This is a genomic window from Streptomyces sp. NBC_01451 (genome assembly GCF_036227485.1).
In the GTDB taxonomy this organism is placed as follows: domain Bacteria; phylum Actinomycetota; class Actinomycetes; order Streptomycetales; family Streptomycetaceae; genus Streptomyces.
In genome coordinates this window covers 7,845,448-8,306,820 of the sequence record NZ_CP109479.1, presented here as the reverse complement: position 1 = coordinate 8,306,820, position 461,373 = coordinate 7,845,448, and the positions used below count along the sequence as shown (strand labels likewise).

Annotated in this window: 378 protein-coding genes, 8 tRNA genes, 3 rRNA genes, 1 pseudogene and 2 riboswitches (2 of these 392 cut by a window edge); of the genes and pseudogenes, 143 read left to right on the top strand and 247 right to left on the bottom strand. The window is 70.8% G+C overall.

Features of this window, described 5'->3' with window-relative positions:
- Window positions 1–2,363, bottom strand: the 5' portion of a protein-coding gene (gcvP, locus tag OG595_RS36495) for an aminomethyl-transferring glycine dehydrogenase (protein ID WP_329279637.1). It extends 523 nt beyond the left edge of the window; only the first 2,363 of its 2,886 coding nucleotides appear in the window; its start codon is at window positions 2,361–2,363; its stop codon lies off the left edge, out of view.
- 180 nt (window positions 2,364–2,543) lie between these two features.
- Window positions 2,544–2,638, bottom strand: a riboswitch (glycine riboswitch).
- Window positions 2,639–2,750: 112 nt separating this feature from the next.
- On the opposite strand from gcvP, the gene OG595_RS36490 reads away from it, so the two are divergent.
- Entirely contained in the window at window positions 2,751–3,122 is a 372-nt protein-coding gene (locus OG595_RS36490; protein ID WP_329279635.1) for a PRC-barrel domain-containing protein, read from the top strand.
- Here the strand turns inward: OG595_RS36490 and OG595_RS36485 are convergent.
- The 13 genes from OG595_RS36485 to OG595_RS36425 form a co-directional block, all read right to left on the bottom strand.
- Window positions 3,044–4,507: a DNA polymerase IV gene (locus OG595_RS36485; protein WP_329279633.1), complete on the bottom strand. Its 1,464-nt coding sequence runs from the start codon at window positions 4,505–4,507 to the stop codon at window positions 3,044–3,046. The two genes, OG595_RS36490 and OG595_RS36485, sit on opposite strands and share 79 nt — an antisense overlap.
- A 54-nt stretch (window positions 4,508–4,561) precedes the next feature.
- Window positions 4,562–5,206: a MerR family transcriptional regulator gene (locus OG595_RS36480; protein WP_329279631.1), complete on the bottom strand. Its 645-nt coding sequence runs from the start codon at window positions 5,204–5,206 to the stop codon at window positions 4,562–4,564.
- Window positions 5,207–5,487: 281 nt separating this feature from the next.
- The gene (locus OG595_RS36475; protein ID WP_006123076.1) at window positions 5,488–5,961 is read right to left on the bottom strand and encodes a bifunctional nuclease family protein; all 474 of its coding nucleotides are present in this window, start codon (window positions 5,959–5,961) and stop codon (window positions 5,488–5,490) included.
- 85 nt (window positions 5,962–6,046) lie between these two features.
- Window positions 6,047–6,781 carry a transcriptional regulator FtsR gene (ftsR, locus tag OG595_RS36470; protein ID WP_329279629.1) on the bottom strand — a complete coding sequence of 245 codons (735 nt, stop codon included), beginning with the start codon at window positions 6,779–6,781 and terminating at the stop codon, window positions 6,047–6,049.
- Between the two features lie 42 nt (window positions 6,782–6,823).
- Window positions 6,824–7,717 (bottom strand): FHA domain-containing protein, encoded by an 894-nt coding sequence (locus tag OG595_RS45480; protein ID WP_443073281.1) that lies wholly within the window; start codon window positions 7,715–7,717, stop codon window positions 6,824–6,826.
- Window positions 7,718–7,847: 130 nt separating this feature from the next.
- Entirely contained in the window at window positions 7,848–8,732 is an 885-nt protein-coding gene (locus OG595_RS36460; RefSeq protein ID WP_329279625.1) for a DUF881 domain-containing protein, read from the bottom strand.
- A 5-nt stretch (window positions 8,733–8,737) separates the two neighbouring features.
- Window positions 8,738–9,070, bottom strand: coding sequence for a small basic family protein (locus OG595_RS36455; RefSeq protein WP_006376801.1), 333 nt, complete (start codon window positions 9,068–9,070; stop codon window positions 8,738–8,740).
- Complete coding sequence (locus OG595_RS36450; RefSeq protein WP_329283487.1) at window positions 9,070–9,903, bottom strand: DUF881 domain-containing protein; 834 nt, start codon at window positions 9,901–9,903, stop codon at window positions 9,070–9,072. The genes OG595_RS36455 and OG595_RS36450 overlap by 1 nt, the downstream gene beginning before the upstream one ends.
- Window positions 9,904–10,072: 169 nt before the next feature.
- On the bottom strand, window positions 10,073–12,568 hold the full coding sequence (locus OG595_RS36445; protein ID WP_329279622.1) for a mannose-1-phosphate guanyltransferase: 2,496 nt from the start codon (window positions 12,566–12,568) through the stop codon (window positions 10,073–10,075).
- 111 nt (window positions 12,569–12,679) lie between these two features.
- On the bottom strand, window positions 12,680–13,288 hold the full coding sequence (locus OG595_RS36440; protein ID WP_329279620.1) for a CDP-alcohol phosphatidyltransferase family protein: 609 nt from the start codon (window positions 13,286–13,288) through the stop codon (window positions 12,680–12,682).
- A gap of 109 nt (window positions 13,289–13,397) precedes the next feature.
- Window positions 13,398–13,514: ribosomal RNA gene (rrf, locus tag OG595_RS36435) — 5S ribosomal RNA — on the bottom strand.
- A 91-nt stretch (window positions 13,515–13,605) separates the two neighbouring features.
- Window positions 13,606–16,728, bottom strand: a 23S ribosomal RNA gene (locus tag OG595_RS36430).
- Between the two features lie 329 nt (window positions 16,729–17,057).
- A 16S ribosomal RNA gene (locus tag OG595_RS36425) occupies window positions 17,058–18,586 on the bottom strand.
- The 16S, 23S and 5S rRNA genes sit together here, the layout of an rRNA operon.
- 568 nt (window positions 18,587–19,154) lie before the next feature.
- Here OG595_RS36425 and OG595_RS36420 point away from each other — a divergent pair.
- Both OG595_RS36420 and ptsP read left to right on the top strand, forming a co-directional pair.
- On the top strand, window positions 19,155–19,604 hold the full coding sequence (locus OG595_RS36420) for a PTS sugar transporter subunit IIA (RefSeq protein ID WP_329279618.1): 450 nt from the start codon (window positions 19,155–19,157) through the stop codon (window positions 19,602–19,604).
- A gap of 77 nt (window positions 19,605–19,681) precedes the next feature.
- The gene (ptsP, locus tag OG595_RS36415; RefSeq protein WP_329283484.1) at window positions 19,682–21,352 is read left to right on the top strand and encodes a phosphoenolpyruvate--protein phosphotransferase; all 1,671 of its coding nucleotides are present in this window, start codon (window positions 19,682–19,684) and stop codon (window positions 21,350–21,352) included.
- A 108-nt stretch (window positions 21,353–21,460) separates the two neighbouring features.
- Here the strand turns inward: ptsP and OG595_RS36410 are convergent, their stop codons facing one another.
- On the bottom strand, window positions 21,461–22,354 hold the full coding sequence (locus tag OG595_RS36410) for a hypothetical protein (RefSeq protein ID WP_329279616.1): 894 nt from the start codon (window positions 22,352–22,354) through the stop codon (window positions 21,461–21,463).
- Window positions 22,355–23,237: 883 nt separating this feature from the next.
- On the opposite strand from OG595_RS36410, the gene OG595_RS45475 reads away from it, so the two are divergent.
- Window positions 23,238–23,462, top strand: a complete 225-nt coding sequence (locus tag OG595_RS45475; protein ID WP_443073379.1) for a hypothetical protein — start codon at window positions 23,238–23,240, stop codon at window positions 23,460–23,462.
- Here the strand turns inward: OG595_RS45475 and OG595_RS36400 are convergent.
- Window positions 23,432–25,408, bottom strand: a complete 1,977-nt coding sequence (locus tag OG595_RS36400; protein ID WP_329279614.1) for an acetoacetate--CoA ligase — start codon at window positions 25,406–25,408, stop codon at window positions 23,432–23,434. The two genes, OG595_RS45475 and OG595_RS36400, sit on opposite strands and share 31 nt — an antisense overlap.
- Before the next feature lie 181 nt (window positions 25,409–25,589).
- On the opposite strand from OG595_RS36400, the gene OG595_RS36395 reads away from it, so the two are divergent.
- A complete protein-coding gene (locus OG595_RS36395) occupies window positions 25,590–27,956 on the top strand; it encodes a glycoside hydrolase family 31 protein (RefSeq protein WP_329279612.1) in 2,367 nt (788 codons plus the stop codon).
- Window positions 27,957–27,962: 6 nt separating this feature from the next.
- On the opposite strand, the gene OG595_RS36390 is transcribed toward OG595_RS36395, so the two are convergent.
- Window positions 27,963–28,496 (bottom strand): NUDIX domain-containing protein, encoded by a 534-nt coding sequence (locus tag OG595_RS36390; protein WP_329279611.1) that lies wholly within the window; start codon window positions 28,494–28,496, stop codon window positions 27,963–27,965.
- A gap of 221 nt (window positions 28,497–28,717) precedes the next feature.
- Between OG595_RS36390 and OG595_RS36385 the strand changes: the two genes are divergently transcribed.
- The 4 genes from OG595_RS36385 to glpK (OG595_RS36370) all read left to right on the top strand — a co-directional run bounded on the left by OG595_RS36385 (window position 28,718) and on the right by glpK (OG595_RS36370) (window position 33,130).
- Window positions 28,718–29,164 (top strand): Zn-ribbon domain-containing OB-fold protein, encoded by a 447-nt coding sequence (locus tag OG595_RS36385; protein ID WP_329279609.1) that lies wholly within the window; start codon window positions 28,718–28,720, stop codon window positions 29,162–29,164.
- Window positions 29,161–30,351, top strand: coding sequence for a lipid-transfer protein (locus OG595_RS36380; protein ID WP_329279607.1), 1,191 nt, complete (start codon window positions 29,161–29,163; stop codon window positions 30,349–30,351). Before OG595_RS36385 ends, OG595_RS36380 begins: the two co-directional genes overlap by 4 nt.
- 485 nt (window positions 30,352–30,836) lie before the next feature.
- Window positions 30,837–31,562 carry an MIP/aquaporin family protein gene (locus OG595_RS36375; protein WP_329279605.1) on the top strand — a complete coding sequence of 242 codons (726 nt, stop codon included), beginning with the start codon at window positions 30,837–30,839 and terminating at the stop codon, window positions 31,560–31,562.
- Window positions 31,563–31,618: 56 nt separating this feature from the next.
- Window positions 31,619–33,130 (top strand): glycerol kinase GlpK, encoded by a 1,512-nt coding sequence (glpK, locus tag OG595_RS36370; RefSeq protein ID WP_329279601.1) that lies wholly within the window; start codon window positions 31,619–31,621, stop codon window positions 33,128–33,130.
- A gap of 108 nt (window positions 33,131–33,238) precedes the next feature.
- Here glpK (OG595_RS36370) and OG595_RS36365 read toward each other — a convergent pair whose 3' ends face one another.
- From OG595_RS36365 to OG595_RS36350, 4 genes are all read right to left on the bottom strand, one after another.
- Complete coding sequence (locus OG595_RS36365) at window positions 33,239–33,844, bottom strand: GTP-binding protein (RefSeq protein WP_329279599.1); 606 nt, start codon at window positions 33,842–33,844, stop codon at window positions 33,239–33,241.
- A gap of 276 nt (window positions 33,845–34,120) precedes the next feature.
- Entirely contained in the window at window positions 34,121–34,516 is a 396-nt protein-coding gene (locus OG595_RS36360) for a DUF742 domain-containing protein (RefSeq protein ID WP_329279596.1), read from the bottom strand.
- A gap of 9 nt (window positions 34,517–34,525) precedes the next feature.
- Entirely contained in the window at window positions 34,526–34,966 is a 441-nt protein-coding gene (locus OG595_RS36355) for a roadblock/LC7 domain-containing protein (protein WP_329279594.1), read from the bottom strand.
- Window positions 34,963–38,004: a sensor histidine kinase gene (locus OG595_RS36350; RefSeq protein WP_329279593.1), complete on the bottom strand. Its 3,042-nt coding sequence runs from the start codon at window positions 38,002–38,004 to the stop codon at window positions 34,963–34,965. The genes OG595_RS36355 and OG595_RS36350 overlap by 4 nt, the downstream gene beginning before the upstream one ends.
- Window positions 38,005–38,421: 417 nt before the next feature.
- Here OG595_RS36350 and OG595_RS36345 point away from each other — a divergent pair, with 417 nt between their 5' ends.
- The 4 genes from OG595_RS36345 (at window position 38,422) to OG595_RS36330 (ending at window position 44,143) form a co-directional block, all read left to right on the top strand.
- Window positions 38,422–39,003 (top strand): hypothetical protein, encoded by a 582-nt coding sequence (locus tag OG595_RS36345; RefSeq protein ID WP_443073280.1) that lies wholly within the window; start codon window positions 38,422–38,424, stop codon window positions 39,001–39,003.
- Window positions 39,004–39,349: 346 nt separating this feature from the next.
- The gene (locus OG595_RS36340; protein WP_329279589.1) at window positions 39,350–40,810 is read left to right on the top strand and encodes an aldehyde dehydrogenase family protein; all 1,461 of its coding nucleotides are present in this window, start codon (window positions 39,350–39,352) and stop codon (window positions 40,808–40,810) included.
- 134 nt (window positions 40,811–40,944) lie between these two features.
- Window positions 40,945–42,516: an APC family permease gene (locus tag OG595_RS36335; RefSeq protein WP_329279588.1), complete on the top strand. Its 1,572-nt coding sequence runs from the start codon at window positions 40,945–40,947 to the stop codon at window positions 42,514–42,516.
- A gap of 76 nt (window positions 42,517–42,592) precedes the next feature.
- On the top strand, window positions 42,593–44,143 hold the full coding sequence (locus tag OG595_RS36330) for a GMC family oxidoreductase (protein WP_329283482.1): 1,551 nt from the start codon (window positions 42,593–42,595) through the stop codon (window positions 44,141–44,143).
- Window positions 44,144–44,206: 63 nt separating this feature from the next.
- Here the strand turns inward: OG595_RS36330 and OG595_RS36325 are convergent, their stop codons facing one another.
- From OG595_RS36325 to OG595_RS36310, 4 genes are all read right to left on the bottom strand, one after another.
- The gene (locus OG595_RS36325) at window positions 44,207–48,919 is read right to left on the bottom strand and encodes a hypothetical protein (RefSeq protein WP_329279586.1); all 4,713 of its coding nucleotides are present in this window, start codon (window positions 48,917–48,919) and stop codon (window positions 44,207–44,209) included.
- Between the two features lie 84 nt (window positions 48,920–49,003).
- Entirely contained in the window at window positions 49,004–49,885 is an 882-nt protein-coding gene (locus OG595_RS36320) for a hypothetical protein (protein WP_329279585.1), read from the bottom strand.
- A 112-nt stretch (window positions 49,886–49,997) separates the two neighbouring features.
- Window positions 49,998–51,524: a hypothetical protein gene (locus OG595_RS36315; RefSeq protein WP_329279583.1), complete on the bottom strand. Its 1,527-nt coding sequence runs from the start codon at window positions 51,522–51,524 to the stop codon at window positions 49,998–50,000.
- Between the two features lie 124 nt (window positions 51,525–51,648).
- The gene (locus OG595_RS36310; RefSeq protein ID WP_329279581.1) at window positions 51,649–52,344 is read right to left on the bottom strand and encodes a GntR family transcriptional regulator; all 696 of its coding nucleotides are present in this window, start codon (window positions 52,342–52,344) and stop codon (window positions 51,649–51,651) included.
- Window positions 52,345–52,515: 171 nt separating this feature from the next.
- Between OG595_RS36310 and OG595_RS36305 the strand changes: the two genes are divergently transcribed.
- From OG595_RS36305 to OG595_RS36285, 5 genes are read left to right on the top strand one after another with little or no spacing between them, the layout of a single operon-like run.
- Window positions 52,516–53,835: an MFS transporter gene (locus OG595_RS36305; protein ID WP_329279579.1), complete on the top strand. Its 1,320-nt coding sequence runs from the start codon at window positions 52,516–52,518 to the stop codon at window positions 53,833–53,835.
- Window positions 53,832–54,653: a putative hydro-lyase gene (locus OG595_RS36300; protein ID WP_329279577.1), complete on the top strand. Its 822-nt coding sequence runs from the start codon at window positions 53,832–53,834 to the stop codon at window positions 54,651–54,653. The genes OG595_RS36305 and OG595_RS36300 overlap by 4 nt, the downstream gene beginning before the upstream one ends.
- Window positions 54,654–54,678: 25 nt before the next feature.
- Window positions 54,679–55,431: a LamB/YcsF family protein gene (locus OG595_RS36295; RefSeq protein WP_329279575.1), complete on the top strand. Its 753-nt coding sequence runs from the start codon at window positions 54,679–54,681 to the stop codon at window positions 55,429–55,431.
- A 26-nt stretch (window positions 55,432–55,457) separates the two neighbouring features.
- Window positions 55,458–56,075: a 5-oxoprolinase subunit B family protein gene (locus OG595_RS36290; RefSeq protein ID WP_329283480.1), complete on the top strand. Its 618-nt coding sequence runs from the start codon at window positions 55,458–55,460 to the stop codon at window positions 56,073–56,075.
- Window positions 56,072–56,941, top strand: a complete 870-nt coding sequence (locus tag OG595_RS36285) for a biotin-dependent carboxyltransferase family protein (protein ID WP_329279573.1) — start codon at window positions 56,072–56,074, stop codon at window positions 56,939–56,941. The genes OG595_RS36290 and OG595_RS36285 overlap by 4 nt, the downstream gene beginning before the upstream one ends.
- Before the next feature lie 248 nt (window positions 56,942–57,189).
- On the opposite strand, the gene OG595_RS36280 is transcribed toward OG595_RS36285, so the two are convergent.
- The 5 genes from OG595_RS36280 to OG595_RS36260 all read right to left on the bottom strand — a co-directional run bounded on the left by OG595_RS36280 (window position 57,190) and on the right by OG595_RS36260 (window position 62,638).
- Complete coding sequence (locus tag OG595_RS36280; protein WP_329279571.1) at window positions 57,190–58,047, bottom strand: SGNH/GDSL hydrolase family protein; 858 nt, start codon at window positions 58,045–58,047, stop codon at window positions 57,190–57,192.
- Window positions 58,044–59,264 (bottom strand): glycosyltransferase, encoded by a 1,221-nt coding sequence (locus OG595_RS36275; protein ID WP_329279570.1) that lies wholly within the window; start codon window positions 59,262–59,264, stop codon window positions 58,044–58,046. Before OG595_RS36275 ends, OG595_RS36280 begins: the two co-directional genes overlap by 4 nt.
- The gene (locus OG595_RS36270; protein ID WP_329279568.1) at window positions 59,261–60,385 is read right to left on the bottom strand and encodes a glycosyltransferase family 4 protein; all 1,125 of its coding nucleotides are present in this window, start codon (window positions 60,383–60,385) and stop codon (window positions 59,261–59,263) included. Before OG595_RS36270 ends, OG595_RS36275 begins: the two co-directional genes overlap by 4 nt.
- 128 nt (window positions 60,386–60,513) lie before the next feature.
- Window positions 60,514–61,944, bottom strand: coding sequence for a HEAT repeat domain-containing protein (locus OG595_RS36265; protein ID WP_329279566.1), 1,431 nt, complete (start codon window positions 61,942–61,944; stop codon window positions 60,514–60,516).
- Window positions 61,945–62,245: 301 nt separating this feature from the next.
- Window positions 62,246–62,638, bottom strand: coding sequence for an ankyrin repeat domain-containing protein (locus OG595_RS36260; RefSeq protein WP_329279564.1), 393 nt, complete (start codon window positions 62,636–62,638; stop codon window positions 62,246–62,248).
- Window positions 62,639–62,874: 236 nt separating this feature from the next.
- Here OG595_RS36260 and OG595_RS36255 point away from each other — a divergent pair, with 236 nt between their 5' ends.
- Together OG595_RS36255 and OG595_RS36250 are read left to right on the top strand one after the other, a co-directional pair.
- Window positions 62,875–63,069, top strand: a complete 195-nt coding sequence (locus tag OG595_RS36255) for a hypothetical protein (protein WP_055524209.1) — start codon at window positions 62,875–62,877, stop codon at window positions 63,067–63,069.
- Between the two features lie 37 nt (window positions 63,070–63,106).
- On the top strand, window positions 63,107–64,654 hold the full coding sequence (locus OG595_RS36250; protein WP_329279562.1) for an ATP-binding protein: 1,548 nt from the start codon (window positions 63,107–63,109) through the stop codon (window positions 64,652–64,654).
- A gap of 79 nt (window positions 64,655–64,733) precedes the next feature.
- On the opposite strand, the gene OG595_RS36245 is transcribed toward OG595_RS36250, so the two are convergent.
- Complete coding sequence (locus OG595_RS36245) at window positions 64,734–66,233, bottom strand: SCO1417 family MocR-like transcription factor (RefSeq protein ID WP_329279560.1); 1,500 nt, start codon at window positions 66,231–66,233, stop codon at window positions 64,734–64,736.
- Between the two features lie 108 nt (window positions 66,234–66,341).
- Between OG595_RS36245 and yczE the strand changes: the two genes are divergently transcribed.
- The 4 genes from yczE (at window position 66,342) to OG595_RS36225 (ending at window position 69,806) form a co-directional block, all read left to right on the top strand.
- Entirely contained in the window at window positions 66,342–66,995 is a 654-nt protein-coding gene (gene yczE / locus OG595_RS36240; RefSeq protein WP_329283479.1) for a membrane protein YczE, read from the top strand.
- Window positions 66,992–67,759 (top strand): glycerophosphodiester phosphodiesterase, encoded by a 768-nt coding sequence (locus tag OG595_RS36235; protein WP_329279558.1) that lies wholly within the window; start codon window positions 66,992–66,994, stop codon window positions 67,757–67,759. The genes yczE and OG595_RS36235 overlap by 4 nt, the downstream gene beginning before the upstream one ends.
- A 42-nt stretch (window positions 67,760–67,801) precedes the next feature.
- Window positions 67,802–69,163: an MFS transporter gene (locus OG595_RS36230; protein ID WP_329279556.1), complete on the top strand. Its 1,362-nt coding sequence runs from the start codon at window positions 67,802–67,804 to the stop codon at window positions 69,161–69,163.
- 268 nt (window positions 69,164–69,431) lie between these two features.
- Window positions 69,432–69,806 (top strand): RNA polymerase-binding protein RbpA, encoded by a 375-nt coding sequence (locus OG595_RS36225; protein ID WP_003977404.1) that lies wholly within the window; start codon window positions 69,432–69,434, stop codon window positions 69,804–69,806.
- Window positions 69,807–69,986: 180 nt separating this feature from the next.
- On the opposite strand, the gene fxsA is transcribed toward OG595_RS36225, so the two are convergent.
- The 4 genes from fxsA to OG595_RS36205 form a co-directional block, all read right to left on the bottom strand.
- Window positions 69,987–70,571: an FxsA family membrane protein gene (gene fxsA / locus OG595_RS36220; protein WP_329279554.1), complete on the bottom strand. Its 585-nt coding sequence runs from the start codon at window positions 70,569–70,571 to the stop codon at window positions 69,987–69,989.
- 94 nt (window positions 70,572–70,665) lie between these two features.
- Window positions 70,666–71,460 carry a polyprenol monophosphomannose synthase gene (locus tag OG595_RS36215; RefSeq protein ID WP_329279552.1) on the bottom strand — a complete coding sequence of 265 codons (795 nt, stop codon included), beginning with the start codon at window positions 71,458–71,460 and terminating at the stop codon, window positions 70,666–70,668.
- Between the two features lie 538 nt (window positions 71,461–71,998).
- On the bottom strand, window positions 71,999–73,615 hold the full coding sequence (locus OG595_RS36210; RefSeq protein WP_329279550.1) for an amidohydrolase: 1,617 nt from the start codon (window positions 73,613–73,615) through the stop codon (window positions 71,999–72,001).
- Between the two features lie 132 nt (window positions 73,616–73,747).
- Window positions 73,748–74,188, bottom strand: coding sequence for an Lrp/AsnC family transcriptional regulator (locus OG595_RS36205; protein WP_006374301.1), 441 nt, complete (start codon window positions 74,186–74,188; stop codon window positions 73,748–73,750).
- Between the two features lie 268 nt (window positions 74,189–74,456).
- Here OG595_RS36205 and OG595_RS36200 point away from each other — a divergent pair, with 268 nt between their 5' ends.
- Together OG595_RS36200 and OG595_RS36195 are read left to right on the top strand one after the other, a co-directional pair.
- Window positions 74,457–74,894: a hypothetical protein gene (locus OG595_RS36200; protein WP_329279547.1), complete on the top strand. Its 438-nt coding sequence runs from the start codon at window positions 74,457–74,459 to the stop codon at window positions 74,892–74,894.
- Between the two features lie 147 nt (window positions 74,895–75,041).
- The gene (locus tag OG595_RS36195) at window positions 75,042–75,329 is read left to right on the top strand and encodes a hypothetical protein (RefSeq protein ID WP_329279545.1); all 288 of its coding nucleotides are present in this window, start codon (window positions 75,042–75,044) and stop codon (window positions 75,327–75,329) included.
- Here the strand turns inward: OG595_RS36195 and OG595_RS36190 are convergent.
- On the bottom strand, window positions 75,292–76,464 hold the full coding sequence (locus tag OG595_RS36190) for an acyl-CoA dehydrogenase family protein (RefSeq protein ID WP_329279543.1): 1,173 nt from the start codon (window positions 76,462–76,464) through the stop codon (window positions 75,292–75,294). The genes OG595_RS36195 and OG595_RS36190 overlap by 38 nt on opposite strands.
- 322 nt (window positions 76,465–76,786) lie before the next feature.
- On the opposite strand from OG595_RS36190, the gene OG595_RS36185 reads away from it, so the two are divergent.
- Window positions 76,787–78,043 (top strand): glycoside hydrolase family 18 protein, encoded by a 1,257-nt coding sequence (locus OG595_RS36185; RefSeq protein WP_329279541.1) that lies wholly within the window; start codon window positions 76,787–76,789, stop codon window positions 78,041–78,043.
- Between the two features lie 53 nt (window positions 78,044–78,096).
- Here the strand turns inward: OG595_RS36185 and OG595_RS36180 are convergent, their stop codons facing one another.
- The 3 genes from OG595_RS36180 to OG595_RS36170 form a co-directional block, all read right to left on the bottom strand.
- Complete coding sequence (locus OG595_RS36180; RefSeq protein ID WP_329279539.1) at window positions 78,097–78,756, bottom strand: TetR/AcrR family transcriptional regulator; 660 nt, start codon at window positions 78,754–78,756, stop codon at window positions 78,097–78,099.
- A 119-nt stretch (window positions 78,757–78,875) separates the two neighbouring features.
- Window positions 78,876–79,019, bottom strand: coding sequence for an SCO1431 family membrane protein (locus tag OG595_RS36175; RefSeq protein ID WP_329279537.1), 144 nt, complete (start codon window positions 79,017–79,019; stop codon window positions 78,876–78,878).
- 164 nt (window positions 79,020–79,183) lie between these two features.
- Window positions 79,184–80,548 (bottom strand): peptidase C39 family protein, encoded by a 1,365-nt coding sequence (locus OG595_RS36170; protein WP_329279535.1) that lies wholly within the window; start codon window positions 80,546–80,548, stop codon window positions 79,184–79,186.
- Window positions 80,549–80,742: 194 nt separating this feature from the next.
- Between OG595_RS36170 and OG595_RS36165 the strand changes: the two genes are divergently transcribed.
- Both OG595_RS36165 and OG595_RS36160 read left to right on the top strand, forming a co-directional pair.
- Window positions 80,743–81,396, top strand: a complete 654-nt coding sequence (locus OG595_RS36165; RefSeq protein ID WP_329279533.1) for a uridine kinase family protein — start codon at window positions 80,743–80,745, stop codon at window positions 81,394–81,396.
- Window positions 81,397–81,826: 430 nt separating this feature from the next.
- Window positions 81,827–83,692, top strand: a complete 1,866-nt coding sequence (locus OG595_RS36160) for an AAA family ATPase (RefSeq protein ID WP_329279531.1) — start codon at window positions 81,827–81,829, stop codon at window positions 83,690–83,692.
- 304 nt (window positions 83,693–83,996) lie between these two features.
- Here the strand turns inward: OG595_RS36160 and OG595_RS36155 are convergent, their stop codons facing one another.
- The 10 genes from OG595_RS36155 to OG595_RS36110 form a co-directional block, all read right to left on the bottom strand.
- Window positions 83,997–85,094 (bottom strand): hemolysin family protein, encoded by a 1,098-nt coding sequence (locus tag OG595_RS36155; protein WP_329279529.1) that lies wholly within the window; start codon window positions 85,092–85,094, stop codon window positions 83,997–83,999.
- Entirely contained in the window at window positions 85,091–86,452 is a 1,362-nt protein-coding gene (locus OG595_RS36150; RefSeq protein WP_329279527.1) for a hemolysin family protein, read from the bottom strand. Before OG595_RS36150 ends, OG595_RS36155 begins: the two co-directional genes overlap by 4 nt.
- A gap of 202 nt (window positions 86,453–86,654) precedes the next feature.
- Window positions 86,655–87,137 carry a PH domain-containing protein gene (locus OG595_RS36145; protein ID WP_329279525.1) on the bottom strand — a complete coding sequence of 161 codons (483 nt, stop codon included), beginning with the start codon at window positions 87,135–87,137 and terminating at the stop codon, window positions 86,655–86,657.
- A 46-nt stretch (window positions 87,138–87,183) separates the two neighbouring features.
- Window positions 87,184–88,032: an ATP phosphoribosyltransferase gene (gene hisG, locus OG595_RS36140; RefSeq protein WP_329279523.1), complete on the bottom strand. Its 849-nt coding sequence runs from the start codon at window positions 88,030–88,032 to the stop codon at window positions 87,184–87,186.
- Window positions 88,033–88,097: 65 nt separating this feature from the next.
- Complete coding sequence (locus OG595_RS36135) at window positions 88,098–88,370, bottom strand: phosphoribosyl-ATP diphosphatase (RefSeq protein ID WP_006378313.1); 273 nt, start codon at window positions 88,368–88,370, stop codon at window positions 88,098–88,100.
- 34 nt (window positions 88,371–88,404) lie between these two features.
- Complete coding sequence (ribH, locus tag OG595_RS36130; protein ID WP_329279522.1) at window positions 88,405–88,890, bottom strand: 6,7-dimethyl-8-ribityllumazine synthase; 486 nt, start codon at window positions 88,888–88,890, stop codon at window positions 88,405–88,407.
- 36 nt (window positions 88,891–88,926) lie between these two features.
- Entirely contained in the window at window positions 88,927–90,222 is a 1,296-nt protein-coding gene (locus tag OG595_RS36125; protein ID WP_329279520.1) for a bifunctional 3,4-dihydroxy-2-butanone-4-phosphate synthase/GTP cyclohydrolase II, read from the bottom strand.
- On the bottom strand, window positions 90,219–90,860 hold the full coding sequence (locus OG595_RS36120) for a nicotinamide mononucleotide transporter family protein (protein WP_329279518.1): 642 nt from the start codon (window positions 90,858–90,860) through the stop codon (window positions 90,219–90,221). The genes OG595_RS36125 and OG595_RS36120 overlap by 4 nt, the downstream gene beginning before the upstream one ends.
- Complete coding sequence (locus OG595_RS36115) at window positions 90,857–91,459, bottom strand: riboflavin synthase (protein WP_329279516.1); 603 nt, start codon at window positions 91,457–91,459, stop codon at window positions 90,857–90,859. The genes OG595_RS36120 and OG595_RS36115 overlap by 4 nt, the downstream gene beginning before the upstream one ends.
- A gap of 147 nt (window positions 91,460–91,606) precedes the next feature.
- A riboswitch (FMN riboswitch) is annotated at window positions 91,607–91,741 on the bottom strand.
- A 250-nt stretch (window positions 91,742–91,991) separates the two neighbouring features.
- Complete coding sequence (locus tag OG595_RS36110) at window positions 91,992–93,182, bottom strand: ROK family transcriptional regulator (RefSeq protein ID WP_329279514.1); 1,191 nt, start codon at window positions 93,180–93,182, stop codon at window positions 91,992–91,994.
- A gap of 162 nt (window positions 93,183–93,344) precedes the next feature.
- On the opposite strand from OG595_RS36110, the gene OG595_RS36105 reads away from it, so the two are divergent.
- Window positions 93,345–94,556 (top strand): MFS transporter, encoded by a 1,212-nt coding sequence (locus OG595_RS36105; protein ID WP_329279512.1) that lies wholly within the window; start codon window positions 93,345–93,347, stop codon window positions 94,554–94,556.
- On the opposite strand, the gene OG595_RS36100 is transcribed toward OG595_RS36105, so the two are convergent.
- Window positions 94,516–94,965 carry an acyl-CoA thioesterase gene (locus OG595_RS36100; RefSeq protein ID WP_329283478.1) on the bottom strand — a complete coding sequence of 150 codons (450 nt, stop codon included), beginning with the start codon at window positions 94,963–94,965 and terminating at the stop codon, window positions 94,516–94,518. The genes OG595_RS36105 and OG595_RS36100 overlap by 41 nt on opposite strands.
- 125 nt (window positions 94,966–95,090) lie before the next feature.
- Window positions 95,091–96,239 (bottom strand): glycoside hydrolase family 6 protein, encoded by a 1,149-nt coding sequence (locus OG595_RS36095; protein WP_329283476.1) that lies wholly within the window; start codon window positions 96,237–96,239, stop codon window positions 95,091–95,093.
- A gap of 175 nt (window positions 96,240–96,414) precedes the next feature.
- On the opposite strand from OG595_RS36095, the gene OG595_RS36090 reads away from it, so the two are divergent.
- Together OG595_RS36090 and OG595_RS36085 are read left to right on the top strand one after the other, a co-directional pair.
- Window positions 96,415–97,098 (top strand): DUF5995 family protein, encoded by a 684-nt coding sequence (locus tag OG595_RS36090; RefSeq protein ID WP_329279510.1) that lies wholly within the window; start codon window positions 96,415–96,417, stop codon window positions 97,096–97,098.
- A gap of 148 nt (window positions 97,099–97,246) precedes the next feature.
- The gene (locus tag OG595_RS36085; protein ID WP_329279508.1) at window positions 97,247–98,176 is read left to right on the top strand and encodes an LLM class F420-dependent oxidoreductase; all 930 of its coding nucleotides are present in this window, start codon (window positions 97,247–97,249) and stop codon (window positions 98,174–98,176) included.
- Between the two features lie 101 nt (window positions 98,177–98,277).
- On the opposite strand, the gene OG595_RS36080 is transcribed toward OG595_RS36085, so the two are convergent.
- The 7 genes from OG595_RS36080 to OG595_RS36050 all read right to left on the bottom strand — a co-directional run bounded on the left by OG595_RS36080 (window position 98,278) and on the right by OG595_RS36050 (window position 106,632).
- Window positions 98,278–99,975, bottom strand: a complete 1,698-nt coding sequence (locus OG595_RS36080) for a flavin monoamine oxidase family protein (protein ID WP_329279507.1) — start codon at window positions 99,973–99,975, stop codon at window positions 98,278–98,280.
- Window positions 99,976–100,036: 61 nt separating this feature from the next.
- Window positions 100,037–100,825, bottom strand: coding sequence for a carbon-nitrogen hydrolase family protein (locus tag OG595_RS36075; RefSeq protein ID WP_329279506.1), 789 nt, complete (start codon window positions 100,823–100,825; stop codon window positions 100,037–100,039).
- Between the two features lie 350 nt (window positions 100,826–101,175).
- Entirely contained in the window at window positions 101,176–102,687 is a 1,512-nt protein-coding gene (locus OG595_RS36070; RefSeq protein WP_329279504.1) for an HAD-IA family hydrolase, read from the bottom strand.
- Between the two features lie 27 nt (window positions 102,688–102,714).
- The gene (locus OG595_RS36065) at window positions 102,715–103,773 is read right to left on the bottom strand and encodes an ABC transporter ATP-binding protein (RefSeq protein WP_329279502.1); all 1,059 of its coding nucleotides are present in this window, start codon (window positions 103,771–103,773) and stop codon (window positions 102,715–102,717) included.
- A gap of 5 nt (window positions 103,774–103,778) precedes the next feature.
- Window positions 103,779–104,594 carry an ABC transporter permease gene (locus OG595_RS36060; protein WP_329279500.1) on the bottom strand — a complete coding sequence of 272 codons (816 nt, stop codon included), beginning with the start codon at window positions 104,592–104,594 and terminating at the stop codon, window positions 103,779–103,781.
- Complete coding sequence (locus tag OG595_RS36055) at window positions 104,582–105,478, bottom strand: ABC transporter permease (protein ID WP_329279498.1); 897 nt, start codon at window positions 105,476–105,478, stop codon at window positions 104,582–104,584. The genes OG595_RS36060 and OG595_RS36055 overlap by 13 nt, the downstream gene beginning before the upstream one ends.
- On the bottom strand, window positions 105,475–106,632 hold the full coding sequence (locus OG595_RS36050; protein WP_329283474.1) for an ABC transporter substrate-binding protein: 1,158 nt from the start codon (window positions 106,630–106,632) through the stop codon (window positions 105,475–105,477). The genes OG595_RS36055 and OG595_RS36050 overlap by 4 nt, the downstream gene beginning before the upstream one ends.
- Window positions 106,633–106,844: 212 nt before the next feature.
- Here OG595_RS36050 and OG595_RS36045 point away from each other — a divergent pair, with 212 nt between their 5' ends.
- Entirely contained in the window at window positions 106,845–107,585 is a 741-nt protein-coding gene (locus OG595_RS36045) for a GntR family transcriptional regulator (RefSeq protein ID WP_329279496.1), read from the top strand.
- A gap of 103 nt (window positions 107,586–107,688) precedes the next feature.
- Here the strand turns inward: OG595_RS36045 and OG595_RS36040 are convergent, their stop codons facing one another.
- From OG595_RS36040 to OG595_RS36030, 3 genes are all read right to left on the bottom strand, one after another.
- Window positions 107,689–108,141 carry an Lrp/AsnC family transcriptional regulator gene (locus OG595_RS36040; protein WP_164314977.1) on the bottom strand — a complete coding sequence of 151 codons (453 nt, stop codon included), beginning with the start codon at window positions 108,139–108,141 and terminating at the stop codon, window positions 107,689–107,691.
- 7 nt (window positions 108,142–108,148) lie between these two features.
- Window positions 108,149–109,591, bottom strand: a complete 1,443-nt coding sequence (locus OG595_RS36035) for a GuaB1 family IMP dehydrogenase-related protein (protein WP_329283472.1) — start codon at window positions 109,589–109,591, stop codon at window positions 108,149–108,151.
- Window positions 109,592–109,833: 242 nt separating this feature from the next.
- Window positions 109,834–110,250 (bottom strand): barstar family protein, encoded by a 417-nt coding sequence (locus OG595_RS36030; protein WP_329279494.1) that lies wholly within the window; start codon window positions 110,248–110,250, stop codon window positions 109,834–109,836.
- A 193-nt stretch (window positions 110,251–110,443) separates the two neighbouring features.
- Here OG595_RS36030 and OG595_RS36025 point away from each other — a divergent pair, with 193 nt between their 5' ends.
- Window positions 110,444–112,696, top strand: coding sequence for an MMPL family transporter (locus OG595_RS36025; RefSeq protein WP_329279493.1), 2,253 nt, complete (start codon window positions 110,444–110,446; stop codon window positions 112,694–112,696).
- A gap of 130 nt (window positions 112,697–112,826) precedes the next feature.
- Here OG595_RS36025 and OG595_RS36020 read toward each other — a convergent pair whose 3' ends face one another.
- Together OG595_RS36020 and rpe are read right to left on the bottom strand one after the other, a co-directional pair.
- Complete coding sequence (locus OG595_RS36020) at window positions 112,827–113,816, bottom strand: sugar-binding transcriptional regulator (RefSeq protein ID WP_329279492.1); 990 nt, start codon at window positions 113,814–113,816, stop codon at window positions 112,827–112,829.
- Between the two features lie 146 nt (window positions 113,817–113,962).
- Window positions 113,963–114,649: a ribulose-phosphate 3-epimerase gene (gene rpe / locus OG595_RS36015; RefSeq protein WP_329279491.1), complete on the bottom strand. Its 687-nt coding sequence runs from the start codon at window positions 114,647–114,649 to the stop codon at window positions 113,963–113,965.
- A gap of 134 nt (window positions 114,650–114,783) precedes the next feature.
- On the opposite strand from rpe, the gene OG595_RS36010 reads away from it, so the two are divergent.
- Window positions 114,784–116,952 carry an MMPL family transporter gene (locus tag OG595_RS36010; protein WP_329279489.1) on the top strand — a complete coding sequence of 723 codons (2,169 nt, stop codon included), beginning with the start codon at window positions 114,784–114,786 and terminating at the stop codon, window positions 116,950–116,952.
- Here the strand turns inward: OG595_RS36010 and OG595_RS36005 are convergent.
- On the bottom strand, window positions 116,933–118,351 hold the full coding sequence (locus OG595_RS36005) for an RsmB/NOP family class I SAM-dependent RNA methyltransferase (protein ID WP_329279487.1): 1,419 nt from the start codon (window positions 118,349–118,351) through the stop codon (window positions 116,933–116,935). The two genes, OG595_RS36010 and OG595_RS36005, sit on opposite strands and share 20 nt — an antisense overlap.
- Before the next feature lie 106 nt (window positions 118,352–118,457).
- Complete coding sequence (gene fmt, locus OG595_RS36000) at window positions 118,458–119,390, bottom strand: methionyl-tRNA formyltransferase (RefSeq protein WP_329279485.1); 933 nt, start codon at window positions 119,388–119,390, stop codon at window positions 118,458–118,460.
- A 202-nt stretch (window positions 119,391–119,592) separates the two neighbouring features.
- Between fmt and OG595_RS35995 the strand changes: the two genes are divergently transcribed.
- On the top strand, window positions 119,593–120,183 hold the full coding sequence (locus tag OG595_RS35995) for a hypothetical protein (protein WP_329279483.1): 591 nt from the start codon (window positions 119,593–119,595) through the stop codon (window positions 120,181–120,183).
- Window positions 120,184–120,435: 252 nt separating this feature from the next.
- Here the strand turns inward: OG595_RS35995 and OG595_RS35990 are convergent, their stop codons facing one another.
- The 14 genes from OG595_RS35990 to pyrR form a co-directional block, all read right to left on the bottom strand.
- Window positions 120,436–122,628 (bottom strand): primosomal protein N', encoded by a 2,193-nt coding sequence (locus OG595_RS35990; RefSeq protein WP_329279481.1) that lies wholly within the window; start codon window positions 122,626–122,628, stop codon window positions 120,436–120,438.
- 263 nt (window positions 122,629–122,891) lie between these two features.
- Complete coding sequence (metK, locus tag OG595_RS35985) at window positions 122,892–124,100, bottom strand: methionine adenosyltransferase (protein ID WP_329279479.1); 1,209 nt, start codon at window positions 124,098–124,100, stop codon at window positions 122,892–122,894.
- Window positions 124,101–124,350: 250 nt separating this feature from the next.
- Complete coding sequence (gene coaBC, locus OG595_RS35980; RefSeq protein WP_329279477.1) at window positions 124,351–125,553, bottom strand: bifunctional phosphopantothenoylcysteine decarboxylase/phosphopantothenate--cysteine ligase CoaBC; 1,203 nt, start codon at window positions 125,551–125,553, stop codon at window positions 124,351–124,353.
- Window positions 125,554–125,661: 108 nt separating this feature from the next.
- Window positions 125,662–125,934, bottom strand: coding sequence for a DNA-directed RNA polymerase subunit omega (rpoZ, locus tag OG595_RS35975; protein WP_006382157.1), 273 nt, complete (start codon window positions 125,932–125,934; stop codon window positions 125,662–125,664).
- A gap of 38 nt (window positions 125,935–125,972) precedes the next feature.
- The gene (gene gmk, locus OG595_RS35970) at window positions 125,973–126,566 is read right to left on the bottom strand and encodes a guanylate kinase (RefSeq protein ID WP_329279475.1); all 594 of its coding nucleotides are present in this window, start codon (window positions 126,564–126,566) and stop codon (window positions 125,973–125,975) included.
- A 36-nt stretch (window positions 126,567–126,602) separates the two neighbouring features.
- Window positions 126,603–126,926: an integration host factor gene (locus tag OG595_RS35965; protein WP_164315001.1), complete on the bottom strand. Its 324-nt coding sequence runs from the start codon at window positions 126,924–126,926 to the stop codon at window positions 126,603–126,605.
- Between the two features lie 276 nt (window positions 126,927–127,202).
- Complete coding sequence (gene pyrF, locus OG595_RS35960) at window positions 127,203–128,048, bottom strand: orotidine-5'-phosphate decarboxylase (RefSeq protein ID WP_329279472.1); 846 nt, start codon at window positions 128,046–128,048, stop codon at window positions 127,203–127,205.
- Complete coding sequence (locus OG595_RS35955; protein WP_329279470.1) at window positions 128,045–129,151, bottom strand: quinone-dependent dihydroorotate dehydrogenase; 1,107 nt, start codon at window positions 129,149–129,151, stop codon at window positions 128,045–128,047. Before OG595_RS35955 ends, pyrF begins: the two co-directional genes overlap by 4 nt.
- 78 nt (window positions 129,152–129,229) lie before the next feature.
- A complete protein-coding gene (gene carB / locus OG595_RS35950) occupies window positions 129,230–132,538 on the bottom strand; it encodes a carbamoyl-phosphate synthase large subunit (RefSeq protein WP_329279468.1) in 3,309 nt (1,102 codons plus the stop codon).
- The gene (carA, locus tag OG595_RS35945) at window positions 132,531–133,688 is read right to left on the bottom strand and encodes a glutamine-hydrolyzing carbamoyl-phosphate synthase small subunit (RefSeq protein ID WP_329279465.1); all 1,158 of its coding nucleotides are present in this window, start codon (window positions 133,686–133,688) and stop codon (window positions 132,531–132,533) included. Before carA ends, carB begins: the two co-directional genes overlap by 8 nt.
- Window positions 133,685–134,263: a PH-like domain-containing protein gene (locus tag OG595_RS35940; protein WP_329279463.1), complete on the bottom strand. Its 579-nt coding sequence runs from the start codon at window positions 134,261–134,263 to the stop codon at window positions 133,685–133,687. The genes carA and OG595_RS35940 overlap by 4 nt, the downstream gene beginning before the upstream one ends.
- Complete coding sequence (locus tag OG595_RS35935; RefSeq protein WP_329279462.1) at window positions 134,260–135,546, bottom strand: dihydroorotase; 1,287 nt, start codon at window positions 135,544–135,546, stop codon at window positions 134,260–134,262. The genes OG595_RS35940 and OG595_RS35935 overlap by 4 nt, the downstream gene beginning before the upstream one ends.
- A gap of 5 nt (window positions 135,547–135,551) precedes the next feature.
- Window positions 135,552–136,529, bottom strand: coding sequence for an aspartate carbamoyltransferase catalytic subunit (locus tag OG595_RS35930; RefSeq protein ID WP_329279460.1), 978 nt, complete (start codon window positions 136,527–136,529; stop codon window positions 135,552–135,554).
- Between the two features lie 91 nt (window positions 136,530–136,620).
- Window positions 136,621–137,202 (bottom strand): bifunctional pyr operon transcriptional regulator/uracil phosphoribosyltransferase PyrR, encoded by a 582-nt coding sequence (gene pyrR / locus OG595_RS35925; RefSeq protein WP_055526201.1) that lies wholly within the window; start codon window positions 137,200–137,202, stop codon window positions 136,621–136,623.
- 265 nt (window positions 137,203–137,467) lie between these two features.
- On the opposite strand from pyrR, the gene bldD reads away from it, so the two are divergent.
- Window positions 137,468–137,968 (top strand): transcriptional regulator BldD, encoded by a 501-nt coding sequence (gene bldD, locus OG595_RS35920; protein ID WP_003956405.1) that lies wholly within the window; start codon window positions 137,468–137,470, stop codon window positions 137,966–137,968.
- Between the two features lie 240 nt (window positions 137,969–138,208).
- On the opposite strand, the gene nusB is transcribed toward bldD, so the two are convergent.
- The 18 genes from nusB to OG595_RS35830 all read right to left on the bottom strand — a co-directional run bounded on the left by nusB (window position 138,209) and on the right by OG595_RS35830 (window position 157,395).
- A complete protein-coding gene (gene nusB / locus OG595_RS35915; RefSeq protein WP_329279455.1) occupies window positions 138,209–138,643 on the bottom strand; it encodes a transcription antitermination factor NusB in 435 nt (144 codons plus the stop codon).
- 2 nt (window positions 138,644–138,645) lie between these two features.
- On the bottom strand, window positions 138,646–139,212 hold the full coding sequence (gene efp, locus OG595_RS35910) for an elongation factor P (RefSeq protein ID WP_053744664.1): 567 nt from the start codon (window positions 139,210–139,212) through the stop codon (window positions 138,646–138,648).
- A 59-nt stretch (window positions 139,213–139,271) separates the two neighbouring features.
- Complete coding sequence (locus OG595_RS35905) at window positions 139,272–140,381, bottom strand: aminopeptidase P family protein (protein ID WP_329279451.1); 1,110 nt, start codon at window positions 140,379–140,381, stop codon at window positions 139,272–139,274.
- A gap of 387 nt (window positions 140,382–140,768) precedes the next feature.
- Window positions 140,769–141,674, bottom strand: a complete 906-nt coding sequence (locus tag OG595_RS35900; RefSeq protein ID WP_329279449.1) for a Pro-rich N-terminal domain-containing protein — start codon at window positions 141,672–141,674, stop codon at window positions 140,769–140,771.
- Window positions 141,675–141,839: 165 nt separating this feature from the next.
- The gene (gene aroB, locus OG595_RS35895) at window positions 141,840–142,934 is read right to left on the bottom strand and encodes a 3-dehydroquinate synthase (RefSeq protein WP_329279448.1); all 1,095 of its coding nucleotides are present in this window, start codon (window positions 142,932–142,934) and stop codon (window positions 141,840–141,842) included.
- Window positions 142,931–143,413, bottom strand: a complete 483-nt coding sequence (locus tag OG595_RS35890; protein ID WP_329283470.1) for a shikimate kinase — start codon at window positions 143,411–143,413, stop codon at window positions 142,931–142,933. Before OG595_RS35890 ends, aroB begins: the two co-directional genes overlap by 4 nt.
- Before the next feature lie 29 nt (window positions 143,414–143,442).
- A complete protein-coding gene (gene aroC / locus OG595_RS35885) occupies window positions 143,443–144,627 on the bottom strand; it encodes a chorismate synthase (protein WP_329279446.1) in 1,185 nt (394 codons plus the stop codon).
- A gap of 168 nt (window positions 144,628–144,795) precedes the next feature.
- Window positions 144,796–145,635: a shikimate dehydrogenase gene (locus tag OG595_RS35880; protein ID WP_329279444.1), complete on the bottom strand. Its 840-nt coding sequence runs from the start codon at window positions 145,633–145,635 to the stop codon at window positions 144,796–144,798.
- On the bottom strand, window positions 145,616–147,382 hold the full coding sequence (mltG, locus tag OG595_RS35875) for an endolytic transglycosylase MltG (protein ID WP_329283468.1): 1,767 nt from the start codon (window positions 147,380–147,382) through the stop codon (window positions 145,616–145,618). The genes OG595_RS35880 and mltG overlap by 20 nt, the downstream gene beginning before the upstream one ends.
- A gap of 125 nt (window positions 147,383–147,507) precedes the next feature.
- Window positions 147,508–147,972, bottom strand: coding sequence for a Holliday junction resolvase RuvX (gene ruvX, locus OG595_RS35870; RefSeq protein WP_329283466.1), 465 nt, complete (start codon window positions 147,970–147,972; stop codon window positions 147,508–147,510).
- 17 nt (window positions 147,973–147,989) lie between these two features.
- Entirely contained in the window at window positions 147,990–150,662 is a 2,673-nt protein-coding gene (gene alaS / locus OG595_RS35865; protein ID WP_329279442.1) for an alanine--tRNA ligase, read from the bottom strand.
- Window positions 150,662–151,021, bottom strand: coding sequence for a hypothetical protein (locus OG595_RS35860; protein ID WP_329279440.1), 360 nt, complete (start codon window positions 151,019–151,021; stop codon window positions 150,662–150,664). Before OG595_RS35860 ends, alaS begins: the two co-directional genes overlap by 1 nt.
- 7 nt (window positions 151,022–151,028) lie before the next feature.
- The gene (locus OG595_RS35855) at window positions 151,029–151,475 is read right to left on the bottom strand and encodes a DUF948 domain-containing protein (RefSeq protein ID WP_329279438.1); all 447 of its coding nucleotides are present in this window, start codon (window positions 151,473–151,475) and stop codon (window positions 151,029–151,031) included.
- Between the two features lie 253 nt (window positions 151,476–151,728).
- The gene (gene rpsD, locus OG595_RS35850) at window positions 151,729–152,343 is read right to left on the bottom strand and encodes a 30S ribosomal protein S4 (RefSeq protein ID WP_329279435.1); all 615 of its coding nucleotides are present in this window, start codon (window positions 152,341–152,343) and stop codon (window positions 151,729–151,731) included.
- Between the two features lie 300 nt (window positions 152,344–152,643).
- Entirely contained in the window at window positions 152,644–153,999 is a 1,356-nt protein-coding gene (locus OG595_RS35845) for a replication-associated recombination protein A (protein WP_329279433.1), read from the bottom strand.
- A gap of 45 nt (window positions 154,000–154,044) precedes the next feature.
- Entirely contained in the window at window positions 154,045–154,704 is a 660-nt protein-coding gene (locus OG595_RS35840) for a vitamin K epoxide reductase family protein (RefSeq protein WP_329279432.1), read from the bottom strand.
- A 692-nt stretch (window positions 154,705–155,396) separates the two neighbouring features.
- Window positions 155,397–156,659, bottom strand: coding sequence for a histidine--tRNA ligase (gene hisS / locus OG595_RS35835; RefSeq protein ID WP_327693648.1), 1,263 nt, complete (start codon window positions 156,657–156,659; stop codon window positions 155,397–155,399).
- A gap of 13 nt (window positions 156,660–156,672) precedes the next feature.
- Window positions 156,673–157,395 (bottom strand): MBL fold metallo-hydrolase, encoded by a 723-nt coding sequence (locus OG595_RS35830; protein WP_329279430.1) that lies wholly within the window; start codon window positions 157,393–157,395, stop codon window positions 156,673–156,675.
- Between the two features lie 178 nt (window positions 157,396–157,573).
- Here OG595_RS35830 and OG595_RS35825 point away from each other — a divergent pair, with 178 nt between their 5' ends.
- Both OG595_RS35825 and OG595_RS35820 read left to right on the top strand, forming a co-directional pair.
- Window positions 157,574–158,392 carry a peptidylprolyl isomerase gene (locus OG595_RS35825; RefSeq protein ID WP_329279427.1) on the top strand — a complete coding sequence of 273 codons (819 nt, stop codon included), beginning with the start codon at window positions 157,574–157,576 and terminating at the stop codon, window positions 158,390–158,392.
- 134 nt (window positions 158,393–158,526) lie between these two features.
- On the top strand, window positions 158,527–159,756 hold the full coding sequence (locus OG595_RS35820; RefSeq protein WP_329279425.1) for a DUF349 domain-containing protein: 1,230 nt from the start codon (window positions 158,527–158,529) through the stop codon (window positions 159,754–159,756).
- A gap of 103 nt (window positions 159,757–159,859) precedes the next feature.
- Here OG595_RS35820 and OG595_RS35815 read toward each other — a convergent pair whose 3' ends face one another.
- The 18 genes from OG595_RS35815 to pgsA form a co-directional block, all read right to left on the bottom strand.
- Window positions 159,860–160,999 carry a caspase, EACC1-associated type gene (locus tag OG595_RS35815; RefSeq protein ID WP_329279423.1) on the bottom strand — a complete coding sequence of 380 codons (1,140 nt, stop codon included), beginning with the start codon at window positions 160,997–160,999 and terminating at the stop codon, window positions 159,860–159,862.
- The gene (locus tag OG595_RS35810) at window positions 160,980–161,357 is read right to left on the bottom strand and encodes an effector-associated constant component EACC1 (protein WP_329279421.1); all 378 of its coding nucleotides are present in this window, start codon (window positions 161,355–161,357) and stop codon (window positions 160,980–160,982) included. The genes OG595_RS35815 and OG595_RS35810 overlap by 20 nt, the downstream gene beginning before the upstream one ends.
- The gene (locus tag OG595_RS35805) at window positions 161,354–162,688 is read right to left on the bottom strand and encodes a serine/threonine-protein kinase (protein WP_329279419.1); all 1,335 of its coding nucleotides are present in this window, start codon (window positions 162,686–162,688) and stop codon (window positions 161,354–161,356) included. Before OG595_RS35805 ends, OG595_RS35810 begins: the two co-directional genes overlap by 4 nt.
- A gap of 101 nt (window positions 162,689–162,789) precedes the next feature.
- Window positions 162,790–165,324, bottom strand: a complete 2,535-nt coding sequence (locus tag OG595_RS35800) for a RelA/SpoT family protein (RefSeq protein ID WP_329279417.1) — start codon at window positions 165,322–165,324, stop codon at window positions 162,790–162,792.
- 191 nt (window positions 165,325–165,515) lie between these two features.
- A complete protein-coding gene (locus OG595_RS35795) occupies window positions 165,516–166,055 on the bottom strand; it encodes an adenine phosphoribosyltransferase (RefSeq protein ID WP_329279416.1) in 540 nt (179 codons plus the stop codon).
- On the bottom strand, window positions 166,052–167,170 hold the full coding sequence (gene secF / locus OG595_RS35790) for a protein translocase subunit SecF (RefSeq protein ID WP_329279414.1): 1,119 nt from the start codon (window positions 167,168–167,170) through the stop codon (window positions 166,052–166,054). Before secF ends, OG595_RS35795 begins: the two co-directional genes overlap by 4 nt.
- Before the next feature lies 1 nt (window position 167,171).
- Complete coding sequence (secD, locus tag OG595_RS35785; protein ID WP_329279412.1) at window positions 167,172–168,938, bottom strand: protein translocase subunit SecD; 1,767 nt, start codon at window positions 168,936–168,938, stop codon at window positions 167,172–167,174.
- A gap of 146 nt (window positions 168,939–169,084) precedes the next feature.
- On the bottom strand, window positions 169,085–169,588 hold the full coding sequence (yajC, locus tag OG595_RS35780) for a preprotein translocase subunit YajC (protein WP_329279410.1): 504 nt from the start codon (window positions 169,586–169,588) through the stop codon (window positions 169,085–169,087).
- Window positions 169,589–169,763: 175 nt separating this feature from the next.
- Window positions 169,764–170,837 (bottom strand): Holliday junction branch migration DNA helicase RuvB, encoded by a 1,074-nt coding sequence (ruvB, locus tag OG595_RS35775; protein ID WP_329279408.1) that lies wholly within the window; start codon window positions 170,835–170,837, stop codon window positions 169,764–169,766.
- Between the two features lie 187 nt (window positions 170,838–171,024).
- Complete coding sequence (gene ruvA / locus OG595_RS35770) at window positions 171,025–171,633, bottom strand: Holliday junction branch migration protein RuvA (RefSeq protein WP_329279406.1); 609 nt, start codon at window positions 171,631–171,633, stop codon at window positions 171,025–171,027.
- Entirely contained in the window at window positions 171,630–172,265 is a 636-nt protein-coding gene (ruvC, locus tag OG595_RS35765) for a crossover junction endodeoxyribonuclease RuvC (RefSeq protein WP_329279404.1), read from the bottom strand. The genes ruvA and ruvC overlap by 4 nt, the downstream gene beginning before the upstream one ends.
- Window positions 172,266–172,406: 141 nt before the next feature.
- Window positions 172,407–173,159 (bottom strand): YebC/PmpR family DNA-binding transcriptional regulator, encoded by a 753-nt coding sequence (locus tag OG595_RS35760; RefSeq protein ID WP_329279402.1) that lies wholly within the window; start codon window positions 173,157–173,159, stop codon window positions 172,407–172,409.
- 48 nt (window positions 173,160–173,207) lie between these two features.
- Entirely contained in the window at window positions 173,208–173,840 is a 633-nt protein-coding gene (gene pdxT, locus OG595_RS35755) for a pyridoxal 5'-phosphate synthase glutaminase subunit PdxT (protein WP_329279399.1), read from the bottom strand.
- Between the two features lie 14 nt (window positions 173,841–173,854).
- The gene (gene pdxS, locus OG595_RS35750) at window positions 173,855–174,703 is read right to left on the bottom strand and encodes a pyridoxal 5'-phosphate synthase lyase subunit PdxS (RefSeq protein WP_416071471.1); all 849 of its coding nucleotides are present in this window, start codon (window positions 174,701–174,703) and stop codon (window positions 173,855–173,857) included.
- Window positions 174,704–174,919: 216 nt separating this feature from the next.
- On the bottom strand, window positions 174,920–175,465 hold the full coding sequence (locus OG595_RS35745) for a hypothetical protein (RefSeq protein ID WP_329279396.1): 546 nt from the start codon (window positions 175,463–175,465) through the stop codon (window positions 174,920–174,922).
- 166 nt (window positions 175,466–175,631) lie between these two features.
- Entirely contained in the window at window positions 175,632–176,801 is a 1,170-nt protein-coding gene (locus OG595_RS35740; protein WP_329279394.1) for a glycosyltransferase family 4 protein, read from the bottom strand.
- Window positions 176,798–177,775: a phosphatidylinositol mannoside acyltransferase gene (locus OG595_RS35735; RefSeq protein WP_329279392.1), complete on the bottom strand. Its 978-nt coding sequence runs from the start codon at window positions 177,773–177,775 to the stop codon at window positions 176,798–176,800. Before OG595_RS35735 ends, OG595_RS35740 begins: the two co-directional genes overlap by 4 nt.
- On the bottom strand, window positions 177,772–178,518 hold the full coding sequence (gene pgsA, locus OG595_RS35730) for a phosphatidylinositol phosphate synthase (protein ID WP_329283465.1): 747 nt from the start codon (window positions 178,516–178,518) through the stop codon (window positions 177,772–177,774). The genes OG595_RS35735 and pgsA overlap by 4 nt, the downstream gene beginning before the upstream one ends.
- A gap of 265 nt (window positions 178,519–178,783) precedes the next feature.
- Between pgsA and OG595_RS35725 the strand changes: the two genes are divergently transcribed.
- Entirely contained in the window at window positions 178,784–180,982 is a 2,199-nt protein-coding gene (locus OG595_RS35725) for an elongation factor G-like protein EF-G2 (protein WP_329279390.1), read from the top strand.
- A gap of 219 nt (window positions 180,983–181,201) precedes the next feature.
- Window positions 181,202–182,869: a hypothetical protein gene (locus OG595_RS35720; protein WP_329279388.1), complete on the top strand. Its 1,668-nt coding sequence runs from the start codon at window positions 181,202–181,204 to the stop codon at window positions 182,867–182,869.
- A 118-nt stretch (window positions 182,870–182,987) separates the two neighbouring features.
- Here OG595_RS35720 and OG595_RS35715 read toward each other — a convergent pair whose 3' ends face one another.
- On the bottom strand, window positions 182,988–183,575 hold the full coding sequence (locus tag OG595_RS35715) for an HIT family protein (protein WP_329279385.1): 588 nt from the start codon (window positions 183,573–183,575) through the stop codon (window positions 182,988–182,990).
- A 67-nt stretch (window positions 183,576–183,642) separates the two neighbouring features.
- Between OG595_RS35715 and OG595_RS35710 the strand changes: the two genes are divergently transcribed.
- A complete protein-coding gene (locus OG595_RS35710; RefSeq protein ID WP_329279384.1) occupies window positions 183,643–184,326 on the top strand; it encodes a potassium channel family protein in 684 nt (227 codons plus the stop codon).
- A gap of 39 nt (window positions 184,327–184,365) precedes the next feature.
- Here OG595_RS35710 and thrS read toward each other — a convergent pair whose 3' ends face one another.
- From thrS to OG595_RS35695, 3 genes are all read right to left on the bottom strand, one after another.
- A complete protein-coding gene (thrS, locus tag OG595_RS35705; RefSeq protein WP_329279382.1) occupies window positions 184,366–186,342 on the bottom strand; it encodes a threonine--tRNA ligase in 1,977 nt (658 codons plus the stop codon).
- A 133-nt stretch (window positions 186,343–186,475) separates the two neighbouring features.
- The gene (locus OG595_RS35700; protein ID WP_329279380.1) at window positions 186,476–187,708 is read right to left on the bottom strand and encodes a hypothetical protein; all 1,233 of its coding nucleotides are present in this window, start codon (window positions 187,706–187,708) and stop codon (window positions 186,476–186,478) included.
- Window positions 187,705–188,271 carry a DUF4365 domain-containing protein gene (locus tag OG595_RS35695; protein WP_329279378.1) on the bottom strand — a complete coding sequence of 189 codons (567 nt, stop codon included), beginning with the start codon at window positions 188,269–188,271 and terminating at the stop codon, window positions 187,705–187,707. The genes OG595_RS35700 and OG595_RS35695 overlap by 4 nt, the downstream gene beginning before the upstream one ends.
- A 168-nt stretch (window positions 188,272–188,439) precedes the next feature.
- On the opposite strand from OG595_RS35695, the gene OG595_RS35690 reads away from it, so the two are divergent.
- The gene (locus OG595_RS35690; RefSeq protein WP_329279376.1) at window positions 188,440–189,165 is read left to right on the top strand and encodes a 3'-5' exonuclease; all 726 of its coding nucleotides are present in this window, start codon (window positions 188,440–188,442) and stop codon (window positions 189,163–189,165) included.
- Between the two features lie 102 nt (window positions 189,166–189,267).
- Here OG595_RS35690 and OG595_RS35685 read toward each other — a convergent pair.
- Window positions 189,268–189,339: transfer RNA gene (locus tag OG595_RS35685), tRNA-Val, on the bottom strand.
- A gap of 39 nt (window positions 189,340–189,378) precedes the next feature.
- Window positions 189,379–189,825 (bottom strand): SRPBCC family protein, encoded by a 447-nt coding sequence (locus tag OG595_RS35680; RefSeq protein ID WP_329279375.1) that lies wholly within the window; start codon window positions 189,823–189,825, stop codon window positions 189,379–189,381.
- A gap of 89 nt (window positions 189,826–189,914) precedes the next feature.
- Between OG595_RS35680 and OG595_RS35675 the strand changes: the two genes are divergently transcribed.
- Window positions 189,915–192,383 carry an SCO7613 C-terminal domain-containing membrane protein gene (locus OG595_RS35675; protein ID WP_443073279.1) on the top strand — a complete coding sequence of 823 codons (2,469 nt, stop codon included), beginning with the start codon at window positions 189,915–189,917 and terminating at the stop codon, window positions 192,381–192,383.
- A 7-nt stretch (window positions 192,384–192,390) separates the two neighbouring features.
- Here OG595_RS35675 and OG595_RS35670 read toward each other — a convergent pair whose 3' ends face one another.
- The 7 genes from OG595_RS35670 to OG595_RS35640 all read right to left on the bottom strand — a co-directional run bounded on the left by OG595_RS35670 (window position 192,391) and on the right by OG595_RS35640 (window position 200,125).
- Window positions 192,391–195,123 carry an exo-rhamnogalacturonan lyase family protein gene (locus OG595_RS35670; protein ID WP_329279373.1) on the bottom strand — a complete coding sequence of 911 codons (2,733 nt, stop codon included), beginning with the start codon at window positions 195,121–195,123 and terminating at the stop codon, window positions 192,391–192,393.
- Window positions 195,124–195,240: 117 nt separating this feature from the next.
- Window positions 195,241–195,849, bottom strand: coding sequence for a hypothetical protein (locus OG595_RS35665; protein WP_329279372.1), 609 nt, complete (start codon window positions 195,847–195,849; stop codon window positions 195,241–195,243).
- Between the two features lie 10 nt (window positions 195,850–195,859).
- Entirely contained in the window at window positions 195,860–196,735 is an 876-nt protein-coding gene (locus OG595_RS35660) for a carbohydrate ABC transporter permease (protein WP_329279370.1), read from the bottom strand.
- Window positions 196,732–197,688 (bottom strand): carbohydrate ABC transporter permease, encoded by a 957-nt coding sequence (locus tag OG595_RS35655; protein ID WP_329279368.1) that lies wholly within the window; start codon window positions 197,686–197,688, stop codon window positions 196,732–196,734. Before OG595_RS35655 ends, OG595_RS35660 begins: the two co-directional genes overlap by 4 nt.
- Before the next feature lie 14 nt (window positions 197,689–197,702).
- Window positions 197,703–198,989: an extracellular solute-binding protein gene (locus tag OG595_RS35650; RefSeq protein ID WP_329279366.1), complete on the bottom strand. Its 1,287-nt coding sequence runs from the start codon at window positions 198,987–198,989 to the stop codon at window positions 197,703–197,705.
- A 557-nt stretch (window positions 198,990–199,546) separates the two neighbouring features.
- Window positions 199,547–199,618, bottom strand: a tRNA-Val gene (locus OG595_RS35645).
- Between the two features lie 54 nt (window positions 199,619–199,672).
- Window positions 199,673–200,125: a TIGR02611 family protein gene (locus OG595_RS35640; protein ID WP_329283463.1), complete on the bottom strand. Its 453-nt coding sequence runs from the start codon at window positions 200,123–200,125 to the stop codon at window positions 199,673–199,675.
- Between the two features lie 191 nt (window positions 200,126–200,316).
- Here OG595_RS35640 and OG595_RS35635 point away from each other — a divergent pair, with 191 nt between their 5' ends.
- Both OG595_RS35635 and OG595_RS35630 read left to right on the top strand, forming a co-directional pair.
- Entirely contained in the window at window positions 200,317–200,730 is a 414-nt protein-coding gene (locus OG595_RS35635) for an SsgA family sporulation/cell division regulator (RefSeq protein ID WP_004002642.1), read from the top strand.
- A 253-nt stretch (window positions 200,731–200,983) separates the two neighbouring features.
- Window positions 200,984–201,541 carry a CGNR zinc finger domain-containing protein gene (locus OG595_RS35630; protein WP_329279364.1) on the top strand — a complete coding sequence of 186 codons (558 nt, stop codon included), beginning with the start codon at window positions 200,984–200,986 and terminating at the stop codon, window positions 201,539–201,541.
- 70 nt (window positions 201,542–201,611) lie between these two features.
- Here the strand turns inward: OG595_RS35630 and OG595_RS35625 are convergent, their stop codons facing one another.
- Window positions 201,612–201,764 (bottom strand): hypothetical protein, encoded by a 153-nt coding sequence (locus OG595_RS35625; protein WP_006375961.1) that lies wholly within the window; start codon window positions 201,762–201,764, stop codon window positions 201,612–201,614.
- Between the two features lie 187 nt (window positions 201,765–201,951).
- The gene (locus OG595_RS35620; RefSeq protein ID WP_329279362.1) at window positions 201,952–202,407 is read right to left on the bottom strand and encodes a hypothetical protein; all 456 of its coding nucleotides are present in this window, start codon (window positions 202,405–202,407) and stop codon (window positions 201,952–201,954) included.
- Window positions 202,408–202,586: 179 nt separating this feature from the next.
- Here OG595_RS35620 and OG595_RS35615 point away from each other — a divergent pair, with 179 nt between their 5' ends.
- Window positions 202,587–203,117: a DsbA family protein gene (locus tag OG595_RS35615; RefSeq protein ID WP_329279360.1), complete on the top strand. Its 531-nt coding sequence runs from the start codon at window positions 202,587–202,589 to the stop codon at window positions 203,115–203,117.
- A 34-nt stretch (window positions 203,118–203,151) separates the two neighbouring features.
- On the opposite strand, the gene OG595_RS35610 is transcribed toward OG595_RS35615, so the two are convergent.
- From OG595_RS35610 to OG595_RS35600, 3 genes are all read right to left on the bottom strand, one after another.
- The gene (locus tag OG595_RS35610; RefSeq protein ID WP_329279357.1) at window positions 203,152–203,976 is read right to left on the bottom strand and encodes a GNAT family N-acetyltransferase; all 825 of its coding nucleotides are present in this window, start codon (window positions 203,974–203,976) and stop codon (window positions 203,152–203,154) included.
- A 73-nt stretch (window positions 203,977–204,049) separates the two neighbouring features.
- Window positions 204,050–204,871, bottom strand: a complete 822-nt coding sequence (locus OG595_RS35605; protein WP_329279355.1) for an aminotransferase class IV — start codon at window positions 204,869–204,871, stop codon at window positions 204,050–204,052.
- Entirely contained in the window at window positions 204,868–205,920 is a 1,053-nt protein-coding gene (locus OG595_RS35600) for a chorismate-binding protein (RefSeq protein WP_329279353.1), read from the bottom strand. Before OG595_RS35600 ends, OG595_RS35605 begins: the two co-directional genes overlap by 4 nt.
- A gap of 155 nt (window positions 205,921–206,075) precedes the next feature.
- Between OG595_RS35600 and OG595_RS35595 the strand changes: the two genes are divergently transcribed.
- From OG595_RS35595 to OG595_RS35575, 5 genes are all read left to right on the top strand, one after another.
- Window positions 206,076–206,148: transfer RNA gene (locus OG595_RS35595), tRNA-Gly, on the top strand.
- 39 nt (window positions 206,149–206,187) lie between these two features.
- Window positions 206,188–206,261 (top strand) — tRNA-Cys (locus OG595_RS35590).
- A gap of 1 nt (window position 206,262) precedes the next feature.
- Window positions 206,263–206,334, top strand: a tRNA-Val gene (locus OG595_RS35585).
- A 35-nt stretch (window positions 206,335–206,369) separates the two neighbouring features.
- A tRNA-Val gene (locus OG595_RS35580) sits at window positions 206,370–206,441 on the top strand.
- 41 nt (window positions 206,442–206,482) lie between these two features.
- Window positions 206,483–206,554 (top strand) — tRNA-Val (locus tag OG595_RS35575).
- Between the two features lie 83 nt (window positions 206,555–206,637).
- On the opposite strand, the gene OG595_RS35570 is transcribed toward OG595_RS35575, so the two are convergent.
- The 4 genes from OG595_RS35570 to OG595_RS35555 form a co-directional block, all read right to left on the bottom strand.
- Window positions 206,638–206,934 carry a TFIIB-type zinc ribbon-containing protein gene (locus OG595_RS35570; RefSeq protein WP_329279351.1) on the bottom strand — a complete coding sequence of 99 codons (297 nt, stop codon included), beginning with the start codon at window positions 206,932–206,934 and terminating at the stop codon, window positions 206,638–206,640.
- 103 nt (window positions 206,935–207,037) lie between these two features.
- A complete protein-coding gene (locus tag OG595_RS35565; protein WP_329279349.1) occupies window positions 207,038–207,997 on the bottom strand; it encodes a phosphotransferase family protein in 960 nt (319 codons plus the stop codon).
- A gap of 331 nt (window positions 207,998–208,328) precedes the next feature.
- The gene (locus OG595_RS35560; protein WP_329279347.1) at window positions 208,329–208,538 is read right to left on the bottom strand and encodes a hypothetical protein; all 210 of its coding nucleotides are present in this window, start codon (window positions 208,536–208,538) and stop codon (window positions 208,329–208,331) included.
- Window positions 208,539–208,777: 239 nt separating this feature from the next.
- Complete coding sequence (locus OG595_RS35555; RefSeq protein ID WP_329279344.1) at window positions 208,778–209,011, bottom strand: hypothetical protein; 234 nt, start codon at window positions 209,009–209,011, stop codon at window positions 208,778–208,780.
- 196 nt (window positions 209,012–209,207) lie between these two features.
- On the opposite strand from OG595_RS35555, the gene OG595_RS35550 reads away from it, so the two are divergent.
- On the top strand, window positions 209,208–210,680 hold the full coding sequence (locus tag OG595_RS35550; RefSeq protein ID WP_329279342.1) for a serine/threonine-protein kinase: 1,473 nt from the start codon (window positions 209,208–209,210) through the stop codon (window positions 210,678–210,680).
- Window positions 210,681–210,876: 196 nt separating this feature from the next.
- Here OG595_RS35550 and OG595_RS35545 read toward each other — a convergent pair whose 3' ends face one another.
- The 8 genes from OG595_RS35545 to OG595_RS35510 form a co-directional block, all read right to left on the bottom strand.
- Window positions 210,877–211,737: a TrmH family RNA methyltransferase gene (locus OG595_RS35545; RefSeq protein ID WP_329279340.1), complete on the bottom strand. Its 861-nt coding sequence runs from the start codon at window positions 211,735–211,737 to the stop codon at window positions 210,877–210,879.
- Window positions 211,738–211,802: 65 nt separating this feature from the next.
- Window positions 211,803–213,035: a uroporphyrinogen-III C-methyltransferase gene (gene cobA / locus OG595_RS35540; RefSeq protein WP_329279338.1), complete on the bottom strand. Its 1,233-nt coding sequence runs from the start codon at window positions 213,033–213,035 to the stop codon at window positions 211,803–211,805.
- 258 nt (window positions 213,036–213,293) lie between these two features.
- Entirely contained in the window at window positions 213,294–216,920 is a 3,627-nt protein-coding gene (cobT, locus tag OG595_RS35535; RefSeq protein WP_329279337.1) for a nicotinate-nucleotide--dimethylbenzimidazole phosphoribosyltransferase, read from the bottom strand.
- Window positions 216,921–217,376: 456 nt separating this feature from the next.
- Complete coding sequence (gene cbiE / locus OG595_RS35530) at window positions 217,377–218,612, bottom strand: precorrin-6y C5,15-methyltransferase (decarboxylating) subunit CbiE (RefSeq protein ID WP_329279334.1); 1,236 nt, start codon at window positions 218,610–218,612, stop codon at window positions 217,377–217,379.
- Between the two features lie 136 nt (window positions 218,613–218,748).
- A complete protein-coding gene (locus OG595_RS35525; RefSeq protein WP_329279331.1) occupies window positions 218,749–219,387 on the bottom strand; it encodes a GNAT family N-acetyltransferase in 639 nt (212 codons plus the stop codon).
- A gap of 167 nt (window positions 219,388–219,554) precedes the next feature.
- The gene (locus OG595_RS35520; RefSeq protein WP_329279329.1) at window positions 219,555–220,382 is read right to left on the bottom strand and encodes a MetQ/NlpA family ABC transporter substrate-binding protein; all 828 of its coding nucleotides are present in this window, start codon (window positions 220,380–220,382) and stop codon (window positions 219,555–219,557) included.
- A 101-nt stretch (window positions 220,383–220,483) separates the two neighbouring features.
- Complete coding sequence (locus OG595_RS35515; protein ID WP_329279327.1) at window positions 220,484–221,245, bottom strand: methionine ABC transporter permease; 762 nt, start codon at window positions 221,243–221,245, stop codon at window positions 220,484–220,486.
- A complete protein-coding gene (locus tag OG595_RS35510) occupies window positions 221,242–222,297 on the bottom strand; it encodes a methionine ABC transporter ATP-binding protein (protein WP_329279325.1) in 1,056 nt (351 codons plus the stop codon). The genes OG595_RS35515 and OG595_RS35510 overlap by 4 nt, the downstream gene beginning before the upstream one ends.
- A gap of 439 nt (window positions 222,298–222,736) precedes the next feature.
- Between OG595_RS35510 and OG595_RS35505 the strand changes: the two genes are divergently transcribed.
- Both OG595_RS35505 and OG595_RS35500 read left to right on the top strand, forming a co-directional pair.
- A complete protein-coding gene (locus OG595_RS35505) occupies window positions 222,737–223,096 on the top strand; it encodes a hypothetical protein (protein WP_329279323.1) in 360 nt (119 codons plus the stop codon).
- A gap of 1 nt (window position 223,097) precedes the next feature.
- Window positions 223,098–223,553, top strand: coding sequence for a hypothetical protein (locus OG595_RS35500; protein WP_443073278.1), 456 nt, complete (start codon window positions 223,098–223,100; stop codon window positions 223,551–223,553).
- A 63-nt stretch (window positions 223,554–223,616) separates the two neighbouring features.
- Here OG595_RS35500 and OG595_RS35495 read toward each other — a convergent pair whose 3' ends face one another.
- The 3 genes from OG595_RS35495 to OG595_RS35485 form a co-directional block, all read right to left on the bottom strand.
- Entirely contained in the window at window positions 223,617–224,114 is a 498-nt protein-coding gene (locus OG595_RS35495; protein WP_329279321.1) for a GNAT family N-acetyltransferase, read from the bottom strand.
- Window positions 224,115–224,159: 45 nt separating this feature from the next.
- Window positions 224,160–224,666 carry an RNA polymerase sigma factor gene (locus OG595_RS35490; protein ID WP_329279318.1) on the bottom strand — a complete coding sequence of 169 codons (507 nt, stop codon included), beginning with the start codon at window positions 224,664–224,666 and terminating at the stop codon, window positions 224,160–224,162.
- 94 nt (window positions 224,667–224,760) lie between these two features.
- Window positions 224,761–225,969: a glycerophosphodiester phosphodiesterase gene (locus OG595_RS35485; RefSeq protein ID WP_329279317.1), complete on the bottom strand. Its 1,209-nt coding sequence runs from the start codon at window positions 225,967–225,969 to the stop codon at window positions 224,761–224,763.
- A 340-nt stretch (window positions 225,970–226,309) separates the two neighbouring features.
- Here OG595_RS35485 and OG595_RS35480 point away from each other — a divergent pair, with 340 nt between their 5' ends.
- A complete protein-coding gene (locus OG595_RS35480; RefSeq protein ID WP_105974211.1) occupies window positions 226,310–226,981 on the top strand; it encodes a lysophospholipid acyltransferase family protein in 672 nt (223 codons plus the stop codon).
- A gap of 103 nt (window positions 226,982–227,084) precedes the next feature.
- Here the strand turns inward: OG595_RS35480 and OG595_RS35475 are convergent, their stop codons facing one another.
- From OG595_RS35475 to OG595_RS35455, 5 genes are all read right to left on the bottom strand, one after another.
- Window positions 227,085–228,617 carry an MFS transporter gene (locus tag OG595_RS35475; RefSeq protein WP_329279314.1) on the bottom strand — a complete coding sequence of 511 codons (1,533 nt, stop codon included), beginning with the start codon at window positions 228,615–228,617 and terminating at the stop codon, window positions 227,085–227,087.
- Window positions 228,614–229,165: a TetR/AcrR family transcriptional regulator gene (locus tag OG595_RS35470; RefSeq protein WP_329279313.1), complete on the bottom strand. Its 552-nt coding sequence runs from the start codon at window positions 229,163–229,165 to the stop codon at window positions 228,614–228,616. Before OG595_RS35470 ends, OG595_RS35475 begins: the two co-directional genes overlap by 4 nt.
- Window positions 229,166–229,245: 80 nt before the next feature.
- Window positions 229,246–230,217, bottom strand: coding sequence for an aldo/keto reductase (locus OG595_RS35465; RefSeq protein WP_329279312.1), 972 nt, complete (start codon window positions 230,215–230,217; stop codon window positions 229,246–229,248).
- 147 nt (window positions 230,218–230,364) lie between these two features.
- The gene (argH, locus tag OG595_RS35460) at window positions 230,365–231,798 is read right to left on the bottom strand and encodes an argininosuccinate lyase (RefSeq protein ID WP_329279311.1); all 1,434 of its coding nucleotides are present in this window, start codon (window positions 231,796–231,798) and stop codon (window positions 230,365–230,367) included.
- Window positions 231,799–231,887: 89 nt separating this feature from the next.
- A complete protein-coding gene (locus tag OG595_RS35455; protein ID WP_053740224.1) occupies window positions 231,888–233,081 on the bottom strand; it encodes an argininosuccinate synthase in 1,194 nt (397 codons plus the stop codon).
- A gap of 208 nt (window positions 233,082–233,289) precedes the next feature.
- Here OG595_RS35455 and OG595_RS35450 point away from each other — a divergent pair, with 208 nt between their 5' ends.
- From OG595_RS35450 to OG595_RS35425, 6 genes are all read left to right on the top strand, one after another.
- On the top strand, window positions 233,290–234,150 hold the full coding sequence (locus OG595_RS35450; protein ID WP_329279308.1) for a hypothetical protein: 861 nt from the start codon (window positions 233,290–233,292) through the stop codon (window positions 234,148–234,150).
- A 135-nt stretch (window positions 234,151–234,285) separates the two neighbouring features.
- Window positions 234,286–234,873, top strand: a complete 588-nt coding sequence (locus OG595_RS35445) for a pyridoxamine 5'-phosphate oxidase family protein (protein WP_329279306.1) — start codon at window positions 234,286–234,288, stop codon at window positions 234,871–234,873.
- Window positions 234,874–234,876: 3 nt separating this feature from the next.
- On the top strand, window positions 234,877–235,581 hold the full coding sequence (locus OG595_RS35440; protein WP_329279304.1) for a L,D-transpeptidase family protein: 705 nt from the start codon (window positions 234,877–234,879) through the stop codon (window positions 235,579–235,581).
- Window positions 235,582–235,743: 162 nt separating this feature from the next.
- Window positions 235,744–237,126 carry a ferredoxin reductase family protein gene (locus tag OG595_RS35435; RefSeq protein WP_329279303.1) on the top strand — a complete coding sequence of 461 codons (1,383 nt, stop codon included), beginning with the start codon at window positions 235,744–235,746 and terminating at the stop codon, window positions 237,124–237,126.
- Window positions 237,127–237,145: 19 nt separating this feature from the next.
- Window positions 237,146–238,288 (top strand): FMN-binding protein, encoded by a 1,143-nt coding sequence (locus OG595_RS35430; RefSeq protein ID WP_329279301.1) that lies wholly within the window; start codon window positions 237,146–237,148, stop codon window positions 238,286–238,288.
- A 43-nt stretch (window positions 238,289–238,331) separates the two neighbouring features.
- Entirely contained in the window at window positions 238,332–239,069 is a 738-nt protein-coding gene (locus OG595_RS35425; RefSeq protein WP_329279299.1) for an FAD:protein FMN transferase, read from the top strand.
- Between the two features lie 66 nt (window positions 239,070–239,135).
- Here the strand turns inward: OG595_RS35425 and OG595_RS35420 are convergent, their stop codons facing one another.
- From OG595_RS35420 to OG595_RS35395, 6 genes are all read right to left on the bottom strand, one after another.
- Window positions 239,136–239,672, bottom strand: a complete 537-nt coding sequence (locus OG595_RS35420) for an arginine repressor (protein WP_329279298.1) — start codon at window positions 239,670–239,672, stop codon at window positions 239,136–239,138.
- A 21-nt stretch (window positions 239,673–239,693) separates the two neighbouring features.
- The gene (locus OG595_RS35415) at window positions 239,694–240,932 is read right to left on the bottom strand and encodes an acetylornithine transaminase (RefSeq protein WP_329279296.1); all 1,239 of its coding nucleotides are present in this window, start codon (window positions 240,930–240,932) and stop codon (window positions 239,694–239,696) included.
- Window positions 240,929–241,840 (bottom strand): acetylglutamate kinase, encoded by a 912-nt coding sequence (argB, locus tag OG595_RS35410; RefSeq protein WP_329279294.1) that lies wholly within the window; start codon window positions 241,838–241,840, stop codon window positions 240,929–240,931. The genes OG595_RS35415 and argB overlap by 4 nt, the downstream gene beginning before the upstream one ends.
- Window positions 241,837–242,988 carry a bifunctional glutamate N-acetyltransferase/amino-acid acetyltransferase ArgJ gene (gene argJ / locus OG595_RS35405; protein ID WP_329279291.1) on the bottom strand — a complete coding sequence of 384 codons (1,152 nt, stop codon included), beginning with the start codon at window positions 242,986–242,988 and terminating at the stop codon, window positions 241,837–241,839. Before argJ ends, argB begins: the two co-directional genes overlap by 4 nt.
- Complete coding sequence (gene argC / locus OG595_RS35400) at window positions 242,985–244,013, bottom strand: N-acetyl-gamma-glutamyl-phosphate reductase (protein WP_329279290.1); 1,029 nt, start codon at window positions 244,011–244,013, stop codon at window positions 242,985–242,987. Before argC ends, argJ begins: the two co-directional genes overlap by 4 nt.
- Before the next feature lie 260 nt (window positions 244,014–244,273).
- Window positions 244,274–246,751 (bottom strand): alpha-L-arabinofuranosidase C-terminal domain-containing protein, encoded by a 2,478-nt coding sequence (locus OG595_RS35395; RefSeq protein ID WP_329279288.1) that lies wholly within the window; start codon window positions 246,749–246,751, stop codon window positions 244,274–244,276.
- 134 nt (window positions 246,752–246,885) lie between these two features.
- Here OG595_RS35395 and OG595_RS35390 point away from each other — a divergent pair, with 134 nt between their 5' ends.
- Window positions 246,886–247,350, top strand: coding sequence for a DUF6314 family protein (locus tag OG595_RS35390; protein ID WP_329279287.1), 465 nt, complete (start codon window positions 246,886–246,888; stop codon window positions 247,348–247,350).
- Here OG595_RS35390 and OG595_RS35385 read toward each other — a convergent pair.
- The 3 genes from OG595_RS35385 to OG595_RS35375 form a co-directional block, all read right to left on the bottom strand.
- A complete protein-coding gene (locus tag OG595_RS35385) occupies window positions 247,347–247,940 on the bottom strand; it encodes a histidine phosphatase family protein (protein WP_329279286.1) in 594 nt (197 codons plus the stop codon). The genes OG595_RS35390 and OG595_RS35385 overlap by 4 nt on opposite strands.
- A 119-nt stretch (window positions 247,941–248,059) precedes the next feature.
- Window positions 248,060–248,500 (bottom strand): GNAT family N-acetyltransferase, encoded by a 441-nt coding sequence (locus OG595_RS35380; protein ID WP_329279284.1) that lies wholly within the window; start codon window positions 248,498–248,500, stop codon window positions 248,060–248,062.
- Between the two features lie 94 nt (window positions 248,501–248,594).
- The gene (locus OG595_RS35375; protein WP_329279282.1) at window positions 248,595–250,031 is read right to left on the bottom strand and encodes an aminotransferase-like domain-containing protein; all 1,437 of its coding nucleotides are present in this window, start codon (window positions 250,029–250,031) and stop codon (window positions 248,595–248,597) included.
- Between OG595_RS35375 and OG595_RS35370 the strand changes: the two genes are divergently transcribed.
- Both OG595_RS35370 and OG595_RS35365 read left to right on the top strand, forming a co-directional pair.
- The gene (locus OG595_RS35370) at window positions 250,030–250,977 is read left to right on the top strand and encodes a DMT family transporter (protein ID WP_329279280.1); all 948 of its coding nucleotides are present in this window, start codon (window positions 250,030–250,032) and stop codon (window positions 250,975–250,977) included. The genes OG595_RS35375 and OG595_RS35370 overlap by 2 nt on opposite strands.
- Before the next feature lie 20 nt (window positions 250,978–250,997).
- The gene (locus OG595_RS35365; RefSeq protein ID WP_164315204.1) at window positions 250,998–251,192 is read left to right on the top strand and encodes a DUF1918 domain-containing protein; all 195 of its coding nucleotides are present in this window, start codon (window positions 250,998–251,000) and stop codon (window positions 251,190–251,192) included.
- 28 nt (window positions 251,193–251,220) lie between these two features.
- Here the strand turns inward: OG595_RS35365 and OG595_RS35360 are convergent, their stop codons facing one another.
- On the bottom strand, window positions 251,221–252,495 hold the full coding sequence (locus OG595_RS35360) for a glycoside hydrolase family 10 protein (protein ID WP_329279274.1): 1,275 nt from the start codon (window positions 252,493–252,495) through the stop codon (window positions 251,221–251,223).
- A gap of 172 nt (window positions 252,496–252,667) precedes the next feature.
- Here OG595_RS35360 and OG595_RS35355 point away from each other — a divergent pair, with 172 nt between their 5' ends.
- The gene (locus OG595_RS35355; protein ID WP_329283458.1) at window positions 252,668–253,585 is read left to right on the top strand and encodes a 3-hydroxybutyryl-CoA dehydrogenase; all 918 of its coding nucleotides are present in this window, start codon (window positions 252,668–252,670) and stop codon (window positions 253,583–253,585) included.
- 195 nt (window positions 253,586–253,780) lie between these two features.
- Window positions 253,781–254,038: a hypothetical protein gene (locus tag OG595_RS35350; RefSeq protein WP_329279271.1), complete on the top strand. Its 258-nt coding sequence runs from the start codon at window positions 253,781–253,783 to the stop codon at window positions 254,036–254,038.
- 16 nt (window positions 254,039–254,054) lie between these two features.
- On the opposite strand, the gene OG595_RS35345 is transcribed toward OG595_RS35350, so the two are convergent.
- From OG595_RS35345 to infC, 10 genes are all read right to left on the bottom strand, one after another.
- The gene (locus tag OG595_RS35345; protein ID WP_329279269.1) at window positions 254,055–254,594 is read right to left on the bottom strand and encodes an NUDIX hydrolase; all 540 of its coding nucleotides are present in this window, start codon (window positions 254,592–254,594) and stop codon (window positions 254,055–254,057) included.
- A 130-nt stretch (window positions 254,595–254,724) separates the two neighbouring features.
- A complete protein-coding gene (locus OG595_RS35340) occupies window positions 254,725–256,074 on the bottom strand; it encodes a transcriptional regulator (RefSeq protein WP_329279266.1) in 1,350 nt (449 codons plus the stop codon).
- A gap of 294 nt (window positions 256,075–256,368) precedes the next feature.
- A complete protein-coding gene (locus OG595_RS35335) occupies window positions 256,369–257,391 on the bottom strand; it encodes a PP2C family protein-serine/threonine phosphatase (RefSeq protein ID WP_329279265.1) in 1,023 nt (340 codons plus the stop codon).
- A gap of 420 nt (window positions 257,392–257,811) precedes the next feature.
- Window positions 257,812–260,316: a phenylalanine--tRNA ligase subunit beta gene (pheT, locus tag OG595_RS35330; RefSeq protein WP_329279263.1), complete on the bottom strand. Its 2,505-nt coding sequence runs from the start codon at window positions 260,314–260,316 to the stop codon at window positions 257,812–257,814.
- Window positions 260,316–261,443, bottom strand: coding sequence for a phenylalanine--tRNA ligase subunit alpha (pheS, locus tag OG595_RS35325; RefSeq protein ID WP_329279261.1), 1,128 nt, complete (start codon window positions 261,441–261,443; stop codon window positions 260,316–260,318). The genes pheT and pheS overlap by 1 nt, the downstream gene beginning before the upstream one ends.
- Before the next feature lie 145 nt (window positions 261,444–261,588).
- Window positions 261,589–262,770, bottom strand: a complete 1,182-nt coding sequence (locus OG595_RS35320; protein WP_329279259.1) for a sensor histidine kinase — start codon at window positions 262,768–262,770, stop codon at window positions 261,589–261,591.
- 54 nt (window positions 262,771–262,824) lie between these two features.
- Window positions 262,825–263,670: a TrmH family RNA methyltransferase gene (locus OG595_RS35315; protein ID WP_329279257.1), complete on the bottom strand. Its 846-nt coding sequence runs from the start codon at window positions 263,668–263,670 to the stop codon at window positions 262,825–262,827.
- Window positions 263,671–263,921: 251 nt separating this feature from the next.
- Window positions 263,922–264,305 (bottom strand): 50S ribosomal protein L20, encoded by a 384-nt coding sequence (gene rplT / locus OG595_RS35310; RefSeq protein WP_189146302.1) that lies wholly within the window; start codon window positions 264,303–264,305, stop codon window positions 263,922–263,924.
- A gap of 100 nt (window positions 264,306–264,405) precedes the next feature.
- Entirely contained in the window at window positions 264,406–264,600 is a 195-nt protein-coding gene (gene rpmI / locus OG595_RS35305) for a 50S ribosomal protein L35 (RefSeq protein ID WP_073499621.1), read from the bottom strand.
- A gap of 106 nt (window positions 264,601–264,706) precedes the next feature.
- A complete protein-coding gene (gene infC, locus OG595_RS35300) occupies window positions 264,707–265,423 on the bottom strand; it encodes a translation initiation factor IF-3 (RefSeq protein WP_329279255.1) in 717 nt (238 codons plus the stop codon).
- Between the two features lie 368 nt (window positions 265,424–265,791).
- Between infC and OG595_RS35295 the strand changes: the two genes are divergently transcribed.
- Entirely contained in the window at window positions 265,792–266,160 is a 369-nt protein-coding gene (locus tag OG595_RS35295; RefSeq protein WP_327693731.1) for a DUF1844 domain-containing protein, read from the top strand.
- On the opposite strand, the gene OG595_RS35290 is transcribed toward OG595_RS35295, so the two are convergent.
- The gene (locus OG595_RS35290) at window positions 266,157–266,900 is read right to left on the bottom strand and encodes an SseB family protein (protein WP_329279249.1); all 744 of its coding nucleotides are present in this window, start codon (window positions 266,898–266,900) and stop codon (window positions 266,157–266,159) included. The genes OG595_RS35295 and OG595_RS35290 overlap by 4 nt on opposite strands.
- 149 nt (window positions 266,901–267,049) lie before the next feature.
- Here OG595_RS35290 and OG595_RS35285 point away from each other — a divergent pair, with 149 nt between their 5' ends.
- Entirely contained in the window at window positions 267,050–268,075 is a 1,026-nt protein-coding gene (locus OG595_RS35285; protein ID WP_329279247.1) for a serine hydrolase, read from the top strand.
- Between the two features lie 56 nt (window positions 268,076–268,131).
- Here OG595_RS35285 and mycP read toward each other — a convergent pair whose 3' ends face one another.
- The 5 genes from mycP to OG595_RS35260 all read right to left on the bottom strand — a co-directional run bounded on the left by mycP (window position 268,132) and on the right by OG595_RS35260 (window position 275,666).
- Window positions 268,132–269,337, bottom strand: coding sequence for a type VII secretion-associated serine protease mycosin (mycP, locus tag OG595_RS35280; protein ID WP_329279245.1), 1,206 nt, complete (start codon window positions 269,335–269,337; stop codon window positions 268,132–268,134).
- Entirely contained in the window at window positions 269,334–271,613 is a 2,280-nt protein-coding gene (locus OG595_RS35275; protein WP_329279243.1) for a hypothetical protein, read from the bottom strand. Before OG595_RS35275 ends, mycP begins: the two co-directional genes overlap by 4 nt.
- A 461-nt stretch (window positions 271,614–272,074) precedes the next feature.
- Entirely contained in the window at window positions 272,075–272,884 is an 810-nt protein-coding gene (locus OG595_RS35270; protein WP_329279242.1) for a 3-oxoacyl-ACP reductase, read from the bottom strand.
- Window positions 272,881–274,284: an aldehyde dehydrogenase family protein gene (locus OG595_RS35265; RefSeq protein ID WP_329279240.1), complete on the bottom strand. Its 1,404-nt coding sequence runs from the start codon at window positions 274,282–274,284 to the stop codon at window positions 272,881–272,883. Before OG595_RS35265 ends, OG595_RS35270 begins: the two co-directional genes overlap by 4 nt.
- A gap of 11 nt (window positions 274,285–274,295) precedes the next feature.
- Window positions 274,296–275,666, bottom strand: a complete 1,371-nt coding sequence (locus OG595_RS35260) for a glutamine synthetase family protein (protein ID WP_329279238.1) — start codon at window positions 275,664–275,666, stop codon at window positions 274,296–274,298.
- 96 nt (window positions 275,667–275,762) lie between these two features.
- On the opposite strand from OG595_RS35260, the gene OG595_RS35255 reads away from it, so the two are divergent.
- Together OG595_RS35255 and OG595_RS35250 are read left to right on the top strand one after the other, a co-directional pair.
- A complete protein-coding gene (locus OG595_RS35255; RefSeq protein WP_329279236.1) occupies window positions 275,763–276,497 on the top strand; it encodes a FadR/GntR family transcriptional regulator in 735 nt (244 codons plus the stop codon).
- Window positions 276,498–276,602: 105 nt separating this feature from the next.
- Entirely contained in the window at window positions 276,603–277,307 is a 705-nt protein-coding gene (locus OG595_RS35250; protein WP_329279233.1) for a gamma-glutamyl-gamma-aminobutyrate hydrolase family protein, read from the top strand.
- 165 nt (window positions 277,308–277,472) lie between these two features.
- Here the strand turns inward: OG595_RS35250 and OG595_RS35245 are convergent, their stop codons facing one another.
- Complete coding sequence (locus OG595_RS35245) at window positions 277,473–278,396, bottom strand: LysR family transcriptional regulator (RefSeq protein WP_329279230.1); 924 nt, start codon at window positions 278,394–278,396, stop codon at window positions 277,473–277,475.
- A 70-nt stretch (window positions 278,397–278,466) separates the two neighbouring features.
- Between OG595_RS35245 and OG595_RS35240 the strand changes: the two genes are divergently transcribed.
- Window positions 278,467–279,636, top strand: a complete 1,170-nt coding sequence (locus OG595_RS35240) for a TDT family transporter (RefSeq protein ID WP_329279229.1) — start codon at window positions 278,467–278,469, stop codon at window positions 279,634–279,636.
- On the opposite strand, the gene OG595_RS35235 is transcribed toward OG595_RS35240, so the two are convergent.
- From OG595_RS35235 to OG595_RS35220, 4 genes are all read right to left on the bottom strand, one after another.
- Window positions 279,563–280,306: a helical backbone metal receptor gene (locus OG595_RS35235; protein WP_329279228.1), complete on the bottom strand. Its 744-nt coding sequence runs from the start codon at window positions 280,304–280,306 to the stop codon at window positions 279,563–279,565. The two genes, OG595_RS35240 and OG595_RS35235, sit on opposite strands and share 74 nt — an antisense overlap.
- A gap of 15 nt (window positions 280,307–280,321) precedes the next feature.
- Window positions 280,322–280,891: a helix-turn-helix domain-containing protein gene (locus OG595_RS35230; RefSeq protein ID WP_329279226.1), complete on the bottom strand. Its 570-nt coding sequence runs from the start codon at window positions 280,889–280,891 to the stop codon at window positions 280,322–280,324.
- Between the two features lie 466 nt (window positions 280,892–281,357).
- Complete coding sequence (locus OG595_RS35225) at window positions 281,358–283,196, bottom strand: ABC transporter permease/substrate binding protein (RefSeq protein ID WP_329279224.1); 1,839 nt, start codon at window positions 283,194–283,196, stop codon at window positions 281,358–281,360.
- Window positions 283,189–284,292: a quaternary amine ABC transporter ATP-binding protein gene (locus OG595_RS35220; protein ID WP_329279223.1), complete on the bottom strand. Its 1,104-nt coding sequence runs from the start codon at window positions 284,290–284,292 to the stop codon at window positions 283,189–283,191. Before OG595_RS35220 ends, OG595_RS35225 begins: the two co-directional genes overlap by 8 nt.
- Before the next feature lie 262 nt (window positions 284,293–284,554).
- Here OG595_RS35220 and OG595_RS35215 point away from each other — a divergent pair, with 262 nt between their 5' ends.
- The 5 genes from OG595_RS35215 to OG595_RS35195 all read left to right on the top strand — a co-directional run bounded on the left by OG595_RS35215 (window position 284,555) and on the right by OG595_RS35195 (window position 291,046).
- Window positions 284,555–285,484 (top strand): 5'-3' exonuclease, encoded by a 930-nt coding sequence (locus OG595_RS35215; RefSeq protein WP_329283457.1) that lies wholly within the window; start codon window positions 284,555–284,557, stop codon window positions 285,482–285,484.
- Window positions 285,485–285,693: 209 nt separating this feature from the next.
- Window positions 285,694–286,542, top strand: coding sequence for a siderophore-interacting protein (locus OG595_RS35210; RefSeq protein ID WP_329279221.1), 849 nt, complete (start codon window positions 285,694–285,696; stop codon window positions 286,540–286,542).
- Between the two features lie 460 nt (window positions 286,543–287,002).
- Window positions 287,003–288,535: an amino acid permease gene (locus tag OG595_RS35205; protein ID WP_329279219.1), complete on the top strand. Its 1,533-nt coding sequence runs from the start codon at window positions 287,003–287,005 to the stop codon at window positions 288,533–288,535.
- 417 nt (window positions 288,536–288,952) lie between these two features.
- Entirely contained in the window at window positions 288,953–290,032 is a 1,080-nt protein-coding gene (locus OG595_RS35200; protein WP_329279218.1) for a terpene synthase family protein, read from the top strand.
- A 72-nt stretch (window positions 290,033–290,104) separates the two neighbouring features.
- A complete protein-coding gene (locus OG595_RS35195) occupies window positions 290,105–291,046 on the top strand; it encodes an RluA family pseudouridine synthase (protein WP_329279216.1) in 942 nt (313 codons plus the stop codon).
- 18 nt (window positions 291,047–291,064) lie between these two features.
- Here the strand turns inward: OG595_RS35195 and OG595_RS35190 are convergent, their stop codons facing one another.
- The 6 genes from OG595_RS35190 to OG595_RS35165 all read right to left on the bottom strand — a co-directional run bounded on the left by OG595_RS35190 (window position 291,065) and on the right by OG595_RS35165 (window position 296,762).
- Complete coding sequence (locus tag OG595_RS35190) at window positions 291,065–292,543, bottom strand: cytochrome P450 (RefSeq protein WP_329279214.1); 1,479 nt, start codon at window positions 292,541–292,543, stop codon at window positions 291,065–291,067.
- Window positions 292,544–292,616: 73 nt separating this feature from the next.
- Window positions 292,617–293,237: a GTP-binding protein gene (locus OG595_RS35185; RefSeq protein WP_329279212.1), complete on the bottom strand. Its 621-nt coding sequence runs from the start codon at window positions 293,235–293,237 to the stop codon at window positions 292,617–292,619.
- A complete protein-coding gene (locus OG595_RS35180; protein WP_329279210.1) occupies window positions 293,218–293,658 on the bottom strand; it encodes a DUF742 domain-containing protein in 441 nt (146 codons plus the stop codon). Before OG595_RS35180 ends, OG595_RS35185 begins: the two co-directional genes overlap by 20 nt.
- Window positions 293,655–294,062: a roadblock/LC7 domain-containing protein gene (locus tag OG595_RS35175; protein ID WP_164320580.1), complete on the bottom strand. Its 408-nt coding sequence runs from the start codon at window positions 294,060–294,062 to the stop codon at window positions 293,655–293,657. Before OG595_RS35175 ends, OG595_RS35180 begins: the two co-directional genes overlap by 4 nt.
- Window positions 294,059–295,798: a sensor histidine kinase gene (locus OG595_RS35170; RefSeq protein WP_329279208.1), complete on the bottom strand. Its 1,740-nt coding sequence runs from the start codon at window positions 295,796–295,798 to the stop codon at window positions 294,059–294,061. Before OG595_RS35170 ends, OG595_RS35175 begins: the two co-directional genes overlap by 4 nt.
- Window positions 295,799–296,126: 328 nt before the next feature.
- Window positions 296,127–296,762, bottom strand: a complete 636-nt coding sequence (locus OG595_RS35165) for a TetR/AcrR family transcriptional regulator (RefSeq protein WP_329279206.1) — start codon at window positions 296,760–296,762, stop codon at window positions 296,127–296,129.
- A gap of 232 nt (window positions 296,763–296,994) precedes the next feature.
- On the opposite strand from OG595_RS35165, the gene OG595_RS35160 reads away from it, so the two are divergent.
- From OG595_RS35160 to OG595_RS35150, 3 genes are read left to right on the top strand one after another with little or no spacing between them, the layout of a single operon-like run.
- Window positions 296,995–297,819, top strand: a complete 825-nt coding sequence (locus OG595_RS35160) for an urea amidolyase associated protein UAAP1 (protein WP_329279204.1) — start codon at window positions 296,995–296,997, stop codon at window positions 297,817–297,819.
- A complete protein-coding gene (locus OG595_RS35155) occupies window positions 297,816–298,451 on the top strand; it encodes an urea amidolyase associated protein UAAP2 (protein WP_329279202.1) in 636 nt (211 codons plus the stop codon). Before OG595_RS35160 ends, OG595_RS35155 begins: the two co-directional genes overlap by 4 nt.
- Entirely contained in the window at window positions 298,448–301,963 is a 3,516-nt protein-coding gene (locus OG595_RS35150; RefSeq protein ID WP_329279199.1) for a 5-oxoprolinase/urea amidolyase family protein, read from the top strand. Before OG595_RS35155 ends, OG595_RS35150 begins: the two co-directional genes overlap by 4 nt.
- A gap of 60 nt (window positions 301,964–302,023) precedes the next feature.
- Here OG595_RS35150 and OG595_RS45470 read toward each other — a convergent pair.
- Window positions 302,024–302,208 (bottom strand): annotated as a pseudogene (locus tag OG595_RS45470) (cobyrinate a,c-diamide synthase); the annotation flags it as partial.
- Window position 302,209: 1 nt separating this feature from the next.
- Between OG595_RS45470 and atzF the strand changes: the two are divergent.
- Window positions 302,210–303,883 carry an allophanate hydrolase gene (atzF, locus tag OG595_RS35145; RefSeq protein ID WP_443073277.1) on the top strand — a complete coding sequence of 558 codons (1,674 nt, stop codon included), beginning with the start codon at window positions 302,210–302,212 and terminating at the stop codon, window positions 303,881–303,883.
- Window positions 303,884–304,090: 207 nt separating this feature from the next.
- Here atzF and OG595_RS35140 read toward each other — a convergent pair whose 3' ends face one another.
- The 11 genes from OG595_RS35140 to OG595_RS35090 form a co-directional block, all read right to left on the bottom strand.
- Window positions 304,091–306,952, bottom strand: coding sequence for a DEAD/DEAH box helicase (locus OG595_RS35140; RefSeq protein ID WP_329279198.1), 2,862 nt, complete (start codon window positions 306,950–306,952; stop codon window positions 304,091–304,093).
- Between the two features lie 116 nt (window positions 306,953–307,068).
- Window positions 307,069–308,031 carry a twin-arginine translocase subunit TatC gene (gene tatC / locus OG595_RS35135; protein ID WP_329279195.1) on the bottom strand — a complete coding sequence of 321 codons (963 nt, stop codon included), beginning with the start codon at window positions 308,029–308,031 and terminating at the stop codon, window positions 307,069–307,071.
- A 53-nt stretch (window positions 308,032–308,084) separates the two neighbouring features.
- On the bottom strand, window positions 308,085–308,369 hold the full coding sequence (tatA, locus tag OG595_RS35130) for a Sec-independent protein translocase subunit TatA (RefSeq protein ID WP_329279193.1): 285 nt from the start codon (window positions 308,367–308,369) through the stop codon (window positions 308,085–308,087).
- Between the two features lie 257 nt (window positions 308,370–308,626).
- Window positions 308,627–308,821 (bottom strand): hypothetical protein, encoded by a 195-nt coding sequence (locus OG595_RS35125; RefSeq protein WP_006379812.1) that lies wholly within the window; start codon window positions 308,819–308,821, stop codon window positions 308,627–308,629.
- A gap of 189 nt (window positions 308,822–309,010) precedes the next feature.
- Window positions 309,011–309,304 carry a hypothetical protein gene (locus OG595_RS35120; protein ID WP_329279190.1) on the bottom strand — a complete coding sequence of 98 codons (294 nt, stop codon included), beginning with the start codon at window positions 309,302–309,304 and terminating at the stop codon, window positions 309,011–309,013.
- A complete protein-coding gene (locus tag OG595_RS35115) occupies window positions 309,301–310,365 on the bottom strand; it encodes a helix-turn-helix transcriptional regulator (protein WP_329279188.1) in 1,065 nt (354 codons plus the stop codon). The genes OG595_RS35120 and OG595_RS35115 overlap by 4 nt, the downstream gene beginning before the upstream one ends.
- 16 nt (window positions 310,366–310,381) lie before the next feature.
- A complete protein-coding gene (locus OG595_RS35110; RefSeq protein WP_329279186.1) occupies window positions 310,382–311,335 on the bottom strand; it encodes a helix-turn-helix transcriptional regulator in 954 nt (317 codons plus the stop codon).
- Between the two features lie 200 nt (window positions 311,336–311,535).
- Entirely contained in the window at window positions 311,536–311,907 is a 372-nt protein-coding gene (locus tag OG595_RS35105; protein WP_189146341.1) for an FKBP-type peptidyl-prolyl cis-trans isomerase, read from the bottom strand.
- A gap of 101 nt (window positions 311,908–312,008) precedes the next feature.
- Entirely contained in the window at window positions 312,009–313,013 is a 1,005-nt protein-coding gene (locus OG595_RS35100) for an FKBP-type peptidyl-prolyl cis-trans isomerase (RefSeq protein WP_329279183.1), read from the bottom strand.
- Window positions 313,014–313,167: 154 nt separating this feature from the next.
- Window positions 313,168–314,529, bottom strand: a complete 1,362-nt coding sequence (gene pafA / locus OG595_RS35095; protein ID WP_329279181.1) for a Pup--protein ligase — start codon at window positions 314,527–314,529, stop codon at window positions 313,168–313,170.
- 9 nt (window positions 314,530–314,538) lie between these two features.
- On the bottom strand, window positions 314,539–315,798 hold the full coding sequence (locus OG595_RS35090; RefSeq protein ID WP_329279179.1) for an MFS transporter: 1,260 nt from the start codon (window positions 315,796–315,798) through the stop codon (window positions 314,539–314,541).
- A 108-nt stretch (window positions 315,799–315,906) separates the two neighbouring features.
- On the opposite strand from OG595_RS35090, the gene OG595_RS35085 reads away from it, so the two are divergent.
- Window positions 315,907–316,926: a LacI family DNA-binding transcriptional regulator gene (locus OG595_RS35085; RefSeq protein WP_329279177.1), complete on the top strand. Its 1,020-nt coding sequence runs from the start codon at window positions 315,907–315,909 to the stop codon at window positions 316,924–316,926.
- A gap of 111 nt (window positions 316,927–317,037) precedes the next feature.
- On the opposite strand, the gene prcA is transcribed toward OG595_RS35085, so the two are convergent.
- From prcA to arc, 6 genes are all read right to left on the bottom strand, one after another.
- On the bottom strand, window positions 317,038–317,787 hold the full coding sequence (gene prcA / locus OG595_RS35080; RefSeq protein ID WP_329279175.1) for a proteasome subunit alpha: 750 nt from the start codon (window positions 317,785–317,787) through the stop codon (window positions 317,038–317,040).
- Between the two features lie 56 nt (window positions 317,788–317,843).
- Window positions 317,844–318,689 (bottom strand): proteasome subunit beta, encoded by an 846-nt coding sequence (gene prcB, locus OG595_RS35075; protein WP_329279173.1) that lies wholly within the window; start codon window positions 318,687–318,689, stop codon window positions 317,844–317,846.
- A complete protein-coding gene (locus tag OG595_RS35070) occupies window positions 318,641–319,246 on the bottom strand; it encodes an endonuclease VII domain-containing protein (RefSeq protein WP_329279171.1) in 606 nt (201 codons plus the stop codon). Before OG595_RS35070 ends, prcB begins: the two co-directional genes overlap by 49 nt.
- 43 nt (window positions 319,247–319,289) lie before the next feature.
- The gene (locus tag OG595_RS35065; protein WP_161064777.1) at window positions 319,290–319,505 is read right to left on the bottom strand and encodes a ubiquitin-like protein Pup; all 216 of its coding nucleotides are present in this window, start codon (window positions 319,503–319,505) and stop codon (window positions 319,290–319,292) included.
- A 155-nt stretch (window positions 319,506–319,660) separates the two neighbouring features.
- On the bottom strand, window positions 319,661–321,172 hold the full coding sequence (gene dop, locus OG595_RS35060; protein ID WP_443073276.1) for a depupylase/deamidase Dop: 1,512 nt from the start codon (window positions 321,170–321,172) through the stop codon (window positions 319,661–319,663).
- A 234-nt stretch (window positions 321,173–321,406) separates the two neighbouring features.
- On the bottom strand, window positions 321,407–323,173 hold the full coding sequence (arc, locus tag OG595_RS35055) for a proteasome ATPase (RefSeq protein WP_329279166.1): 1,767 nt from the start codon (window positions 323,171–323,173) through the stop codon (window positions 321,407–321,409).
- A 253-nt stretch (window positions 323,174–323,426) separates the two neighbouring features.
- Between arc and OG595_RS35050 the strand changes: the two genes are divergently transcribed.
- Window positions 323,427–323,732: a ferredoxin gene (locus tag OG595_RS35050; protein ID WP_329279165.1), complete on the top strand. Its 306-nt coding sequence runs from the start codon at window positions 323,427–323,429 to the stop codon at window positions 323,730–323,732.
- A 131-nt stretch (window positions 323,733–323,863) separates the two neighbouring features.
- Here OG595_RS35050 and OG595_RS35045 read toward each other — a convergent pair whose 3' ends face one another.
- Together OG595_RS35045 and OG595_RS35040 are read right to left on the bottom strand one after the other, a co-directional pair.
- Window positions 323,864–324,439: a hypothetical protein gene (locus OG595_RS35045; RefSeq protein ID WP_329279163.1), complete on the bottom strand. Its 576-nt coding sequence runs from the start codon at window positions 324,437–324,439 to the stop codon at window positions 323,864–323,866.
- A 195-nt stretch (window positions 324,440–324,634) separates the two neighbouring features.
- A complete protein-coding gene (locus OG595_RS35040; RefSeq protein WP_164320531.1) occupies window positions 324,635–325,537 on the bottom strand; it encodes a tRNA (adenine-N1)-methyltransferase in 903 nt (300 codons plus the stop codon).
- Window positions 325,538–325,752: 215 nt separating this feature from the next.
- On the opposite strand from OG595_RS35040, the gene OG595_RS35035 reads away from it, so the two are divergent.
- The 3 genes from OG595_RS35035 to OG595_RS35025 all read left to right on the top strand — a co-directional run bounded on the left by OG595_RS35035 (window position 325,753) and on the right by OG595_RS35025 (window position 329,813).
- On the top strand, window positions 325,753–327,201 hold the full coding sequence (locus OG595_RS35035; protein ID WP_329279161.1) for a glycosyltransferase family 2 protein: 1,449 nt from the start codon (window positions 325,753–325,755) through the stop codon (window positions 327,199–327,201).
- Window positions 327,202–327,462: 261 nt separating this feature from the next.
- Window positions 327,463–328,395 (top strand): glycoside hydrolase family 113, encoded by a 933-nt coding sequence (locus OG595_RS35030; protein ID WP_329279160.1) that lies wholly within the window; start codon window positions 327,463–327,465, stop codon window positions 328,393–328,395.
- Window positions 328,392–329,813, top strand: coding sequence for an acyltransferase family protein (locus OG595_RS35025; RefSeq protein ID WP_329279157.1), 1,422 nt, complete (start codon window positions 328,392–328,394; stop codon window positions 329,811–329,813). The genes OG595_RS35030 and OG595_RS35025 overlap by 4 nt, the downstream gene beginning before the upstream one ends.
- A 21-nt stretch (window positions 329,814–329,834) precedes the next feature.
- Here the strand turns inward: OG595_RS35025 and OG595_RS35020 are convergent, their stop codons facing one another.
- The gene (locus tag OG595_RS35020; protein WP_329279155.1) at window positions 329,835–331,304 is read right to left on the bottom strand and encodes a site-2 protease family protein; all 1,470 of its coding nucleotides are present in this window, start codon (window positions 331,302–331,304) and stop codon (window positions 329,835–329,837) included.
- A 179-nt stretch (window positions 331,305–331,483) separates the two neighbouring features.
- Between OG595_RS35020 and OG595_RS35015 the strand changes: the two genes are divergently transcribed.
- Window positions 331,484–332,362 (top strand): RecB family exonuclease, encoded by an 879-nt coding sequence (locus OG595_RS35015; RefSeq protein ID WP_329279153.1) that lies wholly within the window; start codon window positions 331,484–331,486, stop codon window positions 332,360–332,362.
- A 114-nt stretch (window positions 332,363–332,476) separates the two neighbouring features.
- Complete coding sequence (locus tag OG595_RS35010) at window positions 332,477–333,148, top strand: response regulator (RefSeq protein WP_055529669.1); 672 nt, start codon at window positions 332,477–332,479, stop codon at window positions 333,146–333,148.
- Between the two features lie 120 nt (window positions 333,149–333,268).
- Here OG595_RS35010 and OG595_RS35005 read toward each other — a convergent pair whose 3' ends face one another.
- From OG595_RS35005 to metH, 4 genes are all read right to left on the bottom strand, one after another.
- Window positions 333,269–334,849, bottom strand: coding sequence for an ABC transporter substrate-binding protein (locus OG595_RS35005; RefSeq protein WP_329279148.1), 1,581 nt, complete (start codon window positions 334,847–334,849; stop codon window positions 333,269–333,271).
- Between the two features lie 85 nt (window positions 334,850–334,934).
- Window positions 334,935–336,539, bottom strand: coding sequence for an ABC transporter substrate-binding protein (locus OG595_RS35000; RefSeq protein WP_329279145.1), 1,605 nt, complete (start codon window positions 336,537–336,539; stop codon window positions 334,935–334,937).
- Between the two features lie 458 nt (window positions 336,540–336,997).
- A complete protein-coding gene (locus tag OG595_RS34995) occupies window positions 336,998–337,699 on the bottom strand; it encodes an HAD family hydrolase (protein ID WP_329279142.1) in 702 nt (233 codons plus the stop codon).
- A gap of 207 nt (window positions 337,700–337,906) precedes the next feature.
- Window positions 337,907–341,422 (bottom strand): methionine synthase, encoded by a 3,516-nt coding sequence (gene metH, locus OG595_RS34990; protein WP_329279137.1) that lies wholly within the window; start codon window positions 341,420–341,422, stop codon window positions 337,907–337,909.
- A 308-nt stretch (window positions 341,423–341,730) separates the two neighbouring features.
- On the opposite strand from metH, the gene OG595_RS34985 reads away from it, so the two are divergent.
- The 4 genes from OG595_RS34985 (at window position 341,731) to OG595_RS34970 (ending at window position 346,842) form a co-directional block, all read left to right on the top strand.
- Window positions 341,731–342,495 carry an IclR family transcriptional regulator gene (locus tag OG595_RS34985; protein WP_318323333.1) on the top strand — a complete coding sequence of 255 codons (765 nt, stop codon included), beginning with the start codon at window positions 341,731–341,733 and terminating at the stop codon, window positions 342,493–342,495.
- Window positions 342,496–342,798: 303 nt separating this feature from the next.
- Window positions 342,799–343,584 carry an MIP/aquaporin family protein gene (locus OG595_RS34980; RefSeq protein ID WP_329279131.1) on the top strand — a complete coding sequence of 262 codons (786 nt, stop codon included), beginning with the start codon at window positions 342,799–342,801 and terminating at the stop codon, window positions 343,582–343,584.
- Between the two features lie 81 nt (window positions 343,585–343,665).
- Entirely contained in the window at window positions 343,666–345,216 is a 1,551-nt protein-coding gene (gene glpK / locus OG595_RS34975) for a glycerol kinase GlpK (protein WP_329279129.1), read from the top strand.
- A gap of 9 nt (window positions 345,217–345,225) precedes the next feature.
- Window positions 345,226–346,842, top strand: a complete 1,617-nt coding sequence (locus OG595_RS34970; protein WP_329279127.1) for a glycerol-3-phosphate dehydrogenase/oxidase — start codon at window positions 345,226–345,228, stop codon at window positions 346,840–346,842.
- A gap of 106 nt (window positions 346,843–346,948) precedes the next feature.
- Here OG595_RS34970 and mtnK read toward each other — a convergent pair whose 3' ends face one another.
- The 4 genes from mtnK to OG595_RS34950 all read right to left on the bottom strand — a co-directional run bounded on the left by mtnK (window position 346,949) and on the right by OG595_RS34950 (window position 352,085).
- The gene (gene mtnK, locus OG595_RS34965; protein WP_329279125.1) at window positions 346,949–348,118 is read right to left on the bottom strand and encodes an S-methyl-5-thioribose kinase; all 1,170 of its coding nucleotides are present in this window, start codon (window positions 348,116–348,118) and stop codon (window positions 346,949–346,951) included.
- Window positions 348,119–348,129: 11 nt separating this feature from the next.
- Window positions 348,130–349,173, bottom strand: coding sequence for an ABC transporter permease (locus OG595_RS34960; protein WP_329279123.1), 1,044 nt, complete (start codon window positions 349,171–349,173; stop codon window positions 348,130–348,132).
- Window positions 349,174–349,447: 274 nt separating this feature from the next.
- Complete coding sequence (locus tag OG595_RS34955) at window positions 349,448–351,001, bottom strand: sugar ABC transporter ATP-binding protein (RefSeq protein WP_329279121.1); 1,554 nt, start codon at window positions 350,999–351,001, stop codon at window positions 349,448–349,450.
- Window positions 350,988–352,085, bottom strand: a complete 1,098-nt coding sequence (locus tag OG595_RS34950) for a substrate-binding domain-containing protein (protein WP_329279119.1) — start codon at window positions 352,083–352,085, stop codon at window positions 350,988–350,990. The genes OG595_RS34955 and OG595_RS34950 overlap by 14 nt, the downstream gene beginning before the upstream one ends.
- Window positions 352,086–352,674: 589 nt before the next feature.
- On the opposite strand from OG595_RS34950, the gene OG595_RS34945 reads away from it, so the two are divergent.
- From OG595_RS34945 to mtnB, 3 genes are read left to right on the top strand one after another with little or no spacing between them, the layout of a single operon-like run.
- Window positions 352,675–353,274 carry a 1,2-dihydroxy-3-keto-5-methylthiopentene dioxygenase gene (locus OG595_RS34945; protein WP_329279117.1) on the top strand — a complete coding sequence of 200 codons (600 nt, stop codon included), beginning with the start codon at window positions 352,675–352,677 and terminating at the stop codon, window positions 353,272–353,274.
- A complete protein-coding gene (gene mtnC, locus OG595_RS34940) occupies window positions 353,271–354,059 on the top strand; it encodes an acireductone synthase (RefSeq protein WP_329279115.1) in 789 nt (262 codons plus the stop codon). Before OG595_RS34945 ends, mtnC begins: the two co-directional genes overlap by 4 nt.
- Window positions 354,056–354,664 carry a methylthioribulose 1-phosphate dehydratase gene (mtnB, locus tag OG595_RS34935; protein WP_329279112.1) on the top strand — a complete coding sequence of 203 codons (609 nt, stop codon included), beginning with the start codon at window positions 354,056–354,058 and terminating at the stop codon, window positions 354,662–354,664. The genes mtnC and mtnB overlap by 4 nt, the downstream gene beginning before the upstream one ends.
- Before the next feature lie 78 nt (window positions 354,665–354,742).
- Here the strand turns inward: mtnB and mtnA are convergent, their stop codons facing one another.
- Window positions 354,743–355,783: an S-methyl-5-thioribose-1-phosphate isomerase gene (gene mtnA / locus OG595_RS34930; RefSeq protein WP_329279110.1), complete on the bottom strand. Its 1,041-nt coding sequence runs from the start codon at window positions 355,781–355,783 to the stop codon at window positions 354,743–354,745.
- A 328-nt stretch (window positions 355,784–356,111) separates the two neighbouring features.
- On the opposite strand from mtnA, the gene OG595_RS34925 reads away from it, so the two are divergent.
- The 8 genes from OG595_RS34925 (at window position 356,112) to OG595_RS34890 (ending at window position 364,997) form a co-directional block, all read left to right on the top strand.
- On the top strand, window positions 356,112–357,164 hold the full coding sequence (locus tag OG595_RS34925) for a BMP family ABC transporter substrate-binding protein (RefSeq protein ID WP_329279108.1): 1,053 nt from the start codon (window positions 356,112–356,114) through the stop codon (window positions 357,162–357,164).
- A complete protein-coding gene (locus OG595_RS34920) occupies window positions 357,142–358,710 on the top strand; it encodes an ABC transporter ATP-binding protein (RefSeq protein WP_329279106.1) in 1,569 nt (522 codons plus the stop codon). The genes OG595_RS34925 and OG595_RS34920 overlap by 23 nt, the downstream gene beginning before the upstream one ends.
- Before the next feature lies 1 nt (window position 358,711).
- The gene (locus tag OG595_RS34915) at window positions 358,712–359,860 is read left to right on the top strand and encodes an ABC transporter permease (RefSeq protein ID WP_329279104.1); all 1,149 of its coding nucleotides are present in this window, start codon (window positions 358,712–358,714) and stop codon (window positions 359,858–359,860) included.
- Window positions 359,860–360,774, top strand: coding sequence for an ABC transporter permease (locus OG595_RS34910; RefSeq protein WP_329279101.1), 915 nt, complete (start codon window positions 359,860–359,862; stop codon window positions 360,772–360,774). The genes OG595_RS34915 and OG595_RS34910 overlap by 1 nt, the downstream gene beginning before the upstream one ends.
- Window positions 360,771–361,553: a nucleoside phosphorylase gene (locus OG595_RS34905; protein ID WP_329279098.1), complete on the top strand. Its 783-nt coding sequence runs from the start codon at window positions 360,771–360,773 to the stop codon at window positions 361,551–361,553. The genes OG595_RS34910 and OG595_RS34905 overlap by 4 nt, the downstream gene beginning before the upstream one ends.
- Window positions 361,550–362,851 carry an amidohydrolase gene (locus OG595_RS34900; protein WP_329279095.1) on the top strand — a complete coding sequence of 434 codons (1,302 nt, stop codon included), beginning with the start codon at window positions 361,550–361,552 and terminating at the stop codon, window positions 362,849–362,851. The genes OG595_RS34905 and OG595_RS34900 overlap by 4 nt, the downstream gene beginning before the upstream one ends.
- A 208-nt stretch (window positions 362,852–363,059) precedes the next feature.
- Window positions 363,060–363,731: a FadR/GntR family transcriptional regulator gene (locus tag OG595_RS34895; protein WP_329279092.1), complete on the top strand. Its 672-nt coding sequence runs from the start codon at window positions 363,060–363,062 to the stop codon at window positions 363,729–363,731.
- Window positions 363,732–363,992: 261 nt separating this feature from the next.
- A complete protein-coding gene (locus OG595_RS34890; RefSeq protein ID WP_329279089.1) occupies window positions 363,993–364,997 on the top strand; it encodes a PAC2 family protein in 1,005 nt (334 codons plus the stop codon).
- 86 nt (window positions 364,998–365,083) lie between these two features.
- On the opposite strand, the gene OG595_RS34885 is transcribed toward OG595_RS34890, so the two are convergent.
- The 5 genes from OG595_RS34885 to OG595_RS34865 form a co-directional block, all read right to left on the bottom strand.
- Window positions 365,084–366,049: an SMP-30/gluconolactonase/LRE family protein gene (locus OG595_RS34885; protein ID WP_329279088.1), complete on the bottom strand. Its 966-nt coding sequence runs from the start codon at window positions 366,047–366,049 to the stop codon at window positions 365,084–365,086.
- Window positions 366,050–366,341: 292 nt separating this feature from the next.
- Window positions 366,342–367,571, bottom strand: coding sequence for a cysteine--1-D-myo-inosityl 2-amino-2-deoxy-alpha-D-glucopyranoside ligase (gene mshC / locus OG595_RS34880; RefSeq protein WP_329279083.1), 1,230 nt, complete (start codon window positions 367,569–367,571; stop codon window positions 366,342–366,344).
- A gap of 135 nt (window positions 367,572–367,706) precedes the next feature.
- Window positions 367,707–368,561, bottom strand: coding sequence for an SCO1664 family protein (locus tag OG595_RS34875; RefSeq protein ID WP_329279081.1), 855 nt, complete (start codon window positions 368,559–368,561; stop codon window positions 367,707–367,709).
- Window positions 368,525–369,115, bottom strand: a complete 591-nt coding sequence (locus tag OG595_RS34870) for a DUF3090 domain-containing protein (protein WP_329279079.1) — start codon at window positions 369,113–369,115, stop codon at window positions 368,525–368,527. The genes OG595_RS34875 and OG595_RS34870 overlap by 37 nt, the downstream gene beginning before the upstream one ends.
- A gap of 92 nt (window positions 369,116–369,207) precedes the next feature.
- Window positions 369,208–369,894: a histidine phosphatase family protein gene (locus tag OG595_RS34865; RefSeq protein WP_329279077.1), complete on the bottom strand. Its 687-nt coding sequence runs from the start codon at window positions 369,892–369,894 to the stop codon at window positions 369,208–369,210.
- 77 nt (window positions 369,895–369,971) lie between these two features.
- On the opposite strand from OG595_RS34865, the gene corA reads away from it, so the two are divergent.
- On the top strand, window positions 369,972–370,976 hold the full coding sequence (corA, locus tag OG595_RS34860) for a magnesium/cobalt transporter CorA (protein ID WP_329283453.1): 1,005 nt from the start codon (window positions 369,972–369,974) through the stop codon (window positions 370,974–370,976).
- A 65-nt stretch (window positions 370,977–371,041) separates the two neighbouring features.
- On the opposite strand, the gene OG595_RS34855 is transcribed toward corA, so the two are convergent.
- Both OG595_RS34855 and OG595_RS34850 read right to left on the bottom strand, forming a co-directional pair.
- Window positions 371,042–371,830: a ferritin-like domain-containing protein gene (locus OG595_RS34855; RefSeq protein ID WP_329279075.1), complete on the bottom strand. Its 789-nt coding sequence runs from the start codon at window positions 371,828–371,830 to the stop codon at window positions 371,042–371,044.
- 298 nt (window positions 371,831–372,128) lie between these two features.
- Window positions 372,129–373,184 (bottom strand): LLM class F420-dependent oxidoreductase, encoded by a 1,056-nt coding sequence (locus OG595_RS34850; protein WP_329279073.1) that lies wholly within the window; start codon window positions 373,182–373,184, stop codon window positions 372,129–372,131.
- A gap of 284 nt (window positions 373,185–373,468) precedes the next feature.
- On the opposite strand from OG595_RS34850, the gene OG595_RS34845 reads away from it, so the two are divergent.
- Together OG595_RS34845 and OG595_RS34840 are read left to right on the top strand one after the other, a co-directional pair.
- Window positions 373,469–374,452: an aldo/keto reductase gene (locus tag OG595_RS34845; protein WP_329279072.1), complete on the top strand. Its 984-nt coding sequence runs from the start codon at window positions 373,469–373,471 to the stop codon at window positions 374,450–374,452.
- Window positions 374,449–376,722, top strand: a complete 2,274-nt coding sequence (locus tag OG595_RS34840; RefSeq protein WP_329279070.1) for a helix-hairpin-helix domain-containing protein — start codon at window positions 374,449–374,451, stop codon at window positions 376,720–376,722. Before OG595_RS34845 ends, OG595_RS34840 begins: the two co-directional genes overlap by 4 nt.
- A 142-nt stretch (window positions 376,723–376,864) precedes the next feature.
- Here OG595_RS34840 and OG595_RS34835 read toward each other — a convergent pair whose 3' ends face one another.
- Window positions 376,865–377,587, bottom strand: coding sequence for a hypothetical protein (locus OG595_RS34835; protein WP_329279068.1), 723 nt, complete (start codon window positions 377,585–377,587; stop codon window positions 376,865–376,867).
- 47 nt (window positions 377,588–377,634) lie between these two features.
- Between OG595_RS34835 and OG595_RS34830 the strand changes: the two genes are divergently transcribed.
- Window positions 377,635–377,823, top strand: a complete 189-nt coding sequence (locus OG595_RS34830; protein WP_018549191.1) for a DUF5703 family protein — start codon at window positions 377,635–377,637, stop codon at window positions 377,821–377,823.
- 131 nt (window positions 377,824–377,954) lie between these two features.
- Here the strand turns inward: OG595_RS34830 and OG595_RS34825 are convergent, their stop codons facing one another.
- The 3 genes from OG595_RS34825 to OG595_RS34815 form a co-directional block, all read right to left on the bottom strand.
- The gene (locus tag OG595_RS34825; protein WP_329279066.1) at window positions 377,955–379,247 is read right to left on the bottom strand and encodes a chaplin; all 1,293 of its coding nucleotides are present in this window, start codon (window positions 379,245–379,247) and stop codon (window positions 377,955–377,957) included.
- A 136-nt stretch (window positions 379,248–379,383) separates the two neighbouring features.
- A complete protein-coding gene (gene chpH, locus OG595_RS34820; RefSeq protein WP_189146388.1) occupies window positions 379,384–379,617 on the bottom strand; it encodes a chaplin ChpH in 234 nt (77 codons plus the stop codon).
- A gap of 222 nt (window positions 379,618–379,839) precedes the next feature.
- Window positions 379,840–381,174 carry a M20/M25/M40 family metallo-hydrolase gene (locus OG595_RS34815; protein ID WP_329279064.1) on the bottom strand — a complete coding sequence of 445 codons (1,335 nt, stop codon included), beginning with the start codon at window positions 381,172–381,174 and terminating at the stop codon, window positions 379,840–379,842.
- A 188-nt stretch (window positions 381,175–381,362) separates the two neighbouring features.
- Between OG595_RS34815 and OG595_RS34810 the strand changes: the two genes are divergently transcribed.
- The 3 genes from OG595_RS34810 (at window position 381,363) to OG595_RS34800 (ending at window position 386,260) form a co-directional block, all read left to right on the top strand.
- Window positions 381,363–381,447 (top strand) — tRNA-Leu (locus OG595_RS34810).
- A gap of 168 nt (window positions 381,448–381,615) precedes the next feature.
- Window positions 381,616–384,927, top strand: coding sequence for a right-handed parallel beta-helix repeat-containing protein (locus OG595_RS34805; RefSeq protein WP_329279062.1), 3,312 nt, complete (start codon window positions 381,616–381,618; stop codon window positions 384,925–384,927).
- Between the two features lie 151 nt (window positions 384,928–385,078).
- Complete coding sequence (locus OG595_RS34800; protein ID WP_329279059.1) at window positions 385,079–386,260, top strand: S8 family serine peptidase; 1,182 nt, start codon at window positions 385,079–385,081, stop codon at window positions 386,258–386,260.
- Between the two features lie 269 nt (window positions 386,261–386,529).
- Here OG595_RS34800 and eccCa read toward each other — a convergent pair whose 3' ends face one another.
- Window positions 386,530–390,459 carry a type VII secretion protein EccCa gene (gene eccCa / locus OG595_RS34795; RefSeq protein WP_329283451.1) on the bottom strand — a complete coding sequence of 1,310 codons (3,930 nt, stop codon included), beginning with the start codon at window positions 390,457–390,459 and terminating at the stop codon, window positions 386,530–386,532.
- Window positions 390,460–390,739: 280 nt separating this feature from the next.
- Between eccCa and eccD the strand changes: the two genes are divergently transcribed.
- From eccD to OG595_RS34730, 13 genes are all read left to right on the top strand, one after another.
- A complete protein-coding gene (eccD, locus tag OG595_RS34790) occupies window positions 390,740–392,140 on the top strand; it encodes a type VII secretion integral membrane protein EccD (RefSeq protein WP_329283449.1) in 1,401 nt (466 codons plus the stop codon).
- Window positions 392,141–392,269: 129 nt separating this feature from the next.
- On the top strand, window positions 392,270–393,826 hold the full coding sequence (gene eccB / locus OG595_RS34785; protein WP_329279057.1) for a type VII secretion protein EccB: 1,557 nt from the start codon (window positions 392,270–392,272) through the stop codon (window positions 393,824–393,826).
- Window positions 393,827–393,963: 137 nt separating this feature from the next.
- The gene (locus tag OG595_RS34780) at window positions 393,964–394,302 is read left to right on the top strand and encodes a hypothetical protein (RefSeq protein WP_329283447.1); all 339 of its coding nucleotides are present in this window, start codon (window positions 393,964–393,966) and stop codon (window positions 394,300–394,302) included.
- Between the two features lie 54 nt (window positions 394,303–394,356).
- Entirely contained in the window at window positions 394,357–394,680 is a 324-nt protein-coding gene (locus OG595_RS34775) for a WXG100 family type VII secretion target (RefSeq protein ID WP_105975427.1), read from the top strand.
- 85 nt (window positions 394,681–394,765) lie between these two features.
- Window positions 394,766–395,203: a type VII secretion system-associated protein gene (locus OG595_RS34770; RefSeq protein ID WP_329279054.1), complete on the top strand. Its 438-nt coding sequence runs from the start codon at window positions 394,766–394,768 to the stop codon at window positions 395,201–395,203.
- A gap of 68 nt (window positions 395,204–395,271) precedes the next feature.
- On the top strand, window positions 395,272–397,956 hold the full coding sequence (locus OG595_RS34765) for an AAWKG family protein (RefSeq protein ID WP_329279051.1): 2,685 nt from the start codon (window positions 395,272–395,274) through the stop codon (window positions 397,954–397,956).
- A 70-nt stretch (window positions 397,957–398,026) separates the two neighbouring features.
- Window positions 398,027–398,485 carry a YbaB/EbfC family nucleoid-associated protein gene (locus OG595_RS34760; protein ID WP_329279049.1) on the top strand — a complete coding sequence of 153 codons (459 nt, stop codon included), beginning with the start codon at window positions 398,027–398,029 and terminating at the stop codon, window positions 398,483–398,485.
- Between the two features lie 6 nt (window positions 398,486–398,491).
- On the top strand, window positions 398,492–398,833 hold the full coding sequence (locus OG595_RS34755) for a hypothetical protein (protein ID WP_329279047.1): 342 nt from the start codon (window positions 398,492–398,494) through the stop codon (window positions 398,831–398,833).
- Between the two features lie 7 nt (window positions 398,834–398,840).
- The gene (locus OG595_RS34750; RefSeq protein ID WP_329279045.1) at window positions 398,841–419,816 is read left to right on the top strand and encodes a hypothetical protein; all 20,976 of its coding nucleotides are present in this window, start codon (window positions 398,841–398,843) and stop codon (window positions 419,814–419,816) included.
- 105 nt (window positions 419,817–419,921) lie between these two features.
- The gene (locus OG595_RS34745; protein ID WP_329279043.1) at window positions 419,922–421,262 is read left to right on the top strand and encodes an RICIN domain-containing protein; all 1,341 of its coding nucleotides are present in this window, start codon (window positions 419,922–419,924) and stop codon (window positions 421,260–421,262) included.
- 328 nt (window positions 421,263–421,590) lie between these two features.
- Window positions 421,591–425,466, top strand: a complete 3,876-nt coding sequence (locus tag OG595_RS34740; protein WP_329279040.1) for a Pls/PosA family non-ribosomal peptide synthetase — start codon at window positions 421,591–421,593, stop codon at window positions 425,464–425,466.
- Window positions 425,467–425,558: 92 nt separating this feature from the next.
- Complete coding sequence (locus OG595_RS34735; RefSeq protein WP_329279038.1) at window positions 425,559–426,959, top strand: M1 family metallopeptidase; 1,401 nt, start codon at window positions 425,559–425,561, stop codon at window positions 426,957–426,959.
- 46 nt (window positions 426,960–427,005) lie between these two features.
- Window positions 427,006–427,455, top strand: coding sequence for a YchJ family protein (locus OG595_RS34730; RefSeq protein WP_329279036.1), 450 nt, complete (start codon window positions 427,006–427,008; stop codon window positions 427,453–427,455).
- Here the strand turns inward: OG595_RS34730 and OG595_RS34725 are convergent.
- Window positions 427,452–428,153 carry a FadR/GntR family transcriptional regulator gene (locus OG595_RS34725; RefSeq protein WP_329279033.1) on the bottom strand — a complete coding sequence of 234 codons (702 nt, stop codon included), beginning with the start codon at window positions 428,151–428,153 and terminating at the stop codon, window positions 427,452–427,454. The genes OG595_RS34730 and OG595_RS34725 overlap by 4 nt on opposite strands.
- 96 nt (window positions 428,154–428,249) lie before the next feature.
- Between OG595_RS34725 and OG595_RS34720 the strand changes: the two genes are divergently transcribed.
- Genes OG595_RS34720 through OG595_RS34705 form a run of 4 tightly spaced genes read left to right on the top strand, consistent with a single transcriptional unit; the run spans window position 428,250 to window position 432,118 of the window.
- Window positions 428,250–428,807, top strand: a complete 558-nt coding sequence (locus OG595_RS34720) for a gluconokinase (protein ID WP_329279029.1) — start codon at window positions 428,250–428,252, stop codon at window positions 428,805–428,807.
- Window positions 428,808–428,852: 45 nt separating this feature from the next.
- Window positions 428,853–430,250, top strand: coding sequence for a GntT/GntP/DsdX family permease (locus OG595_RS34715; protein ID WP_329279026.1), 1,398 nt, complete (start codon window positions 428,853–428,855; stop codon window positions 430,248–430,250).
- 10 nt (window positions 430,251–430,260) lie between these two features.
- The gene (locus OG595_RS34710; protein WP_329279024.1) at window positions 430,261–431,019 is read left to right on the top strand and encodes an SDR family oxidoreductase; all 759 of its coding nucleotides are present in this window, start codon (window positions 430,261–430,263) and stop codon (window positions 431,017–431,019) included.
- A 55-nt stretch (window positions 431,020–431,074) separates the two neighbouring features.
- Window positions 431,075–432,118: an L-idonate 5-dehydrogenase gene (locus OG595_RS34705; protein ID WP_329279022.1), complete on the top strand. Its 1,044-nt coding sequence runs from the start codon at window positions 431,075–431,077 to the stop codon at window positions 432,116–432,118.
- Window positions 432,119–432,236: 118 nt separating this feature from the next.
- Here OG595_RS34705 and OG595_RS34700 read toward each other — a convergent pair whose 3' ends face one another.
- From OG595_RS34700 to OG595_RS34685, 4 genes are all read right to left on the bottom strand, one after another.
- Window positions 432,237–432,881: a cytochrome b/b6 domain-containing protein gene (locus tag OG595_RS34700; protein ID WP_329279021.1), complete on the bottom strand. Its 645-nt coding sequence runs from the start codon at window positions 432,879–432,881 to the stop codon at window positions 432,237–432,239.
- Window positions 432,865–433,650, bottom strand: a complete 786-nt coding sequence (locus OG595_RS34695; RefSeq protein ID WP_329279019.1) for a molybdopterin-dependent oxidoreductase — start codon at window positions 433,648–433,650, stop codon at window positions 432,865–432,867. Before OG595_RS34695 ends, OG595_RS34700 begins: the two co-directional genes overlap by 17 nt.
- A gap of 111 nt (window positions 433,651–433,761) precedes the next feature.
- Complete coding sequence (locus tag OG595_RS34690) at window positions 433,762–435,327, bottom strand: APC family permease (RefSeq protein WP_329279017.1); 1,566 nt, start codon at window positions 435,325–435,327, stop codon at window positions 433,762–433,764.
- Window positions 435,328–435,397: 70 nt separating this feature from the next.
- Window positions 435,398–436,348: a hypothetical protein gene (locus OG595_RS34685; RefSeq protein WP_329279014.1), complete on the bottom strand. Its 951-nt coding sequence runs from the start codon at window positions 436,346–436,348 to the stop codon at window positions 435,398–435,400.
- Between the two features lie 354 nt (window positions 436,349–436,702).
- Between OG595_RS34685 and OG595_RS34680 the strand changes: the two genes are divergently transcribed.
- Genes OG595_RS34680 through OG595_RS34665 form a run of 4 tightly spaced genes read left to right on the top strand, consistent with a single transcriptional unit; the run spans window position 436,703 to window position 438,945 of the window.
- Window positions 436,703–437,632, top strand: coding sequence for a DMT family transporter (locus OG595_RS34680; protein ID WP_329279011.1), 930 nt, complete (start codon window positions 436,703–436,705; stop codon window positions 437,630–437,632).
- A complete protein-coding gene (locus tag OG595_RS34675; protein WP_329279009.1) occupies window positions 437,580–438,206 on the top strand; it encodes an NUDIX hydrolase in 627 nt (208 codons plus the stop codon). The genes OG595_RS34680 and OG595_RS34675 overlap by 53 nt, the downstream gene beginning before the upstream one ends.
- 11 nt (window positions 438,207–438,217) lie before the next feature.
- Window positions 438,218–438,610, top strand: a complete 393-nt coding sequence (locus OG595_RS34670; RefSeq protein ID WP_329279006.1) for a YidH family protein — start codon at window positions 438,218–438,220, stop codon at window positions 438,608–438,610.
- On the top strand, window positions 438,607–438,945 hold the full coding sequence (locus tag OG595_RS34665) for a DUF202 domain-containing protein (protein WP_329279003.1): 339 nt from the start codon (window positions 438,607–438,609) through the stop codon (window positions 438,943–438,945). The genes OG595_RS34670 and OG595_RS34665 overlap by 4 nt, the downstream gene beginning before the upstream one ends.
- A gap of 43 nt (window positions 438,946–438,988) precedes the next feature.
- Here OG595_RS34665 and OG595_RS34660 read toward each other — a convergent pair whose 3' ends face one another.
- On the bottom strand, window positions 438,989–439,939 hold the full coding sequence (locus OG595_RS34660; protein ID WP_329279001.1) for an NADP-dependent oxidoreductase: 951 nt from the start codon (window positions 439,937–439,939) through the stop codon (window positions 438,989–438,991).
- Between the two features lie 170 nt (window positions 439,940–440,109).
- On the opposite strand from OG595_RS34660, the gene OG595_RS34655 reads away from it, so the two are divergent.
- The 3 genes from OG595_RS34655 (at window position 440,110) to OG595_RS34645 (ending at window position 442,842) form a co-directional block, all read left to right on the top strand.
- Entirely contained in the window at window positions 440,110–440,412 is a 303-nt protein-coding gene (locus OG595_RS34655; protein WP_329278999.1) for a hypothetical protein, read from the top strand.
- A gap of 165 nt (window positions 440,413–440,577) precedes the next feature.
- A complete protein-coding gene (locus tag OG595_RS34650; RefSeq protein ID WP_329278998.1) occupies window positions 440,578–441,621 on the top strand; it encodes a phosphotransferase family protein in 1,044 nt (347 codons plus the stop codon).
- Between the two features lie 6 nt (window positions 441,622–441,627).
- Window positions 441,628–442,842 (top strand): acyl-CoA dehydrogenase family protein, encoded by a 1,215-nt coding sequence (locus OG595_RS34645; protein WP_329278995.1) that lies wholly within the window; start codon window positions 441,628–441,630, stop codon window positions 442,840–442,842.
- A 203-nt stretch (window positions 442,843–443,045) separates the two neighbouring features.
- Here the strand turns inward: OG595_RS34645 and OG595_RS34640 are convergent, their stop codons facing one another.
- The 3 genes from OG595_RS34640 to OG595_RS34630 all read right to left on the bottom strand — a co-directional run bounded on the left by OG595_RS34640 (window position 443,046) and on the right by OG595_RS34630 (window position 446,177).
- A complete protein-coding gene (locus OG595_RS34640; protein ID WP_329278993.1) occupies window positions 443,046–443,639 on the bottom strand; it encodes a TetR/AcrR family transcriptional regulator in 594 nt (197 codons plus the stop codon).
- A 73-nt stretch (window positions 443,640–443,712) separates the two neighbouring features.
- Window positions 443,713–445,416, bottom strand: a complete 1,704-nt coding sequence (locus tag OG595_RS34635) for a class I adenylate-forming enzyme family protein (protein ID WP_329278991.1) — start codon at window positions 445,414–445,416, stop codon at window positions 443,713–443,715.
- Complete coding sequence (locus tag OG595_RS34630; protein ID WP_329283445.1) at window positions 445,413–446,177, bottom strand: SDR family oxidoreductase; 765 nt, start codon at window positions 446,175–446,177, stop codon at window positions 445,413–445,415. The genes OG595_RS34635 and OG595_RS34630 overlap by 4 nt, the downstream gene beginning before the upstream one ends.
- Window positions 446,178–446,373: 196 nt before the next feature.
- Here OG595_RS34630 and OG595_RS34625 point away from each other — a divergent pair, with 196 nt between their 5' ends.
- Complete coding sequence (locus tag OG595_RS34625; protein WP_329278989.1) at window positions 446,374–447,612, top strand: exo-beta-N-acetylmuramidase NamZ family protein; 1,239 nt, start codon at window positions 446,374–446,376, stop codon at window positions 447,610–447,612.
- Between the two features lie 79 nt (window positions 447,613–447,691).
- On the top strand, window positions 447,692–449,056 hold the full coding sequence (locus OG595_RS34620) for a serine-threonine protein kinase (protein ID WP_329278987.1): 1,365 nt from the start codon (window positions 447,692–447,694) through the stop codon (window positions 449,054–449,056).
- 44 nt (window positions 449,057–449,100) lie between these two features.
- On the opposite strand, the gene OG595_RS34615 is transcribed toward OG595_RS34620, so the two are convergent.
- Window positions 449,101–451,905, bottom strand: a complete 2,805-nt coding sequence (locus tag OG595_RS34615) for a penicillin acylase family protein (RefSeq protein WP_329278985.1) — start codon at window positions 451,903–451,905, stop codon at window positions 449,101–449,103.
- Between the two features lie 416 nt (window positions 451,906–452,321).
- On the opposite strand from OG595_RS34615, the gene OG595_RS34610 reads away from it, so the two are divergent.
- The 3 genes from OG595_RS34610 (at window position 452,322) to OG595_RS34600 (ending at window position 454,989) form a co-directional block, all read left to right on the top strand.
- Complete coding sequence (locus OG595_RS34610) at window positions 452,322–452,927, top strand: hypothetical protein (protein WP_329278983.1); 606 nt, start codon at window positions 452,322–452,324, stop codon at window positions 452,925–452,927.
- Between the two features lie 89 nt (window positions 452,928–453,016).
- Window positions 453,017–453,739, top strand: coding sequence for a 3-keto-5-aminohexanoate cleavage protein (locus OG595_RS34605; RefSeq protein ID WP_329278981.1), 723 nt, complete (start codon window positions 453,017–453,019; stop codon window positions 453,737–453,739).
- Window positions 453,740–453,921: 182 nt separating this feature from the next.
- Window positions 453,922–454,989 (top strand): RNA ligase (ATP), encoded by a 1,068-nt coding sequence (locus tag OG595_RS34600; RefSeq protein ID WP_329278979.1) that lies wholly within the window; start codon window positions 453,922–453,924, stop codon window positions 454,987–454,989.
- Here OG595_RS34600 and soxR read toward each other — a convergent pair.
- Window positions 454,943–455,476, bottom strand: a complete 534-nt coding sequence (gene soxR, locus OG595_RS34595) for a redox-sensitive transcriptional activator SoxR (protein ID WP_329278977.1) — start codon at window positions 455,474–455,476, stop codon at window positions 454,943–454,945. The genes OG595_RS34600 and soxR overlap by 47 nt on opposite strands.
- Before the next feature lie 171 nt (window positions 455,477–455,647).
- On the opposite strand from soxR, the gene OG595_RS34590 reads away from it, so the two are divergent.
- On the top strand, window positions 455,648–456,109 hold the full coding sequence (locus OG595_RS34590; protein ID WP_329278975.1) for a MaoC family dehydratase: 462 nt from the start codon (window positions 455,648–455,650) through the stop codon (window positions 456,107–456,109).
- A 15-nt stretch (window positions 456,110–456,124) separates the two neighbouring features.
- Here the strand turns inward: OG595_RS34590 and OG595_RS34585 are convergent, their stop codons facing one another.
- From OG595_RS34585 to OG595_RS34575, 3 genes are all read right to left on the bottom strand, one after another.
- Window positions 456,125–456,748 (bottom strand): TetR/AcrR family transcriptional regulator, encoded by a 624-nt coding sequence (locus tag OG595_RS34585; protein ID WP_329278973.1) that lies wholly within the window; start codon window positions 456,746–456,748, stop codon window positions 456,125–456,127.
- A gap of 145 nt (window positions 456,749–456,893) precedes the next feature.
- Window positions 456,894–457,181, bottom strand: a complete 288-nt coding sequence (locus OG595_RS34580; RefSeq protein ID WP_189146418.1) for a YiaA/YiaB family inner membrane protein — start codon at window positions 457,179–457,181, stop codon at window positions 456,894–456,896.
- A 60-nt stretch (window positions 457,182–457,241) separates the two neighbouring features.
- Window positions 457,242–458,393, bottom strand: a complete 1,152-nt coding sequence (locus OG595_RS34575) for an acyl-CoA dehydrogenase family protein (RefSeq protein WP_329278970.1) — start codon at window positions 458,391–458,393, stop codon at window positions 457,242–457,244.
- A 144-nt stretch (window positions 458,394–458,537) separates the two neighbouring features.
- On the opposite strand from OG595_RS34575, the gene OG595_RS34570 reads away from it, so the two are divergent.
- The 3 genes from OG595_RS34570 (at window position 458,538) to OG595_RS34560 (ending at window position 461,022) form a co-directional block, all read left to right on the top strand.
- Window positions 458,538–459,179, top strand: coding sequence for a TetR/AcrR family transcriptional regulator (locus tag OG595_RS34570; protein ID WP_329278968.1), 642 nt, complete (start codon window positions 458,538–458,540; stop codon window positions 459,177–459,179).
- 58 nt (window positions 459,180–459,237) lie between these two features.
- Window positions 459,238–459,969 (top strand): ArsR/SmtB family transcription factor, encoded by a 732-nt coding sequence (locus OG595_RS34565; RefSeq protein ID WP_329278966.1) that lies wholly within the window; start codon window positions 459,238–459,240, stop codon window positions 459,967–459,969.
- A gap of 78 nt (window positions 459,970–460,047) precedes the next feature.
- Window positions 460,048–461,022, top strand: a complete 975-nt coding sequence (locus OG595_RS34560) for a DMT family transporter (protein WP_443073378.1) — start codon at window positions 460,048–460,050, stop codon at window positions 461,020–461,022.
- Here OG595_RS34560 and OG595_RS34555 read toward each other — a convergent pair.
- Window positions 461,014–461,373, bottom strand: the 3' portion of a protein-coding gene (locus tag OG595_RS34555; protein WP_329278962.1) for a class F sortase. It continues 483 nt past the right edge of the window; the window shows 360 of its 843 coding nt (coding positions 484–843); its start codon lies off the right edge, out of view — the gene reads right to left on this strand; the stop codon is at window positions 461,014–461,016. The two genes, OG595_RS34560 and OG595_RS34555, sit on opposite strands and share 9 nt — an antisense overlap.

Genomic DNA, 461,373 nt, shown 5'->3' with positions numbered 1-461,373 from the left:
AGCACGGCCACCTGCGTGGCCCGCTTGAGCCCCTCGCCGCCCATCAGCCGGACGTACGCCCACGAGATCGGCAGGATGCCCGCGGAACCCCAGGGCGCCGCCGAGACCGGCCCGACGCCCGTCTCGGGCCCGGCCGCGGGCTGGAGGGGGTGGTTGGGCAGATACGGCGCGAGGTGATCCCGCACGCCTACCGGGCCGACCCCCGGACCGCCGCCCCCGTGCGGGATGCAGAACGTCTTGTGCAGGTTCAGATGCGAGACGTCCCCGCCGAAGTGCCCCGGCCTGGCCAGCCCCACCAGCGCGTTGAGGTTGGCCCCGTCGACGTACACCTGCCCGCCGGCCTCGTGCACCTGGGCACAGATGTCGGCGACATGCTCCTCGAACACCCCGTGCGTGGACGGGTACGTGATCATCAGCACCGAGAGCTCGTCCCGGTGCTGCTCGATCTTCGCCCGCAGGTCCTCGACGTCGATCTCACCGTCCCCGGCCGTCTTCACGACGACGACCTTCATGCCCGCCATGACGGCGCTGGCCGCGTTGGTCCCGTGCGCGGACGACGGAATCAGGCAGACGGTCCGCTGCTCGTCCCCGTTGGCCCGGTGGTACCCGCGTACGGCGAGCAGTCCGGCCAGCTCGCCCTGCGACCCGGCGTTCGGCTGGAGCGACACCTTGTCGTACCCGGTGACCTCGGCGAGCTGCTCCTCCAGCTCACGGATGAGCGTCAGATAGCCCTGCGCCTGCTCGGCGGGCGCGAAGGGGTGCAGCTGGCCGAACTCGGGCCAGGTGACCGGCTCCATCTCGGTGGTCGCGTTGAGCTTCATGGTGCAGGAGCCCAGCGGGATCATGCCCCGGTCGAGCGCGTAGTCGCGGTCGGCGAGCCGACGCAGGTAGCGCAGCAGCGCGGTCTCGGAGTGGTACTCGTGGAACACGGGGTGCGTGAGGATCTCGTCGGTGCGCAGCAGCGCCTCCGGCAGCGTGTCCCCAGCGGACGCGTCGAGCGCCTCGATGTCACCGTCGACCCCGAACGCGGCCCACACGGCGCCCAGTTGAGCCCGCGTGGTGGTCTCGTCGCAGGAGACGGACAGCCGGTCGGCGTCGACGAGGTGCACATTGACCCCGTGCTCGCGCGCGGCGGCGACGACCTCGCCGGCCTTCCCGGGCACCCGCACGGTGAGGGTGTCGAAGTAGGCCCCGTGGACGACCTCGACGCCGCCCGCACTCAGCCCCGCGGCGAGGATCGTGGCGTACCGGTGGGTGCGCCGGGCGATCGTCCGCAGCCCCTTGGGCCCGTGGTGGACGGCGTACATGCCCGCCATCACGGCCAGCAGGACCTGGGCCGTGCAGATGTTGCTGGTCGCCTTCTCGCGGCGGATGTGCTGCTCCCGCGTCTGCAGGGCGAGCCGGTACGCCTTGTGCCCGTCCGCGTCCACGGAGACACCCACGAGCCGCCCCGGCAGGCTGCGCGCGAACTGCTCGCGCACGGCCATGTACCCGGCGTGCGGCCCGCCGAAGCCCATCGGCACGCCGAACCGCTGGGTCGTCCCGACCGCGATGTCGGCGCCGAACTCACCGGGCGAGGTGAGCAGCGTCAGGGCGAGCAGATCAGCGGCGACGGTGACCACGGCACCGAGCCCGTGCGCCTGGTCGACGACCGGCTTCAGGTCCCGTACGACACCGGAGGCGCCCGGGTACTGGAGAAGCACACCGTTGATCTCGCGACCGGCGATGTCGTCCGGGATGCCCGCGCTCAGGTCGGCGACGACGACCTCGACGCCGACGGGCTCGGCCCTCGTCTCGATCACGGCGATGGTCTGCGGCAGGGCGTCCGCGTCGACGAGGAAGAGCCCCTTCTTGTTCTTGCCCATGCGCCGGGACAGCGCCATCGCCTCGGCGGCGGCGGTGCCCTCGTCGAGCAGCGAGGCACCGGAGGTGGGCAGCCCGGTGAGGTCGGCGACCATGGTCTGGAAGTTCAGCAGCGCTTCGAGGCGCCCCTGCGAGATCTCCGGCTGGTACGGCGTGTACGCGGTGTACCAGGCCGGGTTCTCCATCACGTTCCGCAGGATGACCGGCGGGGTGAAGGTCCCGTAGTACCCGAGTCCGATCATGGACCCCAGCACCTGGTTCCGGTCGGCCAGCGACCGCAGCTCGGCCAGCACCTCGGCCTCGGTGCGCGCGCCCGGCAGGTCGAGCGCGTCGGCGTTCCTGATCACGTCCGGGACCGCGGCGGCCGTCAGCTCGTCGAGCGAGCCGTATCCGACCTGCGCGAGCATCTTGGCCCGGTCCTCGTGATCGGGCCCGATGTGACGGCGCTCGAAGGGCGTGCCCTGTTCGAGTACGGCGAGCGGAGTGCGGTGGGCGGTCATTGCGGAGGCCTCCTGGTCGTCGCGACCTTCGAGGGGCACCACGGCACGGGTGCCCGAACGGCCTCCCCCTCTGTCATCTCAACCTGAGAGCTTCACCGGGCCGCCAGCACGCTGACGTCCCGGCTTTCACCGTCGGTGAGAGCAGGAGCCGTCAGCACCCGCTCTTCTTTCCAGAGTGACCTCGTCCATGCGGTACAGGGGCCTGAGAGATTCCGGGGAGGATTTGCTCCTTCGGCGTCCTCCGAGGTTCCGGAGGACTCTCCCGCACGGGGTCAGCAGCCATTGGCAAGCCTATCAGCGGGCTCCACACACACCTTCGAGTGGCCGCCTTCCCCGAAGTGCTCTTTTGTAGTGCTTACGGATGAGTTGCGACCATTGGGAGGGCCCGTGCAGACCGACATCGATCCGCGTAACCTGATCGGCCGCAAGGCCTTCGACCGCAACGGCACCAAGATCGGCACGATCGACGAGATCTACCTCGACGACGCCACAGGAGTGCCGGAGTGGGCAGCCATAAGGACAGGGCTGTTCAGCAGGGACGCCTTCGTGCCCCTGGAGCCCAGCGAACTGGTCGACGGCGCCCTGCGCATCCCCTTCGAGCGGGCCCTGATCAAGGACGCTCCCGACTTCGGCGTGGGCCGCCACCTCTCCCCGGAGCAGGAACTGCAGCTCTACCACCACTACGGCCTCGACGTGGCTCCGCCTCCGCCCTTCCCGGACCACGACTTCGGCAGGCTGGCGGGCACGGACGACGCCTGATCCGACGACTCCTCCTCGTCCGGACCGCCGGGTCTTCGCGGCGCGAGGGTCACCAATGGCAGCGGGTCCGCCGGCTCCAGCGCCGGATCGTCGGTCCGGAACGTCCGCACCCGCCCCGGCTGCTCCGATTCCGGCGTCTCGAACCGGACGGTCACCCGCCCCAGCCCACTCCCCTGCACCCAGCCGTGGCCGAAGTCGGCATGCCGTACGTCGTGCCCGGTGGTCCAGTGCCGATCGACGGGCTGCTCCACCTCCTGCCGCTCACCACCCTCGTGCTCGGCCTCCTCCACCGGTTCGAGCGCCGCCAGCTCCCCGGCGGCCTGCGCGAACAGATCCTCCTGGGTGAAGTCGGCCAGACCGCTGACCCCCACCCCGAGCAGCCGCACACCACCCGTCGTGTCCACCGCCTCCAGGAGCCTGGCCGCCGCCTCACGCACCACCCCTGGGTCGTCCGTGGGCCCCCGGAGCGTCTCGGAACGGGTCAGCGTGGAGAAGTCGTACCGCCGCACCTTGAGGACGATGGTCCGCCCGGACAGCCCGGCACCGCGCAGCCGACGCACGCACCGGTCCGCCAGCCGCTGCACCTCCGTCCCCACCCGGACCCGGTCGTGGATGTCCACGTCGTACGTGTCCTCGACCGACACGGACTTGGTCTCCCGCGCGGACACCACGGGCCGCTCGTCGTGCGCCAGCGCCATCGCGTACAACGCGTGCCCGTGCGCCTTTCCCAGCAGCCGCACGAGCTCGGCCTCGCCCGCCTCGGCCAGCTCGTCGACCGTGCTGATCCCGGCCCGCCGCAGATGGTCCCCGGTCGCCGGGCCGACCCCCGGCAGGGTTCGCACCGGCATGGGTCCGAGCAGCGCCCGCTCGGTCCCCGGTTCGATCACCACCAGACCGTCCGGTTTGGCCTGCTCCGAGGCGATCTTCGCGAGCATCTTGGAGGCGGCGAGCCCCACCGATCCCGTGAGCCCCGTGACGGCCCGTATGTCCGCGCGCAGCCTGGCCCCGGCAAGCCGCGCCGACGCCTCGTCCCAGGCCGCCTCCCCGGCCTCCAGGTCGACGAACGCCTCGTCCAGGCTCAGCGGCTCCACCAGGGGCGACAGGGCGTGCAGGAGCCCCATGACCTGCTCACTGATCGACTTGTAGAACCCGCCCCGGGGCACGAGATAGGCGGCGTTCGGCGCGAGCCTGCGCGCCTGCGCCATCGGCATCGCGGAGTGCACCCCGAAAACACGGGCCTCGTACGACGCGGTGGCCACCACCCCGCGCGGCCCGAGCCCGCCCACGACAACGGCCTTCCCGCGCAGACTCGGCTTGGACGCCTGCTCCGCCGAGGCGAAGAAGGCATCCATGTCGAGATGCAGGATCGTGGGCGCGTTTCTCACATCACCGATGCTGCCCTACGCCACTGACAATGCCCCTGAACCCGGGGACGCCGCTCAGACCGCCCGGTTGCGCCGCCGCGCCAGTTCGTCCGTGGGGTTGTGCCCGATGAGCGTCTCGCCGGTGTCGACGCGCTCCCCGTGCAACTGCGAGAGAGCGCTTTCCACATCACGCCAGACCACACCGACGGCGATACCGAAAATGCCCTGCCCGCCCTGGAGCAGCGCGTGCACCTCGTCCGGGGAGGTGCACTCGTAGACGGTCGCTCCGTCGCTCATCAGCGTCATGCGCTCCAGATCTCGGAACTCGCACGCCCGGAGATGCTGAACCGCCGTACGGATGTTCTGCAGCGAGACGCCGGTGTCCAGAAAGCGCTTGACGATCTTCAGGACCACAACGTCCCGGAAGCTGTAGAGCCGCTGCGTCCCCGATCCGTGCGCGGGCCGCACGCTCGGCTCGACCAGACCGGTGCGCGCCCAGTAGTCCAACTGCCGGTACGTGATGCCTGCCGCCGCGCACGCCGTGGGTCCGCGGTAGCCGATCTCCTCGGACGCCATGGAAGTCGCCCCTCCGCTGCCTGATACAGCCGTCGGCCGCCGCGGAACGTGATCGGCCGCGCTGCCGTGAAGCGGGTACGGGCCGCTCTCCCCCAGACCGCGTCCGGGGGCACCCCCAGCCGTACCGTCGCCGCTGCTTCTCACGCCGACCTCCGTCCTTGAACTGCCTTCTCGACGGTAGGCAGTCACCAGGGGTGCGTCAACGATCGCCACACTCGGCACGCCGAGTGATAATCACCCTAGGAGTGGTTTCCCGTACCCCACCGCGGGGAAAGGCTAGCCGAATGTGCTCCGCGTGGGCCGCAGGACGCTCTCACACGCCGCTGGCAATTGCCATCATCCGTGACGTCACGGGTCAAAGGACGCGCCCCACCGACCAGTGGGTCCGTGGGGCGGCGAGCCCAGTCAGCCGTCGCTGTCGCAGCTCACTGGCTGTTGGTCCCGAAGTCCTCGGGAGAGATCTGGTCGAGGAACTCGCGGAACTTCTCCACCTCGTCCTCCTGTTCGTCCGGGATCGCGATCCCGGCGTCGTCGAGCACTCCGTCGCTGCCGTAGATCGGCGTACCGGTACGCAGCGCCAGCGCTATGGCGTCGGACGGGCGGGCGCTCACCTCGACGCCACTGGCGAACACCAGCTCCGCATAGAAGACACCCTCGCGCAGGTCCGTGATGCGCACTTCGGTGAGCTCCTGGCCGACGGCCTCCAGCACGTCCTTGAACAGGTCGTGGGTCAGCGGTCGTGCGGGGGCCATGCCCTGCTGGGCGAAGGCGATCGCCGTCGCCTCACCCGGCCCGATCCAGATGGGAAGGTAGCGGTCGCCTCCCACTTCACGCAGGAGCACGATCGGTTGGTTGGAGGGCATTTCGACCCGGACACCTACGACATCGAGCTCGTTCACACAGCAACCCTAGGCCGTGCCCGGGATGTTTGGGTAGTCGGGCACGGAACGGGTGACCGATCCGCCCTCCGGCAGCCCTCCGCGCTCAGGGCTGCCGCACTCCCAGCGCGATCCGCACCAGGGCTGCGTGCAGCTTCACCGTGAGCCCCGACAGTTCCTTGCTGCGGGCCTCCGCGAGGGCCCTGGTCTGGGGATTGCGGTGACGCTTGAGGGGGGCCACCACCTGGTCGACCAGGCCGGCCTCGCGCTCGGCGGCGGCCTTCATCACCCGTAGGTGCCGCGGCTCGATCCCGAACCGCCCCAGCTCGGCGACGAGCGCGGCGACGGTGACCGTCTCTGCGTCGTACGCACCGTCGGACAGCGGAGCCACCAGCCCGTACGACTGCCACTCCTCGAGTTCCTCGTCGCCGATCCCGGCGGCGGCGAGCAGCTCGGCGCGGCCGATACGGACAGCGGTGGGCCCCTCGGGCTCCAGAACCGGCTCGCCGTCCCGCTGGCGGCCGACCGTGGGAAGCGGGACGGCCTCGCCGCGCTCCATGGCGTCCAGGTACTCCCTGATCACCTTGAGCGGCAGATAGTGGTCCCGCTGCATCCTCAGGACATGACCGAGGCGCTCGACGTCCTCCGGGCTGAACTTGCGGTACCCCGACGGAGTCCGCTGCGGCTCGATGAGCCCCTCCGACTCCAGGAAACGGATCTTGGAGATGGTGACTTCGGGGAACTCGTCGCGCAGCGCGTTCAGCACTGTGCCGATGCTCATCAGCCCACTGTCCGCGGCGGCGATGCCGTGCCCGGCACCGCCGCTCGGTGTTTGAAGCATGGACCTTCCCTGGGGTCTCCCCGGACTCGGTCCGGAGGAGGGTCAGTAGCCCCGCTGGCTCGCGTAGAACACCAGCCGGTACTTGCCGATCTGCACCTCGTCACCGTTCGACAGGGCGACCTGGTCGATCCGCTCGCGGTTGACGTACGTGCCGTTGAGGCTGCCCACGTCGGCGACGGTGAACATGCCGTCCTGGCCCCGGCGGAACTCCACGTGCCGCCGCGACACGGTCACGTCGTCCAGGAAGATGTCGCTCTGCGGATGACGCCCGGCCGTGGTCAGCTCACTGTCCAACAGGAAGCGGCTGCCCGAGTTCGGGCCACGGCGCACCACCAGAAGCGCCGACCCCAGCGGCAACGCGTCCACCGCGGCCTGCGCCTCGGGCGAGAGCATCGGCATCTGCGTCTGACCGGTGACCTCGGCGTCGTACGCCTCGATACCGGAGATGGAGATCGTGGACGTCGTCTCCGACGGACGCTCGGGGGTGACCCCGGCCCGCAGCGGCGCACCACAGTTGGAGCAGAAGCGGCTGTTCTCCGCGTTGCGGTTACCGCACCTCGTACACACCAGGGCCGACATCGACGGATCCTCCTGCCGCGGCTGCCCCGCCGGGGCATTGGACGCATACGGATCGGAGGAAAACTCTCCACCCGAACTTGAGGTTGACGGTTCCCCGAAACCTATGCGCCCGGACTGGGCAGGGTCAACAGACGGCGCGCCCTGACCTCCCGGAACGTCACCGCCCGGACCACCGACCTGATCCCGGAACAGCGGACGCGGACCGTCCGCGTCGGGCTGTGCGCGATGACGGGCGGTCGCATTGTCGCTGCTGCCCTCTCGCGCGCTCTTGCCGAACAACTTCGCAAACAACTTCACGGGCGATTCCCCTTGACCGAAACAGACCCGCCCGTGGGGCAGGACGAACCCTGACTGCACCTACCGGTCGACCCGGACATCCTCACAACGTCCGCCGCCACCTGACAGTTTCCACCACGCACCACCCATTCGGTGCGCCGACCCCCCGCAACCTCATGCCCTCCCCGGACAGCCCCCATGCACCCCCGGTTCACTCTGAGGACGACCGAGCGTAGTCAGGCTGCTTCGCCGCTCGCAAGGCGTCCACGACGATCTTGTCCGCCCGCTCCACGGTAACGGTGGCCTGCTCCTTCTCCAGGGTCTGCACCACACCTCCGGGGATGTTGAGCGCCGGTTCGAGGTCCTCCGGCTTGCCGATGACCTTGAAACGATAGGGAGTGTCGATCTTGTTCCCGTCGACGCTCACTCCCCCACCGTCCTCGTCCGCCAGAAAGGTCCCCGCGACAACCCGTACACCGTTGACCTGGATCGCCTCGGCACCCGCCGCACGCAACTCCTGGATCGCGTCGAGCAGCATGTCGGCTTCGACCGTTCCCTTCGTGTCCTCGATGGTCAGCGTGATCCCGGGCCCCTGCGCGGCCACCGTGCCCGCCAGGATGCCCAGTTGCCGCTCCTTCTCGACCGTCTGCTTGCGGGCCTCCTCAGCCTGGTCCGAGCTGTTCTCCAGCTCGGTCCGCTGATCTTCGAGACCCTGCTTCTCGTCCTCAAGACGCTGCGTACGGTCATCAAGTTCATCCAGGATGCGTACGAGGTCCTCCTGCCGCGCACCGCGCAGCGCACCGTCGTTGTCACTGGTGGACGCGACCTGCACCGCCAGCCCGAATCCGAGCCCGAACAGCAGCAGGGCGACGATGAGTTGGGCCCGGGTCACCCTCGGCGGCCACAGCCCCTTCGCCAGCCGCTGACGGCCGGTCAGGGACGGCTCGGTCTCCTCGTCGGCCCCCGATTCCAGGCCCTGCTCCTCCGAAGGCTCCGCGGGCGGGCCGGAGACCTCCTCGGGCAGTTCCTCGCGCAGTCGGTTCTCGACCGTCTCGGGGTGCTTGTCGCTCGCGTCGTTCTTGTCGTTGTCACTCATCGGCGTCAGGCCCGGAACACGTGCCGGCGGATCGCCGCGGCATTGGAGAAGATACGGATACCGAGAACCACGACGACACCGGTGGACAACTGGGCGCCCACGCCCAGCTTGTCGCCCAGGAAGACGATCAGCGCGGCCACGACGACGTTCGACAGGAACGACACCACGAAGACCTTGTCGACGAAGATCCCGTCGAGCATGGCCCGCAGACCGCCGAACACGGCGTCCAGGGCCGCGACGACGGCGATGGGAAGGTAAGGCTCGACGACCGCCGGCACCTCGGGCCGGACCAACAATCCCGCCACGACGCCCACGACGAGGCCCAGTACCGCGATCACTATGTGCCCTTCTCTGTTCTCGGCTGTGCTGTACGTACGATCACACTCGGTGCGGCGGGCAGCCGGAGGTCGCTCTCCACTGAGATGCCGGTCCGGATGTCGAAGTTCTCCTGCAGCGCGTGCAGATACAGTCCGTCGGCGCTGTCCTGGAACCTGCTGCTCAGCCGCTTGCCGTCCCCCACCGCGAGCACCGTGTACGGCGGCACCAGCGGCTTGTTGTCGACCAGTATCGCGTCTCCCGCGGCCCGGATCGCCGACAGTGCCGTCAGCCGCTGCCCGTTGATCGCGATGGCTTCGGCCCCCGACTGCCACAGCCCGTTCACGACCCGCTGCATGTCCCGGTCGCGCACCCGCCCGGTGTCGGAGAACCCGGAGGTCTCCCGCGCGTCCCCGCCGGCACCGCTGTCGGCTTCCTTCGCGTCGTCCACGACGAGCTTGACACCCGGCCCGTGCACCTCGATCGCCCCCGACAGGATGCCCACCAGGTCGGCCTGTTCACCGCCGCCCTCCGACTTCAGCGCCGCGCGCTGCCGCGCGCTCACGTCGTCGCGCAGTTGGTCGACCGTCTTCTCCAGCCTGTCGGCCGACTCGGTCTCGCGGTCGATGCGGTCGATCAGCTCTTCGCGCTCCTTGGCGATCACGGGCGCCGCTATCCGCGCCTGAGCAGCACCCACAGTCACGACGAGGGCGGCGAGCACCAGCCCGGCAGCAAGCCCCAGCTTCGCTCTCAGCGGCTTCGGCAGCCCGCCGTCACCCGCGGCCTTCCGACGCGCGGCAGCCTCGGCATAGCCCTCGTCGAGGCTGTGGTCCATGACGTTGGTGAGCAGCGACATGGACGCGTCCGGGCGGGTTCGGCTCGTGGGGATGCTCCGAACGGGGGGCTGCTGCGGCATGCCGCACATCGTCCCACGTCGCGACCACTGCCTCCGAACGGCCCCACCGGCGTGCCGGACAGGCCCCTTCGGGGAACTTCCCGTCCGGCACGCGCGCGTGTCCGTCGATTCAGCGACCGGCGCCGTCCACAACGGCCGACCACTCGTCGAGCAGCGCCTGAGCGGAAGCATCGTCCGGGCCCTCGGCCCACAGATGCGTGACAGCCTCAGCCGGGTCGGGCAGAACCATCACCCAGCGCCCGTCGGTCTCGACCACACGCACCCCGTCGGTCGTATCGACGAACCGCTCTCCGGCCTCCTCCACCACCCGCCGCATGACAAGTCCCTTGACGGCCCAGGGAGTCGCCAGATCCCGCTTCAGAACATGCGCCCGCGGAATCCTCGCGTCGATCTGACTGAGTGTGAGCTGGGTCCGCGCGACCAGCCCGATTAGCCGTACGAAGGCCGCCGAACCGTCGAACACACTGCTGAACTCGGGGACGATGAAACCGCCACGGCCGTCCCCGCCGAAGATGGTCGACTCATCGCGCCCGACCCGGGTCAGATCGTCGGGCGAGGTAGTGGTCCATTCCACCTGGGTGCCGTGATACGCGGCGACCTGCTCGGCAATTCGAGTAGTGGTCACCGGCAGCGCCACTCGCCCACTGCGTCGTTCCGCGGCCACCAGATCGAGCATGACGAGCAACGCCCGGTCATCCTCGATGATCCGCCCCTTCTCGTCGACGAGTGAAAGTCGCTCGCCCACCGGATCGAAACGCACACCGAAGGCCGCACCTGCCGACGCCACTATCTCTCCGAGCCGTACCATCCCGGACCGCCGGGTATCCGCGGATTCCGTCGGCCTGGACTCGTCGAGACCGGGATTGATGGTCAGCGAATCGACCCCGAGCTTGCCGAGCAGACTGGGCAGCACGAGCCCCGCGCTGCCGTTGGACGCATCCACGACAACCTTGAGACCGGACTCGGCGATCCCCGTCGTATCGACGTTCCGCAGCAACGAACCTGTGTACGAATCGAACACACTGGCAGGGAAATGCAGATCCCCGATCTCCCCCGGGAACGCCCGCCGGTACTCCTGCCGCGCGAACACCCGGTCCAGCTTCCGCTGACTCGCCTGCGAGAGATCGGCCCCCTGCCCGTCGAAGAACATGATGTCGACGGAGTCAGGCACACCGGGCGTCGTCCGGATCATGATCCCCCCGGCACTCCCCCGCGCGGTCTGCTGCCTCGCCACCGGCAGCGGTACGTTCTCCAGGTCGCGTACGTCGATGGCGCTGGTCTGCAACGCGGAGATGACCGCCCGCTTCAGCGCGCGGGCACCGCGGGAGTGGTCGCGGGCGGTGGTGACCGTGGACCCCTTCTTCAAGGTCGTCGCGTAGGCACCCGCCAATCGCACCACCAGCTCGGGCGTGATCTCGACGTTCAGGATTCCGGACACGCCACGGGCACCGAAGAGATGTGCCTGCCCCCGCGATTCCCAGATCACCGAGGTGTTGACGAAGGCGCCGGCCTCGATCGTCTTGAACGGGTAAACGCGTACGTTCCCCTGAATGATCGATTCCTCACCGACGAGACACTCGTCGCCGATGACCGCTCCGTCCTCGATCCGCGCCGCACGCATGATGTCGGTGTTCTTCCCGACCACGCAGCCACGCAGATTGCTGTGCTGGCCGATGTACACGTTGTCGTGCAACACGGCCCTGTGCAGAAAGGCTCCGCTCTTGACGACGACGTTCGAGCCGACAACGGTGTGCTCGCGGATTTCCACGCCGGCCTCGACCTTGGCGTAGTCCCCGATGTAGAGCGGTCCGCGGAGCACGGCATCGGGACTCACTTCGGCGCCCTCCGCGACCCACACGCCGGGCGAGATCTCGAAGCCGTCGAGCTCGACATCGACCTTGCCCTCAAGGACGTCAGCTTGCGCCTTCACATAGCTTTCGTGCGTACCGACGTCTTCCCAATACCCCTCGGCGATATAGCCGTAGACCAGCCGCCCTTCCTTCATCAGCTGCGGGAAGACATCACCGGACCAGTCGACGGAAACATCGGCCTCGACGTAGTCGAAGACCTCGGGCTCCATGACGTAGATGCCGGTGTTCACGGTGTCGGAGAAAACCTGACCCCAGGTCGGCTTCTCAAGGAAGCGTTCGACCTTGCCTTCCTCGTCCACGATGGTGATACCGAACTCCAGGGGATTCGGCACCCTCGTCAGACAGACAGTGACGAGCGCACCCTTTTCCTTGTGGAAATTGATGAGCTCGGTGAGGTCGAAGTCGGTCAGCGCATCACCGGAGATGACGAGGAAGGTGTCGTCCTTCAACGCCTCTTCGGCGTTCTTGACGCTTCCGGCGGTACCGAGTGGCTTCTCCTCATTGGCATAGGTGAGCTCCATCCCGAGCTCTTCACCGTCACCGAAGTAGTTCTTGACGAGCGAGGCCAGGAACTGAACAGTAACGACTGTCTCGTTGAGCCCATGCCTTTTGAGCAGCCGCAGCACATGCTCCATGATCGGCCGATTCGCCACTGGCAGGAGCGGCTTGGGCATGCTTGAGGTCATTGGGCGAAGGCGCGTGCCTTCGCCTCCGGCCATCACGACGGCCTTCATGTCGGAAGCGTCCTCCTTGAAGAGACGGTCTAGCCGACTTCACCCGTCCAGATTGTCCCGCACTTTTTCAAAGCGGGCCATCGAGCCACTACTGTCGCCCAATCGGCGAGCTCAATCGGCCATGGTGTCCGCACGGACCAGCCGACGGACTTGTACCACGTAGAGGACTCCTGCCCACCAGTACAGGGTTGTACCCCATCCAGCGAACGCCCATCCGAAAATAGCAGCGAGTGACGAGATCCATCCACTTCCGTCACTGAGCAGAAGCAGCGGGAAGGCGTACATCAAGTTGAACGTAGCGGCCTTCCCCAGGAAGTTCACCTGCGGCGGCGGATACCCATGGCGTCTGAGGATGCCCACCATCACCAGAAGGACCAGCTCTCGCGCCAACAGTGCAGCGGTCAACCAGATTGGCAGGATCTCGCGCCACGTGAGACCGACCAAAGTCGAGAGAATGTAGAGCCGGTCAGCTGCGGGATCAAGGAGCCGGCCAAGACTGCTGATCTGGTTCCAGCGCCTCGCGAGCTTGCCGTCCAGATAGTCACTGATCCCGCTCAGCATGAGCACCAGGAGTGCCCAGCCGTCGCTCTTCGGGCCACCGAACTCGGGCCGAAGGATCAGCCAGAGAAAGACGGGTACGCCGACGAGGCGCGCCATGCTGAGGATGTTCGGGATGGTGAGGACCCGGTCTGTCTGGACGCGGGTCTCCTGGACCTCCACCCGGGAGCCTCCTGTGGGAAATGAGCCAACGATGCCCCCTGACCTTACCTCAACGCAAAAAAGCTCCGGCTCTCGGGCGGTGTGCCCAAGAGCCGGAGCTATAAAAGAAGTTCGGCGGTGTCCTACTCTCCCACAGGGTCCCCCCTGCAGTACCATCGGCGCTGTGAGGCTTAGCTTCCGGGTTCGGAATGTAACCGGGCGTTTCCCTCACGCTATGACCACCGAAACACGGTGAAACACATATCAACCGCACCACCCAGTGGCCCCGGGCGGGGTTGTTCGTGGTTTCAGAACCAACACAGTGGACGCGAGCAACTGAGGACAAGCCCTCGGCCTATTAGTACCAGTCACCTCCACCCGTTACCGGGCTTCCAGATCTGGCCTATCAACCCAGTCGTCTACTGGGAGCCTTACCCCATCTAGTGGGTGGGAACACTCATCTCGAAGCAGGCTTCCCGCTTAGATGCTTTCAGCGGTTATCCCTCCCGAACGTAGCCAACCAGCCATGCCCTTGGCAGGACAACTGGCACACCAGAGGTTCGTCCGTCCCGGTCCTCTCGTACTAGGGACAGCCCTTCTCAATGTTCCTGCGCGCGCAGCGGATAGGGACCGAACTGTCTCACGACGTTCTAAACCCAGCTCGCGTACCGCTTTAATGGGCGAACAGCCCAACCCTTGGGACCGACTCCAGCCCCAGGATGCGACGAGCCGACATCGAGGTGCCAAACCATCCCGTCGATATGGACTCTTGGGGAAGATCAGCCTGTTATCCCCGGGGTACCTTTTATCCGTTGAGCGACGGCGCTTCCACAAGCCACCGCCGGATCACTAGTCCCGACTTTCGTCCCTGCTCGACCCGTCGGTCTCACAGTCAAGCTCCCTTGTGCACTTACACTCAACACCTGATTGCCAACCAGGCTGAGGGAACCTTTGGGCGCCTCCGTTACTCTTTAGGAGGCAACCGCCCCAGTTAAACTACCCATCAGACACTGTCCCTGATCCGGATCACGGACCCAGGTTAGACATCCAGCACGACCAGACTGGTATTTCAACGACGACTCCACCCGAACTGGCGTCCAGGCTTCACAGTCTCCCAGCTATCCTACACAAGCCGAACCGAACACCAATATCAAACTATAGTAAAGGTCCCGGGGTCTTTCCGTCCTGCTGCGCGAAACGAGCATCTTTACTCGTAGTGCAATTTCACCGGGCCTATGGTTGAGACAGTCGAGAAGTCGTTACGCCATTCGTGCAGGTCGGAACTTACCCGACAAGGAATTTCGCTACCTTAGGATGGTTATAGTTACCACCGCCGTTTACTGGCGCTTAAGTTCTCAGCTTCGCCACACCGAAATGTGACTAACCGGTCCCCTTAACGTTCCAGCACCGGGCAGGCGTCAGTCCGTATACATCGCCTTACGGCTTCGCACGGACCTGTGTTTTTAGTAAACAGTCGCTTCTCGCTGGTCTCTGCGGCCACCCCCAGCTCGGAGAGCACGTCTCCTCACCAGTGATGGCCCCCCTTCTCCCGAAGTTACGGGGGCATTTTGCCGAGTTCCTTAACCATAGTTCACCCGAACGCCTCGGTATTCTCTACCTGACCACCTGAGTCGGTTTAGGGTACGGGCCGCCATGAAACTCGCTAGAGGCTTTTCTCGACAGCATAGGATCATCCACTTCACCACAATCGGCTCGGCATCAGGTCTCAGCCTTAATGTGCGACGGATTTACCTATCACACGGCCTACACCCTTACCCCGGGACAACCACCGCCCGGGATGGACTACCTTCCTGCGTCACCCCATCACTCACCTACTACAGGTCTGGTCCGTCGGCTCCACCACTCCCCCTTGCCCGAAGGCTCCGGGGCGGCTTCACGGACTTAGCATCGCCTGGTTCACTGTTTGACGCTTCACAGCGGGTACCGGAATATCAACCGGTTATCCATCGACTACGCCTGTCGGCCTCGCCTTAGGTCCCGACTTACCCTGGGCAGATCAGCTTGACCCAGGAACCCTTAGTCAATCGGCGCACACGTTTCCCACGTGTGTATCGCTACTCATGCCTGCATTCTCACTCGTGAACCGTCCACCACTAGCTTCCGCTGCAGCTTCACCCGGCACACGACGCTCCCCTACCCATCCCAGCAGGCGTTGGCCCTATAGCTGGAATGACACGACTTCGGCGGTACGCTTGAGCCCCGCTACATTGTCGGCGCGGAATCACTAGACCAGTGAGCTATTACGCACTCTTTCAAGGGTGGCTGCTTCTAAGCCAACCTCCTGGTTGTCTGTGCGACTCCACATCCTTTCCCACTTAGCGTACGCTTAGGGGCCTTAGTCGATGCTCTGGGCTGTTTCCCTCTCGACCATGGAGCTTATCCCCCACAGTCTCACTGCCGTGCTCTCACTTACCGGCATTCGGAGTTTGGCTAAGGTCAGTAACCCGGTAGGGCCCATCGCCTATCCAGTGCTCTACCTCCGGCAAGAAACACACGACGCTGCACCTAAATGCATTTCGGGGAGAACCAGCTATCACGGAGTTTGATTGGCCTTTCACCCCTAACCACAGGTCATCCCCCAGGTTTTCAACCCTGGTGGGTTCGGTCCTCCACGAAGTCTTACCTCCGCTTCAACCTGCCCATGGCTAGATCACTCCGCTTCGGGTCTTGAGCGCGCTACTAAAACGCCCTATTCGGACTCGCTTTCGCTACGGCTTCCCCACACGGGTTAACCTCGCAACACACCGCAAACTCGCAGGCTCATTCTTCAAAAGGCACGCAGTCACGACTGTATGTGCAAGCACATACAGCGACGCTCCCACGGCTTGTAGGCACACGGTTTCAGGTACTATTTCACTCCGCTCCCGCGGTACTTTTCACCATTCCCTCACGGTACTATCCGCTATCGGTCACCAGGGAATATTTAGGCTTAACGGGTGGTCCCGCCAGATTCACACGGGATTTCTCGGGCCCCGTGCTACTTGGGTGTCTCTCAAACGAGCCGTTGATGTTTCGACTACGGGGGTCTTACCCTCTACGCCGGACCTTTCGCATGTCCTTCGCCTACACCAACGGTTTCTGACTCGTCTCACGGCCGGCAGACCATGAAAGAGAGATCCCACAACCCCGTATACGCAACCCCTGCCGGGTCTCACACGCATACGGTTTGGCCTCATCCGGTTTCGCTCGCCACTACTCCCGGAATCACGGTTGTTTTCTCTTCCTGCGGGTACTGAGATGTTTCACTTCCCCGCGTTCCCTCCACACACCCTATGTGTTCAGATGTGGGTGACAGCCCATGACGACTGCCGGGTTTCCCCATTCGGAAACCCCCGGATCAAAGCCTGGTTGACGACTCCCCGGGGACTATCGTGGCCTCCCACGTCCTTCATCGGTTCCTGGTGCCAAGGCATCCACCGTGCGCCCTTAAAAACTTGGCCACAGATGCTCGCGTCCACTGTGCAGTTCTCAAACAACGACCAACCACCCACCACCCCACCCACAAACGGGCGAGTTCACTGGGGCCGGCACTGAAGGCGACCAGACAAGCCGGCCGTACCCTCAGACACCCAACAGCGCGCCCGACCCGTCCCCGCCCGGAGATCATGCTTTCCACGCCCTCTTGCGAGAGCAGTACTTGCAAGCCTCCGACCCGTGAAACCGGCCGAATAATCAACGTTCCACCCATGAGCAACCAGCATCGGACATCCGCCGATGTACTGGCCTCTGACCGGAACCCCGAAAGGCCCCGGTAAGAAATGCTCCTTAGAAAGGAGGTGATCCAGCCGCACCTTCCGGTACGGCTACCTTGTTACGACTTCGTCCCAATCGCCAGTCCCACCTTCGACAGCTCCCTCCCCGTGAGGGGTTGGGCCACCGGCTTCGGGTGTTACCGACTTTCGTGACGTGACGGGCGGTGTGTACAAGGCCCGGGAACGTATTCACCGCAGCAATGCTGATCTGCGATTACTAGCAACTCCGACTTCATGGGGTCGAGTTGCAGACCCCAATCCGAACTGAGACCGGCTTTTTGAGATTCGCTCCGCCTCACGGCATCGCAGCTCATTGTACCGGCCATTGTAGCACGTGTGCAGCCCAAGACATAAGGGGCATGATGACTTGACGTCGTCCCCACCTTCCTCCGAGTTGACCCCGGCAGTCTCCTGTGAGTCCCCATCACCCCGAAGGGCATGCTGGCAACACAGAACAAGGGTTGCGCTCGTTGCGGGACTTAACCCAACATCTCACGACACGAGCTGACGACAGCCATGCACCACCTGTACACCGACCACAAGGGGGGCACCATCTCTGATGCTTTCCGGTGTATGTCAAGCCTTGGTAAGGTTCTTCGCGTTGCGTCGAATTAAGCCACATGCTCCGCTGCTTGTGCGGGCCCCCGTCAATTCCTTTGAGTTTTAGCCTTGCGGCCGTACTCCCCAGGCGGGGAACTTAATGCGTTAGCTGCGGCACCGACGACGTGGAATGTCGCCAACACCTAGTTCCCACCGTTTACGGCGTGGACTACCAGGGTATCTAATCCTGTTCGCTCCCCACGCTTTCGCTCCTCAGCGTCAGTAATGGCCCAGAGATCCGCCTTCGCCACCGGTGTTCCTCCTGATATCTGCGCATTTCACCGCTACACCAGGAATTCCGATCTCCCCTACCACACTCTAGTCTGCCCGTATCGAATGCAGACCCGGGGTTAAGCCCCGGGCTTTCACATCCGACGCGACAGACCGCCTACGAGCTCTTTACGCCCAATAATTCCGGACAACGCTTGCGCCCTACGTATTACCGCGGCTGCTGGCACGTAGTTAGCCGGCGCTTCTTCTGCAGGTACCGTCACTTGCGCTTCTTCCCTGCTGAAAGAGGTTTACAACCCGAAGGCCGTCATCCCTCACGCGGCGTCGCTGCATCAGGCTTTCGCCCATTGTGCAATATTCCCCACTGCTGCCTCCCGTAGGAGTCTGGGCCGTGTCTCAGTCCCAGTGTGGCCGGTCGCCCTCTCAGGCCGGCTACCCGTCGTCGCCTTGGTGAGCCACTACCTCACCAACAAGCTGATAGGCCGCGGGCTCATCCTTCACCGCCGGAGCTTTTAACCCCCACCCATGCGGGCAGAAGTATTATCCGGTATTAGACCCCGTTTCCAGGGCTTGTCCCAGAGTGAAGGGCAGATTGCCCACGTGTTACTCACCCGTTCGCCACTAATCCCCCACCGAAGCGGGTTCATCGTTCGACTTGCATGTGTTAAGCACGCCGCCAGCGTTCGTCCTGAGCCAGGATCAAACTCTCCGTGAATGTCAACCCGTAATCGGGTCACACCACGAGAGCGGAACAGTCAGGCGGAATAAGCCCGACCGTTCACAGCGTCCTCGCTGTGTTTACTACTTCAAAGGAACCTCAACCCACAGACAAAAGCCCGTGAGCCGGGGTATCAACAAACTTGGCGTTGATTTTTGGCACGCTGTTGAGTTCTCAAGGAACGGACGCTTCCTTCGTACTCACCCAAGAACACTCTCAGGCTTTCCTCCGGGCGCTTCCCTTCGGTGTTCCAAACTCTATCAGTGATTTTCCGACCCCCTGACCACCGTTCAGCAAGCATGCAGAACGAGACCCCGGGAGAGGATCTGACAAGTTGGATGCTGCCGGGCAAGGACACTTGATCGCGTCACTCAGCCCCAGGCAGGAGAACGACTGTACACGGGCCATCAGAGCAGGCGCAAATCGATCGCGCGGCGCATCAGGGATGTCAACCGACGCCTCTCACACGGAACCGTCACTTCATATGACATACGCTGCTCAACAGTGTGCCGTCCGGGACCAGGCAGTGACGGCCCGTATGAATCTCCACCCCGGGAGGCTTCCCTTGACCACCGTGATGTCCCCTCTTGCAGGACGTGCCATCGGACTGGCCGCTGTGCCGGACCCGGTCTTCTCCGGGGCCATGGTCGGCCCCGGCACCGCCATCGACCCCGTGCGTGAGCCCTCGGAGGCAGTCGCCCCCGTGACCGGCGTCATCGTCTCGCTCCACCCGCATGCCTTCGTCGTCGTGGACGACGAGGGCCACGGTGTACTCACCCACCTCGGCATCGACACCGTGCAGCTCAATGGCGAGGGCTTCGAGCTGCTCGTCAACAAGGGCGACACCGTGACGCGTGGTCAGAGTGTGGTGCGCTGGAACCCGGCCGCCGTGGAAGCTGCCGGCAAGTCCCCGGTGTGCCCGATCGTGGCGCTCGAAGCCACGGCCGACTCCCTCTCCGATCTCGTCGAAGACGGCACGGTGAAGGCCGGGGACAGCCTCTTCGGATGGCAGTGACGCCAGCGGCGTTTCATGAGAGTAAGCAGGAAACCCACCGCGGCGGCGGGACCCGCCGCACTATCGGAGACGGTGAGATGGAGACAACGCTGCGAGGCGTCGGTGTGAGCCACGGTGTGGCGATCGGCGAAGTTCGGCACATGGGAACGGCAGTGCTCGAGCCGCCTGCCAAGCAGGTCCCGGCGGAGGATGCGGAGCGCGAGCAGGGGCGCGCCCGCCAGGCCGTTGACGCTGTGGCGGCGGACCTGAACGCGCGCGGCAATCTGGCGGGCGGCGAGGCCCAAGCAGTGCTTGAGGCGCAGGCCATGATGGCCCAGGATCCCGAACTGATCGCGGACGTGGACCGGCGTATCGCAGTCGGCAGCACGGCCGAGCGCGCTGTGTACGACGCGTTCGCCGCGTATCGCGCTCTTCTGGCGGGTGCCGGTGAGTACCTCGCTGGGCGCGTGGCCGACCTCGACGACGTGCGGAATCGTATCGTCGCCCGACTTCTCGGGGTTCCCATGCCCGGTGTCCCCGACAGCGACGAGCCGTACGTCCTTATTGCCCGCGACCTCGCGCCCGCCGACACCGCGCTGCTGGATCCGACCCTGGTACTCGGCTTCGTGACCGAGGAAGGTGGGCCGACCAGCCACAGCGCGATCCTGGCGAGGGCCCTCGGTGTACCCGCCGTGGTGGCGCTGCCCGGTGCGGGTGAGCTCGCCGAGGGCACGGTGATCGCGGTGGACGGGAGCACGGGAGAAGTCTTCGTCGAACCCAGTGCGGAGAAGAAGGCGCAGTTGGAGGCCGCGGCTGCCCAGCGCAAGGCGGCGCTGACAGCCTCGACCGGGCCTGGCGCCACCTCCGACGGTCACAAGGTGCCTCTGCTGGCGAACGTCGGCGGGCCCGCGGACGTACCGGCTGCCGTCGAGGCCGGAGCAGAGGGCATCGGTCTCTTCCGTACCGAGTTCCTTTTCCTGGACGACAGCAAGAACGCGCCGTCCGAGGCGAAGCAGATCGAGGCGTACCGGCAGGTTCTTGAGGCCTTCCCCGAAGGGCGCGTTGTCGTTCGGGTGCTCGACGCGGGCGCGGACAAGCCGCTGGACTTCCTGACGCCGGCCGACGAGCCGAACCCGGCTCTGGGTGTACGCGGTCTTCGGACCCTGCTCGACCACCCCGATGTGCTGCACACGCAGCTGACGGCGCTCGCGAAGGCCGCGGAGGGACTGCCTGTCCACCTTGAGGTCATGGCTCCGATGGTCGCGGACCGTGCCGATGCCAAGGCGTTCGCGGACGCGTGCCGTGCGGCCGGGCTGCGGGCGAAGTTCGGTGCCATGGTGGAGATCCCGTCGGCCGCGCTGCGGGCGCGCTCGATCCTGCGGGAGGTCGAGTTCCTGTCCTTGGGAACCAACGACCTCGCGCAGTACACCTTCGCCGCCGACCGTCAGGTGGGGGCGGTCTCTCGTCTGCAGGATCCGTGGCAGCCCGCGCTGCTCGACCTGGTCGCTCTGTCCGCCGAGGCGGCGAGGACCGAGGGCAAGAGCTGTGGTGTCTGTGGCGAGGCGGCGTCGGACCCCTTGCTCGCGTGTGTGCTGATCGGTCTGGGCGTCACCTCGCTTTCCATGGGCGCGGCTTCGATTCCCTACGTGCGGTCGTCGCTGGCCAAGTACACGCTGGCGCAGTGTGAGCGGGCCGCCGTGGCAGCCCGGGCCGCGGACAGTGCCGAGGAGGCTCACGACGCCGCTCAGGCAGTGCTGTCGGGCGAGTAGTCGCCCGGTCGCGTCGTCGATCAGTCGCGCGGACGCGGTCGGTGCGGACCGTTCGTCGGGCGAGGGGCGTTCCACTTCGGGCGGGGCGCCCCTCGCCCGTCTGTCGTTTCAGTGGATGTGGCCCGTCGTGGGTCCCTCTCCTCCGAGGTCTGGGGGTGTGCAGTAGTCGACGTCCGGTTCCGGGGAGATGAGGTCGCCTGATTCGGCGTCGGTGCAGTAGGCGTCGAAGACCTCGCCGGCGGTCAGCGGTTCGACACCGTTGCCGCGCAGGTGCCAGCCGTAGACGCGGTCGGTGGTGCCGGGGGCGGTGGTGCGCATCACGAGGCCGCCGGGGCTCTGGGTGGCGAGGCCGAGAGCCAGGACCGTGGTGAATTCGAGGGCTTCGGCCTCGTCGAGTTCTGCCGCGCCCTCGCTGTCGTCGTCCGCGTGGAGGACGGCGACGAGTGTTTCGGCTGGTGTCGTGACACTGCAGACGAGGTGCCTGTTTCCCCGTGGGGCGGTGTCGAGGATGCGGACGAGGAGGTTCGAGGCACGGGCGAACGCCGCACGTCCGATGTCCTCCCCGCAGGATGCGCAGGCGCCGATTCGTGCCAGGAGTGTGGCGGCGTACTCCCAGGTCGCCTGGCGGACGGCCTCGTCGACCAGGTGTGGAAGCAGCTCGGCGAGTGGTTGGCCGTCGTACGGGACGGTCGGGCCCGTGGTGGCGAGTTCCGCTGTGAAGCGGGTGCGGCTGGACGGGGCGTCCGGGTCCAGACCGGAGGCGATGCAGAATTCGGCGTACTCCTCAGGGTCGAAGAGCGCGACGGTGGTGTGACTGCCCTGCGCGGCAAGGCTTTTCAGGAGAGCTTCCACCTCGCGGAGGTAGGCCGTGTGGTTCTGGAAGGTGAAGGTGCGGTAGCGCCGCATCGCCCGGAAGTCGTGCTCGTCGGTGAGCAGGCCGATGGTGCCCGCGATTTCGCGGCGCAGAACGCGCCGCATGGTCGGGTGGCCGGTGTTCGCCATGGTTCCCCCTGTGTGCCGTCGATCAATGCTCACTCAAAGTAACGGGAGCCACTGACAATGGTCTTCGGGTCGGTCGGTCACGGACGAGGCGATGCTGAATCACGCAGCTCACAGCGATTCCGGCGCCGAAGCCGGTCCAGCCGAGAGGCCCGGCGGCGGTGGCCGCAGTGACAGTCAGTTGTCCGGTGGTGCGCTGTCGGGCTTGCGCGAGTCCGACGGCCGAGGTGGTGAGGAACAGTGTCGCGGAGGCAGTCGTACAGGTGGCCGACAGAGGCATGGTGATGCCGCCCGGCGCGAAGACCTCGGAGAGCGGGAGCAGGAGCCTGCGAGCGGCCCTGGTGGTGGTGATGGTGACGAAGCGGGCCAGAGGGACCCCGGAGGGCCACCACCATCACGTTGTCGAGAACCATCAGCAGCGGTGCGAGGCCGGTCGGTGCGCGGCCGGTTTGGGCGGTCCGGAGGGGCAGGCCGACCTTGAAGACGGCGTCGTCGAGGATGAGGACGGCCTCGGTGGCGACGTAGGCGAGGTAGGTGTGATCGCGCCATGCGCGGTGGCGACGAGCCTGAGGGCGTCGCCGACCAGAAGTCATTGTTACGCCGTGGTGCGGCGAGGCCGCCGAGGGTCCAACCCGCTTTGGTGGCCGTCCGGTTGATCGCCTGGTAGCGGACACGGTCCGGTCCGGCGACGCGGGTGGCACAGAGCTTGGTGATGACTCTCGACCCGCGGTCGCCGAAGCCGCCGACGGCCGTGCACGCGAGAAGCACCGCGTAGTGATCTGTCGTGAGCGGGGCGAACGAGGCCAGGGCACGTATCGACTGGAGGGCGACCAGGACGCGGGGCAAGGGAATTGCCTCGTCCGTCGAAAGAGGTGTGTCCGAGGGGATGTTGGGGCCGGGGGCGCCGCTGCCTCCGGTGCGTCGGCTCGCCGACGAGCTGGGGATGAGTCCGGGCACGGTCGCGACGGCTTACGCGGGCCTCCGGTCGGCCGACGCGGCGCGGCCGGCCTCGGACTTCGCCATTGTGCTGGTCGAGTCCGCGGCCACCTACGGTGGTCGACCGCTCTTCCGGGGTGCCTGTCAGGCGCGTTTGCGGGCCAGCTCGGCGTAGAAGTTCAGCAGGTCCAGGTTGTCGATGGAGCCGGGGTTGACGGCCTTCTCCAGGGGGCTGCCCTGGAGAAGGCGCTTCACCGGGACCTCGATGCGCTTACCGGTGAGGGTGTGCGGAACTCCGGGGACCTCGATGACCTCGTCGGGGACGTGGCGCGGGGAGAGCTGTTCGCGGATGGTCTGTTTGATGCGGTTCAGGAGGGCCTCGTCGAGTACGGCTCCGGGCGCGAGGTGGACGAAGAGCGGCATCCAGTAACCGCCGTCGGGTTGTTCGACGCCGATGACGAGGGATTCCTTGATCTCGGGCAGTCGTTCGACGGCTTCGTAGATGTCGGCCGACCCCATGCGCACGCCCTGCCGGTTGAGCGTGGAGTCGGAGCGGCCGTGGATGATCACGGAGCCGCGCGAGGTGAGGGTGATCCAGTCGCCGTGGCGCCACACTCCGGGATAGGTGTCGAAGTAACTCTCGTGGTACCGGCTGCCGTCGGGATCGTTCCAGAAGTGGACGGGCATGGACGGCATCGGGTTGGTGACCACGAGTTCGCCGACCTCGTCCACGAGGGGCTCTCCGTTCGGGTCCCAGGACTGGAGGTCGGTGCCCAGCCCGGGCGCCTGGAGTTCGCCGATGTGCACGGGGAGGGTCGGTACGGCCCCCGCGAAGCAGGAGCACACGTCCGTGCCGCCGCTGACCGAGGCGATCCACAGGCCGGCCCCGCTCGCCGCGAACTCGTCGTGCAGCCAGCGGAATCCGTCGGGAGGCAGCGGTGATCCGGTCGTCGCGACGCACTGCACCTCCGACAGGTCGAAGTCCCGGGCCGGGTGCACTCCGGCCTTCAGGCAGGCCATGACGTACGCCGCCGAGGTGCCGAAAAGGGTCGCTCCCGTACGTTCGGCGATCCGCCACTGGGCGCCGGTGTCGGGGTAACCGGGGCTGCCGTCGTAGAGGACGATCGTCGTGCCCGTGAGGAGGCCGGAGACGAGGAAGTTCCACATCATCCAGCCGGTGGACGTGTACCAGAAGAAGCGGTCCTCCGGGCCCAGGTCGCAGTGCAGGCCGAGTTGTTTGAGGTGCTCGACGAGGATGCCGCCCTGGGACTGGACGATCGCCTTGGGGAGGCCGGTCGTGCCCGAGGAGTAGAGCACCCACAGGGGGTGGTCGAAGGTGACCTGCTCGTAGGCGGGTGTCACATCCGCGGACGTGAGGGCGGACCATTCCAGGGCGCCTTCGGGAGGCTCGGTGCCCAGCAGCGGGATGTGGACGACGGCGCGCAGGGTGGGCAGTTCTCGACGGAGTTCGGCGACGGTGTCACGGCGGTCGTGCTCCTTGCCGCCGTAACGGTAGCCGTCGACGGTGAACAGCACGACCGGTTCGACCTGCTGGAAGCGGTCGAGGACGCTGCGGGCACCGAAGTCGGGGGCGCAGGACGTCCATACGCCGCCCACGGCGGCCGTGGCGAGCAGAGCGACCACGGCTTGGGGAACGTTCGGGAGATAGCCGCTCACGCGGTCTCCCGGGCGCACTCCGAGCGTACGCAGCTCGGCGGCGAGGGAGCCGACCTGGCGGCGCAGTTCGGCCCAGGTCACCGGGCGGGGTTCGTGGGTCTCGTCGACATACAGGAGGGCGGGTTCGTCCGCGCGGGTGTCCGCGGCGCGCAGGGCGTGCTCGGCGTAGTTGAGCTTCGCTCCGGGGAACCATTGCGCGCCGGGCATCGAACGATCGCCGAGCACGCGCGCGTAGGGCGTCGAGAAGCGCACGTCGAACCACTCGGTGACGGCTTGCCAGAACGTGTCGAGCCGGTCCACGGACCACCTGTGCAGTGCTGCGTAGCCGCCGTCGGCGGGGGCTCCGTGCTGCTCGGCCGCCCACGCCTGGAACCTGGTGATCCTGGCCCGGGCGATGCGTTCCCGGTCGGGCTGCCAGAGGGGCGTGGGGTTGGTGGTGGACATGGGGCGGCTCCCGGACTGTGCGCGTGACACGGCTGACACGGACCATGCCATTTGATCGACTCCGGCACCAGGGTGCGCCGCGCGGGGGTCGTGTCGTGGAGATGAAGATGTGGTCCCTACCAGGGTGAACGGCTGCTGAACTGTGCGCCTATCGGGTGAAGTCAGTGGCAGGCTGAGCAGCATGGAAGGTCGTGACCTGGTGCGTTCGGTGAAGGCGGTCGGTTCGGCGGGAGCGGCCCAGGGGCTGCGTACCGTACGGGCCGCCTGGCGCCGGAGGCGTGCCGACGCAGCCGGGCTGCCGCCGCGGGGTACCGAGCGCGCGCGGGTGCCCGGGCCCGTGCTGGACGTGGAGCCGGGGCCCGGTGGCGGTGTAGTCCGGTTCGCGAGGTCGGAGCTGCGGGTCGTCGTCGCCGTCAACGGGGCGGTCTTCTGGGGCTGGGACGGGGCCGGTCCCGAGCCGTCGTACGCACTCGCCGGCCGCTGTCCGGAGCCGGATCCCCGTGCCTCGCTGGAGCCGGACACGGACGGCGGCTGGCGGGTCGTGGCCGAGCGGGTGACGGTCGTGGTCTCGCGGCACGGTGCGGTGGAAGTGCTCACCCCCGGAGGGGTGAGCCTGCGACGGGAGCTGCCGCCTCGCTGGTGGGAGCCCGTGGGCGGCGGCACGAGCCGCTGGATGCAGCGCTCCGAGGTGGCCGCGGACGCGCGGTTCTTCGGGCTCGGGGGGCGCGCCTCGGGACCGCGGTTGCGCGATGGGACCTACCGCCTGTGGAACACGGACCCCGGTCGCGCCTTCGGCCGCGGCGACGATCCGCTGTCCATCACCATGCCGGTGCAGCTGGTGGTGGCCGATGCGGCGACCCACCTGGTTTTCCAGGACACCACCTGGGACGGCACGGTGACACTGCGGGAGGGTGAGGAGGGAGCGGGTTCGGGGCACGACCGGGCCGGAACGTCCGAGCTGCGGATGGACGGCGGGCCGCTGCGCTGCTGGATGATGGTGGGCACCCCCGCGCGCGTGCTGCACACGTGGGCCACGCTCACGGGCGCTCCCGCGCTGCCGCCTTCGTGGGCGCTGGGCCACCACCACGTGCGCCGGGGCCTCGGCGGGGAGCAGGAGGTGCGGCGGATCGTCGCGGGCTACCAGGAGCACGATCTGCCGCTCGACGCGGTCCATCTCGGGATCGACCACTTCGACGGGCACCAGGTGTTCACCATCGACGAGGAGCAGTTCCCGAAGATGGCGGCCCTCGCCGAGGATCTGCGGCGCGACGGCATACGGCTGGTGTCGGTCGTCGGCCCCGCGGTCGGGGCCGTGCCGGGCAACGCCGTGTACGACGGCGGGAGCGCCGAGGACACGTTCGTACGGGATGCGTCGGGGCGGCTCGTGCGAGGGGTCGCGTGGCCCGGGGAGTCCGTCTTCCCCGACTTCACGCACGCGTCCGTGCGTGCGTGGTGGGGCCGGATGTACGAGGAACGGCTCGGGCAGGGGTTCGCCGGCTTCTGGCACGACATGGACGAGCCCACGTCCTTCACCGCTTTCGGAGAGTCGACCCTGCCGCGTTCGGCCCGCCACGTGCTGGAGGGGCCCGGCGGCGACCACCGCGAGGCGCACAACGTGTACGCCCTGTGCATGGCCCAGGCCGCCTACGAGGGGCTGAGCGAACTGGCGCCGAAGGAGCGGCCGTTCGTGTTCTCCCGCTCCGGCTGGGCCGGTATGCAGCGCTACGGAGGGGCGTGGTCCGGGAACGTGGCGACAGGCTGGCCGGGGCTGCGGGCGTCCCTGTCGCTGGTGATGGGCCTCGGGCTGTGCGGGGTGCCCTACTCGGGCCCTGATGTGGGCGGCGTGGGCGGAGGCCCGTCGCCGGAGCTGTATCTGCGGTGGTTCCAACTGGGCGCCCATCTGCCGCTGTTCCGCACGCACGCGGGTCTGCGGGCGGGGTGCAGGGAGCCCTGGGAGTTCGGTGCGGATGTCCTGGCACACGCGCGCGTGGCGCTCGTCGAACGCCGGCGCATGCTGCCGTACTTCACGACGCTGGCGCATCTGGCGCGTCTCACGGGGGCGCCCTATGTGCGGCCGTTGTGGTGGGGGGCGCCCGAGGAACGTTCGCTGCGGGACTGCGAGGACGCCTTCCTGCTGGGTGACTGTCTGCTGGTGGCACCGGTGCTCGACCCGGGTGCGGACCGGCGTGCGGTGCAGCTGCCGCGCGGGCGCTGGTACGACACGGTGACGGAGCAGGCGTACGAGGGGCCCGGTCAGGTGCTGGTCGACGCTCCTTTGTCGCGGATTCCGGTTCTTGCCCGCGCGGGCGCCGTCGTGCCCGTGCGGGGCGACGGCGGCGGTCTTGAGCTGGAGGTGTGGGCGCCCGCCCGCGGACGTACCGGGGGCGGGCTGGTGGTGCAGGACGCGGGTGACGGGTGGGAGGAGCCGGAGATCGAGCGGTACGTCACTCGCTGGGAGGGGCGTCGGGTGGTCGTCGAGCGGGACGGGGAGGACGGCGTGAGCGAACCGGTCCACCCCGTGCGCGTACGAGGCCTCGACGGGCGCTGAGCGGCCTCAGTAGCGGCCCTCGAACCACGCGCGTGCAGCCACCGTGTGCAGCGGGAAGGCGAGCTCCTCCGGCCTGCGCAGGAGGTGCCAGCCGTCGGTCTCGTCCGTGGCTGCGGACTCCGGCAGTTGGTCGGCGGGGCGTTCGGGCAGGGTTCCGAAGAGCAGCAGGTGACCGTCGGGCGAGCTCAGCGCGTCGACGAGACGGACGTCGCGGCTCGCGGCCTCGATGCCTGTCTCCTCCCTGAGTTCACGGACGACGGCCTGCCGCCAGTCCTCGCGGTGGTCGACGTACCCGCCGGGCAGGGCGATGCCTCCGCGCGCGGGGGCGATGGTTCGGGTGATGACGACCAGGGCGGTGCCCTTGGTGTCGTACACGGGCTGGAGTGCCACCGCGACGGGCAGCGGGTTGCGGTAGGCCACGGTGCCGCAGGCGGGGCAGGTACGGGGCCAGTCGGAAACGCCCGCTCCGTACGGCGCTCCGCAGCTCGAACAGTGGGAGCCCGGCGCGGAGTTGTCGGTTGATAGTTGGTTTACGGACACGCGGCGGACTGTATCCGATCATGCGGACGGGGGCTTCCGGGGGCACCTCGGGGCCATGCCGCGCAGCGGGGGCGGCCGGAACCACCCCCGTGGACTCCGACCGCCCCTACCGATACGACGACGCACGCGGGGCTCGTGCGGTTCTGTGCGACGGCTGCCCAATCCGATGGGACCGTGCCACACTTCTGACGTTCCGTCAGATACGGGTCTCTGGAGGGGATGTGGCACGCATCCGCACACCTGTTGTCCCCGGGTGGTTCACGGAGGACGGGGACGGCTTCCGCCTCCTCGGCACCCGCTGCTCGGCCTGCGCCTCGGTCTTCTTCCCCCGCGAGGACGTCCACTGCCGCAACCCGGGGTGCCGGGGCGGCGAGCTGGCGGAGGTGCCGCTGTCCGGGCGCGGGCGCGTCTGGTCGTACACCGACAGCCAGTACCGGCCTCCGTCACCCTATGTGACGAATCCGGAACTTCCGTGGGAGCCGTACACGTTGATCGCTGTGGAGCTGGAGTCCGAGCGGATGGTGGTACTGGGACAAGCGGTTCCCGGGGTCACCGTCGCCGATCTGACGGTGGGCATGGAGGTGGAGGTCGTCCCGGGAGTGCTGCACGAGGACGCGGAGACGACCTGGACGACCTGGCACTGGCGGCCGACGGGGGCGGTGAAATGACCGGAGAGGTGGCGGTGCTCGGCGTGGGCATGCACCCCTGGGGCAAGTGGGGGCAGAGCTTCACCGAGTACGGCTCGGCCGCCGCACGGGCGGCGCTCGCCGACGCGGGGGTCGACTGGCGGGACGTCGACTCGGTCGTCGGTGCGGACACCGTGCGCGGCGGATATCCCGGGTACGTGGCGGGGGCGACGTTCGCCAAGGCGCTGGGCTGGCAGGGCGCCCGGGTGACCAGTGTGTACGCGGCGTGCGCGTCGGGGGCGCAGGCGATCGCCGTCGCACGCGCGCAGATCCTCGCCGGGCTCGCGGAGGTGGTGCTCGTCGTGGGCGCGGACTCGGCACCGAAGGGGTTCTTCCGGCCGGCCGGCGGGGACCGCGCCGACGATCCGGACTGGCTGCGGTTCCGCGTCCTGGGGGCGACGAACCCGACGTACTTCGGGCTGTACGCGCGTCGGCGGATGGCCGTGCACGGCGACACCCTGGAGGACTTCGCGCAGGTGAAGGTGAAGAACGCCGCGCTGGGTGCCCTGAACCCGAACGCGCGCTACCGCAAACGGGTCACCGCCGACGAGGTCGCCGCGTCGGCGGTGGTCGCCGATCCGCTTCGGCTGCTCGACATCTGCGCCACCTCCGACGGCGGGGCCGCACTGGTGCTGACCGGTATGGAGTTCGCGCGCCGGCACGGGGTGGCGGAGCCGGTGCGGATCCGGGCGGTGTCCACGGTGACACCGCGGTACCCCACCACGGTGCTGGACCTGCCGGACATCGCCACGGACTCGGCGACGGCGGTGGAGCCGACGGACGGGACATTCCGGGCGTCGATCGCACGGGCCGCCTACGAGGAGGCGGGCATCGGCCCCGAGGACCTCTCCCTGGCCGAGGTCTACGACCTGTCCACGGCCCTGGAGCTGCAGTGGTACGAGGATCTGGGACTGTGCGGTGAGGGTGAGGCGGCGAAGCTGCTGCGGGAGGGCGCGACGGCCCTGGGCGGGCGCATACCCGTCAACACCAGTGGCGGCCTCGGCTCCTTCGGGGAGGCCGTCCCCGCGCAGGCCATCGCCCAGGTGTGCGAGCTGACCTGGCAGCTGCGGGGCGACTCCGGTGACCGGCAGGTCGTGGGAGCACGCGTGGGCATCACGGCCAACCAGGGCCTGTTCGGCCACGGTTCCTCCGTGATCGCGGTGCGGTGAGGTGCGAACGGCGGGGTGCGGCCCGGACGACCTGCCGGTGCCCGCCGATCCGGACGGTCCCGACCCGTCCGATAGCCGGCGGGGTTCGAGGGTGGCTCCGGCCGGCCCCGCCCATGCGGGGTGAGGACGGCGGGACGAGCGGCGGCAGCGGAGGAGCCGCCGCACGGTGAGCGCCACCGCACACCCCAGGAATCGAGCACCTCAATCATTGTCGTCGGCGACCTTGACGCCCACAGGACGCCGGAGAACACTTCCGGTGTCAGTCGGCATCGCCGCACATTCTCGGCGTATCGAGACAATGCGCCGTGCGGGCCCCCTCTGAGCCACGGGCCCTCCCCTGCGTGCGATCCGGCTGCCGCAGCACGCTCGTCACGGACGCCGGGTGGGCGCGGGAACTCCCCGGCCTCGGCTGAAGTAGCCATGGGAACGCACTCTGCAAGGTCGACCGGGGCCGGACCGCCCCGGGCGAGGGCCCAGGAGCCGCCATGAGCAATGGGGACATCTTTGTCGGCGAGATCATCGGTACAGCGATTCTGATCCTCTTCGGCGCCGGCGTGGTCGCCGCCGTCGTACTGAACTACTCGAAGGCCAAGGACTCCGGCTGGATCGTCATCACGTTCGGCTGGGGCTTCGGTGTGCTGGCCGGGGCGTACACCGCCGCACCGCTGTCCGGTGGGCATCTCAACCCCGCGGTGACGATAGGGATCGCCATCGACACCGGGGAGTGGGACAAGGTACACGTCTACATCGCCGGGCAGATGGTCGGCGCCTTCCTCGGCGCGATCCTGTGCTGGCTGGTCTACTTCGCCCAGTTCCAGGCCAACGCGGAGGAGGAGATCGCCCAGCCGACGCTCGGGATCTTCTCCACGACGCCCACGATCCGCAATCCCGTCGCGAACCTCGTCACCGAGATCATCGCGACCATGGCCCTGGTCCTGCCGATCCTGGCCTTCGGGCTGACCAAGGGGCTCGGCGAGTCCGGCACCGCGATCCTGATCGTCTCCTTCCTGGTGGTCGGCATCGGGCTGTCGCTCGGCGGTCCCACGGGATACGCCATCAACCCGGCCCGCGACCTGGGCCCGCGCATCGCCCACGCCCTGCTTCCGATCCCCAACAAGGGCACGTCCGACTGGAGTTACGCGTGGATCCCGGTGGTGGGGCCGCTGATCGGCGCCGCGCTGGCGGGGATCGTCTTCAACGCAGCCTTCTGACGCACACACGCCTTCCGGGGCCGCAGACTTCCGGAGCTTCCCACGAAGGGGACGTCATGACGGACAAGTTCGTCGCCGCGATCGACCAGGGCACCACGTCAAGTCGCTGCATCGTCTTCAACCAGGACGGCGCGATCGTCGCCGTCGACCAGCGCGAGCACCGCCAGATCTTCCCCAAGCCCGGGTGGGTGGAACACGACGCCACCGAGATCTGGTCGAAGGTCCAGGCAGTGGTCGCGGGCGCGCTCGCCAAGGCCGGGCTGCGCGCCGACCAGCTCAGCGCGCTCGGCATCACCAACCAGCGCGAGACGACGGTCCTGTGGGACCGCGCCACGGGCAAGCCGGTCCACAACGCGATCGTCTGGCAGGACACGCGTACGGCGGCGCTCTGCCACGAACTCGGCGGCACCGACGGGCAGGACCGTTTCCGCGAGCAGACCGGGCTGCCCCTGGCCAGCTACTTCTCCGGCCCCAAGGCGGCCTGGCTGCTGGACAACGTGCCGGGGCTGCGGGCCCGCGCCGAGCGCGGTGAGATCGCCTTCGGCACCATCGACTCCTGGCTGATCTGGAACCTGACGGGCGGCACGGACGGCGGACGGCACGTCACCGACGTGACCAACGCCGGCCGGACCATGCTGATGGATCTGGAGACCCTCCAGTGGGACGCGTCCATCCTGGCCGCGATGAACGTCCCCGAGAAGATCCTCCCCGAGATCAGGTCCTCTTCCGAGGTGTACGGCACCGCGGTGGGCCAGCTCGCGGGCGTCCCCGTGGCCTCCGCGCTGGGCGACCAGCAGGCCGCGGTGTTCGGCCAGGCCTGCTACGACGTGGGGACGGCCAAGAACACCTACGGCACCGGCAGTTTCCTGCTGCTCAACACCGGCAACCGGCCCGTTCCCTCCAAGAACGGCTTGCTGACCACGATGGGTTACAAGATCGGCGGGGAGGCTCCCGTCTACTGCCTCGAAGGGTCCATCGCGATCACCGGGGCGCTGGTGCAGTGGTTCCGCGACCAACTCGGCATCATCCGTACAGCGGACGAGATCGAGACGCTCGCGGCGAGCGTCGACGACAACGGCGGCGCGTACATCGTGCCCGCGTTCTCCGGTCTGTTCGCGCCCTACTGGCGCTCGGACGCGCGCGGGGTGGTCACCGGCCTCACGAGGTACGTCACCAAGGGGCATCTGGCGCGCGCGGTGCTGGAGGCGACGAGCTGGCAGACGCGGGAGGTCGTGGACGCCATGTTCCAGGACTCCGGGGTGAGCATCACGACCCTGAAGGTGGACGGCGGCATGACGAAGAACAACCTGCTGATGCAGCACCAGGCGGACGTCCTCGGGGTGCCGGTCATCCGGCCGAAGGTCTCCGAGACGACCTGCCTGGGAGCGGCCTACGCGGCCGGCCTGGCGACCGGGGTGTGGAACGACCTCGACGAGCTGAAGACGCACTGGCAGAAGGACGTCGAGTGGACGCCTGCCATGGAGGCGTCGGTCCGCGACCGCGAGTACCACAACTGGCGCAAGGCCGTGGAGAAGAGCTTCGGCTGGGAGGAGGACGGCCGGGACTAGGGCCACCGCCCCCAGGACGCCTCCACGCGCGCGCGTGCCTTCGGACCGCGGCCCGTACCCCGGTCGGCGGGGGTACGGGCCGTGCGCGTGCGGACCGGTGAGGTCCCGTCAGGTGGGGATGCTCGCGCGGCGGTCGGCCGCGTACGCCATCGCGTGCTGGACGACTCCGATGAGGACCTCTTTGACCGACTCCCGGTCGCGGGCGTCGCACAGCACGAGCGGCACGTTGGGATCGAGGTCGAGTGCCGCCCGTACGGACTGCGAGGGGTAACGGGCCGCTCCGTCGAAGCAGTTGACGCCGACCAGGAAGGGTATGGAACGCCGCTCGAAGTAGTCGACCGCGGCGAAGCTGTCCTCCAGGCGGCGGGTGTCGGCGAGGACGACCGCGCCCAGCGCGCCGGTGGCGAGCTCGTCCCACAGGAACCAGAAACGGTCCTGTCCGGGCGTCCCGAAGAGGTACAGCACGAGGTCCTCGCGGAGGGTGATGCGGCCGAAGTCCATGGCCACGGTGGTGGTGTTCTTGCCCTCCACCCCCTTGATGTCGTCGACCGGGCGGCCCGCCTCGGTGAGCAACTCCTCGGTGCGCAAGGGTTTGATCTCGCTGACCGCACCGACGAGGGTCGTCTTGCCCGCGCCGAATCCGCCGGCCACGAGGATCTTGAGCGTGACGGGCTCGACCGGGGGCTTGCCGCGCTCAGAACGCCCGAAGATCATCGGTCTCTTCTCCTGCTTGTTCGGGGTCGGTCGGCGGTGGGCCGTGGCCCCCGCCGCCCGGGGTTTCGATGAGGTACATCGCCGGGACGGCGCGCCGGCCCGTCCGCACAGCGCCATTGTCCCGTACCGATGCCGCCGCGCAGGACGGTGCCGCCGGTGGCGACGGTCGTATCCGTCCGGGCGGCCCCGACGGGCTTCCGGGTGTCGGTGAACGTCCTGCCTCGATGGTCCCGCAACTGCCGGCCTGTCACGCCTCTGCCCCCGCTTCCGCGCTGCTCAGAGCGCCCGGAGGCCGTTGATGACGTCGCGCAGAATATTCTCGTCCACCAGCTCGGCGGGGGGTACGGGGCGCGTCACATGGACCATTTCCTCGTCCACGAGGTCCCCGATGAGGACCCGCACCACACCGATGGGGAGATTGAGTTCGGCGGCGAGTTCGGCGACCGACTGGGGAGCGTCACGACAGAGTTCGACGATGACCACGTGTTCCGGGGACAGCGTGTGATCCGCTTCGGGGTCGTCCGCGTGCGCCTCCGTGATCACCACCGCGATCAGGTCGAGGCGGTGCTGGGCCGCATGGCTGGTGCGGCCTCGCGTCATGGCGTACGGACGAACGACCGGTCCCGCCTCGTCGTCGAACCAGTGGCTTCTGGGTTGGCCGTCTCCGCTCATGTCATCCCACTACCCGCCTGCGGGCAGATCGGTGCGCGGAGAAGCTGCCAGATGCACACCGACACGCTTGACCAGGAGAGTCATCTCGTAGGCGACCTGGCCCACGTCCGAGTCCGCGTCCGAGAGCACGGCCAGGCAGCTGCCGTCCCCGGCCGCCGTCACGAAGAGGAAGGCGTCGTCGAGTTCGACGACCGTCTGGCGGACGCTGCCCGCGTCGAAGTGACGTCCCACGCCCTTGGCGAGGCTGTGGAATCCGGAGGCGACGGCGGCCAGGTGCTCGCTGTCCTCGCGGCTGAGGTCCTTGGAGACCCCGGTGGGCAGACCGTCGCCGGAGAGCACGAGCGCTCTGCGGATGCTGGCGACCCGGTCGACGAGGTCGTCGAGGAGCCAGTTGAGCTCCCCCGACGCCTTGTCGCTCGCGGTCCGGCCGGTCGGCTTCGGTGCGGTCATCGACCGTCCCCCTTACTCGTTCCTTGCGCTGTGCCGTCCTGGGCGCTGTCGCCCTCGGCGTTCTCGTCACGACCACGTTGCCAGCCGCGCTGCAGCGAGGCCATGCGGCTGCGGACCTCGTCGGCGTCTCGGTCGAAGGGGTCGGCCCCGTCCTGCGGGCGTGGCTTCATCCGTTCGGCGCGTCGCTCGGGGCCGTCCCTCAACTGCGGAGCCAGGTTGGCCTGGCGTACGCGGCGGGGCAGCCCTGCCGTACCGGACGTGGCCGGGTCGGCCGCCGCACCGGGTCGGGCGGTGGTCCCGGCCGAACCACCACGCCGGTCGCGCTGCGGGAGTGCCGGGGCTTCCGGCGACAGGTCACCGAGGCCGTTGCGGCCCGACTCCGCCCGCCCGCCGACGCCGCTGGAGGGCGCGTCGGGACGGCCTCCGGCGGCTCGGTCGCCGAACCGCGAGGCGGACAGTTCCGTGCGGTCGGTGAACACCCTGGAGCCCGCCGGATCCGTACGGTCGTCGAGGCCCCGGCCGACGGTCTCCCCTCTGCCCTCCCAACGCCGAACCGAAGACTCCGTGCGGTCACCGAAGCCGTCGCCCGGGTCGGTCTCGCGACGGATCGCGGTGTCCCCCCGGCGGCGAGCCGGGAGCGGGGCCAGCGTGTCCGGGTCCGTCGGACCCGCGCCTTCCGCCGGCTGTTCGTCCGCCGCCGACGGGTTGCGCCGCGGCGGCTGTCCGGTGACCGGGCGGCCGTGGGAACTGACCAGTTTGGGGGTACGGCGACGCGGCAGCGTCGCGGGATCTCCCGCCCGGCCGGCCGCGTCGTCGGGGGCGGTTGCGTCCCAGCCGCCGGAAGTCTGCTGGGGCTGGTCGCCGGGGAGGCCGCCCGCTTCGCCCATCGCCCCCGGCATCGAGCGGTGCGGCCGGGAGAGCACGCCGTGGTCGCTGTCCGTGTCACCGAAGGGACCGGGGAAGTCGTCGAGGGCGTCCAGGTCGACGGGCGCCTCCAGTTCGACCGGCCCGTCGATGAGCGAGGCAGGCAGGCCGGGGAGGCGCGCGGGTGCCGGGGAGAGCGCGGCCCTGCGGCTCCCCTCGAACTCGGCCTCCTTGGAGGGACGAGCGCGGTCGAGGCGGAAGCCGATGCCGTTGGTGTCCGGGATGTCGTCCGTGAGGAGTGCGTCGGGGACGAAGACGACGGCCGTCGTGCCGCCGTACGGGGACGGCTGGAGGGAGACCCGGACGTTCTGCCGCTGGGCGAGCCTGCTGACGACGAACAGGCCGAGCCGGTCCGTGTCGGACAGTTCGAACTCGGGCGTCTCGGCGAGCCGCAGGTTGGCGTCGAGAAGCGCTTCGGCCGCCATGCCCAGGCCCCGGTCGTGGATCTCCAGGGTGAAGCCGTTGGCGACACGCTCGCCCAGCACCTGGATGGCGGTGTGCGGGGGCGAGAACACCGTGGCGTTCTCCAGGAGTTCGGCCACGAGGTGGGTCAGGTCGGCTACGGCCGGGCCGGTGACGGCCATCCGCGGCAGCCGGCGGACCTCGATGCGCTCGTAGTCCTCCACCTCGGCGACGGCGGCGCGTACGACGTCCATCAGCTGGACGGGTTTGCGCCACTGCCGGGAGGGGGCGGCCCCGGAGAGGATCACCAGGCCTTCGGCGTGCCGGCGCATACGGGTGGTCAGGTGGTCGAGGCGGAACAGGTCGGCGAGTTCGTCGGTGTCCTCCGTCCGGCGCTCCATGGTGTCGAGCAGGGTGAGCTGCTTGTGCAGCAGGACCTGGCTGCGCCGGGCGAGGTTGACGAACACCTCGGAGACCCCGGAGCGGAGTTCGGCCTGTTTGACGGCGGCCTCGACGGCGGCGCGCTGAAGGGTGTTGAGGGCCTGGCCGACCTCGCCGATCTCGTTCTTGTCGTACTCCAGGCGCGGGACCTCGGTCTCCACGTCGACCTGTTCGCCGGCCGACAGACGGCGCATCACGCTCGGCAGCCGGACACCGGATGCCTCGTGGGCCTCCAGGCGGAGTTGGCGCAGGTCGCGGATGAGGGCCCGGCCGATGCGTACGGACAGGAAGAGCGAGAACAGCAGGGCGACCAGTCCGAGCACGCCGGCGACGACGGCCTTGACGATGACGCCCATCACGACGGGACGGACCCGGTCCTGATAGCGGTCGCCCGACTCGTCGTTGAGCCTGCGGAGTTCGTCGAGGACGTCGCCGGCCGTGGTGTCCCAGCTCTTCGCCGTGACGCCCCGCGGTTTGCCGGACTCGGCGCTGATGGCGGCCTGTTCGGCCACCCGGAGCGGTGCGGTGGAGGCGTTCTTCCAGAACCGCTCGTAGCGGGCGCGGTCCGACAGCGGGAGCAGCGGCAGGCTGACGTCGTACATGACGGTGCGCTGCGCCACGAGGTCGGAGATGTCGCGGGACTCGTCGCGGGTGAGACGGCCCACGACCAGGGCCGAGCCGAGCAGGGCGTCCTCGCGGGAGAGGAGTTCGCGGGCGCGGGCGGTGTTGACGAGGGCGCGGGCCTGCTTGTCCATCTCCAGGTTGTCGATGATGTGGAGGTTGGCGAGCAGGACGTAGCAGGGGTCGACCAGACGGTTGTAGAGGTCGAGGGCCTGGGACCGGGTGACCGTGCCTTCCTCGACGCTGCGGCGCAGGGGTCCGATGCCGTCGAACGCCTCCAGGACGGCCGTGAGCCGCTCGCTGTCGCTGTCGCTGATCGAGTTGCGCACGTCGGACTTGTCGGCGTTGTCGCGGATCTTGTCGATGACGTCGTCGGTGGCGGTGCGGCTGCGCCGAAGGGCCGCCAGCGCGTCGGAGGCACGGGGGTCGGCGAGATAGACGAGGGTCTGGCGCCGCTCCTGCTGAAGCACGCGTACGGCGTCCTCGGTGGGGTAGCTGACCTTCTCCACGATCGACGACACATTGAACAACTCGGCCGCCTCACGCCCCGTGAGCACGGTGGCGAAGCCCCAGATCGCGGTGAGGGACACCAGCGGCACGAGAAGCAGCGCCACGATCTTCCGGCGGATGGACTTCCCGCGAAAGCGCATGGCCTCCCCCAGCTCGCCCCCGTCGACGCGGGGGTACACATGTGCGTCAATAATCGGCGTGAGCCTACTACTGACCCACAGATATCTCGAAGACCTGTCTGAGGGCTGAACTGCCGTGCTCCGGGCGAGACATGGCGAGTTGTCCGATCATTACGGGAGATTGCCTCCTCGAATCCGGCACCGACCGCACGACGGCCGTCGTCGGCCAACTTGGCCGTTTGGCTGGATTTTTACGTTTGACGGGAATCTTCGAGACACGCCGATCGTTTTTGTACACAGGAGATGGGCGGCGGAACCGTCAGCAGGGTCCGCATCCCGCGTCCAGGCCGCGTAAAACAGCGTAAGCCGGGCAACCACTGGGGAGCCGGTGTCACCGACACCGGGACGGGCGGTCTGCTGGGCGGTGGGGAGTGACACGTGATGGGCACGGCGGAAGTACGCGAGGCGCTCGGGAACGGCGTTGCGGCACCTTTGGAGCGCGGGGACCTCAGGAACGTCGGCACGGGCCAGGACACGGACGCCGGCAAGGGCAGTGGCGGGGCCGGAGCGCCCCCCGCTCCGGTCGGGCGACTCGCCACGCCGGTCAGGGCGGAGGCGCAGCCCTCCTACCGGCAGTTGTGGGTGGAGGAGCCCGCGCGTCGGCGCCGGCTGCCGGACCCGGTGCGTACGGCGGCCGTGCGGGCGGTGCTCATCATCTCCGTCACGCTGATCCAGGCGATGGTGGCCTTCCTGTCCACACTGGCCGGTTCCTGGCTGGCCTTCCCGATGGTGATCAGCAGCGTGGTCAGCACCGTGGTGGCCACCTGGGCCGCACTCGACGTGTGGGTGACGCGCCAGGTCTGGCGTCAGCGCAACGGCGTGGTGTCGACGCCCAGCAGTACGGCACGGGCGCTGCGACGCGAGCGCCGCAAGGCCCGACGCCTCGCCCGGGCGACGGCCCGGACCCAGGAGCGCATACGCAGGCAGGGCGGCGGTTCCGGGCAGCTGTCCCACCCCTGAGGGTCCGGGGCCGCCGGGGTGAGGCGAGGCGGATGGACGAGTGCGGGGCCGTCGGGACGTCGCATGCCCCGCCACCGCCGCGAGCCGCATGGCCACCCTGCATTCGAACCTCCACCTGATCCTCCCGGGCGCACATGGCCTCCGATGACATCGCGGACACGCCGGAACGGTGGTGTGCTGGATGCCGGACGAAGGGTTCGCGGACGGATTCCCCCGACCGCGGCGCGTCGCCGGACATCCGAGCGGGTGTGTCGAAGATCACATTTGGCATGAACTGTCTTCGGTCGGCAAGGCGCACAACCGGAAGGGCGCCTTCAGCAGGGCGCTGACCAGGAGGAACGAGAACATGCCCGAACTCTTCATCGGCGGTACCTGGAGATCCCCGCTCGCCGAGCGCACCCGCGAGATCCGCTGCCCCGCCGACGGCTCCCTGGTCGGTGTCGTCGACGAGGCCGACGGCAAGGACACGGTGGAGGCCATCGCCGCCGCCCGCCGCGCCTTCGACGAGGGCCCCTGGCCGGGTACACCGGCCGCCGATCGCGGTGACCTGTTGCTGCGTGTCGCCGACCTCATGGTCCGCGACAAGGACGAACTGGCCCGCGCGGAGTCCCTCGACACCGGGAAACGCCTGGTCGAGAGCGCCTACGACATCGACGACATCGTCAACTGCTTCCGCTACTTCGGCCGGCTCGCGGCAAGCGAGACCGGACGCGTCATCGACACCGGCTCGCCGAGCGTGGACAGCCGCGTCGTCCACGAGCCGGTCGGTGTCTGCGCGCTGATCACCCCGTGGAACTACCCGCTCCTCCAGACCGCGTGGAAGGTCGCCCCGGCACTGGCGGCCGGGAACACCTTCGTCCTCAAGCCGAGCGAGCTGACCCCGCACACCGCGATCCACCTGATGCGGCTCCTGGAGGAAGCCGGACTGCCCGCGGGCGTGGCCAACCTGGTGCTGGGAGCCGGTCCGGAAGCGGGCGCGCCGCTCGCCGACCACCCGGACGTCGACCTCCTCTCCTTCACGGGCGGGCTCCAGACCGGCCGCCGCCTCATGGCCGCCGCTGCCGGAACCGTGAAGAAGGTCGCGCTCGAACTCGGCGGCAAGAACCCCAACATCGTGTTCGCCGACGCGGACTTCGACACGGCCGTCGACATGGCCCTCACCGCCGTGTTCCTGCACTCCGGGCAGGTCTGCTCGGCCGGGGCCAGGCTGCTGGTGGAGGACCCGCTGCACGACCGGTTCGTCGACGAGGTCGTCCGGCGGGCCCAACTGATCCGGCTCGGCGGCCCGTTCGACGAAGAGGCCCAGACCGGCCCGCTGATCTCCGAGGCACATCGCGCGAAGGTCGAGGCATATGTCGCCCAGGGCCTGGCCGAGGGTGCGGTGCTGCGCTGCGGCGGGGAGCGTCCCCAGGGGCTCGACGGCGGCTTCTACTACCCGCCGACGGTGCTCGACGAGTGCGACGCCCGGATGACCGTCGTACAGGAGGAGTCGTTCGGTCCGGTGCTCACCGTGGAGCGCTTCAGGGACGAGGCGGAGGCGGTCCGGCTCGCCAACGACACCGTGTACGGCCTCGCCGGGGGCGTCTTCACCACCGACGAGGCCAAGGCGCAGCGGGTCGCGGCCCGGCTGCGGATCGGCACGGTGTGGATCAACGACTACCACCCGTACGTCCCGCAGGCGGAGTGGGGCGGCTTCAAGCAGTCCGGCTTCGGCCGTGAGCTGGGGCCCTCCGGGCTCGCCGAGTACCGCGAGGCGAAGCACATCTACCGGAACACCGCTCCGTCGCCGCAGGGCTGGTTCGCCTGACCCCCCTTGTCCGCCTTTGACGCGTCATCCGTGCGCCGTTCCTCTTGTGCATGTCCTGAATGTGCGCCCCCATTGATCCCGGCACCCGCAACGAGCCGCTCCCTCCCACTCCCCGGTCCCCCAGGAGTCCGCTCATGGCAACCACCGACCAACCGACAGGCCCAGGGCACACGGACGACGCCGAACTCGCCGAGTTCGGTTACAAGCCCGAACTCAAGCGCACCCTCGGCAACTTCCACACCTTCGCGGCCGGAATCAGCTACATCTCGATCCTGACCGGCACGTTCCAGCTGTTCTACTTCGGCTACGGCAGCGGCGGCCCCGCCTACTGGTGGTCGTGGCCGATGGTGTTCGTCGGCCAGTTCATGGTCGCCCTCTGCTTCGCGGAGCTGGCGGCCCGCTATCCGGTGGCGGGCTCGGTCTACAACTGGTCGAAGAAGGTCGGCAATCCGCACCTGGGCTGGCTGGCCGGCTGGATGATGCTGATCGCCTCGATCGTGTCGATCGCTGCGGTGGCCCTCGCCTACCAGCTCACGCTGCCGCAGATCTCCAGCGTGTTCCAGATCGTCGGGGACGGCACCGGCAAGTACGACGTGGCCACCAACGCGGTGATCCTGGCCACCGTGCTGATCCTGTTCACGACCGTGGTGAACGCCTTCGGTGTCAAGCTGATGGCCACGATCAACACGGCGGGCGTCTTCATCGAGCTCGTCGCCACGGTCGTACTGATCGTCCTGTTCGCCGTGCACATCACGCGCGGTCCGCAGGTGGTCATGGAGACCAACGGCACGGGTTCGGGCCACGGCGCCGGCTACCTCGGCGCGTTCCTGGTGGCCTCACTGGCGTCCGCGTACGTCATGTACGGCTTCGACACGGCCGCCTCGCTCGGTGAGGAGTCCCGGGACCCGTCCCGGAACGCGCCGCGCGCCATCATCCGGGCGATCGTCGCCTCCTTCGTCCTCGGCGGCCTGATCCTCCTCCTCGCGCTGATGAGCGTCTCCAGCCTGAAGGGCAAGGAGCTGTCCACGGACGGTCTGCAGTACGTCGTGCTCGACGTGCTCGGTCCGACGGCCGGCAAGGCGATGCTGTGGTGCGTGCTGATCGCGGTCACCGTCTGCGCGCTGGCCGTGCACACCGCGGCGATCCGGCTGGCGTTCGCGATGGCCCGCGACAACAACCTGCCCGCGTCCTCACTCCTCGCGAAGGTCAGCCCGCGCTTCCAGACGCCGGTGCTGCCCGCCGTGATCGTCGGTGTGCTGGCCCTGGCGATCCTGGTGGTCAACATCCGCCAGCCGCAGATCTTCACCGTCGTCACCAGCATCGGCATCATCATGATCTACCTCGCCTATCTGGGCGTGACCGCACCCATGCTGGTGGCACGGCTGCGCGGCAAGTGGCAGCCGGCCGGCGACGGCAAGTTCTCACTGGGCCGCTGGGGTCTGCTCGTCAACATCGGCGCCGTGCTCTGGGGTGCCGCCATGACCATCAACCTGATCTGGCCGCGGGCCTCGGTCTACAACGCCACCGCCCCCTTCCACTGGTACCTCCAGTGGGGTGCCGTGCTGTTCGTCGCGGTCATCGCCGGTGGCGGCTTCGCCTACTACTGGTTCGTCCAGCGGCACCGGACGGGTGTGCTCGCCGGACACCGTCTTGAGGAGAAGCCGGCCGCGCCGGCCGCTCCCCTCGCCGCCCCGGCGGCCGACTGAAGGAGGTCAACCCCACATGGACCAGCCCCACATGGACCAGCACAGCACGGACCGGCCGACCACGGACCGGTCGCCCATGAGCACCGACGAGTTCGACTATGTGGTGGTGGGCGGTGGAACCGCGGGCAACGTGGTGGCCGCGCGCCTCTCGGAGGACCCGTCCGTCACCGTGTGCGTACTGGAGGCGGGCCCGAGCGACGTCGGCGACGACAACGTCCTCAGACTCGAACGCTGGATGGGCCTGTTGGAGTCCGGCTACGACTGGGACTACCCGGTCGAACCGCAGTCCAGCGGCAACAGCTTCATGCGGCACGCCCGCGCGAGGGTGCTCGGCGGCTGCTCGTCCCACAACTCCTGCATCGCCTTCTGGGCCCCGGCCGAGGATCTCGACGACTGGGCGGCGGCAGGCTGTACGGGATGGAGCGCGGCCGATCTCTTCCCGCTCTACCGGCGCCTGGAGACCAACGACGCCCCCGGCGACCACCACGGCCGCACCGGCCCGGTGAAGCTCCGTACGCTGAAGAGCGAGGACCCGTGCGGCAACGCCCTGTTGGAGGCGTGCGCGCAGTCGGGCATCCCCACCACGCCCTTCAACACCGGCAAGACCGTGGTCCGCGGGGCCAACTGGTTCCAGATCAACTCCGACGAGAACAACATCCGCCAGTCGTCCTCCGTCGCCTATCTCCATCCGGTCATGGGCAGGCGGCCGAACCTGGAGGTACGGACGGGGGTTCGGGCGAAGCAGCTCGTGCTGGAGGGGCGCCGGTGCGTGGGTGCCGAGTACCTCGACCCGGACCTCATCCACACCAGGACCGTACGGGCGCGCCGCGAGGTCATCGTGTCGTGCGGTGCCATCGACACCCCGAAACTGCTGATGCTGTCCGGTGTCGGACCGGCCGAGCAGCTGCGCGAGGTCGGCATCGAGGTGGTCGTGGACTCGGCGGGCGTCGGCGAGAACCTTCAGGACCACCCCGAGGGCGTCATCATGTGGGACGCGAAGCAGCCGATGACCACGAAGTCCAGTCAGTGGTGGGAGGCGGGCATCTTCTACGACACCGAACCGGGCCTGGACCGGCCCGACCTGATGTTCCACTACGGCTCGGTGCCCTTCGACATGAACACGGCACGTTGGGGCTATCCGACGTCGGAGAACGCGTTCTGCCTCACCCCCAACGTGACCCGGGCGAAGTCGCGCGGCACGGTGCGGCTCCGTACCCGCGACTACCGGGACAAGCCGATGGTCGATCCCCGGTACTTCACGCACGAGCACGACGCGCGCGTGATGACGTACGGGCTGAAGCTGGCCCGCCGGATCGCCGCGCAGCCGGCCCTGAGCGGGTGGGCGGGGGCGGAACTTGCCCCCGGGCCGGATGTCCGGACGGACGATGAGCTGCTGGACTACATCCACAAGACCCACAACACCGTTTACCACCCGGCCTGCACGGTGAAGATGGGCGCGGATGATGACGCGTCGGCTCCGCTGGACGCGCGGTTGCGGGTGAAGGGGATCGAAGGGTTGCGGGTCGCCGACGGATCGGTGATGCCGGAGTTGGTGTCGGTGAATCCCTGTATTACGACGATGATGATCGGGGAGAAGTGCGCTGACCTTTTGAAGGCCGACGCATAGGGGTGGTGCGGGTCGTGGGGAACTGCGGCGCCGTTGTGGCCGGTCGCGTGGTTCCCCGCGCCCCTAGGGGGTTGCCCCTGAGGGAGTCGACTGCGCCGGGCGCTTGAACATCCTCGTCGCCGTGATCTCACTGTGCACCGCGTCCCCCTCCCCCGCCGGGGCCTGTTGTGGCAGGCCCGGGCGGAGGTGTTCCTCCACGCGGATGTACTTCAGGCCCGCCCGGAGGTCCGCGTCGTTGCGGAGGCGGATGACGAGGGGGAACTCGGCGAGCGCCGTCGTGTCGAACAGGCCGGTGGTGTAGAGGAGTTGGACGCCCAGCGCGTCGGACACGGCTCGCTGGAGTTCCAGCAGGTACGTCGCGTTGGCACGCCCGATGGGGTTGTCGAGGAACAGCGTGCCGGCGTGCCGGTGCTTGTCCCGGCCCCGGTCGTTGCTGCGCAGCGCGGCCATCGTGCAGTACAGGGCGATGGCCGCGGTAAGCAGCTGACCACCGGAGAACACGTCGCCCATCTGTCCGACGGGCACGCGCTCGGCGCGCAGTACGGCGTCGGGCTTGAGGATCTCGACGGCGATGCCCTTGGGCTGGAGGGCGGCTCCGACTCCCCTCAGGAGCAGGGACATTCCGTCCCGGCGCAGGTCGGAGTTCTTCTTCACGGCCGCCCGGGTCGCCTCGTCGATGACCTCGCCGAGCCGCTCGGTGAGCGTCGCCTGGTCGGGCTCCTCGAACCGGATGCGCAGGAACTCCTGCCCGGACCACTCACCGAGCCCCTCGGGCAGCCGGGACAGCCGCTGCGCGGACCGCAGGGTGGCCAGCGCCGACTCCACCAGCCCGCGCAGCCGGTCCACGATCGAGTCCCGGTTCCGCTCCAGCTGCGCCAACTCGTCGGTCAGGACCCTGAGTCGGGGCGCGAAGGCGTCCGCCCACTTCTGCGCGTGCTCGGGCAGCGAGGACGCGGGCAGCTCACGGATCTGCTGGCGGGCGGGGGTGCGCACTGCCTCGTACCGCGTGGAGTTGGCATGCCGTACGAGGATGTCGCTCGCCTCGCGCACGGCGGCCTCGGCGGCGGACAGGTCGGTGGCGCAGCCGCGCAGGGAGCGGCGGGCCTCGGCGGCCGACTGACGTGCCTCTTCCGGGGTGCCGGCATAGGGCTCCGGGGCTTCCTGCTCGTCGTCGGCGGCGTGCTCGCGCATCAGGTCGCGGAGCATGGCGGCGATCTCGTCGAACCCGGAGGCCGCGTCCTCGGCCGCCCGGTGGGAGCCGAGCAGTTCGGCGTGCGCCTCCCTGGCCCGGGTCAACGCCTCGTTGCGGGAGGCGAGTTCGCTGGTGGCGGTGCGCAGCAGGGCCTGGGCGTGCTCGGCGTCGCGCGGGACGAGTTCCTCGGCCAGCCCGGTGTGCTCCTCGCCATCCTCGGGCGCGTGCCGCTCGGCCTCGCCGCGCAGCCGCCCGAGTTGCTCACTGGCCGTGGACACCCGGGTCTCCAGGAGCTGGACCAGTTCCTCGGCCCGCGCGGAGGCGGCCTGCCGGGACGGTCCGTCGGACCCGTCGGGTGACAGGAGCAGCTGCTCGGCGCGCATACGCACCTTGTTGCTCAGCCGGTCCAGCTCCGCGCGACTGGCGCTCTCCTCGCTCTCGGCCCGCGCCTGTTCCGCCCGCAGGTCGGCTCCCACGCCGACCTTCTCGTACAGCTGGGAGGCGGCCCGGTAGGCCTCGCGGAGGGCCGGCAGCGACGACTTCGCGGCATCCTCGTCGGCTTCCGGCAGGTCATCGGGGGCGCCCGCGATCTCCGCGCGCTCGGCGCGCAGGGCGCGGGCCGTGCGGCGTGCGTCGTCGGCGGCGCGCTGGGTGGCGCGCCGGTCCTCGTCGGCGGACCGGGCACGCTCCAGCAGGAGCTGGGCGCGGGCCTCCGACTCGACGGCCTCGTCGGCCAGTTCACGCACCTTGACCTGCCAGCCGGCGCGTTCCCGCAGCCGGTATGCCAGTCCGGCGAGCGCGTCGGCGGCACGCCGGGCCCGCTGGGCGGCCTCCTGCCGCTCGTCCCGCACCCGGGCCGCCTCGCTCATCACCTCGTCGGCCTCGGCCCGTACGGTCCGTGCCTCGGCCAGCTCGGCCTCGGCCTCCTCGGCGAAGGCACGCGCGTCGTGTGCGGCCCGGGCAAGCTCGGCGAGCCGCCCGGCCGGGCAGCCCGTACGCCAGGAGGTGAGCCGGGCGGCCAGTTCCCGGTCCTTCCCGAGCCGTGCGGCGAGCGTGCGGATCTCCTCCTCCCGCTCACCCGCCCGGGCCCGCAGCGCCTGCCGTTCCTCGTCGGCGGCGTGCTCGTCGTGCATGGCCGGGTTCGGCGGTACGAGGAACACGTCGCCGTCGCCCGGTCCGGGGGCCGGAGTGGGGGCGAGCAGGGCGGCTGCCGTACCGACCGCCACAGCCGACCGGGGCAGCAGGGCGGCCTCGGCGAGGGCCTCGCGGGCACGCGCGTGCGTGGCGGGGTCGGTGATGATGACGCCGTCGACCAGTTCGGGGCGGGCCGCCAGCACGCGCGCGTGGTCGGCGGGGTCGACGGCCTGGGCGAGATAGCGCCAGCCGGGCAGCGCGGGGATGCCGTGCTCGCCGAGGAACTCGACGGTGGCCAGCACATCGGGGCCGGGCGGCAGCAGTCCGCCGTCACCGAGCGCGCCGAGGATGCGGGCGTCGTCGGCGGCGCCGGTCCGCAGCTCGAAGAGCTGGCGCTCGGCGGAGGTGACCCCGTCGTCGAGCAGCTCGCGGAGTTCGTCGGCGAAGCGGTCCAGCTCCTCGGAGGTCAGGGGACCTTCGTCGGCTGCACGGGGGGCGCCCTTCCCGCCGTCCGCGGCCGTGCCCTCGGCACCGCCGCCCCCGCCCTCGCCCGTGCCCTGCTGGTGCGGCAGCGCGGCGCGGCCCCGCTGTCGCGCACCGCCGGCGGACGGCAGGTTCAGCAGCTCGGCGAGCCGCTCCTCCCCCGCCAGGGCCTCGGCGGTGCGCCGCTCGGCGTCGTAGGCGCGCTCGGCCGCGGTGGCGGCGTCCGCCGCGCGGGCCGCCGTCAGCTCCGCACGGGACTCGGCGGACGCCGCCTCACGCGCGTGCTCGGAAGCCCGCCGGGAGGCCTCACGGGTGGTGTCCCAGGCCTCGACAGCGGTCTTCTCGGCGTCACTCGCGGCGAGCGCGGCCCGTGCCGGATCGGCGTCGGGGGCACTGTCGTCGAGCCAGCCCGCGCGCACCGCCTCCGCGGTCTCCTGCTCGACCTCGCTGAGCCGCTGCCGCAGATGCCCGACCTCGCTGCGGGCACGCTGCGCCTCGGTGGCCGCGCCGGTCGAGTCCCGGTGGGCGACCTCGCTGACCTCCTGGAGGGCGGCGGACCGCTCCTCCTCCTCGTTGGCGAGCGCCTCCGCGCCTTCCGCCGCCGAGTGCAGTGCCCGTACGAGGTCGACGGCGGCCTTGGCGCGGGCGGCGAGCGCGGGGGCCGCGTCCCGTTCGGCCTCGCGGATCGCGACGGCCACGCGCGCGGAGCGGTCGGCGGCGGCACGGTGGCGCAGGACGACCTCGGCGGCCTGCCAGGCGGAGTGCATGGTGCGCGCGTCGGCGAGTTCGCGCTTCTGCGCGGCTGCCGTCTTCTCGGCCGCCGCGAGTGCCAGCGAGGCGTGCCGGAAGGCGAGTTCGGCGGCGATCAGCGCGCTGCGCTCCCGCCCGCCCTCGGAATGGGTGACGGCGTACGCGGCGGCGGTGACCCGCTGGGCGAGATCACCGGCCCGGACGCGTTCCTGGACGCCCCGCGCGGACAGCCGCCGGGCGAGGGTGCGGGTACGCCGCTCCGCACCCGCGTGGATGTCCCGCGCGCGGGAGCGTGTCTCCGCGGCCTCGACGATGCGTCCGAGGAGGTCAACGGACCCGGCGGTGAAGTCCCGTTCGGCGATCAGTTCGGACCGTCGGCCCAGCTTGTTGCCGAAGCCGCCGACCAGGTCGGCGAGCCCGTCCGTGTCCCGGGTGTCGGTGACCGCGCGCAGCAGCAGGTCGGTGAAGTCGGAGTCCTTCTTGACCGCGAAGAGGCCGGCGGCCTCACCTTCGTCGGCGTTCATCTCCCGCTGGTAGCGGAAGAGTTCGGGGTCGAGACCCAACTCGCCCAGGTGCTCGATCCAGCGGTCGTGGATCTCCTCCCAGTGCACGTCGAGATGCGGATACGCCTTGCCCGCCTCGGTGATCGCGTCCCGGAAGCCCTTCATCGTCCGGCGCCGCCCCTGGGCCCCGGAGGCGCCCTCCACCGGCGGTCGTACGGCGGTGGACTCGGCGACGGGAAGGTTGTCGAGGCTCAGTCCCGGGCCGGGCCGGAAGGAGTACCAGGCCTCGGCGAACTTCCGCGGATCGTTGGAGACCTGCCGCCCCCGCCACTCGCTCGCCTTGCCGACCACCACCAGCTCGCCGGTGAGGGTGTGCTGCCACTCCAGGACCACGTGCCCGCAGTCGTCGGCGAGCAGGAACTTCCGCAGCACGCCGGAACTGGCGCCCCCGAGCGTGTTGCGGTGCCCCGGGAGCATCACGGAGAAGATCAGCTTGAGGAGTACGGACTTGCCGCCGCCGTTCTCCAGGAAGAGCACGCCCGCGGGCGCGGGCCGGCGCGGCGGTCCGACGGGCTCGTCCTCGAAGAACTCCGCCTGGGTGGGAGCGGGGTCGGGCACCGGCTCGCCGACACCCCGCAGGTCAAGCACGGTGTCGGCGTAGCGCGCACCGGCAGGACCGATGGAGTAGAGGCGGACCCGGGACAGCTCGTACATGGCGGGACTCTCGTAGTCGTAAAGGGAGTAGTCGGGTTGGGTGCGACGGGGGCTCGGAGCGGCGGTAAGGGGGCGGAGGGGCGGTCAGGACTGGTGGAAGGGCAGTCCGGCGTCGGCCACCAGGTCCAGGTCGTCGGTGTCCTCGGCGGGCAGCAGCGTCGGTGTCCCGTCGGTGACCGGTACGACGCCCAGCTCCAGCAGCTCGGCCATGGCGGCGTTGCCGGCCATGTCCCGGACCTGGAGCTGGTAGCGGGCCGTCGTCCGGTACGTGCCGCCGTTGTCGTCACCCGTGCGCTGGAGGAAGCCGGAGTCGGTGAGGAACACGACGGCCTTGCCGACGATGCCGGTCGTCGAACCGGCCGGTCTCCGCGCGTCCTTGGTGGCCCCCGTGGCGCTGCGTCTCATCCAGATCCGCCAGGCGGCCTCCAGTCCCGGGGCGTCGCTGACCGGGTCGGTGTTCTCGCCCTGCGCCTCGGCCCGCTCCTCCAGCCGACGGCAGGCCTGCCGGACGAAGGCCTCGACCCCGTTGACGGTGACCCGTCCGACGTAGCCGTCGTCGGCGAGATCCTCGGGGCGCGGGAACGCCATGGCGGCCACGGCGAGATGGGCGAGCCCGTGCAGGAATCGGTCCGAGCCGTCGGCGGACGTACGACGGGCGTAGTCGCCCATCCGCACGGCGAAGACGGAGTCCTCGGCGGCGGTCACCGCCATCCCCGCGCGCGGGGACACCTCCAGCACGATCAGCCCCAACCCTGCGGCCACGGCGTCGGCGAGCCGGGCGAACGCCGGGTCCTCGCGGTACCGCCGCAGCAACTCGGCGTACTCCTGGTCCCGGGCGGCCTGAAGCTTGGGCTGCAGCCCAAAGGCGACCAGCCGCGCGGCGTCAGCGGCATCGGCAGGAGTCACAGCCGCAGTGGCCGGGGCCGCCACGACCTCCGGCTCACTCCGGTCGACGAGCTCATTCACAGCTGCAACTCCCTGTTCTTGTAAGCGAGGGGACGGCCGACTCGCCTAGGGGCGCGGGGAACTGCGCGACAAGCCGCGGCGGGTCCGCACCCGGGCGACAACCTCAGCCCGATCACGCTGCCTCCGACCTGCCGGCGGCCATCCCCACCGCATCCAGCAAAGCCATCCCCACGATCAGATCCGCGCCCCCGAACTCCGGATCGTCCAGCTCCGTCCCGTCATCGACCGCGAACAGCAGCTTCTCCTCGCCCTGCCGATAAGCCGTACCCACCGGCGGGCTGGCCGCGTGCACGGCCAACAGGGCCACCAGATACGGAAGTTCCGTATCCCGAAGTCGCGCCTCGGCCAGCAGCCCCGACAACCGCCGAGGCGCGTCCGCGGGCAGGTCCAGCAACTCCATCGCCGCCGCCAACTGCTCCTCGCTGAACCGGCTGTCGTCCGGCGTCGCGATCAGATCCGGCTCCGGCATCTCCGCCCCGAGATGCTCCCGCTCGACCGGCGGCGTCAGCAGTATGTCCACGAGGTCGCCGACCCGGACCGACACCGGCGTACGAAGGCCCGTCCCGCGCGCGAAGAACGCGTCCGTGACCCGCACCGCCGCCTCCAGGGGCAACGGCAGCACGGGGGCGACCAAGTGGCCGTACAGGTCGATCCCCGAGGACGTCATCGGGGTCGCGAAGGCCTGCCGGTCCTGTTCCGCGCGGAACAGTGGCCCCGCCTCCAGCAGCCGGGACTGGAGCAGTGTGTGCCGCCGGATGCAGTCCTTCACGATGTCGACGAGTTCGGCGGCACGCCGCTTCTGCTCCGGGTCCTCGGACTCGTCACGGGCCTTGCGGATGTTGGTCAGGATCGCGTTCTCGTGGCGGTACCGGTCGGCGACGTGGTCGAGGGCCTCGGCGATCATGTCGGGGACGGTCTGGAGCCAGTCCACCGCGCGCACGTTGCGCCGGGTCGCGTCCAGCGCCCTGCGCAGGGTCTCCGAGTACTGCACGGTCCGGTAGCGGGCCTGTTCGGCGGCGAGCTGCGCGTCGGCCAGCCGGCCCCGGCTGATCAGCACCTCCAGCTTGACCTCGGCGGCGATCTGGGCGCTGGTGACGTCGGTGTCGAGGGCGCCGACGAGTACGTTGACCGCCTCGTCCGTCGTACGGAGGTAGACGCTTCCGCCGTACCCCGGGACCTCTTCGATCAGCTTGAAGTCGTAGTCACGGCGTACATACGTACCGTCCGGTGCGAACGTGCCGTATACAGCCCGGAAGCCGCGGTCGACGCTGCCGACGTTGATCAGGTTCTCCAGGACCCAGCGGGCGACGCGCTCGTGTTCGGTGACGGGCCGCCGCGGGGCCTGGGCGGCGATGCGCGGGATGAGGCGGGCGACGATCTGGTCGTGGTCGGCGCCGGTGTCGAAGTCCATGTTCAGGGTGACCAGGTCGATGGCCGAGAGGGCCACCTCCGCCATGCCGTACACCGAGTACTCGCCCGCGAGATTCGCCTTGCGCGCGTCCAGGTCGTGGAGCGGGGCGGTGCAGGCGAGCGCGCGCAGGCGACGCGCCAGTCCCTCGTCGGCGGCCGGGCCCGGGGCGGGGCGCGGCCCCGCGCTGAGCTGGGGCGGAACGCTGTCCGTCGATGCAGGCGAAGTCACGGTGCACAGACTAGGTCCTCGGTCTGACAACGGCCCAAACGACTCAGAAGCGACCCGCCGTCACCCCGCCACCGTGTCGTTGACGCCGCGGGGAGGACCGCAGGTCCCGGTCCGCCCGTACCGGCTACCCGTCCTCGCCCACCCGTCGCCGGTAGACCTCGACAACCCGTTCGAGCGAGTCGTCGAGATAGACCGAGAGCAGCCCCTCGGTCCGCTCCCGGTCGCCCGCCTGGAGGGCCTGCAGTATCTGCTGGTTGCGCGCGAGATAGGGCTCGTGCAGGCGGCGCGGGTCGTCCACGACATGGAAGGCGAGGCGCAGTTCGGCGAAGACGCTGCGCATCAGCTCGTCGGTGCGGGCGCTGCCGGCCAGTGCGACGAGTTCGCCGTGGAAGTGGATGTTGGCCGTACCCAGCCCTTTCCAGTCACCGTCGCGTGCCGCCCGCTGCCCCTCGTCGACGGCGGCGGCGAGGTTGTCCAGGGCGTACGGCGGCTCACCGAGGCCGCGGACCACGGCGCATTCGACGAGGGCGCGGGTGCGGTAGATGTCCTCGACGTCCTCGACCGTGAGGACCCGTACGAAGACGCCTCTGTTGAGCTCGTGGATCAGCAGGCGTTCGTGCGTGAGCAGCCGGAACGCCTCGCGCAGGGTGTTGCGGGAGACGCCGAGGGCCCCGCCGATGCTGTCCTCGGAGAGCCGGGTCCCGGGCGGGAAGTACCCGTCGGCGATCCGGCTCCTGAGGATGTCCGACACCCGCTCGGCGGTACTGGTGCGCCCGAGAAGCGCGCGGTCGTCGGCCAGTCCCGTCAGCTGCTCTGCCATGCCCGGAATTCAATCGTAGATACAAGAACGAAACAACACGGGTATTGAAGGATCGTTCAACGATCCTCTACCTTGCTGAACAGACGCCGCTGGATCCACGCGGTGCCGACCGCTCCGCTCCCGCACCGCTCATTCCTGAAGCACTCTCCGTCCCTCAACTGCGAGGTGCACATGAGCACGACCCCTCCACCGCAGGCCCTGGCCGCCGAATCCCGCCCCGGAACGGGTGAACCCGCCGTCGACGAAGGCGCGTTCGCCTGGCTGCGGGCACTGGGCCCGCGCGGGCGCCGCGCCTTCGGCGGCGCGTTCGGCGGCTACGCCCTGGACTCGTACGACTACTTCACGCTGCCGTTGACCATGGTGGCGCTGTCCGCGTACTTCGGTCTGAACAGCGGCCAGACCGGGCTGTTCACCACCGTCACTCTCGTCGTCTCCGCGGTGGGCGGCGCCGGCGCGGGGGTACTCGCGGACCGGATCGGCCGGGTCAAGGCGCTGATGATCACGGTCATCACGTACGCGGTCTTCACGGTCGCCTGCGGCTTCGCGCCCAACTACGAGACGCTGCTGGTGTTCCGTGCCCTCCAGGGCCTCGGTTTCGGCGGTGAGTGGGCCGTCGGCGCGATCCTGGTGGCCGAGTACGCGAGCCCGAAGCACCGCGGCCGTACGCTCGGCGCGATCCAGAGCTCCTGGGCCGTGGGCTGGGGCCTGGCCGTGGTCGTCTACACCGTGGTCTTCTCGTTCCTCGACGACGACCTGGCCTGGCGCGTGATGTTCTGGACCGGCGCGCTGCCCGCGCTGCTGGTCGTCTGGGTGCGACGGTCGGTCCAGGACGCGCCCCGGGCGGTCGCCGAGCGCGAGAAGAACCCCAAGAAGGGCTCGTTCGCGGCGATCTTCAAGCCCGGCACGCCCGAGGCACCCGGACTGCTGCGCATCACGGTCTTCGCGGCCCTGCTGTCCACCGGTGTCCAGGGCGGCTACTACACCCTCGCCACCTGGGTGCCCACCTACCTGAAGACGGAACGCGGACTGTCGGTCGTCGGCACCGGTTCCTATCTCACCTTCCTGATCTCCGGAGCCTTCATCGGCTATCTCACCGGCGGATACCTCACCGACCGGATCGGGCGCAAACGCAACATCTGGCTGTTCGCGGTCCTCTCGGCGCTGTGCATCCTCGCCTACGCGAACATCCCCGACGGCGCCAACACCCTTCTCCTGGTACTCGGTTTCCCGCTCGGGTTCTGCATGTCGGCGATCTTCAGCGGCTTCGGCTCCTATCTGAGCGAGCTCTACCCGACCGCCGTACGCGGCACAGGACAGGGCTTCACCTACAACACCGGCCGCGCCGTCGGCGCCGTCTTCCCCACCACGGTCGGCTTCCTGGCCGACAGTTGGGGCGTGGGCGGCGCGCTGGTCTTCGGCGCGATCGGATACGGCATCGCCGCCCTGGCACTGCTCGGCCTCCCGGAGACCCGCGGAAAGGAACTCCAGTGAACCGTACGGAAGACCGCCCCCTGTCCCTCGTCGACGAGCACGCGCACGCGTGGAGCCCGAAATCCGCGCGAGCCCGGTTCCGCGCGGGCCTGACGGGCCCCACGGCGGGTGTCGCGGCCGGCCACACCCAGGTCAACCTGATCTCGGTGCCAGCCGACTGGGCGTACGACATGCTGCTGTTCTGCCAGCGCAACCAGAAGCCCTGCCCGGTCCTGGACGTCACGGACGCCGGTTCCTGGACCACCGTCCTCGCCGAGGGCGCGGACCTGCGCACCGACCTGCCGCGCTACCGGGTCTGGCGGGACGGCGAACTGGCGGAGGAGCCCACGGACGTGCTGGCCCACTGGCGCGACGACCTCGTGACGTTCCTCATCGGGTGCAGTTTCACCTTCGAGTGGGCGCTCGCCGAGGCGGGCGTCCCGATCCGGCACATCGAGCAGGGCCGCAACGTCCCGATGTACGTGACCAACCGTCAGTGCCGTCCCGCCGGGCGGCTGCACGGCCCCATGGTGGTGTCCATGCGTCCGGTGCCGCCGCAGCACCTGGCGGCGGCCATCCGGGAGAGCAGCCTGCTCCCGGCGGTGCACGGCAGCCCCGTACACTGCGGCGATCCGTCGGGGCTCGGCATCGACGACCTGGGCCGGCCCGACTTCGGCGAACCGGTGGACCTCGCGCCGGACGACATCCCGGTGTTCTGGGCCTGCGGGGTCACCCCGCAGGCCGCGGTGACGGCGTCCCGCCCGCCCTTCGCCATCACCCACGCGCCGGGCCAGATGTTCCTCACCGACACCCGCGACGAGCAGTACCGCGTCGCCTGACCGGAGCGTGACAGGAGTCCGGAACATGATCGACCTCAACGCCGACCTCGGCGAGGGCTTCGGCCGCTGGCGGCTGACCGACGACGAACAGCTGCTGTCCGTCGTCACCAGCGCCAACGTGGCCTGCGGCTTCCACGCCGGGGACCCGGTCACCATGCGGCGGGTGTGCGACCTGGCGGCCGAGCGCGGCGTACGGGTCGGCGCCCAGGTCTCCTACCGCGACCTGGCCGGCTTCGGGCGGCGCGCGATGGACGTGCCGCCCGACGAACTGGCGGCCGAGGTGGCCTACCAGATCGGCGCCCTGGAGGTCTTCGCACGCGCGGCGGGCACGCGCGTGTCGTACGTCAAGCCGCACGGCGCGCTCTACAACCGCGTCGTGCACGACGAGGAGCAGGCGGGTGCGGTGGTCGCCGGCGTGCTGCTGGCCGGCAAGGGGCTGCCGATGCTCGGGCTGCCCGGCTCGCGCCTGCTGGAGCTCGCCGAGGGGGCGGGCCTCCCGGCCGTCCCCGAGGCGTTCGCCGACCGTGCCTACACCGAGGAGGCCACTCTCGTGCCGCGCGGCCAGGCAGGGGCGCTGGTGACCGACCCGAAGGCCGTCGTGGCACGCTCGGTGACCCTCGCCCGGACCGGTGTCGTCACGTCGCTCTCCGGGACGCCTCTCGCGATCCGCGCCCGCTCCCTGTGCGTCCACGGCGACACTCCCGGCGCGGTGGACCTGGCCCGCCGGATCCGCGAGCGCCTGGAGGAGTCGGGCGTCCGTGTGGAGGCCTTCGCATGAGCGGGACGAGCGACACGGCGCTCGGGATGAGGGCGCTGCCCGTCGGCGACGACGCGCTGCTGGTCGAGGTCTCCTCCGGGGAACAGGCCCAGGCCCTGCACGCCGAACTGCTGCGCCGCCGCGCGGACGGCACTCTGACCGTCCGGGAGATCGTCCCCGCCGCCCGCACGGTCCTCCTCGACGGCCTCGACGACCCCGCCCGGCTGGCCTCCGAGCTGACCGCCTCCGAGGTGCCCCCGGCGCTCCCCCTCACCCAGGACATCGTCGAACTCCCCGTCCGCTACGACGGCCCGGACCTCGGCGACGTCGCCGCCCTGTGGGGCGTGTCCGAGCACGAAGTGGCGCGCATCCACGCGGGCACCGAGTTCCGGGTCGCCTTCTGCGGTTTCGCGCCCGGCTTCGGCTACCTCACCGGCCTCCCCGCGCGCTACGACGTGCCGCGCAGGGCCACCCCACGGACGTCCGTCCCGGCCGGCGCGGTGGGACTGGCGGGCCCGTACACGGGTGTGTACCCGCGTTCGTCGCCGGGCGGCTGGCAGCTGATCGGTACGACCGGCGCGGTCCTGTGGGACCACACGCGCGTGCCGGCCGCGCTGCTGTCCCCCGGCACCCGGGTCCGCTTCGTCCCGGTGGGCAGCCCATGACGGACCGTGCGCTCGCCGTCGTACGGGCAGGAGCGCTGACCACCGTGCAGGACCTGGGGCGTCCCGGGTACGCCCATCTCGGGGTGCCCCGCTCCGGCGCCCTGGACACGCCCACGGCGGCGCTCGTCAACCGGCTGGTCGGCAACCCGTCCGGGGCCGCCGTCCTGGAGACCACCCTCAACGGCTGCGCCCTGCGCCCCCGTTGCCCGGTCACCGTCGCGGTCGGCGGCGCCCCCTGCCCGGTCACGGTGGACGGCCGCCCGGTGGCCTGGGGCGCTCCGGTGCGGGTGCCCGGCGGCGCGCTGCTGAACATCGGAACGGCGCTGACCGGAGTACGCGCTTACGTGGCCGTCTCCGGCGGACTCGCCGTCGAGCCGGTGCTCGGCAGCCGCTCCACCGACCTGCTGTCCGGCCTGGGGCCACCGCCCCTCACGGACGGCGCTGTGCTGCCCCTGGGGCATGTGATCGGCGGGCACGCGCGCGTGGACGTCGTCCCGCAGCCCGCGCCCCCTGCCGAACTCGTCCTCCGGGTGACCGCCGGGCCACGCGACGACTGGTTCACGCCAGGGGCGCTACAGGCCTTCACCACGTCCACGTACCGGGTGTCCTCCGCGAGCAACCGCATCGGGCTGCGCACGGAAGGTCCTTCCCTGGAGCGGGCCCTCGCCGGCGAACTCCCCAGTGAGGGCATGGTCCTGGGCGCGGTCCAGGTGCCCCCCGACGGCAGGCCGGTGGTCTTCCTCGCCGACCATCCCACCACCGGCGGCTACCCGGTGATCGCCGTCGTCCGCACCGCGGACCTGCGCGCCGCCGCCCAGGCGACGCCGGGCACCCCGGTCAGGTTCGTGCCCGTACGCCGCGGCTGAACCTCACAGGGCCGGTCCGGCGGATCAATGCCGACGACACGCACAGGTCGCGGTGCCGTCGGCCGCGCCGTGGGCAGGCGCCTGCCCACGGCGTTGTCGTGGTCGCCGGCTCCCCACCGCACCGCCCGCCGCGGCCGCGACTGACGTCGGCGTCCCCTCCGCCGCTCTGCGGCCGGACAAGCCGAACCCGCGCCCGCCCAAGCCCGTTCGACGCCGTAGCCGCCCTCCGCCCGGACCGGCGGATACGCCTACGCCACGTCCGGCCCGGCCCGGTGCTCCGCCACCGTCAGGGCGGCCAGGGCCGCCGCGACGGCGTGCGACGCACCCAGGTCGAGGCGTGCGCTGGTGCCCCGCGCGCGGTGGCGGACCTCCTGGGCGGCGAGCCGGAGGAGCTGCGGCAGCAGGTCGGTGCACCGCCTCGCCACCCAGCCCGTGCCCGCGGTGGCCAGCCAGCGCAGCCCGGCCGACCGGGTGGGCGCGGGACGTTCCGGCTCGGGCGACGGCCCCGGACCGCCCGCGACCCCCGCCTCGGAGAGCAACGCGTGGAAGCGGACCGCGAGCTGCCGGTGCCCCTGCTCGCCGGGGTGCAGCCGGTCGGCGCTCCACATCTCGCGCCCGTTGAGCCACTCCCCCTCGGCGGCGTGCAGGTGCACGGCTCCGTAGCGCTCGGAGAGCGCGTGGACGACCGTGTTGACCGCCCGCTGCCGCCGGGCCAGCGGATTCGCCAGGACACCGGGCAGCCCCAGCATCGCCCCGGGGTCGGGCAGACACGCCGTGAGCAGGAGCACGCCCCGACCGGTGAAGGCCGCGTACACCTCGTCCAGCCGGGCGGCCACCGCGTGGATGTCGAAGGTGCGGCGCAGGGTGTCGTTCACCCCGATGACGACGGACACGACGTCCGGCTCCAGATCGAGGCCGCCGGGCGTCTGCCGTTCCAGCACGTCACGCGTCTGTGCCCCGCTGACGGCGAGGTTGATGAACTCCACCGGCGTGTCGCCGAACCCGCCGGCGAGCAGCGCGGCCCAGCCGCGCCACCCGCCGTCCACGGGATCGCCCACACCCTCGGTCAGCGAGTCGCCGAGCGCCACGAACCGCAGAGGTCTCATCCGACACCCTCGGGCACGACGGGCACGACGGGCACGACGGGCCGCACGGGCGCGTCACCGGTGGACGGCACCGTCGCGTCGTGCGCCGCGAGGAACGCCTCGACCGCGGTCGACCAGCCGAAACACTCCGCACGCGCGCGTGCGTTCGCCCGGCGCTCGCGTTCGGGCCGGGCCAGCAGCAGCCGTACGGCGTCCGCGAACGCCTCTCCGTCGTCGGCCGCGACGGCCCCGGCGGACCCGATCACCTCGGGCAGCGCGGAGGACGCGCTGACGACCACGGGTGTACCGCAGGCCATCGCCTCCAGCGCGGCGAGGCCGAACGTCTCCGCGGGCCCGGGGGAGAGGCACACGTCGGCGGACGCCTGGAGTCCGCCCAGCAGTGCCCGGTCGGCGACATGCCCGAGGAAGGCGACCGGCAGCCCGCGCTCCCGCGTCCGCTGCTCCAGGCGGGCCCGCAGCGGCCCGTCCCCCGCCACCACGAGCCTCGCCCGCTGTCCGCGCCGCAGGAGGGCCTCCAGGGCGTCCAGGGCCGTACCTGGCCGCTTCTCGACGGACAGCCGGGAGCACATCACGAGGAGCAGTTCGTCCTCGCGCGCGTGCGCGGCCCGTACCGCCGGGTCCCGCAGCGACGGATGCCGCCGCACCAGGTCGACGCCCAGGGGAGCCCGTACAACATTGCGCGCCCCGATCCGCACGAACTCCCGCTCGGCGAACTCCGTGGTGCACACCACGCGCGCGTAGGTGTGTGCCGTACGGACGTTGAGGGCGTCGGCGGCGCGCCGGGAGAGGTTCTCCGGCAGGCCCCAGGTGCGCAGGACGCCGTCGGCGGTCTCGTGGGAGACCATCACCGCGGGGACGCGGGCCCGGCGCGCCCACCTGCCCGTCCACCTGAGGGTCGTCCGGTCGGACACCTCCAGGCGGTCCGGCGCGAGTTCCTCCAGCAGGGCGGCGACACGCCGCTTGTCCGTGAGGACGCGATAGCCGCCGGTGCCCGGCAGCAGCGGGCCGGGCAGGGTGATCACGCGCCCCTGTTCGGTGTCGCGGTCGCTCGCCCGCTCACCGGGCACGATCAGGACGGGGTGGTGTCCGGCGGCCCGGTAACCGGCACCCAGTTCGCGCAGCGCGGTGCGTAGGCCGCCCGAGGCGGGGGCGACGAAGTTCGCCAGCCGGACGATGCTCAGCGGTCCGCTCGGGCCGCGTGGTGTCCCGGCGTTCATGCGGCCACCACCGTCCGCGCGGTGAGTATGTCGGCGTAGTGCCCGACGAGCTGGTCGCCGACAGCGGCCCAGGTGCGGCCCTCGACCGTCGCCCGCGCGGCGGCGCCGTAGGCGGACCGCAGGCCCGGGTCCCGGGCCAGGGACCACACCGCGTCCCGGACGGCGGCGGCGTCGCGCGGCGGGACCAGCAGGCCGGTGCGCCCGTGGGCGACCAGGTCCAGCGGTCCGCCGGCGGCGGGCGCGACGACGGGCACACCGCTCGCCATGGCCTCCTGCACGGTCTGGCAGAAGGTCTCGAACGGGCCGGTGTGCGCGAAGACGTCCAGCGAGGCGAAGATCCGGGCCAGTTCGTCGCCGGTGCGGCGGCCCAGGAAGACCGCTCCCGGCAACTGTTCGCGCAGTCCGGGCTCGCTGGGTCCGTCGCCCACGACGACGACCCGCACGCCGTCCAGCGCACAGACCCCGGCAAGGAGTTCGACCTGCTTCTCGGGGGCGAGCCGGCCGACGTAGCCGACGATCAGCTCGCCGTTCGGGGCGAGTTCGCGGCGGATGGCCTCGTCCCGCAGTTCGGGGCGGAAGCGCGCCGTGTCCACGCCGCGCCGCCACAGCTTCACCCGGGGCACCCCGTGCGACTCCAGGTCGTGCAGGGCCGCGCTGGAGGGCGCGAGGGTGAGGTCGGCGGCGGCGTGGACGGAGCGGATGCGCCGCCAGGCGGCGGCCTCGCCCGCGTGGACGTAGGTACGGGCGTATCCGGCCAGGTCGGTCTGGTAGACGGCCACGGCGGGGATGCCGAGCCGGGCGGCGGCGGCCATGCCGCGGACGCCGAGGACGAAGGGGCTGGCCAGGTGGACGATGTCCGCGCGGTGCTCGGTGATCGCGGCGGCGACGCGTCGGCTGGGGAGGGCGACGCGGACCTGGGGGTAGCCGGGGAGCGGCAGGGAGGGGACACGGACGACGGGGCACGGCGCCGAGGCGTCGGGCCCGTTCCCGGCGGCGGTGGCCGGGGCGACGACGAGGGGAACGTGACCGCGATCGACGAGGTGCCGGGCGGTCTGGAGCGCGCAGTGGGCCACGCCGTTCACATCGGGGGGAAAGGATTCGGTCACGATGACTACACGCATAGGGGTGTTGTCGCCGTGCTGGACGTGCTCGCGTCAACGTCGATCTTTCCGGACGGGGAACGTCCCATGAGCGTTGCGCACCGCCCCCTCCCGGGTCGGCGCGCGTCCACGCGCTCCTGATCCCCGGGTCATCCCCCGTTCATACGGCGGGTGCTGTCGGGCCCGATCCGGCTTCGTACGGCTGTCTGGACCTCGGCCTCCTCGGCCGGGTCTGCGGCGAGCCTGCGCAGCTGGTCGACGACCCTGGCGTCACCGGTCTCGGCGTGCCGGGCGGCGACCTCGCGGGTGGTCTCCTCGCAGTCCCACAGGCACTCGACGGCGAAGCCTGCGGCGAAGGAGGGGTCGGTGGCGGCGAGGGCCCGGGCGGCCCGGCCGCGCAGATGGGACGAGGCGGTCTCGCGGTAGACGTGGCGCAGGACGGGTGCCGCGCAGACGATGCCGAGCCGTCCCGCGCCGTCCACCAGGGTCCACAGGGTCGGCGCGTCGGGCCCTTCGCCCCGTACGGCCTCCCGCAGCGCGCCGAGGACGAGGTCGCTGTCCCGGGTGCCGCCCAGGCAGGCGAGCATCCGGCCGGCGGCGGCGCCCAGGGGGTCGGGCCGGTGGACCCACCCGCGCGCGCGGTCGACTGCGGCGATACTGCGCATACGTTCGAATGCGTCGACGGCGGCCTCCACAACGGCCGTCGTGCCGTCGGCGACCGCGCCCTCGACCAGGTCGAGGGCATCGGGATCATTGCTGTCCGCGAGGTAGCGCAGGGCCGTACAGCGGGCGCCGTCGCCACCGCTGCGGGCCGCCTCCAGGATCTGGGGCCGGTCCTCCGGGCCTGCCACGGCGGTCAGGCAGCGCGCGGCGGGCACATGCAGCACGGCACCGCGGTCGATGCCCTGCTGGGCCCACTCGAAGACGGCCTGCACGCTCCAGCCCGGGCGGGGCCCGGACGGTCGCATCTGGCGTTGCCAGCGGTCGAAACAGCCGGTCTCCTGGGCGGCACGCACGCGCGTGGAGATCGATTCGCGCGGATCGTCGGCCCACAGCCGCCAGGGCCGGGGCTCGAAGGCGTCCCGTACGACGGCGGCGAGTTCCGCCTCGCCCTCCGCGTCGGTGCCGAAGCGCGCGAGCACGGGGGCGGCGAGGGCGCGCAGCCCCGCGTCGTCGTCCCTGAGCGCCAGTTCGTCCAGCGCCCAGGCCCAACTGGTGCCGGTGGCGGCATACCTGCGCAGCACCTCCAGCGCGTCCCGCCTGCCGTAGGAGGCGAGATGCCCGAGGACCGCGAGGGCGAGCCCGGTGCGTGACTCGTCGGTGTCGAGGACGTCCTCGGCGTCGAAGAGGTGGGCCTCGATCTCATCCAGCTCGCCGTGGAGGTCGACATAGAGACGGGCGTAGTAAAGGGAGCGGTTCTCCACCTGCCAGTCGTGGCGCGGGTCGTGGAGCACGCAGTGGTTCAGTGCCGCGAGCGCGTCGGCCCGCGGTGCGGTGAGCGCGTGCAGCGTGCCGTCGCCGCGGCCCCTCTGGAGCAGGCCGAGCAGCGTTCCGCTGGGCGCTATGACCGGATCGAACATGGGAAACAGCCTCACATCAAGCGTCGACGCAACCGGGATCCTGCTTTACCTGGCCGCGTGACAACACGTCGGGGCGCCCGCCGTTTCCTGCTTGCTGTAGACCATCTTCCTCTGCCTCTCGTAGGTGGGCCCATGCGGACCGCATCACGGCCCGCGCGGTGCGGCAACTTCTGCCCAGCCATCGCGTCCATGAATCACGACGTCATGATGACCCGGCTGTTCAAGCTGCCGCGACCGTATTTCCGGCGGCCCCGTTCCGCCTCCCCCGTTTTCCTTGTCCTAGCTGGTCAGTGCGTACGACTCAGTGTGCGCCGAACAGCTCCAGCAGTTCCGTCTTGCCGAACATCCGTGCGGTGTCGAGGGCCGAGGGCATACCCGCGGACGGGTTGGCGCCACCCTCCAGGAGCGCCTGGATGACGTCCTGGGAACCCTTGAAAACGGCCCCGGCGAGTGGTGTCTGGCCCCGGTCGTTCACCCGGTCCCCATCGGCACCACGAGCGAGGAGCGCCCGGACCGCGTCGGCATGGCCGTGGTAGGCGGCGAGCATCACCAGGGAGTCGCCGCGGTCGTTGGTGAGGTCTGCCGGTACGCCCGCGTCGACGTACGCCACGAGTGCCTCCGTCTGCCCCTGCCGGGCCAGATCGAAGATCTTCGTCGCCAGCTCCACGACCTCGGGGTCGGGGGCTTCGCTCATCGGCCGGACCGCCTCTCGTTACAACCGTACGGGTGAATCGCCAGAGTACTGGCTTAACCAGCACATGACCCGACACCTCAGCAGCAAAGATCAGCACGCCCGGATGACACCAAACAGGTACACCACGCGAGTGAAATACGAGGAAATTCACCCAAGTGCACCTTTTATCGTATGGATACATGCTGTGATCCTGGAAGAACTCATGGTGACTGTCCCCACCACACCAGGAGATCCACATGATCCTCTCCATGTCAGGCGTCGTTCTGCTCGGCATCATCGTCTTCCTCTTCTTCAAGAAGGACGGACTCAAGGCGTCGCACGCCTTCGTCGCCGCGCTGTTCGGCTTCTACCTCGCGAGCACCGCCATCGCACCGAGCATCAAGGCCGGCGGCGAGAGCCTGGCGAGCCTGCTCGGCGGAATCAAGTTCTGACGCCCGTCCCGCCCGCACGCACCTCCAGGAGACAGCAGTGGCCCGGCGCCCCCTCCCCCGCATCCTGAGCAACGGCACCGCACAGATCGCCCGGAGCCGGGAGCTGGCCCGGACCGCTGCAGACAGCGCCACGGACGTCCTCCACCCGCTGATCACGATCAGCCGGGGTCTTCGCCGGCTGGCCGCGGCCGGGCGGCGCAAGTGGGCGGACACGCCCAAGGACAAGCGCGGGCCACTGCTGTTCCTGGTGGCCTCGGTGGTTCTGGTCGTGGCCCTGGTGCCGTACGGCCCGCTGCTCGCCGTCATCTCGGTGATGGCGGCAGCGGCCTGGCACGGCCGCGACCGCGCCCCGGCGGAGCCCGAGGGCCCCGACGAGTCCCAGACCCAGCGCCTCCAGTCCCTGTACGACGCGCTGGTCCCCTATTTCTCGACCCCCGACGACCCCGCTCCCCTCTACACCCACGGCGGGGACTGGGAGAAGTCCTTCCCCACGTACGAGTTCGACGGCGACGGCCGTATCTCGCAGCTGGTGGTCCGTTACCCGGCGTACTTCACCGACGGCGAGGCCGGCTCCCGCGCGCGGATCGAGCAGTTGCTGCACGCCAAATCGGGCCGGGGTCGCGAGTACCACTTCGAGTGGGACGAGGAGGGCAACCAGCTCACCGTCACCGTCCTGCCACCGTTGCCCACCGACATCGCCGCGCAGCGCTTCGTCACGTCCCCGGGCGAGACGGTGCTCGGCTTCACGGACCCCACCCAGGTACAGCGCACGCTCCCCCTCAGCCACGGTGAGGAGCGGCGTGACGTCCCGCCGGTCGTCTGGCGCACGGGGCCTCGCTCCACAGAACCCCACCTCCTGGTGATGGGCGAGCCGGGCAGCGGCACCACGACACTCCTGCGCTCGATCGCCCTCCAGGCCCTCCAGTACGGCGACGTCCTGATCGTCGACGGCAGCGGCACCGGCGAGTACGCGTGCCTGACCGGCCGGGACGGCGTACTGGCCGTCGAATGCACGGCGTCCGGTGCCGTGGCGAGCCTCGAATGGGCGAGCCAGGAGACGGAACGCCGGCTGATCGCGGCCAACCACGCCCGCCAGGCCGGCCAGCCGCTCCCGGACGACATCCGACGCCCGCTCTGGCTCCTTCTCGACCGCCCCGCGGCCCTCGCCCACGTGGCCGCCGCCGACGGCCACCCCGACCCCCAGTCCATGCTCCAGGTCCCCCTGCGGCACGGCCGGGCGGCGAACGTCACCGTCGTCGTGGCGGAACAGTTCGACAGCGCGGACGCGCTGAGCGACGCCGTACGACAGCACACACGCGCGCGTGTCGTCCTCGGCCCCGTGCCCTCCACCCAACTGGAAGCGGTCCTGGGCGCGCCCCCGCACACCACACCGGTCCCGGTCATGCCCCCGGGCCGCGGCTACGCCCGCCTGGGCACGGGCCCGGTCCACCGCCTCCAGGTCCCGGCCACCCCGGACCCCCACGACGACGCGACGAGCGACGTACAGCGCCAGGCGGTACTGGAGCTGCTGCCGCCGCGGTCGGCCCAGGTACTCGTGAAACAGGAACAGGAGCCGGTGTCCTAGGAACCGGCGGCCCAGCCGCGCCCCCGGCCCCGGCCTCTGCCCCGCATACCGCTCAAGCCACTCAAGCCACTCAAGCCACTCAAGCCACGAAAGTACGGGGGGACTCGGCGCCCGCCGACCCCCCGCTCACCACGATCCTCGCCGCGGCGGCCAACCGGACGGCCGCTTCGTCGGCCACCGCTCCTCCCACGGTGAACGGCAGCCGCACATACCCCTCGAAGGCGCCGTCGACCCCGAACCGCGGCCCCGAGGGCACCCGCACCCCCACGCGTTCCCCCGCCTCGGCGATCCGTGACCCCGACAGCCCGCCCGTGCGGACCCACAGTGTGAGCCCACCCCTGGGCACCGTGAACTCCCAGTCCGGCAGCTCCCGTCGTACGGCCGCGACCAGCGCGTCCCTGTTGTCCCTGGCCTGTTCGCGCCGCATCGCGACGGCCTGCTCCCAGCCACCGGTGCTCAGCAGCCAGTTGATGGCCAGTTGTTCGAGCACGGGTGTGCCCAGGTCCGCGTAGGCACGCGCGGCGACGAGGCTGCGGATCACGTCCGGAGCCGCCCGCACCCAGCCGATGCGCAGCCCGGCCCAGAAGGCCTTGCTGGCGGAACCCACGGTGATGACCGTCGACCCGGCCGGGTCGAAGCCGCACACCTGCCGTGGCATCTCGACATCCGGGTCCAGCCACAGCTCGGTCATCGTCTCGTCGGCGACGAGCACCGTCCCCGCCGAGCGGGCCGCCTCGACCAGTTGCCGTCGCTGGTCGTCGTCGGCGAGCGCGCCGGTGGGGTTGTGGAAGTCGGCGACGACGTACGCGATCCGGGGCGCGGCCTCGCGCAGCACCTGGCGCCAGCGGTCCAGGTCCCAGCCGGCGAGCCCCTCCGCCATCGCGACGGGCACGAGCCGGGCACCCGCCTCCCGCATCAGCTGCAGGATGTTGGCGTACGAGGGCGACTCCACGGCGATGCGCTCGCCCCGGCCGGCGAACAGGTGGCAGATCGCGTCTATGGCGCCCATCGCACCGGTCGTCACCATGATCTGTTCGGGCATGGTGGGGATCCCGCGCGCGGTGTACCGCTCGGCGATCATCGCGCGCAGCGCGGGCAGTCCGGCCGGGTAGTCGCCGTGCGTGTGCGCGTACGGAGGCAGTTCCTCCAGGGCGCCCTGGACGGCGCGGGTGAGCCAGGGCTCGGGCGCGGGCAGGGCCGCCGTACCGAGGTCGATCACCGAGCCGAGCGCCTCGGGGGGCAGCGGTTCGAGCCCGCGCGCGGGAAGTGGGTTACCCGCGGGTACAGCGGTCCAGCTGCCCGCACCGCGCCGGGACTCCATGAAGCCCTCGGCGCGCAGCGCCTCGTAGGCGGCGGCGACCGTGGTGCGGCTGACGGAGAGGGCGAGGGCCAGTTCACGTTCGGCGGGCAGCCGGGCGGCGACCGGCACCCGGCCCTCGAGAACCAGCAGACGGATGCCGTCGGCCAGTGCGCGGTAGGCGGGTGGGCGACGGGTCCCGGGACCCGCGGGGCGGTCCTGCTGCGAGGTGAGCAGCCGGGCGAGTTGCGCGGTACCCACCGCCGAAGTCCACTGCACCATGCAGATCAGTCCACCTTCCCCGAATTGGCCATGGATGGGATCCAATCCCAAGCCACAGGGTGTCATGTGCCAGGCCACTACCACTACAGGGGGCAGCTCGTGAGGTCATTGTCAGCGCCGGACCGGCTGGGCCGACGGTTGATCCAGCTCTACGCCGGTCTCGCGCTGTACGGCGCCAGCTCGGCCCTGCTCGTCGAGTCGGGCCTCGGTCTGGAGCCCTGGGGAGTGCTCCACCAGGGACTGGCCGAGCTGACCGGGCTGACTATCGGCGTCGTGTCGATCTTCGTGGGAGCCGCCGTACTGCTCCTGTGGATACCGCTGCGGCAGCGTCCGGGCCTCGGCACGGTCTCGAACGTCTTCGTCGTCGGCCTCGCCATGGACGGCACCCTCGCCCTGGTCCCCGACGCGCATGTCCTCACCGCCCGCGTCCCCCTCCTGGTGGCGGGCATCGTCCTCAACGGGGTGGCCACCGGCCTGTACATCGCGGCGAACTTCGGCCCAGGTCCGCGCGACGGCCTGATGACCGGCCTGCACCGGCTCACCGGCCGCTCGATCCGGCTCGTCCGTACGGCGATCGAGGTGGCCGTGGTGGCGACGGGCTTCGCCCTGGGCGGCACGGTGGGAATCGGCACGGTCCTGTACGCGGTGGCGATCGGACCACTGGCGCAGCTGTTCCTGCGCGTGTTCGCCGTCCCCGCGGCATCGGGCGGCAGCACGGCCGTTGCCGCCGGTCAACCGGAAGAGGTGATACTGCGACCGTGACCACGCGGATACGTCATCCCTACCTCGACCATCCCGGCCCGATCCCCTTCGCCCACCGGGGCGGGGCGGCGGACGGGCTGGAGAACACGATGTTCCAGTTCCGGCGGGCGGTCGAGACGGGTTACCGCTACCTGGAGACCGACGTGCACCGCACGGCGGACGGAAAGCTCGTCGCCTTCCACGACCCGACACTGGACCGGGTGACGGACGGCGGCGGCCTGATCGCGGACCTCCCCTGGTCCGACGTACAGCACGCGCGCGTGGCGGGCAGCGAACCGGTACCCCTCTTCGAAGACCTGCTCGAAGCCTTCCCCGAGGCGCGCTGGAACGTCGACGTCAAGGCCGAGCCGGCGCTGCGCCCGCTCCTGGACCTGATCGAGCGCACCGACTCCTGGGACCGGATCTGCGTCGGTTCCTTCTCCGAGGCGCGTGTGGCGCGCGCCCAGCGGCTCGCCGGTCCGCGCCTGGCGACGTCGTACGGCGTCCGGGGCGTCCTCAACCTGCGGCTGCGCTCCTGGGGCCTGCCCGTGGGGGTGCGCCGGTCCGCGGTCGCCGCGCAGGTCCCTCAGGAGCAGTCGGGCATACCGGTGGTCGACCGGAGCTTCGTGCGCACCGCCCACGCGCGCGGGCTGCACGTCCACGTGTGGACGGTCAACGATCCCGATCACATGCACCGGCTCCTGGACCTGGGAGTCGATGGCATCATGACCGATCACATCGACACGTTGCGCAAGGTTCTGGAGGACCGGGGCACCTGGTTCTGACTCCCCGTGCGCACCGCTTCACGGGGAAAGCGAGGGGCACGGGTGGACACCGACACCGTGCGGGACGAGACGGCCGACGAGGCCGCCGGGCGCCGCCGCGAGCAGCGCGGCTGGTACTTCTACGACTGGGCGTGCTCCGTCTACTCGACGAGCGTTCTCACCGTGTTCCTGGGCCCCTATCTGACGTCGGTCGCCGAGGAGGCGTCGGACGCGGACGGGTTCGTGCATCCGCTGGGCATACCGGTCCGCGCCGGTTCGTTCTTCGCGTACTCGGTGTCCCTGTCGGTCATCGTGGCCGTGCTGGTCATGCCCCTGGTGGGCGCCGCAGCCGACCGCTCCGGCCGCAAGAAACCGCTCCTGGCAGCCGCCGCCTACGTGGGCGCCACGGCGACGGTCGGCATGTTCTTCCTCGACGGCGACCGGTATCTGCTCGGCGGGCTGCTGCTGATCGTCGCCAACGCGGCCCAGTCCGTGTCGATGATGCTCTACAACTCCTACCTCCCCCAGATCGCCACGGTGGAGGAGCGCGACGCGGTCTCCTCGCGCGGCTGGGCGTTCGGCTACGCGGCGGGCTCACTGGTCCTCGTCGTCAACCTGGTGCTGTACACGGCCCACGACTCCTTCGGCCTCTCGGAGGGCATGGCCGTCCGGATCTGTCTGGCCTCGGCGGGTCTGTGGTGGGGCGCCTTCACCCTCGTACCGCTGCGCAGACTCCGCGACCGTCGGGCCGCCAAGGAGGAGAGTGCCGTCAAGGGAGCCACCTCCCCCGGCCTTCGGCAGCTCGTGGCGACGGTCCGCGACATGCGCCGCCACCCGCTCACCCTCGCCTTCCTGCTCGCCTACCTCGTCTACAACGACGGCATCCAGACCGTGATCTCCCAGGCCTCGGTGTACGGCTCGGAGGAGCTCGGGCTCGGTCAGTCCACCCTCATCGGGGCGGTGCTGCTGGTGCAGGTACTGGCGGTGGCGGGAGCACTGGGGATGGGCCGACTGGCCCGCGTGTACGGGGCCAAGCGGACGATTCTCGGCTCGCTGGTGGCGTGGACGGTGACACTGGCGGCGGGGTACTTCCTGCCGGCCGGCGCACCGGCGTGGTTCTTCGTGCTGGCCGCCGGTATCGGCCTGGTCCTCGGCGGCAGCCAGGCACTGTCCCGGTCGCTGTTCTCGCATCTGGTGCCGCCCGGCAAAGAGGCCGAGTACTTCTCGGCCTACGAGATGAGCGACCGCGGTATGAGCTGGCTCGGCCCGCTGCTGTTCGGGATCACCTACCAGCTGACCGGAAGCTACCGGGACGCGATCATCTCGCTCGTGGCCTTCTTCGTGATCGGGTTCGTGCTGCTGGCCCGGGTCCCGGTGGCGCGGGCGATCCGCGACGCGGGCAATCCCGTTCCCGAAAGGATTTAGCATCGGCGGCAAAAGAGCGGTAGTGTACGCCGTTGGCCTGCCAGGCGTACCGTTACTGCGCGTCAAAGATGACGAAACGCTGCGTGATATCTGCTTGCAGATGTGACAAACCGGGCACTGGTGGGTACAACAAGGGACAGCTACGACGGCGACGCATAACCCCGAAACGGGACACGGGACGGGAATCTTTACCGCCGACCGGACGTTGACCGGATGACGACGACAGCGACACCTGTCCTGTGGGCGACAAGCCCGGGAGGCACGATTCATGAGTGAGCGAGCTCTTCGCGGCACGCGCCTCGTGGTGACCAGCTACGAGACGGACCGCGGCATCGACCTGGCCCCGCGCCAGGCCGTGGAGTACGCATGCGAGAAGGGGCATCGGTTTGAGATGCCCTTCTCGGTCGAGGCGGAGATCCCGCCGGAGTGGGAGTGCAAGGTCTGCGGGGCCCAGGCACTCCTCGTGGACGGCGACGGCCCTGAGGAGAAGAAGGCCAAGCCCGCGCGTACGCATTGGGACATGCTGATGGAGCGGCGCACCCGAGAGGAACTCGAAGAGGTCCTTGAGGAGCGACTGGCCGTACTCCGCTCCGGAGCGATGAACATCGCGGTACATCCGCGGGACAGCCGCAAGTCCGCGTAGTCCCTCCGGGACTGGGCGGCATACAGCGAACGCGTGACACCGCGGGTGCCGTACGTGAATTCGACGTACGGTGCCTGCGGTTTTGCGTTTTCCGGGGTCTGCGGCCAGGGCCCCGGTGAGTGAAACGCGACAGGCCCGCGCCGTAGCGGCGCGGGCCTGTCGCGTGCGGAGAGCCGGGCGTCAGCCGGTCAGCGGCGGGCGCCGCTGCCCCGCGGTGCCGCCCGTCCCGTCCTCGCGAATGACCTCGCCCTGGACCACCTTGCCGTCCGGGCGGCGGATCCTCGCCTGCTGGAAGGCGTCTCCCAGGGTGCCCGGGGTCGCCTCCCTCAGTTTGCGTTCGAAGGTGCGTTCCGCGTAGCGGCTGATCGCCTTCTGCACCGGGGGGACCAGCAGGAGCAGGCCCACCGCGTCCGAGACCAGGCCGGGCAGCATCAGCAGCAGACCGCCGAGCATCAGCAGGCCGTTGCCCTCGCTGCCGCCGGGGCGGGCCGCGCCCTCCGCCGGCATGCCGCCCTGCTGCTGTTGCAGTGTCCGGGTGAGATTGCGGAAGGCCCGGCGGCCCGCCCGCTTGATGACCACCGAGCCGAGCACGAAACCGGCGATCAGGAGCAGGAAGACCGCGAAGCCGCTGGCCGCGCCGGCGACCATGGTCAGCAGCCAGATCTCCAGCACCAGCCAGGCGGCGATGCCCAGCGGCAGGAACGTGCGCAGCCGGGAACGCCGCGGCCGGGCGGGGTAGGTGGGGGTCGGTGCGCCAGTCGTCATACGTCCAGTGTGCCTGGGCCGGGCTCAGCACAGGATAAGAGGACGATCAACAGAATCTGTGAAGTCGTACGGGCACACCCGGGACGGGTCGCCGCTAGGGCTTCCTCGTCCTGCCGCGGGCCCGGTTCACCCGCTCGCCCACGCCCCACGTCGTGACCCGCCACAGCGCCTCGATCAGGATGTCGCGGCTCATCTTGGAGTCGCCGTGCTCGCGCTCGACGAAGGTGATGGGCACCTCGACCACGTGATAGCCGGCCCGGATCGCGCGACGGGCCAGGTCGACCTGGAAGCAGTACCCCTGGGAGGCGACCTCGTCGAGGCCGAGGCCTTCGAGGGTCTCACGGCGGAAGGCCCGGTAGCCGCCGGTGACGTCCCGGATGGGTACGTCGAGCAGGACCCGGGAGTAGAGGCTGCCGCCGCGGGAGATGAACTCGCGGGACTTGGGCCAGTTGACCACCCGGCCGCCGGGCACCCAGCGGGAGCCGAGCACCAGGTCCGCGCCCTTGAGGGCGGTCAGCAGGCGGGGCAGTTCCTCGGGCTGGTGGGAGCCGTCGGCGTCCATCTCGATCAGGACGCCGTAGCCGTTGTCCATGCCCCACTGGAAGCCCGCGAGGTAGGCGGCGCCGAGGCCTTCCTTGCCCTTGCGGTGGAGGACCTGGACCTGGTCGTCCTCGGCGGCCAGCTCGTCGGCGAGCTTGCCGGTGCCGTCGGGACTGTTGTCGTCCGCCACGAGAACGTGGACCTCAGGGACCGCCTCGCGCACCCGGCCGACGATCTTCTTGATGTTCTCCGCCTCGTTGTAGGTCGGAATGATCGCCAAGGCCGTGCCGAGCGGGCCGAACCGCCGCCCCTGGGCTTCCGCCGCGAGGGTCCCGTCGCCGTCGTTCACTGCTGCCCCTTCAAGTCCGTACGCAGAGGTCCACCATAGTGGCCGCAGCCTGCGCCGACGTGTCAGCACGTGCGTACGGGGGTGTCTATTCGGCAAGAGCCGGGTAAGGGGGTCCGCTTCGTCACCTTGCGCACGCTGCGGATCGGGGCCCGGCGCCCTTCGGGCCGACCTGGGACCCGCTGGCTGCGGGTCGACCGAAAGCCGTTGTCTACTGGACGTCCGGGCCCCACCCGGGTCACACCTTGCCGACCGGGTGGAACGTTCCGTCGCCGCGGCGCGGGCGCTGAGCCTGGCTGCCAGTGGTGGTGCGCCGGTGCGGCACACCACCCCTGACCCAGCGGCGCTGCGGCGACTGCGCGGAGGTTCCGCGGTCGGGCGTCCGGTGGTGGACCCGGCCGAACCTACCGGCCTGCTGCCGTCGGCTGTCAACAGCTGCCTGAGCTGCGGTTCTTTTCTCAACCGCCTGGTCAGCGCCGAGGATGCGCAGGTCGCGCGACGGCGTTTCGGCCACCGATGCGTACCGCGCCACCCCGGGAGATCACTCGCCCGGCCGTACGAACACCGTCCGTCCGCCCACCACCGTGCGCAGGCATACGGGAAGGTCGGCGCCCGGAGTGAGGTCGGGCAGGCCCGGGGTGCCGGAGCGGGGATCGGTGGACCAGCGGGCGACCCGGTCGTCGGGGGCCTGGACCACGAGGGCGTCGGTACGCCAGAGGGCATAGTCCGCGGGCGCGCCCGGCACCAGGACGCCCGCGTCGTCGCGGCCGACGGCCCGCCAGCCGCCGCGGGTATGGGCAGTGAACGCCGCGCGGACCGAGATGCGGTGCTCCAGGGTGCGGTGGAAGGCGGCGGCGCGGACCGTGCCCCAGGGGTCGAGCGGGGTGACGGGGCTGTCGGAGCCCAGGGCGAGCGGTACGCCGGCCTTCAGGAGGGCCGCGAAGGGGTTCAGGGCCCGCGCGCGGTCGGCGCCCAGTCGCTGCGCGTACATGCCGTCCTCGCCGCCCCACAGGGCGTCGAAGGCGGGTTGCACGGAGGCGGTGAGGCCCAGCTCGGCGAAGCCGGCGATGGTCTCGGGGCTGAGCATCTCGGCATGCTCGACACGGTGCCGGGCGGCTCGGACACGGGCCAGGCCGACCTTCCCGGCGGCTGCGCGCACGCCCTCGACCACGGAGGTCACGGCGGCGTCCCCGATGGCGTGGAAGCCCGCCTGGAGGCCCGCCTCGGTGCAGGCGACGACATGGGCGGCGACGGCATCGGTGTCCAGGTAGGCGGTGCCCGTGTGGCCGGCCCCGTCGCTGTACGGCTCGTGCAGGCAGGCGGTGTGCGAGCCGAGGGCGCCGTCGACGAACAGGTCACCGGCGGCGCCGATCGCGCCCAGGGCGCGTGCCCTCTCGATCCCCTGTTCGCCCTGTTCCGCCCAGTAGCCGACGACGCGCGGCCCCGGCTCCTCGGCGGCGAGGCGCAGCAGCCCGGTGAAGTCGTCCTCCGAGGAGATCTCCGGCCCGGCGCACTCGTGGACGGAGCCGATGCCGAGCGAGGCGGCACGTGCGAGGGCGGCCCGCTGGGCCTCCGTGCGCTGTGCCGGGGTGACCGCGCCCAGGGCGGCGGCCCGGACCGTGTGGTGGGCGTCGCCGGTCAGCGGGGCGTCGGAGCGGCCGGTGTCGCCCCGTACCAGGTCGAGGAGTGCCGTCGTGACGACCGCCGAGTGGACGTCGATGCGGCTGAGATAGAGCGGGCGTCCACCGGTGGCCTCGTCCAGCTCGGCGCGGGTCGGCGGACGGCCGCCGGGCCAGCGGGCGGCGTCCCAGCCGTGCCCGAGGAGGACGCGGTCGGCGGGGCGGGCGGCGGCGAACGCGCGTACGAGGGTGAGGGCCGCGTCGAGGGAGGGGGCGTCGGACAGGTCGAGGCCGGTGAGGGCGAGGCCGGTGGCGGTGGTGTGCACGTGTGCGTCGGTGAACGCCGGGGTGACCAGGGCGCCGTCGAGGTCGATCACCTCGTCCGCCGCGCCGGTGAAGGCGTCCGCGGCGCCTTCCGTGCCGACCCAGGCGATGTGTCCGCGCTCGACGAGCATCGCGGTCGCGAAGGGGTCGGCGGGGCTGTGGACCTCTCCGCCGCGGAGAAGGACGGTTTCGGCGGGGGCGGGGCGTTCACTCATGGGGCCAGTTTCCCGCCCGTCCTCCCCGGCGCCGCACCTGGGGCCCGTTTGACCCGGTGCCCCGCGCCCGGTGACCGTGCCCGCCCTCCCCCGTCGCCCCGGCGGAACGACTGCCCGCAGCCGGGCACGGCGTCAGATCTTCGGCGGTCTCGCCTCGTACGGTGTCGACAGGACCACCGTCGTGCGGGTCGAGACGCCCGCGAGGGTGCGCACCCTGGCCAGCAGCTCCTCCAGCTCGTGGGGGGTGGCGACGCGGACCTTGAGGATGTAGTTCTCCTCGCCCGCCACGCTGTGGCACGCCTCCAGCTCCGGGACGTCCCGGAGGCGTTCCGCGATGTCGTCCGGGGCGCTGGGGTCGAAGGGTTTCACCGAGATGAAGGCCGTCAGGGGCAGCCCCACGGCCTCCGGGTCGACGACTGCGGCATAGCCGCGGATGACGCCGCGCTGTTCCAGTCGGCGCACCCGCTGATGCACGGCAGACGTGGACAGGCCCGTGGCCTTGCCCAGGTCGGTGTAACTCATCCGCCCGTCCTTGACGAGCAGCTGCACGATCTGTCGGTCCAGCTCCTCCATGGCGCAGAACCTACAGTGCGGTTGATCTCCTCCGATACCTGAGCGGTGCAGGTCATGCCCTGTTCGTGATGTGGCCGAGGGTGCCCCGTGGGCCGGACGAGGGACAAAAGCATCGCCACGGGCACCTGCGAACGGCATGTGACGAACGCCACAGCCCTCGAACGTGCTCCGTGATGGTCTCGTGATTACCGCCGAGACGGGGCGGGAAGTGCTTGCTGTGGCCGAGGCCGCAGTTGCCTGGTCGGCCCAGCCCGAGGGGGAGTTACCCATGCAGAGTCTTAAGCGCCCTGGTCGCACCGCGCCCAAGAGGCCCCAGTTGGTCGTCGAGTCCGAGCCGGAGGGCGTCGAACCCGACGCGCTCGACATCGAGGAAGTCGACGATTACGACACCTTCGAGATGTTCCGGGTCATCTGCCCGGACTGCACCCAGCCCATCGCGCTGCTCGCGGACGAGGAGATCCTGCCGGAGCACGCCCTGTGCGCCTCACCGTGGAACCCGTTCGGGCTCACGGTCTGCGCCGGTACGGGCCGCGCGGCGGCCGACGCCAGGTCCGCGGACGAGTCCGCGGACCTCCAGGAGCAGCACACCGCCCTGCTGTTGACGCTCCCTCAGGGGCTCGACTGGCGGACCCAGCCCTTCTCGCACGTCGGCGGCCCGGCCTCACGCCCGATCCGGGTGCCCGTGCTGCGGCGCTACGCCGCCTGAGCGCATCCGCTCGAACCTCCTGGCTGTCCCTACACCATGGCACGCAGGCTGCCGTGGTGCGGGTCCGGTGCGCGCGTGTGCCGTCGCGAACGCAGGGCCGAATCCGGCGCGCGGTGACCTGATCGACCGTCACCGCGTTGCCCTGGCATGACGACCCCCATGTACGCGGCGCAGGGGCGCCAGCGCCAGTTCTACGACTCCGGCCCGGCAGAATCGGTTCCGCGGGGTCTGTCGACCCAGAGCCGGCCGAACCCACCGGCACCGCCGGACCCGCCGATCTACCGCGCCCTGCTGCGCACCTGGGCCGACGCCGGCCGCACCCTGCCGGGGCGCTACGACTCGGAGTGGGTCCGGCTCGCGGCGCCGCCGCTCGGGCTCGGGATCGTGATCGACCCGTTCAGCGCGTCTCCGGGCCAGCCAGGTGACGGGCGATGACCATCCGCTGGATCTGGTTGGTGCCCTCGACGATCTGCAGGACCTTGGCTTCGCGCATGTAGCGCTCCACGGGGAAGTCCGCGGTGTAGCCGTAGCCGCCGAGCACCTGGACCGCGTCGGTCGTCACCTTCATCGCCGTGTCGGTGCACAGGAGTTTGGCCATGGCGGCCTGCTTGGCGAACGGCCGGCCCGCGTCGCGCAGCCGTGCCGCCGCGAGGTACAGCGCCCGGCCCGCCTCGATCTGGGTGGCCATGTCGGCGAGCAGGAAGCGCAGCCCCTGGAAGTCGGAGATCGGCCGCCCGAACTGCCGACGTCCGGTCGCGTAGGCCACCGCCTCGTCGAGTGCCGCCTGGGCCAGGCCGATTGCGCAGGCCGCGATGCCGAGGCGTCCGGAGTCGAGCGCGGACAGTGCGATCGCGAAGCCCTGGCCCTCCTCGCCGATGCGTCGGCCGGCGCCCAGCCGGACCCCGTCGAAGTTGACCTGCGCGGTCGGTGAGCCCTTGAGGCCCATCTTCCGTTCCGGCGCGGCGGCGCCCAGTCCCGCCGCGTCGCCGGGGGCGAGGAAAGCGGTGATTCCTCGCGGGCCCTCCTCACCGGTGCGTGCCATGACCGTGTAGAAGTCGGCGATGCCGCCGTGCGTGATCCACGCCTTGGTGCCGGTGAGCACCCATTCGTCGCCGTCCCGGACGGCCTTCGTGCTCAGGGAGGCGGCGTCGGAGCCGGACGCGGGTTCGGAGAGGCAGTACGCGCCGAGGAGGCCGCCGCCGAGCATCGCGGGGAGGTGTTCGGCCTGTTGTTCTTTGGTGCCGTAGCTCGCGAGGGCGTGACAGGACAGCGTGTGCACGCTGGCGCCGAGTCCGACGGTGAGACGGGCCGCGGCGAGCTCTTCGAGGACCTGGAGGTAGACCTCGTAGGGCTGGTCGCCGCCGCCGTGGTCGGAGGAGTACGGGAGGCCGAGCAGCCCCGACTCCGAGAGGAGGGTGAAGACTTCGCGCGGGAAGCGGCCGGCTTCCTCCTCCTCGGCCGCCTTCGGGGCGATCTCGCGCCCGGCGATGTCACGGACGAGCGAGATCAGGTCCCGGGCCTCGTCCGTGGGCAGTTGACGGTCCACCGGCTGCGGGGCGTGGTCGGGCATGTCGACGCTCTCCTCCCTGTCGGGCGCGACGGCACACGCGCGCCTGAGTAGGGTGGCGTCCGCCGGTCTCACTGGTCACGGCCGATGCTGGCCCTTCCGGGTCGCGGAAGCGGTCGGCGAACGGCTGTGGAGCTGCGAGTATGCCCGATCGGCGGCATGCCGTCACTGGTTAACGAGCGTTTATTCGATCACACCTCGGCGCGGCGGACTCGGCCGGGAATTGGTCCGAACCATTGACCGCACTGGTCTAGTCCTCTTACTGTGCCCTCGGTTCCTGACACCACCTCCCCCACGCTCCCCTCCCTCCCGAGGAGACTCCTCGATGCACCGACCGCATCTCCCCCGCATTCGTTTCAAGGCGCTTGTGTCCACCGCGTGTTGTGCCGTTCTCGGCGCCGGGCTCCTGGCCGGCGCGGGCACCGCGACCGCCGCCCAGTCGGCCTTGAAGGCCACCGCGCAGCCCGTCCCCAAGGCCGCCGGCTCCAAGGTCGTCGGTTACTTCACCGAATGGGGCACGTACGACCGCAAGTACTACGTCAAGAACATCCAGACGTCCGGTTCGGCCGCCCGGCTGACCCACATCAACTACGCCTTCGGCAACGTCACCGGCGGCAAGTGCGCGATGGGCGACGCCGATGCGGCGACCGGCCGGGCGTACACCGCCGCCGAGTCGGTGGACGGGGTCGCCGACACCGCGGGCCAGCCGCTGCGCGGCAACTTCAACCAGCTCCGCGAGCTGAAGAGGAAGCATCCGAACCTCAAGGTCCTCTGGTCGTTCGGGGGTTGGACCTGGTCGAGCGGTTTCGGTGAGGCCGCGCAGAACCCGGCCGCGTTCGCCAAGTCCTGCTACGACCTGGTCGAGAACTCCAAGTGGGCCGACGTGTTCGACGGCATCGACATCGACTGGGAGTACCCGAACGCCTGCGGCAACACCTGCGACACCAGCGGCAGGGCGGCCTTCAGGAACGTGATGGCGGCGCTGCGGGCGAAGTTCGGCTCCGGCAACCTGGTCACGGCGGCGATCACGGCCGACGCCACGGACGGCGGCAAGATCGACGCGGCGGACTACGCGGGCGCGGCCAAGTACGTCGACTGGTACAACCCGATGACGTACGACTACTTCGGCGCCTGGGCGGCTACCGGTCCGACGGCACCGCACTCGGCGTTGAACTCGTACTCCGGTATCCCGCAGGCGGGTTACTACACCTCGGCGACCATCGCGAAGCTCAAGGGGCTCGGCATCCCGGCCTCGAAGCTACTGCTCGGCATCGGCTTCTACGGGCGCGGCTGGACCGGCGTCACGCAGTCGGCGCCCGGCGGCACGGCGACCGGTCCGGCGGCGGGTACGTACGAGGCGGGCTTCGAGGACTACAAGGTGCTGAAGTCCACGTGCCCCGCGACCGGCACCGTCGGCGGGACGGCGTACGCCAAGTGCGGGAGCGACTGGTGGAGTTACGACACCCCGGCGACCATCGGGACGAAGATGGCGTACAAGAACCAGCAGGGGCTGGGCGGCACGTTCTTCTGGGAGCTGAGCGGCGACACCCCCAACGGTGAGCTGATCAGGGCGATCAAGTAGGCGCACCCGGAGGGCGGTCGGGGGCGGAGGCCACGAGCCTTCGCCCCCTGCCGTCAGTTGTCCCGGCGGGCGGGCTCCGGTGTCACATACGCGGGGTCGAGTTCCTCGATGGCGCGCAGTGCGCCGCCCAGCATCTTCACGAGGAGTTCGCGCATGATGTCGCGGGAGAGTTCGGGGCGGTCGATCCAGTCGAGGGTGGCACCCTCCACGCTGCACACCCAGCCGAACAGGCCCATGCGGGCCAGCGGAGCGACGTCCTGTCTGCCGTACGCGCCCTCGGCGATGGTCGCGACGATGGCCTCGCGCACCCCGTCCCGGATGGCGTGCACCTCGGCGTCGAAGCCGACGCCGCCGCTGACGATCGTGCGGTATGCGGCCTGGTTGTGCTCAGCGAAGCGCAGGTAGCAGTCGATCGTGCGGTGCACCCGGTCCACGGGGGCATGGTCGAGGCCGCTGGACGCGAAGGTGACCAGGTCGGCGACCGAGTCCTCGACGATGGCGAGGTAATAGCCGCGCTTCGACTGGAAGTAGTAGTAGATCAGCCCCTTGGCGACCTGTGCCTGCCGTGCGATGTCGTCCATGGACAGTGCGTCGTACGACCTGTCGGCGAACAACTTGCGTCCGATGGCGATGAGTTCGGCACGTCGCGCCAGGGAGCGGTCGGTGCCGCGCGCCCGCGGGCGTTCGGTGGCAGGCTGTCGACTACTGTTCAACTTGGGGCCCTGGTCTCCAACTGCGGGCGGGACATCCGAAGTATGGCAGACCCGAGCCACCTGCACGTTCGACTCTGATCGACAGTGCGGGCAGCCGGCCCGACGCGGATCGCACCGGGTCAGAGCAGACCCAGCTGGGCGACGAACATCGCGACCACGACCACGAACGTCCAGCCCATGACGTGCTCGAAGATCTTCGGACCGTCCTCCCGGGGACCACCGGTACGGGTGCGGGCGGGGGCTGCGGCAGTGCTCGCGGTCATGGCATCTCACTGAGGTCGGTGTGCGATGGACTCCCCCCACCGTTCTGTCCACCTTGCCATTCATCGGGGCTTTCGCGACGGAGACGTTGGTCACATGCCGCCGGAAAACGGACGGCCCCCGGTCTCCCGGGGGCCGCCTCACGCCGTCACGTGTCGTCCTGCGCTCAGCGCACACCCACTGCCGCGAGCGCGGCGAGCTGAGCGGGGGTCGGCCGGGCCGGGAAGTACAGGTAGCAGACGCCGCCGGTGCCGGACACGACCTTGCCGCCGGCGTTGTACCGCTTGGTCCGCAGCCAGATGTTCTCGAATTCCCGCCGCGCGTAGACCCGGCGTACGGCCTCGTCGGTCGCCGAGAACGGATCGTTGGCGATCACGTCTCCGTCGGCGGTGAAGCCGATCACGGTCATCAGATGACCGGAGGTGCCGTAACCCGCCCCCGTCAGTTCGGTCTTGAGGAACGACTGGGACGTTATGGCCGGGATGCCGGCCGCGATCAGCGTCTCCAGGTCGGTGAGCGAGCCGAGCCGGGTGACCACACCCTGGAGGTCCTTGTAGGTCGCCGCGTAGGCCGCGTTGAAGGGCCAGTTGCCGCAGCCGCCGTACTGGAAGTCGTAGGTGAAGCGGGCCGCGTGGCACACCTGGGGGTCGGCGTAGGACGGGTCGACCCAGGCCAGTTGTGCGGCCGTGGGCTTCCGGCCCCAGTACTCGATGATCATCTGCGAGGAGGTGGGGCTGCACCAGGCCTCACCGCCGTTGTCGTACTCGGGGTACTGGCCGCTGTGGATCTCCTGCGAGTAGCGCGGGACGATCAGTTCCCCGGCGGGTCCGGGGGTCGAGGCGGGGACGGTGAAGCGGTCAGGGACGTCGGAGCCCATCGCGCCGAGCCGCCAGACCGTGGGTGTGGCCGTGGTGCCGGGCTTGCGGTAGAGGATCAGGCGCAGCCGGTACGAGACCAGGCGCAGCCCTGTGGCCGGGTCGTCGATGGCGAAGGTGTCGGTCCAGACCGTGCTCCTGTCGTCGGTCTGGTCGTCGACGGAGGTCCGCTTGATGTCCTGGTCGCCGGAGGCCCAGCGGCCCATGACGTACCAGGGTGTGGCCGTGCCGTCGGAGTAGGTGCCGGTCAGCTCGACCTGGAGCCAGGTGCCGGCCGGGGTGCGCGCGTTCCAGGAGGCGATGACCTCGGTCGCCGGCACCGTGAGCCGGTGCACGGGAGACGTCCAGGTCGCGTACTCCCAGGCCGCCGTCCCGCCGGTGTGCGGGTCGGTGTAGTCGACCGTGCCGACCGGAGCACCGATCGCGACGCCGGGCCGCGCGCCGGCGACCACACGGGTGCCCTTGGCCGTACCCGCGCACCAGTCCGCGGACGAGGTCCAGGCGCGGTTGTCGACCGGGCGGGCGGAGTCGGCAGCGGCCTCGCCGACGGTCGCGGCCGGGGTGCCGGCGGCGGCCGGACCGGCGCTGCCCGCGACGGCGGCGGCGACCGCCGCGGCGAGGACGGTTCTGCGGGACGGCTCTTCGGCTCTGCTCATGGGCGGGTGACCCCCGGGTGACCTAGGCGGGCGGGACGGTGCACGGCTGTGCGCCCACTATGGCCGCCGACAACCCGCTCCTGCCAGCACTTCGGGCCATGCCACGCCCAGGAATTTTGGTCTCGACCATTGGCGTGACCTGGGGCGCGGGCGACGGAGGTACCCGGCCGGTCCCTAGAATGGCCCCTGGCATTATGTCCGCATTCCAGCGCCCTCCGGGAACCGCCATCCACGACCTCGCACGCACTCTTCGCCGACTGCCGCCCTCCTGCGGCCCGGTCCGGCTGATCGCCGTCGACGGACACGCGGGGTCCGGGAAGACCACGTTCACCGGACAGCTGGCCGCCGCTCTCGACGGGGCGCCCGTGCTCCACCTCGACGACATCGCCACCCACGACGAACTGTTCGAGTGGACGCGACGCCTGCTCGGCCAGGTGATCGAGCCCCTGCGGCGCGGCGACAACGCCTCCTACGCCCCCTACAACTGGACGTCCCGGCACTTCGGACCGGCCCGGACGCTGCCGGCCGCGCCCGTGATGCTGATCGAGGGGGTCGGGGCCGGACGTCGTGCGCTTCGGCCGTTTCTGGCGCGGCTGTTGTGGATGGAACTGGCGGACGAGGAGGCCTGGGCGCGCGGACGTTCGCGGGACGGGGCGGAACAGAGCGAGTTCTGGGCCGGGTGGGTCGGCGCGGAACGCCGGCACTTCGCCGCGGACCCCTCACGTCCGTTCGCCGACCTGTTGGTACGACAGTGCGGCGAGGGGTACGAGGTACACCCGGGGCCTGCCGGGAGCATTGGAGCAGACCAGGATCTCACTCACCGTGACGGCCCATCGGCTGTGTGCTGAACTTGTGAAGACCCTTGCCAGGCAACTTGTCCGAGTGCTTCAACTCGGCTTGACCGGTGGGCCGTACAGGACTTACGTTCTCAATGCGCGGCCGTTCGTAGCCGCCCGCAGTCGCGAAGCCCCCGGTTGTTCCCCCGTGATCGGGGGCTTCGTTCTGCCCGCGGCCCGTTTTCGGGCCGCTCCGAGGCGCGATACGTTCACCCTCGGTGACCGCGCCGCGTGCGCCCCATCTGCTCCCACCTCGTCAAACAGCCTGTACGGCACCCTGCTGCGGGCACGTGAAGCGCAGGTACGATGCCCTCGGTGCGACTCGGACGGCTGCTCTGCGCACCGTTGCAACTCCCGTCCGCGGCACAGTGGTTCGACCAAGCTGCCGACGGGCACCGGCCCGTCGGAGAGGCAATCGGGGGCACGGTTTGTGGGGGACGTGATGGACTTCGGCAGGCAGGGCCCCGAGGCCCCGGCCGACCTCGCCTGGCTGCGAGGTGTGGACGCCTACACGATGGGCGCCTATCCGCAGGCGGAGGAGGAGTTCCGCACCGCGGTGCGGATGGATCCGGGGATGGCCGACGGCTGGCTCGGACTGCATGCGCTGCGCGTCGACACGACGACCGCGCTGCTACGGATGTTCCGGCACCGCGAGCGCTTCGGGGAGCAGCGTTCCCGCCACCGCCGGACCCTCAACTCCTGGTACTGGCTGGGCTGGTGGGTGCAGCCCGTGCTCGAAAGCCCGCGCGATCTGCTGCTCGCGCACGCCTCGCACTGGCTGGACGGCCGCCATGTGCCGGAGCTGGACCGTGCGTTGGCCGGTCTGCCACCGGTGGACACCGACCCGCAGGTTCGTTTCCTGCACGCGTGCCGCGCCTATCTCGTCAAGGACTGGGAGCAACTGGTCCGGCACACCGACCCGTTGATCAACGACGCGATGCTGGGTATCGAGGCGGGCCTGTTCGGCGGGATGGCCCGGGTGCGCCTGGAGATGTTCAGGCAGGCCGAGCCGCTGCTGTCGTCCGCGTTGATGCGCTGTCGCAGTGAGCAGCCACAGCGCAAGGAGCTGCGGTACTGGCTGGCGCGGGCCCACGAGGGTACGGGCCGCTCTGCCGCGGCCCTGCCCCTGTACCGGGCCGTGCACCGGGTGGACGCCGCGTTCATGGACACCTCGGCGCGGCTCGCCGCGATCTCCGAGGGCGACGGGTACGACGAGGCGGCCGACCTCGCGGCCATCACGCTCACCGGAATCGGGCAGGAGCTGCTGGAGAGCCCGGACGGCATCGACCCCCTCTTCGGCGGCGAGGGCCGCGACCTGAAGCTCTCGGAGCCCGAACTCCCGCCCCCCGGCAGCCCGTTGCCGTCGGCGACCGACTCGGTGCGGGAGAAGGCCGCCCTGCCCGTGCAGCCGCTGCCGACCGGCCCGACCGACCCCGCGCTGCTGGAGGAGGCACTGGCCCAGCTGGAGTGCATGGTGGGCCTGGAACCGGTGAAGCGCCAGGTGAAGGCGCTCTCCGCACAGCTGAACATGGCGCGGCTGCGGGCGGGGCAGGGACTGCCGGTACAACCCCCGAAGCGGCACTTCGTCTTCTCGGGCCCGTCGGGCACCGGCAAGACGACCGTGGCCCGCATCCTCGGGCGGGTGTTCTACGCGCTCGGGCTGCTCGGCGGCGACCATCTGGTCGAGGCGCAGCGGGCGGACCTGGTCGGCGAGTATCTCGGCCAGACCGCTGTGAAGGCCAACGAGCTGATCGACTCCGCGATCGGGGGCGTCCTGTTCGTCGACGAGGCCTACTCGCTCTCCAACTCCGGGTACGGCAAGGGCGACGCGTACGGCGACGAGGCGCTGCAGGTGCTGCTGAAACGGGCCGAGGACAACCGGGACCACCTGGTGGTGATCCTGGCCGGCTATCCGGAGGGCATGGACCGGCTCCTCGCCGCCAACCCCGGGCTGTCGTCCCGCTTCACGACCCGCGTCGACTTTCCCTCGTACCGTCCGCTCGAACTGACCTCCATCGGTGAGGTGCTGGCGGCGGAGAACGGTGACGTGTGGGACGAGGAGGCGCTGGACGAGCTGCGCTCGATCGCCGGGCATGTGGTGGACCAGGGGTGGATCGACGAGCTGGGCAACGGGCGGTTCCTGCGGACGCTGTACGAGAAGAGCTGTGCGTACCGGGATCTGCGGCTGTCGGTGTATCCGGGGATGCTGACGCGGGACGACTTGTCGACCTTGCGACTGCCGGACCTCATGCAGGCATACGGGGAGGTTCTGTCCGGGCGCGGGCCCCAGGATCCGTCGGCCCCCTGACCAGGGCCGGGCGCCTTGAGTCCGGCGCCCGGTGCCGGTGTTGACGCAGGGGCGGGCCGCGCGGCTGGCGCTGCACGGGGTGCCGCCGCGCCCACCCGTGCCGCCCTTGGCGGCGCGCCTGCCGCACCGTGGGAGCAGGCGCGCCCTTCAGGGGCGCGGGAACCGCGCGCTGCCCACCGGGCCCGCAGCTGGGCGGGGCGGACGGGCGCGGAGCGCCCATTCAGGGGTGCGGGGAACTGTGCGACCAGCCCCCTCCGGGCCGCGGCCGAGCACCCGGCCGGGCCTCGCCCGACCCGCGGAGCGTCTACCCGGCCAGTGCCTCCTCCTGGGCCTCCGCCCTCGGCTCCGTCAACTTCGGCTTCGGCTTCGGCTTCGGAGGTGACTGGCGGTGGGCCGGGTCGCGTACCTCGCCCACCAGGAGTTCCAGCACGTCCTCCATGGCGACCAGGCCGATCACCCGGCCCGAACCGTCCGCGACCTGGGCCAGGTGCGTCGCCGCCCGGCGCATCACCGTCAACGCGTCGTCCAGCGGGAGCTCCGACCGCAGTGTCGTCATGGAGCGCCAGATGTGCTGCGGCACCGCCCGTTCCGACTCCTCCAGGTCCAGTACGTCCTTCACGTGCAGGTAGCCCATGAAGGCGCCGTTGTCCGCCACCACCGGGAAGCGGGAGTACCCGGTGCGGGCGGTGAGGGCGACGACCTGGCCCGGGGTGACCGACGGACCGACCGTCACCAGGGACTCGCGGTCGAGGAGGACGTCGGTGACCGGGCGGGAGCCCAGTTCCAGCGCGTCCTCCAGGCGTTCCTGCTCACCGGGGTCGAGCAGCCCGGCCTGGCCGGCGTCCTCCACCAGGCGGTTGAGCTGTTCGCTGGTGAAGACCGCCTCCACCTCGTCCTTGGGCTCGACGCGGAAGAGCTTCAGGACGAGTCGTGCACAGGCGCCCAGGCCCACCGTGACCGGCCCGCACACGCGGGCGAAGGCGACGAGACCCGGGCTCAGCCACAGGGCGGTCTTCTCGGGCGCCGCCATCGCCAGGTTCTTCGGGAGCATCTCCCCCACGACCAGGTGGAGGAAGACCACCACCGCGAGCGCGATGACGTAACCCAGCGGGTGGATCATGCCCTCGGGCAGGTGGGCCGCCTCGAAGACCGGTTCCAGCAGCTGGGCCACGGTCGGTTCGGCGACCGCGCCCAGGGTGAGGGAGCAGACGGTGATGCCGAACTGGGCGGCGGCCATCATCTGCGGCAGCCGTTCCAGGCCGTACAGCACCTGACGGGCCCGTGCCGTACCGAGCGGTTCGATCTGGCTTCGGCGGACGGAGACGAGGGCGAACTCGGCGCCCACGAAGAAGCCGTTGGCGAGCACGAGGAGAAGGGCGAAGAGGAGTTGGAGGACGCTCATCGGGCCGCCTCCACCGTGCGGTCCGCGAGGTCCGCGGTGTTCGTTCCGCTCTCTGCCCTGATCAGGCGTACCCGCTCGGCCCGGTAGTGGCCGACCTGGCGGACCGACAGGCGCCAGCCGGGCAGTTCGGCCCTGTCACCGGGGACCGGAATCCGGCCCAGCAGGTCGGCGACGAGACCGGCGACCGTCTCGTACGGACCCTGCGGCACGTCGAGGCCTATCCGCTGGAGGATGTCGACCCGGCAGCTGCCGTCGGCGTCCCAGGCGGGACGGCCGTCCTCGGGCGGGGCGGCGGCGAGTTCGGTCGGTTCGTTGAGCACGTCGTCGTGCTCGTCGTGGACCTCGCCGACGAGTTCCTCGACGATGTCCTCCAGAGTGACCACGCCCGCCGTACCGCCGTACTCGTCGACGACGACGGCGATGGGCTGCTGGCTGCGCAGCAGTTCGAGCAGCGGCTGCACGGGAAGCGTCTCGGGGACCAGCAGGGGTGACTTGGCGATCCGCACGACCGGTGTGCGCAGCCGGTCCCCCGCGGGCACCGCGAGGGCGTCCTTGAGGTGGGCCATGCCGACGATCTCGTCGATCCGCTCCCGGTAGACGGGGAAGCGGGACAGCCCGGTGGCCCGGGTCAGGTTGACGACGTCCTCGGCGGTGGCCGACGACTGAAGGGCGCTGACCCGCACACGTGGGGTCATGACGTGCTGCGCGGTCAGCTCGCCCAGCGACAGCGTCCGTACGAAGAGGTCCGCGGTGTCCTGTTCCAGCGTGCCGGCCTGGGCCGAGTGCCGGGCCAGGGAGACCAGTTCGCCCGGGGTGCGGGCCGAGGCCAGTTCCGCGGTGGGTTCGACGCCCAGGGCACGGACCAGGCGGTTGGCCACCGCGTTGAGCCCGGCGATCACCGGGCGGAAGAGGCGGGAGAAGGCGTGCTGCGGGCCGGCCACGAAACGGGCGACCTGAAGCGGCCGGGAGACCGCCCAGTTCTTGGGCACGAGTTCGCCGATCACCATCTGCACGGCCGAGGCCAACAGCATGCCGAAGATCACCGAGACGGTCGGGACGGCCCCTTCGGGCAGGCCGACCGAGGTGAACGGGCCGTGCAGCAGCTCCGCGAGCGCCGGTTCGGCGAGCATGCCGACGACGAGGGAGGTGATGGTGATGCCGAGCTGGGTGCCGGAGAGCTGGAAGGACAGTTCCTTGAGCGACTCGACGACCGTACGGGCCCGTCGGTCGCCCTCGGCGGCGGCCTTCTCCGCGTCCGGCCGCTCGACCGTGATGAGGCCGAACTCGGCGGCCACGAAGAAGCCGTTGGCCAGGATCAGCAGGAATGCCGCAGCAAGGAGCAGCAGGGGGGTGGTCATGATGCCGCCGCCTCGATATGCCGGGAGGGGGCGGCGCAGGTACTACAGGACGATCCGTCCATCGCTGGAGGGAGTCACTCCTCGGGTAGCAGGGGGCCTCTGAAGACCGGGGGGAACATCAGTGGCGGAGGCGCGCGAAAAACGCCTCCGCCAACAGATTAATCAAGACATGGGCCTGTGCGGCAGGGTGGACGGCCCTGAGTCAGCCCTGATCTTGTTCGGGGGCACCCGCGGACCTCGCCTCGGCGAGCGCCCGCAGGGTGCGCGCGTCCTCGATGGCACGCTGTTTGGCGATGCCCGGCTGGATGCCGAGCGCGGGCAGGCTCGTACCGTCGCTGAGGTCGAGGAACACCCAGGGGTCGCCCGGCCGGAGGTTCACCCGGAGGATCTCCGCCCAGTCCAGACGCCTCTTGCTCGCGATGTTGACGACGGTGACTCCGGACTCGTCGACGACCACCTTCGGCCGGGACAGGAGCAGGAGTACGGAGGCGAGCAGCGCGCCGGTGAAGACGAAGCTGAGGCGCTCCCCCGGGCCGAGGTTCTCCAGGAGCAGCGCGATCGTCGTGATGACGACGAAGATCGCGACGCTCGCGGTCGCCAGCACGGCCCGGGTGCGGCCCGGCCGGAAAGTGACGGGCAGCGCGGGCAGCGCCGGGGGAACGGGTGCGGTGGGCGGAGTCTGCATCGGTGTGCGGTCCCTGTCGCTCACGGTGTCTGTCGTTTCCCGTGTCTCAGAGGCGGCAGGCGTGGATGGCCGTGGTCAGAATGGCCCGCGCGCCGATGTCGTACAGATCGTCCATGATCCGCTGGGCCTCCTTGGAGGGGACCATCGCGCGGACGGCGACCCAGCCCTCGTTGTGCAGCGGCGAGACGGTCGGCGACTCGAGACCGGGCGTCAGGGCGACGGCCTTCTCCAGCTGCTCGACGCGGCAGTCGTAGTCCATCATCACGTACGTCCGGGCCACCAGGACGCCCTGAAGACGGCGGAGGAACTGCCCGACCTTGGGCTCCTCGGCCTCCGCACCGACCCGGCGGATGACGATCGCCTCGGACTTCATGATGGGCTCGCCGAACACCTCCAGGCCCGCGTTGCGCAGCGAGGTGCCGGTCTCGACGACGTCCGCGATGACCTCGGCGACGCCGAGTTCGATCGCGGTCTCGACGGCGCCGTCCAGGTGGACGACGGAGGCGTCGACGCCGTGGTCGGCGAGGTGCTTGGCGACGATTCCCTCGTACGAGGTGGCCACGGTCAGGCCGGCCAGGTCCTGGATGCCGGCCGCGGTGCCGGGCTTGCCGGCGAAGCGGAAGGTGGAGCGGGCGAAGCCGAGCGGGAGGATCTCCTCCGCGTTGGCCCCGGAGTCGATGAGGAGGTCGCGGCCGGTGATGCCGATGTCGAGGCGGCCCGAGGAGACGTAGATCGCGATGTCGCGGGGGCGGAGGTAGAAGAACTCGACCTCGTTCTCCGGGTCGACGATGCGCAGTTCCTTGGACTCACGGCGCTGCTGGTAGCCGGCCTCATGCAGCATCTCCGCCGCAGGTCCTGACAGGGAACCCTTGTTGGGGACGGCGATGCGCAGCATGAGGTCGGCTTCCTTTGTGTGGTGTGTGCGGGGCGGAACAGTGGTGTGTACCGGTGGAGCGGGCCTTACAGGTGTGCGTACACGTCGTCCAGCGAGATTCCGCGGGCGACCATCATCACCTGGACGTGGTAGAGCAGCTGCGAGATTTCCTCGGCGGCTGCTTCCTTGCCCTCGTACTCGGCGGCCATCCAGACCTCGGCGGCCTCTTCTACGACCTTCTTGCCGATGGCATGGACACCCTTGCCGACCAGCTCCGCGGTGCGTGAGGTGGCGGGATCGCCCGTGGCGGCCTTGTGCTGGAGCTCGGTGAAGAGCTCCTCGAACGTCTTATTGGACATGATGGCCCCCACATTACGTGGTGAAGGGGACTCCCTAGCGCCAGGGTTCGGATACTGAGCGGAGGGTGGCCGCGGTCGCGACGGCCGCCGTCACCGCCTCGTGCCCCTTGTCCTCGTTGGAGCCCTCGATACCCGCGCGGTCGAGGGCCTGTTCCTCGGTGTCGCAGGTCAGCACGCCCATCCCGATGGGGACGCCGGTGTCGACCGAGACCTGGGTGAGGCCCTGGGTGACGCCCTGGCACACGTACTCGAAGTGGGGAGTGCCGCCCCGGATGACGACGCCGAGGGCGACGATCGCGTCGTAGCCCCGCCCGGCCAGCGCCTTGGCGACGACCGGGAGTTCCCAGCTGCCGGGGACCCTGAGCAGGGTCGGCTCGTCGATGCCCAGGTCGTGCAGGGCGCGCAGGGCGCCGTCGACCAGACCGTCCATCACCTTCTCGTGCCACTGGGCGGCGATGACGGCGACGCGCAGGTCACCGCAGTTGCGTACGGACAGTTCGGGTGCACCCTTGCCGCTCACGTTCTTGTCTCTCCTCGGAGATCTCTACAGCGATCGTTACTGGTTGCCGCAGGGGGACACGGGGGCCGCGTCCAGCCAGGGCAGGTCGTGTCCCATCCGGTCCCGCTTGGTGCGCAGGTAGCGGAGGTTGTGTTCGCCCGCCTGTACGGGCATCGGCTCGCGGCCGGTGACCTTGAGGCCGTGCCGGACGAGCGCGTCGGTCTTGTCGGGGTTGTTCGTCATCAGGCGCACACTGCGGACGCCGAGGTCCTGGAGTATCTGCGCGCCCGCGCCGTAGTCCCGGGCGTCGGCGGGCAGGCCGAGTTCCAGGTTGGCGTCGAGGGTGTCGCGGCCCTGCTCCTGGAGCTCGTACGCCCGGAGCTTGGACAGCAGTCCGATGCCGCGCCCCTCGTGGCCGCGCAGGTAGACGACCACTCCCCGGCCCTCGTCCCGGATGCGTTCGAGGGAGGTCTCCAGCTGGGGGCCGCAGTCGCAGCGCAGGGAGTGGAAGACGTCGCCGGTGAGGCATTCGGAGTGGATGCGGACCAGGACGTCCTCGCCGTCGTCGGCGCCGATGTCGCCGTGGACGAGGGCGACGTGCTCGACGCCGTCGACGGTGGAGCGGTAGCCGTATGCCGTGAACGTGCCGAAGACGGTGGGGAGTTGGGTCTGGGCCTCGCGGCGGACGGTGGGTTCGGCGCTCTTGCGGTAGGCGACCAGGTCCTCGATGGAGATGATCGTCAGGCCGTGCTTGCGGGCGAAGGGGATCAGCTCGGGGAGGCGGAGCATACGGCCGTCCTCGCCGGCGATCTCCACGATGGCGCCGGCCGGTCGCAGTCCCGCGAGACGGGCGAGGTCGACGGCGGCCTCGGTGTGGCCGTTGCGGACCAGCACGCCGCCGGGCCTGGCGCGCAGCGGGAAGATGTGGCCGGGGCGGACGAAGTCGTCGGCGCCGGCGTCACCGCTCGCGAGAAGCCGAAGCGTGGTGGCACGGTCGGAAGCGGAGATACCGGTGCTCACACCGTGAACGGCGGATGCGTCCACGGAGACTGTGAACGCGGTCTTCATCGACTCGGTGTTGTCGTCGACCATTTGCGGCAGCCGGAGCCGGTCGAGTTCGTCGCCCTCCATGGGGGCGCAGATGAGCCCTCGGCACTCGCTCATCATGAAGGCGATGATCTCGGGGGTCGCCTTCTCGGCGGCGATGACGAGGTCGCCCTCGTTCTCCCGGTCCTCGTCGTCGACGACCACGACCGGGCGGCCGGCCGCGATGTCCGCGACGGCCTGCTCGATCGGGTCGAGGGACCAGTCCTCGATGTTGTCGGTGCTGTACAGGATCGGGGCCGTGGTCATGCGGGCGCTCCTTCCAGGACGGGCCGCGTGTCCTTGCGGGAGCGCAGCCACCAGTCGCGCATGCCCCACAGGACGAGTGCGCCGTAGATGACGTAGACGAAGCCGGAGAAGGCGTAGCCGTTGGCGAAGTTGAGGGGGACGCCGACGAGGTCGACGAGGAGCCAGGCGAACCAGAACTCGACCATGCCGCGCGCCTGGGCGTACATGGCGACGATGGTGCCGACGAAGATGTAGGCGTCCGGCCAGGGGTCCCAGGACAGGGTCGGGTAGGCCTTGAAGAGCAGGGCCACAGCGACCGTGCCGACGGCGGCGGCGCCGATCATGGCCCCGCGCTCGCGCCAGGTGGCGAACCGCGGGGTGATGTGACCGTCCGCGGAGTCGCCCTTGTGCCGGTTCCACTGCCACCAGCCGTAGCCTGCGACGGCCATGACGACGGCCTGCTTGCCCGCGCTGCCGGTGAGGTGGCCGAAGAAGGCGCCGAAGAGGACGAGGCCGGAGAGGAACTGCACGGGCCAGCTCCAGATGGAGCGCCGCCAGCCGAGCGCGAGGGCGACCAGGCCGAGAATGTTGCCGATCATGTCCGACCAGAGGATGTGCTGGTCGAGGAGGGTGAACGCCTCGGTGTTCAGCCCGTTCACTTAGCCACCCCCTGCGGTCCGAGCAGCCGCTCGACGTACTTGGCGATGACGTCGACCTCAAGGTTGACCGGGTCGCCGGGCTGCTTGCGGCCGAGCGTGGTCAGGTCGAGGGTGGTGGGGATGAGGCTGACGGTGAAGTGGTCCGGCCCCGCGTCGACGACGGTGAGGCTGATGCCGTCGACGGTGATGGAACCCTTCTCGACGACATAGCGGGTGAGGTCGGCGGGGAGCGAGATCTTGACGATCTCCCAGTTCTCGGACGGCTTGCGTTCGAGGACGGTGCCCGTGCCGTCGACGTGGCCCTGCACGATGTGGCCGCCGAGGCGGGCGCCCAGGGCCATGGGGCGTTCGAGGTTGACGCGGGATCCGACGGTGAGAACGCCCAGGCTGGAGCGGTCGAGGGTCTCCGCCATGACGTCGGCGGTGAACTCGTCACCCTCGTGCTCGACGACCGTGAGACACACGCCGTTGACGGCGATGGAGTCGCCGTGGCGGGCGCCTTCGGTGACCACGGGGCCACGGAGCCTGAAGCGGGAGGCGTCGCCGAGGTTCTCGACCGCCGTGACTTCGCCCAGTTCTTCGACGATTCCGGTGAACACTTCCCGGGTCCTCCCTGCCTCTTCGGGCACGGACTCCGGGGCCTGTCGATGACGACAGCTGTGAACGGGCAGGAACACCGGGAGCGACGCCGGACGGAGCTCGGCCCACGGCCGAACGGTACGGCGGCGCGCACGAATGCCCGCCCGCCGCGCACTGCCTCCCATCCGGACTTTAACCGTCGGTCCAGGAATTCCACCTGGTCAACCGGCCGCCGAAAAGATGCGGACGGGTCGCGGACTATAACCGCCGGTTCGGACTTTCACCGACCCCGGAGTGCGCTGCTTCTGTTACAGGCCAGTGTGCCACGCCGGGCCGTACTCCATGCGGGTGAGTTGTGTGGACTGTCTCACAACAGCCGATGGGAATAGCCGACGGGAAGCGGCCGCAGGTGAGAGCAGGGCGATCACCCCTGCTTCAATTGGTCCATACCTATTGACCGTCATGGTCCAGACCTCCTAGCGTCGGTGCCGGACCGGCGGCGGTGACGACGGCCCTTGCCCGCCGCCGGTCCCCCACACCACACAGCCCCCGCTATCCGACCGGCACCCCGAAGAGCACCTCCTGCGCGCCCTCCCGTGCCGTCAGCAGCGCCCCGCGCAGTACCGCTCCGCCGCCCAGCACGCTCGCGCGCACCTGGGCCGGGAGGGGTGACAGCCGGGCGAGCCGCTCCTCGACGCGGGCGGCCAGCACGTCGCCGCCCGCCCGGCCGACCTCGCCGCCCAGCACCACACACCCCGGGTCGAGGACGGCGACGACGGACGCGGCGCCGATGGCGACGCGGTCGGCGAGGGTGTCGAGGAAGCGGGCGTGGGCCGGGGCCCCGGGGGCCGCCACGGCCGCGCGGACCAGAGCGGCCGCGTAGGGCTCATGGGCGGCGGCGTCGGCCACCAGGTCCCGCGTACCGGCCAGCCGGGCGATCGCCGCCGCTCCGGCGAGGGAGTGGAACCCCCCTTCGCAGTCCGTGGCCGACGGCAGCTGTCCCGTGCCCGGCACCGGCAGGAAGCCGATCTCGCCGGTGCCGCCGGAGGCCCCCCGGCGCAGGATGCCGTCGAGGACCACGGCCGCGCCGGTGCCGTGGCCGAGCCACAGCAGCACGAAGGTGTCCCGGTCGCGGGCGGCGCCGTCGCGTTGTTCGGCGAGAGCGGCGAGGTTGGTCTCGTTCTCGACGATCACCCGCGCCCCGGGAAGCCGTTCCTGGAGTGCGGCGACTAGCCGGCGGTGCCACTCGGGCAGGCCGGTGGAGTCCCGGAGTTCACCGGTCGCCGGGTCGATCAGGCCCGGGGCGCCGATCCCCACCGTGTGCAGCCGCTCGGCCCCGGCCTCCTTGGCGACCCGCTCGACGAGGGCGACCGCCTGTTCCACGGCGGGACCGGTGCCGGTGTCGTCCCCGATCGGCACGGCGGCCTCGGCGAGCACCTCGCCCAGCAGGTCGGCGACGACGACGGAGACACCTTCGGTACGGACGTCCAGAGCGGCCAGGTGGGCGAGGCCGGCGACGATCCCGTACACCTTCGCGTTCGGCCCGCGCCGCTGCTCCCCCGACTCGCCCACGACCGTGACGAGTCCGGCGGCGGTGAGGCGTTCGACGAGGTCGGCGACCGTCGGCCGGGACAGGCCGGTGAGCTGCTTCAACCGCCCCGCCGTCAGCGGGCCCTCCTGCTGTAGCAGGCGCAGGGCGAGCCGGTCGTTGATGGCCCGGGCGGTGCTCGGTGATGCGGGCATGCCGAGATCCTTCCAGATCGTCGGGGCCGCTCCCGGTACGGACGGCCGGTATCGCGCTATCTATCAGGCAACCTTCCTGATAGTTTACGGCAGCGTGCGGCGGAGCCGACCGCGACACCGATGGAGACACAGCGGAGAGCCGACCCGCAGAAGGGCCGCAGAATGAGTGCAGTGCTGTACGAACGAGACGAGGTGAAGCGCGCCCGGTACGCCGTGGCCGCCGTCTTCGCCGTGCACGGCGCCGTCACCGGCTCGTTCGCGACCCGGGTGCCGTGGATCCAGGACCATGCCTCGGTCAGCGCGGGGCAGTTGGGGCTCGCGCTGGCGTTCCCGGCGTTCGGCGCGTCCCTCGCGATGCCGCTCGCGGGCCGCATCAGCCACCACTTCGGCGCCCGTACGGCGCTGCGCGGTCTGATCGCGCTCTGGACCCTGGCACTCGTCCTGCCGGCCCTGGCCCCGAACCTCCCCACGCTCTGTCTCGCCCTGTTCGTCTACGGCGCCACGGCCGGCATGGCTGACGTGGCGATGAACGCGCTGGGCGTGGAGATCGAGAACCAGCTGGGCAGGTCGATCATGTCCGGCCTGCACGGCATGTGGAGTGCGGGCGCCCTGATCGGTGCCGCCGGCGGCACCCTCGCCGCACATCTGGGCTCGGACGCGCGACTCCATCACCTACTCGCGGCGGCGACCCTCACGGTTCTCGGCGTGGCCGCCTGCCGCTGGGTGCTCGATCTGCGCCCCACCGAGGACGAGGAGCCGCCCCCGAGGTTCGCGCTGCCGCCCAGGTCCGCGCTGCTGATCGGTGCGATCGGCTTCTGCGCGGTGTTCGCGGAGGGCGCGAGCCTGGACTGGTCGGCGGTGTACCTGCGGGACGAGCTGGGCACGTCGGACGGTCTGGCGGCGGCTTCCACGACCGGCTTCATGCTGACGATGGCCGTGGCCCGGCTCGTCGGCGACTCGGTCGTGAACCGTTTCGGCGCGGTGCGCACGGTCCGGGCGGGCGGCGTGCTCGCCGTGCTCGGAGGTGTGCTCATCGTGGTCGCGGAGCATCCCGCCACGGCGATGACCGGCTTCGCGCTGCTCGGTCTCGGCATCGCCGTGGTCGTCCCGCTGTGCTTCGCCGCGGCGGGCCACAGCGGACCCAACCCCAGTCAGGCCATCGCGGGCGTCGCCACCATCACGTACACCTCGGGTCTGGTCGCGCCGAGCGCGATCGGGACGCTGGCCCAGGCGACGAGCCTGGTGGTGTCGTTCGGGCTGGTCACGGTGCTGGCGGGCGGGCTGGCCGGGTTCGCGGGAGTGCTGCGGGCAGGAGAGAAGGACCGCCCGAAGGTCAGTCCGCCGAGCGCAGCAGTTCCCGACCGCAGGCCCTGAACCGGTCGCTCCACGGCGTGGGCCGCAGGGTGCCCGCGTCGAGCCGGACCAGCACCCGCGCGCCCCGGGCGTATGTCACCTCGCCGTCGGCCGAACAGAGCCGGAAGCCGTAGGTGAGGCCGGTGGTGCCGAGGCGTTCCACCCAGAGGTGCACGGCGTAGACGCCGGGTCGGTCGACCGGTGCCTCGTAGCCGATGCGCAGTTCCCTGACCACGTTGCAGAAGTCGCCGGCCGCCGCCCAGTCGCCGTCGAAGGTGAATCCGTACTCCGTCAGCAGCTCGTTCCAGGCGCGCTCCACCAGCAGCGGATAGCGGGCGTTGTGGAGCATGCCCAGGGAGTCGAGGTCGTCGAAGTGGACGGTGACGGGTATCAGCCGCCCGTACGGGCCGTCCGGGTCGGCGGAGGGCATGGGTGCTGCGACTTCGGCTTCGGCGGTCACGGGCGGGGCTCCTGGGGCGTACGGGATGAATGGTGGATGCAGTTACTTACCCGCCCCCATCCTAAGCGCACGCTCAGAATCACCGTCCGGTCGGCTCAACGCGCCAGGTCGTAGGCGTACGACGGGGTGAACGTGCCGGGTGCGCCCTTGCAGCCGTCCGACTCCCCCGGCAGCTTGACCCACAGATAGGCGTCGATCCGTGCCTCGCCCGTGTCGGTGGTCGGCGCCCGGCCGAGCTTCCGGCCGTCCGGGTCGCACCACTCGCCGTCGGCCGGGGCTCCGTTGCCGTTGCGGCTGGTGTCGATCACGGCGCCGAGGCCGGCGGGACCGCCGAGGGCGTCGAGGACCTGTCGGTCGTACGCGATCTCGTCGTCCGTGCGGTGGAAGTTGGAGACGTTGCTGAAGACGCCGTCGGAGGAGGCGGCCGAGGCGGCGCCCGCCTGACGGAGCAGGGCCGCCTGCTTGGCGGGGGTGTTCCAGCCGGAGTGGCCCGCGTCGTAGTAGACGCGGGCGTTGGGGTTGGCGGCCTTGAGGACGCGGCCCGCACGGGCCAGGGAGGCGAGTCGGTCGGCGCGCCGGTCCGCGGAGAGGCAGTCGGTCTGGGCGATCGAGTCGGGCTCCAGGATGACGATGACCTCGCCCGAGCCGAGGCCCGCGGCGAACGCGTCGATCCAGCCGTCGTACGCGTCGAGGTCGGGCGCGCCGCCCTGGGAGGCCCCTCCGCAGTCCCGGTCCGGAACGGCGTACGGCACGAGTACCGGGACCCGGCCGGCGCCCGCCGCGCCCGCGGTGACCGCGCGGACCCGGGAGGCGATCGTCGAGGGCGAGAAGTCGGCGAACCAGACCGCGGCCGGACGGTCGGCGATCTCCGCCTCTATGACGGGGCGGCCCGGATCGTCGCGGTGGGCGCTGACCCAGTCGAGGACCTGGGAGTCGGGGTAGCGGTAGAGGCGGGTGGAGACCGGGGCGGCCGCCCGCTGCGCCTCCGGCTCGGACCCCGGCGCCGCGGGCGAGGGGGTGCGGCGAGGCTTCTTCGCCTCCGTCGTACGGGCGGACGGGGAGGGTGACTGCGAGGCGCTCGGCGTGGGCGGGCCCGATGTCACGGCCGGCAGCGGGGCGAGCAGGGGTGAGCTGGTCACCTCGGGCCTGGCCTCGTCGGCACCGCCACCGCGGCCGTCGTCGAACGCGGAGAGCAGCCCGGTCGCCGTGCCCACGGCGACCACGACCGAGGCGGCGGCGACCATGACGGAACGCCGGGCGGCGCGCCTGTGTTCGGCCCGGCGCGCGGCCAGGCGCTGGGCGCGCAAGCCTGACACGTACAGCTCCCCTTCCTCTGCCGCGGTGGGTGCGTTCCCCCGTTCTGGGGAAGCGTCCGGCCCGGCGGCACATGCGCCAGCCTAGGACTGGGACCCTGCCCTCATGGTGCAATTGGAACAGTTCACCACTTCTGTCGACTCTGTCGACCGGGTCCTCTCCCGTATGCGCGCGCTGGAGTCACACCTGCCCCCGCGAGACGGGCTCGCGGTCTTCAACCGCGTCTACCTCGCCGTCACAGAGGCCTTCGACCGGCGCCTGGAGGCCGGCGCGTTCCCTGACGCCGAGGCCGCGATCACCCTGGACGTACGGTTCGCCGAGCGGTATCTGCGGGTGGCCGAGGACGATCACGCGCCCGCCTGCTGGCGCCCGTTGCTCCAGTTCCGCCGCCATCCCGGCGTACGCCCGCTGCAGTTCGCGCTCGCGGGCATCAACGCGCACATCGGGCACGATCTGGCGCTCGCCGTCATGGACGCCTGTCGTACGCTCGACTGCGAACCGGCCGATCTGGAGGATGAGTTCGAGCGCGTAGGAGATCTACTCGTCTCGCTGGAGGAGTGCATCCGCGAAGAGCTGATGCCGGGTCCCGACCTGCTCCAGATCGCCGATCCGCTCACCCACCTGCTCGGCGCGTGGAGCATGGAGCGGGCCCGGGCCGCCACCTGGTCGGCGGCCCGCACCTTGTGGGCGCTGCGCCGACTGCCCGATGTCGCCGAGGAGTTCACCGACCGCCTCGACGCGGCGGTCGGCTTCGCGAGCCGCATGCTCCTCACGCCACTGCCGGACTGATCCGGCCACTCCTGCGCAGGGCCTCCGCCATGGCTAGGTGAACGTTGTACGTTCGAGGGCGACCGCGTTTCCTGCGATCGCTTGCACCTTTTGGCGTCTGCCGGCGCCTCTTGGCGCCTCTTGGCACCTCTTGCGAAGGAGCACGAGCATGGCCGTCCGTCTGGGTCTGGGTCTTCCGCAATCACACCAGTACGAGATCGGGCGGGACGTGCCGGACGTGGCACGCGCGGCCGAACAGATCGGCTACGAGAGCCTCTGGGTGTTCGAACGCGCCCTGTACCCGGAACCCGCGACCCAGGGCCTGTACGGCATGGAGGGCGTCCCCTGGCCCGACGCTTACCGCGGTCTCGCCGAACCCCTGGTGACGCTGACACTGGCCGCAGCGGCCACCGAGCGCGTCCGCCTCGGCACCAGCGTGCTCGTCGCCCCGCTGCACGGTCCCTTCCAACTGGCCCGCACGCTCGGCACGCTGGACGCGGCGAGCGGCGGCCGGGTGGTGGCGGGCCTGGGCACCGGCTGGTCCCTCGACGAGTACGCCGCCGCGGGGGTGGCCCCGTTCGCCGAGCGCGGCCGGGTTCTGGACGAGATCCTCGACGTGTGCCGGGCGGTCTGGGGCCCGGACCCGGTGCGGTACGAGGGCGGCCTGACGAATATCGCGTCGGCCGTCGTGGGCCCCAAGCCCGCCCGGCCGATCCCGATATTCCTGCCCGCCTTCAGCAAGAAGTCCCTGACGCGCCTCGTCGAACGCGGCGACGGCTGGAACCCGATCGCCATGGGCGTCGAGCAACTCGCCACCCAGTGGCGGCAGGTGCAGGACTTCGCCGCCGAGAAGGGACGCACGAGGCCGATCGAAACGGCGGTGCGGGTGAACCCCGCCTACACGGCGAAGGCGTACGACGGCGCCGACCGCCGGCCCTTCCAGGGCAGTGTCGACCAGATCGTGACGGACCTCGCCGCCCACGCCGAGATCGGCCTCGACGAGTTCTTCCTCGACTTCGGCGACACCCCGCGGGACGCCGGCGAACTCAAGGACCTGGCAGCCGAGTTGTACGAGGCGGCACGGGCGGCCGGAATCTGAACGTCCCAGCTCCGAAACTCCCGGGTCCGTACGTCTCCGTACGTCCCGCATCCGAACGCCCCGAATCCATGAGCCCCCGGTCCGGAAGCCCCGAACAGGCCTCAGTCCTCGGGGAGTTCGACGGGCGCGATCTCGTCGTACACGTCGCCGGGGCCCGGGTTGGTCGCGTCGGTGGTCCCGCCGAAGTGGTGCATGACGCCCCAGACCGCGTTCAGCGCGGTCTGGACGGCGCCCTCGGCCCAGCCCGCCGTCCAGGAGATGTCGTCGCCCGCGAGGAAGATGCCACGCTTGTCCGCGGGCAGCCGGTCCTGCATGAAGTGCGTGAACAGGCGCCGCTGGTAACGGTAGTGGCCGGGCAGGTTGGCCTTGAACGCGCCCATGAAGTACGGCTCGTTCTCCCAGGACACGGTGACCGGGTTGCCGATGACGTGCTTCCGGATGTCGACCTTCGGATAGATCTCGCCGAGCGACTTCAGCATGACCTCCATCCGCTCGTTCGCGGACAGCGGCAGCCACTTGAGGCTGTCGTCGCACCAGGTGTACGAGAGGCAGATGACGGCGGGCTTGTCCGGCCCGTCGTCGAGGAGGTAGGTCCCGCGCGTCATACGGTCGGTGAGGGTCATCGACATGACGTCCCGGCCGGTGCTCTCGTCCTTGTCGAGCCAGAACGGCCGGTCGACGGGCACGAAGAGCTTGCTGGACTCCATGTAGTGGGTGCGCTCGATGGCCGTCCAGTGGTCGATCGGGAAGAGCGAGTCGTCGCAGGCGATCTTCGAGAGCAGCATCCAGGACTGGGCGGTGAAGACGGCCGCCGGGTACGTACGGATGTCGCCGGCCGCGTCGGTGACGGTGATCCGGTTCCCGGCCGTGCGGTGGAGGCGGGTCACGGCCGGGCGCGGTACGCCGTTCACGTGCAGGGACGCGAGGGAGGTCCCGTACGGCCAGTGGACGATCTTCCCGGGCTCGCGTTCCCAGAGCCGCAGCGGCAGTTGCTGGCTGCCGCCCACGATGCCCCGGTGGTGGTCGTCGGCCTCGGTGTAGACGACGCGCAGGATCTCCAGGATCGAGTTGGGGAAGTCGGTGTCCCAGCCGCCCGTCCCGAAGCCGACCTGGCCGAAGATCTCACGGTGCCGGAACGACTTGAAGGCCTCGGAGTCGCAGAGGAAGCCGTAGAAGGTCTGGTTGTCGAGCTTCTCGACGAGCCGTGCCCAGATCTCGCGGATGCGCGGGACGTCGCGCTCGCGCAGGGCCCGGTTCATGTCGGAGAAGTCGGCGCCCTCTTCGAGGCATGTGTTCCAGGCCTCGGCGACATCACGGTAGACCTGCGGCAGGTCGCCGACCGTCTCGGCGTAGTGCGACTCGCCCTTGAGGTCGACGACCGTCGAAGGGGTGCACTCCGCGAGGGGGTTGGGGAACGGCCGGGTCTCCAGGTCCACCAGGTCGATGTAGTGCTGGAGGGCGGTGGAGGAGGGCGGGAAGCGCATCGCGCCCATCTCGGCGGTCAGGGAGGGGTCGCAGCCGTCGAAACCGACGGTCCGCAGCCGCCCGCCGATCTGGTCGGCCTCGTACACCACGGGCTTGAGGCCCATCTTCATCAGCTCGTACGCGGCGATGATCCCCGACAGGCCGCCGCCGATGACGGCGACCTCGGTGCCGTGCTCGGTCGCGGGGACCTGCCCGAGACCGGCCGGGTGGGCGAGGAAGTCGTCGTAGGCGTAGGGGAAGTCCGGCCCGAACATGGTGATCGGCGGCTGCTGCGCGTCGGCGTGCTGGACGGCGTTGGGCACCGTGGACGTCATGGGGTACGGACTCCTTGCAGGGTGAAGCAGGTGGAGGGGAGAGGAAGGAAGGTGAGGAGGCTCAGCCCAGGGAGCCGTACAGGCCGGGACGCCGGTCCAGGAGATACGGGTTCGCCTCGCGGGAGGCGGCGAGGAGAACGGGGTCGACGTCGCCGAGGAGGAGTTCCTCGCCGCGGCCGGCCCTGGTACGGGCCACTCCGTCGGGTCCGGCGAGCGTGGAGAGCCCGACGAAGTCGAACTCCCCTTCCTGGCCGACCCGGTTGACGTAGGCGACGTACAGCTGGTTCTCGAAGGCCCGCACCGGTACGACGGATTCGGCGACGAACTGGAACGGGTGCATCTGCGCCGTCGGGACCAGGAGGAGGTCGGTGCCGGCGAGGGCGTGGGCGCGGACGTTCTCCGGGAACTCGACGTCGTAACAGATCATCAGGCCGACCCGGAGACCGCCCAGTTCGGCCTGTACGACGGGCTGCTCGCCCGGTGTGAAGTGGTCGCGTTCGAAGTGGCCGAAGAGGTGGGTCTTGCGGTAGTTGGCCAGCCGGTCGCCGTCGGCGGAGACGATCTGGGCGGAGTTGAAGACCTGGTCGCCGGACCGCTCGGGGTAGCCGTAGGCGATGGCGAGGCCGTGCCGGGTGGCGATCTCGGCGACCGCGTCGGCGGAGTCGCCGTCGGCGGGTTCGGCGAGGTGGGCGATGCCGTCGCCGATCGCGTACCCGGTGAGGAACATCTCCGGCGCGGCCAGCAGCGCGGCGCCCGCGGCGGCGGCCCGGCCCGCGGCCTCGTCGAGCACCTTGAGGTTCTCGACGAGGGAGCCGGGGCGGCCGGAGCTCTGGAGCAGGGCGGTGCGCATGCGGGGTCCTTGCAGGGGCTCATGGGGCTGGGGATACACGTAGACGGTACGGGGGGCGGGCTCGGTGGGACAAGGCTGAGCCGTTGCGCGCCGGTGAGCGATTCGTTGCGCGGGACGGGGGCCGGGCGGCGATTCGTTGTTCTCGCCCCCGCCGCCCCTACCCGTCCCATCCTGAGGGCTATGCCCCCAGACCCCCCTTCGCTCTGAACGCGCTCGTCCTCAAGCGCCGGACGGGCTGGAAATGCCGGCCGGCGCTGAATATCCGGCCCCTCCGGCCTTTGAGGAGCGGGGTCTGGGGCGGAGCCCCAGCAGGATGGGACGGGTAGGGGCGGCGGGGGCGAGAAACCTCTCTACCGGAACCCGAACGTCGTCAGTACCGCCGCGTGGTCCGAGGGCCAGGCGTTGCCGGCCACCTCGGGCCACAACCGCACCACCCCGCTCACGACCACGCGCGAGTCAAGCACCCTCAGCCCCGCCCCCCTGAACAGCACGAAGTCGATCCGGTCCTGAGGCTCCGGCCGCCCGCTCCCGTCCTCGTGCTCGACATGAATCGGCGACCAGGTATGACCGGGATCCCGGACCGCGTCCGGGTGCGCCTCCCGGTACGAGTCCCGCAGCCCCGCCTCGTCCGCCGCCGCCTTCGTCACCGGCCACTCCACTCCCGGCCAGTCCAGATGCGAGGGCGTGTTGAAGTCCCCGACGAGCACGACGGGCGTGGAATCGCCGACGGCGGAGTCGGCGATCCGCCGCAGGATCTCCCGTATCCGCTCCAGCCGCCCCGCTTCATGGGCGACCAGTTCGGCCGCCGGAAGCCCGTCGAACCGGGCCTCGTACGGCCCGTACGGCGCGCAGTCGAGGTGGGCGCTCCAGACGTCGACCTCCTGCCCTCCGTCGAGTCGGATCCGCACCCCGGTCGCCCCGTAGAAGCCGACGTCCGGGTCGCCGAGCCGGGCGGTGATCGGATGCCGGCTGATGACGCCGAGGTTCGGGCCCGCCTGATGGTGGTGCCAGCCGAGTGCCTCGGCGAGTTGCTGGGCGGAATCGCCGTTCGTCTCCTGGAGGCCGACCACGTCGGCGCCCGTCTCGACGATCACCTTGAGCTGCTTCTCGCGGTGGTCGTCGACCTTGGTGCCGCCGAGCCACAGGTTCCAGCTCATCACCCGGAGTTCGTTGCGGAGTTCCGGCGCGACCATTGCGCCGAGCTGCGCCACGGTGACCCCGGCCAGGCTGGCCAGTACCGTCCGGCCGGGCGCCGTCCCGATCGGCGCGAGCGACGGCACGGCGAGTACCGCGCAGCCCGCCGCCTCCGCCGAGGCGACCCCGGTCTCGGTGTCCTCGACGGCGACGCAGGCTGCCGGGTCGACGCCCAGGGCGTCACAGGCGGCGAGGTACGGGTCGGGGGCGGGCTTGGTGTGTTCGGTGTCGTCGGCGGTCACGGAGACCGCGAACCGGGTGGCTCCCAGCGCGTCGAGCACGGTGTCGGCGACGGCCCGGGGAGAGGCGGTCACCAGGGCGGTGGGTACGCCGGCCAGGGCGAGCGCGTCGAGCAGGTCGAGCGCGCCCGGGCGGGGCACGATGCCGGTGCGGACGCGGGCCGCGAACTCCCGGTGCAGCTCGGCGGCGAGCCGCCCGGCCTCCGTGCCCGTGGCGGCGGCCAGCCAGTCGGCCGTGTGCTCGACGGGCCTGCCGAGCACCTCGGGCTGGTCCGCCACGGTCAGCGGTCTCCCGGCGACCTGCTCCACCGCCTCCCACCACAGCCGCTCCGTGTCGACGAGCGTGCCGTCCATGTCGAACAGGACTGCCTGGAGCGGGAGTCGGGACGGTCGGGGGGTGCCGGGAGTCCGGGGGGCGTGGGGGGTCACGTTTCTCTCTCTCGAAAGGTCAACGGTTCACGGGCGGTTCGCGCGTCCGGCCACCAGCACCGGCCGCTCCGGCAGGGACACCTGTACGGCGGTTCCCGCGCCCAGCTTGGCGGCCTCGTGCGCGGGCAGGTCGGCCTTCACCTCGGTGCCGTCGCCGAGCCGTACGGTGATCCGGGTGACCGCGCCGAGGAACGCCGTGGCCACGACGTGCGCGTCGCCCGCCGGGTCGGCGCCGACCCGGACCACCTCGGGCCGGACCAGCACATCGACCTCGACGGTGTCGGGCGCCTCGCCGTCCACCGGGAGCCGCTGCCCGAGCACCTCGACCGAGCCGCCGGACAGGCGCCCCGGAATCCGGCTCATCGTGCCGACGAACTCGGCGACGAACGCGGTGGCGGGACGGCCGTACAACTCGGCGGGGGTGGCGCACTGTTCGAGTCGCCCGGAGTGCATCACGGCGACCCGGTCGGCCATGGACAGCGCCTCCTCCTGATCGTGCGTCACGAACAGGGTGGTGATGCCGAGTTCCTGTTGCAGCCGCCGGATCTCCTCGCGCAGGTTCAGCCGCACCTTGGCGTCCAGCGCCGACAGCGGCTCGTCGAGGAGCAGTACGCGCGGGCGCAGGGCGAGCGCGCGGGCCAGCGCGACACGCTGCTGCTGGCCGCCGGAGAGCTGGTGCGGATACTGCTCGCCCTTGTCGGCGAGGCCCACGAGATCGAGCAACTCGGCCGCGCGAGCGCGCCGTTCGGTCGTGCGCACCTTGCGCATCCGCAGCCCGAAGGCCACGTTGTCGAGGGCACTGAGGTGCGGGAAGAGGCTGTACGACTGGAAGACCATCCCGGCGTCCCGGCGGTGGGCCGGCACCTGGGTGACGTCCTCGCCGTCGACCAACACCTCACCGGAGTCGGGGTGTTCGAACCCGGCGAGCATGCGCAGCGCCGTGGTCTTGCCGCAGCCGGAGGGGCCGAGCATCGCGAGCAGCTCCCCCGGCCGCACGGCGAGGTCGAGTCCGTCGAGGGCGACGGTCGGGCCGAACTCCCGGCGCAGGCCCCGGAATTCGACAGTGGCGGCCTTGTCGAGCGTCATGTGGTTCATCCCTTGGCGGCGGCGGTTCGGGAACGCCCGCCGAGCCCGGCGAGCGCGAGGAGGAGGGCCCAGGTGACGAGCAGGCTGAGCACGGAGACGGCGACGGAGAGCTGGGCCTGCGAGCCGCCGACGCTGTAGATCCACACGGCGAACGGCTGGAAGCCGAGCAACTGGGCCACCGTGAACTCGCCCAGGACCAGAGCCAGGGTGAGGAAGGAGGCGTTGAGCAGCGCCCCGCGCAGGTTGGGCAGCACGGCCCTCACCAGCGCCTGCGCCGGGCTCGCACCGCAGCTGCGGGCGGCCTCGACCAGCGTGCGGACGTCGATCGCGCGCAGTCCGGCGTCCAGTGACCGGTGGACGAAGGGCAGCGCCATCACGACGTACGCGAGGACGAGGACGACGGGGAAGTCGGGGTTCTGGATGGCGACGAAGGTCTGGAACAGGGGCGTACGGGAGAGGTGTTCGGGACCCCACTTGAGGACTGTGGAGATCCCGGCGACGAACGCGATCGGCGGGACGACCAGCGGCAGGGAGCAGATCACCTCGACGACCGGCCGCAGCCGGGGTGCGCCGAGCCGCAGGGCGACCATCGCGGGCACCATCAGCAGCAGGACCACGGCGATCGTGGCGGCGCCCAGTTCGAGGGAGAGCATCAGGCCGGGCAGGAAGCCGTCGGCGCCGACGATCTGGCCGTAGGCGTCGAAGGTGACGCCCTCGCCCGGTACGTCGACCGTGAAGATCACGGAGGCGGCGAGCGGGACGATGAAGTAGACGGCGGCGCCGGTCAGGACCACCCAGCGCCACAGGTTCAGGCGAGCCATCGCGCGCTCCTCCGTTGCAGGGGCAGGTACACGGCCATGACCAGGCCCGCGATCAGGACCATGTCGAGGCTGAGGGCGAGTGCCACGTTCTCCTGGCCGACGAGCACGTTGCCGGAGATGGCGTCGGCGATCTGGAGGGTGACCAGCGGGATCGAACTGCCCACCATGGCCGCGGCGGTGGCGTATGCGGCGAAGGCGCTGCCGAAGAGGAGCACGAACCCGCCGAGCAGCGAGGGCAGCAGCACGGGCAGACCGACGTGCTGCCAGTACTGGACGTTGGTGGCGCCGTTGTTGAGCGCGGCCTCGCGCCACTGGGAGCGGAGTCCGTCGAGCGCGGGGGTGATCGTGAGGACCATCAGCGGGATCAGGAAGTAGAGGTAGACGATCACCAGTCCCCAGAAGCTGTAGAGGCTCCAGCCCTTGTCCGTCAGCCCCAAGTGCCGTGTCAGTACACCGGAGTTGCCGAGGGTGGCGACGAAGGCGAAGGCAAGCGGCACCCCGCCGAAGTTGGCGAGGACCCCGGAGGCGGTGAGTACGGCCTCGCGCAGCGCCCGGAACCGGGAGGACACGACGGCCTGGGCGAGCAGCAGTCCGAGGACGGTCGCGATGAGCGCCGACACCGCGGACAGCTTGACGCTGCCGAGCAGGGCGGTGAGGTACGCGCCCTGGAGGGAGTCGGTCAGGTTGGCCGTGGTGTACGAAGTGGCGCCGGTGGCCTGGTTCTTGGCGGTGAAGGCGCCGTTCAGCATGGCCAGGGCGGGCACCCCGAAGGCGACCGCCACGAAGGCGAGCAGCGGCAGTACGGCGAGCCAGCCGGGGGCGCGGCGCCGCCGCTTCACGGAAGCGGCGGGCACCACGTCGACCCGGGTGAGGGTGGCGGTCATCCGGAGACGGCCTTGCCCCAGCCCTGGGCCAGTACGGTCTTGGCCTTGCTCTGCTGGGCCTCGGTCGGGAAGGACGGTGTGCCGGAAACCTTGGGCAGCTTGGCGGCGGCGGTCTTGTCGAGCGTGCCGGCCTTCTCCATGGCGGTCATCAGGGCCGGCCGGGCGTATCCCTTGAGCCAGAGGTTCTGCCCCTCGGCGCTGTAGAGGTACTCCTGCCACAGCCGGGCGGCGGCCGGGTGCGGGGCGTCCTTGTTGATGGCCTGGGAGTAGAACTGGGAGAACTCGCCGTCGGCGGGCACGGACACCGTCCAGTCGACGCCCTTGGACTTGAACTCGTCGGCGTATCCGGCGTTGAGGTAGTCCCAGTCGATGCTGATGGGCGTCTCGCCCTTCTCGACGGTTGCGGGGGTCGACTCGACGGGTGTGTAGTTGCCGTTCTTCTTCAGCTTGGCGAAGAAGTCGAGGCCGGGCTGGATGTCGTCGAAGGAACCGCCACTGGCCAGCGAGGCCGCCCAGACACCGGCGAAGGCCGAACCGGACTTGGTGGGGTTGCCGTTGAGGGCGACCTGTCCCTTGTACTGGGGCTTCAGCAGATCGGCGAACGAGGTGGGACAGGTCTTCACGCGCTTGGCGTCGCACCCGATGGAGATGTAGCCGCCGTAGTCGTTGAACCAGAGCCCCTCCGGGTCCTTCTGTCCCTCGGGGATGTCGGCGAAGGCGGCGACCTTGTAGGGCGCGAGCAGTCCCTGCTGGGCGGCGCTCAGCGCGAACGAGCTGCCCAGGTCGAGGACGTCGGGTGCCCGGTCCTGCCCCTTGCGGGAGGTGACGGCGTTGATCTCGTCCTGACTTGCCCCGTCGGGGTTCTCGACCTCGATCTTGATGCCGTACTTCTTCTGGAAACCGTCGATCAGGGCGCCGTAGTTGGCCCAGTCACGGGGCAGCGCGATGGCGTGCAGCGTGCCCTCCTTCTTGGCGGCCTCGACCAGCTTGGCCCTGCCGCCGAAGTCGGCGGCGGAGGTCGCGGTGGCCGCGCTCCTGCCGTTCGCGGTGGTCGACGTGTCGTCGGGGGCCGCGCCGCAGGCGCTCAGGGCGAGCGCGGCGACGACGGCGAGGGCGCCGCCGCGGACGGCTGTTCTCGGCAGGGTCACGATCACGGTCTCTCCAGGGGTGCGCACGAGGGTTGAGGTAGTGCGGAGAACTTGTCTGAACAAGTTGGCTTCAGTAGGACTTCCGCTGGTATCACGCCCGTAAACACTGGCGAAACACTGACCACTGATTCCCTGCACATTTCCGGCGCGCCTGGACCGGTCGCAGATGTCGATTAGGCTGGTCACGCTGTGCACAGCGACAAGCCCAGAGGGGAAGCATGACGGCGCGACACGAGGAGATCGCCGACGAGCTCCGCCGGGCGATCGACCGCGAGGAGTACACGGTCGGCAGCCGGCTGCCTCCGGAGACGGAACTCGCCGCCCACTACGGCGTGGCCCGCGGCACGATCCGCCAGGCGGTTGCCGCCCTGACCGCCGAGGGCCTGATCGGCTCCCGCCAGGGCGCCCGCCGGGTGGTCCTGGCCAGCCGCCGCAGCCAGACCTTCGAGGAACTCCGCAGCTTCGCCCAGTGGGCCCGCGCGATGGGCCGCGAGGCAACGGGCCAAGTGGTGCACCAGGAGTACCGTCCCGCGACGACGGAGGACGCGATCCGGCTCCAACTCCACGAGAAGGAAAGGGTGTTGCACGTCCTGCGCGTACGCGGCCTGGACGGCGAACCGGTCCTCCTGGAGCGCACGGTCTACGCCGGCTGGATCGCCCCGTCGGTGGAACCCATCGAACCGGACTGCCCCTCGGTCACCCAACGCCTCTTCGAGGACACGGGGTTGGTCTTCGCATACGGCGAACACGTCATCGACGCGGTGGCGGCCGGCGCCCAGGACGCCGAACTCCTCGACATCCGCCGCACGAGCCCCCTCCTGCGCGTCCGCCGCGTGACGACAACGAGGGAGGGCCGCCCGGTCGAATGGTCCGACGACCGATACCGGGGCGACGCGGTGAGCTTCAGCATCCACAACTCGATCGCGAACAACGCCCTGGCGAGAAAGACCGCCGACTAGGGGCAACTCGCAACAGGCGCTGCGGAGTTGCCGACAGGGGCGCGGGGAACTGCGCGACAAGCCACGCCGAACCCGCACCCGCCGACGAACCCGCAAGGGGCACCTAGGTGGGCGACCCCGCAGAAAACCTCCGCAGCAACGGCGACAACACCAGCACGGACTTCGTCCGTTCCACGAACGGCTCCCCCGCGATCCGCTCAAGCACCCGCTCGAAGTGCCGCATGTCGGAGGCGAAAACCTGCACCACCGCGTCCGCCTCCCCCGTGACGGTGGACGCGGCCACCACCTCCTGGTACCGCTCCAGCCCCCGCTGAATCGTCTCCGGCGAGGTGTTCCGTCGGCAGTAGATCTCGACGAACCCCTCCGTCTCCCACCCCAGCGCCGCCGGATCCACCCGCACGGTGAACCCGGTGATCGCCCCGCTCGCCCGCAACCGGTCCACCCGCCGCTTCACGGCAGGCGCGGACAGCCCGACCAGTTGCCCGATGTCCGCGTAGGAGCGGCGCGCGTCCTCGGCGAGGGCGTGCACGATACGTTCGTCGAGATCGTTCAGCACGGTCGGGTCAGCTCCAGCTGGCGTGGAGCGGCTTGCCCTCCGCGTACCCGGCGGCGCTCTGGATGCCGACGATGGACTTCTCGGCGAACTCCGCGAGGGAGTTGGCACCGGCGTAGGTGCACGAGGAACGGACGCCCGCGATGATCGAGTCGATCAGGTCCTCGACGCCCGGGCGGGCCGGGTCGAGGAACATCCGGGACGTGGAGATGCCCTCCTCGAACAAGGCCTTGCGGGCCCGGTCGTACGCCGACTCCTCCGACGTACGGTTGCGTACCGCACGCGCCGACGCCATGCCGAACGACTCCTTGTAGAGGTGCCCGGCGGCGTCCTGCTGAAGGTCGCCGGGAGACTCGTACGTCCCGGCGAACCAGGAGCCGACCATGACGTTCGACGCACCGGCGGCCAGCGCCATCGCGACGTCACGGGGGTGGCGTACCCCGCCGTCCGCCCACACGTGCTTGCCGTACTTCTTCGCCTCGGCCGCGCACTCCAGGACCGCCGAGAACTGCGGTCGGCCGACTCCCGTCATCATGCGGGTGGTGCACATGGCGCCCGGTCCGACGCCGACCTTGATGATGTCGGCGCCCGCCTCGATGAGGTCCCTGACGCCCTCGGCGGCGACGATGTTGCCCGCGGCGATCGGGACGTGCGGGTCGAGGTCGCGGACCAGCTTGATGGCGCTGAGCATCGACTCCTGGTGACCGTGCGCGGTGTCGATGACGAGGGTGTCGACGCCCGCTTCGAGCAGTTGCTGCGCTTTTCCGGCCACATCGCCGTTGATGCCGACGGCGGCGGCGATCCGCAGACGGCCGTTCACATCCGTGGCCGGCGTGTAGAGGGTGGCACGCAGCGCGCCCTTGCGGGTGAGGATGCCGGCGAGCCTTCCGTCGGCGTCGACGGCGGGTGCGTAACGCCGGTTGGCGCCGTCGAGACGGTTGAAGGCCTCGCGCGGGTCGATGCCGGCGTCGAGGAGCAGCAGGTCCTTCGACATGACCTCGGAGAGCTGGGTGAAGCGGTCCACACCGGTCAGGTCGGCGTCGGTGACCACGCCGACCGGCCGCTGCTCGGCGTCGACGACCACACCCGCGTTGTGTGCCCGCTTGGGCAGCAGGGCGAGGGCGTCTGCGACGGTCTGGTGAGGCGCGAGCATGATCGGGGTGTCGAGCACGAGGTGGCGGCTCTTCACCCAGGAGACGACGTCGGTGACGACCTCGATCGGGATGTCCTGCGGGATGACGACGAGCCCGCCGCGCCGTGCGACCGTCTCGGCCATCCGGCGGCCCGCGATGGCGGTCATGTTGGCGACGACCAGCGGGATCGTCGTACCCGTACCGTCCGGGGAGCTGAGGTCGACGGCCTGCCGGGAACCCACGGCGGAACGGCTCGGGACCATGAAGACGTCGTCGTACGTCAGGTCGTACGGGGGCTGGATGTCGTTGAGGAAACGCACGTGCTGCACATCCCGGTTGATCAGAGGTGGCCCCCGGACAGGACAGCCTGGGGGAAGAGCACGTACCTCATTGTCCCATGCCGGTGACCTGAAATCGCCTGGTCGGATCGTCCAGACGGATCGCGGGACGGGTCGTGGCATCCTCCGACGGACCGCCACCGCCCCGACGACACCCGGCACCCGGCACCCGGCACCCGGCACCCGGCACCCGGCAGTGCCGACGGCGCACGACGGCACTGGCGTCAGGCGAGCACCATCACCACCGCCAGCCCCGTATCCGTCTCCCGCCAGCTCGCGGCGGCGTCGGCGAAGATCTCCTGGAGCGTGTTCCACTCCTCGGGCCGGGCCGCCGCGTACGCCTGCCAGCCGCGGACGAGCAGGAGCCTGCCCCGGCTCGCGGGCCACCACTGCAAGTCACCGAGACAGTCCGCCAGGGCGTCCCAGTTCGAGCCGAAGTGGTCCGGGAAACGCATCGCGGTGGCACAGGCCGTCATCAGCCCGGCCCTGTCCGACACATCGGCGAGGTCGAGGTCGGCGCTCTCCCAGCCCGCCTCGCGGGCGGCTTCGAGGGCGCGCTCGAACGGCAGCGCGGCGGGCCAGGACAGGACACCGGCGGGCGCGCGGCCGGCGAACACCGGAGCGAGCGGGTGGTCGGTCATCTCAGCACCACCGTGAGGAGTCGCGAAGGGTCGAAGTGATCATCGCTGTAGTAGATCCCACCGCCCCGTCCCAGGACAACGGCGACCCGGCCGAGGACATGGGCGGGAACCCGGGTCACAGCCTCCCGACAGGACACGTCGACCGGCGAGTCGTTCAATGAAGATGACCGGCAGTCTCCGGCGGGAGCCGCGCATGTCATCGCCGACAGCGACACCAGCACCAGCATCGGGGGGACGCAAGGACACGCGCGGGAGACTGCGCCGGCTGGGCGAGTGGTGTGCCCGGCACTTCGTGATCGTCATCGTGGCCTGGCTGGTCGCGCTCGCCGCCCTCCAGGTGCTCAACCGTTCCTCCGGCGGTGACTACTCCGACAACTTCTCCCTGCCCGGGGTCCAGTCGCAGCAGGGCCTGGACTTGCTGAAGAAACACGATCCGGCGGCCGGCGGCTACGGCAGTCAGATCGTGCTGCGGGACTCGGCGAAGCCCTTGACCTCCGTGTCCACGCAGATGTCCCAGACGGTCACCGACCTGCAGAAACTCCCGCACGTCCTGTCCGTCCAGAGCCCGCTGCCGCCGCCGGGATCACAGCCCGGCACCAGCGAGCAGACCGTCGGCCCGCTCTCCGGCGACGCGAAGACCGGCTACATCACCATCCGTTTCGACGTCCAGCCCTCCACCCTCCAGGACGACTACCTCGACGGTGTCGACAAGTCGGTGCAGTCGCTGCGGTCGGCCGGAGTGCAGGTCGAGTACGGCGGACCGCTGGGCGAACTGGCCCGGCCCGCCGCCGACGACCGGGTCAGCGAGCTGATCGGGTTCGCGGTGGCGATCGTCGTCCTGCTGGTCGGCTTCGGCAGTGTGCTCGCCGCCGGCATTCCCCTGCTGACCGCGCTGATCAGCGTGATCGGGGGCCTCGCCTGCCTCGGGCTGCTCGCCTCGGCGTTCACCTTCGCCACGGTCTCCCCCACGCTGGCCACGATGATCGGCCTCGGCGTGGGCATCGACTACGCGCTGTTCCTGATCACCCGGCACCGCCAGAACCTGATGAACGGCGACGATCCGGTACGGGCGGCGGGCCGGGCCAACGCCACCAGCGGGCGGGCCGTCCTGGTCTCCGGGTGCACGGTGATCGTCGCGCTGGCCGGGCTCTCCGTCTCCGGGGTCGGCTTCATCGGCAAGCTGGGCGTGGCAGCCGCCGTGACGGTGGTCTCCGCGGTCGTGGGCGCCCTCACCCTGGTCCCGGCCCTGCTCGGGCTCATCGGCCGACGCATCGACCGCTACCGGGTACGCCGCCCGGTCGCCGAAGCCGCGGCCGACGAGACCGGCGCCGAGAGCCACGGCGCCTGGCACGGCTACGCGCAGCGGGTCGAGCGGCGCCCCTGGTGGTTCCTGGCCGGCGGGGTCCTGACGGTGCTGGTGCTGGCGATCCCGGCGCTGTCCATCCAGCTCGGCCACATCGGCGACGGCGCCGACCCGAAGTCGTTCACGGACCGGCGGGCGTACGACATCATGGCCCAGTCGTTCGGGCCGGGCGCCAACGGCCCGCTGACCGTCGTCATCGACCAGACGAAGGTGCCCGCCGACCAGCGCTCCGCCCTCGCCTCGAAGGCGTCCAAGGCGCTGGCGGACGTACCGGGCGCCGCCACGGCCACCCCGCTCACCGCGACCAAGGACGGCGACGTCCTGATCGGCACGGTCTACTCCAAGGCGTCGCCGCAGAGCGAAACGACCACCGACCTGACGAACCGCCTGGTCGACGACACCCTGCCCGGCGCCGTCTCCGGAACTGCGGCGCACGGCTACGTGACCGGCACGACCGCCGCCCAGGTCGACTTCCGTGACATCGTCGCGAGCCGCCTGCCGCTGATCATCGCGGTGGTCGTCGCCCTCGCCTTCCTGATCATCCTGGCCGTCTTCCGGGGCCTGCTGGTGGCGCTGAAGGCGGCCGTGCTCAACGTCCTGTCGATCGCCGCCTCGTACGGTGTCGTCGTGGCCGTCTTCCAGTGGGGCTGGGGCGGGCCCGCGCTGGGGGTGACGGGCAAGGTGCCCATCGAGAGCTACGTTCCGATGATGATGTTCGCGATCATCTTCGGACTCAGCATGGACTACGAGATCTTCCTGCTCTCCCGCGTCCACGAGGCCTGGCTGCGCACCGGCGACGCGAAGGCGTCCGTGGCCCACGCCCTGGAGATCACCGCCCGGGTGATCACCTGCGCGGCCCTGATCATGGTGAGCGTCTTCGCCGCGTTCGTGGTGAGCGACAACGTGGTGGTGAAGATGCTCGGCCTGGGTCTCGCCGTGAGCGTGCTCATCGACGCGACGGTCGTACGGCTGCTGCTGGTGCCGGCGGTCATGACGCTGCTGGGCTCCCGCGCCTGGTGGACGCCCGGCTGGCTCGACCGGGTCCTGCCGCACCTGGACCCGGAGGGCGACGAGCACGACTGACGGGTTCGTACGTCCCCGGCGCGTCCCCTCGAACGGAGCGGTTGGGCAGAGCCGCTGTACCGAGCCGTCGAACAGCTCGGTGCCCGGGCTCCCGAGGGAGTCCGGGCACCGCCCGCAGCCTCACAACCCGTCAGATGCCGTCCGGGTCCGCCCGGTTGAGCGCCGGCTTCGGCGTCGGGCCCGCCGTCATCAGGTAGTCCGCCGCTGAGGTGTCCGTGACCAGGCTGGTGACCAGCCCGGACCGCAGCACCGCGTCGATCGCCGCGGCCTTGCGCTGCCCGCCCGCGATCGCGACGACCTCGGGAACCCGGCGGAGCTGGTCCGTCTTGACGGTGATGCACCGCTCGCCGAGGTCACGGCCGACCCGGCGCCCCTCGCTGTCGAAGAGGTGCGCGGACATCTCGGCGGCGACGCCCAGGGACGCGTAGTGGCCGCGTTCCTCGTCGCTGAGCATGTCGTGCACCGTCGAGATACCGGCCTCCCAGGAGCCGATGGAGACGCAGGCGACGGTGACCTTGTCGAAGTACTCGAAGGCCCGCGCGATCCCGGTCTGGTTGCGCAGCGCGGCGGCGGTGGCCGCGTCGGGCAGCAGCATCGGGGCGTAGATGGGGTGGGCGTCGCCGCCCGACACCTGGGCGGCACGGCGGACCGCCTCGACCGAGCCGCGCTCGGCGGTCCCGGCGTCGTACACCCCCGTCAGCTGGACCACCGTGCAGGGCGGCAGCCGGTCGAGGGCAGCCGCCATGTGGATGGTGGACCGGCCCCAGGCGAGGCCCAGCACATCGCCTTCGTTCACCAGTTCGCCGAGCAGGTCGGCGGCCACTTCACCGAGGTTCTCCGGGTCGGGCGACTCCTGGGCCTCGGCCGGGGACTCGACCACGACCGCGTGCCTGAGGCCGTACCGGGCCCGCAGCGCGTCCGAGCGCTCGGCGTCCAGTTCGGCCGGGACACGGATCTCGATCCGCACGAGATCCCGTTCGAGAGCGGTCTCCAGGACCCGGGCCACCTTGAAGCGGCTGACGCCGAACTCCTCGGCGATCTGGATCTTGGACTTGCCCTCCAGGTAGAAGCGGCGGGCCATGGCCGCCGCCTGAACCAGCTCAGCGGGTCCCATCCGCATGGCTGACCGGCCAGCCGACATACCCGACACGGCGATCTCCTCACTGCTTTTACATCGCTGCTGTTCACATTCTGGATTCGCCGTTCATCCTGTCAGATCCCGAGTGCTTGATCTGCCCAGAAGTACGTCGTTCACGTTCCCTTGGCTCAGTGGCCGCACGCCCAGGACGCAGCGGCGGTCGCGGCCTGTGCCTGGGTGCGCAGTGCACGTACCGCCTCGGCGGGGTCCGCGGCGCCGTAGACAGCCGATCCGGCGACGAAGACGTCGGCGCCCGCTTCGGCGCAGCGCTCGATGGTGGACGCGGCGACACCTCCGTCGACCTGGAGCCAGAGCTCAAGGCCGTGCTTGCTGATCAACTCGCGGGTGCGGCGAATCTTGGGGAGCATGATGTCGAGAAACGCCTGGCCGCCGAAGCCCGGCTCGACCGTCATGATCAGCAGCATGTCGAGTTCGGGCAACAGGTCCTCGTACGGCTCGATCGGGGTCGCGGGCTTGAGGGCCATGGAGGCCCGAGCGCCCTTCGCCCGGATCTCGCGGGCGAGCCGCACCGGAGCCGCGGCGGCCTCCACATGGAAGGTGACGGAACCGGCACCCGCTTCCACGTACTGCGGAGCCCATCGATCGGGGTCCTCGATCATCAGGTGGCAGTCCAGCGGAGTGTCCGTCGCCCGGGCCAGGGACTCTACGACCGGCACACCCAGCGTGAGGTTCGGTACGAAATGGTTGTCCATCACATCGACATGAAGCCAGTCGGCTCCTTCGACCGCCCTCGCCTCCTCGGCGAGTCGGGCGAAGTCTGCGGACAGGATACTGGGGTTGATCTGCGCGGCCATGCCCCAAGCGTGCCATGCCCTCCGGGGGTTGCGCGTTCGGGTCCGTCGTGGCGAAGGTGGTGGGCGGGCCGCGGGTCCGTCGTGGTTGCTCGCGCAGTCCCCCGCGCCCCTGAGTGGGACCATGCGAGGTTGGTATGAACAGTCACCGTGGGATCGCGCATCTCGTCTGCGGACGGCGGGCCAAGTGGCTGGTGCTCGGGGTGTGGCTGGTGTTGCTGTTCCTCACCGCGCCCTTCGCGCAGAAGCTCACCGACGCCCAGGACAACGACGCCGCCTCCTGGCTGCCGGGGTCCGCCGAGTCCACCCAGGTCCTGCATCTCTCCGAGGGTTTCAGGCCCGAGCAGATCCCCGCGATCGTCGTCTACGCGCGCGGGAGCGGCCTCACGGCGGCGGACCGGGCCCGGATCACCGAGGGCGCGGCGCGCATCGAGAAGCTGCGGGACCACGGAATCCGGGGCGCGGAGACCCGGGGCCCGGTGTACGACCGTGCCTCCGGCCCACGGGCCGCGCAGATCTACGTACCCATCACGATGGACGAGAAGGGCTGGGAGCGGATCGCGCCCGCCGTCGACTCCATCCGGGCCGCCGCCGGTACCGGTGCCGCCGGGCTCGCCGTGCACATCACGGGTCCCGGCGGTACGTCGGCCGACTTCTCGGAGGCCTTCGAGGGCATCGACTCGACACTGCTGCTCTCGGCGATGGGCGTCGTCGTCGTGATGCTGCTGCTCACCTACCGCAGCCCCACCCTGATCATCGTGCCGCTGCTGGGAGTGGTCGCGGCCCTGTTCACCGCGCAGGCTCTGATCTACTTCCTCGCCGAACACGCGGGGCTGACGGTGAACGGCCAGAGCGCCGGCATTCTCACCGTGCTGGTGTTCGGCGCGGGGACGGACTACGCCCTGCTCCTGGTCGCCCGCTACCGGGAGGAGCTGCGCCGCCACGAGGACCGCCACGAGGCGATGGCGCTCGCCCTGCACCGCGCGGGCCCCGCCGTCATCGCGTCCGGGGCGACGGTCGTGCTCGGCATGCTGGTGCTGGTGGCCGCCGAGATGAACTCGACGAGCGGCCTCGGCCCGGTGGCGGCGATCGGTGTGGCGGTGGCCCTGCTGGCCATGATCACGCTCTTCCCCGCCCTGCTGGTGATCTGCGGCCGCTGGATCTTCTGGCCGGTGATCCCGCACAACAACTCGCCCGACCCGACCGAGCGCGGCCTGTGGGCCCGAATGGGCCGGGGCATCGCCGTCCGTCCGCGCGTGATCTGGGGCATCACGGCTGCGGCCCTGATCGCCTGCTCGTTCGGCCTGATGCAGCTGCGCGCCGAGGGCCTGAGCAACGCGGACGCGTTCACCGACAAGCCGGACTCGATCGCCGGCCAGGAGGTGTCCGCACGTTACTTCCCGGCGGGCAGCGGTGATCCGCTCGTCGTCATCAGCAACCAGGCGCAGGCCGAGCGGGTCGGCCGGGCGGTCGCACAGACGCGTGGCGTGGTGCCCACCTCGCTCGGCCTGCCGCCGGGCACGAAGGCCTCCCACGAGGGCAAGGTGCTGTTCGAGGCCACGATGACCGCCCCCGCGGACAGCGAGGCCGCCAAGCAGACCGTGGAGCGGGTCCGGGACGCCGTGCACGCGGTGCCGGACGCCGACGCGCAGGTGGGCGGCGGTACGGCGGCCCTGCTGGACATGGACAGGGCGACGACGCACGACAACATGCTGATCATCCCGCTCGTCCTGGCGGTGGTCCTGCTGATCCTCTGCGGACTGCTCCGCGCCCTGGTCGCCCCCCTGCTGCTGATCGGCACGGTGGTGCTGTCCTTCGCGGCGGCGCTGGGCATCAGCGCCCTCGCCTTCCGCCACCTGTTCGACTACGCGGGCGAGTCGACGGACTTCCCACTCTTCGTCTTCGTGTTCCTCGTGGCACTGGGCATCGACTACAACATCTTCCTGACCACCCGTATCCGCGAGGAGTCGGTCCGCCAGGGCACCCGCAAGGGCGTGGTGACGGGCCTGTCGGCGACAGGCGCGGTCATCACCTCGGCGGGCCTGGTGCTGGCCGGCACGTTCGCGGCCCTGGGCACACTGCCCATGGTGGCGTTCGCGGAGATCGGCTTCGCGGTGGCCCTGGGCGTGGTCCTCGACACGTTCGTGGTCCGGTCGGTGCTGGTCCCGGCCCTGTTCCTCGACGTCGGTCCGAAGGTGTGGTGGCCGCACCGGCTGGCCCGGGAGGACCGCGGAGCCACGGCCCCGGAGCCGGCCCCCGCCCCCGCCCCCGCCCCCGCCCCGGAGGTCAACCGGTCCGGCGGATGAGGGCCAGATACATGGCGTCGGTCCCGTGCAGATGCGGCCACAGCTGTACGTCGGGACCGTCGCCGAGGTCGGTCACGCCCTCCAGCAGCGGCCTGGCGTCGACGAGTTCGGTGTTCGGGTGCTGCTTGATCAGGTCCTCGACGACAGCCCTGGTCTCGGCGAGGTGCGGCGAGCAGGTGGCGTAGCCGACGATTCCGCCGACGCGGACCGACTCCAGTGCGGTGGCCAGCAGAGCGCGCTGGAGCGGGGCGAAACCCTCCAGGTCCTCGGGCCGCCGCCGCCAGCGGGCTTCGGGCCGTCTGCGCAGCGCGCCGAGCCCGGTGCACGGCACGTCCAACAGCACCCGGTCGAAGCTGCCGGCCCGCCACGGTGGCCGGGTCCCGTCCCCCACGACGACCTGGTACGGGCCCGGATTGCCGTTCAGCGCCTTGGCGACCAGACCGGCCCGGTGCGGCAGCTTCTCGGAGGCGAGCAGCAGCGCGCCCCGTTCCGCGGCGAGGGCGGCGAGCAGCGCGGCCTTGCCGCCGGGCCCGGCACACCCGTCGAGCCAGGCCTTGTCGGGCCCGTCGATCGGGGCGTTGGCCAGGGCGAGCGCGACGAGCTGACTGCCCTCGTCCTGCACACCCGCACGCCCGTCCCGTACGGCGTCGATGGCCCCCGGTTCCCCGCCTTCGGCGAGCCGCACGGCGTACGGCGACCAGCGCCCCGGCACCGCGGCCTCCTCCAGGAGCAGTTCCTCGGTGGTGGACCGGCCGGGCCGGGCGACCAGGGTGACCTCGGGCCGCTCGTTGTCGGCGGCGAGCAGCTCCTCGATCCCCGCGCGTCCGCCGCCGAGGGAGTCCCACAAGGCGGAGACGACCCACCGGGGATGCGAGTGCACCACGGCGAGGTGATCCTCGGGATCGTCGTCGTAGGGCGGCGCGACCCGCTCGATCCAGGCGTCGAGATCGTGCTGGGCGACCTTGCGCAGCACGGCGTTCACGAACTTGGCCCGCCCGTCGCCGAGCACCACCCGGGCCAGTTCGACGGAGGCGGACACGGCGGCGTGCGTGGGGATCCGCGTGCCGAGCAGCTGGTGCACGCCGAGGCTCAGCACATCGAGCACCGGCGGATCGACCTCGCGCAGGGGCCGGTCGACACATTCCCTGATCACGGCGTCGTAGGTGCCCTGCCTGCGCAGCGTCCCGTACACCAGCTCGGTCGCGAGGGCCGCGTCCCGCCCGTCGAAGTCGCCCTTCGCCCGGGCCGCCCGGAGGAGCGGCGGCAACACCAGATTGGCGTACGCGTCCCGCTCGTCCACGGCCCGCAGCGCCTCGAAGGCAAGGATGCGGACGGGGTCCTTCTGGGGCCGACGGTAGGGCTTGCCGGGCTTGTGGGGCCGGCGAGGCTGCTCGCTCACGAAAAAGGTGCTCCGGATACGGGAAAGGGGTGCGGTTTCCAGCGTACGTCGTGTCGGGCCGGCCCGGGTCTCGCGATACCGCGCCGGAACGGGCCGCGCGAACGGCTCAGGCGCCGAGCACCTCGCCGTCGGCGATCCGCACGCCCCGGGCCCAGTCGGCGGCGCGCATCGGCTTCTTCCCCTGCGCCTGCACCCACAGCAGCTCGACGGCGTGCGAACCGGTGCCGACGTACACGTTGTTCTTGCCGACGGAGAGCACGCCGGGAGCGAGATCGGTGCGCTCGGGCACGGGCGTGACCTGGATGAGCTTGAGCCGCTCGCCCCGGAACACGGTCCACGCACCGGGGGCGGGAGTGCACCCGCGCACGATCCGGTCGGCCCGGAGGGCGGGCACGGACCAGTCGACGTGGGCGTCCTCGACGGTGATCTTCGGCGCGAGGGTGATGCCGTCGGCGGGCTGCGGCACGGCCTTCAGGGTGCCGTCCTCGATGCCGTCCATGGTCGCGGCCAGCAGCCCGGAGCCGGCGAAGGCGAGCCGTGTCAGCAGGTCGCCGCTGGTGTCGGTGGGCCGGATCGTCTCGGTCACCGTGCCGTAGACGGGCCCGGAGTCGAGGCCCTCCTCGATGAGGAAGGTGGAGGCGCCGGTGATCTCGTCGCCGCCCATGATGGAGTGCTGCACGGGCGCTGCGCCACGCCAGGCGGGCAGCAGCGAGAAGTGCAGGTTGACCCAGCCGTGGGCGGGGACGTCGAGGGCGACGCGGGGCAGGAGGGCCCCGTAAGCGACCACGGGACAGCAGTCGGGCCCGATCTCGCGCAGCCTCGCGAGGAACTCCTCGTCCCTGGGCCTGACGGGCTTCAGCACCTCGATGCCGGCCTCCTCGGCCCGCTGGGCCACGGGACTGGCGACCAGTCTGCGTCCCCGCCCGGCGGGCGCGTCGGGCCGGGTGACGACGGCGACCACTTCATGCCGTCCCGACCCGATCAGGGCATCCAGAGCGGGAACGGCGACCTCAGGGGTACCAGCGAAGACAAGCCTCATGGGTGGGCGGGGGCCTCTCGGACGGGATTCTGCGGGCAGCGCACCAGTCTATGACCGCACTCCAGGGGGCGTACGCATATGCCCCTACGCCCCCGCACCGTGACCACACACGCAAAATCGCGTTGGTCAAGAAAGAGTTGACCACAACGGGCCGCACACCGCGCGGCCCTTCCTTTTCAACGCCGGTTCGAGAGGCTTGTTCATGGCCGACCACGCAACCCACGACGCCCAGGCTCGGGCCAGCCTGCATTTGCTGGTGCGGGACATCGAGCGGGTCCGCCGGCAGGTGGACGCACTGCGCACCCTCACCGCCCAGTTGGGCAATGTCTACCGCCCGCGCCGCTCCGGCCCCGCCACGGGCTTCGTCGTCTACGGGCGCGCCCCCGCCCCGACCGTCCGCCTCGCCCAGGAGCTGCGGGACAGCGTCGAGACCCTGGTCACGGCAGCCGTGGACTTCGACCGCTCGCTCGGCTTCTCGTGGGACGCGGTGGGCTCCGCCCTCGGCGTCACCAAGCAGGCCGTCCACCGCCGCTACGGTGCTCGCCGCGCCGCCGCCCAGGCCGCGGCCGACGCCGAGCGCGCCACGGAGACCTCGGGCAGCCGCACGGTCGGTGTCGGGACGGTCAGCGGCGTCGGTACCGTGATGCCCCCCGTGCCGACGGTCCCCGCGGCCCGCTCGATGCCGACCCAGCCGACAGCGGGCAGCCCGACCCTCCGCGACGAGGCAAGGCCCACGGCTTTCCCCCGCGACGAGTCGAGGCCCACGGCCTTCCCCGGCCCGCGCAGCGGCTGACCCGAACCACCACCCCCCACCCCACCCTCTGCCCTCCCGCACCACCCCGGGAGGGCAGAGGCATATCCAGCCCGTCTGGGGGTCCCCCTCTGGGGGAGTTTGAGGACGAGGCCCTTTCAGGGCCGAAGCGGGGGTCTGGGGCGGCAGCCCCCAGTGGGGGTCCCCCCTCTGGGGGAGGGACGGGTAGGAGCGGCGGGGGCGAATCCGCACTCCCAGCCACTACAAGGCGCCCAGACCGACACCCACCCCGTCTCACCCAATGTCGGGCGGATCGATCCGCACCCACACGCTCTCCTCCCCGCCCCGCCCCGCCCGGGCCATCCGCGCCGCCTGGGCAGCCTTCAGCGCGGCGGCAAGCGCGGACCCGCTCCCCGGTGGCACCCGGACCAACGCACGCTCCCAGTGCTCCCCCGGCGGCGGCGCCCCCGCCCGACGCGGCCGTCCCGCCGCCGTGACCGGCAACGGCACCGGCCCCAGCACCTGGGCGTCCCCCGGGAGTTCGGCGCCGGCGAGGAACCCCGCGACGGCCTCCGCCGTCCCGGCCACGGACGCCATCCGGGACACCGGCGGAAATCCGAGCTCGGTGCGCTCCGCGAGCTCCCGCACCGCATGCCCGACGGGATCCCACCGCACCAGCGCCTGCACCGGCCGCAGGGTGGGCTCGGCGACCACCACGACCGTCCCGCCCGGCGCCCCCTCCGCTCGCGCGCCCTGCCCCCGGACGAGCGCCGCAGCCGCCATCCAGCGCCGCAGCGCGTCCTCCCCGGCCCGCAGGTCGGGGCGCCCGAGCATGGCCCAGCCGTCGAGCAGCAGTGCAGCCGCGTACCCGCCCTCGGCGACGGGCTCGGCGCCGGGCGTGCTGACGACGAGCGCGGGCGTCCCCGGCACGGTGTCCAGCACATGCTCGCGCCCCGAGGTCCGCACCGGCACGGCCGGAAACGCCCGACCCAGCTCCTCGGCGGTCCGCCGCGCACCCACGACCTGGGCCCGCAGCCGGAACCCGCCGCACTCCGGACAGCGCCAGCCGGTCTCCTCCCGCCCGCACCACGCGCACCACGGTGCCCCGGCGTCCCGCGCCTCCATCGGCCCGGCACAGTGCCGGCAACGCGCGGGTTCCCGGCACCGGGCGCAGGCCAGCCTCGGTACGTAGCCCCGCCGGGGCACCTGCACCAGCACCGGCCCGTGCTTCAGTCCGTCCCGCACCGCCTGCCAGGCGAGGGTCGGCAGCCGTGCGGCCCGGGCGGCCTCGTCCCGGGCGAGATCCCCGTCGCCGACGGTCCGGACGAGCGGGGCGGCCGACCGGACCTGCTCCCGGCCGGCGACCAGCGGCCGTGCCCACCCGCTCTCGACAAGCTGCGCCGCTTCGACCGAACAGCTCCAACTACCCAGCAGAAAGGCGCACTTGTCCTGCGCGGCCCGCAGCAGCAACACCTCGCGCGCATGCGGCTGCGGGGCGTGCGGCTCACTGTGGCTGTCGTCGCCGTCGTCCCAGATCGCGACGAGCCCCAGATCCCGGACGGGCGCGAACATGGCAGCCCGGGTCCCGACCACGGCCCGTACGGCACCCCGCCGCACGGCGAGCCACTCCCGGTACCGCTTCTCGGGCCCGGCGTCGGCGGTGAGCACGGCGTGCCGTCCCGCCCCCAGGAGGGAGGTCAGGGCGGCGTCGACCCGCGCGACGGCCCGCCCGTCAGGCACGACGACGAGCGCCCCGCGCCCGGAGGCGAGCGTCGCGCCGACGGCCCGCGCCAGTTCCTCGCTCCACTCGGGCCCGGGCAAGGCGTTCCACACGGCACGCGGCGCACCCCCGGAGGCGAGCGCCTCGAGAAACGCGCCCCCCCGGTCGTACCGAGCCCAGGTGCCGGGATCCGGCGCTCCGGCGACGGGCAGGGCCACGGCCGAGGCCGCCTTCTCGGCCCGGGCGTTGCGCGGCGGAACGGCCAGTTGCAGCACATCGGCGAGGCTCCCCGCGTACCGGTCGGCAACGGCCCGGGCCAGCGAGAGCAGTTCCTCGCTCAGCACGACCTCGGGGGACACGACCTGCGCCAGCGCGGCCAGCGGGCCGGAATAGTCGGACTCGGCGAGCCGCGCGACAAGGAACCCGTCGATGAGCCCCCCGCCCTCACGGCGCCCGTCCCTGACCCGATGCCGCCCGGCCCCGAACCTGACCCGCACCCGCACCCCGGGCTGCGCCTCGGCATCCAGCTCTTCGGGCACGGCGTAGTCGAAGTACCGGTCAAGATGCAGCACACCTTTGTCGACCAGCACTCGCGCGACGGGCAGTTCCCTGGCCAGCGCGGCCCCCCGCCAGGTCCGCGGCTTGGCCCGCGGCGCTTTGGCCTGCCGCACACTCTCCCGGATCAACGCAAGCTGCTCGGGCGGCGCCCCGTCGCCGCCCCGGGCCCCGCCACCCTCTGCGCTCCCCTGCCCGTTGTCGCTGCTCACGCCTGCATTCTTACCAAACGCCACTGACAACCGGCGGCGTCCGAACTCCCGAGATCAAGTCGGCAGCGGCACGAAATTCCAGATTCACCGCACGCCCAACGGACGCACTCCACCGAAGTAACCGCGGCCTGCGCACCGGGAGAGCACCACAGTAGGAACCCGCGTCCCCAACCCGCCAGCCATTTACCGGTACGCCGAAGCCCGGCACCCCTGACTACAGGGCACCGGGCCTCGACGATCAATCAAGCAGTGCGAGGCGGGCCTTACAGACCCACAGCCTTCCGCAGCGCCTCCACGCGGTCCGTCCGCTCCCAGGTGAAGTCGGGCAGCTCGCGGCCGAAGTGGCCGTACGCCGCCGTCTGGGCGTAGATCGGACGCAGCAGGTCGAGGTCACGGATGATCGCGGCCGGGCGGAGGTCGAAGACCGTCGTGATAGCGGCCTCGATCTTCTCGGCCTCGACCTTGGCCGTGCCGAAGGTCTCCACGAACAGGCCCACCGGCTCGGCCTTGCCGATCGCGTACGCGACCTGGACCTCGCAGCGCGAGGCCAGACCGGCGGCGACGACGTTCTTCGCGACCCAGCGCATCGCGTACGCCGCGGAGCGGTCGACCTTGGACGGGTCCTTGCCCGAGAAGGCGCCGCCGCCGTGGCGGGCCATGCCGCCGTACGTGTCGATGATGATCTTGCGGCCGGTGAGGCCCGCGTCGCCCATCGGGCCGCCGATCTCGAAGCGGCCGGTCGGGTTGACCAGCAGGCGGTAGCCCTCGGTCTCCAGCTTGATGCCGTCGTCGAGGAGGGCCTTCAGCTCGTGCTCCACGACGAACTCGCGGATGTCGGGGGCGAGGAGCGAGTCCAGGTCGATGTCGCTGGCGTGCTGCGAGGAGACGACGACCGTGTCCAGCCGGACCGCCTTGTCGCCGTCGTACTCGATGGTGACCTGGGTCTTGCCGTCGGGGCGCAGGTACGGGATCGTCCCGTTCTTGCGGACCTCGGACAGGCGGCGGGCGAGACGGTGCGCGAGGTGGATCGGGAGCGGCATCAGCTCCGGGGTCTCGTCCGTCGCGTAGCCGAACATCAGGCCCTGGTCGCCGGCGCCCTGCTTGTCGAGCTCGTCCTCATCGCCCTCGACACGCTGCTCGTACGCCGTGTCCACGCCCTGCGCGATGTCCGGCGACTGCGAGCCGATCGACACGGACACGCCACAGGAGGCGCCGTCGAAGCCCTTCTTCGAGGAGTCGTAGCCGATCTCAAGGATCTTGTCGCGCACCAGCTGCGGGATGGGCGCGTAGGCCTTGGTGGTGACCTCGCCGGCCACATGCACCAGGCCGGTGGTGATCAGCGTCTCGACGGCGACGCGGGATGTGGGGTCTTCGCGCAGAAGCGCGTCGAGGATGGTGTCGCTGATCTGGTCAGCGATCTTGTCGGGGTGACCTTCGGTCACGGACTCCGAGGTGAAAAGGCGACGGGACACAACGCTCCCTGTGGTTGCAGCGGCTGCTGGCTGATCATTGGCGGACGGCTCGGGAGCTGCGCCCGGTGCCTTCCAAGAACAGTTTATCGGTCGCACTCGGCCAACGGCCCATCCGTCTCGCCTCTCGGAAGTGTCGTGACCTGCGACACGGGCATTCTGCCCAATCACGAGCGATGTGCGCCAGGGGGCGCCACGCCCCGAAGCACGCGGCGGGAGAGGCGTCCGGGGCCTGCCGGGGCGGCGGAATCACTTACTCCAGGCGGCTGACGACCAGATCCCATACGATATCGGCCAATGCCTCCTTGGGCCCGTGCGGCACCTGGGTCTCGCTGCCGTCCGCGCCCAGCACGACAGCCTCGTTCTCCTCGGAACCGAAGGTCCGGCGCTCGCCCACCTCGTTCACGACGAGCAGGTCGCACCCCTTGCGCCGCAACTTCGTACGGCCGTTGGCGAGGACGTCGTCCGTCTCGGCGGCGAAGCCGACGACCACCTGACCGGTCCGGGCGCGGTCGGCCGAGATCTCCGCGAGGATGTCCGGATTCCTGACCAGGGTGACGGGTTCGGGGTCCTCGCCGTCCTTCTTCTTGATCTTCCCGGTCGCGTAGGCCGCCGGGCGGAAGTCCGCGACCGCCGCGGCCATCACCACGGCGTCGGCGTCGGCGGCTGCCTTCAGTACGGCCTCGCGCAGCTGGACGGCCGTCCCCACGGGCACGACGTCCACGCCCGCCGGGTCCGGCATACCGGTGTTCGCGGCGATCAGTGTGACCCGGGCGCCCCGCGCGGCGGCCGTACGGGCGAGTGCGTACCCCTGCTTGCCGGAGGAGCGGTTGCCGAGGAAGCGGACCGGGTCGAGGGGCTCGCGGGTACCGCCGGCGCTGACGACGACGTGCCGGCCCACGAGGTCGGGTTCCGTGACGCCCCGGGCCAGTACGCGGCGGCAGACCTCGAAGATCTCGGCCGGGTCGGGCAGGCGTCCCTTGCCCGTGTCGACACCGGTGAGGCGCCCGACGGCCGGCTCGACGACCAGGGCGCCGCGGCGGCGCAGCGTCGCCACGTTCTCCCGGGTGGCCGGGTGCTCCCACATCTCCGTGTGCATGGCGGGGGCGAAGACGACCGGACACCGGGCGGTGAGGAGGGTGTTCGTGAGCAGGTCGTCGGCGAGGCCGTGGGCCGCCTTCGCCAGCATGTCGGCGGTCGCCGGGGCCACGACGACCAGGTCGGCCTGCTGGCCGATGCGGACGTGCGGGACCTCGTGGACGTCGTCCCAGACCTCCGTGGAGACGGGGTTTCCGGAGAGCGCGGACCAGGTCGCGGCGCCGACGAAGTGCAGGGACGACTCGGTGGGGACGACGCGGACGTCGTGGCCGGACTCCGTCAGTCTCCGCAGCAGCTCACAGGCCTTGTACGCGGCGATGCCGCCACTGACCCCCAGCACGACCTTCGGCTTGCCCACCGGGCCTCCCCTGACTCGATACGCGACTTCGTACGTGCCTATGACACACCACAGGCCCGACAGTCGGGCTGTCGGGCCTGTGGATAAGTGAGCCGAAAGTTGAAAATACTACTGCGCGGGGCCCTCAACGGCCTCGGACGTCAGCAGACCCGCGTTGATCTCACGCAGGGCGATCGAGAGCGGCTTCTCGTGGACATGGGTGTCCACGAGGGGACCGACGTACTCAAGGAGGCCCTCGCCGAGCTGCGAGTAGTACGCGTTGATCTGGCGGGCACGCTTGGCCGCGTAGATCACCAGGCTGTACTTCGAGTCGGTGGCTTCGAGGAGCTCGTCGATCGGAGGGTTGATGATGCCCTCGGGCGTGGAGATGGAAGAGGACACGCTCTGCCTTCCGAAAGGTGGGATGGGATCGAAAACGATCACACAACTTCCATCAAGGCTAGCAGCTCGCGCGCCACGTCCTCGACAGAGGTGTTGACCAGGGTCTCGTCGAACTCCGACTCGGCGGCCAGTTCGATCTTGGCCGCATCCAGGCGGCGTTCGATCACCTCGGGCGGTTCGGTGCCCCGCCCGGTCAGTCTGCGCACCAGCTCCTCCCAGGAGGGAGGGGCCAGGAACACCAGCAGGGCGTCCGACATGGACTCACGGACCTGCCGGGCACCCTGGAGGTCGATCTCCAGGAGGACCGACTCGCCGGACTCCAACCGCTCCAGCACGGCCGCACGCGGGGTGCCGTAGCGGTTGCCGGCGAACTCGGCCCACTCCAGGAGCTCGCCATTGGCGATCAGCTTGTCCATCTCCTCGTCGGTGACGAAGAAGTAGTGGACGCCGTGCCGCTCACCGGGGCGTGGCTTTCGGGTCGTCGCCGACACCGAAAGCCAGACCTCGGGGTGTGCCTTGCGCATATGGACGACGACCGTGCTCTTGCCGACACCCGAGGGGCCGGAGAGCACGGTCAGCCGCGGACGTACGTCCGGGGGCTCGGGGGTCGTCCCCCGGAATGTTGCAGCCATACGGCGATTATTCCAGGAATCCCGGGGTGCCAGGACTCAGGAGCCGGTGCTGCCGAACTCGCGCTCCAGGGATGCGACTTGGTTGGAGCCGAGACCACGCACCCGGCGGCTCTCGGAGATGCCGAGCCGCTCCATGATCTGCTTGGCGCGGACCTTGCCCACGCCCGGGAGCGATTCGAGCAGGGCGGAGACCTTCATCTTGCCGATGACGTCGTTCTCACGGCCCTGCTTGATGACCTCGTGAAGGGAGGCGCCGGAGTGCTTGAGTCGATTCTTGACCTCGGCCCGCTCCCGGCGAGCCGCGGCGGCCTTTTCGAGCGCGGCTGCGCGCTGTTCAGGGGTAAGGGGCGGAAGAGCCACGCCTACGTCACCTCGGATGTCGAACTGTCGGATACGGACCGGTGAGGAACCTAATCGCCCCTCACCTGGTGAGCTACGAGCAACACGCTCGCTCGTTGGCTCTGGTCGGAGACTAGCGGCCAAGTCCGCCAGAGTCAGCGAGAACAGCGGAAAAGTCCTGGTCAGCCTTCACCAGGTCGGACATTTCGGTCAAACTGCCCTGTATTTGAGAATGTATTCAGTCTCAAGGCGTCCGGAAGTCACTCATCGGAGGACTTCGCCGAACTGTGCGAATGCTCAGGTGGCGGCTACTGCGGCCCGGATCTCGTCCGCGAAGCGGTCCGACGCGTCCCGCAGGGCGGCGAGTTCGGGACCGTGACGCAGAACACCCCGGCTGACGTTCGGAACCACGTTGCGCAGCGCCGCCCCGAACACCCCGCGAAGGTCGGCCGGGGTGGCCCCCTGCGCACCGACTCCGGGCGCCAGGAGAGGTCCGTTGATGTCGAGGTCGTAGGACGAGAGGTCGCCGAGCGTGGCTCCGACGACCGCGCCGAAGGAACCCATGGGCCGCTCCCCGGCGTTCTCCGCCGCGAGGTACGCCAGCATGGTCGCGCCGACGTTCAGGCCGTCCTCCCGGAGAGCGTGCTGCACCTGGCCGCCCTCCGGGTTCGAGGTCAGCGCCAGCACGAACAGACCCACGCCGCTCTCCCGCGCGAGGTCGACCGCCGGCTTCAGGGAGCCGTAGCCGAGATAGGGCGAGACCGTGAGCGCGTCCGAGAACAGCGGGGCGCCCTTCTCCAGGAAGGCGGCGGCGTACGCGGCCATGGTGGACCCGATGTCGCCGCGTTTGGCGTCCATCACGACCAGCGTGCCGGCGTCCCGCGCCTCCTGGACCGTCTTCTCGAGCACGGCGACCCCGCGCGAGCCGAACCGCTCGTAGAACGCGCTCTGCGGCTTCATCACTGCGACCCGCCCGGCCAGCGCCTCGACGACGGTACGGCTGAACCGCTCCAGGCCGGCGACGTCGTCGTTCAGCCCCCAGTCCAGGAGCAGCGAGGCGTGCGGGTCGATGCCGACACAGAGCGGGCCGCGCTCGTCCATGGCGCGGCGCAGACGGGCGCCGAAGGGCTCCAGGACTGTCATACCGTCTTCCTTACGTCGGCGCCGACCGCGTCGGCGAGGGTGGCGTACGGGCTCGTACGGAGGCGGGCGGCGAGCCCCTTGTGGATGGCGCGTCCCCAGAAGGGGCCCTCGTATACGAAGGCGCTGTAGCCCTGTACGAGCGTGGCACCGGCCAGGACGCGCTGCCAGGCGTCCTCGGCGTTCTCGATGCCGCCGACGCCCACCAGGGTGATCCGGTCGCCCACGCGCGCGTAGAGGCGGCGCAGCACCTCCAGGGAGCGGGTCTTCAGGGGTGCGCCGGAGAGGCCGCCGGTCTCCTTCACCAGAGTGGGTTCGGAGGTCAGGCCGAGTCCCTCGCGCGCGATGGTGGTGTTCGTGGCGATGATCCCGTCCAGGCCGAGTTCGACGGCGAGGTCGGCGACGGCGTCCACGTCCTCGTCGGCGAGGTCGGGGGCGATCTTCACCAGCAGCGGGACCCGGCGGGTGGTCACCGTACGGTCGGCGGCCTCGCGGACGGCGCTGAGCAGCGGGCGCAGCGCCTCGGTGGCCTGGAGGTTGCGCAGGCCGGGCGTGTTGGGCGAGCTGACGTTGACGACGAGGTAGTCGGCGTACGCGGCGAGCCGCTCGGTCGACTTCACGTAGTCGGCGACGGCCTCGTCCTCGGGGACGGCCTTGGTCTTGCCGATGTTGACACCGACGACGGTCCGGAAGACCGCCTCCCGGCTCGCCAGGCGGGCCGCCACGGCCAGGGAACCCTCGTTGTTGAATCCCATGCGGTTGATGAGCGCCCGGTCCGGCACAAGGCGGAACAGCCGCTTCTTGGGGTTGCCCGGCTGCGGCTCCCCCGTGACCGTGCCGATCTCGACGTGGTCGAAGCCGAGCATCGACATCCCGTCGATCGCGACCGCGTTCTTGTCGAAGCCGGCCGCGAGCCCGAAGGGCCCGTGCATCCGCAGCCCGAAGGCCTCGGTGCGCAGTTCCTCGTACCGGGGCGCGAGGGCGGCGGCGACGAACGTCCGCAGGACGGGGACGCGGGCGGCGAGGCGGATCCAGCGGAAGGCCAGGTGGTGGGCCTCTTCGGGGTCCATCAGTTTGAAGACCAGGCGGAAGAAGATTTTGTACATGGTGGTGTCCTCACTACGGCCTCGCGGTGAGGCCGCACGAAGAGGGGGACACCGTTTCCGGTGTCCCCCTCAAGGCTGCTAGTCGCGGGCCGCGGTCAGATGCTCGGCGTGTTCCTGGAGCGAACGCACTCCCACGTCACCTTGCTTGAGGGCGTCGATGCCCTGGACGGCCGCGGCGAGCGCCTGGACGGTCGTCAGGCAGGGCACGGACCGCGCCACGGCCGCCGTACGGATCTCGTAGCCGTCGAGGCGGCCTCCGGTGCCGTACGGCGTGTTGACGATGAGGTCGACCTCGCCGTCGTGGATGAGCTGCACGATGGTCTTCTCACCGTTGGGCCCCGTGCCCTCGTTCTGCTTGCGGACGACCCTCGCGTTGAGGCCGTTGCGCCTGAGGACCTCCGCCGTGCCGGAGGTGGCGAGCAGCTCGAAGCCGTGGGCCACCAGCTCGCGGGCCGGGAAGATCATCGAACGCTTGTCCCGGTTGGCGACCGAGATGAAGGCACGCCCCTTGGTCGGCAGCGGGCCGTACGCCCCCGCCTGCGACTTGGCGTACGCCGTGCCGAAGACGGAGTCGATGCCCATGACCTCGCCGGTGGACCGCATCTCCGGGCCGAGCACGGTGTCGACACCGCGCCCGGAGGTGTCCCGGAAGCGGTTCCACGGCATGACGGCCTCCTTGACGGAGATCGGTGCGTCCAGCGGAAGTTCGCCGCCGTCGCCGGTCGCCGGCAGCAGTCCCTCGGCCCGCAGTTCGGCGACGGTCGCGCCGAGCGAGATACGGGCGGCGGCCTTCGCCAGCGGTACCGCGGTCGCCTTCGAGGTGAAGGGGACCGTACGGGACGCGCGCGGGTTGGCCTCCAGGACGTAGAGGATGTCGCCGGCCAGCGCGAACTGGATGTTGATCAGGCCCCGGACGCCGACCCCGCGCGCGATGGCCTCGGTCGAGGTCCGCAGCCGCTTGATGTCGAAGCCGCCCAGCGTGATCGGGGGCAGTGCGCAGGCCGAGTCGCCGGAGTGGATACCGGCCTCCTCGATGTGCTCCATGACGCCGCCGAGATACAGCTCCTCGCCGTCGTAGAGGGCGTCGACGTCGATCTCGATCGCGTCGTCGAGGAAGCGGTCGACCAGGACCGGCCGGGAGGGGCTGATCTCGGTCGACTCGGCGATGTACGAGGACAGCCGGGTCTCGTCGTACACGATCTCCATGCCACGTCCGCCAAGGACGTACGACGGGCGTACGAGGACCGGGTAGCCGATCTCGTCCGCGATCGCCTTGGCCTCGGTGAAGGTGGTCGCCGTGCCGTGCTTGGGGGCCGGAAGACCGGCCTCCGCGAGGACCCGGCCGAAGGCGCCCCGGTCCTCGGCGGCGTGGATGGCCTCGGGCGAGGTGCCCACGACCGGTACGCCGTTGTCCTTGAGTGCCTGCGCGAGGCCCAGCGGGGTCTGGCCGCCGAGCTGCACGATCACGCCCGCGATCGGGCCGGCCAGGGACTCCGCGTGGACGATCTCCAGCACGTCTTCGAGGGTCAGCGGCTCGAAGTACAGGCGGTCGGAGGTGTCGTAGTCCGTGGAGACGGTCTCGGGGTTGCAGTTGACCATCACGGTCTCGTAGCCGGCGTCGCTCAGCGCGAAGGAGGCGTGGACACAGGAGTAGTCGAACTCGATGCCCTGGCCGATGCGGTTGGGGCCGGAGCCGAGGATGATCACGGCCGCCTTCTCACGCGCGGCGACCTCGGTCTCCTCGTCGTACGAGGAGTAGAAGTACGGCGTCTTGGCGGCGAACTCGGCGGCGCACGTGTCGACCGTCTTGTACACCGGGCGCACGCCCAGCGCGTGCCGCACCTCGCGCACGACGTCCTCGCGCAGGCCCCGGATCTCGCCGATCTGCTGGTCGGAGAAGCCGTGCCGCTTGGCCTCGGCCAGGAGTTCGGGGTTCAGCCGTTCCGCCTCGGCCAACTCGTCCGCGATCTCCTTGATCAGGAACAGCTGGTCGACGAACCACGGGTCGATCTTCGTGGCCTCGAAGACCTCCTCGGGCGTGGCGCCCGCGCGGATGGCCTGCATGACGGTGTTGACGCGGCCGTCGGTCGGCCGCACGGACTCCGCCAGCAGCTCCGCCTTGTCGCCGGGTTCGCCGACGAACGTGAACTGGCTGCCCTTCTTCTCCAGCGACCGCAGCGCCTTCTGGAGCGCCTCGGTGAAGTTGCGGCCGATGGCCATGGCCTCGCCGACCGACTTCATGGTGGTCGTCAGCGTGGAGTCGGCGCTCGGGAACTTCTCGAAGGCGAACCGCGGGGCCTTGACCACGACGTAGTCGAGCGTCGGCTCGAAGGACGCCGGGGTCTTCTCCGTGATGTCGTTCGGGATCTCGTCGAGGGTGTAGCCCACGGCCAGCTTTGCGGCGATCTTGGCGATCGGGAAGCCGGTCGCCTTGGAGGCGAGGGCCGAGGAGCGCGACACGCGCGGGTTCATCTCGATGACGATGATGCGGCCGTCGTCCGGGTTGACGGCGAACTGGATGTTGCAGCCGCCGGTGTCGACCCCGACCTCGCGGATGATCGCGATGCCGATGTCACGGAGGCGCTGGTACTCGCGGTCGGTCAGCGTCATCGAGGGCGCGACGGTGATCGAGTCGCCGGTGTGCACACCCATGGGGTCGAAGTTCTCGATGGAACAGACGACGACGACGTTGTCGTTCTTGTCTCGCATCAGTTCCAGCTCGTACTCCTTCCAGCCGAGGATGGACTCCTCCAGGAGCACCTCGGTGGTCGGGGACAGGGTCAGTCCCTGGCCGGCGATGCGGCGCAGCTCCTCCTCGTCATGGGCGAAGCCGGACCCGGCGCCGCCCATGGTGAAGGAGGGCCGGACGACGACGGGGTAGCCGCCGAGCGTCTCGACGCCCGCGATCACGTCGTCCATGGAGTGGCAGATGACCGAGCGGGCGGACTCGCCGTGCCCGATCTTCGCGCGGACGGCCTCGACGACGCCCTTGAAGAGGTCGCGGTCCTCGCCCTTGTTGATCGCCTCGACGTTGGCGCCGATCAGCTCGACGCCGTACTTCTCCAGGACGCCCTGCTCGTGCATGGAGATCGCGGTGTTCAGGGCCGTCTGACCGCCCAGGGTGGGCAGCAGCGCGTCCGGGCGCTCCTTGGCGATGATCTTCTCGACGAACTCCGGGGTGATCGGCTCGACGTAGGTGGCGTCGGCGATCTCCGGGTCGGTCATGATCGTCGCCGGGTTGGAGTTGACCAGGATGACCCGGATGCCCTCGGCCCGCAGGATGCGGCACGCCTGGGTGCCGGAGTAGTCGAACTCGGCGGCCTGGCCGATGACGATCGGGCCGGAGCCGATGACCAGGACGGACTGGATATCGGTGCGCTTAGGCACGCTGGCCCTCCATCTGGACTGTGCTCATCAAAGACGTGAAGCGGTCGAACAGGTAGGCGGCGTCGTGCGGGCCCGCTGCCGCTTCGGGGTGGTACTGGACGCTGAACGCGGGCCGGTCGAGCAACTGGAGCCCTTCCACGACCTGGTCGTTCAGACAGACGTGCGAGACCTCGGCGCGCCCGTACGGCGTCTCGGAGACCCGGTCGAGCGGCGCGTCCACGGCGAAGCCGTGGTTGTGGGCGGTGACCTCGACCTTGCCGGTCGTACGGTCCTGCACGGGCTGGTTGATGCCCCGGTGGCCGTACTTCAGCTTGTAGGTGCCGAAGCCGAGCGCCCGGCCGAGGATCTGGTTGCCGAAGCAGATGCCGAACAGCGGGGTGCCGCGCTCCAGGACGGCCTGCATCACAGCCACCGGGTGGTCGGCGGTGGCCGGGTCGCCCGGCCCGTTGGAGAAGAACACACCGTCGGGATTCACGGCGTACACGTCCTCCACGGTCGCCGTGGCGGGCAGTACGTGCACCTCGATGCCGCGTTCGGCCATCCGGTGCGGGGTCATGCCCTTGATCCCGAGGTCGACGGCGGCGACGGTGAACTTCTTGGTGCCGATCGCGGGGACGACGTACGCCTCCTTGGTGGCGACCTCGGCCGAGAGGTCGGCGCCCGTCATCTCGGGGGCCTGGCGCACCTCGGCGAGCATCGTGCCGTCGTCGGGCAGCGCGTTGCCGGAGAAGATGCCGACCCGCATGGCACCCCGCTCGCGCAGATGACGCGTCAACGCGCGCGTGTCGATGCCGGAGATGCCGACCACGCCCTGCTTGCGCAGTTCCTCGTCGAGGGAGCGCCGGGAGCGCCAGTTGGAGGGCACGCGCGCGGGGTCCCGGACGACATAGCCCGCGACCCAGATCCGCCGCGACTCGGGGTCCTCGTCGTTGACGCCGGTGTTGCCGACGTGCGGGGCGGTCATCACGACCACCTGGCGGTGGTACGACGGGTCGGTGAGGGTCTCCTGGTAGCCGGTCATACCGGTGGAGAAGACGGCCTCTCCGAAGGTCACCCCCACGGCCCCGTAGGCACGGCCGCGGAAGATCCGGCCGTCCTCCAGGACGAGTACGGCGGGAGTCTTCGTGGCTCCCCGGGTGGAGGTCGTCATCGTGCGCCTTCCGTTTCCGTCGTCTTGTTGATCATCTGGTTCAGGGTCCGGACCCACTCGTTGTGCTCGGCCGCGCGGTCGGAGCGGAACCCGGAGTCGAGCAGCCTGCCGCCGTGCTCCCAGGTGACGACCAGCAGGCCGCCCTCGGTGAGGACCTTGCCCGCGATGCCCTTGTCGAGCCGGGCCTCGCGCAGAGCCTCCAGGGGGACGTAGAAGTCGGCCGCGCCGGGGCGTACGACGTCCAGTCCCGCGTCCGTCAGTGTGAGCTCGACCCGGCTGCGGGTGCCGAGGCCGTGCGCCACGATGCGGTCCAGCCACTGACCGGCGGTGGTGGAGCCGTGATAGCGCCCGCTCATCGTCAGTCTGGCCGCACCGGGCTCGTCCGGCGCGGCAAGCAGCTGGGGCAGGTCGCCCTGGAGCGTGCCGCGCCACTTCCAGCCCTCGCGCATCAGCCAGTAGATGAGCGCGACGAAGAGCGCGAGCCCGACCAGCCAGCCCACGCGGGCGGCCCAGTCGGTCACCTCCGCCGACTTCTGTTCGGCGGCGACGTACGTCAAATGCGGCAGTGATGTCACGCGAGCTTCCCGTCGACGAGCGTGGCCTTGCCCCGGAGCCACGTGTGCGTGACACGGCCCGGCAGCTCACGGCCCTCGTACGGGGTGTTGCGGCTGCGGGAGGCGAAGCCCGCGGGGTCCACGGACCCACGGTATGCCGTGTCGACGAGCGTGAGGTTGGCGGGCTCACCTGCCGAGACGGGGCGGCCGTGGCCCGTCGCCCGCCCGATGCGCGCGGGGGCGAAGGACATGCGGTCGGCGACGGTCGCCCAGTCCAGCAGTCCGGTGTCCACCATCGTCTCCTGGACCACTGACAACGCGGTCTCCAGGCCGACCATGCCCATGGCGGCGGCGGCCCACTCGCAGTCCTTGTCCTCGTGCGGGTGCGGGGCGTGGTCGGTGGCGACGATGTCGATCGTGCCGTCGGCGAGCGCCTCCCGCAGGGCCAGCACGTCGCGCTCGGTGCGCAGCGGCGGGTTGACCTTGTAGACCGGGTTGTACGTGCGGACCAGTTCGTCGGTGAGGAGGAGGTGGTGCGGGGTCACCTCGGCGGTGACGTCGATGCCCCGGGACTTGGCCCAGCGGACGATCTCGACGGACCCGGCGGTCGACAGGTGGCAGATGTGGACGCGGGAGCCGACGTGCTCGGCGAGCAGCACATCACGCGCGATGACCGACTCCTCGGCGACGGCGGGCCACCCCCCGAGCCCCAGCTCGGCCGACACGACGCCCTCGTTCATCTGGGCGCCCTCGGTCAGCCGCGGCTCCTGCGCGTGCTGGGCGACGACCCCGCCGAAGGCCTTCACGTACTCCAGGGCGCGCCGCATGATCACGGCGTCGTCGACGCACTTGCCGTCGTCGGAGAAGACGGTGACGCCGGCCGCCGACTCGTGCATGGCGCCCAGCTCGGCGAGCTTCTTGCCCTCCAGCCCTACGGTGACGGCCCCGATGGGCTGCACGTCGCAGTAGCCGTGCTCCTGCCCGAGCCGGTAGACCTGTTCGACCACACCGGCGGTGTCGGCGACCGGGAAGGTGTTGGCCATGGCGAACACGGCCGTGTAGCCGCCGCTCGCCGCCGCCCGGGTCCCGGTCAGCACGGTCTCGGAGTCCTCGCGCCCCGGCTCCCGCAGATGCGTGTGCAGATCGACGAGCCCCGGCAGCAGCACCTTGCCCTCGGCCTCGACGACCTCGGCGCTCTCGTCGGAGAGGCCCGCGCCGACTTCGGCGATGGTCGCGCCGTCGATCAGGACGTCCTGCGGCTCGCCGCCGAGCACCCGCGCACCACGAATAAGGATCTTGCCCATGTGTCTTACTTCTCCTCGGTACGGGTGTGGGTGACGGCGGGTTCGTTGCCGCCGAGCAGCAGGTAGAGCACGGCCATCCGGATGGAGACGCCGTTGGTGACCTGCTCGATGGCGGTGCAGCGCTCGGAGTCGGCGACCTCCGCGGTGATCTCCATCCCGCGGACCATCGGCCCGGGGTGCATCACGATGGCGTGCTCCGGCATCCGCGCCATGCGGTCGCCGTCGAGGCCGTAGCGACGTGAGTACTCGCGCTCGGTCGGGAAGAACGCGGCGTTCATGCGCTCCCGCTGCACGCGCAGCAGCATCACCGCGTCGGACTTCGGAAGGGCGCTGTCCAGGTCGTACGAGACCTCGCAGGGCCAGCTCTCGACGCCGACCGGCACCAGGGTCGGCGGCGCGACGAGGGTGACCTCCGCGCCCAGGGTGTGCAGCAGGTCGACGTTGGAGCGGGCGACGCGGCTGTGCAGGATGTCGCCGACCAGTGTGATGCGCTTGCCGGCGAGGTCCTGGCCGATGCCCGCGTCCCGCCCGACCAGCCGGCGCCGCATGGTGAAGGCGTCCAGCAGGGCCTGCGTCGGGTGCTGGTGCGTCCCGTCACCGGCGTTGATGACGACCGCGTCGATCCAGCCGGAGGTGGCGAGCCGGTACGGGGCCCCGGAGGCGCCGTGGCGGATGACGACCGCGTCGACGCCCATGGCTTCCAGGGTCTGGGCGGTGTCCTTCAGGGACTCGCCCTTGGAGACGCTCGACCCCTTGGCGGTGAAGTTGATGACGTCCGCGGACAGGCGCTTCTCGGCGGCCTCGAAGGAGATCCGGGTCCGCGTCGAGTCCTCGAAGAAGAGGTTGACGACGGTACGGCCGCGCAGGGTCGGCAGTTTCTTGATCGGCCGGTCGGCGACCCGGGCCATCTCCTCGGCGGTGTCGAGGATCAGGACGGCGTCGTCGCGGGTGAGGTCGGCGGCCGAGATGAGATGACGCTGCATCTTTCAGGCTCCGTAAGCAAGTTCAGGAGATTCCGGGCAGGCAGGGGCGTCGCGAGGGGACGTACGGCACGGGGCCGCACGCGCACGCGTGCTACTGCTGGGCGGTCTGCTTCACACCGAGCAGGACGGTGTCCCGACCGTCCTCCTCGGCGAGCTGGACCTTGACCGTCTCCCGCAACGACGTGGGGAGGTTCTTGCCGACGTAGTCGGCGCGGATGGGCAGTTCGCGGTGCCCGCGGTCGACGAGGACGGCGAGCTGCACCGCGCGCGGACGCCCGAGGTCGTTCAGGGCGTCGAGGGCGGCGCGGATGGTGCGGCCGGAGAAGAGCACGTCGTCGACGAGGACGACCAGTCTGCCGTCGAGGCCGTCGGCGGGGATGTCGGTGCGGGCCAGCGCGCGCGGCGGGTGCATGCGCAGGTCGTCGCGGTACATGGTGATGTCGAGCGAGCCGACCGGGATCTTGCGGTCGGTGATCTCCGCCAGTTTGGCGGCGAGCCGCTGGGCGAGGAAGACGCCACGGGTCGGAATGCCGAGGAGCACCACGTCGTCGGCGCCCTTGGCGCGTTCGACGATCTCGTGGGCGATGCGGGTCAGCACGCGCGCGATGTCGGGGGCTTCCAGAACGGGCCGCGCGTCGGCCTCGTACTGCTGCTTGTCCTGCTCTGAGTCCATAGGAAACGGACCTCCTTCTCCGCCTCACAGGACGGATCATTAAAGGACGTCGGAATTGCGCCAGCCACGGTACCAGTCCGCGCAACGCACCTGATCACCCCCCTGGTGTCAGGCGTCACCCGACTGCCGTAACCGCACGTCGCCCGGCACGGGAGAGCCGGGCGGGACCGTTCGGCTTGACGGGGAAGAGTAACGCTGCGTAACCTCACAGTGAGTCACCAGCCGCGCGGCTCGTCCGCACGTCGACACTGTGTCCGGGAGCTATATGTCCAGCGAATACGCCAAACAGCTCGGGGCCAAGCTCCGGGCGATCCGCACCCAGCAGGGCCTTTCCCTCCACGGTGTCGAGGAGAAGTCCCAGGGACGCTGGAAGGCGGTCGTGGTCGGTTCGTACGAGCGCGGCGATCGTGCCGTGACCGTGCAGCGCCTCGCCGAGCTGGCGGATTTCTACGGGGTTCCCGTGCAGGAGCTGCTGCCGGGCACCACGCCGGGCGGGGCCGCCGAGCCGCCGCCGAAGCTCGTCCTCGACCTTGAGCGGCTGGCCCATGTGCCGGCCGAGAAGGCGGGCCCCCTGCAGCGCTACGCCGCGACGATCCAGTCGCAGCGCGGCGACTACAACGGCAAGGTGCTGTCGATCCGCCAGGACGACCTGCGCACGCTCGCCGTCATCTACGACCAGTCGCCCTCGGTCCTGACCGAGCAGCTGATCAGCTGGGGTGTCCTGGACGCGGACGCGCGCCGCGCCGTCTCCCACGAGGAGAGCTGAGCCCGACGGCTTTCAGCCGTTGAGCAGAAACGTGCCGCCGGGGTGGCCGGAACCTATGGGTTCCGGCCACCCCGGCGCCGTTCCACGGGCCTCGGAGGCCCCACGGGTACGCGGACACCCCGGAGACCTCACCAAGCCCTCCGACCGCAGTTGATCGTACGAATGCCGGTGGGCCCCAGCAGTGTGTCGCTGGGGCCCACCGGCATTCGTACGACCAGACGCCCGAGGGTCTGGCTCAGCTCAGGCCTCGTCGCGGCGCAGCGTGGACTTCAGGTCCTTGAACCGGCCCAGGAGCCCGTTGACGAACGAGGGCGACTCGTCCGTGGAGAACTCCTTCGCCAGCTGCACCATCTCGTCGAGGACGACGGCGTCCGGGGTCTCGTCGACCCAGATCAGCTCGTAGGCACCGAGGCGCAGGATGTTGCGGTCGACGACCGGCATCCTGTCGAGCGTCCAGCCGACCGAGTACTGCGAGATCAGCTCGTCGATGCGCCGCGCGTGCTGCGCGTAGCCCTCGACGAGTTCCATCGTGTACTCGCTGACCGGGGGCTGGCGGGTGTCGGCCCGGGAGAGCCGGATCCAGTCCCCGAGGACCGTCTGGACATCGGCCCCGCGCTGGTCGCCTTCGAAGAGGATCTGGAAGGCACGCTTGCGGGCCGTGTTGCGGGCAGCCACGGTTAGCTGTTCACCCGGCCGAGGTAGTCGCTCGTGCGGGTGTCGACCTTGATCTTCTCACCGGTGGTGATGAAGAGCGGGACCTGGATCTGGTGCCCGGTCTCCAGCGTGGCCGGCTTGGTGCCGCCCGTGGAGCGGTCGCCCTGGACGCCGGGCTCGGTCTCCTGGACGACGAGCTCGACGGCGGCCGGCAGCTCGACGAAGAGCACCTCGCCCTCGTGCTGCGCGACCGTGGCGGTGAAGCCCTCGATCAGGAAGTTGGCGGCGTCGGCGACGGCCTTGCGGTCCACCATGAGCTGGTCGTAGGTCTCCATGTCCATGAAGACGAAGTACTCGCCGTCCATGTAGGAGAACTGCATGTCGCGCTTGTCGACAGTGGCCGTCTCGACCTTGACACCGGCGTTGAACGTCTTGTCGACGACCTTGCCGGAGAGCACGTTCTTGAGCTTGGTGCGCACGAAGGCAGGGCCCTTGCCGGGCTTGACGTGCTGGAACTCGACGACGGACCAGAGCTGGCCCCCGTCGAGCTTGAGCACCAGGCCGTTCTTGAGGTCGTTCGTGGAAGCCACGGTTGCGGAATCTCCTGGACTGACGTGGACGACCACGGGATGGACGCGACAGCTCGAAGCTAGAGCGCGAGCAGTTCCTTGGTCGTGATGGTGAGTAGCTCGGGTCCGCCGTCCGCCTCAGGGCGTACGACGAGCGTGTCATCGATCCGGACACCGCCCCGGCCCGGGAGGTGGACCCCCGGTTCGACGGTGACCGGCACGCAAGCGTCCAGTTTACCCATGGCCGCGGGGGCGAGCTGCGGGTCCTCGTCGATTTCGAGCCCGACACCGTGTCCGGTGAGCTCCGGAAGGCGGTCCGCGTAGCCCGCGGAGTCCAGTACCTGGCGTGCCGCGCGGTCCACGTCACGGTAGGCCGCGCCGGGTGCGAGGGCCTCGCGTCCAGCCCGCTGGGCTGCGAAGACGAGGTCGTAGAGCTCGATCTGCCAGTCGGCCGGCGAGGTCCCGATGACGAACGTGCGACCGATTTCACAGCGGTATCCGCGGTAGACGGCGCCGAGACAAACAGAGAGGAAGTCTCCTTCTTCCACGCGCCGATCGGTGGGCCGATGCCCCCGGCGGCCGGAGTGCGGCCCGGTGGCGACGGCGGTCGCGAACGCGGGCCCGTCGGCGCCGTGATCGACGAGCCGCCGTTCCAGTTCGAGGGCGAGATGCCTCTCCGTACGCCCGACGAGGATGGACTCCAGCAGCTCGCCCAGTGCCTGGTCGGTGATCTCGGCGGCGATCCGCAGACAGGCGATCTCCTCCTCGTCCTTGACCAGCCGGAGCTGCTCGACGGCGCCGCCGAGGTCGGTGAGGCGCAGCCGGGGCGCGACCGAGCCGATGGCCCTGTGCCGGGCCACGGTCAGGTGGTGCTCCTCGACGGCGAGGGAGTCGGCGCCCTGGGCGGCGGCGAGATCCGCGGCGGCGACCGCCGGGTCGCCGCCGGTCGCGGACAGGGCGTGCACGCGCAGGGCCTCGTCCGGACGGCCGCCCTCGGGGGCCCGGTCGTCCTCGGGCCCCGCCCACACGAGCAGGTCCTCACGCTTTCCCAGCAGCAGTACGGCTCCCTGCGGGGCCGCGCCCGCGAGATACCGCACATTGGCGGCACGGGAGACCAGCGCTCCCGCACTGCCGCCCGCGTGACACCGCTCCCGAAGCCGCGCTCTGCGCGCCGCGTACACCTCTGACATGCCCCGAGCGTAAGAGCGCGGCTGGAACCGCGCCGGTCGGAGAGGGCCGACCGGGCGGCGGGGGTCACCAGCGGGGGCGAGGAGGCTGGCCGCAGGTCTTTCGCCCCCGCCGCCCCTGCCCGTCCCGTCCTTCTGGGGCTCCGCCCCAGACCCCGCTCCTCAAACGCCGGAGGGGCTGATCTTCAGCCCGTCCGGCGTTTGAGGACGAGGCCGTTCAGGCCGACAGCGGGGGTCTGGGGGCGCAGCCCCCAGGGACGGGACGGGTAGGGGCGGCGGGGGCGATCACCCGTTCGGCCCACCCGGACCCGGCGACCGGCACTCGCTGTCCGGCAGGCACCCGCCCGGGGCCGGGCGTACCCTGCCCCGCTTCCCACCCGCACCGCCCGTCTACCACTTGGGCGGGCTGGCCAGCAGTCGCGCCAGGACCTCGTCCAGCACCCGTGCCGTCGCCGGTACGTCGAGCTGGGAGTTGTCGACGATCGGGAGCCCGGAGCCGTACCAGCCCGCCATCCTGCCGTGGATGCGGGCGACCTCCTCGTCCGGGAGGCGGCGGTTGCCGGAGCGCTCGGCGTTGCGCTCCAGGACGATCTCCAGGCCGGGCAGCAGCACGACCGGCAGCAGACCGGGCCCGACGTGCCGCTTCCAGCCACCGAGGCCGACGACCGGGCGGTCGGGGAAGACCGCGTCGTCGAGGATGCAGGAGATGCCGTTGGCCAGGAAGTTGCGCGCGGCGAAGCCGCAGGTGCGGCGGGCGAGACGATACTGCGCCTCGGAATGGTCGTTCCACCCCGACTGCGGGTCGGCGAAGCCCGAGCGGACCCATTCGCGTACGTCGTCGAGGCTGATGTGCGCGGTGGGCACCCGGCGATGGTCGGCCCAGTACTTCGCGACACTCGTCTTCCCGGCGCCCGCTGGGCCGATCAGCAGCACGGCGAGGGGCGCGGAGGCCGGGTCGACCGGTCCCGTGGCGGGCGGCGGGCCCGGTGTCGGGACGAAGTCGCCCTGCGGCAGCCGCACATGGCCGGTGGTGTCGGGCGCAGGCGGCACCGGGGCATGCTGAGGCACGGGAGCGTGCTGCGGGACGGGCGGATGCTGGGCCTGCGGACCCGGTCCCGAGGGGACTCCCCCGGTGTAGACCGGGGCCGGAGCCGGTGGCCGGCTCGGGGGTGCGGAACCCGGGTGTACGCCCGGGTGTTGCTGCCCCGCGTGCGGGGCGGCCGACGACCAGTCGGCGCCCGGTCCTTGCCCCGGCTGGTGGGGCGGCGGCAGCGGAGACCCCACTGCGTCCTGCATCCGGTGCCACTCCATCTCGTACAGGCGATCGGCGCTGGCCGACGGGGCACGGACCCCGCTCGCAACCGAACGGTACCGTCCCGGGCCGCCGTTTGGTGAACGGCCCGGAACGGCCCGAAGTGCCCGCCGCCACAGGCGAATCGGGCCAACCGCCCGAGTGGGGAGCTACTGCCCCACTTCGCCGTAGGCGGCGAGGAGGACGGCCGGGTCGGGTCCTTCCAGGACGGTCGGCTTGGCCAGCCCGTCGAGGACGATGAACCGCAGCAGGTCGCCCCGGGACTTCTTGTCGAGCTTCATCGTCTCCAGCAGCTTGGGCCACTGGTCGTAGCGGTAGTGCAGCGGCAGGCCCACGGACTCCAGGACCGTGCGGTGCCGGTCGGCCGTGGCGTCGTCCAACCTGCCCGCGAGGCGGCCCAGTTCGGCCGCGAAGTGCATACCGACGGAGACGGCCGCGCCGTGCCGCCACTGGTAGCGCTCGTTCTTCTCGATGGCGTGCGCGAGCGTGTGACCGTAGTTCAGGATCTCGCGCAGGCCCGACTCCTTGAGGTCCGAGGAGACGACCTCCGCCTTCACCTTGATCGACCGCTCGATCAGCTCGGCGGTGTGCGGACCGGCCGGGGTGCGGGCGGCCTGCGGGTCGGACTCGATCAGCTCAAGGATCACCGGGTCGGCGATGAAGCCGGCCTTGATGATCTCCGCGAGCCCCGACACGTAGTCGTTGACCGGGAGGGAGTCCAGCGCCGCCAGGTCGCAGAGCACACCGGCGGGCGGGTGGAAGGAGCCGACGAGGTTCTTGCCCTCGGCGGTGTTGATGCCGGTCTTGCCGCCGACCGCCGCGTCCACCATCGCCAGTACCGTCGTCGGGATCGCGATCCAGCGCACTCCGCGCAGCCAGGTCGCGGCCACGAAGCCGGCCAGGTCGGTGGTCGCCCCGCCGCCGACGCCGACGACGACGTCGGTGCGGGTGAAGTTGGACTGTCCGAGCGCCTTCCAGCAGTAGGCGGCCACCTCTGCGGTCTTGGCCTCCTCCGCGTTCGGCACCTGGATGGCGACCGTCTCGAAGCCCTGGCCCGCCAGGTCGGCGCGCAGCGCCTCACCCGTCTCGGCGAGCGCCTCGGGGTGGATCACCGCGACCCGCTTCGTCCTGGGCCCGATCAGCCCGCCCAGCTCCTCCAGGAGCTGGCGGCCGATCAGGACCTCGTACGGGTCGCTGCCCGCCGTGCCTCCGACCTGGATCCGCGTCACTGCCTCGCTACTCATGCTGACTTCAACTCCAGTGCGTCCAGGACGGCTTGGGTGACCTCTTCGGGCGTACGGCCATCGGTGGCGACGACCGCGTCGGCGACCTCCGTGTACAGGTGGCGACGGGCTTCCATCAGCTCCCGCCACTGCCGGCGCGGGTTGACCGCCAGCAGGGGGCGGGCCGCGTTCAGGCCGGTGCGCTGGACGGCTTCCTCGACGTCCATCGACAGGTACACGACCCGGTGCCCGGCCAGCAGCTCGCGGGTGTCCTCGTCGAGGATCGAGCCGCCGCCGAGGGCGAGGACGCCGTCGTGCTCGGCCAGCGCCCGCTGGACGGCCTGCTTCTCGACGGCCCGGAAGGCCGGCTCGCCCTCGTCGACGAAGATGTCGGCGATCGTGCGGCCCTGCTCCGCGACGATGTCGTCGTCCGTGTCCCGGTACGCGCAGTCGAGCCGCCCGGCCAGCAGCCGCCCGACGGTGGACTTGCCGACACCCATGGGCCCGACCAGTACGATCTGCACCGCGCTCACCGGACGATCAGGTGTTCGAGGTAGGACTCCACGTTGCGGCGCGTCTCGGGCACGCTGTCCCCGCCGAACTTCTCCACGACCGCGTCGGCCAGCACGAGGGCCACCATCGCCTCGGCGACGATCCCGGCTGCCGGGACCGCACACACGTCGGAACGCTGGTGGTGGGCCTGCGTGGCCTCACCGGTGACCACGTCGACGGTCTGCAGGGCGCGCGGCACGGTCGCGATCGGCTTCATCGCCGCCCGTACGCGCAGCAGCTCACCCGTGGACAGGCCGCCCTCCGTGCCACCGGACCGGCCGGTCGCACGCCGGATGCCGTCGTCGGTGGGGACGATCTCGTCGTGCGCCTTCGAGCCCGGCACGCGCGCGAGGTCGAACCCGTCACCGACCTCGACGCCCTTGATGGCCTGGATGCCCATCAGCGCGCCGGCCAGCCGCGCGTCGAGGCGCCGGTCCCAGTGCACGTGCGAGCCCAGGCCCACGGGCACGCCGTACGCCAGCACCTCGACCACACCACCGAGGGTGTCGCCGTCCTTGTGGGCCTGGTCGATCTCCGCGACCATCGCCTTCGACGCGTCGGCGTCCAGGCAGCGCACCGGGTCGGCGTCCAGCCTCTCGACATCGGAGGGCTTGGGGTAGACGCCGTACGGGGCCTTCGCCGCCGCCAGTTCGACGACGTGCGAGACGATCTCGATCCCGGCCGCCGCCTTCAGGAACGACCGGGCGACCGCGCCCAGCGCCACCCGGGCCGCCGTCTCACGCGCGGAGGCACGCTCCAGGATCGGACGGGCCTCGTCGAAGCCGTACTTCTGCATGCCCGCGAGGTCGGCGTGACCGGGACGGGGGCGGGTCAGCGGCGCGTTGCGGGCGAGCCCGGCCAGGATCTCCGGATCCACCGGGTCGGCCGACATCACCTGCTCCCACTTCGGCCACTCGGTGTTGCCGACCATCACCGCGACCGGCGACCCCATCGACAGACCGTGCCGCACACCGCCGAGGAAGGTGATCTCGTCCTGCTCGAACTTCATCCGGGCACCGCGCCCATAACCGAGCCGCCGCCTCGCCAGGTGGTCCGCCACCAGCTCCGTGGTGATCGGCACGCCGGCGGGAAGACCCTCCAACGTCGCGACAAGAGCGGGACCGTGGGACTCCCCCGCGGTCAACCAGCGCAACCTGCTCAACGGTGCTCCTCATACTCGCGCCCTGGTACTGCCCTGCGTACGCGCGTCCTCGCGTACGGCGACGGCGTGACCGGGTGCGCGGCCCTGGCCCGCCACCTCCCGATCCTCCCACGTCCGGGCCGAATGCCTGATCGGCGGTCCAGCAAGCGGACGCGGCGCCGTGTCGGGTCAGCGGTCGGCGAGTGCCTTCTCGCCCGCCCTGCGCATGGCACCCAGCGGGCCCGGGACGAGCCCGGTCATCTGTTCCACCTGAAGCACCGCCTGGTGCACCAGCAGGTCGAGTCCGCTCACGACCGCCCCGCCGTACGCCGACCAGCGGGCCGCCAGATCGGTCGGCCAGGGGTGGTAGAGCACGTCGAAGAGGGTCGCGGGCCGTTCCGGGACCGCACGGGACAGCTCGTCCGTGGCCCCGGCCGGAGTGGTGGCGATCACCAGCGGCGCGTGCAGCGCCCGTGCCGCGTCCGCCCAGTCCGCCGTACGGACCTCGACGTCGAGGCGCTCGCCCCACTGCCGCATCTCGGCTCCCCGGGCCTCGCTGCGGACGTACACGACGACCTCGCCCGTACAGATCCGGGCCAGCGCGGCGAGCGCCGAGGATGCGGTGGCGCCGGCGCCGAGGATCGCGGCGGAGCCGACCTCCTCGATGCCGTGCTCGCGCAGGGCGCCCACGATCCCGGGGATGTCGGTGTTGTCCCCGACGCACCGCCCGTCCGCGCCGAACACCACGGTGTTGACGGCCTCGACCGACGCTGCCGTCTCGCTGACCTCGTCGAGCAGCGGTATGACAGCCCGCTTCAGCGGCATGGTGAGCGACAGCCCCGCCCACTCGGCCCCGAGCCCTCCCAGGAACTCCGGCAGCCCCGCCTCGTCGACCTCGAAACGGTCGTACGTCCAGTCCCTGAGCCCCAGTTCCTCGTACGCCGCGCGGTGCAGCGCCGGCGAGAGGGAGTGGGCGATGGGGGAACCGAGCACCGCGGCCCGGCGGGCGTCAGCTGCCCGTTCTCGCATCGAACTTGTCCTTGAGCTTGAGGAATTCATCGTGCGTCTTGGCGAATTCGGTCTTGCTCACACCGTCGGTCGCCACGAAGTAGTACCAGCCGTCGTCGGTCGGATCCAGCGTCGCCTTCATCGCCACATCTCCCGGGTTTCCGATCGGACCGGGCGGCAGACCCTTGTTGGTGTACGTGTTGTACGGGTCCTTGTTGCTGTTGATCTCCGACTCACTGATTTCGATGTTGCTCTCGTTCTTCACGTAGTTGAAGGTCGAGTCGAACTGCAGGAAGCCGTAGGTCTCGGGGTTCGAGTAATCGAGACGGTTGTAGACCACTTCCGCCATCTTGCGGTAGTCGTCGATGGTCTTGCCCTCGGCCTGGACGAGGCTCGCGACCGTGAGAACCTGTAGCGGGCTGTCGAGTTTGAGCTCCTTGGCCTTGGCTTCGAGGTCAAGCGCGTCGTACTTCGCGCTGGCCTGCGTGACCATGTCCTTAAGGAGTTCTGCGGGCTTCATGCCCTTGGCGGCCGGATAGGTCGCCGGGTAAAGGAAACCTTCCAGCGGGTCCTTGATTTCCTTGTTGTCGTTCGCCCAGTCCGGAAGTCCGAGGCTTTTGTATTCCGCCTTGGCAACCTTCGCGGTAGTGCCCTTGGAAAGCCCGAGATGCTTGTCGATCTCCTCGTAGACCTGGACGTTCCGCTGCCCTGGCTTTACGATCATATTGTTCTGGCTCTTGGGATCGAGCATCAACGTGACGGCGCTCTTGGCGGACATCTCCTTGTTCAGGACATAGACGCCGGCCTGGATCTTCTTCCCGTCGGGGTTCTCCGACTGCGCGGCCACGAAGGCGTCGACACTCTTGACGACACCTTTCGCCTTCAGCGCCTGGGCGATTTCGTAACCGCCCGCACCCTTGGGGATCTCGACCGTCACGGTCGCGCTCGTGCCGTCACCCGCGTAGTCGGGAGCCGCGCCGAAACGGTTCTGGTAGAACTGGTATCCGAAATAGCCGATTCCGGCGATGCCGCCGCCGAACACCAGGACGACCACAAGGCAGGCGGTTCCGTTGCGGCTCTTCTTGGTCTTGCCGCCTTTTCCGCTCTTGCCGCCCTTGTCGCCGTCCCGGCCCTTCCGGTTGCCGCGGCCCCGACGCCCCTCGGCCTCGTCCTCCGCGTCGTCGCCATCGTCACCACCCGCGAAGAAGGCATGCTCGCCCTGGTCGGGACCGGGGTCCCAGCCGGACTGCGGTTCCGGTTCCGACCGAGGCTCGGATTCGGGTTCCGGCTCGGCACGGCGCCTGGCCGGCGGCTCCGGCGGCGGGTAGGCGTCGGGCGTGCCGTAGTAGTCGGGCTGCTCACCGCCGTACGCGGCGGCCTGCTGGGCGTACGGGTCCGTGGGGTCGGCGACGTACGGGACCTGTGCCTGCTGACCGGCGTCCCAGCCACCGTTCGCGTACTGCTGCTGGCCCTGATCGCCGTACTGCTGCTGGTGGGCCTGGTCACCGTACTGCTGGTACTGCTGAGGCTGGGGCTGCTGCTGGTACTGCTGCGGGTACTGCTGCTGCGCCTGACCGTAGGCGGCCTGCTGGCCGTCGGTGCCCCAGTCGCCGTACTGCTGCTGCGGCTGCTGCGGGTAGTGCTGCGGCTGGCCGCCGTAGGAGGACTGGTCGGCCTGGGCCTGCTGTCCTTCCCATCCGCCGTCCCCGTACAACGGGTCCTCCGGATGCCACGGTTCGGAGCCTGGGCCCCGGCCATACTCAGTCATCAATCCCCTAGAGCCGCGAGGCGGCCGATCACGCGGCCCCCACATCGCCGCTACCGTTCCGCCTCTTACTGTGCGGCTACTGTTCGAACAGAGCCACAATCGCGCGGAACGTTACCGTATCGCGATCAGATGACCACTTCGACGCCCTCGCCGGGTGCTTTACCTGACACCCGTTCGGATTCCAGGGCCTGCTGCAGGATGATCACGGCTGCGGCCTGGTCGATGACCGATCTGCCCTTTTTCGATTTCACGCCCGAGGCACGCAGTCCCTGACTGGCCGTCACCGTCGTCATGCGCTCGTCCACCAGACGGACCGGGACCGGCGTGATCAGGCGGGCGAGCTGCTGGGCGAAGCCGCGGACCTTGACGGCGGCGGGGCCCTCGCTCCCCTTCAGGGAGCGAGGGAGGCCGACGACGACCTCGATGGGTTCGTACTCGTCGACGAGTTGCTTCAACCTGCGCTGAGCTGCGGGAACGTCCCGTCCCGGGACCGTCTCCACCGGAGTGGCGAGGATCCCGTCGGGGTCGCACGAGGCGACCCCGATCCGGGCGTCCCCGACGTCGATCGCGAGTCGACGACCGCGGCGCATCGTGTTGTCGTCGCCGCTCACTTGGCCGTTTCCGCCACAAGGCGCTCGACGGCGTCGACGGCATCGCCGATGGCGGCCGGGTTCTGGCCACCGCCCTGGGCGACGTCCGGCTTGCCGCCACCGCCGCCACCGAGGGTCTTGGCGGCCGTACGAACCAGGTCACCCGCCTTGAGACCACGCTCGCGGGCGGCCTCGTTGGTGGCGATGACCGTCAGCGGCTTGCCGTTGGCCGTGGTGAAGAGGGCGACGACGGCAGCCCGGCCGCCCTGGATGCGCCCCCGCACGTCGAGGACCAGCTTGCGCAGGTCGTCGGCGCTCGTGCCGTCCGGGACCTGGCCCGTGACGAGGGCGACCCCGTTGACGTCCTTGGCGCCCTGGGCGAGACCGGCGGCGGCCTGGAGCACCTTCTCGGCGCGGAACTTCTCGATCTCCTTCTCGGCGTCCTTCAGCTTGCCGAGCATGGCGGAGACCTTCTCCGGAAGCTCCTCCGGGCGGCCCTTGACCAGCTCCTGGAGCTGGGCGACGACCGTGTGCTCCCGGGCCAGGAAGTTGTAGGCGTCCACGCCCACCAGGGCCTCGATACGCCGCACGCCGGAGCCGATGGACGACTCGCCGAGGAGCTTGACCAGGCCGAGCTGCGAGGTGTTGTGGACGTGCGTGCCGCCGCACAGCTCCTTGGAGAAGTCGCCGATCGTCACGACGCGCACGCGCTCGCCGTACTTCTCGCCGAACTCGGCGATGGCGCCCTGCTTCTTGGCCTCGTCGAGGCTGAGGATCTCGGCGTGCACGTCGAGGTCTCGGGCGAGCACCTCGTTGATCTGCTGCTCGACGTCGGTCATCACGGCCGTCGGGACGGCGGACGGCGAACCGAAGTCGAAGCGGAAGCGGCCGGGCTGGTTCTCGGAACCGGCCTGGGCGGCCGTCGGTCCGAGGGCGTCGCGCAGGGCCTGGTGGGTGAGGTGGGTGGCCGAGTGGGCGCGGGCGATGGCCGTGCGGCGGCGCACGTCGATGGCGGCCTGGGCCTTGGCACCGACGGTCACCTCGCCGACCTGGACGACGCCCTTGTGGACATACACCCCGGGCACCGGCTTCTGGCAGTCGCGGACCTCGATGACGGCACCGGTGTCGATCCTGATGCGGCCGGTGTCGCCGATCTGGCCGCCGCCCTCGGCGTAGAACGGGGTGCGGTCGAGGACGATCTCGACCTCGTCGCCCTCGCTGGCGGCCGGGGAGGAGACACCGTCGACGAGGATGCCGACGACCGTCGACTCTCCCTCGGTACGGTCGTATCCGACGAACTCGGTCTCACCGGCGGCGTCGGCGATCTCGCGGTAGGCGCCCATGTCGGCGTGGCCGGTCTTCTTGGCCTTGGCGTCGGCCTTGGCGCGGTCCCGCTGCTCCTTCATCAGGCGCCGGAAGCCGTCCTCGTCCACGGAAAGGCCCTGTTCGGCGGCCATTTCGAGGGTGAGGTCGATCGGGAAGCCCCAGGTGTCGTGGAGCAGGAAGGCCTTGTCGCCGGAGAGGACCTTGCCACCGCCGGCCTTGGTCTCCGTGACGGCGGTGTCGAGGATGTTGGTGCCGCCCTTGAGGGCCTTGAGGAAGGCGGCCTCCTCGGCGAGGGCCACGGTCTCGATGCGCTTGCGGTCGGTGACGAGCTCCGGGTACTGCTGGCCCATCGTCTTGATGACGACGTCGACGAGGTCGGCGACGACCGGTCCGGAGGCGCCCATCAGGCGCATGTTGCGGATGGCGCGGCGCATGATGCGGCGCAGCACGTAGCCGCGCCCCTCGTTGCCGGGCGTGACGCCGTCGCCGATGAGCATGACGGACGTACGGATGTGGTCGGCGACCACGCGCATGGAGACGTCGGTGTCGTGCTTCTCGCCGTAGCGCACACCGGTCAGCTCGGTGGCCTTGTCCATGACGACGCGCAGGGTGTCGGTCTCGTACATGTTCTGTACGCCCTGGAGGATCATGGCGAGTCGTTCGAGGCCGAGACCGGTGTCGATGTTCTGCGACGGGAGGTCCCCGAGGATCGGGAAGTCCTCCTTGCCGTCGCCGGCGCCACGCTCGTACTGCATGAAGACCAGGTTCCAGATCTCCACGTACCGCTCGTCGTTGACGGCCGGGCCGCCCTCGACGCCGAACTCGGGGCCACGGTCGTAGTTGATCTCGGAGCAGGGTCCGCACGGTCCGGGGACGCCCATGGACCAGAAGTTGTCCTTCTTGCCCAGGCGCTGGATGCGCTCGGCCGGGACGCCGATCTGCTCGCGCCAGATCTGCTCGGCCTCGTCGTCGTCGAGGTAGACGGTGATCCAGAGCTTCTCGGGCTCAAGGCCGTAGCCACCGTCGGCGACGGAGTTGGTGAGCAGCTCCCAGGCGTACTTGATGGCTCCTTCCTTGAAGTAGTCCCCGAAGGAGAAGTTGCCGCACATCTGGAAGAACGTGCCGTGCCGGGTGGTCTTGCCGACCTCTTCGATGTCGGGCGTACGCACGCACTTCTGCACGCTGGTGGCGCGCGGGGCGGGCGGCTTCGTCTCACCGAGGAAGTAGGGCTTGAAGGGGACCATGCCCGCGTTGACCAGGAGAAGAGTCGGGTCGTCCGCGATGAGCGACGCCGAAGGGACGACGGTGTGACCGCGCTCCTCGAAGAAGCTCAGCCAGCGGCGACGAATTTCAGCCGACTCCATCAGTGGTCCTCATTCCGGTTGTACGGGTGCGTGTTGTCCAGCATCCCGTAGTGCTTCTCATCGTGCTTCAGGTTTTCCGGCCCGCGGTCGAGGGCGGCGAGCCGACGCTGCGGGGGCAGCGCGTGGCCCGGGGGTTCGGCGATACCGAGGGCCTCGCCCAGCTCTGCCTCGCGCTGGATCATCCCGGCCCGTACGTCGAGGGCGAAGTCCCTGACCCGGTGGCCGGCCTCGATCGCCTTGTTGGCGGCCTGCGCGGCCAGGTGCTCGGGGGTCAGCTGCCGGAGTTTGCGGTTGACCTTGGTGGTGGCCCACACACCGGCCGCGGCGCCCGCGGTGAACCAGAACGTACGGCGGAACATGCGAGGTTCAGCCCTTCTGCCTGCGGCGCTTTCGGCCCGTCGGGGCCGGTACGGTGCGGCCGACGACGACGGTGCGCCGGGCCCGCTCGGGCTCGGGCGCCTCGCCGGCCCTGGTACGGCTCATCGCCTGGCGTACGCCGTATCCGAACGCGGCGACCTTGACGAGGGGGCCGCCGAAGGTCGAGGCGACGGTGGACGACAGCGCCGATGCGTTGGAGGTGACCTCCTGGACGTCGGTGGCGATGGCGTCGACCCGGTCGATCTGCGTCTGTGCGGAGCGCACGGCCTGGGAGGCGTCGGCCAGCAGCGGCACCGCCTGATCCGTCACCTCCGCGACCAGCTTGGTGGTCGCCCTGAGCGTCTGGGCCAGCCTCACCAGCGCCACGGCGAGGAAGGAGACCAGGATCGCCCAGAAGACGGCCACCAGGATCCCGGCAACCTCTCCACCGGTCACACCGCACCGCTCTCTGCGCTCGTAGATCGACTGTGTTCTGGGGGTACTTCACTTGGGTTCCGGACACTTCGAAAGTCGCCCCCGACCCTATCGCGCCTGAGGTGCCTCTCCGTACCCGGACGGGCCCTGCCGGTACGGCGGTCGTACGCGGGCGGGGCCGTACGCGAAAGCCCGCCGCTCCCCCACCGGTGAGGGCGGGGGAACGACGGGCCGAGGCGTGAAGCCGGTGATGCCTGGTGCTGCGACCGCTGGATCAGCGGGCGTAGTACTCGACGACGAGCTGCTCGTCGCAGATCACCGGGATCTCCTTGCGGTTCGGCTCGCGGTCCAGGCGGAAGGCCAGGGCGCCGAGGTTCACCTGCAGGTAGCGCGGGGTCTCGCCGTCGGGGGCGAAGCCACCGGCGCGGGAGACCTCGAACAGGGTCTTGCTGCGGCTGCGCTCGCGGACCATCACGACGTCGTCGGGACGGACACGGAACGACGGCTTGTCGACCTTCTGGCCGTTGACCTCGATGTGGCCGTGGACGACCATCTGGCGGGCCTGGTAGATCGTGCGGGCGATGCCCGAACGCAGAACCAGGGCGTCGAGACGACGCTCCAGCTCGATGACCAGGGCCTCACCGGTCTTGCCCTGCGTCTTCGCGGCACGCTCGTAGGCGCGGACGAGCTGACGCTCGGACACGTCGTACTGCGCGCGCAGACGCTGCTTCTCCAGCAGACGGACCTTGTAGTCCGAGTTCTGCTTGCGGCCACGACCGTGCTCACCCGGCGGGTAGGGGCGGGCCTCGAAGTACTTGACGGCCTTCGGGGTCAGCGCGATGCCCAGGGCACGCGACTTCTTGACCTTGGGGCGGGACTGGTTCGCCACTCTTTTTCCTTTTCCTTTTCGGCTGCCTCAGGGTTACGGGAGGTCGCATCCGCAGCCGGGGATTCCCGGCAGGTCCGCGAGGGACTCGCCAGGCAGCCGTTCCCCTGTGCTGGGCACATACGTGCAGCACACGAACGGCCCACCGACCGTTCCCGGAACCCCGGGTGGTGGTGGGCTGCCCGCGACACCTACGAAGGTGCGCGACGCTCCTGGATCAGAAGATCCGGCTGATTGTCCCGCCTGAGGCGCCGACCGGAGCCGGACACGGGACGCAGCACTGCGCAGGATTCTACAGCGTGCTCAGGACCGCTTGCGACCGAGGTGTCTCCGGGTCCACTCGACCGCGTCCGCGTACCTGGCCTCGGCTCCGTGCCGGGTCGGTTCGTAGTACGTACGGTCCTTGAGCTCCTCCGGCGCGTACTGCTGTTCGGCGATGCCTTCCGGCAGGTCGTGCGGGTACACGTACCCCTGCGCGTGGCCGAGTTTGGCGGCGCCCTTGTAGTGCCCGTCGCGCAGGTGCATCGGCACGGGTCCCGCGTGGCCCTTGCGCACGTCCTCCATGGCGGCGCCGATCGCCATGGTCGCCGCGTTGGACTTGGGGGCCAGGGCGAGGGCGATGGTGGCGTGGCTGAGGGTGAGCGCGGCCTCCGGGAAGCCGATCATGGCGACGGCCTGCGCGGCGGCGACGGCTATCGGCAGGGCGTTCGGATCGGCGAGGCCGATGTCCTCGCTGGCGGAGATCATCAGGCGGCGGGCGATGAACCGGGGGTCCTCGCCGGCCTCGATCATGCGGGCGAGGTAGTGCAGGGCCGCGTCGACGTCGGAGCCCCGGATGGACTTGATGAGGGCGCTGGCGACGTCGTAGTGCTGGTCGCCGTCACGGTCGTACTTCACGGCCGCCCGGTCGACGGTCTCCTCCAGGGTCTGGAGGGTGATGTCCGCGTCGCCCTTGTCGAGCGCGGCTCCGGCGGCCGCCTCCAGGGCTGTCAGGGCCCGGCGGGCGTCTCCGCCGGCGATGCGCAGCAGGTGTTCCTCGGCGTCCGCGGGCAGGGTGACGGCACTCTTGAGGCCGCGCTCGTCGGCGACCGCGCGGCGCAGCAGGGCGCGCAGGTCGTCGTCCGTGAGGGGTTCGAGGGTGAGGAGGAGGGAGCGGGAGAGAAGGGGCGAGATCACCGAGAAGTACGGGTTCTCGGTGGTCGCCGCGATGAGGGTCACCCAGCGGTTCTCGACGGCGGGAAGCAGGGAGTCCTGCTGGGCCTTGCTGAAGCGGTGGATCTCGTCGAGGAAGAGGACGGTCTCCTTGCCGAAGCCGCCGGTGGCGCGGCGGGCCCCGTCGATGACCGCGCGGACCTCCTTGACGCCCGCGGTGATCGCCGACAGTTCGACGAAGCGCTTGTCGGTGGCCTTCGACACGACGTACGCCAGAGTCGTCTTGCCGGTGCCGGGCGGTCCCCAGAGGATCACGGACGAGGGTCCGGCCGGTCCGCCCTCGCTCTCGCCGACGAGACGGCGCAGCGGCGACCCCGGCTTCAGCAGATGCTGCTGGCCCACGACCTCGTCGAGGACACGCGGGCGCATCCGCACGGCCAGGGGACTTCCGGACGGGTCCTTCTCCTGGCGTGCTTCCGCTGCGGCGGTGAACAGGTCGGGCTCCACGTCGGAAACCCTATGTCACGCCACTGACAATGCCTGCGGGCCCTGTCAGCTGGTCCAGAAGTCCCACCAGCGGGTCAGGATCAGCATCCCGATGATGCCGATGTGCAGGACCGGCACGACCCAGGTGAACTCGCCGAAGAAGCTCCTGAGCCACTTCGGCGCGGGGATGAAGCCGTTCCTCACGTTGAACGAGGTCACGTACCAGAACATGATGATCGTCGCGACCCAGGCGAGGGAGCACCACAGGCACAGCGCGTTGATCCGGTACAGGGACTGGAACTGGAGCCAGGTGCAGAATCCGACGCCGAAGAGGGTGCCCGCGTTGAAGGTGAGCCAGTACCAGCGCGGGTAGCGGGCCCGGCCGAGCAGGCTCATGCCGACGCAGATGACGATGCCATAGGCGACGAGGCCGAGCATCGGGTTGGGGAACCCGAAGGCGGCGGCCTGCTTGCTCTCCATCACGCTGCCGCAGGACACCACGGGGTTGAGGCTGCAGCCGGGCGTGAACGTCGTGCCCGCGACCTTGGCTTCCAGCAGCTTGAACTTGTCGATCGTGATGACCCATGCCGCGAGCAGTCCGGCCGCGCCGGTGAGCAACAGCATCACGGCGAACGCACGGCTTCCGCCCACGGAGCGCGCGGCCTCGGCGGGGGGCTCGGGCTGGTCGGTGGAGACGCCGTCCTTCAGCACTGTCGTCTTGGTCATCACGCCGTTCCGTTGCTTCGAGAGGGGGGCTGGCGGGCACGGTCATTGTGCCGCACGCGGGCGCGTGTCCACCGTTCGGTGGACATAAGAAGGCACGCGCGGTCGGTCCCGGAGGGCCGGCTTCGGGGCGAGACCCGAGGGCATGACAACGCACACGAAGGAGCTCGCGCCGGGAGTACGGGGACCGCGCAAGCCGCACGGGGACGTGACCGCGCGGTGGACGGCGTCGGTCCCGGCATCCACCGGGGCGAGGTGTCCGGCCTGCTGGGGCCGGATGACGCGGGCGGGAGGGCCGCCGTGAAACCCCTCCGGGGCAACCGGGTCCCGGGACGGGGGCGAGGTGCCCGTGCTCGGCGTGGATCCGGCGAGCGGCACACGCGCGTGCCGCTCATGTGTCGGATTCGTCCGGCAGGACGAATCCACGGCCGCCGAGTTGACGGCGTGCGAAACCCGCACGCCGTTTCGCCCACTGCCGCCCGGGGCCACGGGACCCGGAGGAGACGGTCGGGGAGCGGACGGCGAAGGCGTGCCTGCGGCACGGCCTGCCGGACGGGGCGGCACGGGCCCGTCCGGCGTTCAGCCCGTCCGGCGTTTGAGGACGAGGCCCCTTCAGGGCCGGAGCCGGGTCCGGGGCTGCGCCCCCGGACGGATGGGACGGGTAGGGGCGGCGAGGGCGGGAGAACCCCGGCGCCTCAGCCCAGCCTCGACTCCAGTTCCGCCACGATCTCGTTCACGCCGACCGCCGTCTGCTCCCCGGACTCCATGTCCTTCAGCTGAACCACGCCCTCCGCGAGGTCCCGCTCACCGGCGACGATCGTGTAACGCGCCCCACTGCGGTTCGCGTTCTTCATCGCGCCCTTGAGCCCTTTCGCACCGTACGAGAAGTCCGCCGCGACCCCCACCCTGCGCAGCTCCGTGACCTTCGCGAACAGCACCCGGCGAGCCTCCTCGCCCAGCGGCACCGCGAACACGCTTGTCGCGGAGGGGAGTTCGAGCTCGACCCCCTCCGCCTCAAGCGCCAGCACCGTACGGTCGACGCCCAGCGCCCAGCCCACCGACGGCAGCGCGGGACCGCCGAGCATCTCGGACAGGCCGTCGTAGCGCCCGCCGCCGCCCACCGCGGACTGCGAGCCCAGTCCGTCGTGGACGAACTCGAAGGTCGTCCGGGTGTAGTAGTCGAGGCCGCGGACCAGCTTCGGGTCGTCCTCGAAGGCGACGCCCGCCTCGGTGATCAGCTCGCGGACCTCCTCGTGGTACGCCTTGCAGGCGTCGCAGAGGTAGTCCCGCAGCAGGGGCGCTCCCACCAGCTGCTTCTGGACGTCGTCCCGCTTGTCGTCCAGCACCCGCAGCGGGTTGATGTCGGCCCGGCGCAGCGTCTCCTCGTCCAGGTCGAGGCCCCGGAGGAAGTCCTGCAGTGCCGCCCGGTAGACCGGCCGGCACTCCTTGTCGCCCAGCGAGTTGAGCAGGATGCGGAAGTTCCTGAGGCCCAGCGTGCGGTACGCCTGGTCCGCCAGGATGATCAGCTCGGCGTCCAGCGCCGGATCCTCCGCGCCGATCGCCTCGGCGCCCACCTGCGAGAAGTGACGGTAACGGCCCTTCTGGGGACGCTCGTAGCGGTAGTACGAGCCCGAGTACCAGAGCTTGACGGGGAGGTTGCCCAGCTTGTGGAGGTTGGCCTCCAGCGCCGCGCGCAGGACCGACGCCGTGCCCTCGGGGCGCAGGGCCAGCCTGTCGCCGCCCTTGGTCTCGAAGGCGTACATCTCCTTCGTCACGATGTCCGTCGACTCACCGACGCCCCGGGCGAACAGCTCGACGTTCTCGAAGCCGGGCGTCTCGATGTAGCCGTAGCCGGAGTTGCGCAGCGGGGCCGCGATGGCTTCCCGCACCGCCAGGAACTTCGCGCTCTCCGGCGGGATCAGGTCGTAGGTGCCCTTGGGGGCCTTGAAGGTGCTCACGGGAGGTATCTCGTCACATTCCTCGTCGGTGAGGGGGGTTCGATCCCTCGCCGCGATCTTGAAGGCCGGCCGCCACCTGCCGCAGGTACGGGTTGGTGGCGCGCTCCTGGCCGATGGTCGTCTGGGCGCCGTGGCCGGACAGCACCACGGTCGAGTCGTCGAGCGGCAGGCACACCCGTGCCAGCGAGTCGAGCATCTCGGCCATGTCACCGCCGGGCAGGTCGGTGCGTCCGATGGAGCCGGCGAAGAGCAGGTCGCCCGAGAAGAACACGGACGGGATGTCCGTGGTCTCGGGCATCCTGAACGTCACCGACCCCTTGGTATGGCCCGGCGCGTGCGCCACGCTCAGTTCCAGTCCCGCCAGTTCCAGCCGCGCGCCGTCCGTGAGCTCCTTGACGTCGTCCGGTTCGCCGATGGTCAACTCGCCCAGCAGCGGCATCCCGATGGAACGGCCGAGGGCCTTCTCCGGGTCGCTCATCATGTAGCGGTCGTCGGGGTGGATCCACGCCGGGACACCGTGCGCGCCGCACACCGGGACGACCGAGGCCACATGATCGAGGTGGCCATGGGTGAGGACGACCGCGACGGGCTTGAGCCGATGCTTCCTCAGCGTCTCCTCGACTCCCTCGGCGGCCTGGTGGCCCGGGTCGATGATCACGCACTCCTCACCGGCGCCGGGGGCGACGAGATAACAGTTCGTCCCCCAGGCGCCGGCCGGGAACCCGGCAATGAGCACGATCGTCCTTCGATTTGTGGCGTACGTGGTCGTACGGGGCGGATGGCAGTGACGCAGAGCCTACCGGCGCTGCCGTTTCCTCAGCGAACCCATATACGGTACGGGGCACACGCAGGCGATCGGCACACAAGACGCACGCGCCCCAGTTGACGTACGAGACGCATGAGGAGAGAACCCGGTGGTCACCCAGGAGCAGCGGCGGCGTCAGCTCGCCCGGGAGAAGTTCTTGCGGCAGCAGCAGCGGCGTACTGCCGCGCGGCGCAAGGCGAACGTGCGCAACTCGGTGATCGCGTCGGTCCTCGGCGTGATCGTCGTGGGCAGCGTGGTGTCGTATGCGACCGGGGTCTTCAAGAACGACGACAGCAAGTCGAACGCGAGCGCGGAGGTCACTCCGAGCGCATCGCCGAGCAAGGCCCCGGACCCCTGCGAGAAGGCGGCGGCGGGGGCGGTGAAGTCGCTGAGCTGGAAGAAGGAGCCGGCGATGACCATCGACAAGTCGGCCAAGTACGAAATGAAGCTCGCGACGACCTGCGGCGACATCGACATCGCCCTGAAGACGTCCGCGGCCCCGCACACGGTGAACTCGTTCAACTTCCTGGCGAGCGAGGGCTACCTCGACCACACCAAGTGCCACCGGCTCACCACCAACGGCATCTACGTGCTGCAGTGCGGTGACCCCAAGGGCACCGGCATGGGCGGCCCCGGCTACACCATTCCGGACGAGAACCTGAAGGACAAATCCCTCAAGAACAACATCTACCCGGCGGGCACGATCGCCATGGCCAACACCGGCCAGGCGCACACCGGCGGCAGCCAGTTCTTCCTGGTCTACCAGGACAGCCAGCTTCCGCCCAGCTACACACCGTTCGGCACGATTTCCGCGTCGGGCATGAAGGTCCTGAAGAAGATCGCCGCGGCCGGTGAGGCCACGGGACAGGGCGACGGCGCACCGAATGCGACCGTTGTGATCAACAAGGCGACCGTAACGAAATCCTGACCGCCAACTGCGAAACTTCGGTCGCGCGGGATGCGGACAGCATCCCTGCCGGTCGCCTATGTTGGCCGTGACGAAACTGTGGACGATGCCCGGGGGTGCAGAGCCCTCCGCAGGCATCATGTGGAGGAGGCGCTGTGAGCAGCGACCCGTGGGGCCGCGTCGACGAGACGGGGACCGTGTACGTGCGTACTGCCGACGGTGAGCAGGTCGTCGGTTCCTGGCAGGCCGGCTCCCCAGAGGAGGCGCTGGCCTACTTCGAGCGCAAGTACGAGGGCCTGGTTGTCGAGATCGGCCTCCTCGAAAAGCGAGTCAAGACCACCGATCTGTCCGCGAAGGACGCCCAGGCGGCGATCGACCACATCCGCGAGCAGGTGGACGCCCACCACGCGGTCGGCGATCTGGCCTCGCTGAAGGTCCGGCTGGACAAGCTCGTCGAGACCGTCGAGACCCGCCGCGAGGAGCGCAAGCAGCAGCGGGCCAAGCAGTCCGACGAGGCGCGGGGCGCCAAGGAGGCGCTGGTCGTCGAGGCGGAGGAGCTGGCGCAGTCCGACCAGTGGCGGTCCGCCGGTGAGCGGCTGCGCGCGCTGGTGGACACCTGGAAGGGGCTGCCCCGGCTCGACCGGAAGTCGGACGACGAGCTGTGGCACCGCTTCTCGCACGCCCGCTCGGCGTTCTCCAAGCGCCGCAAGGCGCACTTCGCGTCCCTGGACGCGCAGCGCGAGGACGCCCGCAAGGCCAAGGAGAAGCTGGTCGCCGAGGCCGAGGGGCTGTCGGCGTCGACCGACTGGGGTCCGACGGCGGCGCGCTACCGCGAGCTGATGACGGACTGGAAGGCCGCGGGCCGCGCCCAGCGCGAGCACGAGGACGACCTGTGGAACCGCTTCCGCGGCGCCCAGGACGTGTTCTTCGCCGCGCGCAGCTCGGTCTTCGCCGAGCGGGACGCGGAGCAGACCGAGAACCTCAAGCTCAAGGAGGAGCTGGCCGAGGAGGCCGAGAAGCTCCTGCCGATCACGGACCTGAAGGCGGCGCGGGCCGCCTTCCGTTCGATCAACGAGCGCTGGGAGGCCATCGGCCATGTGCCGCGGGACTCGCGGCCGAAGGTCGAGGGCCGTATGCACACGGTCGAGCGGGCCCTCCAGGAGTCAGAGGAGACCGAGTGGCGCCGGACGAACCCGGAGGCACGCGCACGTGCCGAGGGTCTGACCGGTCAGCTCCAGGCGGCCGTGGACAAGCTCGCGGGTCAGATCGAGGCCGCCCGGGCGCAGGGCAACAACGCCAGGGCCGACAAGCTCCAGAAGGAGCTGGACGGCCGTCAGGCGCTGCTGGACCAGGCGCTCAAGGGACTTCAGGAGTTCGGCGGCTAGACCCCACGGCTGGACCGCCGAAGGCACCCGTCCTTCCTGGGCCCCGCTGCTCGTGTCGAGCGGCGGGGCCTGCCGGTTCCCACGGTGCCCCGGCCGGTTCTCCTCACAGGGGCCGGACGCCCCGCTCCTGGGTGTCGAGCGCGTGCCGGAGCACCTCGCAGGCCTGGCTGTGGTTGCCGGCAGACTGCAGCAGTTCGGCCAGTCTTCGGCATACGGTGACGGCTTCGGGGCCGAACCTCTTGTGGGTCAGCTGGAAGGCTCCTTCGAGTACCTCGATGGCCTGGCGGTCCTGGCCGGACTCGGTGAGCAGCTCGGCCAGTTCCAGGTGGACGGTGACGCTGTCGCCGTCGGCGTCCGGGACACGGCTCTGGAGGATCATCCGTAGCACGGGCAGGGCGTCGCGGCTGCGGCCCACGGATCTGAGCAGGCGGGCGAGCTGCAGTCCCGAGGAGATCATCGCCGCCTCGACCTCGGCGTCGATCACGGGTCCGGCCGGCGCGCGGCGAGAGGCCCGTGCGCGGTTGCGCACCAGCGGGAGGAGGCCGACGTCGTTCTCCTGGCTGCGCTGGGGGCGCGGACGGTTCTTCGCACCCAGCCGGTTGTCCACAGCCCGGTAGAGCGTTTCCAGGTCGAGGGTCTCGGGCGCGTCGGGTACGCCCTTGTTCAGCACGTGCAGCAGCTCGGCGGTGAACGCCGTGTACCGCTCCCCTTCGGGGGCGAGGGCCACGTGGTCCTTCGGGGAAGCGGTCAGCACGTAGGCGCCCTCGATCCCGGCCTGCGCGGCCAGCGCGTTGGGGCCCGCGAGCGTGCGTGCCGCCCGGCCGCTGAAACAGCAGTCCAGAACCACGATCTTCCGGCGGGCCGAGGAGGCGAGGATGGCTGTACGCAGGTGCCGGTACTCGACCGCCGTGTATCCGGCGCCCTCCCTGGATCCGGTCAGGGCGAGGTAGAGGTCGGCGGACTCGGAGTCCCTGAGCCCGTGACCGCAGTAGTACACCAGCAGGGTGTCCGTGGCCCGCTCCCCCGCGGCGTAGACAGGGTCGAGGAGTGCGGCGGGGTTCTCCGGTTCGGTCACGGTGAGTGTGTGGGCGTGCGGCAGCCCCCACACCGTCGCGTCCTGGAGGGCGGTTCCCAGATCGGTGAGGTTGGTCGCCACGGCGGGGAGATGTGCCAGGTGCGCGTAGCCCGAGGTTCCGATGAGGACGGCGGCCGAGGCCGAGGGGTCAGGCAGTTCCGCCGCCACCGGGCCGCTCCTCGCTCTCCAGCAACTCGGTGATCCTGCGCAGCGCCTCCGTGTCGCGTCCGTCGACCTCGACCTCGAGTCCGCCCTTGCGCAGGGTCACCCTCGGGGCACCCCGCCGGTGGGCTCTCCACTCGCCGACGGCGAAGGCCAGTTGGGCTCCGGAGAGTGTGCCGCTCACGACGAGGGAGATGATGTCGATGAGCGTGCCCAGGTGATCCGGACGTGCGGGCTCGGAACCGGCGAGCGTGCCGTGGACCGCCGGACCGACGTCTTCGTCCGCCGTCAGCCACCGGAGCAGTGAACGGAGTTCGGCCTCCGGGTCGGTGACGTCGTGCACCCGGATCTCGATCGGTGTCACAGGCCCTCTCCTGTTCTCACAGGAGACGCGGCCGCCGTGACTTCGGCGAATTTGGCCACAGCCTCTCCTCCGGCTCCAAGCCTGGCCAGGCAGACTCCCTGCCAGTAGTGGCAGGTCAGTGTGGTCGGATGGGTGGCACCGAGCGACACACGGCATACCTCCGCCACCGTGGTCAGCAGTTCCACGGCCTCCTCCAGGGAGCCGCGCAGCACGAGGTTGACAGCCTCGCGCTGGCGCGCCTCCGCCACTTCCGGGGAGATACCGAGCCGGATCTGGCTCAGCGTCCCACTGCTCAGGGCCAGCGCGCCGTCCGGGGAGGAGTGAACCCCGGGCTCCGACGGAGGAGGCGACGACGTACGGCCACGCGCCGCCCTCTGCCCTTCCCCCAGGGCCTCCCGGAGCTCACTTCTCCGGAACAGGAGCAGGGTGGCGGTGGTGGGAAGGCCGTCCGGGACGAAGTCGCGGACGGCTCTCTCCCGCAACTCCCCGGTCGCGGCCTCGGCGACGAGTTCGGTGGCGTTGGCCGGGCAGCGCAGCAGCTCCCGCACCTCGGAGGCGGAGGGTCTGAGGCCGGGGTCCTTCGCCATGAGCCGGCCGGCCAGGTCCGCGAGGTCGTCAGGGACCCCGGGGAGATCCCGCAGGGACGGCGCCTCCTCGTACACGGCCCGGTAGATGATCGTCATCGGCGAGTCCCCGTCGAAGGCGCGTCTGCCGGTGAGCATCTCGTACATGCAGGTGCCAAGGGCGTACAGATCCGAGTGCGGTCCCGCGCGGTCGCCCCGGATGGCCTCGGGTGCCATGTAGACCGGTGTGCCGATGACCGCGCCGGTCGACGTCAGATGGGTCTGCGCGGAGTCCAGGAGGTGCGCGATGCCGAAGTCCTGGAGGACGACCCGGCCCTCCCGGGTCAGATGGACGTTGCTCGGCTTCACGTCCCGGTGCAGCATGCCCGCGTTGTGTACGGCGGCCAGGCCCGAGCACATGCCGGAGGCGACGGACCGCACCAGGTCGGGCGGCAGTGCGCCGCGGAGAGCGAGCAGGCGTGCCAGATCGACACCCTCGAGAAGTTCCATGACCAGGTAGGGCGCGTCGTCGTGCACGTCGATATCGTGGATGGCGACAGCGTTGGGGTGGCTGATCCGCGCCAGCGCACGGGCTTCACGCAGGAACCGGTCCTGCGGTGCCGAGGCACCCAGGCCTGTCGGCAGCACCTTGACCGCCACGCGGCGATCCAGGCGCAGGTCTCTGGCTTCGTAGACCCTGCCCATGCCCCCGGCGCCGAGCTGTCCCTGTATTTCGTACCGACCACCGATGACGTGTAAATCGGCCATGCCGCCCCCCGAGACCGGATCGCCCGATCATCCCGCCCGGATCGGCTGCCGGGCAACCGGTTCGGGCGAATGGGAGCGGCGCGCTCCCGGCCTCGCCGCTCCTAGCGCTGCCGCCCCGAGGTCACCCGGTACACGTCGTACACGCCCTCGACGCCCCGGACGGCCTTCAGGACGTGTCCCAGGTGCTTGGGGTCGCCCATCTCGAAGGTGAAGCGGGAGGTGGCCACCCGGTCCCTCGACGTCTGGACGGCCGCCGACAGGATGTTGACGTGCTGGTCGGACAGGACCCGGGTGACGTCCGAGAGGAGGCGGGAGCGGTCCAGTGCCTCGACCTGGATGGCGACCAGGAAGACCGAGGACTGGGTGGGCGCCCACTCGACTTCGAGAATCCGCTCCGGCTCCCGGTTCAGTGACTCGATGTTCACGCAGTCGTTGCGGTGAACCGATACGCCGCTACCGCGCGTGACGAAACCGATGATGGGGTCGCCGGGTACCGGCGTGCAGCAGCGGGCGAGCTTCACCCAGACGTCGTCGACGCCCTTCACGACCACGCCCGGGTCGTTGTTGCTGCGCCGCTTGCGGCTGCGGGCGGGCGGAACGGACTCGTCGATCTCCTCGGTGGCCGCCTCCTCGCCGCCGAGCGCCTGTACGAGCTTCTGCACGACGTTCTGCGCGGCCACATGGCCCTCGCCGATCGCCGCGTACAGGGACGAGATGTCCGGGTAGCGCATCTCGTGGGCGAGGGTGACGAGGGAGTCGCCGGTGAGGATGCGCTGGATCGGCAGGTTCTGTTTGCGCATCGCGCGTGCGATGGCGTCCTTGCCCTGTTCGATCGCCTCATCGCGCCGCTCCTTGGAGAACCAGGCGCGGATCTTGTTGCGGGCGCGCGGCGACTTGACGAAGCCGAGCCAGTCGCGGGAGGGCCCGGCGCCGGCCGCCTTGGAGGTGAAGACCTCCACCAGGTCGCCGTTGTCCAGGGTGGATTCGAGCGGTACGAGGCGGCCGTTGACCCGTGCCCCTATGGTCCGGTGGCCGACCTCGGTGTGCACCGCGTACGAGAAGTCGACCGGGGTCGCGCCTGCCGGGAGCGCGATCACGTCGCCCTTGGGCGTGAAGACGAAGACCTCGTTGCGGGAGAGGTCGAAGCGCAGGGACTCCAGGAACTCGCTGGGGTCCTCGGTCTCCTTCTGCCAGTCCAGCAGCTGCCGCAGCCAGGCCATGTCGTTGAGGTGGTCGTCCTTGCCGGTGCTTCTCGGCTGGTCCGACCGCACCTTGGAGGCGCCGGCGACGGCCTCCTGCTTGTACTTCCAGTGCGCGGCGATGCCGTACTCGGCCCGGCGGTGCATGTCGAACGTACGGATCTGGAGTTCGACGGGCTTGCCGTTGGGCCCGATGACCGTCGTGTGCAGCGACTGGTACATGTTGAACTTGGGCATCGCGATGTAGTCCTTGAACCGGCCGGGGACCGGGTTCCAGCGCGCGTGCACGGTGCCGAGGGCGGCGTAACAGTCGCGGACCGTGTCGACGAGTACACGAATGCCCACGAGGTCGTAGATCTCCGCGAAGTCACGGCCTCGGACGATCATCTTCTGGTAGACGCTGTAGTAGTGCTTCGGGCGTCCGGTGACCGTCGCCTTGATCCGGGCCGCGCGCAGGTCGGACTGGACCTCGTCCGTCACTATGGCCAGGTACTCGTCACGCTTCGGTGCCCTCTCGGCCACCAGCCGGACGATCTCGTCGTACATCTTGGGGTAGAGGATCGCGAACGCGAGGTCCTCCAGCTCCCACTTGATGGTGTTCATGCCCAGGCGATGGGCGAGCGGCGCGTAGATCTCCAGCGTCTCGCGCGCCTTCTTCTCCTGCTTCTCGCGCTTGAGGTAGCGCATGGTGCGCATGTTGTGCAGCCGGTCGGCGAGCTTGATGACCAGGACGCGCGGGTCCTTGGCCATGGCGACGACCATCTTGCGCACGGTCTCGGCCTGCGCGGCCTCGCCGAACTTGACCTTGTCCAGCTTGGTGACGCCGTCCACCAGGAGCGCGACGGAGTCGCCGAAGTCGCGGCGGAGCTGGTCGAGGCCGTACTCGGTGTCCTCGACCGTGTCGTGCAGCAGACCGGCCATCAGTGTCGCCGGGTCCATGCCCAGTTCGGCGAGGATCGTGGTGACGGCCAGCGGGTGCGTGATGTACGGGTCGCCGCTCTTGCGCTTCTGGCCGCGGTGCCAGCGCTCGGCGACCTGGTAGGCGTTCTCGATCTGGCGGAGCGTCGCCGTCTCGATCTTCGGGTCGTTGCTGCGCACGGCCCGCAGCAGCGGCTCCAGCACCGGGTTGTACGGGTTGGAACGCTGTACGCCGAGCCGGGCCAGCCGGGCGCGTACGCGGTTGGGGGAACCGGAGCGGGCGGGCTGGCCGGAGGACGCCGGGCGGACCGCGGGCGCGGGGGCGGGGGCCAGGGTGGGAGCGGGCTCGGGCGAGGCCGGCTTGGGGCGCGAGGGCTCGGGTGCCCGGTCGGCAGGGGCGGCCTGGGCGTGCTCGACCGGCCCGCGCGCGTCGGCGTCCGCCGTCCGCGCGGGCGTTGCCGCGGGCTCCGAGCCGGGCTCGGGCTTGGCGGCGGTCAGGGGCTGGGCCTCGTCTGCCAAGAGGACTCCTCGTGCGCGATCCGGGTCCCCGGTCAGGCTCCGGAGACCCCATGGTAGCGATCCCGGGCACCGGCATCGCGTCCAGGCCGCTGAGACGGCCTTCTACGGGAGAAACGCCAGAGGCGGGCACCGGATTCCTCCGGTGCCCGCCTCCGCCGCTCCAGGTGTCCGCAGGCGGCCCTGTGGGTGCCTCAGACGGTGATCAGCGCCTCCAGCAGCGCTCCCGACAGCACGGGTTCTAGCCGCTGCCGGCCGCCGAGGAAACCGAGCTCCATGAGGATCGCCAGACCGGCGACCTCCGCGCCGGCCCGCCGGATCAGCTGGACCGAGGCCTCGGCGGTGCCGCCCGTGGCCAGTACGTCGTCGACCACCAGGACGCGGTCGCCCGCGTTCAGGTCCTCGGCGTGCACCTCGATCTCGGCGGAGCCGTACTCCAGGTCGTACGCCTGGCTGAGCGTGGCTCCGGGGAGCTTGCCCGCCTTGCGTACGGGGATGAAGCCCAGGCCGGCCCGGACCGCGACCGGGGCGCCCAGGATGAAGCCGCGGGCCTCCAGGCCGACGATCTTCGTGGCACCGCTGCGGACGGCGATGTCCGCCAGGGCGTCCGTGAGCGCGGTGAACGCCTCGGGGTCCGCCAGGAGCGGGGTGATGTCCTTGAACATCACGCCCGGCTCCGGGTAGTCCGCCACATCGCGGATACGGCTGAGCAGCAGCTCCTGGACCGCGGTCATCGGCGCTTCCCCGAGGGCCGGCCACGTCCGCGGTTGCGGGAGGCCGGCTGGCTGCGCGGGCCGACGACCGCCGGAGCGGCGTCGTCGTCCTCGTCGTCGTACGGCTGCTCGTCGCTGACCCGGGCCGCCGGGGCGTCACCCTGGGCCGCGGCCTGGGCCCGCTTGGCCAGGACGCGCTTCCTGAGGGCCTTCATCTGCGGCTCGCGCTCCTTGAGGTCGGCGACGAGCGGCGTGGCGATGAAGATCGAGGAGTACGCACCGGCCGCGAGGCCGACGAACAGCGACAGCGAGATGTCGTTGAGCATGCCCGCGCCGAGCACACCGCCACCGATGAACAGCAGGCCGGCGACCGGGAGGAGCGCGACCACCGTGGTGTTGATGGAGCGGACCAGGGTGCCGTTGATCGACCGGTCGGCGATCTCGCTGTAGGTCCAGCGGGTCTGCTTGGTGATGTCCTTCGTCTGCTCCTTGAGGCTGTCGAAGACGACGACCGTGTCGTAGAGCGAGTAACCGAGGATCGTCAGCAGACCGATCACCGTGCCGGGCGTCACCTCGAAGCCGACGAGGGCGTAGATGCCGACCGTGATGGTGATGTCGTGGATGAGCGCGACCAGCGCGGCCAGAGCCATGCGCCACTCGAAGGCGATGGCCAGATAGATCACGACCAGGATCATGAAGATCACCAGGCCCTGCCAGGCCTTGTTCGCGACCTGATCGCCCCAGCTGGGGCCGACCAGCTCACCGGTGATGTCCTTCTCCGGAATGCCGAGGTCGGTGGCGAGCTTCGCCGAGACCTTGTCCGCCGCCCCGGTGTCGATGGTGGCGACCTGGATGCGCAGGCCGTCCTTGCCGAGCTTCTGGACGATCGCGTCGTGGCCGGAAGCCGCTTCGGCGTACTTCTCGGCCTGACTCACCGAGACGCTGGTCTTCTCGATGGTGAAGACGGCACCGCCCTCGAACTCGATGCCCATGTTCAGGCCGCGCACCGACAGGCCGAGGATGGCCGTGATGGTGATCAGGATCGAGATGCCGTACCAGATGAAACGCTTGCCGACGAAGTCGTAGCCGATCTCGCCGCGGTGGAGCCGGGCGCCGAGGGTGCCGAGTTTCGACATCTCACGCCTCCTTCATGTCGACGGGCGCGGACGCGCGACGGGTGCGACGGAGCGGCGGTTTGGCGCCCAGGCGCTGCGGGTCGAGGCCGGACCATCGGTGGCCCTCCGCGAAGAACTTCTTGCGGGCGAGGATCGTCATCAGCGGCTTGGTGAAGAAGAAGACGACGACCACGTCGAGCAGGGTGGTCAGACCGAGCGTGAACGCGAAGCCCTGGACCTTGCCGACGGTGACGATGAAGAGCACCGCGGCAGCCAGGAAGGACACGAAGTCGGAGACCAGGATGGTGCGCCGGGCGCGCGGCCAGGCCCGCTCGACGGCGGGCCGCAGCGTACGGCCCTCGCGGATCTCGTCCCGGATGCGTTCGAAGAACACGATGAACGAGTCCGCGGTGATACCGATCGCGACGATCGCTCCGCAGACGGCCGGCAGGTTCAGCGCGAAGCCGATGGCCGGACCGAGCAGCGCCATGATCACGTACGTGAGGGCGGCGGAGACCAGCAGGGAGGCGATGGCGACGGTCGACAGACCCCGGTAGTAGACCACCAGGTAGATGACGACCAGGCCCAGGCCGATCGCGCCCGCGATCAGACCCGCGTGCAGCTGCTCGCCGCCGAGCGCGGGGCTCACCGTGCTGACGCTCGACTCGTGGAAGGTGAGCGGGAGCGCGCCGTACGACAGCATGTTGGCCAGGTCCTGGGCCTCGGTCTGGTCGAAGCTGCCGGAGATCTGGGCGGAGCCACCAGCGATCGATGTGCTCACGTACGGGTTGGAGACGACCTCACCGTCCAGGACGATGCCGAACTCGTTCTGCGGGGCCTGGTTCTGCGCGAGGCGGCCGGTGACCTCCGCGAACTGCTTGCTCCCCTTGGACGTGAAGTCCATGGTGACCTGCCAGCCCGCGGCACCCTGCGTGTCGAAGACGGCCTGGGCCTTCTTGACCTCGGTGCCGGACACCTCGGCCGGGCCGAGGATGAACTTCTGCCACTGCCCCTGCGAGTCCTTGCCGCAGGCCACGGTGGGATCGCTGGGCTTGACGCCGTCACCGGTGACGGCGCGGACGGCCTTCTTGGTGCAGTCGAGCGCCGCGTACTTCGCCTGGAGCGCCGCGGTGGCCGCGTCAGGGGTGGCACTCGCGGAGGGCGAGGCGCTGGTCGTCGCGGACGGCGTGGTGCTCGGCGACGGGGTCGCGTCGGCCTTCAGGGCGTCGGAAACCGGGCGGCCCTGCGAGGTGGTGCTGGCCGACGGGCTGGGCGAGCCGGACGACGTCGAGGTCGCCTTGTCGCCCGTCGCCGAGGCCGACGGCGAAGGGCTGCCGGACGTGCTCGCGCTCGGCGTGGGGCTGGCCGTCGCGGCGACGCCCTGCACCTCCAGGGCCAGCACGGGACGGAAGTAGAGCTTGGCGGTGGTGCCGACCTGTTCCCGGGCCTGCTTCGAGTTCGTGCCCTTGGGGATGTTGACAATGATGTTGTCGGATCCCTGGGTCTGAACCTCGGCCTCGGAGACGCCAAGACCGTTGACACGGCGGTTCATGATGTCGACCGCGGTGTCCATGTTGGTCTTGTTGATCGCGTTCGGCTGGCCCGGCTCGTTCTTCGCCGTGAGCGTGATGCTCGTACCGCCGGCCAGGTCGATGCCGAGACGCGGAGTCGTGTGCCCCGAGAGGAACATGCCTCCGGTGAGCGCCACGATGGCGATCAGAATGAGGGCCAGCGAGCGTCCTGGCTTGCTCTGGGAGCTTGCGCTCCGGCCCTTCTTAGGTGCTGCCACCTTCTCGTACTCCCTCTCGGGCCGCCTCGCGCCGGGTCAGCGCGGCCGGCGGCCATGACATGGTGTCGGGACTCCCTGCGAGAACCGCACGTGCCGGGGGTACGGGACGCGAGCGGATCGCGCCGCGCTCCTCCCCCGGAACACGGCTACTTCGCGTCGGACTCGCCGTCGATCTTCTTCGGCTCTTCTTCCGCCTTCACCTCGGCGGCCTCGGTCTCGTCGGCCGGCTCGTCGGCCGCGTCCTTCTTGCCGAGGTCGATGGGCTTGTCGTCGGAGGCGGCGGAAGCGTCGTCGGAGGGCTCGTCGGTCTCGGTGAGGGAGGAGGCGTCGTCGGGGACGACGGCTTCGTCGGTCTTCAGGTCGTGCTCGATGCCGTGGACGATGCGGTTGTACTCGTCGTCGCCGAGGACTGCGCCGATGGAGTTCTTCGCGAACAGCAGCTCCACACCCGGGCCCGCGTCAAGGAGGACCGTCTCCTCGTTGACCTCCTTGACCGTCGCGTACATGCCCCCGATCGTGCGGACACCGGTACCGGGCTGCATGTCGTTGCGCATCTGCGCGGCGGCCTGCTGCTTGCGCTTGGCCGAGCGGGTCATCAGGAACATGGCCCCGATGAGCACGATGAACGGGAGGAGGGTCACGATATTCACGGGACGGGATTTCCTTCGCACTACCGCGTCGGTGAGCGGCCTGGTGGATGGGGGTGTGGTCGGCGCCACCTAGGAAGTTGCAAAGGCGGCATCGGCGGAGTCTAAGCGAGTCCGCACTCAAGGAACAACGCTCAGCATGGCACCACGGTTCCTGAGCCTGCGAGCAGCCGCGCCCTCACGCCCCGAACAGGTCCTGTTGTCCGCTTCCCCCCGTTGTGGAACGGGGCGGCGTGAGGCCGAGATGCGCCCATGCGGCGGGCGTCGCGACTCGTCCGCGCGGGGTACGGGCGAGCAGTCCCTCCCGTACGAGGAAGGGCTCGGCGACCTCCTCGACGGTCTCCCGCTCCTCCCCCACCGCGACGGCCAGTGTCGAGAGCCCGACCGGGCCGCCGCCGAACAGCTTGAGCAGCGCTTCGAGGACACCTCTGTCGAGGCGGTCGAGTCCGCGGGCGTCGACCTCGTAGACCTTCAGGGCCGCCTGCGCGATGTCGCGCGTGATGATGCCGTCGGCCTTCACCTGCGCGTAGTCCCGGACGCGGCGCAGCAGGCGGTTGGCGATTCGGGGGGTGCCGCGTGAGCGGCCGGCGATCTCGGCGGCGCCGTCGGCACCGATCTCCACGTCGAGGAGGTTCGCGGAGCGGTGGATGACGCGCTCCAGCTCGGCCGGTTCGTAGAACTCCATGTGGGCGGTGAAGCCGAAGCGGTCGCGCAGCGGGGGCGGCAGCAGTCCCGCGCGCGTGGTGGCGCCGACCAGTGTGAACGGGGGCAGTTCGAGGGGGATGGCGGTGGCGCCGGGGCCCTTGCCGACGATCACGTCGACGCGGAAGTCCTCCATCGCCATGTAGAGCATCTCCTCGGCGGGCCGGGACATGCGGTGGATCTCGTCGAGGAAGAGGACCTCTCCCTCCTGGAGGGAGGAGAGGATCGCCGCGAGGTCACCGGCGTGCTGAATGGCGGGGCCGCTGGTGATGCGGATGGGGGCTGCCATCTCGGCCGCGATGATCATCGAGAGGGTGGTCTTGCCGAGGCCGGGGGCACCGGAGAGCAGCACGTGGTCGGCGGTGGCGCCACGCGCGCGTGCGGCGCGCAGGACGAGGTCGAGCTGCTCGCGGACCTTCTCCTGGCCGATGAACTCGTCCAGGTCCTTGGGACGCAGGGCGGCCTCGACGGCCTGGTCCTCGCCGTCGGCGGACGCGGCGACGAGCCGCTCGGGGGCGGTGCTCTCGTCGGTCGTGTCGTCCCAGTTCACTGCGTTCTCCTAGCTGGGTGCGCCGGGTGCGCGTGTCGGCCGGGGGGTCCCGGGGGTCGCCCCCCGGAACGGCACAGCATGCGTGTGCCTCGCGGTCGCGGTCGGTCGGGTGGTTCGTGCGGAGAGGCGTACGGCGGTGGGGTCGCCCCAGGTCGGTGGGCTCCCGCGCGGCCGGCAGCCCCTTCGGTCAGCGGGCTCTGTTGAGGGTCTGCAGGGCCGCCTTCAGCAGCTGGCCCACCTGGGGGGCGCCTTCTGCGGCCTCGGCCTGGGGTGCCACGGCGGCCACCGCCTCGTCGGCCTCGCGGGTCGCGTACCCGAGGCCGATCAGGGCCGCGTGCAGTTGGTCGCGCCAGCCGGTGGTGACCGGGGAGCCGATGGCGGGGCCGGTGCCGAGGGGTGCGCCGAGGCGGTCCTTCAGTTCCAGGAGAAGCTTCTGGGCACCCCTCTTGCCGATACCGGGCACGGCGATCAGCGCCTTCTCGTCCGCTGTGGACACCGCGCGGCGCAGGGCGTCCGGCGAGTGGACGGCCAGCATGGCCTGGGCCAGGCGGGGGCCGACACCGCTCGCCGTCTGGAGCAGCTCGAAGGTCTGCCGCTCGTCGTCGTCCTGGAAGCCGTACAGGGTCAGCGAGTCCTCGCGGACCACCAGGGAGGTGGCGAGTCTGGCCTGCTGTCCCATCCTGAGTCCGGACAGGGTGTTGGGGGCGCACTGGACGGCGATGCCGATCCCGCCCACCTCGACCACCGCGGAGTCGGGGGCGAGGGCGGCGACCGGGCCGCTGACGAAGGCGATCATGCGGGGCGGCCTTTCGAGGCGGGTGCAGTTGGTGATGCGGGTGCGGACGGCGATGCGGATGCTGTTGGCGATGCGGTGGCTCTGGCGGCCTGCGCCTTGTGGAGGGCGACGGCCTGCTGGAACCGGTTCTGCGCGACGGCCTGCTGAAGGCGCGTCTGGGCGGGTGCGCGCCAGATGTGGCAGATGGCGAGCGCGAGGGCGTCGGCCGCGTCGGCCGGTTTGGGGGGCGCGTCGAGCCGGAGCAGCCGGGTCACCATCGCGCCGACCTGGGCCTTGTCGGCCCGTCCGCTGCCGGTGACGGCGGCCTTGACCTCGCTGGGGGTGTGCAGCGCGACGGGGATGCCGCGCCGGGCGGCACACAGCATCGCGACGGCGCTGGCCTGGGCCGTGCCCATCACCGTACGGACGTTGTGCTGGCTGAACACCCGCTCCACGGCGACGAATTCGGGCCGGTGCTCGTCGAGCCACTCCTCGATGCCCTGCTCGATCGCGACGAGCCGCAGCCCCAGTTCGGCATCGGCGGGGGTACGTACGACACCGACGCCGACCATCGTCAACGGGCGCCCGGGGACGCCCTCGACGACACCGATGCCGCATCGGGTCAGTCCCGGGTCCACTCCGAGTACGCGCACCCGCCCCACCCCTCTGTCCGGTCGCGGTCCGTCGACGGTGATCTTTGACTGCCGTCAGGCTATCCGCTGCCACTGACAACGGCGGCGGGCCGGTAGGACGTGTCCCACCGGCCCGCCGGAACCGCTCGCTTCGCGCCGCAGCTACGCGTCGACCTTCTCCATGACCTCGTCGCTGACGTCGAAGTTGGCGAAGACGTTCTGCACGTCGTCGCTGTCCTCCAGCGCGTCGATCAGCTTGAAGATCTTCCTGGCGCCCTCCTCGTCCAGTTCGACCTGCATGGTCGGGACGAAGTTGGCGTCGGCGGAGTCGTAGTCGATGCCGGCCTCCTGGAGCGCGGTGCGCACCGCGACCAGGTCGGTGGCCTCGGAGATGACCTCGAAGGACTCGCCGTGGTCGTTGACCTCCTCGGCACCCGCCTCCAGCACGGCGCCCAGGACGTCGTCCTCGGCCAGCTCACCCTTGGGGACGACGATGACGCCCTTGCGGTTGAAGAGGTACGAGACGGAACCGGGGTCGGCCATGTTGCCGCCGTTGCGGGTCATGGCGACGCGGACGTCCGAGGCGGCGCGGTTGCGGTTGTCGGTGAGGCACTCGATGAGCACCGCGACACCGTTGGGGCCGTAACCCTCGTACATGATCGTCTCGTAGTCGGCGCCACCGGCTTCGAGGCCGGCTCCGCGCTTGACCGCGGAGTCGATGTTCTTGTTCGGGACCGAGCTCTTCTTGGCCTTCTGGATGGCGTCGAACAGCGTCGGGTTGCCGGACGGGTCGGCGCCGCCCGTACGTGCCGCGACCTCGATGTTTTTGATCATCTTCGCGAAGAGCTTGCCGCGCTTGGCGTCGATCACGGCCTTCTTGTGCTTCGTCGTAGCCCATTTAGAGTGGCCGGACATCTGCCTGTCTCCTTCGCGTAACCCATCTCTGTACGAACCCCAGAGATCCTACAAGGACTCCGCTGTTCGGTCCGCGCCCACCGCGCGTGCCATGTGGGCCCGCACCATGCCGACGAACAGGGAGTGGACGCGGTGGTCGCCGGTCAGTTCCGGGTGGAACGACGTGGCGAGCGCGTTGCCCTGGCGTACGGCGACGATGTGACCGGCGTGCTCGGCGAGCACCTCGGCCTCGGCGCCCACGGACTCGACCCAGGGGGCACGGATGAAGACGCCCTCCACAGGATCGCCCTCCACGCCCTTCACGTCGACCCCGGCTTCGAAGGACTCGTTCTGTCGTCCGAAGGCGTTGCGGCGCACGATCATGTCGATACCGCCGACGGTCTCCTGCCCCGAGCGCGGGTCGAGGATCTTGTCGGCGAGCATGATCATGCCGGCGCAGGTGCCGTAGACGGGCATTCCGGCGCGCACGCGCGCGCGGAGGGGCTCCATCACGCCGAACAGGACGGCCAGCTTGGAGATGGTGGTGGACTCACCGCCGGGGATGATCAGACCGTCCACCTCGGCCAGTTCCTCGGGGCGCCGCACCGGCCTGGCCAGGGCGTCCGCCTCGGCCAGGGCGATGAGGTGCTCCTGTACGTCGCCCTGGAGGGCCAGGACCCCTACGACGGGGGTGTCGTACATGGGTGACATGGGTGCTACCAGCCCCGGTTCGCGTAGCGCTCGGCCTCGGGCAGCGTGTCGCAGTTGATGCCGACCATGGCCTCGCCGAGGTTGCGGGACGCGTCCGCGATGATCTTCGGGTCGTCGTAGAAGGTGGTCGCCTTCACGATGGCGGCGGCGCGCTTGGCCGGGTCGCCGGACTTGAAGATGCCGGAGCCGACGAAGACGCCCTCGGCGCCCAGCTGACGCATGAGCGCGGCGTCGGCGGGGGTCGCCACACCGCCGGCGGAGAACAGCACGACCGGCAGCTTGCCGAGTTCGGCGACCTCCTTGACGAGCTCGTACGGGGCGCGCAGGTCCTTGGCGGCGGCGTACAGCTCGTTGTTGTCGTAGCCGCGCAGACGGGCGATCTCGTTCTTGATCTGCCGCAGGTGGCGGACGGCCTCGACGACGTTGCCGGTGCCCGCCTCGCCCTTGGAGCGGATCATCGCGGCGCCCTCGGCGATACGGCGCAGGGCCTCACCGAGGTTGGTGGCGCCACAGACGAAGGGAGTGGTGAAGGCCCACTTGTCGGAGTGGTTGACCTCGTCGGCGGGGGTCAGCACCTCGGACTCGTCGATGTAGTCGACGCCGAGGGACTGCAGGACCTGGGCCTCGACGAAGTGGCCGATGCGGGACTTCGCCATGACCGGGATGGACACGGCCTCGATGATGCCCTCGATCATGTCCGGGTCGGACATACGGGCCACGCCGCCGTCCTTGCGGATGTCCGCCGGGACGCGCTCCAGGGCCATGACGGCGACGGCGCCGGCGTCCTCGGCGATCTTGGCCTGCTCGGCGTTGACCACGTCCATGATCACACCGCCCTTGAGCTGCTCGGCCATGCCGCGCTTCACGCGGGCGGTGCCGGTTTCGGGCGTCTGGGCGGAGTTGGAGAGCGTGCTGGACACGGTTTGACCTCACTCGGTGAAAGAGGGTTGCTGCAGTACTGAGGAAACGCGAGGGGACCAGGCCACAGCAAGGGCCAATGGGGAGCCGGTGGATCGTTTTCGCCGCCGGGGCGGATTCTCGGCCCGTCCTGCGGGGCGAGGAGACCGTCCTTACACCGGGGTCCGCTCCGCCAGTGCCGTCGGCGGCTCGTCGTCCATCTCGAACGCCAGCGGGAACGGGGCATGCCCCGCCAGCCGGAACCACCGCACCTTGCGATGCCGCCGCAACGCCCGCGCCGCCCGCACCATGTCGTTGTGGAACCGCCGGGCCATCGGCACCCTGCGCACCGCCTCGGTGAGCTCACGGGCCGCCGCCTCCCCGCCGGGCGCCTCCCGCACCGCCTCGACCTGCGCCGCCTCTCCGAAGACGGCCCGCAGTGCCTGGCTCAACTCGCTCTCGGCGACCTCCCGTTGCTCCTCCTCGGCCTGCCGGGCGGCGTGCGCCGCCTCGTACAGCACGATCGAGGCGGCCGGGTCGAGGACGCCCGACGTCGCCAGTTCCTGGGCGACCGAGGCCCGGCGCAGCAGTTGTGCGTCGAGACCGGCGCGGGTGGCGTCGATGCGGGCGTGGAGACGGTCGAGCCGCCCTGCGGTCCAGCTCAGGTAGAGGCCGACGGCGACGAGCCCGACAAGGATCCAGATGAGGGTTGCGGTCACGGGCGGCAAGGCTACAGGGGCGCTCCGCTGGTTCCGTGGAGTCCTTCACCTGGGCGTCCCTGAGGGCTGCGCCCCCAGACCCCCGCTTCAGCCCTGAACGGGCTTCGTCCTCGAACGCCGGACGGGCTGGTGGGTGCCCGCGCCGACACCTGGGGGCGCGTCCTCCTCAGTCCCGGGCCGCCAGCCCCAGCCGCGCCCGCAGCCCCGTACCCGTACGCTCGTCCGCCGCGACGGCTGTCGCACCGTCCGTCACCGTCTCGTACACGGACAGGATGTCCGCCCCCACCGTCGACCAGTCGAACCGCCGTACATGGGCGCTGCCCCGCTCCCGCAGTTCGTCCCGGCGGGCCGGGTCGCCCAGCAGGCGTACGGCCGCGTCGGCCAGGGCGTCCGCGTCCTCGTTCGTGAACAGTTCGCCCGCCGCTCCCTGGTCCAGGACCTGGGCGAACGCGTCGAGGTCCGAGGCCAGGACGGGTGCGCCCGCAGACAGCGCCTCGACCAGGATGATCCCGAAGCTCTCCCCGCCGGTGTTGGGGGCGATGTACATGTCCACGCTGCGCAGCAGCCGGGCCTTGTCCACGTCGCTGACCATGCCCAGGAACTCGACCCGCGAGCGCATCTCCGGCGGCAGGCTCTCCACCGCCTCCTCCTCGTCTCCACGGCCGGCGACCAGCAGCCTCGTCTCCGGGCGGGCGGCGAAGATCTTCGGGAGCGCCTTCATCAGGACCGGCAGTCCCTTGCGCGGTTCGTCGATGCGGCCGATGAATCCGATCGTGCCGCCCTGCCACTCGGGCTTCGGCTTGGCCCCGGCGAAGAAGTCGACGTCGACACCGTTCGGGATGACGACCGCGTCGCCGCCGAGGTGTTCCACCAGCGTGCGCCGGGCGTACTCGCTCACCGCGATCCGGGCGCTGATCTTCTCCAGGGCGGGCTGGAGCATCGAGTACGCGGCGACCATGGCCCGGGAGCGCGGGTTCGAGGTGTGGAAGGTGGCCACGATCGGGCCCTGGGCCGCCCAGCAGGCCAGCAGGCCCAGTGAGGGCGAGGCCGGCTCATGGATGTGGATCACGTCGAACTCGCCGTCGTGCAGCCACCGCCGCACCCTCGCGGCCGACAGGAAACCGAAGTTCAGGCGGGCCACCGAGCCGTTGTACGGCACCGGGACCGCGCGGCCGGCCGACACGACGTACGGCGGGAGCGGGGTGTCGTCGTCGGCCGGGGCGAGGACGGAGACCTCGTGGCCCAGCCGGATGAAGTACTCGGCCAGGTCGCGGATGTGGAACTGGACGCCGCCGGGCACGTCCCAGGAGTACGGGCAGACGATGCCGATCTTCACGGGGTCCCCTTCCCGGGGTCCCGCACGACGTCCTGCCCGCTCCCGGTGCTCTTCACCCGGTTCCTCTCCGGATCCTTCGCGGGGTCGAGATCTGCGAGCCACAGCCGCTGAAGCATGTGCCAGTCCTCCGGGTGGTCGGCGATTCCCGTGGCGAAGGCATCGGCCAGCGCCTGTGTCATGACTGACGTCTTCTCGGCCTTCGTACCTGTCTCGGGTACCTCGATCGGGGGATGAACCCGGCCCTTCATGATCGGCGAGTCGTCGTACCACAGGGTCACCGGGAGCAGGAGTGCGCCGGTCTGCTGGGCCAACAGGGCCGGACCGGCCGGCATCCGGGCCGCGTCGCCGAAGAACTTCACCTCGACGCCCGACGCGGACAGGTCCCGGTCGGCGACCAGGCAGACCAGGCCGCCGTCCCGCAGCCGCCGTGCCAGGGTGCCGAACGCGGTGCCGCCGCTGTGCGGCAGGACCTCCATGCCCAGACCCTCGCGGTAGGCGACGAAACGGTCGTACAGCGTCTCCGGTTTCAGGCGCTCGGCGACCGTCGTGAACCGTGTCTCCAGCTTGGTGGTGACCCAGGCGCCGGCCAGGTCCCAGTTGCCCAGGTGCGGAAGCGCGAGGACCACCCCCCGGCCCGAGGCCAGCCCGTCGGTCAGGTGGTGCAGGTCCTTCGCCTCGAAACCCGCCTTCACCCGCTCCGGGCTCCAGGTGGGGAGACGGAAGGACTCCATCCAGTAGCGCAGGTACGAACGCATGCCCGCGCGGGACAGTTCGGCGAGACGCCGCGGTGTCGCGTCGGGCAGCACGCGCGCGTAGTTCGATTCGAGCCGTCGTACGCGTTCCCCGCGCCGTTTCCAGGCGAGGTCGGCGATGGTCCGCCCGAGCGCGGCGGCGACAGGCTCCGGGAGCTTCTTCACGGCGCTCCAGCCCACCGCGTACGCCCCGTCCGTGAGCCTCCCCCGCAGATCGCTCACGATGCCGTCTCGCTGTTCTGCTCGGTGCTCTGGTCGGTACTCCCGCTCGCCGCTGCCGCGTCCGCCTCCGCGGCCTCCCGGCGAACCGTGACGACGCGCTGGATCAGCGTGACCAGGCTGCCGACGGCGACGATCCACAGGGCGACCGGCAGCAGGTACTGGATGCCGGGCACCCCGAACTCGTGCATACCCGAGAGACCGGCCGCGACCAGCGAGATCACCAGGCGCTCGGCGCGCTCCACCAGGCCGTTGACGGCGACCGGCAGGCCGATCGACTCACCGCGCGCCTTGGTGTACGAGACGACCTGGCCGCTGGTCAGACAGAAGATGGAGACCGCGCACAGGACGATGTCGTTCCCGCCGCCCGCGTACCAGAGGGCGAAGCCGCCGAAGATCGCGCCGTCGGCCACCCGGTCGAGGGTGGAGTCCAGGAAGGCGCCCCAGCGACTGGACCGGCCCAGCTGGCGGGCCATGTTGCCGTCGACGAGGTCCGAGAACACGAACAGCGTGATGACGATCGTGCCCCAGAAGAGCTCACCCCTGGGGTAGAAGACCAGCGCGCCCGCGATCACTCCGGCGGTACCGAGGAGCGTGACCGTGTCGGGGCTGACGCCCCGGCGGATGAGAAACGCTGCGAACGGTGTGAGGACACGCGTGAAGAATGCACGCGCGTACTTGTTCAGCATGGCCTTCCCGAGGGTCGGTGTCGCCGTGCGGCCCCTACTGGCCACCGGCTGGCCCATCGTAGCCACGCGCGCGCGTGTGCGACGTTCGGGCACCCGCACCCCCGTGTCACGGCCTGACGCCATCCGGGTCACAGCGGGATGTCGGCAGCCCGGATCACGCCACGCGGACCGTCCCGTCCGCACGATCGCGTCCGCCGTATGGACGCACCGTGACACGAGTGCAAAGCTCGAAAGCACCGCGGGCGTCACCGGAGCCGCCACCGCACGCGGCTTCGGCACGTCCGCGCCCCCAGTGACCTCACCGTGCACGGGAGGCAGGACCATGGGCGACAAGGCGAACGCACACCCCGGAGCCGCCGGCAGGGCTACAGCGGCCGACCACCCCGCGTCCGTACGGAATGTGGTGCTGGTCGGCCACTGCGGATCGGGCAAGACCACCTTGGTGGAGGCTCTCGCGCTGACCGCGGGAGCCGTCAACCGGGCGGGCCGTGTGGAGGACGGCGGCACCGTCTCCGACTACGACGAGATCGAGCACCGGCAGCAGCGCTCGGTGCAGCTCTCCCTGGTGCCCGTCGAATGGGGCGGGTACAAGATCAACATTCTGGACACTCCCGGATACGCCGACTTCGTCGGGGAGCTCAGGGCCGGTCTGCGCGCGGCGGACGCGGCCCTTTTCGTCGTCTCGGCCTCGGACGGGGTCGACGGCTCGACACGGATGGTGTGGGAGGAGTGCGCGGCGGTCGGTATGCCGCGGGCCATCGTCGTCACGCACCTGGAGTCCGCGCGCGCCGACTTCGACGACATGACGCGCATCTGCGCGGAGGCCTTCGGCGCGGACGACCCCGACGCCGTACTGCCGCTCTATCTGCCGCTGCACGGCGCGCCGGGGCCGGACGGGCACGCGCCCGTGACCGGGCTGACCGGACTGCTGTCGCAGAAGCTGTTCGACTACTCCTCAGGGGAGCGCAAGGAGGCCGAACCCGGGCCCGAACAGCTCCCGGGCATCGAGGAGGCCCGCAACCGGCTCATCGAGGGGATCATCGCGGAGAGCGAGGACGAGACCCTCATGGACCGCTATCTGGGCGGTGAGGAGATCGACTTCGACACGCTGGTCGAGGACCTGGAACGCGCCGTCGCGCGCGGGACCTTCTTCCCCGTGCTCGCCGCCGCCCCCGCCGCCGACGGTGCCCGGCAGGGCCTGGGCACCGTCGAGCTGCTGGAGCTGATCACCGGGGGCTTCCCGACCCCGCTGGAGCGCGCGGCGCCCGGGGTCACCACGGTGGACGGCCGCCCGCGCGACCTGAAACCCTGTGATCCGGACGGCCCGCTGGTCGCGGAGGTCGTGAAGACGGCCAGCGACCCCTATGTGGGCCGGGTGTCGCTCGTCCGCGTCTTCTCCGGCACCCTGCGGCCCGACGAGACGGTCCATGTCTCCGGGCACGGGCTCGCCGACCGCGGCCACGAGGACCACGATGTCGACGAGCGCGTCGGCGCCCTGTCCGCGCCCTTCGGCAAGCAGCAGCGCGCGCTCACGCACTGCATCGCGGGTGACCTGGCCTGTGTGGCGAAGCTGAACCGGGCGGAGACCGGTGACACGCTCTCCGCGAAGGACGACCCGCTGCTGATGGAGCCGTGGGAGATGCCCGACCCGCTGCTGCCGCTGGCCATCCGGGCGCACAGCAAGGCGGACGAGGACAAGCTCTCGCAGGGCCTCGGCCGGCTCGTCGCCGAGGATCCCACGATGCGGCTTGAGCAGAATCCGGACACCCACCAGGTGGTCCTGTGGTGCCTGGGCGAGGCCCACGCGGACGTCGCCCTGGAACGGCTGCGCAACCGGTACGGCGTCCAGGTGGACGTCGTACCACACAAGGTCTCCCTGCGGGAGACGTTCGGCGGCCGGTCGGCGGGGCGCGGACGTCATGTGAAGCAGTCCGGCGGGCACGGGCAGTTCGCGATCTGCGCCATCGAGGTGGAGCCGCTGCCGGGCGGCTCGGGCATCGAGTTCGTGGACAAGGTCGTCGGCGGCGCCGTGCCCAGGCAGTTCATCCCGTCCGTGGAGAAGGGCGTACGGGCCCAGGCCGGCAAGGGAGTCGCCGCCGGCTATCCGCTCATCGACGTACGGGTCACCCTGCTCGACGGCAAGGCCCACTCGGTGGACTCCTCCGACGCCGCGTTCCAGACCGCCGGCGCGCTCGCGCTGCGCGAGGCCGCCGCCGACGCCGAGATCCACCTCCTCGAACCCGTGGCCGAGGTGACGGTGCTCGTCGGCGACGACTACGTGGGGTCCGTGATGAGCGACCTCTCCGGGAGGCGCGGGCGGGTCGTCGGCACCGAGCAGGCGGGCGGCGGGCGGACCCTCGTACGGGCCGAGGTGCCCGAGATCGAGATCGACCGGTACGCCGTCGATCTGCGCTCCCTCTCGCACGGCACCGCCCGCTTCGACCGCAGGTACGCGCGGCACGAGCCGATGCCGCCGCAGATCGCCGAGAAGGTCCGCGAACAGGCCCGGGGAACCGCGTAGTTGGCGACCGGGGCCCGGCACATGGCCTTCGCGGAACGTTCTCCTCCACATCGGCGGACGGCTTGTGCCGTCCGCCGCCCATTTGTCGGTGGCTGCGGATACGCTGATCACCTGATCAAGTTGTGACTCGATCAACACGATGACCTGTTCAACAGGTGTGCGGGGCAAGGAAGTCGGGAAAGGCCGCAGAAGCGGGTACGGCGGCGAGGGGGCGGCACAGTGGCGGACGACGGTTTCGATTTCAGTCCCGGGGCACAGGTGCCCCTGTCGGGCTCCGCGGGCCAGACGGCGGCGACCTTCGCGCTGGCCTCGGCGGCCTACCGGGAGGACGACGAGGTCACCAAGATCCTGGAAGCCGACAACGAGTGGCACAAGTCGACGGTCAACCCGCCCCGGGGCGCATGGGGGAAGATCTTCCGGCCCAAGCTCGGTGAGGCCTTCTCCCGGGCCGTGATCGACCGCATGCTGGGTGCCGGCCGCAAGCCGCTCATCCAGTCCTTCGGCACCGAGCCGCAGGTCATCGTCGAGCACGCCCTCGCGGCGCACCGTATCCGGCGCGACCGCGACAACTGGCTCTCCGCGGTGACGGTGCTGTGCGGGGTGCTCTTCCTCCCCGGACTCCTGCTGTGGCTGCTGGTCTTCGTCGGCCGCGCGAACATCTCCAAGCGCGCGGACAAGCGGGCCTCCGCGCTCGCCACCACCCTGCTGGTCGCCGTGGGCGCCTTCGCGGTGATCTTCCTGATCAAGATGCCGTTCACCGGTTTCTGGGCCTGGTACGCACGCGCGTGCGTCGTCCTGCCGGTCGTCGGCTGGCTGTGGGCCAAGCAGATCTGCGAGCGCACCGCGCAGGACCTCCGCGACCGCTGGGCCGGACTGCTGTCCGGCGGTGGCGTCGGCGCCAAGATCCCCGAGGCGGTGCCCGGCAGCCCCGGCGAGACGGCCGCCGAACACCTGCGCAAGGAGCTGGCCCGGCTCAGCGCCGAGCAGCAGTCCAACTCCGTCTTCTACGCCGGGCCCAAGGGCATACTCGGCATGGGCACCCGCTGGGGCAGCTGGCAGCTCGCCGAGGACCTGGTACCCCGGGAAGCGGGCAAGGAGATCCACCCCTTCCGCAGCTGGGACGTCATACGTTCCATCCACGACCAGCTGCGGATGCTGGAGCGCGGCCCGCTCAACACCGGCGGGTTCACCAAGCCGTCCCTGAAGCACTGGATCGTCACGCCCGTCGGTGAGGGCGCGAAGGAGGTGTCCCGGCCCAGCGGCACGGACGTGGACGCCTACATGATCAAGAACCACGCGATACAGGACATCTGCAACAAGCAGCAGTTCGGCAGTGGTCAGCGCCACTACCTCGGGGTCCAGTGGACGCTCTGGGACGGCCAGTTGATCATCACCATGCTCATCACGGTCACTGTGCTGCACGAGACCCTGCGCATCGAGGTGACCGGGCACGCGCTCGGTCCCGTGCACTCCCTCTTCACCAGCAAGCCCGCGGCCAAGGAGAAGGAGGTCCAGAAGTCGGTCAGGTTCTGGGAGACCCGGAAGGTCAAGCTCCCCCTGGTCGACGCGGACGAGGTCGTACGGCTCGCCGCGCGTGCGCCGCTGACCTGGTACCCGCCGCTGCTGAACTGGCTGGGCGGCTCACTGGGTCTGCCCGAACCCTTCGGGCTGCGTCACTCGTGGGCGGACCAGCCGTGGCGGCACCGCTTCATGGCCGACGACGCGCTGCGGGCGGCCACGCCGGTACTGCGGGTCGTCCACGCGGCGGCGATCAAGGTCCTGGAGGAGAACGGCGCGGACACGGAGAAGTTCGGCAGCCGGTCGTCGTTCCTCAGCACGGCCGTACAGGATCCGATGCCCCGGAAGGCCGACGTCTACGACGCGTAGGCCTCCGGCGGTTCGGCAGTGGGGGTCGGGTGGGTGGGCGTCTCTGGGGGCTGCCGCCCCCAGACCCCCGCTTCGGCCTGAACGGCCTCGTCCTCAAACGCCGGACGGGCTGGAGAGCCTAGACCGGGCTGGGGATGTCCGGGCCCGCGCTGGAGGGCCACGCCTCCGCCAGCATTTTCCTTGTGTCCCCCAGCAGCTGCGGCAGCACCTTCGTGTGGCCCACCACCGGCATGAAGTTCGTGTCGCCGCCCCAGCGCGGGACGATGTGCTGGTGCAGATGGGCCGCGATGCCGGCGCCCGCCACCGTGCCCTGGTTCATCCCGATGTTGAAGCCGTGCGCACCGGACGCCCTGCGCAACGCCGTCATCGCCTGCTTGGTCAGCTCGGCCAGTTCGGCGGTCTCGGAGTCCGTCAGGTCCGTGTAGTCGGCGACATGCCGGTACGGTACGACCATCAGATGGCCGCCCGTGTACGGGTACAGGTTGAGCACGGCGTAGACCTGCTCGCCACGCTGGAGGATGAGGCCGTCCTCGTCGGACTTGGCCGGGATCGAGCAGAAGGGACAGCCGTCGTCGGCGCCTGGGCCGGTGGGCTTGTTCTCGCCCTGGATGTACGCCATTCGGTGAGGCGTCCACAGGCGCTGAAACGCGTCCTGCGTCCCGACTCCGATCTGCTGCTCCGGCTCACTCGTCATGCCATGCAGCATATTGCTTCGCCCATATGGAGCGTGTCGCCGGGGCTCACGCCGGGACGCCCACGGCCAAGCTGGCGGAATGGACGACGACAGCCGCACGAATCGCTGGGAGCGGCGCACCGAGGTCCCCCTCGGAGTGGCGTCACTGCTCTTCCTCGCCGCTTACGCGGTCCGCGTACTCGCCCTCGGTCTGTCCGGCACAGGACAGGCCCTCTGCCTGGCCGTGCTGCTGGCCGCCTGGGCGGTCTTCGCGCTCGACTACACGGTGCGCTGGCGGCTGAGCGGCGCCGGCGCCCGGTTCGTGCGCACGCACTGGCTGGACACCCTCGTCCTGCTGCTGCCCCTGCTGCGCCCGTTGCGTGTCGTCAGGGTGTACGAGGCCGTACTGCACCGGCGGGGCCGGACCCGGCTCGCGCTGCACGCGCGCGTGATCGTGTACGCCGGTCTGTCGGTGGCACTGCTCGGGTTCGCGGGCGCCCTGGCCGTGTACCAGCAGGAGCGCGCCGCGCCCGGCGCGACGATCCGGACGTTCGGCGACGCCGTGTGGTGGACCTGCGCCACGCTCGCGACCGTCGGGTACGGCGATGTCGCTCCGGTGACCCCGGTGGGCCGGGTGGTCGCGGTGGGCCTGATGGCCTGTGGACTCGCCCTGTTGGGCGCGGTGACGGGGTCGTTCTCGTCGTGGCTGCTACAGGTGTTCTCACGGGAGGACGAGCCGGGGCGGGCCGGGCCCGGGGACGACAGGGGGGCCTCGGGGAAGTGACTTCCCCGAGGCCCCCTTCAGCTGCCGATCAGTCTCCGGTCAGACCTGCACCCGCTCCTCGACGGCCTTCGCGATCTTCGCGATGGCCTCCGCGAAGGGGATGCCGTTCTCCTGCGAACCGTCCCGGTAGCGGAAGGACACCGTGTCGGCGTTCATGTCGTCGTCGCCGACGATGACCATGAACGGCACCTTCTGCTTCTGGGCGTTGCGGATCTTCTTCTGCATACGGTCGGACGACGAGTCCACCTCGACCCGCAGCCCCTGCTTCTTCGCCTCCGCGGCGAACCTCTGCAGGTAGTCCACGTGCCCGTCACCGATCGGGATACCGACCGCCTGGACCGGCGCCAACCACGCCGGGAACGCGCCCGCGTAGTGCTCCAGCAGCACCGCGAAGAACCGCTCGATGGAGCCGAACAGGGCGCGGTGGATCATCACCGGCCGCTGCTTCGACCCGTCGGGGCCGGTGTACTCCAGGTCGAACCGCTCGGGCAGGTTGAAGTCCAGCTGGACCGTCGACATCTGCCAGGTCCGGCCGATCGCGTCCTTCGTCTGGACGGAGATCTTCGGCCCGTAGAAGGCGGCGCCGCCCGGGTCGGGAACGAGAGGCAGCCCCTGCTTCTCGGCCACCTGCCGCAGCGTCTCCGTGGCCTCTTCCCAGACCTCGTCGGAGCCGACGAACTTCTCCGGGTCCTTGGTGGACAGCTCCAGGTAGAAGTCGGTCAGACCGTAGTCCCGCAGCAGGCCGAGGACGAAGGTGAGCGTCTTGTCCAGCTCCTCCGCCATCTGCTCACGCGTGCAGTAGATGTGCGCGTCGTCCTGGGTGAAGCCCCGGGCGCGGGTCAGGCCGTGCACGACGCCCGACTTCTCGTACCGGTACACGGTCCCGAACTCGAAGAGGCGCAGGGGCAGTTCACGGTACGAACGGCCGCGCGCGTCGAAGATCAGGTTGTGCATCGGACAGTTCATCGGCTTGAGGTAGTAGTCCACGCCCTCGTCGAGCTGCATGGGCGGGTACATGCCGTCCGCGTACCAGTCCAGGTGGCCCGAGGTCTCGAAGAGTTTCCCCTTCGTGGCGTGCGGGGTGTAGACGAACTCGTAGCCCTCCTCCTCGTGCCTGCGGCGCGAGTAGTCCTCCATCACCCGGCGGACGATGCCGCCCTTGGGGTGGAAGACGGCTAGGCCGGAGCCGATCTGCTCCGGGATCGAGAACAGGTCCAGTTCGCTGCCCAGCTTGCGGTGGTCGCGCTTCTCCGCCTCGACGAGGAAGTCGAGGTGCGCCTTCAGCTCCTCCTTGGTGGGCCAGGCGGTGCCGTAGATGCGCTGGAGCATCGGGTTCTTCTCGCTGCCCCGCCAGTACGCGGCGGCGTTGCGCATCAGCTTGAACGCCGGGATGTTGCGGGTGGTGGGCAGGTGGGGACCGCGGCAGAGGTCCTTCCAGCACAGGTCGCCGGTCCTGGCGTCGAGGTTGTCGTAGATGGTCAGCTCGCCGGAGCCGACCTCGACGTCCGCGCCGTCGTCGGTCGAGGCGGAGCCCTTGATGCCGATCAGCTCCAGCTTGTACGGCTCTGACGCCAGCTCCTCGCGAGCCGCCTCGTCGGTCACCACACGGCGCGAGAACCGCTGCCCGCGCTTCTGGATCTCCTGCATCTTCTTCTCGATGACCTTGAGGTCCTCGGGAGTGAAGGGCTTCTCGACATCGAAGTCGTAGTAGAAGCCGTCCTTGACGGGCGGGCCGATGCCGAGCTTGGCCTCCGGGAACAGCTCCTGCACGGCCTGGGCCATGACGTGGGCGGTGGAGTGGCGCAGGATGTTCAGGCCGTCCTCGGAGGAGATCTCGACCGGCTCGACCTCCTCGCCGTCCGCCACCGCGTACGCGAGGTCCTTGAGCTCCCCGCCCACCCGCGCGGCGACGATCGAACGTTCGCCGGCGAAGAGGTCGGCGGCCGTAGTCCCCGTCGCCACCACGCGCTCTTCCCGCTCGGAATCGCGATGGATGATCACACGGACTTCTGACACCGGTCTCTCCTGACTGCAGGTGGGTGCGGCGCCATACCGGGAGCGCGCGCAAGGAAGGATCGTACCGACCCGGCCCCGCCCACCGCGAAACAGATAACGGGAAGCTCCCCTGGCCGCCGCCTCACCGCCGCGCTCAGTCGTCGCCGCTGCACTCCTCCTCGAAGAAGGCGATGCGCTCGGCGGTCTCCTGGAGCGACTTCATCAGCCGGTCCCGCTCCGCCTCGTCGACCTGGACGGGTACGACCCCGGAGGCCTGGGTCAGCCTGCGGAAGCCGCCCCGGCTCTCCAGCCGGCCGTGCACCCGAACCGGCAGTCCGACGAGGTGCGCGTGCCCGGCGATCCGGTACGCCTCCTCGTCCAGCGTCATCCGGACGTGCGGGATCTCGGCGCCGGCCAGCACCCGCAGGCGTACGGCGCCTTCGCCGCGCGGGCCCGACCTGCGCATCCGTACCACCGTGCCGGTGATGCGGACCGGCACCGAGGGTTCCTCGCGCAGATACCGGGAGCCCGCCGCGCGCAGGGCGGGCAGGTCGCCGGGGGAGAACTCGACCGGTTCGGTGCGGGCCGAGCAGCCGTCGGGGACCTCCGCGCCGGGTGCCCACTCGACGGCGATCCGGGCGCCCTCCGCACCGCGCACCAGGGCGACGAGGGCCTCTGTCAGCTCGTGGCTGACGCCTGCCTCGACGGCGCTGTCGAAGGCGTCCATGCCGCCGGTGGCCCGGTGGTAGTCGATGGCCTCGCGGGCCGCGTACAGGGCCTGGTGGAGGCGTACGGCGAGGGGGCGGCCCGTGCCGACGGGGACGAACGCGGTGAGGCTGCGCCCTGCCGGTGCCGCGCCGACGAGGACGTGTTCGAGGAGGGCGTCGGCGGTCCTGCGGTGGCGGGCGCCGTAGTAGCCGGCACGCGCGCGCGTGGCGAGTGCTCCGGCGAGCATCATCCGGCGGGCGGCCGAGCGCAGTTGTTCCTCGACGGGCCAGGAGGCGACACCAGCGGGTCCGGTCGGCACGTCACGCCACCAGCGGATCTCGTCGCTGGGCACGGCGAGGCCGACGAGCACCTCGCGCGCGGAGGGCGATCCGCTGCGGGCGAGAGCGACCAGGGCCTCGGCGAGCAGGTCGTCGCTGTCGGGGAAGGCCCGGCTCTCGGGCACGAGCAGGCTCGTGCCGTGGCCGCCGGGCCCTGGTGGGGTCCAGCGGCCGTATCGTCCGACGGCTCCCCCGCGCCGCTGCCAGCCGTGCCGGCGCAGGAGGGCGCCGAGCACCGCGGGGTCGACCTGTTCGGGCGCGGGCGGTTCGTCGTGCCAGGAAGTGTCCACGGGGTGCGGCCGGACAGGCCGCAGAGGGTCCTCGGTGGGCCGGTGCGTCACGGTCTGCCTCCCGTCCCGACCCGCGTCATGATCTCGCAGAGCGCGCGGTCGTCGAAGATGCGTGAGGTCGGTATCCGCACGGTGGTCCGGTACCGGCCGGTGGTCCGCTGACCGGCGAGGTTGATCCAGTAGCAGCAGTGCCGCAGGTCGAGGCGGTCGTGGCCGGCGCTCAGCCAGTCGTCCTGCGAGCGCGGTACGAGCATCACGACCAGGATCTTGTGCACGGAGACCGGGGTGCGGGCGAGTTTCGTCAGGTGGGCGTTGTCGAGCGTGAAGGAGAAATACGGGGCCTGCGGATTCGGTGCGATCTGGTACGTGCACTTCAGCTGGACCTTGATGGTGACCTCGTCGTCGACCGTGTGCCCGGGGGCGCCGTGGCTGACGTGCCAGTCGATGCCGTTGTCGGGGAACGGCTGGGACAGCGAACAGCCGGCCGCCGCGGCGACGGCGTGCAGATAGCCCACCTGCAGTGTCTCCATGCAGGCGGTGGTGGCGAGGTTGCCTCGATGGGGTGCCGTCCGCTCGGGCAGCAGCCCGCCCCGTTCGGGCTGCGCTATCGCCATGACCAAGTGCCTTCCAAACCAGGTGAATTCCCATGACAGGCCACCGAAGTGCGTAAACCTGTATCTCTGTTGTCTCCTTCCGGCGTACAGCGCAAACAGCCCGGGTATCACCAAACGGGCAGAAGACGGTGCGTCAGCTGCCGCGGGTGAACGAGGAGTTGCATAGGTATGACGTGCTGGTACGAGGGCCCCTTGGCCGCGTTCGACACGGAGACCACGGGTGTGGACGTCGAGACCGACCGGATCGTGTCGGCTTCCGTCGTGGTCCAGGAAGGTCCGGCCGTCCGGCCGCGGGTCAGCCGCTGGCTGATCAACCCCGGTGTGCCCGTGCCCGCTTCGGCGACGGCGGTGCACGGGCTGACGGACGAACATCTGCAGCGCAACGGCCGCTGGCCGGCCCCTGTGCTGGAGGAGATAGCCCGGGCGCTGGCGGAGCAGGCGGCGGCGGGCCGCCCGCTGGTCATCATGAACGCGCCCTTCGATCTGACCATGCTGGACCGGGAGTTGCGACGCCATCGCGCCTCGTCGCTCGACCGCTGGTTCGACTCGAAGCCACTGCTGGTGCTGGATCCCCGGGTCCTGGACAAGCACCTGGACCGCTACCGCAAGGGCCGCCGCACCCTCACGGACCTGTGCGCGCACTACGGCGTCACACTGGAGGGCGCCCACGACGCGGCGGCGGACGCGACGGCCTCGCTGGAGCTCGTACGGGCGGTCGGGCGCCGTTTCGCGACCCGGCTGGAGCGCCTCTCCCCCGCCGAACTGCACACCCTCCAGGCGGTGTGGCACGCGGCGCAGGCGCGCGGCCTACAGGCGTGGTTCGCGAAGAGCGGTGCACCGGAGGCGGTCGATCCGGCATGGCCACTGCGCCCGGAGATGCCGGCGGCGGCATAGCCGTACGACAGCCGCACAAGCGCATGCACAAACGGATGTGCGAGCGAATGTACGAGCGCATGAAAAAACCGGTCCGTCGATGACGGACCGGCCTTCTCCCGGTGGGCGATACTGGGTTCGAACCAGTGACCTCTTCGGTGTGAACGAAGCGCTCTCCCACTGAGCTAATCGCCCGGGAACGCACCGAACAATACAGGTCCGGGCGGGCTTCGTTCAAACCGCTTGAAGGTGTGCGGTCAGTCCGCGTCGTCCCGCGCGCATCATCAGGGCGTGGTTGGCGCGGAAGAGGGGCCGTCCGGGGACGGCGAGGCGGCGCATCAGCGGCTTGGTGACGTCGACCTCCTGGTCGTAGCGGGCGAGAGTGCCGGCGCCGACCGCGGTGAGGGTCCAGCGTGCCCAGCCGTCGAGGTCGCCGGTCATGGCGATCTCCAGGACTCCGGCGGCCGGGTCGCGGCGCACCTCGCGTGCGGTGAAGGTCAGGTCGTACGGGAGGAGGGAGCGGACGCGGATGACTCCGCTGGTGTCGTCGATGCGGTCGACCTCGCGCACCTGGCGCCACCAGCGCGGATACTCCTCGGCCCGTTCAAGGGCGTCGTACACGACGGCGGGGGCCGCGGGCAGCCGCCACCGGCTGCGGAAGCGGTAGTGGGTCCATTCCATGAGCGGAGTGTGCCCCGGACACAGGCGCAGCGGCGCACATCTGAGACACATCTGAGACACATCTGAGTACGCACTGAGTACGCGGACTCATGCCGTACGAAGTGACGCGAACCACACTCGACGGTATGACGCAATTTCCGCCCCCGGCCGAGGAGCTGCGGCTCATCGACGCCGAGCTGTGGCAACTGGACGTCCGCCGGACGCAGTTGCTGACGCGCCGCGCCTGGCTGGTCACGGTCCTGAACCAGACGCGGCCGACGCCTGTCGCGCCGCCCCGCCCCGAATCGTCCGTCCCGAGCGTCCAGAACGTGCTGCTCCTGCTCGGCGGTGTGCTGCTCACCATCGCGGCGATGGTGTTCACACTGGTCAGCTGGGGTCATCTGGGAATCACCGGGCGGGCCGTGGTGCTGGGCGCGGTCACGCTGGCCGCGCTCGCCACGCCGGTGGTGCTGCTGAAGCGGGGGCTGCGCTCGACGGCCGAGTCGGTGGCGGGCCTCGGGCTCGCGCTGACGGTGCTGGACGCCTACGCGCTGCACGCGGCCGCACTCACGGGCACCGACGGCGCGGGGTACGCGGCGGCAGCGGCGGCCGTACTGGCGGTGGCGTGGGCCGGGTACGGCCTGCTGCCCGCCACCAGCGGTCTGCGGCTGCCTCTGCCCGCCGCCCTGGCCTCGGCCCAACTCCCGCTGCTGCTCTGGGCGCTGGCCGCCGACGCGGCGCCCTACGGGGTCACGTCCGCACTGCTGCTCACTGCTGTGTTCGACACGGTTGTGGCGCTCCGGGTGACGGACAGGTCCGTACGGGTCGTCGCGGCGATCGGCGCGTACGGCATGGGCGGCTGGGGCGTACTGGCCGCCGGCTGGCTGTCCTGGACTGCCACCGGCCCGAGCGCCGTCGCCCGTGCGGCGGCGCTCCTCCTGCTCGCGGCGGCGACAGCGCTGGGCGCCGCCTGGCACGACGGCATCCCGGAGGGGCGGGCCGACGAGAACGGCCCCGGCCGGAAGGACTCCCTCGGCCTCGCGGTGGCCGCGGGGCTGCTCGTCGTCGCGGCCCTCGGCGGCGCGGTGCGCCCGGCGCTGCCGGAGGCGTGGACCGTTCCGGTCCATCTGGCGTTCGGAATCGCCCTGTTGGCGACGCTGCGGGCCGGGCGGCTGCCTGCGACGGTGCGGCACGGCTTCGGGTGGGCCTCGGGGACCGTACAGGCGCTGGCCGTGCTGTGGGCACTGCCCGTCGTCGTTCTGGCGCTGCTCGGGCCGGTCGGCTGGGCGGAACGCGCCTGGACCGGCGCCCCGTCGGACGCCCGTGCCGCGGTGACGCTCGACACGCCCTGGCCGCAGCACACGGAGACCGCTCCCGTCGCCCTGGCTGCCGTCGCTGCCGTGCTCCTCCTGACCGTCCGGGTCGGCATCCGGCGGCCTCAGGCGCTGTGCGGCGCGTCGGCCCTGCTGTGGGCGACGCTGTTCACGCTTCCGGCGGTACTCGAACTCCCCTATACGGCAGCCCTGTTGACCCAGGGCGTCATGACAGCCGGGGCGCTCACGGCGACGGTGTACGTACGCCGGGGCACGCCCTCCCCCTCAGAGGTGACGCCGGTCAGTCCGCTCACTCCGCCTCGGCTCACCGCCCTCGTCCTCGCCCTGGCCGGCTCCCTCGGCCTCGCCTTCCTCTCCCTCGCCTCGCAGTCGGCGACCCTCGCCGTGCTGTCCGCCCTGACCGCGCTGTTCACGGCGGCCTCGTGGCACCCGCGCCCGGCCCCTGTGACGGCCCCGGCCGCGCTCGGGTACGCCGCCGCACTCGCCTGCGCGACCGGCGCCGCCCTGGACTGGCGGCCCTCGCACACCGCGCTGCTCGTGCTCGCCGTTCCCACGGCCGCGGCCCTGTCGGCCGCACGCCGGGGCGACGCCCGGGCCGTCGTACCGGTCGAGGTCGCGGGTGCGGCGGGCGGGCTGCTCGCGGTCGGGCTCGCGCTCACCGACCCGCCGCTGCTGGCCCTGGTGCTGGCCCTGTGCGCGGTGATCGCCGGGGGCACGGCGATCCGCGCGGACCGCCGCCCCGTGGGTTACGCGGCTGCCGCCCTGTTCATGCTGGCCACCTGGGTACGCCTGGCGGCCTGGGACGTCGAGACTCCGGAGGCGTACACGCTTCCGGTCACGGTCCCGGCACTGTTGCTCGGCGCCCTGCGCCGGCGCCGCGACCCGCAGGCGTCCTCCTGGACGGCGTACGGTCCCGGCCTGGCCGCCACCCTCGTGCCGAGCCTGGTGGCGGCCTGGGGCGACGCGCACTGGACCCGCCCCCTGCTGCTGGGCCTGGCGGCACTGCTGGTCACCCTGTTGGGCGCCCGGCACCACCTCCAGGCCCCCCTCGTGCTCGGCGGTTCGGTGCTGATACTGGACACGCTGCACGAACTCGCGCCCTACCTCGTCCAGGTCACCGACGCCCTCCCGCGCTGGGTCCCTCCCGCCCTCGCCGGACTGCTGCTGCTCGCACTCGGAGCGACGTACGAGCGGCGGATCCGCGATGTCCGGCGGGTGCGGGAGGTCCTCGGAGAGATGAACTAGCCGTCCACTACGGCATCTTGTCGCCCAGCAGTGCCAGGTTCTCGATGGCGGCGAGGCCGTAGAGGGCGGTGTCGTTGGTGGACACCCAGGTGGCCTCGCTGCCCGGGACGAGGGCGACCGGGCCGGCCACCGGCTCGGTCTTCCAGGGCGCCGACTCCTTGTAGCCGTCGGAGTTGTAGAACTTGTCCCACGCGCGCTTGGCGAGCTTCTCGTCACCGGTCCGGACAGCGGCGTACGCGTCGAGGCGCGAGTGGCCCTGGAACAGCAGCAGGGTGCCGAAGTTGGAGCCGTAGCGGGCCGCCTGCTCGGCCTTGGTGGCGTTGAAGTAGCGGCAGTAGTCGAAGTAGGCCTGGTTGAACTTCGGCATGTCGACGAGGTCGATGAGTTCGGCGCAGAGTTCGTTGAGGCCGAAGACCGCGGAGAGGTGCGAGACACCGACGACGGGCGCCGCCGCGACGGCGAACCTCCCGGTGTCGAGGTCGTACAGCCCGCTGCCCTGCACGAAGCCGTTGGGCTGGGCGGCGATGGTCTCCATGGTGGACAGGACGCGCGCCCTGGCCTTCTCCCACTTGGGGCCCTTGCGCTCCCACTCGGTCAGCCAGGCCGACACGAGCCCGCTCCAGTCGGTGCCGAAGCCGATCGACAGGGCGTGCCTGTCGGGCGTGTACGGCTCGGTGCGGATCTTGCGGATGGGGTCGAGGACGAGGAAGGTCTCGTCGCTGTCGACGTTGGCGTGCATGAGGTCGCCGACGCGTTCGTCACCGGTGAGGAAGTAGTAGTAGCGGCGGTAGGTGGTGTTGGCGATGCGCTGCTGCTTGGCGCTGTCGGCGTAGTGCTGCACGCCGTGCCGGGTACCGAGGCCGGCCCACTGGCCGAGGTGGTAGACGTCGACCTCGCCGGTGTGACGGGTCATCGCCTCGGCGAACCGGAAGATGTCGGCGCGGCCCGAGCGCAGGTACGCGAACCAGAGCCAGAGGTCCGGCGACAGTTCGGAGTTGTCCCAGGCGTAGCCGCCGACGTCGTACCGCCACTGGTGCCGGAAGGTGTCGTAGGTGTGCATGATGTCGCCGTAGTCCCAGAAGCCGTACCAACGGCGCTGCTCCACCTGGTCCTTGTAGTAGGTGAAGAGGAAGTCGAGGTGGTCCTCGATCCTGGCCTTGGCGGGGGTGGACCGGTCGGGCTCGGAGTACAGCCCCGGGCCGAAGACCTGGGCCTTGATGAGCTGCCTGGGCGGGGCGGCGAGCTGGGGCAGCACCCGTACGGCTTCGACCTGTTCGGCGAGTTTCTCGGCGGTCGGGGTCGACTCGTTGGCCCAGAAGAGGAGTTCGGAGGTACGGGCGATGCCGTAGGGGGTGCCGAAGCCGGGTTCGTAGTCCTCGTAGGTGATGTTGAGGCCTTCGAGCTGTTCGGCGTACGTGTCCTGGCCCATGCCGTCGTGGTAGAAGCGCAGGTCCATCGGCTGGGCCTCGGGCGACCAGAGCCAGAGGGTGACCTCGGCCTCGTCGGTCTGGGCGTCGCGGATGTCGAGCTGGGCGGGGTGCTTCTCCCAGAAGTCCCGCAGGCCGAAGGAGAATCCGCCGCTCGCCCCGCCGACGTAGCCGAACCCGGAGGCGCGCTTGCCCCCGCCGGCGCCGATCCAGCCGTGTCCCTTCTTGGTGCGCTTGCGGAGGGTGAAGCCGTCGGCGGAGAGCTGGGACAGGGTGTAGTCGCCCCACTCGGGGATGTACTGGAGGCGGGTGGTGACGCGCTGGTCCCAGGTCGACGGGTCGGCCAGCTTCTCCCCCGCGAACTGGGCGGCCTGGACGGTCGCTCCGGGGTCGCGCCGCTGCCCGGTGATGCCCTTGACGGCCTCGCGCAGCAGTCCGGTGCCGTCGCCGCCGATCCGGATGTGCCGGTCGTACGAGGCGTCCCGCATCGGCACGGTGAAGCGGACCCCGATGCCGCGGATGAAGTCGCCGCTGGCCTTGCCGGGCTCCTGGGTGCCGTCGTACGTGATGGTGTGGACCATGCGGAAGGAGTCGGCGCCGGCGTAGAAGTAGAGGCGGACCGAGAAGGGGAGCCAACTGCGGGCGCCCTTGCGGTGCTTGCCGTCGATGCGGACAACTGCCCTGACGGGGCCGTCCTGTTCGACCTCGACCTTGCTGATGGCGCTGTCGAACCGTTCGAACTTGGTGGCGCCCTCGTCCTCGTCCTCGATCTCGGGCTGGCGGATGAGGACGAGCCGCCCGTTCTTGGCGATCTCGGTGGAGCCGCGTCTGACCGACTTGACCAGCGTGGAGCCGGACTTGCCGATACGCGCGGTGATGACCCCGGTCGATATGTCGATGGTCCCGCCGCCGCTGTCGACGGTGATCTTCGCGGTGGGGGCCGCGGGCGCCCCGGCGGCGAGCGTCAGCTTGCCGGAGCCCGAACTCACGGCGTGCGCGGTCCACTTGAGGGAGCCGTCGGGCCAGTAGGCGAGCGGCCACGACTGTACGGGGACGGACGCGCCGGTGGCGTCCGTGAGCGCGAAGGTCTGGCTCGCGTCGTAGGTGCCCTTCGGCCAGGGCACGCCGACCGTGGATCCGGGTGCGGCGCCGAGGCCGCCGTCCTCCAGCCAGTCCAGGGTCACGGGATCGGCGCCGGACTCGGCGGTCGCGGGCGCGGCCTGCGCGGTCGAACCGAGCGCCCAGCTGAACTGCGCGGCGGCTCCGGCGACAGCGGCGGCCTTGAGGAGGGACCTGCGGGGGATGGGAGACATAGGAGAGCAGCCTTTCCTTTCCGTGCGGATGCAAGGGTGGTCAGGGGGCATGGTCAGGGGCATGACAGAGGGAGGTACGGCGCCCGGGGCGCCGACCTTGTGCGAGGGCGCCGCCCGTCAGCGGCGCCGGTACCGCTCCTCGACGGCGACGGCCGCCGCCGCGACGGCCCCGAGGACGGGAACCGCCAGCGGCGGAAGGAACCCCGCGGACAGAGCCACGACGGCCAGCCCGCAGACGACCAGGAAGGATCCGGCGGGATCGTGCACGGTCCGGCGCCCGGCCTCCCCGAGAAGCGCCCGCCAGCGGGCGTCCGGCGCCCAGACGGCCGCGGCCCGCAGCAGGGCCACGGCGAGCCCGATCAGCGCGAAGATGCCGACGGCTCCGACGAACCGCCCGCCGGGAATCCCGGCCCGCGCGGCCAGGACGTCCACCCAGACCGCGGCGGCCACCGCCCAGCCGACGAGCCCGACGGCCCACCCGCCGCGCACGGCCGCCCGGAAGTCCGCGACGAACTCCCGCCAGCCACCGGCCTCATGGGTCGTACGGCGCCGCAGATGCCGTGCGCCGGCGGCGAAGGCGGCGGGGTAGGTGACGACCCCGAGGCAGGCCACGGCGATCCACACCCCGGTGAGCAGACACTCGGCGAAGAGCGCGAAGCGCTCACCGAACACGGACTCCTTGCGCTCCTTGCGCGGGGAGCGGGCCTTCACGCGCGTCTGGGCCATGGTGACCGCCTCAGCCCTTCAGTCCGGAGGTCGCCATACCGTCGATGAGATAGCGCTGGAAGGCCATGAAGAAGGCGACGACCGGCACCAGCGCCACCAGCGACATGGCGATCATGCTGCCGTAGTTGGAGATGCCCTCCTGGTCGCGGAACATCATCAGGCCGAGCGAAACGGTGTACTTGGAGGGGGTGTTGAGGTAGATCAGCGGCCCCATGAAGTCGTTCCACGCGTTGATGAAGGTGAAGATGGCGCTGGTGATGATGGCGGGCCGGCTCAACGGCAGCACGATGGACCAGTAGGTCCGCAGATGCCCGCACCCGTCGAGCTTGGCGGCCTCGTCCAGTTCGCGCGGCAGCCCGCGCATGAACTGCACCATCAGGAAGACGAAGAACGCCTCCGTGGCGAGGAACTTGCCCGCGACGAGCGGCACGAGCGTGTCGATGTAGCCGAGGTTGCGGAACAGCACGTACTGCGGGATGAGCAGCACGTGGTACGGCAGCAGCAGCGTGCCGATCATCAGCGTGAACAGCAGGTTCCGCCCGGCGAACTGGATCTTGGCGAAGGCGTACGCGGTCAGCGAGCTGGAGATCACCACGCCCACCACGGCCAGGCCCGCGTACATCAGCGAGTTGCTGAAGAAGCTGCCGATGGAGATGCCCGAGATGCCGTCGGCGAGCCCGGAGAAGTTCGCCCAGACCGGCTTGGTGGGCAGCAGGTCGAGGCTGGCGATGATGTCCTTGCTCGGCTTGAACGAGGCGCCGAGCACCCAGATCACCGGGTAGAGGACGACCGCGAGCACGAGGAGCGCGCCCACGTGCCAGACGAGGGCTCCCAAGCGCCGCCGCTCGTTCGGGGCATGCGCAACAGGGCTGGTGACACTGGTCACTTGGCGGCCTCCTCGTAGTGCACCCACTTCTTCTGCGACCAGAACAGGACCGCCGTGACGAGCGCCACCGCGATCACCAGCGTCCAGGCCATCGCGGAGGCGAAGCCCATCTGGGCCTCCTTGAAGCCCTTCTGGTAGAGGTAGCAGGTGTAGACGAGGGTGGCGTCGGCAGGCCCGCACCTGGTGTCCGAGACGACATAGGCGGAGCCGAACACCTGGAACGCGTGGATGGACTCCAGCAGCACGTTGAAGAACAGCACCGGGGAGATCATCGGCAGCGTGATGTTCCAGAACCGCCGGAAGGGACCGGCTCCGTCCATCTCGGCGGCCTCGTACAGCTCCTGGGGCACCTGCTTGAGGCCCGCCAGGAAGATGACCATCGGCGCGCCGAACTGCCAGATGCTCAGCGCCACGAGGGCGTACAGGACGTAGTCCGGGTTGCCGATCCAGCCGCCGACGTCGAGCCCGAAGACCTTCTGCGTACGGTCCACGACGGCGCCGTCGGAGAACAGCGCCCGCCAGACGAAGCCCACGGAGACGCTGGCACCGATGAGCGACGGCATGTAGAACGCGGCCCGGTACAGGGCCTGTCCGCGCCGCTTCTGCGCGAGCAGCAGCGCCACTCCGAGCGCGAGGAGCAGCTTCAGCGGGGTGGCCACGACGACGTACTTCAGCGTGACCTCGACCGACTTCTGCCAGCGCGGGTCCTGGAACATCGTCGTGAAGTTGTCCAGCCCCACCCACTTCGGCGGCGTGAACAGGTTGTAGCTGGTGAACGCGTAGTAGAGCGACGCGATCATCGGCCCCGCCGTGAGCAGCAGGAACCCCGCGATCCACGGCGACATGAAGAGATAGCCGGCGAGGTTCTCGCGGCGCCGCCCGCGCCGCCCGGCGACAGGAGCGGCGGACCGCTTCTGCGCCGGGCGCGCGGGCGCTTCTTTGACGAGCGTCATGGTGGTACGTCCCCTCAGCCCGCGAACGCGGCCTTGGCCTCGCTGAACAGGGCCTTCGCGCCGTCGGCCGGCTTGGTCTTGCCCTGGGCGATCTCGCCGCCGATCCGCAGGAAGGCCGCCTCGATGACATCCGCGCCGGACGGGTGCGGGGTGATCTTGCCGAGCACACCGGCCTTGGCGACCTCGTCCTCGTAGGCCGAGACACCCTTGTTGTTGGGGTCGGTCGGCTTGAAGGCGTCGTACTGCTCTGTCGTGGCGAGGATGCCGCGGTCGTAGCCCATGATCTTGCCGACCTCGGGGTCGTGGACCATGAAGCTGATGAACTGGGCGACCTCCTTGGGGTGCTTGGTCCCGGAGAAGGCGCTGAGCATCAGCGAACCGAGGTACTGGCCGGTGTCCTTGCCGTCCGTGGTGGGGATCGGCGCGAGCCCGTAGTCGGACTCACCCTCGCCCTCGTAACGGATGGAGAAGTTGTCCCAGGTGAATTCGGACGCGGCGAGCCCCGCCGACAGACCGGACTTGGGCGCGACCTGCTCGATCTTCTTCGGGTCGGCGACCAGGCCGGACTTCACCCGCTTGTAGCCGTCCGCCCACCACTGGGTGAGGTCGTCCTCGGTGAAGCCGAGATCGCTGTCGGTGAAGAAGGCCTTGCCGTTCTGGCGCAGATACAGGTCGTAGAGATACATGATGCCGAAGTAGCCGGTGTCACCGGCGATCTTCAGCTTGTCCTGGATCTTCTGCAGCGCGGCGAAGTACTCGTCCCAGGTCCAGCCGAACTTCGCCTCCACACCCGCCTTCTCGAATGCCTTCAGGTCGATGACGAGCGCCATGGTGTTGGCGCCGACGGGTATGCCAATCTGCTTACCGTCGACCTGACCGTTCGCCAGAACGCCGTTGCGGAAGTTCTCCAGGTCCAGATTCCCGGCGTCCGCCTGCGTCTTGAGATCCATCAGAACGCCGCGCTTGTCGTACTTGCGGAGAAAGCCGACCGCATTCTGGAAAACGTCCGGCGGATTTCCACCGGAGGCCTGGGTCTGGAACTTCTCCCAGTACGCCGCGTAGTCGGTGAATTCCGGCTTGATCTTGATCTTCGGATACTTCTTCTCGAAGAGCGCGATCGTCTTCTTGATGGCGATGGTGCGCGGTTCGCCGCCCCACCATGCATAACGGAGTGTCACCGAACCGTCCCCGGCACCGCTGTCACCACCGCACCCGGTCGTTGTCGCCAGCCCCAACGCGGCTGCCGAGGCTCCGGCCGCCTTAAGGATGGTTCGCCTCTCAACATTCCCGTTCCTAGGCACAGTAAGGCCCTCCCCGCGACGTCGTTGGCGCCTGCGTGAATCGTTTCAAGTAAGCGCTTGCTGGCACAAGCTACGGAGGGCCTCGGAATGCGTCAATGATTCGGACAGGATTTTTCTGTGAGTGAGCTGGGCGCGGGCGGCTCACAAGTCGACTCCCGCCTCCGACGAGGGGGTTGACGTTGCAGGTGAGGCGCCCGGGGTCGACTGGTCGAACAACGGCGGGCCGCCGGTGTTTATTTGGGGCGGGGCCGAAATGCGCCTGCCGGACGGGGAGTTGGCGCCGCACCGGGTGGGCACTCGAACGCGGCGACGCCGGGATCGACGAGGACGGCAGGGCACCCACCGAAGGGACTCACGGCGGCCCTCCCGGGTCGCGCGACGCGACCGAGGAAGCCTCAGGAGGCTTCGGGAGGGGCTTACGGGGAGCGCTGGACCAAGGCCACCCAGAGCCGCCCGAGTGGGACCCGATGGACGCGACGCGCATCGGCCAGGCGATGCCGAACGACAAATGCGGCCCGTGTCCACGTTTCCGTGGACACGGGCCGCACTCGATCCGGTGGGCGATACTGGGTTCGAACCAGTGACCTCTTCGGTGTGAACGAAGCGCTCTCCCACTGAGCTAATCGCCCGGACGCAGGGAGAACATTACCCCATGTCAGCGGGTGCCCCGGACCTGCGCCGGATCACTGATCCTTGATCTTCCAGGGCATTTCCAGCCCGAACTTCCATACATAGATCCCGACGAGAACCGACACGATCACGAGGCCGACCGTCGTCAGGATGATGTTGCGGCGGCGCACCCTGGGGTCGAGTGCGCGCTGTGTCGCCTCGGTGACCTTGCGCTTCGTCCAGCGCAGTACCAGCTGGGCCCAGACGAACTCCGTCGCCCAGATCGCCATACCGCCGAAGATCACCAGCCAGCCCGGTCCGGGCAGCGGCAGCATGACGATGCCGGCGCCCACCACCGCGAGGCCCACGACGAACACGCCGACCTGCCAGCTCACATGCAGCATGCGGCGCGCCTTGATGAATTCCGGTGCCCGCGACCCGAGCTCCCGCTCGCCCTCGGCCCCACCGGCCCCGGCCTCATCTGGTGTCACGACAGCCTCGACAGACTTGTCACTCCCCGTGTTCATACAGCCAAACCCTACCGGACAGAAACCGGTCACCGGAATGGTCGTAGCCGACGAACCGGCCCTCGGCCGGAAGAGTTACGTAAAGGCACGCAAAACACTCAGAGGGGTTTACAACGGCACCGTAGGTGGCATGTCGATTTCGCCGACGTGCGAATCCCCGAGCGCACACTGAGCGAAAGGCCTTGGCGCTTATGAACACCACGGTCAGCTGCGAGCTGCACCTGCGCCTCGTTGTGTCGAGCGAGTCCTCACTGCCCGTTCCCGCAGGACTGCGGTATGACACGGCCGATCCCTACGCCGTGCACGCCACCTTCCACACCGGAGCCGAGGAAACCGTCGAGTGGGTGTTCGCCCGCGACCTGCTCGCGGAGGGCCTCCACCGGCCCACCGGCACCGGTGACGTCCGAGTCTGGCCGTCCCGGAGCCACGGTCAGGGCGTTGTCTGCATCGCTCTCAGCTCCCCTGAGGGCGAGGCCCTGCTCGAAGCCCCCGCACGAGCCCTGGAGTCCTTCCTGAAGCGAACGGACGCCGCCGTGCCACCCGGCACGGAACACCGTCACTTCGACCTCGACCAGGAACTGTCACACATCCTGGCGGAAAGCTAGGAGAAGGCCCCACTGAGCCGCCCGGCGCCGTCCACTCGGGGAGACGGCTCGGGTGACAACCGCATATGGCACACCGCCGCCGCCCCGCGGGTTTCCGCGGGGCGGCGGCGGTGCGTCCGCATGTCCCTCCCGGGCCGCCGCCCCGGCCCCGTCGAAGGCCGACACCCACCTCCGTCGCTCTGAGCCACTACCATCGGCCAGCATCGGCGGGCGGGTGCCCGCCCGACCGCCCAGGCAGGCCAGGGAGAGCAACGTGCTGATCACCCACGACACCCGGTGCGCCCTCGACACCGTGGTCGATCTGGTGAACACCGCGCCGGAGGACGACTCGACGGACGGACTGCCCGATGTCGACGCGCTCGTGGATTTCGTACGAAAGCACAACATGAGCGACATCGGCGTGCTGTCGGAGTTCGATCTGGCCGCCGTGCGCAGAATCCGCGGACGGTTCGCCGGGGTGTTCGCCGCCCAGGAGGCCCGGACCGCCGCCACGGTCATCAACGAGCTGGTCGCCGCCGCGGGCACCACACCCCGGCTCACCGACCACGACGGCTACGACTGGCACGTGCACTACTTCGCCCCGGGGGCGTCCCTCGCCGACCACCTCGCCGCCGACTGCGGGATGGCTCTCGCGTTCTTCGTGGTCGCCGGCGAGCAGGAACGGCTGCGCCGGTGCGAGGCCCCGGACTGCCGACACGCCTTCGTGGACGTCTCCCGCAACCGCTCACGCCGCTACTGCGACAGCAGGACCTGCGGCAACCGGCTTCATGTGGCGGCCTACCGGGCGCGCCGCAAGGAGTCGGCGGGCTGACGGCCGGGAGAACAGACCCTGGTGCTGACGCAGTCCCCGGCGGGTGGCGCCGGGGACTGGCGTGTACAGCTCACAGCAACAGCAGATCATGCAACGAAGCCATGAGCAGCAGACACCCGATCACCGCAAGGAAGATCATCAGCGGTGGCTGGGAAAGGGCGAAGAGGCACCCGCGCGGCTCGTCCTTCGGCGGCACGGCCTCGCTCTGTGTTGTGTCCAGCATCTCGCCGCGATGATGACGCAGCCGGCACCCTCTACGCGATCAACACGCCCGCAATGCGCGGTAGTTCGCCGAATTCCGTAATGTCCGCAGCGAGTCATGATCGCTTCCGAGCGACCTCCGTCGCCTCCCGGCCGTTTGTGTCGTTTCAGTACGTCACCCGTCGTACCCCGTCATACGCGGCGCTTCCTCATATGCCGTGCTTCTTCAGGATCGCCTCAAGGTCGCTGAAGTCGTCCCCGGCACCACCGCCGCGCTGCTTGGCCGCGGGCTGGGCAGCCGGACGGGAGGCCTTGCCCCGCCCCTGTCCCAGTGAGGGCGCGGAGGCCGCCGGAGCCACCGCCTCGCGCTGCGCGGCCTGTATCTCCCCGCGTTCCCTCCGGGTGCCGCCCCTTCGCCGCTCCACCGCGCGGGTGGCCGTGAAGAGCAGCCAGGCGCCGCCGAGCACGCCGAAGCCCGCCCAGGCGGAGGGGCTGAAGGCGGTGTCGGCCGCCCACCCGACCACCCCGGTCATCACCAGGCCGACGGGGACCAGCGAGTACGCGGCGATCCGGGCAGCCGCGAGAAAACGCTTGCGGTACGCCGTGACCACCGCGATGCCCAGGCCGGCCGCGGAGACGGCGGAACAGACGGTCTCGGCAATCATCCGGACCTCCAGGCAGGGTTCGGTCGCGCAGGTGCGCTTCGTCCCTTCCATCCTGCACCGCCCGGTCCCCCGGATGCCATGCTCCGGCCCGACATCAGGGACATCTCCGGGTCGGCTCCTCCACAGGTCCCGGTTCCCCTCGTACTACGGACAGGGTCGCGGCTGGGAAACTGGTGCCCATGAACGACTCCTCCCCCGCGCCCGCGGACACGTCCGCCCCCGTCCTCGACGTCTGGTGCGAGCTCCAGTGCCCGGACTGCCGCACCGCCTTGGCCGACGTACGCGCCCTGCGTGCCCGTTACGGCGACCGGCTGGAGCTGCGGCTGCGGCACTTCCCGCTGGAGCGGCACAAGCACGCCTTCGCCGCCGCGCAGGCCGCCGAGGAGGCGGCGGAGCAGGGCCAGGCGTGGCCGTACGTCGAGGCGGTGCTCGGCCGGGTCGAGGAGCTGGACCGTGGGGGCGAACCCTTCCTGGTCGAGGTGGCCGGCGAACTCGGCCTCGACGCCGAGGAGTTCGACACGACACTGATCGACGGCCGGCACATCCTGATCGTCGACGCCGACCAGGCCGAGGGCAAGGCCATCGGCGTGACCGGTACACCGACGTACGTCATCGCCGGGGAGGTTCTCAACGGCGGCAAGAGCCAGGAAGGGCTGCGGGAACGGATCGAGGAGATCGTGGACGGGCTGCTGGCCGGGCATGACGCCTGACGCCGCCCACGCCCGGAGGCGGTCGACCACCGGCCTACAGCAGTTCCTTGAACACGTGGTGGGTCACCGTCTCGTACCCCAACGACTCGTAGAGCCGTTCCGCCGGGGTGTTGCCCGCGAAGACGTTCAGGGAGACGGCCGGTCGCCCGGCCGCGATCGACTGGGCCTCCGCCAGGAGCATGAGGGTGCGCCCGTGGCCCCTGCCCCGGTGTTCCTCGTCGGTCTCGACCTTGTAGACGAAGCCCAGGCCCTCGCGGGAGCCCAGCCACAGGGTGCCGACCCGGGTGCCCTCGTGTTCCAGGACGCTGAGCGTCACGCCCTCGCTGGCCACGCCCCGCGGCAGCAGCAGCTCGTGGTCCCGTGCCGCCTTGGCGTGCGCCTCCGCCGCCGGTACGCCCCGCTCGATCCAGCTCTCCGCGTAGCTCAGCCTGCCCGCCGCCTCCCACACCACGAACTCGGCCTCCGTCATGGGTCGGCGGCGGCTCCCGGCGGGCAGTTCGGGCGGGGTGCCGCCGAGCGCCTTGTCCATGCGGCGGTTGCGCAGCACGTAGCCGAGCGCGGTCGCGAGCCGCAGTGCCGACGGCGCGTCGCCCGGGACGGACGCCTCGATGCGCCGGCAGCCCCAGCCGCGCGCCACCTCCTCCGCGGCGAGCGCGGCCACCGTGGCCCGGCCGCGCCGCCGGTCGCGTTCGTCGATGCGGAGGTCCAGGATCTTCGCCACCGAGTCGCCGAACGCGGGATCGGTGCCGAGGTGTACCGCGCCGACGGGACGGCCGTTCACGCACACCTGGTAGTGGCGTGAACGCGCCCCGTCGGCCTCGCGCTGGAGCGGCTCGGTCGGCCGCAGGGTGGTGGTCATCAGGGGAGTTCTACCCGCTGTGGAGTCCGGCGTCAGCTTCTTTACATGCGGCTTTCTTCTGGCTTCGCCTCGGTCAGGGGTCGAGGTCGTCCCCGGCCCGCTCGTCGAAGACCCGCATCGCCTTGGCCGTCACCGGTCCCGGGGCGTCCGGGAGTTGGCGTCCGTCGACGCGCTGCACGGCCTGCACGTCCCTCAGGGTGGACGTCAGGAAGATCTCGTCGGCGTCTTCGAGGACGGCGAGCGGCAGGTCGGTCTCCCTGGCCCCCGTCCACTCGACGACGAGGGCGCGCGTGACGCCGGCGAGGCAGCCGGAGGCGAGCGGCGGGGTGTGGATCTCGCCGTCCAGGACGACGAAGACGTTCGACCCCGTCCCCTCGCACAGTTGACCGACCGTGTTGCCGAACAGCGCCTCGGACGCGCCCTGTTCGCGCGCCCTGGCGAGAGCGACGACGTTCTCGGCGTACGACGTGGTCTTCAGGCCGGTGACGGCGCCGCGTTCGTTACGCGTCCAGGGGACCGTGATCACGGCGGTCGAGTCGGGGCGCCGGGCGGACTCGCCGACGGCGACGACCAGGGTCGGGCCGTGCTCCCCGCGGTCGGAGCCGAGGGGGCCGTGACCACCGGTGTAGGTGATGCGCAGGCGGCCCAGGGGCATCGGACTGGCGGCGAGAACGGCCGTACAGGCGCGGCGGACCTCGTCGAGGTCGGGGTCGGGCAGGCCGAGGCCGCGGGCCGAACGGGTCAGCCGGTCCAGGTGCCGGGTGAGCGCGAACGGCCGGCCGTCGACCGCCTTCACCGTCTCGAAGATGCCGTCGCCCACGGTCAGTCCGTGGTCGAAAACGGAGACGCGGGCGGTCTCGATGTCCTGCAACCCGCCGTCGAGCCATAGCTTCACGTCAACGATCCCTCTCCACTGGCCGCATACGCCCCAGACGCTACCGCGAGCAGCCGGGACGCCTTCAGCTCGGTCTCCCGCCACTCCGCGTCGGGGTCCGAACCCCAGGTGATGCCCGCTCCGGTGCCGAAGCGCAGCATGCCGTCGGCCCGGTCGATCCAGAACGTGCGGATGCCGACCGCCAGTTCGCCCGTGCCCCGGTCCGCGTCGACCCAGCCGATGCCTCCGCAGTACGGCCCCCGGGGTGCCGTCTCCAGGGCGTCGATGATCCGCAGGGCGCTCGACTTGGGCGCGCCGGTGACCGAGCCGGGCGGAAAGGCCGCCGCCAGCAGTTCCGGCCAGCCGGTGCGCGGGCGCAGCTCGCCCCGCACCGTCGACACGAGATGGACCAGCCCCGGGTGCTTCTCGACGACGCACAGCTCGGGGACGGTCACCGAGCCCGTCGCGCAGACGCGCCCGATGTCGTTGCGGACCAGGTCCACGATCATCACGTTCTCGGCGTAGTCCTTCTCCAGGAGGTCCGCCTCGGTGCGTCCGGTGCCCTTGATCGGGCCCGATTCGACGGTCCGGCCGGCGCGGCGGAGGAAGAGTTCGGGGGACGCGGTGGCGATCTCGACGCCGTGCGCGGGAAGGCGGATCGTTCCTGCATACGGTGCCGGGTTGCCGTGCGCGAGCAGCGAGGTCAGTGCGTCCACGTCCGCGCCGGGCGCGACGGGCGCGGACAGCACCCGGCAGAGGTTCGCCTGATAGACCTCGCCGGCCGCGATGTGCTCACGGATCCGGCGCACCCCCGCCGTGTACGCGGCGCGGTCGAGGGATGACGTCCAGTCATCGGCGGCCGGCCCGCGCCACCGCCCCGGTCCCGACTTCGGCGCGGGCACCGGTTCCTCGCGTACGTCCCGGAAGCGAGCGCAGGTCAGACGGCCGCCGTAGTCCGCGGACACGGCCCAGAAACCGGTGGAGTCGAGGGCCGCGGGATCGCTGGTGACATCGAGGAGACCGGTGGCGACGAGACCGCCGAAGCGGGCGAGAGGAGCGAGATCGGACACACCGCCGAGTCTATGGCGGGTGTCCCGCAGGTGCCCTGACCATGTCTTCGAGCGGGCACAGCGCAGCACGCTGCACAAACGCGTTTTTGTGCTGGCCCCGGAATCCGCTAGAGTTCAACTCGTCGCCGGGACGCGAGAGCGTCTCGAAACGGCACGCGGACGTAGCTCAGTTGGTAGAGCGCAACCTTGCCAAGGTTGAGGTCGCCAGTTCGAACCTGGTCGTCCGCTCGCAGGAAGAGGGGGATCTTCCCGAACCCCCGCACTCCTGGTGGAGTGGCCGAGAGGCGAGGCAACGGCCTGCAAAGCCGTCTACACGGGTTCAAATCCCGTCTCCACCTCCAAGGACGATTAGCTCAGCGGGAGAGCGCTTCCCTGACACGGAAGAGGTCACTGGTTCAATCCCAGTATCGTCCACTGGTCCGCAAGGACCTTGATCCGCAAGGGTCCCCGCGCGATTAGCTCAGCGGGAGAGCGCTTCCCTGACACGGAAGAGGTCACTGGTTCAATCCCAGTATCGCGCACGCGGTATGCACGAATCGCGGCCCTCGGGTCGTGGTCCCGAGGACGATTAGCTCAGCGGGAGAGCGCTTCCCTGACACGGAAGAGGTCACTGGTTCAATCCCAGTATCGTCCACACCTCAAAGAAGCCCCCGGCCGTCTCGTACGGCAGGGGGCTTCTTCGTGGTTCCAGCCGGTCGTGCCGGCCGGTCGTTCCGGTCAGCTGGAGAACAGCATGTGGCCGAAGCTCTTGTGCCGCTTGTTGCCGTGGTGACCGCCATGGCCTCCGTAGTGGCCGCCCTGCGGGGCGCCCCAGGCGGGTGCGGGAGCGGCCGGGTAGCCCTGTGGGGCCGGGGGCGGCGGCGCGGCGGGACCCGCCCACTGGGACTCCACGCGGGTCAGCGCCTCCAGCTCGCCGTAGTCGAGGAAGATCCCCCGGCAACCGCTGCACTGCTCGATCTGGACTCCGTTGCGGTTGTACGTGTGCATCGGCGCATGGCACTTCGGACACTGCATGCTCGGCTCAACTCCTGCCGGTCGTTACTGCTTCTCGGTTCTTCTTGATCCGGTCTCGCTTCTCGCCAGGACAGACTCCGTCCGGCTCCCGGTCGGTTGCACCCTACTTCGTGTTTTCGTGGGCCAACTCGGGTGGTACCGAACCCATTCGGGCACATGCGTCGACCACCGCCCGCTGTACGTCGTCCAGCGGGCGGTCCGCCGCCGTCGCCTTGACGATCGCCAGCGCGGCCGTCTGCACGGTGAGAGCGCGGGCGGCGGTGTCCAGGGCGGGCCAGGGGTCGCCGTCGGCGGGTACGGCCGGGCCGCCCGCTGTGCGGTAGGCGGTCAGGAACCGGTTCCACTCGTCGGGCGGGAGCAGGCCGCAGGCGTACCAGGCGGCGGGGCGGGCCAGGTCCCATGCGGGGGCGCCGACGCCGAGGTCGTCCACGTCGATGAGCAGCCAGGGGCCGTCCGGGGTCGGGTGGCGCACGAGCTGGCCGAGGTGGAGGTCGCCGTGGCAGAGGGCCGGGAGGGGCGGTCGGCCGGGGAGGCCGGGCGCGGGGGCCTCGGCTCTGGCCCAGGCGGGCAGAGAGGCCCAGGCGCGCAGTACGGGCTCGGTGGCCGGCTGCGGTGCGGTGGCCCGGAGGCGGGCGATGGCACGGGCCGCCTTGGCCGGCCCGCGCATGGGCGGCAGGCCGGGCGGGGCGGGGGTCCGGTGGAGGCGGGCGAGCAGGGTGGCGGCCTCTTCCCAGGGTGCCGCGTCCGGGTCCTCCGGGTCGACCGGATCGCCGTACGGCCAGAACGTCACGAGTCTGCCGTGCAGGTCGACGGGCGTCGGGCTGAGCGGGGGCAGGAGTATGCCGGGGAGGCGGGCGGCCACGGCCAGGCGGGCGGTGAGTTCGGTGGGGGCGGTGTCCGGGGCGTGGGCCTTCGCGACGGTGTCGGCGTGGCGGACGACTGTGCCGTCGGGGCGGTCGGTGAGGGTGTCCGCGCCGCAGGGGCAGGTTTGGGTGCGGGGGCGGGAGTGGGCCCTGGCCTTGGCTCGGGTGGTGAGGGCTGAGAGCAAGGGGGTGGCTGTCACGGGGCTCCCTGAAGCGCGGCGCGGGTCTGGTCGCGAGGGTACGGGGCCGGTGCCCTGGGGCGTTTCGCCCCCTCCGCCCCTACCCGTCCCGTCCCCAGGGGCTCCGCCCCTTCGACCCCGCCAGGGGCTGCGCCCCCGGACCCCCGTTCGGCCCTGAACGGGCCTCGTCCTCAATCGCCGGACGGGCTGAAAGGCGAACAGGGAAAAGCAATGCCCGCGCAGCTCCCCAGCTGCGCGGGCATTTTTTGCCGTCCGCCGCACCCCCGTCCCCACGGGGTTTCATGGGTGGATGTCCCCGCCCGGACCGCTCTTCCGGGCCTGGGGTCGCCGCTCAGCGCCCCAGCATCACTCCCACGGACGACGCTTGTGTGACCACTGCTTCCCAGCCGCCGAAGGCGACCACGAGCAGGGCTGCCAGGGGGAGGACCATTGCCGTCGCCACCAATGGGTGGCGTTGGCCCTGTCGGCGCGGGCGGAACGCGGCGATGTACGCCTTGCGTCCCTGTGTGCGGAGCGCCGTCCGCGATGCCGTGTGGGCCATGGTCCCTCTCCTGACCGTTCTCTTGTTGGTTGGCAGCGGCGGGTGTCTGACCTCGGGGGACGAGTGCTGCACCCGCCGCTTGACCTCAAATCTAGGCTGCCGACGGATACCGGTCGTCATGCCCTCGTACCGATTGCCGGGCCTCCCGGAGGATGACCTGTGACCTGCGGACTACTCCCCTGGGTGGAGACGGAGTCCTAGGTCTCAGGGTCTTCCCGGAAGGGGTGCCCGGTGTGTCCCTACTGTTCCGAGGTGTCCTGCCTCGGCACCGGCTGCTCGACCAGCGCAAGGACGCGGTTCGCCATGAAGCGGGCCGTGCGGACGACTGAGCCGTTCCTGGTGACTTCGCTCACTTCCACGACACCTCGGCGTACCGCCGTCTCCACCCTGCGGCCCGCCCTGCTGGCCACCACCTCATATGTGCGTGTCGTGTCCCCGGCATCCACCACTATCTCCACGCGGTCACCCTTCACGGGTCCAATCCCCCTTCTGCGACGGGTGGTTGGGATCACACGCGCTGTCAAGCCGCCCTGTTCGCGCGCCCCCTGACCACCTTTCAAGTCTCCCACCCGGCACTGACAATCCATCGGGACGAGAGGGCGCGGCCTCTGCGCGCACCCGGCCGTGGAAACGTAAGCTGTCGCTCGTCAAACGGACCGGGCAGCGGGGATGAACATGGCGATGATGCGCCTGAGGCGCGAGGACCCGCGCGTCGTCGGCTCGTTCAGGCTTCACAGACGGCTCGGCGCGGGCGGGATGGGCGTTGTCTACCTGGGCTCCGACAAGCGGGGGCAGCGGGTCGCCCTGAAGGTGATCCGGCCCGATCTGGCGGAGGATCAGGAGTTCCGCTCCCGGTTCGCGCGCGAGGTCTCCGCGGCCCGGCGGATCAGGGGCGGGTGCACGGCGCGGCTCGTCGCCGCGGACCTGGACGCGGACCGGCCGTGGTTCGCCACGCAGTACGTGCCCGGGCCGTCCCTGCACGACAAGGTCATCGACGAGGGATCGCTCAGCGCGGCCGACGTCGCCTCCATCGGCGCCGCCCTCGCCGAGGGGCTGGTCGCGGTGCACGAGGCCGGGGTCGTGCACCGGGACCTGAAGCCGTCCAACATCCTGCTGTCCCCCAAGGGACCGCGGATCATCGACTTCGGCATCGCCTGGGCGACCGGGGCCTCGACGCTCACCCACGTCGGTACGGCCGTCGGCTCACCCGGCTTCCTCGCACCCGAGCAGGTGCGCGGCGCGGCGGTCACACCGGCGACGGACGTGTTCTCGCTGGGCGCCACGCTGGCGTACGCCTCGATGGCCGACTCGCCCTTCGGGCACGGCAGTTCCGAGGTGATGCTGTACCGGGTGGTCCACGAGGAGGCCCACCTGCAGGGCGTTCCGGACGCGCTGGCACCCCTCGTACGGGCGTGTCTGGCGAAGGACCCCGAGGAGCGGCCGAGCACGCTCCAACTGTCGCTGCGGCTCAAGGAGATCGCGGCGCGCGAGGCGCAGGGCATGGCGGACGTGCGGCCTCCCGGGCCGCGTGCCGCCGAGGCGGAGCGGCCGACGGGACGGCTCACCGAGAGCTATCCGGACCAGCGGCCCCCCTATCACTCCCAGACCCAGCCCCACTCGCAGTCCCCTTCCCCGTCGCAGGCCCAGCGGCGTCCGCAGGGGCCGGCCTCGGGGAGTTCCGGGTCACGGGGCGGTGTGCCGTCGCGGGGTGGCGGCGGTGCTTCGCGGGGGGACAGTCCCTCGCGGGGCGGCGGGGTGTCCCGCGGCGGTACGGCTTCGTCCCGTTCCGGGGCGCGGCCGGTTCCAGGGGCGCGGAACACGAACCGTCCCGGTCCGCGCAGTGGCGCCGGCCGCCCGGCGCCGCGTGGCACGGGGACCGGGCGGCGGCCCGCCAATCCGCGGCTGCTGCGGCAGCGGCTGTTCGTGTTCGTCGTGGTGACCCTGCTGGTGGCCCTGGGGATCGCGGCGGCCCAGGGGTGCCAGGGACCCAGCCGTGGACTCGGGGACGACAGCGGTCGTACCGGAGGCGGTCAGCAGCGGCAGGAGCAGGTACGGCCGGACGACAAGCCCGGAGGTACGGCCGGGTCGTTGGCACCCGCTCCGCCCCGGCCCGGGTCCAGCTCGGACGCGAACGCCGACTGATGTCCGCCGGGGCCCGGCGCTGTCCGCCGGCTCGGGCCGGGCCCGTCGCATTCCCGTCGTCCGCCCGGAGGGCGGGGCCTGCGGCGTCAGGTGCGTGCTCTCGGCGTGCCGGGGGCAGGCCCCCGTACTGGTTGCACGTGGGTCTGTGCCCGGTGCGGCGAGTGGGGGTCCCCTCTGGGGGAGCGTGCATGGTGCCTCAGGGCAGGCGGGAATGTGACGACAGGCCCTCCTGGCCCGGCCCAGGGGTGGGGCGGCCCGTCGCCACCGCGTAGAAGGCGACCGCCGCCGCAGCACCCACGTTGAGGGAGTCGACGCCGTGGGCCATCGGGATGCGGACCCATTCGTCGGCTGCCACCAGAGCCTGGGTGGAGAGGCCGTCGCCCTCCGCGCCGAGCATCAGGGCGACGCGCTGCATCTTGTGCGGGGCCGTCTCGTCGAGGGTCTTGGCCTTCTCGTCGGGGGTGAGGGCCAGGAGCGTGAAGCCCGCCTCGCGGACCGAGTCCAGGCTCTTGGGCCAGCTGTCCAGCCGCGCGTACGGAACGGAGAAGACCGCGCCCATCGAGACCTTGACGCTGCGCCGGTACAGGGGGTCCGCGCAGTCCGGGGAGAGCAGGACCGCGTCCATGCCGAGGGCGGCGGCGCTGCGGAAGATCGCGCCGATGTTGGTGTGGTCGTTGACCGACTCCATGACCACCACCCGGCGTGCGGTCTGCAGGAGTTCGTCCGCCGTCGGGAGCGGTTTGCGCTGCATGGAGGCGAGGGCGCCGCGGTGCACGTGGTACCCGGTGACGCGTTCGGCGAGTTCCGGGCTGACCGCGTACACGGGAGCCGGGAGTTCGTCGATGACGTCGCGCATGACGTCGACCCACTTCGCGGACAGGAGCATCGAGCGCATCTCGTAACCGGCGTCCTTGGCCCGCCTGATGACCTTCTCGCCCTCGGCGATGAAAAGGCCCTCCGCGGGCTCGCGTTTGCGGCGCAGTTCGACGTCGGTCAGTCCCGTGTAGTCGCGCAGGCGCGGGTCGTCGGGGTCCTCGACGGTGATGAGATCGGCCACAGGGGTGATACTGCCTTGTCCTGGGTGCGGTGCCAACGGCTGGGAACGGATTGTGTTACCCGGGGTTACACCGATGCCTCCGGGCCCACGTTCACGACCGCGCCGATCACGATCACCGCGGGGGGCTTCACGTCCTGCGTACGGACGGTCTCGGCGACCGTCGCGAGGGTCGCGTCGACGCGGCGCTGGGCCGCTGTCGTGCCCTCCTGGATCAGGGCGACCGGCGTGTCCGCGGACTTGCCGTGCGCGACGAGGGTCTCCGCGATCCGGCCGATCTTGTCGACGCCCATGAGGACGACGAGCGTGCCGGTCAGCTTCGCGAGGGACGGCCAGTCGACGAGGGAGCGTTCGTCGTCGGGGGCGACATGGCCGCTGACCACGGTGAACTCGTGGGCGACCCCGCGGTGCGTGACCGGGATGCCGGCGGCGCTCGGCACCGAGATCGAGCTGGAGATGCCGGGTACGACCGTGCAGGCGATGCCCGCCTCGGCCAGCGCCTGCACCTCCTCCATGCCCCGGCCGTAGACGTAAGGGTCGCCGCCCTTCAGCCGTACGACCCGCTTGCCCAGCTTCGCGTGTTCGATCAGCGCGTTGTTGATGGCCTCCTGGGCCATGTAACGGCCGTACGGGATCTTCGCCGCGTCGATCACCTCGACGTGCGGGGGCAGTTCGGCGAGGAGGTCGCGCGGGCCGAGCCGGTCCGCGATCACCACGTCCGCCTCGGCGAGCAGGCGCCGGCCCCGGACCGTGATCAGGTCCGGGTCGCCGGGGCCGCCGCCGACCAGGGCTACGCCGGGAGCGCGGGTGCGGTAATGGGGCGCGACGAGCGTGCCGTCTCGCAGGCCCTCGACGACCGCGTCACGGATGGCTGCGGTGTGGCGGGGGTCGCGGCCCCTGGCGTCCGTGGTGAGGACGGCGACCGTGACGCCCTCGCTGTGCCCGGTGGCCGGGGTCCAGGCAGTCGCCGCGTCGGCGTCGTCGGAGCGGACGCACCAGACGCGATGGCGTTCGGCCTCGGCGGAGGCCTGGGCGTTGGCCTGCGCGTCGCTGGTCGCGATCAGGGCGTACCAGGCGTCCGTCAGGTCGCCGTCCGCGTAGGGGCGGCGCTCCCAGGTGAGTTCGCCCGCGTCCGCCATCGCCTCCACGGAAGGGGTCGCCTCCGGTGACACGAGGAGGATGTCCGCGCCCGCCGCGATGAGGGCGGGCAGGCGGCGCTGGGCCACCTGGCCGGCGCCCAGGACCACCACTCGGCGGCCGGTGAGGCGAAGGCCTACGGGGTAGGCGGGGTGTTCGGCCATGGGGGTGCGGCTCCCTCGTGCGGGCGGTTCTGATCAGGGTCCTTGGGCTCGGGTTCGGGCCCTGACGTGCGCATTTTACGCTGCGGGTGGGGTGGGGCCCGGGGCCGGGGTTCCCGCCTCCACGAGCCCGCCCCTTCCCGAAGCCGGGGGCTCCGCCCCCGGAGCCCCCGATACGTGCGGGTCCGCCGCCCGGCTGTGGCCACCCGTTCCGCCCCGGCGGAACGACTGCCCACAGCCGGGCGGCGCCGAGAAGTGTTCCTACTTCTCTGTCACTCCGGCCGAGTCGAACGTCGCCACCTCGTGCATCGCCCTCGCCGTGCTCTGGACCATCGGGAGGGCCAGCAGCGCGCCCGTGCCCTCGCCCAGGCGGAGGTCCAGGTCGATCAGAGGACGCAGCCCCAGCTTGTTCAGGGCCGCCACGTGGCCCGGTTCCGCGCTGCGGTGGCCCGCGATGCACGCGGCCAGGACCTCGGGGGCGATCGCGCGGGCCACCAGGGCGGCGGCGCCGGCGCTGACCCCGTCCAGGATCACCGGCGTACGGAGGGACGCACCGCCGAGGAGAAGGCCGACCATCGCCGCGTGTTCGAAGCCGCCGACCGCCGCCAGGACGCCGATCGGGTCGGCCGGGTCCGGCTGGTGGAAGTCGACGGCACGGCGGACGACCTCGGTCTTGCGCGCGAGGGTCTCGTCGTTGATGCCGGTGCCCCGGCCCGTGACCTCGGCGGGGTCCGTGTCCGTGAAGACGGAGATCAGGGCCGCCGACGCCGTGGTGTTCGCGATGCCCATCTCGCCCGTGAGCAGGGCCTTGTTGCCGGCCGCCACCAGGTCGCGGGCCGTCTCGATGCCCACCTCGATGGCCGCCTTGGCCTCCTCGCGGGTCATCGCGGGGCCGGTCGTCATGTCGGACGTGCCCGCGCGGATCTTGCGCGGCAGCAGGCCAGGGGTGGCGGGCAGGTCCGAGGCGACACCCACGTCGATCACGCAGACCTCGGCGCCCACCTGGTTCGCGAAGGCGTTGCAGACCGCGCCGCCGCCGAGGAAGTTGGCGACCATCTGCGCGGTCACCTCCTGCGGCCAGGGGGTGACACCCTGGGCGTGCACTCCGTGGTCGCCCGCGAAGATCGCGACCGCGGCCGGCTCGGGGATGGGGGGCGGGCACATCCGGGACAGTCCCGACAGCTGCGCGGAGATGATCTCCAGCATGCCGAGCGCGCCCGCCGGCTTCGTCATGCGCTTCTGGCGCTCCCACGCCTCGCCGAGCGCCTTGGCGTCCAGCGGGCGGATGTTGGCGACGGTCTCGGCGAGCAGGTCGTGCGGCTCCTCGCCGGGCAGCGCGCGACGGCCGTACGTCTCCTCGTGCACGACCCACGACAGCGGGCGGCGCTTGGACCAGCCCGCCTGCAGCAGTTCGGGCTCCTCCGGGAACTCGTCGACGTAGCCGACGCAGAGGTAGGCCACGACCTCCAGGTGTTCGGGCAGGCCCAGGGCCCTGACCATCTCGCGCTCGTCGAAGAAGCTGACCCAGCCGACGCCGAGGCCCTCGGCGCGGGCCGCGAGCCACAGGTTCTCGACCGCGAGCGCGGACGAGTAGGGCGCCATCTGCGGCTGGGTGTGCCGGCCGAGGGTGTGCCGGCCGCCACGGGTCGGGTCGGCGGTCACGACGATGTTGACCGGGGTGTCGAGGATGGCCTCGATCTTCAGTTCCTTGAACTGCTTCGCCCGGCCCTTGGGCAGCGACCTGGCGTACGCCTCCCGCTGCCGCGCGGCCAGTTCGTGCATCGTGCCGCGGGTCTCCGCCGAACGGATCACGACGAAGTCCCACGGCTGCGAGTGGCCGACGGACGGCGCCGTGTGAGCCGCCTCCAGCACGCGCAGCAGTACGTCGTGCGGGATCGGGTCGCTGCGGAAGCCGTTGCGGATGTCCCGGCGCTCACGCATCACCTTGAGCACGGCCTCGCGCTCGGCGTCGTCGTAACCGGGGGCGGCGGGGCCGGTGGACTGTCGTACGTCCTCCACCGCGGCCGTGCCCTCTTCGCCCGCCTCCCGCTCTTCCTGCTCCTCCAGGTCGGCGCCCCTCGTGTCCAGGTCCGCCGCCTGCTGTGCCACCTGCACGGCGTCGAGGTCGGGGTCGGGGGCCGGTTCCGCCTCCGGGAGGACCGGAACCCCGGCCTCCGCGGTTTCCGGCTCCGGCTCCGGCTCCGGGTGCGGAGGCCGGAGGGCGCTCACCGGGGCAGGCGCGGGTTCCTCCTCCGGGGCGAGGACGAACCCGTGCGGGGGCGTCGGGGCCAGGTAGGGGGTGGTGGGCACAGCGCCGTCCACGGGGACGAACTCGCCCACCGGCTCGGCGAACTGCGGCTCGGCCGGCAGGTGCGGCTGGTCGGTCGGCCCGGCGAACGGGGCGGGTTCCTCGGCGGGCTCCGCGTACTGCTCGGCGGCGGGGGTGGCGACGACAGCGGGTTCCGGGGCGTGCGCGTGGCCGCTCGGGGCGACCGGCGCGAAGACGGCCTCGGGCTCGGCCTGCTGCCCTTCCGCGGCGACGTACTCCGGTACGGGGGCGGGCTCTTCCGCCGGTACCGCCTCGTACAGGGGTTCCGCGGGCGTGGCGGCCTCGGTCACCTGGGCGGCGTCCACGGGCTGGGACGCCGGGTCCACCAGGTGGGCGACCGGGGGCTCCTCCAAGGCCGGCGGAGCCGGGAACTCCTCCACGAGGACACCCGGTGCCTCGACGTGGTCGCCGGGGTCCACCTCCTGCGTCTCGCCCTCGGGGGCAGCCTGCGCGGCCACGTGCGCGGCGGTTTCCTCGTGGGCCTCGGGGGCGAACCGGTCCTCCGGCGCCACCGGAGCGTCGGGGACGAGCCGCGTGTCCGACGAGACGGGCTCTTCGGGTACCAACGACGCCTCGGGTGCGGGTTCCGCCTCCGGAAGTACTACGGGTTCGGCCTCTGGTACGACGGCAAGGGCGTCCTCGGACTCCTGTGGTCCCTGCGCCGCCTCGGGGGGCACGGGAGGAGCCGGGGGGACGGCGCCCGGCTCGGGGCCCCCGGCAGCGGGGAACGCCACGGCGGGGTCCGGGACCTGGGAGGCCTCGACGGCGTACGCGCTCTCCGGCGGATGAGCCGCCTGCGGGGCAGCGGGCCCGGACGTCTCGTGGGCGCCTTCCGGCTCCTCGTACGAGGCCTCCGCAGTCGCGTCCTGGAGGACCGCTACGGGGTCCGCCTGTTCCGGGATCTCGGGCGCCCCGGGCGCCGCCTCCGGTGCCGAGTGCTCCGCCAGAAGTGGAACAACCGTTTCCGCAGGGTGTGCCACCTCGCTCACCAGCGGCGGGGCCGGCGCGGCCTGCACCGCTGCGTGGGCCGGGGCCTGGGCGCCCCAGGGAGCCGCGCCCTGCGGGGCCGTTTCGGCGAGCAGAGGGGCCGCGTCGAGGTAGTCGGGGACGGGTGCCTGCGCGGGCGTACCGAGCTGGCGTACCGGTGCGGTCATGCCTGCCGGGCCGCGGTCGGCGAGGGAGCGGACCGGGCTCGCGGAGGCGTCGGGGGTCGGCGGACCGAGGTGCAGCGGGCGGCGGGGCGCGGTCGGCGCCGTCGCCTGGGAGACCGAGGCCTGCGTCGCCAGCCGGACGGCGCTCAGGTCGACCGAGCCGCTGTCACGGCCACCGGTCTCGTGCGGGCCGGGCTCGTGCACGGCCTCGACGACGGGTGCCGGGGCGGGTGGAGCGACCTCGTTGCCCCAGGCGCTCTGGGCGCCCGGGAGCAGCAGCAGGTCTTCGTCCTCGGCGGTGGTCTCGGAGAGGTAGGTGTACGCACCGTGCGTGGGAACGCCCGGCTGTTCCACCATGCCTGCGTTCTCCGGCAGCCCCTCGGCCGGGACCTGGCCGGTGTCGGTCATGCGTACCCCTCGCCCATCGGTTAGTGCTTCTACGACCAGCTCGCCCGTAACGGCTCACCGGTCGCCCCGTAGTGAAGAACGAGCATGCGCGCCCAGCGGCACGAACGACCCGTCCCAGAAAGACGACAAAGCCACTAACTGGCATTGTCGCCATCAACTGGCATTCTTGCGGCCGTTCCGCCGTAGCGGCACCTTGATCCGCCACGGACCGCTGTGGACTGCGCCACGTTGCGCGCCCCAACGGTTCCGCCATACCACACTCACCCCAAAACGGGTGCGCTTTCCGGACATTGGGCTACGAAGTGCCGGGCCGCCGAGTGCAGTGCAACGGTCGGCCAGCCTACCGCGCGCAGTACGACAACAGGATCACGGGACGGCAACCGGCGTCAGGGGGCGCGGTCGGGCAGGGCCCGCCCGTCGCCCGAGCACCCCCCCTCAGCGAGGCTCCCCCAGTGCTCAACGCCTGGGGGTACCCCCATCGCGCCGCAGCAGTTCTCCGGTGAGCAGGAACGCGACGCTCCGCTCCTTCTCCGTCCAGGCCCGGATGTCGAGCTCGACGGACTGGAGGAGGGCGCACTCGACCCGGTAGCCGTGTTCGGTGAGGTCACGGCCGACGAGTTCCGCCGCGTCGCGGGTCGCCGCGTGCGTCACGATGCGCTGCGGGCGCCGGTCGGCGACCGCGGAGACCACCGCCGCTCCCCCGCCGCCGACACGGACGACGTCTGGCTCGGGGAGGTCCTCCAGGACGTGGGGGGCCTCGCCCCGGACGATCTGGAGCTGGACGCCGAAGCGGCGGGCGGCGAAGTCGGTGCGGGCGCAGGCGTCCACGTCCCGGTCGACGGCGATGACGGCGGCGCCGCTGCGGGCCGCGTCGGTGGCGAAGGTGCCGCCGCCGCAGCCGATGTCCCAGACGAGGTCGCCCACGCGCGGTCCCAGGCGGGCGAGTTGGGCCGCCCGCAGCAGTTCCGTCTCGCCCTCGGCGTATCCGGTGGAGCCGTGCCCGTACGCCTCGGTGGGCAGTGCCCAGCCGCGGGGACCTGCCGCCGGGTCCCGGCCGGCGATCCAGTCGTTGTCGCCGCCCGCCGCGGCCGGGCCGCCGATGACGATGACGACGTTGGGGTTGCGCCAGGTGCGGTCGGCGGCCTTGTCGGAGGTGAGGATCGTGATCTGTTCGCGTGCGGTGCCCAGTTCCTCGCAGACGACGAAGGTGCGGTGCACCCCGTCGAGGAGCAGGCCGAGTTCGGCGGGTCCCGCGCCGGGCGAGGTGAGGACGGCGACCTTGGTGTGGGCGCGGCACACGTTGACCGCGCGGCGCAGGGTTCGGCGGTGGGCGACGACGACCTGGGCGTCGTCCCAGGGCATGCCGGCCCGGGCGAAGGCGGTGGCCACCGAGGACACGGCGGGTACGACCTCGACCTCCAGGCCGAACTCGGGGTTGCGCAGGGTGCGCACGACACCGAAGAAGCCGGGGTCCCCGTCGGCGAGGACGACGGCGCTGCCGCGGTGGCCGGCGATACGGGAGGCCGCCAGGTCGACGCTGCCGAGGCGGACGCGTTCGGCGGCCGGGGGCACTTCTGGAAGGGCGAGATGGTGCGGCGCGCCGGCCACCAGCGTGGCGGCGCCGAGGGCGGAGCACGCCGTGGCGCTCAGGGGCGTGCCGTCCCAGCCGATCACCGTGACCCGGTCGGCCATCGTCGTCAGTCTCCAGAGGGTTCGGCGCGGTCGGCGGGCGGCTGGGGAACCAGGGGCATCCCGTACGGTGTCGCCGTACCGGGGCTCCGTGAGCGTATCGGGTGTTCCCGGAGTGTCCGGTCGCGTACCCCTCGGTTCAGTTCCAGTCGGAGTACGACGTGAAACCGCTGGTGTCGGCCAGGTCCTCGCCGGCTCCTTCGAGGTCCTCGGGCAGCAGGCTCCAGACGATGAAGTCGGTGCGTTCGTCGGTCCAGGTGCCGTCCTCGGTACGGACGTGCGCTATGCAGGCGCCGCGCAGGACGCCCTCGCTGATACAGCCGATCTTCTGGGCGACCTGCTGGGAGGCGGTGTTGTCGGCGGCCGTGCGCAGTTCGACGCGCTCGAACTTCTGGTCGCCGAGCACCCATTGGGAGGTGGCGAGCGCGGCCTCGGAGGCGTAGCCCTCGCCGCGTGCCCAGGGGGCGATGATGTACGACAGTTCGGTGGACCGGATGTGCCAGTTCGTCTTGGACAACTGGACGATGCCGACCAGGCGTTGGGTGAGGAACTCGGTGACGGCGAAGTCGAGGCCACGGCCCTCGGTGCGTTCGGCGGGCGCGTACTCGGTGATCCAGGTGTGGGCCGCCTCCTCGGTGAAGGGCTGGGGGACGTCCGTCCAGGCCGCGACCTGCTCGTCGTTCATCATCTCGGCCAGCGCGGGGATGTCGTCCTCGTCGAGGGGGCGCAGTACCAACCGCTCCGTGCTGATGGAGATGTTGGGAAAGGTGCTCGTCATGCGCCACTCCGTAACCTTCGAAACCTTCGAACCCGCAAGGCCTGATGAACTGCCCAGCATGCAGCATGCGGCGCCACAGCCGCATCACGGGGTCCACACCCCGTGAGGGCGCGGACCCCGTACGTGTCGGTAAGTACCCAGGTGGCGGGTACCTGACGGCGGCCGGATCAGAAGGAGGGGATCACGGAGCCGTCGTACTTGTCCTCGATGAACTTCCGCACCTCGGCGGAGGTGAGCAGCTTCGCCAGCTTCGCGACCCGGGGGTCGCCCTCGTCCGCCTTCTTCACGGCGAGGAAGTTGCCGTACGGGTTGTCCTTGGGGGATTCCGAGACGAGGGCGTCCTTCGCGGGCGAGAGGTCGGCTTCGAGGGCGTAGTTGCCGTTGATCACCGCGGCGTCGACGTCGTCCAGGGAGCGCGGGGTCTGGGCCGCCTCCAGCTCCTTGAACTCGATGTTCTTGGGGTTCTCGGCGATGTCCTTGGGGGTCGCGGCGTTGCCCACCCCGGCCTTGAGGGTGATGATCCCGTTGGCGTCGAGGAGCTTGAGGGCCCGGGCCTCGTTGACCGTGTCGTTCGGGACGGCGATGGTGGCGCCGCTCTTCAGCTCGTCGGCCGACTTCAGCTTCTTCGAGTAGAGGCCGAGCGGTTCCAGGTGCACGGTGACGACCGGCACGATGTCGGTGCCGTTCTTCTGGTTGAACTCGTCGAGGTACGGCTGGTTCTGGAAGTAGTTGGCGTCCACGGACCCGTCCTCGGTCGCCGGGTTCAGCGTGGCGTATTCGGTGAACTCCCTGACGTCCAGGTCGAGTCCCGCCTTCTCGGCCAGGTTGTCCTTGATGTAGGTGAGGATCTCGGCGTGCGGGACGGTGCTCGCGCCGACGACCAGTGGGCCGCTGGTGTCGGAGGCGGAGTCCTTGTCGGAGCCGCACGCGGCCAGACCCAGGGTGAGGGCTCCGGTGGCGAGGGCGACAGCGGTGAGCTTTATGACGTTACGCACGAAAAGTGCCTTTCCATGTGGGTGTGACTGTCCCCGTGATGGGTGGTACGGGGAAATCCGCGGGTGGGTGGGAGGGATGAATGGGGCGTGCCCGGCTGCTCTCAGGCAGCCCTGCCGGCGTTCGCAGCAGCCGATTCCCCGGCCGCCGGGCTCGCCTTCGGCCGCGCTTTCAGCAGCCGGAGCGTCGGCACGGACCCGGATCCGCCGCCGCGCCTGTGCAGCCTGCGGGCCGCGAGGTCGCCGGCGAACTGGATGACGGAGATGACGACCGCGAGGATCGCCACGGTGATCCACATCAGGCCGGTCTCGAAACGCTGGTAGCCGTAGCGGATGGCGATGTCGCCGAGGCCTCCCGCGCCGACCGTACCGGCCATCGCGGAGTAGCCGATGAGCGCGACGACGGTCGTGGTGGCCGACGAGATCAGCGAGGGCAGGGACTCGGGTACGAGGACCCTGCGGACGACGGTCCAGGTGTTGCCGCCCATGGCCTGCACGGCCTCGACGAGCCCGTGGTCCACTTCGCGGACAGCCGTCTCGACGAGGCGGGCGAAGAACGGGATCGCGCCGATGGCGAGCGGCACGATGGCGGCCTCACGGCCGATCGTCGTGCCGACGACGGCCCGCGTGAAGCTCATCAGCGCGACCATCAGGATGATGAACGGCATCGAGCGGGCGACGTTCACGACCTGCCCGACGACCTTGTTGGCGAGGACGTTCTGAAGGAGCCCGCCGCGGTCGGTCAGGACCAGCAGGATGCCCAGCGGAAGCCCGCCGGCGACGGCGATCAGCGTGGACCAGCCGACCATGTAGAGGGTGTCCCAACACGCCTGCTCCAGCAGGGGCCGCATTTCGGACCAGGTCATTTGGCACCGTCCTTCACCAGCACGGACTCCCGGCCCGTCTCCCGGTCCGCGCGCTCGACGACCTCGATCTGAAGGCCCTGCTCGCGCAGGAAGCCGACCGGCACGACGTTCTCCTCGTAGCCGCCCGGCAGTTCGATGCGCATCCGGCCGACCTGCCTGCCCCCGACGGTGTCCATCGCGGCGCCGAGGATGGAGATGTCGATGTTGTACGTGCGCGAGAGCTGCGAGATGACGGGCCTGGCGGCGGCGTCGCCCTGGAAGGTGACGTCGATGACCGTGCGGTCGTCCCCGGAGGCGTCGCCGCCGACCGGGAAGAGCGCGGCGGCCAGTTCGGAGCCGGGGGTGGCGAGCAGCTCGCTGACGGTGCCGGACTCGGTGATCCGTCCGTTCTCCATGAGGGCGGCCGAGTCGCAGATCGACTTGACGACGTCCATCTCGTGCGTGATGAGCAGCACGGTGAGCCCCAGCTGCCGGTTCAGGTCGCGCAGCAGCTGGAGGACGGAACGCGTGGTCTCCGGGTCGAGGGCGCTGGTGGCCTCGTCGGAGAGCAGCACCTTGGGGTCCCCGGCGAGGGCGCGGGCGATGCCGACGCGCTGCTTCTGCCCGCCGGAGAGCTGTGCCGGGTAGGCCGTGGCCTTGTCGGAGAGGCCGACGAGGTCGAGCAGTTCCAGGGCCTTGCGGGACCGCTCCTTGCCCGACGTACCGAGGATTTCGAGCGGCAGCTCGACGTTGTCCTGAACGGTTCGGGTGGAGAGCAGGTTGAAGTGCTGGAAGACCATGCCGATACGGCTGCGCGCCCGGCGCAGTTCCCGGCCCGCCCTCGGTCCGCGCCCGGCCAGGGCGGTGAGGTCCTGCCCGGCGACGGTGACCGTGCCGGCGGTGGGGCGTTCCAGGAGGTTGACGCAGCGGATGAGCGAGGACTTGCCGGCACCGGACTGGCCGATGACGCCGTAGACCTCGCCTTCGCGGACGTGCAGGTCGACGCCGTCGAGGGCGGTGACTTCACGACCGCGCGAGCGGTAGACCTTCGTGAGGCCTGACGTGGTGATCACAGGGGTTTCCGTCACTGTCGAGTGCGCGGGCGTGGGTGTGCCCGGACACGGGAAGAGGATGTGCGCGGCGCGGCTCGGTCACGTATGCGAATGCCGGGTATGAGTCGGAGGAGTCATACGGCTGCGGCGTACGGACATGCCACGGTGGCTCGCTTCGGGGGCGCGAGGCTCAGGGGTTGGTCCGGGGGCCCTCTAGAAGGCGCACATTCGACACATACAACGAGCACCGGGCGTCAGGGTCGCCTCGGTCGCAAGGATGCGGCTGCTCGTGGTGGTCATGCGATCAGTAAAGCAGACGTATGGACGCGACCAAGAACCGGTCGTCCACGCTTGTCCATATTCCGGACAGGCGTGGACATGGATCAGCCACTCCTGTCGCCCTCCCGTACGACGCGGGGCCGACCGCACCAGGCATTTTGAGCCGTAATAGGGTCGCGGCATGCTTGATGCCCTGACGGTCGCGACCGCCGTCGCCGCTCTCGCGCTCGCCGCCTGGTGCGGCTGGGCCGCCTCCCGCGATCAGCCCACCAAGGACTGGCACTTCATCGGCATGGGCGTGGTGACACTGCTCACCGTGGTCCAGCTGGTGGTAGGCGTCGTGCAGCTCGCCCGGGGCGAGAAGCCGGAACAGGGCACGACGATCTTCGTGGCGTATCTGCTGGGCGCGCTGGCGTGCGTACCGGTGACGGGGTTCATGTCGCTGGCCGAGCGCACCCGTTGGGGCTCGGTGACGGTCGCCGCCGGCGGTGTGGTGCTGGCCGTGCTGGAGGTGCGGCTCTATGACATCTGGGGAGGGTGAGATGGCCACCACGGAGGAGCCCATGGCCGGGTCCACGGAGGAGAAGCCGGTACGGAAGCGGCTCATCGGCGGGCCGGGGATGCTGCTGGTCTGGCTGTACGGCGTGATGGTCGTCGGCGCGGTGTCGCGCTCCGCCGTGCAGATCTCGACCGAGTTCGGGCACGCGCCGCTCGCCTACTCGTTGTCGGCTGTCGCCGGTGTGGTGTACGGGTTCATCACGTACTCGCTGGTGCGGGGTGGGGAGAGGGCACGCAGGGCGGCGTTCGTCTGCTGCGCCGCCGAACTCGCCGGCGTGTTGATCGTGGGTACGTGGACCTTGGTCGAGCCGTCCGCGTTCCCCGACTCGACCGTGTGGTCCGACTACGGGATGGGGTACTTGTTCATCCCTGTGCTGCTGCCCGTCTCCGCGATGTACTGGCTGCGTCAGGCGCGTGCGCCTCGGGGGGAGATCGGCTGAGGTTGTTGCGCGACCACGAGCCACATGTGGCTGGTCGCGCAGTTCCCCGCCCCCCTGAAGGCACTACGCCGTTGCCGCGTAGGTCTCCGCCGGCTTCTCCAGGACGATCATCGGCACGCCGTCGTTGCCCTTGTCCGTGCCCACCGTTTCGTAGCCGACGCGGCGGTACAGGCGCAGGCCCTTGTCGCTGCGGTGGCCGGTGCTGAGGCGGAACCTCTTGGCACCGCGTTCCTCCGCGAGCGCCGACTCGGCCGCGCGCAGGAGGCGGGCCCCGATGCCGTGGCCCTGGAGGCGGGGGTGGACGCAGAGCTTGCCGATGGACGCCGTGCCGTCGGCGTTCGGCGTGCCGCGCACCGAGCCGACGACCTCCTCGCCCAGCCGGGCCACGAAGACGCAGTCCGCGCCGACTTCCTCCCGCACGGAGTCCAGGGACTGGACGAGCGGATCGATCCGGTAGTTGCCGTAGAGAGCGGCCTCGCTCTGGAAGCACAGGTACTGCAGCCGGAAGATCTGTTCGGCGTCCCGTTCTGTCGCCACGGAGATGGTCACGCTCATGCCCATGTGTGCACGCCTCCCGCTCACCTGCTCAGTCGTATGTCCTCACTCCTATCCCCGCGCTTCGCGGGCCGCAACCTCCGGTGTCAGCAAACGACGGAGACATCCCAGGCATCTGGAACGTTCCGGACCAAGACTTCCCTGTGAGATACCCAACTCCCCCGCGATTTCCCGGTATGTGAGGTCCTTCGGCGACAGCAGCGCCTCCAGCAGGCTCGGGCAGCGGCCGGGCAGCCTGCGCACCGCGTCACGCAGGGCGCGGTGCCGGGCGGCGGTGAGAGCGAGCTGCTCGGGGCCCGGTCCGTCGTCGGCCGCGGGCCGGTCGCCGTACGGCCGTTCGATACGGGCGGTACGGCGGCTGCGGCGGGCCTCGGAACGGACGGCCCGGCGGAGCCAGTTCTGCGGGTCGGCCGGCGGGCCGTCGGAGTCGAGGCGTTCCAGGAGGCGGAGCCAGACCGCCTGTTCCAGGTCGCCCGGTTCGGCGCCGGAGGCGTATGCCTCCGCCGAGGCCTCGGCGGCGAGCAGGGGGCGCAGATCGGAAACCAGGTCGTGGGTCATGTGCGGCACGACGCGACCGCCCCGGCGGGAGGTTGCCGGAGCGGCCGGTTGTCACCCCAACCGGGGCCGGGCGTTCAGCCGTTGACGGGACCCCTCAGCCGTTCAGGAAGTCCGTGCGGGCCAGCACACCCGTGTCCGCGTTGTCCGTGAAGACGCCGTCGATGCCTGTCGCGAAGTACGTCCGGTAGGCGCCGAAGGCGTCTCCGTAGGCGTCCACGTCCGTGCCCTTGCGGAAGTTCGCCGGCAGGAAGGGGTTCTCGTTGCGCATGGTGTACGGGTGCAGGATCAGGCCGGCCTTGTGCGCGTCGGCGACGAGGGTGGTCGGCGAGGTGAGCGCACCCGTCGAGTCCTTCGGGATGACCAGGTCGAGGGTCGGGCCGATGCCCTGGGCGTACGAGGCGATCTCCTTCAGGCCGGCCGGCTTGATCAGGTCGGCGACGGTACGGGGGTCGCCGTTCGTCACGAAGTCCCAGGGGCGGGTGTTCGCGGCCGAGAGGAGGACGACGAGCGGGTTGCCCACCAGCCGGTTCAGGCGCTGGATGCTCGTCGGCTCGAAGGACTGGAGGATGACCGGCGCGTTCTTCCCGTCCTTGCCGTGCTTGCGCAGCAGCTTCGCGACCCGCTCCTCCAGGCCCAGGCCGAGCGCCCGGAAGTAGGTGGGGTGCTTGGTCTCGGGGTAGATCCAGACCTGCTTGCCGCGCTTGCGGGTCTGCTCGTCCTGCCATCGGAGGACCTCTTCGAAGGTGGGGATCTCCCAGCGGCCGTCGTAGAGGGTGTTGTGCGGGCGGTTGGCCGGAATGCGCTCGATCGCGCGCAGCGTCTTGAGCTCGGCGAGCGTGAAGTCCTCGGTGAACCAGCCGGTGAGGGAGACACCGTCCAGGACCTTGGTGGTCCTGCGGCTCGCGAACTCGGGGTGGTCGGCGACGTTCGTCGTCCCGCCGATCTCGGGTTCGTGGCGGCAGACGATGTGACCGTCCTTGGTGGGGACCAGGTCACCGGCCTCGACGATGTCCGCGCCCAGGTCGAGGGCCAGCTGGTACGACCCGAAGGTGTGCTCCGGGCGGTAGCCGCTGGCGCCCCGGTGGCCGATGATCGTCGGTACGGGCAGGCTCTTCAAGCCACCGCCTCCGTGCTTCACGTCCCGGTGCGCGTCCTGCCCGGCGGCCCGGGCGTCGGCTCTCGCCGCGCCGGGCAGTCCGACGACCGCACCGCCCGCACCCAGCATCGCGGCTCCCAGCAGCGTCCGCCGCCCGGTCCCCGCCGACTCCCCCTGCGCATGTCCGTTCGACTCCAGCGTGCCCATGAGCGCCTCTCCTGCCGCACCGTCATCTGTCCAAACGGACCGATCGTAGGCGCGTGTACATGTCGACAGGGAGACCTCGGGCGGAACACACGGGTCACGCCGGATGTCGGCATCGACACGGGCGCGGCGGGTACGCGGTCGGCGTGTCTCTTCCGACTCGCGCGATCTGCGTCACATTCGTGGCGGACCGTCACCTCCCCGCAACACCGCGCCACCGCAGGTAAACGCGGGTCAACAGTACGTAAGCACTCGGTGAACCCGATGTGCGTTACCCCCCGAGGCGCGAGTATCGTCCTCACCTGCACAGACTTATACCGATCCCTTGACACCGGAGGGCCTGTTGTCCCGCTTCGCGCTCATCAAGGCACTGCTCGGACCGATCATGCGCCTGATGTTCCGCCCACGGGTGGAAGGCGTGGAGCACATCCCCGGAGACGGCCCGGTGATCCTCGCGGGCAACCACCTCACGTTCATCGACTCGATGATCCTTCCGCTGGTCTGCGACCGGCAGGTCGTGTTCATCGGCAAGGACGAGTACGTCACCGGCAAGGGTTTCAAGGGCCGCCTCATGGCCTGGTTCTTCACCGGCGTCGGCATGATCCCGGTCGACCGGGACGGGGCCAACGGCGGTGTCGCGGCGCTGATGACCGGCCGCCGGGTGCTGGAGGAGGGCCGCATGTTCGGGATCTACCCCGAGGGCACGCGCTCCCCCGACGGGCGCCTCTACCGGGGGCGTACCGGTATCGCCCGGCTGACCCTGATGACGGGCGCGCCGGTCGTGCCGTTCGCGATGATCGGCACGGACAAGTTGCAGCCCGGCGGGGCGGGGATGCCCCGACCCGGGCGGGTCACGGTGCGGTTCGGTGAGGCGATGGAGTTCTCCCGGTACGAGGGCATGGACCGGGACCGGTATGTGCTGCGCGCCGTGACCGACTCGGTGATGACCGAGGTCATGCGGCTGTCCGGGCAGGAGTACGTGGACATGTACGCGACCAAGGCGAAGGCCGCGTAGGGGTTTTGCGGGTTGTTTGTCGGGTGCGGGTGCGTTGTGGCTTGTCGCGCAGTTCCCCGCGCCCCCAAAAGCCGCGCGCACCCGGTGCCATCAGGGCCGCACGCTAGGGGTGATCGCCTCGGCCTTCCAGCCTCTGCCCCTCAAGCAGTACCCATGCCGCGCCCGCCGCAGCCAGTAGCACCACCGCTCCTGCGCCCGCCGCCAACGCGATGCCGTCCGTGAACGCTTCCCGGGCCGCGTGAATCAGTGCCTCCGCCGTGGGCGTCGGTAGGCCCGCCGCCGTCTCCACCGCGCCGCCCAGGGATTCGTGGGCCGCGGCGGGTGTGCCCGTCGGGGCGGGGAAATTCCTGTACACGCCCGTGACGATCGAGCCGAGCAGGGCGATACCCAGGGCGGCGCCCAGTTCGTACGCCGTCTCGGACACCGCGGCTGCGGCACCCGCCTGGTCCTTGGGAACGCTGCCCAGGATGACGTCGGAGGTCACGGTGAACGAGAGGCCCGCGCCCACACCCACGACCAGCAGCGCGGTGCCGAGCAGCGGATAGCCGGTCGACCGGTCCAGCACGGTGAGCGCCGCCAGGGCGAGGCCTATGGCCGCGAGGCCGCCCGAGACAACGGCCCGCACCGAGTAGCGCCGGGCCGCCGCACCGGCGAGCAGACCTGCCACCACCGCGCCGATCGCGGCGGGCAGTTCGGCGAGGCCCGCCTCCAACGGCCCCCGGCCCTGCACCAGTTGCAGATACTGGGAGAGGAAGAACACCAGTCCGGACAGTCCGAGGATGGTCAGCAGGTCGGCGAGCACAGCCCCGCTGAACCCCCGGTCGCGGAACAGCCGCATGTCCAGGAGGGGTATGGGGAGGGTGAGTTGACGGCGTACGAAGCTGTACAGAGCCGCGCCGCCCAGGGCCGCCGCGGCCAGGGCCGGCCATGAGAAGCCGTGTGACGCCGCCTCCTTGATGCCGTACACGATGCCGATCATGCCGACGAGCGACAGTACGACGCTTCGCAGGTCCCACGGGCCCGGCGCCGGGTTGCGCGACTCGGGGAGCAGCTTGATGCCGACGAGGACGAGGACCACCATCACGGGCAGGTTGATCAGGAAGACCGAGCCCCACCAGAAGTGTTCGAGCAGGAAGCCGCCGACGACCGGGCCGACCGCGGTACCGGCGGAGGCGGTGGCGCCCCAGATGCCGATGGCGAGGCTGCGTTCGCGCCGGTCGTGGAAGAGGTTGCGGATCAGGGCGAGCGTGGCAGGCATCAGGGTCGCGCCCGCGACACCCAGCAGCGCTCGCGCCAGGATCATCAACTCCGGTGTCGACGCGTAGGCGTTGAGGACCGACACCAGACCGAACGCGGTCGCGCCGATGAGCAGCAGCCGCTTGCGGCCGATGCGATCGCCGAGGCTGCCCATGGAGACGAGCAGACCCGCGATGACGAAGGAGTAGACGTCACCTATCCACAGCAACTGGGTGCCGGAGGGCTTCAGGTCCTCGCTGATGTAGGGGGTCGCGAGACCGAGAACGGTCGCGTCGACGGCCACCAGCAGCACGGCCAGCACGAGGACGGACAGTGCGAGCCAGCGGCCCGGACGCCTCTCTTCCTCCGTCGCGCGGGCCGGCTGCAGGGTGCTGGTCATGATTCCTCTCTCCGTAGTGCGCCGCCGAGCAACAGCTCGACGATCATGTGGTTGAAGTCCTTGGCCGCGACCCGGCCCTCGCTCACGGCCCAGGCACCGGAGGCCATGAGCCCGTAGAGCGCCTCGGTGAGCCACGCCGGGGTGAGGTCGATGCGGAACTCGCCGCTCTGCTGGCCGCGCCGGAACAGGGCGGCGACGGCGGCGTCGATCCGGGCCCAGCCCTCGTTCTGCTCCTCGCCCTCGAACAGCTGGTTCTCGGTGTAGAGGAACGCGAGCAGTCCGGCGGCCGGTTCGAGTTCCCGCACCAGGCGGCGCACGGCTTCCTGGGCGGCGCCGTCACCGAGTCGCGCGGCCGTCAGAGCCGCTTCGCACTCCTCGATGCCGAGCTCTTCGAGAGCCCGTACGAGTACGTCCCGCCCGGCGAAGAGGCGGTGCAGCGTGGCCCGGCTGATTCCGGCCGCCTTGGCGACCTCGTCCATGGTGGACGTGGATTTCCGGGTGAGCAGGGCGGCTGCGCTGCGCAGCACGTGTTCACGGTCGACGGCCATGAGACAACGATAAACCATATGAGACATCTTTGTCTCATCAAGGGCATGTGTGTGTCATGCCTGCCCGCTCGACGACGACCTCAGTGCCAGGGCAGCCGCGCGCGCCGCTCCCAGTAGACGTGCGGCTCCTCCGCCAGCGCGGCCAGGCGCGACAGGTGGTCCTCGTCGAGGTCGACGACCGCCGCGTGCAGATTCGAGGCGAGCTGGCCCGCCGTGGCCGCGCCGGACAGCACGACCCCCGCCCAGGGCTGCCGCAGCACCACCGCGAGGGCGACGGCGTCCGCGCCCAGCCCTGTCTCCCCGGCGACCGCCCGCACGGCGTCCGGTGCCTGGCCGGCGGCGAGGCGGCCGTTGGCCATGCCCTCCTTGACGATCACCGTCAGCCCGGCGTCGTGGGCCTCGGCCAGAGCGGGCCCGGCGGAGGTCTCCAGGACGTTGTACGTCGACTGGACGGTACGGAAGAGGGGTTCTCCGTCGACCGTGACGGCGAGGGCGGCGCGCACGGTGTCGGCCTGGGCGGGGCCGCTGGTGGAGAAGCCGACGGTCAGGCCCTCCGCGGCGGCCTCCGCGAGACGGGCATGGAGTTCCTTGTCCGACAGGGCCGGGCTGTCGGGCGTCAGCGAGTGGATCTGGTAGAGGTCCAGGCGGGTGCCGAGCAGCTGATCGGTTTCGGCGCGCTGGCGCTCGTACGTCTGGAGGCTGTGGTCCTTGACCTCGTGCCGCTCGGCGTCGGTGGTCCAGCCGGCGGTGTAGGTGTAGCCCCACTTGCTGCCGATCACGACGTCGTCGATGTCGGGGTGCGCGTTCAGCCATTCGGCGAGGAATTCCTCCGAGCGGCCGTACGAGCGGGCGACGTCGATGTAGCGCACGCCCTGCGCGTAGGCGGCGTCGAGGAGTTCGTGGGTGCGGTGGCGCATCGCGTCGGCGCTGCGGTCGTCCGGGAGGTCCTGGTCGCGGCCGAGGTTGATGTAGCCGGGGCGGCCGACTGCGGCGAGGCCCAGTCCGAGGTGGCAGGTGGGGGTTGTCGCTGTGGCCAGTCGGGTGAAGGGCATCGCGGGCTCCGTTCGGTCGGGTCCGGTACGGTTCCTGACCAACGTAACCCGCGACGACCTTCGCTTCAGCGACCGGGTTGTGCGGCGATCTGGCGGGTGCGTTGTGGTTGCTCGCGCAGTTCCCCGCACCCCTCGAGGGGCGCTCCTCTACCGCTTCTCTTTGGCTGTGGCCCATTCGTGCTGGGCCGCCACGTCCGCCTTCACCTCTGCCAGCTGGATCGCCACCGCACTCGGGGCCGTACCGCCGCGGCCGTTGCGGGAGGCCAGGGCGCCGTGGACGTTGAGGACCGTGCGGACCTCGGGGGTGAGGTGGGCGCTGATCTTCGCGAACTGGTCGTCGGTGAGGCCGTCCAGCTCCACCCCGTCCGCCTCGGCGGCCTTCACGCACTCGCCGGCGACCTCGTGGGCGACCCGGAAGGGGACGCCCTGCTTGACCAGCCACTCGGCGACGTCGGTGGCGAGGGAGAAGCCGGCCGGGGCCAGTTCCTCCATGCGCTCGCGGTGGACGGTGAGCGTGGCCATCATGCCGGTGAAGGCGGGGAGCAGGACCTCCAGCTGGTCGCAGGAGTCGAAGACCGGCTCCTTGTCCTCCTGGAGGTCGCGGTTGTACGCCAGCGGGAGGGCCTTCAGCGTCGCCAGGAGGCCCGTCAGGTTGCCGATCAGACGGCCGCTCTTGCCGCGCGCCAGCTCCGCGATGTCCGGGTTCTTCTTCTGCGGCATGATCGACGAGCCCGTGGAGAAGGCGTCGTGCAGGGTCACGAAGGAGAACTCCTTCGTGTTCCAGATGATGATCTCCTCGGCGATCCGGGAGAGGTTGACCCCGATCATCGCCGTGATGAAGGCGAACTCCGCGACGAAGTCCCGCGAGGCCGTGCCGTCGATGGAGTTGCCCACGCTGCCGTGCTCGAAGCCGAGGTCCTTGGCGACCGACTCCGGGTCCAGGCCGAGGGACGAACCGGCCAGCGCGCCCGAGCCGTACGGGGAGACCGCGGTGCGCTCGTCCCACTGGCGCAGGCGCTCCGCGTCCCGGGACAGGGGCTGGACGTGGGCCAGGACGTGGTGGGCGAACAGGACCGGCTGGGCGTGCTGGAGGTGGGTGCGGCCGGGCATCGCCACGTCCGGGTGGGCCTCCGCGAGGCCGATCAGCGCGTCCTGGAGGTCGGCGATCAGACCGCCGATCGTCCGGGCGTGGTCGCGCAGGTACATGCGGAAGAGCGTGGCGACCTGGTCGTTGCGTGAGCGGCCGGCGCGGAGCTTGCCGCCGAGGTCGGGGCCGAGGATCTCCAACAGGCCGCGTTCCAGGGCCGTGTGGATGTCCTCGTCGGCCGTCGTGGGGACGAGGGTGCCGTCGGCGAGGTTCGCTTCGAGCTGGTCGAGGCCGGCCAGCATGCGCGTCAGCTCGTCGTCCGTGAGCAGGCCCGCCTTGTGCAGCACGCGCGCGTGGGCACGCGATCCGGCGATGTCGTAGGGCGCGAGCCGCCAGTCGAAGTGGACGGACGCGGACAGCTTGGCCAGGGCCTCGGCGGGACCGTCGGCGAAACGGCCGCCCCAGAGCCGTACGTCACCGCTGTTGCTGCTCACTTGCGTTGCTCCTAGTAGAAGGCAGGGGGTGGATGCGCGACCGCCTCCCCACCCGTACGGAGGGGAGGCGGTCGCAACAACCGTATCGGTTACGCCTGGTCGCGCTTGGCCGCGATCTTCGACGACAGGCTGTAGATGTCGATGAAGCCCTTGGCCGCGGCCTGGTCGAAGGTGTCGCCCGTGTCGTACGTGGCGAGGTTGAAGTCGTAGAGGGACGTGTCCGAGCGCCGGCCCGTGACCACCGCGCGACCGCCGTGCAGGGTCATCCGGACGTCGCCGTTGACGTGCTGGTTGGCCTCGTTGATGAAGCCGTCCAGGGCGCGCTTGAGCGGGGAGAACCACTGGCCGTCGTAGACCAGTTCGCCCCAGCGCTGCTCGACCTGGCGCTTGTAGCGGGCCAGTTCGCGCTCGACCGTGACGTTCTCCAGCTCCTGGTGGGCCGTGATCAGGGCGATCGCGCCCGGAGCCTCGTACACCTCACGGGACTTGATGCCGACGAGACGGTCCTCGACCATGTCGATCCGGCCGATGCCCTGGGCGCCGGCGCGCTCGTTGAGCTGCTGGATCGCCTGGAGGACGGTCACCGGCTTGCCGTCGATGGCGACCGGGACGCCCTCCTTGAAGGAGACGACGACCTCGTCGGCCTCGCGCGGGGTGGCCGGGTTCGAGGTGTACTCGTAGATGTCCTCGATCGGGGCGTTCCAGATGTCCTCCAGGAAGCCCGTCTCGACAGCGCGCCCGAAGACGTTCTGGTCGATGGAGTACGGGGACTTCTTGGTGGTGGCGATCGGGAGCTGCTTCTCCTCGCAGAAGGCGATCGCCTTGTCGCGGGTCATCGCGTAGTCGCGGACCGGGGCGATGCACTTGAGGTCGGGGGCGAGGGCGACGATGCCGGCCTCGAACCGCACCTGGTCGTTGCCCTTGCCGGTGCAGCCGTGGGCGACCGTGGTGGCGCCGTGCTTCTGCGCGGCGGCGACGAGGTGCTTGACGATCGTCGGCCGGGAGAGGGCGGAGACCAGCGGGTAGCGGTCCATGTAGAGGGCGTTGGCCTTGATCGCCGGGAGGCAGTACTCCTCGGCGAACTCGTCCTTGGCGTCCGCGACCTCGGCCTCGACAGCGCCGCAGGCGAGCGCGCGCTTGCGGATGACGTCCAGGTCCTCGCCGCCCTGGCCGACGTCGACCGCAACGGCGATGACCTCGGCGCCCGTCTCCTCGGCGATCCAGCCGATGGCGACGGAGGTGTCCAGACCGCCTGAGTAGGCGAGTACGACGCGCTCGGTCACGGGTTTTCTCCTCACAGTGCATTCGCTGACATGCATGAGTATGCAGGACTCTGCATGGTTCGTCAATCTCGGGAATTTTTCTACGGATCTTTGACGAGCCTTTGAACACGCGAAACCGCTTACCCGTACTCCACGCCAGACGCAGGCGCCGCGTCCGTAAAGCGAGTTGAACCACACAGCCACCCCCTGACCCGAGTGAGGCATCCGCATGTCCAGGGCTCTTCCGAAGTACAACAAGCGTCGTGTGGGCATCATCGGCGGCGCCGCCGCAGTGGCTCTGACCGGTGCGATCGTCGCCGGCTCCGCCCTCGCCGGGGAAACGTCCAAGAGCAACACCACGGTGCAGGCGACCACCAAGGCCGCCGTCCCGACGGTGAACTGCCCGGCGGTCGCGAACAGACTGCCCGCGATCCCCGCGTCGGCGAAGGCCGAGGTCGACCGCAACCTCGCCCTGCTGAACACGCAGATCGCCGAGGCCAACAAGCGCATCGTCGACACCCAGGGCCAGGGCGGCCCCAACTTCATCCAGAACGCGATCACCAACCCGCTCAAGGACAAGCGCGTGGCGACCATCAACCGCATCGCCACCGCCATCGGCCGTACCGCCGCCAAGCCGGTCGGCCTCGACGCGCTGGCGCCCTGCACGCTCAACGCCGCCGGGGTGGCCGCGCCCGCCGCGACACCGACCCAGCAGGCGGGTGGCAACACCGGTAACGCGGGGAACACGGGCAACACCGGGAACACGGGCAACGCGAACGCGGGCAACAACGGCGGCGCCGGCACCATCAGCTGCCCGGACGTGGCCTCGAAGCTGCCCGCGATCCCGGCGTCGGCGCAGGCCGAGGTCACCCGCAACCTCGCCCTGCTGAACACGCAGATCGCGGAGGCGAACACGCGACTCGTGAACACCCAGGGCCAGGGTGGCGCGAACTTCGTCCAGAACGCGATCGTCAGTCCGCTCGAGGGCAAGCGCGCGTCGACCATCGACCGCATCGTCATCTCCATCGGCCGCACCGCCGCCAAGCCAGTCGGCCTCGAATCACTGGCCGACTGCACGTTCACCAAGTGACGTGACACAGGCACTGTGGCCGCCCCGCCGCGAACGCCGGCCGGGGCGGCCTCGGTCCCTGTCCAGTCGCACAACCGTAGACAGATCACCAAAACCCTTAGACGGGCGAATGACTTTCCCCGATAATAGTTAGTCATGGGAAAGACTTACGAGCGCATCGACGGCCGCCTGCGTACGTTCATCGAGGCGCAGCCCCTCTTCTTCACCGCGACCGCCCCGCTGTCCGGCGACGGCACGGTCAACCTCTCCCCCAAGGGCCTCAAGGGCTCCTTCGTGATTCTCGACGAGCTGACCATCGCGTATCTCGACTTCGCGGGCAGCAACGCCGAGACCGTCGCGCATCTGCGCGAGAACGGCCGGATCACGCTCATGTGGTGTGCCTTCGAGGGCCCGCCGAACATCGTCCGCGTGCACGGCCGCGGTGAGCCCGTCTTCCGTGACGACCCGCGCTTCCCCGAACTCCTCGCCCGCTTCCCGGACATCGACGCCACCGCGCACGGCCTGCGCGCGGTCATCGTCGTACGCGCCGAACTCGTCCGGGACAGCTGCGGCTATTCGGTGCCCCTCATGTCGTACGACAGCGACCGCGATCTGCACGCCCGGCGCTTCGAGCGCGAGGACGACGCGTCGCTCAGCGCCTACTTCGAGAAGAAGGACCACATCGCGACGAGCCTGGACGGACTACCGGGGCTGCCGTTGCCGCTCCCGCCCAGTACCGTCTGAGCCATGCGCCCCGGAGCCGCCGTCGTCCTCGCGTCCGCGTCCCTTCTCGTGCTCGCCCCCGGTGCCCCGCCCACGGCCGCGCCGCCGCTGCCCGCCCTGTTGGCCGACACCGGTGGCGGCTCCCAGCTGATCACGGCTCAGGCGCCGCGCGCCGGGGCGACCTCGGGCACGGTCACCTGGTGGAACCTGCGCGACGGGACGTGGACGAAGGCCGGCTCCGCGCCCGCCCGCTTCGGTGCGAACGGGCTCGTCGAGGGCGGCTCCCGAAGACAGGGCACGAACACCACTCCCACCGGGCTGTACGACCTGCCGTACGCCTTCGGAATCAAGGGGGCGCCGACCGGGACCAAGGTCACGTACCGGCCCGTGCGGCAGAACTCCTGGTGGTGCCAGGACAACGACTCGCGCTCCTACAACCGCTGGACCGAGCCCCGCCCCGCCGACTGCCGGGCCGCCGAGTCCGAGCACCTGATCTCGTACACGCGGCAGTACGCGCACGCGTACGTGATCGCCTTCAACTACGCCGAGCCGGTGCGGGAGCGTGGCGCGGGGATCTTCCTGCACGTCAACGGGCGTGCGGCGACGGCCGGCTGTGTGTCGGTGCCGGCCGGGGCGATGCGGGCGATCCTGACGTGGGCCGATCCGGGCCGCCGACCGCACATCGCGATCGGTACGGCGAGCGGGCCGACGGCCATCGTCCGCTACTGAGCACCACCGACTGCGGCCCGGTGCGTGTTACCGGCCGTCACCCCCTTTTAACTGGCATTTAACTGTGGACTTGTCGGGTCTCTGAACACTCGGCGGTCGTGGCACGTATCTGAGGGCCAAGGGGCCAAACCTCTCGACTAGACCCCGTCCCACGGAGGAACCGTGACCACCACGATCCAAGGCGGACGTGCCGCGCGGCGCCAGACGATGCGCCGCATCCGACCCCGCCGCTCCCCCGCCGTCCCGCTGCTGCTCGCCGTAGGGGCGGGCGCGGCCGGAGTGATCTGGCTGTGGTGGAACAACACACCCTCCCTGGCGGACACCACCGCCCAGGTCATCGCGGCGGGCCGGATCACCGGTCTGCTCGCCGGTTACCTGATGGCACTCGTGGTGCTCCAGATGGCCCGGGTGCCCGCGCTGGAGCGCCGGGTCGGGTCGGACCGGGTGGCTCGCTGGCACGCGATGAGCGGCCGGTACACACTCTGCCTGGTCGTGGCGCACGTGGTCCTGATCATGTACGGATACGCCCTCCAGGCCGGGAAGACGTTCGGCGACATCGTCCAGCAGACGGTCGACTCGGTGAACCAGCTGCCCGACATGGGCAAGGCCGCGATCGGCACGGGTCTGCTGGTGTTCATCGGGCTCATCTCCATCGGCCCGGTCCGGCGGATGATCCCGTACGACCTCTGGTACCACGTGCACCTGCTGACGTACGCGGCCACGTTCCTGACGTTCTGGCACCAGCTGTCCACCGGCAACGAGTTCGTCGTCGAGCCGGCCGCGAAGACCGCCTGGTACGCGCTGTACGGCTCGGTGACCGCGCTGGTCCTCTGGTACCGCATCGTCACGCCGATCCGGCTGAACATGCGCCACCGGCTGCGGGTCGAGGCGGTCATCGAGGAGACCCCGGGCATCGTGTCCGTGCTGATGAGCGGACGGAAGCTGCACCGGATGGGCGCGGAGGCGGGCCAGTTCTTCCGCTGGCGCTTCCTGGCCCCCGGTATGCGGTTCAGCTCGCACCCGTACTCCCTGTCGGCGGCCCCCCGCCCCAACATGCTGCGCATCACCGTGAAGGCGATCGGCGACCACAGCTCGGCCCTGCGCGAGCTGGAGCCCGGCACCCGGGTGTGGGCCGAGGGCCCGTACGGCGCCCTGACCGCCTCCAAGCGCAGCCAGGGCAAGGTGCTGCTGGTGGCCGGCGGGGTCGGCATCACCCCGATGCGCGCCCTGTTCGAGACCCTGCCCGGCGCGGCGGGCGACCTGACCCTTCTCTACCGGGCCAACAGCACCCAGGACCTGGCCCTGTGGGACGAGCTGGCGACCATCGCCAACGAGCGCGGCGCCCGTCTCATGTACGCGGTGAACAGCCCCGACGGAGAGCGCCCGGACATCTCGCCCGAGTCGCTGCGCCGGAAGCTGCCGGACATCGACGACCACGACGTCTTCCTGTGCGGGCCACCCGGCTTCGCGCAGGGTGTGTACGAGGCATTGCGCGGCGCGGGTGTTCCGGCGCGCCGCATCCACCACGAGTCGTTCGAGATGTGAGCGACGGGAGCCAGGAGCGATGAAGAAGAGTCACCCCTTTCGGCGCGTCATGCTGGCGAGCGCCGCCACAGTCTCCGGAATCGTGCTGCTGCTGACGCTGAAACCGACGTCGGACCCCGGGGGCGCGCAGGCTGCCGGCGCCCTGCCTCAGCAGACGGCGGCGGCGCAGGAGTCGGCCCAGGGCGGCGCGGCGGCCAAGGACGGCACCTTCACCGGCGACACCGTCCAGACCCAGTACGGGCCGGTCCAGGTCCGCGTCACGGTGAGCGGCGGCAAGATCACCAAGGCGGAGGCGATCCAGCAGCCCAAGGGCGGCCAGAGCGACCAGATCTCCGGCAACGCGATCCCCAAGCTCAACCAGGAAGCCGTCGCGGCCGGCACCAGCGGCAGTATCGACGCGGTCTCCGGCGCCAGCTACACCAGCGCGGGTTACGGGAAGTCGCTCCAGTCCGCCCTGGACAAGGCCAGCGCGGGTGCGGGTACGGGCGCCACCGGTGGCGGCGCCGCGGCCCAGGCCGCCACGGTCACCGGCGACGCGGTCGACACCCAGTACGGCCAGGTCCAGGTCCGGATCACGGTGAGCGGCGGCAAGATCACCAAGGCGGAGGCGGTGAAGGCCCCGTCCGGCGGCCAGAGCACCACGATCTCCGGCGACGCGATCCCCAAGCTCAACCAGGAAGCGGTCGCCGCCGGCACCGCGGACATCGACGCGATCTCGGGCGCCAGCTACACCAGCGCGGGCTACAAGAAGTCGCTCCAGTCCGCCCTGGACAAGGTTCCCGCCGCGGAACCGGCCAAGGAAACGGGCGCGGGCACGGCTTCGGCCTCCCCGACAACCGGCTCGGCAGCCGGCTCGGGTGCCGCGGCGGGCGGGGCGACCTCCGACGGAGGCGGCACGTACACCGGAAGCGTGGTCCAGACGGAGTACGGCCCGGTGCAGGTCCGGGTCACGCTCACCAAGGGCAGGATCACCTCGGCGTCCGCGGTCCAGGCGCCCAGCGGCGGCCGGAGCGACCAGGTCTCCGCGGACGCCATCCCCAAGCTCAACCAGGAGGCGGTGACCGCGGGCGACGGCGACATCGACGCGGTGTCCGGCGCCAGTTACACCAGCGCCGGGTACAAGAAGTCCCTCCAGTCGGCCCTGGACCAGGCCGGTGGTTGATCCCGTGGAAGCTCCCGTCGCGGTGCGTCATGCGGAGGAGGTCATGGGGACCGTCTTCTCTTTTGACGTCCGCGGCGGGGACCCCCGTGCGGTCCAGGTGGCGCTGGCAGCGGCGATCGCCGGACTGCACAAGGTCAACGAAGTGTTCAGCACCTATCGCGAGGACAGCCAGATCTCCCGGCTCGCCCGCGGCGAGATCTCCGTCGCCGACTGCGACCCGGAGGTCGCCGAGGTGCTCGACCTGTGCACCGAGGCGGAGCGGGTCAGCGAGGGGTGGTTCAGCCACACCTACCAGGGGCAGATCGACCCGACGGGCCTGGTCAAGGGCTGGGCGGCGGAACGCGCGGCCAGAACCCTGATGGCGGCCGGGGCGAGCGGCGTCAGCGTCAACGGCGCCGGGGACGTCCAGCTGTGCGGTGCGCCCGGGCCCCAACGCCCTTGGCGGGTAGGGGTGTCGGACCCGCTGCGCCCGGGCGGCCTGGCGGCCGTGGTCTCGGCGGCGGGCACCGACGAACTGGCGGTGGCCACCTCCGGCACGGCGGAACGCGGCACCCACATCGTCGACCCCCGCACCCGCAAGTCCGCGGTGACGGACCTGGTGGCGGTGACGGTCGTGGCCCCGAGACTGACCTGGGCGGACGCCTGGGCGACAGCGGCCTTCGCGATGGGGTCGAGGCAGGCGCTGAGCTGGCTGGAGTCGCTGCCGGACGTGGAGGCGTTGCTGATCACGGCGGGCGACGAGGTCAGATGCACCGGGGGACTCGCGAGAAGGCTGGGCTGAAGGCCTTCAGGGGCGCGGGGAACTGCGCGACCAGCCACAACGGACCCGCACCCACAACCCAACCGCTCAATGGTTCTTCTGAGCCAACGCCAGCAAATGATCAGCCAGCGCCTGCCCACCCACGGGATCCCGGCTGATCAGCATCAACGTGTCGTCCCCGGCGATCGTCCCGAGGATGTCGTGCAGCTCGGCCTGGTCGATCGCCGACGCCAGGAACTGCGCGGCCCCCGGAGGGGTCCGCAGGACCACGAGATTCGCAGAGGCCTCAGCGGAGATCAGCAGCTCCGCGGACAGCCGCCGCATCCGCTCCTCCTTCGCCGACTCCCCCAGCGGAGCACGAGGCGTACGGAACCCGCCCTCGCTCGGCACCGCGTAGATGAGGTCGCCGTCGTTGTTGCGGATCTTCACCGCGTTCAGCTCGTCCAGGTCCCTGGACAGCGTCGCCTGCGTGACGGTCAGCCCGTCGTCCGCGAGCAGCTTCGCCAACTGACTCTGCGACCGCACCGGTTGCCGGTTGAGGATGTCCACGATCCGGCGGTGGCGTGCGGTGCGGGTCTGCGGTACGGCAGGCCCCGCGTGCTCGTGATCCTGCGCCTGCGTCATCGTCGTCGTCTCATTCCCCGGCTAGTCCTTCCCGTCAACGGCAACCGCGTCGAGAACTCCGGGAAGTGCCTGGAGGAACGCGTCCACTTCGGCGTCACCGATGTTCAGCGGCGGCATCAGCCGTACGACATCGGGAGCGGGCGCGTTCACCAGGAACCCGGCGTCCTGAGCCGCCTGCTGCACCTGGGGCGCGAGGGGCTCGTTGAGCACGATACCCAGGAGAAGTCCCGCGCCCCGGACATAATCGATCAACGGGTGGCCCGCACCCTCGATTCCGTCCCGCAACCTCTCGCTCTGCCGCTTGACGTTCTCCAGCAACCCCTCGTTCTCGATGGTGTCGAGTACGGCGAGTCCGGCGGCGCAGGCGACCGGGTTGCCACCGAACGTCGTGCCGTGCTGGCCGGGCTGGAGCAGGTCGGCGGCGCGGCCGAAGGCGACGGTCGCGCCGAGGGGCAGTCCGCCGCCGAGACCCTTGGCGAGGGTGACGACGTCGGGCAGGACGCCCTCGTGGGCCTGGTACTCGAACCAGTGTCCGGTACGGCCGACGCCGGTCTGCACCTCGTCGAGGACGAGCAGGGCGCCGGTCGCGGCGGTGATGGCGCGCGCGGCCTTCAGATAACCGGCGGGCGGGACGACAACGCCGTTCTCGCCCTGGACGGGCTCGATGATCACGAGGGCGGTCTCGTCGGTGACGGCGGCGGCCAGCGCCTGTGCGTCGCCGTACGGGACGTACGTGACGTCACCGGGCAGCGGCACGAAGGGCTCCCGCTTTCCGGGCTGGCCGGTGAGCGCGAGGGCACCCATGGTCCGCCCGTGGAAGCCGCCCTCGGTGGACACCATGTGGCTGCGTCCGGTCAGCCGGCCGATCTTGAAGGCGCCCTCGTTGGCCTCGGCGCCCGAGTTGCAGAAGAACACCTTGCCGCTCCGGCCGAAGCGCTGGAGCAGCCGTTCGGCGAGCGCGACGGGCGGTTCGGCGACGAAGAGGTTGGAGACATGGCCGAGGGAGGCGATCTGGGTGGACACCGCCTCGACGATCGCCGGGTGGGCGTGGCCGAGCGCGTTGACGGCGATGCCGCCGACGAAGTCGACGTACGCCTTGCCGTCGGCGTCCCACACCGTGCTGCCCGCGCCGCGGACGAGGGGCAGCCGGGGGGTTCCGTAGTTGTTCATGAGCGCGCCCTGCCAGCGCGCGGTCAGTTCCTGATTGGCGCTCTCGGCGCTCAGTTCCTGACTGGCGTCCAGCTCCTGGCCGGCGTTCATGCGGCGTCCCCTTCTTCCTCCGCATCGGGCACGACCATCGTGCCGATGCCCTCGTCCGTGAAGATCTCCAGCAGGATCGAGTGCTGGACCCGGCCGTCGATGACGCGGGCGGTGTTCACGCCGTTGCGCACGGCGTGCAGGCAGCCCTCCATCTTCGGCACCATCCCGGAGCTCAACTCCGGGAGCAGCTTCTCCAGTTGGGAAGCGGTGAGGCGGCTGATCACCTCGTCGGAGTTGGGCCAGTCCTCGTAGAGGCCCTCGACGTCCGTGAGGACCATGAGGGTTTCGGCGCCAAGAGCAGCAGCGAGTGCCGCAGCCGCCGTATCAGCATTGACGTTGTAGACATGTCCGTCGTCCTGGCTACGGGCGATCGACGAGACGACCGGGATTCGGCCGTCGGCGAGCAGTGCCTCGATCGCGCCCGTGTCGATCGCGGTGATCTCGCCCACCCGCCCGATGTCGACCAACTCCCCGTCGATCTCGGGCAGATGCTTGGTGGCGGTGATGGTGTGCGCGTCCTCGCCCGTCAGCCCGACGGCGAGCGGCCCGTGCTGGTTCAGCAGCCCGACCAGCTCCCGCTGGACCTGCCCGGCCAGCACCATGCGTACGACGTCCATGGCGTCCTCGGTGGTGACCCTGAGGCCCGCCTTGAACTCGCTGATGATGCCGTGCCGGTCGAGGGCGGCGCTGATCTGCGGGCCACCGCCGTGCACGACGACGGGCTTGAGGCCGGCCTGGCGCAGGAAGACGACGTCCTGGGCGAAGGCGTCCTTCAACTCGTCGTTCACCATGGCGTTTCCGCCGAACTTGATGACGACGACCTTGCCGTTGTGACGGGTCAGCCAGGGCAGTGCTTCGATGAGGATCCTGGCCTTGGGCAGGGCGGTGTGCTTGCGAGTAGTGCTCATGAAGAGTACGCGCTGTTCTCGTGGACGTAGTCCGCGGTGAGGTCGTTGGTCCAGATGGTGGCGGTCTCGGTGCCGGCGGCGAGGTCGGCGACGATGTGGACCTCCCGGTAGCGCATGTCGACCTTGTCGCGGTCCTCGCCGACGCCGCCGTTCTTGCAGACCCAGACGCCGTTGATGGCGACGTTGAGCTGGTCGGGCTCGAAGGCGGCCCGGGTCGTGCCGATGGCGGAGAGGACGCGGCCCCAGTTGGGGTCCTCGCCGTGGATGGCGCACTTGAGGAGATTGTTGCGGGCGATGGAGCGGCCCACCTCGACGGCGTCGTCCTCGCTGGCCGCGTTCACGACCTCGACCTTGATGTCCTTGCTGGCGCCCTCGGCGTCCCGGACGAGCTGCTGCCCGAGGTCGTCGCAGACGGCCCGGACGGCCTCCGCGAACTCGCCCTGTTCCGGCGTGACCTGAGAGGCCCCGGAGGCGAGCAGCAGCACGGTGTCGTTGGTGGACATGCAGCCGTCGGAGTCGACGCGGTCGAAGGTGGTGCGGGTGGCGGCGCGGAGCGCGCTGTCCAGGTGCTCGCTGTCGACATCCGCGTCCGTCGTGAGGACGACGAGCATGGTGGCGAGGCCGGGAGCGAGCATGCCCGCGCCCTTGGCCATGCCGCCCACGGTCCAGCCGCCCCTGCTGACGACGGCCGTCTTGTGGACGGAGTCGGTGGTCTTGATGGCGATGGCCGCCTTCTCGCCGCCGTGTGCGGAGAGTTGACCGGCGGCGGTCTCGACTCCCGCCAGCAGCTTGTCCATCGGCAGGAGCAGTCCGATGAGCCCGGTGGAGGCGACCGCGACCTCCCCGGCGTTCAGGCCGAGGGTGTCCGCGACCTTCTCGGCGGTGGCGTGGGTGTCCTGGAAGCCCTTCGGGCCCGTACAGGCGTTGGCGCCACCGGAGTTGAGGACGACGGCGGAGACGATGCCGCCCTTCAGCACCTGCTCGGACCACAGCACCGGTGCGGCCTTGACGCGGTTGGAGGTGAAGACGCCGGCGGCGGCCAGGCGGGGCCCGTTGTTGACCACGAGGGCCAGGTCCGGGTTGCCGTTCTCCTTGATCCCGGCGGCGATTCCGGCCGCCGTGAACCCCTGTGCTGCCGTGACACTCACGGTGCGACTCCGATCGTGGAAAGCCCGGTGGTCTCGTCGAGCCCGAGGGCGATGTTCATGCTCTGGACGGCACCGCCCGCGGTGCCCTTGGTCAGGTTGTCGATGGCGCTGATCGCGATGATGCGGCGCACGGACTCGTCGTACGCGACCTGCACCTGAACGGCGTTGGAACCGTGGACGGACGCCGTGGCGGGCCACTGCCCCTCCGGGAGGAGGTGCACGAACGGCTCGTCGGCGAACGCCTTCTCGTAGGCGGCGCGCACGGACTCGGCGGTGACGCCGGGCCGGGCGGCGGCGGTGCAGGTGGCGAGGATGCCGCGGGACATGGGGGCGAGGGTGGGCGTGAACGAGACGGCTACCGGCGAGCCCGCCGCGCCGCTGAGGTTCTGGACGATCTCGGGCGTGTGCCGGTGGCCGCCGCCGACCCCGTACGGGGACATGGACCCCATGACCTCGCTGCCGAGCAGGTGCGTCTTGGCCGCCTTGCCCGCGCCGGAGGTCCCGGACGCGGCGACGATCACGGCCTCGGCCCCGGCGAGGCCGGCGGCGTACGCCGGGAAGAGGGCGAGCGAGACGGCGGTCGGATAGCAACCGGGCACCGCGACGCGCTTGGACCCCTCCAGCGCGGCGCGGGCACCCGGCAGTTCGGGGAGGCCGTAGGGCCAGGTCCCGGCGTGTGCGGAGCCGTAGAACCTCTCCCAGTCGGCCGCGTCGTGGAGCCGGAAGTCGGCGCCCATGTCGACGACGAGGACATCCGGTCCGAGCTGCTCGGCGACGGCGGCGGACTGCCCGTGCGGCAGCGCGAGGAAGACGACGTCGTGTCCGGCGAGGACTTCGGGGGTGGTCTCCTGGAGTACACGGCCGGCCAGCGGCAGCAGATGCGGCTGCAGTGCGCCGAGCCGCTGTCCGGCGTTGGAGTTGCCGGTCAGGGCGCCGATCTCCACCTCGGGGTGGACCAGGAGCAGACGCAGCAGTTCCCCGCCCGCGTATCCACTCGCCCCGGCCACCGCCACACGTACCGCCATGGAACCCTCCTCCTTGATGGCATGACTATACGTTTCGCTGCACGTTTATGCAATATGGTGGATCAGTATGCGGCGCCGCGCAGGCCGGAGCGGACGCTGTGTCGATCATGCCCATGGCACGATCATGGCTGCGCGTGAGGACTTTCTCCAGTCCGGGCGGGGGTCCGCTTCGAGTGGGGTGGCTGAACCCGGTACGGGCAGCCCAGGCACCGTCCGGTACCCGGGCCGCCCGTCCGGTCAGCCCCTCTCCGCTCCCCTCGTCACCCCTTCTTGATCCGCAGGAAGGTGACGGAGTTCGCCGGGAACGTGTACGTGAACTTCCTCGCGACGCCCGTGAACGTCGACCTCACCGGCGCGACCGGTGTCGCCGTCTCGCTGTTCACCGCGTCCGGTGCGGCGGCCAGCGTCGTGACCGCGGCCCTGGACCCGACCTTCACCCTGCCGAGGTCGATCGCCGTACGGGCCTGCGCCGCCTGGGCGTTGACGACCTTGACGATCAGGTCCCCCGTCTTCGCGTCCTTCGTGACGATCTGGCGGAACGGCTCGGCCGGCTTGTCGTCGGTGAAGCCGCCCCACTCCTGGCCGTCGAGGTAGAGGGTGACCTGCCGGCCCCGCACCTTGACGTCGATGTCGTACGCGCGACCCGTCTCGATCGAGCCGGCCTTGGACACGAGCGTCGACTTGCCGCCGTCCGTGGCCTGTTCGACGGCGGACAGGGTGTTGTTCCAGCCGCCCAGGTTCCACCAGTAGTAGTTCCCGGTGTCCTTGACACCGAAGGCGACGAGGAAGCCCTCCCTGCCGGACTTCTTGGTGGCCTTCACATGCAGGTCGTAGTCGTGCCAGGCGGGGTCGCCCGCGGAGACCATCGTGTTCTCGGCGGCGACGTCCGTCTGCACGTACTGCCCGTCCTGGACCGCCCAACTCCCGCCGCCCGTATGGGTCCACCGGGAGGCGTCACCCGAGAAGTCGTCGCTCAGCAGCGCCGTGCCGTCCGCGCCGGTGACCTTCACGTCGTCGTACGCCGCCGTGGTGGCCCACGTCGACAGCCCGACGGCGCCCGCGATCGGACCGCTCACCGAGGGCGTGCCGGTGGCGGTGGTGGGCACCACGCGGTCGCCGACGTTGTTCATGAACAGCTTCTGCACCTCGTACGAGGGCGAGCCCCAGGACGCGTGGTTGTTGAACCAGATCATGTCCGGGCGCCACTGCACGTAGTCCTCGTTGGAGAGCAGCGGGGCGTACGAGGCGAGCTTGACGACGTCCGCGTTGCGCTCCAGCCCGGTCATGAACGCGGCCTCGGAGAGGGCGTTCTTGAAGGTGTTGCCGCCGGAGGCGTACTCGCCGAGGAAGACCTTGGGGCCGTTCCTGTCGTACGAGTCGTAGCGGTCGTTGTTCTGGAGGAACCAGTTCGTGCTGTTGTAGTAGTGCTCGTCGACCATGTCGACGTTCGCGTCCCGGTTGAGCTTCCAGGCGGTGTCGAAGGTCGAACCACTGTCGTCCGGGCCGGAGTTGGAGATGACGGTGATGTCCGGGTACTCGGCCTCGATCGCGGTCCGGAACTCCGTGAAGCGGGCGAAGAACTCGTTGGGCAGGTTCTCCTCGTTGCCCACCTCTATGTGGGTGAGACGGAAGGGCTCGGGATGGCCCATCCGCGCCCGCTTGCGCCCCCACTCGCTGGTCACCGGCCCGTTGGCGAACTCGATGAGGTCGAGGGTGTCCTGCACGTGCCGCTTGAGGAGCGCCTCGTCGACCACGGCCCTGTTCTGCCCGCAGCCGGTGACCAGTGCCGGGACGACGGGCAGCGGCATCGCGCCGATGTCCTCGGAGAACTGGAAGTACTCGTAGTAGCCGAGTCCGTAACTCTGGTTGTAGCCCCAGAAGTTGGAGTTGGTCGCGCGCTGCTCGACCGGCCCGACGGTGTCCTTCCACTGGTACGAGCGCTGGCGCGCCCAGTCGGACGCCTCGCTGTAGTCCTCCATGGAGCCGGTGTTGACCAGGCAGCCGCCCGGGAAGCGGACGAAGCCGGGGTCGAGCGCGGCGATCTTCTCGGCGAGGTCCGTGCGCAGCCCGTGCCCCTTGAATGTGTCCCGGGGCAGCAGCGAAACCATGTCCAGGGCTACGGGGCCGTCCGTGGCGACCGTCAGCCGTCCGGCGGTGCTGGAGCGGGTCGCGGTGAACCGCGCCCGGTACTTGGCCCAGCCGCCCTTCACCGCGACCTGACGGACCTCGGCGAGGGCACCCTCGGCGTCGGCGAGGGACAGGGTGAGCGCGTCGGCCTGGTCGGCGCGGGCCCAGACGGAGAAGTCGTACTTCCTGCCGCTCTCGACCCTGATCCCGGTGTTGTAGCCGGAGTTGGTGACGGACGAGCCGGCATCCAGGGAGAGGTAGGTGCGGTTGCGGGCGTTCAGGCGCCCGTCGACGTTCCGGGTCACCGCCGTACCGCCGACGGTCCAGGAGGTGAGGGGCGTGTACGAGCGGTTGTCCGCGGTGGAGTACTCGAAGGACCGGTTCTGCACGAGTTCGGCGTACAGGCCGCCGTCGGCGGCGCGGTTGATGTCCTCGAAGAAGACGCCGTACATCGTGTCGTCGATCCTGGCGCCCTTGGTGGCCGGGTCCACGGTGATGGCGTAGTCGGTGACGTCCTCGGCGGCGGCCGGGACGGGGACGACCGCCGAGGCCACCAGGAGTGCGGTGGTGGCCGTAAGGCCTAGTCTCCAGCGGGTGCTTGTGCGTGACATGGATACTCCGCGGCTCTGTCGATACAGTTCGGGATACCGGACAACGATCAGCACTTCGAACGGCAACATAGGTATGTGACTGGAGTGCGTCAATGGGGCGTGCGGCAACCCGAGGGTTCGGAGAGGGGGGCGGGGTGGGCGAGTTCCGGCCAGTGCCTGATGCGCTGCGGTATCTGGCGGGGAACTGGCGGCTGGAACGGTCTGTCCGGGATCGCGCGAGCGCGGACGAAGGGGCCTTCACCGGCACCGCGACGTTCAGCCCGTTGCACGGAGGGTGCCGAGGTGCCCTGCTGCACCACGAGTCCGGCACCTTCGTGTGGCAGGGCACCGCCCGCCCCGCCGAGCGGACGCTCCACTTCCTCCCGGGAGCCGCCCCGGGCACGGCGGACGTACGTTTCGCGGACGGCCGCCCGTTCCACGGCCTGGACCTGACCTCGGGCCGATGGGTGACCGACCACCCCTGCGCGGCCGATCTCTACCGAGGCGAGTTCACGGTCCTCGACGCCGACCGCTGGCGGACGGTGTGGCGGGTGGCGGGCCCCGCCAAGGACCTCGTCCTCAGCACCGACTACACACGCGACGCCCCACCGGGCGGCTAGCCACGCGCCGGCTGAGGGAGCGCGCCCTCGAAGCGCAGGTTCCAGCGGCCCGTACGGCCCGTGACGACGGTCGTCGACAAGGGGCGGACGTCGAGGTTCCAGTAGGTCGAGGGCGGTGCCTTGAGCGCGTAGACGAGGGCGGCCCGGACGACCGACGGCTCGGCCACGGCGACGATCCGGCCGTTGTCGTCGGCGGGCCGGGTGTCGAGCCAGCCGCCGACGCGCGAGATGAAGTCGCGCAGCGACTCACCACCGTGGGGCGTGGCGCTCGGATCGGCGAGCCAGGCGTCCACGGACTCGGGCTCCCGGGCCATCGCCTCACCGAGGGTGAGGCCGCGCCACCGGCCCATGTCACAGTCCCGCAGGGCCAGCTGGACGAGGGGCCCGTAGCCGAGCGCGTCACCGGTGGCCCGGCTGCGGGGAGTCGGCGAGCAGTAGCGCAGCTCGGCCGCCGCCAGCGGCACCAGGTCCTGGGCGGCGCGCTGCACCTCTTCCCAGCCCGCCTGGTCCAGCGGCCGGTCGTCGTCGAAGCGCTCGGCGAGCAGCGGGGAGCTGCGCGCGGCGGCGACGAACGTGACCCGAAGTTGCATGCGGCGATGGTGGGCCGGGAGAGAACGCAGGTCAAGAGGTGTTACTGAGGAGTTATCGAGGTTGCGCGCCGATCGCCCCCAAACCTTCACAGGGGCTTTACGCCCGCTCCACGAGGACTTCACTCGAAGTGGAGCGCCATCCAGCGGTCGGGCTTGTCGAGCGGCCGGAATCCGATCTTCTCGTAGACGCCGTGCGCGTCGTGCGTGGCGAGCAGGATGCGGCGCACCCCGAGCGCCCCGAGATGATCGCGCACCTCGCGCACCATCGCCGTACCGACGCCCGTGCCCCGCACCGACGGGTCCACGTACACATCGCACAGCCACGCGAACAGCCCCTGGTCCGTCACCACGCGCGCGTACGCCACCTGCTCCCCCGAAGTCACCGCGTACACCCCGAAGTTGAGCGAGTGCGGGATCACCTCGTCGAACTTCTCCCGGGGCCGGTCCAGCGCCCAGTAGGCGTCGGTCGACAGCCACCGGTGAACACGCTCGACATCGACCCGGGCGGGGTCGACGGAGATCTCGTAGCCCTCGGGGAGGGCGGGCACGTCGTCGCTCATGCCGGGAGGTTCCCCCGCGCCGGCCCACCGTGTCGAACCGTTTTCCACGGCCGGCCCCATGCCGGACCTCACGCCGGGGCCCACCTCGGAGCCCTCATCGGAGCACCTCGTCGCAGGCTGTACGCAGCCTCCGCACCCCTTCTCCGATCTCCTCCGCCCCGGCCACCGCCGCGAAGCTCAACCGCACGTGCGCGGCCGGGGGTTCGGCGCTGAAGTAGGGGCGGCCGGGGGTGATCGCGACGCCCGCCCGCAGGGCCGCCGCGACGAGTGCCGAGTCGTCGGTGCCGTCGGGGAGGCGGAGCCAGAGGTGGTAGCCGCCCGAGGGGATGTGGGGCAGGGACAGTTGGGGAAGGGTGCTCAGCAGCGCGGATGTCATGGCGTCCCGGCGGATCCTCAACTCCGCCGACACCGTCCGGAGATGGCGGGGCCAGGCCGGTGAGCCCACGAGTTCCAGGGCCGCCTCCTGCAACGGCCTCGGGACGAAGAAGGTGTCGACGATCTGGATGGCGCGCAGCCGTTCCAGTACCGGGCCCCGGGCCGCGAGCGCGCTCACCCGGAAGCTCGGCGAGGTCGCCTTGGTGAGCGAGCCGACGTGGACGACCACACCGTCGGGGTCCTCCGCCGCGAGCGGACGCGGCAGCGGCGCCGCGTCCTCGTGCACCAGCCGCCGTACGAAGTCGTCCTCGATCACGAAGGCCCCGGCCTCGCGGGCGATCCGCAGCACCTCCGCGCGCCGCCGCGGCGCGAGCACGGCCCCGGTCGGGTTCTGGAACAGCGGCTGGCAGACGAACACCCGGGCGCCGGTCGCCCGGAACGCGTCGGCCAGCAGCGGCGGACGCACCCCGTCCGCGTCGACCGGGACCGGCACCGGGCGCAGACCGGCCGCGCGGGCGATCGCCAGCATGCCGGGGTAGGTGGGCGACTCGACCAGCACCGGGGCGCCGGGCGGCGCGAGGGCGCGCAGGGCTGTCGTCAGGGCCGCCTGGCCGCCCGCCGTGATCAGCACCTCGGCTGCCGTGACGGCACCGCCGATGCCCCGCGCGAACCACTCGCGCAGCTCGGGCAGCCCGTCCAGGGGCGGCCGTCCCCACGCACCGGGCCGGCGTCCGGCACGCGACAGGGCCGCCGCCATCGCGCGCTCCGGCTGGAGGGAGGGATGCAGATAGCCGCCGTTGAACTCGATCACACCGGGCGGCGGCGCGGCCAGCGAGACGACGACACCGGCGGCGTCCACCGTGCGCGGTACGAGGTCGGCGGCGCCGTCCGCGCTCAGGGCGACCTCCTGCCAGGAGGTGTCCCCGGCGGGGGCGGACGCGGGGCGGGCCTCCGCGCGGTACGCGCCCGCCCCCGGGCGGGTCACGACCAGGCCCTCGGCGGCCAGTTGCGCGAGCGCCCGGGAGACGGTCACCGGGCTCACCCGGAAGCGTTCCACCAGTACCCGGCTCGACGGCAGCTTTCCACCGGGAGAGTAGCGGTTCACCTCCTGTCGCAGCCGATTCGCCAGTTCACCGACACTGCTACGCTCTTGCATGAGAGCATACGATAGCGCTACCGCACCGAAGCCGATAGCGGTCAGCAGGCCGGCGGAAGCCCCGGGCCGGCCGGCCCCGCGGTCGCTGTCCCGCCGCGCCGGGACCCTCCAGGCCGCCCTCGGTGTCACCGCCTTCTCGCTCACCTTCCCGGCCACCGCCTGGGGACTTCAGGGCTTCGGCCCCTGGTCGCTGGTGGCCGTGCGGTCCGTACTGGCCGCGGTCATCGCGGGTGGCTGCCTGCTGGCGCTGCGCGTGCCGCTGCCCGCCCGCCGCCACTGGGCGGGGCTCGCGGTCGTCGCCGCCGGGGTCGTCGTGGGGTTTCCGCTCCTGACCACGCTCGCCCTTCGGACGTCGACCACCGCGCACGCCGCCGTCGTGGTCGGCCTGCTGCCGCTGACGACGGCCCTGTGCTCGGCGCTGCGCATGGGCACCCGCCCCTCGCGCACCTTCTGGGCGGCGGCCCTGGCAGGCGCGGCGGCCGTTCTCGCGTTCACCGTCCAGCAGAGCGGCGGCGCCCTGACCAGCGCGGACGCCTACCTCTTCGGCGCCCTGGTGGTCTGCGCGGCCGGCTACACCGAGGGTGGCCGGCTGGCCCGGATCATGCCGGGCTGGCAGGTCATCGGCTGGGCGCTGGTGCTGTGCCTGCCGCTCACGGTGCCCGCCGCCGCGCTGGCACTGTCGTACGAGCCCGTGCGGCTCACCGCGCACAGCGTGGTCGGGCTGCTGTGGGTGGCGGCGGGGTCACAGTTCCTCGGCCTGGTCGTCTGGTACCGGGGCATGGCGGCGATCGGTGTTCCGAAGGCCAGCCAGTTGCAGTTGGCGCAGCCCCTGCTCACACTGGTGTGGTCGGTCCTGCTGCTGGGCGAGCAGCTGACGCCGGCCGCTCCGCTGACGGCGGCGGCCGTGCTCGTCTGTATCGCCGTCACCCAGCGGGCCCGTGGCTGAAGCCGAGAGGAGACCCGCAGATGCGCGCAACCGTGGGCGACCAGCTTGTCCAGCACGGCAGAGTGGTCGGCCAGCACGACCAGGTCACAGAAGTCGTCGAGGTCATGGGCCAGGAGGGCACTCCCCCGTACCGCGTCCGATTCCCGGACGGGCACGAGGCAGTGATGTCCCCCGGCCCCGACTGCCAGGTCCGCCACAAGGGCGAGGACCGTTAGAGACCGACCGTTCGACTACCGCTGAACATCAGCGCGGGGGCATCGCCGGCTGCTGATAGTGGTCGGCGACCACTCGCGCCATGGCCCCGATCCGGTCGGCGCCCACCTCCTTGGCGGAGAAGAAGACGTGCCCCTTCGCCTCGGGATAGCCCTGGGCGAGGGTCAGGTGCCGGGACAGCTCGGCGGCGTCCTGCCAGGCCGCGGGCTGCGCCGGGTCGCCCGCCTTGTACAGCGCCTCACCGACGTACAGCTTCGTCCCGGTACCCTTCGCGACCCCCGCCCACCAGGGCAGCAGCTTGCCGTAGTCGGCGGCGGCGAAGCCGATGTTCCAGTAGATCTGCGGGCAGATGTAGTCGATCCAGTTCTGCCGCACCCATTTCCTGGTGTCCGCGTACAGGTCGTCGTACGTCTGCACACCCGCCCGGGTGTCCGAGCCGAGCGGGTCGGTCGCCGCGTTGCGCCACACGCCGAAGGGGCTGATCCCGAAGTCGGCGCCGGGGCGTACGGCCTTGATGCGGGCGGCTGTCTCCTGGACCAGTCTGTCGATGTTGTCGCGCCGCCAGGACGCCCGGTCGGGGAAGGCGCCGCCGTACTTCGCGTACTCGGCGTCGTCATCGAAGGTCTGGCCGGCGACCGGGTACGGGTAGAAGTAGTCGTCCCAGTGGACGCCGTCGATGTCGTACTTGCGCACCGCGTCGAGCATGGCGTCCTGGACGAAGCGGCGGACCTCGGGCAGACCCGGGTTGTAGTACAGCTTGCCGCCGTACGGCACCACCCAGTCCGGATGCCTGCGCGCCGGGTGGGAGGCGATGAGCTTGCTGGGGTCGGTGTGGTTGGCGACGCGGTACGGGTTGAACCAGGCGTGGAGTTCGAGACCGCGGGCGTGCGCCTCCCGGACCGCCGTGCCCAGCGGGTCCCAGCCGGGGTCCTTGCCCTGCGTTCCGGTGAGGACCTGCGACCAGGGCTCGTACGGCGAGGGCCACAGGGCGTCCGCGGTCGGGCGGACCTGGAAGAACACCGCGTTGAGACGGCGGCTCACCGCCGTGTCGAGGTGGGTGATCAGCTCCGCGCGCTGCTGGGCGGCGGTCAGTCCCTGCTTCGACGGCCAGTCCCGGTTGGCGACCGTCGCCAGCCACATGCCCCGCAGTTCACGCGTCGTCCGCCTGCCCTTGCCGTTGGACCGGCTCGGCTCCGCACCGGCCAGTGCGGCTCCCGCCACCGCCCCGCCCGCCACGAGCGTCGACAGGGCGGTCACCGCGAACGCCCGCCGTGACATGCGCGCGTGCCGCGCCTTCCCACTCATTCCCGTACCTCCGATATGTGCCGTGTCGGACAAGTCACAGACCGTCCGCACCCGTCCCGGGCCACACTCCCATGTGAGGCCCGGACAATTGGGCAATGGCCGCCGCAGGTAACGTGCAGGTTTGGCGCAGGCTCCGGGCGGACGGAAGACCCCGGACGACGGCGGGCCCGCGATGGCCGGACGGCCACTGAGACCGACCAGTGAAAGGGACGATGTGACGGACAGCCCAGCGGGAGAGATCTCGCGCGTCGGAGTTGTGGGCTGCGGCCAGATGGGAGCGGGCATCGCCGAGGTGTGCGCCCGTTCCGGGCTGGACGTGAAGGTCGCCGAGACCACCGGCGAAGCACTGGAGTTCGGCCGCACCCGGCTGTTCAACTCCCTTTCCAAGGCGGCCGAACGCGGCAAGATCACCGAGGAGGAGCGGGACGGGACGCTGGCGCGGCTCAGCTTCACCACCGACCTCGGCGAGTTCGCCGACCGCGACCTGGTGATCGAGGCCGTCGTCGAGAACGAGCAGGTGAAGACCGAGATCTTCCAGGTGCTCGACCAGGTGGTGACCCGCCCGGACGCGATCCTCGCCTCCAACACCTCCTCGATCCCCCTGGTGAAGCTGGCCGTCGCCACCTCCCGGCCCGACCAGGTCGTCGGCATCCACTTCTTCAACCCGGCCCCGGTGCAGAGGCTCGTCGAGCTGATCCCGGCGCTCACCACCTCCGAGGGCACCCTCGCCCGCGCCCAGCTGTTCGCCGAGAAGGCCCTCGGCAAGCACGCGATCCGCGCCCAGGACCGCTCGGGCTTCGTGGTGAACGCCCTGCTGATCCCGTACCTGCTCTCCGCGATCCGGATGTTCGAGTCGGGCATGGCCAGCCGCGAGGACATCGACAACGGCATGGAGATGGGCTGCGCCCACCCGATGGGCCCCCTGAAGCTCTCCGACCTGATCGGCCTGGACACGGTCGCCTCGGTCGCGTTCAGCATGTACGAGGAGTACAAGGAGCCGCTGTACGCCGCTCCCCCGCTGCTCCAGCGCATGGTCGACGCGGGCCGGCTGGGCCGGAAGTCGGGCTCGGGCTTCTACACCTACCCGTAGGGACATCACCCAGCGTCACGTCAGGGCATTGCGCGGGCCCGGCACTCTTCGGAGTGCCGGGCCCGCGGCATTCACACACCGTGTGCGCGCCGGACGCGCATATGCCGCTCGCACACTCTCCCCACGCGCCCACCAGGCGAGTTGACTCATCATGCACATTCAAGGGATGTGACCACTACGGAAAGGAGCGGACAAGTGACCGCCGATCCCGAACATCCCACGGCCCATGGAGAACTCGCAGAGTTACGCCGCCGCCTCGATGTCGCGTACGCACGCGTCGAGGGAGGGCTGGCCCTGCTCAGCCATCGCACGAAGGAGACGGACAAGGAAGTCGACGACCTGAGCACACGCGTCGTCCACCTCGAACACGGCCGATGGCCCCTGCCGGCCGTCGCGGCCCTCACCGCCCTCGGGGCGCTGGCCGTGACGGTCTGGCAGGTCCTCGGACGCTGAGCGTGTCCCAGGCGTCCTAGGTGTCCTGGCCGAGCCTGAGATGGTGCAACAGCAGTAGCGCGGCCGCCATGTTGGCGGCCGGGACCTCCCCGCGGGCGACCATGTCGGGGACGAGTTTGAGGGGGATCCACTCCCGGCGGTCCGACTCGAAGTCGTCCACGGGGTGGCCGATGTACTCGCCCTCCTCGGCCCAGTAGATGTGGTGCCGGGCGTCGGTGAGCCCGTTGGACGGCTCGACGCTCATGAGATGCCGCAGTGGTCCCGGTCGCCAGCCCGTCTCCTCCTCCAGTTCCCTGGCCGCCGCGAAGGCGATGTCCTCGCCGTCCTCCACGACACCGGCCGCCAGTTCCCATCCCCAGCTGTCGGTGATGAACCGGTGCCGCCACAGCAGAAGCACCTCGTTGGCCTCGTTCACCACCGTGGCCACGGCGACGGGCCTCAGCCGTATCAGGAAGTGGTCGAGATGCCGCCCGTCCGGCAGCTCGACATCTGCGAGATTGACCCTGAACCAGCGGTTTTCATACACAGTTTGTTCGTTCTGTTTCGTCCACTGCACGGTTCTGCCACCTTCCGCCGAGTAGATGGCAATATGGCAGCAGGAGCGTTCTGACAGCAGGCGCACAGAATGCGAGTCGGCGCGCGGGTACCCGGGAACCCGCGCGCCAAAGGTGCCTGCCGAAGGGTGTCTAGAGCGGTACGCGCAGGGCGCCGTCGATCAGTTCGGCTGCCTCGGCCGTGCCCGCGCAGCCGTTGCGCACCAGGTGTTCGCGTACCGCCCGGAGTCTGTCACGCAGCCGCTGGGACTCCATTCCGCGTGCCTGCTCGGCCATCTGCACCGCGGTGGCCACCGCCTTGTCGGCGTTGCCCCGGCGCAGTTCGATCTGGCTGAGCATGGCGAGCCGGTGCACTCTGCCCCGGTCGTGCGCCGGGGTGTCCACCGCGGCCGTGGCGTGCTCCCCCGCCGCCGCCAGATCACCGAGGAACAGCAGCGCCTCCGCCACCTGCACGTTGACCAGCCCCGGCTGGACATAGCCGGTTTCGTCGGGCTCGTAACCGCGCCGGATGCGTTCGGCGGCCTGCTCGGCCCGTCGGATGCAGGACAGCGCACTGCTGCCGTCGCCCAGGTGTGCGTACGCCTTGGCCTGCATCGCGTAGAGGTCGGAGGCGAGCGCCGGTGTGATGTGCTTGCCCGCGGCGCGCAGCGCGGCCTCCGCGAAGGCGACGGCCTGCCGGAACTCCCGCATGAACAGCGCCTGGTTGACCAGCAGCCCGATGACGTACGCCCCGAGTCCCTGGTCCCCGCTGGCCTTTGCCAGCCGCAGCGCCTGGTGGAAGTAGCGCTGGGCGAGCCCATGGGCGTCGGAGTCGTACGCGCAGATCCCGGCGATCGCCACCAACCCGCCGGTGGCACGGTGGAGTTGGCGGCCGGTGGCGTCGGTGTAGCTGCCGCGCAGCAGGGGCGCGGTCTCGGCGTTCAGGAAGCCGACGATCCGGGTGCGGGTCGCGACGCCGCCGGCCTTGCGGTACATCTGCTCGTAGTGGGCGCGGGCCGAGCGGAGCATCTCGATGTCGGCCATGCTGACCCGGTGCCTGCCGCCGCGCGACACGTCGACGTCCTCGGGCGGGTTCTCCCACTCCCACACCGGCATCACGGCGGGCGTGCCGGTGACGGCGGGGGCGCCGAGGATGTGCGGGCGCTGCTGTTCGTCGGAGCGCCACAGCGCGGTCGCCCGCTCGACGAACCCGGACAGCGAGGTACCGGCCGAGCCGAGCGGACCGGCGGTGTCGCCCTGTACCCCGAGGCCGATGTCGTCGAGTCTGACCGGCCTGTGCAGCCGGGCGGCGAGCACCTCGCAGATCAGGTCGGGCACCTGGCCGCGCGGGCGCTGTCCCTTCAACCATCGTGCCACAGCGGTGTGTTCGTACCTCAGGGCCAGGCCCCGCGCCCGGCCCGCCTGGTTCACATGGGCGGCGAGTCCCGCATGCGAGATGCCCGCCTCGTCGAGGATCGCGTCGAGCAGGGTGTTGGGCTGCATGGATGCCCTCCGGTGGCTCGGTGCCGACGGCGCACCTACCGTGACCGTCAGCGTAGTGTGTCCGGCTTCACACGGGGTGTGATCGAAGCACGCGAATTCGTAGCGTGTGCACGCTGTCGCGGAGAGTTCCCGTCCGGTTGACTGAAATGCCTCGCAAGAGGCCGCCGGGCCGCCGGCTCCCCCTCGTACAGTGCGGCGGCTCGGCCCGTCGGGCAGGGGTGACCTCGGTCGCGGGTTGCCCGCGGGTGCGTCGCAGCCGGCCGCGCAGTTCACCGCGTCCCTGGAGGCTGCGACTCAGGTGACTTGATGGGCCACCGGATGCTCCTGCTGCTGCCGTGGGACATGACTGCGGTCGTTGCGCAGCACAAGCACCGCCACGTCGTCGGCCGGGGAGCCGTTGGTGTGGCGCAGCAGTCGGGCGAAGACGGCCCCCAACACCGCCTGCGGCGAGACCGGTTGGGTGCGGACCGCCTCCGCCAGGACAGCCGGGAGGGGAAAGAACCGGCCATGAGCGTCGCGGGCGTCCTCGACTCCGTCCGTGTGGAGCAACAGGGCCTCGCCGGGCAGCAGTTGGCCACAGTGTTCGGCGGAGAGCTCGGCCGGCAGGGGGAACGGGCCCAGCGGGGGCAGCGGTTCGCCGGCCGTGAGTACGTCGGCACGGCCGCCGCTGAGCAGATACGGCGACGGATGACCGCAGTTGAAGGCGCGTACCTCGCCGTCCCCGTGGATCTCCAGGAGCAGTACCGTCACGAACTCCTCGGCGGCCGGACTGTCGGGGTCCAGCACGGCCGAGGGCCCCGCCGAGGGGTGTTCGGCGCGTGCCCGCTCGTCCAGATGCCTGCCCAGCGCCCGCTCCAACCGCCGCAGTACGCTGCCGAGTTCTGCCTCGTCGTGCACGGCCTCACGGAAGCTGCCGAGGACGGCGGCGACGGTTCCGATGGCGCCGATGCCGTGTCCGCGCACATCACCCATCACGACCCGTACGCCGTACTCGGTGGCGATGACCTCGTACAGGTCCCCGCCGATCACGGCACCCCGGTCGGCGGACAGCTGGGCGGCGGCGACCCGCAGACCGTCGATGCGCTGCGGCAGCGGACGCAGCAGCACGCTCTGTGCCGCCCCGGCGACCTGCCGGGCCAGTCTCAACTCGCGCAGGAGCGCCCGGCGGACGTGGAGTACGAGCCCGGTCCCGACGGCGAAGAAGACGGCGCTGGTGATGATCCGCGCGCCCAGCCCGGTCTGCTGGGCGATCGGACAGGCCAGCTTGTACGTGATCGCCGTGGCACCCCACGCCGTGGGCAGCGCGATCGAGAGCATCCGCCGCAGGGGGCGCCGCTCGTCTCGCCCGGTGGCCCGCCGTTCGGGCGGCCGACGCCGCCGCCGGCAGCGTGGTCCCGCTCCCCCGATCCGGAATCTGCACCCGCGCCCCACGAACGCGGCCCGCAGCCGCCCCGACCGGAGCCGAGCCCCGCAGGAAACCCCAGCCTTGATACGGATCATGCCGATGGCCCCCCAGTCAGGCCCTGACAACGCAAATCGGACCGGCCTCGAAAGACCGGTCCGATTCTGTCGACCACATGCCCCGAAGGGACCAGATCGCCCCAACTTGTCACTCGAATGAGTGAGGTGACGCATGGTGAGTGTGGGGGGCACCGCCCCCCACCAGGGGCGCGGGGAACCGCGCGACAAGCCACGACGGACCCGCGGCCAACAGCGAATCCCCAGACCCCAGCGGCACTAGCTCCGCAACACCGCTCCCGTTCGCTCACCCGCGAGAGCAACAGCCGCATCCCGAGCGGCCGACGCCTCGTCAACGGTCAGCGTCCGATCACCGGCCCGGAACCGCAACGCATAGGCGAGAGACTTCCGCCCCTCCCCCAACTGCTCACCGCTCTCGTACACATCGAACAGGCGGATGGACTCCAGAAGAGCCCCCGCACCCTCCCGCAGCGCCGCCTCGACGTCCGCGTGCGGAACCTCCCGCGCGACGACCAGGGCGACATCCTGGGTGGCGACCGGGAAGGTCGAGATCTTCGGGCCCTTGGGCACGCCCGAGCTCGCCGCCGCCAACCTGTCCAGGTTCAGCTCCATCGCGCAGGTGCGCGCGGGCAGATGCAGGGCCTTCAGGACACGCGGGTGCAGCTCACCGGCGTACCCGATGACCTCCTCGGTGCCGTCGGCCACGACCACCAGCTCGGCGCAGCGGCCGGGGTGCCAGGGACCGTACTGGCCCGCGCGGACGAGGAGTTCGGTGCCGGCCTCGTGGGCCAGACTCCGTGCCGCCTCGATCGCGTCGGCCCAGTCGGCCGGGCGGCCCTTGCCCCACCAGCCGGCCTGCTCGCGGGCGCCCGCGAGGACGACGGCGGCGTGCCGGGGCTGGACGGGGAGCGCGGCCGTGAGGGACGCGATCTCCTCGTCGGTGGGGCGGCGGTCGACGGGCAGGCGCCCGGCGACCAGCAGCTCGTCCTGCGGGTGGAAGACCAGCCCGGTCTCGAACAGGGCCAGGTCGTGACTGCCCCGCCCGTCGTTCCGGCGCAGCGCCTGGAGCAGGCCCGGCAGCAGCGTCGTACGGAGCGCGGGCTCCTCGTCCGACAGCGGGTTGGCCAGCTTGACGACCTTGCGCTTCGGGTCGTCGGAGGCAAGCCCCAGCTGGTCGAAGACGTGCTCGCCGATGAACGGGTAGTTCAGCGCCTCCACGTAACCCGCCCCGGCCAGCGCCCGGCCGACCCGGCGGTGCAGGCGCTGCCGGTCGGTCAGGCCGCGGCCCGCCGGGGGCTTGGGCAGGGTGGAGGGCAGGTTCTCGTAGCCCTCCAGGCGGATGACCTCTTCGGCGAGGTCGTTCGGGTCCGTCAGGTCGGGGCGCCAGGACGGGACGGTGACGATCAGCTCGTCCTGCCCGTACACGTCGCAGCCGACCTCCTGGAGACGGCGTACGACGGTCTCCCGGCCGTACTCGACGCCCGCGACCTTGTCCGGGTGGTCCGCCGGGATGGAGATCGTGCGCGGCGCGGACGGCGAGATGACCTCGGTGACGCCCGCGTCGGCGGTACCGCCGGCGAGGAGGACCAGGAGGTCGACCGTGCGCTGGGCGGCGGCCGAGGCGGCCTGCGGGTCGACGCCGCGCTCGAAGCGCTTGGACGCCTCGGAGGCCAGCTTGTGGCGGCGGGCCGTGCGCGCGATGGTGATCGGGTCGAAGTGGGCGGCCTCGATGACGACCTCGGTGGTGGTGCCCTCGGTGTCGTCGATCTCGGTGTTGGCGCCGCCCATGACGCCCGCGAGGCCGATGGCGCCCCGGTCGTCGGTGATGAGCAGGTCCTCGGGGTCCAGTGTGCGCGTGACACCGTCGAGGGTGGTGAGCTTCTCGCCCGGCTCGGCCCGGCGCACGCCGATCGCGCCCTGGACGCGGGAGCGGTCGTACGCGTGCAGGGGCTGGCCCAGCTCCAGCATCACGTAGTTGGTGACGTCGACGGCGAGCGAGATCGGGCGCATGCCCGCCTTCTGGAGGCGGCGCCTGAGCCAGATCGGGGACTGCGCGTCCGGGTCGAGCCCGGTCACCGTACGGGCGGTGAAGCGGTCGCAGGCGAACGGGTCGGCGACCTCGACCGGGTAGCCGTACGCGTTCGGGGCCGGTACGTCGAGCAGGGCCGGGTCGCGCAGCGGCAGACCATAGGCGATCGCGGTCTCGCGGGCGATGCCGCGCATCGAGAGCGCGTAACCGCGGTCGGGGGTCACGGCGATGTCGAGGACCTCGTCGACGAGCTGGAGCAGCTCGATGGCGTCGGTGCCGACCTCGTGCTCGGGCGACAGGACGATGATGCCGCCGCTGCCGTCGTCGCCCATGCCCAGCTCGTCGCCGGAGCAGATCATGCCGTGCGAGGTGTGGCCGTACGTCTTGCGCGCGGCGATCGCGAAGTCGCCGGGCAGGACGGCGCCCGGGAGGACCACGACGACCTTGTCGCCGACGGCGAAGTTGCGGGCGCCGCAGACGATCTCCTGGGGCTCACCGGTGCCGTTGGCGGTGCCGACGTCGACCGTGCAGAAGCGGATCGGCTTCTTGAAGCCCTCCAGCTCCTCGATGGTCAGCACCTGGCCGACGACCAGCGGACCCTTGAGTCCGGCGCCGACCTGCTCGACGGTCTCGACCTCCAGGCCGACCGTGATGAGCTTCTCCTGGACGTCACGGCCGGTCTGAGTCGCCGGCAGGTCGACGTACTCCCGCAGCCAAGAAAGCGGGACCCGCATCAGATCTCCATCCCGAACGGCCGGGTGAACCGGACGTCGCCCTCGACCATGTCTCGCATGTCCTCGACGTTGTGGCGGAACATCAGCATCCGCTCGATGCCGAACCCGAAGGCGAATCCGCTGTACTTCTCCGGGTCGACGCCGCACGCGACGAGCACGCGCGGGTTGACCATGCCGCAGCCGCCCAGCTCGATCCAGCCCTCGCTGGAGCAGGTCCGGCAGGGGCGGTCGGGGTTGCCGACGGACGCGCCCTTGCAGACGTAGCAGAGCATGTCCATCTCGGCGGACGGCTCGGTGAAGGGGAAGTAGTTGGGCCGCAGCCGCGTCTTCATGTCCGAGCCGAAGAGCGACTGGACCATGTGGTCCATGGTGCCCTTGAGGTCGGCCATGGTCAGGCCCTCGTCGATGGCGAGGAGCTCGATCTGGTGGAAGACGGGGGTGTGCGTGGCGTCCAGCTCGTCCGTGCGGTACACGCGGCCGGGGCACACGATGTAGACCGGCGGCTCGCGGTCGAGCATGGAGCGGGCCTGTACGGGCGAGGTGTGCGTCCGCAGCACGACACCGGACTCGTCGCCGGTCGTCCCCTTGGGGCCCTCGACGAAGAAGGTGTCCTGCATCTGCCGGGCCGGGTGGTCCGGGGTGAAGTTGAGGGCGTCGAAGTTGAACCACTCCGCCTCGACCTCGGGGCCCTCGGCGACCTCGTACCCCATGGAGACGAAGACGTCCGCGACGCGCTCCATGAACGTGGTCAGCGGGTGGCGGGCGCCGGCCTGCGCGCGGTCGTACGGCAGGGTGACGTCCACCGCCTCCTCGACCAGCACGCGGGTGTCCCGCTCGGCCTCCAGCTCGGCCTGGCGGCCGGCGAGTGCCTTGCTGACGGCGCCCCGCGCCTGGCCGACGAGCTTGCCCGCAGCGGCCTTGGCCTGCGGGGGCAGCGCGCCGATCTCGCGGTTGGCGAGGGCCAGCGGCGAGGTCCCGCCGGTGTGGGCGACCTTGGCCTCCTGGAGGGCGTCGAGCGAGTCCGCGGCGGCGAAGGCGGCGAGCGCCTCGTCCCGCATGCGCTCGATCGCTTCCGGTTTCAGGGCCTCGACCTCTACAGGGTCGTACGACTTGTTCGGTGCCGACATCTCTTCCCGTGCTTCCGGTTGGCTGGCTGGTGGTCCCCGTCTACGGCTCGGAGACGAATGGTCCACAGAGAGGGACGCAAAGGTGCCAAAGGCCGAGTCTAACGGGGGTGAGGTGGAGGAACGCGCCCGTGGGGCCTCGTCGGCGTTACTGCAGGTACGCCGGGGTGCTCACGGGCAGCATAAATCGGAACTCGGCGCCGCCGCCGGGGGCGCGGCCGACCGTGATGGAGCCGCCGTGGGCCTCGACGATGCCCTTGACGATGTACAGCCCGAGGCCGGTGCCGCCGCGCTTGCTGCCCCGCCAGAAGCGGGTGAAGACGCGGTTCATGGACTCCTCCGGGATGCCGGGCCCTTCGTCGCTCACCGTGACCGACGTGGCCGTGTTCTGGTCGGCGTCCCCCTCACGCGGGGAGAGCGCGGCCATGACCTCGATGGTGACGGTTCCCTCGCCGTGGCGCACCGCATTTTCCAGCAGGTTGCTGAGCACCTGGTCGACCTTGTCCGGGTCCGCCCAGAGGGCCGGCAGCGGGTGCTCGATCCGCAGCAGGAACCGGTCGGCGGGCTGGCCCGCGGCCACGTACGCCTGGATGTGCCGTCCGACGGCGGCGCCCATGTCGACGGGCTGGCGGCGCAGTTCGAGCCGTCCGGAGTCGATGCGCGAGATGTCGAGCAGTTCGGCGATGAGCCGGGTGACGCGGTTGGCGTCGGCGTCGACCGTCTCCAGCATCAGTTTCTTCTGGTCGTCGGTGAACCGTTCCCACTTGGCGAGCAGGGTCGCGGTGAAGCCCTTGACTGAGGTGAGCGGCGAGCGCAGTTCGTGGGCGACGATCGCGATCAGCTCGGCGTGACTGCGCTCGGTACGGCGGCGGGCCTCGGTGTCCCGCAGGGAGACGACGACCCGGCGGACGGGACCGGTGGGGTGCGTACGGAGGTAGCGCGCCGAGACGAGGACCTCGCGCCCGCCGGGCAGCAGCAGGTTCCGCTCGGGCTGGCCGCTCCTGATCGCGAGCCCGCCGTACGGGTCGGTGAGCTGCCACCAGCGGCGCCCTTCCAGGTCTTCTAAGGGCAGGGCCCGTTCGAGGCGCAGGCCCAGGGCGTCGGCGGCGGGGACGGTGGTGATGCGCTGGGCGGCGGCGTTGAAGCAGATCACCCGGCCGTGCTCGTCGGCGACGACGAGTCCGTCGGGCAGGTCGTCGGGGTCGATGCCCAGCCCGGCTCCGGGTCCGAGGCCTTCTCCGTCTCCGGGCCCGGCGGGATCACCGTGCGGGGAGGCGGGTTCGCTCCGCAATTCCCATGCCCCCAGTGTTCCGCTCGTGCCGACAGTCATCCCCGAACCCCACCTCTCGGACTGGCGCAGTGGGCCCCCGAGCCCGTCACCCTACTAGCTCTCGGTGACGGAGCGGCACCCTCCGGAGGCGCGCTGTGCACGGGCGGACGCGTAGAGACATACGGCGGCGGCGGTCGCCAGGTTCAGGCTCTCCGCCTTTCCGTGGATCGGAACGCGCACGACAGCGTCGGCCAGCGCGCGCGTCTCCTCCGGGAGCCCCCAGGCCTCGTTGCCGAACACCCAGGCGGTGGGCCCGCCCATGGTCCCCTTGTCCAGCTCGTCGTCGAGGTCGTCCGGGCCGGCGCCGTCGGCGGCGAGGATCCGTACGCCGGCTTCCTTGAGCCCGGCCACGGCCTCCTCGACGGGCACACCGACGGCCACGGGCAGATGGAACAGGGAGCCCACGGAGGCCCGTACCGCCTTGGGGTTGTACAGGTCCACGGAGGCGTCGGTGAGGACGACGGCCTCGGCGCCCGCCGCGTCCGCGCAGCGCAGCACGGTGCCGGCGTTCCCGGGGTCGCGCACGTTCGCGAGGACGGCGACGAGCCGGGGACGCGCCTTGAGGATGTCCTCGAACGGGGTGTCGAGGAACCGGCAGATCCCGACGAGGCCCTGCGGGGTGACGGTGGTGGAGATGTCGGCGATGACGTCCTCGTCGGCGAGGTGCACGCGGGCTCCGGCGGCGCGGGCCTCCCCGACGATGTCGGCGTACCGCTCCGCGGCGTCGACGGTCGCGAACAGTTCGACCAGGGTGTCCGCGTGCCCGGCCGCCTCCCGCACGGCCTGCGGCCCCTCCGCGAGGAACAGCCGGTCCTTCCCCCGGAAATTTCGCCGCGCCAGCCGCCGCGCGGCGGCGACGCGAGGAGAGCGGGGGGAGATCAGCTCGGGGGTGGCGGGCATGGGTCACCTTTCGAGGATTCGGTGCGTTGTCGGGTGCGGGTCCGACGGGCTTCTCGCGCAGTTCCCCGCGCCCCTGAAAAGCAGGGGCTGCGCCCCGTGCTTTTCGTCTTTTGGGGGCGCGGGGAACTGCGCGACCAGCCCCCATCGGACCCGCACCCGACAACGCACCCCGAAAAACGCCCGGGCCCACAGGTGGCGAACACCTGTGGGCCCGGGGTCACATCACACGCGGCTCAGAGCCAGCGCCAGCGTCACGCGGCCTTGGGCGCGTTGACGTCCGACGGCAGGGCCTTCTGCGCGACCTCGACGAGCGCGGCGAACGCGGGGGCGTCGTTGACGGCGAGCTCGGCCAGGATCTTGCGGTCGACCTCGATGTTCGCGGCGTTCAGACCCTGGATGAAGCGGTTGTAGGTGATGCCGTTGGCGCGGGCAGCGGCGTTGATGCGCTGGATCCACAGCCGACGGAAGTCGCCCTTGCGCTTCTTGCGGTCGTTGTAGTTGTAGACCAGGGAGTGGGTGACCTGCTCCTTGGCCTTGCGGTACAGGCGCGAACGCTGACCGCGGTAACCCTTGGCGGCCTCGAGGATCGCCCGGCGCTTCTTGTGGGCGTTTACTGCCCGCTTGACGCGTGCCACTTTTAACTCCTTGCAGCGGGGCCGTGGGTGTCGTCACACGGCCCGATTTCGATGGGGTCCCGGTCTTCAGACGTACTTACGGCGCGCAGGCGCCGGTACGTCACTTGCCGAGAAGCTTCTTGATCTTCTTGGCGTCGCCCGGGGCCATCTCGGCGGTGCCGGTGAGGCGGCGCGTCACGCGGGACGACTTGTGCTCGAGCAGGTGGCGCTTGCCGGCGCGCTCGCGGAGCACCTTGCCGGAGCCGGTGATCTTGAAGCGCTTGCTGGCACCGCTGTGCGACTTGTTCTTCGGCATAGCGCCGTTCTCTCCTCGTCAGTGGCGTCCCGGTGCCCGGTCGTTAAACCGGGCACGGTGGAACGTCATGTGTATGGGTTGGCATCCCCGGGCGTGAGCCCGGGGATCAGACCTCGGCGGACGCCTCGGCCGGAGCCTCGGCGGTCTCCTCGGCGATGTCCACGTCGTCGGCGAGGTCCTCGTCGACTTCGTCGCTCTCCGCGGCGTTCTGCGACTTGCCCGGGTTGGCCTTCGCTTCCGCCTTGCGAGCCGCCTGGGCCTCACGGGCCTCGGCCATGGCTTCGGTCTTCTTCTTGTGCGGGCCGAGAACCATGATCATGTTCCGGCCGTCCTGCTTCGGGTTCGACTCGATGAACCCGAGGTCCTCGACGTCCGAGGCGAGCCGCTGCAGCAGCCGGTAGCCCAGCTCGGGCCGGGACTGCTCGCGACCACGGAACATGATCGTGATCTTGACCTTGTCGCCCTGCTTGAGGAACCGGACGACGTGACCCTTTTTGGTGTCGTAGTCGTGCGGATCGATCTTCGGCCGGAGCTTCATTTCCTTGATGACCGTGTGCGCCTGGTTCTTGCGCGCCTCACGGGCCTTCATGGCCGACTCGTACTTGAACTTCCCGTAGTCCATGAGCTTGCAGACCGGCGGCCGGGCGCTCGCCGCCACCTCGACCAGGTCGAGGTCGTACTCCTGCGCAAGCTCCAGGGCTTTGGCAAGCGGAACAATCCCGACCTGCTCGCCGCTGGGACCGACAAGTCGCACTTCGGGAACGCGAATCCGGTCGTTGATGCGGGGCTCGGTGCTGATGGATCCTCCTCGGTAGCACCACACGGCCGTCTGGCGGACAGCCGCGTATGTCTCTGATGACAGTGGGACCAACCACCGAGGCACATGAAAAATGCCCCGCCGGGACACAGGCGGGGCTCCAAAGGCATACCGGAGCACCGCCGCGGTCAACCGCGGGGCGCACATCGGGCGACTCCATCGTCCGTACGGAACGATGGTGGCCGCCTGACCGGGTGACCCGCCATCCGTGAGGACGGTCGGGTGGGAGATCGGAGCCTCCACTTGTGGGCCGGGCACGCAAGTGTCCAGCCGGTCGTTACAAAAGGTTAGCACCAAGTAGGAGGTGGTGCTAACCGTCGGGCAGCGGGCGCCCGCACGAAGGGGCCGGATCCCCGGGGCCTATCGTGTGGGGCATGAGTGAGACCCCTCCCCAGAGCGCTTCCCAGAACGCCGACTTCGACGCCATGACCCGCGACATCGCAGAGGTCCCGGCGGTCGAGGTGATCGTGACGGTCGCCGTGAACCTGATGAGCGCCGCCGCCGTGAAGCTCGGTCTGACCGACGAGGGCGACAAGTACAAGGACCTGGACGAGGCCCGCAAGCTGGTGCACGCCCTCGCCGGTCTGCTCGACGCGAGCACGACGGAGATCAGCTCCTTCCACGCGGCCCCGCTGCGCGACGGCCTGAAGTCGCTCCAGCTGGCGTTCCGCGAGGCGTCCCTCGTCCCGGACGACCCGGGCCAGGGCCCCGGCGAGAAGTACACGGGCCCGGTCTACGGCTAGGAAGCCGGCCGGGAACGCACATAGAGGGGCTCGCCCGGGGGCGTCGCTCCGGCCGGCAGGAGTGCCAGGTCGAGGCCGCGCACCAGGCGGGCCCTGAGCGTTTCGTCGGCGGCGAGACGGCCGGCGACCGCGCGGGCGGCGTCGGCCGGGGGTGCGGCCGGGTCCAGTACGAGCGCGAGGGTGCCGTCGGCCTGTCCCGGGCCCAGGTGGGCGCGGACCACGGCGGGCTCGGCGGCCACGACGGCCCGTACGGCGTCGACCACCGCGGGATCGGCGAGCGGATCCGCCGTCGTACGCCCCTCGGCGAGCGCGAGCAGCGCGGAGCCGCTCAGCTCGTAGGGAACGGGTCCGGCCAGGTCGAGGACGATCGTGTCCGCCTTCTCGTGCGCGGCGGCCTGGATCGCCTGGTGGAGGGGTACGGCGACGGGGCGGGCGGCCGGATCCCAGCGGGCCAGCGAGTCGGTGCACGTGAAGGCGGGCAGGGCGGTCCGGTCGCCGGCCTTGAGCGTCGGTACGGCCATGTCGCTGGTCTTCTCGCGGCGGAGCCCCTTCTCGTCCTCCTCGACCTCCCCCAGCACGGCGACGACGGGGACGAGCAGCCGGGCGCCCTTCAGTGCCTCCAGGACCGGTCGCACCGCGGTGCGGTCCTCGGCCCAGGCCGCCAGCGCGGTGCTCAGCCGGGGGTCGGCGCTGCCGTCGTCGTCGGGGAAGCCGGAGTCGGGAATGTTCTTGTTCGCCACGGTGACCGACCCTATCGGGGGTTCGTTCCTGGGCTCCCGTCGCCCCGGAAACCTGCCGTTCACCGATTTCACCGGATTCTCAGCCGACGATGACACACATCTAACATTCGCCTAATCAACCGCACAGTCACGCCCGCCAGCATCGCGGCATGGCCTCTGAGAGAGCTCCCCGTCGTCGGCCGCTCGTCTACATCGTCCTCGCCTCCGCGGTCGTCATGGGCGGTACGGGCGTGGGGACCGCGTACGTGAAGGCACAGGCTCACGCGGACGTGGGCCGCGTAACGTCGGCGGCGGCGGCAGCGCCCGTACAGGCCGGAGCGAGCGAGGAGGCGTCGGTGGAACCCGTCGCGGATCCCACGGTGGAGGCCGAGCCCACGGTGGAACCGGACACCCTGCTGTCCGAGGCGATGAAGCCGGTGGCCTCGGCGGCCGAGGACGGGGCCGAGGTGTCCGTGGCCGTACTCGACGTCGCGTCGGGCGACAGCGCCACCTACGGGGACGGAACGTTCGACACGGCGAGCATCGTCAAGGTCGACATCCTGGCGACGCTGCTGCTCCAGGCGCAGGACGAGGACCGGAGTCTCACCGCGCAGGAGAAGCGGTACGCCACCTCGATGATCGAGATCAGCGACAACGCCTCGGCGACGGCGCTGTGGACGGCGATCGGCAGGGCGGAGGGTCTCGCCGCCGCCAACAAGCGCTTCGGACTCACGGACACCGAGGGCGGCACCGGCATGCTGTGGGGCCTGACCCAGACCACGGCCGCAGATCAACTCACCCTGCTCCGGCAGGTGTTCGCGAAGAGCGGAGACAGCGGAGACACTGCGGAGCCGTCGGTGCTCAGCGCGGCGTCCCGGACGTACCTCCAGGGCCTGATGGGCTCGATAGCCGAGGACCAGGACTGGGGAGTGTCGGCCGCGGCTGCCACGAGTACGGCCGCTACGGCCGACCGCCGGTTCGCCCTGAAGAACGGGTGGTTGCCGCGTACGGCGACCGGGCTGTGGGACATCAACAGCATCGGGCGGGTGACGACGGCCGACGGGCGGGAGTTCCTGGTCGCGGTGGTGTCGAACGGCAACACGACGAAGGCGAAGGGGATTTCGCTGGTGGAGTCGGCGGCGCGGGCGGCCGTGTCGGTGTTCGCTGCGGAGTCCGGCACCGACGACCAGTCCTGACGGGCGGTGAGGTCAGGTCAGACCGGATCAGTCGCCGGGCAACCGCCCGCGAGCGGTCAGAAGTTGTCGTCGTACGAGTCGTAGGCCGAATGGTCGGCCGGCCTGCGGCGACCGCGCCACAGCGGGACCGCGGCGACCAGGAGCACGACACCGAGGCCGCCGGCGACGGGGACCGCCCAGTTGAAGGTGTCCTCCTCCTCGGGAACCGCGTCCGGGCCCGCGCCGAAGTACTCCTTGCCGTACGCGGCCGACTTGAGCCCCTCCGGCTTGAGCCTGGCCGCCGCCTTGATGGCCGCCGCGGGGTCGATGAAGCCGAAGCCCCGGGAGTCGTCACGGCCGCCGTCGGGCGCGTTGCGGGCCGTGTCCTCCAGGAGCTTCTTGATCTGGGCCGGGGTCAGTCCGGGGCGGGCTGCCTTGATGAGGGCGACGGCGCCGGAGACGAACGCGGCGGCGGCGCTCGTGCCCCAGCCCTCGTAGTAGCGGTGGTCCGGGGCGGCGATGACGACGTTGACGCCCGGGGCGCTGACCGTGGCGTACCAGCGGCGGGTGGAGAAGGAGGCGCGGGTGCCGTACTTGTCGACAGCGGTCGCGGCGATGACGCCCGGGTAGGCGGCCGGGTAGGAGATGTGGTCGCCCTTCTCGCCGCCGTTGCCGGCCGAGGCGACGACGACGGCGCCCTTCTCCAGGGCGTACTGGACGGCCTCGTCCTCGGCGGGTTCGGGATGCGCGGACTTCGAGTCGTCGCCGAGGGAGAGGTTGATGACGTCGGCGCCCTGGTCGGCGGCCCAGCGGATGCCTTCGGCGAGGGCGTTGCCGCGGGTGTTGCGGGCCTTGGCGCGGGCCGAGTCGCCGTCTTCGAGGATCACGCGGACGGGCAGGATCTTGGCCTCGGGGGCGATGCCCAGGACGCCGTCCTCGTTGTCGTAGCCGTGGCCGTGACCCGCGATGATGCCGGCCATGGCGGTGCCGTGCTTGGCCCAGGACTCGTCGCCCTGGCTCGCGCCGAAGCCGACCATGTCCTTGCCTTCGAGGACGTTGCCGACGAGGTCGGGGTGGTCTGCCTCGACACCGGTGTCGAGCACGGCGACCGTGATGCCCTTGCCCTTGGTCGTCCGCCAGGCCTCCTGCGTGTGCATGGCGTCCAGGGCCCACTGCTGGGCCCGGATGCTGTCGGCGTAGGCGCTGGTTGCGGGCAGGAGGGTGAGGGAACCGGCGAGGAGGAGGACGAGGAGCCCGCTTCGGGCTGTGCGGGTGCGGTTCATGACGGCAACTTCGCGGCCGAGCTGACGGTCTTTCGCAGGGCCCGTTCGACGCGGTCCGCCAGGCCCTTCGCCTCGTGGCCGAGGCCCGCCTGGGCGAGGGCCGTGGTGGTACCGGACGCCATGGCCTCCTCGGCGGGCTGCGGGGCGTCGACGGTGCGGCCGTCGGCCCAGCCGGAGACGGCGTAGGTGACGACGGGGGCGTCGGTGAGGACGGAGATCGTCCAGGAGGCGCGCTGGGCGTCCGTGAAGTCGTCGGCGACGGTGTTCTTCGCGGCGTAGGGGCGGGGCATCAGGTCGGTACGGCGGTCGAGGTTCTCGTTGCTGAAGCGGGTGCGCAGGGCGCGCATCGCGGTGGCGTCGGCCTTGGTGAAGAGCAGGCCGACGGTGGTGACGTAGCTCTGCGTCTCGTCGGTGTAGGTGGCGCGCAGCAGGCGCTCGCAGCCGACGGGCGCGAGGGCTTTGCGCAGCAGCGGGTCGAAGGCGTCGGCGCAGCCGGTGTCCGGGGCCACGGCGATCCGGGTCCAGGTGCGGTCGGCGCCGCCGGGGCCGGCTCCGTCGCCCTCGATGGTGGGCGGGAAGAGCTGGTCCACGGGGACGCTGTGCCAGAGAGTCCCCGCCTCGGTGAACGCGGTACGCGCACCGGCGTCCCCGGATTCGTCGCCGGTCAGCCAACTCCCGGTCAGCGCACCGCCGATGAGCCCGAGCCCGAGCACGGCACAGGCGACGGCCAGCAGCGCCCGCCCGCTGAAGGAGCGGGGTCTCGTGGCGACGCCGTACACATCGGGTTGCGCGAGCGAGACGACGGGCCGCCCGGAACCGACGGCACCGGTGTCGCCGTAGGAGGCGCTCCAGGAGAGGGCGGGGTCGGGCACGCCGGGCGCGTTCGCGGGACGGGGAGGTTCTGCGGGCGCCGGGGGCGCCTCGGCGGTACCCGGCGCCTTCGGCGGGGCGCCCGGCGACGGGTTCGGCAGGTACGGACGACCGGCAGGGGTGCCCGTCACCGGGCGCGGAGGTTCCGCGGGCGCCGGGGCGGTCCCCTCGGTACCCGGGCGGCCGTTCGACGGCTGGGACGGCTCCGGGACGTACGGGCGCCCGGCCGGACCGGAGGGCGTGTTCGCCGGACGCGGCCGTTCGACGGGCGCCGGGGGTGTCTCGGCGGTGCCCGGCCGTGCCCCCGGAGCCTTCGGCGAGTGCCCCACCGGTGTGTTCGACAGGTAGGGGCGACCGGCAGGGGTGTTCGCGGGACGCGAAGGAGCGGCGGGCGCCGACTGCGCCTCGGGGGCACCCGGACGGCCGTTCGGCGACTGGAACTGGTCGGCTCCAGGCGGGTTCGGGAGATACGGGCGCCCAGCAGGAGCGGAGGGCGCGCTCGCCGGACGCGAAGGAGCGGCGGGCGCCGACTGCCCCTGAGCGGTGCCCGGGCGGCCGATCGGCGGCCGGGGCGGCTCCGGGACGTACGGGCGCCCCGTGGGAGCGGAGGGCGCGTTCGCCGAGCGCGAAGGAGCGGCGGGCGTGGCGGGCGTCTCGGCGGTGCCCGGGGCGGTGTTCGGTGTCCTGGGGGAGCCCAGGCGGTACGGGCGGCCGGTGGGGGTGAAGGGCTGGTCCGGGGTGCGCGGTCCGGCTTCGGGGGCGGTCGGGGGGAGGTCGGTGGCGCGCGCCTGGGGACCGGGGGCCGGTCTGCCGTTCGGGCCGGGGGGTGTCTCGCCGGTGCGTGGCGGGACGGTCGGCGGGGGCTTGCGGAGGCGTCTGGTGGTCTCCGGCTCGACGTCGGCGAGGGCGCTCGGGCGCCAGGGCGCCACGGGAGGCTGGTGGGCCGGGCGCGGCGGCAGGTCGGGGCGGGGGCGCGGCGCCGCCGAAGTGCGGCCGGCCGGGGGCGCGTCGGGGAACCCGGCCGAGGAGGGCGGCGGGGGCGGGGCTATGGGGTCGGTGGCCTCGCGGGCCTCCCGGGAGGGAGCGCTCAGGTGCGGGAACCGGGGTGGGGCCGCGTCCGTCGCGGTGTTCGGCGTCGGCGCGGGGACGGCGGGAGGCGTCGAGCCGGATGTCGTGGGGCCGGCGGCCGTACCCGGTGCAGCGGGCGTACGCCCGGACACGGGCGCCGCGCCACCGGTCGCGCCCGGCTCCCGGCCGTCGCTTCCCGCGCCGTTCCTGCCGGTCCCCGGCACACCCGGCGCTTCCTCGGCCGTGGCGCCCGTGCCGTCCGTGACCGGCGGCTCGGTCGTCGGTGGAGGAGTGGCCGGGCGCGGGGGAATGGAGGCGCGGCGCGCTTCCGTGCTCATGCACCCCCCCGTTTCCTCGTACCGGCGCAGGGCCGCGGAGTCCGTGCGGCGCGGGACGCGGCCGTCCCGGGCAGGCATACCCGCGCGGGCGGGCGCTCATCCGGGCGCGTACCTCCGCGCGCGGTGGTTCCTCCCTGCGTGAAGCGTCACTCTACGGGTTGACACCCACCGAACGGGAACCAGTCCGCAGCACCGGGGCTTCTGCCCGGATCGTCCCCCTGCCCTGCGGTAATCATGTCCGGCAGGTCTCCCCCATGGGCGCCCGCGCCGCTGTCCTGCCCGTCACGGCCGGGCCGCCCTCGGGCCGCGGACAGGGTGCCCCGGGACGCGAGGGCATGCCCCTGGCGCTGTCTCGGCCCCCCGCCGGGGCGCGGCGGGGGCGGGGGCTCTTCGGGTGCGCGCCGGTGACCGGTCCGGCTGTCGCGGTGTCCTCCAACACCCGGAAGGCGTACGGCTGTTGCCTACACGGGTGTGACGTACGCGCCCGCGATGCCGCCGTCGACCAGGAAGTCGGTGGCGTTGACGAACGAGGAGTCGTCGCTGGCCAGGAAGGCGACGGCGGCGGCGATCTCGTCGGCCTCGGCGAACCGTCCGACCGGGATGTGGACGAGCCGGCGGGCGGCGCGCTCGGGGTCCTTGGCGAACAGTTCCTGGAGGAGCGGGGTGTTGACCGGTCCCGGGCAGAGGGCGTTGACGCGGATGCCCTCCCGGGCGAACTGCACGCCGAGTTCGCGGGTCATGGCGAGGACGCCGCCCTTGGACGCGGTGTACGAGATCTGGGAGGTGGCCGCGCCCATCCTCGCGACGAACGAGGCCGTGTTGATGATCGAGCCCTTGCCCTGGCGTCGCATGTAGGGGATCGCGGCCTTGCAGCACAGGAAGACGGAGGTCAGGTTGACCTCCTGGACGCGCTTCCAGGCCTCCAGGCCGGTATCCAGGATCGAGTCGTCGTCGGGCGGCGAGATACCGGCGTTGTTGAACGCGATGTCGACGCTGCCGTAGGTGTCGTAGGCCGTCTTGAAGAGCGCTTCGACCTGCTCGGGGTCGGTGACGTCGACCTTGACGAAGGTCCCGCCCACCTCTTCGGCGGCGGCCTTGCCGCGCGTCTCGTCGACGTCGCCGCAGACGACGTGGGCGCCCTCGGAGGCGAGCCTGCGCGCGGTGGCGAGGCCGATGCCGCTGCCGGCACCGGTGATGACGGCGGTACGGCCGACTAGGCGTCGGCAGATGGCGGCTTCGCCCGTGGAGGTCGTTGTCGTCGATTCGGTCACTGTGCGGGGCCTTCCGTGCTGATGAAGACGTTCTTCGTCTCGGTGAAGGCGGTGAGGGCGTCCGGGCCGAGCTCGCGGCCGATCCCGGACTGCTTGAAGCCGCCGAAGGGGGTCCAATAGCGCACGCTGGAGTGCGAGTTGACGGACAGGTTGCCGGCCCGGACGGCCTGCGACACCCGCAGGGCGCGGCCGACGTCCCGGGTCCAGATGGAGCCGGAGAGGCCGTAGTCGGTGCCGTTGGCGAGCGCCACGGCGTCCGCCTCGTCGTCGAAGGGGAGGACGACGGCGACGGGGCCGAAGACCTCCTCGACGGCCACGCGCGCGTGCGGGTCGACGTCGGTGAGGACGGTGGGCGGGAACCAGAAGCCGGGGCCCGCGGGCGCCTCGCCCCGGATGCCGGCCAGGTCGTCGGTGACGTACCCGCGTACGCGGTCCAGCTGGGCCCGGGAGATCAGCGGGCCCATCTGGGTCTTCTCGTCCGCCGGGTCGCCGACGAGGACGGACTCGACGGCGGGCGCGAGCAGACCGAGGAAGCGGTCGTACACGGAGCGCTGGACGAGGATGCGGGTGCGGGCGCAGCAGTCCTGGCCGGAGTTGTCGAGGAACGACATGGGCGTGGCGGCCGCGGCGGCCTCGATGTCCGCGTCGGCGAAGACGATGTTGGGGCTCTTGCCGCCGAGTTCGAGGGTGACGCGCTTGAGGAGCGCGGACCCCTTCGCCAGTACCTGCTTGCCCACTCCCGTCGACCCGGTGAAGACGATCTTCGCGATGCCCGGGTGCTCGACGAGCGCGTTGCCCGCGACCGGACCGTGGCCCGGCAGCACCTGGAACAGGTCCGCCGGCAGGCCCGCCGCCAGGGCGAGTTCAGCGAGGCGCAGGGCGGTCAGCGGAGTGGTCTCGGCGGGCTTGAGGATCACCGCGTTGCCCGCGGCGAGTGCGGGAGCCGTGCCCCAGGCGGCGATCGGCATGGGGAAGTTCCAGGGCGCGATGACCCCGACGACGCCGAGCGGTTCGAGGAGGGTGATGTCGATGCCGCCGGCGACCGGGATCTGCCGCCCGGTCAGCCGCTCGACACCGCCCGCCGCGTAGTCGAGCAGATCACGGACGTTGCCCGCCTCCCAGCGCGCGTTGCCGATGACGTGCCCGGCCTCCCGTACCTCCAACTGGGCCAGTTCTTCGAGGTGTTCGTCGACGGTGGCCGCGAAGCGGCGCAGCAGACGGGCCCGGTCGGCGGGCGCGAGGGCGGCCCAGCGCGCCTGTGCCCGCGTGGCCCGTGCGACGGCCGCGTCGACGTCCTCCCGGGTGGCGGCGGGGACGGTGGCCACGACGTCCTCGGTGGCGGGGTTGAGGACGCGAAGCTCACGCTCGTGGGCGAGTTCGCGCTCATGCTCGTACGACAAGAAAGGACCTCTCACAAGCGTTCGAAGGAGCGGCGAAGCTCCCAGTCGGTCACCGCGGCGTCGAAGGCGTCGAGTTCGACGCGGGCCATGTTGCGGTAGTGGGCGACCACCTCGTCACCGAAGGCGGCCCGGGCGATCGGACTGTTCTCCCACAGCTCGGCGGCCTCGCGCAGGGTGGTCGGGACGTGCGCGTAGTCGCCGGCGTACGCGTTGCCGGCGCACACCTCGGGCAGTTCCAGCTTCTGCTCGATCCCGTACAGCCCGGCGGCGACCAGCCCGGCGACGGCGAGGTACGGGTTGACGTCACCACCGGGGAGCCGGTTCTCGAACCGCATGGACCGGCCGTGGCCGACGATCCGCAGCGCGCAGGTGCGGTTGTCGTAGCCCCAGGCGACGGCGGTCGGCGCGAACGAGCCCGGCTGGAACCGCTTGTACGAGTTGATGTTGGGCGCGTAGAGCAGCGAGAAGTCCCGGAGGGCGGCGAGCTGCCCGGCGAGGAAGTACCGCATCACCTCGGACATGCCGCCGGGGTCGGCCGCGGTGCCGGCCATGACGTTCGTGCCGTCGGCGTCGGCGAGCGAGAGGTGGATGTGGCAGGAGTTGCCCTCGCGCTCGTTGTACTTGGCCATGAAGGTGAGCGAGACGCCCTCCTGGCTGGCGATCTCCTTGGCCCCGGTCTTGTAGACGGCGTGCTGGTCGCAGGTGACGAGGGCGTCGTCGTACTTGAAGGCGATCTCGTGCTGGCCCGGGTTGCACTCGCCCTTGGCGGACTCGACGATCAGTCCGGCGGCCGTCATCTCGTTGCGGATGCGGCGCAGCAGGGGCTCGATGCGGCCGGTGCCGAGTACCGAGTAGTCGATGTTGTACTGGTTGGCCGGGGTCAGTCCGCGGTAGTTGGCGTCCCAGGCCTGCTCGTAGGTGTCCTTGAAGACGATGAATTCGAGCTCGGTGCCGACCTTGGCGGTGAATCCGTGCTCGGCGAGCCGGTCCAGCTGGCGGCGGAGGACCTGCCGGGGCGCGGCGACGACCGGGGAGCCGTCGTTCCAGGCGAGGTCGGCGACGAGGAACGCCGTACCCGTGTTCCAGGGGAGCCGTCGGAGCGTGGACAGGTCGGGATGCATGGCGAAGTCGCCGTACCCGCGCTCCCAGCTGGACATCTCGTAGCCGTCGACCGTGTTCATCTCGGTGTCGACGGCGAGGAGGTAGTTGCAGCCTTCGGTGCCGTGCTCCAGGACGTCGTCGAGGAAGAAGCGGGCGGCGAACCGCTTGCCCTGGAGCCGCCCTTGCATGTCGGGGAAGGCCAGGACAACAGTGTCGATCTCTCCGCTCGCGACGAGGGCGTGCAGCTCCTCGACGCTCAGCGGGGGTGTGCGGTCTGCCACGGGAAAGCTCCTTCGGCTTCTGCGCGTTTTTTCCGGCCGGGCCGGAAGCCATAAGGTATTGCGGAGAACCATTGCTTGGGAAGGGGGCACGACGAGATGTCGCTGGACGCGGAGGGCGGCTTGGAGGACCGGTTGACGCCGGTACTGCGGCCCGTGCGGGCGGGCAACGGTTTCGAGGAGGCGCTGGAACAGATCCTGCAGGTCGTACGGCTGGGCCTGGTCCCGGGCGGCGAGCGGCTGCCGGCCGAGCGCGAACTCGCGGAGCGCCTCGGGATCAGCCGGGTGACGCTGCGCGAGGTGCTGAAGGTGCTCCAGGACCAGGGGCTCGTGGAGTCGCGGCGCGGCCGGTACGGCGGCACGTTCGTACTCCCCCGGGACGGCGCGGGCGGCGAGGACGAACTGCGGCGACGGATCAGCGTGGTCGACATCGAGGACGTCCTGCGCTTCCGGGAGGTGCTGGAGGTGGGCGCCGCCGGCCTGTGCGCGCAGCACGGGCTGTCGCCCGAGCAGGCGGACCGGCTGAGGGACGCCCTGTCCCGCACGCAGGACGCGCCACTGCCGGACTACCGCCGCCTGGACACCCTGCTCCACCTCACCCTGTCCGAGCTGTGCGGCTCCCCGACGCTGACCTCGCAGTACGCGGCGGTACGGGCGACGGTGAACGACCTGCTGGACTGCATCCCGCTGCTGGTGCGCAACCTGGAGCACTCGCAGCGGCAGCACGCGGCACTGGTGGACGCGGTGCTCGACGGGGACGCCGACGGGGCGCGGGAGATGATGCGGGAGCACTGCTCGGGGACGGCGGCGCTGTTGCGGGGGTTCCTGGCGTGACGCGAGTGGGACGTGGGTTGCCAGCCGGGACACGGGTCGGCAAAGGTATGGCCTTACGCCATTGAAAGCCGAACCGATTGCCCGCTGGATGCCAGGGAGACCCTCGTGACCACGACCGGACGACGACCGCTCATCGGCGTCAGCACCTACCTGGAGTCCAGGACGCGCTGGGGTGCGTGGGAGCTGCCCGCGGCACTGCTGCCGGCCGGGTATCCGCGGCTCGTGCAGCGGGCCGGGGGCATCGCCGCGATGCTCCCACCGGACGACCCGGCCCACGCCGCCGCGACGGTCGCCCGGCTCGACGGTGTCGTGATCGCGGGCGGCCCCGACGTCGATCCGGCCCGGTACGGCGAGGCGCGCGACCCGCGCACGGGACCGCCCGCCGAGGCCCGGGACACCTGGGAACTGGCCCTGATCGAGGCCGCGTTGGCGACCGGCACCCCGCTGCTGGGCATCTGCCGGGGCATGCAGCTGCTGAACGTCGCCCTGGGCGGCACGCTCGTCCAGCACATCGACGGCCACGCGGAGACGCCGGGCGTCTTCGGCCACCACACGGTGAAGCCGGTACCGGGCACGCGCTACGCGGAGGCGGTACCGGAGGAGACATCGGTACCGACCTTCCATCATCAGGCGGTGGACCGCCTGGGAAGGAACCTCGTGCCATCGGCGTACGCGACGGACGGAACGGTGGAGGCGGTGGAGGCGGAGGGTTCCGGGTGGGTACTGGGAGTGCAGTGGCACCCGGAGATGGGCGAGGACGTGAGGGTGATGGAGGCGTTGGTGGCCTTCAGCCGGTCCGCCGCTTTTTGAGGACAAGGCCCACGTATCCAGCCCGTCTGGGGGTCCCCCCTCTGGGGGAGTTTGAGGACAAGGCCCGTTCAGGGCCGACAGCGGGGGTCTGGGGGCGCAGCCCCCAGGAACCGGATGGGACGGGTAGGGGCGGCGGGGGCGAAACCCTCACCGCCCACCCACCCCTCACCCCCGCGTCAACCCCAACAGCTCCCGCGCCGGCCCCACCGGCCGATGCCCCGTCGGCCACACCGCCCGCAGCTCCCGATCCAGCCGCACCCCGTCCAACGGCACACACACCAGCCGCCGCGTCGACAACTCCTCCCCCACCGCCAGTTCGCTCAGCACCGCGGGCCCCGCCCCACCCACCGCCGACGCCTTCACCGCGGTCGTCGACGACAGCTCGATCAGCGGACGCGCCAGCCCGCCCAGCGCGGTGTTCAGCACCTGCCGCGTCCCCGACCCCTCCTCCCGGAGGATCAACGGCGTCACCGCCAACTCCTCGGCCCCCACCGGCTTCCGCCGCCGCGCCCACGGGTGCCCCGGCGCCGTCACCACGATCAGCCGGTCCTTCGCGACGACCACCGAGTCCAGCCCGCTCGGTACGCCCGTCCCCTCCACGAAGCCGAGGTCGGCCTCGTCCGACAGGACGCGTTCGGCCACCGCCGCCGAGTTCCCCGCGAGCAGCGACACCGCGGTCTCAGGCCGGAGCGCGCGCAGCGCCAGGAGCCAGCCCGGGAGCAGGTACTCGGCGATGGTCATGCTGGCCGCCACCCGCAGCCGGGAGTCGCGCCGCGTACGCAGGGCCTGCGCCCCGGCGTCGAAGGCCTCCGCCGCCTCCACGACCCGCCGGGCCCAGTCGGTGACGAGCACACCGGCGTCCGTCAGCCGGGACCCGCGCGGCGAGCGGTCCACGAGGGCCACACCCAGCTGGCGTTCCATCGACCGGATGCGGCTGCTGGCGGCCGGCTGGGTGACGCCCAGTTCCTGCGCCGCCCGTCCGAGACTCCCCAGCCGCGCCACGGCCAGCAGCAGCTCCATCGCCCCGAGGTCCGGAACCCGTCGCGCGACCCCCGACGACTGCACGGCCCTGCCCTCCGCATCACCCATAGATCCAGCTTATGCCCTCATTCACCGGAACCCCCTGGTGACCGTCCTCACCCCGCGCGACGGTAAGGACATGGCCACCGCAGCACCCGCCCGCGCCCTCACCCGCCCTCTCCCCCGTTCCCGGCCCCGGGCCCGCTTCTCCCCTCGCGGCCTCCGCCGTCTCGGCCCCAACTGGTACGCCCCCGTCATGGGCACCGCCATCGTGGGCACCGCGGGTGCCGGTCTCCCCGGCGCGGACGGCATCCCCGGACCGCGTACCGTCTGCACGGCCGTGTGGGCCCTCTCCCTGGCCCTCCTCCTCGCGCTGCTCGGCGCCCGCGCCCTGCACTGGGCCCACCACCGCGACCAGGCCCGCGCCCACCTCCTCGACCCGGCGACGGCACCCTTCTACGGCTGCCTCGCCATGGCCCTGACGGCCGTCGGCGGCGGCGCTCTCGTCGTCGGCCGGGACTGGATCGGCCTCCCGGCCGCCCTCGCCCTGGACGCGGTCCTGTTCACCGCCGGGACGGTCGTCGGACTCGCCGCCGCCGTCGCCGTGCCGTACCTGCTGGTCGTACGCCGCGCCACGCCCAGCCCCGTATGGCTGCTCCCCGTCGTCGCGCCCATGGTGTCCGCGGCACTCGGCCCGCTTCTCGCCGCCCGTCTCCCGCCCGGGCAGGGGCGGCAGACGCTGCTGTTCGCCTGCCTGGCCATGTTCGGCCTGAGTCTGCTCGCGACCCTCGTGATGCTGCCGGTCGTCTTCGCGCGCCTCGTCACGACGGGTTCGCTCCCGCTCGCCCTCACTCCGACCCTGTTCCTGGTCCTGGGCCCGCTCGGCCAGTCCACCACCGCCGCCGGCAACTTCGCCGACCTCGCCCCCGACGTCGTACACCTCCCGCACGCCGTCGCCGCTGCCGCCGCCGTCCTCTACGGCGTTCCCGTCATGGGCTTCGCTCTGCTGTGGCTCGCCCTCGCCGGTGCGCTGGTGCTGCGCGCCCGGCGCCGGGGCATGGGTTTCACGATGACGTGGTGGGCCTTCACCTTCCCGGTGGGCACCTGCGTCACCGGCGCGGAGAGTCTCGGCCGGCACACCGGGCTCGCCGCCTTCGACGTCCTCGCCGTCGCCCTGTACGCGCTGCTCGTATCCGCCTGGGCCGGCGCCGCCAGCCGTACCGTCCGGGGCCTGGTCAGCGGTGAGCTGCTCGCAGGGCCTCGCCCAGCACCCGTGGCGCCTCGCCCAGTGACGGCCCGTACCAGGTGAGGTGGCGTCCGCTGACGAGCGCGCAGGGCAGCCCCTCGAACGCCTCCGGACCGTCCTCGGCGGTGAAGCGGTACGGCTCGTCGGGCAGGACGACCATCCCGGTGCGCGCGGCGGCCCGCAGTTCCTCGACCGGTACGCGCGGATAGCGTTCGGCGTGGCCCGCGTACGCGTTGTCGACGCCCAGCCGCGCCAGCACGTCACCGGCGAAGGTGTCCCGCCCGAGCACCATCCAGGGGCGCCGCCAGATCGGCACGACAGCGGTCGTGCGACCGTCGGCGGCCGTCCCCCACCAGCGCTCCGGCGCCGACCACGCCTTCTCCGCGTCGTCCAGCCACCGGGGGCGCGATCCGGCGCCGCACGCCGTCACCACCCGCTCCAGTTCCCTGAACGCCTGCGGCACGTTCCGCACTTCGGTGAGCAGCACCTCGACGCCCGCCGCGCGCAGGGCGGCGAGGTCGGGTTCGCGGTTCTCCTCCTCGTTGGCGACGACGAGATCAGGGGCGAGTTCGACGATCCGCCCGACCTCGGGGTTCTTGGTGCCCCCGACGCGTACGACGTCGGCGCCGAGGTCGGCCGGGTGGCTGCACCAGTCCGTGGCCCCGACGAGAACACCGGGCACCGTGACCGCGACCGCCTCCGTCAGGGACGGCACCAGCGAGATCACCCTCATGGCCGACCGGGCATCTCAGCGCCGCCCGTCCTGCACCGCCTCGATGTGTTCCGCCACCGCCACCACGATCACCCGGGTGTCCGGGACGGTCGCCCGCCAGCGGTGCCGCACGCCGCCCGTCAGGTACAGCGTGTCGCCGCGGCCGAGCCGGTGTGCGCGGCCCTCCGCCTCGATCTCGACGGCTCCGTCCGCGACGTACATCAACTCGTCGTTGCGGTGCTGGAATTCGCGGCCGGCGTCGTGGTCCCCGGTGAACTCCATGGCGTGCAGCTGCTGGTGGCCGCGCACGAGGGAGCGCACCAGGGGCTCGTCGGGGGCGGGTTCGAGGGCGTCCGCGCGGACGACGTCGACGCTGCACGCCGGGTCGGCCGCCGCGAGGAGTTCGACCGCGGTGGTGCGCAGGGCGTCGGCGACCTTCTCCAGGGAGCCGCGGCTGGGCCGCGCCCGCTCGTTCTCGATCTGGCTCAGGAAGGGCACCGACAGGCCGCTGCGCTCGGCCACGACGGCGAGGGTGAGTTCCAGCGCCCGGCGGCGGCGCCGGACGGCCGCGCCCACCCGCAGGGGCTGTTCTTTGTGGTCGCCCATAGCTCCGGCTCCCTCCTCGGCTCGTCGTCGCGTCCCGGTGGCGTACGTCCCATCACAGCGCATCGCGCCGCGTGTTCGGTGGCTGTTCGCCGGATCGTCTCCGAACCATGCACGACGCGTTCCCTGATGACTTCCTTGCACCCTACGCATGTTCGTCAAACCGTTTCACGCGCCCGTCACATCGGTGTCCCCCCGAGCCGGGTGCGACCCTCACAGTTCGCGCCAGCGGATGGGCCGCGAAGCCCTTCGTGACGCCCCTCCACGCGCGCGGGCGGCGGACCTGACCAGCGGGACCGCACCATGGGGCGACCGAGCCAAGGTGATGGCCTAGCGCTCCGTGGTTGGCCGGATCCCTGTCGCCCGCGGAACGTGTCCGTCCGGGAACGCCGCGAGGGGTGGGCCGCACCGGAGGCACCCGCGCACGCGCGTGCCTCCCGGCTCGACCCACCCCTCCTGAGCGGCTCCCTCAGCTGTTCGATACCCCTTTCGCACCGCTCTTCCCCTCGGAATCGCCGACCGGTGCCCATTTTTCGGCGAGCCCGGGGTTCGCCTTGAGCCAGGCACGGACGGCGTCCTGCTCCCCGCCCTTGCCCGCCTGCTGGATGCGCGCCTCCAGACCGGTGAGCTGTTTCTCCGTCATGGAGAACTTCTTCAGCCAGCCGCCGACCTCGGGGTTGTCGTCGGCGAAGCCCTCTCGGGCGAGCGTGTGCACACCGTCGCCCTTGCCCCAGGCGCCCTTGGGGTCCTTGAGCTTCTTCAGGTCGTAGTCGCTGTACGCCCAGTGCGGCGACCAGAGGGTGACGGCGATCGGTTCCTTCTTGGCGTACGCGCGCTTGAGTTCGGCGAGCATGGCCGGGGTGGAGCCGTCGACGACCTCGTACTCGCCGCCGAGGCCGTACTCGCCCAGGACCTTGTCCTTGAGGAGGCCCATCATCCCGGCGCTCGGTTCGATGCCGACGATCCGGCCCTTGAACTTCGACGACTGTCCCTTGAGGTCGGCGAGCGAGTCGACACCCTTCACGTACGAGGGGACGGCCAGCTCCAGCGAGGTGGGGCCGTACCACTTGCCCAGGTCCTCCAGCCGGTCGCCGTACTTCTTCCAGTACTCGGCGTGGGTGACGGGCAGCCAAGCGTCCGTCTGGAAGTCGATCTGGCCGGTGGCCAGACCCGTGTACAGCGGGCCGGCCGCGTACTGGGTGGTGGTGACGTCGAAGCCGCGCTCCTCCAGGAGCTCCTTCCACAGGAACGTGGTGGCGATGCCCTCGTCCCAGGGGATGTAGCCGATGGTGACCTTCTTGCCCCGGCCCACGTCCGCTCCGGTGACCCGGCTGTCCTGCGCGGAGGAACCGAAGACGCCGAGGCCGCCCGCGACGAGCGCCAGGACGAGCACACCGGCGAGCGCGAGGACCGGGCTGGGGCGGTGGTTCCAGAGCTTCGGGGTGCCCGCGGTACGGGCCTTGGCGGCGGCGCGGCGGCCCAGCGGGGAGATCTGGGCGCCGAGCGCGCCGGTCATCCGGTCGAGGTAGACGGCGAGGACGACGATGCCGAGACCCGCCTCGAAGCCGAGGCCGATGTCGAGCTGGCCGATGGCCTCGTTGACGGCGCCGCCGAGCCCGCCGGTGCCGACCATGCCGGCGATGACGACCATGGACAGGCCGAGCATGATGACCTGGTTGACGCCCGCCATGATCGTCGGGAGAGCGAGCGGCAACTGCACGCGCAGCAGGGTGTCGCGGGGCGGGGTGCCGAACGCCTCGGCGGCCTCGACGAGTTCGGCGTCGACCTGCCGGATACCGAGCTCGGTCATGCGTACGCCGGGCGCGAGGGCGAAGATCAGGGTGGCGACGACGCCCGCCGGGACGCCCATGCCGAAGAACAGGATCGCCGGGATCAGCAGCACCATCGACGGCATCGTCTGGAGCAGGTCCAGGACGGGCCGTGCGACGGCGCTGACCGTCCTGGAGCGGGCCGCCCAGATGCCCAGCGGGATCGAGATCACCAGGGCGATCAGGGTGGCGACGAGCACCAGGGCGAGCGTCGACATGGCCTTGTCCCACAGGGCCATGGAGTCGACGAGCGCGAATCCGGCGAAGGCGAGCACGCCCGCGACCAGGCCGCGCAGCCACCAGGCGGCCACCGCGAGGATGCCTGCCAGGAGGAGGGGCTCGGGGGCGGTGAGCACGGCGTTGATGCCGTCGTACAGGCCCTCCACGACCATCTTGATCGCGTCGAAGAGCCAGGACATGTGGTCGACGAGCCAGCTGACGCCGTCGTCGACCCGGTCGCCGAGCCGGAACCTAGGCACGGGCGGTCACCTTCCCCTCGGTCAGGGCCGCACGGTCCGGGACATCCGGGCTGTCGCAGGGCTCGGGGGCGCCCTGCCGGTCGCCCAGGAAGCCGACGAGGCGCTGTCGCCGTACGACACCGACCAGTTCGCCGTCCCCGGTGAGCACCGCGACCGGGTGGGACAGCCGGGCGCTCAGCGCGCAGAGTTCGGTGAACGGCGTGTCGGGCGTCGCCGTCGGGCAGTCGCAGTCGGCCTCGTCGCCGCGGGTGTCCGGGTCCATGACGGCGCGCGCGGTGAGCACGCGGGAGCGGTCGACGTCCTTGGTGAAGGAGGCGACGTAGTCGTCGGCGGGGCGGACGAGGATGTCCTCCGCGGTGCCGGTCTGGACGATGCGGCCGTCGCGCATGACGGCGATGCGGTCACCCAGGCGCATGGCCTCGTTGAGGTCGTGGGTGATGAACACGATGGTCTTCTTGAGGGTCTTCTGGAGTTCCAGCAGCTGGTCCTGCATGTCACGGCGGATCAGCGGGTCGAGCGCGCTGAACGACTCGTCCATGAGCAGCAGGTCGGCGTCGGTGGCGAGTGCCCGGGCCAGGCCCACGCGCTGCTGCATGCCGCCGGACAGCTCGTCGGGCCACGAGTCCTCCCAGCCGGCCAGACCGCACAGGGCGAGCGCCTCGTCGGCGCGGCGCTCGCGCTCGGCGCGGGGCACGCCCTGCACGGACAGGCCGTAGGCCGCGTTCTCGCGGACGCTGCGGTGCGGGAAGAGCGCGAAGTGCTGGAAGACCATGCTGATCCTGTTCGCCCGCAGCGCGCGCAGTTCGCGGTCGCCGAGCGCTGTCAGGTCCCGGCCGTCGAAGCGGACGTGTCCGGCCGTGGGTTCCAGCAGGCCGTTGAGCATGCGCAGCAGCGTCGACTTGCCGGAGCCGGACAGGCCCATGACGACGAAGATCTCGCCGGGTGCCACGGTGAAGGAAGCGTCGATGACGGCGGCTGTGGTGCCGTCGTCGCGCAGTGCGTCGCGGCCGGCTCCCGCTTCGAGCCGGGTGACCGCGTCGCCGGGTCGTCTGCCGAACACCTTGTACAGATGCTCGGCCTCAAGCCTGGATGACAAGGGTGCCCCTCGGTCGTGTACGTCAGTCGTGCTCTTCGGTCGTGTCACTTCGTCGTGTCACTTCGGCCGCGCTCTTCGCTCTACGGCGGTTGCGCGAACAACCGTGTCTGCCAGTGGCCGCACCTGCCCATGCCCGACATGGGCAAACGAAGGAGTGGGCCAGTTCACAAGTCTTCGCACAGGCAACGTCAGGCGTGGGGACGGGACCTCCGGGGGTGCCGGAAAGTGGCGCGCGGGGTGACTGTCGGTGGCGTACGGCATGATGCGGGGCGTGACCGGACGACTGATGCTCCTCGACACCGCCTCGCTCTATTTCCGCGCCTATTTCGGCGTCCCGGAGTCCGTGAAGGCTCCGGACGGCACGCCGGTGAACGCCGTGCGCGGGCTGCTCGAATTCATCGACCGACTGGTCAAGGACCACCGGCCGGACCTCCTGGTGGCGTGCATGGACGCGGACTGGCGTCCCCAGTGGCGGGTCGACCTGATCCCCTCGTACAAGGCCCACCGCGTCGCCGAGGAACGCGAGACGGGACCGGACGAGGAGGAGGTGCCGGACACCCTGTCGCCGCAGGTGCCGGTCATCGAGGCGGTGCTGGACGCGCTCGGCATCGCGCGCGTGGGCGTCGCGGGGTACGAGGCGGACGATGTGATCGGCACCTTCACCGGCCGCGCCGAGGGCCCCGTCGACATCGTCACCGGCGACCGGGACCTGTACCAGCTGGTCGACGACGCGCGCGGAGTGCGCGTCCTGTACCCGCTCAAGGGCGTGGGCTCGCTGCAGCTGACCGACGAGGCCTGGCTGCGCGAGAGGTATGGGGTCACCGGAAGGGGGTACGCGGATCTCGCGCTGCTGCGGGGCGACCCGAGCGACGGACTGCCCGGTGTGCCCGGTATCGGCGAGAAGACGGCAGCGAAGCTGCTGGCCGAGTTCGGCGACCTGGCCGGGATCATGGCCGCGGTCGACGATCCGAAGGCGAAGCTGACCCCGTCGCAGCGCAAGCGCCTCGACGAGTCACGGCCGTACGTCGAGGTCGCGCCGAAGGTCGTCCTGGTGGCCGGCGACGTACCACTGCCGGATGTCGACACAGCGGTGCCGCGCACCCCTCGCGACCCCGCGGCGCTCGACGCGCTCGCTGCCCGCTGGGGACTTGGGGGTTCGTTGGAGAGATTGCTCACGACACTCGGACACTGAGGCGCCCGCTCACCGTCCCTGGGGCACGATGCACTCGTGCCCCACCACCGGGCACGAGGCCCTGCCCGGAGAGAACGGCAACCCGAGTCCAGAGAACGCCACTCTCATTTTGAGGGATCTTTGCGAAATCAATCGCCTCGGGTAACAGGGTTTAATCAGGGGGAGATGCTAACTTAGGTAAGCCTAAGCAAGGGAACAGGGAGGCCGTCATGGCAGAGCGCCCGGAACGCAGGGCTCCGAAGCTCCACTCCGCGCAGGTCGTCCGTACCGAGCGACTGACCCCGCACATGCAGCGCGTGGTCCTGGGCGGCGACGGCCTCGCCGAGTTCTCGGCCGGCACCCGCACCGACCACTACGTGAAGCTGCAGTTTCCGGCCGAGGGCGTCACCTATCCGCAGCCCTTCGACATCCAGCGCATCCGCGAGGAGTTCCCGCGCGAACAGTGGCCGGTCTCCCGTACCTACACGGTGCGCGCCTGGGACCCCGAACTGCGCGAGCTGACCCTCGACTTCGTCCTGCACGGCGACGAGGGCCTGGCCGGCCCCTGGGCGATGCGCGTCCAGCCGGGCGAGACGGTGGTCTTCGGCGGCCCCGGCGGCGCCTACGCCCCCGACCCCGACGCCGACTGGCATCTGCTCGCCGGGGACGAGAGCGCGCTGCCCGCGATCGCCTGCGCCCTGGAGGCGCTGCCCCACGGCGCCAAGGCATACGCCTTCGTGGAGATCTCCGGCCCCGAGGAGGAGCAGAAGATCGACTCCGACGTGGAGGTCCGCTGGCTGCACCGCGGCGAGCGGCCCCTCGGCGAGGCCCTTGTCGAGGCCGTCCGCGCCCTGGAGTTCCCCGCGGGCCGCGTCCACGCCTTCGTGCACGGCGAGGCGGCCTTCGTGAAGGAGCTGCGGCGACTGCTGCGGGTCGAGCGCGAGATCCCGCGCGAGGATCTCTCGATCTCCGGCTACTGGCGCCTCGGCCACAACGAGGACGGCTGGCAGGCGTCCAAGCGCGACTGGAACGCACAGGTGGAGGCGGAGCAGGAGTCCGCGGAACCGGCGACCTCCTGATTTTCCGCGTTTTCCGCGAGCCGCCGGGCCCGACCCGCCCCGGCCCCACCGGCCCGGCCCCTCGTGGTGCCGGGCCGACCGCACACCGCCCCGGCCGGGCGGGTCTTCCCGGCCCGGGCGACCGGGCGGCCCTCGACTCCCCTCCCCCAGCGCCAGGTTGACGTTCCCGCTGGAACAGACGGGGATCGAGGATCCACCGAGCACACCCCCCGCACCACACCTTCGCCGCGCCCTGAAGGCACCGCACCACACCTTCGCCGCGCCCTGAAGGCACCGCGCGAGAACGTCGCCGGATCCGGTACGACCCCGCCGAGCCCTGTCAGGCGGCCCGGCCGACGAGCCGCCAACCGTACGTGAGGACTTGGGTCCCGACTCGACACGGTCACGTCATCCCTGCGAAACAGCGCCTCCCTAATTTCTGTCACCCGACAGGAATACCGCGCCGAAGGCAGGTCCCGCCGTGACCACGACCGCTCCCTCCGACGTACGCCCCGATCCGGCGGATCCGTCCGTCGACCACTCCCTGACCGAGTTCGGCTACCGCCAGGAGCTGCACCGCAGCCTCGGCCGGTACGCGTCCTTCGCGGCCGGGTTCTCCTTCATCTCCGTCCTGACGACGGTCTTCCAGTTCTTCGCCTTCGGGTACGCGTTCGGCGGCCCCGTCTTCTTCTGGGCCTGGCCGGCCGTGCTGATCGGCCAGTTGCTGGTCGCCGCGTGCTTCGCGGAACTGGCCGCGCGCTACCCGATCTCCGGCGCGATCTACCAGTGGTCGTCCCGGCTCTCCAACCTCACCTTCGGCTGGTTCGCCGGCTGGATCATGGTGATCGGGCAGATCGTGGTGGTCGCGGCTGCCGCGCTCGCGCTCCAGGTCGTCATGCCGGCCATCTGGTCCGGCTTCCAGCTGGTCGGCGACGACCCGGCCCCGACCTCGGCGAGCGGCGCGGCCAACGCGGCGATCCTCGGCGTGCTCCTGCTGGCCCTGACGACCCTGGTGAACGTCGTGGACAACCGCGTGATGTCCCTGGTCAACCGGGTCGGTGTGACCGCCGAGATCATCGGCGCCGTCCTGATCGTCGTCCTCCTGTTCACCCACTCCGAGCGCACTCCCGGCATCACCTTCCACACGGGTACCGCACTGGAGTCCGGCCTGACCGGGGCGCTGCTGGTGGGCTCGTTCACGGCGGCGTACGTGATGATCGGATTCGACAGCGCGGGCGAGATGAGCGAGGAGACGCACAATCCCCGACGCACCGCGCCCCGCACGATCCTCACCGCGCTCGCCTCGGCGGGCCTGCTGGGCGGGCTGATCATCCTCGCCGGACTGCTCGCCGCGCCGAGCCTCACCGACGGCCGGCTCGGCGTCGAGGGCCTGAGCTACGTCCTGACGAGCAGCCTCGGCGACGGGGTGGGCCGCGCCCTGCTGGTCGACGTGGTGGTGGCCATCGCGGTCGCGACCCTCGCGATCCAGACGGCGGCCTGCCGGATGCTGTTCTCGATGGCCCGCGACGGCCAACTGCCGTACTCGGCCCGCCTCGCCAAGGTCAACCCGCGCACGGGCATGCCGAGCGCCCCGGCCCTGATCGTCGGCGTCCTCGCGGCGGCCCTGCTCCTCCTCAACTTCGCCTCGCCGGAAGCCTTCCTGGCCATCGGCACCACCTGCATCGTGATGCTGTACCTGGCATACGCGATGGTGACCGGCCCGCTCCTGATCCAGCGCCTGAAGGGCACCTTCACCGCCGACGGCACCGACGAGACCGGCAAGCCCCTCTTCTCCCTCGGCCGCTGGGGCATCCCCGTCAACGCCCTCGCCCTCCTCTACGGCCTCTTCATGACCGTCAACCTGGCCTGGCCCCGAGCCGCGGTGTACGACCCGGCGGGCGGGCACTGGTACTTCCAGTGGTTCACCGTGCTGTTCCTCGCGGTCACGGTGGGGGGCGGGCTCCTGTACCGGCTCGTGGGTGCTCGGCGCGTCCGCTCGGCCCCGTTGGACTGATCCACCGATGCGGCAGGCCGGAGCACCCCGGCACCCGTTGTCGCGGCGGCGTCGTCCACGTCCTGGAGGCCGGCCCCGGTGACCGGGCCGTGGCCGACGTCCAGTTTCGGTCAGTCGATCCCCACGGCGCCTTCCAGGCGGCCGGTGCGGGCCGGTGAGGGCCGGCCCGGTGAGGTGGCACAACGAACGGTTCAACAACGGACCCGCCCGTCGTCGGAATCGCGGCCTCGCTCAAGACCGGCCACCCTGCCTGAATCCAGCACGAATTCCGGTGCGACAGGGACGACCGGTGCTGCTGCGAGGGGAAAGGGCTGGGGAATGGCTGCCACTGTGGCCAGAACCAGCCATTCCCCAAAGTCACCTGCGGGTCGCACCATAAGACGTATGAATAGCGACACCTCCACGCGGAATTTGTCAGTGCCGAGTGTGTTGTGCCCCTTTCCGGTCACGTACGACGAGACGGCGGCTCGCAGGGCGGACGAGGACATCGTTGCCTGGGCGTTGAGCCTCGATCTCTTCCCGGGGCAGCGGAGCGAGCTGAACGGATACCGGTTCGGCACGTTCGCGGCGCTCACGCACCCTGACGCGGTCGACCACGATCACCTGATGCTCGTGGCCCGCAACATGACCGCCCTGTTCGCCGCGGACGATCACTACTGCGACGAGGGGATCGAGGGCGTCCGCCTCGCCATGAGCGCGTCCCGCCTCGCGGGATCGCTGACCGCGATGGAGAGCGGTGCCCGGCTGCCCGACTGCCCCTCGGTCGAGGGCTTCGTCGGCAGTGACCCGGTGGCGCATGCGCTGCGCGAGACCGCGGAACACATCACGCGCCTGGGCACACCGGCGCAAATAGGCCGTCTGCGCCACGAGACGACCGCTACGTTCCTGGCGATGGCGGCGGAGAATTCGTGGCGTATCGCCGGGCACGTTCCCGACCCCGCGGAATACCTGGCTCACCGCAAGTACAACGGAGCCATGGCATGCCTGGTGCTGATCGACGTCGCCGGCGGCTACGAACTGCCCGCCCGTGACTGGGAAGAGCCCGGTGTCCGGTCGCTGTCGCTCGCCGCCTCACTGATGATCATGCTGGTGAACGATCTGTACTCGGTCGCCAAGGAAAGCGCCGACATCGGCAGCCACAGCCTGCCCACCGTGCTCTCCGCACGCCACGGATGGCCTCTCGAACAGAGCATGCGCGCGACCGGCGAGCTCCACGACCGCCTCATGTGCGCGTATCTGCGTCTGGAACCCGACGTCGCGCGCCACGCCTCGCCCGAACTCACCCGCTACCTCGCCGGACTGCGGCACTGGATGCGGGGAAATCTCGAATGGCACACCCTGACCGGGCGACACAACCATCGTGCGGGACGCCCCACCCCCAAGACGGGGCCTCACGGTCCCACCCATGACCACCCGAAGGCCGAGGTGCGCCACTCGGCCGCCGGTCTCTGCCCGCACTGCGGAGACCGCCACACCCCGACCACAGCGGTCGCGTAGAACGGCCGGAGCAGGTCAGGGAGCCCGTGCGAGAGCGGGGCCGGCACACCACACCTCATATGCTTGATCGTGATGAGACGCCGCACCCCGCCCCCGCCCTCCCCCCTGCCGCAGCGCGACGGGGTGGACCCCGTGCGGGTCCGGCTGCCGGCCGGGGACGCGTGGGCGACCGTGCGGGATCACCTCGTCGCACGGCTCGCGGCCGGGACCGGGGTCGTCGACGGAATGCTCGACGCGGGGCTGATCGTGGACGTCACCGGGCGTGCGGTGCCGCGGGACATGGCGTACGCGCCGGGGATGTTCGTGTGGTTCCACCGGGAACTGCCCGACGAGGAGCGGGTGCCGTTCGCGGTGGACGTCCTGTACCGGGACGAGCACGTGGTGGTGGCCGACAAGCCGCACTTTCTGGCCACCACCCCGCGCGGCGGTCATGTCGCCGAGACGGCCCTGGCGCGGCTGCGGCGGGAGCTGGGCATCCCGGCTCTCGGCGCGGCACACCGGCTGGACCGGCTGACGGCCGGCCTGGTGCTGTTCACCGTGCGGCCCGAGGAACGGGGCGCGTACCAGTCGCTGTTCCGGGACAAGCGGGTGGCGAAGGAGTACGAGGCCGTCGCGCCGTACGATCCGGCGCTGGTCCTGCCCCGCACCGTACGCAGCCGGATCGTCAAGGAGCGCGGGGTCCTGGCGGCCCGTGAGGTCGAGGGCGAGCCCAATGCGGTGAGCCGGGTCGAGTTGCTGGAGCACGGGTACGGGCGTGCCCGGTACCGGCTGACGCCGGGTACCGGGCAGACGCACCAACTGAGGGTGCACATGAGCGCGTTGGGGGTGCCGATCCTCGGCGATCCCCTCTACCCGGAGGTCACCGGTCCCGTGGCGGCCGGCGACTTCCGCAGTCCGCTCCAACTGCTGGCGCGGGTCCTGGAGTTCACCGATCCGGTCACGGGACGCGAGCACCGGTTCGTCAGCCCGCGTGTGCTGGGGGCCTGGTCGTCGTACGACGAGTGGGCCGGATAGCACCGGTGCCCGGGCGGCTCAGTCGCCGCGCCACCAGCGCAGGAGGCGCCCGAACACCCCCGGCCGACGGGCCGTTTCGGGCACCGGTGCCGGTGTGGCCTCGGCGGCCGGGACGGCGGGTTCCGCAGCCGTGGGCTGCGGCTGCTCCGTACCGACCTGCCAGTCGTTCGGGCGCTGCGGCGGCACCGGCTTCTCGACGGGCCGCTCCATGACCTCCTGCGGGGACCTCGGCGCGAACTTCACCGGCAGTTCCACCAGGTGCCGGGTGGAAACGGACGACCGCCAGCGCAACTCGTCCTCCCCGCAGGCGAGTTGGATGTCCGGAACGCGGGTCAGCAACGCGTCGACACCGACGTCGGCGATGGCGCGGCCGATGTCCTGGCCCGGGCACTCGTGGGGGCCGCCGCTGAACGCGAGGTGGGAGCGGTTGCCCTGCATGTTCGCTTCGAGATCCGGTCGGACGCGCGGGTCGACGTTGCCCGGTGCCATGCCGAGGAGGAGTCCGTCGCCCTTGCGGATGCGCTGGCCGCCCAGCTCGGTGTCCTGTTTGGCGATATAGGCGAAGACGGTGCTGAACGGCGGCTCGTCCCACAGGGACTGCTCGACCGCCTCGGGCACGGTCATCTGGCCACCGTTGAGCCGAGCGCGGAACCCCGGGTTGGTGAGCACCTCCCGCAGCACGTTGGCGAGGAGGTTGGCGGTGCTCTCGTACGCGACGATCAGGACGACCCGCAGGTGCTGGCCGATCTCCTCGTCGTCGAGCCCCGCCGGGTGGTTGATGAGGTGGCTGGTGAAGTCGTCCCTGGGCTCGGCCCGGCGGCGGGCGGTGAGCCGCATCAGGGCGTCCATGACGTACTGGTTGCTCGCGATCGCGGTCTCGGTGCCTTTGAGCATGTCGCGGGCGGCCTGCACGATCCGGTCGCCGTACTCCTCGGGCATGCCGAGGATCTCGCACATCACCGCCATCGGCAGGTGCTCGGCGAACTGGCTGACCAGGTCGGCGCTGCCCTCCTCGCAGAACTGGTTGACGAGGTGCTGGGTCGAGCGGTTGATGTAGCGGCGGATGCCCCGGTGGTCGATGGTCGACATGGCGCCGGTGACCGCGCCGCGCAGCCTCAGGTGCTCTTCGCCCTCGGTGTGGCAGCAGATGGGCTGCCGGGCGAAGTGCGGCATGAGCGGGTGGTCGGGCTTGACCGTGCCGTCCTGCATGGGAGTCCACAACCGGCTGTCCTTGCAGTAGTGCGAGGGGGTCCGCACCATGTGCATGTTCTCGCCGTGCCCGAGCACCACCCAGATCGGCACGTCCTCGTGAAGCAGCGCGGGGGCCACCGCACCGTGCTCGGCCCTGAGTTTCTCGTACACGGCTCCCAGATCCTCGGCCTCGGGACCGTACAGGCGGCGCAGCCCGCCGGGGCCGGTGCCGTGAGCCGGGCAGCCGGGGGGCGGGCTGAGGGCGGTGTCGTCCGTGTCGGTCGGGGAGTGTGGCTCAGGCGTCACAGTGATCGCTCCGAAACTGAAGTGGATCCGGTGTCAGAAGAGTTGATGGTGTGCCGGTGGTGAATTGCCGCGCTCAGACGGACGCCTTCGCCATCTCCAGCGAGTGCAGGAAGCGCATCAGCGTCATGAGCGTGTCGCGGCTGGAGGCCCTGCGGCGTGCGTCGCACTCCACGATGGGGATCTCCGGAGCCAGGTCGAGGGCCGAACGCAGATCCTCGATCGGGTAACGGGGCGCGTCCGGGAAGGAGTTGACGGCGATGACGAAGGGCACGCCACGTTCCTCCAAGCGCCCTATGACGTCGAAGCTGACTTCCAGGCGCCGGGTGTCGATCAGGACGACCGCGCCGAGGGCGCCTTCGAACAGCCCGTTCCACAGGAACCAGAAGCGTTCCTGGCCCGGGGTGCCGAACAGGTACAGCACCAGCTGGTCGGTGATGCTGATGCGGCCGAAGTCCATGGCCACGGTGGTGGCGGTCTTGGAATCGGAGCCGTAGTTGTCGTCGACGCCGACGCCGGCCTGCGTCATGGTCTCTTCGGTGGTGAGAGGCCTGATCTCACTGACCGAGCCGACCATGGTCGTCTTGCCGACGCCGAACCCGCCCACGATGACGATCTTCACCGCGGCCTGGGTGGTCTGCGGCAGACGGTCCTCGGTCCGTGGACCCGTGATGGGGTCAGAGCTTTTGAAGTCCATGCATCACCGCTTCGAGGAGGGAACGGTCGGCGAGCGACTGGCTGATGAGCGGGTCGCGCGCCTGGACCAGTTCGGCCGCCAGCAGCTCGGTGAGCAGGACGGTCACCACGCTGAACGGCAGGTTGAGGTAGGCCGAGAGCTCGGCCACGGACAGTGGTGCCTTGCAGAGGCGGAGCAGCGCCGCCTGCTCCGGCGCGGCGGCGGGCGGGGGTTCGGCGCACGCCACGATTAACGTGACGAGGTCGAGGGAGGCTCGCTCGCCGCCCTGGGTGGCGCCGGTGAGCACATAGAGCCGTTCCGGGTTCTTGCGCTTCCCGCCCTTGTTCTCCGCGCCCTCGGTGGCCGCGGGGCTCTCGTAGTGAGGCTCCGCCGGAGGTTCCTGCTTGACCGGGTAGCGCCGTCGGCGCTGCGGAGGAGTCATACGGTCTGCCCGTTCCGCCGGGGCGGACTGGTGAGGTGGGCGCCGATCCGCACCACGAGGTCGCGCATGTGGTTGCTCATGTTGCCGGGCTCGGCGATCACGTTGGCGAGGACCGCGAGATAGGCGTTGGGTCCGGCGGCCATCAGGTAGAAGTAGCCGCCCTTGACCTCGATGATGACCATCCGCATGGTGCCGTCGCTGTCCGGGATCTCGTGCGCGACGGCTCCCGCGAGGCTCTGGAGACCCGCGCAGGCGGCTGCGACACGGTCGGCGGCGTCGGGGTCGCCGCCGTAGCGGGCGATGCGCAGGCCGTCGGCGGAGAGCACCACGATCTGCTGGATACCCGGAACGCCGTCGGCGAGCTCCTTGAGCATCCAGTCGAAGTTGGCTCGCTGCGAGATCACTTGAGGTCCCCCTCGTCGTCGGCCTCGGCGTGGGCCGGCTGCTGGTTGGTCGCGCTGGATGCGGTCGGGTCTTCCCGGTGGCCGCCGAAGGCCGCCCGGTCGTCCGGGTGGCCGTCGAGGGCCCTGGAGCCGCCGGCCGGGAACGCGGTGAAGTCGGCCGCGTCGTCGGGGTGATCCGAGAACGTCGTCGGGTCGTCGGGGTTCCGGGTGAAGGCAGTGGGGTCCGGGTCGCCCTTGAGGCCCTCCATGAACGCCTCGACCCACAGGCCCGGCAGGGGTTCGTCTTCCTTCTTCTGCGGCTCGGGCTCCCACAGTTTGCGGAGCTCCGGGTCGGCCTCCATCTCGGCCTCGGCGGCCCTGGACCGGGCGTACCGCTCGCTGAGCGGGGTCTTGACCCGGCTGCGGCGCTGCGGCAGACCGTTCTCGGTCCACTCGGTGACCTCCGGGATGTCGTCCTCCATGGAGACGGAGGCCGGGATTCGCGGGCCGGTCGTGGGGCGGCGCTTCTTGGGCGGTCGCTTGGGGCCTTCCAGCGCGCCGAGTTCGATCTTTGGTGCGGCGGTTGCTCCGATGCCGTGCGCGAGGCCGGGGGCGGGGTCGCTGGTGAGCATCTCGGAGGGCACGACCAGGACCGCCCGGACACCGCCGTACGCGGACTGCCGCAGGGAGATCTGCATCCGGTACGTCTCACAGAGGCGGCCCACGACCGCCATGCCGAGGCGCGGGGACTCGCCGAGGTCGTTGAGGTCGAAGCCGGCCTGGGCGCGGGCGATCATGTCCTCGGCGCGCTTGCGGGCCTCTTCGCTGAGGCTGACGCCGGCGTCCTCGATCTCGATGGCGATGCCGGTCTGCACCTCGGTCGCGGTGACGTGCACCTTGGTGTGGGGCGGCGAGTAGCGCGTGGCGTTGTCGAGGAGTTCGGCCGCCGCGTGGATGAGCGGTTCGACGGAGTTGCCGTCGACGTTGACCTTCGCGATGGACGCCAGCTCGATGCGGCGGTATTCCAGGATCCGGGACATCGCGCCGCGCAGCACGCTGTACAGCGCGACGGGCTGGGGCCACTGGCGGCCGGGACGGCCGCCGCCGAGCACGGAGATGGAGTCGGCGAGGCGGCCGATCAGCGCGGTGCCGTGGTCGATGCGCAGGAGGTCGTCGAAGACCTCGGGGTTGCGGCCGTGGTCCTCCTCCATCTCCCGGAGTTCGTTGGCCTGCTGGTGGACGATCGCCTGAACGCGCCGGGCGATGCTGACGAACGCACGCTGTGCGCCGTCCCGCATGGCCTCCTCGCGGTCGATGATCTCCAGGACCTGGGTCAGCAGCTTGCGCTGCGGTACCGGGAGTTCGCGGTACGGGGAGTCCGGCAGACCGAATTGGCGAATCACCTCTGTGGGTGAACCGGCTCCGCGCAGCCGACGGAGCGCGTACGGCAGGACTTCCTTGCCGAGCCGGTCGAAGTCCTCGTCGTGGGCGGCGATACGCCGCTCCAGATACGCGGTGTGACGGGCGTGCTCGGCCCGCAGGGTACGGACGGTCCGGCCGCGGCGGACCACTTCGGCGGCGACCGCGACGACCAGGACCGTGGCGACGGCTCCGCACCAGCCGACGGCTGCGCGGGCCGGCCCCGTGACCAGGGCGGCGGCGGCTCCGGTCGCCCCGGCCATCGCTATGGCAGGTAGCAACAGCACGCGCGCGTAGGGAAGTTCACGGCCACCGGGAGGCGATTGAACACTCACCATGTATGCCCTCTGAGACAAATCGACTGGGGTTGGGGGAGCTTGCTGTGGGGTAGGTCTGGGAATTGTCCGGATCTTCGGTATTTTTGGGAACAAGCGCACGAATACATACCAACTCGGTGCGCTGCGGGCGAGCTTAGTCCGACCGGATCAACGCCGTGTCATATTCGGCAAGGCTCTGAAATGCCCCTCGCAAGTGGAGTACCCTCAACCCATTTGCACACTGCGGATGCAATCGCACACAGTGCGTCACGGCACACAGATGTACGAGCACCACTCACCGTGACGGGTGAACACGGGCCCGCGGAGGTCCCGGAGGCCGCCGCGGCCCTCAGATACCGGCGATGCGCAGCGCCGCGTCCGCCGTGGCTTCCGCGAAGACGGAGACCGGACGCTCGGGGTCGGAGCGGTGCACGAGGATGACACCCTCGATGAGCCCGAAGAGCAGATCCGTCCGCAGGTCCAGCTCGCTCTTGGCGAGCGCACCCCCGGCGGCCGTCGCGGCGAGCAACTGGCGATAGGCGTCCTTGAGTTCGGCCCGCACCGCGTGGAAGCCGGCGAAGCGTTCGGCGCGCACCTCGGGGAGGAGGTAGAGGCCGCCGAGATTGTGCGGGCCGCCGCAGAGCACCTCGACGTCGGCGCGGCACAGCTCCCACAGCCGGCTCTCGGCCGGGACCGCGTCGTCGGCGAGCAGCCCACGGGCGTAGGTCAACGAGGGGGTGACGGTGGACTCCAGGAGCTCGGCGAGCAGCTCCTCCTTGCCGGAGACGTAGTGGTAGATGGACGCCTGGCGCATCCCCGCCCGCTCGGCGATGGTCCGTGTGGTGGTGGCCGCGTAGCCGCGGGTGGTGAACAACTCGGCCGCCGCGGTGAGCAGTTCGGCCCGCGGGGTCAGCCCGCTGTCCGGTCGCTGCGAGACCCGCGGCCTACCGACCCGCCGTCCGCCCGGCCCACCCGTCGTTCCCATGTGTTCGATCCTCGCATACCGCCCGGTCCGATGATCTCGGTGAGCAATCGGTAACCGGGTGGCAACACCCGGGCAATTCCGGTGTCTCGTCGTCCGCCTAATTTCTGTCGCGCGACAGAAATTCAGCAGCAGGACAGGCGCAAGCACAGGCACAGGCACACACAAGCACCGCGAGAAGCAGCACGACGAGCAGCACGAGAAGCAGAACGACTTCGGAGCCGGAGGACCCTCGATGGGGACATCGACCACGTACGGAGCCCGCGACCACGCCCGCGCCCAGGAAGGCGCCCGGGCCGAGGCCATGCCCGTCGTCCCGGCCGCCGACTGGCCCGCGCCGCCCTGCGCGGCGGGCCATCTGGTGTGGGCCGAGACGGTGGCGGGCGGCAACTACACGCACCGGGTGCTGGCCCGCGGCACCGAGCTGCGCCTGACCGACCTGCACGGCGACGCCTGCGCCCATCTGCTGCTCTTCGCCGCGGACCGGCCCTGGGAGCGGCTGAACGTCGCGGACACGGTCAAAGTCCAGTGGAACGCCTACCTCGGCGAGGGGCAGCTGCTCCTGTCCGACCAGGGCCGGGTCCTCGCCTCGCTGGTCACCGACACCTCCGGGCGCCACGACGCGCTGTGCGGCACCTCGACCCTCGTACGCAACACCGACCGGTACGGCGACGGCACCCCGCAGTCGCCCTCCCCCGCCGGCCGCGAACTGTTCAAGCTGGCCGCGGCCAAGAACGGCCTCCAGCCGCGCGATCTGCCGCCCTCGCTCTCCTTCTTCCAGGGAGTGGAGGTACGCGAGGACGGCGCCCTCGACTTCACCGGCTCGGCCGGACCGGGCGGCAGTGTGACGCTGCGCGCCGAGCAGGACGTCACGGTGCTGATCGCGAACGTCCCGCACCCCGCCGACCCGCGCGACGACTACGTCAGCACCCCGCTGGAGGTGCTGGCCTGGCGCGCCGGGCCGACCGCCCCCGGCGACCCGCTGTGGGAGGCCACGCCCGAGGGCCGCCGCGCGTTCCTGAACACCGCCGAATTCCTTGCCGCGAGGGGGCTCGTATGACCACCACACCGATCGTCCGGAAGACCGTCGTTCCGGCCCGCGCCGCCTGGTCGTCCGTCGTCCGCGCCGGCGGGACGCTGACCATCACCGACCTGCACGGCAACCAGGCCGTGGACTTCCTGGTGTACGACGCCCACGACACGTCCGTGCGCTACAGCGCGCCCGACACGATCCACGCGCAGGGCGGCGTCTTCCTCACCACCGGCAGTGTCCTGATGTCGAACGAGCACACGCCCCTGATGACCGTGACCGCCGACGACGTCGGCCGCCACGACACGGTCGGCGGCGCCTGCTCCAAGGAGTCGAACACCCTGCGGTACGGCCACCACACCTGGTCGCAGCACGCGTGCGTGGACAACTTCCTCGCCGAGGGCGCCCGGCACGGCCTGGGCAAACGGGACCTGGTCTCCAACATCAACTGGTACATGAACGTGCCGGTGGAGAAGGACGGCACGCTGGGCATCGTCGACGGCCTCTCGGCGCCGGGGCTCTCGCTCACGCTCCGCGCGGAGTGCGACGTCCTGGTGCTGGTCTCCAACTGCCCCCAGATCAACAACCCCTGCAACGGCTTCGACCCGACCGAGGTGGAGATGACCATCACCGAGACGGGCACGGAGGCGGGCCCGGCATGACCTTCGACACGCTACTGGTCGCCAACCGGGGCGAGATCGCCGTGCGCATCATCCGTACGGCACGGGAGCTGGGCCTGCGTACGGTCGCCGTCTACTCCGACCCCGACCGCTCCGCCCCGCACGTCCGGCTCGCCGACGAGGCGGTACGGCTCGGCCCCGCGCCCGCGAAGGAGTCGTACCTCGACGCCGACCTGGTCCTGGCGGCGGCGAAGGAGACGGGCGCCGGTGCGATCCATCCCGGGTACGGCTTCCTGTCCGAGGACGCGGACTTCGCGCGGCGCTGCGAGGACGCCGGGATCGTGTTCGTGGGGCCGACGCCGGGGCAGCTGGAGCTGTTCGGCGCGAAGCACACGGCCCGGGCGGCGGCCGAGGCGGCGGGCGTGCCCCTCGCACCCGGCACCGGCCTGCTGGCCTCGCTCGACGAGGCGTACGAACAGGCCGCTGCCATCGGCTACCCCGTGATGCTCAAGGCGACCGGCGGGGGCGGCGGCATCGGCATGTCGGCCTGTGCCTCGGCCGCCGAACTCGCCGACGCCTGGGAGCGGGTGCAGCGCGTCGCCGCGGCCTCCTTCTCCTCGGCCGGCGTCTTCCTGGAACGGCTCGTCGAACGCGCCCGCCATGTCGAGGTGCAGGTCTTCGGCGACGGCGAGGGCCGGGTCGTCACCTTCGGCGACCGCGACTGCTCCCTCCAACGCCGCAACCAGAAGGTGGTGGAGGAGGCCCCGGCACCCGGGATCCCCGCGCACGTCCGGGCTCAACTGGCATCCTCCGCGCGTGACTTGTGTGCCTCGGTCGGCTACCGCTCCGCCGGAACGGTCGAGTTCGTGTACGACGCCGCCCGCGAGGAGGCGTACTTCCTGGAGGTCAACACCCGCCTCCAGGTGGAGCATCCGGTCACGGAGGAGATCTACGGCGTCGACCTCGTCGCCTGGATGCTGCGCCTGGCCCGAGGCGAGCGGGACGTCGTACGGGACCCGGGCACCCCCCGAGGCCACGCCGTCGAGGCCCGCGTCTACGCCGAGGACCCCTCGCGCGAACACCGGCCCAGCGCGGGCCTGTTGACGCGGGTGGAGTTCCCCGGCGGGGTGCGGATCGACGGCTGGGTGGAGACGGGCACCGAGGTGACCACGTCGTACGACCCGATGCTCGCGAAGGTCATCGCGTACGGCGCCGACCGGGAGCACGCGCTGCGCCGCCTCGACGAGGCGCTGGCCCGCACCCGGGTCGACGGCATCGAGACCAACCTCGGGCTGGTGCGGGCGGCACTGGCGAACCGCGACTTCCGCGCGGCGACGCACTCGACGGCGACCCTCGCCGGGGTGAGCGACCCGACTCCACGCGTCGAGGTCGTCTCCGGCGGGACACTCACCACGGTCCAGGACTGGCCGGGCCGGACCGGCTACTGGCAGGTGGGTGTGCCTCCGTGCGGCCCGATGGACGACCGTTCGTTCCGCCTCGGCAACCGCGCCCTGGGCAACGACGAGGGCGCCCCCGGCCTCGAATGCACCCTCCAGGGGCCGTCGTTGAGGTTCACGCATCCCACGACCGTGTGCGTGACCGGGGCCCCGGCGCCGGTCACACTGGACGGCACGCCGGTCGCCCAGTGGGAGCCCGTGACGGTATCCGCCGGTGCCGTACTGGCGATCGGCGCCCCGGCGGAACAGGGCCTGCGGACGTACGTGCTGTTCGCGGGCGGCGGCCTGGACGTGCCGCCGTTCCTCGGCAGCGCGGCCACCTTCACGCTGGGCAGGTTCGGCGGCCACGGGGGCCGGACTCTGCGCACGGGAGACGTCCTGCACGGCGGGGCGATGACGGAGTCGGGGACCCCGGTTCCCCCCGCCGAGCGCCCGGAGTTCGCGTCCCCCTGGCACATCGGCGCTGTCGAAGGCCCCCACGCGGCACCGGAGTTCTTCACCGAGGAGGACATCCACGACTTCTACGCGGCCGACTGGAAGGTCCACTTCAACTCGGCCCGCACCGGCGTACGACTGGTCGGTCCCAAGCCCCGCTGGGCACGCTCCGACGGCGGTGAGGCGGGCCTGCACCCGTCCAACATCCACGACACGCCGTACTCCGTGGGCGCCGTCGACTACACGGGTGACATGCCGGTCCTGCTGGGCCCGGACGGCCCCTCGCTCGGCGGCTTCGTGTGCCCGGCGACCGTCCTCAGCACCGAGCGCTGGAAACTGGGCCAGCTACGACCCGGCGACACGGTCCGCTTCGCACCGGTGGACACAACGGGCGTACGGCGGGCGGCGATTGTGGACGGCGGCGTACTGGCCCGGGACGGCGACATCACGTACCGCCGCAGCGGCGACGACAACCTGCTGGTCGAATTCGGGCCCATGCAGCTCGACCTGGCGCTCCGGATGCGCGTCCACGCGCTGATGGAGGCGGTGACGGAGCTGGACCTCCACGGGGTGACGGACCTGACGCCGGGAATCCGCTCCCTCCAGATCCAGGCGGACCCGAGCCTGCTCCCCCAGGCCGAACTACTGGCCGCCATACGGCGGACGGCGACCGCGCTCCCGCCCGCGGACCGCCTCACGGTCCCCTCCCGCACGGTCCACCTCCCCCTTTCCTGGGACGACCCGGCGACCCGCGAGGCCATCGCCCGCTACATGGCGGGCGTCCGCGACGACGCCCCCTGGTGCCCCTGGAACATCGAGTTCATCCGTCGTGTGAACGGTCTGGACTCGGTCGACGACGTGTACCGCACGGTCTTCGAGGCGGAGTACCTCGTACTGGGCCTGGGAGACGTCTACCTGGGCGCCCCGGTGGCCACCCCGCTCGACCCCCGCCACCGCCTGGTGACGACGAAGTACAACCCGGCCCGCACCTGGACCGCGGAGAACTCGGTGGGCATCGGCGGCGCCTACCTCTGCGTCTACGGCATGGAGGGCCCCGGCGGCTACCAGTTCGTCGGCCGTACGACCCAGGTGTGGTCGGGCTGGCAGCAGCGCGGCGCGTTCGAGCCGGGCTCCCCGTGGCTGCTGAGGTTCTTCGACCGCATCAAGTGGTACGCCGTCGAGCCCGACGAACTCCTCGACCTGCGCGCCGACATCACCTCGGGCCGCTTCGTCCCCCGCATCGAGGAGGGCGTCTTCTCGCTGGCGGACTACGAGGAGTTCCTGACGGAGAACGCCGAGTCGATCGCGGAGTTCCGCTCCCGTCAGGGCGCGGCCTTCTCGACGGAGCGGGACGCGTGGGAGGCTGCGGGCGAGTTCACGAGGGCGGAGGCGGCGACGGCACCCGCCGAGCCGGCCGCCGAGGTGACGGTCCCGGCCGGCGGCCATCTGATCGAGGCCGAATTCGCCGCGTCCGTATGGCAGTTGAACGTGTCGCCGGGCGACGAGGTGACAGCGGGCCAGCCGCTGCTTGCCCTGGAGGCGATGAAGATGGAGTCACGGATACACGCCCCGATCACAGGAGTGGTCCACGAGATCCTGACCAGGCCGGGCGCACAGGTGGAGGCGGGCACAGCCCTCATCGTCCTGACCCCGACCCCCTGACCCGCGACCTGTTCACTTCCCCGCCCCCGCCGCCCCTGCCCGTCCCGTCCTCGGGGGCTCCGCCCCCGAACCCCCGCTCCGCAAACGCCGGAGAGGCTGAATATCCAGCCCGTCCGGCGCTTGAGGACGAGGCCCCTTCAGGGCCGAAGCGGGGGTCTGGGGACGGCAGCCCCCAGAGACGGGAAGGGTAGGGGCGGCGGGGGCGAGAAAACCCCCACCCACCCGTCCGCAGCCCAAGGAGCACAGATGTCGACCCTGACCCGAGTCCGTATGGCCTACGCCCGCCTCGACGCCGTGGACCGCCCCGAGGTCTGGATCGACCTACGCCCCCAGGCCGAGGCCGAGGCAGAAGCCACCCGCATCGACGAACGCCTCGCCGCAGGCGACCACCTCCCTCTCGCCGGCAGACTCTTCGCCGCCAAGGGCAACATCGACGTCCAGGGCCTCCCCACCACCGCCGGCTGCCCCGCCTACGCCTACCACCCCGAGGTCGACGCCCCTGTCGTCGCCCGCCTCAAGGAGGCCGGCGCCCTCCTCCTCGGCACCACCAACCTCGACCAGTTCGCCACCGGCCTGGTCGGCACCCGCTCCCCCTACGGTGCCGTCCGCAACGCCCACGACCCCACCCGAATCAGCGGCGGCTCCAGCTCCGGCTCCGCCACCGCCGTGGCACTGGGCATCGTCGACTTCGCCCTCGGCACAGACACCGCGGGCTCCGGCCGCGTCCCCGCCGCCTTCAACGGCATCGTCGGTCTCAAGCCGACCCGAGGCCTGGTCCCCACGACCGGCGTCGTCCCGGCCTGCGCCTCCCTGGACTGTGTGACCGTGTTCGCCCGTACGCTCCCCGAGGCCGAGCAGGCACTCGCGTACATGGCGTCCCCGTCCGCCCGCGAACTCCCGCCCCTCCCCCAGCGCACGCCAGGCCCCTGGCGCGTGGCGGTACCGCCGCTCGCCCAGCTCGGCGAACTCGACCCGGGCTGGGCACAGGCGTACGAGGCCGCCGTGGCTCGCCTCCGCGCGGCGGGCGTCTCCCTGCGCACCCTCGACCTCACCCCGTTCACCGAGGCCGCCTCGATGCTGTACCAGGGCGCGTTCGTCGCGGAGCGCTACACAGCCGTGGGCGCCTTCGTCGACAAGTTGCTCTCCGAGGGCGGTGCGGCGGGCGCGACCCTCGACCCGACCGTCGCCGGCATCATCACCCGTGCCCGCGACATCCCCGCCCATCAGCTCTACGCCGACCAGGAGCGGCTGGCCGCCCTGCGCACACGCGCGTTCGCCGAACTGGCCGACGCGGACGCCCTGTTGCTGCCCACGGCCCCCGGTCACCCCACCCTCGCCGAGGTCGCCGCCGACCCGCTGGGGGCCAACGCCCGTCTGGGCCGCTTCACCAACTCCACCAACCTCTTCGACCAGGCCGCGGTCGCCGTACCCGCGGGCGAGGTGGACGGGCTGCCCTTCGGCGTGATGCTGATCGGCCCGGCGTTCACCGACGAACGGCTCGCCACGATCGCCCGCCTGCTCCAGCCCGAGGCCCGCCTCGCGGTGGTCGGCGCGCATCTCGCGGGCCAGCCGCTCAACCCCCAACTCCTCACCCTGGGCGCCCGGTTGGAGCGTACGACCACGACGGCACCCGTCTATCGTCTGCATGCCCTCCCCACGGTCCCGCCGAAGCCGGGCCTGGTCCACGTCGGCGAGGGGGAGACCGGCGGGGCGGCCGTCGAGGCCGAGGTGTGGCGTCTTCCCGCCGAAGGCCTCGGCCGCTTCCTCACCGCCCTCCCCCGCCCGATGGCCCTGGGCCGCGTCGAACTCGCCGACGGCACCCACGTGTCCGGCTTCCTGTGCGAACCGGCCGCGCTCGAAGGCGCAGAGGACATCACGGCGTACGGCGGCTGGCGCGCGTACCTGAACAGCCGCCCCTGACGACCACGGCCCCGACCGCCCGATGACAACCGGCCCTTGGAACCACGGCAGACACAGCCGGCACGGGAAACCCGCAGCACACACGCACCCCGGTGGGGCGCCGCGCTGAGCCGGCCCTCGACTCCACCGGGTGGGCGCGAACGGCCACGGAGAACCCGCGCGCACGCGCCCACCGAGTGGAAGCACAGCCCGCCGAACCGTCGGGGGTCACCCCACGGACGAGTAGGCCACAACCCCCCGCAGCAGCCCGTCCACGGCCTTGCGCGCGTTCTTCGCGACCGTCGACCCCTCCGTGCCGGAGACCGGCGCCGCGGCCGAGATCTGGCCGAGGACGTCGATGACCTGCTTGCACCACCGGACGAAGTCGCCGGCCGGCATCTCCGCCTCGCGCAGCACCTCGTCGAGGCCCTTGCCGGAGGCCCACTCGTAGGCCGCCCAGGCGAAGCCGAGGTCGGGCTCGCGCTGGCCGACGCCCTCGCTCTGGGTGATCCGGAACTCCTCCTCCAGCGCGTCGAGCCGACCCCAGATGCGGACCATCTCGCCGAGCGCGGCCTTGGCCTTGCCGGACGGCACCTTAGGCGCCATGGCGTCGTCGGCGACCCGGGACTCGTACACCAACGCCGAGACGCAGGCGGCGAGTTCGGCGGGCGACAGCCCCTCCCACACGCCCGCGCGCAGGCATTCGCTGGCCAGCAGGTCCAACTCGCCGTAGAGCCGGGCGAGCCGCTTGCCGTGCTCGGTCACCTCGTCGGCGCGCAGGTAGTCCAGCTCGGTGAGCAGGGCGACGATGCGGTCGAACGTGCGGGCGATGGTGTTCGTGCGGCCCTCGATGCGCCGTTCCAGCTGCGAGGTGTCGCGCAGCAGGCGGTGGTAGCGCTCGGCCCAACGGGCGTGGTCCTCGCGGTCGCTGCAGCCGTGGCAGGCGTGGGCGCGGATCGCGGCGCGCAGCCGGGCGATCTCACGGTCGTCGGCCGCCTGGGCCCGCTGCTTGCGGGCCCGCTCGGGCGGGATGTGCCCGGCCTTGGAGCGCAGCGCGGAGGCGAGGTCGCGGCGGGACTGCGGCGAACGCGGGTTGAAGGACTTGGGGACCCGCATCCGCTCCAACGGCTCGACGGGCACCGGGAAGTCCATCGACGCCAGCCGCTTCACCTGCCGTTCCGACGTCAGCACCAGCGGCCGGGGGCCGTCGTGCTGCTCGAAGCCGCGATGGCCGTTGGACCGGCCCGCGGGCAGCCCCGGGTCGAGGACGAGCGCGAGGCCCGCGTACTTGCCCGTGGGGACGTGGATGATGTCACCGGGTTTGAGCTTCTCCAGCGCGACGGCGGCCTCGGCGCGCCGTTGGGCGGCGCCCTGCCGGGCCAGGTCGGTCTCCCGGTCCTTGAGTTCGCGGCGCAGCCGCGCGTACTCCTCGAAGTCACCCAGGTGGCAGGTCATGGAATCCTTGTAGCCGTCCAGGCCCTCCTCGTTGCGCTGCACCTGCCGGGAGATCCCGACGACCGACTTGTCGGCCTGGAACTGCGCGAACGAGGTCTCCAGCAGCTCGCGCGAGCGGTGCCGCCCGAACTGCTCCACGAGGTTGACCGCCATGTTGTACGACGGCTTGAAGCTGGAGCGCAGCGGATACGTGCGCGTGCCGGCCAGTCCCGCGAGGTGATCGGGGCTCATCCCGCGCTGCCACAGCACCACGGCATGGCCCTCGACGTCGATGCCACGGCGCCCCGCACGCCCCGTCAGCTGGGTGTACTCGCCGGGAGTGATGTCGGCGTGCTGTTCGCCGTTCCACTTGACGAGCTTCTCCAGCACGACCGAGCGGGCGGGCATGTTGATGCCGAGCGCGAGGGTCTCGGTGGCGAACACGGCCTTCACGAGGCCCTGTACGAAGAGTTCCTCGACGACCTCCTTGAACGTGGGCAGCATGCCCGCGTGGTGGGCGGCGATGCCTCGCTCCAGGCCCTCCAGCCACTCGTAGTACCCGAGGACGTGCAGGTCCTCGTGGGGGATGGAGGCGGTGCGCTCCTCGACGAGGGCCCGCACCCGCTCGCGCGCCTCGTCGTCGTTCAGCCGAAGTCCCGCGTACAGGCACTGCTGTACGGCGGCCTCGCAGGCCGCGCGGCTGAAGATGAACGTGATGGCGGGCAACAGGCCTTCGTTGTCGAGCCGTTCGATGACCTCGGGGCGTCCCGGCGTCCACACGCGTGAGCGGGATCTGCGCTCCCGCTCACGGTCGGCCTCGCGCATGGCACGCCCGCGTTTGCGGTCCTGGAAGGAGGGCCGCTGGGCCTCCATCCGCGCGAGCCGCGCGAGGTCGGGGTTGACGGCCTTCCTGCTGCCCTCGCCCTCCTCGAAGAGGTCGTACATCCGGCGTCCGGCGAGCACGTGCTGGAACAGGGGCACGGGCCGGTGCTCGGAGACGATCACCTGGGTGTCGCCGCGCACGGTGTCGAGCCAGTCGCCGAACTCCTCGGCGTTGGACACGGTCGCCGACAGCGAGACGAGGGTGACCGACTCGGGGAGGTGGATGATCACTTCCTCCCACACGGCGCCGCGGAAGCGGTCGGAGAGGTAGTGCACCTCGTCCATGACCACATAGCCGAGGCCCAGGAGGGTCTGCGAGCCCGCGTACAGCATGTTCCGCAGCACCTCGGTGGTCATCACGACCACCGGGGCATCGGAGTTGACGCTGTTGTCGCCGGTGAGCAGGCCGACCTTGTCCGCGCCGTAACGACGGCACAGGTCGGAGTACTTCTGGTTCGACAGGGCCTTGATGGGCGTCGTGTAGAAGCACTTCTTGCCCTGCTGGAGGGCGAGATGGACGGCGAACTCGCCGACGATCGTCTTGCCCGAACCCGTGGGGGCGGCCACCAGCACGCCCTTCCCGGCTTCGAGCGCCTGGCAGGCCTCGATCTGGAAGGGGTCGAGGCCGAAGTCGTACATCTCGCGGAAGGACGCGAGCGCGGTGGCCTGCTCGACAGCGCGCTTGCGTGCTGCCGCATACCGCTCGGCCGGTGAGAGGTCCTCTGTCATCGTGCTTTCGAGACTACCGGCCCCCACTGACAACAGGACGATCATTATCCGGATCGGTGTCTGCGAAACCCGGGATCGGCGCAGCTCAAGCAACATGGAAGCGGCCGGGGCGCCGGGCGGGCGCCCCGGCCGCTTCCAGGTCCGGGTGGTGGGAGTGAGCCTCAGGTCACGTCGTCATAGCCGTTGACCCGTTCCGTGCCCGTCTGTTCGGGCAGGGCGGCCCGGCTGGCGGAGACGGTCTCGATCTCGCCGATGTCCTCGGGAGTGAGGTCGAGGTCGGAGGCCTCGTCGTCGTCCGGTCCCTCCGCCTCGCGGCGGCGCTTGCGCCGGTCGTTCGTCAGCGAGAAGGCAACCGCGCCGAAGTACAGAACCCAGATCGGTCCGGCGAGCGCCAGCATGGTCAGCGGGTCCGTGCTCGGCGTCGCGATCGCCGCGAACACCGTGATGCCCATGATCATGCCGCGCCACCAGCCGGCCATGCGCTTGCCGGTGAGAATCCCGGTGAGGTTGAGCATGATCAGCAGCAGCGGCAGTTCGAAGGAGAGACCGAAGACGAGCACCATGCGCGTGACGAGGTCGAGCAGGTCGTCCAGCGGCAGCAGGTTGTCGACGCCGAACGGCGTGAACTCGATCAGGACCTTCGCAGTGGTGGGGAGCACCCGGTAGGCGAAGTAGGCGCCACCGAGGAACAGCGGAACACCGGAGGCGACGAACGCGTAGGCGTACTTCTTCTCGCTCTTGTGCAGGCCCGGGGCGACGAACGCCCAGAGCTGGTAGAGCCAGACCGGCGAGGCGAGCACGACGCCGGCCATCAGCGACACCTTCAGGGCGAGCGTGAAGGGCGCGAGGAGACCGTTGATCGTGATCTTCGCGCAGGGGCTGTCGCCCGAGGTCTGCTGCTTTGCCAGCTCGGAGAAGGACGACGGGCATCCGACCGAGTCGAGCACCGGTTTGGTGAAGAAGTTGATGATGTCGTTGTAGAAGAAGGCGGCCACGATCGTGATGGCGACGATCGCCACCATGGCCTTCGCGACCCGGTTGCGGAGCTCGCGGAGATGCTCCACGAGGGGCATCCGCCCCTCGGGATCCCTCTCCTTCTCCTTGTTGCGGGCAGACTTGAGCAACCCACGTCCTCATCTCGTGCGGCAGGCCGGAGGCATCCGGCCCTGCGTCAGCGTCAGCGCTTGGTCGTGTCCGTGGGCTCGGTGACCGGGCGCGCGCTCGTCACGTCACCGGGGGCGGCCTGGATGGTGCGCTGCACCGGGGGCTGCTCCTCGGTGTACGGCGGAGCCGCGGGGGCGGGTTCCTGGCCCTCCGACTTCATCGCCTTGGCTTCGCTCTTCAGGATGCGCGCGGACTTGCCGAGCGAGCGCGCCATGTCCGGAAGCTTCTTCGCGCCGAACAGCAGGATGATGACGACGAGGATGAGAATGATCTCGGGGGCGCCGAGCCTTCCGAACATAAGTCTTTACCTTCTCACCGAGGCGGCTGGGTGGGGTGCTGTCCGATCGTTCGGACAGGCGTCCGACCGTCGTGTTCACAGCGATCGTAACGCTCGGGGGTAAACCTGAGGCAATCCCTGTGCGTACTCCCGGTTTGCGGTCCGGGCCTCGTTTTCCGGCCGCGATCAGCAGCGTACCTGCCGACGCCGACAAGGTGACAGGCCGAAGTCGCCCAAAACACATCAACCAGCGGACTCACAGGAGAGCCGCCGGACAGTCACAGCGCGTCCACAGAGCGTGCCGTGTGCACGGCCGCCCGTTCGAGGTCCTCGGCGGCCCGGTTGATGCGCCGCGCCGAGTCCGTGACCTGCCTTCCCAGGCGCTGCGCCTCCAGGAAGACCCGGACGGCGAGCACCCCGAGAACGGCGAGTCCCAGAAACCCCACAGCAATCGCGAACATCGGCCAGAACATGGCGCCGAGCCTAACCCGTCACCGGACGGCCCGGACGCCCCCGGCCGGTCCGGCGTTCGAGGACGAGGCCGTGCAGGCCGAAGCGGGGATCTGGGGGCGGCAGCCCCCGATGGGGGTCCCCAGCGGGGTCCCCCACCCGGGGAGGCACGGGTGAGGGCGGCCGGGGCGAAAATACCAGCGCTCAGCCCCTCAGGACGGCCCGGCCAGCCGGAGAGTCCTGACCCCACCCCCGGTGAGCAGCTCGACGACGCGCTCCCCCGCCGGTTTACGGACGGTCACGTCGCAGTCGGGGCAGGTGAACGAGTAGAAGGTGGTCCGGCTGGTGGCGCCGATGGCCAGGCGCAGGGCGCCCGCGGTGAGCTCGAAGTTGCCGCGGCAGTCCGGGCAGGCGGCGCGGAACACGACGGGGGCCACTCTTCTCATGCCGGCGAAGGCCGCGGCCACGGTCATGTCCCGCACACCTGACATCGGAGACTCGCTCAACGCTCCTGCTCCCGTCTGTCGTACAGCCCGTCCTGAACTCCGTGCGCCCCGGGCGTCCGCGGCTGTGTCCCAGGGGCCTGGGGGGCGTCGTACGCCGCCAGCGCCTCCTGGGCGGCCTGCCGGGCACTGTCCGCGAGGTCCTGCGGCGAGACGATGCGCCCGTCGCGGCCGAGCCGCAGTGCCAGGCGCCGCAGCGACGCCGGATCGGGGGTGCGCAGAGTGATACGCAGCCCGCCCTCGGGAAGCTCATCGGCACTGTCGTGCGGGTAGTACTCGGCGACCCAGCGTCCGCCGGGCCCGACCTCGACGACCACCTCGGGATCCTCGGCGGCGGGCTGCACCAGCCCTTCCGACAGGTCCCGCAGCTCTATCTCGGGCGGGGCGGCCGGCTCGTCCAGGATCCTGATCTCGGCGACCCGGTCGAGGCGGAAGGTGCGGCGCGCCTCGGAGCGCCGGCACCAGGCCTCCACGTAGGTGTGGCCGACGCTGACCAGGCGGATCGGGTCGATCTCCCGCTCGCTGAGCTCGTCACGCGCGGGCGAGTAGTAGCGGATCCACAGGCGGCGGCGCTCGGAGATCGCCCGGTCGACGTCCGCGAAGACCCCGCCCTCGGACTCGAAGGTCACCGACAGCCGCGCACTGGCCCCGGCAGCCTCTCCGGCCGCCGTCTCCACCTTGGCGGTGGCCCGCAGCAGCGCCTGCCGGTCGCCCTCGCGCAGCCCGGGCAGCGTGGACACCGCGCGGGCGGCGACCAGCAGCGCGGTCGCCTCGTCGGCGGCCAGTCTGAGCGGCTCGGCGGCCTCCTCGCCGAGTGCGGCGGGGTTGTGCCACCAGATCCGGTCGCCGTCGGTGTCGATGTCGAGCAGGTCGCCGCCGCGGAAGCTGGTGCCGCACATGGGCAGCACGTCCAGGTCCGAGACCAGTTCGTCCTCGGTGATCCCGAACGCGCGGGCGACGTCGCCGACGCGCGCGCCGGGCCGCTCGCGCAGATAGGTCACCAGGGACAGCATCCGCCGCGTCTGGTCGATGGCGTTCACGGGCCTGGCCGGTTTGCCTGCCACTTGCTTGTGCTCTCCCTCAGCCCTTGGCCACGGCGCGCAGCCTGTCCACCACGTCGGCACGCAGTTCGGCCGGCTCCAGGACCACCACGTCCGGTCCGAACTCCACCAGCCAGGCGTCCAGCCCGTGCCCGTACGGAATCTCCAACTCGTCCCAGCCGTCGCCGAGTTCCCGCACCCGGGACGCCTTCGCCCGAAGGGGGTAGCCGGCGCCCGCCCGCAGCCGGATCAGCGCGGAACGGTCGGCGCTCTCCCCCGCCCAGCTGGCGACGGTCTCGCGGACCGTGACGACATCGGGCACGTCGGCGGTGAACTTCGCGCTGCGGCTGCGGACCTTGCCGGTGATCCGCGACAGCCTGAACACACGTTCGGCGCCCCGGTCACGGTCCCAGCCGGCCAGATACCAGTGGCCGCGCCAGCACTCCAGCGCCCACGGCTCCACCTGACGGGGCTCCGGGCGGACGGCTGTGGCCTTGCGGTAGTCGAAGGCGACCGGGCGGCGGTCCCGGCAGGCCAGCATCAGCGGCTCGAAGGCGGCCTCGTGCACCGGGATACGCGGCTCCAGGGCGCCGTGGGCCTCGTAGGGGTCGACGTCCTCGGGCAGTCCGGCCGCGCGCAGCTTCTGCAGCGCGCCACTGGCCGCACCGGCGAGGCGGGCCTGCTGCCAGACCTTCGCGGCCAGGCCCAGGGCGGCGGCCTCCTCGGCGTCGAGGGTGATGGGCGGCAGCCGGTTGCTGTCACGGCCGGCGCGGTAGCCGACCTCCCCGTCGAGGTTCTCCACCGTCTCGATGACCAGCCCGAGTTCGCGCAGATCGTCCTTGTCGCGCTCGAACATCCGGTTGAAGGAGTCGTCGCTGCCCGCTTCGAGATAGGCCTCGATGGAGTCACGAAGCTCGCGCTTGCTCAGCGGCCTGCGCGTCCCGAGCAGGCACAGCGCCAGGTTCATCAGCCGCTCTGCCTTGGCAATGGCCATCGACGCCCTTCGTCTTCCCTATGGTGCTTACGACGGATGACCGTACCGCTCCGAAGTGGCGCGGCAAAAGCCGAGGGTCCATGCCCGGACAGGCATGGACCCCGGATGATCAAGTCCGGTCGGACCTCGCACCTACGTCGTAGGACGATCCGACCTGATTCCGATCACATTCGACTGTCGTACGACGATCGGACCGATGGTCAGACCGCGACCAGGTCCACCACGAAGATCAGCGTCTCGCCCGGCTTGATCGCCGGCGTGGGGCTCTGGTTGCCGTACGCGAGGTGGGCCGGGATGGTCAGCTCACGCCGGCCGCCGACCTTCATGCCCTGCACACCGAGGTCCCAGCCCTTGATGACCCGGCCCCCGCCCAGCGGGAACTTGAACGGGGTGCCCCGGTTCCAGCTGGCGTCGAACTCCTCGCCCGTGCTGAAGGAAACTCCCACGTAGTGGACGGTGACGTTCTGACCCGCCACCGCTTCGGCGCCGTCGCCCTCCCAGATGTCCTTGATCTGGAGGTCCGCCGGGGGCTCGCCGCCGGGGAAGTCGATCTCGGGCTTCTCGATGCTCACGTCTCTGGCTCCTGCTGGTGAATGAACAAAGGCAACGCGCACAGTCTTTCATCCCGGGCGCGTGCGACGACGCCCGCGCCGCGACGACCTCCCCGAAGGGGTCACATCTTCGCGAGGATGTCCACGGAGAACACCAGCACCGAGTCCTTCTCGATGCCGCTGCCCTGCGGCGGGTTGTCGCCGTAGCCCAGGGCCGGCGGAATCACGATCAGCACGCGGCTGCCGACCTTCTTGCCGGTCAGCCCCTGCGCCCATCCCTTGACGACCTGCGACAGCCCGAACGAGACCAGCTGCCCGTTCTTGTACGACGAGTCGAACTCCTTGCCCGTGTCCCACAGCACGCCCTTGTACTGCACGAGGACAGACTCGGTCTCCTTGACCACCTCGCCGTCGCCCTCGATGACGTAGTCCGCCACCAGCTTCGTCGGCGCGGCGGACTTCGGGACCTCGATCGAGGGAGCCGCACCGTCCGTGTTCGTCCCCACCTTCGGCAGCGCGGCGTCGTCCTGAGCGACGGCCTTGCCCTTCGCCGAGCTCTTCGCGTTGAACGTGTCCTTGACATCCACGACGAAGACCAGCGTGTCGGTGCCCTTGATGCCCGCCTGAGAGTTGCCCTGCGTGCCGTAACCCCAGGTCGGCGGGACGGCCATCTCGACACGGCTGCCGGCCTTCCGGCCAGTCAGCCCATACCGCCAGCCGTCGATGATGCCGCCCTGCGCCAGCTGGATGACGAGCGCGGTCCCCCGGTCGTACGAGTTGTCGAAGACCTTCGCCGAATCCCAGATCTGGCCCAGGTAGTTGGCCACGACGTAGTCGTTCTCCACGACCGTCTTGCCGTTGCCCGCGATGAGCGTCTTCACCGCGAGATCCTTCGACGGCGTACCGCTGCCCTTGGCCACGGTCGGCTTCTCGTCGAACTTCGCTCCCGCCGTGACCGCCGGCAGCGGACCGTCGACGATCTTCGGCGCCGGCGCGGCGGACGAACCCGACGCCGAAGGGGACGGGCTGCTGTCACTGGCCTTGCTCTTGTCGGACTCGTCGTCGCCGCATCCGGCGAGCGTGACAAGTCCGGCAGGTACGGCAAGGAGAACTGAGCGTCGGCGCACGGTGAAAGCCTCGTATCGGTGTCGATCTTGTGTTGCTGGCGTGCGCGCAACTCTACGGCGTGCGAAGGGCGCCGTACGGAAAACGTACGGCGCCCCGCGTTGCGTTCCGGAAACACATCCGGCCGCAAATCTCACATACCGGCGACTCGGTGACTCACATACCGGCGATCAGCTTCTCCACCCGTTCATCGACACTGCGGAACGGGTCCTTGCACAACACCGTGCGCTGCGCCTGGTCGTTGAGCTTCAGATGCACCCAGTCGACCGTGAAATCGCGCCGCTGTTCCTGGGCCCGCCTGATGAAGTCACCGCGCAGCCGCGCCCGAGTGGTCTGCGGCGGAACCGACTTGCCCTCGAAGATCTTCAAGTCGTTGCAGATCCGCGCGGCTTGGTTCTTCCTCTCCAGCAGGTAGTAAAGACCCCGCCTGCGGTGAATGTCGTGATAGGCGAGGTCGATCTGAGCGACGCGCGGATGCGACATCGTCATGTTGTGCTTGGCCCGGTACCGCTCGATGAGCTGGTACTTCATCACCCAGTCGATCTCGGTGCCGATCCGGTCCAGATCCTCGGCCTCGATGGAGTCGAGCACCCGGCCCCACAGCTCCAGCACCTGCGCGACCGTGCCCGTGCGGATGCCTCGCCGGTCGACGAAGTCCACGGCCTTCTCGTAGTACTCGCGCTGCACATCCAGCGCCGAGGCCTCCCGGCCGCTGGCCAGCCGCACCTTGCGGCGGCCCGTGATGTCGTGGCTGACCTCGCGGATCGCCCGGATCGGGTTCTCCAGAGTCAGGTCCCGCATCACCGTGCCCGCCTCGATCATGCGCAGCACGAGGTCGGTGGCACCGACCTTCAGAAGCATCGTCGTCTCGGACATGTTCGAGTCGCCGACGATGACATGCAGCCGGCGATAGCGCTCGGCGTCCGCGTGCGGTTCGTCACGCGTGTTGATGATCGGCCGGGACCGGGTCGTCGCCGAGGAGACGCCCTCCCAGATGTGCTCCGCCCGCTGACTCACGCAGTACACGGCACCGCGCGGCGTCTGCAGCACCTTGCCCGCACCGCACAGAAGCTGGCGGGTGACGAGGAACGGAATGAGGATGTCCGCGAGCCGGGAGAACTCCCCGTGCCGGGCCACCAGATAGTTCTCGTGGCAACCGTACGAGTTGCCCGCCGAGTCCGTGTTGTTCTTGAAGAGGTAGACGTCGCCCGCGATTCCTTCCTCGTGCAGGCGTCGTTCGGCGTCCACCAGGAGTCCTTCGAGAATGCGCTCGCCGGCCTTGTCGTGAGTGACGAGTTCCGTCAGGTCGTCACATTCCGGTGTCGCGTATTCCGGATGTGATCCCACGTCAAGATAGAGGCGTGCGCCGTTTCGCAGAAAGACATTGCTGCTACGGCCCCATGACACGACACGGCGGAAGAGGTACCGAGCCACCTCGTCGGGAGACAGACGCCGCTGTCCCCTGAACGTACACGTGACGCCGTACTCGTTCTCCAGCCCGAAAATGCGGCGGTCCATGACTGAACATTACGCCCGATCCCCCGAGCTGAAACGGGTTCCGGCAGCACGGTTTGGATCATTTTCCGATGAGACCGCAACCACCGCGCCTCCCGCGGGCACCGCCAGCACCCGCCCGGTGACCAGCAGAACCAGCAACGACACGGCCCCGGCACCCCCCGGCACGACGAACCCCCACAGCGTTCCGCCCCACTCGACGACCGGCCCCGCGAGACCCGTACCCAGCGACGCGCCCACGGTGAACGTCGTCACGAGCCAGGAGAAGGCCTCGGTGACCGTCCCCCGCGGAGCGTGCCGGTCCACCAGCACGAACACACACGCGAGGGTCGGCGCCAGGAACACCCCCGCGAGCACCATCAGCAACGTCATCGCGACCGCGCCCGGCATCAGCGTCAGCGGCAGATAACACACCGCCAGAAACCCCACCAGCACCGTCAGCCGCCGCTCCGCCGGCCCGCTCCACTGTCGCGCCCCGTACACCGTGCCGCCCAGCAGCGCGCCCAGCCCGACGGCCGCCATCAGCCAGCCGTACACCACGTCACCACCGTGGCCGTCCGCGTACGACACCGAAGCCACCGTGATGGACCCCATCGCGATCCCCACGAACAGGAACGCCCCCAGCATCACCAGCAGCCCCGGCGACCTCAGCGCGCCCAGCCAGTGCGCCTCACGCGGCGCCGAACGCCACGCCCGCGAAGGCGGCGACAGCACCACGGAGAGCGCCCCCAGGACCCCGATCACGTTCAGCACGATCAGCGCGGCCCGCGCCGACCACAGCGACGCGCACAGCGTGACCAGCAACGGCCCCACGGTGAACAGGATTTCCTGCGCCACGGCGTCCATCGCGTACGCCGTGTGCACCTGGTCCTCCCTGCGGAGCACCGACGGCCACAGCGCCCGCAGACCGCCCTCCAGGGGAGGCGTGAACAGCCCGGCGACCGCCACCGCGACATACGCGAGCGGCAGCGGGCCGATACCCGCGAACGCGAACACCCCCGTACCGAGCGCCGATACGAGCGCACCCGACAACTGGACCCGCGGCTGCCCGTACAGGTCGACCAGCCGCCCCAGCAGCGGCTGCCCCACGGCGTTGGCCACCCCGTACGCCGCGGCGAGCCCGCCTGCGAGGCTGTAGGTGCCGCCCTCGGCCCGGACGAACAGCACGATCGCGATCGCCGCCGTGGCGTTCGGCAACCGGCCCACCAGGGTGCCCACGAGCAGCCTCACCGCATACCGTGCCCTGAGGATCTCCAGGTATCCCGCCGCCATGACCAGCCTTTCCCGTCAACCGCGACGCCGGAAGTGTTACGTATAACGTCGCCCGTCATACGTACCATGTGCCCAGTCCGCACGTCCACACGAAGGAGCAGGCCCACGGTGGCACGAGGCAGCACCCGACCCACCAGCCGCGACGTCGCCCGGGCCGCGGGCGTCTCCCAGGCCGCCGTGTCCCTCGTCCTCGGCGACAAGTGGCGCGGGCGCGTCTCCGAGACCACCGCCGAACGCGTACGCACCGCCGCCCGCGAACTCGGCTACCGCCCCAACCTCGCCGCCCGCAACCTACGCCTCGGCCACACCCGCACCGTCCTCCTCGTCGTCCCCGCCCTCACCACCGAGTTCTTCGCCGGCGTCTACACCGGAGCCGCCCGCATCGCCGCCGAACACGGCTTCGGCGTCGTCCTCTACCCCTCCCCCGAGGGCATCGGCCCCGCCCGCGACCCCTTCCACTCCGCCCGGGCCGCCCTCGACGGCGTCCTCGCCTCCTCCATGGCCGCCGACGCCCTCACCGCCATCCGCGGCGACCAGCTGCCCCTCGTCATGCTCGACAGCGACCCCCACGGCAGCCTCGGCGCCGCCACCGTCAACCTCGACATCGCCGACGGCGTACGCCAGGTCACCGACCACCTCCTGGCCCTCGGCCACCGCCGCTTCCTCCACCTCGCCGCCGACATCCCCTCCTGGACCTTCGCCGTACGCGCCCACGAACTCGCCACACGGCTCGCCGGCGCCCCCGGAACCGACCTGCGCACCATCCAGGCCCCCATCTCCTTCGAAGGCGCCCAACAGGCCGTCACAGCCGCCCTCACCGGCCCCGGCCCCCACCCCACCGCCCTCGTCTGCGACGACGACAAACTCGCCACCGGCGCCTACAAGGCCGTCCGCCGCCTCGGCCTGCGCATCCCCGACGACCTCTCCGTCACCGGCCTCGACGACCTCGCCCTCGCCACCGCCATCGACCCCGAGTTGACGACGGTCCACCTCGACGCCGAACTCTTCGGCGAACGCGGCATGCAGGCCCTCCTCGCCGTACTCGACGGCCGCCCGCCCACCCAGGGCGACATCCCCGTCCGACTCGTCGTACGAGGCTCCACGGCACCGCCCCGCAGCCGCACCTGAACCCCCGTCAACGCCCGTACCCCGGCCGCCACAGGCAACCGGGGTACGAATCAGAACAAACAGTCAAGCGGAACAAACCACAGCCAGACGGACAGGGACACCCTGGCGCCGCTACGCCTCGGCGTCGTCCTCAGCGGCGCTCTCCGCCTCCGTGGTCGCTCCACCGGCCTCCAGCAACCGCCCGAGCTGACGGCCGACGATCCGCTTGAACTTCCGCTTCTGCGGACGCGTACGGTCCAGCACCGCCACCTCCAGCCGCTCGGCCGGAATCTCCCGCTCGGTGCCGTTCGTATCGCGCGACAGAGCCTGAACCGCCAGCTTCAGCGCCTCGGCCAAGGACATCCCGTCCTGATGACGCTGATCCAGATACGTACTGATCTGCTCGGCGTTACCACCGACCGCCACCGAACCGTGCTCATCGACGATCGAACCGTCGTGCGGCAGCCGGTAGATCTGGTCACCGTCGGCCGTCTCACCGACCTCCGCGACGACCAGCTCCACCTCGTACGGCTTCTCCGCCGCCGAGGAGAAGATCGTGCCCAGCGTCTGCGCGTACACGTTCGCCAGACCACGGGCCGTCACATCGGCACGGTCGTACGTGTACCCACGCATGTCGGCATACCGCACACCGCCGATCCGCAGGTTCTCGTACTCGTTGTACTTGCCGGCGGCCGCGAAGCCGATCCGGTCATAGATCTCGCTGAACTTGTGCAGCGCACGGGACGGGTTCTCGCCGACGAACACGATGCCATCGGCATACTGCAGCACAACCAGGCTGCGACCACGGGCGATGCCCTTGCGGGCGTACTCCGCCCGGTCGGCCATCGCCTGCTGGGGTGAGACATAGAACGGCGTCGACACCGGATTAACCGTCCCTTTCTGTCGAAGTCACTGGACCACCTGAACAGCGAGAGGTACTACAGCAGCTCGGCACGCGGGCCGTCGGGCTGCTCCAGCCGCCGCTCCAGAATCGAACGGGCGATCTCAGCACCCTCGTCGTCCGTCAGCCTGCGGAAACCGTCCTCGGTGATCACGGTGACGATCGGGTAGATCCGGCGCGCGACATCGGGACCACCGGTCGCCGAATCGTCGTCCGCCGCGTCGTACAACGCCTGAATGACCAGCGTCGTCGCGTCCGCCTCACTCAGATCACGGTGATACAGCTTCTTCATCGCACCACGCGCAAAGATCGACCCCGAACCGGTCGCCGCATAACCGTGCTCCTCGGAACGCCCACCCGTCACGTCGTACGAGAAGATGCGCCCCTTCCCCCGGTCCACGTCGAACCCGGCGAACAGCGGCACCACGGCAAGACCTTGCATGGCCATACCGAGGTTCGAACGAATCATGGTGGACAGCCGGTTCGCCTTGCCCTCCAGCGAGAGCTGCGCACCCTCCACCTTCTCGAAGTGCTCCAGCTCCAGCTGGAACAGCTTCACCATCTCGACGGCGAGACCGGCGGTGCCGGCGATGCCGACAGCCGAGTACTCGTCCGCCGGGAACACCTTCTCGATGTCCCGCTGCGCGATGACGTTCCCCATCGTCGCTCGCCGGTCACCGGCGAGCACCACACCACCCGGGAAGGTGACGGCGACGATGGTCGTGCCGTGCGGGGCCTCGATCGCACCCTGGGTGGGCGGCAACTGCCGCTTGCCCGGGAGCATCTCCGGCTGATGGTCGGACAGAAAGTCCATGAAGGACGACGACCCGGGCGTCAGGAAGGCAGCCGGTAGACGCCCGGTGCTACGAGTGTTGGCTTCCACGCGTTTCCTTCCACGTATGTCGCAGCCCGCCTTATGACGTCGGGCCGATCCTTGAACTGCCCCAGCGCCGCGTTGCAGCTGAAGCACAGTACGCCTCGGACCCTACCCGTCTGGTGGCAGTGATCCACATGTGCAGGCGGAGCAGACAAACATATGCAGCAGACGCCACCTTGCGAGACGATCAACTCGTCACGCTCAGCTTCGGTGAGGCCGTACTGACGCATCAGATGGTCTTCTCGCCCCCGAGTCGCCCGGCACGCCTTGCAGCGTGTGGACAAGCCGTCCGAGGCAGTCGCATTGCGGTGCCACTCACTGTGCGGCTTGATCTCTCCGCACGTTCGGCAGAGCTTGTGTCCAGACGGGACGTCCACCCTTTCCCGCACCGACTTCCCTACGGCCTCCCGGCGGCGCCGGTAGTGCTCAGCGCTGTACTCCGCCACGCACTCCCGACACCGCACCTGAAGGCCATCGCGTCGATTCTTGTCCCGCGCGAAAGCGGTAACAGGCACGTCCCTCTCGCAACCCGCGCACCGCTTGCCCGGCGTTTCGTCAACCATCCCCCGCAACCTTCATTTCGAAGGTCCTTTGACCTATTGCCCTTTACTGCCCACCTTTTTGCACAAATGACCGAACGAAATCCTCGGCGTTCTCCTCTAGTACGTCATCGATTTCATCGAGGACGGAGTCCACGTCGTCGCTCAGCTTCTCCTGGCGCTCCTTGAGGTCTTCGGATACCTGTGCCTCAGGTGCCTCCTCGACCTCCTCGGTGCTGCGCGTCGCCTTCTGCTGTCCGCCGCCGGTGTCCTTGGTCGCCATAACCCTCACCCCGCTCGGTTCGACGTTCTTGATCAGACCCTACAAGCAGGGTCCGACATTGGCCCCGTTGTTGCCACAACGTCCGGGAACCATCTCGATGATTCCCGGACGCGGCACTTTCCACCCTGCCGGGACGCCCCGGCCCAAAGGCCGACTCAGTGGCCCGACAGGACCCTGACCAGGTCTTCTGCCGTGCGGCAGCGGTCCAGGAGCTCTTTCACGTGATTACGCGTTCCGCGAAGCGGCTCCAGGGTTGGGACGCGCTGGAGCGAGTCCCGGCCGGGCAGATCGAAGATCACGGAGTCCCAGGAGGCCGCCGCGACGTCGTCCGCGTACTGCTCCAGGCAGCGTCCGCGGAAGTAGGCACGGGTGTCCTCCGGAGGCTTCGTGCGGGCCCGCTCGACCTCGTCCTCGTCCAGCAGGCGCTTGATGCGCCCACGGGCCACGAGGCGGTTGTAGAGGCCCTTCTCGGCCCGCACGTCGGCGTACTGGAGGTCGACCAGGTGCAGCCGGGCCGCGTCCCAGTCGAGGTCGTCGCGGCGCCGGTAGCCCTCCATGAGTTCCAGCTTGGCGACCCAGTCGAGCTCGCCGGCGAGGCTCATGGGGTCGTTCTCCAGGCGGTTCAGGGTGTCTTCCCAGCGGACCAGGACGTCCTTGGTCTGGTCGTCGGCGTCGGCCCCGTACCGCTCCTCCACGTACTTGCGCGAGAGTTCGAAGTACTCCATCTGGAGCTGTACGGCGGTCAGTGTGCGCCCGCTGCGGAGCGTGACCAGTCGTTTGAGTGTCGGGTCGTGGGAGACCTGGTGGAGCGTGCGTACGGGCTGGTCGACCGCCAGGTCGACGGCGATGAAGCCGTCCTCGATCATGGAGAGGACCAGGGCCGTGGTGCCCAGTTTCAGATAGGTCGAGATCTCGGAGAGGTTGGCGTCGCCGATGATCACGTGGAGGCGGCGGTACTTCTCCGCGTCCGCGTGGGGTTCGTCGCGCGTGTTGATGATCGGGCGCTTGAGAGTGGTCTCCAGACCGACCTCGACCTCGAAGTAGTCCGCGCGCTGGCTCAGCTGGAAGCCGTGCTCGTGGCCGTCCTGGCCGATGCCGACGCGGCCCGCGCCGGTGACGACCTGGCGGGAGACGAAGAACGGCGTGAGGTGGCGCACGATGTCCGAGAAGGGGGTCTCCCGCTTCATCAGGTAGTTCTCGTGCGTGCCGTAGGAGGCGCCCTTGTTGTCGGTGTTGTTCTTGTAGAGGTGGATCGGCTGGGCGCCGGGGAGCTGGGCGGCCCGTTCGGCCGCTTCGGCCATGATGCGTTCGCCGGCCTTGTCCCAGAGGACGGCGTCGCGGGGGTTGGTGACTTCGGGGGCGCTGTACTCGGGGTGTGCGTGGTCGACGTACAGCCGCGCGCCGTTGGTGAGGATGACGTTGGCCAGGCCGATGTCCTCGTCGGTGAGCTGGCTGGAGTCGGCGACCTCGCGGGCGAGGTCGAAGCCTCGCGCGTCGCGCAGCGGGTTCTCCTCCTCGAAGTCCCAGCGGGCCCTGCGGGCCCGGTGCATCGCCGCCGCGTAGGCGTTGACGATCTGGGACGAGGTGAGCATGGCATTGGCGTTGGGGTGGCCGGGGACGGAGATCCCGTACTCCGTCTCGATGCCCATTACTCGCCGTACGGTCATGCGGCCCTCCTTGCCCGGCGGTGTCCTCGGTCGGGGACGCCGCTCAAGTACCGGTGGTGCTCCGGTGCGTGTGCGGTGCCCGTCCCCGCACTGCGCGACTCGGCGGTACGAAAGAGCCTAGAACGCCTTTGCGCTGGTGGGGAGATCATTTGCGTCATTGCCTCGCTCCGGCTGTGGCCTGAAAAACAGTTGGCTGCGGGTACCCGGTGAGGGCACCCGCAGCCACCCCGTTTTTTACAGGTACTGACCGGTGTTGGCCACCGTGTCGATGGAGCGTCCGGTGTCCGCGCCCTGCTTTCCGGTGATGAGCGTACGGATGTAGACGATCCGTTCGCCCTTCTTTCCGGAGATCCGGGCCCAGTCGTCGGGGTTGGTGGTGTTGGGGAGGTCCTCGTTCTCCTTGAACTCGTCCACGCATGCCTGGAGGAGGTGGGAGACGCGGATGCCCTTCTGCTTGTGGTCGAGGAAGTCCTTGATCGCCATCTTCTTGGCCCGGCCCACGATGTTCTCGATCATGGCGCCGGAGTTGAAGTCCTTGAAGTAGAGGACTTCCTTGTCACCGTTGGCGTAGGTGACTTCCAGGAAGCGGTTCTCGTCGGATTCCGTGTACATGTGTTCCACGGCCGTCTGGATCATGCTCTGGACCGTGGCCACCTTGTCGCCGCCGTGCTCCCCCACGTCCTCGGGGTGCAGCGGGAGACGGTCGGTGAGGTACTTCTGGAAGATGTCCTTGGCGGATTCGGCGTCCGGACGTTCGATCTTGATCTTCACGTCGAGTCGGCCGGGGCGCAGGATGGCGGGGTCGATCATGTCCTCGCGGTTGGAGGCACCGATGACGACCACGTTCTGCAGGCCTTCCACGCCGTCGATCTCGGCGAGGAGCTGGGGGACGATGGTGTTCTCCACGTCCGAGCTGACGCCGGATCCGCGGGTGCGGAAGAGGGATTCCATCTCGTCGAAGAAGACGATGACGGGGGTGCCCTCGCTGGCCTTCTCCCTTGCACGCTGGAAGACGAGGCGGATCTGCCGCTCGGTCTCGCCGACGTACTTGTTGAGGAGTTCGGGGCCCTTGATGTTGAGGAAGAAGCTCTTGCCCTGGGCCTGGCCGGTGACTTCGGCGACCTTTTTGGCCAGCGAGTTGGCGACGGCCTTGGCGATGAGCGTCTTTCCGCATCCGGGGGGCCCGTACAGCAGGACGCCCTTGGGCGGCCTGAGTTCGTGCTCCTTGAAGAGGTCGGGGTGGAGGTACGGGAGTTCGACGGCGTCGCGGATCATCTCGATCTGGTTGCCCAGGCCGCCGATCTGCTCGTAGCCGATGTCGGGTACTTCTTCGAGGACGAGTTCCTCGACCTCGCTCTTCGGCACGACTTCGTAGACGTAGCCGGAGCGGGGTTCGAGCAGGAGGGCGTCGCCGGGGCGGATGACGACGTCCAGGAGCGGCTCGGCGAGCCGTACCACCCGTTCCTCGTCGGTGTGCCCCTGTACCAGTGCGCGCTCGCCGTCCTCAAGGATCTCCTTGAGGGTGACGATGTCTCCGACGCTCTCGTACTCCATGGCCTCGACCACGTTGAGAGCTTCGTTGAGCATCACTTCCTGGCCGCGCCGGAGCTCTTCGAGCTCGACGCTGGGGCTGACGTTCACGCGGAGTTTGCGGCCTCCGGTGAAGATGTCGGCCGTGCCGTCCTCGTTGGCCACGAGGAAGACACCGAAGCCTGCCGGGGGCTGTGCCAGCCGGTCGACCTCTTCCTTGAGGGCCACGATCTGGTCGCGGGCCTCCCGGAGTGTGTTGGCGAGCCGCTCGTTCTGCGCGGACACGCCGGCCAGGTTGGTCTGCAGTTCGACGATCCGCTCTTCGAGAATCCTCGTGTGTCGCGGAGAGTCGGCGAGCTTGCGCCGCAGGACGGCGATCTCCTGCTCAAGGTAGGCAATCTGCCCGGACGGGTCGTCGGACCCTCGTCCCGGGCGGATGCCGCGGTTCATGTCGTCGTCGTGGGCTGCCACGGTCCTCACCTCCTCCAAGGGGAGCTGGACGCTTCCAGACCCTACCTGGGTGGGTGTCGATTGAAACCCCTAGATCACAAAGACTGTCGGGGTGTGTCCGATCTTCACCCTTGCGCTCTCCCTCACGCCAGGGGAATACCCACAGAACATGATTGGGAAGCGGCCGGGGGTAGGGTCGAAGTGTTCAACACCCGTCAGAGCTGGGCCGACTTGCCGTCGGATTGTCTTGCTCGGGACAGAAACGGCAGGAGATGTGACCGTGCAGGAGGAGGCCGTGGCCGACGGTGAGGCGTTGGAGGTCTGGATCGACCAGGACCTGTGCACAGGGGACGGAATCTGTGTCCAGTACGCGCCGGAGGTGTTCGAGCTGGACATCGACGGGCTGGCGTACGTGAAGAGCCCCGGGGACGAGTTGTTGCAGGCCCCGGGGGCGACGACGCCGGTGCCGCTGCCGTTGCTGACGGATGTGGTGGACTCCGCGAAGGAGTGTCCGGGCGACTGTATTCACGTACGTCGAGTTTCGGACAGGGTCGAGGTTTTCGGCCCGGACGCGGAGTGATGGTCCGACCACTCCGCGCCGCCATCGGCTGATTCGCGCACTCGCCGCTGTCCGGTTTCTCACACCCGCCAGTTCGCACACAAGTTCGGCCACGCGTTCGACCGTCGCCTGCCGATCATTTGTTCCCGTGTTCACACACTCTGCGCGCCGGCGGGTGTCGAGCGGAGGAACGCGCCGTTCTTCCACTGCCACTTGGCGCGCTCGTCGACGTCGGGGCAGCACCGGGGGACGTCGAGGGACGAGTAGCCGAGGAGGGTGGCCGTGACGGCGGCGTCACGGACGGTCAGGTCGGTGACGGTGAGGCGGTCCTTGGGGTCGACGAGGGTCGCGACGATGCGCGGCTTCCCGGCATCGGCGGCCCGGGTGAGGACGTACACACCGTTGGGCGGGGTGCCCGAGCCGGCGTCACAGCGTACGGAGGCGACCGTCTCGGGTCTGCCGTCGCCGTCGAGGTCTCCGGTGGCCTTGTTCTGCACGAGGACCGGGAGCGGGCCGCACTGGAGGGGGAAGTCGACCCCGGTGGGGTCGGGGGGTGCCGCTGCCGCGGCGGGTCTTCCCGCGGGGCCGGCCGCCTGGGCCGCGGTGGCGGAGCCCGGCTGGAGCGCAGAGGAGAGGGCGACGACGCCGGCGAGGGCGGTGGCCGTGGCGAGCCAGTGGATGGGGCGGGTGTGCGTGTGTGCCAGTTCCGGGACGGCGGATTGCTGCACTCGGAGTGTCTCCCGTGGAGGGCTGTGCCGGTGGGGTGTCCCGCATAGTGCCACACGTCACAGTGCGGGGGAACGGCGGGGTCAGCGGTGCTGCGTGTCAGCACCGGTGCCGTTGTGGCGGCAACGGGAAAGAGTTGTGGCCGAGTTCCCGGAGTGCTGCGGGAACTCGGCCACGGTGTCGGTGCGTTGACGTGGTCAGCGGCCGTTGCCGCCGTCGGCGTTGGGGCCGGTGTAGTCCTCGCCGTAGGAGCCCTTGGAGGGGCGGCGGCGGCGCATGGGCGGCTCGACGCCGTCCGCGAGGCGGCGGGCGGTGAGCAGGAAGCCGGTGTGGCCGATCATGCGGTGGTCGGGGCGGACGGCGAGGCCCTCGATGTGCCAGTTGCGGACCATCGACTCCCAGGCACTCGGCTCGTTGAAGCAGCCGATCTCGCGGATGGACTCGACGGTCCGGGCGAGCTGGGTGGTGGTCGCCACGTAGCAGCAGACGATGCCGCCGGGGACGAGCGCCTTGGAGACCGCCTCCAGGCATTCCCAGGGGGCGAGCATGTCGAGGACGACACGGTCGACCTCGGTGTCGCTCAGGTTGTCCTGGAGGTCGCCGACAGTCAGCTGCCAGGCGGGGTGGGGACCCCCGAAGTAGCGCTCGACGTTCTGCTGGGCGATCTCGGCGAAGTCCTCGCGGCGCTCGTAGGAGTGCAGCATGCCCTGGTCGCCGATGGCGCGCAGCAGGAAGCTGCTGAGCGAGCCGGAGCCGACGCCCGCCTCGACGACGCGTGCGCCGGGGAAGATGTCGGCGAAGGCGAGGATCTGCCCCGCGTCCTTGGGGTAGACCACGGCGGCGCCGCGGGGCATGGACAGGACGTAGTCGGGGAGCAGGGGGCGCAGCGCGAGGTAGGCGACGTTTCCGGTGGTGCGGACAACGCTGCCCTCGGGTGCGCCGATCAGCTCGTCGTGCGGGAAGGAACCTTTGTGGGTGTGAAAGTTCTTTCCGGCTTCGAGCGTGAACGTGTAGTGGCGGCCCTTGGGGTCGGTCAGCTGAACCTGGTCCCCGACCTTGAAGGGCCCGCGCCTGCGGGCGGCACCGGTCGGTTCGGACATGTGAAGAGCCTACCGGTGTTGTCGGGGGCCGCTGACCACCGGGCTTGCGGGTGAGGGACCGGCTTCGGGAGTCCCGTCCTGTGACGGGAATCATCTTCACAAAATCTACAATCGGCATGCATGGTTCCGCTTAGTACTTCCGGTACTTCAAGTACTTCCAGGGTGTTCCGGCCCTTGGTGACGAGTCGGTCCTTTATGTAAGCAAGTGGGTGATCATGGCCACCTCCGCAGACGGCGTCGACCTCTTCCGGTCCCGCCGCACCGCGCGGATGGTGAGACGTCAGGCGGTCTGGAAGCCGGGGTTTCTGCCGTTCCTGGTCACCGCGGGCCTCGCCTATGTCTTCTCCTCCGCGCTGTACTCCCCCGAGCGGACGCTGATGGGCTGGGTGGTCACCGTCCTGTGGACGCTGCCCGTCGTGTCTTCGTTCGTCGGCGTGGCCGGTGCCGTGCTGACCCGTCGCCGTATCGCGCGCCAGCGCGGCTGGACGGAGGCCTCCCCGGCGCAGCACGACCGGCTCGTCGTGCTGGTCCCGACCATCGGACGTGACGACACCTATCCGGCGCTGGAGCGGTCGGTGCTGTCGTACTGCGCGTTCCTGCCGGGCTGGTTCCCCGATCTGCGCGTCGACGTCCTGACGGAGGAGGGCTGCGAGGCCGCCGTCCGGATCGACGCACTGGCCGCCCGCAGCCCCCTGATTCGCGTGGTCACCGTGCCGAAGGCCTACCGGACTCCCAACGGCACCCGGTTCAAGGCCCGCGCCAACCACTACGCCCACGAACTGCGCATCGCCGAGGGTGAGGCGCAGGACGACGTGTGGGTGCTGCACATGGACGACGACACCGGTGTGGGTCCGGACACGGCCGAGCAGGTGGCGCGCTTCATCAACGCCCAGCGCCGCGCCGGTCCCGAGGGCAAGCACCTGGCCCAGGGCATGCTGACGTATCCGCGCGAGAACGCCGTCAACCGCCTGACCTGGCTGGCCGACGCGATCCGCCCCGCGGACGACATCGCCCGCTTCGCCGTCCTCACCGGCGGCGGTACTCCGCTGGCCGGGCTGCACGGCGAACTGCTGCTGCTGCGCGCGTCCGTCGAGGCCACGATCGGCTGGGACTTCGGCCCGGACTCCATCTGCGAGGACGCGCATCTCGCGTTGGTCTTCGCCAGTCGTTACAAGGGGCGCAGCGACTGGTTCTCCGGCCGCAGTTACGGCGCGTCCCCGGCGACCATGCGGGACTTCCTCAAGCAGCGGGAGCGCTGGTCGTGGGGTCTGGTGGGGCTGGCCTTCAACCGGAGCCTGCCGCGTCGTTCCCGGGCGCTGCTCATGTACAGCGTGACGACCTGGGTCATGGGCCCCTTCCAGCACGTCGGTGTCGTCCTCGCGGTCGGCGCACTGCTCGGCGACCTCAACACCTCGCCGGTCACGCCGTGGATCCTGCCGCTGTGGGCGGTGACCATGGGGTACGCGGTCTGGATGTACTGGGAGGGGCTCAAGATCAACGCCTCGGTGTCGGCCAACGGCCGCCGCCTGTGGTGGGAGCCGGTCGCGGTGGTCGCCCTCATGCCGTTCTTCGCGCTGTGGGAGGCGGTCGGGTCCTTCCGGGGGCTGCTGCGGTGTCTGCGCGGCGTGGAGAACCAGTTCGTCGTGATCGCGAAGCCGGCCTGAGGGATGCCCACACGTCTTCGATGCCTTCGAGGCCTTCCTGATCTACGTCGCCTCCATCGCCTTCGTCGCCTTCGTGGCCTCGTCCCGCTGCTCCTCCTGCCCCTTCTGCTGACGGCCGGGTGTGTCGCTCCGGGTGCCGGATCGCCGGCCTCGTCCACAGCTTCGGCGCCGGCATCCGCGTCCGAATCCACGGTCGGGAGTCCGGCCCCGGCGCGGGTCGCCCGGCCGTGGCGGCGCGGGGACCCGCAACTCGGGGCTCAGGTGCTCTGGTACACCTACCCGGGCGAGACGGACTCGTCCGTGCGCACCGAGGCGCTGCGTCTGGTGAACTACATGGTCGGCCGGCACATGAACGCGGTCTCGGTGACCTTTCCGTTCGCGACGGCCGGCCCGACGGCGAGCCTGGTCGGCGCCTCGGCCGCGACGCCCTCCGTACGGCATCTGGGCATGCTCATGGACACCGCGGCGGCGGCCGGACTGCGCGTCACTGTGCGTCCGCTGCTCGACGAGCGGAGCCTGGTGGCCCGGGACCCGCTGGCCTGGCGCGGTTCGCTGGCCCCCGCCGACAGGGCGGCCTGGTTCCGGTCGTACGAGGCCTTCCTCGCGCCCTATCTCGCCCTCGCGGCCCGGCATCGCGTGAGCACCTTCGTCGTCGGGGCGGAACTGACGTCGCTGGAGGACGACCCGCGCTGGCGTTCGCTGATCGCCACGGCGAGCAAGTCGTTCCACGGCGAACTGTCGTACGACGCCAACTGGGACGACTACGTCGCCCGGCATGTCCCCGTTCCCGTCGACCATCTGGGCATCGACGCGTACTTCCCGCTCCCCCGGCTCGGCGACGACGCCTCCGTCACGGAGATCGCCGAGGGCTGGGAGCGCTGGCTGGACCGCAAGAGCGCCGGGAAACTGCCCCGGATCGTCCTGAGCGAGGTCGGCATCATCGCCGAGGACGGCGCCTATCGTCACCCGGCGGTCTGGAGCGGCGGGGAGAAGCTCAACCCCACGGTGCAGCAACGCTGGTTCGAGGCCGCCTGCCGGGTCGCACGGAACCGGGACATGGCCGGCCTCTACTGGTGGAACCTCGACTTCCACGCCGACCCCGCGGCCGGTGCCCCCGCCGGCTCCCGCACCTCCTTCCTCGGCCGTCCCGCCGAGGCCGTCATCACCTCCTGCTTCCGGACCTGGCCGAGATGAACGAAGAGCGCTACGGGCACCTGCCGCCGAAATCGGCCGAGTCGTCCCGGTACGAGAACGGTCCCCGCCCCCGGCCGCACGCCGGCCCGGCGCCATGGGCCGCCGAGCCCCGGACCGGTGCTGCCGGGCGCATCCCGGCCCCGGGGTGGCCCCGGGGTGCCGGGGCGGGACGGATCGTGGATGCGGCTCCGGTCACGTGGCCGGTGCCGGGCGCAGAGGCGGGGGCGGCCGTGCTCGGAGGACCGGTCGGCGGTGCTCCCCCTGCGGACGTCGCCCGTCTCCTGGCACCCGCCGCCGGGCCTGTACCCGGGGCCGGGCCGGGCACCGTGCCGGCGCGGGAGGCGGGGCGGGAGTCGGGTTGGCGGCGCTTCTCCGCCGTGGACGGTCTGCGGGGAGCGGCCGTGCTGGCCGTCCTGTTGCATGACACCGGCGTGGGCGGGCCGTATCTCTCCTGGACCGGTGCGGGCGTCGATGTCCTGCTGGTGCTGACGGGTTTTCTCGCCACCCTGCCCCTCGTGCGCGCGGCGACGGCCACGGGCAGCACCGGCGTGGCCGGTTTCCTGGCCCGCAGGGCGAAGCGGCTGGTTCCGGCGCTGCTGGTGGCCGTCGCCCCGACCGTCGCGGTGTGCTGGGCGCTGGGTTCTGCGCGCACCGTCCGCGACCTGGCCGGACCGATGGGTCACGAGGGCTGGGCGGAGTGGTGGCAGGGGGGACCGCCGGGTGCCGTTCCCACGCTGGACTCGCCGCTCGCTCCGCTGTGGTCGTGGGGCATCACCGCCCTTCCCGTACTGGCGTGGGCACTGCTGCTGGCCTGCCTCGGCCTGCCGGCCCGCCGCCGGCTCGCTCCGGTGGCGCTGGTCGTCGCGCTGCTCGCCGGGGCGGTGGCCGTCGCCTCGACGGGTGGGATGCTGCCCGGCGTCGACGCCGTCACCGGTGGTCGGGCGCTCGCCCTGGCTGCCGGTGCCGGTGCGGCCTGTCTCGTGCACCTGGCGGAACGCGGCGGGCGTGCGGTGAACCGCCGGGTCGCCGTCCTGTCGACGGTGACCGGTTTCGGCGCGGCGGCGGCCCTGGGGGTGTCCGCCGTGCTGCGCGACGGAGGGCGGGGCGACACCCCGTACGTGGTCGCCGTCGTGCTGGGGGCCGCCGTACTGACAGCGGTGCTCTGCCACGGTCGGGGCCCGTTGGTACGGCTGCTGTCGGGGGATCTGCTCACGGAGGCCGGCCGGATGTCGTACAGCCTCTTCCTGCTGCACCTTCCCGTGTACTGGCTGCTGCGGCGCGGCCAGCCGGGTCTCGGCTCTCTCGGCCTGTTCCTGGTCGGGGGCGTGGTGACCTGGTTCCTGTCCCTGCTCGTCCACTATCTGCTCGTCGAACGCCTGGCCGCCCGCCCCTGGCGTCGCGCGCGGGTGTCCCACTGACCCTCGCGGCGGAGTCGCGCTCTAGTTCGGGCGGGCCATCGCCTTGACGAAGGCGCGTTCCACGTCGGCCGCCGAGAGGACTCCGTAGATCTCGCCGGAATCCTCCACGACCAGGTACTCGGTGGCGGGGGTCGCGCGCAGGGCGTCGAGGAGTTCCTCGCCGGAGAGCTCCGCGGAGACGCGCATGCCGTCGGTGAGGTCCTGGGCGAGACCGCTGACCGAGACCCAGGGGCGCCGGTGTTCGGGTACGCCGACGATGGCGGCCTCGCGGACGAGGGAGAGGGGTTCGCCGTCGGGGTCGACGACGACGAGGGCGCGGGCCCCGGCGTCGTTGGCGCGGCGCAGTGCCTCGGAGAGCGGGGTGTTGGTCTCCACGGGGACGGCACGGCGGGTGAGGTTGCGGGCGCGGAGTTCCGGGAGGTGTTCGCGCAGGCGGGCCATGCGGAGGCTGTTGCCGGCTCCGGTCCAGATGATCGCGGCGAGGATCGCGGCGAGCAGCGCGTCGGTGACGGTGTCCATGCCGACGCTGTCCTCGGCGGTGGAGCCGAGGGCGCCGGACTGGGTGAGCAGCGGGAGCCCGATGAGGACGGAGACGGCGAGGGCGCGGCCGACCCAGGCGGCGGCGACCGTACCGCTCATGGGTTTGCCGGTGATCTTCCAGACGACGGCGCGGAGCATGCGTCCGCCGTCGAGGGGCAGGCCGGGGAGCAGGTTGAAGGCGGCCACGATGAGGTTGGAGATCATCAGGCCGGCCAGCAGGACGCCGGGGACGGTGCCGGGTTCGACGGTCTGGAGGGCGAGGTAGAAGACGCCCGCGAGGATCAGCGAGAGGAGCGGGCCGACGAAGGCGAGGACGAATTCGCGCCCGGGGGTCTCGGACTCCTTCTCGATCTCGGAGACGCCGCCGAAGAACTGGAGCTGGATGCGGCGTACCGGGAGTTTGAAGCGGAGCGCGGCGACGGTGTGGGCGAGTTCGTGGACGAGGACGGAGGCGTAGAAGGCGACCGCGAAGAAGAGGGAGACGAGGTAGCGGACGGCGCCGAGTTCGGGCAGTACGCGGTCCAGCTGGCCGCCGAAGACCCAGGTGATGAGGGCGGCGACGAGGAACCAGCTGGGGGCGACGTAGACGGGTACGCCGAAGGGGCGTCCCATGAGGAGTCCGCCGCCGGGATCCTTGGGCTTCCGGGGGGCGCGGGACTTGGCGGGGCGGGGGGTGGTGACGCCGGTACGGCCCGGGGTGTCGGCGGGCGCGTCCGGCTGCGTGGGCTCCGCCTGTTTCGGGGGTTCCGGGGCGGCGGGTTCGCCGGTGTCGGCGGGGCCGTCGGTCGGCGTGGGCTCGGCGTCGGGTTTCCCGGTCTCCGCGAGCCTGGTGTCGGTCGTCGTGGGTTCGGGGTGTGTGGGGTCGGTGGTCGACGCCGTACCGCCGGTGTGGCGGTCGGTCGACTGGTCGTTGCCGGAGCGCGGCTGTCCGCTCCCGCCGCTCTCGTCCACAGTGTCCCCTTGTCGGATACGTCTCCCTTTTCCGCTCCGGGGCGGAAGGGCCTCGGGTCGATGGTATGCGGCCGTCGCCACGGGTTCCGCCCCGGCACCCCCTGTGTTCGCCGGGGTGTTGTGGCCGGGACGTGGCGGCGGCCGGGTCACTGTCAGTGGCGGGCCGTATGGTCGTCGTCATGGAAATGAGCACCGAGGGCGCCGCCGGGTCCGTCCCGCCGGTCGTGCCGCCCTCCGCGCCGGCGTCGTTGTCGCCCTCGCGGGCCAGTGACTTCATGCAGTGTCCGTTGCTGTACCGGTTCCGGGTGATCGACCGGTTGCCGGAGAAGCCGAGTGAGGCGGCGACGAGAGGCACGCTGGTGCACGCGGTCCTTGAGCGGCTGTTCGACGCGCCGGCGGCCGAGCGGACGGCGCCGCAGGCGAAGTCGTTGATCCCGGGTCAGTGGGACCGGCTGCGGGAGTCGCGGCCGGAGGTCGTGGAGCTGTTCGCCGACGATCCGGACGGGGAGCGGCTGGCGCGGTGGCTGGGCGAGGCGGAGCAGCTGGTGGAGCGCTGGTTCGGGCTGGAGGATCCGACGCGGCTGGAGCCGGCCGAGCGTGAGCTCTTCGTCGAGGCGGAGCTGGATTCCGGGCTGAAGCTGCGCGGGATCATCGACCGGGTCGATGTGGCGCCCACGGGCGAGGTGCGGATCGTCGACTACAAGACGGGGAAGGCACCGCGTCCGGAGTACGCGGAGGGCGCGCTGTTCCAGATGAAGTTCTACGCGCTGGTCGTGTGGCGGCTGAAGAACGTGGTGCCGCGGCGGCTTCAGCTGGTGTATCTCGGCAGCGGGGACGTGCTGACGTACGACCCGGTCATGGCCGATCTGGAGCGGGTGGAGCGGAAACTGCTGGCTTTGTGGGAGGCGATCCGGGAGGCCACGGAGTCGGGGGTGTGGCGGCCCCGGCCGACGAAGCTCTGTGGCTGGTGTGATCACCAGGCCGTGTGTCCGGAGTTCGGGGGGACTCCCCCGCCTTATCCGTTGCCCGTACGTGTGGCTCCGCCGGGAGCGCCGTAGTCAACCGCGGGTCCGGATGGGGGCCTGTCGGGCCTGTCGCGCAGTTCCCCCGCGCCCCTTAGGGGCGCGATTCGGCACAGGGCAGAATGGGAGGGCCTAGCGAAGGAGACTTACGTGGCCATCCGCGTCCTACTTGTCGACGACCAGCCGCTGTTGCGTACCGGGTTCCGGATGATTCTGGAGGCCGAGCAGGACATCGCGGTTGTCGGCGAGGCCGGAGACGGTCTTCAGGCCATCGACCAGGTGCGGGCCCTTCAGCCCGATGTGGTTCTGATGGACATCCGTATGCCGCGGATGGACGGTGTGGAGGCGACTCGGCAGATCACCGGACCGGGGCGGGACGGGCCGGCGAAGGTGCTGGTGCTGACGACCTTCGATCTCGACGAGTACGTGGTGGAGGCGCTGCGGGCCGGTGCCAGCGGCTTCCTGCTGAAGGACGCGCCCGCCAACGAGCTGGTGCAGGCGATCCGGGTGGTGGCCTCGGGTGAGGCGATGCTCGCGCCGAGCATCACGCGTCGTCTGCTGGACAAGTACGCGGGGCATCTGCCGTCGGGGGACGAGCCCGTGCCGGACGCGCTGCACACGTTGACCGAGCGTGAGGTCGAGGTGCTGAAGCTGGTGGCGCGGGGCCTGTCGAACGCGGAGATCGCCGCCGATCTGTTCGTCAGCGAGACCACGGTCAAGACACATGTCGGGCATGTGCTGACCAAGCTGGGGCTGCGCGACCGGGTGCAGGCCGCCGTGTACGCGTACGAGAGCGGGCTGGTGCGTCCCGGCGCGCAGTAGCCGGGACAGTCGCGTCCGCGTGTGCGCTCGTATGTGTGCGTGTGCACGACGAGAGGGCGCCCCTTCCGGGAACGGAAGGGGCGCCCTCTTTCGCGTGTGGTCGGCCGCGTGCGGTCGGCGTCAGCCCTTGTTGATCTCCCAGAAGCGGAAGACGGTCGAGGCGTCGAGGCAGTACTCCAGGCCGTACACGTTGTCGCGGACGACGGCGTACTGCTTGGCCTGCCAGATGGGGAGGACGGGTACCTCCTTGGCGACGATGTCCTGGAGTTCGCCGAAGTCCGTGTCGGTCGCGCCGCGGTCGCTCTGGGCGGCCGTGCCGGGGATCAGGGTGTCGGTGATGGTGCTGTTGGTGAAGTTGTTGCCGAGTACGTTGCCCTCGCCGAAGAAGGGGGCGGTGAAGTTGTCGGCGTCGGGGTAGTCCGGCACCCAGCCCTTCACGTACACGCCGTACTTGCCGGCCTCGATGTCCTTCTCATACTGCGCGAAGGGCACGGACTGGACGGTCGCCTCGAACAGGCCGCTGGCGTTGAGCTGCTTGGCGATGGCCTTGAACTCGTCGTCCGTGGCGGGGCCGTAGCGGGACGGGGTCGACCAGAGGGTCAGCTTGACCCTGTCGGTGATGCCGTCGGCCTCCAGGGCCGCCTTGGCCTTGGCCTTGGACGGGCGGGCGCCGTAGGTGTCGAAGAAGGCGGTGTTGTGACCGGCTATACCGGCCGGGATGATCGAGTAGAGGGGGGTCGCCGTGTCCTCGTAGACCTGGTCGACGAGGGCCTCGCGGTCGAGGAGGTACGCGATGGCCTTGCGGACGCCGATCTTTCCGGCGACCGGGTCGTCCATGTTGAAGACGAGGTGCTGGACCTCGGCGCTGGTGCCTTCGACGACGTCGATGCCCTCGTTGCCGCTGTCGTTCTCGATGTCGGCTATGTCACCGGCCTGAAGGCCTCGGTAGGCGATGTCGATGTCCTTGTCGACGATCGCCTCCTTCAGCTTGTCCTGGTCGCCGTGGAAGAACTTGAGGGTGACGCCGGAGTTCTGGACCTCGGCGGTGCCCTCGTAGTTCGGGTTGACGGAGAAGACCGCGCTGTCCTCGCCGAACGAGTCGAGCTTGTAGGGGCCGGAGCCGACGGCCTCACCGTCCTCGCGCAGGCCGTCCTCGTCGTACTGCCGGTGGTCGACGATCGAGCCGGCGCCGGAGGCGATCTTGCTGGGGAAGGTGGCGTCGGGCACCTTGAGGTTGAAGACGACGGTCTTCTCGTCCGGGGTGTCCACCGAGCCGAGCATCGGGAACATGATCGCGGGACCCGCGTCGTCGTTGATCTTCAGCATGCGGTCGAAGGAGAACTTCACGTCCTCCGACGTGAGTTCGTCGCCGTTGCTGAACTTCAGGCCGTCGCGCAGGGTGCACTTGTACACCTTGGTCTGCGCGTCGCTGAAGGCGCACGCCTTGGCCGCCTCGGGCTGCGGTTCGGTGCCCCCCTTGGGGAAGCTCAGCAACGACTGGAAGACGTTGTTGAACAACAGCCACGAACCGGGGTCGTAGCCGGAGGCGGGGTCGGTCGCCAGGACGTCGTCGGACATCCCCATGACCACGGTGGAGCCGCCGGCCCCCGAATCGCCGTTCTCCGAGCCGCATCCGGTCAGCAGGCCGGAGGCCAGCCCCGCCACGATGGGCAGGACTGGCCACTGGTTGCGCAGGTTCACGTGGAAGTGCCTTGTCGTCGGGTCTTGGATACCCGGGGCCGTCCCAGCCCCGGGTCGGGATGTGCGCGTCGGACGGGTGTGCGGGTCAGTTGCTCACACCGCGGCCGAGCTCCCAAAGCTGCAGGGTAGAGGAGGAGTTGAGGGCCCACTCGGCGCCGGTGATGCCGTCGCGTGCGGCGATGTACTGGTTGCCCTGCCACAGCGGCAGTACGGGTACGTCGTCGGCCACGATGTCCTGGATGTCCGTGAGGCTCGTGGAGGCGGTGAGGCGGTCGGCCTCGCGGCGGGACTCGGGGATCAGGGTGTCGCGGATCTTGGCGTTCGCGTACGGCAGGTTGAGGAAGTTGTCCTTGTCGAGGAACGGGGCGAGGTAGTTGTCGGCGTCGGGGAAGTCCGGGAACCAGCCCATTCCGTAGACGTCGTAGTCGCCTTCCTTCTCTGCCGGGCGGAAGGTCGTCCAGGGGGCACCCTTGATGGTGACCTTGAAGAGTCCGCTGGCGTCGAGCTGCTGCCGCAGGTTCTCGAACTCCTGCTTGGTGGCCGAACCGTAGTGGTCGGTCGTGTAGTGCAGGGTCAGTTTCACCGGGGTGGTGATACCGGCGTTCTCCATCAGGGTTTTGGCCTTGATGTCGTTCGGCTCGCCGTACTTGTTGAAGAAGGAGTTCGAGTGTCCGGTGATGGTGGCCGGGACCAGCGAGTAGAGCGGCTGGGCCTCGTCGCCGTACACCTTGGAGACGAGTTCGGCGCGGTCGATGATCTGGGCCATCGCCTGGCGGACGGCTTTCGTCTTCACCGTGGGCGCGTCGGTGTTGAATCCGAGGTAACGGATTTCGAGGCCGGGCATCTCGACGAGGTCGATGTCGCCGGTCGAGTCGTCGTCGAGCTTCTTGATCTGTTCGGGAGACATCGTGCGGGTCATCAGGTCGATGTCGCCCTTGGAGAGAGCGGCGCCCATGGCGGTGGCGTCCGGGAAGGAACGCATTTCGACCTTGTCGTTCTTCGGCGTCAACTGACCCTTGTAATAAGAGTTCTTGGTGAAGACCGCCTTGACGAGTTCGTCGTTCTTGACCTCGGCGTGCAGCGTGTACGGGCCGGAGCCGTCGACGTCGAAGCCGTCCCGCAGCTTGTCCTTGGCGTAGTCGTCCGGGTTGACGATGCCCGCGACCGGGGTGGACAGCTTGAACGGGAAGGTGGCGTCGGCGGTCTTGAGGTGGAAGATGACCTCGCGGTCGCCCTGGGTCTCGACGGTGTCGATCGTGGACAGCAGGGCGAACACACCGCTGTCGGCCTGGATGCGCAGGGCCCGGTCGATGGAGAACTTCACGTCGGACGCCGTGACGGCCTCGCCGTTGGAGAACTTGAGGCCCTTGCGCAGGGTGCAGGCGTAGCGCTCGTTGCCGCTGTCCGTGAACCCGCACTTCTCGGCGGCCTCGGGAACCGGTTCACCGTCGCCGCGCGGCTGGACCATGAGGGTCTGCACGGTCTGGCGCAGGATGTTCCAGGTGCCGACGTCGTAGGCGTAGGCCGGGTCGATCGGCGCCGGGGCCTCCTTCGAGGCGGTGAACGTGTCCGTGGTGCCGACGACGATCGCGTCGCCGCTGCTGCCCCCGCCGTCGACTCCGCCGCAGGCGGCCAGCACCGGAGCGAGCAGACCGACCACTGTCGGCAGCACCAAAGTCTTGCGGTTCATGCTCGGGTTTCTCCAGGCTGTCGATCCCAGGGACCCGGCGGGCGTGGGGTGGTGCGCGCGGGCGAGGGATTGTGGCGATGTTCTCCCAACGAGATTAGTCCGGACCGCGCAGGGGCCCGCATGCGGCCGGAGTTGAGGGCTCATCACGCTGCGGAACCGGGTGCGGACGCACCGAAAAATCCGACAGTGGAAGGATTCCGCGCAGGCTCTCCCCAATCGGGACACAAGGGCATGTCAAGAGCCCGCGAACGCGGTGCGTGTACACGACACTTGTCCCTTGTCGAGCCTCTGGCGCGTGGCGAAACTCACATGTCCGGAGCCGGTTGGCGCTTACGTGAATTCGCCGCCGGGAGAGGCCGGCGAAGGGCCGTAATTCTCATTTGACGGCCCGCCCGTTCATCCGCGCGCTATCCCGCATTCGGCCGGACACACTCGGTAAACGCGTCGGCGTATTTCCGTCATCGGTCGTTCGTCATCAGCCCGTGCAGAAAGCGCAGGTCGACTTCTTCCAGTGAGGTCACGATCGTGCGGCGGGCGCCGGGGGCGATGGGCGCGAGCGACGGCACGGCCACGACGTGGCAGCCCGCGGCCTCGGCGGCTGCCACCCCGGTCGCCGTGTCCTCGACGACGGCGCATCGGGCCGGGTCGGCGCCGAGTCCGGCGGCGGCGATCAGATAGGGGTCGGGGTAGGGCTTCGTACGCTCCACCTCGTCGCCGGCGATGCTCAGGGCGAAGTGCTGCGGGCCCAGCGAGTCCAGGACCCGGTCGATGATCCGGCGGTGCGAGGCGGAGACAAGGGCCGTCGGGACCTCGTGCGCGGAGAGTTCGGCGAGGAGGCGGGCGGCGCCCGGCATGAGGGGCAGGGCGCGGCCGATACGGTCCTCGAACCCGTCGTTGAGCAGTTCCGAGAGCTCGGCGAAGGTGATGTCGGCTCCGGTGGCCTCGATGAGGAAACCGGCGCTGCGGGTCATGGGGCCGCCGACCACGACGTGCCGCCAGGAGTCGTCGAGGGTGTGCCCGAGACCGGCGAAGATCTCGACCTCGACGTCCCACCAGAAGCCCTCGGTGTCCACCAGGGTGCCGTCCATGTCGAGGAGTACGGCCTGCAGTGCTGAGCCTTCGGCCGTACGGGTTCCGAGCGCGGGGACCGTGCTGGTCATCCTGGCGCACCTCCTTGAGGGACGATCAGGCCGGTTGCCCCTGAGTGCACAGAGGGCAACCGGCCTGCGGTGGACCGTCAAGTGTACGTCTTGTCCGATCAGCGCGCGCCGGGGCTGTCCGGCGGACCAGTTCGCAGAGGATCGACGGCGCAGATCGGCGTGCCGGACCCCGCGTCCGCGATCTGATCCGCCGGGCAGGCCCAGGACTCAGCGGGCGTTGAAGTACTTCGCCTCGGGGTGGTGGATGACGATGGCGTCGGTGGACTGTTCGGGGTGGAGCTGGAACTCCTCGGAGAGGTGGACGCCGATGCGTTCGGGCTCCAGGAGGTCGGCGATCTTGGCGCGGTCCTCCAGGTCGGGGCAGGCGCCGTAGCCGAGGGAGAAGCGGGCGCCCCGGTACTTGAGGGCGAACATGTCCTCGACGTCGGTGGGGTCCTCGCCGGCGAAGCCCAGTTCGGAGCGGACGCGTGCGTGCCAGTACTCGGCGAGGGCCTCCGCCAACTGGACGGACAGGCCGTGCAGTTCGAGGTAGTCGCGGTAGGAGTTCGACTCGAAGAGCTTGGCGGTCTCCTCGCCGATCCGGTTGCCGACGGTGACGATCTGGAGCCCGACGACGTCCGTCTCGCCGGACTCCTCGGGCCGGAAGAAGTCGGCCAGGCACAGGCGGCGGCCACGGCGCTGGCGCGGGAACGTGAAGCGCGTGCGTTCGTTGCCCTGGTCGTCGAGGATGATCAGGTCGTCGTCCTTGGAGACGCACGGGAAGTAGCCGTAGACGACGGCCGCCTCCAGCAGGCTCTCCGTCTGGAGCTTGTCCAGGAGGCCGCGCAGCCTGGGGCGGCCCTCGGTCTCGGCCAGTTCCTCGTAGGTGGGGCCGTCGCCGGTGCGGGCCTGCTTGAGGCCCCACTGGCCCTTGAAGAGGGCGCCCTCGTCGAGCCAGCTCGCGTACTCCTTGAGCTGGATGCCCTTGATGACGCGGGTGCCCTGGAAGGGCGGGGTGGGGACGGGGTTGTCGATGGCGACGTCGGAGCGGACGTGGCCCTCTTCGGGGCGCTCCTCGACCTGTACGGCGGCGCTCGCGCGGACGCGGCGCTGCTTGAGCTCGGGCAGCTTGGCGCCGGGGACGCCGCGCTTGACGCCGATCAGGGCGTCCATCAGGCGCAGGCCCTCGAAGGCGTCGCGGGCGTAGCGGACCTCGCCCTCGTAGATCTCGTGGAGGTCCTGCTCGACGTAGGCGCGGGTGAGGGCCGCGCCGCCGAGGATCACCGGGTAGTCGGCGGCCAGCTTGCGCTGGTTGAGCTCCTGGAGGTTCTCCTTCATGATCACGGTCGACTTCACGAGGAGGCCGGACATGCCGATGACGTCGGCCCTGTGCTCCTGCGCGGCTTCGAGGATCGCGGAGACCGGCTGCTTGATGCCGATGTTGACGACGTTGTAGCCGTTGTTGGTGAGGATGATGTCGACGAGGTTCTTGCCGATGTCGTGGACGTCGCCGCGGACGGTGGCGAGCACGATGGTGCCCTTGCCCTCGTCGTCCGACTTCTCCATGTGCGGTTCGAGGTAGGCGACGGCCGTCTTCATGACCTCGGCGGACTGAAGGACGAACGGGAGCTGCATCTGGCCGGAGCCGAAGAGCTCACCGACGACCTTCATGCCCTCCAGGAGGGTGTCGTTGACGATGTCGAGGGCCGGGCGGGTCGTCAGTGCCTCGTCGAGGTCGGCCTCCAGGCCGTTCTTCTCGCCGTCGATGATGCGGCGCTGGAGCCGCTCGTCCAGGGGGAGGGCGAGGAGTTCCTCGGCGCGGCCGTCCTTCATCGACTTGGTGTTGACGCCCTCGAAGAGGGCCATCAGCTTCTGCAGCGGGTCGTAGCCCTCGGACCGCCGGTCGTAGATCAGGTCGAGGGCGGTGCCCACCTGCTCGTCGTCGAAGCGGGCGATCGGCAGGATCTTCGAGGCGTGGACGATCGCCGAGTCCAGACCGGCCTTGACGCACTCGTCGAGGAAGACGGAGTTCAGCAGCACGCGGGCGGCCGGGTTCAGGCCGAAGGAGATGTTGGACAGGCCGAGGGTGGTCTGGACGTCCGGGTGGCGGCGCTTGAGCTCACGGATCGACTCGATCGTGGCGATGCCGTCCTTGCGGGACTCCTCCTGGCCGGTGCAGATCGTGAAGGTGAGGGTGTCGATGAGGATGTCCGACTCGTGGATGCCCCAGTTCGTCGTCAGGTCCTCGATCAGACGCTCGGCGATGGCGACCTTGTGCTCGACGGTACGGGCCTGGCCCTCCTCGTCGATGGTGAGCGCGATGAGGGCGGCGCCGTGCTCCTGGGCCAGCTTGGTGACCTTGGCGAAGCGGGACTCCGGTCCGTCGCCGTCCTCGTAGTTCACCGAGTTGATGACGGCCCGGCCGCCGAGCTTCTCCAGGCCCGCCCTCAGGACGGGGACCTCGGTGGAGTCCAGGACGATCGGCAGCGTGGAAGCGGTGGCGAAGCGGCCCGCGAGCTCCTGCATGTCGGCGACGCCGTCGCGGCCCACATAGTCGACGCAGAGGTCGAGCATGTGCGCGCCCTCGCGGATCTGGTCGCGGGCCATCTCGACGCAGTCGTCCCAGCGGGCGTCGAGCAGGGCCTCGCGGAACTTCTTGGAACCGTTGGCGTTGGTGCGCTCGCCGATCGCCATGTAGGCGGTGTCCTGGCGGAACGGGACCGTCTGGTAGAGCGAGGCGGCGCCGGGCTCGGGCTGCGGGCTGCGTTCGACGGGCGTGGCACCCCGCAGTCGCTCCACGAGCTTGCGCAGGTGCTCCGGGGTGGTACCGCAACAGCCGCCGACCAGGTTCAGGCCGTAGTCGTGCACGAAGGTGTCCTGGGCGTCGGCCAGGCCCTCGGGATCGAGCGGGAAGTGCGCGCCGTCCTTGGTGAGGATGGGCAGACCCGCGTTGGGCATGCAGAGCAGCGGGGTGCGCGAGTGGCGGGACAGATAGCGCAGGTGCTCGCTCATCTCGGCGGGGCCGGTCGAGCAGTTCAGGCCGATCATGTCGATGCCGAGCGGTTCGAGCGCGGTGAGCGCGGCACCGATCTCCGAGCCGAGCAGCATGGTGCCCGTGGTCTCGAAGGCCATCGAGACCAGCAGGGGTACGTCCAGGCCGGTGGCCTCCATGGCGCGGCGGGCGCCCACGATCGACGACTTCGTCTGGAGGAGGTCCTGGGTGGTCTCGACGATCAGGGCGTCCGCGCCGCCGGCCAGGAGTCCCTCGGCGTTCGCCTGGAAGCCGTCACGGAGGGTGAGGTAGTCGATGTGTCCGAGGGACGGCAGCTTGGTGCCGGGGCCGATCGAGCCGAGGACCCAGCGCTGACGGCCGTCGCGGGCGCCGAACGCGTCGGCGGTCTCGCGGGCGATGCGGGCACCGGACTCGGACAGCTCGTACACCCGATCGGCGATGTCGTATTCGGACGCCGCGGTGTGGTTGGCTCCGAAGGTGTTCGTCTCGACGCAGTCAACGCCCACCGAGAAGTACGCCTCGTGGACGGAGCGGACGATGTCGGGGCGAGTGATGTTCAGGATCTCGTTGCAGCCTTCGAGGTTCTCGAAGTCCTCCAGCGTCGGGTCCTGCGCCTGCAGCATGGTGCCCATCGCACCGTCGGCAACCACCACGCGGGTGGCGAGTGCGTCCCGGAGGGCGGACACACGGGTCCTGTTGTCGGTGGAAGGGGCGGACGGCGAGGCGGCCATGTAAGGGCTCCCTGAAATGCGACGGCTGTCGGCTTTGCGGCTTCTTCGGAGAAGACGCACGCGGCCAGGGTAGCCCGGTGCGGGGCCGTATGGTCAGGGCGTCCACGGGACGGACGTGCGTGGCGTGCGTGCCGTGGCCGAAAGTCATCGCGCGCACGCAGGGCTTCCGCCCGGATGTACGCGAGATGTAACAGGTGTCGACGAGCCATTGGCGGGCGGTCGACATGGACCGGTAGTGTTCGACATTGCCGAACGGCGGCAGCGAACGCCGGTTGCTGGCGGTCGAAGGGGACGGAGGCAGAACGGCGATGGCACGGAACATCCAGTCGCTCGAACGGGCGGCGGCGATGCTGCGGCTCCTCGCGGGCGGCGAGCGTCGGCTCGGCCTCTCGGACATCGCCTCGTCCCTCGGCCTCGCCAAGGGCACGGCCCACGGCATCCTGCGCACCCTCCAGCACGAGGGCTTCGTCGAGCAGGAGGCCGCGTCCGGGCGCTATCAGCTGGGCGCCGAACTGCTGCGCCTGGGCACCACCTACCTGGACGTCCACGAGCTGCGCGCGCGGGCCCTGGTGTGGACCGACGACCTGGCCCGCTCCAGCGGCGAGAGCGTCCACCTGGGCGTCCTGCACCAGCGGGGCGTGCTGATCGTGCACCACGTCTTCCGCCCCGACGACAGCCGGCAGGTACTGGAGGTGGGAGCCATGCAGCCCCTGCACTCCACGGCCCTGGGCAAGGTCCTGTCGGCCTACGACCCGGTCGCGCACAGCGAGGTCCTGGAGGCCGAGCGCAAGTCGTTCACCGACCGGACGATCAGCGACCTGGAAGGCTTCGAGGGCGTCCTGGACCTCACCCGCGCGCGCGGGTACGCGGCCGACGTCGAGGAGACCTGGGAGGGCGTCGCGTCCATCGCCGCCCCCATCCACGACCGGCGGCGGATGCCGGTCGGCGCGGTGGGCGTCACCGGTGCCGTGGAACGGCTCTGCCGGGAGGGCGAGCTGCGCCCGGAGCTGATCGCGGCGGTGCGGGACTGCGCCCGCGCGGTGTCACGGGACCTGGGCGCGGGACGGTTCTGAGCCCCCGTACGAAATCTGACGTTCACACGTGAGCGGCCGGGACATCTTGGATGTTCCGGCCTTTTCGTGTGCGGGGCGTGTGCGGGCGGACGCGGGTCGCGACCGACCCAAGATCGATAGCTCACAGCAATCAATAACGATCGTGTTTTCGATAACAGAGCTCTTGACGTGCCTGTAACACCAGAGCAAGACTCCCGTCCATCGGTCGACATTGTCGAACACCGACCGGCAATAGGCGTTAGAGTGTGACAACGCCAAGGGCCGGCAGCTCTTCCCCTGGAACGAAGGACAAAGGAGTCGCGGGTGTCCAGCTCCGACATCTTCATCGGCGAGACCATCGGTACCGCCATACTCATCCTGCTCGGCGGCGGCGTCTGCGCCGCCGTCACGCTGAAGGCCTCCAAGGCCCGCAACGCCGGCTGGCTCGCCATCACCTTCGGGTGGGGTTTCGCCGTACTGACGGCCGTGTACACCTCGGCGCCGCTCTCCGGCGCCCATCTCAACCCGGCCGTGACTCTCGCGCTCGCGCTCAAGAAGAACGGCATCGAGTGGAGCGACGTCCCGATCTACTGGGGCGGGCAGCTGCTCGGCGCCATGATCGGTGCCTCCCTGGTCTGGGTCGCCTACTACGGCCAGTTCCTCGCACACCTGACCGACGAGGAGATCGTCGGCAAGCCGCAGGTCAAGGCCGTCGAGGCTCAGGAGAAGGGCGCCGGGCCGGTCCTGGGCATCTTCTCCACCGGCCCCGAGGTCCGCGTCGCCTGGCAGAACGTCGCCACCGAGGTCATCGGCACGGTCGTGCTGGTGCTCGCCGTCCTCACGCAGGGCCTCAACGACAGCGGCAAGGGCCTGGGGGTCCTGGGTGCGCTGATCACCTCGCTCGTCGTCGTCTCCATCGGTCTGTCCCTCGGCGGTCCGACCGGCTACGCGATCAACCCGGCCCGTGACCTCGGTCCGCGCATCGTGCACGCGCTCCTGCCCCTGCCCAACAAGGGCGGCTCCGACTGGTCCTACGCCTGGATCCCGGTGGTCGGTCCGCTGATCGGCGGCGCCGTCGCTGCGGGCATCTACAACGTCGCTTTTGCTTAGAGCAGCTGAAACAGTTGACGCAGCCTTGAGCAGCAACGCCGTAAGCCAGCCCCTCACCCACGGACCTCTCAGGAGCACACAGTGACCGACGACGCGCACACCGCCGGCCCGTTCATCGCGGCCATCGACCAGGGCACCACCTCCAGCCGCTGCATCGTCTTCGACCGCGACGGCCGGATCGTCTCCGTCGACCAGAAGGAGCACGAGCAGATCTTCCCGAAGCCGGGCTGGGTGGAGCACGACGCCACCGAGATCTGGACGAACGTCGAGGAGGTCGTCGCCGGAGCCATCTCCAAGGCCGGCATCACCCGCGACGACATCAAGGCCATCGGCATCACCAACCAGCGCGAGACGACGCTGCTGTGGGACAAGAACACCGGTGAGCCCGTCCACAACGCCATCGTCTGGCAGGACACCCGTACCGACACGCTCTGCAAGGAGCTGGGCCGCAATGTCGGGCAGGATCGTTTCCGCCGTGAGACCGGCCTGCCGCTGGCCTCCTACTTCGCCGGCCCCAAGGCCCGCTGGCTGCTCGACAACGTCGAGGGCCTGCGGGAGCGCGCCGAGGCCGGGGACATCCTCTTCGGCACCATGGACAGCTGGGTCATCTGGAACCTGACGGGCGGTGTGAACGGCGGTCACCACGTCACCGACGTCACCAACGCCTCCCGCACCATGCTGATGAACCTGCACACGCTGGAGTGGGACCCGAAGATCGCCGAGTCGATCGGCGTCCCGCTGTCGATGCTCCCGGAGATCCGCTCCTCCGCCGAGGTCTACGGCGAGGTCACCGGCGGCAAGCTGGGCGACCTGCTCGGCGGCATCCCGGTCGCCTCCGCGCTCGGTGACCAGCAGGCGGCCCTGTTCGGCCAGACCTGTTTCGCCGAGGGCGAGGCCAAGTCGACGTACGGCACCGGCACCTTCATGCTGATGAACACCGGCGACAAGATCATCAACTCCTACAGCGGTCTGCTGACCACGGTCGGCTACCGCATCGGCGACCAGGCCCCGGTCTACGCCCTGGAGGGCTCGATCGCGGTCACCGGTTCGCTGGTGCAGTGGATGCGCGACCAGATGGGTCTGATCTCCACCGCCGCCGAGATCGAGACGCTCGCGTCGTCGGTCGAGGACAACGGCGGCGCCTACTTCGTACCGGCCTTCTCCGGTCTGTTCGCCCCGTACTGGCGCTCCGACGCCCGCGGTGTGATCGCCGGCCTGACCCGGTACGTCACCAAGGCGCACCTCGCGCGCGCCGTGCTGGAGGCGACCGCCTGGCAGACCCGTGAGATCACGGACGCCATGACCAAGGACTCGGGCGTCGAGCTCGCGGCCCTCAAGGTCGACGGCGGCATGACCTCCAACAACCTGCTGATGCAGACCCTCTCGGACTTCCTGGACGCCCCCGTGGTCCGTCCCATGGTCGCCGAGACGACGTGCCTCGGTGCCGCCTACGCCGCCGGTCTCGCCGTCGGCTTCTGGACCAACACCGACGACCTGCGCGCCAACTGGCGCCGGGCCGCCGAGTGGACCCCCAACATGGACGCGGAGAAGCGCGACCGTGAGTACAAGAGCTGGCTCAAGGCCGTCGAGCGGTCCATGGGCTGGCTCGAAGACAGCTCTGTCGAGGAGTAAGAACCCCACATGACCAGTCAGTCCACCCTGCAGTCCGTGCCTGCCCTCGGTACGCACCCGGCCTTCGGCTCCAACCCGAGCCGTGCCGAGACCCGGGAGCAGCTCTCCAAGGCGACGTACGACCTTCTCGTGATCGGCGGTGGCATCCTCGGCATCTCGACTGCCTGGCATGCCGCGCAGTCCGGTCTGCGGGTGGCTCTGGTCGACGCCGGCGACTTCGCCGGTGCCACCTCCTCCGCCTCCTCCAAGCTTCTCCACGGCGGTCTGCGCTATCTGCAGACCGGCGCGGTGAAGCTGGTGGCGGAGAACCACTTCGAGCGTCGTGCGGTGTCCCGTCAGGTGGCTCCCCACCTGGCCAATCCGCTCACGTTCTACCTCCCCGTGTACAAGGGCGGCCCGCACGGCGCGGCGAAGCTCGGGGCGGGCGTCTTTGCCTACTCCGCGCTGTCCGCGTTCGGTGACGGCGTCGGCCACCTGCTGTCGCCGGCCAAGGCGGCGCAGGACGTGCCCGAGCTGCGCACCGAGAACCTCAAGGCCGTGGCCGTGTACGGCGACGGTCAGATGAACGACGCGCGCATGGCGCTGATGACGGTCCGCGCGGCCGTCGAGGCGGGCGCCGTCGTGCTCAACCACGCCGAGGTGTCCGGTCTGCGCTTCACCAGGGGCCGGGTCACCGGTGCCGATCTGCGTGACCGGCTCTCCGGTGACGACTTCGGCGTCAACGCACGGCTCGTGCTCAACGCGACCGGCCCCTGGGTCGACCACCTGCGCAAGATGGAGAACCCGGACGCGGCGCCGTCCATCCGGCTCTCGAAGGGCGCGCACCTGGTCCTGAAGCGGACGTCTCCGTGGAAGGCCGCGCTGGCGACCCCGATCGACAAGTACCGCATCACCTTCGCCCTGCCCTGGGAGGACATGCTGCTGCTCGGCACCACCGACGAGGTGTTCGAGGGCGACCCGGCGGATGTCGCGGTCACCGAGAAGGACACGGAGCAGATCCTCGACGAGGCCGCGTTCTCCGTGCGCGACCAGCAGTTGTCCCGGGATCTGATCACGTACTCCTTCGCGGGCCTCCGGGTGCTGCCGGGTGGCCCCGGTGACACGGCGAAGGCCAAGCGGGAGACGGTCGTGACCGAGGGCAAGGGCGGGATGCTGTCCGTCTCGGGCGGCAAGTGGACGACCTTCCGGCACATCGGCCGTACGGTCATGGAGAAGCTGGAGACGCTGCCCGGCCGTCCGCTGGGCGACGACTTCGAGCCCATCTCGTCCCTGCCGAAGCACCTGCCGCTTCCCGGTGTCGCCAACCCGCGCGCCGTCGCGCACCGGCTGCTGGTCGACAACCCGGCACCTGGTCCGCGCATGGCCGCCGACACGGCGAAGCACCTTGCGACGCACTACGGTTCGCTGGCCTTCGACATCGCCCGGCTGGCGAACGAGAACCCCGAGCTGGGCGAGCGGGTGCACGCCGACGCGCCGGAGATCTGGGCGCAGGTCGTGTACGCGCGGGACAGTGAGTGGGCCGAGACTGCGGACGATGTGCTGCGGCGTCGGACCACGCTGACGATCCGGGGGCTTGCCACGGACGAGGTCCGGGCGAAGGTTCAGGATCTGCTTGACAAGAAGTAGTAGGCGTACGGCGTGGAAGGGGCGGCTCCTTGAGGGAGCCGCCCCTTTGCGCTTGTGGTTCGGCTGCGGGTGCGTTGTGGCTTGTCGCGCAGTTCCCCGCGCCCCTTCAGGGCGCTTCCACTACCGCCCGTACGTCGTTTGGGGTGGTCAACTCCTCGCGGCGGACGATCAGTTCGCGGCCGAGCAGTAGCGCCCTGCGCGATGCCGGGACCGGGTCCGGGAGGGTCGTCAGGTCCGTCAGGTGGGCGAAGCCGATGATGCGGCGGACGATCTCCGTGCCCGCGTAGCCCACCGCCTCCGTCCAGACCCTGCGCAGGAAGCGGTCGAGGTAGGCGTCGTCGAAGAAGGTGTCGTTCCTCGTCGGCCACAGGGCGCGGAACCCGGCCTCGAAGGCCTCCCATGACAGGGCCAGTTGGTCGGCGTGGTCGCTCAACAGGCCCAGCGCCCGGGCCCGTTCCTCCGACACCAGGGCGTTCGCCCAGTACAGACCGAGGTCGTAGCCGATCGGGCCGACGAAAGAGAACTCGGGGTCGAAGACCCGTACCACCGGGGCGCCTTCGCGTTCGCCGACCATGACGCTGCCGGTGTGCAGGTCGCCGTGGAGGAGGGCCTGGGCGCTGGTCATGAAGGTGTGGCGGAGGTCGGCGACCTCCGTGCGGAGCCTCGCGTCGGCGCGGAACTCCGCCGCCAGGTCGTCCAGACCCTCGTGCCAGTGGTTGTGTTCGTGCTCGACGTACGGCTCGGACAGGACCACGTCCTCGGTGATCTTGCACAGCTCCGGGCTCACCGATGCCGCCAGCAGGGCCTTGCGGTCCGCCGATGCCATGCCGAAGTCGCTGGTCGCGAAGGTCAGTTGGGCCACGAACTCGCCGATGCGGGCGGAGGTGCGCGGGCCGTACGGCGCGCCCTCGTTGAGGAGGGTGCGCAGGACCTCCAGATCCGACATGTCCTCCATGACGAGGGCGTAGTTCTCGGGGTCGTAGCCGAGGATCGCCGGGATCTTGTCGGGGGCCACCTTCGCGACCTGCTCGTACGCCCGTGCCTCGGCGTCGGCGCGCTCCGGGCTCATCGGCCAGGACGGGCCGGCCACCCGGACCCAGGGCAGGGCCTGCTTGACGGCCAGGCTGCGGGTGCCGTCGGTGGACCTGGCGAGGAACACGCGGTTCATGTTGCCGTCGGAGACCTCGCGGACCCGGATGTCCGACGGGTCGGGCCAGTGGCCGCGCTCGTTCAGGTACGCGGGGACGTCGGCCGGCTCCAGGATGCGGTAGCCCATCGTGAACTTCCTTATGCGGTGCGGCGCTTGGACAGGGTGAAGCTGAAGACCAGGGCGAGGATCAGGACGGCGCCCTCGACCACGTCCTGGGTGTAGTAGGGCAGGCCCTTGATGGTCAGGCCGGTGGTGATGATGCCGATGAGGACCGCGCCCAGGGCGGTGCCCCAGACGTTGGGGCGGCCCCGGCCGAGGACGGAGGTGCCGACCAGGGCGACGGCGACCGCTTCGAGGAGTTGCGAGGTGCCCGCGGAGACGTCGCCCTGGCCGATGCGCGCCGCCAGGATCAGGCCGCCGATCGACGCCAGGACGCCGGAAAGGACGTACGCCAGGGCCCGATACGCGCCCACGCGGATGCCTGCCAGGCGGGAGGCCTCGGGATTGGCGCCGATCGCGTACAGCACGCGGCCCCAGCGGGTGCGGGCCAGGAAGACCCAGGCGATGACGGTGAGGGCGCCGAAGATGACCACGGAGACGGGGATGCCGAGGATCGTGCCCCGGTCGATGCGCAGGAAGCCCTCGGTGAACCGGCCGGGGGCCGTCGTGCCGTCGGACTGGGTCATGCCCGGGGTGATCGACTGGCCGTCGACCAGGATGAGTTTGGTGCCCTGGATGACGAACATGGTGCCCAGCGTGGCCAGCATGTCGGGGATCTTGAGGACCACGATGAGCAGGGCGTTGAGGAGACCGGCCAGGGCGCCCGCCACGATCACCGCGATGATCGCCACGACTCCGACCTGGTTGTACGTGACCATCGTCTTCGCGGCGACGGTCACGCCGAGCCCGGCCACCGCGCCGACGGACATGTCCATCCCGCCGACAGCCATGGTGAGCGTGACGCCGAGGCCGAGGATCGCGGCGACGGAGACGTACCGGAGGGTGTCGAGGAGGGTCGCCGAATCACGGAACGACGGCTCGCTCAGCGCGAAGTACGTGAAGAGCGTGACGGTCACGAAGATGAAGCCGTACTTGATGACCGCGTTCTGGATCCGCGGACCGGCCGCGACCGGCGTGGACGGGGTCGCCGTCTTCGCGGGGGCGCTCTGGGTGGTGGTCATGGGGTGCTGCTTCCTGAGGTGGCGAGCGGTGGAGCCGGTGCGAGCCGGGCGGCGGGCGGGGGGTGGCGGAGCGAGGTTGCCTGACGGGCGGGCGCTGTCCGGCGGTCCGGCTCTGTCCGGCGGTCCGGCTCTGTCCGGCGGTCCGGCTCTGTCCGGCGGTCCGGCTCTGTCCGGCGGCTGCGGAGTCGCGCCCCTTCAGGGGCGCGGGGAACGGCGCGACCGGCCCCCACCGGCCCGCAGCCGAAGAACCGCCCACCACGCGGAACGCCCCTCATCAGACCGACGCCGAGATCGTCCGGATGACCAGGTCGCGTTCCGCGTCCTCGCCGTACGCGTCGAGATGGATCTCACCGGCCGCCAGGACAACGACCCGGTCGGCGACCTCCAGGACCTCGTCCACGTCGGCCGAGAGGACCAATACCGCCGCGCCCTCCGCCGCAAGGGCGCGGGCGCGCCGGCCGATGTCGCGCCGGGCCCCGATGTCCACCCCTCGGAACGGCTCGTCCAGGATGAGGACACGGGGGCGTTCGGCGAGCCAGCGGCCGACGACGACCTTCTGCTGGTTGCCGCCGGACAGCTCCTCGACGGTGCTGTGCTCGTCGCGGGCGACGACACCGAGGGCCTCGATGGTGTCGCGGCCGAGGGCGTCCTCCTTGGAGCGGTTCACCAGCCCGGCCGTCGAGAGCGACTTGAGGAACGGGAGGGAGATGTTCTGGGCGAGCGACCAGCCGGGGACCAGGGCGTCCGCGTGCCGGTCCTCGGGGACCAGGTGGATGCCGGCCCGGATGGCGTCGGCGGGGCGGCGCGGCTCGTACGCCTTGCCGTCCAGCTCCACGGCTCCCGTGGTGAACGGTTCGGCGCCGAAGAGGCCTCGGGCCAACTCCGTCTTGCCTGCGCCCAACAGGCCGACGATGCCGGTGACTTCGCCTGCTCGCAGGTTCAGGTCCTGGGGGGTGCGGCCCTCCAGGAGCCGTACGCCGCGCAGGGAGAGGAGCGTCTCGCCCTGCTCGCCCTCGCGTTGTGGACGTGCGGTGGTCGCCTCCTGGGCCTGGGCGAGCATGGCGCGCAGGGCGCTGTCCCAGTCGAAGGGCTTGACCTGGTCCTCGGTGAGACGGCCGTCTCGCAGGACGACCAGCCGGTCCGCCAGCGCGTCGATCTCGCCGAGGCGGTGGGAGACGTAGAGGACCGCGATGCCGTCCTCGCGCATCCTCTCGACCAGGGCGAACAGTCGCTCCGCCTCCGCCGCGGAGAGCGCGGACGTCGGTTCGTCGAGGACCAGGAGCCTCGGGCGGGTGGCCAGGGCTCGGGCCAGGATGAGCAACTGGCGGTCGGAGATGCCGAGTTCGGTGACGTCCCGTTTGAGCAGGGCGTCGCTCCAGCCGAGGTCGAGGGCCGACTGGATCTCGCGGGCGCGGGCGAGCACGCGGCGCCCGTTGAGGAACGGGTTGCCGCGTGCCTGGGCCAGCTCCTCGAAGACCAGGTTCTCGGCGACGGTGAGGCCGGGCACGATGCCCTCGCCGATCCGCTGGTGCACCGTCTGGATGCCCAGCTGGCGGGCGGCGAGCGGTGATTGGAGCGCGGCCGGCACCCCGTTCACCGTCACTTCGCCGCCGTGGTCCGTGTGGACGCCGGACAGGATCTTGATGAGCGTGGACTTGCCGGCCCCGTTCGCACCGAGCAGTGCGACGACACTGCCCGGTGCGATGTCCAGCGAGACGGACTCCAGGACGGTCCTGCCGCCGAAGGCCATGCTCACGTCCCGCAGCACGACCGCGGGCGAAGCCCCCAAAGGGTCGGACGCCTCAGCGGGCGTCTCAGTGGGCGACATTGGCGATCCAGTCGGCCGTGCTGACCTGGGAGAGGTTCAGCGCGGGCAGCGCGGCGCGCAGCTGGTCCATGTTCTGGATGTTCTTGCTCTTCAGGAAGTCCTGGGTGATGGCGACGGCCGGGAACTCGACCGAGGTCTTGTTCAGCTGGCCGGCCAGCTCCAACGCGGCCGTACGGACGACCGCGGCGCCGACGGCGGACGGGTCGGTGCCCGCGGTGGCGACCCAGGGGCTGTCCGCGGCGGTCATGTTCTGGATGTCCGCGTTGGAGACGTCCGCGCCGAACACCTTCACCTTGTCCTGGAGCTTCTTGTTCTGCACGGCGAGGACGGTGCCCTTGGCCAGCTCGTCGTAGGGGGCGAAGATGCCCGTCACGTCCGAGTGCTGGGTGAGGGCGGCGGAGACCAGGGGAACGTTGTCGGTGGCCGTGGAGTCCGTGACCTTGCCGACCTTGAAGGCCTGCTTCCAGCCGTTGGCGTCGACCGCCGTCTTCCAGACGCTGTCGCGCTTGTCGAGGGCCGCGTAGCCGGCGACGTTGACGTAGCCGACCTTGGCGTTCTTGCCGAGTTCCTTCGCCATCACGTCGAGGACCGCCTGGGCCATGCTCGCGTCGTCCTGCTTGGTGCTGACGACGCCCTTCGTCGCGGTCTCGACGTCGTAGACGACGACCTTGATGCCCTTCTTCACCGCCTTGTCGATCTCGGGCTGGATCGTCGACGGGAAGCCGTGGTCCACGATGATCGCCTGCGCGCCGGAGTTGATCGCCGAGGACAGGTCGGTGGCCTGCTTGGCGTTGTCGGCCTGCGCGTCGTACACGGTCAGGTCGATGCCGAGGGCCTTGGCCTGCGCCTTGGCGCCGTTGCCCCACTGCTCGAAGTAGTCGCCCGCGCCGCTCTGGCGGACCAGCGCGACCTTGACCGCGCCCTTGTCGAAGGGGGCGGGCTTCGTGCCGGTGGCCGCGGACGCGGAGGCGGACGTGTCGCCGGTGTCCTCGGAGGCGTTCGTCGACTGCGAGCAGCCCGCGAGGAAGAGCGCCGAGACGGAGGCCAGCGAGAGCGCGGCGAGGGGGAGACGGGTGCGGGACATGCGGGACTCCAGGTGCAGGGCGGTACGGGAGGGAGCGATGAGGATGAGATGAAGGGCGCGGTGGCCGGAAGGCGCGGGCGCGGGAGTGTCCGTCCCTGAGCGCGAGGTGGCGGCGTGCGGCGGTATCCGCACCACGGCCGGGGCGTCTCGGGTACTCCGGGTCAGGTCAGCGACAGCGGGCTGTGGTCGACCGGAGCAAGTCCACGTACAGCCGCCGCACGAGCAGCAGCGTCTTCATAAGGAGATCATGAGAACGTTTCAAGCCATTCGTCAAAGGCTTGGACATCAGATCTCAGCATATGGAACGCCGGATTCGTCACACTCTGCCGACCCTCCGACGGGAGTTACCATCACGGAACCGGCACCCGACCCGGGACAGTGAGGCTTCCGATGACGACGACACCCTGCGCGACAGCGGTACGACGCTGTACCGACGCGCTGTGTCGCGGCTGTCGCGACTGACGACCGGCCCCGGCCCCTCCTGCTCCCCCCTCCCCCACTCCTGTTCCGCCCCCACTCCGTCTGCCTTCGTTCCTACTTGCCTTCGTTTTCGTTGCCGCATCCCTTCCAGCCATCTGGAGTTGCTCCCATGACCCTGCTGACGACCTGGCCCGAGTCCGGCCCGGAGACCGTCGTGCGCCGTACCTCCGACCCGGCCGAGATCGCCGCCGCGCTGGCCCCGATCGGGGTGCGCTACGAGCAGTGGCCGATCCGCGAGGACGTGCCCGCGGACGCCGACAGCGACACCGTGTTCGCCGCGTACGGCCCGGAGATCGACCGGCTGAACGCCGAGGAGGGCTTCACCACGGTCGACGTCCTCGGTCTGCACCCCAGCGACGACCCGGAGTACCCCGCGAAGGCGAAGGCGGCCCGCGCGAAGTTCCTCCAGGAGCACACGCACGACGACGATGACGAGGTCCGCTTCTTCGTCTCCGGCTCCGGCATCTTCTATCTGCACGTGGGCGGCGAGGTGCACGCCGTGTACTGCGAGAAGGGCGACCTGCTGGGCGTGCCGCGCGGCACCACGCACTGGTTCGACATGGGCACCAGCCCCGCCTTCACCGCGATCCGCTTCTTCCACGAGGAGGACGGCTGGATCGGCAACTTCACCGGCTCGACCATCGCCTCCCGTTTCCCGGACTACGACACGATCGACGCCGGGTTCCAGCAGGACCGGGCCGCCGCGTGACGTTGCACTTCGCCGCCGACGCCGTGGTGCTCGACATCGAGGGCACCACGAGCGCCACGGGGTTCGTCGTCGACGTGCTGTATCCGTACTCCCGCTCTCGTTTCGGAGCACTGCTCTCGGAGCGGAGCGGTGATCCGGAGGTGGCGCGGGCGGTCGCACAGGTGCGCGAGCTGATCGCCGAGCCCGGCGCCGACGCCGTCCTCGTCGAGAAGACCCTCAACACCTGGCTAGACGAGGACCGCAAGGCGACGCCCCTCAAGACCCTCCAGGGCATCATCTGGTCCGAGGGCTTCGCACGCGGCGACCTCGTCTCGCACTTCTACAACGACGTCCTGCCGGCGTTGCGCGCCTGGCACGCGGCGGGGCTTCGGCTCTACGTCTACTCCTCCGGGTCGGTCGCCGCGCAGCGCGCGTGGTTCGCGTCCACCCCGGAGGGCGACCTGCTGCCGCTCGTGTCGGGCCTGTACGACACCGAGAACGCGGGGCCCAAGCAGGAGCCGGAGTCGTACCGCCGGATCGCGGAGGCGACCGGCACCACGGATCCGGGCCGTCTCCTCTTCCTCTCCGACCGGCCGGGCGAGCTGGACGCGGCGCGCGCCGCCGGGTGGCGGACCGTCGGGATCCGGCGGCCCGGGGAGCCCTACTACGAGCAGGGCGTCGGGGACCACGCGCAGGCGGGGACGTTCGACGAGATCACCATCACCAGCTCCAACTCCACCGGTTCAGGCAGTTCCACCGGTTCAACAGGTTCAACAGGTTCCATCAGTTCTAGGAGCACCACGTGACCGCCGGCATCAGCACGTCCGACCTTGAGGAGGCGGGGGCGGTACTCGCCGCCGAGTCCGCCCGTTTCGCCTCCTTCGGCTGGATGCGGGGCACCTCCGGGAACCTGTCCGTGGTGCTGTCCCGGGATCCGCTGCTTCTCGCGGTCACCGCGAGCGGCCACGACAAGGGTGAACTGACGCCCGGCGACGTGGTGCTGGTGGACGCGCAGGGCGCGGCGGTGAACGGTGGCAAGCCGTCCGCCGAGGCCGAGCTGCACGCCCGGGTCGCCGCGCTGACCGGCGCCGGCGCTGTGGTGCACGTGCACACCGTGGCGTCGGTGGCGATGGGCCGGCGCGAGCCGGGCGGGATCGTGTTCAAGGACGTCGAGATGCTCAAGGGCGTCGGCCAGCCCGCCCACGACGTCGAGGTGACCCTGCCGGTCATCACCAACAGCCAGGACATGAAGGTGCTCGGCGACCGTCTGGAGGCGGCACGCGACCCCCGGATGCCGGCCGTCGTGGTCGCGGGACACGGGCTGTACGTGTGGGGCGACGACCCCCGGCAGGCCCGGCACCACACCGAAGTCGTGGAGTGGCTGCTGGAGTTGGAGCTCTCGCCGCGCTGACGTCCGACGGGACGGAGAACAACAGGAGGGGTCCCCGTCTCCGGGGACCCCTCCTCTACGTGAAGAAGCCGCCGCCCTCTACCGCAGGCGCTCGCCCGGCAGTTCGCCGGCGGACACCTCCAGCACCCCCCGCTCGGTGACCAGCCCCGTCACCAGCCGCCCCGGTGTCACGTCGAACGCCGGGTTGTGGCCGCGTGACTCGGCGGGCGCCGTCCGTACGCCCGACCACTCCAACACCTCGTTCTCGCCACGGAGTTCGATGTGGATGTCGTCACCGGTGGCCGTCGCCAGGTCGACCGTGGTCGTGGGCGCCGCCACCAGGAAGGGGATTCCGGCGTCCGCGCAGGCCAGCGCGACCCCGACCGTGCCGACCTTGTTGGCGGTGTCGCCGTTGGCCGCGATCCGGTCCGCGCCGACGATCGCCACGTCGACCTCGCCGCGCAGGATCGTGCCGGCCGCGGCCCCGTCCGCCTGGACGTAGTGCGGGATGCCCTCCTGGACCAACTCCCAGGCGGTCAGGCGCGAGCCCTGGAGCAGCGGGCGCGTCTCGTCGGCGTACACGACCTCCAGCCGGCCGCGCGCGTGCAGTTCGCGGATGACGCCGAGTGCCGTACCCCATCCGGCCGTTGCGAGCGCGCCGGTGTTGCAGTGGGTCAGGACGCGCAGCGGGCGGTCGCCGACGGTCCCGGCGACGCGCTTGAGCAGCCAGTCGGCACCGTGCGCGCCCATCGCGCGGTTGCCCTCGACGTCCTCGCGCTGAACGGCGGCGGCCTCTTCCAGGACCGCGTCCAGGCCCTCGGCGAAGCGGGTCATGACCCGGTCCACACACACCATGAGGTTGACCGCGGTCGGCCGCGCCTCACGGATCCGTGCCACGGCCGCCCGCACCTGGTCCTCGGTCCAGCCCTCGCGCTCGCCCTGGAGCAGCGCCAGGGCGACCCCGTAGGCGCCAGCAGCGCCGATCGCGGGCGCGCCGCGTACGACGAGACGCTGGATGGCGTCCACCAGGGTGTCCACATCGCGGACATCCCTGGTCTCGTCGCGGTGCGGCAGCAGGGTCTGGTCGATGAGCGCGAGGCTGTTTCCGGTCCAGCCGACGGCGCGCAGTTCCTGGGGCATAACGGGGCGCTCCTGAGGTTCCGACGGTGCGCGACACCGTACATGACCTCGGCGAACCACAGTTCGAGACAGCTGGGCCGGTGGCCGATTTCCGGTGTTAGAGTCCAGCACCCGTATCCCGAAGGCCGATGAGAAGGAGGACCCGTGCTGCTCACCATACGGCGGTTCCTCGACCACGGCCGGTGCGCGAGCGACGGCTGTCGACGCTGACCCGTCCCCCTCGGCGTCCCCGTCCCGTTCCTCTTTCGCTCCCCGCCCCTCCCCCGTCCCACCCCGTGCTCAGCGCAGAGCGCGGGCTGTGCCGTACGTACCTCCGGAAGGTCCCCCGATGCCTCGCAGATCCCGTCGTACGCTTCCGCTCGCCGCCGTGACCGCGCTGCTCGTCGCCGGTGCCAGCGCCTGCAACGCCGCCGCGAAGGACGACGCGTCCTCCGACAGCAGTGCGGGCAGCGCGTCGTTCACGCTGGTCACGCCGGACGCCGTCGGGCAGAACGAGTTCCTCAAGCTGGCCGTGACCGGCGTCAAGGCCGCCGCGAAGGCGCACAACGGGTCCTCGAAGGTGTTCGAGTCCACCGACGCCGCCTCCCAGCAGCAGAACGTGCAGGCCGCCGTCGACGCGAAGCCCGACGTCGTCGTGCTGGTCGGCTTCGAGTTCGCGGACCTGGTCGCGAAGCAGGCCGCGGCGCACCCCAAGCAGCAGTTCCTGATGATCGACGCGTGCACGACGAGGGCGATCGACAACGTGAGCTGCGAGGTCTTCCGCGAGCACGAGGGCGTCTTCCTCGCCGGTGCGGAGGCCGGGCTGCTGAGCAGGAGCGGCAAGGTCGGCGCGGTGGACGTGCTGGACACGCCCGTGTTCCGCCGCTTCAGCGACCCGTTCGCGGCAGGCGCCCAGCATGTCGCCGCGAAGACGGAGACCGGCACCCGCTTCGTCGGCGGCCAGTCCCCGTTCGACGACTCGGCGCGCGCCAAGGAGCAGGCGAACGACCTGCTCTCCAAGGGGTACGACCAGCTGATGGCGGCTGCCGCGGCCGGCAACTACGGCGTGTTCGAGGCGGCGAAGGCGAAGGGCGCGTTCGCGTACGGCGTCGACGTCAACCAGTGCCCCTCGGCGCCCGGCACGGTCGTCGACAATGTGATCAAGCGCACGGACATCGCCGTGGAGAAGGGCGTCGAGCAGGTCCTCGCCGGTCAGACGGGCACGACCACCTCGTACGGCCTGAAGGAGGGCGGCATCAGCCTCACGGGTCTGGAGAAGGGCGTCGACTCGTCCCAGTGCGTGATCGCGAAGCACCCCGACGTCCTGAAGAAGATCGAGGCGCTCCGCGACCAGATCGTGTCCGGAGAGCTGACGGTCGATGACCCCGCCGCCGTCGGCTGACCGGGAGGCGGCGGCTGTCGAGCTCCGGGGAATCACCAAGCGGTTCCCCGGCACGCTCGCCAACGACGCCGTCGACCTGACCGTCCGGCGCGGCGAGATCCACGCCCTGATGGGCGAGAACGGCGCCGGCAAGTCGACCCTCATGTCCGTCCTGTACGGGATGGAACGCCCGGACGCCGGGTCGGTGCGGATCGACGGGAACGAGGTCGCGTTCGCCGACCCGGGCGACGCGATGGCCTCCGGGCTCGGCATGGTCCACCAGAGCTTCAAGCTGTTCGACTCGCTGACGGTCGCCGAGAACGTGGTGTACGCCGCCGAGCCGCGCCGTTTCGGCCTGGTGGACCGGGGTGCGGCCCGCCGCCGGGTGCGTGAGCTGGCCGAGGAGCACGGGCTCGCGGTCGATCCGGACGCCCGGGTCGGTGACCTGCCCGTCGGGCTGCGCCAGCGGGTGGAGATCCTGAAGCTGCTGCACCGCGGCGCCCGGACGCTCATCCTCGACGAGCCGACCGCCGTCCTCACGCCCGCCGAGGCGGACGCCCTGTTCACGGTCCTCAAGTCCCTTGCCGCACAGGGCCGTACGGTCATCCTGGTCACGCACAAACTCCGCGAGGTCCTCGAAGGCAGCGACAACGTCACGGTGTTGCGGGACGGCCGGGTCGTCGCCCGCCTGGTCACCGCCGAGACGTCCGCCGCCGAGATCGCCGCCGCGATGACCGGCCGCGCCGTGGAACTCGACCGCGTCCACGCCCCCGGCACCCCGGGCGACGTGGTCCTGGACGTCACCGGCCTCGCGACGGACGGCGTACGGGACGTCCGACTCAGCGTCCGCGCCGGGGAGATCGTCGGAATCGCGGGCGTCGCCGGCAACGGCCAGAGCGAGCTGGTGGAGGCGCTGGCCGGACTGCGGCCGGTGACCTCCGGCCGGGTCGCGCTGCTCGGCGACGACATCACGCACGCCTCGGCGACCGAACGCCGCGCCAAGGGCCTCGCGTACGTCCCCGAGGACCGCCACGCCGTCGGTACGGCGCCCGCCGCGTCGGTCGCGGACAACCTGGCGATGGGCCACCACCGTACGTCGCTGTCCTCCCGCGGGCTGCTGCCGCCCGCCGCCGTACGAGGTCACGCGCGGCGCCTCATCGAACGCTTCGGCATCAAGGCGGCGTCCCCCGAGGTGCCCGCGTCCTCGCTGTCCGGCGGCAACCTGCAGAAGCTGCTCATCGGGCGCGAACTCGCCCACGAAGCCCCGCTGTTGCTCGTCGAGCAGCCCACCCGCGGGGTCGACATCGGCGCCGTCCAGAACATCCACGACCAGCTGATCGCCTACCGCGACGCCGGTCACGCCGTCCTCCTCGTCTCGGCGGAGCTGAGCGAGATCCGGGGGCTCGCGGACCGGGTCCTGGTGATGTACGAGGGTCGCGTGACGGCGTCGTACGAGAAGGCCGAGGCGGACGAACGGTCGCTCGGGCTCGCGATGGCGGGCGGCGCCGGCAGCTCGGCTCCGGTGGCTCCCGTAGCCCCGGTCGCCTCGATGGAGGTCGGGGACTGACATGGAACAAACAACCCGCACATCCCCAGTTGCCCACCTGACGAAAGCCCTCCGCTCCCCCGTCGCCTTCTCGGTGCTCGCCGGGGTCGTCATCGGCGCCCTGTTCCTCGTCGGGACCGGCGCCGATCCGGTCGCCGCGTACGGCGCGGTGCTCAGCGGTTCGCTCGGCGCCGACGGCATCGGGTCGACGCTGACCACCCTGACCAGCGTGCTGGGCCTGGCCCTCGCACTGGCCGTGCCGCTGCGCGCCGGGCTCATCAACCTGGGCGGGGACGGGCAGATGGTCCTCGGCGGGATGGCGGCGGCCGTGACGGGGCTGTACTCGCCGCTGCCCGCGCCGCTCACCGTCGTCCTCGCGCTGCTCGCGGGCATGGCGACCGGTGCCGGGTACGCGGCCCTGGCCGCCCTGTGCGAGAACCGGTTCGGCGTACCGCTGCTGGTCAGCAGTCTGCTGCTCAGTTACCCGGCGGCGTCCTTCGCCTCCTACCTGGCCCGCTATCCGCTCAAGGAACCGGGTTCCAGCCTCCCCCAGACCCGGCAACTGCCGGACGGGGTCGCGCTGCCCGCGTTCGGTTCGTCGACCGTGACGGCCGGACTGCTGCTGGTCGTCGTGGCCGCCGCCGCGTACTGGTTCACCGACCGGCACACCGCGGTCGGCTACGAGATGCGGATGACCGGCCTCAACTCCCGGTTCGCCGCCTATGCGGGAGTCGAGCGCAAGGGCCTCACGCTCCGGCTGATGGCGGTGTCGGGCGCGCTGGCCGGACTCGTGGGCGCCATAGGCGTGTTGAGCTTCCCGTACCGCTTCCTCGACGGCTCGCTCACCGCGTCCGGCTACACCTGGACGGGTCTGACGGCGGCCCTGCTGGCCGGCGCCGCGCCCGTCGGGACGGTCCTCGCGTCCTTCTTCTTCGCCGTGCTGCAAGTGGGCGGCCTGTCGATGGAGCGGACGACCGAGGTACCGCGCGAGCTGACGCAGGTGCTCCAGGCGATCGTGATCGTGTTCCTCGCGGCCCGCCTGCGCTTCCCGCGCCTCCGCCGCAAGCGCAGCGACAAACCCGTCGACGATCCCGTCCCACAAGGCTCGCAGAGCCCGCAGGGCTCACCGGACGCGCAAGGCTCACAGGACACACAAGGGGAGTTGGTCTGATGTTCTTCGACTCCGATCTCCTCATGTCGGCGTTGCGCGCGCTGACGCCCATCCTGCTGGCCGCGCTCGGCGGGGCGATCTGCGAGCGGGCGGGCGTCTTCAACATCGGCCTCGAAGGCATGATGCTGATGGGCTGCTTCACCGCCGTGGCCACGAGCTGGTTCACCGGCAGTCCCTGGCTCGGCGTGCTGGCGGCGGCGCTCGCCTCCGCCGCGTACTCCCTCATCCTGGCCGTGGGAGCGGTAACCCTGCGCGGGGACGCGGTAGTTCTGGGAATCGCCCTGAATCTCCTGGCAGTTGGCCTGACCAGCTTCCTCCTCCGTACCGTCTTCGGCGTGCAGGGCACTTTCGACGATCCGTCACTGGCCGGGCTGCCGTTGGTCGGTGGCTTCTCACCGCTCGCGTATCTGGCGTGGGCGGCGGTCGGTGTGGCCGCGCTGATGCTGTCCCGGCATGTGTGGGGGCTCAGGCTGCGCGGGGTCGGCGAGGCACCGGACGCGGCGGCGACGCTCGGCGTGAGCCCGGTCAGGTACCAGTACGGGGCCGTGCTCGTCTCGGGTGTGCTGTGCGGGCTCGCCGGGGCCCAACTCGCGCTCGGCAACGTCACGTTGTTCTCCGAGAACATGACGGCAGGGCGCGGCTGGATCGCCGTGGTCGCGGTCATGCTCGGCCGTGCGCTGCCACTCGGTGTGCTGCTGGCGGCGCTGCTGTTCGGCCTCGCGGAGGCGGCCGGCTTCCGTCTCCAGGGCCTCGGCCTGCCGCAGCAGGCGACCGACGCCGCGCCGTACGTCGTCACCCTCGGCGCCCTCTTCCTGACGACGGCCCGCCGCCGTCGCCGGCCACCGCCCGGATCCCCCTCCACACCTCCCTCCGCGCCTTCCTCCATGTCCCCTTCCACCGGAGCCGTCTCATGACGCAGGACCTGTTGCCCGTCACCCGGATTCCCCGTACGGGGCTGCCGCCGCGCGCGCTGGTGGTCGGCGACCCGCTGCGCGCCGCTCTCGTCGGCGCCAGGCTGGAGGGCGCGCAGGAGGTGTCGTACCACCGCGAATACCGTGTGTTCACCGGGAGTTGGAAGGGCGTGCCGGTACTGGTCGCCTCGCACGGGGTGGGCGCCCCGGGTGCGATCCTGCTGTTCCAGGAGCTGGCGGACGCCGGTGTGCGGACCTTCCTGCGGTTCGGTACGGCGGGGGCGATGAGGCCGGGCATCGGCGACGGCGACCTCGTCATCGCCGAGGCTGCCGTACGGGACGACGGTGTCACCCAGCAGTTGCTCCCCCCGGAGTACCCGGCGGTGTCCTCCCCGGAGGCGGTGCTCGCGCTCCAGCGGGCGGCACGCGAGGCGGGCGCCCCGCACCACCGGGGCATCGTGTGGACGCGGGCCGCCTTCCAGCCCGGTCTCCTCCCCCTCTTCTCCTACGAGGGCGCCGGACTCGCCGCCATCGAGATGGAGCTGAGCGCGCTGCTGGTGACGGCCTCGCTGCGTGGACTGGTCGCGGGCGGAGTGGTCGTGATCGACGGGGCGAACGCCGACGAACTCGTCGACGAAACCGCCACCGGCGGCTACAACCCGCACCGGGAGATCGTGGCGGAGGGCGTCGAACGCGGCGCTGTGGTGTCGCTGGAGGCGCTGCGCCTGCTGGCGGAGAACGACGCCGTGGCCGGCGCCGGGGACGGGGAGCACGGCGCATGAGCGAGCGGATCGACCTGCTGGTGCACGGCGGTGACGTGCTCACCGTCGACGAGGCCGGAACCGTCGTACCGGGCGGGGCGGTTGCCGTCCTGGACGGCGAGATCGTCACCGTCGGCCCCACCGAGGAACTGACAACCCGGTTCACACCCGACGAGTCCCTTGACGCCGCGAACTGCCTCGTCCTCCCCGGCCTGGTCAACACGCACACCCATCTCGCGATGACGCTGCTTCGCGGCCGGGCCGACGACGTGACCCTCCAGGGCTTCCTGGAACGCGTGCTGAAGTGGGAGGCCCAACTGCTCTCGCCGGAGAACGTGGCGGCGGCGGTCCGGGTAGCGGTCGCCGAGAGCGTACGGGCCGGGGTGACCTCCGCGCTCGACATGTACTGGTTCCACGAGGCGGCCGAACAGGCGGCGCGCGAGGCGGGCTGGCGGCTGCACACCGGCCCCACCTTCATGGACGTACCGGAACCGCCCGACGGCATCGCCTACGAGGAGCGGCTGGCGTGGGCCCGGCAGGACCTTGCCGCCCGTGGCACCCCGCGGCCCGGCCACCGTCCGATCCTCTTCGCGCACTCCACCTACACCCTCTCCCCCGAGCAGCTCGTCGAGATCGCCGCCCTGGCACGGGAGTTCGGTGCCCTGCTGCACATCCACGCCGCCGAGAACGCGACCGAGGTCGCCACGGTCGAGGTGCGGTACGGCAAGCGCCCGGTGGAACTGCTCGACTCGCTCGGGCTGCTCGGCCCCGACCTGCTGCTGGCCCACGCCGTGGACCTGACCGGCCCGGAGATCGCGGCGCTGGCCCGCACCGGCACCGCCGTCGCCCACTGTCCCGTCTCGAACCTGAAGCTCGGCTGCGGTATCGCGCCCGTGCCGCAGCTGCTCAGCGCGGGCGTGACGGTCGGCCTGGGCACCGACGGAGCCGTCAGCTCGAACACCCTGGACGTACTGGGCGCGGTCCGGCAGGCGGCCCTGGTGCACAAGGCGGGCGGTGACCCCACGGCAGTCGGCGCCGAACAGGCCGTACGCATGGCGACGATCGAGGGCGCGAGGGCGCTGGGCCTGGGCGACCGGCTGGGCTCACTGGAGGCGGGCAAGCGCGCCGACCTGATCGTGCTCGACCTCGGCGCACCGCACCTGCGGCCCCGGCACGACCCCTGGTCGACGCTCGCGTACGCGGCGCACTCGGCGGACGTCCGGGACACCGTCGTGGACGGCAGGGTCCTGATGCGGAACCGGACCCTCACCACCCTTGACGAGGCCGCCGCGCTCGCCGGCCTGGAAGCGCTGGCCTGACATCCGCGCGGGAGGCCGGCCCGACATCCGTACGGACTGCCGGGCCGCCACCCGAACGCGCTGCCGAACCAGCAGCGCGCGGGTACCGTTCCAGCCACCCCTGGGGCACCCTCGTACGGGCTGACATCGCATTTTGCGTGCCGTTCAGCCCACTGAACCCCCATAATGGCCTGAGACATCGGATGTCTGAACGACAGGGAGGCCCGCCATGGCAGTCACCGACGAGGCGATCGAGAAGATCAAGGGAATGATCGTCTCCGGGTCTCTGCGCCCCGGCGACCGACTGCCCAAGGAGAGCGAGCTGGCCGCCGAACTGGGGCTGTCCCGCAACTCCCTGCGGGAGGCGGTGCGTGCCCTGTCGCTCATCCGGATCCTCGACGTACGGCAGGGCGACGGCACCTACGTCACCAGCCTGGATCCCCAACTCCTGCTCGAAGCACTGAGCTTCGTCGTCGACTTCCATCGCGACGACACCGTCCTGGAGTTCCTGGCGGTACGCCGCATCCTGGAACCGGCCGCCACCGCGATGGCGGCGTCACGCATCAGCGAGCAGCAGCTGGACGCGCTGTCCGCCCAGTTGGAGCGGCTCGGCGGCGAGCCGTCGGTGGAGGAACTGGTCGCCGCCGACCTGGAGTTCCACCGGGGGATCGTGCAGAGCTCCGGCAACTCGGTGCTCTGTTCCCTCCTCGACGGTCTGTCCGGGCCCACCACCCGGGCGAGGATCTGGCGCGGTCTGACCCAGGAGGACGCGGTCAGCCGCACCCTGCACGAGCACCGGGCGATCCTGGGCGCACTGCGCGACCGGGACGCGGAGGCGGCGCGGTCGTGGGCGACGGTGCACATCGCGAGCGTGGAGCAGTGGCTGAGGTCGACCCTCTAGCCGTACCGGAATCCGTCGGGGAGTCCCCAGGGGAAATCCGGTAGGGGATCCGGATCACGGTCCCTGTCTGAGCCTCAGGACCGGCACCCCGACCGCTCGGATGAATGCGGGGGTGGTGAGGGGTGGCTCACGGATGGTGTTTCGGGGGGTCTATCGGGGCAGTGATCCGTTCACTCCCCCGTGCAAGGGGGCTGCGAGCGCCCCCGCCGCACGCCGTAAGGTTGGGTGGTCAAGCGAGGGCACGTCGGAAGGAGGCGCTGGGTGATCGAGCTGGAGGGGGTTCCCGAGCTGATCGACCCAGTCATGGTGGCCGCGTTCGAGGGTTGGAACGACGCCGGCGACGCAGCTTCCAGCGCGGTCGCGCATCTGGACCGGGAGTGGAAGGGCGAGGTGTTCGCGGCGCTCGACGCCGAGGACTACTACGACTTCCAGGTCAACCGCCCCACCGTGTGGCTGGACAACGGCGTCCGCAAGATCACCTGGCCGACGACCAGGCTGTCCGTGGTCAGGGTCGGCGGCGACAAGCCCCGTGACCTCGTGCTGGTCCGGGGTATCGAGCCGTCGATGCGCTGGCGCTCGTTCTGCAACGAGCTGCTGGGCTTCGCGCACGAATTGGGCGTGGAACTGGTGGTGGTCCTGGGCGCCCTGCTCGGCGACACTCCGCACACCCGTCCGGTTCCGGTCAGCGGGGTCACGTCCGACGCGGATCTGGCCCAGCGGATGGACCTGGAGGAGACCAAGTACGAGGGCCCCACGGGCATCGTCGGCATCCTCCAGGAGGCGTGCACACACGCGGGCGTACCGGCGGTCTCGCTGTGGGCGGCGGTCCCGCACTACGTGTCGCAGCCGCCCAACCCGAAGGCGACGCTGGCCCTCCTGAACCGGCTGGAGGACCTGATCGACATCCGCATCCCGCTGGGCGAGCTGCCCGAGGACGCGCGTGCCTGGCAGGTCGGCGTGGACCAGCTGGCCGCCGAGGACAGCGAGGTCGCGGAGTACGTGCAGACGCTGGAGGAGGCCCGGGACACCGCCGAGCTGCCCGAGGCGACGGGCGAGGCCATCGCCCGCGAGTTCGAACGCTATCTGCGCCGCCGTGACGGTACCGGCCCGGCGGGCCCCGGCCCGTCCCCCGGCGGCCACGCCACCGCGGACGGCACGGACAGCGCGTCGTACCTCCGGGACAACCCGACGCCCCGCCCGAAGCCACAGCCGCCGAAGCCGCCCCAGCTGCCGAGCACGGACGACGAGGACTCCCCGGAGGACTGAGCGGTCAGGTCCGGACACGGGGAAGGGCAGGTGCGCACCACGCGCACCTGCCCTTCCCCGTACGTCATGTCACGTCCCGGCGCCGGTCAGCGCTCCACCGCGACCACGGCGTACGTCGTCCCGGGCGTCGGCGTCGTCGAGAACCGGGCGTTGGGCAGATACAGCCGGTCCCGGTACGCGGCCACGGTGGTCGGCACATCGAAGTCCGGGTCGGTGATGCGGCGTTGGAAGACCCCGCTGCTCCCGTCCTTCGACAGCGTGAACACGTCGATCGCGTTCTGCCGGTTCTGTACGACGTAGAGCGTGCGCCCGAGGAGCAGCAGGCCGTCGCCGTTGGTGAGCGGGGCCGCGTCCCCGAGGCCGACGAGCCTGGTGACCCCGGTGCGCGGGTCGACCCGGTGCAGTCCGCCGACCCCGGACTGGACGACGAGCAGCGCCTTTCCGTCGGGCGTGGCGGTGATGCCGTTGGCGTTGACGACCTCGCCGGGCACCTGGCTCCAGTCGCCGCTCAGGGTGATCCGTACGACATCGCCGGCGCCCGGCAGCGCACCGCCCCGGCCGAGCGGGAGGACGTAGAGCGCCGGCTGGAAGGAGTCGGTGAAGATCGCCGCGCGCGGGGTCAGGAACACGTCGTTGACGAAGGTGGGGGTCGCCGTGGTGAGCGCGTACGAGGCGAGGACGGCACCGGTACGGGTGTCCACGACCCGGGCGCCCTGGGCGCGGGCGGCGACGAACAGGCGTCCCCGGCCGTCGAGTTTGAGCCCGACGGCCGGGGTGCCGGGCCCGGTGGAGATGATCTCGCCGGCGCCGGTGCGCAGGTCGGCGCGGTAGATCGAGCCGTCGCCGAGCGAGCCCAGGTAGGCGTAGGGGCCGGAGCCGGTGGCTATGCCTTCGGGACGGAATCCATTGGGAAGAGGTATCAGGGTCGGCAGGGTCTTCGGTGAGGCGGCGGCCGGTGAGACCGTCAGGGCGGCGGAGACGGTGGCGGCGCCCGCCACGAGGAGTCCGCGGCGGCTGACATGACGTGCGAAGGAACCGTGTGTGGGTGCCACGGGGTTTCCTTCCAGGAAGGGACCGGCAGTTGGCCGGTCCTACGGGTCAACTGACCCTGACACCACATCACATGTCGACTCGCGCCACAGCCTCCCCGGGAGAGTCGACAGCACCTCGACAGCTGTGGGCGGCTCAGGTCCGGGGGCGGGGTGTGCTCCGCACCGGACGAACCACTGAGCGGCTGATTGGCTGAACCACTGAGCCACCGAGGTTCCTGTCCGGCCGCAGGCCCACGCACAGGGGCGCCGGGCGGCTGAACCCGCCCGGCGCCCCACCTGTGCACGGTCGCCGTTACAGCGCCACACCCAGCAGAGCGTCCACGGCACGGGACGCGACGCCGGGGGCGCCCTCGTCCGTACCGCCCCGCTCCGTCTGGAGGGCCGCCCAGCGGTCCACGGCGGCCAGTGCGGCCGGGGCGTCCAGGTCGTTGGCGAGGGCTTCGCGCAGCTCCTCGACGAGCGCGTCGGCGGACGGCCCGTCGGGCCGGGACACGGCCGCGCGCCAGCGCCCGAGCCGGGCGACGGCGTCGGCGAGCACCTGGTCGGTCCACTCCCAGTTGTCCCGGTAGTGGTGGGCGAGCAGGGCGAGCCGTATGGCGGCCGGGTCGACGCCTGCGCGGCGCAGCGCGGACACGAAGACGAGGTTGCCCTTGGACTTCGACATCTTCTCGCCGTCGAGCGCGACCATGCCGGCGTGGACGTACGCCTTGGCCATGGGGAACTCGCCGGTCAGTACCTGGGCGTGCGAGGCGCCCATCTCGTGGTGCGGGAAGACGAGGTCGGAGCCGCCGCCCTGCACGTCGAAGCCCATGCCGAGGTGGTCGAGGGCGATGGCGACACACTCGATGTGCCAGCCGGGGCGACCGCGGCCCAGTGAACCGCCGTCCCAGCTCGGTTCGCCCTCCCGGGCGGCCATCCACAGCATCGGGTCGAGCGGGTTCTTCTTGCCCGCCCGGTCGGGGTCACCGCCGCGCTCGGCGGACAGCAGGCGCATGGCGGCGGCGTCCAGGTGGGACACCTTGCCGAAGTTCGGGTCGGCCTCGACGGAGAAGTAGACGTCCCCTTCGAGCTCGTAGGCGGCGCCCGCGTCCCGCAGCCGCTCGACGAGCGGGACGATGCCGGGTATCGCCTCGACGGCGCCGATGTAGTGCTTCGGGGGCAGCATCCGCAGGGCTGTCATGTCCTCCCGGAAGAGCGCGGTCTCCTTCTCGGCGAGCCCCACCCAGTCGATCCCGTCACGCACGGCCCGCTCCAGCAGCGGGTCGTCGACGTCGGTGACGTTCTGGACGTAGTGAACCTGCCGCTTGGTGTCGAGCCACACGCGTTGCACGAGGTCGAACGCGTTGTAGGTCGCCGCGTGACCCATGTGGGTCGCGTCGTACGGGGTGATGCCGCAGACGTAGATACGGGCGACGGGACCGGGGTCGAGGGTCACCAGGGCACCGGTCGCGGTGTCGTGGATCCTCAGGTCGCGGCCCTGACCAGTCAGGGCGGGGACCTCGGAAGCGGGCCAGGCATGCATGTCATGAGCGTAACCGGACGGATGTTCCGTATACGAGCCGGACCGGGTCCGGATGGCCGGGAAGAGGGTCTTGTGAGATTCCTCCCCATGTGCAGACAGGGCCACGGGACGCCCGCGGCGACCCTCCGCGCACCCTTACACGGGCGGCCACGGGATCGCCGGCCACTCCCCGCTGGGCTCCGGATGCTTCCCGGACTCCAGCAGCGCGTCCACACGCAGGCGCGTGGCCTCCACCTCGTCGCCGGTGACCAGCTCCGCCAGCCGCACGGCCAGCGCTCCGCCCTCGCCCAGGGCGCCCTTCAGCCCGGTCAGGACGTCGACCGCCTCCGGCGTCAGGGGCTCCCCGGCCCACCCCCACAACAACGTCCGCAACTTGTTCTCGGCGTTGAAGGTGACCCCGTGGTCGATCCCGTACAGCCGCCCCCCGTCGGCCGGCAGCAGATGCCCGCCCTTGCGGTCCGCGTTGTTGATCACGGCGTCGAGGACGGCCAGCCGCCGCAGCCGTTCGTCGTCGGCGTGCACGAGCAGCGCCGTCCTTCCCTCGCCCACCTCGGCGAAGGCGATCGCCTTCCACCCGGGCCCGGGTTCCTCACCGTCGACGAGCGCGAGCAGCCGGCCGCCGTCGTCCGACTCCGGCTCCGCCTCGATCCACAGCTGGCACATCCCCTCGCCGTACGGCCCGTCGCGCAGCACGGTCGGCGGTACGAGCCCCCAGCCGGTCGCCTCGGAGACCTCGAACGCCGCCAGCTCGCGCTCGGCCAGGGTCCCGTCGGGGAAGTCCCACAGGGGCCGCTCACCGGCCACCGGTTTGTAGATGCAGGCGGCCTCCTGCCCCTCGTACGAGACCGTGCAGTACAGCGCCGCGTTCGACGCCTCGCTGATCCGCCCGCGTACGGTCAGTTCACCCTCGGCGAGCAGTTCGGCAAGTTGTTCGGCGGGCGTGCGGGTGGCCGTCACGCTCCGCGGCGGTATCCGTTCTGGCGCGGACATACGTGTCCTTCCGGGTCGAGCGGGAGGCTGCACAGGGGGCACGGCGGCCGGCCGGCGTTGACGACGTCGAGGGCGCGCCTGGCGAAGGCGCGGGCCTGCGCGCCGGTGAGCCGGACGCGCAGCATAGGGGGGCCGTTCTCCTCGTCCTGGAGGAGCCGCTCCTCGGCCTCGACGAGGTCCTCCTCGGACTCTGCGTCCAGTTCCACCAGTGCCTGCGCCTCGACGATCATGCGCTGCTCGTCGCCGTCCCAGGCGAGCGCCATGGTGCCGACCCGGAACTCCTCCTCGACAGGGGTGTCGAGGGGGCGGGTGTCGGACACCTCGGTGGGAGCGACGGCCGGGACGGCGGCGTTGCCCCCGCTACGGCGTACGACCTCGTCGAGCAGTTCGTCCATGCGTTCGGCGAGCGCGGCGACCTGGGTCTTCTCCAGGGCCACACTGGTCACCCGGGGGCCGGCGGTGGCCTGGAGGAAGAACGTACGGCGCCCGGGCAGTCCGACCGTGCCGGCCACGAAACGGTCCGGCGGGTCGTAGAGGAACACCTGACGGGACACGTCCTGTCTCCATTGAATCGAATGATTTGAATCGAATGATTTTCGGCGTCCGCGGCGCTACCGCGACCGCTTCACCCTACTGCGGCCGACGATCACGGTGCGCCCGCACCACCCCCGACCGCGGCTTCCTCGCCCGGGGCTTCCTCGCGCGGCACCAGGGAGGCGAAGTCGCCGGTGTCCCCGAGACGGACGAGAAACGGCCTGAGGCGGGTGTAACGGATCGCGGTGATGGAACACGGTTCTACGGACACCCGTTGAAAGAGGTCGAGATGAAGCCCGAGCGCGTCCGCGACGAGGGACTTGATGATGTCGCCGTGCGAGCACATGAGGTAGACGGCGTCGGCGCCGTGATCGGCCTCCACGCGCGCGTTCCACTCACGTACGGCTTCGGCCGCGCGTGTCTGCATGGCCCGCATGGACTCGCCGCCGGGGAAGGCGGCGGCCGTCGGATGGGCCTGGACGACCTGCATCAGGGGTTCGTCCGTCAGCTCGGCGAGCTTGCGCCCGGACCAGTCCCCGTAGTCGCACTCCGAGATCCGCTCCTCGGTGTGCGGGCGCAGTTCCGGCCTGGCTCCGAGAAGGGGCCGGACCGTCTCCTGGCAGCGCTGGAGCGGGCTGGTGACGATCTCGGAGATCGGCAGCTCGGCGAGGCGCCCGGGCAGCGCGGCGGCCTGCGCGACGCCCCGCTCGTCGAGGGCGACGCCGGGTGTGCGGCCGGCGAGCACTCCAGAGGTGTTGGCGGTGGAACGTCCGTGCCGGACGAGGATCAGCGTGGGCATGCCGCCCAGGGTAGGCGCAGGGCACCCGGAGCGAGGCCGGGGTGCTTTTCCGGCCGGGCGGCGGGAGAATGCGCATCGTGATCGTCGACTGCGCCATCTACCGTGACGGACGCCGGACCGAGAAGCCCGCGGACTTCTCCGACGCCCTCGACGAGTGCCGCGCGGACGACGTCGGGGACTCGTTCGTCTGGGTCGGCCTGCACGAGCCCACCGAGAAGGAGTTCGAGCAGGTCACGCGGGAGTTCGGACTGCACCCCCTGGCCGTCGAGGACGCCCTCAAGGCGCATCAGCGGCCGAAGTTGGAGGTGTACGACGACTCGCTGTTCATGGTGCTCAAACCGGTCGGGTACGAGCCGAACGCCGACATCGTCTCCTCCGGCGAGATCATGGTCTTCATCGGCGACTCCTTCGTGGTGACCGTGCGGCACGGCGAGGAGGCGCCCCTCGCGGCCGTACGGCACCGGCTGGAGGCGGAGCCGGAGATGCTGCGCCACGGCCCCACGGCGGTGCTCTACACGATCGCCGACGCCGTCGTCGACCACTACGTGGAAGTGGCGGACGAGCTGGGCACCGACCTGGAGGAGCTGGAGGCGGAGGTGTTCTCACCGTCCGACGGGGGCTCGCGCCACACGGCGTCGCGCATCTACACCTTCAAACGGCAGATCCTGGAGTTCCGCCGCGCCACCGGCCCGCTGGCGGCACCACTCGGCAGACTCTCGGGCACGGGCCTCTTCGGCACCCGCGTGCCCTTCGTCCACGAGAAGGCCGAGCCCTTCTTCCGGGACGTCAGCGACCACCTCACGCGCGTGAACGAGTCCGTGGAGGGCCTGGACCGGCTGGTCTCCGACGTCCTGTCGGCCCACCTCGCGCAGATGAGCGTCCGGCAGAACGACGACATGCGGAAGATCTCCGCGTTCGCCGCCATGGCGGCCTTTCCCACGATGGTCGCGGGGATCTACGGCATGAACTTCGACCACATGCCGGAACTCCGCTGGGTGTGGTCCTACCCGGCGCTGATCGCGGCGATGGCCGTGGTGGAGGTCCTGCTGTACCGGATGTTCAAACGCCGGGGCTGGCTGTAGCACGGCCACCGTCCTGCCGCGGTGCCGTACTGCCGCGGTGCCGTGCCTCCCTCGGGCGGCACGGCTCAGGCGAACTCGGGTGACATGGGCGCCGGACCGCCCAGCGCGTCGCGCCGCTCGGGCATCCGCAGGGAGACCATGCGGCGCCAGCCGACGGCGCGCTCGTAGACGTACACCGCGTGGATGCCCGCCGCGAGGAGCGCCGCCTTGGGCCTCGGCCAGCCCAGGACGCGCCCCATGTGGGCCATGACCGCGAGGCTGACGTCCCGGTAGACAAGGATCTCGGCGAGCGCGCACTCGCGCAGCGTCCGCTGGATGGCACGGCCATGGCCGGCCGCCGCGAGGCGCAGGAGTTCCTCGTGGCAGTAGGCGAGGTGGTTGTCCTCGTCGCGGGAGATCATCCGCACCGCGCGGCCGAGGTCGGGGTGGTCGCCGAAATGCCTGCGCAGCAGTTCCATCTCCTCGGAGGCGCGCTGCTCGGTGACGCGGCTGTGGGAGAGGTAGGTGACGATGTCCCGCACGGTCAGCGGTTCGTCGCTCCTGAGCTTCTCGTGCGGGAGACCGATGCCCCGCCGTTCCAGCAGCATCGTGTAGTCGGTGTCGGCCGGGACGTCGACGGGCTGGAGGCCGCGCTTCTTCATGAGGGCGTTGAAGATCCGCCCGTGCTTGTCCTCGTCCGCGCCGTGGCGGCTGATCCTGGGCGCGAGCGCGCGTTCGCTCGCCGGGACGAGCGCGGCGATCCGGGCGTTCTCCCAGCCGCCCTGGGACTCCCCGCCGGCCGCGATGGAGCAGAAGAGGCGGAAGGAATCGTCGTTGTCGAGGATCTCCTGGAACAGGCTCCGGGCCGAAAGCATCAGAGGCACCTCTCGCAGATCTGCGGCGTTCCGCGAAGAACGTGGAAGAACGCGGAAGAACGTGTCGGACACCGAGTCAAATGCGGTGCCGGGGACACTGCAACAGCTGCGCCGTGCAACTCCGCCGAAAGAAGGACCAGCAGCTGCGCTTCAGGACGTAAGTACGAGTGTCCGCAGGCCGTGGGAGCCGTAACCGCCGCGTCCGCGACGCGTTGTGCTCCGTGACGGCCGTGGCGGGGAAGACCCCCGAGCCCCCACCACGGCCGCGGAACTTCTCCGCCTCTGCCGGCTGCGTCCCCTACGCGAGTCCGGCGCGCTCCAGGGCGTCGGTGCCCGCCCGGAGCGAGGCGAGCCGCTCGTCCAGCGTGAAGCCGGCCGGGGCGAGGGTGAGCGTGGTGACACCGGCCGCGGCGTAGGCCCGCATCCGGTCGGCGATCCGGTCCACCGAGCCGAGCAGCGTCGTCTGGTCGATCAGGTCGTGCGGAATGGCCGCCGCGGCGCCCTCCTTGTCGCCGGACAGGTACTTGTCCTGGATCTCGGCGGCTTCCTTCTCGTACCCCATGCGCTGGGCGAGCTGGTTGTAGAAGTTCTGCTTACGGCTGCCCATGCCGCCCACGTACAGGGCGGTGTACGGCCGGAAGGTGTCGGCGAGTGTCGCCACGTCCTTGTCGTCGCCGACGGCGAGCGGCAGCGTCGGGCAGACGTCGAACCCTTCGAGGGTCTTGCCGGCCTTCTCACGCCCCGCGCGCAGGTACTGGATGGCGGTGTCCTCGATGTGCGCGGCGGACGGGAAGATGAGCAGCGCGCCGTCGGCGATCTCGCCGGTCTGTTCGAGGTTCTTGGGGCCGATCGCGGCGATGTAGAGCGGGATGTGCTCGCGCTCGGGGTGCACGGTCAGCTTGATGGGCTTGCCGGGGCCGCCGGGCAGCGGCAGCGTCCAGTGCTCACCGTCGTGGGAGAGCCGCTCACGGCTCATCGCCTTGCGTACGATCTCCACGTACTCGCGGGTCCGGGAGAGCGGCTTGTCGAACTTGACGCCGTACCAGCCCTCGGAGACCTGCGGCCCGGAGACACCGAGACCGAGCCGGAACCGCCCGCCGGAGAGCGAGTCCAGTGTCGCGGCGGTCATCGCGGTCATCGCGGGCTGGCGGGCCGGAATCTGGAAGATGGCCGAGCCGACGTCGATGCGCTCCGTCTGGGCGGCGACCCAGGTCAGCACGGTGGCCGCGTCCGAACCGTAGGCCTCGGCGGCCCAGCAGACGGCGTATCCGAGGCGGTCGGCCTCCTGCGCGACGGCCAGATTGTCCGCGTCCATTCCGGCGCCCCAGTAGCCGAGGTTGATCCCGAGCTGCATGGCCGATTCCCCTTACCGATCAGTAACGTCCCTTGTACGACCGACACTAGCGCGTCAGCCCCCGGCGGCGATGGGGCGTGGATCTCGCCGCCCCGGAGTTTGGGACCCTGGGTGCCGTGCCCCCAGCCCCCTCTGGTCGCGCTGGACAAGGCCCGTTCAGGGCCGTAGCGGGGGTCCGGGGGCGGCATCCCCCGGGGATGGGACGGACAGGGGCGGCGGGGGCGGGGAAACCGTTGTCCACAGGCAACCCACTTGGTGAGTTCTGGCCAGTAATCTCGGCGTTCATGGAGCAGAGGCATCTCGGCCGTACCGGCCTGCGCGTGTCCCGGATCGGACTCGGCACCCTGACATGGGGTCGGGACACCGACGAGCATGACGCCGCGGCCCTGTTGAAGGCGTTCTGGGAAGCGGGCGGAACCCTCGTCGACACCGCGGACGTGTACGGCGACGGAGAGGCCGAGTATCTGCTCGGGCAGCTCATGGAAGGGCTCGTGCCGCGCCGCGACCTGGTCATCTCGACCAAGGCGGGCAGCGTCCCCGACCCCGACCGCCGCGTCGACGGCTCCCGCGGCCACCTCCTCTCCGCCCTCGACGCCTCCCTCACCCGCCTCGGCACGGACTACGTCGACGTCTGGCACATCCACGCCTACGACCCCGACACCCCCCTTGAGGAGACCCTCCAGGCCCTCGACCTCGCCGTCAGCAGCGGACGCGCCCGATACGCCGGCGTCTCCAACTTCTGCGGCTGGCAGCTCGCCAAGGCGGCGACCTGGCAGCTCGCGGCACCGGGCATACGTACGCGGCTGTCCAGCACGCAGTTGGAGTACTCGCTGCTCCAGCGCGGCATAGAACGCGAGGTGCTGCCCGCCGCACTCGACCTGGGCGTCGGACTGCTGCCCTCCTCGCCGCTCGGCCGCGGCGTCCTCACCGGCAAGTACCGCAACTCGACCCCGGCGGACTCCCGGGGCGCCTCTGAGCATCTGGCGCCCTTCGTCGCGCCGTATCTCGACGACACGGCGAGCCGCATCGTGGACGCGGTACAGACGGCGGCGGACGGACTGGCGGTGACGCCTCTGCAGGTGGCGCTCGCCTGGATCCGTGACCGGCCCGGTGTGGCCGCCCCCATCGTCGGCGCGCGCAACGCGCAGCAGCTCACGGCCGCGTTGTCAGTGGAGACCCTTAGTCTTCCTGACGAGATCTGCCGGGCGCTCGACGACGTGTCGGCGCCTGTGCACCGCTATCCCGATCACGACTGGAGCACGCTGTGACCACGGAGCCCGACACCACGGAGGAAGCCGAGCCGGGGACCCCGGGCGCCCCCGAGGAGGCCGCCCAGGACCTGGCGGACGCTCCGTCGGCCGAGACCGCCGGATCCGCCGACACCGGCGGTGTCGTCTCCGCGCAGTTGTCCGAGGCCGAGGCCGAGCTGGCCGCGCAGCGGGAACTCCGGGAGAAGATCGAGCGGCGCAAGGCCGAGAAACAGGGTCCGATCGCGAGCGGCACCAAGCTCAGCGGCACGGCCGCCGACCTGATGGCGGCCGTCCGGGCCGTGGAGAGCGGGGAGAAGCCCGCGGCGGCCATCGCCTTCCGCGCACCGGAGTCCCGGCCGGCGTCCGGGTCCGGGGCCCCTGCCGCACGCCCCTCGGTCTCCCCCTCCCCCTCCGTCGCCTCCTCCTCGGCCGTTCCCGCGCGGCAACCCCGGCCCGCGGCGCCCGTCGTCGGCGACACCGCGGGGGTGTTCTCGCCGGAGGCCGTAGAGGCCGTGCGGGGCGTACTGACCGAAGGGACCGCTCCCGACACCCTCGCGCCACAGGTCGTCTCGGCACTGGGTGACGGAGCGGACGGACAACTGCGCACGGATCCCTGGCAGTTGCTCCGGGTCGCCGGGGTGCGCCCCGAGCAGGCCGACGGGTTCGCGCGGGCGTTGCTCGGCGCCGGGTGCGGTCCGGACGACGAGCGGCGGGGCCGGGCGCTCACGGTGTGGCTGCTGGAGCAGGCGGCCCTGGCCGGACACACGGTGCTGGACGCCTCCGCCCTCACCGCCGCACTCGTCCAGCGCGGCGTGCCCGACCCGGACGCCGCCGTGCAGAGCGCGGTCGCGGAGGGCGAGGCCCTGGAGTTCCAGGACGCGGTCGAGGAGGCCGCCGGGCCCGCTGCGGACCGGCAGAACACCGTGGACGACACCGACGGCGAGGACGGAGAGGACGGCGGAGCCGCCGAACGCCCTGTCCGCGTGCTCATCGGGCTGGAGCGGTACGCGCTCGCCGAGGAGAGCCTTGCCGACGGACTCGCCCGGATCGTCAACTCGCTGCCCAAGGAGGGGTCCGAGGACTGGGAGTCGTCGGCCGGAGCGGCGGGCTCCGGTTCCGCGGCCGAGCTGATCCGTGCCGTCGCCGGGCACGGGCTCGTGCTGCACACCGGCGGGGACGCGGCGCGTGCCGAACCGGCCGCTCTCGTCGCCGCGGCCCGTTCGCTGGGCCTGCGGGTCTGTGCGGCGGCCCACACGCCGGACGGGCGCCGCCGTTTCGCGGCACTTCTCACGCCCGAGAACGCCTCCGACGCGGTCCCGGAGTGGGGGCCGGAGTCCGTCGTCACCGTCGCGGGGCTGCTGGCCGGGGCCGAGGGGCCCGGGCGGGACGCCGAGGGGGCGTTCGAAGTCGATCTGCTGGTCGTGCTGGACGCGCCGCAGCTCGACGTGGAGAGCGCGGCAATGGTCGTGGAGTCGCTGCCCGACGGTGCCAGGCTGGTGCTGAGCGGTGATCCGGCGGTGCTGTGGTCAGCCGGGCCTGGGCGGGTCTTCGCCGACCTGCTCGCCGCACGCGCGTGCCCGCACATCGTCTCTCGCACGCCGGATCCCGGCCCGATCGGCGAACTCGTCTCGGGCGTCTCCGTCGGTGAGCTCACCCAGGTCGAGGCGCCGGGCAAGGAGGTCGTGATCGTCCCCGTGCGGAACGCGGGCGAGGCGGTGCACCGGACCGTGCAGCTCGTCGCGGACTCGGTGCCCAGGGCGCTCGGTGTCCCGCCGGAGCAGACCCAGGTGATCACACCGGGGCATGGCGGCGCGGTGGGCACGCGCGCGCTCAACTCCGCCCTCAAGGAGCGGCTGAACCCCGGCCCGGGCCGCTTCGGCGGCTTCGACCCGGGCGACCGGATCGCCTACTCCCCCGCGCCGGGACGGACGGTACCCGGGCAGGTCGTCAAGGCCGACGCGGACGGGCTGCACCTGGAATGCGGCGGCGCCCCCGTCGTCGTACCGAAGGAGCGGGTCGAGCTGAGCGTGCGGCACGGGTGGGCGATCACCGCGCACCAGGCGGTCGGGCTGCACTGGCCGGCCACCGTCGTGGTGCTGCCAGGGGACGCGGCTCCGGCACTGACCCGCCCCTGGGTCTACACGGCCTTCGGCCGCGCGGAGCGTCACCTCTCCGTGGTGCACGGCGTGGACCAGGCCCTGGCCCGCGCGGTCGCGGAGGTCCCGGCGAAGGCCCGTACGACGCGGCTGCCGGGACTGCTCCGGGCCCAGGTACCGTCTGCCGCCTGAGCAGGCGGCCGGACCAGGACGGACGAGAGCGGCTGCCGGGGGAAGTACTGCCTCCCCCGACAGCCGCTCTCGGGACATCCGATCGCCGATCGCTGATCGCCGGTCGCCGGTCGCCGGTCGCCGGTCGCCGGTCGTCAGCCTGCTAGCGCAGGCGATCGGCGTCCAGTGGTTCCAGGTCCTCGTCCTCGTCCAGACCCGCTGCCACCAGGTCGGGATCGAGTTCGTCCTCCAGCAGGTCGTCGTCCTCGATGACGTCGTCGGCGTCGTCGTCGAAGACCGCGCTGACGTCGAAACGGCAGACCACCCGCTCCGCGTCGACCTGGTCGAAGGGGGCCTCCAGCCACTCGCCGGGGTCGGCCGGCTCGTCCGCGGCCGTCACCCACAACGTGGAGTCGGCCTCCTCAAGGCCGAACTCCTTGTGCCGGGAGGCGATCTCGTCCGGCTCGAACTCGCCGAACAGGATCCCGAGCGCCCCGTGCACCGTCCCCGAGGCCTCGGCGCCCGTGCCGTCGTCGTCCACGGCCTCCACCCGCTGCGCCTGCGCCAGCAGCCGTTGCGGCTCCACCACGGCGTAGTCGCGGCGGATGAGCACACTCAGCGCGTTCGGCTCCTCAGGGCCCGCGTACGGCGGCAGTGCGTCGTCCGTACCCGGGATCTCGAAGGGGGTGACCTCGTCATATCGGTCGTAGAGCAGCTCGTCGTACACCTCGGCGGCAGCGGCCAGCTGGTTGAACGCCTCATAGACATCGGGGTCGTCCTCCCCCGACCGGCGTTCGACCGCCGCCAGGTGGCGGTCGAGCGCGGTCTTGACCGCCTCGGCGGCGGCGCGTACCTCGGCAGCGGTGGGCTGCGCAGCATCAGACATAGAGCAGACGCTATCCGTACCGGGCCTCTGCCCGCACAATAGATGCGATGCCGGAATACGAATTTGTCGACGTGTACGTACCACGCGGGGTCACCCGCAAGGAGGCCACACGTCTGCTCACCGACCATGCCGAGTACGGACACTGGGAGTTGGACCGCCTGAGCCTGCTGCGTGACGGCAGCCGCAGGGTCCGGTTGCGCCGGCGGATCATCCGCCAGGTGCGGGCCACGTGGTGAGATGACGCCGCGAAAACGGAGCGGGCCCCGCGTCTGCGGGGCCCGCTCCGTTCAGTACGCCGCCGGGTGACCGTGCGGCGCGTTCATCCCGTTCGTACGGAATTTTGGCATTATCGGATTTCCGTACGGGTCTACGCCGAGGGGCGTGACTTGCGGTAGAGCACGGTGCCCGCGAGCAGCATGCCCGCGCCCACCGGCAGGGCGACGCCCAGCGGCAGGTCACCGCCGGTGTGCGCGAGCTGCGCCGCGGCCCGGGGCTGCGGAACGGCCGGTCCACCGCTCTGGTCGACGTACGAGGGGCCGGCCGGAGGCGTCACACCGTGCGAGGTGCTGGGCGGTGCGAGCGGCGACGCCGGCCTGGCGGGAGGGGCCGGCTGGGCCGGGGTTCCCGGGTGGTGCGGGGTCGCCGGATGCTCCGGGGTGCTGGGCTGCTGCGGCTTTCCCGGCGTCTGCGGCGTCCCCGGGAGGTGGGGAGTGACCGGGACCTCGGGGGTGCCCGGGGTTCCCGGCTGCGCGGGGCCACCCGGCAGCTGGGGGCTCTCCGGCTGGTGCGGCGGCTGCTGGGGCTGCTGCGGCGGGTGTCCGGGCTGCTCGGGGCCGCTCGGACCGGCCGGGGGCGGAGTCTCCTCCCCGTAGCCCGGAGGCGGGGCCTCCTCGCCGTAGCCGGGTCCGGTCTCGGGAGGCGGCGCCGGGTGGCCGCCGCCCGAGTCGTGCCCGGTGGTCGAGCAGTCGTTGCCCATCGCCGGGTTGAGCAGACCCACGACGTCGACGGTGTTGCCGCAGAGGTTCACCGGTGCGTCGACCGGGGCCTCCACCTGGTTGCCGGAACCGACACCCGGGGAGTCGGTGGCGTATCCGCCAGCGTACGCACCCTCCCAGCCGTGCCAGTCGGCCCAGTCACCGGAGCCGCCGGGGCCGCCCGGGTACCCGAAGCCACCCGGGGCGCCCGAGTCGCCGTAACCGCCGTACCCGCCCTGGCCGCCATATCCGTCGTGACCGCCGTAGCCACCGGGGGTGCCGTAGCCACCGGACGAGCCGTGCCCGCCGTAGCCGCCGTCGTCGTACCCGCCGGACGAGCCGTGCCCTCCCTGGTTGCCGTGACCTCCCTGGTTGCCGTGCTGGCCCTGGTTGCCGTGTCCGCCCGGCGAGGCGTGGACGCCGCCGCCCTTGCCGCCGCCTCCGCCGTTGGAGCACTTGTTGCCCATCGCCGGATTGAGCAGGCCGACGCCGCTCACGGTGTTGCCGCAGGCGTTGACCGGCACGCTCACCGGCGCACTCACCGTGTTGCCGGACAGCACGCCGGGTGAGTTGGAGGCGGCGCCGTTCGCACCCGAGTCCGCGTGTGCCTGGGCGCCGCCGGCGGCGGCCATCACGCCTGTCGCGGCCGCCACGGTCATCAGACCCTTGCGGGTGACCTCTCGCATTGCTGCATCCCTGCCTTCACATGATGTGTCGTGAACCTTCCGGAACGACCTGTCGGCCCCGGAGCGCAGAAAGCGTTCCGGGGCCGACAGGCTCAGACTCACTGGGAGTCAGAACCTCACGAGGTGAGGTGCAGCATCAGTTGTTGACGCAGGTGTTGCCGAAGGCGGGGTTCAGCAGCCCGATCACGGAGATCGTGTTGCCGCAGACGTTCACCGGGACGTGAACGGGAACCTGGACGACGTTGCCGGACAGGACACCCGGGGAGTGCACGGCAGCACCCTGGGCACCCGCGTCGGCGACGGCCAGGCCCGCACCCGCGAGAACCAGACCACCAGTGGCAGCCGCAGCGGCGACGATCTTCTTGATCATTATTTTCTCCTTGTTGGCAATGCGATCCCGAGTAGCGGACCGCATCACCAGTAACGAGGAGGGGGCATTAGGGCTACGACCCTATGAGCGCATTCACTCTTCTCAGTCACCCACGCACATGCGGACGATTGTTGGAGTGTCGTTCAATCAGGTAATTCCGGGCGGATTCAAGGGGGTTGGGAACCCGGGAGAACCCCCGGGAACACTGGCCCGGCGCGGGATTCAGGATGCCCCGATGAAACGGTCGAGCACACGCACCCCGAACTTCAGCGCGTCGACCGGCACCCTTTCGTCAACACCGTGGAACATGCCCGCGAAGTCCAGTTCCGGCGGCAGCTTCAGCGGCGCGAAGCCGAAGCAGCGGATGCCGAGGTCCGCGAAGGACTTGGCGTCGGTGCCCGCCGAGAGCATGTAGGGCACGGCCCGGGCGATCGGGTCCTCGGCGACCAGCGCGGTCTGCATGGCGTCCACGAGCGCCCCGTCGAAGGAGGTCTCCAGAGCCTTGTCCGCGTGCACGTCCTCGCGCTTCACGTTCGGGCCGAGGATGCGGTCCAGGTCGGCGAGGAACTCCTCCTCGTAGCCGGGCAGGTACCGGGCGTCGACGTGCGCGGTGGCCTGGCCCGGGATGACGTTGACCTTGTAGCCGGCGCCCAGCTGGGTCGGGTTGGCGGTGTTCTGCAGCGAGGCGCCGATCAGCTTGGCGATACCGCCGAGCTTGGCGAGCGTCGCGTCCATGTTCTCGGGGTCGAGCTCGGTGCCCAGCGCGTCGCCGAGTTCGTCGAGGAAGTGCCGGAGCGTCTTGGTGACCCGGACGGGGAACTTGTGCCGGCCGAGGCGTCCGACGGCCTCCGACAGCTCGGTGATCGCGTTGTCCTTGTGGATCATCGAACCGTGTCCGGCGGTGCCGTCGACGGTCAGCTTCATCCAGTGCATGCCCTTCTGGGCGGTCTCGACGAGATACAGCCGCAGGTTCTCGTTGACGGTGAAGGAGAACCCGCCGACCTCGCCGATCGCCTCCGTCACGCCCTCGAACAGGCCGGGGTGCTTGTCCACGAGGTGCCGCGCGCCCCACGTGCCGCCCGCCTCCTCGTCCGCGAGGAAGGCCAGGACGATGTCGCGCGGGGGCTTGCGGCCGGTGCGCAGCCGGTCACGGACCACCGCGAGGGTCATCGCGTCCATGTCCTTCATGTCGACCGCGCCCCGGCCCCACACGCACCCGTCCGCGATCTCGCCCGAGAACGGGTGATGGGTCCAGTCCGCCGCGTTGGCCGGTACGACGTCGGTGTGGCCGTGGATGAGCAGCGCCGGCCGGGACCGGTCCTCGCCCTCGATGCGCGCCACGGTGGAGGCACGCCCCTTGTGCGACTCGAAGATCTGCGGCTCCAGACCCACCTCGGCGAGCTTCTCGGCGACGTACTCGGCGGCCTTGCGTTCACCCGGTCCCGAGTGGTCGCCGAAGTTGCTGGTGTCGATCTGGATGAGCTCGCGACAGAGGTCCACGACCTCGTCCTCGCCGGTGACGCCCTTGGCCGTCTCTGTCCTGCCCGTCCCGCTCACGGTGCTACCTCCCACTGTTCCTGCTGGTGGTCATCCCTCATCCTCCCTCCCCGACGCGTCGCGCCCCAAGACCGGTCCGGGCCCGTCACACACCGTTCACGCGGCGACAGGGGGTGATCGGTCACCCCGGAAAGCCTGGTAATGTTTCCTTCGTCGCCACGGGGGGAACCCCGCGCGACAGACACCTTGTCCGGGTGGCGGAATGGCAGACGCGCTAGCTTGAGGTGCTAGTGCCCTTTATCGGGCGTGGGGGTTCAAGTCCCCCCTCGGACACTCGCTGAGACCCCACTTCACGTGGGGTTTTCTGCTTTTCTCCCGCTGTGCTCGGGCCTCCTCCGGCTGTCTCCGCTTTCGGGGGCTGTGGCGTGACCATGCCCGTCCGTCCCGGCATGATGGTGCTGCCCACGCCGGGCAGGGAACGCCGTGAGAGATGGAGGGCGCGTGTCACGCCAGGTACTGACGGTCTGCCCGGAGGGCACCGAGGGCTTTCGGACGATCGGAGAGGCACTGGCGAGGGCGCGCAGCGGCGCCGTGATCAGTGTGCGACCCGGGACCTACGAAGAGAACCTCGTCGTCGTCACCCGGGTCACCATCGTCGCCGAACAGGCACGCGGCACGGTGGAGATACGTCCGCGGCGTGGCAGCGTGCTCACGCTGAAGGCGGACGCGGTGATGCTCACCGACCTGGTGCTGCGCGGCCGCGACGAGGAGCTTCCCGCCGTGGACGCCGCCCGCGGGCAGGTCGCGATGGACGGCTGCGATGTCTCCGGTGCCTCCTGGGCGGCCGTACTCGCCCGTGGCGCCGGGTCGCTGGCGATGCGCGACTGCCGGGTGAGCAGCCCGGCCGGGGCCGGGGTGGTGGTCACCTCGAACGTGGACAGTTCGGTGGACTCCTGCACCATCGAGCACCTGGGTACTTCCGGGGTGGTCATCGGCGAGCGCGGCCGGGTCACGGTGCGCGGCTGCACCATCCGGGACGCCCGGGGCAACGGCGTCCTCGCCAACGGTGAGGCGCAGGGCTCCGTCGAGGAGTGCGACATATCGTCCACCGACAAGCCCTCGATCGCGCTGGAGGAGCACTGCACGACCCAGGTGGTGCGCACGGTCGTGCACGACACCTCCATCGGCGTCCATCTGACCAGCTCCTCGCGGACGGTCCTGGAGGAGCTCCGGGTCACCGCGACCAGTGGGCCGGCCATCGTCGTCTCGCACGGCAGCGACCCGCTGCTGCGCCGCTGCCGGACCGCCCGCACGGAGGGCAACGGCATCCTGGTCACCGACCGGGCGCGCGGCACGTTCGAGGACTGCTGGCTGGACACCTCCCAGGCGCCCGCGCTGCGCGTGGCCGGGTCCGCCTCTCCCACGCTGACCTCGCTGACCGTGCGGGACTGCGCGGCGACGGGCGTGCTCCTGGAGGAGGAGTCCACCGCCGAGCTGGACCGGCTGGACGTCATCGACGCCGCCGGAGTCGGCATCAGCGTGCGCAGCGGCGCCAATCCCATGCTGCGCCGGGCCAGGGTCAGCGGCTCGGGCGGCCACGGTGTGGAGGCCGTCAAGGACGGGCGGGGCCGGCTGGAGGACAGTGAGATCGACCGGGCCGGTGGCGCGGGTGTCCATGTCGAGAGCGACGGCAACCTGTACCTCGGCGGCACCACCGTCCTCGCGCCGGCCGGCGTGGGCCTGATGGTGGCCGCGGGCGGCAGCGCCACCGCCCGCGACTGCGAGTTCCGTGAGCCGGCCGGCGACGGTGTCGTCGTCGACGCGGAGGGCGAACTCACCGCGACCCGGGTCAAGGTGAACGCCGCCGCCGAGAACGGCGTCCTGGTCCGCGAGGGGGGCCGGGCCTCCTTCAACGCCTGCGAGATCGGCGGCAGTTCGAAGGACGGCCTGCGGGTCGAGAGCACCGACCCGGTGTCCGTCGTCAACTGCGTGGTCCGTGACAACAAGGGCGGCGGCCTGATCCAGTCCAAGCAGGGCGACCGGCTGGCCGTCGAGGGGCTCACCAGCAACGGCAACGGCCAGCGGGACGCCTGGGGTTACGGCGACAGCGAGGGCACCGACCCCGCCGGAACCGCCCCGGCCGGCGGCGGCGCGGCGGCCGAGACGGGCCCGCTCGCCGAACTGGAGGCGCTCATCGGCCTGTCCAACGTCAAGCAGCAGGTCCGTACGCTGGTCAACCTCACGCAGCTGGCGCAGCGCCGCGCCCAACTCGGCATGTCCGCACCGCCGATGAGCCGCCATCTGGTCTTCGCGGGCCCGCCCGGCACCGGCAAGACGACGGTGGCCCGGCTCTACGGCACCATCCTGGCCCAGCTGGGCGCACTGCGCTCCGGGCACCTGGTGGAGGTCTCACGGGCCGATCTCGTCGCCCAGGTCATCGGCGGTACGGCGATCAAGGCCACCGAGGCGTTCAACCGGGCACTGGGCGGGGTGCTGTTCATCGACGAGGCGTACACCCTGACGGCCGACAGCGGGAGTTCGGGGGCGGACTTCGGGCGGGAGGCGGTGGACACGCTGCTGAAGCTCATGGAGGACCACCGGGAGGACGTGGTCGTCGTCGCGGCCGGGTACTCCGGCGAGATGCAGTCGTTCCTCGGCTCCAACCCCGGTCTGGCGTCCCGGTTCTCGCGGACCGTGGAGTTCGAGAACTACTCGGTCCCCGAGCTGGTCGCGATCATGGAGAGCATGTGCGTCCGCCACCAGTACGAACTGGGCGAGGGCACGGCCGCCGCGCTGGCCACGCACTTCGAACGCATGCCGAAGGACGCCACGTTCGGCAACGGCCGGGCCGCCCGGCAGGTCTTCGAGGAGATGGTCGACCGGCAGGCCGTACGGCTGGCCGGGCTGGCCGAGGTCGGCGAGCGCGACCTCTCGTTGCTGCTCCCGGAGGACGTCGGGGCGGAGGCCGCAGCGGCGGCGGGCGCGGACGCGGGCGGGGACACGAGGAGCGACGCGCTGTCCAGGCTCGGTGACATGGTGGGGCTGGCCGCGGTCAAACGCGACGTCACCGACCTCGTCAACCTTCTCTCGACGGCCCGCCAGCGCGAGGCCGCCGGTCTGCCGGCGCCCCGGATCAGCCACCACCTCGTCTTCAGCGGCCCGCCCGGCACCGGCAAGACGACCGTGGCCCGGCTCTACGGCGAGCTGCTGGTCTCCCTCGGGGTGCTGCCGCGCGGGCAGTTGGTGGAGGTGTCCCGGGCCGACCTCGTCGGACGGTATGTGGGACACACCGCGCAGCTCACCCGTGAGGTCTTCGAACGGGCCCTGGGCGGCGTGCTGTTCATCGACGAGGCGTACACGCTGACGCCCGCCGGGTCGGGGTCCGGGTCCGACTTCGGACAGGAGGCCGTGGACACGCTGCTCAAGCTGATGGAGGACCACCGGGAGCAGGTGGTGGTGATCGTCGCGGGCTACACGAGGGAGATGGAGGGCTTCATGGCCTCCAACCCCGGCCTGTCGTCACGGTTCTCACGGCGCGTCGAGTTCGCGGACTACTCGTCCGACGAGCTGGTCACGATCGTACGGATGCACGCGGACAGCGCGGGTTACGAGTGCGGGCCGGGGACCGGGGCCGTGCTGCGCGAGTACTTCGACGCGCTGCCGAGGGACCGCTCGTTCGGCAACGCGCGGCTGGCGCGGCAGGTGCTGGAGGGCATGATGACGCGTCAGGCCGGGCGGGTCAGCGTGATGGCCGCGCCGGGGCTGGACGACCTGCGGTTGTTGGTGCCGGGGGACGTTCCTCGGGTGGGGTGAGCCGGCGGGGGTGTCCTCGCCGCCTCTTCGCCTCACGGGGTTCCGGTTTCCCCGGGGCGCCTTTCTCAGCTCGGTCAACTCGGTTGAGCTGGGCGCCGGTTGTGGCTGGGGGCGTCGGCGACTCGTTCTCTCGCGCCATAGGATTCGGTCCATGCGTCGCCCCCGTCTCCGTCCGGCCCGGACGTTCGCCGTGCTTCTTCCGCTCGTCCTTCTCGGCTCTCCGGCCGCCTCCGCCGCGGACGGTTCGCCGGTACGGCTGCCGGTGATGCCGTCGCGGCTCGCTGCCGACGACGCCTGTACGGGGGCCTCCGCCGAGCGGGCCACCTCCGTGCCGTGGGAGCAGCAGAGTCTGCAACTGCCCCGCGCGTGGGAGTTCTCGGCCGGGGCCGGGGTGACCGTGGCTGTCGTGGACACCGGGGTGTCCACGAGCGCGCCCTCGCTGAAGGGGCGGGTGACGGCGGTCGGGGATGCCGGGCAGGACTGTGTCGGGCACGGGAGTTTCGTCGCCGGGCTGATCGCGTCGGCGGCCACGGACGGGGTGCGGTTCGCCGGAGTCGCCCAGCGGGCCCGGATCGTGGCGGTGCGGGGCACGGACGCGCGGGGGACGGCCACCGCGGCGAGTGTCGCCGCGGGGATCAGTGCGGCGGTTCAGGCCGGGGCGAAGGTGATCCAGGTGTCGCCGGCGCTCGTGCAGGGGTCTGCGGCGTTGACGGCGGCTGTCGAGGAGGCGGTCGCGCACGATGCGCTGGTGGTGGCCGCCGCCGTTCCCGATCCGCCGGCGAAGCGCGGTGCCGATGAGGCGCCGGTGCCCCGTGCGTACTGGCCTGCCGCGCAGGAGGGCGTGCTGTCCGTGCTCGACGTGGACTCCACTGGTGCGCGGCCCGACAACGCGCTGGTGCCCCTCGACGCCGATCTGGTCGCGCCCGGGGACGGGGTCGTCGGGCCGGGGCCCAGGGGCAGCGGGCACTACATCGGGTCCGGGGCGTCTTTCGCGGCCGGATTCGTGGCGGGGGCGGCGGCGTTGGTGCGGGCCGCGCATCCCGGGTTGACGGGGGCGGAGGTCGCCGCGCGGATGGTGGCCACGGCCTATCCCGACGCGGTGCCTCGGGTGGATCCGTACGCGGCCGTGACGTCTGTGGGGGCTGTGGGGCGTGGGGTGGGTGCGGCGGGGCCTTCGCGGGAGGCCGCTGTGCGGTTGCCCGAGGATGCGGGGGCGGGGCCTACGCGGAGGGCGGTGTTGTTCGCGGCGGGGGGTGGGGCGGGGTTGTTGGTGGTGGTGTGGGTGGCGGTGGTGGTGCCTCGGGGGCGGGCTCGGGGGTGGCGGGCGTCGTAGGCGGTTTCACCGCCCCCGCCGCCCTTTCCCCGTCCCGTCCTCGGGGGCCGCGCCCCCAGACCCCCCCTTGTCGGCCTGAACGGCCTCGTCCTCAAACGCCGGACGGGCCGGGAATGCCGGTCGGCACTGAAACATGAAGCCCAGGCCCGCACCTCCAGCCTGTCCGGCGTTTGAGGACAAGGCCCGTTCAGGGCCGTAGCGGGGGTTCGGGGGCGCGGCCCCCGAGGACGGGACGGGTAGGGGCGGCGGGAGCGGAACAAGCCTTCGCCTCAGGATTCCTCCTGCCGGTCCTCCACCACCGCCGTCTGGATCAGCGTCGCCTTCCGCCGCACCACGTACTGGGCCCGGCCCGGTGGCAGGTTGCGTGGCTTGATGTTGCCGAAGACGTAGCCCTCGCTCGGGGGGCAGGACAGCAGCACACCCGGCGTGTTGACCTCGTCCAGGCGTCGGAGGAGCTGGTCGTTCAGGCCACGCCCCGCCCCCGTCGCCGAGCGGACCGCGATCACGTGCAGGCCCAGTTCGTGGCCCAGGGCCAGGTGGTCGAAGAGCGGGGCGAAGGGGTGGTCGTAGTTGTTGCTGCCCACGACCATGTCGTAGTCGTCCACCAGGACGAACAGACGGGGGCCGTTCCACCAGTCGGCGAGGCGCATCCGGGCGGGGGTGATGTCCGGGCCCGGGAGGCGTGTCTTCAGGGCCCGGGCCGAGCCGCCCACCAGTTCCTTCAGGGCGTCCACCGCCACCGCGTGGCCCAACTGGTACTCGGCGGGCACCGCGTCCACCAGGTCGCGGCGGTAGTCGACGACCAGGATGCGGGCCTCGGCGGCCGTGTAGCGGTCGGTGATCGCCTTGGCGGCCAGGCGCAGCAGGTTGGTCTTGCCGCTCTCCGTGTCGCCGACGGCCACCAGATGGGGGGTGCGGCTGAAGTCGTGCCAGACGGTGGAGAGCGTCTCCTCGTCCTGGCCCAGCGGGAGGCGCAGGCCTTCCGACAGTTCGGGCTCGGGGAGCGCCGAGGACGGCAGGCGGTGCGGGAGCATGCGTACGGGCGGTGCGGGCGGGCCGCTCCATTCCGCGGCGATCCTCTCCACCAGCGCTGTCACGCCCTCCGCGAGGTCCTCGGCGTTGTCGCTGCCGTCGATGCGCGGGAGGGCGGCCAGGAAGTGGAGCTTGTCCCCGACGGTCAGGCCCCGGCCCGGTGTGCGGGGCACGGTGGCGGCCTTTCGGACGTCCACGACCGAGTCCATGGTGTCGCCCAGCCGCAGTTCCAGGCGGGTGGCGCTCTGGTCACGGATCTGGGCGGACAGCTCCACCCAGCGGGTGGTGGTGACGATGAGGTGGATGCCGTAGTTCAGGCCGCCGGTCGCGAGTTGGTTGAAGGTGGGCAGCAGGCTGTCGAAGTTCTGCTTGACCTGTGCCCAGCCGTCGACGACCAGGAAGACGTCGCCGTGTGTCTCGTCCGCGAACTCCCCCGCCGCCCGGCGCCGCCGGTAGGTGGCCATGGAGTCGATGCCGTGGTCGAGGAAGAACTGCTCGCGCTGGTTGAGAACGCCGGTGACCTCGGCCACCGTACGGCTGATGCGTTCGCTGTCCAGCCGGGCCGCGACGCCGCCGACGTGCGGCAGGCCGGCCAGGGAGGAGAGGGTGCCGCCGCCGAAGTCCAGGCAGTAGAACTGGACTTCGGCGGGGGTGTGGGTGAGGGCGAGGCTGCCTATCAGGGTGCGCAGGACCGTGGACTTGCCGCTCTGGGAGCCGCCCGCTATCGCCACGTGGCCGCCGCCCGCCGACAGGTCCACCACCAGGGGGTCCCGGCGCTGGTCGAAGGGCTTGTCCACCAGGCCCACCGGGACGCGCAGGCGGCCCGTGCCGGGCCAGCCCGTCGCCGACAGGCCACGGTCGGGGGTGGGGGCCAGGCCCGGGAGCAGGGCGTTCAGGGCGGGGGGTGCGCCCAGCGGGGGCAGCCAGACCTGGTGGGCGGTCGGGCCGTGGCCGCGCAGGCGGTCCAGGGCGACACTCAGGAGGCTGTCGGCGGACTCCGTCTCCTCCTCCTGCTGCGGGTCGGGGACGGCCACCGGGGTGCGTGGCACCACCCAGCCCGCCGACCAGGGCACCACCTGGCTGGCCACGCGGGCCTGTACGACGGCGCCGCGCCGGTGCCGGTACGGGCCGGAGACGTAGGCGGCCCGGAAGCGGGTCAGTGCCTCGACGCCGCTCTTGAGGAAGCCGGCGCCGGGCTGCGAGGGGAGCTGGTAGGCGTCGGGGACGCCGAGGACGCCCCGGCTCTCCATCGCGGAGAAGGTGCGCAGGCCCACCCGGTAGGAGAGGTGGCTCTCCAACTGGTGCATACGGCCCTCGTCCAGGCGTTGGGAGGCGAGGAGGAGATGGACGCCGAGAGAGCGGCCGAGGCGGCCGATCATCACGAACAGGTCCATGAACTCCCGGTGTGCGGCGAGGAGTTCGCTGAACTCGTCGACGACGACGAAGAGGCTGGGAAGGGGGGCCAGGGGTGTGCCCGCGGCTCTCGCCTTCTCGTACTCCAGGGCCGAGGAGTAGTTTCCGGCCGCCCTCAACAGCTCCTGGCGGCGGATCAGTTCGCCGTGCAGGGCGTCCTGCATCCGGTCCACCAGGGCCACTTCGTCCGCCAGGTTGGTGATCACGGCCGAGGTGTGCGGGAGTTCGTCCAGGCCGAGGAAGGTCGCGCCGCCCTTGAAGTCGACCAGGATGAAGTTCAGGGTCTCTGAGGAGTTGGTGAGGGCCAGGCCCAGGACCAGGGTGCGCAGCAGTTCGCTCTTGCCGGAGCCGGTGGCGCCGATCAGCATGCCGTGCGGGCCCATGCCGCCCTGCGCGGACTCCTTGATGTCGAGTTCGACGGGCGCGCCGTCGGCGCCGATCGCGACCGGCACGCGCAGCCGGGCGGCACCGGTGTGTTTGCGCCACAGGGTCGGCGGATCGTGGCGGTAGAGGTCGGGGATGCCGAGCAGGGTCGTCAACTGGACGTCGGCGGCGAGGGGTTCGGCGGAGTCGGCGGTCAGGCCCATCCGGTAGGGGGCGATCAGCCGGGCCAGCGACTCGGCGGCGGCCGGGCCGACCCGGTCGGGGCGGCCGAGGAGGGTGGTCTGTTCCTTGCGGGTGCGGTCGGTGCGTACCAGCCGTACCGCGCCCGGGGTCACGTCCAGGCGCAGGGTCGAGCGGCCGGGGCGCCAGGTGAGGGCGCCGGAGAGGTCGAGGACGATGGTGTTGCGGAAGCCGGGGCCGTCGAGGCGGTGGCCGGCGGGCACGGTGACGCCGTCGACGACGATGACGGTGAAGGGCTCGTCGCGGCCGGGTACCGCCTCGGGATCGAAGACCGGGCGTTCGGTGAACTCGGCACCGAGCAGGTCCTCCAGGTCGTTGAAGGCGGTGGCGACCATCCGGGCGGGGCCCGCGCCGTCCTGCTCCTGGGGGTGCAGGTTGTGCGGCAGCCACTTCACCCACTCCCACTCCGCGCGCCGCTCGTCGGACACGCACAGCGCCACCCACAGCTCCTCCGGCGGGTGGAACAGGGCGAGTTGGCAGAGCGCGGCCCGCACCATGGCGCGTACGGCGGCGTCGTCGCCGCGGGTCAGGACGCGGGACCAGGAGCGCAGATAAAGGGCGATGGGCTGGTCGGGGACCGTGCTGTAGGCGCGGACGAATCGGCGCAGGGCGTGGGCGGAGAGGGGTTCGAGGTCCTCCACGGGCTTGGTGGACAGGGGGTTGAGCCGCATGGCGAACTGCTGGTCGCCGACGGCTATCCGCACCTCGCCGAAGTCCTCGTCCTTGACGCGCCGTTCCCACAGACGGGTCGTCCGCACCATGGCGCGCAGGACCTTGGGGTCGGGGTGGCGCCAGGCCAGCGCCAACTGCTGCTCCACGACGGCCCGGTGGACCTTGCGGCGGGTCTGGGTGAGGTAGCGGAGGTAGTCGCGCCGCTCACCGCGCAGACGCTCCTTGCGTTCGCCCGCCTTGCGCATCACCTGGCCGACCATCATGGCGGCCGAGGCCATCACCATCATGCCGAGGGCGATGTACATGAACGCGCCGTTGCCGCCGCCGGGCCTGATGAACATCAGCATCATCGACACGGACATCATGGCCATCGGCAGATAGGTCCAGATGGCCGAGCTGTCGGCGACGACCTCGGGGAGCGTCGGCGGTTCCTGGAGAGTCAGCTCGCCCTCGGGCATGTCCGGGCCCCGGCGGCGGGCCGGCCTGCGGAACAGAACCACGCTCAACGCACATGCTCCTTCAAAGGTGTTGAAATACCGTCCGGGGTGCGAACCGGGTCGTAAACCGGTCAACAAGGGCGCTCCGGCGGGCACTTGTGACACGCCACTGCAACGGGACCCATAATTCCGTTCGATCGGCGGTCAGTAGTCTGCATGCCATCAACTCGTACGTCCAAGCGGACGCGTTCGAGTCCGCCGTCCGAATCCTCAGAATTGTTTTGGAGACGTGAGCCCCACGATGACCGACAGCTCCGTTGCGGGCCTGTGCCGCCTCACGGTACGGGCCCCGGCCAGGACCATCGATCTGGCGGTGCCCGCCGATGTGCCCGTGGCCGATCTGCTGCCCACCGTGCTGCGTTACGCCGGTGAGGAGATCGAGGAGAGCGGCCTGGAGCACGACGGCTGGGTCCTCCAGCGCCTGGGAGGTGCCCCGCTGGACGAGGAGAGCACCCTGGAGGCGCTCGACCTCAAGGACGGCGAGGTGGTGTATCTCCGCCCGTTCACCGAGGCGTTGCCCGAGGTCCGGCTCGACGATCTGGTGGACGGCATCGCCAACGTCACCCGGGACCGGCTGCACGGGTGGAACGAGGCGGCGGGGCGGCGGCTGCTGCTCGGCATGACGGTGGCCGCCCTGACGCTGGGTCTGCTGGTGCTGGCCTGGCCCGGCGGCCCGGCCGGCGTCCGGATCGCCACCGCGGGTGTGGCCGGACTGCTGCTGCTCGCCGGTGCCGCCTCGGCCAGCCGCGCGGTCGGTGACGCGGCGGCGGGCGCGACCCTCGGTTTCATGGCGGCGCCCTATCTGGCGCTGGCGGGCTGGCTGGTGCCGGGCGGGGAGATCGCCGGTCCGGACGCCCACCGGGTGCTGGGCGCCCGGCTGTTGGCCGCCGCGGCTGCCGGAGCGGGCGGCGCGGTGCTGGCGCTGGCCCTGGCCGCCGTCCGTACGCCCCTGTTCGTGGCCTCCGCGCTGGTCGCGGTGGCCGGGGCACTCGCGGGCGGTCTGATGAGCGTCCTGGACCTCTCGGTGGACGGCGCGGCGGCGACGGTGGCCGCGCTGGCGGTGCTGCTGGGCGGTTTCGTGCCGTCCCTGTCGTTCAAGCTGGCCGGGATGCGGATGCCGGCGCTGCCGACGAACGCGCAGCAGCTCCAGGAGGGCATCGAGCCCTACAACGGGCGGGACGTGGCCACCCGTACGGAGCTGGCGAGCGGCTGGATGACCGGCCTGTACGCGGCCACCGGCGTGCTGTGCGCCGGCTCCCTGGTGCCGCTGACCAGGAACCCGAGCCTGCCGGAGACCCTGACGGCCGTGGTGCTGGCGCTGCTCCTGCTGCTGCACGGCCGGGGCATGGTCAACGTGTGGCAGCGGCTGGCCCTCGTCCTGCCCGGCGTGCTCGGTGTGGCCCTGCTGGTGCTCGCGCTGGCCGTGGACACGGCACCCGCGGACCGGCCGCTGCTGGTGGTGGGCCTGCTGGCGCTGGCGACGGTGCTGGCCGTCGCCTCGTGGACGGTGCCGGGGCGGCGGATGCTGCCGTACTGGGGCCGCGCGGCGGAACTGCTGCACTCGCTGCTGGCGATGGCCCTGCTGCCGCTGACCCTGTGGGTGCTGGGCGTGTTCGCCGCGCTGCGCGCCATCACCGGCTGAGCCGGTCCGCGCGCCCGACGGTCGTCCCGGCGTGGGCGGCCGTACCGCTCCACCACCGGTCTCCACCCGCCCCACCCGCCCCGGCGGCCGACCCCGCCACCCCCGGTTCATTGGAAGGACCCGCGGTACATGCAGTCCAAGCGCGACCAGGTGCAGGCGCACACCTTCATCATGAGCCGACTCACCTCGGGCATGCTGCTCGCCGATCCGGACGCACCGGAGAGCCCGCTGGGGCGTACCACCCGGGGTGCGGTCGCCGGGCTGCTGATCACGGTGCTGATCGCGGCGGGGGCGGTGGTGTTCGGGCTGATCTCGCCCGGGGGCAACGACTCCTGGCGCAGCGGCGAGACGCTGATCGTCAACCGGGAGACGGGGGCCCGGTACCTGTATCTCGGCGGGCGGCTGCGGCCGGTGCGGAACTACTCCTCCGCGCTGCTCATCGGCGGCGCGGACCTGAAGACCACCGATGTGTCCACCGCCTCGCTGCGCGGCACGCCCGTGGGCGGCGCGGTGGGGATCGCCGGGGCGCCGGACTCGGTGCCCGGCAGCGGTGACCTGGAGTCCGGTGCCTGGCAGGTCTGTTCGGCGCTGGGCAGCGTCACGGCCGCCGACGGTACGGTCACCACGCGCGCGGTGACGGCCCTGGTGGCCGGGGGCGCGGCGGCGGGCGATCCGGTCGGCGTCGGCGAGGCGGTGCTGGTGAGCGGGCCGGACAGGAAGACGTACCTGGTGTGGCAGGGCAGCCGGCTGCCGCTGGACACCGAGTCCGGCGCGCTGCTCTCGCTGGGGTACAGCTCGGTGACCCCGCGCCCAGTCTCCGCCGCGTTCCTGGACGCCCTGGTGCCGGGCGCCGCGCTGGCTCCGCCGCAGGTGACGGGGCTGGGGTCGGCGGGGCCCTCGCTGGGCGGCACGGCCACCAAGGTGGGTCAGGTGTTCCGGATCACGGTGCCGGGTGACGGTTCGGGCGACGACTCCGACGGGCAGTACTACCTGCTGCGGAGCGAGGGTCTGGTACCGGTCACGGCGACCGGTGCGGCGCTGCTGCTCGGCGACCCGGACATCCGGGCCAAGGCGTACGCCGGTGCCTCGCCCACGGCGCTGCCGATCGGCGCGGACGTGCTCAAGGACCATCAGGCGCCGGGCAGTTCCGGTGTCGATCCCTCGGCCTCCGGGCTGCCCGACACCCCGCCCCGCGCGGTGCGGGTGCCGGCCGGCTGGACGGCGTGCGCGCAGGTGGCGCCCGGGGCCGACGGTGTCCGGGTCAGCTCGCTGCTGGTACGGGAGAGCGAGCTGGCCCCGGTCACCCAGGCGAGCGGTGAGCCGGTGGCGGCGGCCTGTCTGCCGGTGGACGCGGTCGTGGTGCGGCCCGGACACGGGGTGCTGGTGCGGGCGTTGAGCGCGGGCGGCGGCGCGGTCGGTGCCGCGACCTACTTCGTGGGCGACGACGGGGTGAAGTACCGGGTGTCCTCGAAGGAGGCCCTCGCCGCGCTCGGTTACGCGGAGTCCGACGCCCGCCGACTGCCCTCGCCACTGCTGGCGATGCTGCCGACCGGGCCCGACCTGAGCCCGGAGGCGGCGTCCGGGGCGGTTGCCCCGGCGCGGGTGGCGGGGGTGTGCGGCCGTACCGACGGTGGCGGCGGGAGCGCCGAGAATGCCGGGAAGTTGCTTTCAGGTAAAAGCAGTTGACCTGTGGCCGAACCAACTACCCCTTGGACGCGTCGTGTTGCAACCATTTCCCAGGCAACTCTAGTCTCCTGAGGTCGAGGCAGTAGAACAGCAGTCCGACGCCGACGCAGTACCCGATCCCAAGGATGGAACGAACGATGGCAGGCAACGGCCAGCAGTCAAATGAACAGGCCACCCGCAATGGCATTCAGGCGCTGGAGTCCGCCTTCAGCGGCATCCTGAAGTCCCGCCAGGACGTCGACCAGACCCGCGCCACGCTCTCCAGCGGCTACCAGGGCAGCGACGGCGGCCAGTTCGGCTCGCTGCTCAAGCAGTGGGACGACCAGTGCAACAGCATCCTGCGGAGTCTCGAGGACATGGTCGACAAGCTCAACCAGAGCCTCAGCCAGCACGGCAAGACCCAGGGTTCCTCCAACGAGCAGATCAACCAGGCCTACACGCAGTCGCAGGCCGCCTTCGACCAGCTCGCCGGCTGACCGGTTCGCTTCCCGTACACGCCCCACATCCCCCCAGCGCAGGAGAGGTTCCCCATGGGTGACAACCTGACCGACGGTTACATCTACGTCGACTACAACCACATGAACAACGCCGCCGACGACATGGTCCAGCAGACCAAGGCGATCGCCAACACCCTGGCGTCGCTGGAGGCCGAGCTCGGCGAACTGGTCAAGTCCTGGTACGGCGAGGACGCCAACATGTACCGGCAGAAGCAGCAGGCGTGGGACACGGCGGTGAAGAACATGGAGACGCTGCTCACCTCGCACTCCTCGCTGCTGACGGACATCTCCGACAGCTACCGCTACAGCGAGAACTCGCTCTCCCAGCTCTGGTCCGAAGTCCAGATAGGCCGCTGACGCCGGACGAACCGGGCGGCCGGCCACCGGGGCCGGTGCCCGTCCGGTTCCCCCGTCGTACCCGACATCCCAGCAGGAGGAAGCCATGGCGGATCTGACCCGTCTGGACGCGGCGTCACTGGGCACGTTCAGGACGCACGCCCTGGCCGAGTTCATCACCGATCTCAAGGCCATCATGAAGGACGACCCGAACGGTGTGCGCTCACTGCACAGCGTCGTCAAGGGCCTGCTCCCGGCCGAGTACTTCGGCGAGAACGCCGTACTGGGCATCGGGCTCATGGGGGCCGACGACGTCACCTACGGCAAGACCCTGGTGACCTCGGTCCTGTCGTCCGCGACGTCGATCGACACCATTCTCGACCTCCAGGGCGACCTCTTCGACGACATCGACGACAACCTCGAAACCACCATCCGCACACTGCTGAAGACCCAGGGCACCACCCTGGAAGGCATCAACGGCGAGCAGTTGCTGGACATCTGGTCGGACATCGACGGCGATCTGTCCGGGGGCGAGGACGACTGATCCGGGCGGCCCCGCGCCGCCCCACGCCGCACGTCCCCCTCCCCCGCCTCACTCACCCGGAGCCCGCCATGCCGGCCAAGCACGACCCCGACGACACCTGGGGCCAGGCAGTCACCCTCGTCACCGGCTACGCCGTACCGAGCCGGAAGACGCTCTTCGACACCCTGAGCAGCAAGGATCACATCCCGCTGATGCGGGGCGGCCTGGAGATCCTCGTCTCGACCGAGCTGACCGCGAACAACTTCACGGCCCTGGTCGGCTGGCACACCCAGCAGGGCGAGGACTACGACCTGGCGTTCGTCGACGCCGGCGGTGACGGCAAGCACGACTACGGCACCCTCTACCAGGCCACCCTGGTCTTCATCGGTGTACCGGTGGACGGGAACGGCCGGGCCCGGCTGCTCGACTCCGGTGAGTCGATGAGCGGCGGCAAGTTCACCGGGAGTCAGGGCGACGAGTGGGACTTCACCCCGCTCGGGCAGTACGCGGGCGGTTCCAGGGCCGCGCTGCAGAAGCTGCTCACCGACGGGACCACCCGCGGCTTCTCCTTCAACGGCTACGACGTGCAGAACGCCGAGGCCGTGGACGCCAACTCCTTCGAGCGCACGGGGCTGGCCTTCGACCGGACGATGACGTTCTTCAAGAACCACGCCACGACGCTGGCCCAGTGGGAGACCTCGCTCGGTGAGGAGAACGCGGCGTGGCGGGGCCAGGCGGCGGGTCTGTTCTGGCATCTCATCCACCAGCTGCGCACGAACTACGACGACTACGTGGACCAGCTCGGCGGCACCGGCTTCACCGCGACGCAGAACTTCAGCAGCGGCCACGCCCCGCAGTCGAAGCTCAGCGAGGCACTGGCCAAGGCCCAGCAGGCCCTGCGGACCGCGGCGACGGATCTCAACACCGCGTGGACCAACTGGGCCAGTGACGGCCGGCACGATCCGCACCGCATCCTGATGGAGATCCTCGACAAGGTCTCCGTGTGGGTGCTGGAGAACAACATCAAGCAGACCACCGTGTACGCAGACGAGTCCACGTACTCCTACCGGACCAGCGACAACTTCAAGCAGAACCACCCCACTTACGGGAACCTCAAGGACTACCCCGGGGCCTGGAAGAAGATGGCCGACGACGCCGTCGCCGTCTGGGACCAGCACGTCGAGGACACCCTCGTCACCGCGGCGAGCACGGTGCTGACCAACCTCAAGACGGCGTGGAGCGACCTGGAGGACGCCTTCGAGGACCTGGAGACGAAGGACACCTCCACGCTCACCGAGCAGTACGAGGAGGACCGGCGCGACATCCTCGAAGAGCAGGCGAACCAGAACCAGGAGAACCTCAACAACTCGCTGAACAACCTCGGCGAGAACCTGAACAACCTGGGGGCCGGGCTCGGGGACGGCCTGAACGACCTGGGCGACAACCTGGGCAACAGCCTCAACGGGCTGGGCGACGGGCTCGGGGACAGTCTCAACAACCTGGGCGACGGACTGGGCGACAGCCTGGGCGGTCTGGGGGACGGCCTCACGGACCTGGGCAACGGGCTCGGCGACGGCCTGAACCTCGGCCTCGGCAGCGGCCTGGGCGACGGACTCGGTACCGGCCTGGGAACCGGGCTCGGCACCGGGCTCGGTACCGGCCTCGGCACGGGGCTGGGCCTGGGTCTCGGGCTCGGCGGTTCGGACGACGGCAACGATGCCACCAAGGGTTCGACGGTCACCAACCCCGACGGCAGCACCACCACGCTCAACCCCGACGGCACACTGACCACCCGTTACCCCGACGGCACCACCCAGCTCCTGGACCCCGAGAACGGCACCATCACCACGACCGCCCCCGACGGCACCGTCACCACCGGCGACCTCACCGTCCCCGGCGGGCACACCAACCCCGACGGCAGCACCACCACGCTCAACCCCGACGGGACCCTCACCACCAGGTTCCCCGACGGCACCGTCACCACCATCGACCCGGAGACCGGCCAGCTCACCACGACCAACCCCGACGGTTCGGTCGAGACGGGCAACATCGGCACGAGCGGCCTCGGCGACGGACTCGGCGACCTCGACCTGACCAGCCCGCCCACCCTCATCCCGCCGACCACCAGCAGCAGTTCCCTGGACCTGAGCAGCCTCGGCAGCCTGGGGGACGGCCTGGCGGGTTCCTCCACCAACCTCGGCTCGTCCCTCGGCAGCGGTTCGGGGCTCGACACCGGCAGCCTGCTGGGCACCACCGGCGGCTACGACAGCGGAAGTTACGCCGACTACGACGACGGCGAGGACAGCACGAGCGACCTGCTGTCGGGGGGCGCCCTGGGCGCCCCGCTGAGCGCGGGCCTGGACAGTTCGGCCGACAGCTCGGGCGCTGCGGGCTCCGGCGGGACACCGCTGTTCCCGGGCATGGGCGGGATGGGAGGCATGGGCGGCGGCGGTGCCGGTGGTGGCGGCAACGGTTCCTCGGAGCGGGTCCGCAACGTGCTCACCGAGCCCGGCGGGAGCGGCGGCAGGCGTGGCGGCCGGTCCGGGAGCCGCAGGGGCGCCGCGGAGGACGAGGAGCTGACCGTCGCCCGGGGGCGCGGTACGTCCACGAGTTCCGGCTCCGCCTATCCGGTGGGCGGCCCCGGAGGTGCCGGGCAGGGCAGCCGGTCGACCGAGAGCGGCACCCGGGACCGGCAGAGCTGGATGGCCGAGCCGGAGGACGAGGACGTGTGGGGCACCGACGAGGGTGGCGCACCCGCCGTGATCGGACGATGAGCGCGCTGGGCGTGCTCAGGGTGCTGCGGAAGCTGAGCGAGATGAGACGGGCGAACAGGGAGGCGCGGGCATGAGCGACATGCGGGAGACCATCGAGCAGCGGCTCGCCCAGGCCGTCGCCGATCTGGAGACGACCCGGACCGAGGTGGCGCGGGCGGAGCGCGAACTCGCCGACGCCAGCGCCACCGTGCGCTCCCCCGACCGCTCGGTGGAGGTCACCGTCAGCGCGCAGGGCGACCTGACCGAACTGAAGTTCCTGGACGGCAAGTACCGCACCATGTCCGCCACCCAGCTCGCGGCGAGCGTCCTGGAGGCGGCCCAGGAGGCGCGCGCGGTGATGGCGCGCCGGGTGATGGACGCGTTCGAGCCGTTCACCCGCCCCAGCGACGCGGTGCCCGAGATGACCGGGGTCAACGTCGACTGGCAGAAGATCTTCGGCCCTGGGGTGCTCGACGGCCCCCGGGGCGCCGAGGACCGTTCGTCGTCCAGCCGACTGCGCGACGAGATCAACGAGGACATGGAGGACTGATCGGTCATGGCCGAGGGAAACGCGTACTACGCCGAGCCGGACCGGCTCGCGGCGGGTGTCCGGCAGATCAACGCGATCAGCTCACTCGCCCACGAGATGCTCCGTGACTTCACGACCACCGTGAACGACACGCGCGGCTGGCCCGGCCGGGACGACAGCTTCGCGGAGGAGGTCATCCCGGCGGAGCTGAAGGAGCGTGAGACGGCCGTCCAGACCGGGTCGTCCCTGGTCGAGGCGGTGGTGAGCGTCGCCGACGGCACCATGAGCAACCTGTCGAACATCCGCAGCACCCAGATGGGTGTCCTGGACTCGATCAACTCCGCGGGCAGCCGCGGCGGAAGGCACTGACACTGCCATGAGCATCATGGTCTCGCCCGAGCTCAACAACCTGCTCTTCGTGCTCATCGGCGAGAAGATGCTCCAGGCGGACGAGGACCTCGCGTACGCCAGCCACAAGCCGTACAAACGGCTCGGCAAGAACGTCCGAGGCCTCTCCGACCTGATCGAGGAGTCCGTCAGGGGCGTCGGCACCGCGCTGCCGCCCCAGGTCGGGCAGCAGTACGTGCGGGCCATGCGGCTGTTCGTGGACAACGGCGGTACGAACTATCTGCGGGAGTTCGCCAAGCAGTTGGACGACGTCGGCGACGGCCGGGTCAAGACCTCCATGGACATCATGGAGTCGAAGTGGCAGATCATCGCCGAACTGGTGCGGCTGCTCATCGAGTTGGCGATCATCACGGCGCTGTCCTTCTTCTCCGGCGGTACGTCGGCCAGCCAGATCGCCACGGCCAAGGCCCGCAGCCGTGTCTCGATCCTGGCCACTCTGGACCAACTGCTCAAGCGCACCCATGTGATGCCGAGCCTGTCGGAGGCGTTCGACGAGGCGTTCCAGACGTTCGTGGTCCGGCTCGCGATGATGACGATGGCCCCGGAGGGCCGCCGTCCGGACGGCTTCGACTGGAACCAGATCCTCCAGGACGGTGTCTTCGGCGCCTTCACCGGCATGTTCCACGGGGCGTTCGACTCGATCACCAAGAACCTCGGCAAGAACATCAAGAACTGGCTGGACGGCCCTGGTACCAACCCCTTCACCAAGTCGAACACCAAGAACATCACCGACGACATCACCTCGAAGTTCAATGATCCGCCGAAGTTGTCCCCGGGCGACAGGTTCGGCCGGGGTGTCGGCGACGGCGCGAACGAGTTCGTGGTGGCCGGCGGTGCGGAGGCGGTCGCGGAGATCTTCGTCAACGGGATCTTCAACGGCAAGTGGGAAGGGAGTTGGGAGACCTTCGTCGGCGCGGGCCTCAGCTCCGTGGTCACCTCGGCGCTGTTCTCCGGGGCGTCGTCGCTCGCCGGCAAGTTCGGCTCCAACTTCGACTTCAGCAGTGTGAACGTACTGCCGGTCACCGGGGACGAGGGCACCGGCAGCGGGACGGGCAAGGGCGGCAAGGGGAGCGGCAGCGCCTCCGACTCCGGGAGCGGTGCGACGAGGGGCATCGGGACCGGGGCCGGGACCGGGAACGGGACCGGGAACGGGAGCGACACCGGGTCCGTGGACCTGGGAACGGGTGGTATCGGGGGCGTCGGGGCCCTCGGCGGGGTGGGGACGGTGTCCACCACGTCCTCCGGTGGCGCGGGTACGCCGGCCGCGGGAGGCAGCGGCGCGTCCTCGTCGGGCAACAACTCGGGGAGCAACTCGGCGTCCCCGGGCGGGAGTCGGGGCAACCAGTCCGGCAACGGCACGGACACGGACCAGAAGGACACCGGCCAGGAGGCCGACGGTTCCGCCGACTCCACCACGGAGTCCGCCGAGCCCGGTGCCACGGGCTCCCAGGACACGAACGGCGTCGGGGACCCTGCCGACCGGACCCAGGGCGGCGGGTCGGACACCCCGGCCTCCGGTTCCGTACCGACCACGGGTTCGGCGCACACGGGGAGCGGGGCGCCGGAGCCTGCCCGTACGACGTCGGCCGAGGACGGCACGCAGGAGGGGGCGGAGGACACGGCCGAGGCCGACACCGGCGTCAACACCGTGTCCGGGGCCGACATCAACTCCGTGGCCGGGTCGGGGATCGGGTCCGGGTCGGGGATCGGGTCCGGGTCGGGGATCGGGTCCGGGTCGGGGATCGGGTCCGGGCTGGACTCCGGCACCGCCTCCGGCGCCAGCGCCAGCACCAGCACCGACTCCGATGCCGCCTCCGTCGGGGGGCCCGTCGCGGCCACTCCGGTGCCGACCGCCAGTACCCCGGCCCCTGCCACTGCCTCCAACTCCGCTTCCGGCCCTGCCTCTTCCTCCGCCCACGGCTCGCAGCAGCCTGCCGCGTCGGGGTCCGGACCGCAGCCGTCGCAGCGCGGTGCCGGCCCGGCGGAGTCGGGTGCCGGCACCGACGCGTCGGGCTTCGATGTACGCCGGTCCACCTCCGACGGGGGCGACACCGTCGCCGATGTGACGGTCGAGGTGGAGTTCACCGGTGCCGACACCCTGCCGGAGGCGGACCGGCAGGCGGCGTGGGACCGGATGGCCGCCGGTGTGGAGGGTGTCTTCAACGCCGCTCCGGGCCACCGGCTCCCCAACGGCGACCGGGTCCAGGTCACCGTCGTCCCCGTACCGCCCGGTGGACGCGCGCACCTCAAGGCGGACTCGGAACAGGACCTCGTCCAGCGGATCGGCGACCGCCTGGGCCTCGGCCAGGGCCCGAACCAGGACCAGGACCAGGAGACCGTCCCCGGGCCGGAGTCCGTCCGTACGGTCGGCACACCGGCCGCCGACACCGACGTACCGTCGCGCATCACCACGGAGTCCGGCCCACCGGCCGTCGCCCCGGAGTCGACCACGGACGACGACAACGATGCCCCGTCACGCATCACCACCGAATCCGGCTCACCGGCCGTGGCCCCGGATTCCCAGGTCGGTCAGGGCGCCGACCCGCCGGCCCCCGTCCGGGTCACGGCCACGTCGCAGGCGCCGTACGACGCGCTGACCGGACCGCCTCCGGCCGCGGCCTCGTCCGTGTCGCCGCCCGTGCCGTCGTCGGAGGCGGACGAGGCCGACGGCGACGCCGTGCAGGCGCCGGCCGTGGACAAGGGCAAGGGCCGGACAGCCCCGGCCGATCCCGTGGACGACGACGCTCCGGTGGAGTACCCGGCGGACTCCCCCGACGCGTACCGGCGGGAGCTGGCGGAATACGACGCGGAGCAGGTGCTGGCCGACTACGGTTCGGCGCTGACCGCGCTGAGGCAGGCGGAGGCGGCCTTCGAGGAGGCCGAGTCGCGGCGGGCCTCGGGGGAAAGCACCTCGCACGGCCGTGAGCTGGCCGAGGCGGAGGGACGGCTGCACGACGCACGGTCCTGGGTCACCGATGTGATCAACCAGATGACGGTGCTGGAGGTCGACGCCCCCTCGTCGGAGGTCGACGAGGCGGACCTCATCGAGCGGCCACGGCTGCGCGGCGGGGTCTTCGGCTTCCGTCTCGGCCAGGCCCAGCCGCCGCAGGATCTGCTGGCGAGCCCTGCCGGGCCCTCGCTCGTCTATCCGCCCCGGCGGAACGCCGTGTCCAAGACGTTCCGCTGGATGAAGCCCAGCCGGGCGGAGACCGATCGGCTGACCGCGGTCGCCGGCGCGATGAACGCGACCGGGGCGGTGCCCGGTGTCCGGATGAACGCGGACAGGACCACGTTCAAAACCGACTGGGACCCGGCGACCTTCGCCAATTTGGCAAATGGGACCCGGTACACGCTCGGGTCCGAGATCAGGGACTCCATCAACCAGGAGCACCCGGAACTGCAGCAGCTCACCAACACCGAGTGGTGGAAGAGGGTGGGACAGCTCGACCACCGTACGGCCGGTTTCTGGCGCGGGCAGGAGGCCCGGACGCAGGCCATGGCCGCCGAGATCACCCGGCAGCTGGACAACCGGCCCGCCTCGCTGACGCCGACGGAACTCGGCCAGGTGGACACCGCCCTTCAGGGCGCGACGGGTGCCCTCGGCGGCGCCACAGCTCTGCTGAACACCCACCCGGGTCTGATTCTCGGGGAGCAGCACAGCACCTCGACCAGCTGGCCGTTCCTGATCAACAACATGGCCGCGCTGCGGGCGCAGGGCGTGGGGACGCTCTACGTGGAGGCGCTGCGCGGCGACAGCTTCCAGCGCTCGCTCGACACCTATTTCCAGGCTCCGCCCGGCACGGCGATGCCCGTCGAACTGCGCAGAATGGCCACGCTGTACGACTCCTCGCACCACTCGCAGGCCGGCTTCGGGCTGCTGGACACCCTGGAACACGCCCGTACGCACGGAGTGCGGGTCGTCGCCCTGGACGGCGTCCCCGCCGCCTCGTCGATGACGGGCGACTGGGGGCACCACGAGCGGGCGGTGAAGTTCAACGCGTACGCGGCCCTCACCGTGCAGCGCGACCGGGTCGGCCGCAATGACGGCTACGTCGTCGTGGCCGGCAAGGCGCACTCCGACTGGCACGTCTCGCCCCCGGCCACCACTCACCCCGCGGACGGCCCCGTCCTGCCGCCCCACTACCCCGGTCTCTCCCAGCTGCTGCACCTGCCCTCGGTCGAGCTGAACGCCCAGTCGACCGCCCTGAACCGCATCCTGCCGACCGCAGTGCTCCCGCCCGGCGTCTACGACCCGACCATCGACGACGACAGGCCGTCGACGCCCACGACGACGACGCCCACGACGGCGTCCTCGGGATGGGACGCGGCGCGTGCCGAGGCCACGCCTCTGGCGCGCTCGCACACCTGGGTCGACCCGGTGTCCCGGCCGAGGGGCGCGGACGGCGAGGTCACGCAGTACGTCGTCCGGTCCGGGTTCGACGTACGCCGCTTCACCCACGACGGCCAACCGGTCACCGACCTCACGGTCCAGGTGGAGTTCACCAACACCGACTCCGTACCCGAGGCCGACCGGCAGACGGTCTGGGACCGGATGACGGCCGGCGTCGAACGGGTCTTCAACACCCCCGGACACCGGCTCCCGAACGGCGACCGCGTCCATGTCACCGTCGTACCGGTGGCGCCGGGCGGGCAGGCGCATCTGCGGGTGGAGCTGGCCGGTCCGGACGACGGCCGCGCCATGTCCCATCACGTGTGGCGCACGGACGGCTCGGACCAGGACTTCGTGCACGAGATCGGCCACCAGCTGGGGCTGCGCGACGAGTACCGGGACGCGACGGCGCCCGGTCGCCCGCGGGTCGAGGGCAGTCTCATGGGCGACTACGGGCGTCCCGTACCGGAGTCCGTCCGCACCGAAGCCGCCGCGACCAACGCCGGCCGGCACTACGCCCACGGTGGCCTGCGCCCCCGCCACCTCGCCCTCATCGACGGCCTGATCGGGGACACCGACACCCCTCCGTACGTTCCCGCCGCGCCGGGCCCGGTTCCGGGCGCCGACCCGCTCGCGCCCACGCGGACGGCGTCGAGCGTCCCGGAACACACGCTGTGGCACCGGCTGCTGGACGCACCCGCCGACGAGCGGCCCGCGCTGCTCTCCGAGATCGGCGACACGCGCGGCGGGCCCGCCCCGACCGCCGAAGAGGCGGCCCTCCGGGGGCGGGTGCGGGACGGGCTCAGGAGCCTGCCAGGGGTGACGGTGGCCGTGGAGGACGCGGCCAACTTCGGGCACCAGGCCGCCGCCACGATGATGATCGAGTCGCTCGGTGAGCTGGGCTACGAGGGCCGGATCACCGTCATCGCGCCGCAGAACGTACAGGAGCGGCTCAAGAAGCTGCTGTCCCGCTCGGCGAGCGACCAGGTCGACTGGGTGACCGACTCCTTCGACCCGGCCGTCGCCCACAACGCCACCAGCCGGCCCCGCGACGGCCACCTGGTGCTGGTCGCGGCCAACGACGCGCTGGTGGGCAACAGCGAACTCGCCGCCCAGTTCCTGCACTTCACCGGCTCTGACCAGGCGGTGGTGCTCCGGCCGTACGCCTGGGCGGGCGGCCACCGCTACCTCTACACCCGTGCCGACGCGGACGCGGACGCCACGGTCACGGACCTCGAAGACGGGGCCGGTATCTCGCCGAGCGCCCTGTACCGGTTCGAGGTCGCGCCGGTGACCGGTACGGCGCTGGCCGAACTGATCACGGCCGCGGAGCTCTCGCCGGACCGGGAAGCGGGCCTGACGGCCCTGGTGCGCGCCGTCGGGGACGACAGCATGGAGCTGATGCCCGCGTACGGGCTGCACAACCTGGACGTCTCGGAGCGGGCCTCGGCTCTCGCCGCGCTGGCGGAGGGCGTCCACGGAGCGGGACTCGACAAACCCGCCGTCGTCCTTGCCCTGGGCAACGCGACGGTGGACTACGCGCCGAGGTACAGCGCTCCGTGGTTCACCCAGATCGAGCTGGGAAGCCCGGAGTTGCCGGGGCGCATCGCCGCGGCGCAGCCCGGCGAGGTGATCGTCGTCGAGGCGGGGACCCTGTCCCAGGACCTTTTCCGGCAGCTGTACCAGATGGGCTCGCTGCCCGCCGTCGTGGAGGGCGCCAACACCACCAACACGCTTCAGCTGCAAGGGCGTCCGTACTTCTCGGTGCGCACCAACAACACCCCGTACGACCCCGTGGCCGGAACAACGGAGGACAACGCGGCGGTCACCTCGTTGCAGGCGGTGACAGCGGCGATCGTGGCCGGGAGCCAGTGGGGAAGGGAGTTCGGCAGCCTTCCCGCGTCGGAGGGGGTCAGGCAGACGGAGACGGCGCTGAGCGTGCTGGCCGACCTTCCCGTGGACACCGAGGCCCAGGGTGACGACGAGGTGCTGCTGATCGGGTTCAACGATCTGCAGCGGCTGGAGGACGTCTTCGGTCTCCAGTCGATCGAGACCGTGGCGGGCGTCATGCAACCGAACGCCGAAACGCTCGCGTCGATCGAGGAGATGCTGGGTCCCACTCCCCTCGGAATGCGCAAAGAGCTGTGGCTGATGGAGCTGTCGGAGCGCTGGCTCCCCATCACCCCCGCCCAGCGGGACGAGTTCCGCACGCTGGTGGAGGAGCGCAGGAAGCAGTATCTCCAGGAGCTCCAGGGGCAGTCAGCCGAGCTCTCGGTCGCCCCGGCACAGGCGGATGCGGAAGTGATCTCGGCGGCGGTGGCCGACTCCGCCCGGGCCGACTCCCGACTCGGCGGATACTTCGGCCGGTTGGCGGACCAGGCTCGCCATCCGGCCAACGACCAGGTCCTCCAGGCGTTGGGCCGGGTGTTCCCGGGCGCGGCGGGTGCCGACGCCTCCGGCAGCAGCACCCTGGCGGACTCCTCCACGCCGCCGGCCGTCAGGACGTCGTCCACGAACCCGGCCCCGGCCACCGCTGCCCCGGCCACGAACGACCAGCCCGGGGCGAGCACTTCGGCCACGGCCCGGCCCCCCGCGCCGACCTCCGCCGAAGACGGAAGCGGAGACGGAGGCGGAGATCAGGACGGACACGGGGACGGAGAGGTGGTCGGAGACGGAGACGACGAATCCGAGTTCGGGAACCTCGGGGATCTCGGGGACTTCGAGGACTTCGATCCCATGTCCCTCTGGAGCAGTTCCGGCCCGGGTGACACCGTCACAGATCAACCCGCCGCCGAACCGCCCACGCCCGACCAGCCCACACCTGAACAGACCGCCACCGAACTGCCCGCCACCGCACAGGAGATCGCCGCCGCCGACGCCCGCGCCGCCCTGGCGCAGGCCCAGGACGACATCACGCGGCTCAACGCCGACATCACCCGCCTGAACGCCCAGGCCGCCGAGCACACCGCGCGCATCCTCACCCTCGGCCGGCGCATCCCCGAGGCGGAGAGCAACGTACGCCGCACCCGGTCGGTCGTCGCCGGGATCGACCGGGTCCGCTCGGCCCGCCAGGGCCAGGCCGCTCCGGCGGCCCCCGCCCAGGAGCGCCCGGACCAGGCCCGGGCGAGAGAGGCCGGCCAGTCCCTCGCCGACCTGCGCACCGAGAGGTCCACGCGCCAGGCCGCGCTCCAGACCGTCCGGAACGATCTCGCCCTCGCGCAGGCGTCCCTCCAGGCGGCGGAGACAAGCCTCCCCGGGCTGCGCGACGCGGACCGGGACGCCCAACAGGCCATCACCCAGTCCCGCGCCACCACCGCGGCACCCGCACCCTCCGCCGTCGCGGTCGGCGCCGATCCCCTCGCCCCGGCCACCGCGGCAGCCGAGGCGGCACTGCGCCGGCGGGTGCGGGACGGTCTCGCGGAGCTGCCCGGGGTGACCGTGGTCGTGGACATCGCGGCGAACTTCGGGCACCAGGCGGCGGCCACGATGATGATCGACTCCCTCACCGAGCTGGGGTACGAGGGCCGCGTCACCGTGATCGCGCCGGACAACGTGCGGGAGCGGCTCGATCTGCTGCTCTCCGCGCCGATGCGTGCGCGCGTCGACTGGGTGTCGGACTCCTTCGACCCCAGCACCGCCTACAACGGCGACAGCCGGGAGCGAGCCGGCCATCTGCTGCTGGTCGCCGCCAACGACGCGCTGGTCGACGACGAGGAACTGGCCGCGAACTTCCTGAACTTCGCCGGCGCGGACCGGGCGGTCGTGCTGCGGCCGTACGCGTGGAACGGCGGCCACCGCTATCTCTACACCCGCAGCGGCCCGGACGCGGACACCCGAATCACCGACCTCCAGGACACGAACGGCATCCCGGACAACGCCCTGTACCGGTTCCCGGTACCGCGAGTGACCGGTGCCGACCTGGACGACATGATCACCCGGCAGTCCTCCACCCCGGAACGCGCGGCGGGCCTGCGCGCCGTGGTGGCCGAAGTCGCCCAGGGAACGGAGTTGATGCCCGCGTACGGTCTGCACAACCTCCATCCGGCGGAGCGTGCCTCGGCGCCGGCGGCCCTCGCGGAGGGCGTGCACAGGGCACGACTCGCCAGGCCGGCCGTGGTCCTGGCCCTGGGCAACGCCACCGTCGACTTCGCGCCCCGCCATGACGCACCGTGGCTCAGCCAGTTGGCGCTGGACGATCCCGAACTGCCGCGCGTGCTCGCGGCGGCGGGGCCGGGCGACGTCGTGATCGTCGAGGCCGGGAACCTGTCCCAGGACCTGTTCCGGCAGGTGTACCAGTTGGGCTCGCTGCCCGCCGTCGTGGAGGGCGCCAACACCACCAACACGCTTCAGCTGCAAGGGCGTCCGTACTTCTCGGTGCGCACCAACAACACCCCGTACGACCCCGTGGCCGGAACAGCGGAGGACAACGCGGCGGTCGACGAGTTGGAGGCGGTCACCGCCGCGATCGTCACCAGGAGCGCGTGGGGGGAGGCTCTTGAGGATCTCCCGTCGTGGGAGGCGGCGGGCAGGGCGGAGACCGCGATCAGCGTGCTCAGGGCCCTGCCGCCGGACACCGAGTCCGAGGACTTCGTGCTGTGGATGGGGCCCGACGAGGCGGAGCGTCTGCGCAAGGCGTTCGGCGGGCAGGCGGCGGACATCGTCGAGGGCGTTCTGGGGCCGGATCACGCGGATCTGGGCCATGCCCGGGAACTGCTGGAGCCGGACCGGCCGGGGGAACCCGCGCACCGGCGGATGGTCCGGCTGGAGAGCCACGAGGTCCATCTCACCCCGGCCCAGCGGGACGCGCTGGTCGCCGTGGCGGAGGAGATCCACGGGCGGCATCTGACGGAGCTGCGGGAGGAGTCCGCCGAGTACTCGGTGGCACCGGACGAGGAGCAGGTGGCGCGCATCGCCTCGGCGGTCACCGACGCGGGCCGCGCGGACTCGCGACTCGGCGGCTATTTCGGCAGGTTGACCGAGCAGGCACACCGCGCGGACCACGACCAGGTGCTCCAGGCCCTGGGCACGCTCTTCCCGCCACCGACGGCCCAGGGCGCCGACCCGCTCGCGCCCGCGGCCGACACGGCACGTCCCGACCTGCCGGTGACGCCCGTACCGGCGGCACCCCCCGGCTGGCACGCCGCCCGCGACGCGGCCGTCCCCGAGCAGCGGTCGCACACCTGGGTCGACCCGGTGTCCCGGCCCAGGGGCGCGGACGGCGAGGTCACGCAGTACGTCGTCCGGTCCGGGTTCGACGTACGCCGCTTCACCCACGACGGCCAACCGGTCACCGACCTCACGGTCCAGGTGGAGTTCACCAACACCGACTCCGTGCCCGAGGCCGACCGGCAGGCCGTCTGGGACCGGATGGCCGCCGGAGTGGAGCACGTGTTCAACGCGCCCGGGTACCGGCTGGCCGGTGGGGAGCGGCTTCATGTCACCGTCGTTCCGGGGAAGCCCGGCGGGCGGACACATCTGACCGTGGACCTGGCCGATCCGGCGGGCGGACGGCCCACCTCGCACCACGTGTGGCGCACGGACGGTACGGCCTTCGACTTCGCCCATGAGATCGGCCACCAACTCGGCCTGCGCGACGAGTCCCGGGACGCCACCGCACCCCAACGCCCGCAGGTCGAGGGCAGCTTGATGGGCGTGTACGACCTTCCCGTGCCCGACCTCGGCGGCGAGCCGGAGCCCGGCTACGCGCAGGGCGGGCTGCGGCCCCGCCATCTGGCCCTGCTCACCGCGATGGCCGGCGACCCCGACCCCGCCCCCGCGTCGACCCCGACCGCCGCCCCGGCCACCCCCGTTGACGGTGCCGACCCCCTGGCCCCGGTCTCGGAGGCGGTGCTGCGCCGACGTGTGCGCACCGGGCTGGGGAATCTTCCCGGGGTGACCCTGGTCGTGGACGACGCGGCCAACTTCGGTCATCAGGCCGCAGCCACGATGCTGGCCGACTCGATCGGCGAGCTGGGCTACGAGGGCCGGATCACCGTCATCGCCCCGGAGAACGTGCAGGCGCGTCTCGGCCTGTTGCTCTCCCGGTCGATGCGTGAACGCGTCGACTGGGTGACGGACAGCTTCGACCCGACCGTCTCCTACAACGCCACCAGCCGGCCCCGCCAAGGGCATCTGGTGCTGGTCGCGGCCAACGACGCACTGGTCGACGACGCCGGACTCGCCGCGAAGTTCCTGCACTTCACCGGTTCCGACCAGGCGGTCGTGCTCAAGCCGTACGCGTGGACCGGCGGCCACCGCTATCTCTACACCCGCAGCGGCCCGGACGCGGACACCCAGGTCACCGACCTCCAGGACACGAACGGCATCCCGGACAACGCCCTGTACCGGTTCCCGGTACCGCGGGTGACCGGTGCCGACCTGGACGACATGATCACCCGGCAGTCCTCCACCCCGGAACGCGCGGCGGGCCTGCGCGCCGTGGCAGAGGCGGTCGGCGAGGACCGTACGGAGCTGATGCCGGCGTACGGTCTGCACAACCTCCATCCGGCGGAGCGGGCCTCGGCGCTGGGCGCCCTGGCGGAGGGCATCCACGGCGCCCGACTCGGCAAGCCCGCCGTCCTGTTGGCGCTGGGCGACGCGACGGTCGACTTCGCGCCCCGCCACCGGGCCGCGTGGCTCACCCAGTTGAGGCTGGACGATCCCGAACTGCCCCGCCGAATCGCGGAGGCCGGGCCGGGCGAGGTCATCGTCGTCGAGGCCGGGAGCCTGACCCAGGACCTGTTCCGGCAGGTGTACCGCATGGGCTCGCTGCCCGCCGTGATGGAGGGCGCGAACACCAGCAACACGCTTCAGGTGCAGGGGCGTCCGTACTTCTCGGTGCGGACCAACACCACTCCGTACGATCCGCTGGGCAGCACCCCGGACGACGTGGCGGCCGTCAGGACCCTGCAGGGGGTCACCGCCGCGATCGTCGCCAGGAGCGAATGGGGCATGGCCTTCGAGTCCCTTCCGGCGCGGCTGCGGGCGGGGCGGGCGGAGACCGCCCGCAGTGTGCTGGGCGCGCTGGGTTCGGAGACCGTGGACGGCGAAGTGACGCTGTACCTGGGATACGACGAGCTGGTCCGCCTCAGGGACACCCTGGGCGCGGAGACCCGCGCCGTCATCCTCAATGTCCTGGGCGCGGGCCACGATGCCATGGCCACGATCGACACCATGCTCGGTCCGCCGCCCCCGGGGAAGCCCGACTACAAGTGGGCGATGGAGTTGCAGGAGACGTGGGCCGAGCTGACCCCGGCCGACCGGGACGGACTGCTGGCCGTGGTGGCACAGGCCCACGAACGGCATCTGGCGGACCTCAGGACGGAGTCCGCCTCGCTGTCGGTGGCCCCGCCTCCGGATCAGGCGGCGGTCATCGCCGGGGCGATCGCCGACCTGAGCCGGACCGACTCGCAACTCGGCGCGTACTTCGGCAGGTTGAACGAGCAGGCGCTGCGTCCGGAGAGCGACCAGGTTCTCCAGGCACTCGGCCGGGTCTTCGCCGCGCAGACGCCCGAGGGCGCCGATCCGCTCGCGCCGGCGGGTGCCGGGGACACCGCCGGGACGCCCGACGCCGTTCCGCCGGCTCCTCCGGGGTGGGAGGCGGCCCGTGCCGGGGCCACCGCCGTGAGACGCGCGCACACCTGGGTCGACCCGGTGTCCCGGCCCAGGGGCGCGGACGGCGAGGTCACGCAGTACGTCGTCCGGTCCGGGTTCGACGTACGCCGCTTCACCCACGACGGCGAACCGGTCACCGACCTCACGGTCCAGGTGGAGTTCACCAACACCGACTCCGTACCCGAGGCCGACCGGCAGGCCGTCTGGGACCGGATGGCGGCCGGCGTCGAACGGGTCTTCAACACCCCCGGACACCGGCTCCCGAACGGCGACCGCATGCATGTGACGGTCGTCCAGGTACCCCCGGGCGGACAGGCCCATCTGAAGGTGAACCTCGCCCCGCCGACCTCCGGTGCCCGAACCTCCCACCACACCTGGCGACTTGACGGAGCGGGTCAGGACTTCGCCCACGAGATCGGCCACCAACTCGGCCTGCGCGACGAGTCCCGGGACGCCACCGCACCCCAACGCCCGCAGGTCGAGGGCAGCTTGATGGGCGACTACGGGTTCCCCGTACCGGAGTCCGTCCGTACCGAGGCCGCCGCGACCGGCACCGAGGAGCACTACACGCAGGGCGGGCTGCGCCCCCGGCACCTCGCCCTCATCGACGCCCTGATCGGCGACGCCACCCCGGCGCCCCACACCGACACCGACGCCGACGCAGCCCTCGGCGCCGACCCGCCTGCCCCCGCACCCCCCTCGCCGTTCGTGCGCGACTACGGCAGCCGGCGCGACGGCAACGTCGGCCTCGTGCAGGTCGAACCACTGCCCGCACGGGTGGTGGACGGGGTGCACCAACAGGTCCTGCGCGCCCTGGGGTTCGTCGCTCCGGTCGCCGACGACCACCCGGTGCGCGCCCAGTTGAGGGAGCGCCTCGGGGCCGAGCAGCTGGTGCTCGCGCTGCCCTATCTGCGCAGCAGCCTGGGCCATCGCGTCACGGTCACCGTGGACGGCCGGGAGCGGACCGTGGACGTACGGCTCGCCCTGAGCGAGCCGGTGGCGTCGCCGCGTTACGGCACCCATGACGTCACCGACCCCGACGTACGGGTGGAGCGGCGCGGGGTCGGCGCGCAGGAGACGGGGGACTCGGAGTCCTCGGGCAACTACCGTACGGTTCCGGTGCCCTGGTCGGTGTCGCTGCCGATCGCCGCGGCCGGGGCGCTGCGGGGCTGGGAGTTCAGCCCCTCGGTGTCCCTGACGCACAATCAGCTGTCGCAGTCCACGTCGATCACCCAGGTCGTGCAGACCACCACCGCCCAGCGCAGCAACGAGCTGTCGACGGCGTTCGAGTTCGCGTCGGACTGGGAGGTCCGGGTCGACACGCCCCGGATGATGCCCCAGGGGGGCTGGGGCATGGCGGAGGCCCATGGGCCGGTCACCATCTGGTTCCCGCAGCACCTGGCCGTGGCCGACACCTCCGGGACGCCGTTGCCGCAGGCCGCCGCGCTGGACGACCTGCCGGTGTGGGGAGTGGACACGGTCGCGGAGCCGCACCTGCTGCTGGAGTCCGTACTGAGCGCCTTCCACGCCGACCTGGCGACGCTGAGCCCTTCCTCCGCCCAGGAGTTGGAGGCGTTCCTGTCCGAGCCCGTGCTGCGCGGGACGCTGCCCATGCAGCGGTCGGGGGGCATCTTCTCGCCGGTGCTCCTGGACTCGCGGGGCCGCGCGATCGGTATGTTCAAGGTGACCACGGTGGTCACGCCGGGAACGCCCACGCACAAGAGCCTGGACACGAAGATCAACCTGGAGAGCCATCTCACCCAGACGGTGAAGGTGGACGGCCAGGCCAAGATCACCAACGCCGTCGGGGTCGACTTCGGCACCGGCCCGTCCCTCACCGGGGACCACGCCCTGAACCACCCCGACGCCTCGGGCCGGATCGCCGGTTCGGTCACCGGGAAGGTCGGTGTGCGCTGGCAGACCAGCGACAGCCTCGGCAGCGGTGGCTCCGCCACCGTCATGCACGCCCTGCGCAGCAACCGGAGCCACCTCCTGACGCCCGCCACCGTCCGGCACACGGTCACCCTCGTCCGGCCGGGCGGCGGCACGACCCCCCGCACGTTCGCGGACTGGCGGGACGGCATGCACCTGCGGCTGCTCAACCAGGAGTCCGCCAAGGGGCACCCGCCCGATGCCGAGGAACGGCGCGCGCTGCCCGCCGAGCTGGAGAACCTCGAAAGCGTCGGCATCACCGCCGCCGCCCTGACCGTGGAGGGCCCGGAGCAGCTCTTCGCGCACGCCGAGGTGTGGCTGCGCGCCAACGGCTTCCTGCCGCCGGCCACGGACGCCCCCGTCCGCAACCTGGTGGTGCCCGACGAGGCTCTGGTGCAGGCCCAGTTGAACAATCTGCGGCGCTTCGAGCAGGCCCGCTCCGAGATCGGGCTGCGGGCCGCGACGGACTCCATGGTCGACGGCGGCGCTCCCCTGTGGCTGGAGCAGCCGACCATGACGGGCACGCGCCGGATCAAGCTGAACCTCACCGCCGTCCGTGACACCGCCGCGGGCGCCACTCGGCACACCCTGGTCCTCCCCGACATCCAGCATGTCTCCCTGGCCTCCTTCAGCACGGGCGGCACCGAGCAGAAGGCGTCGGGCTACGGCTGGTCGCTGGGTATCGGCGGCGGCCCCTCGGGGCCGGTGGGCCCGTACTCCACGGGCTCGGGCACCCTGGGCGGCGCCGCCGACCACACGTACGGCAGGCAGACCGGCCACGCGGCCACCGTCGGCGCCGGTCTGGGGCACGACCAGCTCTTCATCGGTTCCGGGCAGGGCAGCGAGGTCTTCGCCATACCGGCGCGGTTCGCGCTGGACCTGTACGAAGGTCCGGGCGCCGATCCCGCGGTCCGCTTCGCCGAGCACACCGTGGCCACCCCGTTCACACCACCCGGCGAGGACTCGCCGCCGCCCGGACCGCTACCGCGCTCGGTGAGCGGCACCCTCACCCTCGCGGTGCCCCACCACCGCACCCTGGAGCCGACCGACACGCCCGCCGCGCCCGCCCCGGTGACCGCCCCCCGCGCGCCGGAGACCGACGATCACACACGGCTGGCCATGACCGACACCGAAGGCAGCCCGCAGGCGGGGGTCACCAAGCTGCCGGACGACGCGATCGTGGACGTCTTCCGCGGTTCGGGTCTCCTCCAGGAGGCGCTGCGGCAGATCGCCGACGGTACGTACCCCGGCCATCCGGAGGCCGACCGGCTGGGCGCCCTGGCAGCCGCCGTCGGGGCGTTCAGCCCCCAGCTGCTGACGGGCGCGGCCCAGGCGGTGGCGTCCTCCCTGGCGGGGCAGAGCGCCGGCGATCCGACCACGGTGGCCGCCGAGGTGCAGCAGGCCGCGCTGGCGCCGGGCAGTCTCGTCGCCCGCGCCCACCAGATATTCAAGGGCGAGTACGTCGTCGAGGGCATCACCCTGCCCGGGCTGGGCTCCGACCAGGAGTACTCGCTGGAGATCCGGGGTGTGCTGTCCAACGCGCGGCACATGCACAGCGTCAAGCAGTACCTGGAGACCGGTGTCTCCGCCACCGACTCCGCCTCCCAGCTGAAGTCGGTCAGCCAATCCCACCAGACCGGGGTCGCCGTCACCGGGACCAGAACCCCGAAGACGAAGCCGGCCGCTCCGGCCGTCCAGGGCTCCGGGACGCCTGCCACCTCGACCACCCCGGCCCCGGCGCCGACTCCGCCCCCGGTCTTCGGGCCGTCGGCGAAGTACTCGTACTCCCGCAAGACCGAGGAATCCGGCACGATCAGCTCCAGCACCGCCGTCAGCCGGACCTCCACCGAGAGCGGTATGCAGCACCGGATCGGTGCCGACGCGACGATCCTGATCACCGTCCGGCGCGGTACCCGCAATGTGGTCGGCAACACGATCGGCCTCGGCAGCGCGCCCCCCGTCACGGTCGCCGTGGACCTGCCGCAGGCCGTGCAGTTCCTCATGACGGACGGTCAACTCAGCCGGTACGAGGAGTGGTTCAGCAAGATCGACGGGCTCACTCCCCCGGAGCCCGCGCGGAAGGAGCTGCCACTGCCCCAGCGGTTCACCCGCACCGGGGAGCCCGGGCTCGCCTCGGTGCTGTCCGTCACGCAGTTGGGGGTGCCGGGGCCGGCCCCGGCGACCGACGACCCGCCCGCCGAGGACGCCTCCGACGCACCGGCCGACGAGGAGTCCCCCGAAGCCCCGGCCGACGAGGACACCGCCGAAGCTCCGGCGGACGACGCGACCGCCGAGCGCCGGGACCGGCTGCGGGTCGAACTGACCGCGCTGGTCGAGGCGGAGGCGCCCGGCGTCACCCAGCCCGGCCACTCCGCCTATCTGCCCGGAGTGGCCGCCCGGATCGCCGACTACACCTCCACGGCCGGTCTGCTCGCCCTGCCGGGACGCGGCCCGCACGGCACCCAGCGCTTCCACTTCCGTCATCTCGCGCTGGGCGGCGCCCGTCTGGTGGAGGTCACCCTGTCCGCCCGGCCGCGCGGCGACGTCAACGAGCTGCGCAGCGTGCGCGGCCGGAACGCCGGGCCGGGTACGGGACTTGAGCAGTACCACGGGCACACCCCGGCCGGTGTCACCACCGCTACGACCACCACCAGGCAGCACGCTCTCACCGTCAACCCGACGACGCGATATCCGCGCCCGGCGCAGGACACCCGTACCGACCGGGGAGGTCCGGCGCTGAGTGTCGGCAGCACCCAGAACCGGGGCACCAAGGCCGTGTCCACGGCGGAGGACCGGTTCTGGCTCCGCACGGACAGCGCCGCCGACTTCGACCTCGACTACGACTTCACGGCCTCCGTCCGTTCCGAACTCGTCGCGGACTGGCCGCCCAACCTGCTGGGCGGCGCGCTCCAGGCCGGCGTCCTCGCCTGGTACGACGACACGGACGCGGCCACCGCCGCCGACGCCGAGAACTGGATCAGCCGCACCCTGAGCGCCCGCCCGTACCGCACGGCTACCGTGCCGGCCTCCGTCACCCTGCGCTTCACCGGCAGTGAGGCGGCCCATGCCGAGGAGGTGGAGGGGCCGCTGACGGCGGGGGTCACCGAGACGGAGCCCGTGATGCGGGGCGCCCGTTTCGTACCGATGAGCCTCGCGCCGGTGTTCGACTTCAACGCCTGGACCGAGCTGACCACCGCCCTGAACACCGTCGCCCCGACGCAGAACCGCGGCTGGCGGTCCCTGGAGACGTCGACGTCCGCCGGGAACACCGCCGTCCGGCTCGGTGAACTCATCCAGGCAGGTCACATCGGCCTCGACCATCCACGAACCACCGGGGGTCTCACGGAGAGCATGCCGGGCGCGTACCCCGGTGAGTCCGCCCCCGACACCCCGCCCACGCTGTCCGTCAGCCTGCACAACCCGCGCCGGGTCACCCAGGGCGCGGACGTCACGCTCGACCGGGTGCGGGTCACCTCGGTCGGCAGCGGCTCGTCGCGGAGCGGCGGACCCACGGGCGGCATCAGCTTCCAGGGCACCTACAGCACCGACGACCCCGACCGGTCCCTCGGCGGCGCCACCGTCCCCGTCCTGGTCCGCCAGCCCCAGGTGACGGGCAGCGCGGCGGGCGGCAGCGGCGGCGGACGCGAATGGCTGAAGATCGGCAGCACCAGCGCCCCGAGCGACGGTACGCGTGGCACGCGGACGTACGAGGCACTGGTCGACACCCATCTGACCGTCCAGGGCCCGAGGGGCGTCCGGCACGTCACCGGTACCTCCACCGTGCGTATCGGGGAGCGGGACGCCCTCGGTCACGGGATCACTCCGCCGCGTACCCGGCCGCAGGTGTACGACCTGCCCGCGATGGTTCGGGCGGCGGCGGACGACGAGGCCCGGGGCCAGGGCCAACAGGACGATGCGGCGGCGGCCCCACCGGTCGTCGCGGCGCCCGAACTGCGGGACTGGACACGGCATCCGCTGCGGACCCTGCCCGGTCTGCTGGCCAAGCGGATCGACACCGCCGACCCGGCGGCACAACTGTGGCTCGCCATCGGCGACACCGGTACCGACACGGGCCGACAGCGGCTCGGGCGGGCCCTGTTCGCCGCGTCCCGCGCCGCCGCGATCGCCGGCAAACCCGTCGAACTCGTCGTACGCACCGACGACGGCACCCTCACCCTCTGGAACTTCGGTCCGGACGGTGCCCCTTCGGGACTCGGCAACGCGGGTACGAGCGCCTGGGCACGGTTCGACGCCCGGGCCACCGCGCTGACCACCGCGGCTGCGGAGGAACTGAGCGCACGCCAGACGGAGTTCGACCTCCGGCAGGCCGAGAAGGAGCACCAGAACGTAGTAGTGGCCAGGACAGAGGAGGAGGCCCGCCTCGCCGCCGAGGCGCTGAAGTCCGCGCAGGCCACGTCCAAGACCGCCGACCAGGCCGTCACCACGGCACGGGAGGCCCGGGAGAGCGCCGAGCGGGAGATCGGGCGCCTTCAGGCGGAGGTCGACCACCTGGCCGCTCGGGCCGCCGAGGAGTCGGCGCGGAGCGACAAGCTCGACACGGACATCGACACCGCGCGACGGCTGGTGCGGGAGGCGGACGCGGTCGTCGCCACCATCGACCGCAACCATCCGTCCGACGGCGACGGGGAGCGCCCCGACCAGGCGCGGGCCCGCGAGGCCCTGAAGGCACTCGACGCTTTGCTGACGTCCCGGAACGAACTGCTGACACTCCTGGACAGGATCAACACCGACCTGCGGACGGCGAAACAGGCCGCCGAGACCCAGCGGCGAGCCCTGCCCGGGCTGGGGACCACGGAGTCGAAGGCCGGTCAGGACGCCGAGGTAGCCCGCGCCGCCGAGACCGGGGCCGCCGAACGCAGCCGCGCGGCTGTGGAGGCCCGCGAGAAGGCCCTCCGGCACGCCGAGGACCTCGCCGCCCGGATCACGGCAGCCAACGACGCCCAGCGAACCCATGCCGGCACCCAGACGGGCGCGGAACAGGACCTCCCCGCCCTGGCCACGCAGGTGGCCACCGCCCGCACCGGCCTCCCGGTCGACGTCCCGACGGGCTCCCTGTCCTCGACCCCGCCCCGCTGGCCCGACCCCGCGGCCCAGGCCACCCCGGCCCGCGGCCTGCCCCCGACCCCGCCCACGACGACAACGACGGACGGGACCACTCCTCCGGTACTGCCGCCCGCACTCGGGACCGAGGACTCCCCTCTCGCTCCACAGCCGCCCGCCGCGTCCGACGACGACGGCACCACGCCGCCCGTGCCATCCCTGGGCCACGACAAGGACACGTCGGCGCCTGTCCCGTCATCGGGCGACAAGGACACGTCGGCGGTCGCCTCTCCGACCGGCGACAACGAGAGCACCTCCCCCGAGGCACCGACGCCCGAATCCGCCCCCGTCCTGCCGCCGCCTCCCGGCAACGGCAAGGCCACCACCCCGCTCAAGCCTCCGCCGGCTTCCCCCGAGGCGCCGACCAGGTCCACCCCGGTCCCGCCGGGCAAGGCCACGACCGGCACCCCCAAGTCCGGCATGGGCGCCTCCTCGAAGGCCAGGTCCGCCGGGCCCCGGCCCGCGCGCGGGCGGGCGGTGCCGTCGCGGGGGAACGGCGAGTGTCTGCTGTACTCGGTGCTCGCGGCCGATCCGGCGCACATCCGCAACCGGCTCACCGGTGTCGCGCGGCAGGACCCCGCCACGTACGAGTGGCTCGGTTCGCCCGCGACCGTCCGGAAGGACCTGCGCGCCGTCGCGTCGCTGAGCAGATCCCGGCAGACGAGGTTGCGGGCCGAGGCGGCGATCCGGCAGATGCGGGGGCTCGTCTCGACGTATCTCGAGGAGGGTACGGCGACCGGGAGTCTGAGCTACGAGGTGATCGGACAGTTCCGCCGGAGCCGCGTCCGGACCTTCGTCGGCGGGCTGGCGACGACGGACCGGCAGGGGCTCGACGCCCTGGTGCGCGACTACGGCGTCAATGAGGTGACGGTCCCCCAGACCTTCACCGACGGCGAACTCCGCGGCCTCTACCGGGCAGTGCTGGACGAACAGTACGAGTCGGGCAGCGGGCTGCCCTCGGAGCTGGCCGACGCCGCCGACGCCGCGCCCACGGACATGCTCGCCTACCTCCGGGAGCACGACCGGCTGCCGAGCGTCGCGGAGCTGACCGACGTCCAGCTGCGCGCCCTGCTCGCCGGCGTCTACGCGGACACCACCGTTCAGTTCACCAGCGAGGAACTGGCCGAGGTGATGGACGCCGTGGACAACTGGGAGGCCCGCTGGGAGGCCGTGGGCGGCGAGGTGTTCCTGCCCCTGGTCGCCCACGCGCTCGGAGTCACGGTCGACGTGGTCCGGCGGGTGCCGGGACGCGAGCGGGGCTCGGTGGCGAGCACCGTCGGCCCGGCGAACGCGACCAGGGCCATCGAGGTCTACTACAACGGCCGTACGCACTTCGACGCCAGTGATGCGGCACCCGTCGAGATCGGCCCCCCGAACCGCGTGCCCCCGGACGGCTCCTTCGCGGCCTCGCTGCTCAACTCGCTGCCGGTGGACGGGCCGTCGGCGCTGGCCGCCGTGGACAGCACCGCAGGGCTGCACGACTGGGCGAGTGCGCGGTTGGCGGAGCTGGGGCCGGACGGCGCCCCGCCCGGAGTCATGCCGCCGCGCGGCGAGTTCGCCCTGTCGCTCTCCGAAGTGCGCGCCCTGGGCATCGAGTTGACGCAGGCCATGGAGGCGCAGGCCGTCCTGACCGTCGGCGAGCTGACCGTGTCCGACCTGTCGCCGACCGCCGGACAACAGCTCCAACTGCTCCTGAACCACCCGGAGTCGGGGGATTACGTCGCTACGGTCGCCTCGTTGGTGGCTCATGCCCTCGGCCGGGATATCGTGATCGTCGGCCCGGCCGCAACCGAACACCGGTACGGCTCCAGCCCCGGCGAGCCGATCCGTGTCACGTTCGACCGCGTGGGGAACCCCGCGCCCGTTCAGCAGCTGCCGGAGGTCTGAGATGGCCTGTGCGGCTGCGCAGAAATCCCCGTACCCGGTGCCACCGCACCCGGTGTCCCAGCACCCCGTGGGCACCCCCCACCGCCACTCCGCCAGGAGGACGTCATGACCGCCGCACAGAACGCCCCCCGAGGGCAGTCCGCAGCCGCCGAGCCGGACACCGGTGCCACCACACCCGCACCGGAGCCGACCACGACGGCGACGGCAGGGACGGCGCCCGCCCCCACGGCCGTCGCCTCACCGGCGGTCGCGGCACCGGGGTCGGCCCGCGCCCCGGAGTCCGCCCCCGACCCGGAGTCGGCACCGGACCCCGAGTCCCTGCCGGAGACCGCGTCCCTGCCCGACCCGGAGTCCCTCCCCGATCCCGAATCCCTCCCGGAGACCGCGTCCCTCCCGGACCCTGCGTCCGAACCGGGGACCTCCGCAGCCGCCTCCGCCACCGCCGGAGCGGAGGGCGAGGGCGAGACCCCCTCCGGCGCCGACGCCGCGGGCGCCACCGTGCCCGACGTGGTCACCGTCGGTGACGGCTCCGACGGCGGCACCGCCGCCACCGCGCAGGACGGCCACCCCGGCCGCCCGTCCAAGGCCATCCTGGCCGCCGCGGCGATCGCGGGCGCGCTCCTGGTGTCGGTGCCGTTCCTGGTCAGCACCCGTGGCGACGACGGCAGCCCGGCCCGCACCACCTCCGCGGGCGGCACTGCGGACACCGTGCTGGGCGATGCCCTGGACGGGGCGGCCCCGGGTTCCTTCGAGTCGGCCGACCCGAAGCCGAACAAGGCGACGCCCTCCACCAAGGCCTCTCAGAGCCCCTCGACCACGGGCAAGGGCGCGGCGGGCGGCGCGGCGCCGGGCGCCGGAGCGGCGGTCGGCGACACCGGCACCACCGGGAGCAAGGGCAGCGGCGCGGCCTCCGGCAGCGGCTCCAGCACCTCGAAGGGTTCCTCCGGTACGAAGAGCAGCGGTTCGAGCTCCGGCACCAAGACCACGACCAGCGGCAGCGGTTCGAGCAGCGGCGGCAGCACCAGCACCAGCACCAGCACCAAGCCGACCCCGGCCGTCGTCCCCGGCGCGATCATCTTCAGCCACGCCTCCGGCAAGTGCATCGACGTCGTCGGCGACAAGGGCAAGGACGGTGCCCCGCTGGAGATCTGGTCGTGCAACGGCAAGGCCCAGCAGAAGTGGACGTTCCACTCCGACGGCACCGTGCGCGCCTTCGGCCTGTGCATGGACGTCGCCTGGGGTTCCACCGCGGACGGCGCGGTCATCCAGCTGGCCAAGTGCAGCGGCAACCCGGCCCAGAAGTTCATCCTGGCCCAGCCCAACGACCTGGTGAATCCCCAGGCCAACAAGTGCGTGGACGTGAAGGACCAGAAGACCGGCAACGGCACCCGGCTCCAGCTGTGGACGTGCAACGGCCAGGACAACCAGAAGTGGACCGCCCGCTGACCCTCGACCGACCCGTCAGGCGTTGACCGCGAGCGATCCATCAGGCGTTTTCGCTCTGCGTGGGCGGCTTTTCGCTCTGTGTGGGCGAAATCTCGTCCGTGCCGGTGGCCGAAGAAGATCACCAGGTCAGGGCGTCGGCCGCGGCCCCGGCGCCCTCGGACACCGCCCCCGTACGGCCCTCTGCCATGGCAGGCGTACTGGCGCGAGCCTAGGCTCGTACTAAAATTTCCGGCTTGTTACGGAACGGAGCTGGAGCCGGACAACCCCAGGCATACCTGCGGGCCCCGCCAGCGACCCGGAGGTTTCCGGGAACGAGACGCGAGGACTGATGGCAGCCACACACGAGAGCAGTGCTCTCGGTCTGCTCGAAGAAGAGATCCGCGAGCGGTTCGGCGACAAGGCACGTTTCTCCGCGGGGCCCGCCGCCTCGCCGCGCACCCTGGTCGACATTTTCGACGCCACCGTACGTTCGTACCCGAACGAGCCCGCCCTCGACGACGGCACCGTCTCGCTCACCTACCGGGCGCTGGCCATGGAGGTCGAGAGCGTACGGCGCCGTCTGAGCGCCGCCGGTGTCGGGCTCGGGGACCGCGTCGGGGTCCGGGTGCCGTCCGGCACCAACGAGCTGTACATCGCCGTCCTGGCCGTCCTCGCCGCCGGTGCCGCCTACGTCCCCGTGGACGCCGAGGACCCGGACGAGCGGGCCGAGCTGGTGTTCGGGGAGGCGGACGTACGGGCCGTCGTCGGCGCCGGGTGCGAGATCACCGTTCCCGGGACCCGCGGTGAGCTGCCCTCACGGCGGCCCGGGGTCGAGCACGACGCCTGGATCATCTTCACCTCCGGCTCCACCGGGAAGCCCAAGGGCGTCGCCGTCAGCCATCGCAGCGCCGCCGCCTTCGTGGACGCCGAGGCCGCGCTGTTCCTCACCGACGATCCCGTGGGGCCCGGCGACCGGGTCATGGCGGGCCTCTCCGTGGCCTTCGACGCCTCCTGCGAGGAGATGTGGCTGGCCTGGCGCTACGGGGCCTGTCTGGTGCCCGTACCGCGTTCCCAGGTGCGCAGCGGGGCCGATCTGGGGCCCTGGCTGGTCGAGCAGGAGATCTCCGTGGTCTCCACCGTGCCGACGCTGGCCGCGCTGTGGGAGCCCGAGACCCTCAACGACGTACGGCTGCTGATCTTCGGCGGGGAGGCCTGCCCGCCCGAGCTGGTGCAGCGGCTGGTGACGGAGGGGCGCGAGGTGTGGAACACCTACGGGCCCACCGAGGCCACCGTCGTCGCCTGTGCCTCCCTGATGACCGGGGAGGAGCCCATCCGCATCGGGCTGCCCCTCAACGGCTGGGAGCTCGCCGTGGTCGACGAGGCCGGGGAGCCCGTCGCCATGGGCGCCAGCGGCCAGCTGGTGATCGGCGGTGTGGGACTCGCGCGGTATCTCGACGCCGAGAAGGACGCCGAGAAGTACGCGCCGCTCGACTCCCTCGGGTGGGAGCGGGCCTACCGCAGCGGTGACCTCGTCAAGGCCGAGCCCGAGGGCCTGATCTTCCTCGGACGGGCCGACGAGCAGATCAAGCTCGGCGGGCGCCGTATCGAGCTGGGTGAGGTCGACTCGGCGCTCCAGGCTCTGCCCGGTGTCGCCGGTGCGGCAGCCGCCGTACGGACCGCCCGCAGCGGCAACCAGCTGCTGGTCGGCTATGTCGTGACGCAGGAGGGCTGGGACCAGGCCGCCGCCGTGGAGCGACTGCGCGCCGAGCTGCCCGCCGCCCTGGTGCCGATGCTCGCGCCGGTCGCCGAGCTGCCGACGCGCACGTCCGGCAAGGTCGACCGCAACGCCCTGCCGTGGCCGCTGGAGGGGCTGGAGACCGGTCCCGCCGCCGTGCTGTACGGCACCGAGGCGTGGGTGGCCGAGCAGTGGAGCGAGGTCCTGGGCATCCCCGTGGGCAGCGCGGACGACGACTTCTTCGCGATCGGCGGCAGCAGTCTCGGCGCCGCCCAGCTGACCACGCGACTGCGGACGCGCTATCCGAGCGCCGCCGTCCTCGACATCTACCAGCAGCCCGTGCTGCGCAAGCTCGCCCGGCATCTGGAGGAGTCCGCGCAGGACGACACCGGCGGACGGGTCATCGCGCCGGTTCCGCTGCGCGCCAAGGCCGTTCAGCTGCTGCTGCTGGTCCCCCTGTTCACGCTCCTCGGGCTCCGGTGGGCGGTCGCGCTCGCCGCCGCCGGGAACGTACTGCACTGGTTCGGCGCCTATCCGTGGGCGCCCGCCACGTCGTGGTGGGCGGTGGCGGCCGGGGCCGCCGTGTTCTTCTCCCCGCCCGGGCGGCTCGCCCTCGCGGCCGGTGGGGCGCGGCTGCTGCTGCGCGGCGTGAAGCCGGGCCGGTATCCGCGCGGTGGCAGTGTGCACCTTCGCCTCTGGACCGCCGAGCGGCTCGCCGAGTTCAGCGGGGCGACCTCGCTGACCGGGGGGTGGCTGGAGCGGTACGCGCGTGCGCTGGGCGCCAAGGTCGGCACGGACGTCGACCTGCACTCGCTGCCGCCGGTCACCGGCATGCTCAAGCTGGGGCGTGGGGCGGCCGTCGAGTCCGAGGTGGACCTGTCGGGCCACTGGCTGGACGGGGACCGGCTGGAGATCGGTCAGGTCAAGGTGGGTGCCGGCGCTGTCGTCGGGACGCGCAGCCTGCTCTTCCCGGGCGCGCGGGTCGGCAAGCGGGCCGAGGTGGCGCCGGGTTCGGCGGTCGCCGGGACGGTGCCGACCGGGCAGCGGTGGGCCGGCGCGCCGGCCCACAAGCTCGGCAAGGCCAAGCGGAACTGGCCCAAGGAGCGTCCGCAGCGCGGGCGGACCTGGCGGACGATGTACGGCGTCGCCGGGTTCGCGCTGAGCGCGCTGCCGCTGCTGGCGGGTGCCGTCGCGCTGCTGGTCGCCGGCCTCTTCGTCGACCCGGACGCCGGGCTCGGGACCGCCCTGCGGGGCATCGCGCTCGCGCTGGTGCCGGCCACCCTGGCGTTCGGTCTCGCGTACGCGCTGATGCTGCTGGTCGCCGTACGGCTGCTGAGTCTGGGTCTGCGCGAGGGCACGCATCCCACGCACAGCCGGATCGGCTGGCAGGCCTGGACCGTCACGCAGCTCATGGACCGCTCCCGCGAGACCCTGTTCCCGCTGTACGCCGGGCTGATCACCCCGGTGTGGCTGCGGCTGCTCGGGATGCGGATCGGGCGCGGCGCCGAGGTGTCCACCGTGCTGGCGCTGCCGAGCCTGACGACCGTCGGCGAGGGCGCCTTCCTGGCCGACGACACCCTGACCGCGCCGTACGAGCTCGGCGGCGGCTGGCTGCGGATCGGGCGGGCCGAGATCGGGCGGCGGGCCTTCCTGGGCAACTCCGGGATGACCGCGCCGGGCCGGTCGGTACCCGACGGCGGGCTGGTCGGTGTCCTCTCGGCCACCCCGAAGAAGGCCAAGAAGGGCAGCTCGTACCTGGGCCTGCCGCCGATGAAGCTGCCCCGCTCGGCGAGCGGCGGCGACCAGAGCCGTACGTACGACCCGCCCGCGCGGCTGCTGTGGGCGCGGGCGCTGGTGGAGCTGTTCCGGATCGTGCCGGTGTTCTGCTCGGCGGGGCTGGCCGTGCTGACGGTCGCCGCGTTCAGTGTGCTCGGTGGATGGTTCTGGCTGGCCGGCGGCCTGGTGCTGCTCGCTGTCGGGGCCCTCGCCTGCGTCCTGTCCGTCGTCGCCAAGTGGGCGCTCGTGGGGCGTCACCACGCCGGTGAGCATCCGCTGTGGAGCGGGTTCGTGTGGCGCAACGAGCTGGCGGACACCTTCGTCGAGGTCGTCGCCGTGCCCTGGCTGGTGGGCTCCGTGCCGGGTACGCCGGTGATGTCGGCGTGGCTGCGGGGGCTCGGCGCGCACATCGGGAAGGGGGTCTGGGTGGAGAGCTACTGGCTGCCCGAGACCGACCTGGTGACCCTGGGGGACGCGGCCACCGTGAACCGGGGATGCGTGCTCCAGACACACCTCTTCCACGACCGGATCTTGCGGACGGATACTGTGGTCCTCCGTGAGGGCGCGACGCTGGGTCCTGGCGGGATCGTCCTGCCCGGTTCCACGGTCGGGGCCCGGTCCACTCTGGGTCCCGCGTCGCTGGTCATGGCGGCGGAGTCCGTTCCCGACGACTCCCGCTGGCTGGGCAACCCGATCGAGTCATGGCGTTCCTGAAAGCGGTGCGCGCGGCTCGTTCGGGTACCGGAGCGGGGGTGGGTTCATCTCCGGCACCTCGTACGAGCACATCGCAGGGAGCAGACTCAGCAGTGAGCGTTCAGCAGACAGTGGGTTCGGACCCGTACTTCCCGGCCAACGGTGACCCCCGTTACCGGGTGCACCGGTACGAACTCGCGCTGGACTACCGCCCCGGCCCGAACCGGCTGGCGGGCACGGCCCGCATCAACGCCATAGCGGGCCGGTCCCCGCTCGCCGAATTCCAGCTGAACCTGGGCGACTTCAAGATCGGCCGGGTCCGGGTCGACGGCAAGGCCTCGCACTACACGCACCGGGGCGGACGGCTGCGCATCCGCCCCCCGAAGCCACTGCGGACCGGGGCCGCCTTCACCGTCGAGGTGCACTGGGCGGGCAACCCCAAGCCGGTCAGCAGCCCCTGGGGCGGGATCGGCTGGGAGGAGCTGGAGGACGGGGCGCTGGTGGCGAGCCAGCCGGTCGGGGCGCCGTCCTGGTACCCGTGCAACGACCGGCCCGCCGACAAGGCGTCCTACCAGATCTCGATCACGACGCCGTCCGCGTACTCGGTGGTGGCGGGCGGTCGGCTGCTGACGAGGACGACGAGGGCTTCTACGACCACGTGGGTGTACGAGCAGTCCGCGCCGACGTCGAGCTATCTCGTCGGACTGTCGATCGGGAAGTACCAGACCGTCCTGCTCGGCGACCCGGGTCTTGGCGGGGTGCCCCAACACGGGCACATTCCGGCGGAGTTGCTCCCCGAGTTCTCCCGTGACTTCGCTCGCCAGCCCGCCATGATGGAGCTCTTCGAGGAGCTGTTCGGGCCGTATCCGTTCGGTGAGTACGCGGTCGTGGTCACCGAGGAGGAACTCGATGTGCCCGTCGAGGCACAGGGCTTGTCACTGTTCGGCGCCAACCACGTGGACGGCGCCCGGAGTTCGGAGCGGCTCGTCGCGCACGAGCTGGCCCACCAGTGGTTCGGCAACAGTGTGTCCATCGCGGACTGGCGGCACATCTGGCTGAACGAGGGGTTCGCCAAGTACGCGGAGTGGCTGTGGTCCGAGCGCTCCGGCGGGCGCAGCGCGCAGCAACTCGCCGCCGTCGCCCATCGGTTGCTGGCCGGGCGACCACAGGATCTGCGGCTCGCCGATCCCGGCCGCAAGCTGATGTTCGACGACCGGTTGTACCAGCGCGGCGGGCTCACCGTGCACGCCGTGCGGTGCGCGCTGGGCGACGAGGCGTTCTTCCGGATGCTGCGGGGCTGGGTCGCGCTCCACCGGGGCGGTTCGGTGAGCACGGCCACGTTCACGTCGCACGCGGGGCGGTTCGCGACGGAGCCGTTGGACGAACTGCTCGCCTCGTGGCTGCACGAGGTGGCGCTGCCCGCGTTGCCCACACCGAGGACGCAGGGACCGCCGCCGGTCAGGGGTGGACCGCGGGTGCCCGCCCGGCCCTCCTATCCGCCGTCCACCGCGTAGCGGGTGGATGCGGTGCGGGTACACGCGGTGCGGGAGAATGGCGGGCATGGCCCGACGTACTCCGCATCCCCGGCGGCAACGCCCCTCCACCCAGGTTCAGAGTTCCGCGTGTCCGTGCGGTCTCGCGGAGACGTACGAGAAGTGCTGCGGCCGGTTCCACCGCGGTGAGGCGGCGGCGCCGACCGCCGAGGCACTGATGCGCTCCCGCTACAGCGCCTTCGTGCGGCGGGACGAGCCCTACCTCCTGCGCACCTGGCACCCGCGCACCCGCCCCGCCGGTGTCGAGTTCGACCCCGGGACGCGGTGGACGGGCCTGGAGATCCTCGGATCGGGCGACGGTACGGCGTTCCACACCACCGGGACCGTGACCTTCCGGGCCTCCTACCGGGGCGGTTCGATGGAGGAGCGGAGCCGGTTCGAGCGGGCCGACGGCGCGTGGGTGTACGTCGACGGGGACGTCGGCCGGAGCGACGAGGGGACCGGGACCGCCGTCTAGGGCGCGAGGATGTCCAGTTCCTGAAGGGCGCCGACCACGATCCCCCGGGTGAGCCGCTCGGCCCGCTCGCCGTCGCCCTCGCGGACCGCCTCGGCGACCTGTACGTGCAGGGTGACGGCGGCCGGGTCGGGGTCCTCGAACATGACCTCGTGATGGGTGCGGCCGGCCAGGACCTCCGCGACGACATCCCCGAGGCGGGCGAACATCTCGTTGCCGGATGCCTCCAGGATCACCCGATGGAAGGCCACGTCGTGGACCAGGTAGCCGTCCAGCTGGTGACCGCGCGACTTGGCCACCATGCCCAGCGCGCACTCCGTGAGCCGCGCGCACTGCTCGGCGGTGGCGAACTTGGCGGCCAGTCCCGCGGCGACCGGTTCGATCGCGGAGCGCAGCACGGTGAGGGAGCGCAGTTGCTGCGGGCGGTCGGCGCCCGCCAGACGCCAGCGGATGACCTGCGGGTCGTAGACGTTCCACTCGGCCTTGGGGCGGACCGTGACGCCGACCCGGCGGCGGGACTCGACCAGGTGCATCGACTCCAGGACCCGGACCGCCTCCCGCATCACCGAACGTGACACGTCGAAGCGCTGGGCCAGTTCGTCCGTGCGCAGAACGCTGCCCGGCGGGTACTCGCCCGCGGTGATCGCGGGTCCGAGGGTGTCCAGTACATGGCCGTGCAGCCCTCGGCCGGGTGTGCTCATGCACTCAGCGTACGGGGCGCGTCACACTCCCAAAAAGTCAGACTTATTGATGCGGAGGGCTTGAATTTGTCGGACCTAATGCGTTTCATTGCGTTCATGCAGAAGACGCGCACCCCCCACGTCGTCGTGGTCATGGGCGTCGCGGGCACCGGGAAGACCACCATCGGTCCCCTGCTCGCGGCACGGCTCGGCGTTCCGTACGCCGAGGCCGACGACTTCCACCCCCCGGCCAACATCCACAAGATGACGGCCGGGACCCCGCTGACCGACGACGACCGCCGGCCGTGGCTGGACGCGATCGGCGAGTGGGCGCACGGCCGGGCCGGGCTCGGCGGGGTGGTCAGCTGCTCGGCGCTGAAGCGGTCGTACCGGGACCGGCTGCGGGCCGCCGCACCCGACGTCGTCTTCGTGCATCTCACCGGTGACCGGGCGCTCATCGAGGACCGGATGGCGCACCGGCAGGGCCACTTCATGCCGACGGCGCTGCTCGACTCGCAGTTCGCCACCCTCCAGCCGCTCGAAGCGGACGAGACGGGCGTGGCGGTCGACGTCTCCGGCACCCCCGAGGAGATCACCGCCCGTGCCGTGACGGCGCTCGGCGGCCTCGGCGCCCCGGACAGCCCCGGGGCATCCCCGAAAGCACCCTCGCAGTAACCCGACCACCCCCGACAGTCCCTCTTCAGAAGCAAGGGAACCACCGTGACCAGACTCAGCGTCGAGATGCTGGCAGCGGACACCGTCGAGCCGATCACCTCGGCCGGCCATGCCCAGCTGGGCGTCGCCGTGCTCGCGGGCATCGCACTCATCGTCCTGCTGATCACCAAGTTCAAGCTGCACGCCTTCCTGGCCCTGACCATCGGCTCGCTCGCGCTGGGCGCCTTCGCGGGCGCGCCGCTCGACAAGGCCATCGCCAGCTTCACCACCGGGCTCGGCTCGACGGTGGCCGGCGTGGGCGTCCTGATCGCCCTGGGCGCGATCCTCGGCAAGCTGCTCGCCGACTCCGGCGGCGCCGACCAGATCGTCGACACGATCCTGGCGAGGGCGTCGGGCCGGACGATGCCCTGGGCGATGGTCCTGATCGCCTCGGTGATCGGCCTGCCCCTGTTCTTCGAGGTCGGCGTCGTGCTGCTGATCCCGGTCGTCCTGATGGTCGCCAAGCGCGGCAACTACTCCCTGATGCGCATCGGCATCCCGGCGCTCGCGGGCCTGTCCGTGATGCACGGCCTGGTCCCGCCGCACCCCGGCCCGCTGATCGCGATCGACGCGGTCGGCGCCAACCTCGGCGTGACGCTGGCGCTCGGCGTCCTCGTCGCCATCCCCACGGTGATCATCGCCGGCCCGCTGTTCTCGCGGGTCGCGGCCCGCTGGGTCGACGTACCCGCCCCGGACCGGATGATCCCCCAGCGCCCTTCCGAGGACCTGGAGAAGCGTCCCGGCTTCGGCGCCACCCTGGCCACCATCCTGCTCCCCGTCGTCCTGATGCTGTCCAAGGCGCTGGTCGACATCATCGTCGACGACCCCACGCACATGGTGCAGCGCGTCTTCGACGTGGTCGGCTCCCCGCTGATCGCCCTGCTCGCCGCCGTCCTCGTGGGCATCTTCACCCTCGGCCGCCCGGCCGAGTTCACCAAGGAACGCATCTCGCGGATCGTCGAGACGGGCCTCGCGCCCATCGCGGGCATCCTCCTGATCGTCGGCGCCGGCGGCGGCTTCAAGCAGACGCTGATCGACTCCGGGGTCGGCAAGATGGTCCTGGACATCTCCGAGGACTGGTCGATCCCGGCCCTTCTGCTGGCCTGGCTGATCGCGGTGGCGATCCGGCTGGCCACGGGTTCGGCGACGGTCGCCACGGTCTCCGCGGCCGGCCTCGTGGCCCCGCTCGCGGCCGACATGTCGACCACGCACGCGGCCCTTCTCGTCCTGGCCATCGGCGCCGGCTCGCTCTTCTTCAGCCATGTGAACGACGCCGGGTTCTGGCTGGTCAAGGAGTACTTCGGCCTGAACGTCGGCCAGACCCTGAAGACCTGGTCGGTCATGGAGACGATCATCTCCGTGGTCGCGGGCGGCCTGGTCCTGCTGCTCTCACTCGTGATCTAGGGGTACGGGAATGAGTCACCCTCTGTTCGACATCAGCGGGCGTACGGCCCTGGTGACCGGCTCCAGCCGGGGCATCGGCCTCGCCCTGGCCCGGGGCCTCGCGGAGGCGGGCTGCACGGTCGTCCTCAACGGGCGCGACGACGACCGGCTCGCCAAGGCCGCCGCCGGGCTCCCCGGGGACATCCGCACCGCCGCCTTCGACGTCACCGACGGTCCCTCGGTCGGAGCCGGGATCGCGGACATCGAGGAGCGGGTCGGCCCGCTCGACATCCTGGTCAACAACGCGGGCATGCAACTGCGCGCCCCCCTCCTGGAGTTCACCGACTCCGACTGGCACCGCATCCTCGACACCAACCTCACCAGCGCGTTCCTGGTGGGCCGTGAGGCGGCCCGCCGGATGACGGAACGCGGCCACGGCAAGATCATCAACATCTGCTCGGTGCAGAGCGAGGTGGCCCGCCCGGGCATCGCGCCCTACGCGGCCACCAAGGGCGCGCTGAAGATGCTCACCAAGGGCATGTGCGCGGACTGGGGCCCGCACGGGGTCCAGGTCAACGCCCTCGGCCCCGGCTACATCGAGACGGAACTGACCCAACCCCTGGTCGACGACCCGGAGTTCAGCGCCTGGGTGCGCAAACGGACCCCGGCCGGGCGGTGGGGGCGTACGGAGGACCTGGTGGGCGGGGTGCTGTTCCTCGCCTCCCCGGCGGCGGACTTCGTCGGCGGACAGGTGCTGTACGTCGACGGCGGCATGACCAGTGTCCTGTGACGCGGCCGCGGACACGGAGGCAGACACGGAAGCGGACTCGAAAGGGGTTCTCCCGATGCTCGGTTGCGTGATCCACGGCGAGGGCGACCTGCGGGTCGACGAGCTGCCGGTGCCGTCCCCCGGCGCCGGTCAGGCGCTGGTGGCCGTCCGCTACGGCGGGGTCTGCGGCTCGGACCTGCACTACTGGCGGCACGGCGGGGTCGGCGACTTCCGCCTCAAGGAACCGATGGTGCTGGGCCACGAGGTCGTGGGGACGGTCGTCTCCTACGGTGACGGATCATCAGGTCCCCCTGTGGGTACGGAGGTTGCCGTGCACCCGGCGACCCCGTGCGGCGCGTGCCCGGAGTGCGTGTCCGGTCGGCGCAACGTCTGCCGGGACACGCGCTACCTCGGCAGCGCCGCCCGCACGCCCCACGTCCAGGGCGGCTTCGCGGCTCGACTGGTCGTCCCCGCCGACCAGTTGAGGCCCGTACCGGCGGGCCTGCCGCTGCACCTGGCGGCCCTCGCCGAACCCCTCTCGGTCGCCCTGCACGCCGTCCGCCGGGCCGGGGACGTCTCCGGCGGGCACGTCCTCGTCACCGGCGCCGGGCCCATCGGGTGCCTGGTCGTCGCTGCGGCGAAGGCGGCCGGCGCGGCCCGGGTGACGGTCACGGACCTGCTCCCGCAGGCCCTGCGGTACGCGGCCGTCGCGGGCGCCGACTCGGTCGTACGGGCGGACGATCCCGGCGATCCCGGGTGGCCGGCCGAGGTGGACGTGGCCGTAGAGGCGTCGGGGGTGGCCGCCGGTCTCGACACCTGCCTGCGTCTGGTGCGCCGGGGCGGGGTCGTCGTACAGCTCGGTCTGCTGCCGCCCGGGCCCAGCCCCTTCGCGGGCAACCTCGTCGTCACCCGGGAGATCGAACTGCGGGGCGCCTTCCGCTTCGACACGGAGTTCGACGACGCGCTGACCCTGCTGGCGGCTGCGCCGGCGCTGGAGGGGCTGGTCAGCGCGGTGATCCCGGTCGAGGAGGCGGAGTCGGCGTTCGCACTGGCGGCGGACCGGGGCAGGTCGTGCAAGGTGCTGCTCGACTTCGGCGGGAGCACTCCCCCGAGGGCGTGAACCGCCGGTTCGTCGTCTGCGAGTGGGCCGTCCGCGGGTCGGCCGTCCGTAGGTCCGCTGTGGCTGGTCGCGCGGTTCCCCGCGCCCCTTCAGGGGCGCCCGGCACCGGATCGTCGGTTCAGGGACGCCACAGCGGATGCTCGCTCTCCGCCCACTCCTTGCTCACCGAGCCCGTCCGGAGGCCCCGGCGGGCCTCCGGGTCGCCCAGAGCCATGCCGATGTGGCCGGCCAGGACGATGCCGATGGTGAGGGCCAGCCAGTCGTGGACGAAGGTCGCGCTGGTGCGCCACATCAGCGGGGTGAGGTGGGTGAACCACATGAGCAGGCCCGTGCCGAGCATGACGAGGGTGGCGCCCGCGATCCAGGACGCGTAGATCTTCTGGCCCGCGTTGAACTTGGCCGCCGGGCGCGAGGCGCGGCGCCTGTCGCGGCGTAGGGCCGCGCGCAGCCAGACCCGGTCGTGCGGGCCGAAGCGGTTGAGGTGGCCCAGGTCGGCGCGGAGGGCCCGGGAGGCCAGGCCGGCCAGGACGGGTACCGGCAGGGCGAGGCCCGCCCACTCGTGGACGCGGACCACCAGTTCGCGGCGGCCGACCAGTTCGGCGAACTGGGGGATGTAGAGGCAGGCCGCCGTCACCACGCACACGCCCATCAGCGCGGCCGTCGCGCGGTGCACCCACTTCTGGGAGCGGCCGAAGCGGCGTACGTCCGAGGACGACACGGAGGTGGCGGCGGAGGGCGCCGGGGCGTCAGCTCGTTGGCTCATCGTCGCGTCCGTTCGACTTGCCGACCCAGGCGTCGATGTCGTAGCCGCGGTTCTCCCAGTAGCCGGCCCGCACGTTCTCGGTGACCGTGATGCCGGAGAGCCACTTGGCGGACTTGTAGAAGTACATGGGGGCGACGTAGAGGCGGACCGGGCCGCCGTGGCTGTGGCTCAGGTTCTTGTCCTGCATGCGCAGCGCGACCAGGACGTCGGCGCGGCGGGCCTGGTCGAGGGTGAGGCTCTCGGTGTAGGCGCCGTCGAAGCAGGTGAAGCGCACCGCGCCGGCCGAGGAGCGCACTCCCGCCGCGTCCAGGAGCCGGGACAGCCGCACGCCTTCAAAGGGCGTGCCGGGCACCCGCCAGCCGGTGACGCACTGCACGTCCTTGACCATCCTGGTCTGGGGCATCGCGCGCAGGTCGGCCAGGGTGTAGGCAGCGGGTCTGTCGACGAGGCCGTCGATCTTCAGCTGGTAGTTCTCGGCGTCCTTGCGGGGCACGGACGACGTCACCGAGTAGTAGCGGAATCCGCCGCCGTTCGGGAGGAGACCGGTGAGTCCGGTGGGGTCCTTCTCCGCCGCACCGGCCAGGAAGGCCTCCATGCCGCGCTGGAGGGTGGGTGCGGCGACCACGCCGAGGGCGCCCAGGCCGAGGGTGCCGAGCAGCACCCGGCGGCCGATGGGTGTGCCCCGGTCCTGCCCTTCACGGTCTTCGCGTTCTTCACGCTCTTCGGGCCGTTCGGGTTCTTCGGGTACCTCGGGTCGTTCGGAGTTCACGTATCCATTCGAACACCCGCGACCCCTGTCGAGCCAGGGATCGCGGGTGCGCGTCAGACTTCCGTAACCGCTTCTCACCCTCTTCTCAGGCGGCGGCCCCGGAAAGGGTGGTCAGGAGGCCGCTTCCGCGGACTCCGCCGACTCCGCCACCTTGTCCAGCTGGAACGCCTCGTTGCCGAGCCCGATCCGTGCGTGCACGTCGGGCTTGCGGGAACGCAGGACCAGGCCCTGGACCAGGCCGAGGACCACGGCGGCACCGATGATGCCGGGCAGCACCCAGTTGAGGGAGGAGTCCGGGCCCGTGCCCACGAGGACGTCGAAGTCCTTGATCGTGTAGACGGCGATGGCCAGCAGAGCGATGCCGGAGAGCGTGGCCGTGGCCAGCCGCCAGGCCTGGGCGGCGACGGCCTGGCGGCGGACGAAGAAGACGACGACAGAGAGGGAGGCTGCGGCCATCAGCAGGATCACGCCCAGAGAACCGATGTTGGCAGCCCAGGTGAACAGCTGCAGCACAGGCGCGGTCGGGTCACCGACCGGACCGTCGTCGGCGATGGCGAAGCCCGCCACGACCGCGACGGACACGGCGGTCTGCAGAAGGGAACCGGTGCCGGGGGCACCGCTCGTGCCGGTCGTCCGGCCGAAGGCCTGCGGGAGCAGCCCTTCCCGGCCCATGGCGAAGGCGTACCGCGCGACGACGTTGTGGAAGCTGAGCATCGCGGCGAACATACCGGTCACGAAGAGGACGTGCAGGACGTCGGTGAACGTCGAGCCGAGCCGTTCCTCGGTGAGGAAGAACAGCAGTCCGGCGCTCTGCTTCTGGGATGCCCCGACGACTGCGGAGGGACCTGTGGCCACGGTGATCGCCCAGCAGCTGATGGCGAGGAAGACGGCGACGCCGCCCACCGCGAGGAACATCACGCGCGGCACGAGGATGTGCGGCTTACTCGTCTCCTCGGCATACACGGGGGCCTGTTCGAAGCCGAGGAAGGCGGCGATGCAGAAGCACAGGGCGGTGCCGACGCCCGCGCCGCTGAGGGTGTCCGGGTTGAAGGCGTGCAGCGACAGGCCCTCCTTCGCCGGGTCGGCGACGGCGGCGATGTCGAAGATGACGACAAGGGCGACCTCGATGACCAGCAGCACGCCGAGCAGGCGCGCGTTGACGTCGATCTTCAGCCAGCCGAGCGTGCCGACGGCCAGCGCGGCCAGCAACGCCGGTATCCACCAGGCGACTTCGGTGTCCAGGTAGGTGGAGAACAGTCCGGACACCTCGAACCCGAAGATGCCGTAGATGCCGACCTGGAGGGCGTTGTAGGCGACGAGCGCGAGCATCGCGGCGCTCGCCCCGGCGGTGCCGCCGAGGCCGCGCGAGATGTAGGCGTAGAAGGCGCCCGCGTTGTGGACGTGGCGGCTCATCTCGGCGTACCCGACGCTGAAGAGGACGAGGACGACGCCGAGAAGAACGAAGAGGAGGGGCTGGCCGACGATGCCCATCACCGCAAATGTGGTGGGCATGACACCTGCGACCACCATGAGGGGCGCGGTCGCGGCGAGCACGGAGAGCAGCAGCCCTCCGGTGCCGAGTCGGTCCGCGCGCAGTGCGCGGTCCTGCCCCTTGAACGTACTGATGCCGCTGCTGCCGGCACTGGGTCTGCTCGTGCTCGAACTGCCCGTCGTCATCGCGGGGTTGTCCTTTCGGGCGTACGGAAATTTTCTGTGGTGACGGAACTTCACTGTGGTGCGTGGGGCGTTACGCCGTGCCGAGCGCGGTGTCGCGGGCGGCACGGAAGGCGGTGAGCGGGTCGCGGTCCGGGTAGGACCAGGGAACGGGCGTCTGGTGCGGGCCGATCCGGTGGAACAGCGCGGCGGCCTCCGCACCCCGGCCCTCGCAGAACTTGGCGTGGGCAAGGAAGTTGAGGTCGACCAGGCGGCGCGGGTGGTCGTCGCGCTCCCACTCCAGCCACCAGTCGAAGGCCGCCTTCATCACCTGGCGGGCCCGCCGCCCGACCCAGTGCCCGGAGGAGGCCGGGTCGGTGGACTCCAGGCCCGCGGCGGCCAGGACGCGGTAGCGCTCGGCGTGCGCGACGACCGGCAGGATCGCCAACGGCGAGTCGGCGGGGGCCTGTTCGACGGCCCAGTTGGCGAAGTCGTACACCTCGTGCAGCGGGTCCGGCCCGGCGGAGGTACGGCGCTCGGCAAGGCGCGCGACCATCAGGTGGTGGGCGTGGTGGTGGTCGGGGTAGCGGTGCCGGACCTCGTCGAAGAGTTGCACGACGGTCTCCTCGGCGCCCATGTGCCGCTCCAGCTGGAGCAGCCCGAGCCAGGGCGTGGGGTCGGCGGGAGCGAGCGCGGCGGCGGCGTGGCAGGCGTCGCGGGCCCGGACCGGCTTGTCCTTGCCGGAGAGGACCCGCTGGACGGTGGCCGCGGCGAGCAGGACGGAGGCGTCGGCGGACTCCGGCTCGGCGAGGATCCAGTCGCGGGCCCAGGCGGCGGTGCCGGACTCGAGGGCGAGGACGGTGACGCGGTGGCCCCGGCGGTCCCAGTCGTCGCCGGTGGTGGTGAGCAGTGCGCGGACGGCCTGCCAGCGCCCCTGGCCCAGAGCGGCGCGCGCGGCGACGAGTTCGGTGTCGTCGAGGGCGGCGTCGAAGGCCTGGGCGGCGCGCTTGCGGCCACGGCCCAGGGGTGGTGGAGGTGGAGACACCGCGGGGAACTTCCTCACACGACGCGGTCTGTTGACGGCGATCGTTCGACAGCCATCGGTTGATCACGGACAGCAAACCCTCCACGAATGCTTCACGTCAAGGCCGGTCATGTATGCGACACGTGTCAATTATGCATCTGTGTAGGACAGTTGACCTGGCGAACGACAGACCAGCGCACAACTCACCAACCCAGCAGAGATGACGTTAAGTCGCGATACCGCCACCATCCGAACGTGGACGTGATCCTGCCGCCGCCACGATTCCGTCACATCCCCGGGGCAGGACCCGCCGGGGGCGGCTACAGTCGGCCTTTACCACACCCCACAGTCCGCCCCGTCATCGAGGTACCCCGCGTGTCCGTTCTGGTTCTGACTCTCGCCGTGAGCGCCGCCTGCTGCCTGGGCCTCGGCTTCGTCCTCCAGCAGAACGCGGCCCGGCAGGCCCCCCTGAGCGACTTCCTCTCCCCGCGGCTGCTGCTGGACCTGATGCGGGTGCCGCGCTGGCTCGGCGGCATCGCCCTGATGGTGGCGGGCATGGTGCTGGGCGCGATCGCGCTGAGCCAGGGCGAGGTGTCCCTGGTGGAGCCGCTGCTCGCGACGAACCTGCTCTTCGCGCTCGCCCTCTCCCGCAAACAGACCAGGCAGCCGCTGGGCCGTCAGGGCTGGACCGGCCTCCTGCTCCTCGCAGGCGGGGTGACGGCGTTCATCGTGGCGGGCGAGCCGCGCGGCGGAACGGCCGTCACGGACCCCTGGCGCCACTGGCTGATCATCGGCGCCATGCTCGGCCTCGCCCTGCTCCTCACGACGTACGCGAAGCGCTCCCGCCTCAGCTCCGGCCCGGTCCTGCTGGCCCTGGCCGCGGGCCTGCTCTACGGCGTCCAGGACGCCCTGACCCGGGTCAGCGGCCAGCGCTTCTCGGAGGGCGGCCTGACCCACCTCCTCACGGGCTGGCAGCCGTACGGCGTACTGCTCCTCGGTCTCACCGGCCTGGTCCTGGTCCAGAGCGCCTTCGAGACCGCCCCCCTGCGCATGTCCCTCCCCGCCCTCACGGCGGCCCAGCCCCTGGCCGGGATCATCTGCGGCGTCGGCTTCCTCGGCGACCGGCTGCGCACCGACACCGGGGCACTCGCCTGGGAGGCGTCGGGCCTCGCGGCGGTGGTCGTGGGCATCGTCCTCCTGGGCCTCCACCCGGCGATGCCGAGCGGCAGCGCGCCGAGGCCGATGGGCTTGGATGGCAGACATGAGCACTCACTCCCACGAGAGCACTCCCACCGGTCCCACTGATCCCGGTTCCGCCGATCCCGGTTCCGCCGATCCCAGCGATGCGGCCGATCCGGTCGATCCCGCCGACGAGATCCTCGACATCGTCGACGAGAACGACCAGGTCGTCGGCCGGTCCCCCCGGGGCGAGGCGTACGCGCGCGGTCTGCGCCACCGCTGCGTCTTCATCCAGGCCAGGGACGCCCGGGGCCGGATCTTCGTCCACCGCCGCACCGCCACCAAGCTGGTCTTTCCCTCCCTGTACGACATGTTCGTCGGCGGAGTCGTGGGCGCGGGCGAGTCGTACGGCAGCGCGGCCCTGAGGGAGGCCGAGGAGGAACTCGGCGTCACGGGCCTGCCCCGCCCCGAGCCCCTCTTCAGGTTCCTGTACGACGACGGCGCCGGCCGGAGCTGGTGGTCGGCGGTGTACGAGGTCCGCTGCGAGCTGCCCGTCCACCCCCAGGTGGAGGAGGTCGCCTGGCACGCGTTCCTGCCGGAGGAGGAGGTGGAACGGCGGCTGGGCGAGTGGGAGTGGGTGCCGGACGGTCTGGCGGCCTATGAGCGCCTCAGGGCGTACCGGTCACCGAAGAGCCCGTAAGGTTCCTACATGTGATCGATTTTGGACGGAACGTCCGTATGTGGTTCGCCCCCCAACGGATCGGCGAGGAGGGCCGCACCCCCGACTACCGCTTCTCCCTGGCCAACGAACGCACCTTCCTGGCCTGGCTGCGCACCGCGCTGGCGCTGATCGGCGGCGGCTTCGCCGTGGACCAGTTCCTGCCCGACCTGCGGTGGGGCTGGCGGGTCGGGCTGGCGCTCGCGTTGCTGGCGGCCGGGGCGCTGTGCTCGCTGCGGGCCGTCAACCACTGGGTGCGGTGCGAGCGGGCGATGCGACGGGGCGAGGACCTGCCGGTGTCCCGCTTCCCGACCCTGCTGAGCCTCGCGGTCGCCGTGGTCGCGGTCGCCATGGTGGTCGTCGTACTGGCCCGGGGGAACGGGTGAGCGACGCCGGGGCGGGCGAGGCAGAGGTACGGGATCCCGGGCTGCAACCGGAACGGACCCGGCTGGCGTGGCGGCGTACGACGCTGTCGAGCACCGTCGCCGCCCTGCTCGCCGGGAGGACCGCGCTGCACGGCGGGCCGTCGGCGGCCGGGATCGCCGTCTGCGCGGTGTGCTGCGTGCTGTGGCTGTGGTTCCTCGGCGTCGCCCACCGGCGCATCCGGACGCTCACGGCGACGGGTGACGACGGTCCGCCGGCGCTGACCGCCCGGCACGCCGCCGCGGCGACGCTGTGCGCGGTCGCCCTGGCGGTGTGCGGGGCGGCACTCGTCCTCTGACGCCGAAGGCCGCCGCCGGCCGGGCTTTCGGACCGCCGGGCCGTCAGGCCTCGTCGTCCCAGTCCACCGTCACCACGATCTTGCCCCTGGTGCGGCCCTCCGCGCTCAGCCGGTGTGCCTCCGCAGCGCGCTCCAGGGGGAACGTGTCGGCCACATGCAGCGAGAACACCTGCTGTTCGGCCAGGTCGGAGAGGTGCGCGAGGTCCACCGCGTCGGGGCGCACGAAGTAGTAGCTGCCGCCGAGGTCGACGACGGCCGGGTCCGCGATCGACACCAGGCGGCCCCCGGGAGCCAGCAGCTCCACCGAGTCCTTGAGCGTGTCGCCGCCGACGGTGTCGAACACGGCGTCGACGCCGCCCGGGGCGAGTTTCCGTACCCGGTCGGCCATGCCCTCGCCGTACGTCACCGGGTCGCCGCCCAGTTCGCGCACGAAGTCGTGGTTGCGCACGCTGGCCGTGCCGATGACGTGCGCGGCGCCCAGGTGGCGGCGGGCCAGCTGGACGGCGACGGAGCCGACCCCGCCCGCCGCCGCGTGCACCAGGACGGTCTCGCCCGTGCGGACGCCCAGCGACCTGGCGAGCACCTGATAGGCGGTGAGCCCGACGAGCGGCAGCCCGGCCGCCTCCTCGAAGGAGAGGTTGCGGGGCTTGCGGGCGAGGGTGCGCACCGGGGCGGCGACGTACTCGGCGAAGGTGCCGCGCGAGAGGAAGTCCTCGCGTACGTAGCCGATGACCTCGTCACCCACGGCGTACTCCGAGACGGAGGCGCCCGGGCGCACCACGACCCCGGAGACGTCCCAGCCCGGTGTCACCGGGAAGACGGGGTCCAGGATGCCGTCGAGATAGCCCTCACGGCACTTCCAGTCCACCGGGTTGACGGACGCCGCGCGCACCTTGATCAGTACGGAGTCGGGGCCGACCTTGGGGTCCGGGGCGTCCCGCGTGAACTCCAGGACGTCGGGGCCGCCGTACCGGCTGTAGGTGATGGCCTTCATAAGTCTGGTCCTCCGGTTTCCTCACGCCCGACCCTCCGGGGTGCGCGCACGCCACGCAAGTCGAATAGTCGGATATGGACGGATTGCATGGCAGCCTGTCCGACGGCACCACCGTCACCACCCGCACGTTTCCACACGCGCGTACCCCCGAATGCCCGAAGGCGAGCATCATGAGCACTCCCACCCTTCACCCGGAACACCCGGCCCACCAGCACACCCACGGCCAGGACTGCGGCCACACCGAGGTGCCGCACGGCGACCACGTCGACTACGCGCACGACGGTCATCTGCACCGCGCGCACAGCGGCCACTGGGACGAGTGCGAGCCCGGCGAGCACATGGCGCACGACGCCCACGACCACACGCACGGGGACGGCTGCGGACACCCGAGCGTTCTGCACGGCGACCACGTCGACTATCTGCACGACGGTCACCGGCACGCGGCGCACCAGGACCACTGGGACGACCACTGACGGTTTCCGGCCACCGGCACCGCCTCTCCCCCGCCCCACCCGACCGGCGTCTCCTTCCGTGGACCGGAAGCGAGACGCCGGTCACTTTTCGCTCACCCACTGGACGACATACCGACCGGTCGGCATCATGAGGCAGGTCCTGTTTCCGTACGCGTAGGAGCGATGATGCCCCCGGACGACCTGCCAGGTCTCGATCTCGACCGGCTGCGCGGCCTGCTCGACGGCGAACGCCCCGGACTCGTGCACGGCCCCCTGACCGGACGGCTGATCGAGGGCGGCCGGTCGAACCTCACCTACGCGGTCACCGACGGCACCACCAAGTGGGTCGTACGACGCCCCCCGCTCGGCCATGTCCTGGCCACCGCGCACGACATGCGGCGCGAGCACCGGGTGATCAGCGCCCTGCATCCGACCGCCGTGCCGGTCCCTCGTCCGGTCCTGCTGTGCGAGGACCCCGAGAACGGAGCGGCGCCCGGAGCGCCGTTCTACGTCATGGAGTTCGTGCCGGGCACGCCGTACCGCACGGCCGGACAGCTCGCCCCGATCGGCCCGGCGCGGACCCGGGACGTGGTGCTGTCGCTGGTGGACACGCTGGTCGAGCTGCACGCGGTCGACCCCGCCGAGGTGGGCCTCGCGGACTTCGGCCGGCCCGAGGGCTTTCTGGACCGGCAACTGCGGCGCTGGGGCAAGCAGTTGGACGCCTCCCGCAACCGTGAGCTGTCCGGCATCGACGAGTTGCAGGCGGCGCTCGGCCGGGCCCTGCCCGAGTCCTCCGCCCCGGCGATCGTGCACGGCGACTACCGGCTGGACAACGTCCTGATCGACGCGGACGACAGGATCACGGCGATCCTCGACTGGGAGATGTCGACGCTCGGCGACCCGCTCACCGACCTGGGCCTGCTGGTGATGTACAGCATGCCGCTGGGCGCGCCCGACTCCCCCGTCTCCACGACCGCCGAGGCCGCCGGACACCCCTCCCCGGCCGAGCTGATCGAACGGTACGCGGCGCGCTCGGGGCGCGACGTCTCGTCGGTCGCCTGGTACACGGCGTTCGCCTGGTTCAAGCTGGCGGTGATCCTGGAGGGCATCCACTACCGCTACACGCTGGGCCGGACGGTCGGCGCGGGCTTCGACCGCATCGGGGACCTGGTCCCCGTCTTCATCGAGCACGGCCTGACCACACTTCACACAGGTCTCCAGGAAGGCTGATCCGTCATGGACTTCGCGTTCGACGCGCGCACCGAGGAACTGCGCGCCAAGCTCCTCGCCTTCATGGACGAGTACGTGTACCCGGCGGAGGCCGTGGCCGAGGAGCAGCGGTCGGCGCTCGCCTCGCCGTGGGACACCCCGGCCGTGGTCGAGGAGTTGAAGGCCGAGGCACGCCGCCAGGGTCTGTGGAACCTCTTCCTGCCCGACGCCCGGCACGGCGCCGGCCTCACCAACCTCCAGTACGCCCCCCTCGCCGAGATCACCGGCCGCTCCCCGCACCTGGCGCCGACGGCGCTGAACTGCGCGGCACCGGACACCGGCAACATGGAGGTGCTGGCGCAGTTCGGCGACGAGCAGCAGAAGAAGCAGTGGCTGGAGCCGCTCCTCGCGGGCGAGATCCGCTCGGCGTTCGCGATGACCGAGCCCGAGGTGGCGTCGTCCGACGCGACGAACATCGAGACGCGGATCCGGCGGGACGGCGACGACTACGTCATCAGCGGCCGCAAGTGGTACATCTCCGGGGCGATGAACCCGCACTGCCGGATCTTCATCGTGATGGGCAAGACCGACCCGGACGGCGCCGACATCCGCCGCCAGCAGTCGATGATCCTGGTTCCCCGTGACACCCCCGGTGTCACGGTCAAGCGGGCGATGCAGGTGTTCGGCTACGAGGACCACTCCCACGGCGGCCACGCCGAGGTGGTCTTCGACGAGGCACGGGTGCCCGCCTCGAACCTGATAGGCGAGGAGGGCAGCGGCTTCGCCATCGCGCAGGCGCGGCTCGGTCCCGGCCGCATCCACCACTGCATGCGGCTGATCGGGATGGCGGAGCGCGCGATCGAGCTGATGTGCCGCCGGGCCGTCTCCCGGACCGCCTTCGGCAAGGCGCTGGCCCAGCAGGGCGTGGTCCACAACTGGATCGCGGACGCGCGGGTCACGGTGGAGCAGCTGCGGCTGCTGGTGCTGAAGACGGCGTGGCTGATGGACACGGTGGGCAACAAGGGGGCCCACTCGGAGATCCAGGCGATCAAGATCGCTACGCCGCGTGCGGTGGTGGACATCATCGACAAGGCGATTCAGCTGCACGGGGCGGGCGGGGTGAGCCAGGACTTCCCGCTGGCGGAGCTGTGGGCGAGTGCGAGGACGCTGAAGCTGGCGGACGGGCCGGACGAGGTGCACCAGCGGTCGCTGGCCCGACGGGAGCTGAAGAAGTACCTGTAAGTTCTTCGCCCCCGCCGCCCCTACCCGTCCCGTCCTCGGGGGCTCCGCCCCCGAACCCCCGCTCCTCAAGCGCCGGAGAGGCTGGATATCCAGTTCGTCCGGCGCTTGAGGACGAGGCCCCTTCAGGGCCGAAGCGGGGGTCTGGGGGCGGCAGCCCCCAGGAACGGACGGGACGGGTAGGGGCGGCGGGGGCGAGAAACGCCCTACGGGCGCAGTGCGCGCAGCAGCAGGTCGGCCAGCTGGTCCGCGACCTCCGTGGGGGTCAGGGGGCCCTCCGGGCGGTACCAGGTCGACAGGTGGTGGATGGAACCGAAGTGGTAGTCGACCACCAGGTCCGCCGAGGTCGCCCGGGAGAACACCCCCGTCTCCTGGCCCTCCTCGATGAGGGCCCGGAAGCGTTCGTGGTAACGGCGTCTCTCCGCACGTACCTGCTTGTTCTTCTCCGGGCTCAGATGATGCATCGAGCGGAAGAAGATCATCGCGTCGTCGAGGTTCTCGATGGTCGTGACCACGACATCCGCCGCCGCCCGCCGCAACCGCTCCTCCACCGGCGCGTCCGCGTTCGCGAACGCGTCCAGCCGCTCCTGCTGGACACGCAGCACGCGCGCGTAAACCTCGTGCAGCAGATCGTCCTTGGACCCGAAGTAGTGGTAGAGCGCCCCCTTCGTGACCCCGGCCGCCTCCACGATCTCCTGCACGGACGTGCGGTCGTACCCCTGTTCCGCGAAGAGCCGGGTGGCGGCGGCCAGCAGCCGCTGCGGGACGGGCGTACCGTCACCGTCCGTCGTCCTGGGCACTACCGCCACCAGCCTTCCAAACGTTCCACCGGATAACCGAACCAACGAACAAACGAGCAGCCGGCCCGGGTGCCTACCTGGAGTCCCCGGACCGGGTACGAAGTTCCCGACGGAGGATCTTTCCGGTCGCCGTCTTCGGCAAGTCGGCCAGGATCTCCACCTGCCGCGGGTACTTGTAGGCGGCCAGTCTCTCCTTGCAGTACGCGGCGAGCGCGTCCGGGTCCCCCTCGGCGCCCGGGCGCAGGCTGATGTACGCCTTCACGGTCTCCCCGCGGTACCCGTCGGGCACCCCGACGACGGCCGCCTCGCGTACCGCCGGATGGGTGTACAGGACGTCCTCGACCTCGCGCGGCCACACCTTGAAGCCGGACGCGTTGATCATGTCCTTCTTCCGGTCGACGACGTACAGCCATCCCTCGGCGTCCATGAAGCCGATGTCGCCGGTCCGCAGCTCCCCGTCCGGGAAGGTCTCCGCGGTGGCCTCCGGGAGCCGCCAGTAGCCGGGAACGACCTGCGGCCCCCGCACCAGGATCTCGCCCTGTTCCCCGAACGGCACCTCCGTGCCCTGCTCGTCGACGATCCGTACGACGGTGTCGGGGCCCGGCACGCCCACGGCGAGGGTGCCGGAGACCGGGTCGACGGGGGCCTCCAAAGCGGGCGGTACGGAGGCGCAGGGGGCGGTGCACTCGGTGAGGCCGTAGCCGTTGCGGATGTACGGGCCGAAGCCGGCCCGGAACTTCTCCACGAGGGCGGGCGGCAGCGGGGCGCCGCCGGAGGAGATCTGCCGGAAGGACGAGAAGTGGCCGGGGGTGCAGTCCGGGTGGGCGGCCAGGGCCATGAAGGCCGTCGACGGGCCGACCGTGTAGTGGGGGCGGTGCTCGGCGAACGCGTCCAGGACGACACCGGACTCGAAGCGGTAGGCGAGCACGAGTGTGCCCGCGCTGTTCAGGCTCGCACCGAGCTGGCAGACCATGCCGGTGATGTGGAACAGGGGCGCCATCGCGAAGTAGACGGGCGCCTCGGGCAGCCCGAGGCCCGTCCGCTGCCGTTCCGCGTTGTACATGATGTTGCCGTGGGTGTTGGTGGCCCCCTTGGGGACGCCGCTGGTGCCGGAGGTGTAGCTGATCAGCGCGATGTCGGCGGGGCGCGGATCACGGCCCTCGGGGTCGGGGGCCGTGTGGCCGTACCGGGCGACCGCCGTGAGGTCCTCGGCGTCCGGCGCCTGCGGGAGCCGCTCGAACGCGAGCACGCGCGTGTCGCCGCGGGTCTGGAAGTCCAGCTCGCAGCCCGTGAGCACGATCCGCACCGGAGAGTCCGCGGCCGTCTTCCTCAGATACGACTCCCAGGCCCGGTCGGAGCAGATCAGCGCGGCCACGTCACCGTCCCGCAGGACGTGCGTGACCTCCCCCGACTTGTACATCGGGTTGACGGGGACGACGGTCGCGCCCGCCTTCCAGGCCCCCAGCACGGCGAGCACGAACAGCGGCGAGTTCTGGAGGAGGACGGCGACCCGGTCGCCGCGCTCCAGGCCCCGGGTGACGAGATATCCGGCGACGGAGTCGCTCAGCTCGTCGACCTCACGGTGGCTGAGCCGTCCGTCGAAGTAGGCGAGGAAGGTGCGGTCCGGGACCTCGGCGGCGGTCCGGCGGAGCGCGTGGACCAGCGAGTCGTCGGGGCTGACCGGCGCGCGCTGGACGTCGTCGAGGAGGTCCAGCCAGGGCTGCGCGCCGTACCGGGAGCCGGAGTCGGAGCCTGCTTCGGGGCCGGGGCCGGTCATCGGGTGGCCTCCCACTTCTGCTGGATGTGGTTCATGTTCGTCAGCCAGTGGTCGGGGTCGGCGGCCCGCGCCCGGTAGTAGCCGGCGACCTCGGGGTGCGGCAGGATCAGGAACCGGTCCTCCGCCATCCCCTCGAACAGCGCCTCCGCGACCGCCTCGGGCTCGATCGCCGTCGGCGTGAGCACCAGGTCGCCCGCGCTGCCGGTCCCGGCCAGCATGTCCGTACGGACACCCTGCGGGCAGATGGCGTGCACCTTGATCCCGCGGTGGCGGTACGTCAGGGACAGCCACTCCGCGAAGGCGTAGGCGCCGTGCTTGGTCACGCTGTAGGGCGCCGCGCCGATCATGGTGAGCAGCCCGGCGGCGGACACGGTGGAGACGAAACGGCCGCTGCCGCGCTCCAGCCACTCCGGCAGCAACTCGTTGGCCGCCCGGACGTGCGCCATCACGTTCACGTCCCAGGCGAGCGCCCAGACCTTCTCCTCGGCCGCCTCGGACCCGCCCGAGGCGAGCCCGGCGTTGGCGCAGTAGACATCCACGGTCCCACCGAGCGCGGCACGGGCTTCGGCGACGATCCCGGAGGCGTCGCCCGGCACCGCGATCCCGCCTATCTCGTCGGCGACGGCTCCCGCCCTGTCGGCGTCCAGGTCATTGACGACAACCCGGGCCCCTTCAGCAGCGAACCGCCGGGCCAGCGCGGCCCCGATCCCGCCTCCGGCCCCGGTCACGACCACTCCGGCACCCCGCACGACACCCACAATCGGTCTCCTTTGACACGACACGGCTCCAACCACGGCCAGACTAACCGGTCGGTATGTGGCAGAGGAAGGGTGACTGCACCCACCCAGGGGCGCGGGGAACTGCGCGACAAGCCACATACAACCCGCACCCTTCGAACTGCAGGCGGTAGCGCTTACGGTGCCATGGACAGCCGCCGAGCCCCCGGAGGGAACCCCCATGCCCCTGTCCAGACGCGGCCTCCTGACAACAGCCACCGCGGCGTACCTGCCTGCATGCACAGCCGCAGCCCCCACCCGACACCGCCCGAAGCAACTCCGCACCGGCTTCGAGAACCTGGCCGCCGCCGGTTACGGCCCCCTCGCCGGCAGGAAGGTCGGCATCGTCACCAACCCCACCGGTGTCACCAGGGACGTACGCCACATCGTCGACGTCATGCACGCGGACGACCGGGTGAATCTGACCGCCGTCTTCGGCCCCGAGCACGGATTCCGGGGCACCGCGCAGGCCGGCGGCTCCGAGGGGCGCTACGACGACCCGGCGACCGGGCTGCCCGTCTACGACACGTATCTCAAGAGCGGCCGGCCGCTCGCCGACGTCTTCACCGCCTCCGGCGTCGACACCGTCGTCTTCGACATCCAGGACGTGGGCGCCCGCTTCTACACGTACATCTGGACGCTGTACGACTGCATGGAGGCGGCCCAGCTGGCGGGCAAGCCCTTCCTGGTGCTGGACCGGCCGAACCCGGTGACCGGGCGGGCCGCCCAAGGGCCCGTGCTGCACAAGGAGTTCGCGACGTTCGTCGGGCGGCAGCCGATCGCCCAGGCGCACGGGATGACGGTGGCGGAGTTGGCGCGGCTGTTCAACGAGGAGTTCCTGGCCGCGCCGGTGGAGCTGGACGCCGTACCGATGTCGGGGTGGCGGCGGTCGGCGTTCTACGACGCGTCCGGGCTGCCCTGGGTGCCCCCGAGTCCGAACATGCCGACACCCGACACCGCGCTGGTGTACGCGGGGACGTGTCTCTTCGAGGGCACGAACCTGTCGGAGGGGCGCGGTACGACCCGGCCGTTCGAACTGCTCGGCGCCGAGGGGATCGACCGGCGGTGGGCCGCCGCGGCGGAGCAACTGGGGCTGCCGGGTGTGCACTTCAGGGAGGCGTACTTCGCGCCGACCTTCTCCAAGTTCCAGGGGAGGACCGTCGGGGGCGTCCAGATCCATGTGCACGACCGGGCCGCCTACGACCCGGTGCGTACCGGGGTCGCGCTGCTGGTGACCGCCAGGAAGGTGTGGAGCGGCTTCACCTGGCGCTCCGACAACTGGATCGACAAGCTGACCGGTTCCGCGCTGGTGCGCACGATGATCGACGCGGGAGCCGGTGCCGACGAGGTCGTGGCGGCCTGGCAGGGGGAGTTGGCGGCGTTCCGGCGCATGCGCAGGAAGTACCTCATCTACAAGTGAGCCGTGACGTATGGCCAACTCCCCCTGTTAGCGGGACGATACGCCCCACTTCACGACAACACGGGGGACGGGGACTGTCATGGCGGAACCGGAGATGAGTGTTTCTCCCTACTGGGAGCTGACGTTCGACGCGGACGGCGACACCGACGGGCACAGGCGTGACCGGCTGCTCGCGGAGGTGGGGCCGCGCAAGGTGCGCGACCTCATCGTCTTCGCGCACGGCTGGAACAACGACCGGTCCATGGCGACCCGGCTCTACAGCAGGTTCTTCGCGGCGGTCCCCGCCCTCGCACCCGCGACCGCCAGGATCGGCTACGTGGGCGTGGTGTGGCCGTCGATGCGTTTCACGGACGAGCCCATCCCCGACTTCAAGCGGTCCATGACCGCCACCGCCGTACCGGAGGCGACCGACCGGCCCGGGCTCGACAAGGACACCCGGCAGGCGCTCATGGAGACCTTCCCCGGGCGGGCCACCGTCGTCGAGCAGATCGCCCGCCTGCTGGAGCGGCCGCCGGACGGCGACGAGGCACTGGAGGAGTTCGGCGGGCTGGTGCGGCTGCTCGTCGAGGTGTCCCCCGAGACCCCTCAGAGCGGATTCGCGGCGGACCTCCTCGCGGACGGCGAGCCGGAGGACGACCCCGAGATGTTCGCGGGCAGCACGACCGCGGTCTGCCGGGACTTCGCCAGGGCCCTGGCCCGGCCCGAACCCCCTGGCGCCGTCGCCGAGTTCGGGCTGCCCAGGCTGCCCGATCCGTGGAAGGGCGCGCAGGAGCTGCTGCGGCAGGCCACGTACTACGCGATGAAACGACGGGCCGGAACCGTCGGCGAGCGGGGGCTCGGGACGGTCGTCGGACGGCTCGCCGGGGCGGCGCCCGGGGTGCGGGTGCATCTCGTCGGCCACAGCTTCGGTGCGCGGCTCGTGTCGTTCGCGCTGCGCGGGCTGCCCGACGAGGTGCGCACGGTGAAGTCCGTGACACTGCTCCAAGGGGCCTTCTCGCACTACGCGTTCGCGGCCGAGCTGCCGCACGACGCGCGTGCCGCGGGCGCGCTGAAGGGTCGCCAGAGCCGTATCGACGGTCCCCTGGTGTGCTGCTACTCCCAGCACGACGGGGCGCTCAGCACGTTCTATCCGCTGGCCTCGCGCATGGCGGGCGACAGCCAGGGGGTCCTTGACGCCGACCGGTCCGTCCTGGGCTTCGGCGTGGCGAAGGCACTGGGCCCCAAGTGGGGCGCGATGGGCCACGACGGTGTCCAGGCGGTGCCGGGGACGGTCGGGCTGACGATCGCCGAGGCTCTGCGGGCGGCGCAGCTGCCGGTGAGCGGGTGCGTGAACGTCGACGCGACGGCGGTGGTCAAGAACGGTGGGCCTCCGTCGGGAGCCCACAGCGACATCTGCCACTCGGAGCTGGCGCAGGTGGTGCTGGCGGCGGGCCGTATCCACTGACCCGCCGCCGCGACACTCCAGTTGCTACTGGCTGTTACTGGTTGTCACCGGTGTGACGTGAACTCGACGACCTGCTGGTAGGTCGGCCGGTTCTGCCAGCTGATGTTGTAGTGCTTGATGCCTCCCAGGGTGCGCTGGACGATCGAGTCGGCGCACCACTGGTTGCCCGCCGCGCACAGGGTGTCGCCGGGGTAGACCTGGGCGGCCGTCTTGCCCGCCGCGGTCTTCAGGGTGCTGATCAGGATGTCCCGGCAGCCGCTGAGCGTGCCGCCGCCGCAGTACTTCTGCGTCAGCCCGCCCTGCACCGGGTCTCCGAGGACGGCCCGGATGTCCTTGTCGACGTAGCTCCACCAGCCGTACTGGAAGGAGCTTCCCGCGTGCGCCCCGGTCGGGCCGTGGGCGGCCGAGGGTGCCTCGTCGACGGGGAGGTTGGTGGTGATCGCGGTGTAGAGGTCGGTGCCGAGCCCCGGCTGGAACTCGGCCTGCACCAGCAGCGGCCACCAGGCGTCGAGGATGCGGATCGCGTCGGCGTTGGCGTACGTCTTCGAACCCGCCGAGGTCTCCGTGCGCCTGGCGCCCGCCGTCACCCACGCTGACAGCTTGCTGACTGCCGCCGCGGCCGTGGTGTCGGTGACCGTCGAGCTGTTGATGACCCGCAGCAGCTTCGGCAGCACGTCCTCGGCCCGCAGATCCGCGAGCGCGGCGTCGGCCATCGCCTTCACCAACTGGGCCCGCGTCACTCCGCCCGCCGCGACGAGCTTCTTGACGCGGTCCTCCAGGAGATTGCCGCGGTGGACGGACCCGTCGCCCCAGGAGGCGGTGGTGTAGTCCTTGGCCTGTTTGTTGTTCCAGGAGATGTAGTAGTCCTGGTCGATCGAGTTGGGGTGGGCGGAGGCCGGGGTGTAGTCGGCGGTGTTGGTCGTCGGGTTCCAGTTCCTCCACTCGTACGCGGACTGCGCCCAGACCGGGAACTCGGCGTCGACGCCGCTCGCGCGCACCGGGTTGTCGCCGCTGTTGTAGTACGCGGTGTGCGTGGAGTCGGCGTAGAACCAGTTGAAGGTGTAGTTGATGTGCTGCACGGCGGCCTGGAAGGTCGCCGGACTCTTCACGTAGTCGGGGTCGTTGAGCATCTGGAAGCCGATGATCGAGTCGGCCTCGTGCATGTAGGAGGAGCGCAGGGTGGTGTAGGCGACCTTCTTCCCGCCGACCGTCGCCCGATGGCTCACCGGGCCGTACTTGGTGCGGTAGACCTGCATCCGGTAGGAGCCGGCGGCCGTGCCGTCGGCCGTGGTCGGCTTCCAGGCGTTGGTCTGCTCGATCTTCTCCATCGCCGTGCAGGTGCCGTGGTAGAGGTAGTGGACGTCGTCCTGGCAGAGCTCGACCGCGTACGAGTCGATGATGTCCTGCCCGGAGGTCGTCGCGCTCCACGCGTAGTCCTGGCCGCGGCCGAGTTCGACGTACATGCTCAGCCCCGCGAAGGAGGCGCCGCGCGCGCTGAGGCCCGGGCCCTGGATCTCCTGGAGCATGAGCAGCTGGGGGGCGAAGTAGCCCGTCTGCGGGCCGAAGACGGCGATCGGGTGGCCGCTGGCCGTCTTGGCGCCGCTCACCACCAGGGCGTTGGACATACCGCGCTTGGCGGAGGTGAGGGCGGTGGCCGTCGCCGTGGTGGAGGTGGTGGTCGCGGTCGTGGTGGCGGCGCTGCCCGTACGGTCGTACACCAGCGGTTCCTCGGCCACCGTGCCGGCGTCGGGCAGGGCCTCGCCCTGCGGGTCGGCGGGGGCAGTGGCGTAGGGGAAGCTCTCGCCGTTGTGGACGGTGAGGACGGCTTCGGGGTCGTTGCGTTCCCGGAACGCCTCCCAGACCTTGGTGCCCTCGACGACGCCGTACTGGGACTGGGCGGCCATCAGCGAGATCGCGTTGTTGACCTCGCCACCCCCTCCGGAGCCGAAGAGCGCGCCGATCACGGAGGCCAGCGCGACCAGGTCGGTGGGCTTGAAGTGCTGGATGGTGCCCGCGTTGGTGACGGAGTCCTTCCAGCCGGTGAGGACGTACTCGCCGGGGAAGTAGCGGCCGCTGTCGGCGGCGTCGATGTAGGCGTTGATGCCCGCGACGTAGGCGTTGACGTCGGCGAGCGCCTGCTGGCCGCGGGCGCCGTTGGTGGCGACCGCGTTGTCTATCTGGGCCTGGAGGTCGGCCTCGGTGTACGGGGCGTGGCGCCAGAACTCCTGTTCGAGGCCCTGGTTGGAGGGGTCGCCGCCCGCGAAGGGCGTGAGCTGTCCGCGTCCGACGTGCCGGAAGACGTCCATCAGCCAGAGGCGGTCCTGGGCCGCGGCGTACCCGGCGCCGAACTCGGTGCCGTAGCGGGTGGTGCCTGTGATGTGCGGCACACCCGTCTTCTTGTCACGGACGATCGTCACGTCGGTGCGGCCGGCCGGAGCCAGGGTGGAGGCGACCTGGTCGGCGGCGACCCCGAACGAGGCGTCGTTGAAGAAGTTGTTGATCGTGGTGTTGGTGAGCCCGGAGTAGCCCGTGGCCAGGTTGGCATAGGGCCCGAGCTGGTCTTCCGCGTGCTCGGGCTGGGATCCGAAAGCCTGGTTCAGGAGGATCTGGGCGAGGGTCGCGTTGCCGTTCTGCCCGGGCGGCAGGATGTCGGAACACTGGGCTCCGCAGTAGTCGTTCGCCGCGGCGGCCTGGGCTTCGGTCGCCGGAGAAAGCGGAGAAAGCGGCGACAAAAGACCGGCAATGAGTGTGCATACGGCCGCGGTCTTCAGGAACCCGAAGAGTCCGCGGGGAGTTCTCAGTCTGTCGAAGGTTCTATCGACGGTGTTGCCTGGGGTGCGCCGTGACATGGCAGCTCCTCCGGACCGGGGGGTGGGCCACTCCGAACGGAGTGGGCCAGAGGTTACCGCCGGTATCCCCGCGATTGAAGATGAACATGCGTCACTTTTGAACAACGTGGTACGGGAATTGCGTTGGAGAGGTGCGGGGGCACTTCGAGGCGCTGGACGCACTCGCGGTCCGGCGCCGTGCTCAACAGGTGTTGCACAGACGGCCGACAGTTTCGGGAGGTAACCGTGAAGGGTGGTCCGGCGGACGGCTTAGAGCCGTTGACGTCGGTCCCGAGGGGGCCCGGCGAACGGCTTATGGCCGTCATCGGAAAACAGATGGAGCCGAATCGCTTGTCGATACGTCTATTCGGCGACGTCCGTTCGACGACGCCGAAGTGACCGAAGTACAGGTGCAGATGTGACGGAGGTGCAAGGCGATGGCCGGTTTCCGGAGTCTGGCGAGACAGGTGCGGGACCCGCGGAGCGATCTGGCTCTGCGGCGGTACTCGCTCCGTAAGTGCCTTGAGCGATTCGCCCCTTACGGGCACAGGGCGACCTGGGACCATCTGAGCTCCCGGGCCGGGTTCGGCCCCGAGGACCGCTCCCCCGATCCAGCGCGGCTCGTGGCCGCACTGGACGAGCTGGAGGAAGCGCGCTCGGTCTGGCTGGCCTACGAGGTGGAGTTCGCGAAGCGCCGCAAGAAGGAGAAGTTCGACGGGCTGCGCCGGCCCGGAAGTGTGGACGACTGGCACCGGCTGACCTGGGGCGGGTTCGGGGTGGCCTGGTGCGACGACCCGGGGGTGCACCCCCATGAACCGCTGGCCGAGGTGCTGCGACGGCTGATCGCCGCCCTGGAGCGCGAACCGGGCTCGGTGTGCCCGGTGTGCGACGGGGAGCGCCTCTCCTGGAAGTACGACCTGGCCCATGAGCCGTCGTCGGGTCCTGTCTGCACGGAGTGCGGCATCGTGGTGCCGCGGCCCGTCCTGACCCCCGAGGCCCTGGCGGAGTCCAGGCGCGGACGACTGCTGCTCGCGTCGGCCTGAGCACGACGGGGGTGCGCCGGGGATGCCGCACCCCCGATCGAACCGCACGGCCGGTGCCTGTCGTCAGTGGTGACTGGCACCATCGGGGCATGACGCAGGTGTGTCTCAACGGGTCCCGGGGCGCCGCGGACGGCGCGCCGGTACCGATGTCGCCGGGAGCGATGGCCGACTCCGCGGCCGATGCCGTCCTGGCCGGGGCCACGGACATCCATGTCCATCCCAAGTCCCCCTGCGGACAGGACACCCTGTCACCGCGCGCGGTCGCGGCGACGCTCACGGAGATCCGGTCGCGGGTCACCGTGCCGGTCGGCGTGACCACGGGCGCCTGGGCCGAGCCGGATCCGGCGGCACGGTCGGCGCGCGTCCGGGGCTGGACGGTGCTGCCCGACCACGCCTCCGTCAACTGGCACGAGCCGGGCGCGGAGGAACTGGCGGCCCTCCTCATCGACCTCGGGGTGGGCGTCGAGGCCGGCATCCGGTCCGGCACGGACGGGGCGGCACGGTTCGCGGCCTCACCCCTCGCCCCCCGAGTGCTGCGCGTTCTCGCCGAGGTGGCGGACACCGACCCGAACACGGCCGAGGACACCGCGCGCGCCCTCCTCTCCGAGCTCGGCAGGTCACCCCACGGCCGCCCGGTCCTGCTGCACGGCGAGGACGGCGGCGCCTGGCCGGTGCTGCGCCTCGCGGGCCGGCTGGGCCTGGCGACCCGCATCGGCATGGAGGACACCCTGTTCCTGCCGAACGGCGAACGGGCGGTGTCCAACGCCGAGTTGGTGAGGGCGGGTCTGGCGCAGTACGCGCGCCCCCTTTAGGGGCGCGAGGCTGTACCGATGTGCGGCTCCGCCGCGTGGGCACGACAAGCCACAACGGACCCGCAGACAGGAACCCGCACCCCCGGCGGAACCCATAGCAGCAACAAAATCCATGGCTCCACCCCTTTCCCGTAAGGAGAGTTGGCGGCGATGAAACCCACCTGAACCGCCCGAGGAGCCCCATGTCGACGCTGCGCGTCACCGCCGAAGTCCTGACCGTCCACGAGCACCCGAACGCCGACGCGCTCGAACTGGCCCAGGTGGGCCTGTATCGCGCCGTCGTCGCCAAGGGCGTGTACCGGACCGGCGACGCGGCCGTGTACATCCCCGAGCAGTCCGTCCTGCCGGGCGACCTCGTCGAGGAGCTGGGGCTGACCGGGCGGCTGGCGGGGAGCAGTTCGGACCGGGTCAAGGCGGTGCGGCTGCGCGGCGAGCTCTCGCAGGGCATCGTGTGCCGGCCCCGCGCGCTCGACGGCGTCGACCTCGCACAGGCGGCGGCCGACGGCACCGACTTCGCGGAGCGGCTGGGCATCGTCAAATGGGTGCCGCCGATCCCGCCCGCCATGAACGGCGACGTCGAGGCCGCGCCCGATCTTCTGAGCTGGGTCGACATCGAGAACATCCAGCGCTGCCCCGGTATCTTCACGACGGGTGAGCCGGTCGTCCTCACCGAGAAGCTGCACGGCTCGGCCTGCCTGCTCACCTATCTCGCGGACGACGGGCGTGTCCAGGTCTCCTCGAAGGGATTCGGCGCCAAGTCCCTTGCCCTGAAGGAGGATCCGCGCAATCTGTACTGGCGCGCGGTGACCGCGCACGGCGTCGCCGAGACGGCGGCCCAGCTCGCCGAGCGGCTGGGGGCGCGCCGGGTCGGCATCTTCGGCGAGGTCTTCGGGGCGGGCGTGCAGGACCTGACGTACGGCGCGGACGGACGGCGCGAGACCCTGGGGTACGCCGTGTTCGACGTGTCCGTGGAGGTCGACGGGGAGGTTCGCTGGCTGGACGCGGAAGCACTGCTGAAGGGCCGACTGCCGCTCGTACCAAGGCTGTACGAGGGTCCGTACGACATCGAGCGGGTGCTGGAGATCGCGAGCGGGCGCGAGACGGTGTCCGGGCGCGGGCTGCATCTGCGGGAGGGCGTCGTGATCCGGCCGGTCGTCGAGCGGTACAGCGCGGTGACCGGCGGGCGGGCGATCGCCAAGGCGGTCAGTCCGGCGTATCTGACGCGCAAGGGCGGGACGGAGTACGAGTAGCCGGGTCGGCCCCCTTCCGCTCAGCGGCGCCGTTCCTCTCCACCATCAGCCGGGATCCCGCCTGGCGTTCGCCGAAGACGTCGTCCGGGTTGGACAGGACGCAGCCCTCCAGGGACAGGCAGCCGCAGCCGATGCAGTCGGTGAGATGGTCCCGGAGCCGGTTCAACTGCTTGATGCGCTCGTCGAGTTCGGAGCGCCAGTTCTCGGAGAGCCGGGACCAGTCCTCCCGGGTGGGGGTGCGTTCCTCGGGGAGCTCGGCGAGCGCCTCACGGATCGTGGCGAGCGGGATGCCGACGCGCTGCGCGGCCCGGACGAAGGCGACCCGGCGCAGCGCGTCACGGCCGTAGCGGCGCTGGTTGCCCGCGGTGCGGCGGCTGGTGATGAGGCCCTTGGACTCGTAGAAGTGCAGGGCGGAGACGGCGGCGCCGCTGCGGGCGGCGAGCTGGCCGACCGTGAGTTCGTGGATCTTCTCGGGAATCTGGGGCACCCCTCGAACCCTACCCACAGCCCCTGCCCGCAGCGGTCGGCCGTGGTCCGTTGACAGGGAATCCCCGGCCGACCATGCTAAGCAGTTGCTTAGACATGGCGTGTTGCCTGGACCCAGTGCGTTGCCTGGGCATGGCGCGGTCGCTGGGACACAGAGGCGAGGAGGCCGGGAATGGCAGAGCCGAGGATCTTCACGGGTGCGGACGACCTGAAGGCGGCGGTGGGCGAGCAGTTGGGGTACACCGACTGGCTGGAGGTCGACCAGAAGCGCATCGACCTGTTCGCGGACGCGACCGGCGACCACCAGTGGATCCACGTGGACCCGGAGAAGGCGGCCACCGGCCCCTTCGGGACGACCATCGCGCACGGCTATCTCACCCTGTCGCTGCTGCCGCTCTTCGGACCGCAGCTGATCAAGGTCGAGGGCGTGAAGATGGGCGTCAACTACGGGACGAACAAGGTCCGTTTCCCCTCCCCCGTCCCGGTCGGCTCGCGGCTGCGTGCCACCGCCCGGATCGCCGGGGTCGAGGACGTGACCGGCGGTGTACAGGTGACCGTCGCCTTCAGCGTGGAGCGCGAGGGCGGCGAGAAGCCGGTGTGCGTGGCGGAGTCGGTGTCGCGGTACTACCTGTGAACCGGTGAACGCGGGCTACCCGGCCCCCACCATCCGCAGCACGAGGTCGGCGTAGAGGGCGCCGACCTCGTCCGGTGTGCGCGAACCGTTGACGTTGAACCAGCGGGCCACGTCGATGCACAGCGACAGCACGGCGAGCGTCGTGCCCGGGACGTCGGGGACGTCGAACTCCCCCGCCTCCACGCCGTCCTCGATGATCCCGCGCACCTCGGCGTCGACCTGGCGGCGCAGGGCGAGGATCTCGGCGCGGGCGGCGGGGCCGAGGGAGTCGAGTTCGTACTGCACGACCCGTGCGGTGGTGCGCCCCCCGGCGTGCCAGCGGACGAAGGAACTGACGGCCTCCGCCAGGCGTTCCGTCGCGGTGCCCTCGGTCCGCGCCGCCGTACGCAGGATGTCGACGGCCTTCTCGTGGCCGATCCTGCTGATCCGGTGGAGCAGCTCTTCCTTGGTCTTGTAGTGGATGTAGAGCGCGGCCGGGCTCATGCCCGCGCGGCCCGCGATGTCGCGGGTCGTCGTCGCGTGGTAGCCACGCTCGGCGAAGGCCTCCACCGCGGCGACGAGCAGTCGCCGGGCCGCGTCGGGGGTCACCTCACCCCACGGCGCCGCCTCGCCGCCGGCCGTCTCCTCCGCCGTACTCATCGCCCGTTCGCCCCTTCCACCGACAGTGACCTCCCACTGTACCGCCGCGGGTGAGCGGGCGCTTAGAGTGCCCGCTCAGGGCTCTCCGGATCAGGGCCTTCCGGATGAGCGCCTCGGGATCGGCACTGGGGACCAGTGCCGGGGATCAGTGCTTCTCGAAGGGGTCGTACTCGGCGAGCAGCTTCTCCAGCCGGGCCTGGTCGACCCGGCTGACGATCTGTCCGGCCTCCTGGCGGTCGCGGATGACCTTGGCCAGGGTGAAGGCTGAGGTCACCAGATAGAGGACGGCGATCCCGAGGAAGCCGCGCACCCAGGCGTCGGCCTGGAGCCGGAAGATGCCGATGGCCGTCGCTCCCATGGCGATACCGAAGGACGCGACGGCCTGGCCGTAGAAGGCCGCCGTGCTCTGCTGCTTGACCGGTGTCTCACTCATGGGGACAAGGGTGCGCGGACGTGGCCCGCGCCACATCCGCCGAAGTACTCAGGAACGTACTCAGAAGGCCGACACGCCCGTCAGCGCGCGGCCGATCAGCAGTTTCTGGATCTGGCTCGTGCCCTCGTAGAGGGTCATCACGCGGGCGTCGCGCAGGAGCTTGCCCGCCGGGTACTCGTCGATGTAGCCGTAGCCGCCGAAGACCTGGAGGGCGTTGTTCGCGGCACGGACGGCGGCCTCGGAGGCGAAGAGCTTCGCCTTGGAGGACTCGGTGGCGAAGGGCAGGCCGCGGTCGATCAGGTCGGCGACACGCCAGGTCAGCAGCCGGGCCGCGTCGACGTCCACGGCGATGTCGCTGATCAGCTCCTGCACCAGCTGGTGCCGGGCGATCGGCCCGCCGAACTGCTCACGCTCGCCCGCGTACCGGACGGCCGCGTCCAGGGCGGCCTGGGCTATCCCGACGCACCCGGCGGCAACCGACATCCGCCCCTTCGCGAGGGCCGACATGGCCACGGAGAAGCCCTTGCCCTCGGGGCCCAGCATCGCCGAGGCGGGCACGCGCACGCCCTCGAAGACCAGTTCGGCGGTGGCCTGACCGCGCAGGCCGAGCTTGCCGTGGAGGGTACGGCGGGTCAGTCCGGGGGTGTCGGCCGGTACGAGGAAGGCGGAGACACCCTTGTGTCCGGGGGCGTCGGTGGAGCGCGCGAAGAGGAGGACCACGTCGGCCCAGGTGCCGTTGGTGATGAACATCTTGGTGCCGTCGACCACGTAGTCGTCACCCTCGCGCACCGCCCGCGTGGTCAGGTTGCCCGCGTCGGACCCGGTGCCCGGCTCGGTCAGGCCGAAGCAGCCGACGTACGCGCCGGAGGTGAGGCCGGGCAGCCAGCGGCGCTTCTGCTCCTCGGTCCCCCAGTGCGCGACCGTCTTGGCGACCAGCCCCAGGGAAACGGAGACGATTCCGCGCACGGAGGAGTCCCCGCGGCCGAGTTCCTCGGTGACCAGGCAGTACGTGAGGTGGTCGCCGCCGGAGCCGCCGTACTCCTCGTCGACGGTCAGCCCGAGGAAGCCGACGTCGCCCAGTTTCTTCACGATCGACCGGTCGACGTCCTCGGCGCGGTCCCAGGCGACGACGTTCGGGGTGATCTCCCGCTCGACGAACTCCCGGGCGAGCCGCTGGACGGCGGTCTGCTCCTCGCTCAGTTCGAGGTTCATGACGAGCCATCCCCATTCCCTTGAACACGTGGGCACCCGTGGACACATCGAGACTGCGGCACAGGGGCAGCCGTGACATCGGACCGCGAAGGGGCCTTGAAATTAGCACTGCTAGTTTAAAGCCGCAGCCCTACTATGTGCGCCATGGCCCGACCGCGCAAGCCCCTCCTCAGCACCGACCTGATCATCGAGACGGCACGGGCACTGGTGGACTCGGACGGGCTGGCCGCCCTGTCGACACGTCGGCTCGCCGCCGAGCTGGGGGTCAGCGGGCCGTCCCTCTACAACCACTTCCGGACGAAGGACCAGATCCTGGAGGCGGTCGCGGACTCGGTGAGCGTGCTGGTAGACCTGTCGATGTTCGAGGACGGACGCGACTGGCGTACCGCGCTGCACGACTGGGCCGTCTCCTACCGGGCCGCCCTGCGCGATCACCCGAACATCGTTCCGGTGATGGCCCGCGGCCCCGGCCGCCGCCCCGCGGGCCTGCGCCTCGCCGACGCCGTCTACGGCGGGATGGTCGAGGCGGGCTGGCCGCCCGCCCAGGCCACGTCGATCGGCGCGCTGATGCGGTACTTCGTCATGGGCTCCGCGCTCGGCTCCTTCGCCGGCGGCTTCGTGGACGACGCGAGCGCGTACGACCCGGCCGACTATCCCCACCTCGGCCAGGCCCACCTCCTCGCCGAGCAGCAGGAGAAGATCGACGAGCGGGCCTTCGAGACCGGCCTCACGGCGCTGCTGGACGGGCTGGCACAGCAGTACGAGCAGCTCAAGCGACCCGGGTAGACAGCTCGCCGCACACGCTTCGGTGGGCGCCGAAGTATGCGTACCCCATGCTGGGCCCATGACCACGAGGGACGCGAGGAGTGCGAGGAGGCCGGGCCGGGCGGCCGGTCTCGCGGCGCTGGCCGGGCTGATGGCGGACCGGACGCGGGCCGGTTTTCTGCTGGCGCTGCTGGACGGGCGGGCGTGGACCGCCGGGGAGCTGGCGCGCGATGCAGGGGTCGCCGCGTCGACCGCCAGCGAGCACCTGGGCAGGCTCGTCGCCGGCGGGCTGCTCACCGAGGAGCGCCAGGGACGTCACCGTTACGTCCGGCTCGCCGACTCCTCCGTGGCCCGGCTCGTCGAGGACCTGGCCGCCCACGTCGGCCCCTCCGCGGCTCAACACCCGCGCACCCTGAGGGAGTCGGGCGCCGGGTCCGCGATGGCACGCGGCCGTACCTGTTACGACCACCTCGCCGGACGGCTCGGCATCGCCCTCACCGACGCCCTCACCGGGCGGGGGCTGCTCCGCCAGGACACCGGGTTCGCACTCACGGACGCCGGACTGCGCTGGTTCGCCGACCTGGGCATCCGCCTCGACCGCACCGGTCGCCGCCCCCTCACGCGCGCCTGCCTCGACTGGACCGAACGCCGTCCCCACCTCGCGGGCACCGCGGGGGCGGCCCTGTGCCGGCACGCCCTGGACGCCCGCTGGTGCGTACGGATCGGCTCGGAACGGGCGGTCAGGGTGACCCCCGAGGGGGAACACCATCTCGCCCGGCTCCTCGGCATCGAGGCGACGGCCCTGCGCTGAGCCCTCCTACGTCCGTACAGCCGCGCGTCCGAAAACCGCGAGCCCTCGCCGTCCGTCCTGCCTAGCCTCTGGAGCATGATGACCTCCTCGCCGTCCTCCCGCCGGGCCCCTCGTGCGGAGGTGCTCGCCGCCCTCGCGGCCTGTGTGACCGTGCTGCTGTGGGCCTCCGCGTTCGTCTCGATCCGCAGCGCGGGGGCCGCGTACTCACCGGGCGCGCTGTCGCTCGGCCGGATGCTCGCCGGGTTCGTGACGCTGGGGGCGATCTGTCTCGTACGGCGGGAGGGACTGCCGCCCCGGTCGGCCTGGCGCGGGATCGCGATCTCGGGGGTGCTGTGGTTCGGGGTCTACATGGTCGTCCTGAACTGGGGCGAGCAGCAGGTGGACGCGGGGACCGCCGCCCTGCTCGTGAACGTCGGCCCGATCCTCATAGCCCTGCTCGGCACAAGGCTGCTCGGCGACCCGATGCCGCCCCGGCTGCTCGCGGGCATGGCGGTGTCGTTCGCGGGCGCGGTGACCGTCGGGCTGTCGATGTCGGGCGGGGGCGGCACTTCGGTGCTCGGGGTGGCGCTGTGTCTGCTCGCGGCGGCCTCGTGGGCCGCGGGTGTCGTCGCGCAGAAGCCGGCCCTGGGCCGGGCGAGCGCCCTGCAGGCGACGACGTTCGGCTGCCTGATCGGGGCCGTGACCTGTCTGCCGTTCGCCGGACAGCTGTTCGGTGACGTGGCCGACGCGCCGCTCTCCGCCACCCTCAACATGATCTACCTGGGCGTCTTCCCCACCGCGCTGGCCTTCACGACCTGGGCCTACGCCCTGGCCCGTACGACGGCCAGCCGCATGGGCGCGACCACGTACGCCGTCCCCGCCCTGGTCGTCCTGATGTCCTGGCTGGCGCTGGGCGAGGTCCCGGGGCTGCTCACGCTGGCGGGCGGCGGGCTGTGCCTCGCGGGGGTGGCGGTGTCCCGGTCCCGGTCCGGGGCGCGGGCGTCGGGGTCCGTGGCCGCGGAGGAGGTCGTGGAACCGCAGCCACGGCCCGAGAGAGCCGGTGAGTCAGCGTGAGGGCGCCCGCGTCGCCGTGAGGTGCGCGTACACGACGATGTTGCCCGTGTAGCCGGTCCGCCGGTCGTAGCCGCCGCCGCAGGTGATGAGCCGCAGCTCGGGGCGGGCGCGGGCGCCGTACACCTCCCGGCTGGGGAAGTCCGCCTTGTCGTACGTCTTCACGGCGTAGACGGTGTAGACGGCCGTACGCCCGTCCGCGCGCCGGAGTTCGACCCGCCGTCCGGGCGTGACCTCGTCGAGGCCGACGAACACCGCGGGCCCGGCACGGGTGTCCCGGTGCCCTACGACGATCACCGTGCCGCTCTCCCCGGGGGACGGCCCGTCCGCGTACCAGCCGACCAGGTTGGAGTC

Excerpts from the sequence above, each read along its gene's own strand:
- ftsR (WP_329279629.1), bottom strand. The coding sequence starts at position 6,781 with ATGCTTCAAACACCGAGCGGCGGTGCCGGGCACGGCATCGCCGCCGCG.
- OG595_RS36460 (WP_329279625.1), bottom strand. The coding sequence starts at position 8,732 with ATGAGTGACAACGACAAGAACGACGCGAGCGACAAGCACCCCGAGACG.
- OG595_RS36450 (WP_329283487.1), bottom strand. The coding sequence starts at position 9,903 with ATGTCGCTGCTCACCAACGTCATGGACCACAGCCTCGACGAGGGCTAT.
- OG595_RS36445 (WP_329279622.1), bottom strand. The coding sequence starts at position 12,568 with ATGAAGGCCGTCGTGATGGCCGGAGGCGAAGGCACGCGCCTTCGCCCA.
- ptsP (WP_329283484.1), top strand. The coding sequence starts at position 19,682 with ATGGAGACAACGCTGCGAGGCGTCGGTGTGAGCCACGGTGTGGCGATC.
- OG595_RS36410 (WP_329279616.1), bottom strand. The coding sequence starts at position 22,354 with ATGGCGAACACCGGCCACCCGACCATGCGGCGCGTTCTGCGCCGCGAA.
- OG595_RS45475 (WP_443073379.1), top strand. The coding sequence starts at position 23,238 with ATGTTGGGGCCGGGGGCGCCGCTGCCTCCGGTGCGTCGGCTCGCCGAC.
- OG595_RS36400 (WP_329279614.1), bottom strand. The coding sequence starts at position 25,408 with ATGTCCACCACCAACCCCACGCCCCTCTGGCAGCCCGACCGGGAACGC.
- OG595_RS36395 (WP_329279612.1), top strand. The coding sequence starts at position 25,590 with ATGGAAGGTCGTGACCTGGTGCGTTCGGTGAAGGCGGTCGGTTCGGCG.
- OG595_RS36380 (WP_329279607.1), top strand. The coding sequence starts at position 29,161 with ATGACCGGAGAGGTGGCGGTGCTCGGCGTGGGCATGCACCCCTGGGGC.
- OG595_RS36375 (WP_329279605.1), top strand. The coding sequence starts at position 30,837 with ATGAGCAATGGGGACATCTTTGTCGGCGAGATCATCGGTACAGCGATT.
- glpK (WP_329279601.1), top strand. The coding sequence starts at position 31,619 with ATGACGGACAAGTTCGTCGCCGCGATCGACCAGGGCACCACGTCAAGT.
- OG595_RS36365 (WP_329279599.1), bottom strand. The coding sequence starts at position 33,844 with ATGATCTTCGGGCGTTCTGAGCGCGGCAAGCCCCCGGTCGAGCCCGTC.
- OG595_RS36360 (WP_329279596.1), bottom strand. The coding sequence starts at position 34,516 with ATGAGCGGAGACGGCCAACCCAGAAGCCACTGGTTCGACGACGAGGCG.
- OG595_RS36355 (WP_329279594.1), bottom strand. The coding sequence starts at position 34,966 with ATGACCGCACCGAAGCCGACCGGCCGGACCGCGAGCGACAAGGCGTCG.
- OG595_RS36350 (WP_329279593.1), bottom strand. The coding sequence starts at position 38,004 with ATGCGCTTTCGCGGGAAGTCCATCCGCCGGAAGATCGTGGCGCTGCTT.
- OG595_RS36340 (WP_329279589.1), top strand. The coding sequence starts at position 39,350 with ATGCCCGAACTCTTCATCGGCGGTACCTGGAGATCCCCGCTCGCCGAG.
- OG595_RS36335 (WP_329279588.1), top strand. The coding sequence starts at position 40,945 with ATGGCAACCACCGACCAACCGACAGGCCCAGGGCACACGGACGACGCC.
- OG595_RS36330 (WP_329283482.1), top strand. The coding sequence starts at position 42,593 with ATGAGCACCGACGAGTTCGACTATGTGGTGGTGGGCGGTGGAACCGCG.
- OG595_RS36325 (WP_329279586.1), bottom strand. The coding sequence starts at position 48,919 with ATGTACGAGCTGTCCCGGGTCCGCCTCTACTCCATCGGTCCTGCCGGT.
- OG595_RS36310 (WP_329279581.1), bottom strand. The coding sequence starts at position 52,344 with ATGGCAGAGCAGCTGACGGGACTGGCCGACGACCGCGCGCTTCTCGGG.
- OG595_RS36305 (WP_329279579.1), top strand. The coding sequence starts at position 52,516 with ATGAGCACGACCCCTCCACCGCAGGCCCTGGCCGCCGAATCCCGCCCC.
- OG595_RS36295 (WP_329279575.1), top strand. The coding sequence starts at position 54,679 with ATGATCGACCTCAACGCCGACCTCGGCGAGGGCTTCGGCCGCTGGCGG.
- OG595_RS36290 (WP_329283480.1), top strand. The coding sequence starts at position 55,458 with ATGAGGGCGCTGCCCGTCGGCGACGACGCGCTGCTGGTCGAGGTCTCC.
- OG595_RS36285 (WP_329279573.1), top strand. The coding sequence starts at position 56,072 with ATGACGGACCGTGCGCTCGCCGTCGTACGGGCAGGAGCGCTGACCACC.
- OG595_RS36280 (WP_329279571.1), bottom strand. The coding sequence starts at position 58,047 with ATGAGACCTCTGCGGTTCGTGGCGCTCGGCGACTCGCTGACCGAGGGT.
- OG595_RS36275 (WP_329279570.1), bottom strand. The coding sequence starts at position 59,264 with ATGAACGCCGGGACACCACGCGGCCCGAGCGGACCGCTGAGCATCGTC.
- OG595_RS36270 (WP_329279568.1), bottom strand. The coding sequence starts at position 60,385 with ATGCGTGTAGTCATCGTGACCGAATCCTTTCCCCCCGATGTGAACGGC.
- OG595_RS36265 (WP_329279566.1), bottom strand. The coding sequence starts at position 61,944 with ATGTTCGATCCGGTCATAGCGCCCAGCGGAACGCTGCTCGGCCTGCTC.
- OG595_RS36260 (WP_329279564.1), bottom strand. The coding sequence starts at position 62,638 with ATGAGCGAAGCCCCCGACCCCGAGGTCGTGGAGCTGGCGACGAAGATC.
- OG595_RS36255 (WP_055524209.1), top strand. The coding sequence starts at position 62,875 with ATGATCCTCTCCATGTCAGGCGTCGTTCTGCTCGGCATCATCGTCTTC.
- OG595_RS36245 (WP_329279560.1), bottom strand. The coding sequence starts at position 66,233 with ATGGTGCAGTGGACTTCGGCGGTGGGTACCGCGCAACTCGCCCGGCTG.
- OG595_RS36225 (WP_003977404.1), top strand. The coding sequence starts at position 69,432 with ATGAGTGAGCGAGCTCTTCGCGGCACGCGCCTCGTGGTGACCAGCTAC.
- fxsA (WP_329279554.1), bottom strand. The coding sequence starts at position 70,571 with ATGACGACTGGCGCACCGACCCCCACCTACCCCGCCCGGCCGCGGCGT.
- OG595_RS36210 (WP_329279550.1), bottom strand. The coding sequence starts at position 73,615 with ATGAGTGAACGCCCCGCCCCCGCCGAAACCGTCCTTCTCCGCGGCGGA.
- OG595_RS36205 (WP_006374301.1), bottom strand. The coding sequence starts at position 74,188 with ATGGAGGAGCTGGACCGACAGATCGTGCAGCTGCTCGTCAAGGACGGG.
- OG595_RS36200 (WP_329279547.1), top strand. The coding sequence starts at position 74,457 with ATGCAGAGTCTTAAGCGCCCTGGTCGCACCGCGCCCAAGAGGCCCCAG.
- OG595_RS36195 (WP_329279545.1), top strand. The coding sequence starts at position 75,042 with ATGACGACCCCCATGTACGCGGCGCAGGGGCGCCAGCGCCAGTTCTAC.
- OG595_RS36190 (WP_329279543.1), bottom strand. The coding sequence starts at position 76,464 with ATGCCCGACCACGCCCCGCAGCCGGTGGACCGTCAACTGCCCACGGAC.
- OG595_RS36185 (WP_329279541.1), top strand. The coding sequence starts at position 76,787 with ATGCACCGACCGCATCTCCCCCGCATTCGTTTCAAGGCGCTTGTGTCC.
- OG595_RS36175 (WP_329279537.1), bottom strand. The coding sequence starts at position 79,019 with ATGACCGCGAGCACTGCCGCAGCCCCCGCCCGCACCCGTACCGGTGGT.
- OG595_RS36170 (WP_329279535.1), bottom strand. The coding sequence starts at position 80,548 with ATGAGCAGAGCCGAAGAGCCGTCCCGCAGAACCGTCCTCGCCGCGGCG.
- OG595_RS36165 (WP_329279533.1), top strand. The coding sequence starts at position 80,743 with ATGTCCGCATTCCAGCGCCCTCCGGGAACCGCCATCCACGACCTCGCA.
- OG595_RS36160 (WP_329279531.1), top strand. The coding sequence starts at position 81,827 with ATGGACTTCGGCAGGCAGGGCCCCGAGGCCCCGGCCGACCTCGCCTGG.
- OG595_RS36155 (WP_329279529.1), bottom strand. The coding sequence starts at position 85,094 with ATGAGCGTCCTCCAACTCCTCTTCGCCCTTCTCCTCGTGCTCGCCAAC.
- OG595_RS36150 (WP_329279527.1), bottom strand. The coding sequence starts at position 86,452 with ATGACCACCCCCCTGCTGCTCCTTGCTGCGGCATTCCTGCTGATCCTG.
- OG595_RS36145 (WP_329279525.1), bottom strand. The coding sequence starts at position 87,137 with ATGCAGACTCCGCCCACCGCACCCGTTCCCCCGGCGCTGCCCGCGCTG.
- hisG (WP_329279523.1), bottom strand. The coding sequence starts at position 88,032 with ATGCTGCGCATCGCCGTCCCCAACAAGGGTTCCCTGTCAGGACCTGCG.
- OG595_RS36135 (WP_006378313.1), bottom strand. The coding sequence starts at position 88,370 with ATGTCCAATAAGACGTTCGAGGAGCTCTTCACCGAGCTCCAGCACAAG.
- OG595_RS36125 (WP_329279520.1), bottom strand. The coding sequence starts at position 90,222 with ATGACCACGGCCCCGATCCTGTACAGCACCGACAACATCGAGGACTGG.
- OG595_RS36110 (WP_329279514.1), bottom strand. The coding sequence starts at position 93,182 with ATGCCCGCATCACCGAGCACCGCCCGGGCCATCAACGACCGGCTCGCC.
- OG595_RS36105 (WP_329279512.1), top strand. The coding sequence starts at position 93,345 with ATGAGTGCAGTGCTGTACGAACGAGACGAGGTGAAGCGCGCCCGGTAC.
- OG595_RS36100 (WP_329283478.1), bottom strand. The coding sequence starts at position 94,965 with ATGCCCTCCGCCGACCCGGACGGCCCGTACGGGCGGCTGATACCCGTC.
- OG595_RS36095 (WP_329283476.1), bottom strand. The coding sequence starts at position 96,239 with ATGGTCGCCGCCGCCTCGGTCGTGGTCGCCGTGGGCACGGCGACCGGG.
- OG595_RS36090 (WP_329279510.1), top strand. The coding sequence starts at position 96,415 with ATGGTGCAATTGGAACAGTTCACCACTTCTGTCGACTCTGTCGACCGG.
- OG595_RS36085 (WP_329279508.1), top strand. The coding sequence starts at position 97,247 with ATGGCCGTCCGTCTGGGTCTGGGTCTTCCGCAATCACACCAGTACGAG.
- OG595_RS36080 (WP_329279507.1), bottom strand. The coding sequence starts at position 99,975 with ATGACGTCCACGGTGCCCAACGCCGTCCAGCACGCCGACGCGCAGCAG.
- OG595_RS36075 (WP_329279506.1), bottom strand. The coding sequence starts at position 100,825 with ATGCGCACCGCCCTGCTCCAGAGCTCCGGCCGCCCCGGCTCCCTCGTC.
- OG595_RS36065 (WP_329279502.1), bottom strand. The coding sequence starts at position 103,773 with ATGACGCTCGACAAGGCCGCCACTGTCGAATTCCGGGGCCTGCGCCGG.
- OG595_RS36060 (WP_329279500.1), bottom strand. The coding sequence starts at position 104,594 with ATGGCTCGCCTGAACCTGTGGCGCTGGGTGGTCCTGACCGGCGCCGCC.
- OG595_RS36055 (WP_329279498.1), bottom strand. The coding sequence starts at position 105,478 with ATGACCGCCACCCTCACCCGGGTCGACGTGGTGCCCGCCGCTTCCGTG.
- OG595_RS36045 (WP_329279496.1), top strand. The coding sequence starts at position 106,845 with ATGACGGCGCGACACGAGGAGATCGCCGACGAGCTCCGCCGGGCGATC.
- OG595_RS36030 (WP_329279494.1), bottom strand. The coding sequence starts at position 110,250 with ATGACCGACCACCCGCTCGCTCCGGTGTTCGCCGGCCGCGCGCCCGCC.
- OG595_RS36025 (WP_329279493.1), top strand. The coding sequence starts at position 110,444 with ATGTCATCGCCGACAGCGACACCAGCACCAGCATCGGGGGGACGCAAG.
- OG595_RS36020 (WP_329279492.1), bottom strand. The coding sequence starts at position 113,816 with ATGCGGATGGGACCCGCTGAGCTGGTTCAGGCGGCGGCCATGGCCCGC.
- rpe (WP_329279491.1), bottom strand. The coding sequence starts at position 114,649 with ATGGCCGCGCAGATCAACCCCAGTATCCTGTCCGCAGACTTCGCCCGA.
- OG595_RS36010 (WP_329279489.1), top strand. The coding sequence starts at position 114,784 with ATGAACAGTCACCGTGGGATCGCGCATCTCGTCTGCGGACGGCGGGCC.
- fmt (WP_329279485.1), bottom strand. The coding sequence starts at position 119,390 with ATGAGGCTTGTCTTCGCTGGTACCCCTGAGGTCGCCGTTCCCGCTCTG.
- OG595_RS35995 (WP_329279483.1), top strand. The coding sequence starts at position 119,593 with ATGGCCGACCACGCAACCCACGACGCCCAGGCTCGGGCCAGCCTGCAT.
- gmk (WP_329279475.1), bottom strand. The coding sequence starts at position 126,566 with ATGGCTGCAACATTCCGGGGGACGACCCCCGAGCCCCCGGACGTACGT.
- pyrF (WP_329279472.1), bottom strand. The coding sequence starts at position 128,048 with ATGACAGTCCTGGAGCCCTTCGGCGCCCGTCTGCGCCGCGCCATGGAC.
- OG595_RS35955 (WP_329279470.1), bottom strand. The coding sequence starts at position 129,151 with ATGTACAAAATCTTCTTCCGCCTGGTCTTCAAACTGATGGACCCCGAA.
- carA (WP_329279465.1), bottom strand. The coding sequence starts at position 133,688 with ATGACGACCTCCACCCGGGGAGCCACGAAGACTCCCGCCGTACTCGTC.
- OG595_RS35935 (WP_329279462.1), bottom strand. The coding sequence starts at position 135,546 with ATGGGCAAGATCCTTATTCGTGGTGCGCGGGTGCTCGGCGGCGAGCCG.
- OG595_RS35930 (WP_329279460.1), bottom strand. The coding sequence starts at position 136,529 with ATGCAGCGTCATCTCATCTCGGCCGCCGACCTCACCCGCGACGACGCC.
- pyrR (WP_055526201.1), bottom strand. The coding sequence starts at position 137,202 with ATGGACTCAGAGCAGGACAAGCAGCAGTACGAGGCCGACGCGCGGCCC.
- bldD (WP_003956405.1), top strand. The coding sequence starts at position 137,468 with ATGTCCAGCGAATACGCCAAACAGCTCGGGGCCAAGCTCCGGGCGATC.
- OG595_RS35905 (WP_329279451.1), bottom strand. The coding sequence starts at position 140,381 with ATGTCAGAGGTGTACGCGGCGCGCAGAGCGCGGCTTCGGGAGCGGTGT.
- OG595_RS35900 (WP_329279449.1), bottom strand. The coding sequence starts at position 141,674 with ATGCAGGACGCAGTGGGGTCTCCGCTGCCGCCGCCCCACCAGCCGGGG.
- aroB (WP_329279448.1), bottom strand. The coding sequence starts at position 142,934 with ATGAGTAGCGAGGCAGTGACGCGGATCCAGGTCGGAGGCACGGCGGGC.
- OG595_RS35890 (WP_329283470.1), bottom strand. The coding sequence starts at position 143,413 with ATGGGTGTCGGCAAGTCCACCGTCGGGCGGCTGCTGGCCGGGCGGCTC.
- OG595_RS35880 (WP_329279444.1), bottom strand. The coding sequence starts at position 145,635 with ATGCGAGAACGGGCAGCTGACGCCCGCCGGGCCGCGGTGCTCGGTTCC.
- mltG (WP_329283468.1), bottom strand. The coding sequence starts at position 147,382 with ATGACTGAGTATGGCCGGGGCCCAGGCTCCGAACCGTGGCATCCGGAG.
- ruvX (WP_329283466.1), bottom strand. The coding sequence starts at position 147,972 with ATGCGCCGCGGTCGTCGACTCGCGATCGACGTCGGGGACGCCCGGATC.
- alaS (WP_329279442.1), bottom strand. The coding sequence starts at position 150,662 with ATGGAGTCGGCTGAAATTCGTCGCCGCTGGCTGAGCTTCTTCGAGGAG.
- OG595_RS35860 (WP_329279440.1), bottom strand. The coding sequence starts at position 151,021 with ATGTTCCGCCGTACGTTCTGGTTCACCGCGGGCGCCGCGGCCGGTGTG.
- OG595_RS35840 (WP_329279432.1), bottom strand. The coding sequence starts at position 154,704 with ATGACCAAGACGACAGTGCTGAAGGACGGCGTCTCCACCGACCAGCCC.
- OG595_RS35805 (WP_329279419.1), bottom strand. The coding sequence starts at position 162,688 with ATGGCCGATTTACACGTCATCGGTGGTCGGTACGAAATACAGGGACAG.
- OG595_RS35795 (WP_329279416.1), bottom strand. The coding sequence starts at position 166,055 with ATGACCGCGGTCCAGGAGCTGCTGCTCAGCCGTATCCGCGATGTGGCG.
- secF (WP_329279414.1), bottom strand. The coding sequence starts at position 167,170 with ATGTCGAAACTCGGCACCCTCGGCGCCCGGCTCCACCGCGGCGAGATC.
- ruvA (WP_329279406.1), bottom strand. The coding sequence starts at position 171,633 with ATGATCGCCTTCGTCAGCGGCCCGGTCGCCGCCCTCGCCCCCGACTCC.
- OG595_RS35760 (WP_329279402.1), bottom strand. The coding sequence starts at position 173,159 with ATGTCCGGCCACTCTAAATGGGCTACGACGAAGCACAAGAAGGCCGTG.
- pdxT (WP_329279399.1), bottom strand. The coding sequence starts at position 173,840 with ATGTACGACACCCCCGTCGTAGGGGTCCTGGCCCTCCAGGGCGACGTA.
- pdxS (WP_416071471.1), bottom strand. The coding sequence starts at position 174,703 with ATGGCCGAGCAGCTCAAGGGCGGTGTGATCATGGACGTGGTCAACGCC.
- pgsA (WP_329283465.1), bottom strand. The coding sequence starts at position 178,518 with ATGGGCCAGCCGGTGGCCAGTAGGGGCCGCACGGCGACACCGACCCTC.
- OG595_RS35725 (WP_329279390.1), top strand. The coding sequence starts at position 178,784 with ATGGGCGACAAGGCGAACGCACACCCCGGAGCCGCCGGCAGGGCTACA.
- OG595_RS35715 (WP_329279385.1), bottom strand. The coding sequence starts at position 183,575 with ATGCTGCATGGCATGACGAGTGAGCCGGAGCAGCAGATCGGAGTCGGG.
- OG595_RS35710 (WP_329279384.1), top strand. The coding sequence starts at position 183,643 with ATGGACGACGACAGCCGCACGAATCGCTGGGAGCGGCGCACCGAGGTC.
- OG595_RS35695 (WP_329279378.1), bottom strand. The coding sequence starts at position 188,271 with ATGGCGATAGCGCAGCCCGAACGGGGCGGGCTGCTGCCCGAGCGGACG.
- OG595_RS35690 (WP_329279376.1), top strand. The coding sequence starts at position 188,440 with ATGACGTGCTGGTACGAGGGCCCCTTGGCCGCGTTCGACACGGAGACC.
- OG595_RS35680 (WP_329279375.1), bottom strand. The coding sequence starts at position 189,825 with ATGGAATGGACCCACTACCGCTTCCGCAGCCGGTGGCGGCTGCCCGCG.
- OG595_RS35675 (WP_443073279.1), top strand. The coding sequence starts at position 189,915 with ATGCCGTACGAAGTGACGCGAACCACACTCGACGGTATGACGCAATTT.
- OG595_RS35670 (WP_329279373.1), bottom strand. The coding sequence starts at position 195,123 with ATGTCTCCCATCCCCCGCAGGTCCCTCCTCAAGGCCGCCGCTGTCGCC.
- OG595_RS35665 (WP_329279372.1), bottom strand. The coding sequence starts at position 195,849 with ATGGCCCAGACGCGCGTGAAGGCCCGCTCCCCGCGCAAGGAGCGCAAG.
- OG595_RS35655 (WP_329279368.1), bottom strand. The coding sequence starts at position 197,688 with ATGACGCTCGTCAAAGAAGCGCCCGCGCGCCCGGCGCAGAAGCGGTCC.
- OG595_RS35640 (WP_329283463.1), bottom strand. The coding sequence starts at position 200,125 with ATGAACACGGGGAGTGACAAGTCTGTCGAGGCTGTCGTGACACCAGAT.
- OG595_RS35635 (WP_004002642.1), top strand. The coding sequence starts at position 200,317 with ATGAACACCACGGTCAGCTGCGAGCTGCACCTGCGCCTCGTTGTGTCG.
- OG595_RS35625 (WP_006375961.1), bottom strand. The coding sequence starts at position 201,764 with ATGCTGGACACAACACAGAGCGAGGCCGTGCCGCCGAAGGACGAGCCG.
- OG595_RS35620 (WP_329279362.1), bottom strand. The coding sequence starts at position 202,407 with ATGATTGCCGAGACCGTCTGTTCCGCCGTCTCCGCGGCCGGCCTGGGC.
- OG595_RS35615 (WP_329279360.1), top strand. The coding sequence starts at position 202,587 with ATGAACGACTCCTCCCCCGCGCCCGCGGACACGTCCGCCCCCGTCCTC.
- OG595_RS35610 (WP_329279357.1), bottom strand. The coding sequence starts at position 203,976 with ATGACCACCACCCTGCGGCCGACCGAGCCGCTCCAGCGCGAGGCCGAC.
- OG595_RS35570 (WP_329279351.1), bottom strand. The coding sequence starts at position 206,934 with ATGCAGTGTCCGAAGTGCCATGCGCCGATGCACACGTACAACCGCAAC.
- OG595_RS35560 (WP_329279347.1), bottom strand. The coding sequence starts at position 208,538 with ATGGCCCACACGGCATCGCGGACGGCGCTCCGCACACAGGGACGCAAG.
- OG595_RS35550 (WP_329279342.1), top strand. The coding sequence starts at position 209,208 with ATGAACATGGCGATGATGCGCCTGAGGCGCGAGGACCCGCGCGTCGTC.
- cobA (WP_329279338.1), bottom strand. The coding sequence starts at position 213,035 with ATGGCCGAACACCCCGCCTACCCCGTAGGCCTTCGCCTCACCGGCCGC.
- cobT (WP_329279337.1), bottom strand. The coding sequence starts at position 216,920 with ATGACCGACACCGGCCAGGTCCCGGCCGAGGGGCTGCCGGAGAACGCA.
- cbiE (WP_329279334.1), bottom strand. The coding sequence starts at position 218,612 with ATGGCCGACCGGGTCACGGTGATCGGCTGGGACGGCACGCCCCTGAGC.
- OG595_RS35525 (WP_329279331.1), bottom strand. The coding sequence starts at position 219,387 with ATGACGAGCACCTTTCCCAACATCTCCATCAGCACGGAGCGGTTGGTA.
- OG595_RS35515 (WP_329279327.1), bottom strand. The coding sequence starts at position 221,245 with ATGACCTGGTCCGAAATGCGGCCCCTGCTGGAGCAGGCGTGTTGGGAC.
- OG595_RS35505 (WP_329279323.1), top strand. The coding sequence starts at position 222,737 with ATGCTTGATGCCCTGACGGTCGCGACCGCCGTCGCCGCTCTCGCGCTC.
- OG595_RS35500 (WP_443073278.1), top strand. The coding sequence starts at position 223,098 with ATGGCCACCACGGAGGAGCCCATGGCCGGGTCCACGGAGGAGAAGCCG.
- OG595_RS35495 (WP_329279321.1), bottom strand. The coding sequence starts at position 224,114 with ATGGGCATGAGCGTGACCATCTCCGTGGCGACAGAACGGGACGCCGAA.
- OG595_RS35490 (WP_329279318.1), bottom strand. The coding sequence starts at position 224,666 with ATGACCCACGACCTGGTTTCCGATCTGCGCCCCCTGCTCGCCGCCGAG.
- OG595_RS35485 (WP_329279317.1), bottom strand. The coding sequence starts at position 225,969 with ATGGGCACGCTGGAGTCGAACGGACATGCGCAGGGGGAGTCGGCGGGG.
- OG595_RS35475 (WP_329279314.1), bottom strand. The coding sequence starts at position 228,617 with ATGACCAGCACCCTGCAGCCGGCCCGCGCGACGGAGGAAGAGAGGCGT.
- OG595_RS35470 (WP_329279313.1), bottom strand. The coding sequence starts at position 229,165 with ATGGCCGTCGACCGTGAACACGTGCTGCGCAGCGCAGCCGCCCTGCTC.
- OG595_RS35465 (WP_329279312.1), bottom strand. The coding sequence starts at position 230,217 with ATGCCCTTCACCCGACTGGCCACAGCGACAACCCCCACCTGCCACCTC.
- OG595_RS35450 (WP_329279308.1), top strand. The coding sequence starts at position 233,290 with ATGTCCAGGGCTCTTCCGAAGTACAACAAGCGTCGTGTGGGCATCATC.
- OG595_RS35445 (WP_329279306.1), top strand. The coding sequence starts at position 234,286 with ATGGGAAAGACTTACGAGCGCATCGACGGCCGCCTGCGTACGTTCATC.
- OG595_RS35440 (WP_329279304.1), top strand. The coding sequence starts at position 234,877 with ATGCGCCCCGGAGCCGCCGTCGTCCTCGCGTCCGCGTCCCTTCTCGTG.
- OG595_RS35430 (WP_329279301.1), top strand. The coding sequence starts at position 237,146 with ATGAAGAAGAGTCACCCCTTTCGGCGCGTCATGCTGGCGAGCGCCGCC.
- OG595_RS35425 (WP_329279299.1), top strand. The coding sequence starts at position 238,332 with ATGGGGACCGTCTTCTCTTTTGACGTCCGCGGCGGGGACCCCCGTGCG.
- OG595_RS35420 (WP_329279298.1), bottom strand. The coding sequence starts at position 239,672 with ATGACGCAGGCGCAGGATCACGAGCACGCGGGGCCTGCCGTACCGCAG.
- OG595_RS35415 (WP_329279296.1), bottom strand. The coding sequence starts at position 240,932 with ATGAACGCCGGCCAGGAGCTGGACGCCAGTCAGGAACTGAGCGCCGAG.
- argB (WP_329279294.1), bottom strand. The coding sequence starts at position 241,840 with ATGAGCACTACTCGCAAGCACACCGCCCTGCCCAAGGCCAGGATCCTC.
- argC (WP_329279290.1), bottom strand. The coding sequence starts at position 244,013 with ATGGCGGTACGTGTGGCGGTGGCCGGGGCGAGTGGATACGCGGGCGGG.
- OG595_RS35395 (WP_329279288.1), bottom strand. The coding sequence starts at position 246,751 with ATGTCACGCACAAGCACCCGCTGGAGACTAGGCCTTACGGCCACCACC.
- OG595_RS35385 (WP_329279286.1), bottom strand. The coding sequence starts at position 247,940 with ATGCAACTTCGGGTCACGTTCGTCGCCGCCGCGCGCAGCTCCCCGCTG.
- OG595_RS35380 (WP_329279284.1), bottom strand. The coding sequence starts at position 248,500 with ATGAGCGACGACGTGCCCGCCCTCCCCGAGGGCTACGAGATCTCCGTC.
- OG595_RS35370 (WP_329279280.1), top strand. The coding sequence starts at position 250,030 with ATGAGAGCATACGATAGCGCTACCGCACCGAAGCCGATAGCGGTCAGC.
- OG595_RS35375 (WP_329279282.1), bottom strand. The coding sequence starts at position 250,031 with ATGCAAGAGCGTAGCAGTGTCGGTGAACTGGCGAATCGGCTGCGACAG.
- OG595_RS35365 (WP_164315204.1), top strand. The coding sequence starts at position 250,998 with ATGCGCGCAACCGTGGGCGACCAGCTTGTCCAGCACGGCAGAGTGGTC.
- OG595_RS35360 (WP_329279274.1), bottom strand. The coding sequence starts at position 252,495 with ATGAGTGGGAAGGCGCGGCACGCGCGCATGTCACGGCGGGCGTTCGCG.
- OG595_RS35355 (WP_329283458.1), top strand. The coding sequence starts at position 252,668 with ATGGCCGGACGGCCACTGAGACCGACCAGTGAAAGGGACGATGTGACG.
- OG595_RS35340 (WP_329279266.1), bottom strand. The coding sequence starts at position 256,074 with ATGCAGCCCAACACCCTGCTCGACGCGATCCTCGACGAGGCGGGCATC.
- OG595_RS35335 (WP_329279265.1), bottom strand. The coding sequence starts at position 257,391 with ATGCTCTCGATCGCGCTGCCCACGGCGTGGGGTGCCACGGCGATCACG.
- pheT (WP_329279263.1), bottom strand. The coding sequence starts at position 260,316 with ATGCGGGTCCCGCTTTCTTGGCTGCGGGAGTACGTCGACCTGCCGGCG.
- pheS (WP_329279261.1), bottom strand. The coding sequence starts at position 261,443 with ATGTCGGCACCGAACAAGTCGTACGACCCTGTAGAGGTCGAGGCCCTG.
- OG595_RS35320 (WP_329279259.1), bottom strand. The coding sequence starts at position 262,770 with ATGACTGTCGGCACGAGCGGAACACTGGGGGCATGGGAATTGCGGAGC.
- OG595_RS35315 (WP_329279257.1), bottom strand. The coding sequence starts at position 263,670 with ATGCCCGCCACCCCCGAGCTGATCTCCCCCCGCTCTCCTCGCGTCGCC.
- rpmI (WP_073499621.1), bottom strand. The coding sequence starts at position 264,600 with ATGCCGAAGAACAAGTCGCACAGCGGTGCCAGCAAGCGCTTCAAGATC.
- OG595_RS35295 (WP_327693731.1), top strand. The coding sequence starts at position 265,792 with ATGAGTGAGACCCCTCCCCAGAGCGCTTCCCAGAACGCCGACTTCGAC.
- OG595_RS35285 (WP_329279247.1), top strand. The coding sequence starts at position 267,050 with ATGGCCTCTGAGAGAGCTCCCCGTCGTCGGCCGCTCGTCTACATCGTC.
- mycP (WP_329279245.1), bottom strand. The coding sequence starts at position 269,337 with ATGAACCGCACCCGCACAGCCCGAAGCGGGCTCCTCGTCCTCCTCCTC.
- OG595_RS35275 (WP_329279243.1), bottom strand. The coding sequence starts at position 271,613 with ATGAGCACGGAAGCGCGCCGCGCCTCCATTCCCCCGCGCCCGGCCACT.
- OG595_RS35255 (WP_329279236.1), top strand. The coding sequence starts at position 275,763 with ATGTCGCTGGACGCGGAGGGCGGCTTGGAGGACCGGTTGACGCCGGTA.
- OG595_RS35245 (WP_329279230.1), bottom strand. The coding sequence starts at position 278,396 with ATGGGTGATGCGGAGGGCAGGGCCGTGCAGTCGTCGGGGGTCGCGCGA.
- OG595_RS35240 (WP_329279229.1), top strand. The coding sequence starts at position 278,467 with ATGGCCACCGCAGCACCCGCCCGCGCCCTCACCCGCCCTCTCCCCCGT.
- OG595_RS35235 (WP_329279228.1), bottom strand. The coding sequence starts at position 280,306 with ATGAGGGTGATCTCGCTGGTGCCGTCCCTGACGGAGGCGGTCGCGGTC.
- OG595_RS35230 (WP_329279226.1), bottom strand. The coding sequence starts at position 280,891 with ATGGGCGACCACAAAGAACAGCCCCTGCGGGTGGGCGCGGCCGTCCGG.
- OG595_RS35215 (WP_329283457.1), top strand. The coding sequence starts at position 284,555 with ATGCGGGGCGTGACCGGACGACTGATGCTCCTCGACACCGCCTCGCTC.
- OG595_RS35210 (WP_329279221.1), top strand. The coding sequence starts at position 285,694 with ATGGCAGAGCGCCCGGAACGCAGGGCTCCGAAGCTCCACTCCGCGCAG.
- OG595_RS35195 (WP_329279216.1), top strand. The coding sequence starts at position 290,105 with ATGAGACGCCGCACCCCGCCCCCGCCCTCCCCCCTGCCGCAGCGCGAC.
- OG595_RS35185 (WP_329279212.1), bottom strand. The coding sequence starts at position 293,237 with ATGGACTTCAAAAGCTCTGACCCCATCACGGGTCCACGGACCGAGGAC.
- OG595_RS35180 (WP_329279210.1), bottom strand. The coding sequence starts at position 293,658 with ATGACTCCTCCGCAGCGCCGACGGCGCTACCCGGTCAAGCAGGAACCT.
- OG595_RS35170 (WP_329279208.1), bottom strand. The coding sequence starts at position 295,798 with ATGGTGAGTGTTCAATCGCCTCCCGGTGGCCGTGAACTTCCCTACGCG.
- OG595_RS35165 (WP_329279206.1), bottom strand. The coding sequence starts at position 296,762 with ATGGGAACGACGGGTGGGCCGGGCGGACGGCGGGTCGGTAGGCCGCGG.
- OG595_RS35160 (WP_329279204.1), top strand. The coding sequence starts at position 296,995 with ATGGGGACATCGACCACGTACGGAGCCCGCGACCACGCCCGCGCCCAG.
- OG595_RS35155 (WP_329279202.1), top strand. The coding sequence starts at position 297,816 with ATGACCACCACACCGATCGTCCGGAAGACCGTCGTTCCGGCCCGCGCC.
- OG595_RS35150 (WP_329279199.1), top strand. The coding sequence starts at position 298,448 with ATGACCTTCGACACGCTACTGGTCGCCAACCGGGGCGAGATCGCCGTG.
- atzF (WP_443073277.1), top strand. The coding sequence starts at position 302,210 with ATGTCGACCCTGACCCGAGTCCGTATGGCCTACGCCCGCCTCGACGCC.
- OG595_RS35140 (WP_329279198.1), bottom strand. The coding sequence starts at position 306,952 with ATGATCGTCCTGTTGTCAGTGGGGGCCGGTAGTCTCGAAAGCACGATG.
- tatA (WP_329279193.1), bottom strand. The coding sequence starts at position 308,369 with ATGTTCGGAAGGCTCGGCGCCCCCGAGATCATTCTCATCCTCGTCGTC.
- OG595_RS35125 (WP_006379812.1), bottom strand. The coding sequence starts at position 308,821 with ATGTTCTGGCCGATGTTCGCGATTGCTGTGGGGTTTCTGGGACTCGCC.
- OG595_RS35110 (WP_329279186.1), bottom strand. The coding sequence starts at position 311,335 with ATGGCCATTGCCAAGGCAGAGCGGCTGATGAACCTGGCGCTGTGCCTG.
- pafA (WP_329279181.1), bottom strand. The coding sequence starts at position 314,529 with ATGGACCGCCGCATTTTCGGGCTGGAGAACGAGTACGGCGTCACGTGT.
- OG595_RS35090 (WP_329279179.1), bottom strand. The coding sequence starts at position 315,798 with ATGGCGGCGGGATACCTGGAGATCCTCAGGGCACGGTATGCGGTGAGG.
- OG595_RS35070 (WP_329279171.1), bottom strand. The coding sequence starts at position 319,246 with ATGGTTGACGAAACGCCGGGCAAGCGGTGCGCGGGTTGCGAGAGGGAC.
- OG595_RS35065 (WP_161064777.1), bottom strand. The coding sequence starts at position 319,505 with ATGGCGACCAAGGACACCGGCGGCGGACAGCAGAAGGCGACGCGCAGC.
- dop (WP_443073276.1), bottom strand. The coding sequence starts at position 321,172 with ATGACCGTACGGCGAGTAATGGGCATCGAGACGGAGTACGGGATCTCC.
- OG595_RS35040 (WP_164320531.1), bottom strand. The coding sequence starts at position 325,537 with ATGTCCGAACCGACCGGTGCCGCCCGCAGGCGCGGGCCCTTCAAGGTC.
- OG595_RS35035 (WP_329279161.1), top strand. The coding sequence starts at position 325,753 with ATGGCCACCTCCGCAGACGGCGTCGACCTCTTCCGGTCCCGCCGCACC.
- OG595_RS35025 (WP_329279157.1), top strand. The coding sequence starts at position 328,392 with ATGAACGAAGAGCGCTACGGGCACCTGCCGCCGAAATCGGCCGAGTCG.
- OG595_RS35015 (WP_329279153.1), top strand. The coding sequence starts at position 331,484 with ATGGAAATGAGCACCGAGGGCGCCGCCGGGTCCGTCCCGCCGGTCGTG.
- OG595_RS35000 (WP_329279145.1), bottom strand. The coding sequence starts at position 336,539 with ATGAACCGCAAGACTTTGGTGCTGCCGACAGTGGTCGGTCTGCTCGCT.
- OG595_RS34995 (WP_329279142.1), bottom strand. The coding sequence starts at position 337,699 with ATGACCAGCACGGTCCCCGCGCTCGGAACCCGTACGGCCGAAGGCTCA.
- metH (WP_329279137.1), bottom strand. The coding sequence starts at position 341,422 with ATGGCCGCCTCGCCGTCCGCCCCTTCCACCGACAACAGGACCCGTGTG.
- OG595_RS34985 (WP_318323333.1), top strand. The coding sequence starts at position 341,731 with ATGGCACGGAACATCCAGTCGCTCGAACGGGCGGCGGCGATGCTGCGG.
- OG595_RS34970 (WP_329279127.1), top strand. The coding sequence starts at position 345,226 with ATGACCAGTCAGTCCACCCTGCAGTCCGTGCCTGCCCTCGGTACGCAC.
- mtnK (WP_329279125.1), bottom strand. The coding sequence starts at position 348,118 with ATGGGCTACCGCATCCTGGAGCCGGCCGACGTCCCCGCGTACCTGAAC.
- OG595_RS34960 (WP_329279123.1), bottom strand. The coding sequence starts at position 349,173 with ATGACCACCACCCAGAGCGCCCCCGCGAAGACGGCGACCCCGTCCACG.
- OG595_RS34955 (WP_329279121.1), bottom strand. The coding sequence starts at position 351,001 with ATGTCGCCCACTGAGACGCCCGCTGAGGCGTCCGACCCTTTGGGGGCT.
- OG595_RS34950 (WP_329279119.1), bottom strand. The coding sequence starts at position 352,085 with ATGTCCCGCACCCGTCTCCCCCTCGCCGCGCTCTCGCTGGCCTCCGTC.
- OG595_RS34945 (WP_329279117.1), top strand. The coding sequence starts at position 352,675 with ATGACCCTGCTGACGACCTGGCCCGAGTCCGGCCCGGAGACCGTCGTG.
- mtnA (WP_329279110.1), bottom strand. The coding sequence starts at position 355,783 with ATGCCCCAGGAACTGCGCGCCGTCGGCTGGACCGGAAACAGCCTCGCG.
- OG595_RS34925 (WP_329279108.1), top strand. The coding sequence starts at position 356,112 with ATGCCTCGCAGATCCCGTCGTACGCTTCCGCTCGCCGCCGTGACCGCG.
- OG595_RS34920 (WP_329279106.1), top strand. The coding sequence starts at position 357,142 with ATGACCCCGCCGCCGTCGGCTGACCGGGAGGCGGCGGCTGTCGAGCTC.
- OG595_RS34915 (WP_329279104.1), top strand. The coding sequence starts at position 358,712 with ATGGAACAAACAACCCGCACATCCCCAGTTGCCCACCTGACGAAAGCC.
- OG595_RS34910 (WP_329279101.1), top strand. The coding sequence starts at position 359,860 with ATGTTCTTCGACTCCGATCTCCTCATGTCGGCGTTGCGCGCGCTGACG.
- OG595_RS34905 (WP_329279098.1), top strand. The coding sequence starts at position 360,771 with ATGACGCAGGACCTGTTGCCCGTCACCCGGATTCCCCGTACGGGGCTG.
- OG595_RS34900 (WP_329279095.1), top strand. The coding sequence starts at position 361,550 with ATGAGCGAGCGGATCGACCTGCTGGTGCACGGCGGTGACGTGCTCACC.
- OG595_RS34895 (WP_329279092.1), top strand. The coding sequence starts at position 363,060 with ATGGCAGTCACCGACGAGGCGATCGAGAAGATCAAGGGAATGATCGTC.
- mshC (WP_329279083.1), bottom strand. The coding sequence starts at position 367,571 with ATGCATGCCTGGCCCGCTTCCGAGGTCCCCGCCCTGACTGGTCAGGGC.
- OG595_RS34875 (WP_329279081.1), bottom strand. The coding sequence starts at position 368,561 with ATGTCCGCGCCAGAACGGATACCGCCGCGGAGCGTGACGGCCACCCGC.
- OG595_RS34865 (WP_329279077.1), bottom strand. The coding sequence starts at position 369,894 with ATGCCCACGCTGATCCTCGTCCGGCACGGACGTTCCACCGCCAACACC.
- OG595_RS34855 (WP_329279075.1), bottom strand. The coding sequence starts at position 371,830 with ATGCTTTCGGCCCGGAGCCTGTTCCAGGAGATCCTCGACAACGACGAT.
- OG595_RS34850 (WP_329279073.1), bottom strand. The coding sequence starts at position 373,184 with ATGCAGCTCGGGATCAACCTCGGCTACTGGGGCGCCGGAATGGACGCG.
- OG595_RS34845 (WP_329279072.1), top strand. The coding sequence starts at position 373,469 with ATGGAGCAGAGGCATCTCGGCCGTACCGGCCTGCGCGTGTCCCGGATC.
- OG595_RS34835 (WP_329279068.1), bottom strand. The coding sequence starts at position 377,587 with ATGTCTGATGCTGCGCAGCCCACCGCTGCCGAGGTACGCGCCGCCGCC.
- OG595_RS34830 (WP_018549191.1), top strand. The coding sequence starts at position 377,635 with ATGCCGGAATACGAATTTGTCGACGTGTACGTACCACGCGGGGTCACC.
- OG595_RS34825 (WP_329279066.1), bottom strand. The coding sequence starts at position 379,247 with ATGCGAGAGGTCACCCGCAAGGGTCTGATGACCGTGGCGGCCGCGACA.
- chpH (WP_189146388.1), bottom strand. The coding sequence starts at position 379,617 with ATGATCAAGAAGATCGTCGCCGCTGCGGCTGCCACTGGTGGTCTGGTT.
- OG595_RS34800 (WP_329279059.1), top strand. The coding sequence starts at position 385,079 with ATGCGTCGCCCCCGTCTCCGTCCGGCCCGGACGTTCGCCGTGCTTCTT.
- eccCa (WP_329283451.1), bottom strand. The coding sequence starts at position 390,459 with ATGCCCGAGGGCGAGCTGACTCTCCAGGAACCGCCGACGCTCCCCGAG.
- eccD (WP_329283449.1), top strand. The coding sequence starts at position 390,740 with ATGACCGACAGCTCCGTTGCGGGCCTGTGCCGCCTCACGGTACGGGCC.
- eccB (WP_329279057.1), top strand. The coding sequence starts at position 392,270 with ATGCAGTCCAAGCGCGACCAGGTGCAGGCGCACACCTTCATCATGAGC.
- OG595_RS34780 (WP_329283447.1), top strand. The coding sequence starts at position 393,964 with ATGGCAGGCAACGGCCAGCAGTCAAATGAACAGGCCACCCGCAATGGC.
- OG595_RS34775 (WP_105975427.1), top strand. The coding sequence starts at position 394,357 with ATGGGTGACAACCTGACCGACGGTTACATCTACGTCGACTACAACCAC.
- OG595_RS34770 (WP_329279054.1), top strand. The coding sequence starts at position 394,766 with ATGGCGGATCTGACCCGTCTGGACGCGGCGTCACTGGGCACGTTCAGG.
- OG595_RS34765 (WP_329279051.1), top strand. The coding sequence starts at position 395,272 with ATGCCGGCCAAGCACGACCCCGACGACACCTGGGGCCAGGCAGTCACC.
- OG595_RS34760 (WP_329279049.1), top strand. The coding sequence starts at position 398,027 with ATGAGCGACATGCGGGAGACCATCGAGCAGCGGCTCGCCCAGGCCGTC.
- OG595_RS34755 (WP_329279047.1), top strand. The coding sequence starts at position 398,492 with ATGGCCGAGGGAAACGCGTACTACGCCGAGCCGGACCGGCTCGCGGCG.
- OG595_RS34750 (WP_329279045.1), top strand. The coding sequence starts at position 398,841 with ATGAGCATCATGGTCTCGCCCGAGCTCAACAACCTGCTCTTCGTGCTC.
- OG595_RS34745 (WP_329279043.1), top strand. The coding sequence starts at position 419,922 with ATGACCGCCGCACAGAACGCCCCCCGAGGGCAGTCCGCAGCCGCCGAG.
- OG595_RS34740 (WP_329279040.1), top strand. The coding sequence starts at position 421,591 with ATGGCAGCCACACACGAGAGCAGTGCTCTCGGTCTGCTCGAAGAAGAG.
- OG595_RS34730 (WP_329279036.1), top strand. The coding sequence starts at position 427,006 with ATGGCCCGACGTACTCCGCATCCCCGGCGGCAACGCCCCTCCACCCAG.
- OG595_RS34725 (WP_329279033.1), bottom strand. The coding sequence starts at position 428,153 with ATGAGCACACCCGGCCGAGGGCTGCACGGCCATGTACTGGACACCCTC.
- OG595_RS34720 (WP_329279029.1), top strand. The coding sequence starts at position 428,250 with ATGCAGAAGACGCGCACCCCCCACGTCGTCGTGGTCATGGGCGTCGCG.
- OG595_RS34710 (WP_329279024.1), top strand. The coding sequence starts at position 430,261 with ATGAGTCACCCTCTGTTCGACATCAGCGGGCGTACGGCCCTGGTGACC.
- OG595_RS34705 (WP_329279022.1), top strand. The coding sequence starts at position 431,075 with ATGCTCGGTTGCGTGATCCACGGCGAGGGCGACCTGCGGGTCGACGAG.
- OG595_RS34700 (WP_329279021.1), bottom strand. The coding sequence starts at position 432,881 with ATGAGCCAACGAGCTGACGCCCCGGCGCCCTCCGCCGCCACCTCCGTG.
- OG595_RS34690 (WP_329279017.1), bottom strand. The coding sequence starts at position 435,327 with ATGACGACGGGCAGTTCGAGCACGAGCAGACCCAGTGCCGGCAGCAGC.
- OG595_RS34675 (WP_329279009.1), top strand. The coding sequence starts at position 437,580 with ATGGCAGACATGAGCACTCACTCCCACGAGAGCACTCCCACCGGTCCC.
- OG595_RS34660 (WP_329279001.1), bottom strand. The coding sequence starts at position 439,939 with ATGAAGGCCATCACCTACAGCCGGTACGGCGGCCCCGACGTCCTGGAG.
- OG595_RS34655 (WP_329278999.1), top strand. The coding sequence starts at position 440,110 with ATGAGCACTCCCACCCTTCACCCGGAACACCCGGCCCACCAGCACACC.
- OG595_RS34650 (WP_329278998.1), top strand. The coding sequence starts at position 440,578 with ATGCCCCCGGACGACCTGCCAGGTCTCGATCTCGACCGGCTGCGCGGC.
- OG595_RS34645 (WP_329278995.1), top strand. The coding sequence starts at position 441,628 with ATGGACTTCGCGTTCGACGCGCGCACCGAGGAACTGCGCGCCAAGCTC.
- OG595_RS34635 (WP_329278991.1), bottom strand. The coding sequence starts at position 445,416 with ATGACCGGCCCCGGCCCCGAAGCAGGCTCCGACTCCGGCTCCCGGTAC.
- OG595_RS34625 (WP_329278989.1), top strand. The coding sequence starts at position 446,374 with ATGCCCCTGTCCAGACGCGGCCTCCTGACAACAGCCACCGCGGCGTAC.
- OG595_RS34620 (WP_329278987.1), top strand. The coding sequence starts at position 447,692 with ATGGCGGAACCGGAGATGAGTGTTTCTCCCTACTGGGAGCTGACGTTC.
- OG595_RS34615 (WP_329278985.1), bottom strand. The coding sequence starts at position 451,905 with ATGTCACGGCGCACCCCAGGCAACACCGTCGATAGAACCTTCGACAGA.
- OG595_RS34610 (WP_329278983.1), top strand. The coding sequence starts at position 452,322 with ATGGCCGGTTTCCGGAGTCTGGCGAGACAGGTGCGGGACCCGCGGAGC.
- OG595_RS34605 (WP_329278981.1), top strand. The coding sequence starts at position 453,017 with ATGACGCAGGTGTGTCTCAACGGGTCCCGGGGCGCCGCGGACGGCGCG.
- OG595_RS34600 (WP_329278979.1), top strand. The coding sequence starts at position 453,922 with ATGTCGACGCTGCGCGTCACCGCCGAAGTCCTGACCGTCCACGAGCAC.
- OG595_RS34590 (WP_329278975.1), top strand. The coding sequence starts at position 455,648 with ATGGCAGAGCCGAGGATCTTCACGGGTGCGGACGACCTGAAGGCGGCG.
- OG595_RS34585 (WP_329278973.1), bottom strand. The coding sequence starts at position 456,748 with ATGAGTACGGCGGAGGAGACGGCCGGCGGCGAGGCGGCGCCGTGGGGT.
- OG595_RS34580 (WP_189146418.1), bottom strand. The coding sequence starts at position 457,181 with ATGAGTGAGACACCGGTCAAGCAGCAGAGCACGGCGGCCTTCTACGGC.
- OG595_RS34575 (WP_329278970.1), bottom strand. The coding sequence starts at position 458,393 with ATGAACCTCGAACTGAGCGAGGAGCAGACCGCCGTCCAGCGGCTCGCC.
- OG595_RS34570 (WP_329278968.1), top strand. The coding sequence starts at position 458,538 with ATGGCCCGACCGCGCAAGCCCCTCCTCAGCACCGACCTGATCATCGAG.
- OG595_RS34565 (WP_329278966.1), top strand. The coding sequence starts at position 459,238 with ATGACCACGAGGGACGCGAGGAGTGCGAGGAGGCCGGGCCGGGCGGCC.
- OG595_RS34560 (WP_443073378.1), top strand. The coding sequence starts at position 460,048 with ATGACCTCCTCGCCGTCCTCCCGCCGGGCCCCTCGTGCGGAGGTGCTC.